At 44.0% G+C, this 461373-nt stretch carries 427 protein-coding genes, 8 tRNA genes, 1 other RNA gene and 1 pseudogene (1 of these 437 only partly in view); 213 read left to right on the top strand and 224 right to left on the bottom strand.

Annotation, left to right across the window (positions count from 1 at the left end; translation table 11 throughout):
- Together ABFW99_RS08540 and ABFW99_RS08535 are read right to left on the bottom strand one after the other, a co-directional pair.
- A protein-coding gene (locus ABFW99_RS08540; protein ID WP_349353604.1) for a YihY/virulence factor BrkB family protein crosses the window boundary here: on the bottom strand, window positions 1-377 show its beginning. The gene continues 547 nt to the left of window position 1, outside the view; the window shows 377 of its 924 coding nt (coding positions 1-377); its start codon is at window positions 375-377; its stop codon lies beyond the left edge, outside the window.
- 7 nt (window positions 378-384) lie between these two features.
- Window positions 385-1683, bottom strand: coding sequence for an MATE family efflux transporter (locus tag ABFW99_RS08535; RefSeq protein ID WP_349353603.1), 1299 nt, complete (start codon window positions 1681-1683; stop codon window positions 385-387).
- A 175-nt stretch (window positions 1684-1858) separates the two neighbouring features.
- Here ABFW99_RS08535 and ABFW99_RS08530 point away from each other — a divergent pair, with 175 nt between their 5' ends.
- From ABFW99_RS08530 to ABFW99_RS08510, 5 genes are all read left to right on the top strand, one after another.
- Window positions 1859-2332, top strand: coding sequence for a hypothetical protein (locus ABFW99_RS08530; RefSeq protein WP_349353602.1), 474 nt, complete (start codon window positions 1859-1861; stop codon window positions 2330-2332).
- Entirely contained in the window at window positions 2332-3192 is an 861-nt protein-coding gene (locus ABFW99_RS08525) for a hypothetical protein (RefSeq protein ID WP_349353601.1), read from the top strand. The genes ABFW99_RS08530 and ABFW99_RS08525 overlap by 1 nt, the downstream gene beginning before the upstream one ends.
- An 87-nt stretch (window positions 3193-3279) precedes the next feature.
- The gene (rsmD, locus tag ABFW99_RS08520) at window positions 3280-3834 is read left to right on the top strand and encodes a 16S rRNA (guanine(966)-N(2))-methyltransferase RsmD (protein WP_349353600.1); all 555 of its coding nucleotides are present in this window, start codon (window positions 3280-3282) and stop codon (window positions 3832-3834) included.
- A 9-nt stretch (window positions 3835-3843) separates the two neighbouring features.
- Complete coding sequence (gene coaD / locus ABFW99_RS08515) at window positions 3844-4341, top strand: pantetheine-phosphate adenylyltransferase (protein WP_349353599.1); 498 nt, start codon at window positions 3844-3846, stop codon at window positions 4339-4341.
- A gap of 279 nt (window positions 4342-4620) precedes the next feature.
- Complete coding sequence (locus tag ABFW99_RS08510) at window positions 4621-5814, top strand: pyridoxal phosphate-dependent aminotransferase (RefSeq protein WP_349353598.1); 1194 nt, start codon at window positions 4621-4623, stop codon at window positions 5812-5814.
- A gap of 125 nt (window positions 5815-5939) precedes the next feature.
- Here the strand turns inward: ABFW99_RS08510 and ABFW99_RS08505 are convergent.
- Window positions 5940-7467: pseudogene (locus ABFW99_RS08505) on the bottom strand (SulP family inorganic anion transporter).
- A gap of 451 nt (window positions 7468-7918) precedes the next feature.
- On the opposite strand from ABFW99_RS08505, the gene ABFW99_RS08500 reads away from it, so the two are divergent.
- The 4 genes from ABFW99_RS08500 (at window position 7919) to polX (ending at window position 11180) form a co-directional block, all read left to right on the top strand.
- Window positions 7919-8206: an FmdB family zinc ribbon protein gene (locus tag ABFW99_RS08500; RefSeq protein ID WP_349353597.1), complete on the top strand. Its 288-nt coding sequence runs from the start codon at window positions 7919-7921 to the stop codon at window positions 8204-8206.
- Window positions 8207-8288: 82 nt separating this feature from the next.
- Window positions 8289-8861, top strand: a complete 573-nt coding sequence (locus ABFW99_RS08495; RefSeq protein WP_349353596.1) for a GbsR/MarR family transcriptional regulator — start codon at window positions 8289-8291, stop codon at window positions 8859-8861.
- Entirely contained in the window at window positions 8854-9219 is a 366-nt protein-coding gene (locus ABFW99_RS08490; RefSeq protein ID WP_349353595.1) for a YraN family protein, read from the top strand. The genes ABFW99_RS08495 and ABFW99_RS08490 overlap by 8 nt, the downstream gene beginning before the upstream one ends.
- A 200-nt stretch (window positions 9220-9419) precedes the next feature.
- A complete protein-coding gene (gene polX / locus ABFW99_RS08485) occupies window positions 9420-11180 on the top strand; it encodes a DNA polymerase/3'-5' exonuclease PolX (RefSeq protein ID WP_349353594.1) in 1761 nt (586 codons plus the stop codon).
- Between the two features lie 7 nt (window positions 11181-11187).
- Here the strand turns inward: polX and ABFW99_RS08480 are convergent, their stop codons facing one another.
- Window positions 11188-11571, bottom strand: coding sequence for a PIN domain-containing protein (locus ABFW99_RS08480; protein ID WP_349353593.1), 384 nt, complete (start codon window positions 11569-11571; stop codon window positions 11188-11190).
- A complete protein-coding gene (locus ABFW99_RS08475; protein WP_349353592.1) occupies window positions 11571-11822 on the bottom strand; it encodes an AbrB/MazE/SpoVT family DNA-binding domain-containing protein in 252 nt (83 codons plus the stop codon). The genes ABFW99_RS08480 and ABFW99_RS08475 overlap by 1 nt, the downstream gene beginning before the upstream one ends.
- A 131-nt stretch (window positions 11823-11953) precedes the next feature.
- Between ABFW99_RS08475 and ABFW99_RS08470 the strand changes: the two genes are divergently transcribed.
- A complete protein-coding gene (locus ABFW99_RS08470; protein WP_349353591.1) occupies window positions 11954-12553 on the top strand; it encodes a flavin reductase family protein in 600 nt (199 codons plus the stop codon).
- On the opposite strand, the gene ABFW99_RS08465 is transcribed toward ABFW99_RS08470, so the two are convergent.
- Both ABFW99_RS08465 and ABFW99_RS08460 read right to left on the bottom strand, forming a co-directional pair.
- The gene (locus ABFW99_RS08465) at window positions 12550-13314 is read right to left on the bottom strand and encodes a toxin-antitoxin system YwqK family antitoxin (RefSeq protein WP_349353590.1); all 765 of its coding nucleotides are present in this window, start codon (window positions 13312-13314) and stop codon (window positions 12550-12552) included. The genes ABFW99_RS08470 and ABFW99_RS08465 overlap by 4 nt on opposite strands.
- Before the next feature lie 2 nt (window positions 13315-13316).
- Window positions 13317-14402 carry an AI-2E family transporter gene (locus ABFW99_RS08460; RefSeq protein WP_349353589.1) on the bottom strand — a complete coding sequence of 362 codons (1086 nt, stop codon included), beginning with the start codon at window positions 14400-14402 and terminating at the stop codon, window positions 13317-13319.
- 190 nt (window positions 14403-14592) lie between these two features.
- On the opposite strand from ABFW99_RS08460, the gene ABFW99_RS08455 reads away from it, so the two are divergent.
- The 8 genes from ABFW99_RS08455 (at window position 14593) to ABFW99_RS08420 (ending at window position 20745) form a co-directional block, all read left to right on the top strand.
- Complete coding sequence (locus tag ABFW99_RS08455; RefSeq protein WP_440707474.1) at window positions 14593-16764, top strand: CHASE2 domain-containing protein; 2172 nt, start codon at window positions 14593-14595, stop codon at window positions 16762-16764.
- Window positions 16761-18065, top strand: a complete 1305-nt coding sequence (locus ABFW99_RS08450) for a M48 family metallopeptidase (RefSeq protein ID WP_349353929.1) — start codon at window positions 16761-16763, stop codon at window positions 18063-18065. Before ABFW99_RS08455 ends, ABFW99_RS08450 begins: the two co-directional genes overlap by 4 nt.
- A 125-nt stretch (window positions 18066-18190) precedes the next feature.
- Entirely contained in the window at window positions 18191-19705 is a 1515-nt protein-coding gene (locus ABFW99_RS08445; protein WP_349353928.1) for a Xaa-Pro peptidase family protein, read from the top strand.
- A 23-nt stretch (window positions 19706-19728) separates the two neighbouring features.
- A complete protein-coding gene (mce, locus tag ABFW99_RS08440) occupies window positions 19729-20127 on the top strand; it encodes a methylmalonyl-CoA epimerase (protein WP_349353927.1) in 399 nt (132 codons plus the stop codon).
- A gap of 44 nt (window positions 20128-20171) precedes the next feature.
- Window positions 20172-20248, top strand: a tRNA-OTHER gene (locus ABFW99_RS08435).
- Between the two features lie 38 nt (window positions 20249-20286).
- Window positions 20287-20360: transfer RNA gene (locus ABFW99_RS08430), tRNA-Pro, on the top strand.
- Between the two features lie 66 nt (window positions 20361-20426).
- The gene (locus tag ABFW99_RS08425; RefSeq protein WP_440707473.1) at window positions 20427-20687 is read left to right on the top strand and encodes a GIY-YIG nuclease family protein; all 261 of its coding nucleotides are present in this window, start codon (window positions 20427-20429) and stop codon (window positions 20685-20687) included.
- A tRNA-OTHER gene (locus tag ABFW99_RS08420) sits at window positions 20665-20745 on the top strand. The genes ABFW99_RS08425 and ABFW99_RS08420 overlap by 23 nt, the downstream gene beginning before the upstream one ends.
- A gap of 69 nt (window positions 20746-20814) precedes the next feature.
- Here the strand turns inward: ABFW99_RS08420 and ABFW99_RS08415 are convergent.
- A complete protein-coding gene (locus ABFW99_RS08415; protein ID WP_440707472.1) occupies window positions 20815-21525 on the bottom strand; it encodes a hypothetical protein in 711 nt (236 codons plus the stop codon).
- A 287-nt stretch (window positions 21526-21812) separates the two neighbouring features.
- Here ABFW99_RS08415 and ABFW99_RS08410 point away from each other — a divergent pair, with 287 nt between their 5' ends.
- The 3 genes from ABFW99_RS08410 (at window position 21813) to ABFW99_RS08400 (ending at window position 24368) form a co-directional block, all read left to right on the top strand.
- Window positions 21813-23090 (top strand): GAF domain-containing SpoIIE family protein phosphatase, encoded by a 1278-nt coding sequence (locus tag ABFW99_RS08410; protein ID WP_349353925.1) that lies wholly within the window; start codon window positions 21813-21815, stop codon window positions 23088-23090.
- Window positions 23091-23219: 129 nt separating this feature from the next.
- Entirely contained in the window at window positions 23220-23717 is a 498-nt protein-coding gene (locus ABFW99_RS08405; protein ID WP_349353924.1) for a hypothetical protein, read from the top strand.
- Window positions 23718-23948: 231 nt separating this feature from the next.
- Entirely contained in the window at window positions 23949-24368 is a 420-nt protein-coding gene (locus ABFW99_RS08400) for a hypothetical protein (protein WP_349353923.1), read from the top strand.
- A gap of 221 nt (window positions 24369-24589) precedes the next feature.
- On the opposite strand, the gene ABFW99_RS08395 is transcribed toward ABFW99_RS08400, so the two are convergent.
- Window positions 24590-25213: a class I SAM-dependent methyltransferase gene (locus tag ABFW99_RS08395; RefSeq protein ID WP_349353922.1), complete on the bottom strand. Its 624-nt coding sequence runs from the start codon at window positions 25211-25213 to the stop codon at window positions 24590-24592.
- A gap of 124 nt (window positions 25214-25337) precedes the next feature.
- On the opposite strand from ABFW99_RS08395, the gene ABFW99_RS08390 reads away from it, so the two are divergent.
- Window positions 25338-26852, top strand: coding sequence for a DUF7282 domain-containing protein (locus ABFW99_RS08390; RefSeq protein WP_349353921.1), 1515 nt, complete (start codon window positions 25338-25340; stop codon window positions 26850-26852).
- 63 nt (window positions 26853-26915) lie between these two features.
- On the opposite strand, the gene ABFW99_RS08385 is transcribed toward ABFW99_RS08390, so the two are convergent.
- The gene (locus ABFW99_RS08385; RefSeq protein WP_349353920.1) at window positions 26916-27365 is read right to left on the bottom strand and encodes a copper chaperone PCu(A)C; all 450 of its coding nucleotides are present in this window, start codon (window positions 27363-27365) and stop codon (window positions 26916-26918) included.
- Complete coding sequence (locus ABFW99_RS08380) at window positions 27362-27934, bottom strand: SCO family protein (RefSeq protein WP_349353919.1); 573 nt, start codon at window positions 27932-27934, stop codon at window positions 27362-27364. Before ABFW99_RS08380 ends, ABFW99_RS08385 begins: the two co-directional genes overlap by 4 nt.
- 72 nt (window positions 27935-28006) lie before the next feature.
- Between ABFW99_RS08380 and ABFW99_RS08375 the strand changes: the two genes are divergently transcribed.
- A complete protein-coding gene (locus ABFW99_RS08375) occupies window positions 28007-28513 on the top strand; it encodes a hypothetical protein (RefSeq protein ID WP_349353918.1) in 507 nt (168 codons plus the stop codon).
- Between the two features lie 39 nt (window positions 28514-28552).
- On the opposite strand, the gene ABFW99_RS08370 is transcribed toward ABFW99_RS08375, so the two are convergent.
- Both ABFW99_RS08370 and ABFW99_RS08365 read right to left on the bottom strand, forming a co-directional pair.
- Window positions 28553-29014, bottom strand: coding sequence for a hypothetical protein (locus ABFW99_RS08370; RefSeq protein WP_349353917.1), 462 nt, complete (start codon window positions 29012-29014; stop codon window positions 28553-28555).
- Window positions 29015-29056: 42 nt separating this feature from the next.
- Window positions 29057-30334 (bottom strand): M14 family metallopeptidase, encoded by a 1278-nt coding sequence (locus ABFW99_RS08365; protein WP_349353916.1) that lies wholly within the window; start codon window positions 30332-30334, stop codon window positions 29057-29059.
- 180 nt (window positions 30335-30514) lie between these two features.
- Between ABFW99_RS08365 and ABFW99_RS08360 the strand changes: the two genes are divergently transcribed.
- Window positions 30515-32401 carry a BamA/TamA family outer membrane protein gene (locus tag ABFW99_RS08360; RefSeq protein ID WP_440707471.1) on the top strand — a complete coding sequence of 629 codons (1887 nt, stop codon included), beginning with the start codon at window positions 30515-30517 and terminating at the stop codon, window positions 32399-32401.
- Window positions 32402-32404: 3 nt separating this feature from the next.
- A complete protein-coding gene (locus ABFW99_RS08355; RefSeq protein WP_349353914.1) occupies window positions 32405-36928 on the top strand; it encodes a translocation/assembly module TamB domain-containing protein in 4524 nt (1507 codons plus the stop codon).
- A gap of 35 nt (window positions 36929-36963) precedes the next feature.
- Here the strand turns inward: ABFW99_RS08355 and ABFW99_RS08350 are convergent, their stop codons facing one another.
- The 4 genes from ABFW99_RS08350 to ABFW99_RS08335 form a co-directional block, all read right to left on the bottom strand.
- Entirely contained in the window at window positions 36964-37131 is a 168-nt protein-coding gene (locus ABFW99_RS08350; RefSeq protein WP_349353913.1) for a hypothetical protein, read from the bottom strand.
- A complete protein-coding gene (locus ABFW99_RS08345; RefSeq protein ID WP_349353912.1) occupies window positions 37124-38038 on the bottom strand; it encodes an MBL fold metallo-hydrolase in 915 nt (304 codons plus the stop codon). Before ABFW99_RS08345 ends, ABFW99_RS08350 begins: the two co-directional genes overlap by 8 nt.
- A gap of 656 nt (window positions 38039-38694) precedes the next feature.
- The gene (locus tag ABFW99_RS08340) at window positions 38695-39366 is read right to left on the bottom strand and encodes a YitT family protein (RefSeq protein WP_349353911.1); all 672 of its coding nucleotides are present in this window, start codon (window positions 39364-39366) and stop codon (window positions 38695-38697) included.
- Window positions 39367-39738, bottom strand: a complete 372-nt coding sequence (locus ABFW99_RS08335; protein WP_255133714.1) for a co-chaperone GroES — start codon at window positions 39736-39738, stop codon at window positions 39367-39369.
- A gap of 147 nt (window positions 39739-39885) precedes the next feature.
- Between ABFW99_RS08335 and ABFW99_RS08330 the strand changes: the two genes are divergently transcribed.
- On the top strand, window positions 39886-40722 hold the full coding sequence (locus tag ABFW99_RS08330; RefSeq protein ID WP_349353910.1) for an SDR family oxidoreductase: 837 nt from the start codon (window positions 39886-39888) through the stop codon (window positions 40720-40722).
- A 130-nt stretch (window positions 40723-40852) separates the two neighbouring features.
- Here ABFW99_RS08330 and ABFW99_RS08325 read toward each other — a convergent pair whose 3' ends face one another.
- The 4 genes from ABFW99_RS08325 to ABFW99_RS08310 form a co-directional block, all read right to left on the bottom strand.
- The gene (locus ABFW99_RS08325; protein ID WP_349353909.1) at window positions 40853-41056 is read right to left on the bottom strand and encodes a hypothetical protein; all 204 of its coding nucleotides are present in this window, start codon (window positions 41054-41056) and stop codon (window positions 40853-40855) included.
- 164 nt (window positions 41057-41220) lie between these two features.
- Entirely contained in the window at window positions 41221-41700 is a 480-nt protein-coding gene (locus tag ABFW99_RS08320; protein WP_349353908.1) for a DUF411 domain-containing protein, read from the bottom strand.
- Between the two features lie 67 nt (window positions 41701-41767).
- A complete protein-coding gene (locus ABFW99_RS08315; protein ID WP_349353907.1) occupies window positions 41768-44029 on the bottom strand; it encodes a heavy metal translocating P-type ATPase in 2262 nt (753 codons plus the stop codon).
- A gap of 2 nt (window positions 44030-44031) precedes the next feature.
- Entirely contained in the window at window positions 44032-44250 is a 219-nt protein-coding gene (locus ABFW99_RS08310; RefSeq protein WP_349353906.1) for a heavy-metal-associated domain-containing protein, read from the bottom strand.
- Between the two features lie 552 nt (window positions 44251-44802).
- Here ABFW99_RS08310 and ABFW99_RS08305 point away from each other — a divergent pair.
- A complete protein-coding gene (locus ABFW99_RS08305; RefSeq protein ID WP_349353905.1) occupies window positions 44803-46875 on the top strand; it encodes a S9 family peptidase in 2073 nt (690 codons plus the stop codon).
- Between the two features lie 88 nt (window positions 46876-46963).
- On the top strand, window positions 46964-48004 hold the full coding sequence (locus ABFW99_RS08300; protein ID WP_349353904.1) for an MBL fold metallo-hydrolase: 1041 nt from the start codon (window positions 46964-46966) through the stop codon (window positions 48002-48004).
- A 145-nt stretch (window positions 48005-48149) separates the two neighbouring features.
- On the opposite strand, the gene ABFW99_RS08295 is transcribed toward ABFW99_RS08300, so the two are convergent.
- The 5 genes from ABFW99_RS08295 to ABFW99_RS08275 all read right to left on the bottom strand — a co-directional run bounded on the left by ABFW99_RS08295 (window position 48150) and on the right by ABFW99_RS08275 (window position 67919).
- Window positions 48150-56288 (bottom strand): BspA family leucine-rich repeat surface protein, encoded by an 8139-nt coding sequence (locus tag ABFW99_RS08295; RefSeq protein WP_349353903.1) that lies wholly within the window; start codon window positions 56286-56288, stop codon window positions 48150-48152.
- A 329-nt stretch (window positions 56289-56617) separates the two neighbouring features.
- Window positions 56618-63778, bottom strand: coding sequence for a BspA family leucine-rich repeat surface protein (locus ABFW99_RS08290; RefSeq protein WP_440707470.1), 7161 nt, complete (start codon window positions 63776-63778; stop codon window positions 56618-56620).
- Complete coding sequence (locus ABFW99_RS08285) at window positions 63775-64149, bottom strand: response regulator transcription factor (RefSeq protein ID WP_349353901.1); 375 nt, start codon at window positions 64147-64149, stop codon at window positions 63775-63777. The genes ABFW99_RS08290 and ABFW99_RS08285 overlap by 4 nt, the downstream gene beginning before the upstream one ends.
- Before the next feature lie 147 nt (window positions 64150-64296).
- Window positions 64297-64938, bottom strand: a complete 642-nt coding sequence (locus ABFW99_RS08280; protein ID WP_349353900.1) for a response regulator transcription factor — start codon at window positions 64936-64938, stop codon at window positions 64297-64299.
- Window positions 64935-67919 carry a two-component regulator propeller domain-containing protein gene (locus tag ABFW99_RS08275; protein ID WP_440707469.1) on the bottom strand — a complete coding sequence of 995 codons (2985 nt, stop codon included), beginning with the start codon at window positions 67917-67919 and terminating at the stop codon, window positions 64935-64937. Before ABFW99_RS08275 ends, ABFW99_RS08280 begins: the two co-directional genes overlap by 4 nt.
- A 306-nt stretch (window positions 67920-68225) precedes the next feature.
- Between ABFW99_RS08275 and dnaX the strand changes: the two genes are divergently transcribed.
- The 6 genes from dnaX (at window position 68226) to ABFW99_RS08245 (ending at window position 76867) form a co-directional block, all read left to right on the top strand.
- Window positions 68226-70088: a DNA polymerase III subunit gamma/tau gene (gene dnaX, locus ABFW99_RS08270; protein WP_349353897.1), complete on the top strand. Its 1863-nt coding sequence runs from the start codon at window positions 68226-68228 to the stop codon at window positions 70086-70088.
- Window positions 70089-70128: 40 nt separating this feature from the next.
- On the top strand, window positions 70129-70476 hold the full coding sequence (locus tag ABFW99_RS08265) for a YbaB/EbfC family nucleoid-associated protein (RefSeq protein WP_349353896.1): 348 nt from the start codon (window positions 70129-70131) through the stop codon (window positions 70474-70476).
- A gap of 73 nt (window positions 70477-70549) precedes the next feature.
- Window positions 70550-71152, top strand: coding sequence for a recombination mediator RecR (gene recR, locus ABFW99_RS08260; RefSeq protein WP_349353895.1), 603 nt, complete (start codon window positions 70550-70552; stop codon window positions 71150-71152).
- Between the two features lie 235 nt (window positions 71153-71387).
- Complete coding sequence (locus tag ABFW99_RS08255; RefSeq protein WP_349353894.1) at window positions 71388-73268, top strand: M1 family metallopeptidase; 1881 nt, start codon at window positions 71388-71390, stop codon at window positions 73266-73268.
- Between the two features lie 81 nt (window positions 73269-73349).
- Window positions 73350-74504: an NAD(P)-dependent malic enzyme gene (locus ABFW99_RS08250; RefSeq protein ID WP_349353893.1), complete on the top strand. Its 1155-nt coding sequence runs from the start codon at window positions 73350-73352 to the stop codon at window positions 74502-74504.
- A 125-nt stretch (window positions 74505-74629) separates the two neighbouring features.
- Window positions 74630-76867, top strand: coding sequence for a DUF5916 domain-containing protein (locus ABFW99_RS08245; protein ID WP_349353892.1), 2238 nt, complete (start codon window positions 74630-74632; stop codon window positions 76865-76867).
- A gap of 239 nt (window positions 76868-77106) precedes the next feature.
- Here the strand turns inward: ABFW99_RS08245 and ABFW99_RS08240 are convergent, their stop codons facing one another.
- The 3 genes from ABFW99_RS08240 to ABFW99_RS08230 all read right to left on the bottom strand — a co-directional run bounded on the left by ABFW99_RS08240 (window position 77107) and on the right by ABFW99_RS08230 (window position 80881).
- Window positions 77107-77673 (bottom strand): hypothetical protein, encoded by a 567-nt coding sequence (locus ABFW99_RS08240; protein ID WP_255133738.1) that lies wholly within the window; start codon window positions 77671-77673, stop codon window positions 77107-77109.
- 174 nt (window positions 77674-77847) lie between these two features.
- Entirely contained in the window at window positions 77848-80391 is a 2544-nt protein-coding gene (topA, locus tag ABFW99_RS08235) for a type I DNA topoisomerase (protein WP_440707468.1), read from the bottom strand.
- Between the two features lie 13 nt (window positions 80392-80404).
- On the bottom strand, window positions 80405-80881 hold the full coding sequence (locus tag ABFW99_RS08230; RefSeq protein ID WP_349355037.1) for a peroxiredoxin: 477 nt from the start codon (window positions 80879-80881) through the stop codon (window positions 80405-80407).
- 170 nt (window positions 80882-81051) lie between these two features.
- Here ABFW99_RS08230 and ABFW99_RS08225 point away from each other — a divergent pair, with 170 nt between their 5' ends.
- A complete protein-coding gene (locus ABFW99_RS08225) occupies window positions 81052-81333 on the top strand; it encodes a type II toxin-antitoxin system RelE/ParE family toxin (RefSeq protein ID WP_349355036.1) in 282 nt (93 codons plus the stop codon).
- A 10-nt stretch (window positions 81334-81343) separates the two neighbouring features.
- Window positions 81344-81637 carry a HigA family addiction module antitoxin gene (locus ABFW99_RS08220; RefSeq protein ID WP_349355035.1) on the top strand — a complete coding sequence of 98 codons (294 nt, stop codon included), beginning with the start codon at window positions 81344-81346 and terminating at the stop codon, window positions 81635-81637.
- 154 nt (window positions 81638-81791) lie between these two features.
- On the opposite strand, the gene ABFW99_RS08215 is transcribed toward ABFW99_RS08220, so the two are convergent.
- Entirely contained in the window at window positions 81792-82355 is a 564-nt protein-coding gene (locus ABFW99_RS08215; RefSeq protein WP_349355034.1) for an NUDIX hydrolase, read from the bottom strand.
- Here ABFW99_RS08215 and ABFW99_RS08210 point away from each other — a divergent pair, their 5' ends adjacent.
- From ABFW99_RS08210 to hemW, 7 genes are all read left to right on the top strand, one after another.
- Window positions 82356-83537, top strand: coding sequence for a phosphorylase family protein (locus ABFW99_RS08210; protein ID WP_349355033.1), 1182 nt, complete (start codon window positions 82356-82358; stop codon window positions 83535-83537).
- 327 nt (window positions 83538-83864) lie between these two features.
- Window positions 83865-84497 carry a DUF2975 domain-containing protein gene (locus ABFW99_RS08205; RefSeq protein ID WP_349355032.1) on the top strand — a complete coding sequence of 211 codons (633 nt, stop codon included), beginning with the start codon at window positions 83865-83867 and terminating at the stop codon, window positions 84495-84497.
- The gene (locus tag ABFW99_RS08200) at window positions 84497-85117 is read left to right on the top strand and encodes a DUF2975 domain-containing protein (protein ID WP_349355031.1); all 621 of its coding nucleotides are present in this window, start codon (window positions 84497-84499) and stop codon (window positions 85115-85117) included. The genes ABFW99_RS08205 and ABFW99_RS08200 overlap by 1 nt, the downstream gene beginning before the upstream one ends.
- A 2-nt stretch (window positions 85118-85119) precedes the next feature.
- Complete coding sequence (locus ABFW99_RS08195) at window positions 85120-85326, top strand: helix-turn-helix domain-containing protein (protein WP_020403887.1); 207 nt, start codon at window positions 85120-85122, stop codon at window positions 85324-85326.
- A 129-nt stretch (window positions 85327-85455) separates the two neighbouring features.
- A complete protein-coding gene (gene radC / locus ABFW99_RS08190; protein ID WP_349355030.1) occupies window positions 85456-86172 on the top strand; it encodes a RadC family protein in 717 nt (238 codons plus the stop codon).
- 108 nt (window positions 86173-86280) lie between these two features.
- Window positions 86281-86823, top strand: a complete 543-nt coding sequence (locus ABFW99_RS08185) for a gamma carbonic anhydrase family protein (RefSeq protein ID WP_349355029.1) — start codon at window positions 86281-86283, stop codon at window positions 86821-86823.
- A gap of 73 nt (window positions 86824-86896) precedes the next feature.
- Window positions 86897-88036, top strand: coding sequence for a radical SAM family heme chaperone HemW (gene hemW / locus ABFW99_RS08180; protein ID WP_349355028.1), 1140 nt, complete (start codon window positions 86897-86899; stop codon window positions 88034-88036).
- 21 nt (window positions 88037-88057) lie between these two features.
- On the opposite strand, the gene ABFW99_RS08175 is transcribed toward hemW, so the two are convergent.
- Both ABFW99_RS08175 and ABFW99_RS08170 read right to left on the bottom strand, forming a co-directional pair.
- Window positions 88058-89353 (bottom strand): HU family DNA-binding protein, encoded by a 1296-nt coding sequence (locus ABFW99_RS08175; RefSeq protein ID WP_349355027.1) that lies wholly within the window; start codon window positions 89351-89353, stop codon window positions 88058-88060.
- Window positions 89346-89633, bottom strand: a complete 288-nt coding sequence (locus tag ABFW99_RS08170; protein WP_349355026.1) for an HU family DNA-binding protein — start codon at window positions 89631-89633, stop codon at window positions 89346-89348. The genes ABFW99_RS08175 and ABFW99_RS08170 overlap by 8 nt, the downstream gene beginning before the upstream one ends.
- A gap of 172 nt (window positions 89634-89805) precedes the next feature.
- Between ABFW99_RS08170 and fahA the strand changes: the two genes are divergently transcribed.
- A complete protein-coding gene (gene fahA / locus ABFW99_RS08165) occupies window positions 89806-91065 on the top strand; it encodes a fumarylacetoacetase (RefSeq protein ID WP_349355025.1) in 1260 nt (419 codons plus the stop codon).
- Window positions 91066-91067: 2 nt separating this feature from the next.
- Here the strand turns inward: fahA and ABFW99_RS08160 are convergent, their stop codons facing one another.
- Window positions 91068-92873, bottom strand: a complete 1806-nt coding sequence (locus ABFW99_RS08160; RefSeq protein ID WP_349355024.1) for a T9SS type A sorting domain-containing protein — start codon at window positions 92871-92873, stop codon at window positions 91068-91070.
- A 79-nt stretch (window positions 92874-92952) separates the two neighbouring features.
- On the opposite strand from ABFW99_RS08160, the gene trhO reads away from it, so the two are divergent.
- Together trhO and ABFW99_RS08150 are read left to right on the top strand one after the other, a co-directional pair.
- Window positions 92953-93912: an oxygen-dependent tRNA uridine(34) hydroxylase TrhO gene (gene trhO / locus ABFW99_RS08155; RefSeq protein ID WP_349355023.1), complete on the top strand. Its 960-nt coding sequence runs from the start codon at window positions 92953-92955 to the stop codon at window positions 93910-93912.
- A gap of 2 nt (window positions 93913-93914) precedes the next feature.
- Window positions 93915-94841: a pseudouridine synthase family protein gene (locus tag ABFW99_RS08150; protein ID WP_349355022.1), complete on the top strand. Its 927-nt coding sequence runs from the start codon at window positions 93915-93917 to the stop codon at window positions 94839-94841.
- A gap of 37 nt (window positions 94842-94878) precedes the next feature.
- Here ABFW99_RS08150 and ABFW99_RS08145 read toward each other — a convergent pair whose 3' ends face one another.
- Window positions 94879-95667 (bottom strand): alpha/beta fold hydrolase, encoded by a 789-nt coding sequence (locus ABFW99_RS08145; RefSeq protein WP_349355021.1) that lies wholly within the window; start codon window positions 95665-95667, stop codon window positions 94879-94881.
- 285 nt (window positions 95668-95952) lie between these two features.
- Here ABFW99_RS08145 and ABFW99_RS08140 point away from each other — a divergent pair, with 285 nt between their 5' ends.
- From ABFW99_RS08140 to ABFW99_RS08125, 4 genes are all read left to right on the top strand, one after another.
- The gene (locus ABFW99_RS08140; protein WP_349355020.1) at window positions 95953-96492 is read left to right on the top strand and encodes a ComEA family DNA-binding protein; all 540 of its coding nucleotides are present in this window, start codon (window positions 95953-95955) and stop codon (window positions 96490-96492) included.
- A 101-nt stretch (window positions 96493-96593) separates the two neighbouring features.
- Window positions 96594-98135, top strand: a complete 1542-nt coding sequence (locus ABFW99_RS08135; protein ID WP_349355019.1) for a response regulator — start codon at window positions 96594-96596, stop codon at window positions 98133-98135.
- A 211-nt stretch (window positions 98136-98346) separates the two neighbouring features.
- On the top strand, window positions 98347-98775 hold the full coding sequence (tsaE, locus tag ABFW99_RS08130) for a tRNA (adenosine(37)-N6)-threonylcarbamoyltransferase complex ATPase subunit type 1 TsaE (RefSeq protein WP_349355018.1): 429 nt from the start codon (window positions 98347-98349) through the stop codon (window positions 98773-98775).
- Between the two features lie 4 nt (window positions 98776-98779).
- Window positions 98780-99067 (top strand): hypothetical protein, encoded by a 288-nt coding sequence (locus ABFW99_RS08125; protein WP_349355017.1) that lies wholly within the window; start codon window positions 98780-98782, stop codon window positions 99065-99067.
- A 155-nt stretch (window positions 99068-99222) separates the two neighbouring features.
- On the opposite strand, the gene ABFW99_RS08120 is transcribed toward ABFW99_RS08125, so the two are convergent.
- A complete protein-coding gene (locus tag ABFW99_RS08120; RefSeq protein ID WP_349355016.1) occupies window positions 99223-99546 on the bottom strand; it encodes a GIY-YIG nuclease family protein in 324 nt (107 codons plus the stop codon).
- Window positions 99547-99751: 205 nt separating this feature from the next.
- Between ABFW99_RS08120 and pnuC the strand changes: the two genes are divergently transcribed.
- Window positions 99752-100381 (top strand): nicotinamide riboside transporter PnuC, encoded by a 630-nt coding sequence (gene pnuC, locus ABFW99_RS08115; RefSeq protein WP_349355015.1) that lies wholly within the window; start codon window positions 99752-99754, stop codon window positions 100379-100381.
- Window positions 100382-100458: 77 nt separating this feature from the next.
- On the opposite strand, the gene ABFW99_RS08110 is transcribed toward pnuC, so the two are convergent.
- Window positions 100459-101073 (bottom strand): thiamine diphosphokinase, encoded by a 615-nt coding sequence (locus ABFW99_RS08110; protein WP_349355014.1) that lies wholly within the window; start codon window positions 101071-101073, stop codon window positions 100459-100461.
- 86 nt (window positions 101074-101159) lie between these two features.
- Between ABFW99_RS08110 and ABFW99_RS08105 the strand changes: the two genes are divergently transcribed.
- The 4 genes from ABFW99_RS08105 to serA all read left to right on the top strand — a co-directional run bounded on the left by ABFW99_RS08105 (window position 101160) and on the right by serA (window position 105773).
- Entirely contained in the window at window positions 101160-102122 is a 963-nt protein-coding gene (locus tag ABFW99_RS08105) for a DHH family phosphoesterase (protein WP_349355013.1), read from the top strand.
- A 48-nt stretch (window positions 102123-102170) separates the two neighbouring features.
- Window positions 102171-103106: a response regulator gene (locus ABFW99_RS08100; RefSeq protein ID WP_349355012.1), complete on the top strand. Its 936-nt coding sequence runs from the start codon at window positions 102171-102173 to the stop codon at window positions 103104-103106.
- Between the two features lie 104 nt (window positions 103107-103210).
- Window positions 103211-104410 carry a S1C family serine protease gene (locus ABFW99_RS08095; protein WP_349355011.1) on the top strand — a complete coding sequence of 400 codons (1200 nt, stop codon included), beginning with the start codon at window positions 103211-103213 and terminating at the stop codon, window positions 104408-104410.
- A 121-nt stretch (window positions 104411-104531) separates the two neighbouring features.
- Window positions 104532-105773 carry a phosphoglycerate dehydrogenase gene (gene serA / locus ABFW99_RS08090; RefSeq protein ID WP_349355010.1) on the top strand — a complete coding sequence of 414 codons (1242 nt, stop codon included), beginning with the start codon at window positions 104532-104534 and terminating at the stop codon, window positions 105771-105773.
- A 32-nt stretch (window positions 105774-105805) separates the two neighbouring features.
- On the opposite strand, the gene ABFW99_RS08085 is transcribed toward serA, so the two are convergent.
- Both ABFW99_RS08085 and ABFW99_RS08080 read right to left on the bottom strand, forming a co-directional pair.
- Entirely contained in the window at window positions 105806-106579 is a 774-nt protein-coding gene (locus ABFW99_RS08085; protein ID WP_440707467.1) for a gamma-glutamyl-gamma-aminobutyrate hydrolase family protein, read from the bottom strand.
- Entirely contained in the window at window positions 106569-107567 is a 999-nt protein-coding gene (locus ABFW99_RS08080) for an amidoligase family protein (RefSeq protein WP_349355007.1), read from the bottom strand. Before ABFW99_RS08080 ends, ABFW99_RS08085 begins: the two co-directional genes overlap by 11 nt.
- A 154-nt stretch (window positions 107568-107721) precedes the next feature.
- On the opposite strand from ABFW99_RS08080, the gene ABFW99_RS08075 reads away from it, so the two are divergent.
- The 3 genes from ABFW99_RS08075 to ABFW99_RS08065 all read left to right on the top strand — a co-directional run bounded on the left by ABFW99_RS08075 (window position 107722) and on the right by ABFW99_RS08065 (window position 110912).
- Window positions 107722-109620 (top strand): ABC-F family ATP-binding cassette domain-containing protein, encoded by a 1899-nt coding sequence (locus tag ABFW99_RS08075; RefSeq protein ID WP_349355006.1) that lies wholly within the window; start codon window positions 107722-107724, stop codon window positions 109618-109620.
- A gap of 118 nt (window positions 109621-109738) precedes the next feature.
- Entirely contained in the window at window positions 109739-110458 is a 720-nt protein-coding gene (locus tag ABFW99_RS08070; protein WP_349355005.1) for an SIMPL domain-containing protein, read from the top strand.
- Between the two features lie 109 nt (window positions 110459-110567).
- The gene (locus ABFW99_RS08065; protein WP_349355004.1) at window positions 110568-110912 is read left to right on the top strand and encodes an AtuA-related protein; all 345 of its coding nucleotides are present in this window, start codon (window positions 110568-110570) and stop codon (window positions 110910-110912) included.
- A 50-nt stretch (window positions 110913-110962) separates the two neighbouring features.
- On the opposite strand, the gene ABFW99_RS08060 is transcribed toward ABFW99_RS08065, so the two are convergent.
- The 4 genes from ABFW99_RS08060 to ABFW99_RS08045 all read right to left on the bottom strand — a co-directional run bounded on the left by ABFW99_RS08060 (window position 110963) and on the right by ABFW99_RS08045 (window position 116500).
- Window positions 110963-111541 carry a DUF2911 domain-containing protein gene (locus tag ABFW99_RS08060; RefSeq protein ID WP_349355003.1) on the bottom strand — a complete coding sequence of 193 codons (579 nt, stop codon included), beginning with the start codon at window positions 111539-111541 and terminating at the stop codon, window positions 110963-110965.
- A complete protein-coding gene (locus tag ABFW99_RS08055; RefSeq protein ID WP_349355002.1) occupies window positions 111538-114372 on the bottom strand; it encodes a hypothetical protein in 2835 nt (944 codons plus the stop codon). The genes ABFW99_RS08060 and ABFW99_RS08055 overlap by 4 nt, the downstream gene beginning before the upstream one ends.
- 101 nt (window positions 114373-114473) lie before the next feature.
- A complete protein-coding gene (gene trhA / locus ABFW99_RS08050) occupies window positions 114474-115139 on the bottom strand; it encodes a PAQR family membrane homeostasis protein TrhA (protein ID WP_349355001.1) in 666 nt (221 codons plus the stop codon).
- Window positions 115140-115225: 86 nt separating this feature from the next.
- Window positions 115226-116500: an Nramp family divalent metal transporter gene (locus tag ABFW99_RS08045; RefSeq protein WP_349355000.1), complete on the bottom strand. Its 1275-nt coding sequence runs from the start codon at window positions 116498-116500 to the stop codon at window positions 115226-115228.
- 473 nt (window positions 116501-116973) lie between these two features.
- Between ABFW99_RS08045 and ABFW99_RS08040 the strand changes: the two genes are divergently transcribed.
- Window positions 116974-119571 (top strand): M14 family metallopeptidase, encoded by a 2598-nt coding sequence (locus ABFW99_RS08040; protein WP_349354999.1) that lies wholly within the window; start codon window positions 116974-116976, stop codon window positions 119569-119571.
- An 80-nt stretch (window positions 119572-119651) separates the two neighbouring features.
- Here ABFW99_RS08040 and ABFW99_RS08035 read toward each other — a convergent pair whose 3' ends face one another.
- The 5 genes from ABFW99_RS08035 to ABFW99_RS08015 form a co-directional block, all read right to left on the bottom strand.
- On the bottom strand, window positions 119652-120158 hold the full coding sequence (locus ABFW99_RS08035) for a YdeI/OmpD-associated family protein (protein ID WP_349354998.1): 507 nt from the start codon (window positions 120156-120158) through the stop codon (window positions 119652-119654).
- A gap of 125 nt (window positions 120159-120283) precedes the next feature.
- A complete protein-coding gene (locus ABFW99_RS08030) occupies window positions 120284-120847 on the bottom strand; it encodes a transposase (RefSeq protein WP_349354997.1) in 564 nt (187 codons plus the stop codon).
- An 81-nt stretch (window positions 120848-120928) separates the two neighbouring features.
- Window positions 120929-121399, bottom strand: a complete 471-nt coding sequence (locus ABFW99_RS08025) for a YybH family protein (RefSeq protein ID WP_349354996.1) — start codon at window positions 121397-121399, stop codon at window positions 120929-120931.
- Window positions 121400-121612: 213 nt separating this feature from the next.
- Window positions 121613-122812, bottom strand: a complete 1200-nt coding sequence (locus ABFW99_RS08020) for an amidohydrolase family protein (protein WP_349354995.1) — start codon at window positions 122810-122812, stop codon at window positions 121613-121615.
- A complete protein-coding gene (locus ABFW99_RS08015) occupies window positions 122809-124119 on the bottom strand; it encodes an amidohydrolase family protein (protein WP_349354994.1) in 1311 nt (436 codons plus the stop codon). Before ABFW99_RS08015 ends, ABFW99_RS08020 begins: the two co-directional genes overlap by 4 nt.
- A 143-nt stretch (window positions 124120-124262) precedes the next feature.
- Between ABFW99_RS08015 and ABFW99_RS08010 the strand changes: the two genes are divergently transcribed.
- Window positions 124263-124934, top strand: coding sequence for a DUF748 domain-containing protein (locus ABFW99_RS08010; protein WP_440707466.1), 672 nt, complete (start codon window positions 124263-124265; stop codon window positions 124932-124934).
- Between the two features lies 1 nt (window position 124935).
- Here ABFW99_RS08010 and ABFW99_RS08005 read toward each other — a convergent pair whose 3' ends face one another.
- Both ABFW99_RS08005 and ABFW99_RS08000 read right to left on the bottom strand, forming a co-directional pair.
- Window positions 124936-126297: an amidohydrolase family protein gene (locus tag ABFW99_RS08005; RefSeq protein WP_349354992.1), complete on the bottom strand. Its 1362-nt coding sequence runs from the start codon at window positions 126295-126297 to the stop codon at window positions 124936-124938.
- Between the two features lie 88 nt (window positions 126298-126385).
- Window positions 126386-127132: a DUF6962 family protein gene (locus ABFW99_RS08000; RefSeq protein WP_349354991.1), complete on the bottom strand. Its 747-nt coding sequence runs from the start codon at window positions 127130-127132 to the stop codon at window positions 126386-126388.
- A 190-nt stretch (window positions 127133-127322) separates the two neighbouring features.
- Between ABFW99_RS08000 and aepX the strand changes: the two genes are divergently transcribed.
- The 4 genes from aepX to ABFW99_RS07980 are packed head-to-tail and all read left to right on the top strand — an operon-like array spanning window position 127323 to window position 133248.
- Window positions 127323-128615, top strand: coding sequence for a phosphoenolpyruvate mutase (gene aepX, locus ABFW99_RS07995; protein ID WP_349354990.1), 1293 nt, complete (start codon window positions 127323-127325; stop codon window positions 128613-128615).
- A gap of 8 nt (window positions 128616-128623) precedes the next feature.
- Window positions 128624-129748 carry a phosphonopyruvate decarboxylase gene (gene aepY / locus ABFW99_RS07990; RefSeq protein ID WP_349354989.1) on the top strand — a complete coding sequence of 375 codons (1125 nt, stop codon included), beginning with the start codon at window positions 128624-128626 and terminating at the stop codon, window positions 129746-129748.
- 3 nt (window positions 129749-129751) lie between these two features.
- Window positions 129752-130840 carry a 2-aminoethylphosphonate--pyruvate transaminase gene (locus ABFW99_RS07985; protein ID WP_349354988.1) on the top strand — a complete coding sequence of 363 codons (1089 nt, stop codon included), beginning with the start codon at window positions 129752-129754 and terminating at the stop codon, window positions 130838-130840.
- Window positions 130837-133248, top strand: coding sequence for a hypothetical protein (locus tag ABFW99_RS07980; RefSeq protein WP_349354987.1), 2412 nt, complete (start codon window positions 130837-130839; stop codon window positions 133246-133248). The genes ABFW99_RS07985 and ABFW99_RS07980 overlap by 4 nt, the downstream gene beginning before the upstream one ends.
- On the opposite strand, the gene ABFW99_RS07975 is transcribed toward ABFW99_RS07980, so the two are convergent.
- Entirely contained in the window at window positions 133208-134158 is a 951-nt protein-coding gene (locus tag ABFW99_RS07975) for a CDP-alcohol phosphatidyltransferase family protein (RefSeq protein ID WP_349354986.1), read from the bottom strand. The genes ABFW99_RS07980 and ABFW99_RS07975 overlap by 41 nt on opposite strands.
- Before the next feature lie 6 nt (window positions 134159-134164).
- Complete coding sequence (locus tag ABFW99_RS07970) at window positions 134165-135157, bottom strand: phospholipase D-like domain-containing protein (RefSeq protein WP_349354985.1); 993 nt, start codon at window positions 135155-135157, stop codon at window positions 134165-134167.
- Between the two features lie 22 nt (window positions 135158-135179).
- On the opposite strand from ABFW99_RS07970, the gene ABFW99_RS07965 reads away from it, so the two are divergent.
- The gene (locus ABFW99_RS07965) at window positions 135180-136322 is read left to right on the top strand and encodes a glycosyltransferase family 4 protein (RefSeq protein ID WP_349354984.1); all 1143 of its coding nucleotides are present in this window, start codon (window positions 135180-135182) and stop codon (window positions 136320-136322) included.
- Between the two features lies 1 nt (window position 136323).
- Window positions 136324-137049, top strand: a complete 726-nt coding sequence (locus ABFW99_RS07960) for an NTP transferase domain-containing protein (RefSeq protein WP_440707465.1) — start codon at window positions 136324-136326, stop codon at window positions 137047-137049.
- 1 nt (window position 137050) lies between these two features.
- Here ABFW99_RS07960 and ABFW99_RS07955 read toward each other — a convergent pair whose 3' ends face one another.
- Complete coding sequence (locus tag ABFW99_RS07955; RefSeq protein WP_349354982.1) at window positions 137051-137581, bottom strand: hypothetical protein; 531 nt, start codon at window positions 137579-137581, stop codon at window positions 137051-137053.
- A gap of 92 nt (window positions 137582-137673) precedes the next feature.
- Here ABFW99_RS07955 and ABFW99_RS07950 point away from each other — a divergent pair, with 92 nt between their 5' ends.
- From ABFW99_RS07950 to ABFW99_RS07940, 3 genes are read left to right on the top strand one after another with little or no spacing between them, the layout of a single operon-like run.
- On the top strand, window positions 137674-138570 hold the full coding sequence (locus ABFW99_RS07950; RefSeq protein WP_349354981.1) for a stealth family protein: 897 nt from the start codon (window positions 137674-137676) through the stop codon (window positions 138568-138570).
- Between the two features lie 3 nt (window positions 138571-138573).
- Entirely contained in the window at window positions 138574-140193 is a 1620-nt protein-coding gene (locus tag ABFW99_RS07945; protein WP_349354980.1) for a cyclic peptide export ABC transporter, read from the top strand.
- Between the two features lies 1 nt (window position 140194).
- Window positions 140195-140923, top strand: a complete 729-nt coding sequence (locus tag ABFW99_RS07940) for a hypothetical protein (protein ID WP_349354979.1) — start codon at window positions 140195-140197, stop codon at window positions 140921-140923.
- Here the strand turns inward: ABFW99_RS07940 and ABFW99_RS07935 are convergent.
- Complete coding sequence (locus ABFW99_RS07935) at window positions 140906-141694, bottom strand: glycosyltransferase family 92 protein (RefSeq protein ID WP_349354978.1); 789 nt, start codon at window positions 141692-141694, stop codon at window positions 140906-140908. The two genes, ABFW99_RS07940 and ABFW99_RS07935, sit on opposite strands and share 18 nt — an antisense overlap.
- Window positions 141695-141698: 4 nt before the next feature.
- Between ABFW99_RS07935 and ABFW99_RS07930 the strand changes: the two genes are divergently transcribed.
- Together ABFW99_RS07930 and ABFW99_RS07925 are read left to right on the top strand one after the other, a co-directional pair.
- On the top strand, window positions 141699-142565 hold the full coding sequence (locus tag ABFW99_RS07930; protein WP_349354977.1) for a glycosyltransferase domain-containing protein: 867 nt from the start codon (window positions 141699-141701) through the stop codon (window positions 142563-142565).
- Window positions 142466-144052, top strand: coding sequence for a capsule assembly Wzi family protein (locus ABFW99_RS07925; protein ID WP_349354976.1), 1587 nt, complete (start codon window positions 142466-142468; stop codon window positions 144050-144052). The genes ABFW99_RS07930 and ABFW99_RS07925 overlap by 100 nt, the downstream gene beginning before the upstream one ends.
- A gap of 12 nt (window positions 144053-144064) precedes the next feature.
- Here the strand turns inward: ABFW99_RS07925 and metK are convergent, their stop codons facing one another.
- Window positions 144065-145189: a methionine adenosyltransferase gene (gene metK, locus ABFW99_RS07920; RefSeq protein WP_349354975.1), complete on the bottom strand. Its 1125-nt coding sequence runs from the start codon at window positions 145187-145189 to the stop codon at window positions 144065-144067.
- A gap of 114 nt (window positions 145190-145303) precedes the next feature.
- Window positions 145304-146320, bottom strand: a complete 1017-nt coding sequence (ruvB, locus tag ABFW99_RS07915; protein WP_349354974.1) for a Holliday junction branch migration DNA helicase RuvB — start codon at window positions 146318-146320, stop codon at window positions 145304-145306.
- 92 nt (window positions 146321-146412) lie between these two features.
- On the opposite strand from ruvB, the gene ppk1 reads away from it, so the two are divergent.
- Window positions 146413-148659, top strand: coding sequence for a polyphosphate kinase 1 (gene ppk1 / locus ABFW99_RS07910; RefSeq protein ID WP_349354973.1), 2247 nt, complete (start codon window positions 146413-146415; stop codon window positions 148657-148659).
- 12 nt (window positions 148660-148671) lie between these two features.
- Here ppk1 and ABFW99_RS07905 read toward each other — a convergent pair whose 3' ends face one another.
- Complete coding sequence (locus ABFW99_RS07905) at window positions 148672-149481, bottom strand: tetratricopeptide repeat protein (RefSeq protein WP_349354972.1); 810 nt, start codon at window positions 149479-149481, stop codon at window positions 148672-148674.
- A gap of 89 nt (window positions 149482-149570) precedes the next feature.
- Window positions 149571-150116 carry an RNA polymerase sigma factor gene (locus ABFW99_RS07900; RefSeq protein ID WP_349354971.1) on the bottom strand — a complete coding sequence of 182 codons (546 nt, stop codon included), beginning with the start codon at window positions 150114-150116 and terminating at the stop codon, window positions 149571-149573.
- Between the two features lie 97 nt (window positions 150117-150213).
- On the opposite strand from ABFW99_RS07900, the gene ABFW99_RS07895 reads away from it, so the two are divergent.
- Window positions 150214-150957 (top strand): segregation and condensation protein A, encoded by a 744-nt coding sequence (locus ABFW99_RS07895; protein ID WP_349354970.1) that lies wholly within the window; start codon window positions 150214-150216, stop codon window positions 150955-150957.
- A 14-nt stretch (window positions 150958-150971) separates the two neighbouring features.
- Window positions 150972-152603: a M28 family peptidase gene (locus ABFW99_RS07890; protein WP_349354969.1), complete on the top strand. Its 1632-nt coding sequence runs from the start codon at window positions 150972-150974 to the stop codon at window positions 152601-152603.
- Between the two features lie 153 nt (window positions 152604-152756).
- Here ABFW99_RS07890 and ABFW99_RS07885 read toward each other — a convergent pair whose 3' ends face one another.
- The 3 genes from ABFW99_RS07885 to ABFW99_RS07875 form a co-directional block, all read right to left on the bottom strand.
- A complete protein-coding gene (locus ABFW99_RS07885; RefSeq protein WP_349354968.1) occupies window positions 152757-155681 on the bottom strand; it encodes a CHAT domain-containing protein in 2925 nt (974 codons plus the stop codon).
- Window positions 155682-155931: 250 nt separating this feature from the next.
- Window positions 155932-156885, bottom strand: coding sequence for a signal recognition particle-docking protein FtsY (gene ftsY / locus ABFW99_RS07880; RefSeq protein WP_349354967.1), 954 nt, complete (start codon window positions 156883-156885; stop codon window positions 155932-155934).
- A gap of 11 nt (window positions 156886-156896) precedes the next feature.
- Window positions 156897-157490: a CDP-alcohol phosphatidyltransferase family protein gene (locus ABFW99_RS07875; RefSeq protein ID WP_349354966.1), complete on the bottom strand. Its 594-nt coding sequence runs from the start codon at window positions 157488-157490 to the stop codon at window positions 156897-156899.
- 63 nt (window positions 157491-157553) lie between these two features.
- Here ABFW99_RS07875 and ABFW99_RS07870 point away from each other — a divergent pair, with 63 nt between their 5' ends.
- The gene (locus tag ABFW99_RS07870; RefSeq protein ID WP_349354965.1) at window positions 157554-158120 is read left to right on the top strand and encodes an NUDIX hydrolase; all 567 of its coding nucleotides are present in this window, start codon (window positions 157554-157556) and stop codon (window positions 158118-158120) included.
- Between the two features lie 19 nt (window positions 158121-158139).
- Here ABFW99_RS07870 and ABFW99_RS07865 read toward each other — a convergent pair whose 3' ends face one another.
- Together ABFW99_RS07865 and ABFW99_RS07860 are read right to left on the bottom strand one after the other, a co-directional pair.
- On the bottom strand, window positions 158140-158427 hold the full coding sequence (locus tag ABFW99_RS07865) for a hypothetical protein (protein ID WP_349354964.1): 288 nt from the start codon (window positions 158425-158427) through the stop codon (window positions 158140-158142).
- Window positions 158420-158833, bottom strand: coding sequence for a helix-turn-helix domain-containing protein (locus ABFW99_RS07860; protein WP_349354963.1), 414 nt, complete (start codon window positions 158831-158833; stop codon window positions 158420-158422). The genes ABFW99_RS07865 and ABFW99_RS07860 overlap by 8 nt, the downstream gene beginning before the upstream one ends.
- A gap of 277 nt (window positions 158834-159110) precedes the next feature.
- On the opposite strand from ABFW99_RS07860, the gene ABFW99_RS07855 reads away from it, so the two are divergent.
- From ABFW99_RS07855 to ABFW99_RS07845, 3 genes are all read left to right on the top strand, one after another.
- The gene (locus ABFW99_RS07855; RefSeq protein WP_349354962.1) at window positions 159111-162848 is read left to right on the top strand and encodes a BamA/TamA family outer membrane protein; all 3738 of its coding nucleotides are present in this window, start codon (window positions 159111-159113) and stop codon (window positions 162846-162848) included.
- Window positions 162849-162933: 85 nt separating this feature from the next.
- The gene (locus tag ABFW99_RS07850; protein WP_349354961.1) at window positions 162934-164901 is read left to right on the top strand and encodes a tetratricopeptide repeat protein; all 1968 of its coding nucleotides are present in this window, start codon (window positions 162934-162936) and stop codon (window positions 164899-164901) included.
- A gap of 45 nt (window positions 164902-164946) precedes the next feature.
- The gene (locus tag ABFW99_RS07845) at window positions 164947-165546 is read left to right on the top strand and encodes a Pycsar system effector family protein (RefSeq protein ID WP_349354960.1); all 600 of its coding nucleotides are present in this window, start codon (window positions 164947-164949) and stop codon (window positions 165544-165546) included.
- On the opposite strand, the gene ABFW99_RS07840 is transcribed toward ABFW99_RS07845, so the two are convergent.
- Window positions 165543-165749: a hypothetical protein gene (locus ABFW99_RS07840; RefSeq protein WP_349354959.1), complete on the bottom strand. Its 207-nt coding sequence runs from the start codon at window positions 165747-165749 to the stop codon at window positions 165543-165545. The genes ABFW99_RS07845 and ABFW99_RS07840 overlap by 4 nt on opposite strands.
- A gap of 130 nt (window positions 165750-165879) precedes the next feature.
- Here ABFW99_RS07840 and ABFW99_RS07835 point away from each other — a divergent pair, with 130 nt between their 5' ends.
- From ABFW99_RS07835 to ABFW99_RS07795, 9 genes are all read left to right on the top strand, one after another.
- The gene (locus ABFW99_RS07835; RefSeq protein ID WP_349354958.1) at window positions 165880-166338 is read left to right on the top strand and encodes a thioredoxin family protein; all 459 of its coding nucleotides are present in this window, start codon (window positions 165880-165882) and stop codon (window positions 166336-166338) included.
- A 23-nt stretch (window positions 166339-166361) separates the two neighbouring features.
- Window positions 166362-167507, top strand: a complete 1146-nt coding sequence (locus ABFW99_RS07830; RefSeq protein WP_349354957.1) for a PQQ-dependent sugar dehydrogenase — start codon at window positions 166362-166364, stop codon at window positions 167505-167507.
- Between the two features lie 174 nt (window positions 167508-167681).
- Entirely contained in the window at window positions 167682-170018 is a 2337-nt protein-coding gene (locus ABFW99_RS07825; protein ID WP_440707464.1) for a DNA internalization-related competence protein ComEC/Rec2, read from the top strand.
- 43 nt (window positions 170019-170061) lie between these two features.
- The gene (locus ABFW99_RS07820) at window positions 170062-170445 is read left to right on the top strand and encodes a GxxExxY protein (protein ID WP_349354955.1); all 384 of its coding nucleotides are present in this window, start codon (window positions 170062-170064) and stop codon (window positions 170443-170445) included.
- Between the two features lie 113 nt (window positions 170446-170558).
- The gene (gene xseB / locus ABFW99_RS07815; protein WP_349354954.1) at window positions 170559-170762 is read left to right on the top strand and encodes an exodeoxyribonuclease VII small subunit; all 204 of its coding nucleotides are present in this window, start codon (window positions 170559-170561) and stop codon (window positions 170760-170762) included.
- A gap of 13 nt (window positions 170763-170775) precedes the next feature.
- Window positions 170776-172692, top strand: coding sequence for a 1-deoxy-D-xylulose-5-phosphate synthase (gene dxs, locus ABFW99_RS07810; RefSeq protein ID WP_349354953.1), 1917 nt, complete (start codon window positions 170776-170778; stop codon window positions 172690-172692).
- Between the two features lie 2 nt (window positions 172693-172694).
- Window positions 172695-173348 (top strand): hypothetical protein, encoded by a 654-nt coding sequence (locus tag ABFW99_RS07805; protein WP_349354952.1) that lies wholly within the window; start codon window positions 172695-172697, stop codon window positions 173346-173348.
- Between the two features lie 15 nt (window positions 173349-173363).
- Window positions 173364-174365, top strand: coding sequence for a tRNA preQ1(34) S-adenosylmethionine ribosyltransferase-isomerase QueA (queA, locus tag ABFW99_RS07800; protein WP_349354951.1), 1002 nt, complete (start codon window positions 173364-173366; stop codon window positions 174363-174365).
- Window positions 174366-174480: 115 nt separating this feature from the next.
- Window positions 174481-174554 (top strand) — tRNA-Arg (locus ABFW99_RS07795).
- A gap of 209 nt (window positions 174555-174763) precedes the next feature.
- On the opposite strand, the gene ABFW99_RS07790 is transcribed toward ABFW99_RS07795, so the two are convergent.
- On the bottom strand, window positions 174764-175087 hold the full coding sequence (locus ABFW99_RS07790; protein WP_349354950.1) for a hypothetical protein: 324 nt from the start codon (window positions 175085-175087) through the stop codon (window positions 174764-174766).
- 149 nt (window positions 175088-175236) lie between these two features.
- Here ABFW99_RS07790 and ABFW99_RS07785 point away from each other — a divergent pair, with 149 nt between their 5' ends.
- The 10 genes from ABFW99_RS07785 to ABFW99_RS07740 all read left to right on the top strand — a co-directional run bounded on the left by ABFW99_RS07785 (window position 175237) and on the right by ABFW99_RS07740 (window position 185538).
- The gene (locus ABFW99_RS07785) at window positions 175237-175818 is read left to right on the top strand and encodes a restriction endonuclease subunit S (RefSeq protein ID WP_349354949.1); all 582 of its coding nucleotides are present in this window, start codon (window positions 175237-175239) and stop codon (window positions 175816-175818) included.
- 71 nt (window positions 175819-175889) lie between these two features.
- The gene (locus ABFW99_RS07780; RefSeq protein ID WP_349354948.1) at window positions 175890-177392 is read left to right on the top strand and encodes a type I restriction-modification system subunit M; all 1503 of its coding nucleotides are present in this window, start codon (window positions 175890-175892) and stop codon (window positions 177390-177392) included.
- A gap of 3 nt (window positions 177393-177395) precedes the next feature.
- On the top strand, window positions 177396-178658 hold the full coding sequence (locus tag ABFW99_RS07775) for a restriction endonuclease subunit S (RefSeq protein ID WP_349354947.1): 1263 nt from the start codon (window positions 177396-177398) through the stop codon (window positions 178656-178658).
- The gene (locus tag ABFW99_RS07770) at window positions 178655-179560 is read left to right on the top strand and encodes a DUF4917 family protein (protein ID WP_349354946.1); all 906 of its coding nucleotides are present in this window, start codon (window positions 178655-178657) and stop codon (window positions 179558-179560) included. Before ABFW99_RS07775 ends, ABFW99_RS07770 begins: the two co-directional genes overlap by 4 nt.
- Window positions 179517-179750, top strand: coding sequence for a DUF4917 family protein (locus ABFW99_RS07765; RefSeq protein WP_440707463.1), 234 nt, complete (start codon window positions 179517-179519; stop codon window positions 179748-179750). The genes ABFW99_RS07770 and ABFW99_RS07765 overlap by 44 nt, the downstream gene beginning before the upstream one ends.
- A 2-nt stretch (window positions 179751-179752) precedes the next feature.
- Complete coding sequence (locus ABFW99_RS07760) at window positions 179753-180253, top strand: SLATT domain-containing protein (protein WP_349354945.1); 501 nt, start codon at window positions 179753-179755, stop codon at window positions 180251-180253.
- The gene (locus ABFW99_RS07755; protein WP_349354944.1) at window positions 180253-181071 is read left to right on the top strand and encodes an SMODS domain-containing nucleotidyltransferase; all 819 of its coding nucleotides are present in this window, start codon (window positions 180253-180255) and stop codon (window positions 181069-181071) included. The genes ABFW99_RS07760 and ABFW99_RS07755 overlap by 1 nt, the downstream gene beginning before the upstream one ends.
- Window positions 181072-181150: 79 nt before the next feature.
- Complete coding sequence (locus tag ABFW99_RS07750; RefSeq protein ID WP_349354943.1) at window positions 181151-181633, top strand: hypothetical protein; 483 nt, start codon at window positions 181151-181153, stop codon at window positions 181631-181633.
- Between the two features lie 4 nt (window positions 181634-181637).
- Window positions 181638-184826 (top strand): type I restriction endonuclease subunit R, encoded by a 3189-nt coding sequence (locus tag ABFW99_RS07745; RefSeq protein ID WP_349354942.1) that lies wholly within the window; start codon window positions 181638-181640, stop codon window positions 184824-184826.
- Window positions 184816-185538 (top strand): M48 family metallopeptidase, encoded by a 723-nt coding sequence (locus ABFW99_RS07740; RefSeq protein ID WP_349354941.1) that lies wholly within the window; start codon window positions 184816-184818, stop codon window positions 185536-185538. The genes ABFW99_RS07745 and ABFW99_RS07740 overlap by 11 nt, the downstream gene beginning before the upstream one ends.
- Window positions 185539-186254: 716 nt before the next feature.
- Here ABFW99_RS07740 and ABFW99_RS07735 read toward each other — a convergent pair.
- From ABFW99_RS07735 to ABFW99_RS07695, 9 genes are all read right to left on the bottom strand, one after another.
- Entirely contained in the window at window positions 186255-188483 is a 2229-nt protein-coding gene (locus tag ABFW99_RS07735) for a phage/plasmid primase, P4 family (protein ID WP_349354940.1), read from the bottom strand.
- Window positions 188484-188489: 6 nt separating this feature from the next.
- Window positions 188490-188774, bottom strand: coding sequence for a helix-turn-helix domain-containing protein (locus ABFW99_RS07730; RefSeq protein ID WP_349354939.1), 285 nt, complete (start codon window positions 188772-188774; stop codon window positions 188490-188492).
- Between the two features lie 75 nt (window positions 188775-188849).
- Window positions 188850-189788, bottom strand: coding sequence for a hypothetical protein (locus tag ABFW99_RS07725; protein WP_349354938.1), 939 nt, complete (start codon window positions 189786-189788; stop codon window positions 188850-188852).
- A gap of 20 nt (window positions 189789-189808) precedes the next feature.
- Complete coding sequence (locus ABFW99_RS07720; RefSeq protein ID WP_349354937.1) at window positions 189809-191041, bottom strand: site-specific integrase; 1233 nt, start codon at window positions 191039-191041, stop codon at window positions 189809-189811.
- Window positions 191042-191172: 131 nt separating this feature from the next.
- Entirely contained in the window at window positions 191173-191589 is a 417-nt protein-coding gene (locus ABFW99_RS07715; protein WP_349354936.1) for a hypothetical protein, read from the bottom strand.
- Window positions 191590-191599: 10 nt separating this feature from the next.
- Window positions 191600-192007, bottom strand: coding sequence for a hypothetical protein (locus tag ABFW99_RS07710; protein WP_349354935.1), 408 nt, complete (start codon window positions 192005-192007; stop codon window positions 191600-191602).
- Complete coding sequence (locus ABFW99_RS07705) at window positions 192004-192681, bottom strand: DUF433 domain-containing protein (RefSeq protein WP_349354934.1); 678 nt, start codon at window positions 192679-192681, stop codon at window positions 192004-192006. Before ABFW99_RS07705 ends, ABFW99_RS07710 begins: the two co-directional genes overlap by 4 nt.
- A gap of 116 nt (window positions 192682-192797) precedes the next feature.
- Complete coding sequence (locus ABFW99_RS07700; protein ID WP_349354933.1) at window positions 192798-193595, bottom strand: nucleotidyl transferase AbiEii/AbiGii toxin family protein; 798 nt, start codon at window positions 193593-193595, stop codon at window positions 192798-192800.
- Complete coding sequence (locus ABFW99_RS07695; protein WP_349354932.1) at window positions 193592-194404, bottom strand: type IV toxin-antitoxin system AbiEi family antitoxin domain-containing protein; 813 nt, start codon at window positions 194402-194404, stop codon at window positions 193592-193594. The genes ABFW99_RS07700 and ABFW99_RS07695 overlap by 4 nt, the downstream gene beginning before the upstream one ends.
- 188 nt (window positions 194405-194592) lie before the next feature.
- On the opposite strand from ABFW99_RS07695, the gene ABFW99_RS07690 reads away from it, so the two are divergent.
- The 3 genes from ABFW99_RS07690 (at window position 194593) to ABFW99_RS07680 (ending at window position 198420) form a co-directional block, all read left to right on the top strand.
- Window positions 194593-195702, top strand: coding sequence for a hypothetical protein (locus ABFW99_RS07690; RefSeq protein ID WP_349354931.1), 1110 nt, complete (start codon window positions 194593-194595; stop codon window positions 195700-195702).
- A gap of 88 nt (window positions 195703-195790) precedes the next feature.
- Window positions 195791-196213, top strand: a complete 423-nt coding sequence (locus tag ABFW99_RS07685) for a hypothetical protein (protein ID WP_349354930.1) — start codon at window positions 195791-195793, stop codon at window positions 196211-196213.
- A 422-nt stretch (window positions 196214-196635) separates the two neighbouring features.
- On the top strand, window positions 196636-198420 hold the full coding sequence (locus ABFW99_RS07680) for a sensor histidine kinase (protein WP_349354929.1): 1785 nt from the start codon (window positions 196636-196638) through the stop codon (window positions 198418-198420).
- Window positions 198421-198447: 27 nt separating this feature from the next.
- On the opposite strand, the gene ABFW99_RS07675 is transcribed toward ABFW99_RS07680, so the two are convergent.
- A complete protein-coding gene (locus tag ABFW99_RS07675) occupies window positions 198448-199683 on the bottom strand; it encodes a hypothetical protein (protein ID WP_349354928.1) in 1236 nt (411 codons plus the stop codon).
- A 268-nt stretch (window positions 199684-199951) separates the two neighbouring features.
- Here ABFW99_RS07675 and ABFW99_RS07670 point away from each other — a divergent pair, with 268 nt between their 5' ends.
- Window positions 199952-200491, top strand: a complete 540-nt coding sequence (locus tag ABFW99_RS07670) for a YceI family protein (protein ID WP_349354927.1) — start codon at window positions 199952-199954, stop codon at window positions 200489-200491.
- A gap of 66 nt (window positions 200492-200557) precedes the next feature.
- On the opposite strand, the gene ABFW99_RS07665 is transcribed toward ABFW99_RS07670, so the two are convergent.
- Genes ABFW99_RS07665 through ABFW99_RS07655 form a run of 3 tightly spaced genes read right to left on the bottom strand, consistent with a single transcriptional unit; the run spans window position 200558 to window position 202939 of the window.
- Window positions 200558-201235 carry a LytR/AlgR family response regulator transcription factor gene (locus tag ABFW99_RS07665; protein ID WP_349354926.1) on the bottom strand — a complete coding sequence of 226 codons (678 nt, stop codon included), beginning with the start codon at window positions 201233-201235 and terminating at the stop codon, window positions 200558-200560.
- On the bottom strand, window positions 201232-202263 hold the full coding sequence (locus tag ABFW99_RS07660; RefSeq protein WP_349354925.1) for a sensor histidine kinase: 1032 nt from the start codon (window positions 202261-202263) through the stop codon (window positions 201232-201234). Before ABFW99_RS07660 ends, ABFW99_RS07665 begins: the two co-directional genes overlap by 4 nt.
- Window positions 202250-202939: a hypothetical protein gene (locus ABFW99_RS07655; RefSeq protein ID WP_349354924.1), complete on the bottom strand. Its 690-nt coding sequence runs from the start codon at window positions 202937-202939 to the stop codon at window positions 202250-202252. Before ABFW99_RS07655 ends, ABFW99_RS07660 begins: the two co-directional genes overlap by 14 nt.
- A 207-nt stretch (window positions 202940-203146) precedes the next feature.
- On the opposite strand from ABFW99_RS07655, the gene ABFW99_RS07650 reads away from it, so the two are divergent.
- On the top strand, window positions 203147-204157 hold the full coding sequence (locus ABFW99_RS07650; protein WP_349354923.1) for an isoaspartyl peptidase/L-asparaginase family protein: 1011 nt from the start codon (window positions 203147-203149) through the stop codon (window positions 204155-204157).
- Window positions 204158-204230: 73 nt separating this feature from the next.
- Here ABFW99_RS07650 and ABFW99_RS07645 read toward each other — a convergent pair whose 3' ends face one another.
- The 6 genes from ABFW99_RS07645 to ABFW99_RS07620 all read right to left on the bottom strand — a co-directional run bounded on the left by ABFW99_RS07645 (window position 204231) and on the right by ABFW99_RS07620 (window position 208161).
- The gene (locus ABFW99_RS07645) at window positions 204231-205013 is read right to left on the bottom strand and encodes a hypothetical protein (RefSeq protein WP_349354922.1); all 783 of its coding nucleotides are present in this window, start codon (window positions 205011-205013) and stop codon (window positions 204231-204233) included.
- 99 nt (window positions 205014-205112) lie between these two features.
- On the bottom strand, window positions 205113-205949 hold the full coding sequence (locus ABFW99_RS07640; RefSeq protein ID WP_349354921.1) for a purine-nucleoside phosphorylase: 837 nt from the start codon (window positions 205947-205949) through the stop codon (window positions 205113-205115).
- Between the two features lie 58 nt (window positions 205950-206007).
- Complete coding sequence (locus tag ABFW99_RS07635; RefSeq protein ID WP_349354920.1) at window positions 206008-206664, bottom strand: DivIVA domain-containing protein; 657 nt, start codon at window positions 206662-206664, stop codon at window positions 206008-206010.
- A 45-nt stretch (window positions 206665-206709) separates the two neighbouring features.
- Complete coding sequence (locus ABFW99_RS07630; RefSeq protein WP_349354919.1) at window positions 206710-207069, bottom strand: hypothetical protein; 360 nt, start codon at window positions 207067-207069, stop codon at window positions 206710-206712.
- 14 nt (window positions 207070-207083) lie between these two features.
- On the bottom strand, window positions 207084-207359 hold the full coding sequence (locus ABFW99_RS07625; protein WP_349354918.1) for a hypothetical protein: 276 nt from the start codon (window positions 207357-207359) through the stop codon (window positions 207084-207086).
- Between the two features lie 97 nt (window positions 207360-207456).
- On the bottom strand, window positions 207457-208161 hold the full coding sequence (locus ABFW99_RS07620; RefSeq protein WP_349354917.1) for a YggS family pyridoxal phosphate-dependent enzyme: 705 nt from the start codon (window positions 208159-208161) through the stop codon (window positions 207457-207459).
- A 205-nt stretch (window positions 208162-208366) separates the two neighbouring features.
- Here ABFW99_RS07620 and ABFW99_RS07615 point away from each other — a divergent pair, with 205 nt between their 5' ends.
- The 4 genes from ABFW99_RS07615 to ABFW99_RS07600 all read left to right on the top strand — a co-directional run bounded on the left by ABFW99_RS07615 (window position 208367) and on the right by ABFW99_RS07600 (window position 211184).
- On the top strand, window positions 208367-209428 hold the full coding sequence (locus ABFW99_RS07615) for a Nif3-like dinuclear metal center hexameric protein (RefSeq protein WP_349354916.1): 1062 nt from the start codon (window positions 208367-208369) through the stop codon (window positions 209426-209428).
- Between the two features lie 10 nt (window positions 209429-209438).
- Window positions 209439-210173, top strand: coding sequence for a zinc ribbon domain-containing protein (locus ABFW99_RS07610; RefSeq protein ID WP_349354915.1), 735 nt, complete (start codon window positions 209439-209441; stop codon window positions 210171-210173).
- A gap of 169 nt (window positions 210174-210342) precedes the next feature.
- An RNA gene (gene rnpB / locus ABFW99_RS07605) (RNase P RNA component class A) lies at window positions 210343-210793 on the top strand.
- 73 nt (window positions 210794-210866) lie between these two features.
- Window positions 210867-211184 carry a DUF3784 domain-containing protein gene (locus ABFW99_RS07600; protein WP_440707462.1) on the top strand — a complete coding sequence of 106 codons (318 nt, stop codon included), beginning with the start codon at window positions 210867-210869 and terminating at the stop codon, window positions 211182-211184.
- Here the strand turns inward: ABFW99_RS07600 and smpB are convergent, their stop codons facing one another.
- The 4 genes from smpB to ABFW99_RS07580 all read right to left on the bottom strand — a co-directional run bounded on the left by smpB (window position 211185) and on the right by ABFW99_RS07580 (window position 214627).
- A complete protein-coding gene (smpB, locus tag ABFW99_RS07595; protein WP_349354914.1) occupies window positions 211185-211658 on the bottom strand; it encodes an SsrA-binding protein SmpB in 474 nt (157 codons plus the stop codon).
- Window positions 211659-211726: 68 nt separating this feature from the next.
- Window positions 211727-212152 carry a hypothetical protein gene (locus ABFW99_RS07590; protein WP_440707461.1) on the bottom strand — a complete coding sequence of 142 codons (426 nt, stop codon included), beginning with the start codon at window positions 212150-212152 and terminating at the stop codon, window positions 211727-211729.
- A gap of 8 nt (window positions 212153-212160) precedes the next feature.
- Window positions 212161-213381: a site-2 protease family protein gene (locus ABFW99_RS07585; protein WP_349354912.1), complete on the bottom strand. Its 1221-nt coding sequence runs from the start codon at window positions 213379-213381 to the stop codon at window positions 212161-212163.
- A gap of 13 nt (window positions 213382-213394) precedes the next feature.
- Window positions 213395-214627, bottom strand: coding sequence for an arginine deiminase (locus tag ABFW99_RS07580; protein ID WP_349354911.1), 1233 nt, complete (start codon window positions 214625-214627; stop codon window positions 213395-213397).
- 119 nt (window positions 214628-214746) lie between these two features.
- Between ABFW99_RS07580 and ABFW99_RS07575 the strand changes: the two genes are divergently transcribed.
- The gene (locus ABFW99_RS07575; RefSeq protein WP_349354910.1) at window positions 214747-215601 is read left to right on the top strand and encodes a transglutaminase-like domain-containing protein; all 855 of its coding nucleotides are present in this window, start codon (window positions 214747-214749) and stop codon (window positions 215599-215601) included.
- Between the two features lie 3 nt (window positions 215602-215604).
- Complete coding sequence (locus ABFW99_RS07570; protein ID WP_349354909.1) at window positions 215605-216012, top strand: DUF3052 domain-containing protein; 408 nt, start codon at window positions 215605-215607, stop codon at window positions 216010-216012.
- Here the strand turns inward: ABFW99_RS07570 and ABFW99_RS07565 are convergent.
- Window positions 216009-217442, bottom strand: coding sequence for a sensor histidine kinase (locus ABFW99_RS07565; RefSeq protein WP_349354908.1), 1434 nt, complete (start codon window positions 217440-217442; stop codon window positions 216009-216011). The genes ABFW99_RS07570 and ABFW99_RS07565 overlap by 4 nt on opposite strands.
- 160 nt (window positions 217443-217602) lie before the next feature.
- On the bottom strand, window positions 217603-219303 hold the full coding sequence (locus ABFW99_RS07560; RefSeq protein ID WP_349354907.1) for a sodium:solute symporter family protein: 1701 nt from the start codon (window positions 219301-219303) through the stop codon (window positions 217603-217605).
- Between the two features lie 204 nt (window positions 219304-219507).
- Between ABFW99_RS07560 and ABFW99_RS07555 the strand changes: the two genes are divergently transcribed.
- Window positions 219508-221262, top strand: coding sequence for a sensor histidine kinase (locus tag ABFW99_RS07555; RefSeq protein ID WP_349354906.1), 1755 nt, complete (start codon window positions 219508-219510; stop codon window positions 221260-221262).
- A gap of 74 nt (window positions 221263-221336) precedes the next feature.
- The gene (locus ABFW99_RS07550; RefSeq protein ID WP_349354905.1) at window positions 221337-222206 is read left to right on the top strand and encodes a DUF72 domain-containing protein; all 870 of its coding nucleotides are present in this window, start codon (window positions 221337-221339) and stop codon (window positions 222204-222206) included.
- Between the two features lie 29 nt (window positions 222207-222235).
- Here ABFW99_RS07550 and ABFW99_RS07545 read toward each other — a convergent pair whose 3' ends face one another.
- Both ABFW99_RS07545 and ABFW99_RS07540 read right to left on the bottom strand, forming a co-directional pair.
- A complete protein-coding gene (locus ABFW99_RS07545; protein WP_349354904.1) occupies window positions 222236-222868 on the bottom strand; it encodes a hypothetical protein in 633 nt (210 codons plus the stop codon).
- Between the two features lie 95 nt (window positions 222869-222963).
- Window positions 222964-224127, bottom strand: a complete 1164-nt coding sequence (locus ABFW99_RS07540) for an MFS transporter (protein ID WP_349354903.1) — start codon at window positions 224125-224127, stop codon at window positions 222964-222966.
- Between the two features lie 135 nt (window positions 224128-224262).
- Here ABFW99_RS07540 and ABFW99_RS07535 point away from each other — a divergent pair, with 135 nt between their 5' ends.
- Window positions 224263-225168, top strand: a complete 906-nt coding sequence (locus ABFW99_RS07535) for an ATP-grasp domain-containing protein (RefSeq protein ID WP_349354902.1) — start codon at window positions 224263-224265, stop codon at window positions 225166-225168.
- A 21-nt stretch (window positions 225169-225189) separates the two neighbouring features.
- Here the strand turns inward: ABFW99_RS07535 and ABFW99_RS07530 are convergent, their stop codons facing one another.
- From ABFW99_RS07530 to ffh, 7 genes are all read right to left on the bottom strand, one after another.
- Window positions 225190-225933: a DUF1499 domain-containing protein gene (locus tag ABFW99_RS07530; RefSeq protein WP_349354901.1), complete on the bottom strand. Its 744-nt coding sequence runs from the start codon at window positions 225931-225933 to the stop codon at window positions 225190-225192.
- A gap of 152 nt (window positions 225934-226085) precedes the next feature.
- Complete coding sequence (locus ABFW99_RS07525; RefSeq protein WP_349354900.1) at window positions 226086-226640, bottom strand: adenylate kinase; 555 nt, start codon at window positions 226638-226640, stop codon at window positions 226086-226088.
- A 106-nt stretch (window positions 226641-226746) separates the two neighbouring features.
- Window positions 226747-227100 carry a 50S ribosomal protein L19 gene (gene rplS, locus ABFW99_RS07520; protein ID WP_349354899.1) on the bottom strand — a complete coding sequence of 118 codons (354 nt, stop codon included), beginning with the start codon at window positions 227098-227100 and terminating at the stop codon, window positions 226747-226749.
- A 39-nt stretch (window positions 227101-227139) separates the two neighbouring features.
- Window positions 227140-227832 carry a tRNA (guanosine(37)-N1)-methyltransferase TrmD gene (trmD, locus tag ABFW99_RS07515; protein ID WP_349355039.1) on the bottom strand — a complete coding sequence of 231 codons (693 nt, stop codon included), beginning with the start codon at window positions 227830-227832 and terminating at the stop codon, window positions 227140-227142.
- A complete protein-coding gene (gene rimM / locus ABFW99_RS07510) occupies window positions 227832-228371 on the bottom strand; it encodes a ribosome maturation factor RimM (RefSeq protein ID WP_349354898.1) in 540 nt (179 codons plus the stop codon). The genes trmD and rimM overlap by 1 nt, the downstream gene beginning before the upstream one ends.
- Window positions 228372-228389: 18 nt before the next feature.
- A complete protein-coding gene (gene rpsP / locus ABFW99_RS07505) occupies window positions 228390-229304 on the bottom strand; it encodes a 30S ribosomal protein S16 (RefSeq protein WP_349354897.1) in 915 nt (304 codons plus the stop codon).
- A gap of 35 nt (window positions 229305-229339) precedes the next feature.
- Window positions 229340-230680, bottom strand: a complete 1341-nt coding sequence (ffh, locus tag ABFW99_RS07500; protein ID WP_349354896.1) for a signal recognition particle protein — start codon at window positions 230678-230680, stop codon at window positions 229340-229342.
- 430 nt (window positions 230681-231110) lie between these two features.
- On the opposite strand from ffh, the gene ABFW99_RS07495 reads away from it, so the two are divergent.
- From ABFW99_RS07495 to ABFW99_RS07475, 5 genes are all read left to right on the top strand, one after another.
- Window positions 231111-231485 carry a DUF4398 domain-containing protein gene (locus tag ABFW99_RS07495; RefSeq protein WP_349354895.1) on the top strand — a complete coding sequence of 125 codons (375 nt, stop codon included), beginning with the start codon at window positions 231111-231113 and terminating at the stop codon, window positions 231483-231485.
- Complete coding sequence (locus tag ABFW99_RS07490; protein ID WP_349354894.1) at window positions 231482-232366, top strand: OmpA family protein; 885 nt, start codon at window positions 231482-231484, stop codon at window positions 232364-232366. Before ABFW99_RS07495 ends, ABFW99_RS07490 begins: the two co-directional genes overlap by 4 nt.
- A 493-nt stretch (window positions 232367-232859) precedes the next feature.
- Window positions 232860-233429 carry an RNA polymerase sigma factor gene (locus ABFW99_RS07485; RefSeq protein ID WP_349354893.1) on the top strand — a complete coding sequence of 190 codons (570 nt, stop codon included), beginning with the start codon at window positions 232860-232862 and terminating at the stop codon, window positions 233427-233429.
- The gene (locus ABFW99_RS07480; protein WP_349354892.1) at window positions 233422-234102 is read left to right on the top strand and encodes an anti-sigma factor family protein; all 681 of its coding nucleotides are present in this window, start codon (window positions 233422-233424) and stop codon (window positions 234100-234102) included. Before ABFW99_RS07485 ends, ABFW99_RS07480 begins: the two co-directional genes overlap by 8 nt.
- A 55-nt stretch (window positions 234103-234157) precedes the next feature.
- Entirely contained in the window at window positions 234158-235309 is a 1152-nt protein-coding gene (locus ABFW99_RS07475) for a hypothetical protein (protein WP_349354891.1), read from the top strand.
- Window positions 235310-235600: 291 nt separating this feature from the next.
- Here ABFW99_RS07475 and aat read toward each other — a convergent pair whose 3' ends face one another.
- The 4 genes from aat to ABFW99_RS07455 form a co-directional block, all read right to left on the bottom strand.
- The gene (gene aat, locus ABFW99_RS07470; RefSeq protein ID WP_349354890.1) at window positions 235601-236185 is read right to left on the bottom strand and encodes a leucyl/phenylalanyl-tRNA--protein transferase; all 585 of its coding nucleotides are present in this window, start codon (window positions 236183-236185) and stop codon (window positions 235601-235603) included.
- Between the two features lie 30 nt (window positions 236186-236215).
- Window positions 236216-237082, bottom strand: coding sequence for a hypothetical protein (locus tag ABFW99_RS07465; protein ID WP_349354889.1), 867 nt, complete (start codon window positions 237080-237082; stop codon window positions 236216-236218).
- 6 nt (window positions 237083-237088) lie between these two features.
- Window positions 237089-239497, bottom strand: a complete 2409-nt coding sequence (locus ABFW99_RS07460; RefSeq protein WP_349354888.1) for a zinc-dependent metalloprotease — start codon at window positions 239495-239497, stop codon at window positions 237089-237091.
- 173 nt (window positions 239498-239670) lie between these two features.
- A complete protein-coding gene (locus ABFW99_RS07455; protein ID WP_349354887.1) occupies window positions 239671-241020 on the bottom strand; it encodes an alanine/glycine:cation symporter family protein in 1350 nt (449 codons plus the stop codon).
- A 177-nt stretch (window positions 241021-241197) separates the two neighbouring features.
- Between ABFW99_RS07455 and ABFW99_RS07450 the strand changes: the two genes are divergently transcribed.
- Window positions 241198-243078, top strand: coding sequence for an aryl-sulfate sulfotransferase (locus tag ABFW99_RS07450; protein ID WP_349354886.1), 1881 nt, complete (start codon window positions 241198-241200; stop codon window positions 243076-243078).
- Window positions 243079-243081: 3 nt separating this feature from the next.
- Here ABFW99_RS07450 and ABFW99_RS07445 read toward each other — a convergent pair whose 3' ends face one another.
- On the bottom strand, window positions 243082-243519 hold the full coding sequence (locus ABFW99_RS07445) for a DinB family protein (protein WP_349354885.1): 438 nt from the start codon (window positions 243517-243519) through the stop codon (window positions 243082-243084).
- Window positions 243520-243523: 4 nt separating this feature from the next.
- Window positions 243524-244153, bottom strand: a complete 630-nt coding sequence (locus ABFW99_RS07440) for a MarC family NAAT transporter (RefSeq protein WP_349354884.1) — start codon at window positions 244151-244153, stop codon at window positions 243524-243526.
- Window positions 244154-244321: 168 nt separating this feature from the next.
- Between ABFW99_RS07440 and ABFW99_RS07435 the strand changes: the two genes are divergently transcribed.
- Complete coding sequence (locus tag ABFW99_RS07435) at window positions 244322-244795, top strand: GAF domain-containing protein (protein ID WP_349354883.1); 474 nt, start codon at window positions 244322-244324, stop codon at window positions 244793-244795.
- A 43-nt stretch (window positions 244796-244838) separates the two neighbouring features.
- Here the strand turns inward: ABFW99_RS07435 and ABFW99_RS07430 are convergent, their stop codons facing one another.
- The 9 genes from ABFW99_RS07430 to ABFW99_RS07390 all read right to left on the bottom strand — a co-directional run bounded on the left by ABFW99_RS07430 (window position 244839) and on the right by ABFW99_RS07390 (window position 256664).
- Window positions 244839-245696, bottom strand: a complete 858-nt coding sequence (locus ABFW99_RS07430) for a mechanosensitive ion channel family protein (RefSeq protein ID WP_349354882.1) — start codon at window positions 245694-245696, stop codon at window positions 244839-244841.
- 78 nt (window positions 245697-245774) lie between these two features.
- Window positions 245775-246194 (bottom strand): hypothetical protein, encoded by a 420-nt coding sequence (locus tag ABFW99_RS07425; RefSeq protein ID WP_349354881.1) that lies wholly within the window; start codon window positions 246192-246194, stop codon window positions 245775-245777.
- A gap of 108 nt (window positions 246195-246302) precedes the next feature.
- Complete coding sequence (locus tag ABFW99_RS07420) at window positions 246303-246986, bottom strand: hypothetical protein (RefSeq protein ID WP_349354880.1); 684 nt, start codon at window positions 246984-246986, stop codon at window positions 246303-246305.
- 111 nt (window positions 246987-247097) lie between these two features.
- Entirely contained in the window at window positions 247098-249620 is a 2523-nt protein-coding gene (locus ABFW99_RS07415; RefSeq protein WP_349354879.1) for a serine/threonine-protein kinase, read from the bottom strand.
- Between the two features lie 72 nt (window positions 249621-249692).
- A complete protein-coding gene (locus ABFW99_RS07410; protein WP_349354878.1) occupies window positions 249693-250451 on the bottom strand; it encodes an ABC transporter ATP-binding protein in 759 nt (252 codons plus the stop codon).
- Window positions 250436-251986: a hypothetical protein gene (locus tag ABFW99_RS07405; RefSeq protein WP_349354877.1), complete on the bottom strand. Its 1551-nt coding sequence runs from the start codon at window positions 251984-251986 to the stop codon at window positions 250436-250438. Before ABFW99_RS07405 ends, ABFW99_RS07410 begins: the two co-directional genes overlap by 16 nt.
- Before the next feature lie 136 nt (window positions 251987-252122).
- Entirely contained in the window at window positions 252123-252707 is a 585-nt protein-coding gene (locus tag ABFW99_RS07400; protein ID WP_349354876.1) for a porin family protein, read from the bottom strand.
- Window positions 252708-252760: 53 nt separating this feature from the next.
- The gene (gene uvrA / locus ABFW99_RS07395; RefSeq protein WP_349354875.1) at window positions 252761-255577 is read right to left on the bottom strand and encodes an excinuclease ABC subunit UvrA; all 2817 of its coding nucleotides are present in this window, start codon (window positions 255575-255577) and stop codon (window positions 252761-252763) included.
- A 139-nt stretch (window positions 255578-255716) separates the two neighbouring features.
- On the bottom strand, window positions 255717-256664 hold the full coding sequence (locus tag ABFW99_RS07390) for a DUF4097 family beta strand repeat-containing protein (RefSeq protein ID WP_349354874.1): 948 nt from the start codon (window positions 256662-256664) through the stop codon (window positions 255717-255719).
- A gap of 123 nt (window positions 256665-256787) precedes the next feature.
- Here ABFW99_RS07390 and ABFW99_RS07385 point away from each other — a divergent pair, with 123 nt between their 5' ends.
- The 8 genes from ABFW99_RS07385 to ABFW99_RS07350 all read left to right on the top strand — a co-directional run bounded on the left by ABFW99_RS07385 (window position 256788) and on the right by ABFW99_RS07350 (window position 264400).
- Entirely contained in the window at window positions 256788-257639 is an 852-nt protein-coding gene (locus tag ABFW99_RS07385; protein ID WP_349354873.1) for a proline dehydrogenase family protein, read from the top strand.
- A 74-nt stretch (window positions 257640-257713) separates the two neighbouring features.
- Window positions 257714-258091 carry a DoxX family protein gene (locus tag ABFW99_RS07380; protein ID WP_349354872.1) on the top strand — a complete coding sequence of 126 codons (378 nt, stop codon included), beginning with the start codon at window positions 257714-257716 and terminating at the stop codon, window positions 258089-258091.
- A gap of 60 nt (window positions 258092-258151) precedes the next feature.
- Window positions 258152-260287: a hypothetical protein gene (locus ABFW99_RS07375; protein ID WP_349354871.1), complete on the top strand. Its 2136-nt coding sequence runs from the start codon at window positions 258152-258154 to the stop codon at window positions 260285-260287.
- Window positions 260288-260335: 48 nt separating this feature from the next.
- Complete coding sequence (locus tag ABFW99_RS07370) at window positions 260336-261424, top strand: M23 family metallopeptidase (protein ID WP_440707460.1); 1089 nt, start codon at window positions 260336-260338, stop codon at window positions 261422-261424.
- 47 nt (window positions 261425-261471) lie between these two features.
- On the top strand, window positions 261472-261894 hold the full coding sequence (locus tag ABFW99_RS07365; RefSeq protein ID WP_349354869.1) for a YciI family protein: 423 nt from the start codon (window positions 261472-261474) through the stop codon (window positions 261892-261894).
- Window positions 261895-261927: 33 nt separating this feature from the next.
- Window positions 261928-262596 carry a nitroreductase family protein gene (locus tag ABFW99_RS07360; RefSeq protein WP_349354868.1) on the top strand — a complete coding sequence of 223 codons (669 nt, stop codon included), beginning with the start codon at window positions 261928-261930 and terminating at the stop codon, window positions 262594-262596.
- A 56-nt stretch (window positions 262597-262652) separates the two neighbouring features.
- A complete protein-coding gene (locus ABFW99_RS07355; RefSeq protein WP_349354867.1) occupies window positions 262653-263261 on the top strand; it encodes a TlpA family protein disulfide reductase in 609 nt (202 codons plus the stop codon).
- A gap of 77 nt (window positions 263262-263338) precedes the next feature.
- Window positions 263339-264400, top strand: coding sequence for a VOC family protein (locus ABFW99_RS07350; RefSeq protein WP_349354866.1), 1062 nt, complete (start codon window positions 263339-263341; stop codon window positions 264398-264400).
- Window positions 264401-264412: 12 nt separating this feature from the next.
- Here the strand turns inward: ABFW99_RS07350 and ABFW99_RS07345 are convergent, their stop codons facing one another.
- The 3 genes from ABFW99_RS07345 to tyrA form a co-directional block, all read right to left on the bottom strand.
- A complete protein-coding gene (locus ABFW99_RS07345) occupies window positions 264413-264919 on the bottom strand; it encodes a hypothetical protein (RefSeq protein ID WP_349354865.1) in 507 nt (168 codons plus the stop codon).
- A gap of 1 nt (window position 264920) precedes the next feature.
- Entirely contained in the window at window positions 264921-267626 is a 2706-nt protein-coding gene (locus tag ABFW99_RS07340; protein WP_349354864.1) for a zinc-dependent metalloprotease, read from the bottom strand.
- Window positions 267627-267693: 67 nt separating this feature from the next.
- Window positions 267694-268827, bottom strand: coding sequence for a bifunctional chorismate mutase/prephenate dehydrogenase (gene tyrA / locus ABFW99_RS07335; RefSeq protein WP_349354863.1), 1134 nt, complete (start codon window positions 268825-268827; stop codon window positions 267694-267696).
- A gap of 211 nt (window positions 268828-269038) precedes the next feature.
- Between tyrA and uvrB the strand changes: the two genes are divergently transcribed.
- Window positions 269039-271090, top strand: a complete 2052-nt coding sequence (gene uvrB, locus ABFW99_RS07330; protein WP_349354862.1) for an excinuclease ABC subunit UvrB — start codon at window positions 269039-269041, stop codon at window positions 271088-271090.
- Window positions 271091-271096: 6 nt separating this feature from the next.
- The gene (locus ABFW99_RS07325; protein ID WP_349354861.1) at window positions 271097-271651 is read left to right on the top strand and encodes a class I SAM-dependent methyltransferase; all 555 of its coding nucleotides are present in this window, start codon (window positions 271097-271099) and stop codon (window positions 271649-271651) included.
- A gap of 45 nt (window positions 271652-271696) precedes the next feature.
- Here ABFW99_RS07325 and ABFW99_RS07320 read toward each other — a convergent pair whose 3' ends face one another.
- The 8 genes from ABFW99_RS07320 to rpmB all read right to left on the bottom strand — a co-directional run bounded on the left by ABFW99_RS07320 (window position 271697) and on the right by rpmB (window position 275908).
- Window positions 271697-272146: a MarR family winged helix-turn-helix transcriptional regulator gene (locus ABFW99_RS07320; RefSeq protein WP_349354860.1), complete on the bottom strand. Its 450-nt coding sequence runs from the start codon at window positions 272144-272146 to the stop codon at window positions 271697-271699.
- A gap of 54 nt (window positions 272147-272200) precedes the next feature.
- Complete coding sequence (locus tag ABFW99_RS07315; RefSeq protein WP_349354859.1) at window positions 272201-272968, bottom strand: exodeoxyribonuclease III; 768 nt, start codon at window positions 272966-272968, stop codon at window positions 272201-272203.
- A 6-nt stretch (window positions 272969-272974) separates the two neighbouring features.
- On the bottom strand, window positions 272975-274189 hold the full coding sequence (gene tyrS, locus ABFW99_RS07310; protein ID WP_349354858.1) for a tyrosine--tRNA ligase: 1215 nt from the start codon (window positions 274187-274189) through the stop codon (window positions 272975-272977).
- A complete protein-coding gene (locus ABFW99_RS07305; protein WP_349354857.1) occupies window positions 274190-274759 on the bottom strand; it encodes a CvpA family protein in 570 nt (189 codons plus the stop codon).
- A 3-nt stretch (window positions 274760-274762) separates the two neighbouring features.
- Window positions 274763-275221, bottom strand: a complete 459-nt coding sequence (locus tag ABFW99_RS07300) for a GatB/YqeY domain-containing protein (RefSeq protein ID WP_349354856.1) — start codon at window positions 275219-275221, stop codon at window positions 274763-274765.
- Between the two features lie 93 nt (window positions 275222-275314).
- Entirely contained in the window at window positions 275315-275485 is a 171-nt protein-coding gene (locus ABFW99_RS07295) for a DUF4295 family protein (RefSeq protein ID WP_349354855.1), read from the bottom strand.
- Window positions 275486-275493: 8 nt separating this feature from the next.
- On the bottom strand, window positions 275494-275658 hold the full coding sequence (rpmG, locus tag ABFW99_RS07290) for a 50S ribosomal protein L33 (protein ID WP_103664281.1): 165 nt from the start codon (window positions 275656-275658) through the stop codon (window positions 275494-275496).
- 4 nt (window positions 275659-275662) lie between these two features.
- A complete protein-coding gene (rpmB, locus tag ABFW99_RS07285) occupies window positions 275663-275908 on the bottom strand; it encodes a 50S ribosomal protein L28 (protein ID WP_255134081.1) in 246 nt (81 codons plus the stop codon).
- A 270-nt stretch (window positions 275909-276178) separates the two neighbouring features.
- On the opposite strand from rpmB, the gene gyrB reads away from it, so the two are divergent.
- On the top strand, window positions 276179-278116 hold the full coding sequence (gene gyrB, locus ABFW99_RS07280) for a DNA topoisomerase (ATP-hydrolyzing) subunit B (RefSeq protein ID WP_349354854.1): 1938 nt from the start codon (window positions 276179-276181) through the stop codon (window positions 278114-278116).
- A 45-nt stretch (window positions 278117-278161) separates the two neighbouring features.
- Window positions 278162-280627 (top strand): DNA gyrase subunit A, encoded by a 2466-nt coding sequence (gene gyrA, locus ABFW99_RS07275; RefSeq protein WP_349354853.1) that lies wholly within the window; start codon window positions 278162-278164, stop codon window positions 280625-280627.
- An 80-nt stretch (window positions 280628-280707) separates the two neighbouring features.
- Here gyrA and ABFW99_RS07270 read toward each other — a convergent pair whose 3' ends face one another.
- The 5 genes from ABFW99_RS07270 to ABFW99_RS07250 all read right to left on the bottom strand — a co-directional run bounded on the left by ABFW99_RS07270 (window position 280708) and on the right by ABFW99_RS07250 (window position 285134).
- The gene (locus tag ABFW99_RS07270; RefSeq protein ID WP_349354852.1) at window positions 280708-281646 is read right to left on the bottom strand and encodes a helix-turn-helix transcriptional regulator; all 939 of its coding nucleotides are present in this window, start codon (window positions 281644-281646) and stop codon (window positions 280708-280710) included.
- Between the two features lie 2 nt (window positions 281647-281648).
- The gene (locus ABFW99_RS07265) at window positions 281649-282293 is read right to left on the bottom strand and encodes an RsmG family class I SAM-dependent methyltransferase (RefSeq protein WP_349354851.1); all 645 of its coding nucleotides are present in this window, start codon (window positions 282291-282293) and stop codon (window positions 281649-281651) included.
- A 10-nt stretch (window positions 282294-282303) separates the two neighbouring features.
- Window positions 282304-284190: a tRNA uridine-5-carboxymethylaminomethyl(34) synthesis enzyme MnmG gene (mnmG, locus tag ABFW99_RS07260; protein ID WP_349354850.1), complete on the bottom strand. Its 1887-nt coding sequence runs from the start codon at window positions 284188-284190 to the stop codon at window positions 282304-282306.
- 187 nt (window positions 284191-284377) lie between these two features.
- Window positions 284378-284451: transfer RNA gene (locus ABFW99_RS07255), tRNA-Asp, on the bottom strand.
- A gap of 134 nt (window positions 284452-284585) precedes the next feature.
- The gene (locus ABFW99_RS07250) at window positions 284586-285134 is read right to left on the bottom strand and encodes a glutathione peroxidase (protein ID WP_349354849.1); all 549 of its coding nucleotides are present in this window, start codon (window positions 285132-285134) and stop codon (window positions 284586-284588) included.
- A 62-nt stretch (window positions 285135-285196) separates the two neighbouring features.
- On the opposite strand from ABFW99_RS07250, the gene ABFW99_RS07245 reads away from it, so the two are divergent.
- The 3 genes from ABFW99_RS07245 to ABFW99_RS07235 are packed head-to-tail and all read left to right on the top strand — an operon-like array spanning window position 285197 to window position 286979.
- Window positions 285197-285925 carry a hypothetical protein gene (locus ABFW99_RS07245; protein ID WP_349354848.1) on the top strand — a complete coding sequence of 243 codons (729 nt, stop codon included), beginning with the start codon at window positions 285197-285199 and terminating at the stop codon, window positions 285923-285925.
- Entirely contained in the window at window positions 285922-286221 is a 300-nt protein-coding gene (locus tag ABFW99_RS07240) for a hypothetical protein (protein ID WP_290964056.1), read from the top strand. Before ABFW99_RS07245 ends, ABFW99_RS07240 begins: the two co-directional genes overlap by 4 nt.
- Window positions 286218-286979 (top strand): MBL fold metallo-hydrolase, encoded by a 762-nt coding sequence (locus ABFW99_RS07235; RefSeq protein ID WP_349354847.1) that lies wholly within the window; start codon window positions 286218-286220, stop codon window positions 286977-286979. The genes ABFW99_RS07240 and ABFW99_RS07235 overlap by 4 nt, the downstream gene beginning before the upstream one ends.
- Here the strand turns inward: ABFW99_RS07235 and ABFW99_RS07230 are convergent, their stop codons facing one another.
- The 4 genes from ABFW99_RS07230 to ABFW99_RS07215 form a co-directional block, all read right to left on the bottom strand.
- Complete coding sequence (locus tag ABFW99_RS07230) at window positions 286980-288065, bottom strand: mannose-1-phosphate guanylyltransferase (RefSeq protein WP_349354846.1); 1086 nt, start codon at window positions 288063-288065, stop codon at window positions 286980-286982.
- A gap of 54 nt (window positions 288066-288119) precedes the next feature.
- Window positions 288120-289202, bottom strand: a complete 1083-nt coding sequence (locus tag ABFW99_RS07225; protein ID WP_349354845.1) for a sensor histidine kinase — start codon at window positions 289200-289202, stop codon at window positions 288120-288122.
- Entirely contained in the window at window positions 289199-289876 is a 678-nt protein-coding gene (locus ABFW99_RS07220; protein WP_349354844.1) for a response regulator transcription factor, read from the bottom strand. The genes ABFW99_RS07225 and ABFW99_RS07220 overlap by 4 nt, the downstream gene beginning before the upstream one ends.
- A 139-nt stretch (window positions 289877-290015) precedes the next feature.
- Window positions 290016-290642, bottom strand: a complete 627-nt coding sequence (locus tag ABFW99_RS07215; RefSeq protein WP_349354843.1) for a 2OG-Fe(II) oxygenase — start codon at window positions 290640-290642, stop codon at window positions 290016-290018.
- 171 nt (window positions 290643-290813) lie between these two features.
- Here ABFW99_RS07215 and ABFW99_RS07210 point away from each other — a divergent pair, with 171 nt between their 5' ends.
- Window positions 290814-292511, top strand: a complete 1698-nt coding sequence (locus tag ABFW99_RS07210) for a potassium channel family protein (RefSeq protein WP_349354842.1) — start codon at window positions 290814-290816, stop codon at window positions 292509-292511.
- On the opposite strand, the gene ABFW99_RS07205 is transcribed toward ABFW99_RS07210, so the two are convergent.
- On the bottom strand, window positions 292508-294244 hold the full coding sequence (locus ABFW99_RS07205; RefSeq protein WP_349354841.1) for a carbon starvation CstA family protein: 1737 nt from the start codon (window positions 294242-294244) through the stop codon (window positions 292508-292510). The two genes, ABFW99_RS07210 and ABFW99_RS07205, sit on opposite strands and share 4 nt — an antisense overlap.
- Window positions 294245-294330: 86 nt before the next feature.
- Here ABFW99_RS07205 and ABFW99_RS07200 point away from each other — a divergent pair, with 86 nt between their 5' ends.
- The 3 genes from ABFW99_RS07200 (at window position 294331) to ABFW99_RS07190 (ending at window position 295288) form a co-directional block, all read left to right on the top strand.
- On the top strand, window positions 294331-294552 hold the full coding sequence (locus tag ABFW99_RS07200) for a DUF3820 family protein (RefSeq protein ID WP_349354840.1): 222 nt from the start codon (window positions 294331-294333) through the stop codon (window positions 294550-294552).
- A gap of 75 nt (window positions 294553-294627) precedes the next feature.
- The gene (locus tag ABFW99_RS07195; protein ID WP_349354839.1) at window positions 294628-295074 is read left to right on the top strand and encodes a hypothetical protein; all 447 of its coding nucleotides are present in this window, start codon (window positions 294628-294630) and stop codon (window positions 295072-295074) included.
- Window position 295075: 1 nt separating this feature from the next.
- Entirely contained in the window at window positions 295076-295288 is a 213-nt protein-coding gene (locus ABFW99_RS07190) for a helix-turn-helix transcriptional regulator (RefSeq protein ID WP_349354838.1), read from the top strand.
- Window positions 295289-295322: 34 nt separating this feature from the next.
- Here ABFW99_RS07190 and ABFW99_RS07185 read toward each other — a convergent pair whose 3' ends face one another.
- From ABFW99_RS07185 to ABFW99_RS07175, 3 genes are all read right to left on the bottom strand, one after another.
- Entirely contained in the window at window positions 295323-296414 is a 1092-nt protein-coding gene (locus ABFW99_RS07185) for a DUF2914 domain-containing protein (RefSeq protein WP_349354837.1), read from the bottom strand.
- 215 nt (window positions 296415-296629) lie between these two features.
- Window positions 296630-297898: a YCF48-related protein gene (locus tag ABFW99_RS07180; protein WP_349354836.1), complete on the bottom strand. Its 1269-nt coding sequence runs from the start codon at window positions 297896-297898 to the stop codon at window positions 296630-296632.
- 89 nt (window positions 297899-297987) lie between these two features.
- On the bottom strand, window positions 297988-298473 hold the full coding sequence (locus ABFW99_RS07175) for a hypothetical protein (RefSeq protein ID WP_349354835.1): 486 nt from the start codon (window positions 298471-298473) through the stop codon (window positions 297988-297990).
- 188 nt (window positions 298474-298661) lie between these two features.
- Between ABFW99_RS07175 and ABFW99_RS07170 the strand changes: the two genes are divergently transcribed.
- On the top strand, window positions 298662-299585 hold the full coding sequence (locus ABFW99_RS07170) for an SRPBCC family protein (RefSeq protein ID WP_349354834.1): 924 nt from the start codon (window positions 298662-298664) through the stop codon (window positions 299583-299585).
- Between the two features lie 23 nt (window positions 299586-299608).
- Here ABFW99_RS07170 and purM read toward each other — a convergent pair whose 3' ends face one another.
- Both purM and ABFW99_RS07160 read right to left on the bottom strand, forming a co-directional pair.
- Window positions 299609-300619 (bottom strand): phosphoribosylformylglycinamidine cyclo-ligase, encoded by a 1011-nt coding sequence (purM, locus tag ABFW99_RS07165; RefSeq protein ID WP_349354833.1) that lies wholly within the window; start codon window positions 300617-300619, stop codon window positions 299609-299611.
- A 6-nt stretch (window positions 300620-300625) separates the two neighbouring features.
- A complete protein-coding gene (locus ABFW99_RS07160) occupies window positions 300626-301150 on the bottom strand; it encodes a YfiT family bacillithiol transferase (protein ID WP_349354832.1) in 525 nt (174 codons plus the stop codon).
- A 455-nt stretch (window positions 301151-301605) separates the two neighbouring features.
- Here ABFW99_RS07160 and dtd point away from each other — a divergent pair, with 455 nt between their 5' ends.
- From dtd to ABFW99_RS07125, 7 genes are read left to right on the top strand one after another with little or no spacing between them, the layout of a single operon-like run.
- Entirely contained in the window at window positions 301606-302046 is a 441-nt protein-coding gene (gene dtd, locus ABFW99_RS07155; RefSeq protein WP_349354831.1) for a D-aminoacyl-tRNA deacylase, read from the top strand.
- Window positions 302047-302937, top strand: a complete 891-nt coding sequence (locus ABFW99_RS07150) for a hypothetical protein (RefSeq protein ID WP_349354830.1) — start codon at window positions 302047-302049, stop codon at window positions 302935-302937. It begins immediately after the preceding gene.
- Between the two features lie 15 nt (window positions 302938-302952).
- A complete protein-coding gene (locus tag ABFW99_RS07145; protein ID WP_349354829.1) occupies window positions 302953-303240 on the top strand; it encodes a nucleotidyltransferase family protein in 288 nt (95 codons plus the stop codon).
- Entirely contained in the window at window positions 303233-303574 is a 342-nt protein-coding gene (locus ABFW99_RS07140; RefSeq protein WP_349354828.1) for a HepT-like ribonuclease domain-containing protein, read from the top strand. The genes ABFW99_RS07145 and ABFW99_RS07140 overlap by 8 nt, the downstream gene beginning before the upstream one ends.
- Window positions 303564-304442 carry a patatin-like phospholipase family protein gene (locus ABFW99_RS07135; RefSeq protein ID WP_349354827.1) on the top strand — a complete coding sequence of 293 codons (879 nt, stop codon included), beginning with the start codon at window positions 303564-303566 and terminating at the stop codon, window positions 304440-304442. The genes ABFW99_RS07140 and ABFW99_RS07135 overlap by 11 nt, the downstream gene beginning before the upstream one ends.
- A 13-nt stretch (window positions 304443-304455) precedes the next feature.
- The gene (locus ABFW99_RS07130; RefSeq protein ID WP_349354826.1) at window positions 304456-306018 is read left to right on the top strand and encodes a glycerol-3-phosphate dehydrogenase/oxidase; all 1563 of its coding nucleotides are present in this window, start codon (window positions 304456-304458) and stop codon (window positions 306016-306018) included.
- Between the two features lie 21 nt (window positions 306019-306039).
- Entirely contained in the window at window positions 306040-306690 is a 651-nt protein-coding gene (locus ABFW99_RS07125; RefSeq protein WP_349354825.1) for a nitroreductase family protein, read from the top strand.
- Window positions 306691-306808: 118 nt separating this feature from the next.
- Here ABFW99_RS07125 and ABFW99_RS07120 read toward each other — a convergent pair whose 3' ends face one another.
- The gene (locus tag ABFW99_RS07120; protein WP_349354824.1) at window positions 306809-307642 is read right to left on the bottom strand and encodes a nucleotide excision repair endonuclease; all 834 of its coding nucleotides are present in this window, start codon (window positions 307640-307642) and stop codon (window positions 306809-306811) included.
- 281 nt (window positions 307643-307923) lie between these two features.
- Here ABFW99_RS07120 and ABFW99_RS07115 point away from each other — a divergent pair, with 281 nt between their 5' ends.
- Together ABFW99_RS07115 and ABFW99_RS07110 are read left to right on the top strand one after the other, a co-directional pair.
- Entirely contained in the window at window positions 307924-308181 is a 258-nt protein-coding gene (locus ABFW99_RS07115) for a type II toxin-antitoxin system Phd/YefM family antitoxin (RefSeq protein WP_349354823.1), read from the top strand.
- Window positions 308169-308471 (top strand): type II toxin-antitoxin system RelE/ParE family toxin, encoded by a 303-nt coding sequence (locus tag ABFW99_RS07110; protein WP_349354822.1) that lies wholly within the window; start codon window positions 308169-308171, stop codon window positions 308469-308471. The genes ABFW99_RS07115 and ABFW99_RS07110 overlap by 13 nt, the downstream gene beginning before the upstream one ends.
- A gap of 127 nt (window positions 308472-308598) precedes the next feature.
- On the opposite strand, the gene ABFW99_RS07105 is transcribed toward ABFW99_RS07110, so the two are convergent.
- Window positions 308599-309000, bottom strand: a complete 402-nt coding sequence (locus ABFW99_RS07105) for a universal stress protein (RefSeq protein WP_349354821.1) — start codon at window positions 308998-309000, stop codon at window positions 308599-308601.
- A gap of 116 nt (window positions 309001-309116) precedes the next feature.
- Here ABFW99_RS07105 and ABFW99_RS07100 point away from each other — a divergent pair, with 116 nt between their 5' ends.
- The 4 genes from ABFW99_RS07100 to ABFW99_RS07085 all read left to right on the top strand — a co-directional run bounded on the left by ABFW99_RS07100 (window position 309117) and on the right by ABFW99_RS07085 (window position 315118).
- Complete coding sequence (locus ABFW99_RS07100) at window positions 309117-310526, top strand: CCA tRNA nucleotidyltransferase (RefSeq protein ID WP_349354820.1); 1410 nt, start codon at window positions 309117-309119, stop codon at window positions 310524-310526.
- Window positions 310526-311401, top strand: coding sequence for a 4-(cytidine 5'-diphospho)-2-C-methyl-D-erythritol kinase (gene ispE / locus ABFW99_RS07095; RefSeq protein WP_349354819.1), 876 nt, complete (start codon window positions 310526-310528; stop codon window positions 311399-311401). The genes ABFW99_RS07100 and ispE overlap by 1 nt, the downstream gene beginning before the upstream one ends.
- A 121-nt stretch (window positions 311402-311522) precedes the next feature.
- Entirely contained in the window at window positions 311523-314000 is a 2478-nt protein-coding gene (locus ABFW99_RS07090; protein ID WP_349354818.1) for a glycogen/starch/alpha-glucan phosphorylase, read from the top strand.
- Window positions 314001-314101: 101 nt separating this feature from the next.
- Window positions 314102-315118, top strand: coding sequence for a mechanosensitive ion channel family protein (locus tag ABFW99_RS07085; protein WP_349354817.1), 1017 nt, complete (start codon window positions 314102-314104; stop codon window positions 315116-315118).
- A gap of 107 nt (window positions 315119-315225) precedes the next feature.
- Here ABFW99_RS07085 and ABFW99_RS07080 read toward each other — a convergent pair whose 3' ends face one another.
- The 8 genes from ABFW99_RS07080 to nadC form a co-directional block, all read right to left on the bottom strand.
- Complete coding sequence (locus ABFW99_RS07080; protein WP_349354816.1) at window positions 315226-316038, bottom strand: TonB family protein; 813 nt, start codon at window positions 316036-316038, stop codon at window positions 315226-315228.
- Between the two features lie 7 nt (window positions 316039-316045).
- Window positions 316046-316459 carry an ExbD/TolR family protein gene (locus ABFW99_RS07075; RefSeq protein ID WP_349354815.1) on the bottom strand — a complete coding sequence of 138 codons (414 nt, stop codon included), beginning with the start codon at window positions 316457-316459 and terminating at the stop codon, window positions 316046-316048.
- 2 nt (window positions 316460-316461) lie between these two features.
- The gene (locus tag ABFW99_RS07070; RefSeq protein WP_349354814.1) at window positions 316462-317169 is read right to left on the bottom strand and encodes a MotA/TolQ/ExbB proton channel family protein; all 708 of its coding nucleotides are present in this window, start codon (window positions 317167-317169) and stop codon (window positions 316462-316464) included.
- Between the two features lie 15 nt (window positions 317170-317184).
- The gene (locus ABFW99_RS07065) at window positions 317185-318852 is read right to left on the bottom strand and encodes an SPOR domain-containing protein (protein ID WP_349354813.1); all 1668 of its coding nucleotides are present in this window, start codon (window positions 318850-318852) and stop codon (window positions 317185-317187) included.
- Between the two features lie 3 nt (window positions 318853-318855).
- The gene (locus tag ABFW99_RS07060; protein ID WP_349354812.1) at window positions 318856-319053 is read right to left on the bottom strand and encodes an HU family DNA-binding protein; all 198 of its coding nucleotides are present in this window, start codon (window positions 319051-319053) and stop codon (window positions 318856-318858) included.
- A gap of 4 nt (window positions 319054-319057) precedes the next feature.
- On the bottom strand, window positions 319058-320776 hold the full coding sequence (locus ABFW99_RS07055) for a hypothetical protein (RefSeq protein WP_349354811.1): 1719 nt from the start codon (window positions 320774-320776) through the stop codon (window positions 319058-319060).
- Between the two features lie 188 nt (window positions 320777-320964).
- On the bottom strand, window positions 320965-322074 hold the full coding sequence (gene nadA / locus ABFW99_RS07050; protein ID WP_349354810.1) for a quinolinate synthase NadA: 1110 nt from the start codon (window positions 322072-322074) through the stop codon (window positions 320965-320967).
- A gap of 128 nt (window positions 322075-322202) precedes the next feature.
- Window positions 322203-323033, bottom strand: coding sequence for a carboxylating nicotinate-nucleotide diphosphorylase (nadC, locus tag ABFW99_RS07045; protein WP_349354809.1), 831 nt, complete (start codon window positions 323031-323033; stop codon window positions 322203-322205).
- An 80-nt stretch (window positions 323034-323113) separates the two neighbouring features.
- Between nadC and ABFW99_RS07040 the strand changes: the two genes are divergently transcribed.
- The 4 genes from ABFW99_RS07040 to argS all read left to right on the top strand — a co-directional run bounded on the left by ABFW99_RS07040 (window position 323114) and on the right by argS (window position 327396).
- On the top strand, window positions 323114-324286 hold the full coding sequence (locus tag ABFW99_RS07040) for an IscS subfamily cysteine desulfurase (RefSeq protein ID WP_349354808.1): 1173 nt from the start codon (window positions 323114-323116) through the stop codon (window positions 324284-324286).
- On the top strand, window positions 324283-324846 hold the full coding sequence (locus tag ABFW99_RS07035; protein ID WP_349354807.1) for a DsbA family protein: 564 nt from the start codon (window positions 324283-324285) through the stop codon (window positions 324844-324846). The genes ABFW99_RS07040 and ABFW99_RS07035 overlap by 4 nt, the downstream gene beginning before the upstream one ends.
- Before the next feature lie 66 nt (window positions 324847-324912).
- Window positions 324913-325704: a DUF3667 domain-containing protein gene (locus ABFW99_RS07030; RefSeq protein WP_349354806.1), complete on the top strand. Its 792-nt coding sequence runs from the start codon at window positions 324913-324915 to the stop codon at window positions 325702-325704.
- Between the two features lie 63 nt (window positions 325705-325767).
- A complete protein-coding gene (gene argS / locus ABFW99_RS07025) occupies window positions 325768-327396 on the top strand; it encodes an arginine--tRNA ligase (protein WP_349354805.1) in 1629 nt (542 codons plus the stop codon).
- A gap of 81 nt (window positions 327397-327477) precedes the next feature.
- Here the strand turns inward: argS and ABFW99_RS07020 are convergent, their stop codons facing one another.
- From ABFW99_RS07020 to dnaN, 3 genes are all read right to left on the bottom strand, one after another.
- Window positions 327478-328284, bottom strand: a complete 807-nt coding sequence (locus tag ABFW99_RS07020; RefSeq protein WP_349354804.1) for a class I SAM-dependent methyltransferase — start codon at window positions 328282-328284, stop codon at window positions 327478-327480.
- Between the two features lie 161 nt (window positions 328285-328445).
- A complete protein-coding gene (locus ABFW99_RS07015) occupies window positions 328446-329237 on the bottom strand; it encodes an SAM hydrolase/SAM-dependent halogenase family protein (protein WP_349354803.1) in 792 nt (263 codons plus the stop codon).
- The gene (gene dnaN / locus ABFW99_RS07010; protein WP_349354802.1) at window positions 329237-330352 is read right to left on the bottom strand and encodes a DNA polymerase III subunit beta; all 1116 of its coding nucleotides are present in this window, start codon (window positions 330350-330352) and stop codon (window positions 329237-329239) included. The genes ABFW99_RS07015 and dnaN overlap by 1 nt, the downstream gene beginning before the upstream one ends.
- A gap of 188 nt (window positions 330353-330540) precedes the next feature.
- Between dnaN and ABFW99_RS07005 the strand changes: the two genes are divergently transcribed.
- From ABFW99_RS07005 to ABFW99_RS06975, 7 genes are all read left to right on the top strand, one after another.
- Complete coding sequence (locus tag ABFW99_RS07005; protein WP_349354801.1) at window positions 330541-331614, top strand: PorV/PorQ family protein; 1074 nt, start codon at window positions 330541-330543, stop codon at window positions 331612-331614.
- Window positions 331615-331710: 96 nt separating this feature from the next.
- On the top strand, window positions 331711-332619 hold the full coding sequence (miaA, locus tag ABFW99_RS07000) for a tRNA (adenosine(37)-N6)-dimethylallyltransferase MiaA (RefSeq protein WP_349354800.1): 909 nt from the start codon (window positions 331711-331713) through the stop codon (window positions 332617-332619).
- A gap of 100 nt (window positions 332620-332719) precedes the next feature.
- Window positions 332720-332965 carry a phosphoribosylformylglycinamidine synthase subunit PurS gene (gene purS / locus ABFW99_RS06995; RefSeq protein ID WP_255134217.1) on the top strand — a complete coding sequence of 82 codons (246 nt, stop codon included), beginning with the start codon at window positions 332720-332722 and terminating at the stop codon, window positions 332963-332965.
- Between the two features lie 3 nt (window positions 332966-332968).
- Window positions 332969-333298: an ATP-dependent Clp protease adaptor ClpS gene (locus ABFW99_RS06990; protein WP_349354799.1), complete on the top strand. Its 330-nt coding sequence runs from the start codon at window positions 332969-332971 to the stop codon at window positions 333296-333298.
- Window positions 333299-333302: 4 nt separating this feature from the next.
- Window positions 333303-334001 carry a phosphoribosylformylglycinamidine synthase subunit PurQ gene (gene purQ, locus ABFW99_RS06985; RefSeq protein WP_349354798.1) on the top strand — a complete coding sequence of 233 codons (699 nt, stop codon included), beginning with the start codon at window positions 333303-333305 and terminating at the stop codon, window positions 333999-334001.
- A 9-nt stretch (window positions 334002-334010) separates the two neighbouring features.
- The gene (lptB, locus tag ABFW99_RS06980) at window positions 334011-334772 is read left to right on the top strand and encodes an LPS export ABC transporter ATP-binding protein (RefSeq protein WP_349354797.1); all 762 of its coding nucleotides are present in this window, start codon (window positions 334011-334013) and stop codon (window positions 334770-334772) included.
- A 6-nt stretch (window positions 334773-334778) separates the two neighbouring features.
- The gene (locus ABFW99_RS06975) at window positions 334779-335099 is read left to right on the top strand and encodes a rhodanese-like domain-containing protein (protein WP_349354796.1); all 321 of its coding nucleotides are present in this window, start codon (window positions 334779-334781) and stop codon (window positions 335097-335099) included.
- A 155-nt stretch (window positions 335100-335254) separates the two neighbouring features.
- Here ABFW99_RS06975 and rho read toward each other — a convergent pair whose 3' ends face one another.
- From rho to glgB, 8 genes are all read right to left on the bottom strand, one after another.
- The gene (rho, locus tag ABFW99_RS06970; RefSeq protein WP_349354795.1) at window positions 335255-336466 is read right to left on the bottom strand and encodes a transcription termination factor Rho; all 1212 of its coding nucleotides are present in this window, start codon (window positions 336464-336466) and stop codon (window positions 335255-335257) included.
- Between the two features lie 170 nt (window positions 336467-336636).
- Window positions 336637-337968, bottom strand: a complete 1332-nt coding sequence (locus tag ABFW99_RS06965) for a tetratricopeptide repeat protein (RefSeq protein WP_349354794.1) — start codon at window positions 337966-337968, stop codon at window positions 336637-336639.
- Between the two features lie 76 nt (window positions 337969-338044).
- Complete coding sequence (locus ABFW99_RS06960; RefSeq protein ID WP_349354793.1) at window positions 338045-339352, bottom strand: hypothetical protein; 1308 nt, start codon at window positions 339350-339352, stop codon at window positions 338045-338047.
- Between the two features lie 2 nt (window positions 339353-339354).
- On the bottom strand, window positions 339355-340569 hold the full coding sequence (locus tag ABFW99_RS06955; RefSeq protein ID WP_349354792.1) for a DUF4270 family protein: 1215 nt from the start codon (window positions 340567-340569) through the stop codon (window positions 339355-339357).
- A gap of 30 nt (window positions 340570-340599) precedes the next feature.
- Window positions 340600-341403 carry a glycogen/starch synthase gene (locus tag ABFW99_RS06950; protein WP_349354791.1) on the bottom strand — a complete coding sequence of 268 codons (804 nt, stop codon included), beginning with the start codon at window positions 341401-341403 and terminating at the stop codon, window positions 340600-340602.
- 19 nt (window positions 341404-341422) lie between these two features.
- The gene (locus ABFW99_RS06945; protein WP_349354790.1) at window positions 341423-342244 is read right to left on the bottom strand and encodes a phosphosulfolactate synthase; all 822 of its coding nucleotides are present in this window, start codon (window positions 342242-342244) and stop codon (window positions 341423-341425) included.
- A gap of 72 nt (window positions 342245-342316) precedes the next feature.
- Window positions 342317-343822 carry a 4-alpha-glucanotransferase gene (gene malQ / locus ABFW99_RS06940; RefSeq protein ID WP_349354789.1) on the bottom strand — a complete coding sequence of 502 codons (1506 nt, stop codon included), beginning with the start codon at window positions 343820-343822 and terminating at the stop codon, window positions 342317-342319.
- Window positions 343823-343829: 7 nt separating this feature from the next.
- Window positions 343830-346031: a 1,4-alpha-glucan branching protein GlgB gene (gene glgB, locus ABFW99_RS06935; RefSeq protein WP_349354788.1), complete on the bottom strand. Its 2202-nt coding sequence runs from the start codon at window positions 346029-346031 to the stop codon at window positions 343830-343832.
- Between the two features lie 104 nt (window positions 346032-346135).
- Here glgB and ABFW99_RS06930 point away from each other — a divergent pair, with 104 nt between their 5' ends.
- Window positions 346136-347362: an FtsX-like permease family protein gene (locus ABFW99_RS06930; protein ID WP_349354787.1), complete on the top strand. Its 1227-nt coding sequence runs from the start codon at window positions 346136-346138 to the stop codon at window positions 347360-347362.
- 156 nt (window positions 347363-347518) lie between these two features.
- On the opposite strand, the gene ABFW99_RS06925 is transcribed toward ABFW99_RS06930, so the two are convergent.
- Window positions 347519-349210, bottom strand: coding sequence for a UDP-N-acetylmuramoyl-tripeptide--D-alanyl-D-alanine ligase (locus ABFW99_RS06925; protein ID WP_349354786.1), 1692 nt, complete (start codon window positions 349208-349210; stop codon window positions 347519-347521).
- 151 nt (window positions 349211-349361) lie between these two features.
- On the opposite strand from ABFW99_RS06925, the gene ABFW99_RS06920 reads away from it, so the two are divergent.
- The 3 genes from ABFW99_RS06920 (at window position 349362) to ABFW99_RS06910 (ending at window position 354867) form a co-directional block, all read left to right on the top strand.
- Complete coding sequence (locus tag ABFW99_RS06920) at window positions 349362-350366, top strand: sugar phosphate nucleotidyltransferase (RefSeq protein ID WP_349354785.1); 1005 nt, start codon at window positions 349362-349364, stop codon at window positions 350364-350366.
- Between the two features lie 181 nt (window positions 350367-350547).
- Window positions 350548-351729 carry an efflux RND transporter periplasmic adaptor subunit gene (locus ABFW99_RS06915; RefSeq protein ID WP_349354784.1) on the top strand — a complete coding sequence of 394 codons (1182 nt, stop codon included), beginning with the start codon at window positions 350548-350550 and terminating at the stop codon, window positions 351727-351729.
- Window positions 351730-354867 (top strand): efflux RND transporter permease subunit, encoded by a 3138-nt coding sequence (locus ABFW99_RS06910; RefSeq protein ID WP_349354783.1) that lies wholly within the window; start codon window positions 351730-351732, stop codon window positions 354865-354867.
- A gap of 59 nt (window positions 354868-354926) precedes the next feature.
- Here ABFW99_RS06910 and ruvA read toward each other — a convergent pair whose 3' ends face one another.
- The 4 genes from ruvA to dinB all read right to left on the bottom strand — a co-directional run bounded on the left by ruvA (window position 354927) and on the right by dinB (window position 358308).
- Window positions 354927-355523 carry a Holliday junction branch migration protein RuvA gene (gene ruvA / locus ABFW99_RS06905; RefSeq protein WP_349354782.1) on the bottom strand — a complete coding sequence of 199 codons (597 nt, stop codon included), beginning with the start codon at window positions 355521-355523 and terminating at the stop codon, window positions 354927-354929.
- Complete coding sequence (gene ruvC / locus ABFW99_RS06900) at window positions 355520-356095, bottom strand: crossover junction endodeoxyribonuclease RuvC (RefSeq protein WP_349354781.1); 576 nt, start codon at window positions 356093-356095, stop codon at window positions 355520-355522. Before ruvC ends, ruvA begins: the two co-directional genes overlap by 4 nt.
- Before the next feature lie 3 nt (window positions 356096-356098).
- A complete protein-coding gene (locus ABFW99_RS06895; protein WP_349354780.1) occupies window positions 356099-356932 on the bottom strand; it encodes an enoyl-ACP reductase FabI in 834 nt (277 codons plus the stop codon).
- Window positions 356933-357222: 290 nt separating this feature from the next.
- A complete protein-coding gene (dinB, locus tag ABFW99_RS06890; protein WP_349354779.1) occupies window positions 357223-358308 on the bottom strand; it encodes a DNA polymerase IV in 1086 nt (361 codons plus the stop codon).
- A 137-nt stretch (window positions 358309-358445) separates the two neighbouring features.
- Between dinB and ABFW99_RS06885 the strand changes: the two genes are divergently transcribed.
- On the top strand, window positions 358446-359234 hold the full coding sequence (locus ABFW99_RS06885; protein WP_349354778.1) for a peptidase: 789 nt from the start codon (window positions 358446-358448) through the stop codon (window positions 359232-359234).
- A gap of 71 nt (window positions 359235-359305) precedes the next feature.
- On the opposite strand, the gene ABFW99_RS06880 is transcribed toward ABFW99_RS06885, so the two are convergent.
- The gene (locus tag ABFW99_RS06880) at window positions 359306-360913 is read right to left on the bottom strand and encodes a peptide chain release factor 3 (protein WP_349354777.1); all 1608 of its coding nucleotides are present in this window, start codon (window positions 360911-360913) and stop codon (window positions 359306-359308) included.
- Window positions 360914-361149: 236 nt separating this feature from the next.
- Here ABFW99_RS06880 and ABFW99_RS06875 point away from each other — a divergent pair, with 236 nt between their 5' ends.
- The gene (locus ABFW99_RS06875; RefSeq protein WP_440707459.1) at window positions 361150-361686 is read left to right on the top strand and encodes an REP-associated tyrosine transposase; all 537 of its coding nucleotides are present in this window, start codon (window positions 361150-361152) and stop codon (window positions 361684-361686) included.
- 137 nt (window positions 361687-361823) lie between these two features.
- Here the strand turns inward: ABFW99_RS06875 and ABFW99_RS06870 are convergent, their stop codons facing one another.
- The 13 genes from ABFW99_RS06870 to ABFW99_RS06810 form a co-directional block, all read right to left on the bottom strand.
- On the bottom strand, window positions 361824-363686 hold the full coding sequence (locus ABFW99_RS06870) for a glycoside hydrolase family 13 protein (RefSeq protein WP_349354775.1): 1863 nt from the start codon (window positions 363684-363686) through the stop codon (window positions 361824-361826).
- Between the two features lie 95 nt (window positions 363687-363781).
- Window positions 363782-364855, bottom strand: coding sequence for a serine hydrolase domain-containing protein (locus ABFW99_RS06865; protein ID WP_349354774.1), 1074 nt, complete (start codon window positions 364853-364855; stop codon window positions 363782-363784).
- A 47-nt stretch (window positions 364856-364902) separates the two neighbouring features.
- A complete protein-coding gene (locus ABFW99_RS06860; protein ID WP_349354773.1) occupies window positions 364903-366201 on the bottom strand; it encodes an amidohydrolase in 1299 nt (432 codons plus the stop codon).
- Between the two features lie 109 nt (window positions 366202-366310).
- Window positions 366311-366709: a hypothetical protein gene (locus tag ABFW99_RS06855; RefSeq protein WP_349354772.1), complete on the bottom strand. Its 399-nt coding sequence runs from the start codon at window positions 366707-366709 to the stop codon at window positions 366311-366313.
- A gap of 28 nt (window positions 366710-366737) precedes the next feature.
- On the bottom strand, window positions 366738-368033 hold the full coding sequence (locus ABFW99_RS06850; protein WP_349354771.1) for a DUF4900 domain-containing protein: 1296 nt from the start codon (window positions 368031-368033) through the stop codon (window positions 366738-366740).
- Window positions 368034-368045: 12 nt separating this feature from the next.
- The gene (locus ABFW99_RS06845; RefSeq protein WP_349354770.1) at window positions 368046-368645 is read right to left on the bottom strand and encodes a hypothetical protein; all 600 of its coding nucleotides are present in this window, start codon (window positions 368643-368645) and stop codon (window positions 368046-368048) included.
- Window positions 368642-369070: a hypothetical protein gene (locus tag ABFW99_RS06840; RefSeq protein WP_349354769.1), complete on the bottom strand. Its 429-nt coding sequence runs from the start codon at window positions 369068-369070 to the stop codon at window positions 368642-368644. The genes ABFW99_RS06845 and ABFW99_RS06840 overlap by 4 nt, the downstream gene beginning before the upstream one ends.
- 87 nt (window positions 369071-369157) lie before the next feature.
- Window positions 369158-369847: an NAD(P)H-binding protein gene (locus tag ABFW99_RS06835; RefSeq protein ID WP_349354768.1), complete on the bottom strand. Its 690-nt coding sequence runs from the start codon at window positions 369845-369847 to the stop codon at window positions 369158-369160.
- Window positions 369813-370748, bottom strand: a complete 936-nt coding sequence (locus ABFW99_RS06830) for a M23 family metallopeptidase (RefSeq protein ID WP_349354767.1) — start codon at window positions 370746-370748, stop codon at window positions 369813-369815. The genes ABFW99_RS06835 and ABFW99_RS06830 overlap by 35 nt, the downstream gene beginning before the upstream one ends.
- A 79-nt stretch (window positions 370749-370827) precedes the next feature.
- Window positions 370828-372036 carry a serine hydrolase domain-containing protein gene (locus ABFW99_RS06825; RefSeq protein WP_349354766.1) on the bottom strand — a complete coding sequence of 403 codons (1209 nt, stop codon included), beginning with the start codon at window positions 372034-372036 and terminating at the stop codon, window positions 370828-370830.
- A gap of 94 nt (window positions 372037-372130) precedes the next feature.
- Entirely contained in the window at window positions 372131-372424 is a 294-nt protein-coding gene (locus ABFW99_RS06820; RefSeq protein WP_349354765.1) for an ArsR/SmtB family transcription factor, read from the bottom strand.
- 143 nt (window positions 372425-372567) lie between these two features.
- Entirely contained in the window at window positions 372568-372939 is a 372-nt protein-coding gene (locus tag ABFW99_RS06815; protein WP_349354764.1) for a glyoxalase/bleomycin resistance/extradiol dioxygenase family protein, read from the bottom strand.
- Window positions 372936-373844 (bottom strand): MBL fold metallo-hydrolase, encoded by a 909-nt coding sequence (locus ABFW99_RS06810; RefSeq protein WP_349354763.1) that lies wholly within the window; start codon window positions 373842-373844, stop codon window positions 372936-372938. Before ABFW99_RS06810 ends, ABFW99_RS06815 begins: the two co-directional genes overlap by 4 nt.
- 245 nt (window positions 373845-374089) lie before the next feature.
- Between ABFW99_RS06810 and ABFW99_RS06805 the strand changes: the two genes are divergently transcribed.
- Window positions 374090-374437 carry a hypothetical protein gene (locus ABFW99_RS06805; protein WP_349354762.1) on the top strand — a complete coding sequence of 116 codons (348 nt, stop codon included), beginning with the start codon at window positions 374090-374092 and terminating at the stop codon, window positions 374435-374437.
- Between the two features lie 66 nt (window positions 374438-374503).
- Entirely contained in the window at window positions 374504-374920 is a 417-nt protein-coding gene (locus tag ABFW99_RS06800) for a CC0125/CC1285 family lipoprotein (protein ID WP_349354761.1), read from the top strand.
- An 11-nt stretch (window positions 374921-374931) separates the two neighbouring features.
- On the opposite strand, the gene ABFW99_RS06795 is transcribed toward ABFW99_RS06800, so the two are convergent.
- On the bottom strand, window positions 374932-375360 hold the full coding sequence (locus ABFW99_RS06795) for a nuclear transport factor 2 family protein (protein WP_349354760.1): 429 nt from the start codon (window positions 375358-375360) through the stop codon (window positions 374932-374934).
- A 154-nt stretch (window positions 375361-375514) separates the two neighbouring features.
- On the opposite strand from ABFW99_RS06795, the gene ABFW99_RS06790 reads away from it, so the two are divergent.
- The 6 genes from ABFW99_RS06790 (at window position 375515) to ABFW99_RS06765 (ending at window position 384953) form a co-directional block, all read left to right on the top strand.
- Complete coding sequence (locus ABFW99_RS06790) at window positions 375515-376702, top strand: MFS transporter (protein WP_440707458.1); 1188 nt, start codon at window positions 375515-375517, stop codon at window positions 376700-376702.
- Between the two features lie 379 nt (window positions 376703-377081).
- Entirely contained in the window at window positions 377082-378185 is a 1104-nt protein-coding gene (carA, locus tag ABFW99_RS06785; RefSeq protein ID WP_349354758.1) for a glutamine-hydrolyzing carbamoyl-phosphate synthase small subunit, read from the top strand.
- 93 nt (window positions 378186-378278) lie between these two features.
- Entirely contained in the window at window positions 378279-381107 is a 2829-nt protein-coding gene (gene carB, locus ABFW99_RS06780) for a carbamoyl-phosphate synthase large subunit (RefSeq protein WP_349354757.1), read from the top strand.
- Window positions 381108-381295: 188 nt separating this feature from the next.
- A complete protein-coding gene (locus ABFW99_RS06775) occupies window positions 381296-381694 on the top strand; it encodes a GxxExxY protein (protein WP_349354756.1) in 399 nt (132 codons plus the stop codon).
- A 59-nt stretch (window positions 381695-381753) separates the two neighbouring features.
- Complete coding sequence (gene recQ / locus ABFW99_RS06770) at window positions 381754-383934, top strand: DNA helicase RecQ (RefSeq protein WP_349354755.1); 2181 nt, start codon at window positions 381754-381756, stop codon at window positions 383932-383934.
- 98 nt (window positions 383935-384032) lie between these two features.
- Entirely contained in the window at window positions 384033-384953 is a 921-nt protein-coding gene (locus ABFW99_RS06765) for a DUF58 domain-containing protein (RefSeq protein WP_349354754.1), read from the top strand.
- A gap of 42 nt (window positions 384954-384995) precedes the next feature.
- Here ABFW99_RS06765 and ABFW99_RS06760 read toward each other — a convergent pair whose 3' ends face one another.
- Entirely contained in the window at window positions 384996-385793 is a 798-nt protein-coding gene (locus ABFW99_RS06760; protein ID WP_349354753.1) for an SDR family oxidoreductase, read from the bottom strand.
- Window positions 385794-385900: 107 nt separating this feature from the next.
- Between ABFW99_RS06760 and ABFW99_RS06755 the strand changes: the two genes are divergently transcribed.
- Together ABFW99_RS06755 and ABFW99_RS06750 are read left to right on the top strand one after the other, a co-directional pair.
- On the top strand, window positions 385901-386602 hold the full coding sequence (locus ABFW99_RS06755) for a response regulator transcription factor (RefSeq protein WP_349354752.1): 702 nt from the start codon (window positions 385901-385903) through the stop codon (window positions 386600-386602).
- A complete protein-coding gene (locus ABFW99_RS06750; RefSeq protein WP_349354751.1) occupies window positions 386599-388005 on the top strand; it encodes a sensor histidine kinase in 1407 nt (468 codons plus the stop codon). The genes ABFW99_RS06755 and ABFW99_RS06750 overlap by 4 nt, the downstream gene beginning before the upstream one ends.
- On the opposite strand, the gene ABFW99_RS06745 is transcribed toward ABFW99_RS06750, so the two are convergent.
- On the bottom strand, window positions 387977-388597 hold the full coding sequence (locus ABFW99_RS06745; RefSeq protein ID WP_349354750.1) for an MIP/aquaporin family protein: 621 nt from the start codon (window positions 388595-388597) through the stop codon (window positions 387977-387979). The genes ABFW99_RS06750 and ABFW99_RS06745 overlap by 29 nt on opposite strands.
- A gap of 186 nt (window positions 388598-388783) precedes the next feature.
- Between ABFW99_RS06745 and ABFW99_RS06740 the strand changes: the two genes are divergently transcribed.
- Complete coding sequence (locus tag ABFW99_RS06740; RefSeq protein ID WP_349354749.1) at window positions 388784-389098, top strand: DUF6787 family protein; 315 nt, start codon at window positions 388784-388786, stop codon at window positions 389096-389098.
- On the opposite strand, the gene ABFW99_RS06735 is transcribed toward ABFW99_RS06740, so the two are convergent.
- The 3 genes from ABFW99_RS06735 to ABFW99_RS06725 all read right to left on the bottom strand — a co-directional run bounded on the left by ABFW99_RS06735 (window position 389087) and on the right by ABFW99_RS06725 (window position 390614).
- Window positions 389087-389437: an MmcQ/YjbR family DNA-binding protein gene (locus tag ABFW99_RS06735; RefSeq protein WP_349354748.1), complete on the bottom strand. Its 351-nt coding sequence runs from the start codon at window positions 389435-389437 to the stop codon at window positions 389087-389089. The two genes, ABFW99_RS06740 and ABFW99_RS06735, sit on opposite strands and share 12 nt — an antisense overlap.
- A 37-nt stretch (window positions 389438-389474) precedes the next feature.
- Window positions 389475-389855 (bottom strand): DUF423 domain-containing protein, encoded by a 381-nt coding sequence (locus ABFW99_RS06730; protein ID WP_349354747.1) that lies wholly within the window; start codon window positions 389853-389855, stop codon window positions 389475-389477.
- Between the two features lie 99 nt (window positions 389856-389954).
- Window positions 389955-390614, bottom strand: coding sequence for a CDGSH iron-sulfur domain-containing protein (locus ABFW99_RS06725; RefSeq protein ID WP_349354746.1), 660 nt, complete (start codon window positions 390612-390614; stop codon window positions 389955-389957).
- A 131-nt stretch (window positions 390615-390745) separates the two neighbouring features.
- Here ABFW99_RS06725 and ABFW99_RS06720 point away from each other — a divergent pair, with 131 nt between their 5' ends.
- The 3 genes from ABFW99_RS06720 to ABFW99_RS06710 are packed head-to-tail and all read left to right on the top strand — an operon-like array spanning window position 390746 to window position 392228.
- Window positions 390746-391099, top strand: coding sequence for a VOC family protein (locus tag ABFW99_RS06720; RefSeq protein ID WP_349354745.1), 354 nt, complete (start codon window positions 390746-390748; stop codon window positions 391097-391099).
- Window positions 391100-391132: 33 nt separating this feature from the next.
- Window positions 391133-391759: an AraC family transcriptional regulator gene (locus ABFW99_RS06715; RefSeq protein WP_349354744.1), complete on the top strand. Its 627-nt coding sequence runs from the start codon at window positions 391133-391135 to the stop codon at window positions 391757-391759.
- A complete protein-coding gene (locus ABFW99_RS06710) occupies window positions 391746-392228 on the top strand; it encodes a methyltransferase family protein (RefSeq protein WP_349354743.1) in 483 nt (160 codons plus the stop codon). Before ABFW99_RS06715 ends, ABFW99_RS06710 begins: the two co-directional genes overlap by 14 nt.
- Before the next feature lie 140 nt (window positions 392229-392368).
- Here ABFW99_RS06710 and ABFW99_RS06705 read toward each other — a convergent pair whose 3' ends face one another.
- Both ABFW99_RS06705 and ABFW99_RS06700 read right to left on the bottom strand, forming a co-directional pair.
- Window positions 392369-394318 (bottom strand): heavy metal translocating P-type ATPase, encoded by a 1950-nt coding sequence (locus ABFW99_RS06705; RefSeq protein ID WP_349354742.1) that lies wholly within the window; start codon window positions 394316-394318, stop codon window positions 392369-392371.
- Between the two features lie 84 nt (window positions 394319-394402).
- Window positions 394403-395005 carry an AraC family transcriptional regulator gene (locus ABFW99_RS06700; protein ID WP_349354741.1) on the bottom strand — a complete coding sequence of 201 codons (603 nt, stop codon included), beginning with the start codon at window positions 395003-395005 and terminating at the stop codon, window positions 394403-394405.
- A gap of 139 nt (window positions 395006-395144) precedes the next feature.
- Here ABFW99_RS06700 and ABFW99_RS06695 point away from each other — a divergent pair, with 139 nt between their 5' ends.
- Together ABFW99_RS06695 and ABFW99_RS06690 are read left to right on the top strand one after the other, a co-directional pair.
- Window positions 395145-395633, top strand: a complete 489-nt coding sequence (locus ABFW99_RS06695; RefSeq protein ID WP_349354740.1) for a metallophosphoesterase — start codon at window positions 395145-395147, stop codon at window positions 395631-395633.
- A gap of 81 nt (window positions 395634-395714) precedes the next feature.
- The gene (locus ABFW99_RS06690; protein ID WP_349354739.1) at window positions 395715-396200 is read left to right on the top strand and encodes a hypothetical protein; all 486 of its coding nucleotides are present in this window, start codon (window positions 395715-395717) and stop codon (window positions 396198-396200) included.
- A gap of 77 nt (window positions 396201-396277) precedes the next feature.
- Here the strand turns inward: ABFW99_RS06690 and ABFW99_RS06685 are convergent, their stop codons facing one another.
- The 4 genes from ABFW99_RS06685 to ABFW99_RS06670 form a co-directional block, all read right to left on the bottom strand.
- Complete coding sequence (locus ABFW99_RS06685; protein ID WP_349354738.1) at window positions 396278-397093, bottom strand: NYN domain-containing protein; 816 nt, start codon at window positions 397091-397093, stop codon at window positions 396278-396280.
- A 134-nt stretch (window positions 397094-397227) separates the two neighbouring features.
- A complete protein-coding gene (locus ABFW99_RS06680) occupies window positions 397228-398691 on the bottom strand; it encodes a lipopolysaccharide biosynthesis protein (RefSeq protein WP_349354737.1) in 1464 nt (487 codons plus the stop codon).
- A 36-nt stretch (window positions 398692-398727) separates the two neighbouring features.
- The gene (gene aroQ, locus ABFW99_RS06675; protein WP_349354736.1) at window positions 398728-399156 is read right to left on the bottom strand and encodes a type II 3-dehydroquinate dehydratase; all 429 of its coding nucleotides are present in this window, start codon (window positions 399154-399156) and stop codon (window positions 398728-398730) included.
- On the bottom strand, window positions 399153-399551 hold the full coding sequence (locus ABFW99_RS06670) for an HIT family protein (protein WP_349354735.1): 399 nt from the start codon (window positions 399549-399551) through the stop codon (window positions 399153-399155). Before ABFW99_RS06670 ends, aroQ begins: the two co-directional genes overlap by 4 nt.
- A 59-nt stretch (window positions 399552-399610) precedes the next feature.
- Between ABFW99_RS06670 and ABFW99_RS06665 the strand changes: the two genes are divergently transcribed.
- Together ABFW99_RS06665 and ABFW99_RS06660 are read left to right on the top strand one after the other, a co-directional pair.
- Window positions 399611-400108, top strand: coding sequence for a thioredoxin family protein (locus ABFW99_RS06665; RefSeq protein ID WP_349354734.1), 498 nt, complete (start codon window positions 399611-399613; stop codon window positions 400106-400108).
- Between the two features lie 60 nt (window positions 400109-400168).
- Window positions 400169-400241: transfer RNA gene (locus ABFW99_RS06660), tRNA-Lys, on the top strand.
- 82 nt (window positions 400242-400323) lie between these two features.
- Here ABFW99_RS06660 and ABFW99_RS06655 read toward each other — a convergent pair.
- Entirely contained in the window at window positions 400324-402249 is a 1926-nt protein-coding gene (locus ABFW99_RS06655) for a phospholipase D-like domain-containing protein (protein ID WP_349354733.1), read from the bottom strand.
- Window positions 402250-402328: 79 nt separating this feature from the next.
- Between ABFW99_RS06655 and ABFW99_RS06650 the strand changes: the two genes are divergently transcribed.
- From ABFW99_RS06650 to ABFW99_RS06640, 3 genes are all read left to right on the top strand, one after another.
- Window positions 402329-402634 (top strand): FtsB family cell division protein, encoded by a 306-nt coding sequence (locus tag ABFW99_RS06650; protein ID WP_349354732.1) that lies wholly within the window; start codon window positions 402329-402331, stop codon window positions 402632-402634.
- 75 nt (window positions 402635-402709) lie between these two features.
- Window positions 402710-403654: an ROK family protein gene (locus tag ABFW99_RS06645; protein ID WP_349354731.1), complete on the top strand. Its 945-nt coding sequence runs from the start codon at window positions 402710-402712 to the stop codon at window positions 403652-403654.
- Window positions 403655-403665: 11 nt separating this feature from the next.
- Window positions 403666-406338, top strand: a complete 2673-nt coding sequence (locus tag ABFW99_RS06640; RefSeq protein WP_349354730.1) for a putative LPS assembly protein LptD — start codon at window positions 403666-403668, stop codon at window positions 406336-406338.
- Here the strand turns inward: ABFW99_RS06640 and ABFW99_RS06635 are convergent.
- The 6 genes from ABFW99_RS06635 to ABFW99_RS06610 all read right to left on the bottom strand — a co-directional run bounded on the left by ABFW99_RS06635 (window position 406335) and on the right by ABFW99_RS06610 (window position 412538).
- The gene (locus tag ABFW99_RS06635; RefSeq protein ID WP_349354729.1) at window positions 406335-406940 is read right to left on the bottom strand and encodes a riboflavin synthase; all 606 of its coding nucleotides are present in this window, start codon (window positions 406938-406940) and stop codon (window positions 406335-406337) included. The genes ABFW99_RS06640 and ABFW99_RS06635 overlap by 4 nt on opposite strands.
- A gap of 4 nt (window positions 406941-406944) precedes the next feature.
- Entirely contained in the window at window positions 406945-408072 is a 1128-nt protein-coding gene (gene ribD, locus ABFW99_RS06630) for a bifunctional diaminohydroxyphosphoribosylaminopyrimidine deaminase/5-amino-6-(5-phosphoribosylamino)uracil reductase RibD (protein ID WP_349354728.1), read from the bottom strand.
- 97 nt (window positions 408073-408169) lie between these two features.
- A complete protein-coding gene (locus ABFW99_RS06625; RefSeq protein ID WP_349354727.1) occupies window positions 408170-409927 on the bottom strand; it encodes a SurA N-terminal domain-containing protein in 1758 nt (585 codons plus the stop codon).
- Window positions 409928-410081: 154 nt separating this feature from the next.
- On the bottom strand, window positions 410082-411005 hold the full coding sequence (locus ABFW99_RS06620; RefSeq protein ID WP_349354726.1) for an MlaD family protein: 924 nt from the start codon (window positions 411003-411005) through the stop codon (window positions 410082-410084).
- A gap of 20 nt (window positions 411006-411025) precedes the next feature.
- On the bottom strand, window positions 411026-411775 hold the full coding sequence (locus ABFW99_RS06615) for an ABC transporter ATP-binding protein (RefSeq protein ID WP_349354725.1): 750 nt from the start codon (window positions 411773-411775) through the stop codon (window positions 411026-411028).
- A 4-nt stretch (window positions 411776-411779) separates the two neighbouring features.
- Entirely contained in the window at window positions 411780-412538 is a 759-nt protein-coding gene (locus ABFW99_RS06610) for an MlaE family ABC transporter permease (protein ID WP_349354724.1), read from the bottom strand.
- 91 nt (window positions 412539-412629) lie between these two features.
- On the opposite strand from ABFW99_RS06610, the gene porQ reads away from it, so the two are divergent.
- From porQ to ABFW99_RS06575, 7 genes are all read left to right on the top strand, one after another.
- Entirely contained in the window at window positions 412630-413607 is a 978-nt protein-coding gene (porQ, locus tag ABFW99_RS06605) for a type IX secretion system protein PorQ (RefSeq protein ID WP_349354723.1), read from the top strand.
- Window positions 413608-413784: 177 nt separating this feature from the next.
- Window positions 413785-414966, top strand: coding sequence for a chorismate synthase (gene aroC, locus ABFW99_RS06600; RefSeq protein ID WP_349355038.1), 1182 nt, complete (start codon window positions 413785-413787; stop codon window positions 414964-414966).
- Complete coding sequence (locus ABFW99_RS06595; RefSeq protein WP_349354722.1) at window positions 414963-415295, top strand: tetratricopeptide repeat protein; 333 nt, start codon at window positions 414963-414965, stop codon at window positions 415293-415295. Before aroC ends, ABFW99_RS06595 begins: the two co-directional genes overlap by 4 nt.
- Entirely contained in the window at window positions 415292-415621 is a 330-nt protein-coding gene (locus tag ABFW99_RS06590) for a LysM peptidoglycan-binding domain-containing protein (protein ID WP_349354721.1), read from the top strand. Before ABFW99_RS06595 ends, ABFW99_RS06590 begins: the two co-directional genes overlap by 4 nt.
- 14 nt (window positions 415622-415635) lie before the next feature.
- Window positions 415636-416286 carry a LysM peptidoglycan-binding domain-containing protein gene (locus ABFW99_RS06585; RefSeq protein ID WP_440707457.1) on the top strand — a complete coding sequence of 217 codons (651 nt, stop codon included), beginning with the start codon at window positions 415636-415638 and terminating at the stop codon, window positions 416284-416286.
- Window positions 416279-417004, top strand: coding sequence for a CPBP family intramembrane glutamic endopeptidase (locus ABFW99_RS06580; RefSeq protein WP_349354719.1), 726 nt, complete (start codon window positions 416279-416281; stop codon window positions 417002-417004). Before ABFW99_RS06585 ends, ABFW99_RS06580 begins: the two co-directional genes overlap by 8 nt.
- A gap of 149 nt (window positions 417005-417153) precedes the next feature.
- Complete coding sequence (locus ABFW99_RS06575; protein WP_440707456.1) at window positions 417154-417729, top strand: sigma-70 family RNA polymerase sigma factor; 576 nt, start codon at window positions 417154-417156, stop codon at window positions 417727-417729.
- Here the strand turns inward: ABFW99_RS06575 and ABFW99_RS06570 are convergent.
- The 5 genes from ABFW99_RS06570 to ABFW99_RS06550 all read right to left on the bottom strand — a co-directional run bounded on the left by ABFW99_RS06570 (window position 417714) and on the right by ABFW99_RS06550 (window position 422518).
- On the bottom strand, window positions 417714-419051 hold the full coding sequence (locus ABFW99_RS06570) for a HAMP domain-containing sensor histidine kinase (protein ID WP_349354718.1): 1338 nt from the start codon (window positions 419049-419051) through the stop codon (window positions 417714-417716). The two genes, ABFW99_RS06575 and ABFW99_RS06570, sit on opposite strands and share 16 nt — an antisense overlap.
- Before the next feature lie 78 nt (window positions 419052-419129).
- On the bottom strand, window positions 419130-420383 hold the full coding sequence (clpX, locus tag ABFW99_RS06565; protein ID WP_349354717.1) for an ATP-dependent Clp protease ATP-binding subunit ClpX: 1254 nt from the start codon (window positions 420381-420383) through the stop codon (window positions 419130-419132).
- A gap of 28 nt (window positions 420384-420411) precedes the next feature.
- Window positions 420412-421065, bottom strand: a complete 654-nt coding sequence (gene clpP, locus ABFW99_RS06560; RefSeq protein ID WP_349354716.1) for an ATP-dependent Clp endopeptidase proteolytic subunit ClpP — start codon at window positions 421063-421065, stop codon at window positions 420412-420414.
- An 18-nt stretch (window positions 421066-421083) separates the two neighbouring features.
- The gene (tig, locus tag ABFW99_RS06555; protein ID WP_349354715.1) at window positions 421084-422367 is read right to left on the bottom strand and encodes a trigger factor; all 1284 of its coding nucleotides are present in this window, start codon (window positions 422365-422367) and stop codon (window positions 421084-421086) included.
- 67 nt (window positions 422368-422434) lie between these two features.
- A tRNA-Leu gene (locus ABFW99_RS06550) sits at window positions 422435-422518 on the bottom strand.
- Between the two features lie 154 nt (window positions 422519-422672).
- On the opposite strand from ABFW99_RS06550, the gene cutA reads away from it, so the two are divergent.
- Entirely contained in the window at window positions 422673-423014 is a 342-nt protein-coding gene (cutA, locus tag ABFW99_RS06545) for a divalent-cation tolerance protein CutA (RefSeq protein WP_349354714.1), read from the top strand.
- Window positions 423015-423030: 16 nt separating this feature from the next.
- Here cutA and ABFW99_RS06540 read toward each other — a convergent pair whose 3' ends face one another.
- The gene (locus tag ABFW99_RS06540; protein WP_349354713.1) at window positions 423031-425214 is read right to left on the bottom strand and encodes a T9SS type A sorting domain-containing protein; all 2184 of its coding nucleotides are present in this window, start codon (window positions 425212-425214) and stop codon (window positions 423031-423033) included.
- Between the two features lie 81 nt (window positions 425215-425295).
- On the bottom strand, window positions 425296-425955 hold the full coding sequence (locus ABFW99_RS06535; RefSeq protein WP_349354712.1) for a phosphoadenylyl-sulfate reductase: 660 nt from the start codon (window positions 425953-425955) through the stop codon (window positions 425296-425298).
- A 172-nt stretch (window positions 425956-426127) separates the two neighbouring features.
- Here ABFW99_RS06535 and ABFW99_RS06530 point away from each other — a divergent pair, with 172 nt between their 5' ends.
- The 3 genes from ABFW99_RS06530 (at window position 426128) to ABFW99_RS06520 (ending at window position 428666) form a co-directional block, all read left to right on the top strand.
- On the top strand, window positions 426128-426889 hold the full coding sequence (locus ABFW99_RS06530) for an enoyl-CoA hydratase/isomerase family protein (protein WP_349354711.1): 762 nt from the start codon (window positions 426128-426130) through the stop codon (window positions 426887-426889).
- Window positions 426890-426902: 13 nt separating this feature from the next.
- Window positions 426903-427274 carry a DUF2784 domain-containing protein gene (locus ABFW99_RS06525; RefSeq protein ID WP_349354710.1) on the top strand — a complete coding sequence of 124 codons (372 nt, stop codon included), beginning with the start codon at window positions 426903-426905 and terminating at the stop codon, window positions 427272-427274.
- Window positions 427275-427430: 156 nt separating this feature from the next.
- Window positions 427431-428666 carry a sensor histidine kinase gene (locus ABFW99_RS06520; RefSeq protein ID WP_349354709.1) on the top strand — a complete coding sequence of 412 codons (1236 nt, stop codon included), beginning with the start codon at window positions 427431-427433 and terminating at the stop codon, window positions 428664-428666.
- 118 nt (window positions 428667-428784) lie between these two features.
- Here ABFW99_RS06520 and ABFW99_RS06515 read toward each other — a convergent pair whose 3' ends face one another.
- From ABFW99_RS06515 to ABFW99_RS06490, 6 genes are all read right to left on the bottom strand, one after another.
- Window positions 428785-429924, bottom strand: a complete 1140-nt coding sequence (locus ABFW99_RS06515) for a DUF2911 domain-containing protein (RefSeq protein WP_349354708.1) — start codon at window positions 429922-429924, stop codon at window positions 428785-428787.
- Window positions 429925-430103: 179 nt separating this feature from the next.
- Window positions 430104-430742, bottom strand: coding sequence for a DsbA family oxidoreductase (locus ABFW99_RS06510; protein ID WP_349354707.1), 639 nt, complete (start codon window positions 430740-430742; stop codon window positions 430104-430106).
- Between the two features lie 95 nt (window positions 430743-430837).
- On the bottom strand, window positions 430838-431236 hold the full coding sequence (locus tag ABFW99_RS06505; protein WP_349354706.1) for a response regulator: 399 nt from the start codon (window positions 431234-431236) through the stop codon (window positions 430838-430840).
- Window positions 431233-433473 carry a PAS domain-containing protein gene (locus ABFW99_RS06500; protein WP_349354705.1) on the bottom strand — a complete coding sequence of 747 codons (2241 nt, stop codon included), beginning with the start codon at window positions 433471-433473 and terminating at the stop codon, window positions 431233-431235. Before ABFW99_RS06500 ends, ABFW99_RS06505 begins: the two co-directional genes overlap by 4 nt.
- A 119-nt stretch (window positions 433474-433592) precedes the next feature.
- Window positions 433593-435248, bottom strand: a complete 1656-nt coding sequence (locus ABFW99_RS06495; protein ID WP_349354704.1) for a M28 family peptidase — start codon at window positions 435246-435248, stop codon at window positions 433593-433595.
- A 131-nt stretch (window positions 435249-435379) separates the two neighbouring features.
- On the bottom strand, window positions 435380-436462 hold the full coding sequence (locus ABFW99_RS06490) for a Kelch repeat-containing protein (protein WP_349354703.1): 1083 nt from the start codon (window positions 436460-436462) through the stop codon (window positions 435380-435382).
- Between the two features lie 117 nt (window positions 436463-436579).
- Here ABFW99_RS06490 and ABFW99_RS06485 point away from each other — a divergent pair, with 117 nt between their 5' ends.
- From ABFW99_RS06485 to ABFW99_RS06475, 3 genes are read left to right on the top strand one after another with little or no spacing between them, the layout of a single operon-like run.
- Window positions 436580-437401, top strand: a complete 822-nt coding sequence (locus tag ABFW99_RS06485; RefSeq protein ID WP_349354702.1) for an SDR family oxidoreductase — start codon at window positions 436580-436582, stop codon at window positions 437399-437401.
- Window positions 437401-438768: an aldehyde dehydrogenase gene (locus ABFW99_RS06480; RefSeq protein ID WP_440707455.1), complete on the top strand. Its 1368-nt coding sequence runs from the start codon at window positions 437401-437403 to the stop codon at window positions 438766-438768. Before ABFW99_RS06485 ends, ABFW99_RS06480 begins: the two co-directional genes overlap by 1 nt.
- The gene (locus ABFW99_RS06475) at window positions 438765-439772 is read left to right on the top strand and encodes a YhdH/YhfP family quinone oxidoreductase (protein WP_349354701.1); all 1008 of its coding nucleotides are present in this window, start codon (window positions 438765-438767) and stop codon (window positions 439770-439772) included. The genes ABFW99_RS06480 and ABFW99_RS06475 overlap by 4 nt, the downstream gene beginning before the upstream one ends.
- A gap of 95 nt (window positions 439773-439867) precedes the next feature.
- Here the strand turns inward: ABFW99_RS06475 and ABFW99_RS06470 are convergent, their stop codons facing one another.
- Entirely contained in the window at window positions 439868-440269 is a 402-nt protein-coding gene (locus tag ABFW99_RS06470) for a response regulator (RefSeq protein ID WP_349354700.1), read from the bottom strand.
- 149 nt (window positions 440270-440418) lie between these two features.
- Between ABFW99_RS06470 and ABFW99_RS06465 the strand changes: the two genes are divergently transcribed.
- A complete protein-coding gene (locus tag ABFW99_RS06465) occupies window positions 440419-440688 on the top strand; it encodes a hypothetical protein (RefSeq protein WP_349354699.1) in 270 nt (89 codons plus the stop codon).
- A 13-nt stretch (window positions 440689-440701) separates the two neighbouring features.
- Here the strand turns inward: ABFW99_RS06465 and ABFW99_RS06460 are convergent, their stop codons facing one another.
- The 5 genes from ABFW99_RS06460 to ABFW99_RS06440 are packed head-to-tail and all read right to left on the bottom strand — an operon-like array spanning window position 440702 to window position 444141.
- On the bottom strand, window positions 440702-441082 hold the full coding sequence (locus ABFW99_RS06460; RefSeq protein WP_349354698.1) for a DUF1801 domain-containing protein: 381 nt from the start codon (window positions 441080-441082) through the stop codon (window positions 440702-440704).
- On the bottom strand, window positions 441079-441993 hold the full coding sequence (locus ABFW99_RS06455; protein ID WP_349354697.1) for a prolyl oligopeptidase family serine peptidase: 915 nt from the start codon (window positions 441991-441993) through the stop codon (window positions 441079-441081). Before ABFW99_RS06455 ends, ABFW99_RS06460 begins: the two co-directional genes overlap by 4 nt.
- A 41-nt stretch (window positions 441994-442034) precedes the next feature.
- Window positions 442035-442775: a helical backbone metal receptor gene (locus ABFW99_RS06450; RefSeq protein ID WP_349354696.1), complete on the bottom strand. Its 741-nt coding sequence runs from the start codon at window positions 442773-442775 to the stop codon at window positions 442035-442037.
- Window positions 442768-443622, bottom strand: a complete 855-nt coding sequence (locus ABFW99_RS06445) for a fructosamine kinase family protein (RefSeq protein ID WP_349354695.1) — start codon at window positions 443620-443622, stop codon at window positions 442768-442770. Before ABFW99_RS06445 ends, ABFW99_RS06450 begins: the two co-directional genes overlap by 8 nt.
- Window positions 443623-443625: 3 nt before the next feature.
- Window positions 443626-444141: a low molecular weight protein-tyrosine-phosphatase gene (locus ABFW99_RS06440; protein ID WP_349354694.1), complete on the bottom strand. Its 516-nt coding sequence runs from the start codon at window positions 444139-444141 to the stop codon at window positions 443626-443628.
- Between the two features lie 193 nt (window positions 444142-444334).
- Between ABFW99_RS06440 and ileS the strand changes: the two genes are divergently transcribed.
- The 3 genes from ileS to ABFW99_RS06425 are packed head-to-tail and all read left to right on the top strand — an operon-like array spanning window position 444335 to window position 448506.
- Window positions 444335-447493: an isoleucine--tRNA ligase gene (gene ileS / locus ABFW99_RS06435; RefSeq protein ID WP_349354693.1), complete on the top strand. Its 3159-nt coding sequence runs from the start codon at window positions 444335-444337 to the stop codon at window positions 447491-447493.
- A gap of 10 nt (window positions 447494-447503) precedes the next feature.
- Window positions 447504-447905: a TraR/DksA family transcriptional regulator gene (locus ABFW99_RS06430; RefSeq protein ID WP_349354692.1), complete on the top strand. Its 402-nt coding sequence runs from the start codon at window positions 447504-447506 to the stop codon at window positions 447903-447905.
- A 10-nt stretch (window positions 447906-447915) separates the two neighbouring features.
- Entirely contained in the window at window positions 447916-448506 is a 591-nt protein-coding gene (locus tag ABFW99_RS06425; protein WP_349354691.1) for a signal peptidase II, read from the top strand.
- Here the strand turns inward: ABFW99_RS06425 and ribB are convergent.
- The 7 genes from ribB to ABFW99_RS06390 form a co-directional block, all read right to left on the bottom strand.
- Window positions 448503-449702, bottom strand: a complete 1200-nt coding sequence (ribB, locus tag ABFW99_RS06420; RefSeq protein WP_349354690.1) for a 3,4-dihydroxy-2-butanone-4-phosphate synthase — start codon at window positions 449700-449702, stop codon at window positions 448503-448505. The genes ABFW99_RS06425 and ribB overlap by 4 nt on opposite strands.
- A 202-nt stretch (window positions 449703-449904) precedes the next feature.
- Window positions 449905-450225, bottom strand: a complete 321-nt coding sequence (gene yajC, locus ABFW99_RS06415; protein ID WP_255134341.1) for a preprotein translocase subunit YajC — start codon at window positions 450223-450225, stop codon at window positions 449905-449907.
- Window positions 450226-450499: 274 nt separating this feature from the next.
- The gene (locus ABFW99_RS06410; protein ID WP_349354689.1) at window positions 450500-451411 is read right to left on the bottom strand and encodes a universal stress protein; all 912 of its coding nucleotides are present in this window, start codon (window positions 451409-451411) and stop codon (window positions 450500-450502) included.
- Window positions 451412-451422: 11 nt separating this feature from the next.
- A complete protein-coding gene (locus tag ABFW99_RS06405; RefSeq protein ID WP_349354688.1) occupies window positions 451423-453042 on the bottom strand; it encodes a BCCT family transporter in 1620 nt (539 codons plus the stop codon).
- 309 nt (window positions 453043-453351) lie between these two features.
- Window positions 453352-455469 carry a fatty acid oxidation complex subunit alpha FadJ gene (gene fadJ / locus ABFW99_RS06400; RefSeq protein ID WP_349354687.1) on the bottom strand — a complete coding sequence of 706 codons (2118 nt, stop codon included), beginning with the start codon at window positions 455467-455469 and terminating at the stop codon, window positions 453352-453354.
- Between the two features lie 55 nt (window positions 455470-455524).
- Window positions 455525-455704 carry a hypothetical protein gene (locus ABFW99_RS06395; protein WP_349354686.1) on the bottom strand — a complete coding sequence of 60 codons (180 nt, stop codon included), beginning with the start codon at window positions 455702-455704 and terminating at the stop codon, window positions 455525-455527.
- An 83-nt stretch (window positions 455705-455787) separates the two neighbouring features.
- Window positions 455788-457092: an acetyl-CoA C-acyltransferase gene (locus ABFW99_RS06390; protein WP_440707454.1), complete on the bottom strand. Its 1305-nt coding sequence runs from the start codon at window positions 457090-457092 to the stop codon at window positions 455788-455790.
- Window positions 457093-457212: 120 nt separating this feature from the next.
- Between ABFW99_RS06390 and ABFW99_RS06385 the strand changes: the two genes are divergently transcribed.
- From ABFW99_RS06385 to ABFW99_RS06360, 6 genes are all read left to right on the top strand, one after another.
- A tRNA-Val gene (locus ABFW99_RS06385) sits at window positions 457213-457287 on the top strand.
- 185 nt (window positions 457288-457472) lie between these two features.
- Window positions 457473-458351: a DUF4357 domain-containing protein gene (locus ABFW99_RS06380; RefSeq protein WP_349354683.1), complete on the top strand. Its 879-nt coding sequence runs from the start codon at window positions 457473-457475 to the stop codon at window positions 458349-458351.
- Window positions 458348-459100, top strand: coding sequence for an endonuclease/exonuclease/phosphatase family protein (locus ABFW99_RS06375; protein ID WP_349354682.1), 753 nt, complete (start codon window positions 458348-458350; stop codon window positions 459098-459100). Before ABFW99_RS06380 ends, ABFW99_RS06375 begins: the two co-directional genes overlap by 4 nt.
- Before the next feature lie 176 nt (window positions 459101-459276).
- Window positions 459277-459528, top strand: a complete 252-nt coding sequence (locus tag ABFW99_RS06370) for a hypothetical protein (protein WP_255134354.1) — start codon at window positions 459277-459279, stop codon at window positions 459526-459528.
- A gap of 70 nt (window positions 459529-459598) precedes the next feature.
- Window positions 459599-460891 (top strand): ergothioneine biosynthesis protein EgtB, encoded by a 1293-nt coding sequence (egtB, locus tag ABFW99_RS06365; protein WP_349354681.1) that lies wholly within the window; start codon window positions 459599-459601, stop codon window positions 460889-460891.
- 73 nt (window positions 460892-460964) lie between these two features.
- On the top strand, window positions 460965-461261 hold the full coding sequence (locus ABFW99_RS06360; protein WP_440707453.1) for an L-histidine N(alpha)-methyltransferase: 297 nt from the start codon (window positions 460965-460967) through the stop codon (window positions 461259-461261).
- Window positions 461262-461373: the final 112 nt, after the last annotated feature.

The following is a 461373-nucleotide window of genomic DNA, read 5'->3' as shown; positions in this document are numbered from 1 at the left end:
TTGGCTACCACATTTAAAATCCGGTTAAAAGAATCTTTGAATTGAATGAATACCGTTGTGGCAGATATAATCAGGAAAGCGATGCTGAGGAATAAGTACAGAATATTCCGGGAATCTGTTTGTATGGTTTCAACCAAAAGCATAACGGCCTCTGAGCTTGACTGACCAATGTTTTTCTCCAGAAAGTTTGTCAGCTCTCGCATTACGCTGACATCACCAATAAAAAAACCTGCAACAAAAACGGCAATCATTACAATGGGTGCCAGCGAGAAAAGGGTATAAAAGGAAACCGCTGCACTGTATTGAAAACAGTTATCCTCAATAAATGAATTGATTGCATTAAGTGCGATTTCCGCTGTTCTCTTAAGTAGGGTCATTACTGGATTACGTTTTTCCAAATATTCGGGACGGTGCATATATGGACAACACCACGCCGCGTGCTACCATAAATGCCGTCATCGCCATCCATAACGCATGAATGCCCGCAAACGGTTCACTTATAAAATATACCGGGATAAAAACCAGAACCGTGGCAACAAGCATGGAATTTCGCATGGCACCGGTTGCAGTAGCTCCTATGTAAACCCCGTCCCAAATAAAACATACGCTGTTTACGACCGGGGCAACAATCAGCCATATGACAACCCCCATGGCCACCTTAATTACATTTTCCTTATCTGTAAAAAGAGATATGATTTCAGCATCAAAGAACGCATAAGTGATGGTACCAAGCAGGCCCAGCCCCAACCCCCAAAGCATGTTGGCCGTGACCGCTTTCTTTAACTTGTCGTCATCTTTTGCTCCTTTAAACCGCCCTACCAAACTCTCGGCTGCGTAAGCAAACCCATCGGTTCCGTATGAACTGATGTACCACATTTGCAGCAAAATGGTGTTTGCGGCTAGTACCACATCTCCCATCGCTGCCGACTTTGCCGTAAAAAAAGCGTAGGAAAAAATGAGACATAAGGTCCGGATTACAATATCCCGGTTCACCGAAAAGAATTTCTTCAGTTCTTCGGCTTCAATAAGCTCATCCCATTTAATGTTGAGCTTAACGCCTCCATATTTCTTTTTATATAGTATTCCGGCCAGCCCTAATGCAAGAAAACTCGCCACCAAACTCCCTGTTGCCACTCCATCTACCGTCATATTGAACCGGAACACAAAAATCAGGTTCAGCACAATATTTACAAGGTTTAAGAAAATAGTTACGATCATGGGGTAGGTTGAGTTCTGCATTCCCAGGAACCAGCCATTCAATCCAAATAAAGCCAAGGTAGCCGGTGCGGCAAAAATGCGAATGTGATAGTACAGACGGGTATATTCTTCCACCTCAGGTGAGGCATTCACCAGGTAAAGGGAAGCTTCAATCAGCGGGTATTGAATGAGCAGGATTAATAAACTACTAGCCGCAGCTACCAGTAATACCCGAAATAAAATGATGCGGGTTTTTCGCTCTTCCTGTGCACCATAAGCCTGAGCAACCATGCCGGTTGTTCCCATCCGCAGAAAACCGAATCCCCAAAAAATGAAGTCAAATATGATACTCCCTACCGCAATGGCCCCCAGATAATAAACGTGTTCCAGGCGCCCTACAACCGCCGTATCAATGGCTCCAAGCAAAGGCACCGACAGATTACTTATGATGTTTGGTATGGCAAGACGGAGTATTTTCCGGTTCAAATAAACGGTGCTTTAGAGATTAATAATGACAGCCTGAAAATAAGAGCTGTAAAAGAATTATGAATTCATATTTTTCAATCGGCTATAAAGTTGCATATCTATGGGTGTGCGTGTATTTTCTTTTTCCGAAATTTCTTGGGATAAAACTTAATTAATTAACTCATTTGCTTTTCACATGGACATTGAATCGCGTAATAAAATTTTGACAATTGTATTCGGAGTAATCATCCTTGGTCTTACGTACTATCTTTATGATTCTCTGGTAACCCCTTATCAAGAGGTTAAAGAGCGAGAGGCTTTGGAAGAGAAAGTCCGGCAACGACTTATTGACACCAAAGATGCTCTCATCCAGTACCAAACCCGAAACGAGACTTTCCCCCCAACCGAAGGCGGACTTGATAGTCTGGTGAATTTTCTTAAAACCGATTCACTGATGATTGCAATGGGTGACTCCCTGTTTGGAACTACATTTGACGTTTACAACCCTGATTCACTGGTGTATTCACCACGTTCTCCGTTCCCAAAATGGGAATACACGCTGAACGATACGCTCAGACCGCAGATTTATTTGCTTGAAGATCCGGGATCTGATGATGCAGTGGGTAGCCTCGAACGTACTACGATGCGCAATGCTCCAAACTGGAATTAATGGATGACGCTTCTGCAAATTTAGGTGTTTGTTTTTTTTCGGATCGCCTGTTCTACTCGATCAATGATCCGGAAAACGACAAACACCTTTTTCGTATAGGCTCCTTTGATTTTAATTTCAACGTGATTGACGCCATCACGCGTCAGCACGAAGATCATTTCCCCCACGTCCTTTCCACCTTCGAGCGGTTTCGTACCAACCACAATATAAAATCGGTACGCGCACTCACACATCCCGCTCACGAATGCTGGACGGTATTCCCCAAAGTTGTGTATGACAATGCCGATGAGCGCGAAGACCACCTCGCAATACTAATGAAAGGGGTGGAACGCGAACACATTGAACCTACCTGGCATACCGTTCATAACAACGAATACAAGTTTTTGTCGATACGGCGCCGGAACCTGATGGCCGGCTTTGATGAACTGACCACTCAGGTTGCCACAACCGACTTCAGCAGTGATTTTGAAATGGCTCAGAAATGGTCTGCCTTTGCTAAACCTGGTGGTTCTTTCTTGATGATCGGGTGTCATGAGAACATCATTTCCATCACCTCTTTTTTACTGGGTAAATTCAGGGCCGCTACTTACATCTCTTTCGATCAACCCGAAGACCTGCCTTATCACTGGCTTCAACACGCCAAGAACTCCAGCTGGATGCGTGGTATCCATGAAACAATTTATCTGTTCGGGCACAACAGCCATGAAATTGAACAGGCCTTGCAAGGATTTTGGGATGACTCCGCTGAAATCACCAAACTCAACTCCCTGAAAACTATGGGGGTGAAAGCCGAAGAAAAAACATATGGCTTTGACCTTGCCGCTGCTTTCCCTGCTATTCTATTGAGCCTCGATTTTTAACCCTTCGGGAATTCTAAATGCTCAGTTTTAAATGTTAAATTACAGAGTACCTCATTTATCATTTAAAACTTAAAATTATACTCCGCCATGCGGATAATAACCGGAAAACTGAAAGGCAGACACTTCAACATTCCCAAAGGACTGGATGTACGCCCTACCACCGATCGCACCAAAGAAAGTATCTTCAACCTGATTGAAGCTCGTGTTTTTATGGAAGGCACCCAGATTCTGGATCTCTTTGCCGGCTCAGGAAATCTTGGGTTCGAAGCTATTTCCCGCGGAGCACGTCATGTAACTTCTGTTGAGCTGGATGCCCAGAACGTAAAACAAATTGAGAAAACAGCTGCCGACTTTGGCATTGACGATCAAATGCGGGTTGTATGCTCCGATGCTCAGCGCTTTCTGAATGGAATGGCTATTCCCTATCACTTTATTTTTTGTGACCCTCCTTATGATTACCCCTTTATGGATGAACTCATCGATCAGGTTTTTGAGGATAATTGGCTGACCGATGAGGGCTGGTTTATCCTGGAGCATGATAAGTACAAGGATTTTACTGACCACCCCAAATGTACTTTTTCAAAAGCATATGGCCGAACCATCGTTAGCATCTTTCAAAAGCATCCGGTAGATTCGGAATAAATTCACCCTATGAAAACAATCGCCTTATACCCCGGGTCTTTTGACCCTATTACCAACGGCCACCTCGACATCCTTGAGCGGGCAACCAATCTCTTCGACCATGTGATTGTAACCGTTGCCGTTAATAAAGAAAAGAATGCTGTTTTTTCAGGGGATGAGCGGGTCAACCTCATTAAAGCCTGCATAGCCAATAAAGCGTGGTCAAAAAATGTAGAGGTAAAACAGTTTACGGGATTATTGGTTGATCATGCACAAAAAATGAATGCCGATACACTGGTTCGTGGGGTTCGTCAAATTTCTGATTTTGAATACGAATTCCGCATGGCTCTTACCAATAAGCGTCTCGCACCCAATGTGGATACCGTTTTCCTTATGCCGGATGAAGAATTCACTTTTATCTCTGCATCTATTGTGAAAGAAGTGGCATATTGGGGCGGCGACCTTAGTTCTTTTGTCCCCGAAAATGTGGCTATAGCGCTGAAGGAAAAGTTTAAGGATAAGGGGTAGTAGCCTGTCTTAACTTTTCCAAAGTTATACCGGTGATGCTTAAAACATCTACCTTCTCATAACTTTGGAAAAGTTATTTAACAAAGTTACCCAGGCCCCGTTTTATTGCAGGCGCACCACCTGAACTAACTTGTCCAAAGTTATTTAGACACCGTTCTATGGCAGGCACTCAATTTTAACTTTGGACAAGTTAATTGAGGAAAAAATAATCTACTTTTCTTTCTTTCAGCCTTTATATTTTTATCGTTCTGAACACCACTCTCACACTCATTTATAATTATGATTTCAAATCGCGCACAAAACTTACAGCCATCTGCAACGCTTAAAGTAACCGGCCGGGCCAAAGAACTGAAGCGACAGGGAAAATCCATTGTATCCCTTAGTGCCGGTGAGCCTGACTTCAAAACGCCGAAGCATATTTGTGATGCGGCCATCAAAGCAATAGAAGATGGATTCCATGGCTATACCATGAACCCCGGAACACCGGAATTGCGCGAGGCAATATGTGCAAAGCTGAAACGAGACAACAACCTGGACTATGATCCATCACAAATAATCTGCTCGAACGGAGCCAAACAGTCTGTTGGTTTCAGTCTGCTTGCGCTGGTTAACCCCGGTGATGAAGTGATCATCCCGGCACCATATTGGGTTTCATATCCAGAGATGACGCGCCTGGCAGAGGGTGAATCGGTGACGGTACGCACATCCTTCGAAAATGACTTCAAGCTTACTCCGGAACAGCTGGAAAATGCCATCACCGAAAAGACCAAAGCTTTGATTTTATGCTCCCCTTCTAACCCAACCGGAGCCCAGTATTCAGCTGATGAACTTGAAAGACTTGCCGAAGTGCTTCGAAAATATCCACAGGTTTATGTGATTTCGGATGAAATTTATGAGTACATCGTTTTTGAAGGGGAACATGTTAGCATCCTGAATGTAGCTCCTGACCTCAAAGACCGCGTGTTGCTGATCAACGGTTTTTCTAAAGGATTTGCAATGACCGGCTGGAGATTGGGCTACCTTGCTGCATCCAATGAAATTGTGAGCGCCGTTTCAAAAATTCAAAGTCAGGAAACGTCTGCTCCTTCTTCGATTTCTCAGAAAGCAGGTGAAGCAGCCTACAAAGGCAGTCTCGATGAAGTTGAAAAGATGCGGGAGCAATTCAAAAAACGTCGTGACTATCTCGTAGATACACTGAATTCTTTTGAAGGTGTTAGCTGCTTTACTCCCGGGGGTGCATTTTACGTATTCCCGGATATCTCCCATTACATCGGCACCACAAAACCAGATGGTTCAGCTATAGAATCTTCCACCGACCTGTGCCTTTACCTTCTGGATGAATTCGGCCTTGCTCTCGTTCCCGGTGATGCTTTCGGTGAACCAAACGGAGTTCGACTCAGCTATGCTGCCTCTATGGATGACCTGAAAGAAGCCATGAAGCGATTTGAGGAAGGATTAAGCAGCTTGAAATAGGTTTTTCCAATGGAGTAACCTTTCAGCGTCCGTAGGTCCTGAAAGCGTTGCACTGAAGTGGCGGGTGCCAAAAGACCGCCGAACGCTCCAAGATCCGTTCGACGCTTGGAGGTTCTTTCAAGTCCTTAAATCTTATCAATCGCCAGCTTGTAGGTTGGATCTTCCATCACATTCACATCGATGATGGCATCCGCATCCTGAAGGAGTTTTCGGCAGTCTTTGCTCAGGTGCTTGAGATGTACAGTCTTTCCTACTTTATTATATCGCCCGGTGATTTTGTTCAGTGCTTCAATAGCCGACATATCCACTACCCGACTTTCCTCAAAATCGATGATTACTTCGTCCGGGTCGTTCAGCACGTCAAATTTGGAATTGAATACCGTTACCGATCCAAAGAATAGCGGGCCGTAGATTTCATAGTGCTTCACTCCGTCTTCATCGATTTTCTTACGGGCACGAATGCGCTTGGCGTTATCCCATGCAAATACCAGAGCAGCTATAATTACCCCGACAATAACGGCCAGCGCCAGGTTATGCAGAACTGCTGTTACTAACGTCACCGTTACCATCACAAAAATATCGGAAGCCGGCATTCGGTTAAAGGTGCGGAAACTTGCCCACTCAAAAGTACCGATAGCAACCATAATCATGAGTCCGGTTAATGCAGCCATAGGCATTAGCTCAATAATCGGTGCCCCAAACATGATGAAAACAAGCAGCATCAGCGAGGCCACAATCCCTGAAATACGGGTTCGGGCACCTGAAGAAACGTTAATCAAACTCTGGCCGATCATGGCACAACCACCCATCCCGGAAAACAATCCCGACAGAATATTTGCGGATCCCTGAGCGATGGCTTCCTGGTTTCCACTTCCGCGGGTTTCAGTAATTTCATCAATAATGTTCAGCGTAAGCAAACTTTCAATCAGCCCAACCCCTGCTATGATGGCAGAGTAAGGAAGAATCACCATAAAAGCTTCCCATGTAACAGGAATTTCGGGTATATGGAAAGGAGGGAATCCACCTGAAATGGAAGCAATATCTCCCACTGTTCGGGTTTCGATTCCAAGTGCTACCACTACTCCGAAAACCGTTAAAATGGCAACGAGTGATGCAGGCACGGCCTTGGTTAATTTCGGTAACCCCCAGATAATGAGCATCGTTAAAGCCACAAGAGCTAACAGAACGTACATCGATTGCCCGGTCATCCACTCCCCGGATGGGGTTTTAAACTGCGCCAGTTGCGACATAAAAATGATGACCGCCAGTCCGTTTACAAAACCGAAGATAACGGGGTGTGGAACAAGCCTCATCAGTTTACCAAGCTTTAGCGCACCGGCTGCTACCTGAATAATACCGGCCAGAATCACGGCTCCGAATATATATTCCACTCCGTGAGATTGAGCCAGCGCAACCAACACCACAGCGATGGCTCCGGTTGCCCCTGATCATTCCCGGCCGGCCACCAATGATGGAGGTTACAAGCCCCATCATAAAGGCGGCATACAAACCTGTTAATGGAGAAAGCCCGGCAATCATCGCAAAGGCTACCGCTTCGGGAATCAGGGCCATTGACACGGTAAGGCCCGCTAAAATTTCTGTCTTATAATCTATCTTATCGTTGAGACCAAACAGGTCTAAATACTTCTTCATCTATTTTTTAAAATACTAAATGGGTTAACTAAATCGATCTTTATTGTAGAAGCTCTGTTAATAGAAGGGCTTTATAGGAAGTGCAAAAGCAGAGCTGATTCTCTATTTGAAGCAAGTAAAATTACGGACTTTCACGCTCAGAGAGTACCGGCTTCCAAACTTTTCGTGTTATGAAATCTTAAACCTGTTTGCATTTAGGCAATTCAACTTTGGAAGCGGTTTTTTGAAGAAATAGCCACGATTTCAAATACCAGAAGTCTGATTTCCTCCCCAATTCACTTAATGAATTGAGTTTCAGCCAACGATTTGCCAATTAAATTCTGTCTTTTTTTCTGACTTTTGTGCGAGCCGTTTTGTACGTCTCTATCAAAATAACCGACCGAATTTTATTGGCACAGATTTTGATAGCATTTGGTTCGTATATTCGACCTGAATTTAAACCAACAGAACAATGCCTACATACGAGTACAAAAGAGAAGACGGAACTACTTTTGAAATCACCCAAAAAATGAGTGAATCCGCTCTGGAAACCTGCCCTACCACCGGACAAAAAGTAAAACGCATCATTTCCGGTGGCGGAGGCGTGGTTTACAAAGGCGACGGTTGGTATGTAACCGATTACAAGAACGGAGGCAAGAAATCAGCCTCTACTCCTCCGCCCGAAAGTTCAAGTAACAACACTCCGGAAACCAAAGCTGACGCTCCGAAGGCTAAAGCCGACAAAGAAACCAAATCGTAAGTCGTTAATGGTTCATCGTTATTTGTATATTCTTTTTTAGACAAATAACGATGAACCCATAACCATTGGATAACATAATCCCATGGAGCACAGCAAAGCATATCAGGAAGCATTAGACCAATTTGTCCTTCTTTGGGGTGAAATGGCATCGGCATGGGGCATCAACAAAACCATGTCCCAGATTCATGCCTTGTTGTATGCGGAATCTCATCCGCTGGATACCGACACCATCATGGATACGCTCGACATCAGCCGCGGCAATGCCAACATGAACCTCCGCCGGCTGTTGGATTGGGAACTCATTCACAAGAAGAGCTTTCCCGGTGACCGTAAAGATTATTACTCAGCCGAAACTGATGTCTGGAAAATCGTTTCTACCATTATCCGCGAGCGGCAGCAGCGCGAAATTGCCCCTATCCGTAAGAATCTCGAAAAATGTATACAAACGCTGGAATCAGGCGGGCTTAACGATGAGGAAAGCAAAGAGTTCAAAGTCCGCATTGAGAACTACATGGAGTTCCTTGAGATGTTTGAACGTTTTACCGGGGCCCTTCTTCCCTACATCAACAAAAAGAATTTAAAATTCCTGAAGCAGCTCGTTAAGCTGGTAGAAGTAAAAGAATCGCTGACCGGAAAAAAGGATACTGATGACTAAGAAGTCACACCGTGAAATTGGAAACGATGGGGAAGATCTCGCCTGTGCCTATCTGGAATCCAAAGGCTGGAGAGTTTTAGAGCGAAATTATTTCTTTGAACATTCTGAGGTAGATATCGTGGCGTACGACGATACCGCAATTGTATTTATTGAAGTGAAGTATCGGACAAATACCAAATTCGGACAGCCTTTCGAGCACGTAACCGAAGAAAAAGTTCAGCATATCTTCAAAGCTGCCGAAGCCTGGATGTACGAGCGCAAAATGGAGGGCTCTCCCATGCGGTTTGATATTGTGGGGATTGTGCAAGAGAGGAATGAGGCTCCGGAATTCAATCATATTGAGGATGCCTTTAGATAGAAAGGTGTTAGGTTTTAGTGGGGAGGCTAATGCCAAAACAATCATAGCCTTTAAGGCTTGGTAAGAAATTCAGGTTTAGGCTTTTTGCTTCCACTCAGAATACCACTAAAACCTAAAACCTTCCTCCTAACACCTAATCTTTGAATGCAAATCCATTAGTTACTATCATCCGATAAATCAAATTTTAGCCCATACTTTTTATGCCCTACACCAATCAGGATATCGCCGCCAAACTTCGTGAAGTATCTCAGCTTATGCAGCTCGCCGGAGAGAACCGATTTAAAGTCATTGCCTTTGATAAAGCCGCCCAGACGATTGAGGGGCTTGGAGATGACATCAACGAGTACATCAAAGAGAAAAACCTGACAGATATAAAGGGGATTGGGAAGTCGATTGCGGAGGATATCTATGCGCTGGAAGAAACCGGAGAAATGCCCGTGCTGGAAGCCTTTAAAGAGAAAGTACCGGAGGGTTTGATTGATTGGCTGGGTATTTCCGGACTCGGCCCCAAGAATGCTTATAAAATTCATAAAGAACTGGGCATTAGTACTATTGATGAGCTGAAGGAAAAAATTGAAGACGGATCGGTGGCATCACTTTCAGGATTGGGACAGAAATCGGCGGAAAAAATCATGAAATCCATTGAGTGGATGGAGAAGTTTGATGAACGTTGCCGGCTGGACCAGGCCCAAGAAATCGCCAGCACCATTTTTGAAAGCCTGAAAGGTCAGGAGGGCGTTCAGCAAATTGAAGTGGCCGGATCGTACCGGCGAGGACTGGAAACCATCGGCGATATTGATATTCTGATTGCTGCTGATGAAGAACATATCAACTCATTATTTGACGTTTTCACCAATCATGACCGGGTGACGGAAGTGTTGGGCAAAGGAGACACCAAAAGTTCGGTGAGAACCAAAGAAGGCCGGCAGGTAGATTTACGTATTGTTAAGCCTGAGGAATTTCCGGCCGCGCTGATGTACTTTACCGGAAGTAAAGAACATAATGTGGTGTTAAGGCAGCGTGCCCGCGATCGTGGCATGAGTCTGAATGAATATGGATTGTTCAAGCTGAATGATAACGGCGATACCAACTTTGATGCTCCAGTTAAGTTTTCAAGTGAGTCAGATATTTACGAGAAGCTGGATATGCACTTTGTGCCACCCGAGCTACGCGAAGACCGAGGTGAATTCGATATCTACGAAGAACAGGAAGACTTTGATCTCGTTTCTGATGACGATATCCGGGGCGTTATTCATGCTCACAGCACCTGGAGTGATGGAAAGTACTCCATTAAAGAAATGGCCGAAGCCTGCATGGAACGTGGTTATGAATATCTTGGGCTGACCGATCACTCCAAAACGGCAGCTTATGCCGGCGGACTTTCGGTGGATGAGATTAAACAACAGTGGGAAGAAATTGAGCGGCTTAATGAGGAATTCAAAGAAGCGGGTAAAGACTTTGTAATCTTTAAAGGTATCGAATCGGATATTCTCGCTGACGGTTCTTTGGATTATGAAGATGACATCCTGGAAGGCTTTGATTTTGTGATTGCAAGCGTGCACCAATCTTTGGAAATGCCCCGGGATAAAATGATGGAACGGATGCGAAATGCTATCAAAAATCCATATACCAGAATTCTTGGTCACCCTACCGGAAGATTGCTTCTGAAAAGAAATGGCAGCGATTTAGACCTGAACGAACTTGTTGCTTTAGCTGCCGAACATAACACGGCCATCGAAATAAATGCCAATCCACGCCGGCTTGACCTGGACTGGAGATTTGGCAACAAAGCCATGGAAGTAGGGCTCATGACATCCATCAACCCTGATGCCCACTCCACCGATGGCATTGATGATATTCCTTACGGTGTACGCATTGCCCGAAAAGGAAAGTATGGTAAAGACCGTGTACTGAATGCCAAGAGTGCCGAAGAGGTGAAGGCTTTTTTCGAAGCGAGATAGTCGGGGATTAATCCAACAGTTTCATCTGTTTCAGATTAGAAGCTTTTTTATCGAAAGTGTATGTTATTAGCCGTTCTTTTCTATTTATTTGATGAATGAGACAATCGTTAAAATCTGCCGAGCTGTTAATGTAATCTTCGATTGTAAGCTTTACTACCTCCTGATCAAAAAAGTAAAAACCTTTTGTTTCAAATAGAGTGTCTAAAACGCTTATGAATTCTATTTTAGGATAGTTATAGATTTTAAGAAGTACCCACGAAAGCTCCGAGAGCACTACCTGATTAATGTAAAGCTCCTTCCCATCTTCAATTAATTTTGCCACTAATTCTGCCTGCTCTTCAATGTCCTTAATAAGGAATCTAGCCAGTAAATTCGTGTCTATACCTACCATTACCTTTTATACTTTTCCTTTAAGTATTCAACGATTCCTTCATTTATTTCTTCGTCTGACTTTGGTTTCTGATTCTCCCGATACAACATTCCGTAGGCTTCTTTATAATCTTTTTTTTTGGCTGTAACTACTAAGGTATTTACTGCCTCCATTTCGAAATTGAGAATATCGCCGGGCTTTAATCCTAATTCATCCCGGATTTTTTTGGGGATGGTTACCTGACCTTTGGATGTGATGGTTGCTGTAGGCATAATTCTTACTTTTTGTCTGATATGTAAGGAATTTGTTTATTTCAAGAACCAACTGCAACTACCTTTATTATGCAAGCTTTCCAAAAATAGCTACCTTCGAACACCGATTTTTAAACTCAACATTTACTTCCGTGATTATAGAAAAGCCTCAGTTTTCTGAACATCAGATTGCCAAACTTGTAAAGGCATCGGTGGTTCCGCGCCCAATTGCCTGGATTTCTTCAGTTGGGGAAAGCGGGATTCCAAACCTGGCACCCTATAGTTACTTCAACGTGATTTCCCATAACCCCATCATGTTTATTACCTCCATAGGCCGGGGAGCAAATGTGGGGAAAGACGGGGACAAGGATACGCTGGCAAATATTAAAGACAGCGGAGATTATGTCATCAATTTGGTTTCTGCCAAGCTTGCCAATCACATGCACAAGAGCAGTACCATTTATCCAAAAGAAATTAGTGAGTTTGAAAAGACAGGCCTCACCCCTGTAAAAAGCAATCTGGTTACAGCTCCCAGAGTTGAAGAAGCCGTCATCAGTATGGAATGCCGGTTAGATAGGGTGATGGAACTGGGAGATTTCAACCAAGTGATCGGGGAGCTGGTTTGCTACCACATCAAAGACGATGTGTACATGGAAAATGACAAAGTGGATTACGCCAAGTACGACCCGATTGGAAGAATGGCAGCTAATTATACCTATGTAAGGGATTTGTTCTTTCCGGAAGATATTTAGTTGTAGCTCTCCCTTTTAATCTCATTCCCTAAGCTGTCGTATTCAATCCACACTCCGGATTGCTCCCCATCCTTATATTGTCCGGTTACCTGGATTTGACCATTAGGGTGCCACCGCATCACCTTTCCACTGCGAGGACCTACTTCAGAATATGGAAATTTAAAGCGTGGCTGGCCATCTGCATAGTATTGAACAAATGACGTATCGGTGCGAACGGTATAACTCGTGAGATTCCCTGATTTGTCATAATAACTGGTCATGGTATCGGTTCTGATTTGCGTGATTTTCTGGGAAGCCGGGTCTATGAAATATAACTCATCGGGATTCCAGCTTATGGCCAGCCGGCCCAGTTTATCCCAAATGCTCCCCGTTTGCTTCCGGTAATCAGCATCCATTCCCAGCCTTCGACTTGCGTACCAATACCGCAGCCGAAACATTTCCCCGTTTTCAAATTCACCCTGCAGGTTATAGTCTCTGCTGTCAAAGGTTCTTATAAATCCTCTGTACGGCTCACCCGACCGGGTATTATGTAGTACCAGCGTGGTATCAATGACATCGTACATTCGTACCCCGTTTAGCTGATAGGATCCTATATACTGGTTAGGAGGAACCACAACACCTGTAGAATCCCGAAACTCCAGGTGATCATATCCATCCAAAAAGTAGTGCTCCTCCTTTTGCTTCTCTGCCGAGCAAGCTCCGAGAGCAATCACGCAGAAAATCGTGAAGATAGATAGTGTTGATGTAGTCCGGGCTTTCACTTTCAGTCCTGGTAGTTGACGGAATTTCCTAACAAATAACCGTAGGGCTTCATCTCCGGAATTTGATCAAAAATGACTTTCAAAATACCGATTAACGGTACAAACAAAATCATCCCGGAGATTCCCCATAGTTCACCGCCAATGATCAGCGCAATCATAGCTACAAAAGGATTGATAGATACCTTTGAACCGACAATTCGGGGCGTAATAAAATTGCCTTCCAGGAATTGCACCGTTCCAAAAACGGCCACCACCAACACCGGGGTGATTAGCGAGTCGGTAAGCAGGAGAGCAAATAACAACGGCGGTAATGCTCCTATGATAATCCCGATGTAAGGAATAATGGCTAACAATGAGGCAAAAACCCCAAAGAACAGCGCATGCTCCAGACCAATAATAAAAAGTCCGGTTGTATTTAAAACGGCTAAAATACCAATCACCGAAAGCATACCAACCAGGTAGTTTTGAGTTACATCCTGCACCCGGCTTAAAAGATTGTCCACATTAGAATAGTCTCCTTTCCTGGATGCGAACAGCTTTTGAAAGAAGGTTTGATACATTTCCTGATAGTAGAGCATAAAGAAAATAAAGATGGGCATGAGCGTCATCACCGTAAATATATTGGTGGTGGCGCTCACGATGGAACTCACATAATTTCCACTCTGATCGATCAGGTTGTTGATGCCCTGTTGCAGGTATTCGCTTTGTTCTTCCTGGGAAATCCCGGCTGTTTCTTCCAGGTATTGAATGGCATTAGTGGAAACGGTCTTCAGCTTTTCGGTCACCTCCGGAATGCGTTCTGCGAATTGCACAAACTGAGCTGATATCAGCGATAAAATACCTCCAAGAACAACTAATACCACTAACAACGTAAGAATGATGCTAAAAGCCCTGCCCAGTTTCCAGCGTTCAAAAAGTTTAACTATAGGACTCAAAAGCATTGCAAAGAATGCCGAAAAAGCCAGCGGCATCAGGATAAACTTTCCATAGCTCATTACCAGGAACAGCAGATACAGGCCAATTAATATAACGGTAGTCTTAAACCAGAATGGATATTTTTCTGTAGATTTTATTCGATGATGTGACATAAAAAACTATATTGTTCAGGATTCACCGGTGCTGCAAAGGCAATGATAATTAAAGCATTTCTAAGATGTCGTATAAATAGTGTCAGCATCAGCTGTAGCCAATGATATTAAACGATAAGCTATAAAGTGCACAACATCACTGAAATTCTTATTATAGAATTTGTTGTTTGACTTCTAATTCGGGTACAAAATGAAAAAAGGAAGAAAACTTAATAAGGCAGTCTTACTCGGGTTGGTGTATACTGCCGTAATCTCCTCACTTTTTGCACTGCAATATGCAGGCTTTTTTAACCCCATCGAAGACTCTCTGCTTGACCAAAAATTCAGGTCTTTTGAGCGGGAAGTCCCAAAAGACCGGGTGTCACTGGCTATGATTGATCAAAAAAGCCTGGATACTTTTGCGAAGGAACATGGTATTTATTGGCCCTGGCCACGGGAGGTATATGGCACCGTTCACAACTATCTGATGGCCAAGCAGGCGCGACTGGTCGTATATGATGTGCTTTTTGATCAACCCGACTTTGATCGAAATGGCCTTGCCGGATCACGAAGCGACCTATACCTGGAACAGATGTTTGGCACCTACCAAAACTCCGTGCTGTCTGCTCAAACAGTTGAGAGTAATGATGGATATAACCGGTCAAACCTGTCCCGCTTTACCTATCCGCTTGCATTGGAAGACAGTTCGGGGTTGTACTCTGTACATAATGTCCCCATTCCACGATTCTTGAATACTGCTCATAAAATTGGGTCGGTAGCCATCCCTACCGAGAATGAATCCATCATTCGAAGAGTACCCATGTTTTTTAATATTTCTGAAGACCGGGCATTGCCCTCTTTGGGAGTTGCCGCTTATCTCGGCTATCAACGAGGACAGGTTTCAATTGAAAAAACCGATCGTTCTCTTTTGTTGGATTCACTGGAAGTGCCGCTTCAGCCCGATGGAAAGTATCTGATTAACTGGTATAAAAAAGGAGGCGGGGAAGACGGCTCTTTCAGGTACTATTCTTTTTATGGACTATTTAAAGCCGGACTTGAATTTCGGCAAACCGGCGACCCCAAAGCCGATTCTTTGATAGAGCTGAAAGACAAAATTGTCTTTGTCGGGGCCAATGCTGCCGGATTGTCTGACATCAAGTCTACCCCCATGAGTCCTATTGAACCTTTTCCGGGAGTAGAAATTCATGCCGCTGTTACCAACAACCTCCTGGAAAGTGATTTCATAACTACTGTATCCCCCTTCACCAAAAACATTCTTATCCTCATTTTTACGGCGGCTCTTTTGATTGTGATTTTCCGGGCTCCTTCAAAAGTGAATATTTCTTTTTCAGCAATATTAATGGGGGCAATCATTATTGCCGGGTTAGTCCTCTTCAGTGTGTACCGCATATGGTTCCCAACCGCCGAGATTTTCCTTTCCTCTTTGTTGATGATTATTGTTGGATACACTACCAAATATGTAAGTGAGGATGCACAGAAACGAGCCATTCGCAGTGCCTTCGATTTATACCTTCAAAAAGAACTGGTCGAACAAATTATTGAGCAGCCGGAACTGCTTAAATTAGGCGGTGAGAAAAAAGAACTTACCGTTTTATTCAGTGATTTAGCCGGATTCACTTCCATATCCGAAGATACTCCTCCCGAAGAGTTGGTTACCTTCCTGAATGAGTATTTAAGTGAAATGACGGACATCGTTTTCAAAAACAAAGGCACGCTGGATAAATATATCGGTGACGCCATCATGGCTTTTTGGGGAGCACCGGTGCCTGAAGAAGATCATGCTTATTACGCCTGTAAGTGTGCCCTGGAGATGGAAGAAAAACTAGCCGAATTACAGGCAAAGTGGACGGGTGAAGGTTTACCTGCTCCCCATGTGCGCTATGGGTTGAATTCCGGTCCTATGGTTGTGGGTAACATGGGCTCCAAAGACCGGTTCAGCTATACGGTTTTAGGGGACAATGTGAACCTGGGAGCCCGCCTCGAACCTGCCAATAAGGACTTTGGCACCCGAATTTTAATTTCACAGCCAACCAGAGAACAGGTAAAAGACCGCCTCTTGACGCGGGAAGTCGCCCTGATGAAAGCGAAAGGCAAAACGAAACCCATCCGCATTTTTGAACTTATTTGTGAAAAAGGCACGGAAGAGTCTTCGAAATGGGAATCGTTTGTAGAGCTTTTCCATGGTGCGTTAAATCATTATTATAACCGTGAATGGGAAGCGGCAGAAGTTAAGTTCGAAAAAGCACTGGAGCTTAAAGACGGGGACATGCTCTGCCGGATTTATTTAAAGAATATCGAGGTATTTAAAAAGAATCCGCCCGGCGACAACTGGGAGGGCAGCTATCAACAAACAAATAAATGATGAAAAAACTACTTTCTTCTTTTGGGGTGCTATTGTTTTGCACAGCGATGTTAAGCCAGTCTGCTTTGGCCCAGGTAAAATACACCAATCAAACGGCAGACATGCGCAAAGGCCCTGCGGCCTATCATGAGTTTTTACTACGCCTGTACATCAACAATAAAGTTGAGCTGGATTCCACACAGGGATACTGGGATCGTATCTGGTTCAAAGAAACGTTGGGGTGGGTCCCAAGCTATACGCTTTCTGACACTAAGATAAGTGAGGACAAACTTCAGTCCGACTCACTTCAAAGCCGGATGAACCTGATGTTCTCTCAAATTGACGGCGAGGAAACAGATATTGAGGAAGAGCTGGTGGCTTCACCAACACAGGTATCGGCGGCCGTTAAAGGCTTTGCCGAAAAATGGCGCCGTGCGCGGGACATCGAATACACTGTTGATTTCGAGAAATTTCAGATCGACCCCGCTTCTCCTACTGAGTTCCAGAACTTTATCGGTGTAAGAGAACGAAAAATGAACCCCCTTCAGGAACGAAGACTCTTGTATCCGGATGCTATTTTTGTCCCCTATACCGACCCGGCCATCGACCAGGTGGGCTATGCGGTTGCCAGTGCGGTTGCTCAACGAGGGCTGGTAAGCAATTACCAGTTGCAACGATATCTGGATCTTCTATCCGGACTGATTGTAGAAAACAGTCATAAGCCGGAACTCGACTTCAAAGTTTTTATTCTAGATTCTGAAGCTATTCAGGGATACTCGCTGCCGGGCAACTATATATTTATTTCTAAAGGCGCCCTCAAACAGATGCGTTCTGAAGCTGAACTGGTTCACTTTTTAGCTCATGAAATCGCTCACCTTGTTTTCAGTCATGGTATGGTTGAGTATAAAGAGCAGGAGCCGAGGGTAAAACGAGAAAGCCTGCTGGACGAAATGCGCCGGAAGCTGGCGGAAGAAGGGGCCGAAGATCAGGCCACGGAAGAAGAGCGGGAAAATGAACAGCGCATCACCGACTGGACGGATGGTTTTTATGATGCAGCCAATAGCGAACGGCTGGAATCCTATGAATTTGAAGCCGATTACTGGGGAGTCATTTACACCTACCTCTCCGGTTACAATCCAAATGAAGCCATCAAGTATCTGAATCGAATTCAGAATTACGAAACCGAAGCCATTACAGCCTGGACCGGCCTTTCTCCTGAAAGTAGAATTGAAGCCATCAACGAGCAAATTGATAATCTCAACCTCGGAAATGGTAACACCAGCAGTGACCTATTCCAGCGACTGATCAACTCACTGGAGTAATGATCTGTACTTAACACACGCAATTTACTTGCAAGGGTAAATAAGAAGTTTAAGACCACGTTGTTTCTTACTTTTTATTTACCCTTTTTAATTTGAGTGAAATTTTAATCTCAGCCCTCGGAATCATGTCTCACTTTTTTCGATTAACTCTCAGCATACAAAGTATTTTCCTGTTATTACTTCTCTTTGTTTTTCCTTCTTCGGTATATGCTCAACATTCAAGCTGGAATGAATCTACCCTGAAAGAAGACCGGCCCTTGTTTTCGGAGCATTTCCCCCCTGCCGAGTTTGCAGAACGCCGAAACAAGGTTTACGAAGCTATTGGAGAAGATGGCATCGCTATTTTACAGAGTGCTCCAAGCCCGGTTGGATATTTGGACTTCAGGCAAAATAACGAGTTCTACTATTTATCCGGCATAGAATCGCCCGATGCCTACCTGATCCTGAATGGGCAAACCCGTGAGGCCACCGTTTATTTGTATAATCGTAAAGAGCGCAGGGAATATGGGGAGGGCAAAATACTTTCTTTCGAAGATGCCGATTTAGTACAAAAGCTAACCGGAATTGAGAATGTTGGCTCCTATTCCGACTTAAAAGTGGCTTTACAATCACTGAACGAGTCTGAGGAAACCAGCACAGCCTTTACTCCTCAAAGTCCTTATGAGGAAGTTGCTATGACACGCAGCATGGCCAACCGCCACATTGAGGACATGAAAGCTAATCCATTGGACACCCGCCTTCCCCGTCACCACAACTTCATCAGGGAAGTTCGTGCATTGGCTCCTGATTTAGAAGTTAAAGATTTAGACCCCATTATTGATGAGCTTCGCAAAATCAAAAGTGAAAAAGAGCTGGAGCTGATACGCCGTTCCACCCAACTTCAGGCAGAAGTTATTATAGAGTCGATGAAATCAACCAAACCGGGTGTTAAGCCCTATGAGCTGGAGGCCGTTTCCAAATACATTTACTGGAAGCATAATATTCAGGACGATGCCTATTATCCTCTTATACATGTAGGTCCCGATGCCTATATGAACCATTATCATAACAGCGAGCGTACAGCAAAAGCCGGTGACATGATGTTGATGGATTACGGTGCTTATGACCAATATTACTCCAGTGATCTTGGCCGGATGTGGCCGGCAAACGGAACATTCAATCCTGTTCAAAGAGAATTGTATTCATTCTATCTGAAGTTTTACGAGGCTATTCTCTACAATATTAAACTCGGGCTTACCCCACAGCAAATAATGCAAAATGCCCTGAAAGAAATAGATGTCATCCTGGAAGAACATAAGTTCTCTAAACCTCTCTATCGCAATGCTGCCGAGCAGTTTGTAGCCGGTTATCATGAAAGAGCTGAAGACCCGGACATGCGATTGGGACATGGAGTGGGGATGTCGGTACACGATGTGGGTGACTATGCCGTGCCCGTAGAACCGGGTATGGTTTTTGTGATAGAACCACAGTTTCGGGTTCCTGAAGAACGCATTTACATCCGTCTGGAAGACATGATTATAGCCACCGAAGACGGAGTTGAAATCTACAGCGATTTCCTTCCCCGCGATATTGAAAGTATTGAGAAACTTGTGCAAAAGGAGGGCCTTCTTCAGAAAAATCCTATTTCAATCGATAATTAATAAAACGTTAAATTTTTTAAGTCATGCATATTGACCATATCGGCATCGCCGTGAAAGACATAAGAAAAGCCACAGAGACCTACTCTAAAATTTTAAACGCCTCACCCACCAAATCCGAAACCGTAGAAAGTGAAAAGGTGGAAACGGTTTTCTTTCAAACGGGAGAATCCAAAGTGGAACTTCTGGGCCCAACTGCAGATGATTCGGTAATTGCCAAGTATGTGGAAAAGAAAGGAGAAGGTATACATCACGTGGCCTTTGAGGTTGATGATATCCACGCCGAACTGGACAGACTACGCAATGAAGGGTTTACCGTATTAAATGAAAAGCCCAAAGATGGCGCCGATAACAAGCTGGTTGCCTTCGTTCATCCAAAAGATAATCACGGGGTTTTGGTTGAATTGTGTCAGACCAAGAAATGATTGAGTTTTGCCTGATTTGATGCGTATCTTTAGCGCTCATTGATCGGGGCGTGGCTCAGCCAGGTAGAGCGTCCCGACAGGCGTGTCGGGAAGGTCGCTGGTTCAAATCCAGTCACCCGGCTTGTTTAATAAATGATTATTTAACTTAGTGTTTTAAATCGGGGCGTGGCTCAGCTAGGTAGAGCGCTCGGCTGGGGGTCGAGAGGTCGCTGGTTCAAATCCAGTCGCCCCGACATAAAAAGGACGTTAGCAATTCGCTGGCGTCCTTTTTTAGTTTATAACAATAAAGGGGGAATTTTATGTCATTCTACGCATACATGATTAAATCTGAATCTAATGGAAAGCATTACTATGGGCATACTTCGGATATCAATGAACGCCTCAAGAGTCACAATTCAACCCAGAACAAATATACACGAGGAAAAGGACCCTGGGTCTTAATTGGGTATGTGCAAACCGAATCTAAAGCCTCTGCTATGAAATTGGAAAATAAACTCAAAAAAATGAAAAGCCCTAAAAGGGCCTTGGCCTGGATTGAAAGACATGGCTCAGCCAGGTAGAGCGTCCCGACTTCAGCTTGTTGATGTCGGGAAGGTCGCTGGTTCAAATCCAGTCGCCCCGACACAAAAAGGACGTTAGCAATTCGCTGGCGTCCTTTTTTATTTGCTATATCTCTGATATACCAGCTTACTCGACCCTCAGGCTATATACCCGACCGCTTTCAAGTGTAGTTTGAGCGAGGTTGATGGTTAGTGGCTTCTTCCCCGGCATTGAAATTCTTACTTCCTGAACACCCGGTAATATATAGATCAGGTAATAGTTTTCGGCTTTCTGAATCTTTAACAATTTGTCAGAATCCGGTACTGCAACTTCCAGGTTTTCCCGGTCTGAATAGATCTTTAAACCGGCAGCTAAAATTCCCTCCGCATTTTTATTGTCTCTCCGATTGGCAACCAGCTCATTTTTAAGAAATTCCAGATCCTTCACAACCGTCAATTCATCAGAGGTATTCTTCTTCAGTTGTTCCGTCACCTCGATTTCCCACACTTTTCCACTCTCTAAGTCTATTCCCGCCTCGCTCAGTAAAATATTCAGCGGCTCAATGCCTTCTTTATAGATATTCACCTTACTTTCTTCCGGAGAAAGAAGAATCAAAACTGAATTCTCGTATCCCATTATACTGAGCACTCCCAGAGTCGACTCAATATTCAAATCCTTCAAAGAGGTTTTAATTAATACCCCTGCTGCAAGCTGTCCGTTTACATCGTAATTCACTTCTCGGTCAGCAATAATCTGGTCGGAAGAAAGCATTGGCTCACCCCGGATTACCAGCTCTTTTTCATGTGTATTCTGGGCTAATAATGTATGACTTATACAGAACAGAACCCCGGTTATCATAATTTTTCTCAGTAAATACATGTACCCTTCCCAAAAATTATTCAGATGTTATGACCACAATCACGAGAAATTAATTTCTAAAATCAATACGTGTTTTCACGCATCTCAAAGGTTATTGTATTCCTAAGAATCGTTATAGTATTTTGACTCTTCTTATTTATATTGGAGTGCTTCTTTTTTTGGGGTTAATGCAATTTGATCAAGGTGAGAAATGCTTTGGAGAACATTCCAAAAGTGGTGAAACTCAAGGAGCTTAACACTATAATCAGTTAGTACGGGTATCGGGTATGAAAACAACATCGCAATCTATCAATATTGATCAGCTTAACCTGCTCATGGAACTGGTTGGGAAAATAAATTCCAACCTTGAGTTAGATAAATTGCTCCGTGAGATTATGGATTCCGCCAAAATCATTATGGATACCGAGGCAAGCTCCCTTTTTCTGCTTTCGGAGGATAAATCAAAACTTACTTTAACCATACCTACCGGACCGGCTACTGCAGAACTTTCCGGTAAAAGCATGCCTGCACACCAAGGCTTAAGTGGCTGGGTAGTGCAAAATGTGGAACCAGTGGTTGTACGTGATGTGCAGAAGGACCCCCGATTTGCGGGAGAACTCAGCGTTAGTTCCTCATTTACAACCAAAGACCTGATTTGCGTCCCTCTTGTCAATCATAATGGCAAAGTTATAGGTGCCCTTCAGGCTATTAACAGAAAGAATCCGGAAGAGCTCACCGATGATTTGGTCCCTGTTTTTCAAACGATGGCCAATCAGGCCGCTATTGCTATAGAGAATGCCAAACTGCAGCAACAGCGCATTGAGAAAGAAATTATGGATAAAGAGCTCGAGGTTGCACGAACCATTCAGTCCGGGTTCTGGCCTAAAGAAGTGCCAAACATTCCACACTATCGTATTGCAGGATGCAGTAAGCCCGCAAAAAGCGTTGGGGGAGATTATTACGATTACATCCCCATTCCTGGAACAAATCGATGGGGATTTACCGTGGCCGATGTAACCGGCAAAGGTGTTCCGGCTTCCCTGCTAATGGCGACCATGCGTGCTTCCCTTCGCTCTCACGTGGAAAACAACAAGAATGTTGGAGATTCTATTAATAGTGTAAATAAACTCATCTACGAAGATTCCCCTATCGACAAATTCATCACCGCTGTTTATGGTGAACTTGATACTGATACTCACACCTTTAATTACGTAAATGCCGGGCATAATAATCCATATTTGCTGGATGTACACAATCATAAACTCAGTCAGCTCGAAGTTGGCGGGGTGATGCTGGGAATTATGGATCCCGTAGATTTTAAAGGTGATTCGATAAAGCTCTATTCAGGCAATAAGTTAATTCTCTTTTCGGATGGCATCCCTGAAGCAAGGAATACAGAGGGAGAGTTTTTTACAGATGAAGGTTTTGAGCAATGGCTTTTGGAGCATAAATCGCTTACCCCTTCCCAAATGATGATGAACCTGCTAAAAACAATCGATAATTTTAGTAAAGGTCAGCCCCAAAGTGACGATATAACACTCATCATTATAGAACGCGTGAAATAGGTTTCGCGCATTTCACAGCACTTAAAAGTTTAGCCGGCTATGTTCATTAAGGAAAATAGTTTGTAACAAAACGGCACTCAGGAACTTTTATAATAGGTAAAAGTATACATCTACGAGGCAGGCAATATTATGTATATCATTAATAATAAGAGACAAATAGAGCGCATAAAAGACATGGTAACCGTGCGAAAAAACATGGATACCTATGAAGTTTTTTATCACGACCCCTCTACCGGAGAGCTTTGGAAAAGTTTTTTCCCTCGTGGATACAAACAGCATCAAGGACCAAAACTGCTCCGTCCGGAGCCGCTGCCAGAAAACCTGGAACTACAACTGGAGATTTGCCTCAATAGTCCTGACGACTCAGATGCCATTGGTCTGGGAATTGAGTGTTCGGTAAAGCCCGAGAAATGGGAAGAGATTATCGAGATACTGGATAAGAACCGGAAGAAGTATCTGCGAAGTCACCTAAATACTTTTATTAAACACCTTGGAATCCTTAACCCAATGGACTCCCTTCAAGAGATAGAACTTCATCCCGACGACCTTGAACTGGATGAGGAAAAACTTACCGCGCTCAAAAAGAGAGCAAAACGGATAAAACTGAAGAGACTCTTCAGAATTTAGCCTCCCATTCCTTTTATAAAAAACCTTTGATACTGTCAGGAATCATCGATTTTTGACAGACTCCTTTTCTAATATTAGAGAGTTATAATTTCTAACATTTGTAAAATACACTTCCTAAGGCTGCCCTAACATCGATTTTGTTTTTGGATGAGGAAATTATTTCCGCTTTATTAAAATTAAGATTTTTTAATGTTAGAGGATATTAATATTATTTGGGTGAGATAGATAAAAATGAGAGTAGCAATCACCCACATATTAATTCTTTTGGCCTCTGGCTTTTGGGCTTCCCTTCAGGCACAAACAACCGCTGTGATGCAGGTTCGGGTAGAGATCGTAAGCGGAGCCGGTTTGTCTTCCATTGAAGAAGGACTCATCGACTTAAGCTCTGTGGATGCTGTTAACAATAATGTCAAAGCCGGAGGGTTTTCACTTCAAACTTCTCCGGGCACCGATGTAAGTGTTTCAATTTTTGAGAACGCCGGAATAGTGAATTTTGACGGAGACGCCATGGAATTTGAATCACTTCAGGTTGATAAAAGAACTACCGAAACCGGCGAACATCACATCTCCCTGAATGGTAAAATCAAAGACCTTAGCTCACTTAGAGGTCATTACCAGGGTGATGTTACCGCAGTTATAGAATACCTGTAATGACTTCCTAATCCCACTCCAGCCTTCTTTTTCCTACTCAGAGGGTTCTGTACCCGCTTATCGTCCTTTCTCCCCAGATTCTTAAATAGATATTCTTCCAATCCGGTTGCTCCTGACCCTCGTACTATTACAATGCTGATTTAAGTGATTAGCAAAGATATACTCCGAATAACTCAAGCAAAGCCCCGATTTTGATCGGTCGGGGCTTTTTCTTTTTCCCTCTAAGCAGGCTTGGTTGCACAGATAAAAAACAGATTCCAGTACCTGTAATGCCAGGTTTCTTTGTGTTTAATATTGAAATGGTATGAACGGAGTAATTCTTCAACTTCATCCACAGATATAGTTTGGATGGTTTCACTTGTCAGCTTATCAATCCAGTAATTGACCACCCTGAACAATCCGGTTTTGTTCCAATCCAACAAATAGAACATCCCGCCGGGCTTTAGCACCCGATAAACCTCCCGGATTACCGCTCCCTGATCCAAGTAATTGTGAAAAGCATTCATTGAAATCACCTGATCAAAGGAATTGGACTCAAAACCCATCTGCTCTGCGCGGTATTCGGTATAACCATAACGGCCATCAGGCCCTACCTTTTCTTGGGCCTTGTCCAGCATTTCAGAGGATATATCATTTAGTACAAATTCATCGAACTCCCACTCGTGCTGCTGAAGATACTTTGCCAGGTAACCGGTGCCCGCGCTTATGTCCAAAAGCCGGTCGGAGGGACGAGTTTCAAGACGGCCCAACAATTTTTGATGTGTATTTTCTATGTACCCCTTCCATCGCATATCATATTCAGATGCGAGGGCATCATAGCTCTCGGCAGTATAATCTCTATTCATTTCAATTATTAATACCTCCGTTTCCTCTTCCGGCAAATCATTTTAAGAGTTTTGCAATCTGTTTGAAAGATCCGCTCGTATTCTCAAGCGAATAAGAAATAAAATTCATCAAGTAAAAACTATTATGAAATCACTAAACAAACTATTTATCATTCTGGCTGCTGTGGGGCTATCCTTTACAGCCTGCGATAATAATAATTCTTCAGGAGAAGACGATACGGATATCCCGACCGTAGAAGCTAACACACAGGGCACCAGTAACGGAAACCAGGTTACGATATCAAATGTGGTATCTCCCGAAAGCGGGTGGATTGTCATTCACCGATCCAACGCTGAAGGTAACGGACCACAAGTTCCTGAAATAATCGGGAAGTCTATGGTTGAGGCCGGTGTAAATTCAAATGTCACCATTCAGCTGGAAGAAGGCGTTTCTAATGAAGAAACCCTTTGGGCTATGCTGCATGAAGATACCGGAACCATGGGTGAGTACGAATTTGACGGGGAAAACGGGCTGGACCTGCCGGTTACACTCAATGACGAAATTGTGATGACCTCATTCATGATTTCTCAAACCGACCCCGCCATTTCGGTTAGTGATCAGGTAGATCGCGGAAATATTTTTGTCATCGGATCTGTATCTGCAGCTGAAGACGGCTGGATTGTAATTCACGGACCTAATGCCAACAATGACGGACCTCAAATTCCTGAAATTATTGGTAAAGCACCGGTTTCTGCTGGGGTGAATGAGAATGTGGAGATCGTGTTGAACGATGGCGAAGAAGTTTCTACCGGAGATAACCTCTTCCCAATGCTCCACTATGACACCGGTACAGACGGTGAGTATGAATTTGACGGGCAAAGCGGATTAGATCAACCCGTAATTACAGCAGAAGGTGACATCGTACTTTCATCTTTTGAAGTAATCGAAAACATGTCGACCCTGATGGCGGAAGATCAAACCGTTATGAACAACTCCATTATGGTTGACGTGGAATCGGACACCGACGGATGGGTAGTTGTGCATGCTTCAAACGAAGCAAACGATGGCCCGCAGATTCCGGAAATTATTGGTAAAGCACCTATCCAGGCTGGAATGAATACCGACGTTCAAATCACCTTTGACGACGGCGTTGTGGTTGAAGACGGTGACGCACTATATCCAATGGTACATTATGATACCGGAACAATCGGTGAGTACGAGTTTGACGGACAAGGGCCACATGACCAACCGGTTATTACCGCTAATGGAATTCTGTTAACAAGCATTACCGTAAGCGGATCCGCCGCTCCGGCTGTAGTTGCTGAAGACCAGGTTGTGGAAGACGGAACTCTTACCATCTCTGAAACCATGACCAGCCAAATAGGATTTGTTGTGCTTCACAGAGACACCGGTAATGATTCTCCAGTAGTACCGGCGAGTATCGGTCACGGGCAAGTTTACACCGGGCAAAATACCGACCTGGTAATTGAGCTTAACGAAGGCGAAACCCTTGAGTCAGGAGAGAAAGTATGGGCGATGTTGCACATCGATAACGGAACCATCGGATCTTATGATTTCGACGGCTCTGAAGGAAGTGACGACCCACCCGTATTTGACGACATGGATAACATTGTGATGGTTCAGTTTACTATCCAGTAAGTTGAGACGTTAAGTGGTTGAGGCTGTCGGAGACCCCGGCAGCCTTTTTTATTTGAAAGAATTTCAGGGCTGAACCGGAAGTTTCTTCACTACTTCACCGGCTGCTGCAAATTCCAACCGAACAGCAACAGAATCACCATCTTTCAGTTCCTGATTTAAGCCCATCAACATAATATGCAAGCCACCTTGTTTAAACCTTATCTCTCCGGCAGGCTGCACTATAACTTCTTTTTGTTCACGCATCCCCATCATTCCGCCTTCTGTTTCGTACGATTCATGCACCTGAACCATTTCTGCAAAATCAGCTTCTACAGATAGCAAAGTATCCGCTTTGGTCAGGAGATTGGTATAAACAAAATAGGCTGCGCTTGTCCCGCCAGAAGCGGCCGGACGTACCCGCTCCCGAACCTCCTCCGGTTGCTCATTCATCATCTCCTTTTCCGCTTTATTGCCAGTACAAGCCACTGAAAGTATCATTCCGCCAATAAATAACAGGTAAGTTATTTTCTTCATCGTACTTTATTTAAATCTTCGATTACAAGAGAAGGAATCATGGGCTGACTGCCTCCATATTCAAAAATAACCTGAGCCTGCTTATTGAGCACCATAATTTTGTCTGAGTGATTAATAAAGTATAGCTCTTTACCGCTGTCCGTTTGTTGCGTGAAAGAGACCTGACTTCGCACCCGGGCACTGTCCATCAAAGCAAAAACTTCAGTAGAGTCTCCGGTTAGAAAGGTAAAATTCTTGTCTACCCCAAAGGCTTTACCATACTGCTTTAGTTTGGCGGGTGTATCCCGGACCGGATCAAAAGTGGCCGCCACAAACTGCACATCGTTGGGGTAATTCATCTCTTTCTGGATCTTGACGAGGTTTTGTGTGATCAGCGAGCAGATATCCGGACAGTTGGTATAGATAAACCCCATTACCACATAATCTCCCTCAAAATCATCCGGAAATACAACCTCAGAGCTGTCGCTGTCAACAAGTTGAAAAGAGGCGTCGCCCATATCTTCAATAACCTCCGGGCTATTACAAGCAATAATCAAAAAGGGAATAAAAAACAGTATGATATTTTTCATGGTTTGGATGTGATAATATTCACAAATAACTTAGGCATTGTTAAATCAATTAATCAATATTCATCGTTCACCATGCTAAATTACATTAAGTCAGGTGGTTTTTTACTTTTAATTTCCACTGTTTTCATCGGGCTTTCCTGTCAACCAAAACAGCAGAACTCGCAAGACCATCCTGATACAGATGAGCAATATGAGGATGCCATTCCTTTGATTTACCACATGTCGTTTATGCAACGATACAGCCACAAATTATATCTTTCGGGTACAGCAGAGAACTGGGAACTGGCTGATATTTATTCACATGAAATCGAAGAGTTATCGGAAACTATCATTGAAGAAAATCACGTAGATGATGGAGTAAATGTGAGTAAGCTTCTAAATTCGATGCTGCTTCCTCAAATTGAAAACATCGAAGCTGCGATCGACTCCAAAGATAAAGAACGGTTTGAAAGCAATTTCCAAACCATGATTCAAACCTGTAACCAATGTCATATGGCAGCGAATTATGGAGCGGTGAAGGTAACGGTACCGGAAGGAAACCCATTCAATCAGGATTTTTCTCTGCCGGCAGGTGAATGAGCTTAGGTAAATTAACTTAGCCTGCACTGTTTTAGCTGATCACATACCGAAGTACCATATGGCAAAGCTTGCCAGAAGTGACACTAAAAACAGGAAATAGGCTTGTTTCACAGGCCGGTCGGGTAAGAAGTTATATAGGGGATTTTCACGAAAAAATTCTTCCAGCTGCTCGCGGCGTGTTTTCTCTTCCGGAGCCAGCTCATCTTCTTTTTTAACCAGCACCTCGGCATCTCCGTCAACCTCTTGAAGACTTTCATTCAGGAAACCGGCGATGGTATATTGGTCCACTTTCCCCAATTTGCTGACGATCAGATAAGCCGGTGTTCCCACCATAAATATGGCAATGCCTACAATGGACTTATCCAGAACGGTGAGCTCCAGAAATATCCCCAAAGCCATACTGATGAGTATTCCTAGCCCAATTATACATAACAGTGCGCTTAACACCAGCCGCAACTTCCAGTTGTAAATCCCTTCCAATAATACTTGTGAACCCTTCATGCTTTTCTATTTAGCTTTTATTTGAATATGTGTATCCCTGAATTAGTTTTCAACACTTGTTTTATCCCAGTTTTCGAGCAAAACCTTCATCAGTGATTTTGCCGCCGATCGCGAAACCTGTTCCAGCTCTTTCTCACTGATGCGGTCATCTACCTCATAGGTCAAAGCATCAATCCCAAAGGTATGATAGAACCAGTTTTTGGCTATGGGCGATGAAGTATCGAACGGCTCAATACTAAATTCAACCTCCTCATTTTCAGCCAAAACATGCTCTACCCATTGCTGGGTGATGTTATCAGGATTGGTTTTTACTTCCTCATTTATAGGATAAAATATATTCTCGTTGGTGGAGTGGAAGTCGATGGCATAAAACATCTGCCTTAGCTCAGAATCTTTAAGCGGCTCCAGGGCTTCCTTCACAACTCTTGTTTCGGGCTGGTTGAAGTTTTCCCAGTCCCGGTTTAAATCAACACCTCCGGCATTATGGCGCCAGTGTCCCATATCAACTCCATCGGGATTCAGCATCGGGAATACTTTTACCACAAATGTTTCTCTGAACTTCCTCGCCAAATCATTTTCCGCCGTTAATTCTTCCAGGAAAATCAGGGAAGCAAGGTATCCTGTTACCTCCGGAGGGTGCTGACGACTCACAATGGCTAAAACCGGAGCTTTCTGATCGGGCTTAACTTCCGTGATTTCCATCTCCCAAACCGGCCTCCCTAACTTCGATTCTCCGGCCTTCTTTATCTCTGCAAAAGAATTACCCAAAACCCCACGATGGGTTAACCTGGATATCAAATCGGATGAAGTATGAAGGGGCTGCCCGCTGATAATGATGGGATCGGGAGCTAACAGTATATCAAATGTAGCTGCGCCTGTAGCGGTATCGTACCTGACAGGCAGTTCCATCTGCTCTTTCCATGTGCTGTCGGTTTGTACCCAGCTTTGTAATTTAGGTACATATCTATGCGTTGCATCCGGGTAATTAAGCCTTATCTTTGCCATCCGGACGGTGTCACTCCAAATTTTAAAAGCATACCAGGGGCTGTTGTTAATCGGACTATTTTCAGGAGCAATAAAAACCTCATAGGTTGAGTCATCGTAAGCATACACATCATTCACTCGCGCGCCCTCAAATTCATTGCTGATCCAAACCTTGGGAGAATCTACCCCAATTGTTCGGCGGGCTTGCTTTTGAATAATTTTGTCGGTGGTGTTGGTTACATCAGGCGGATCGTAAGAGAAGCCGGTAAACTCTTCCGTACTTTTGCATGAAAACAGTATCAAAGAAACAATAATGACCTGAAAATACTTATACATATATAAGAGCAATTAACGTTATGACTCATTTAAAAACTGCACTGTACAACTAAGATTTCAAAGATAGCAAACATTCAGTTATACTTATCTTTATTAATATAAATCACTCGCTTGGTTACTACTAATTTAAAACTTCTAATCCATCTGTTCACGCTGCTGTGTGTCTTCCTTCTTGCCACCGTGCAAGTTGCAGCCCAGGAAGAACCTGACCCTGCCCGGGTTTGGAGTGTTAAAATTGAGGGCAACCGAACCTTTGAAGCATTAGTAATTAAAGATGTGATTTATAATGAACCGCCGTCACCATTTAAAAAATTATTGTTTTGGCGACAACCGGGTATGCTTCTCAACGAAAATGACGTAAAACGGGACGTAATCCGGATTGAACGCTTTTACCAGCGCCGGGGCTTTGATGATGTAATCGTAAATTACCGGATCGAAACCCTGAGTAAAGAATGGCGAAAAGCGATTATTTTTGAAATCACTGAAAACTCACCTATCAGAATTAAGAATGTGGATTTTCAGATTTCTACAAGTAGCGAAGACCGGGCGTTAATTACTGACGATGAAGACTTCAAAGATATCAGAAGTAACCTGCCTTATAAGGTTGGGCAGCGTTATGAAACCATCAACAAGTCGGAAGTGGAAGGAAAGCTGACCGGTCGCCTTCGTAATCTCGGCTATCCATATGCTGCAAGCGAAGTAAATGCCCTAATAGACAGCGTTTCCAAAACAGCGAATGTAACCCTTGTTACAAATCCGGGACCCCGGGCCCGTTTCGACTCTGTAATTGTTGAAGGGGAAGAGAACCTTGCAAAAAAGTATATAATCAGAGAAACCGGAATTGAGACCGGCGAATTATTCAGTGAAAACAAGCTTCGGGAAGCCCAGCGGGAAGTGTTCAGCCATCATATGCTTCGCTTTGCACTCATAAACATACCGGAACAACCTGAAGACTCTTCCATAAGTGTGAAAGTGCGTGTGAAAGAAACTCCACTGCGCACGGTTCAGCTGCAGTTTGGGATTGGAAACCTAACCCGTATCGATGAGGGATGGGCTGATTTCTACAAGTTATTTCGGGGACAAGCTTCGTGGACTCACCGCAATGTTCGTGGCAGAGGAGAACGGTTCAGCATAACCGGAAATGCCTCGGCCATTGAGCAACGCCTGGGTGCCAACTATCTTTTCCCTTACGTGTACAATACCAAAACATCGGTCATTCTATCTCCCTTTTTTGAGCACAAGCTGGAACCTTCTTACGAGATTGTTCGCGGAGGAATAACCAACAGTTTTATATATCAGTACAGCTCTAACTTAACCGGTACCATATCTCACGAATTTACACTGAACAACGAAATTAACCGGAATTCCCAGGAAAGCCTGCCCGACAGTATTGAGACCTATAATGTCTCCTCTTTTAACCTGAATGCCTTTTATGCCCGCAGCTTACAACGGGGCAAGAAAGGATGGTCGTTTCAGCCTTTTTGGGAACTGTCAGGATTATTTGGTGAGGCTACCTACAGTTTCCAGGAAGTGGGGATGGATACACGCAAGTTCACTTCCCTCACTGACAATATCGTGTTCGCAAAACGCCTGAATTTTGCCGGAATTTATTATGCAAAACAAGACTCCCTGCCATCCGACATCCGGCTTTACAGCGGCGGAACCAACTCGGTTCGCGGATGGAACCGACAGGAGTTGGGGCCGAAACGGGCAATCATCAACCAGCAGGGGGAGTTTGAGCAATTTGTACCTGTTGGTGGCCGGGGAATGGTTAGTTTTAACACCGAGCTCAGGTTTCAGCTCAACCAGCTCATTAAAGGCTTTGGGGTTGCCACTTTTTTAGATGGCGGACAAGTTTGGAGAAATTTTAGTGACATTGGCACCACACCTATTCAGTTTGGAGTCGGAGGCGGGCTCAGGTATCAATCACCCATTGGACCTATACGAATTGATCTTGCATATAAACTCAATCCAACCGATGAAGACCTGCAAATATACCAGGGGCAGGATTTTGGCAGTGCCTGGGATCGGTGGGGACTTCATTTTAGCATCGGGCAGGCATTTTAGCACATGAGTGAAAAGAACACACATATCACGGTTCGCATTTTGAAAGTCGTTGGATGGACTTTGCTTTCGCTTTTAATTCTGGCCTCATTTCTGCGGCTTTCACTGAAAACCTCGCCGGTTCATAATTTTGCGAAAAATAAAATCACCACGCTGGCAAACGAGCAATTGAATGGCACCTTTTCCATAGGGGGTATAGACGGGGATTTATGGAATGACTTTGTTGTCACCTCCATCGCTTTACAGCAAACCGATACCCTTGCCAGCATCGACACACTGGGGGTTCAATATAATATTTGGTCGCTTTTAAAGGGCTCATTTCAATCCAACCAAATCAAAGTAAGCGGACTGAATGCATCGATCATTGAAGAAGCCGATACCACTTTTAATGTCCAGAACCTGGTCAGGGAGGGTGAGCCAACTCAGCCATCTACAGGCTCCTCATTTGGTATTTACCTGGATAATATCCTGATTGAGAACAGCTCGGTATTAGTGCGCTCCGCTTCCTATTTGCCGGACACCTCTCTTAGTATAGAGAACCTGAATGCATCAGCCGGGCTTTCTTTAGGCAGTGACATTTCCGGCTCCCTCTCGTCCCTTAGTTTTAAGGTAAAGGAAGGCCGGCTTCCCTCCGCCATTTCTGTTGAAACATCCGGTTCTTATCAGGATCAGGAAATTACCTTAAACCGTTTACTGATTGAAACCGGTCGCTCGATGTTGAAAGCCGATGCCTTTGCAAACCTCCAGGATTCTACCTTTACTACCGACGCCGAAGCCAACCCTTTGTCGCTGAAAGACCTTCAAGCTTACATTCAGAATGACATCCCAACTCAGGAACTTCAATTGGGATTAAAAGCCGGCGGCAGTATGGATTCACTGCATATTGAAGTAACTGCCGAAGGAGAAGGTTTCGATGAATTTTTGGCCATTTCTGATCTCTCGCTTTCGGGGACACCCACACTTAAAAAGCTTGGCATCAGTGCTCAGAATATTGATGTCGGCTATTTTACCAACGATTCTGTAAAAGCTTATATCGAAGGATTTCAGGCTACCGTAGAAGGGCAAATCACTCAGGATTACCGGAATATAAATGCAACCTGGGGATATACCTTCAGTGGGATTCATTATCAGGACTATGTATTTAAACAATTTTATGGAAGCGGAACTCTTCAAGACGAAGAATTTCGGGGGCATCTCCAGCTCAAAGACGGACAGGATGAAATTATTGCTTACCCCAGAATTTATCAGTTATTCGATGAGACACCGGAATGGTATCTTCCCGTTTATCTTAACGACATTGACTTAAGTTGGTGGCTTCAAAACCCTGACCTGGAGGGGAAAGTTAGCTTGTCCGCTATATTTGAAGGTTATGGCTTTGGATTAACTGAAGAGCCCTGGAGCTTTTCTATCTTATTGCCCAAAAAACCTGAATTCAGAGCTCAGCCCATTACCGAACGATTTAAAAGAAATATACTCGCGGTAGATACTGTCACTATAGCCGGTCAAAGAATGTCAGACTTAGTCATTAAGGGCACTATAACCAAAGACTCCTTAAAAGCCGATGGTTTTATTCAGCTTATTGACAGTAAGGTTTCCTTTAAAAGCGCTGTTGCGGATTATCTCGGCGAATCGCCTTCTTACACCTATAATATCAACACCTCCGCATTCAACGCTTCCGAGATTTCAGGAGTGGAGAATTTTCCAACCAGCATTAACCTGAAAGCCTCAGGCTCTGGACGATATTTTGATCCTGAGAAGCTGGAGCTTCAATCAAGTTTACTCATTGATTCAAGCTATGTGAACGGTGCTTCTTTCGACCGCCTCAATATCATTGCTGATCTCAACAGGAATATTCTCACCATAACGGAAGGCGATCTTAAAAGTGAGGTTATAGAGGGAACATTTTCCGGACGGCGCAACCTCAGGGACCAATCAGATCCTTTGAACAAGCTGGCGGTGGATATGAACATTAAAAACCTGCAGCCTTTAGCCTCTGCTTTGGGGGTTCAACTGCTGAGTGCTGAAGGAACCGTAACCGGGAATATCACCGAAAAAGAGACCCGGCTTCAGTTTGACGGCAATGTAGATTTGCAAGATTTCAAATACGATACCCTCCTTTCAGCACAGTCTATTGAAGGGAATACTATGATTGGCATTGGTGATACTTACAACTACGAACTTTCTCTGGATGTTGGTCAGCCGGCATACACCGACTTCACCCTGCAGGACATCCACTTCGAAACCATTGGGATTGCTTCTGCTGACTCCATGAACGGCAGTTTTATGCTGGATATTGAAAGTGACGACGCCGGGGAAATCACCCAGTCGGGAAATTATAAAATCAACCTTGAGACCTTAAACACCCGCCTGCTATGGCAGCAGTTTGATTTTAGAACACCTGCCAGAGTTCTTTCCCTGCAATCCCCTTTCCGGCTCGCCTATCAGGATGCAAGTATTCGAACCGACACTCTTCACCTGCAGTCGGATGGCGGAACGTACTTAACTATGGCTATACCTTTTGCCGATTCACTGAAACAGGAAGGCTGGATTCGAGGACAAGATTTCGATTTTGGAGTGATTCAGGAGATCATATTTGATGAGCGGTTTGTGGATGGTGTTCTCTCCGGAAATATGCGCTTTTCGAACAGCCCTCAGGATCTTTCCGGAGACGGACTGCTGACATTTTCCAACCTTGCCTATCAGGGTACAGAAGTGGACACCATGAACCTGAACTTCAGCCTGATGACCAGGCGATTAAAAGCTGAGCTTGGGCTCAAAATGAACGGGGAAGAAAAAATATCCGGCCAACTGGATGTTCCTTTTGTAGCTGCCGACCCTGCCACGCTTGATGATTCCTTTTTCGAAGAACCTGTGAGAGGACAGTTGATGATTAATCCTGTTCAGCTTAGTGAATTTCAGAACTTGCTGAATGCCTTCGGAATAACCGGAACTCGTGGCATTCTCTCATTTAACGGGCAGCTTTCAGGCACTGCGGGCGAACCCGATATGGAAGGAGTATTTCAACTTGGTGACCCTACACTTTCCGGTATAAAGATTGACTCTGCCTTTGCAGAATTCCGATATCATCACCAACAAAAAAATGTAACGACAAATGCTGAGATCAGAGCCCGGGGTCAGCAAGCAGCTTCTATCCGATCTGAACTTCCTGTATCAATGGACTTCCGGACTTTAACAATGAATATGCCGGGTGAAGATGACTCGCTGTACATTAGTGTGGTTACCGATGACTTTAACTTGTCGGTGTTTAATGATTTTCTGGACAAACAGTATATGAACAAGCTTCGGGGTATGTTGAATGCGGACATCGAAATAGCCGGCACCAAGAGCACTCTTACCCCGGAAGGATATCTGCGGCTCGACAGAGGAGAGCTTTCCGTGCCCATAGCCGGCATTCAGCTTACAGGCATCAAATCTGAGCTGGATTTTAATGAATCCGGTTTGCGACTGAATCAACTCACGGCCAGAAGTGGAAGTGGTAGTTTTAATGCCAATGGCTCTATCGATATGGAGGGCATCACCCCAACCAATCTTAATATTGATGCAAGAGCAACTCGTTTTCGACTGGCTAACACATCCGATTACAACCTGACCATTGATTTAAACAGCAAGCTCTCTGGTAAGCCAACCCGCCCTACGGCTTCGGGTGAGCTGCGCGTAAAAAATGGGTTTGTATACCTGCAGGATTTTGGAGAAAGATCGGTAGAAACCGTAGAGCTTGAAGGGGAAGAAACCTCGTCATTCAGTGCATACGATTCACTGACCATCGACATGCAGTTTGTGATTGAACGAAACTTCCTGATCCGAAACCGCCGATACCTGGATTTGGAAATTGCCATGACCGGAGAACTGGATGCGCAAAAGCAGGTTGAGCAAGACCTGGAGCTTTTCGGTACTCTTAATGCTGAGCGCGGTTACGTGCGACCTTTAGGGAAACAGTTTACCCTTGATGAAGGTACCTTTACCTTCAGCGGGCCGGCTACAAATCCCGACCTGTTCATCAAAACCAGTTATGTTCCGCAGACCTCCCAAAAGCAGGGTGACCCAATAATCTTGTATTACATCATTGAAGGTGAGGCAGAAGATCCCGATTTCAGGTTCGAAAGTACTCCACAAATGGAGCAGCAGGATATTGTTTGCTACACCCTCTTTAACAAACCCTGCTATGCGCTGGAATCGTGGCAGCAGGTGGTGAGTGGAAGCAGTGGATCATCCCCAACCGATTTACTGGTAGATGTTCTCTTAGATGAATTTGAGACACTGGCCACGCAACAGCTTGGAATTGATGTGGTTCAGATTGATAATTCCGGGGCCAATGGAAATCCGTCCATCAAAACCGGCTGGTACCTGAACCGCCGTACATTCTTCGCAATCGTCAATGAGATAAGCGGAGCTACGCCGGAGACCCTGTTTATTCTGGAATACCTGCTTACCAAGAACCTTGATTTAATTCTTACTCAGGGTGATGACAACCGGCAGGGTATCGACATCCGGTGGCAGTATGATTATTGAGAATGTGTTGACGTGTTAACGACGTTTTAAGCACGTTAACACTTTACCTCTCCCCGGCAGCATTCTTCGGCATTGGTTCCACAAGCAGCACATTGTCCGTGTCCATGAACCCAGATCAATTCCGCTTCCTGTCCACAGAACAAACAACGGCGTTTTGTTTCTTTCTTAGCAGGATTTTGAGTTGACGTTTTTTGTTTATCCATTGCCTTCCGTTAATTCAGCATAGGCCACTTCAATATTAGCACTAAGAGGTAGTCTCCAACCCGGAGCTTTGAATTCCTCAAAACCGTCCAGCGTTTCCTTGTTCATCAGTTCCTCCTTAGACATCCCGGCATCCATCCCCTTTTGTGTATAATCTAAAAGAGCAGCAAGGAATTCACTCATCACTTCCAGATCTTCTGCACTTCCCGTAATTCCGTAATTCGAATTGCCATGCCCGAAAATGTACATCGTATCTGATGGAAGGTCATCCGCTGTTCGGTTTAACGTGGTAATCCAGTTTGAAATGGAAGCTCCGGCTCCACGGTCTATGAACGGATGAGCCCGGTTAAACATCAAATCGCCCATATGAGCTACATTGGCTTTTTCAAAGTATATAACGGAATCTCCGGAGGTATGCGCCCTGCCGTAGTGAGTTAGGTGAACGGTTTCATCACCCACATCTTCCGACCATTTCTCTTCATAGGTCGTGTCGGGATACACCTGCGCATCCAGTGCTTCCTGTCCGCGTGATTCGGCTGAAGCCTTCTGCAAATCCGGTACGTTTTTATGAGCCACAATCCGCTTCACCTTCCCTTTGAAAGCCGGGTTTCCGGCGGTATGATCGCCGTGGTGATGGGTGTTGATCAGCATATCAAAAGCAATGTCCGTCATATCCTCCAGTCCTGAAATACAGGTTTGAGCCGACTCCGGGAACTGGGAATCCACAATAACCACCGCATCATCGTTTACCAGCCAGCCTATGGTTCCTCCCCGGCCAACAAATGTCCCCACATTTCTTCGAAGGGTGGTAAACGGACTTTCCTGCTCGGCCGCAAATAGTTTATGGATTGGGAAAGTAGCGGCCGCTCCCATTAAGGCTGATTTCAGTAAAAATTCCCGGCGTTTCATAGGCTTTAATTTGATTGATTGTGGATTGATCAGACAACCTAATATATAAGACAAAACATTCCGTGCAAGTTTGGTGTCTTTGGCTCTCCACTTATCACCCCTATTCGTGCCGACGCAGAGCGTCAGCACGAGGGGGAGTTTTTATCTACACTGAAGATGGAAGATTTATCTTGCCCATCTCCTGAATCCATATCTCGCTCTGACGCTCTGCGTCGGAGCGTAGCCACCAGTTAAAGAGTGATCTACTTTTACAAAGCACCGAAAAGGAATTAATCATCAAGATCCCGGGCATTCGCCGCGAGATGACCCGGCTTATTTTTAGGCTTGAACCATATTGAATGACGATGGACCGTGTGATCGATTTACGATGGACCATTAATTACTTGAATCTGCAAAAATCAACTCCATCCGTCTCATCCGTGTTCAATCATTTTGTTGAGAGAGTAAATTAATAGTACTCTAAGTTCCCTTGGATAATTTCCGACCTCTTTTGTTTTCTCCTTCGCAAGGAGAAATACTTCTTAAAATAATGGGTTGCTTGAATCCAACTTCCTGAAGTTGTGAGTAGCACGAATAAGTCTCCTCCTTGATAAGGAGGAGATTTAGAGGAGATCGCAGTATAAGTTTAGGATTTACTTAGTGATACCCAACCTATTTTAACTCATTCCGCGATAGCGGCCGGGCTTATGATTAATGGCCAGGATGATGTTAAGGGCAACAGAGGCCAGCACCGAAAATGCGAGTGCTTTCCAGTCAACCACAAAAAAGGCCGCCAGTATAATGAGGGTATCGGCCACCATCTGAAACTTACCGGCACTGATTTGAAAGTATTCCTGTACGTAAATAGACAGGATGTTCAACCCTCCCAAACTGGCTTTGTGCCTGAAGAGCATCAGCAAGCCACTCCCAATCAGGAAGCCTCCGAAAATAGCCGCAAACCAGGGATTAATTTCCCCGAACTCAAAAATCATCGGAATGAACTCGGTAAGGAATGAAACACCGAAAACAGCCAGGAAGGTTTTGATGGTGAATTCCCATCCCAGCTTTTTCACCGCCAACACATAGAAGGGCAAGTTAATTACGAAGAAAACGACCCCAAAGCTGAAGTCGGTGGTATACTGCACAAGAAACGACACCCCTGCCGTACCGCCAATCAGGAAGTTCATGTGCGAAAAGATGGCGATACCGAAAGCAGCCAACAGCGAGCCAATGACAATGCCCTGGATGTCATCAAAAACAGAATGCTTGGGTGGTTCCGGCTGGTTGGTCTCGTTTAGTTCTTGTTGTCCTTCTCTCTTCTCGTCAGTCAGTGTTTTCTCTTGGGTCATTTAAGTTATTTGTTCATCCCGGATAAGCAACAGGATAGCTGCATGGGGGACGATTAGGTATTTTTCGTTTTCAAATTCAATTTCATAAGCCTGCTTTTTCAGGAAAATGGCCAGGTCTCCTTCTATAGCCTGCATACCGATGTACTTGGTATCGGTGCTTCCTTTCCAGGTCTCTTCGATATCGGTGTTCGGGATGGGATAACCCGGGCCGGTTTTGACAATATAGCCACTTTGGATTTCCTCCTTCTCCTTTACAGAAGCCGGGAGCACCAGTCCGCTGCGGGTGTGGGTTTCCATATCGCGGGGCTTAATGAGCACCCGGTCACCTACTACAACAAATTTCTCAATGGAGTTCAGATATTCTTGTATCATGGCTTGCTTAGAAATTTTCTGTAAAGATACGGAATTTGATGCTTTGGTAAACCGTTTGCGTACATCAATTATCCCTCTGATTTATTCTTTTGAAACTTTCAAAGCTATTAACCCGATAAAGTCAGGTATCAACGAAGGACATTCTCTATGAACAACAAACTATGCGTAATAACCGGAGCCAATTCCGGTATTGGATTTGAAACCACGAAAGCGCTGGCAAAGAAAGGCGCATACATTGTGATGGTGTGCAGGAATGAGGACAAAGCGAATGAAGCCCGTCAGCAAATCGTCGATGAAACTTCAAACCCCGGGATCGATATTGTACTCTGCGATTTTGCTATCCAGTCTGAAATTCGACAGGCTGCAGAGAAGATTACATCAGATTATGACAAGGTTGATGTGCTGATCAATAATCACGGCTTTATCGCTTCAGAGAGAGAGGAAACGGTGGATGGATTGGAAAAGACTTTTGCTGTAAATCACATCGGTTATTTTCTGTTCACAAATCTGTTACTTGATCATATAAAAGCTTCAGATTATGCACGGGTTATCAACGTATCTTCCCAGGCTCACAAAGCCGGAGAGTTTGACCCTGAAAACCTTCAGCTTTCTGAAAATTTCAACCCAACAAAAGCATACGGCAATTCTAAATTGTTCAATATTCTTTTCACCAAGGAACTGGCTCACCGATTATTAGACACATCGGTTACGGTAAACTGCCTGCATCCGGGAACCATTGCCTCAAACTTTGCCAGCGACGCCAGCTGGATTATGAAAACCCTGTTCACTATTGGTAAACCGTTTATGGCTTCACCCCGAAAAGGAGCTGAGACCTCCATTTATCTTGCCACCTCACCGGATTTAGAAAACGTAAATGGTGCCTACTTCAAAAACAAAAAAGCAGCCACACCCAGCAAAACCGCCCGCGATGCCGATGCAGCCCGGGAGCTGTGGAAAATGAGTGAAAAGCTGTGTGGTTTATAGATCTTTGCTATTGATTAAGCACTCACTGCAGAAATATTAACCCTATTCCCGGAGATCGCTTCGTCGACGAAAATTTTAAACCAATTCAAGCATTGGTGCTCCTCGAGATGACTGATCTTTTATTCTTGATTTATTTCAGGTTTAGCTTTGAAACTACAATTCCGGCAACCATTACAACTGCAGAGATAATGATGGGGGTGTAGTCTCCTGTACTGATCGCTACATCTGTACCAAATGCCTCAAAGGATTCGGAATCCTGCAGGTATTGGTATCCAAAATAGATAATCCCTATTAATCCGCCTGCGGTTAACATTCCGCCAATTGTCTTTTTCATGTGTCTTAGTTTTGTTTGTATTCACCCTATTAAAGACTCTTAGCGGCATTTTGTTTCATTTATTCGGTAAAATCATTGTTAAATAATTTATTTCGGATATAACGCACATAAAAAAAGGCTTACCGGTTAACGGTAAGCCTTTCTCAATTACTAAGGTACTTCTTTTAGTGTGATGCGTACACGCTGGTGGTGCCGTCCTTTTTCAGAAGTATTACATCATAATTGTCAGCGGGACGCCCCGGCATTTCCATTCCCGGTGATCCGGTTGGCATTCCCGGAACGGCTAAACCAATCACATCTTCCGGTTTTTCCTGAAGCAGGCGCTCCACATCGGCCCGGGGCACGTGTCCTTCCACAACATAATCGCCGATCATCGCGGTGTGGCAGGATGCCAATTCACGGGTAATTCCGTTTTGCTGTTTCACCTGCATGAGAACCGGAGTTGGAACTTCTTCCACAGTAAACTCTCCTTCTTCCATATGGTCGCCCCACTTGGTGCAGCACTGGCAGCCTTCATTTTTGTACATTACTATTTCGGTTTTATCGGACAGGATGTTTTGCGGGGAATTGCCCGGCCAGAATAAAAAAGCAGCAACACCTACCGTTACTAATAATCCAACAATTAAAATCTTTGCGTTATTCATATTCTTTGATTGTTTAAAATGATTTGCCACAAGATAACTGTCCTGAAGCAATTTTGTTTTAACAGATTTAGTTCAATTTTGCCTTACCAAGTCGCCGTGAATTAAACACCACGTTAATGGAACTAAAAGCCATGGCGGCTTCGGCCAGCAATGGATGCAGCCACCCCACAAATGCCAGCGGAATCATAATCAGGTTGTAGAAAAAAGCCCAGAAAAGGTTCTGTTTTATTTTGGTAAAGGTTTTATTGCTGAGGTTAATGGCCCGAATTACAGCTGATAAATCTCCCTTCACAAGAACAATATCACCGGACTCAATCGCAACATCCGTTCCGGTGCCGATGGCAATGCCCACATCAGCAAGAGTAAGCGCCGGGGCATCGTTGATGCCATCACCGACCATTGCCACTACATCACCGGCTTCCTGAAGGCGTTTTACTTCATTAGATTTTTGGTCGGGAAGTACTTCAGCGATTACTTCATCAATTCCAACTTGGTCTGCAATAGCCCGGGCAGTCTTTTGATTGTCTCCGGTAAGCATGATGGTTTTGAGTCCCATTTTCTTCAGCTCTTTAATGGCCTGTTGGCTATCCTCTTTGACTTCATCGGCTATGCCAAGCAGCCCGACAATTTCTCCGTCAAAACTGACCAAAACACCTGTTTTCGCATTTTCCTCCAGCTGCTGTTTTTGAGACGAGACTTCCGAAGATAGTTCAACTCCAAGCTTCTCCATCAGCGATGGAGTACCTACTCCTACCTTCTTACCTTCCAGTATCGCATACACACCCTTGCCCGTTACCGATTCAAAACCGGAGACTTCTTGCGGGTTAATCTCCTGATCAGATGCATGGTTTACCACTGCCCGGGCCAGCGGGTGTTCAGAATTATTTTCTATCGATGCCGCCCACTTTAACAAATCCGCTTTTTCGGTTCCACCAAATGGGATCACATCCGTTACTGTTGGCTTTCCTTTGGTGATGGTGCCCGTCTTATCAAGTACAATGGCATTCACATCTTTCATGCGCTGAATGGCTTCTCCCTTCCGGATAAGGATTCCATTTTCAGCCCCAAGTCCTGATCCCACCATCAAAGCCGTTGGAGTAGCCAGCCCGAGTGCACACGGACAAGCAATCACGAGCACGGCTATCATCGCATAAAAAGCCAGCGGGGTGGATCCTAAATCCGGGTTAACCCAGGGAATAAACGATGAAGCCCATTCCACAATCCCACCAAAAAACTCCGGGAATATCAGCCATGCAGCAAGGGTCATTATCGCTAATAACAGTACAAAAGGAACAAATACTTTCGTCACCCGATCGGCAAAATCCTGAATAGGAATTTTACTACCCTGAGCTTCTTCCACCAGCTTGATTACCTGGTTCAGGAAGGTCTCATTTCCCACTTTCGTTGCCTTTACCTTTAATACACTGTTGGTATTCAGCGTGGCGCCTATTACTTCATCACCTTCCGATTTTTCCACCGGCATCGACTCCCCGGTGGCTATGGATTCATCCACGCTGCTGTTTCCTTCAATAACTTCTCCGTCAGTTGGAATTTTTTCTCCCGGCCGCACCAGCATGACGTCCCCGACTTGTAATTCTTTAATCGGGATCTTTACTTCTTCCCCATCTCTGATCACTGAAGCTTCTTTAGCCCCCAGCGTCAACAATTTACGAATGGCCTGTGAAGCGCTCCCCTTCGCCTTCGTTTCAATGAACCGGCCGGTTAGGTGAAAGGCCATAATCATACCTCCGATCATGGCAAAACTGTGGAAATCAGGGCCAACGCCCAGCTCATGAGCCAGCTTTACAAAACCGGTTGAAAGCGAAGCTAAAGCCCCCATTGCAATCAGTACATCCATATTTGGACTCAGGTTTACCGATGACTTCCAGGCGCTTTTGATGGTTTCCCATCCGGGAATGAAAATGGCAAAACCGGAGAGCAGAATCATTCCCAGCTCCATACCTACCGGACCTAAAAACATAGTATCGGCAATCCACATGGGGAGCATCCACAGCAGCATCAAAGCCGTTGGAACCCACGACCAGATCATATTTCGTTTAGCGGTTTCGTACTTCTTTTGCTCCCGCTGTTCTACCTGATCTGCTTTTGTTTCTTCATCGGAATCGTCCCGCACCAGCGTATACCCGGCTTTGGAGACAGCTTCCTCAAAATCGTCCATGGAAAGCCCGCCTTCGTATTCCACGATAGCTGATTCTGTTGCCAGATTTACCGTGGCCGACTTAACCCCTTCCAGGTTTTCGAGCTGTTTGTCTACCGTATTGGCACAACCGGCGCAATGCATTCCATCAATTTGAAGGGTAGCTTTCATGGTTATGCTTTCACTCCTTTCATTGTATAGCCAGAGTCATCAATCGCTTTTTCAAAATCTGACAATTGAACCCGTGAATCATCAAATGATACCCTAGCCGTTTCCTTATCGAGTTCTACCTTTGCAGTATCGACTCCGTCTAACGATTGCAAAGCAGATTCAACGGTATTGGCACAACCGCTACAACCCATTCCTGAAATGTTTAATGTGATCGTCTTCATAGCATTGGTTTTTGATTTTTATTTAAGATAAGTCTCTCATCGCTTTCTCGAATGCTGAATATTGACTGATGTTTACACTATTCTGTCATTCCAACATATTTAGTTACGGCAGGGTTTGGGAGTTTATATACAACATCCATTTGTCAGCAAGCAGTTAAGGATGGGTTAGAGCGGAAAGGTTGAAACCCATCGCTTGTGTAAAGGATAACTTTCCGTTCTAAAAATAAAGCCTGAATAGAGTCAAACTTTTTCCGGTACACAAGCAAGCCGTTTACGGCTGGGTTTTAGCCTGCGGAAGAACACAAACATCATGGCCCTCCTTCAATCCTGCAAATCATGGTTCAACACCAGCTACCAAAAATGTGCCCTTCGCTAACTAACCCATCCTTGTTCCTTCCCTTTTTGAAGGGAAGGAGACGCCTTTAGTACAATAGAATTGTTTTTACACTAATTCATTGATAGCTGGTGGCAGGGTTTTTGTAAACCAATTTTTGCAATTTTTCTCCCTCAAAGTTTTTATTCTCATGCTTCATTCTTAACACCGATTTATCCATGAAAAAACTGATATCACTTTCTCTCGTTCTGTTACTTTTTGGTGCTGACCTTAAAGCCCAACAATTCCCGGAACAGCTGGAGTTTAAAGACATCTTTCACGAGCCGTTTATTCCCGGTGCCCGTCCTTCTTTTTCTAACTTCTCGCCGGATGGCAAAACCATTTATTTCAGCTGGAGCGACTCTGCCACTTCCGACACCGATCTTTTCCGGGTTGGCTTAAGCGGCAAAAACCAGCAGAAAGCGGAAGATGATGTTGTTCGGAACTATGAACTTTCCCCTGACGGAAATCACGTCCTTTACACAAAAAACGGAGACCTGGTACTTGCAGACAAAGACTTTGGAAATGAACGTGTTGTCGTAGCATCCAAAAATTATGATTATGATCCGGTTTGGAGCGCTGACGGCTCCCGTTTTGCCTTCGTTCAGAACGGAGATGTGTGGGTTTCGGGTATTGAGCAGGCTTTTATGAAGCAAATCACCAATCGTAAAGAAGGACGCCCTTCTTATAATGTGGAACACTGGGCCGGAGACAAATTGGTGCTCACTCAAACCGACCGATCAGAATATCGCGAGGTCTTTTTCCCTGAATACGCAGACACCTTCGTGGAACCGGGGGGCAGTAACCGTGGCATCCCAACACGTACGGTATCTATCGCCGGTGTTGATTCCGGAGATGTTGAAATCATTTTTACACACAAAGGATACCTCGATACCGATGTAAGTTCTTCAGGGAACCACCTCGCCATCGACTACATTGATCCGCCTATGAAAAACCGGACGATCACCGTGTATAATGTGAACACACTGGAGGCCAAGAAGCTTTTTGAGGATGAAACTAATGGCTGGATGTACAACACCAACATGGAGTTTGCGCCTGCTACTGATAAGCTGATGTTCCAAAGCGAGCAGGACGGCTGGAATCACATTTATACCATCAACCCGGATGGCACAGGATTTGAGCAGCATACCTTTGGTGAGTACGACATTCCCTGGGCTACCTGGATTGATGAGCGCACCATTGTAATGGCTTCTTCCGAAATGGATCCCGGTGAACGACAGCTATACAAACTGGACATTATCACCAACCTGCCCACCAAGCTTACTTCAGAAGAAGGGTATCGAAGAGATTTTGAACTGAGTCCCGACCGGCGGTATGTAGTTTATGAAAAAACCTACTTCAACGAGCCGTTTGATTTGTATGCGGTAGATACCATGATCCCCAAAAGAGAAACACAGCTTACCAACTCAGTGCCTGATTCTTTTTACGAATACAGCTGGCAGGAAGAAGACTATGTACGCTTTACCGGTCGCGATGGAGAAACACGACTTTCTATGTCGGTATTGAAACCGGCTAAAAGAAATCCTGATGGCAACCCGGTGGTTGTTTTTGTACATGGCGCCGGCTCCCTTCAAAACGTGTATAAAGGCTGGTCGAACAACTACTGGCGCGAATATATGTTTCACCAGTATTTAACCCTGCAGGGATATTATGTCATTGAAGTGGATTACCGCCACAGCACCGGCTATGGTCGAAAATTTCGCGAAGACGTCACCAACTGGATGGGTAAGTATGAAACCGAAGACATCGAAGACGGGCTGGCCTTCCTCGCCGATAATTACGACAAAGCCGACACTTCCCGCGTAGGAATTTATGGCGGAAGTTATGGCGGCTTTATGGCTCTGTATGCCGTTGGTGTTTCCCCGGAACATTTTGATGCCGCCGCCGGATTACGGTCGGTTACCAACTGGGAAAACTATTATTATGCCAATCCCTGGTACACGCTGCCAAGGTTGGGAACACCGGAAGACAATCCGGGAAATTACGCCCGCAGTTCACCGATCACTTATGCCGATTCGCTGGAACAGCCGGTTATTCTGCTTCACGGGCTGATTGATGACAATGTCGGTTTTCAGGATGTTGTGCATTACATAGAGATTCTCATTCAAAACGGAAATGAAGAATTCGAGATGATGATGTACCCAACCGAACGACACAGCTTCCGGGATGAAGATGCCTGGTATGATGAATACCGGCGCATCTACGAATTCTTCGAGAAGCAATTGAAGTAACCAAGGCAGAGCTGAAATTTATTTCAGTGAATAACAGTTATCATCCGGAGAATAATTTATTTCTGATATGAACCTATTTAAGAAAATAATGCTCTGGATTACCGGCCTGCTCATCGTTTTTGCACTGATTATTACTATCGTTGGCTGGGCGGTTTCTAAACCCGGTTATGAAGGACCGAAGTCTGATCATTTTAATGGAACTACTTTTGAGAATCCCGGTGAGGTTCCTTCCAAGGATTTCTTTGACGTTATGAAGTGGTACTTCCAGCGTGATCAGGGAGAATGGTCGGTAGTTCCTGAAGAGGAAATAACCTTTGCTGAACGTCCCGATGACAATGTTACCACAGGAATGAAAATCACCTATGTGAATCACTCCACCTTCCTCATTCAAACGGCCGGCGTGAATATACTTACGGACCCCGTATGGAGTGAACGGGTAAGTCCGATGTCCTTTGCCGGGCCCAAACGATTCCGCCCACCTGGAGTTCGCTTTGAGGATTTGCCACCCATCGACCTGATCATCATCAGCCACAACCACTATGATCATCTTGACATCAACACCCTGAAGAAGCTCAATGAGCAATTTGAGCCACGTGTGATTGTCCCGCTTGGTGTGGATCTGTACCTGAATCAGGAAGGCATTGAAAACACCCTTGCTTTAGACTGGAAAGAGAAGCAGCCTATTGACAGCGACATCACCATTCATTCGGTTCAGGCCCAGCATTTTTCTGCACGCGGACTGTTTGACAGGGATAAAACATTCTGGTCAGGTTACGTGATTGACACCCCCGTAGGCAGCGTATACTTTGCCGGCGACACGGGCTACGGCGATTTCTTTAAACAAATTGGTGAGCAACATCCCAATATCAAAGTGGGACTTATTCCCATTGGAGCTTATAAACCCCGCTGGTTTATGAAGCCCATGCATGTGAATCCGGAGGAAGCCATTCAAATCCACAAAGACGTGGGAGCTGAAATCTCCTTTGGCATGCACTTCGGTACTTTCCCCCTCGCCGACGACGGCATGAAAGACCCAGAGAATGATTTTACCCAAGCCATGCAGCAGCCCGAAAATACCGGTGTCAATTTCAAGCTGCTGACGGAAGGGGATACGTTTGAGGTTCAGTAAGTTTGTTTTAATTCCTGTTGGAAGTTGAGGCAGCCTCTCTGCTATTGACTTCCACTAATTACTATCCTTCAATAAAACAGGAAAACAAAAAGCCCCGCCCAAATAAATGAGCGAGGCTTAAAAAGATCTGTGATCAGAATTCGGCTTATTTGATGAGCATCATCTTCTTTGTCTGTACATATTTACCGGCTACGATGCGGTAGAGATACATACCCGAAGCCAGGCGGGAGGCGTCGAAGTTCACCTGATGCCAGCCGGCCCGCTGCCGTTCCCCATTCACCAGAGTGGCTACTTTTCGGCCCAGCATATCAAATACTTCAAGGCGGACCTCACTGCTTTGCGGCACGCCATATCGTATGACGGTGGTCGGGTTGAATGGATTCGGGTAGTTTTGATTTAACTCGAACTCATCCGGTAGTTGCGCCATAAGTTCTGCGGATGTAATGAAATTGGGATCCGTACGAACTTCCATAGTATCCAGAGAAGTGATCCCATCGGTGTTTGAAACTTGAATGGCCACAAAGAAAGTGTCGGCATCTGCCCGGGCGGTGATCGCCAGTTCTCCGTTTATGTTATCGTAACTTACCGTTTCTGCAGAGTCTGATATGATATCAAACTTGAACTTCAGCTGGTTATCAGGTGTAGAAACATCACTTACATAATTCCAGAGCCTTATTATTCGGGTATCTTCTGTTCTGATTTCGTAGGGACTTGGTAAGCCTTCAAACTGAGGTTCATCATCTACACCCTGCTGTCCACCCCAGGCAACGGTCATATTGTTTGCCTCACGTAGGGTTTTCATGGCATTGGCACCGGCTTCGTCCAGCTCAATGGCTCCGATGTTGATGCTCACTCCATCCTGCAGGTCTCGTTTCGACCATTCCACAAACATCTTGCTGGCGTTTTCTGAGCTTAAACCCGAGCCCACCAGGAAGCCGGCGATGGAATCCGGTTCGGTAGTACTCGTATTGCTTTGATTTAGCTTAGGCCGTTTCTCATTTTCAGGAGCGTTAATTGCCGGTTTACCATTTAAAGCATTGCCATTGGCAAATTCCACAGAACCACGCTCCGTTTCAGTAGGTGCGAAATCTTTTGTTTTCACGGAGCCCGTTTCTTTAGCTAAAGACTCCTGATTGCTTCCTTCCGGTTTGGCACTGGAGCTAGGCCCCTCATCAAAATACTGCACGTTGGAAATATCCCAGCTGCTGATATCCTGATTGAAGGATTTTGCACCCTGAAACATACTTGCCATGTTGGTTACGTTGGAGACATCCCAGTCTAAAGAAGTAAATACTTCAACTCCACCAAAGGTTTTTGCTTGTTGAAATGGACTATTCCCATTATTGAAAGCAGTGGCGCCAGAGAACATCTCTTGAGTAGCCATAACATTGCTTAGATCCCAGTTACTAAGGTTCTGATTAAAAGACCGAGCATTCCTGAACATCCAACTCATCTCATTCACTGAAGATACATCCCAACCTCCTATATCCTGATTGAAGGAATGAGCATTTTCGAACATAAAATACATGCTGGTTACTGAAGAAACATTCCAATCTCCAATATCTTGATTAAATGATCGAGCTCCATGAAACATCATATGCATGCTAGTTACAGAGCCCACATTCCAGCTGCCGATATCTTGATTAAAAGATTCAGCATCGTTAAATACCCACGACATATTAGTTACTGATGAGACGTCCCAATTACCTATATCTTGATTGAATGAATGAGCATCGCTAAACATAAAATTCATCTTGGTAACTGAAGATACATCCCAACCCCCAATATCCTGATTGAAGGAAAGGCTATGCCAAAACATTCTTCTCATGTCCTTTACCGAGGAAACATCCCAATTACCTATATCTTGATTAAAAGAATCGGTAACCGCAAACATCTGATTCATGTCGGTCACGGAGGAGACATCCCAACTGCTAACATCCTCATTGAATGACCGTTTAAAATGAAACATAGATGACATATCAGTGATCCCACTGGTACAAGTGTAAGCAGCATTTTTAATGGTTATTTGGTCTTTTTTGCGCTTTGTGTAATTTATCCCATTAACCTCACCAGTTTCGCCCACTTTCGCATTTGTGCAAATAATGGTTACTCCATTTTCAGCTAAGAAAAAGGTTTTTGTCGCAGTAAAAGTGTAGGGGTCACTCCAATTACTTTTTAATTTTTTACCTACCCCGCGTACCTGCCAAAAGTACTTAACTCCTTCATTAAGGTCAGTTACAACGGTAAAAGTAGTATCTTTGAGCCCTTCAATAATTGTAGAATCGGTAAATTCTGAGTTAGCAGCCCAACGCAGGTCGTACGTTATAGCACTGTCCGAATCTTCCCATATAAATGTAGGATTTAGCGATACATCAGCACCATTATAGGGTGCAAGTAGAGCAGTGATACTTAATCCGGTACAAGTACCCCATTTGGGGATTTGAGTCGTTATAAGTTTACTGTTAGTATCAAAACCTGCTGGCTTTTCTCGAATCGATAGGACACACCATTTACTTATATCCTGATTAAAATTAACCGCATCAGAAAAAATAAACCTCATATCAGTTACACTACTAACATCCCATCTCGAAATATCCTGATTAAAGGAAGTAGCAAACTGGAACATATCTCGCATAGTGGTCACATTGGCTGTATTCCAACTCGTGATGTCTCCATTAAATGCAAATGCGCCATCAAACATGTAGCTCATATCGGTTACATTGGAAACATCCCATTCGTTCAGATCGGCGTTCACTTTCTCTGCCGCAAAGAACATAGCTGCAGTGGAAGTCACATTACTCAGATCCGGTGCATCCGTAGCGTTGTATTCCATGTTTCGGGCCCAGGCAAACATGCGCTCCATGCTTTCCCATTTCAGGGAACCCCAGCTTTCCAAAGATACGAGCTGATCTAGTTCCCCTTCATTAGTTACATACATATGTGGGAATACTCCTCCGATCATTACGGTGTAGGTACCCGCATCAGCATAAGTGTGTGAGGGGTCCGGGTCATCGCCGGTGTACGTTTCCAGGGTTCCGTCGCCCCAGTCGATGGTAAAATCGAAATCGGTAATTTCTGTTCCTCCACGGGTTGGAATGGTTACGGTCTCATTGGCAGAAGTTGTTTGCCAGCGGGTGGTAAATTCAGTCGCTGTCCCACCATCATTGATCGTCCAGCCAAGTTCTGTAAGATCATTATAGCTCGATGTAGAAATAATGGAACGGGTGGCGTTTCCAAATGAGACGGTACGTTCAGCGTTAGAATTCACTTTCTCTGCCCAGCCAACCAGTGTAGAATCGTAATTTTCTGTAGACAAATTAGTTTCTGACATAAAACCAAAAATGTTTGATACATCAAAGGTTTCTACGTTTCTGATATCCCAATCACCCAGGCTTTGGTCAAAAGCGTGAGCTAATGCAAACATTCCTTCCATGTTGGTCACTGAGCTAACATCCCACCCAGAAATATCTTGATTAAAGGTTTTAGCCCCAAGAAACATCCCGTGCATATTAGTCACAGCGGAAACATTCCAACCGGAAATATCGGAATTAAAGGATGACTCACTGTTATTACTGGCAAACATCCTCTGCATACTATTAACTGATGAAAGATCAGGAGTGTCTAAGTTTCTGAGTTCAAGAGTTTCAGCTCCATCAAACATAGAGGCCATGCTTTCCCACTGAATATCTCCCCACAAGACCACGCTTCTGATATTTGCTATGGTAGCTCCTTCTGCGCTGGCATTCATTTCCGGGAATACACCGGCAATTCTGATGGTCTCCGTACCGAATTCTGTATAGGTATGAGAAATCAAAGGTGCATCTCCGGTATATCTTTCCACGGTTCCATCTCCCCAATCAACAACCACATCGAAATCGGAGAGATCTTCACCGCCTTTTGTCCCAAGCTGGATGGTTGGTTCTTCGGATGTTACTTCCCAGGTGGTAATGAACATATTGTAACGACCGCCATCAGTCAATGTCCAGCCTTTGAATCCTGTTAGATTATCACGTGCAGCTGAAGCAGGTCCATATTTTGCATCACCTACGTTCAGCGAAAGGTTTTCCGGTAGGCCCTCTAACTGATTCCATTTATACAACAGCATATCATAATTCTGTTGAGAAAAACTGGTTCCTTGCAGAAAGCCAAACTGCCCGTTATCCAAACGAGTAGCGCTGGTAATATCCCAATTGCTGATATCCTGGTCGAAGTTAGCAGCATTTAGGAACATAGCTCCAAAATCAGTCACCTTCGAAACGTCCCAGCCAGTCACATCCTGATTGAAGGAAGATGCATTTGCAAACATCCCAAACATCGTGGTTGCAGATCCGGTATTCCAGGTAGATACATCCCCGTTAAAGGAATCGGTATCCTGAAACATGCCTTGCATATTGGTTACAGCAGAGACATTCCATTTGCTCAGGTCCTGATTCAAAGAGTCTGCATTCTGGAACATCTCCCGCATGTAGGTCACTTTAGAAACATCCCAGGTTGAAATATCTCCATTGAACTGCTTTGCTCCATCAAACATAAAACCGGTGTAGGTGATGCTCGAGGTGTTCCAGTTGCTCAGATCACCATTGAATTTTTCAGCGGCAAAGAACATGGCTCCTAAGTCCGTAACATTCGACAGATCCGGAGCATCTTCAGCGTTGTAGGTCATATTCCGCGCCCAGGCAAAGCTCTGATTCATATTCTCCCAAGGAGTACTTCCCCATCCATCGATCGATATCAATTGATCGAGATCACCGTCGGCATCGGGACGCAGGTATGGGAATACCCCAGATATATTCACGGTGTAGTCTCCAGCTGTCGCATAGGTGTGGGTTGGATCAGGATCGTCTCCGGTGATCGTTTCCACGGTTCCATCGCCCCAAGAGATCTGGAAATTAAAGTCGGTGATCTCTGCTCCACCGCCCGTAGGAATCGTAATGGTTTCGTTATCAGATGATGTGCGCCATGTTGTGATAAACGGGTTGCTTGAAAGTCCGCCATCATTGATGGTCCAACCGGCATTTTCTAATTGTGTACGACCGGCAATTCCTCCAAGTGAGTACTGAGTTTCTCCAAAGCTAATGTTGAGATCCGGTTGAGCCGATTGGGCACCCCATCCGGCTAAGAGAGAATCGTAATTTTCTGTTGTAAGAGCCGTACCATCCATAAACCCAGGATTTGCTCCCTCTGCTTGAAAGCCCTTAACATTTGAGATATCCCATTCCGCCAAATTTTGATTAAATGCCTGTGCCCCGCCAAACATACTCTGCATGCTGTCTACAGCAGCTATATTCCACACTCCAATATCCTGATTAAAGGATTGGGCATAGAAAAACATCTTATTCATTTTTTGTACACTTCCCACATTCCAGGCGGAAATATCGCTATTAAAATTGGCAGCAAAACTAAATATGCCGTTCATATTCGTAACTCCTGAGACGTCCCAATTCGATAAATCCGGAGTGGTAATGCCCGAAAAGGCAAACATGTCTTCCATCGAAGTGACAGCAGAAAGATCAGGAACATCGCCTGCTGATAGGCCGAGATTGGGAATAGAAGCAAAGCTGTTTTTCATACTTTCCCATTCGATATCGCCCCATTGTGCAACAGACAGCATATTCCCTGTCGACTCACTGGAACCAAAAACTACTGTTCCCGCCAGATAAGGGAAATCACCGGAAATCTTAACCGTATGAGTTCCTTCTGAAGCATAGGTTTTGGCTACAGTAGGTGCCGCTCCATTAATCCATTCCGACTCCCCGTTCCCCCATTCGATGCGAAAATCATAGTTGGAAAGATCTTTACCATCAACCTGGTCGGCGGTTGGGAAGGTGACCGACATGTTATCACCACTGACATCCCAGGTAGTTATAAACGGCCGATTGCCACGGGGGTCGAGAATTACCGTTTGCTCATCCCCAAGATCAGCATGGTTTGTATACTCAACATTTAGTGATATAGAACCCAACGTGCTATAATTGTCTTCAGAAACAAAGTCGATAAACCAATGCTCTTTTTCTGTATCGTAAACGGGGTCATTACTGCTAACTAAATCTACGGTATTGCTCACAGAACCTGCCAAGTTTAGGTCTGTATCTGTTGTTACCGCATTTCCGTTTGCATCATGAATATTAAATCGAAGGGTATCGGAAAAACCAGAATACACCGTAAGTGTGTCGGCCCGATCAGATAATAATGTAATCTGAAGTGCCACAGGGTTCACTGTTATGTTCAACGTATCACTCACACTGGAAAATTCTTCATCGACAGCTCCAACAACTACCTCCGCTTCTCCATAGGTGTCGGGGGAAAGGGTAAAGGACAGAAGATTGGTATTTTGATCAATAGCCAGGTTCACCAGTTCAGAATTGGTGTTACTGACAACGAAATAACTGAGATCTGCAGCCGGCTGCTCAACATCACTGAATATGGCAGTCAGATCTATATCACTTATGGCACCTTCTTCATTAACAGTTATATCCGCAATAGCACTAACTACAACGGGTGCATCATTCACGGCATTTATTGTAATGGTGAAACTATCCTGCACGGTCAATCCGCCATTGTCTTCAGCCTGTATGATAATATCCGCAGTTCCTGAAGAATCGGGCTGATAAGACAAAGTCAACAGATCGGTTGTATTGTCTACCGTAGCCGTAACTAAAGCTGCATTACTGTTAGAAACCACAGAGAAGGTCAGCTCACCGGAAGTCTGTTCTGCATCAGAGAATACGGAGGTCAAATCAAGAGTACTGTCTGCAGCATCTTCGTTTACGGAAAAATCGGCTATAGCACTACTTACACCCGGTGCAGTATTCCCCACTTCTACTTCCACATAACTGCTGGATACTGTAATACCGGCATCAGCCCCATCATTCGGGGTAATATCAATCCGCAGGAATTTTCCAGCATCGGTGGACGTCACCGAATAACTATCACTAAAGGCCCCGGAAATAGCCGCCGCGTTGGTTCCGGCCCCGTCATCGGCCCGGTACCACTGGAAGGTAGTTCCCGATTCAAGGTCACCTTCCACATCGTTATAGTCATAACTTACTGACAGTACATCCCCCTCTTCGGGAGCCTGCCCCGGGTCGGTATCGTTGCTTACTACTATATTAGAAGCGGTAGGAGCAAAATTGGTTGGGCCAAAGCTCAGGTTCCGCAATGCGGGGTAACCATCCATCTGCCAGGTGCCACTAAAGTCCCACCCGCTGAAGGTGGACTGCGTCTGCATTTCGGCTGTGGTTTTAGCCGTACCACCTGTACTGCTTCCCTGTCCGGTTGTGGTGGAATCCCAGTAACTGTTGGTGTAGGTATTACCCAAGCTTCCCAACGTATAATCATCTTCAAAACCTACCAGACCACCCAGGTTTACGGCAGATACGTCTCCGCTCACCGCACCGGTGGCATAAGTATTGGTAATGGTTACGCCTCCGAATACTGCACCTACCAAGCTCGCTACGTCATCGTAGCCTGTTACTGCCCCGGTAGCATAGCTGTTATTGATGGTTACGGCAATTCCGCCCCCTGCACCTCCAACTAATCCACCGACCTGATTGCCAAAACCTGATGTCTCAGTAACTGTTCCTGTGGCATAACTCTCCGAAATACTTCCCCCGTCTATATATCCAACCAGTCCACCGTAATACGCAAACCCTCCATTACCCACTACCGTTGCTGTAGACCAGGCGTGGCTCAGGTTTGTGGCAAACTGATTGCCGATCACACCTCCTATATTATCACCACCAGTCACCGAACCGGTCACAAAAACAGAATCCACGGTTGGCAGCGGGTCTGTTTCCGGGTTATCCACTACCGTTGACCCAATCAATCCGCCTACGTTGGTAAACCCGGTAATATCTACTTCTGCCAGACCTACTTTGGTAATGGATCCCGGACTTCCCAGGTATTTGAACAACCCAACACCTGCGCTATCGGCCTGATCCATATGTAACCCAAGGATGGTATGGCCGTTCCCATCAAAGCTTCCGGTAAACGGAATGGGTAAAAATAAATCGGTATCATCTGCCCCGATGGCTCGCCAGCCGGCCCCGCCGTTCCAGTAGGCTCCGGAAGGATCACCGGTAGCCGAGGTCAGGTCAATGTTAGCCGTCATAATAAAGTGGCTGCCCAGGTAATTCCGGACGTTGTCCAGGTCGGCAGCGGTAGCTACCTGATAGGGATCTCCTTCGGTTCCGGACCCGCCCGAGAACTGGGCAAAAGCCGGGTTCACCCCGATGATTAACAGAAAAAAGATAGATTTAAGTGCCAGCGTGATAACGGTTTTCATAATCTTTGATATGTATTTATTCGAGAAAAACTGAGTAAAGTCCCGACATATTAGTGACTACTTTATTGCGGGAGGAATGCTTGATCTTTAAGGGAGAGTTACATCACACGTAATGCGCTCAGGAAGCATTTATTTAATGAAGGGCTGACCCTATATGCCAACAAACCGGTTTATACCCAATGCAATGATCTCTGTAATCCGCTTTATAATCTATAGGAAGAGCTACTCATTCGTATAGGTACAAGTACCTATATTTTGGCAACTGATTTAAAAAAGCCCCGCCCAAATAAATGAGCGAGGCTTGAAAAGATCTGTAATCAGAATTCGACTTACTTAATCAGCATCATCTTTCTGGTCTGTACATATTTACCGGCTACAATACGGTAGAGATACATTCCCGAAGCCAGGCGGGAGGCATCGAAGTTGACCTGATGCCAGCCGGCCCGCTGCCGTTCTCCATTCACCAGGGTGGCCACTTTCCGTCCCAGCATATCGAATACTTCCAGGCGGACCTCACTGCTTTGCGGCACGCCATATCGTATGGCGGTGGTCGGGTTGAATGGATTCGGGTAGTTTTGGTTTAACTCGAACTCATCCGGAAGAGCCGCCATCATTTCATCTGAAGTGATGAAGCTTGGATCGACTCGAACTTCCAGGGTATCGAGCGACACAATGTTTTGATTGTTGGCCACTTGTATGGCTACAAAGAAAGTGTCGGCATCGGCACGGGCAGTGATGGCCAGTTCTCCATTCGTGTTATCAAACCCAATCGTTTCCACCGTGTCAGAAATGATATCGAAGCTGAACTGCAGCTCGTTATCCGGCGTGGCCACATCACTTACATACTCCCAGAGATTCAGAATACGGGTATCTTCGGTGGCAATTTCAAACGGGTTAGGCAAGTCGGCAAATTCCGGCTCATCATCTACCCCTTCTTGTCCACCCCATGAAATCTGAATTCCTGTAGCCTGCTGCACTTCGTTTAATGCGGCTGCACCCAACGCATCCAGCTCAATCTTACCGATATTAATACTTTGAACGGCCGTATTAATTTTGTCTTTCCAGCCAACGAACATCTTGCTGGCATTTTCAGAGCTTAAGCCTGAACCCACCAGGAATCCGGAAATTGCCCCCGGAGTTGTAGTATTTACTTTTGCCTGCTTATTTGTGGTATCCGGTGCTGTATCAAAATACTTCACATTGGATATATCCCAGGAACTGATGTCCTGATTGAATGCTTTGGCTCCCTGAAACATGCTGGCCATGTTGGTTACCTGAGAGACATTCCAGTTCAAGCTGCTAACAACTTCTTTGCCATTCTCTATTTTTGTTTTCTGGCGAGGTGCATTTCCGTTATTGAAAGACCATGCCGCTTCAAACATATAATTAGTATTTTCAACACCAGATATGTCCCAAGAATTTAGATCTTGATTAAAATAATAATTGGTTGCAAACATACTACTCATGTCTTTAACTAATGATACATTCCACTTTCCTATTGGCTGATCAAAAAGTGACCCACTAAACATTAGTTTCATATGTTTTACAGAAGACACATCCCATTCACCAATTGGTTGATTAAAATATGATCCAGCAAACATGGAACTCATATCAGTTACCAATGAAACATCCCAATCGCCTATATCCTGATTGAAAATGGATGCTCTATCAAACATGTTTTTCATATTAGTTACTGAAGACACATCCCAGTGACCAATAGGTTGATTAAAACTTGACAAAGAAAATAGATTACTCATATCTGTTATTCCGGTCGTAACTGTTTTTGCCAATTCGGGATTATTGTTGTCATCCTTCAACAATTTTTTTATTCCATCTCGGTCTCTAAGTGTAAAAGTCACTTCCTCGGCTACTCCATCTTTATCCAAATCATAGTTTAGCACATCACTTTCACCAACCTGCACTGTTGAATAGGCTTTAATGGTTACCCCATTCTCCGCAATAAAGAATTTATTCTCAAGTACTCCGGTAACGGTAACATTAATTGTAATATTTGCCTTGTTATTAGAAGGTAATCCATCGTCAGCTTGCACTACAACTTCATACACATTGTCAGCATCCATATCAGCTGGGTTTCCAAATTCAGGAGCATTTTTAAAGGTGAGTTCACCCGTTGCACCATCAATGGCAAAGAAGTCAGCATCAGCTCCACCTATAATGGAATAAGTTATACCGGCATCCGTAGCCCCGCCATCACCATCGGTGGCTTGCACGTCAATCACCGTGCCCGTGGTATTTTCAGCAAAGTTAACGTGTGTTGGAGTGCCTGATGCTAAATTATATTCATACACTGAGTCACTAAAACCAATAATAAACATTTTTGACCCATCTGCATTAAATTCTATACCATATGGAGCCGACGCTTGGTTCCTTACATTAATTGCTTGATCATCTCCTGCATAAACCGCTGTCGATAAATCGTAAGCTGTACCAAGAGAATATTCTACCACAGATCTATCAAGCCTGTAATCATCTGTAGAAAAACCTGAATATTCTATAACAAATAGCTTTGTACCATCTCCGTTGAAAATTAAATCTGTTGGAGATATCAATTCAGACAATAAAGAAAATTTATTCTTTGCCCCACTTTGTGTAACAGTCGACACGTCAAAAGCCACTCCTAAGACATACTCAACAATCAAAACCTCTCCCGTAGTTTCATTAGATCCGACTACATACATCTTCGTCCCTTGACTGTTAAAAGTTAAACCATACGGCCTCGTAAACTCTACACCTACAGAATACCCTTCTCCAGCTGCATGTACAGCCGTAGACACATCAAAAGCAGAACTAAGGTTATATTCTACCACCTTATCATTCGCCACTCCTATCACATACATTTTTGTTCCATCAGCATTAAAGGTAAAAGCATGTGTAGTTTCCTCTTCAGCATCAAGATTAAACTCTTCCTCGATTCCAGAATAAACTGCTGTAGATACATCATAGGCTACCCCTAACTCATACTCGATAACAGCATTATCATATCCAAGTACAAACATTTTCATTCCGTCATTACTGAATTCTAATGACAGTGGGTTTTCATCTTGGGCACTTACATCAAACTTTTCTTCATCACCTGCATATACCGCTGTCGATACATCATAATTTGATGTGAAAATTGGGGCAATATTTACTTCATTTACAGTAACCACAAAACTATCTTCAACACTTAACTCTCCATCACTAGCACGTACAGTTATTTTTGCCGTTCCGAATTGATTGGTTTGATAATCCAGAGTTAGTGCAGAATTACTAATCATAGCAGTGAGTAGCTCAGGATTATCATTTGCTTCCACACTGTAGATTAATGAACCGGAAGCCGTTTCCAAATCACTGAAATTAGTGCTTACATCAATGACCGTATTTGGCGCATTTCCATCTACCGTAACATCCGATATAGGTGTACTTACAATTGGTGCAGAATTAGTTTTCACCTTACCCGGCACCGGTGTTTGCGGATTATTATTTAGATAAGGATAACTTACAGTATCTCCCGTCATAATTGCCCAGGTATTTGTGAAGTCGAAACCAGCATTGGCAAAGGTGAGGGAGTCTTTCATGGCCGCGGTTGTAAGGCCCGTTGCCCCCTCTATATTATAACCGTTATATGCACTATCCTGTGTGGTAGTCTCAATATCCCAGAATACATTGGTTGCCTGTACATTTCCGAATTCACCGCCACTTATTCCACCAGCATTACCTGAAACCAATCCAATTGCATAACTATTGGTGATGGTTATGGTTTGGCTAGTATTTCCAATAACTCCTCCAGCCTTACTGCTGCCAGTTACTTCAGCTGCAGAATAACTATCGGTTATAGTACCACCATAACTGAAGCCTGCAATACCACCTGCATCTGCTCCACTAACCGACCCGGTTGAGTAGCTTTTGCTGATTGTGGTATTTTCACTGAATTCTTCAGATTCTATTTGCCCCGCAATTCCACCTACGGTAGCTCCGGTAACCGTACCTGTAAATGAACTTTCTGTAATGATACCATCGTTCCACAAAGCCCCTGCAATACCGCCTGCCGTTGGCCCAGAAACATTACCTGTAACGTGTACATTTGAAACCATTCCACCAGACACATAACCTATAGGGCCTACATAGTCATAATTTGTGGTAGCTTGTAAATTGACTTCCTCAAGTTTGAGATTACGAACTGTACCCGAATGCGCACCGATCAAACCTACATATTCGTCTTGAGCCGTGCTGTTAATATACAATCCGGTAATGGAGTAATTGTCTCCATCCAGACTTCCAACAAACCAAATGGACTCTCCCCTTGTGATTGGCACCCAACCCTCTCCTTCATTGTATGGAGCTATATCAAGGTTGATATCATTAACTAATTTAAAATGCCCATCTAAACTATAAGCCTGATCAGAATATACGTCCCTCATGGCATTCAACTGGTCGGCCGTAGAGATCAAATAAGGATCAGCCTCTGTGCCGGAACCTCCTTCAAAGGGACTTGCTTTAACATATCCACTGGTAACGGTATCGCCATACGCTGTACCGTCAAATGGGATAACCTCTACGCGTAACTCGCTAAAAGCATCCCCCGTTGTGATGGTATATATAGAGTCTGTAGCTCCAACAATCTTCGTTTCAGATATTACCACACTGTAATCAACCCATTCTGAAGTTTGGCGGTACCACTGGAAAGCAGCACCTGCATTGGCATCGCCATCTGCATCTTCAAAATCATAGGTAGCGGCAATGGTTTCTCCTGTTTTAGGATACCCTGAGATAGATGCACTACTGGCAACCGGAGCTCTGTTTCCCTGATTTATCGTAATGGTAAATCCTATTTCATATGTATTTACCCCACCATTTTCTGTACCCCCGTCATCAATGACCTGAACAGTTACAGCCGTAACTCCTGCCGTATCTGAAGAAGGTGTAAATGTTAATGTCCCCGCATATTGGTAACCACCTGAAGGTGCCGTACCTGTAATTTCGATTTTAGGCTGGACTTCGAACAAACTCGAATCTCCTGTACTAACCGCATATTCCAACGGTTTCTGACCGGATTCATTAGAAGGGCCCGGGTTAAAATATCCAATAAAAAGTGACTGAGAGAATGGCCCTGAGTTATTTTCAACTTCCGGGTTGGGATACAGAATTCTCGCATAGGGCGCATCATTCACCGGATTTACTGTGATATCAAATGTTTTTACCGTTTGATCTGTACCCCCATTTGCTGTACCGCCGTCGTCACTCACAGTAACAGTCACTGTTGCTGTACCATTACTATCGGGTGAGGCCGTATAACTAAGAGTACCTGTTGTAAGATCAATGGATGGTTGTACGGAGAATAAAGCTTCATTATCCGACTCTACAGTTATACTTAAAGCCTGTGCAGACTCGTCATCTGCCCCATTGGAACTGATTCTGAGAAAACTTTCTACTGTTTGCTCTCCCCCGTCCTCATTTGAGTTTTGGTCACCCACCAGTGTAAATACTGGTCCATCATTCACCGGATCCACGGTAATGGTAAAACTTTCCTGCACCGTTAATCCTTCACTGTCTTCAGCCTGAATAGTGATATTTGTCGACCCATTTGCATTGGATTGCAAAAGAATGCCCAAAATATCTTGCGTATTGTCAACCGAAGTGAACACTAACGAAGTATTTGAATTTGATACCAATGAGTAAGTCAAATCTGCATCATTATCTTCGCTGTCACTGAATACATCGGTAAAGCTTATGGGATCTACAGAGCTATCTTCGTTTACTGAAAAGTCAGCAACGGCATTAGTTACAACCGGAGCTGTATTCCCCACTAGTGCTTTAAGAGTAGGATATCCACTCATTACCCAGATACCGGTAAAATCCCAGCCAGCATCGGTAAAGGTGCTTTGTGTTTGCATTTCGGTGGTTGTTTGACCGGTAATCCCGGTGGTGCTGCCAATACCGGTTGCAGCCGCCTGACTACTAGTCTGGGTATCCCAAAAAGAATTCGAAGCTGCGGCAAAGCTGTTTTTTTGACCTATAAAACCACCAACATTTGAACTACCGGTTACCGAACCTGTAGAATAACTGTTGCTTACCGTTCCACTGTTATAGTTTCCGACAAGACCACCTATATTGGTATCACCATTTGCCGAACCGGTGGCATAACTGTTTTCTACATTATCATAGCTAAAGCCAATTAACCCACCTACGTTATTTGCGGTCCCGGTGGCATCACTGGTTGAGTAACTTTTTGAGATGGTGCCTAAACTATGTAGTCCGACCAAACCTCCAATGTCTTGCGTACCATCTACCGTACCTGCTGAATAGCTTTCACTGATGGTAGCATTGTTTAACCCTACAAGTCCACCAACAATGGCTGATCCATCCACATCTCCGTCAGCATAGCTGCCTGAAATGCTTCCATTATTTTCGCCGGCCAGCCCCCCTGTATTACCTCCGCCGGTTATCGAGAGTTGCTCTAAGCCAATGTCTTTAACTGATCCGCTGTCACCTATAACCGCAAATAAACCTACGTAATCTTCCGTAGAACGAGAAATGGTCAGTCCGGTAATCACAAATCCTTGTCCGTCAAAGCTTCCGGTAAAAGGGGAATCTCCTCCAATGGGTACAAAGCCTTCTCCTGAATTCCAGGTAGAGGTCGCGGAGGCATCCAAATCATTGTTCAACACAAAATGTAAAGAAGGTCCGTCTTTAAGCGCTTGCAGCTGCTCAAGCGTCGCTACCTGATATGGGTTGGCTTCACTTCCGGTACCTCCGGCAAAGCTAACCGCAGGTGTTGTTGGCTCAGCTGCAACAGGACCCTGACTTGAACTTTCCTCTTCGGCACCTGCGTCAATGCCATCGCTGGGAATCACGGCAAAACTAATGTCATTTCCTTCATCATCAGCTACTAAGGTGTAGGTCTCAGATTCTGCTCCTGCAATAGGAGTTTTATTCAATTCATCGATCCGGTACCAGATATATAGTGAACCGCTTTCGGGATCGCTGTCTGCATCGCTATAATCGTAGGAACCTGTCAGAGTCTCCCCAACTTCCAGCGTCCCTGAAAAAGATACGTTGCTGGCCTCAGGTGGTGTGTTTCCCCCACCTCCAGAACCTGATCCTACCGGACCTTCCAGCATGCTTTCTGCAGGCATACCGGTTTCAGTGCCATTAGAAGGAATAACTACAAAGCTGATATATTTCCCGTCGTCGGCAGCCACCAAGGTATAGGTAGTATCGGTTGCCCCGCTTATAGCCGTATACCCGCTAGCGAATTCATCATCGGCCCGAAACCACTGATAGGTTGAGCCATCTTCCGGAAAACCGTCAGGATCGTTGTATTCATAGCTGCCGGTGAGCGTTTCACCTACTTCCAGCGTTCCGGAAATTTCCACGAAGTCTGCAATTGGACCAGATGGAGGTGGCCCAAACTGTGCCATGGCCGGATTCACCCCGATGATTAACAGAAAAAAGAGAGACTTAAGTGCCAACGTAATAACGGTTTTCATAATGCTCTGTATTGTTTTGATAAGGTGTTTAAAATGGGTACAAGCTCGATCAGTTTGTCTTTGCTTACAAACCCTTGAACTTTTAACTCTTCGGCTTTGGTCTTGAACAGGGGATTATTATGGCTGGTAACTATCACTACTTTTGCCCCTGAATCAGTCTGCATGATTTTCTCTACAGCTTCAAATCCTGACATGGTATCCAGCTCAATGTCCATAAGTACGCAATCGGGTTTCAGGCTGTGATAAAGTGAAATTGCTTGTTCACCGTTTTCACACTCTGTGACCCCTGATATATTCCCGATGCCTACTGCGATAACATGCTTCAGCATGCGCCTCATATCGGCATGGTCATCCACAATCAGTATGTTCATGTATTAAGGTTTATTTTTTTTTGAAGGGCCTGATTACCCGAAAAGCCAACAATCCGGTTATACCCAGACCTAATCTCACCTTAATCCTCTCTTTATTCTATAGGAAGAGCTACTCATTCGCATAGGTACAAGTACCTATAAATAACCTTATTTTATCTTTGAAGCGTGTTCTACAGCGTATTTTAGAAGAGCATGGGTTCCGCTAAGCCCCAGTTTATTACAAATATTGTTGCGATGATTCTGAATAGTTTTGATGCTCACATTATGCTCATCAGCTATCTCCTGACTGGTTTTCAGGTCGGCCAATTCTTTGATAATTCTCTTTTCTGTCCTGGTAAGTGCATTCAGCCCATCTTTATCGCTTGCCGGTGACACCAGCTTCGAATTTCTTCGGATCAGGAAGTTAGATATGGCCGGACTCAGATAGTGTTCTCCCTTCAACACGTTCTGCAGGCACTGCGTGATTTCGGAAACGGTATTCTCTTTCAGCACATAGCCTTTCACCCCAATATCCATGGCTTTATTAAACATGGATTCATCTTTGTACATCGTCAAAAAAATGATATCAACAGGCAGGCTCTCATAGTGCACCTGCCGGGCTACTTCAAAACCGGTTTTTTGGGGCATTTCAATATCCAGTACGGCTATCCGTGGCTTTTCTTCACGGATATATCCCAGTGCCTCTTCCCCATTCTGAGCCGTAATAATCTCATATTTTTTTTGACTTTCCAGCACCTGCTGAAGCCCTTTCAACATCAGAGGGTGATCGTCAGCGATTAGTATTTTCATGACATTGCCCATTCGTTGATCGGTATTACAATTTTTATGGTTGTTCCTTCCTCTTTGGCTGATTGAATGTCAACCGTACCACCCAGCGTCTCAATTCGTTCACCCATGCCCGATAGCCCAAGACCTGCCGTATTCTTCTTTTCACCCACCTTAAAACCTATTCCGTTATCCCAAAGGACTGATGTTATCCCTGATGGCCTCTTTTTAATAATTACTGATGCCTGAGTTGCTCCGGAGTGTTTCAGAATATTGTTAACCCCTTCCTGTACCACCCTGTAAAAGTGAATTTCTTTTTTCCCGGGGATAATCCCGTCTATATCATCCACATGATAAGCCCACTCCAATGCAGATGTTTCCTGAATTTGCTCACATAAGTTTTTCACGGCATCCGTGAGCCCAAACCTTTCGAGATGAACAGGGCGAAGGTCGTGGGAGATAGACCTAACCTCTTCGATTGATGTGGTAGCACTTTGCATAATTTCATCCAGCTGCTCACCAAGTTCATCAGGATTTTCAACTAATTTACGAGCCAATTCCGCGCGATTTTTTATAACCAGTATTTGCTGACCAAGACTATCATGCAATTCAGAGGCTATTCGCTTTCTTTCATGTTCTTCTGACTCAATCAATTGTTCTGTGAAGCGCTTCTGTCGTTCGTTTTGTCGTTTCAGCTGCTCAATTCTTACATAATAGATAAAACCCGCTACTCCTGTTATCATCAAAACCACCAACGAATAGAACCAGGAAGTTTGCCAGAACGGGGGAATTACCGTGATGTTCAACGATGCTCCCTCTGTATTCCATATCCCGTCTTCATTACCGGCTATAACCTGAAAGGTGTATTCCCCCGGCGGTAATTTTGAGTAAAGCGCGCTTCTTCGCCCCCCCACTTCAATCCACGTGTCATCATAGCCTCTCATAATGTACCTGAATTGAACTTTCTTCGGATCTGTGAAGCTAATCGCAGTGTAATTGATTTCAAGAAAGGGCGTACTGTGAGATAACTCTATAGATGAATCGAATGGCACTTCCCCTTCATTTGTACGTAAATTTTCAATGTATACAGGTGGCTGAACTTCATTGAATTCTACGTGAGCCGGATTTACTACAGCAACACCAGCAACCGTTGGAAAATATATTTGCCCCAAGGAATCGGTAAAAGTACTTGGATGAAAGCCTCCGTTTGTCTCGGCTGAATTCATCCCTTCAGCGGTTCCAAAAGAATAGGCTTGTACACCATTCTTTTCGCCTTCAATGAACCGGTTGAGACTGTCCCTGTTAACCATAGAAATACCCCGGTTGCTCCCCATCCAAAAATTTCCTCTTTCATCTTCTACAATATGGGAGATAATGTCATCATAGAGGCCGTCTTTTCTTGTGACATTGACTATTTGGTTATCATCAATTCTGAAAAGACCATTTCCATAGGTTCCTATCCAATAATATCCCTCTTCATCCTCATAAATTGCACGAACCGGAGGCTGATTATTTTGAACAGATCCCGGTTCATTGCTCATCAATTCGATTTTTTTGATTTCTCCGTCATCAATTCTGTTTAAACCGGCTCTTGTACCAATCCACATTCTGCCGTGGCTATCTTCAAATGCGGTTCGGATACTATTAAAGTAAAGACCGTCTTCTATCGTCAGGTGCTTGAAGTAATCCCCGTTGTAAATAAAAACACCATCCTCTGTTAGCACCCAGATATGCCCCTTTTTATCCTCAGAAATTCCAAAAATTCTTTCTGAAGTAAATCCATCATCTAAACCAAAAGTTTTACTTGGACCTTCAAAAGTCGGAACATAACGTATTCTATCTGAACCAACCCAGATCCTCTTCTTTGAATCCTGATATACAGCCCAATTACACTTTCCAGGTATTAATTGGTTTAAATTTGAATGGCTGACTTTAACCCCATCCCAGTAGTAAATACCACCGCAATTAGTCGCAAAAAGAGCCTTTCCATCATTTAGTTTAGTCAGGGCAAGCATTTTTTCATTTTTCAATCCCTGATCTACATCTATCATATGGATGGGGGTAGCCCGGAGCTTAAATAATCCATCTCCATCTGTTCCGAACCAATAGTTGCCTTCATTATCCTTTAATATACTCCGGTAAATTACATTCAACTGTTCGGGTATCGGGGTCACCTGCCTGAACTCATCTCCTTCCCAAATACGGATATCCCCGGGGAAATTAACTATGAGTTTGTCCTCATCAAATTTCTCAAAGCGAACGAAATTATTGTTACTGGCTCCGTTTTCTTTATCAAAAACCTGACGGGAGTTTTCAGTTTGAATGATGATCCCTTTGTCAACCGTTCCGATAAAAAGCTGACCGGAATGCTTAGGGTACTCGATCACTTCTATATACCCAAGATGAGTGTTCTTTTCCTCCGGCTCATTATTCTCGATTTGCACGACCCTTTCGCCCAGGGTTTTAACTATTTTATAATCGTAAGCCAGCCAGACACCTGTGGTATCGTTTTTGGCTTCTTCTGCTAAAGATGAATCAATTATTACTTCTTTTCTTACAAACCCGGTTTCAGTAAATCGATAAGCGTTTCCATAGGCAGTTGCCCACAGCACTTCATTTGCATCTTCGTTTAACTCTATGCGACTGCCTCCTTCTTGTCCAAAACCAAAGGTTTCTATCTTTCCATCTTCGAACCGCTGCACATACCCTAAATCCCCTTCCAGGAACAACCAGATTCCGCCCCGACGGTCTTCATACAATTCAAGAATTCGCTCCGTCGCCAATCCGCTTACATTAGACTTATTGAATACCGTAAATGCGTTTCCATCAAAACGCACCAGCCCTCCATAGGTCACCATCCATATATACCCGTCCTGTGTCTGAATAATATGGTTTATAGAATTCTGGGGAAGGCCTTCTTCTAAACCGTACTGGGTTGCAACGTAGTTATCAAAGTTTTCAGTTTGTGCTTGTGAAAACAGTGGAATAGCCAATAAAATACACATACAGAGCAAGCCTGATAAGACTGTCCTTTTCTTTGCTCGTTTGATACTTCCTCCCAGGTTATAGGTCGATACTACGGCCCAAGGGCCAACGCAGAGCAAATGTAGTTTTCCAATCTGAGAAATAAAACTGAAAACCTTATGGTAACGTTATATTTTTTTAAAAATTGAAGCCGATTTGTAGCGCCGTTCAGCATATTACAACCCAATTACTCGAAGCTCATAACATACCTTTTTTCTCTAATTCCGCTCTCCAATTCTTCCAGTCTTTTTGTACATTCCAACCGTTAGTTAAAGCGACCTTTGAGAATGTCAGAAACGTACCGCGCACTTACCCGAAAATATCGACCCCATACCTTTGATGATATTGTCTCGCAAGAACATGTGAGTAACACCATCAAAAATGCCATTAAGCAAAACAGGCTGTCTCATGCCTATATGTTTTGTGGTCCGCGCGGTGTTGGAAAAACCACCATGGCCCGGGTGCTGGCCCGAACCATCAACGAAATTGATACCAGCATTGATGGCGAGTCACTGAACCAGACACTCAACATTGTGGAAATGGATGCGGCTTCCAACAACAAGGTGGATGATGTGCATCACCTGCGGGAAAGCGTTCGGATTCCTCCTCAAAACGGTCGCTACAAAGTATTTATCGTGGATGAGGTTCATATGCTCAGTAAAGCAGCTTTTAATGCGCTGCTGAAAACGCTGGAAGAACCTCCCGAGCACGCCATCTTTATTTTTGCGACTACAGAACCACACAAGGTTCTGCCTACCATCCTGTCCCGCGTGCAACGCTTTGATTTCAAGCGGATTTCCGTGGATGAAATCGTACAGCGCCTGCGCAAAATTTCACTGGACGAAGATATTTCCATTGATGAAGAATCTCTGCACGTAATTGCCAAAAAGGCTGATGGTGCCCTTCGTGATGCCCTTGGACTGATGGATCAGGCCATCGCATTCTGTGGTGATACTATCACTTATGATGAATTACTGCAGGCATTGAACGTTGTTGGAACCGACCGCTTGTTTCAGTTTATGAATTGTGTGAAACAGCATGATGCCGACAAAGGACTGGAACTTATTAACACGCTGCTGCAGGAAGGGTATGACATTCAGGAGTACCTGATTGGGCTCACCGAACACCTACGGAATTTGTACATCGCTCATCACAGCGAACAGCTTTATCTGGTTGAAGCTTCCGAGGAAACCAAGAAGCGATACCAGCAGACGGCCAAAGATTTTTCCCGCGATGATTTAATGCGCATGCTGCACATCATCAGTGAAGCTCAAATCAAGTTAAAGGATGCGAGTCAGCCACGTATTCAGTTTGAAATTACCTTATTGAAGCTGATTCATATGGAGCGATCGGTGCAGCTGTCTGAGTTGCTGGCCGGCTTGGAGGAATTAAAAAAAAACTCCGGTAACTTCGTAAGCACATCACAAAACGGCTCAACCCAAAAAGAAACCGATTCTGAGGCTGAAACAACTTCGGAACCTTCTTCTAACGGGCATCAGGTTAAACAAAGTGAATCTCAGAATCAGGAAACGGAAGAACCCGATAATGAGGCTGTTAAGAAAACAGAAATCGGGCAGGAGCCGGAAGAAGAATCTGAGGCTGAAGAAGCCGATCATGAAGAACCGGAGGCTATCGAAGAAGACGATGATTTTGATATCGGCACTCCGGCGCTAATGACCAGCCTTTCCAGGAAAACGGCTGCCGCTTCCCGAAAAACATCGAACCCAAGTGAGGCGGCCACTTCACCCGCACCCTCTTCCCCAAAAAAGACTAAAAAAGCTCCTGAAAAGCTCACCCTTGAATACGTTCAAAATTCCTGGACGGAATACCTTGATTCACTGAAAGGAGATTTTCCAATGTTGCTTCACCTGCAAATGGAACGGGTAAAGGTGGTGAAATTAAAAGGATCCGAACTGTTCCTGGAGTGTGACAACCAATTTGCCCACAAGATGCTGGATGAACAGAAGTCTGAACTACAAAAGAAACTAAAGGAATGTGTGGGTGCTTTACTGCGTTTTAATGTGACAGTAGGCGAACAACAGGAGCGCGAAAAAACCATGAGCGTTTACGAGCGCTTCAAACAGATACAACAAAAAGACCCCATTATCCGTGATATTGTGGAGATTTTCGGGGCCGAACTTGAGTATTAGACAGCTTTTTTTAAAAGAACATTAAACCCAACTTAGAATTATGAGCAACTTTAATATGGCCGATATGTTTGGCAAGATTCAGGAAATGCAATCCAAAATGCAGGAAGCCCAGGAAGGCTTAAAGGATGTTATTGTTGAAGCCGAAGCCGGCGGCGGAATGGTTAAGGTGAAAGCCAATGGCAACAAACAAATCGTATCTATCGAAATGGATAACGATGTGGTTGATCCTCAGGATAAAGAAATGCTGGAAGACCTGATTGTGGCAGGTGTAAATAAAGCCCTCGAAAAAGCCGAGGAGGCCTCCAAAGAAAAAATGCAGGAAATGTACAAAGGAATGATTCCCGGCGGCGGAATTCCCGGAATGGATATGTCAAAATTCGGACTTTAATCAGGTTTTAGTTACAAGGTGTTAGGTTTTAGATTCACTAAAACCTAACACCTAACACCTTGCCACTTAATACATGCAGATAACCTCAGAATATTTGGAGCGGGCCATTGAGCAGCTCGCCAAACTCCCGGGAACGGGACGTAAATCAGCCCAGCGTATTGCCATTCATTTACTGAAACAAAATGATGAGTATGCTCAAAAATTAGCTCAGGCCATTGTAGATCTGAAGGAAAAAGTTACCCGTTGCTCCGTTTGCGGAAATGTGAGTGACTCCGATCCCTGCAAAATCTGTGACAACCCGAAACGGGATCCATCCGCTATTTGTGTGGTCGAGGAATTCAACGACGTCTATATCATTGAGAAATCAAATGAATTCCGAGGGCGGTATCACGTATTAGGCGGGGTTATTTCTCCCATGGATAACATAGGTCCGGACAAACTTCGGATACAGGAACTCCTGAAGCGGGTGGGCGAAGATGACCATATCAATGAAGTAATCCTGGCCCTGAACCCCGACGCTGAAGGTGAAGCAACTTCTTATTACATTAACAAACTCCTGAAGAACTACGAAGTTGATGTAACCCGAATCGCCTATGGTATCCCGATGGGAACTGAACTCGAGTTTATTGATGAGGCGACCCTGAGCCGTGCCTTCGCCAGCCGAAACAGTTTTTGACATTATTTAAACCGCAGAGAACGCAAATTTTTCGCAGAGTTCGCTATGTTATAATGGGAACTTAAGCGGTAAAAGAGTTTTTGATATTCAGAAATTACTGACACTAAATTAGACCTCTTAATTGATTTCAAAACCAAACTACTTTAAGACTGATTTCATCGAGTTGTAAACAACCTTTAACCTCCGCGAGCATAGCGCATACTTTGCGTTCTCTGCGATTAACCTTCTTATAAGCATGAAGAAACTGATACTTTTTATTTTTCTCGGGCTATTTTGCCTTTCAACAAATGCACAAAACCGGACTTACTGGCAGCAGCATGTTGATTACACTATGGAAATTGATGTGGATGCAGAGAATCATCAATATTCCGGAAAGCAAACATTGGTTTACACCAACAACTCTCCTGATGTTTTAGACCGTGTGTATTATCACCTGTATTTCAATGCATTTCAGCCGAGCAGCATGATGGACGTTCGCTCCCGCACAATTGCTGACCCCGACCGAAGAGTAGACGACCGAATAGCCGGCCTGTCCGAAGATGAAATAGGTTATCAGCGGGTTAATTCTCTCACCCAGGATGGCAAAGCGGTTGAGTATGAAACAGACGGTACTATCCTGGTTGTAGAACTAAATGAACCGATTCAACCCGGAGCTTCCACCACATTCAAAATGGAATGGGATGCCCAGGTGCCTCTTCAAATTCGCCGTTCAGGCTGGAATAATGCAGAAGGCGTTGAATTCTCCATGAGCCAATGGTACCCAAAACTTTCAGAATATGATTTTCAGGGATGGCATCCTAATCCCTATATCGGGCGTGAGTTCCACGGTGTTTTTGGTGATTTTGATGTTAAAATTTCCATTGACAAAGACTATGTTTTGGGTGGAACCGGTGTTCTTCAAAACCCCAATGAAATTGGATATGGATACGAAGATGAAGGTGCTGAAGTAAACCGCCCCCGTGGTGATAAAATGACCTGGCACTTTAAAGCGGAAAACGTCATCGACTTTTTCTGGGGTGCCGATCCTGATTTTAAACACGTTACAGCCCAGGTTCCAAACGGACCTAAACTTCACTTTCTCTATCAGCAGCCGGCTGTAGTTGAAGGAGCTTCCGATGAGCAAAACGCACAATACACCCGAAACTGGGAGCAGCTGGTTGACTATACCATTGGTGCTTTTGAATATGCTAACGAGCATTTCGGCGAGTATCCCTATCCGCAATACACCAACTTACAAGGTGGTGACGGCGGCATGGAATACCCGATGGGAACCCTGATTACCGGCGGGCGAAGCCTCGGCAGCCTGGTGGGCGTAATGGTGCACGAAATGTATCACAGCTGGTTCCAAAATGTACTGGCTACTAATGAAAGTCTGCTCGAATGGATGGATGAAGGCTTTACCAGTTACGCCTCCGCTGAAACCATGAACCACCTATTCAACCAAAATTCTGACTTCCCTTATGCAGGATCTTACAGCGGTTATTATTCACTGGTAGAATCCGGACGGGAAGAACCCATGACTACTCATGCCGATCATTATGAAACCAACTTTGCCTATGGTCGCGCTGCTTATTCTAAAGGAGCCGTATTCCTGGGGCAGATGGAGTACATCATCGGTGAAGAAGATTTCCGAAACGGAATGCTGAATTATCATAAAGAATGGAAGATGAAGCACCCAACCGCACTCGACTTCCTCAGCATCATGGAGAAAGAATCAGGGATGATCCTTGACTGGTATTATGAATATTTTGTTCAAACCACCAAAACCATCGATTATGGCATTACTTCTGTAATTGGAAATGATAACAGAACCTCTGTTAAAATTGAACGCATTGATTTGATGCCTATGCCGCTGGACGTTGTGGTTGAGTATGAGGATGGAAGCAGTGAATTATTCTACATTCCATTGCGTGTAATGCGTGGAGAAAAACCCAACGAGACGGATATGAAGCGAACGGTATTGGCAGACTGGCCGTGGGTTGAACCAAGCTATACCATGACCATCAACAAAGCTGCTTCATCCATTAAAACCATCACCATAGATCCTTCTCAGCGACTCGCTGACATCAACCGCGAAAATAACTCTTTTGATGTATCAGCGATGCTGAACGATTAATTCTGACTTTAACTTTAAGGTGTCGTACTCATGTGCGACACCTTTTTTATTTGATAAAATTTTTACCCGAAATAAAACCACATGTCTAAAAAAGACTACGCGAAGTTAGCCATCGAAGCCCACGAAAAGCATAAAGGAAAAATTTCTGTTGAGCCTAAAATGCCGTTGGAGACCAAGGATGATCTCAGCATTGCCTATACCCCGGGCGTGGCAAGGCCCTGCGAGGAAATTGCAGATGACAAAGAGAAAGCGTACAACTACACCGCTAAAGGAAATATGGTAGCCGTGGTCAGCGATGGTTCCGCCGTTCTCGGATTGGGTAATATCGGACCGGAAGCCTCTCTTCCTGTAATGGAAGGAAAGTCGGTGCTGTTTAAAAAGTTCGCCAATGTAGATGCTTTCCCCATCGTACTTGACACACAGGATACCGACCAAATTGTACAAACAGTGAAAATGATCGCTCCCGGCTTTGGAGGTATTAACCTGGAAGACATCTCTGCTCCCCGCTGTTTCGAAATTGAACGTCGTCTGAAAGAAGAATTGAATATACCCGTTTTTCATGATGATCAGCACGGAACGGCCATCGTTACGCTGGCCGGTATGTATAACGCCATGCGACTGACCGGCAAGAAGCTGGAAGATCTTTACGTAGTGGTGAACGGCTCCGGTGCAGCTGGTGTCGCTATCGTAAACCTGCTATTTGAAGCCGGTGTAAAAGACGTAGTGATGTGCGACAGCCGCGGCATTATCCATAAAGAGCGCACCGACTTAAACGACACCAAAAAGAAAATGGCTGAAATAACCAATAAAGGTCATCGTACAGGTCAGCTGAAAGATGCCATTTCCGGAAGTGATGTATTTATCGGCGTTTCCGTACCGGGTGTGCTAACGCAGGATATGGTGAAAACCATGAATAAGGACCCCATGATCTTTGCGATGTCAAACCCTATTCCTGAGATTATGCCCGAAGATGCTAAAGCGGCAGGAGCAGCCATTATCGCCACCGGACGCTCTGATTTCCCCAACCAGATCAACAACGTGCTGGCCTTCCCAGGAATTTTCCGTGGAGCGCTTGATGCACGGGTCACCAACCTCACTACGAAGATGTTCATCACCGCAGCCAAAGCCATTGCTGATTGTGTGGATGACCTCTCAGCAGATAAAATCATTCCAAGTCCGTTTGATGAGCGGGTGCCGGAGCAAGTGGCCAAGGCTATTCGGGAAAACAGAACATAAAAGCCGTTTCATCCTGTTTCTGTCAGTCCGTTTCTTATTTTAACATTTTCACAGTCCGGCTGTAAAGATTAATTATTAAGTTCCGGCTCTCGCTCAAGGAGTTACAAATAAATAACCGGGTCGGAATGAGATCGATATTATCAGCACTTACAGTATCTGTACTATGTGGAATTGGAAACGGACATGTTCTGGGGCAAACCCCGGATGAGCTCGTCCCACCTCCTACCAACAACAAGGTAACCGCTGTTTTCGCTGAGGAAGCTCCCTACATCGATGGTAACCTGGATGATAAAGTATGGGAAGATATTCCTCCCATTACCTCCTTTACCCAAGCCTGGCCGAATGACGGCGCCCCGGCTACCGAAGATTCAGAAGTTAAAATTGCCTACGACCGCGACAACCTGTATTTCGCTTTCCGGTTTTATGATGATAATCCGGAGCTGATTCGCGCTAAAAATTTGGAACGTGGAGGGCGAAATAATCGCGATGACCACGCCTATATCGGCATTGACACCTACCGTGATGGCCGGAATGCATACCTTTTTGAGATGAATGCGCTGGGCACTCAGGATGATGCCCTGATTACTGATGAAAGCATCAGCTACGACAGCTTTTCCTGGAATGCCGTATTCATAAGCGAAACAAAAATTGATGATGAAGGCTGGACTATGGAGGTTTCCATACCGTTCCGACAGCTCCGCTTTCCGGATGGTGAAGAACTGGAATTCGGGTTGATGATTTCCCGCATGATTAACCGTAAAAACGAGCGTGTGCTTTGGCCGGCTATTGGAATGGAATATGGCGGTAATTTTGGCGCCTTTGGTACGCTGGCAGCTGTTTCTCAGTACGGTACCCTGAGGGGAATTAAGAATATTCGTCGTGGCAATAACATCGAGATTAAGCCTTATGTAATATCAGGAGCTCAGGAAGTGCGACCCGATCTTCAGAATGAACAAACCGACGTTGAGTACACCTATGATATCGGTGGGGATATGAAATGGGGAATCACCTCCAACCTGACTTTGGATCTTACCGTAAATACTGATTTTGCCCAAGTTGAAGCAGATAACGTACAACTCAATCTCTCCCGATTTAATCTGTTCTTTCCGGAGAAACGAGAGTTCTTCCTGGAACGCGCCGGTCTTTTTGAACACGGGAATACCCGTTCCACCCAAACCTTTTTCTCCCGACGAATTGGGCTTACCAACGATATCCTGACCGGTGCCCGCATGACCGGGCAGCTGGGGCGTTTTTCTGTCGGGGCCATGAATATCGAAACCGGGAATGAGATGGGAGATGTTTTTGGAAGCCAATCTACCAATAACACGGTTGCGCGAATCAGGACCAATATATTTCCACGAGCTACCGTAGGTACCATTGTCACTAATGTGGAATCACCGAATGGCTATAACCGCGCCCTCGGTTTTGATACCAAATACCGGTTTTGGAGCACCAGTGAGTTCAATGCCTGGTACACTAAAGTTTGGGATGATACCGATGCCTTTAATGATGCGGCCGGCCACGGAAGCCTTCAGCTTCAAAATGAAACCTACTCCGGTGGAATGTCCTACACCAATGTTGGTGAAAACTACAACCCGGCTCTTGGTTTTGTGCGACGCCGGAATATGAGGCAGTATTCAGGAAATCTTGGATATAAACCGACCGTTGAGTTTAATAGCCTTCCATCTCTTCGAAGATTTAATTTCGGAGCGTCCTATAATTATATTGAAGGACAGGATGGTGTAAAACAAACCACCCAGCTGAGTGGATCGGCAACGGCAGAGTTTGCCAGCCGGCAAAGTATCCGTATTAGCGGAAACCAGCAATTTGAACGGCTTTTCGTGGACTTTCCGATCCGTCAGAACGCCACTATTCCTGCCGGAGATTACACCTTTAATTCCATAGGTATACGCGGGCAATCTGATGAGAGTAAGCGACTTTTCGGTACTGTGGAGGCCAGTACGGGGCAGTTCTATCATGGCAATCGTACCGATTTAGAAGGCAGCATCGGTTTCCGCCAGTCCAAGCATCTTCACATCGAAGGAAGGCTTAGCCATTCCATCATCGACCTGCCTGTTTCTAATGGTGAATTTGATGCCACCACGGTTTCCACTTCCATTCTCGGGGCGGTAAGCCGAAAGCTATTTGCCAAAGCCCTCATTCAGTACGACAACTTCTCCCGCGATCTTCAAGCCAACATTCGCATCGACTGGATTCATACTCCCGGAAGTGACCTGTTTCTTGTATTCAACACCTCGTACCATCTTACCGGAGATAACGAAACGCTTTTTGATCCCCGGAAGGATGTGGTCATGAATAGTCAGGCCGCCGTGGTGAAGCTGACGTATTTGATTATGCTGTAGAATTTCGCACCGACTCAGAGCGTCAGAGCGGGTTGAGGCATGGCATTGTATCGGTCGTACACCTTAGACCTTTTCTGTCTCCTATACTAAACATCAAGTTCATCCTTTAATCCCGATAATCATGATTCAAAAACCAACTTGTGAACCCTGATTTATAGGATTATCGGATTCCCGGGATTTTTTTCTTTGGTCGGTTACAGGCTTTTAAAGTATAAAACGCGGGAAAATTTTCAGAAGGCTTAAAACAAACTCGTTTGCTCGCGGTCTTCTTTTTGGGCTTGCTCTATTTGGGGCTCTTCTGTTGGGGTGAAGGTTTTGAGCATTTCCGGCATGAACCGTTTTTCATAAATACGACGGGCTATTCCATGTAAGGCTTTTTCGCCACGGGGAGGGATTCGGAGAAAGCCGCTGTCATCTTCATCAAGAAAGCCAAATTGACGCAAGTCATTGACAATCAGGTAAGCCAGCTTCTCGGTTACACCCGAGTTTTTCTCTACATATTCACGATGGGGAGGCTCGTCTTCACTCACATACACCAGTCCGAGTACATTGAGCTCAACATCAGTGAGAGGGAAACCTTCGCTGCCTTTGGTAAGCAGATTGTCCCAGGTTTTTTGAGAGTAATACAGCCCGAACCAGGACTTAGCTTCCCGGAGTAAATGACCACTCATTGCACAGGCAAAATGCTGACCCGGTCCGGCTTTGCGCGGCTCACCCCGGGTACGAAACATATTCACCATGGTGGCGAGATCTAATTCTCCAATGTTAGGCGGATACCTGAAGTAAAAATCGCTTCGTTTTTGCATGTACCTGCTTCCTGTCTGTTTGTTTTGACAGCATCAGTAAGAAATCTACAAAAAAAAATTCAAAGCCACTGTCATTCTGAGGATACCTCCGAAGAATCTTCAATTGTTTACTACATTTAGTTGTTGCAACGGCTTTTGAAGATCTTTCGGGAGTACCCTCAAGATGACCTTTTACTATCCTTTTTCCTTGATCAATTCCACGGCTTTATCCATGGTGAAGTCTTCAGGGGTTTCCCCTTTGGGAAGGCTGATATTCTTCTTTCCATGCTTGATATATGGGCCGTATCGGCCGGTCATCACCCGAACTTGTTTATCCGTTTCCGGATGTTTCCCAAGGTCTTTAATCTCGTTACTTCCCCGGCGGGATTTGGATTTTTGGTTCAGCAGTTCAACGGCCCGATCCAGCTCAATATCCAGTACGCTGTCTGATTTCGGGATCGACTTGAATTTACCGTCGTGCACCACAAATGGTCCGTAACGGCCTACACCGGCTTTTACCACTTTATCGTCTTCCGGGTGCTTGCCGAGTGGCCGTGGTAGTTCCAGCAGCTGCAATGCCAGGTCAAGATCCACATCTTTGGGCTCCATTCCTTTCAGTAGAGAAACACGCTTCGGCTTTTTATTTTCTTCGGTTACTTCCCCTCGCTGAACGTAAGGACCGTATCGGCCGGAAAGCAGAAATACAGGCTCACCGGATTCAGGATCTTCGCCAATGGGTTTATCCTGTTCCTCAGAAATCTTAATCAACTCTTCCAGCTTGTCTGAAGAGATGTCGCTTGGATCCATATCGTTGGGCAGCGAAGTAGTTACTTCTTCTCCGTTTTTCTCCATGCGTGCGTAAGGCCCAAATCGGCCCACCGCCACTTTGATTCCTTCTAAACCTTCCAATGGCAAATCAAGCAGCTTTGCCTCTTGTGGGTCAATCTTATCTTCCTGAGTGTCAACCTTTGCTTTCAGACCGTTGTCACCTTTGTAGTAATCTTCAAGGTATTTAACCGGGTCCTGATTGCCTTCTGCCACAGCATCTAATTTATCCTCCAGCTCTGAGGTAAAATCGCTGTCCACCAAATCGGGGAAATGTTTTTCCAACAGGGTTGATACAGCAAATGCAGTGAACGTTGGAATTAGTGTTTTTCCTTCACTTTTAGCATACCCGCGATTTTGAATGGTTGAGATAATAGACGCATAGGTACTCGGGCGACCAACTCCTCTTTTCTCCAATTCTTTAACCAGCGTTGCTTCGGTAAAGCGTGCCGGAGGTTTGGTTTCGTGGCTTACAAAGTTCAGGTCATCCAGAGCAGTAGCATCACCTTCGGTCATCGCCGGAAGGAATTTCTCCTGATTTTCAAGTGCTGCTTCCGGGTCATCGCTTCCTTCTACATAGGCACGGAAATAACCGGGAAACAGAATTTTCTTACCGCCTGCGCGGAAGTCCGCATCGGTACCGTTATTGGTTGCCCGGATGGTGACGTTTGTGAATTCAAGTTCAGCTTCAGCCATTTGGGTAGCTATGGTTCGCTTCCAGATCAGGTCATAAAGCTTAAACTCTCGATCCCGAAGCCCGGCCTTATCCGGCTTCACAAAACGGGAGCCTGACGGACGGATAGCTTCGTGAGCTTCCTGTGCCGACTTCCCTTTCTTGTTGTAATTCCGTACGCGCTCAAACAGGTAATCTTCACCGTATTCTTCAGTTACCGCATCCCGGGCTGCACCAATAGCCTGGCCGGATAAACGGGTAGAATCGGTACGCATATAGGTTATAAATCCTTTTTCGTATAGCTTCTGGGCTACGCTCATGGTGTCGCGGGCAGAGAACCCGAACTTACGGTTGGCTTCCTGCTGCAGGGTGGAAGTAATAAACGGAGGCGCCGGATTTCGCTTCTGTGTTTTCACATCCACATTAATCACCGACCAGCTCGCCGACTTCAGGTCATCAACCAAAGCCGATGCCTTATCTTCGTCCAGCAGAACTACGGAATCCGGCTTTTTCAGCTTGCCGGTATTCTCGTCAAAGTCTTTACCACTGGCGAGGCGTTTCTCATTAAGGTGAGTCAGGTCGGCTTCAAACTGATCGGTCTCCGCTTCTTTATGAAGCTGTGCTTTCAGGTCATAATAGGTAGCGCTTTTAAACTTCATGCGTTCCCGTTCGCGCTCCACCAAAAATTCTACAGCTACCGATTGTACACGTCCGGCTGAAAGACCCGGAGAAATCTTTTTCCACAGCAAAGGGGAAACGGTATAACCTGCCAGGCGGTCCAGAATTCTTCGTGTCTCCTGGGCATGTACCAGATTCATATCAATGTCGCGGGTATTTTCCAATGCGTTCAGCACGGCTTCTTTGGTAATCTCGCGAAATGCCATTCGTTTAACCGGAATCTTGGGCTTCAGCACTTCCATCAGGTGCCAAGAAATAGCCTCTCCTTCCCGGTCCTCATCCGTTGCGAGAATGAGTTCGTCCGCATCTTTCAATAACTTTTTGAGCTTGGTAACCACTTTCTTTTTGGAAGAAGGAACCACGTATAAAGGATCGAAGCGATCATCTACATTTATTCCCAAATTCGACCAGCTCTCTTTTTTATACTTGGCGGGAATTTCTTTCGCTGAGGAAGGAAGGTCACGAATGTGACCCATAGAGGAGTCCACTACATACCCATCGGGCAGGTATTTTTTAATCGTTTTCGTTTTTGTAGGGGACTCTACAATGACAAGGCTTTTCATGCAATAAGGATAATTATTTCAAACTTTCGACCAGCTCTTTTAGCTCTCCGGCGTGGTCTTTGGTATTCACTTTTTCGACAGTGCCCAAAATAGTACCATCTGTATCAATAACAAAGGCCGAACGTGAAGGGGCCTCATACTCATTGCCAAACATCTTTTTCTCAACAATGGAATCGGTGGCTTCAGCAAATTTATAATCCGGATCAGAAACCAGGGTAAAATCGATTCCCTGCTTTTTGGCGTATCGTTTGTGCGAACCACAAGTGTCTTTACTGATGGCCACCAGGTTATACCCATGATCTTTAAACCATGATGTTTCGTCTCCAAGATCTTTAGTTTGGCGGTCGCAGCTGCTGGTATTGTTCTTCATATATACAGAAACGATGGTTGGTTTATCCAGCAAATCCTTGAAGTTAACCTCTTTTTCTTCGCCGCTTTGCACGGCTTTTACTTTAAAATTGAAATCTGCTTTTGCTCCTGTGTCAATCATGAATCTGAAAACTTGGTTTACTTAATAGTTGGGATGGGATAACTGGATTTCGGTAAAGAATCGTTCAGAACCTACTCTTAGATTTTGATGATATGTAATCAACTACAAACTTTTTGACTATAGAAACGAAATAACCTATTTTGTTACGCGTTACGTAACACAATGATTCTATGATAAAATCATTTGCTGATAAAGAAACAGAAAAGATCTTTCAAAGGAATTACTCAAAGAAAATTCCTGAAGAAATTCAGCGAAGAGCATATAGAAAGCTTCTTCAAATTGATCTTATGACGGATTTAGAGGAATTAAGATCACCCCCCGGAAACAGATTGGAAAAACTAAAAGGTGATAGAGAAGGACAACATAGTATTCGCATAAACCAGCAATGGCGTATTTGTTTTGAGTGGAAAGAAGGTGACGCCTTTCATGTTGAAATTACCGATTATCATTAACCAAACGATTATGAAAAAAATAGCCCCAGTCCATCCCGGAGAAATGCTAAAAGAAGAGTTTTTAGACCCGCTGAACATTTCCCAACGAGAATTTTCGAGGATTATCAAAGTGCCGGCTAACCGGGTTAATCAAATAGTAAATGGCAAACGCTCCATTACTGGAGATACCGCTATCCGGTTTTCGATTGCCCTTAATACCTCTGCTGAGTTTTGGCTTAGATTGCAGGAGCGGTACGAACTCGAAAAAACATACGATGAAGTTGGAGATTCTTTGAAAAAAGAGATTCAGCCTATTGTTCAATAGTTTGACAAGTTTTGCGGATTCATTTCCGAGCTCATATGTTTCTCCTTCAAAATGAGAAAAACTCGTTGATCTATAACTGTTGTTAAAGAAGATATCAAAGCTATTAAATGTCACGAAAAATCTGTGAAGATCCCCCCATCTGTGTAATCTGTGATCACCGACGCCACAACAAGAACTTAGCTACGGCCGCCACCACCAGCGAATGATGCACTTCTCCCCGGTTTACCAGTTCTAAAAAATCTTCCAGCGGCATTACATGAACATTAATGCGCTCGTTGCCATCCAGCTGCTGCTCCTGAACTTTCTTACAGTTTTTGATCAGATAGGTATAAGTGTAATTGTTAAAAATGGCCGGGTTCGAACTCACCCTTCCTAAGTCAACGCACTCATCACCAGCATAGCCGGTTTCTTCCAGCAGCTCCCTTTTTGAGGTCTCCAGTGGCGACTCCCCGGGATCGACCATGCCACCAGGTAGCTCCAATGTGGGCTGCTCGATTCCATATCGGTACTGCTCCACCAACACGATTTCATTATCAGGGGTGAGAGGAATTACATTGATCCAATCGGGAGCTTTAAGAATGGAAAAATCCGCCGAATGATCTTCCGACTCAATTTTCATCCTGCGGTTCAAAAGTTTGAAAATATTCGTCGTATATTTGACCTCTTCATCTGTGGTAACCCACGGTTCAATTGTAAAAGAAAATTCACCACTACTCATATGTCAGATACGCTCAAATTAGTTAAAGATCAGTTTTCTTCGGAGGCAGAACTTAAAAAAGCTATTGATAAAGCGTGCGACCTGATGGAAGAAATTTACGACTCCGGGAAATATCCTCAGATGATTGTAGAGCGAACCTGGAGTAAACACAATCCGGTGATTGATGGCGAATTGGCTCAACCCAAAGCCTATCGATGGTACCTCAAACGTGAAATAGAACGACTGGTGAGCAACGGGGCTACCGTTTTTATAAAACCATCCAGAGAAGCACTGCCCATGAACAACCCCGACCTCTTTGATAATCTGGACGAAAGTGACTGGGACATCACCCAAAAGAAATTATTTTTATTTCGGGCTGAACGCATTGATATTTCCCTCGACCGGCTTCGTCATTATACCGGAACCGATCCGGCCGATTTCCAGCGGTACATCCTGTTTACCAACTATGATATGCACGTGGAAGTATTTCTGGAGAAGTTCCCCGATTGTGTGAAACCGGAACGGGAAGGTGTACAAATGCCGGCCTACCATCACAAGATGGACAACAACTCCGGGCTTACGCTTATTAACATTGGTGTGGGGCCTTCCAACGCTAAAACCATTACCGATCATGTGGGTGTGCTTCGACCTGATGCGATGGTTATGGTGGGTCACTGTGGCGGACTTCGGAACCACCAGGACATCGGCGACTTTGTACTCGCCAACGGCTACTACCGCGCCGACCGTGTGCTGGATGACCTCTTCCCCATCGGAATTCCCATCTCTCCGAACTACATCCTGAACCGATATTTGAAAGAAGTGTTGGATCAGCATGAGATGGAGCATCGTATAGGAACCGTCTACACCACGGCCAACCGAAACTGGGAGTTCTCTAAAGCCAAAACGGTCGAAGAAATTCACATGAGTCGCAGCGTAGCCATTGATATGGAGTCTTCTACCGTAGCTACAAATGGGTTCAGGTATCGTATTCCCCACGCTACCCTTCTTTGTGTGAGTGATAAACCCTTGCACGGCAAGCCCAAGCTTACGGACGCCGCTCAATCATTCTACCAAAACTCCAAAGAAATGCACCTGGAAATGGTGATTGACGCCCTTCAAATGGTGAAAGATTCCTATCCGGAGGGATTACCTAATTCCAGCATCCGCGCCTTCAACGAACCCCTGATGGGCGGGAGTGGGTAGAACACCGAACAAGGAACATTCAAAACTGAACGTTAAACGGTTCTATAAGTCATTCCCGCGAAGGCGGGAATCTGATTGTCAGCTTAACATCAGCCGCTGATTCCTAAACAATTGACCAGATCCCGGGCATTCGCCGCGGGATGACTTTTCTCTTGTCTATTTTTAAAAAATCCCGCCCACACTCTACACTGGAACGCAATACAATAGCTCTACTAAATTTAGGGATTTCTTTATTCGGCAATAATTTATTGTTTATCAATAAATAGTTGTTGCTTTTCAAAAATAATTTATTTTAGTTAAAGGCAGATTAGAATTAAAGGATCTGTTATGAAACTCAGAAAAGACTGGTCGCTCGCACACTTCCTATATTACACCTGCTGGATTGGGTATTGGAGTATTGGGCTTTACTTAGTTATATCGATTGCCTCAACTATTATGGTCAGTTCAGATGGCTACACCCGACTTTTTAATTTACCTGTACTTATGGAAGTAGAACAGTTTTCAGGTTACGAAGAGCTCGAAATGCCAACGGCTTCAATAAATATTCCTGAACAGTTTCCTGTCGAGATAGATATTAAGTCACAAACCGATATACATGGTTTTGAGATTATGCTTCTCTTTTTGATTCAATCACTCAGTAGCTTTGCACTCATAGCCGTACTATTTTTATTAAGCAGTATTTTCAAAAATGTAGCTGAAGAAGATCCTTTCAATCAAGCTAATCCCAAGAACCTATTCTATTGTGGAGTAATTACTTTTATAACCGGCTGCATTAACATCGTTCTTTTTTTCACTCCTATCCCTCTTCTACAAGGGCTCAATTTGCCTGTCGGATATCAAATTCAGCACCTCAGTTCACCAACCGATATTCTTTTGCTAATAGGTATCACTTTTATTGTTTTAGCTTATGTATTTAAAGAAGGTGCCCGAATGTATGAAGAACAAAAACTGACGGTGTGATGGAATCTTTGAAAAACAGAAACTCAGTTTATTACTCGTACATCATCATCAATTTTTTATGGTATGCACTCTGTGGTACAGCCATACTTATCATAGGGACTATTCTCACCAAGCATACTTTTGGGTTAATGCTGGAGACGATAAATATCCGAATCCCCATTGAGACGAATCAACTTACGCTACAAACAGCGATCGACGCTTCGATGATATCGATTGAATCTGCCACTGCTTCACTGAATGCCGATTACATCATGAATAATCACTTTGGCCTTTATATCGGGATAATGACCTCTCTTGTTATAGGTCTTGGGTTGTTCCTGTTTGGTTTTTTTCAGCTTCGAATGATCCTGAAGTCCGCCTGGAGTAATAAAGTTTTCACCAAAAACAATATCAAACGACTCAAGATCATAGCAGGATTGATCATCGCTTTCAAACCCTTTGAGTGGCTGATGTATCAGCTTTTTGTTGTGCCCGTTGATAAAATGTTGATCGCCAATGAGATCTCGGTAAGCTTGGATTTTGAACCCGGAAGTTTCGTATATGGACTTTTGCTTTTTGCCCTGGCTGCCGTATTTGAAAAAGGCCACGACATGTACCAGGAATTAAAACTGACGGTGTAATCATGGCCATAATCGTAAACCTGGATGTGATGCTGGCCAAGCGAAAGATGAGTCTTACCGAGCTTTCAGAGGAAGTTGGTATTACCATGTCGAACCTCTCTATCCTTAAAACAGGAAAAGCCAAAGCCATTCGCTTTTCCACTCTCGAAGCTATCTGCGAAGCGCTGGATTGTCAGCCGGGAGATATTTTGGAGTATTCTGAAGAATAGTTCGTTAATCGTTATTCGTTATTGAAACCTCGACTATTAACGAATAACGAATACACGAACTTAAGTTTTTTTGTAAGGAATCGTCTTCAAATCGCTCTCACTGTAAAATGAATAAACCAACAGAGCGATATGATACATGAAGAATCCTTTTCGATTGAACACTTCCACCGGCGAACGGTTAAAGATATGCAGCCGGATGAACAACCCCGGGAAAAGCTCATGCGCTACGGGGCCGACTCCCTTTCCGACTCCGAATTATTAGCCATTCTCCTCCGCACCGGAACCCGCAAGCTAAATGTGATAGAGACTTCCAAAGCACTGCTTACCACCTTCGATGGACTTCATAACCTTGCTTCCAAAAACTGGCAGGCACTAAAGGTGATTCCGGGAATAGCCAAAGTAAAAGCCATCACTCTGGAAGCCGCTTTTGAACTGGCAAGAAGAATTGAAGTGGCCGGACTTGGGGAAGAAATTCAAATCACCTCCCCAGAAGATGCTAATGCGTATTTCGCACCCAAACTGCGTCATCTTTCTAAAGAAACATTTGTCGTAGGATTTTTGAATAATGCAAAAATCCTGACCGGTTATCAGAAAATAAGCACCGGTGGAAAAACGGCAACCATCGTAGAACCGGCCGAAGTGATGCGACAAGCCGTGCTCAACGAGGCAAACTCCATCATCCTGGTCCACAACCATCCATCTGGTCAGAACAAAGCCTCTAGTGCAGATGTACAGCTCACCAAGCGATTAGCCGAATGCGGGAAGCTGCTTTCCATCCCGGTCGAAGACCACCTGATTATTGCCGGATATAACTACACCAGTCTTAGAGGCGAACGGTTGTTTTAAGGTTATAAGCTTACAGGCGTCAGCTGATGGCTAATCACTATCCTGGTGGATATTGGCTGTTGGATATTCATACCTTCTGTAAATTAAGAACACCAACATTATCCTCCCATGATTTACGAATTCCTTAAACGTTCTCCGCAATTTGATGATACCGTTTTTGTGGCTCCCAGTGCCGACATCATTGGCGACGTAACCCTTGGTAAAGAAAGCAGCGTTTGGTTTAATGTGACGATCCGCGGGGACGTAAATTTCATTCAGATTGGTGATCAAAGCAATGTGCAGGACAATGTTTGTATCCATGTGATGAATCAAACCGGGCCGACGATTATTGGCAATAAAGTGACGATTGGTCATGGAGCGGTTGTTCATGGGTGCACGATAAAAGACCGCGTTCTGATCGGCATCAATGCTACCATCCTGGACGAAGTGACTATCGAGCCTGACGTGATTGTGGCAGCCGGAACGCTGGTGCCTCCGGGCAAAACGCTGGAAAGCGGCTACATGTATATGGGATCTCCCGCCAAAGCTGCACGCAAGCTCACGGATGAGGAAATCGCATCTATACCTAAATATGCCGACAACTACGTCAAATACTCACGAGCCTATCAGCAGAAAGATCAGTACGACGAAAACCCTTTTTATACAAAGTAATTTTAAATGTTGAGTGCTAAATGTTAAATGGGTCGCCAATTTAACATTCAGCACTTAGAATTAAGCCTTCATTATGAGCGGCCTTTATATCCACATCCCCTTTTGCAAACAGGCTTGCTCGTACTGCGATTTTTACTTCGTTACCCGACAGCAACATAAGCAGGATTTTGTGGATGAGCTTATCCGCGAAATTTATTCCAAGAAAGAGACAGAGTTTACGGAAGAAGCAGTACAGTCTATTTACTTTGGGGGCGGAACTCCATCTCTTTTAACAGCTGAACAGGTGAATGCTATTCTCGATGCCATCCGGGATGTTTTTGACACCGACCTTAAAGAAATCACCCTGGAAATGAATCCTGATGATGTGAGCCGGGAGTATTTGGCGGGATTGAAATCTGCCGGTATTAACCGCGCAAGCATGGGTGTTCAGTCATTCAACCCGGAGCTTTTGAAGTTTATGAACCGAGCGCACACTTCCCAGGAAGCACTTAAATGTCTGGAGATACTGGAAGCTTCAGCGTTCAGGGTTTTTACGGTTGATGTGATTTATGGAAACCCCGGTCAGTCTTTGGATGTGCTGGAACAGGACCTTGATACCATCCTTCAATTTAATCCTCCCCATATTTCCGCCTATTCACTCACTATAGAGCCCCAAACACGATTAGGCAAACAGGTTGAACTTGGGCGACTCACCCCTCCGAAAGACGATACCGTTTCCGACCATTTTGATCTGGTTGTTGATAAACTTGCAGCAGCCGGTATTCAACAATATGAAGTCAGCAATTATGCGAAACCGGGCAGCGAAGCCGTTCACAATTCCAACTACTGGAGTCACGAAAATTACCTGGGGCTAGGCCCGGGAGCACATTCGTTTTGGTGGAATGATGATCGCAAATCGGCCACCCGCTGGACAAACCGCAGCAACCTGAACGCATACCTAAATGGAGATTGGAAAGAAAAGTCGGATCCGGAGCAACTGAACCTTCCCGATCTTGCAGAGGAACGACTTATGCTTGGATTGAGAACAAAAAAAGGGTTAAGCAAGGAAGAGCTGAAAAAGAACTACTGGTTTGAGTTCAACGAACGGCAGTTGAATTATCTGCAAAAGCTGGAAGAAAACGGTAAAGCGAAAACTGGTGCCCGAATTCACTTGACTCGGGAGGGGCTCAAAATCACGGACTCCATTTTGCTGGACCTTGTAACCATGACCTGAGCCGTCTACTTCACCTGAGAATCAGCTTCCCAGGCGCTGCCACTTTTTTGCGAAACGGGCATACTCCCCGGCCTTCTCATTTAAGCCGAATTTTTTATAGGCGTCAGATACCATTTGTGAAGCTTCTGCCAATCTGAGGTAGTCAGCTTTGGTTGGGTTAGCAGCCGTTCCTTCCAGAGCAGGAACCTGTAGTGATGTGTTATCCGCTAAAGAGTCGGGATGCGTATCCATGGTAAAATTCGCCTGATATATAAGCGGCCAGAACTGCGACTTCCCATACACTTTCTTTCCAATCACCCAGTACCATTCATTTTTCTTTACCGTGTAATCAGTGATATTCGATTCATCGGCTTGAGCGGGTTTTTCTTTCTCAACTGCCGCTGTTGCAGCCGATGCTGTGGATGCTTCATTTTGTTCAGGAACTTGATCCACTGCGCCTCCGTAATTGGTTTCCTGCACCGCCTCACTGTTTTCAACACTTGCCGAAGTCTGGTTATTTGCCGGCTGAGTTGTAGTTGGTTGTTCTACCACAGCTTGTTGAGCGGGCATGGTTGTTGGTTCCGTTCGCAAAAAGAACCACCATACCGATACCAAAGCAACAGCCAGCAAAGCTGCCACAATCAGGATTAACCCAAAACGGCTGCTTTCTTTTTTCCCTTCTCTAACAAACGGTTCATCTGAAATAGATTCTGATTCCTTTTCCATTTCCTGTTCCAATTCAGGCTCAGGTTCCGGCCCTTTTTCTTCCTCTTCATGCTCGTCAGGCATATCAAAGACAAAAGGATCCTCGTCCCGTGTATCATCCAGTTCAGGCTCATCTTCCGGAGCGTCTTCTGTTTTCTCTTCTTTCACCTCATCCTCTTCGGGGCCGTCATCAAACTGAAAGATCGTATCCTTTACCTTTTCTTCCGGCTCTTCCTGCTTTTCTTCTGAGGATATTGGTAGTACAGGCTCAACCTTCTCTTCCTCTTTATCCTTTCCCCCATCCTTTTCTTTCTCTCCAAGCAACTCGGTTTCCAAATGGGCAAATTTGGCATTTACTTCTTCCCGAAGGGCTTTGTATGGGGTGAATGAAACCCGCTTATGCGCCGGGATGGTAATCGGCTCACCGGTTTGGGGATTTTGCCCCTGTCTTTCAGCCACTTCCTTTACTTTAAAGCTTCCAAAATTCGTGATGGATGCCTTGCCTGTATCCTCCAGCTCCTGTTTCACCTTACGAATCAGAGCTTTTGCAAAGGCCTCACTTTTCTGCTTGCTGAAACCCGTTTTCCGTGATAAGGCTTCAATAATCTCACTATATGTGACTTTATTACTCATCTTCGCCCTCATTTATTTGATCACGCAACGTACTGCTTTGGCTGTAGTGCACTACTCTTTTTTTTGGGATCAGCATCATTTGCTCATAATGAGGATTGTACGACTTATGCTCTTCCCTTACTTCCGATTTGAAACTGCCTAAACCGGGTAAAGTAAAACCTTTACCATTGGAAAGAAGCACCGTCAGACCATCCACAAAAGAATCATAAAGATCTTCGGTTTCTGTCTGTGTGAGCTCGAGCTCTTCCGCTAATTGTTTAAGTACCTCCGACTTTGTCATGATAGATCTGTACTATAAATGAAAACCAAGTATCCATGAATAAATGCTAAAACAATGAAATAAGCAATTTTCAGCAGATTTTAGTAAATCAATGCGGGTTAACGATTTCACTGTTAACCGAGGATGCTTATCATCCATCAACATCAAAAATGCCTGAAATTTGACCAACGTCATGCTGAAATCCTTCATCGAAGTTGATACTGACTCCCATTTCCCGATACAAAACCTTCCGTTTGGAGCTTTTGAAACCGACCAGGGCGAAGTTCACCTCTGTTCAGCCATCGGTGAATATATCATTGATTTGTTTGTTTTGGATGAAGAAGGCCTGTTTAATGGTCCCGAACTGAATAACCAGTTTGCCTTTCAGGATTCCTCACTCAATTACTTTATGAGCCTGGGGAAATCAGCCTGGACAGAAGCCCGGGAAACGCTCCAATCTCTGTTATCTGCAAACAACGAAACCCTCAGGGATGATCCGCTTCTGCGTGAACACATATTCAAAAAAAGAGCTGATGTTCAGTTGGTGATGCCTGTGCAGATTGGAGATTACACCGATTTTTACTCTTCCGAACAACACGCCCGCAACGTTGGCTCCATGTTTAGAGACCCTGATAACGCATTATTATCAAACTGGAAGCACCTCCCGGTTGGCTACCACGGGCGGGCAAGCTCTATTGTTCTTAGCGGAACCGATGTCTACCGCCCCAAAGGACAAACGATCCCCAAAGATAGTGAACAGCCGGTATTTGGCCCTTCCCTGAAGCTGGACTTTGAGCTTGAAATGGGATTCTTAACCGGGCCGGGAAATAAGCTTGGGCAAAGCATCTCTGTTCATGAAGCGGAGGAACATATATTCGGGTTGGTTTTGGTGAACGACTGGAGCGCCCGGGATATTCAGAAATGGGAATATCAGCCACTGGGGCCTTTTCTTGCTAAAAGCTGGGCTACATCTATATCACCGTGGATTGTAACGATGGAAGCCCTGGAACCCTTCCGGACGGCATGCCCGGAGCAAAACCCTAAACCTCTTGATTACCTGAATCAACCCGACCGCACCACTTTCAACATTCAACTGGATGTGCTTCTGAAAACTGAACAGCAAAATGAACCTCACCAAATCTGCTCCACCAACTTTAGGCATTTATACTGGACTATGGCTCAGCAACTGGCCCACCAAACGGTTGCAGGGTGCAATGTTCAGCCCGGAGATTTATACGCCTCCGGTACCATAAGCGGAGATAAAGGCGATTCATACGGAAGCATGCTTGAAATTACCTGGAATGGCAATAACCCTTTAAGTTTGCCATCCGGAGAAAAGCGTTCTTTTCTGGAAGATGGGGACGAAGTTATCATGACCGGGTTTGCTGAAGGAGATGGTTTCAAGGTTGGCTTTGGAGAAGTAACCGGCAAGATTTTACCTGCTATTGAATAACCCTATTTCAGCAGGGTCATCTTTTTTGTGAATACTTCATCATTGATTTTCAGTCTGTAAAAATACACTCCCGAACTTAATCCTTGTGCATTAAAGGGGATGGAGTAAGAACCAAGCCGGAAATCCTGAGCAGTAAGCGTTTGCACCTTTCTTCCCGTGATGTCATATACCGTCAGCTCTACAAAGGCCGATCGGGGAAGCTCAAAACTGATAGTTGTTTCCGGATTGAAGGGGTTCGGATAGTTTTGGTAAACCTTGACTGAATTAGGCAAATCTGTGTATTCCGGATCGCGAATGGTAATGGTGTTTCCTTCTTTACCAACCAACAGCTGAATCTCCCGTGTGGAGCCGGAATTACTGTAGTTCGCAATTACCACCCCTACTTTCTCCACTTCCTGCCAGGCCACTTCAGTAGGTACATATACCTGAGATTTGTTTTCTCCGGTTGCAATGATCTCATTCATCTCGCCATTATTCATATACAACAAAACTCCGATACCAATTTGAGTGCTGTCAAAATCAGCGGCCACTTCAATAAAACCATCATCGCTGGCTGAGGGCTCAATTTCAAAATACCGGGCAGCAAGCGGTCTTATAAAACTAACTTCTACCGCTTCCTCAGGAACAGCAGTAAAACCAGCCTCGAGATTTGCGTTTGGGAACTCAAGCTTCTCCCCGAATCCATAATCATCCTGACCTGAACGAGACCCGGATGCAAAATGCCAGAGGTGATTTCTCACAAAAGAGGTTGCAAATTCCTCCCCCCGGTCCGGCAAAACATCAACCAACGCTTCATCAATGCTCAGGTTATTCTGCCCTTCTATCATTTGCCAGACATCACTCCACAATTCGTCTCCGAAATATTCACTGTAAAAAATCATCCAGCTTACATGCCAATATGCGCCGGGTGTGCCGTCTTCAGGAGCAAAAAAGATTGAGGCTGAATAAGGATCCGAAGAATTCAGTCCATTTTTGATGTAATTGTAATAGTCGTTCACATCGTCGTATACCACTTCTTCAAAAAGGGTGGCGTCCATTTCAGCCCAGTCAAACGCCCCGGACGGAGAAGCCCATTCATTTTGAGCGTACTGAATGGCGTGCTTCAGCTCATGGGCTACGGTAGCATACACGGCGCCAACCTGATTACCCTGTGGGTGAGTATTAGCCGGGAAATTCACAAAATCATTTTCCATTACGATGTAGGTTTCCGGACCTGAACCTCCCTGAAAAATCGTTTCCCCATAATAGGACAGGTCTTCCAGTTCAATGGTGTAGGTGGTACCGGGCGGGATCGGATCTGTAAACCCAAGATTGACAACTTCGTGGCGATAGGACGAGTCGGCTGATTCTGCCACCAGCTCCACATAATCGGGCACTCCGTTTGCGTCATTATCCTCCACTGAAACCGAGTCGTCGCCGGTGGTTACATACACAATCTCAAATTTCCCGGACGGCGATATATATGTTTGAAGAACTCGTTTCTCTTTGGAGGATGAATGACCTGACCGCATGGATTCGATCTTTGCCCATGCATCGAAAGAAATTCGATCCCGGTGGGCATGAAGAAACATCCCGGCCGGGGTGGCACATTTGTGGAGTAAGTTTCCCGGTACTTCATGTAGCAGCCTGAACTGTTCCAAAGCAGCCGTTTCAACATTTATATCCCCTTCAGCAAATGACCGCTGGATTTCCAGAAGGTGACGGGGTGAGTCAGTCCTCGCTTGCCCTATCAATGCAGAAGACATACTCAACAAGGCCAGAATAGTAACAACTACTGCCTTTTTAATTTGATCCCGATACTTATGCATTGTTTGGATTTTGCTTAACTTTAGGGTTCGCAAATGTTGAACGCTGTAAATCTACAGTTCTTACAATTTAAGAGAAAAAATGTACCAAGTAATACTTTATTATAATTTCGAACCGGTTGAAGATCCCGATCGCTTTTGCAAAGCCCACAAAAAGTTTTGCAAGGAAATTGAATTAAAAGGGCGGATTTATATTTCGGAAGAGGGAATAAACGGAACCGCTGCCGGTACCAAGCAACAAATTGAAGAATACAAGAATTACCTGTGGTCGCTCCCCGGCTTCGAAGACACTGAGTTTAAGCAGGAAGAAAGTGACTACATTCCATTTGCTAAGCTTATCTGCAAAACGCGGGATGAAATTGTAGCTCTCCATGTAGATGATGTAAACCCTGAGAACGGAGGAAACTATCTGGACCCGTCCGAATGGCGCAAGGTGATGGAGTCGCAGGAGGATTACGTAATGATTGATGTTCGTAATAATTACGAATCCAAAATCGGGCACTTTAAAGGAGCTCTGACTCCTGATGTTGACAACTTCTATGATTTCCCGAAATGGCTGGAAGAAGCTGATATCCCCAAAGACAAAAAAGTTTTAATGTATTGCACCGGAGGCATCCGTTGTGAGAAATTTTCGGTGCTCATGAAAGAAGGTGGCTGGGATGATGTAAACCAGCTTCACGGCGGAATCCTCAAATATGCGCAGGAAGAAGAGGGAAAACACTTTGAAGGAAAGTGCTTTGTTTTTGATGACCGTCTGGTGGTTCCCGTAAACCCCAATGATCTGCAGCCCATAGCCCGGTGTGAAATTACCGGCAAGCCTGCCGATACTTACATCAACTGTGCAAACATGGAATGCAATAAGCTGTTCGTTTGCTCGGAAGAAGGTGCCAAAAGAATGGATGGATGCTGCAGCGAAGAATGTAAAGAAAGTGAGTTCAAGCGCCCTTTCGACCCTGAAAATGCCTTCCGTCCATTCCGAAAGTGGTACAACTACTTTGATGAGGATTTTAAAGAAAGAGAACTGAGCTCGGCCAACAAGTAAACATGGCTGATTCTTCCCGCCCGATCCGAATTGTTTCCCCTTATCCCATCACCTACCGCTTTAAGGTGAAGTCTGAGTTTGAGGGAAAGTCATTGCTGAATTTAATGACTACCCGCTTCCCGTTTCATGGGGCTAATGTCTGGAAAGTGAAAATCAAAAACGGGCATGTGGGAGTGAACGGAGAAAAGGCAGATGCATGCCATATTCTCTCCCGGCAAGATGAGGTATATCATCACAATCCCAGGGTAATTGAGCCTTCCGTTCCGGATGAAGTTGAAGTCCTTGAGAAGAATACTGACTACCTTATTGTCTATAAACCCGCTCCGTTACCCATGCACCCCGGCGGGCGATATAACAAGAACTCGCTGACCACCATCCTGGAAGAAAAGGGGTTCAATAACCTCCGTATTGTCCACCGGCTGGATGCTGTAACTTCCGGGCTCGTACTCTTTGCCCGCAACAAGGAATTTGCCCAAAAGGCGATGGTTTGTTTCAGCGAGTCCAAAGTCCGTAAAACGTATTTTGCATGGGTTTCCGGTAATCCTGCTGAAAAATCCATAACCATCGACACTCCTATTCGCCGCAAAACAGGCTTCGTGTTTGAAAGTGAATTGGGACTGAAACATGCCAAAGAGGCTATCACGCATTTCGAAGTTATTACCCAAAATCAGGAATCGGCTATCGTAAAATGCACCCCAAAAACAGGCCGAACCCACCAGATCCGATTGCACCTGGAACAGTGGGGTCATCCCATTATCGACGATCCCATCTACGGAATTGGTGGAGACAAAAGCAGCAAGCGTGCTCAGAAGGCAGGGATTAGTTTGCTCAATGCCGGGTTAGAAATTGAAGAGCTAGGAGTGAAGTATATCTTAGAAAACTCAGAGTCTTGGTTTAAAAAGGTGTTAGATGAAAGACTTGAGATGTAAGATTTCATGAGATCTCATGTCTTTCATCTCACATCTATTATCTAAAAAACGCCTCCGCAATCCGGGCAAACTGTTTCGGCTTATCCAGAAAGGCATAATGACCGGCATCTTCAATAATCACCAGGGCTGCATTCTTAATCCCTTTTTCTATTCGCTCTCCCTGGTAAACCGGAGTAGCATCATCATTTCTGCCCCATAGTAATAACACTTCATGAGGAATATGAGGCAATGTGCTTTCCAGATATTCCGAAACTGATTTCACAAATGTTTCTCGCATTACTCCAGAAATTTTGCTGTAATCGCTTGAGCCCAGGCTTTTCCACAGCGCCGTTGACCGCAGCCAACCCAAAGCCTTTTCACGAGGGGAGCCGGGTAAAATCATAAAGGGAGCTTTCAGCACTTTAGCGGTGTACTTCCGAATGTAGAATTTCATTGAGCGCTTAGGCTTCATACCGGCCCCGCCCGTAATCAGCACTTTGTTGATATGAGCTTTACCAAAGTCGCGGGCGCAGAGCTTTAGCATAATTCGACCGCCAAAAGAATGCACCAGTACATCTGCTTTTTCTTCCTCAAGAGAGCTTATAAAAGCCTGAACAGCATCGGCATAGTCATCGATATTCCAGGCGCGGGATGGGTCGGGGGAATCTCCAAAGCCGGGAAGGTCCAGTACATAACTTGTTCGAAGGTGAGCCAGGTTTCGGGCAACCGGCATCATTACCCGCTTGCTGCTTCCCCACCCGTGCAGTATCACCAGCGGCTTTCCTTCACCCGCCTTTTCATAGGCAATGCTTTGGTCTTGATATGTAAATACGTTTTGTTCGCTCATGAAATAAATTTTGCCAAACTTCTTACTTCTTGTCTTCGGAAACAAGGAAAGAATTAGATGTGCTGAACTTGTTCAGAATGAATTCCTGAATTACGAATAGTTCAAGCGTCCGCTTGAACTATTATATACAAGTTTGAATTACCAACCGCACAAGCGGACGCTTGTGCTATTTTGTGAATTAGCCCAATTTTGTTTTTAAGTCCGCAGAACGGACAGCCTGTCTGTGCTACGGGTTTAGCCTTAATTACCTATTGAGTTTTTGGGTTGCCTCAGCCATATTAGTACATGAAATTCAACGACCTAAAACGTAAAGCTTTTTTCTGGATCGACCGACTCCAGATATCAAGGAGTGAGCGCATCTCCATCTCTATTTTGCTCGGGATTTTGGTCGTGCTTTTTATGCTGAATTTCTTCCTTGGCAAAACATTCAATTACAGCCAGGAAAAATACGATGCCATCATGGCTGAATTTGACAAACGCAGTGCCCAGCTTCATCAGGAACAAAAAGAACTGGATCAAAAATATAATCCGGAGCTGGCAGTTAGTGAAACTCCAGCTTCGGAAGAGGTGGAGCAGACAGAAACAGAAAAGCACCCTGAACAGGATGAGACTGCTTCTATTGAAATCATTAACCTAAATACGGCAACAAGCGCTGAGCTTCAAACCCTGAATGGAATCGGTGAAGCATATGCGGGCCGAATCATTAAATATAGAGAAGCCAATGGCGGTTTTGATTCGATAGAGGAACTGCTTAATGTAAAAGGCATCGGTGAAAAACGGTTGGAAAACATCCGCCCCTTTATCACCCTTGATGGCAAAGAGTAACAGCCACCGGAACTCAACAACACAAACATTGTTGAAGAAGCCAAACGGACTTATCTTATTGGTGTTCGTTATAATTGGTGGCAATTAACCTACAGGACTTCATGCCAAAAATACTTTGGGCAGATGATGAAATCGATCAGCTGCAATCACATATTATATTTTTAGAGAAAAAGGGATTCGAAATCACTCCGGTTGCCAACGGGGATGATGCGGTGAGCATGATTTCCTCCGAACCTTTCGACATTGTTTACCTGGATGAGCAAATGCCGGGTATGGGTGGTATCGAAACACTGGAAAAGATCAAATCTATTCAACCTTCGCTTCCGGTAGTGATGATTACCAAGAGTGAAGAAGAATCCATTATGGAAGACGCCATTGGGGGTAAGATCTCCGATTATCTCATCAAGCCGGTAAATCCCAACCAGATACTACTGACCACCAAGCGGCTGCTCGAGCGAAGCCGGATACAGTCTGAAAAATCAGCCCAAACCTACCTTAAGCAATTCAATGAGCTTTCATCCCGCATTCACCCCGGTACCCACTGGAAAGAATGGATCGACATCTACAAAGAACTTACCAACTGGCAAATTGACTTAGGCTCAGGTGATGAGGGGCTCATTCAGGTTCTGGACGATCAGTTTCAGCAGGCCAACAAGGAGTTCGGGAAGTTTGTAAGTCAGGAATACAAAGACTGGGTGAAAAAAGATGAAGGCCGGCCGTTGCTTTCTCAGGAGATCTTCAGGAAGTATGTGAATCCCCATTTGGAGAAAGATGAGAAAGTGATGTTTTTCCTGATCGACTGTATGCGGTATGATCAGTGGCTGGTATTTGAGCCATTCCTCTCCAACTATTTCTCCATCGATACCGATTTCTACTACTCCATTTTACCTACCGCTACTCCGTATTCCCGGAATGCTATTTTCTCGGGATTATATCCATCTGATATAGAGCGCATGTACCCGGAATTGTGGCAGCAGGGTCAGGATGAATCATCCCTGAACCGCCACGAAGAAGAGCTGCTGCGCAAGCAACTGGAGCGTGATGGCATCGACATCAACTTCAAATATGAAAAAATCCTGAATGCGGAAGCCGGGCGGAAAGTAGCTGATAAAATTGGTAGTTATGCACAATCAAAACTTGCTGCTTTTGTATTTAACTTTGTGGATACGCTGGTTCACTCCCGATCCGATTCAGATGTGATTAAGGAATTAGCCCCCGATGTATCGGCTTTCCGCTCGGTCACGGAAGCATGGTTTCAGCATTCCTCCTTACTGCAGATGTTCAAGGGACTAGCCAAGGAGGATGTCACCCTGATTATTACCACCGACCATGGTTCGGTGCGTGCTCTTAGGGATACAAAAGTGTATGGCGATAAAGACACGGCAACCAATCTGCGATACAAATACGGCCGGAACCTGAAGGCGGATGAATCGGATGCTGTAGTATTTATGGATGATCCCGAGCAGTATCGCCTGCCTAAAGTGGGAGCTGTGAATAATTACATCATCGCCCGGGAAGATTATTACTTTGTGTATCCAACCAATTATCATAAATATCAGAATAGGTACAGAGACACCTTCCAGCATGGCGGGGCTTCAATGGAAGAGATGATATTACCCGTAGCCACATTAACTCCGAAGTAAACAATAGAATGTTAGCTTGTACTTCCAACCTCTTCTGTCTTCTCCTTCACAAGGAGAAGGACGCTTTAGAAAGTATTGATACAAGAAATACTAATCTAAATCAGGAAAACAGGTGCCAGCAAGTCTCACTTTCTGGTGAGAATCTGAGGTGCATAAGAAATTGCATTAACTCACACCCACTTCCAAACTCTGAAACTTCATAAATAAACCTGTGCCAAAAGCAGAATACATATCTTCTTCGGTAGATGAAACCATTCGTATCGGTTTCGAGTTGGGTAAGCAATTGGAATCAGGAGATGTGGTTTGCCTTGAGGGCGACCTCGGCGCCGGAAAAACTCATTTTGTGAAAGGAGTAGCTTCTTTTTTTGGGATTGAGCCTGAAAAAGTCAGTTCTCCTACCTATACTTTAATTCACGAATATTCCGGTGATTTACCTGTTTACCATTTCGACTGTTACCGGTTGAAGCATGAACAGGAAGCCCTGGAAATAGGAGCCGAAGAATACTTTTATGGCGATGGCGTTTGCCTGGTTGAATGGCCTGAAAAAATTGGCGGGTTGATTCCTGAAGATGCCATCCGGGTTGAAATTTCACATATTCCCGGCAATAAACGTAAAATCATTATTCATCAGAAGCAGTAAACTGATGGGAAGTTCAAAAAAACGAAGACTTTCTTACCGATTGGATCTCTTACCGGTGATCCTTCCCTATCACCGCCGTGCAAAAAATACGCTCCGCACCGGAGATTTGGTTTATTATGGCCCCAGTCCGGAATATTACGGCATCGGTGAGGTTGTGCAAACGGCTGAGAAGGTATGTATGGTTGACTTTCGCGGAACCGGCGAGCTGGGCATCCATAAGGATGAAATGCTTTCCACTTACCTCATCCCCATCCACAAGCTGAACCTATCCGGAGTTTTGAAAAGCCGGTGAGTTGAACATCCAACAAGGAACACATAATTGTTAACCCGTCATTCTGAGTGCTAACGAAGAATCTTCATAGGCTTAATTAAAGCAAACTGCCTGTTCAGGCATGTGAAGATCTTTCGGGAGTACCCTCAAGATGACTCTGTTCTCTTTTTTTCCATTTAAAAAGGCAATGTTTTTCTTGGAGGCCATTCCCCCAGTATTTCTTCATTTAAAAACTTCCACCTTGGGTTTGATCGCGTAATTAATTCATCTTTCCATGCCCTCGATTTCCCCTTGATTCTTTTCTCAGCTTCTATAGCTTCGTACATCGTTGGAAAAACATCATACCAAATGAGACAATAACAAAAGTATCTGCCTGCATATGATTTATTATTTCCACGATTCAAGTAATGCTCAACTATTCTTCTTGGAAGGCTACTCGTCACGCCTGTGTAAAGCACCTTTCTTTCCGGGTTAGTTACAATATATGTTGCATTATCCATATCAAAATCTTTTAAAAAGTCATTCTGAGTGATAGCGAAGAATCTTCACAAGTTTAATTAAGACAAACTGCTTGTTCAGGTTTAGGGAGTACCCCTGCCTAACGACAGGCAGGCTCAAAATGTCGAGTTTGATTAAGTAAGAGCTTTGAAACCCATATTCCTTACAGAATTTTTCTATTTTTGCCGCTCATCAGAAAAGCACCCTATGGAATACATCATCGACGGCATTATAAACGGGATCATTCAAACCACAGCGCTTGAGTGGATCGCCGTAACAACCGGGCTCATGAGCGTCTGGTTTTCAATGAAGGAAAACATTTGGGTGTACCCCACCGGAATCGTCAGCGTGTTGATTTATGTATACCTCGCTTTTCAATATAAGCTGTATGCCGACATGGGCGTGAATTTCTATTATTTTGTGATGAGTGTGTACGGCTGGTATTATTGGATTCACCCCAAAGACGAAAGCCGGGACCAGGTTCGGGTTACCATAAACAGCGCTAAAGAAAATCTGATCACCGTCGGGATTTTGCTGACCTCCTTTGCGATTCTGTATTTCGTACTCTCCAATTTTACCGATAGTGATGTATCCTTCTGGGATTCAACCACCACTTGTTTTGCCATTGCCGGCATGTGGCTGATGGCCCGCAAAAAGCTGGAAAGCTGGATTGCCTGGATCATCACCGACCTGATTTCCATCCCACTCTACTTCTACAAAGGATTGGTGTTAACCAGTTTTCAGTTTCTCTTTTTTACCGCAATTGCCTTCGCCGGATACCTGGCCTGGAAGAAATCTATGGAAGAGCCGGAAAAGAAGGTACTAACTCATGCTTAGATACTTACAGAATTAAAATTCAAAAATTTAAAATTAGACGAGGTCTCATCTTATTTTAAATTTCGAATTCTGCATTTTTAATTCTCCAAAAAAACCACCAGGTCTCCGCTGTCAATTTCGATGGAGAATTCTTCTTCCACATTTTCATTCGAGGTTCCGTCCCGCTCTCCATTTTCCAGGATTTCATTATTTAAGGGATACTTTAATCCTTTTGTGGTAATGCCTGTTACTTTTCCTGAAAGTGGAAACAAAGATATGATGCTTCCAATGGGTAGATTTCCCGAATAGGCTGAGCTGATGAGCCGTGCCGACAGTCGTTCATCTTTGAACAAGAGATGATTAAATGCGGAATCAAAGCGCTTCAAGACCGACAGATTCTTTAGTGAATGATCCATCCTTCGCCCAAAAGCTCCCAGAACAGTACATGTTTCTGCATCTCTGTAAACAGCCAGTGATAAAGCCTTTTCCAGGTCGTTGGTTTCCTGGTCAGTATCTTTAATAATCTCAAAATCAGGATCTTTCGGTTTTTTAAAACTGTCCATATCACCGATAACCACATGCAGATCGTGCCCGTGACTAAGCAGTGTATTTCCGCCTCCGTCGGCACCAATGATCAAATCTGCGGACTTCAATTCTTCCTCGAGCAATTCCTTTGAAGGAGGAAATCCATTACTGACTATAACTGCATGCATGCCTGTTTTCTTTAATGATAGATTTTCCACTTAAAATAAATGGATTTGTGGCAATGTTCGCCTATTTTTGACGCCAAGGAGATTTTATGTTCAAAAACTTTATTTCAAAAATACTACAACATCAAAAAGTAGCTGTTTTTTCTCATGTCCGCCCCGATGGAGACTGCCTCGGATCGCAGGTCGCCCTATGTCTTTGGCTTCAGAAAAACGGAATCGAGACATCGGCTTTCAACGAAGATAGCGTTCCGGAGAACATGGGATGGCTGCACGACTTTTTCCCTATTTCCAAACCATCGGCTTCCGACCTTTCAGGTTTTGATGCCTTTGTGGTTGTGGACGGAAATGCCCTCCACCGTTTTGGCGATACTGCTGAAAAGATAACGGAATTGGACAAACCCGTTTACATGATTGACCATCATCCCGAGCCGGATGATGTTTTTGAGGAGTTTGTTTCTGAAGTGGAAGCGTCTTCAACTTGTGAGCTGGTGTACAGACTATATGCCGAACACAACCCTGATCAAATTGACAAGCTCGCCGCTAAAGCTATGTATCTCGGGCTTGTTACCGATACCGGCTCCTTCCAGTTCGATAGTGTAAAACCCGGAACTCTTCACGCGGCGGCAGATCTGCTGGATCGTGGCGGGTTCACTCCAAATCAAATCACTGAGAAGATATATAGTTCTCGTCCGCTGAGGCAACTAAAGCTGTTAAGTATGGCGTTGGAAACCATTGAACTTCATGCCGGAGGCGATATTTCAACGATAACCATTACCCGGGAAATGTTTGATAAAACCGGCACAACAAATGAAGATACCGAGGGATTTGTACAATACCCCCTTAGTGTGGAAGGAGTTAAAGCCTGCGTGTTGTTCCGTGAAGATGGTGACCGGGTAAAGCTGAGCCTTCGCTCACAAAGTGAAATTGACGTTAACAAATGGGCGCGAAAATTTAACGGGGGCGGACATAAAAAAGCTGCCGGAGCCTGGCATTCGGGGCCGCTGCAAACGGCTATAGAAGAAGTTATAAACGCGGGTAATGAACAATTGTAGTTTTTTACTATTATACACCCGGTAAAACGGTTAGTAACAGAGAGTAATATGGATAAAGAGTACAACCTGTTGATCATTGATGACGACACTCCCATTCATCTTATGCTTAATAAGATGCTGGGTGATGAGTATAACATCCTGATGGCAGGTACTGCGCAGGAAGGCATTGATATGCTGGCCGAAAAGAAAGTGCACTTCATACTAACCGACATCCACATGCCGGGAATGTCGGGCCTTGACTTTTTACAGGCATTGATGGAAGATGCCGACCGACAAAACATCCCTGTTCTCATTATGACCAGCCTGCCAACAGTAGAAAAAGAGCAGATGGCACTGGGACTTGGAGCTGCTGACTTCATTGACAAAGCCCTGTTTAATGAAAAGCCCGATGAGCTAAAAAATCGTATTCGGGGTAAAATGGTATCCAATGTTGATATTCCTGATTTGCCTCCCAACTTAGAGCTTGACCGGAAAGCCATCACCAAAAGCCTTTTATTCGAAGTATCTTCCGGAGATTTCGTTCACACCACGCAAAAGCTGTGTAAAACCCTGGAGCAGAAACTTCAAACCGATCACCTTTCCTTTTGGGTGATAAAGGGTGATAAAGTTCAGATGTTGCTTGCAAACGGCGTTCAACCCCCGCCCTCCTACGGCCCTCGGGAAATTAAAAGGGAAGAGACATTTCAACGATTGCAGAAGAAGAAAAGGCCCTATATGGTCAACAACGTGTACACTACGGGACGAGGCATTTTAATTGAAACTTCTCAGGATGAAGGGCTTCCGGCTGAAATTGGGATTCCATTATTTGCGATTACTGAAAAGCAGCTTATAAAGAATAAAATGAAGATCCCGCCCAGTGTGCCCCTGTTCGGTTATGTAGTACTGAAACGAAAGCGGGTGTTTACGTCCAAAGAGTATAAAATGACTTCGGTTCTTATGATGCATCTCGGCACTATTTTATGGCGCATGTTCAGTAAACTGTGACCGATTATAAAACCGTACATTCGGGCAATGGAAGCGATGTTTGCTCCGTTAGCTTATTCCATTTGTATCTACCTACTTACTTATTCTAATCGAAAATTCAGTCTATGATTAGACACGTTACCATCTTCACACTGCTGACCTTAGTATTCACAGGGTGTTTTCCTGAACAGAAAGAAAACAATTCGGGCAAAACACCATTGGCTGTAATAAGCGCCATCAGCCCGGGCAAAGCCCAGGACCAATCCGAAACGGTTGAAGACCAAAACCAGCCTTCTGTTGATGATTCCCGCAAAAACGCCATCACCAATGCCGTAGACAAAGCCGGCCCGGCTGTTGTAAGCATTACCGTTACCGAATTGCAGCGAGGGTACACCCGTGAGTTTGACTCTTTCTTCTTCCGGTATTTTGATGTGCCCGTTCAGCGTGAAGTTAAAAGTTCCGGTTCCGGATTTATTATCAGTGAAGATGGGCTGGTGGTTACCAACGAGCATGTAGCCAGTAAAAACTCCAAAACCATTATGGTGGCTTTATCGGATGGGAGCAAACACGAAGCCGAGCTGCTGGGATCTGATGAACTTGCTGACTTATCGCTGCTTCAAATTAAGAGCGAACGAACTTCTTTTCCCTATGTTGAATTTGCTGATTCTGATGACATAATGGTTGGGGAATGGTCCATTGCCATGGGGAATCCTTTCGGGCTTTTTGCCGATGGCCAGCCTTCCGTAACCGTTGGTGTGGTAAGTGCCAAAGAACGTGACTTCCGGCCCGACCCCCAGGACCCTCGCGTATATGTCGAAATGATTCAAACCGATGCCGCCATTAACAGGGGGAATTCCGGCGGACCTTTAGTGAACAGCAATGGCGAAGTGATGGGTGTAAACACCTTCATTTTTACGGGCGGTACCAGTTCCGGTTTTGTGGGATTAGGCTTTGCCATTCCCAGCAACCGGGTTCAAAAAATCATTTCTCAGCTCAAGGAATCCGGTTCCGTTTCCCTGGAATATGACCCCGGAATGAAATTCGTGCCCGTTACCCGTCAGCTGATCATGCAGTACCCAAGCATCCCCCGGGTTCTTGGTTTATTTGTGACCGAAGTAAACAAAAGCGGGCCTGCTTATGAGTGCGGCATTATGCCCGGTGATGTGATTGTCCAAATCGGGGAAGAGCGCGTAACCAGCGACATGCACGCATGGGCCCTGATGCGGGAATACGATGAAGGTGAAGAAATGACCCTGCACCTGATCCGGGATAACAAACAATACAAAACCAGCATGAAGCTGAGAAAGCGCGTTCAGGGGCGATAGGAGAACCTATAACTTCCACGACCCTGCGGACACTGAAAGGTTGCTCGATTTGAATAGTATTCCTTAAAAAAGTGAAAATCTTTTTTACCTTCCCTCACTCACTTACACTCAAAAACAATTTATGTCTGCCGAAACCGACGACCTTTCTTATCCCAAAGAGAATATTAAAGTCCTGTTACTGGAAGGAATTCACCCCACAGCTGAAGAGAACTTCAGGAAGCATCATTTTCTGAATGTAGAAACCCAGGATGAAGCTCTTAGTGAAGAAGAACTTCTGGATAAAATTGAGGATGTCCACCTGATTGGCATTCGATCGAAAACCCAGATTACAGAGAAAGTCATCCAAAAAGCGAATAAGCTCAAAGGCATTGGCTGCTTTTGTATCGGCACCAATCAGGTAGACTTGCAGGCTGCTATGATGGCCGGCATCACCGTTTTCAACTCCCCTTATTCCAATACCCGTTCGGTCGCAGAGTTGGTGATAGCCGAATCCATTATGCTGAAGCGCCGCATTCCCCTTCGTGATAAAAAAGCTCATGAGGGCACCTGGCTGAAGGACGCCAAAGACAGCTATGAAGTCAGAGGGAAGAATATCGGTATTATCGGATATGGACATATTGGGTCCCAGGTTTCCGTACTGGCGGAGAATATGGGCTTCAATGTGCTCTTTTATGATGTTGAGCCCAAGCTCCCTATGGGTAACGCCACGCGGGTGGAATCGCTGGAAGCACTACTCAACAAATCGGATATCGTGACGCTGCATGTACCGGCCACTCCGGGCACCAACAAGATGATGGACGCCGAGCGATTTGCTCAAATGAAGAAAGGCAGCGTTCTGCTTAACCTGTCACGGGGTTCGGTTGTGGATATACAGGCCTTGAAAGAGGCTATAGAATCCGGGCATATTTCCGGAGCGGGAATTGATGTATATCCTGAAGAGCCGGAATCATCGGGCGAGAACTTTTCCACGGCATTGCAGAACTTGCCCAATGTGATTTTAACTCCGCATATTGGCGGCTCCACTATTGAGGCACAGTATAACATCGGAGTTGACGTTTCCACCAAGCTCATCAACCTGATTGATAATGGAACAACGGTTGGTTCCCACTCCGTACCACCGCTGAACCTGCCCGTTCAGAAAAACGCCCACCGTATTCTGCATATTCACGAAAACAAGCCGGGCGTTCTTTCCGAAATCAACAGGTGCCTGTCTGATTCGGACATTAACATTCTGGGGCAGTACCTGAAAACCAACGAGCACATTGGTTACGTGGTACTGGATGTGGATAAGGAGTACGACGAGCAGGTAATTCAGGAAATCCGAAATGTGAAGCACACCATTAAAACACGGATTTTGTACTAACAGTTAGAACAGGATGCATTCAAAAAATCAACTCACCTTGCCGCTTGCACCAGTTGTTTGAAGATATTGCGCTGGCGGGCAATTTGAATAAGGTACTCGGGGTGCCACTGAACGCCTATCATAAACGGATATTCCGTATGCTCGATGGCCTGAGTAATTCCGGTATTCAGTTCCTGACAGGCCACTTCTATTCCCTTTCCCGGCTTATCAATGGCCTGATTATGCAGGGCGTTTACATTGCAGATGTCGGTCTGCAGCAGTTCGCACAACTTGGTATGATCTTTAATGGTGATCCTTTTTTTGGGAAAAATAGACGACACCTGCGCTTTTTCCGCATAAAAACCCCGGATATCTTGGTGTAGCGTTCCTTTGAAATGCACATTCATAAGCTGCATGCCCCGGCAGATGCCCAGCACGGGAAGCCCCCGTTCAATGGCCTGCTCCAAAAGTTTCAATTCAAGGGAATCCCTCTTCAAGTCGATAGGTGATCGCTTGGTATGCTGAAAATATCTTGCCAGCCAATATACCGGGAAGAAGAGAATGGAGAGAATCCATTCAAATACCGTGCGTTTGTCGCGGGCCAGCTTTGCTTTCACGATTCGCTGTTGGCCATACTTCATGGGTTCCACGTCAGCTCCTCCGCCTAAAATCAGCCCGTCTACCTGGTCAATGCTTCGTGGTGTATCCGGATTAATGCGAAGAGGCTTGCCACCCTGAAGAATGACGGAAAGTGCTGTAAAAATCCAGGCGCCTGTACCACCTTCAGTCGGACCTGTAATACCAATAACCGGTTCTCTATCGTACATTTTGAACCCACCGATCCATCAGCTTTATCCATTTCCGTTTTACGCTAAATAACGTCTTGTCATCCATCTGTAAAAACCTTCGTGCGTATTGATTTAATGCCTGTTCATCATTCGCTAAACGCTCAACGAGCCACCAACGGTTCCATTCCTCCCCCAACGACCAGTTTTCATCCTGAATGGAGCAGTTCGGAAGCCGGTAATGAAAAGTGGGGCGGGCGGAAGTCAGTTTTTCCTCCAGCAATTCTTCGGTTAGTTCCTCCTCCAGAAACCGGAATACCGGAAGCATATCCAGCGGGCGGTTTCGGGAGTTCTCAAATTCAAAATAGTCGTGGATCAACGATTCCAAATCCGGCTGGTAGTCCTCCTGTAAGATGTGGCGGATGTATTTAACTTCATATTCGTTGATATAGGGCGTCAGCTTTCGACTGATATCAATATCCGCATCCTGCCGAATCCAGGCATCCAGCATCACATAAGCTTTTAGATGGCGAAGCAGGCTGTCCGCTGTCAACTCCGGTACTTCCGGGTTCAGGTGAAGACCAAAGGCATAGAAAAACGAGCTTCCCGTTCCCTTCGCTTTCCACTCCCGAAGCTTATCCACCAGTTTGTTCAGTGCATCCAGTTTGGAAAAAGGGATTGGCGGAGTGATAATCTCAAAGGGCACAATGGTGGATGCCATATCCCGGAGGGTGTCTTCCAACTTATCTTTATTTTGAAGCTTCTCCACATCCAGCCCTACCGACTTCAACACCCCTTCATATTTTTTGTTGAGAAACAGGCTCGCATCAAGTTCCAGAGAAAAAGTACCGAAATCGGTATCATTCACCTTAAACTCATACCCGCTTATCTGCTCTGTTTCCCCGCCATACAGATTCACAATCATCTCGGCAGCATCGGCCATTTCCACGCCGGTGAATTCGAACTCAAATCCAATCGAGCGCTCTCTGCCCTCCTGGTTTTTTGGTACTGGTGGTGTTTTAAATTTCAACTATATCCTCGTTTGGTTGTGAGTTAGCTTAAACAGATGTCACTTCAGTTTCAATCCTATTTTTTGGATGGCCACTAAAACTCATAAATGGGTTCCCGCGATAAAATCCTTATTTTAGTTACTCATCAATTGAGCTCTAACTGTTATTCCATTCATGACCTATCTTTCCACCGAAAACCTTTCCAAAAACTTTGGGATAAAACCCCTTTTTGAGGATTTAACCTTTGGCATTTCCAAAGGGGATAAGACAGCCCTGATTGCCCCCAATGGCACGGGCAAGTCTACTTTACTGAAAATACTGGCCGGAGAAATGGAGCCGGATTCCGGAAAAGTGATGACCCAGAAAGGCATTCAGGTTGGGTTTCTTGCGCAGGAGCCGGACATGGATGACAGTATGACCATCAGCGAGTTTATCGCCCATGGAAATTCGGAGAAGATCCGTGTGGTACAGCGATATGAGAAGGCCGTTCGGGAGCAGGCTGAGGATTTCAATCCGCAAACCCAGCAGGCTTTCGAGAAAGCCACCGCTGCCATGGACGCTGCCGAAGCCTGGGATGTAGAGCAGCAGATGGAACAGATCCTCGGCGTGCTGAATATCTACGACCTGGATCAGTCCATCGCCTCGCTTTCCGGTGGTGAGCGAAAGCGGGTAGCACTGGCTTTTGTATTGCTTGATGAACCCGACCTGCTGATTCTGGATGAACCGACTAACCACCTGGATGTGGAGATGATTGAGTGGCTGGAATCGTATCTCGCCAAAAGTACCATGACCTTGCTTATGGTTACGCACGACCGGTATTTCCTTGATCGGGTGTGTAACCATATCCTGGAGTTGGATTATGGGAAGCTCTATCACCATAAAGGGAATTACGAATATTATCTGGAAAAGAAAGCCGAGCGGGAAGAGGTTGAGGCCACCGAAATAGCCAAGGCCGGCAAGCTGATGAAGAAGGAGCTGGAATGGATGCGTCGCGGCCCCAAAGCCCGGACCACGAAATCAAAGTCCCGCATCAAGGATTTTTACAAGACCAAAGAAAAGGCGCAATCAGCCCGTGAAGAAACCGAACTGCAGCTGGATGTAAACATGAGTCGGATGGGCGGGAAAGTGCTCGAAGTCGAGAACCTGTCTAAATCATTTGGCGATACGGTGATCCTCGATGATTTCAGCTACCAGTTTTTACAAGGCGAACGGATTGGAATTCTAGGTAAGAACGGAGTGGGAAAAAGCACCTTTTTGAAAATCCTGCTGGGGGAAGAACCCGCTGATTCCGGTGAAATTGAAACCGGTGAGACTATTGTATTTGGTCACTATCAGCAGAAGGGAATTAAGATCGATGAATCGAAGCGGGTGATTGAAGTCATCAAGGAAGTGGCAGAAGTAATCGAACTTTCCAATGGGGACAGGATAACGGCATCGCAGTTCCTGGAACACTTTATGTTTCATTCCAAAATGCAGTACACACCGGTTGAAAAACTGAGCGGCGGGGAAAAGCGCCGGCTGGGGTTAATGATGGTGCTCATCAAAAATCCCAACTTCCTGATCCTTGATGAGCCTACCAACGACCTGGATCTACTCACCCTGAATAAGCTGGAAGATTTCCTTCAAAATTTCGGGGGCTGCCTGATCATCGTATCTCACGACCGCTTCTTTATGGATAAACTGGTGGATCACTATTTTGTGTTTGAGGGACAGGGTGTGATTGATGACTTCCACGGAACCTATGAAGAATATCGCGAAGAGATGCTGAAACGCATGGCTGCGGCTTCATCCCTCAAAAAAGCAAAGCCTAAGGCTGATGACAAAACCGTAGCCGATCAAAAAGAATCATCGGATCAACCCAAAAAACTAAGCTATAACGAGCGCAGGGAGTTCAATAAGCTGGAGAAGGAAATTGCCAAAATGGAAGAAGAAAAGTCCAGGCTTGAAGAGAAAATGAGTGGTGGTGATTTAGGATATGAGGAGCTGAATGAGCTTTCGAAGGAGTTTGAAGAACTGAAAGAGTCATTGGAAGAAAAAGAACTGAACTGGCTGGAGCTGGCAGAGAGGGCGTAGTTCAGGGCTGTCAGCTTTCAGACTACAGCTGACAGCGGATTGATGAAACATTTGTTTTTGAATGGACTAAATCTGTTAACAACATCGTTTGTTTTCTACACTTTAAAATTGACCCATTATGAACGAACAAAATAATCGCAACTTTGTAATTCTTGGCATTGGAATCGTAATAGGATTGGCTTCGCTGGGTTTTTTGCTCCGCAATGCGGCCATTACTTATAAAGAATATGAGCGAACGGTTACTGTAAAAGGGCTGGCTGAGCAGGAGCACCTGGCCGATGTTGTAATCTGGCCAATACAATTCACCGAAGCCAACAATCAGCTTGCAGATATTTATCTGGACCTGGAACAAAGTGAGCAAAAAATAAAAAGCTTCCTTATTGAAAACGGTGTGAATGAAGAAGAGATTTCAGTCTCCACCCCTTTTGTGACAGATAAATCAGCCCAGCAATACGGCGGTGCGGACAACCCGGAGTATAGATATGTAGCCAATCAAACAGTGACTGTGTATTCTGAAAATGTGCTTCAGGTTCGGGAGATCATGAATAAACTGGCGGAGCTTGGAAAGCAGGGAGTAGCCCTTACCGGGAATGAATATCAGGTGCGAACGGAGTATTTGTTCAATAGCCTGAATGACATCAAACCTCAAATGATTGAGGAATCAACCAAAGAAGCCCGGAAAGTGGCTCAGAAATTTGCTGAGGATTCAAACAGTGAGCTCGGTAAAATAAAGACGGCTTATCAGGGGCAGTTTAGCATTTCACCCCGCGACAACAACAATCCACACATCAAGAATGTACGTGTGGTTTCTACCGTGGTTTATTACCTCTCTGATTAATTCAAAGGCAAAGATTTTCTCTCTGCTTATTGGCAAGCCACATCGATTGTGATGTAAGAATAAATCCGTTTATCTTTGTCAAAAATTCAGCCTATAAACTTAATTCATCATGCCTACCGTAAAATTATTGAAAATTGCCCATGGTCGCAGCGGCGATAAAGGAAATGGAAGTAACGTGGGAATCATTGCCCGCCACCCGGATATTTACCCTTTTCTGAAAGAAACACTAACGGCTGACCGTGTAAAAAATCACATGAAAAATGTGTGTAAGGGTGAGGTTGAGCGGTATGAATTGCCTAACATCGGGGCACTTAATTTTATATTGAATCAAAGCCTTGGTGGTGGAGGAACTGTTTCCCTGAAGCTGGATGCGCAGGGAAAAACTCATGCCTCTCAGGTATTACGAATGGATGTTGACGTACCTGCAGAGCTGTTGAAGCTGGTAGAGAATTAGAGTTTAATCCTCCTCTTCACAAACGAAGGAATTCAGCCCTTCACTTCGACCTACTCTCCGTAGAATCGAATGGGAATATCAATTTGTACCACGTCCCATTTCAGCGTCATGGAAGTCATGCTGTATTCAGGTTCCGAGAATTGTATAGTAAAAGCCTCAACCGGTGTCTCTAAATTCTGAACGGGAAATTTCATCCGTTTGTAGTCCCGCTCCGGCTTGTATTCAAAGGCTCCCCACTGCCCTAATTCATGGTTGAGAATAACCGTAAAAGAATCCGGCTCCGGGATGGTAAATAAAGCGTAGGTTCCGGGAGTTATGGCCTGGTCACCCATTAATACCGGTTCCGTTATGGTTATTTCAGTGGCTTCGTTTGCACCGGTTCTCCACACTTTTCCCCAGGGCTCCCATTCTCCGAAAATTGTACGTCCGCGCCGGTAAGGTTGTCCGTAAACAACTTTAATATATGTTCCGTTATGCTTTATGGAAGCGATGGCGATCGGGCTTTTTCGGTTGCCGTTTTGCGCAGGCTGTGGGTCTGCCGGCTTTTTAGTCTCACAACCGATAGTTGTTAATAGAAAGGCTCCACAAAAAACCAGAATAGTACCTCGAAGAACAATTGATTTAATCAAAATTGGCCGAATATAAATTGAGTGTTATTTCGGGTGGGCTCGTATGCAAGGCCTACCCCTATGTCAAACAACAAGTTAGATACTTTGAACTGAACATGGAAACCGGCCCCGAAAATACTTCGGCTTGAAGCCACTAAGTCGTTGGCGTCCATATCGGTTAGGGTATGTGTAAAAGTTGTTAAATAGATGCTGCTCAGATACAACGGCAGAGTTAAGCCTCCGGTATCGGGGTACCAAAGCGGGATGGTATATCGGGTACTAAAACGACTCAGGTTTTGAAATCCTCCATTCTGACCGGTTCTGAAATTTGGGAATGCACCTGACTTATAACCCATTGGGATGATGGTGTCGTTGGAGTAAATGGGAGATGTACTTTGCTGAAGAAACTGAAGATCGAGACGCAGCGACTGATTCCATCTTCTCAAAGGAGAAACAAACCCAAACACCCCATAATAAGCTGCCCATTGGTTGGCAAAGGTTGAATTGAACGTGCCAATCGGGGTTGGAATGGATATCTCCGGCTCGTTCAGGGTCTGCTCATAGAGCCCGAAAAAGGATATACCCGAAGAAGGCTGAATATCCCTCTTAAAATTCAACACACCGATATTCAGCTGAGAAAAGAATCCGGCTTTGTATCGCGTTGCAAAATCAGTCAGGCTCGAAGGCTCCAGATCATAATACCTGAACTGCTCGGCTGAAATTTCCGGTGAAAATGAAACAGAACTAAGCCTGGTGTCACCCCGAAATGTATAATCAAAGGGCATCGATAAGCTGACTCCCCGATCCTGACGCATCAATGAAAATCGCTCCCCCGTATCGCTGTTCTGTATGGAAAAAAACTGGGGATCACTGTACCCGTTCAGTTCAAACCCGGGATAGAACATCTTATTGGTGTAGGTAATATCGTACCAAAGCCTGTTTTGTATCCCGGTAATTTCGGCCGAGTAAGCCTGACTTGAGAGCACATCAATACTTGAAAACCCGGCTCCATACTGATAAGTCCCTGCCTTTTCTTCCAAAACCGGGTATACCGCGCGGGGCTTCAGCCAGGAAACGTCAGCTCTATAAGGTGTTGGCTCTATTGTGGAAATGGAATCCATTGCAGAACCTCCCAACAATGGCCTTGTTAATTCCTTATCAAGTGAACTGCCTGTCAGCCTCAATGAAACCGGAACAGGTGCATTCAGAAAGTCACTCCGATTTAGTACGGCCAACTTCCTCTCATTAACCTTCTGCACTATATATGCAATTTGGTTTCCATCCGGTGAATAGGAGGCTTCAAATGCATTATACAATGAGCTGGTAAGCTGCGTAACTTCGTCGGACTGCAAATTATATTCATAGATGTTCATCGCCGATCCAGCATCCAGGCTAAATAAAATTCGATCACCCTCCGGATGCCATTGAGGATCAAATACGGAAGCATTCTCAAAAGCCAAATCCGGTGCTCCATTCAGATCTTCAGAAAGGTTCTCCAAAGATGTTACCCAAAGTGCCTGCACTCCCCTGCGCTTCAAAATTACCGCCATTTGTTCGGGATTCTGTGGGTTGAACCGAAGGGCATCCGGGATAGCGCCGTCAAAAGTTTTATGTGTTTTCACCTTCCCGCCTTCAAGTATCTCTACAATATTCCCGCCTGATCCGGCTGTTTGTATTCCCAGAATACGCTCTCCATTGGAGGTGGGAGCATAAACCCGAGCGTTCTTTGTAAGCTTTTCCGATTTGCCGATATCAAGGTTCAGTTTTTGGACATCAGCAATGTATTGGGTGGGAATGAGCGGATCTCTGGAGTAATTACTGAAATAAAAATCTGTACCTGCTTCAATTTCAAAATTGTAATCTTCCACGCTGAATACCTCTTTCACCAGATCCATAGCACCCGTTTCCAGGTCATACTCATAGAAGCCAATTCGTCCGTTATAAAAAGAGCCATAAAAAAGCAGCTTGCTATCCGAGATCCATTTGGGGGCGTGAATTTCTTCCCCTTTAAACGGAGTGTCGATGATGCGGGACTTTTCCGTAGTGTTCACGTCAATTTCAGCCAATCGCTGTTCTTCTTTCTCTTTGAGGTCTTCTTCATACAGGGCGTATAACTGACCCGGCCACTTTCCTGTTTTAGCGCGTAGCGCTACACCGTATCCCAAAAAGAAATTATGGTAGTGATAGCGAATGGCATTTCTTGAAATTTCATCGCCATAATTGTCATGCAACCAATCAATAAACGTATATCCCGATATATAGTGGCGATTGTAAGGCTGGGTGTAATCTGAAGGAATGAGTGTTTGCCCCATATTCCATCGGCCGGGACTGGCAAAATTTGCATTAAATCGATTATTGAAGAAGCTGTAATTTCCCCGCCCGCCATTTGGTGCCACTGATTCCGTTTCATAATACACCGCCAGTCCTTCATGCAATCCCACAGGGGCAAATCCATGAAAAGTTCGGGCCATATCCGGAGATAATAAACTTATGACATTGGGAATGCTCACTTTTTTATCTTCTAAAGGCTGCTGAACATTAAAATGCGTGGCATGGATGAGTTCGTGAGGAAGCACCGTCTCCAGCCAGTCGCCGGATTGCGGGTTCATCCCTTTGCCTTTTATGGCCGCTAATTCTATTTCGGACCGAAAGTTGAAAGAGGTCACAAATCCGTTTGAGAGATCATTGTAGTTATTCAAAATCACCGGGAAGTTGGAGAGCTTTCCTCCGGTTAGTTTCGAGGTTTTGGCGTATTCACTTTCAAGAATAGCCGCCGACCGATAAGCCAGAGAGTCTTCTCCTACAGGGAAAATAATGCGGAAATGCTCCGTCTTAATTTGCTGCCAATTCAAGCCCCCGGGTCGATTTATTACCGAGGCATTATACAGCTGTGCAAATGTTGAGACAGGTGCAATCGTCAAACTAAATAGAACAGCAAATAAAATCCTTTTCATCATCCTGAAATACTAAACGGGGGTAAATAGTTATAGATCGCCCAATAATGGGAAAAAGCACCGCCCATTACAAACAGGTGCCAAATTTCGTGAAAGCCAAATGCGTTTGGAATCGGGTTCGGTTTCTTAATACCATAAATAACCGCCCCGACAGTGTAAAACAATCCGCCAATGGCAATCCAGTATACAAAGGCGTGGGGAAGCAACTTCCAAACCATGGGGAGAATTATGACCGAAGCCCAACCCATAAACAGGTAAATAACCGTCGAAAACCAGCGTGGCGCATTCATCCAGAATGTCTTTTTTAAAATACCGGCCAGGGCAAACAGCCATATACCCAGCAACATCCCCCATTGCCAGGCTCCTTCCAGTGCAATAGCACAGAGAGGTGTGTAGGTTCCGGCAATCACTATGTAAATGAGATAATGATCCACCATCCTGAAAAACTCTTCTATGTTATTTTGCACATTTAAGGTGTGATAGATAGCACTTGAGAGAAACATCAGGATCACCGATATGCCATATACCAGGTACGCGACTATGTGTCCGGTCGGACTTTCAGCCGCAGTTGACATCAAAAAGAAAAGCCAAACGGTGGCTATAAAAGCACCGAGGTAATGAGAATAAGCATTAAATGGCTCTCTTGGAGGAAATATTGTTTTCAAAGGAAATACTGTCGTTTTGTTACTTGGGATACAATCATTAATAATTTACCAAATCCGAATGAGCAATTAATACATTATTTCTCTCCCTACCCTACAAACCTCCAGTAGAAAAAGAGCAGCGCAAAGGCTGTGAGGAAAATCATACCCAGCCAGCTCAAAACCTTTAGCCACGTTTTAGGTTGATGGTCTTCGGGGGTGAACCGCGACCTAATCAACCTGTAATTTATGTAAGCCAGCGCAGGGGCCGTAAGAAAGGATAGCGAGGTGGCCAGGTCAATCATAAAGGTAAACTGACTTCCCGTAAGCCAAAGCACCAGCATCGACAAGGTTGATATGATAAACAGCAGACCTCTGTAGGAAAAGAAAGCCGTTTCATTGGCTTCACTTTTCATCACCCGAATAATTTCACGTGTCACCCTGGGGTAAGAATCGGTTACTGTAAGCGTGGTGCTAAACATCGTGGTAAATGCACAGATGATAATAATCCAGTGAGCCCAGCCGCCTAACGTTTGGGTATAGAGGTCGATGAGCTGCTGGGCAAATCCGGCACCCGACGCAGAGAAGCTAACTCCCGACCCGAACATAACCAAGGCACCCAGCGACAAAAATATCAGCGCCAGGATGGAAGCGCCTACATATCCAATATTAAAATCCAGCAGACTTTCTTTGAGGCTCGATTTATGTTTGGTCTGCTTTTGACGTTCCAGGCTCCATAATGAATGCCAGGCCGCGGCATCAATGGGAATGGGCATCCACCCCATTAAAGCAATCAGGAAGGTGACCCCGGCTACATCCCAAACAGACGGAGCTGGCGGTAAATCGGCCGGAGAGGGATCAAACCATGCTACCAAAAAAGCGGCAATGGTTGAAAGTGACAGAACTACCATCACTACTTTAATGAGAGAATCGAGGGCGGAATACTGACCCCGAAAAAGCACGCCAATGCAAATCACTAAAATGATGATGCTCCACACCAAAAGCGGCAGCTCGATTCCGGTTAATTCTACAGCCAGGCTTGCCGTAACGATGGTGACAGCCGCCTGAATAGCGAACATGGTCCCAATGGTGAAAATGATGTAGATCCAAAGTGCCCAGCTGCCCAGTTTTTTGTAGCCGGCAATCAGGCTTTCTCCGGTGGCGGTTGCATAGCGCGGGCCGTATTCCAGAAAAGGGTATTTCATCAGGCTGGCAATGATTACAGCCCAGACGAGGGTGAACCCATAATCAGCACCAGCCCGGGTAGATTGCACCAAGTGCGAAACCCCGATGGCTGCCGCAGCCAAAATCAGTCCCGGCCCAAATGCGTACTTAAAGGTAGATGTAACTTTATCCGACTTCATTTCCCGATTCCTGTTTTCCATTCGGGCTGATTATAATGAAAATAATTGTTTTTGCGAGAACTGAGAAAGCCAACAATCACAAATCGGTCATTCGGCTCTGCCTAATTAAGAAAGACTTGCTAAATAAAGCGAGAGCCGGGTGATGAAATAGATACGGGGCAGGCACCTTTAGTCAACCCTATCCATCACCCCGTTTCTCTTCTCTCTGGCGGTAAAGTTTTTCCCCACTAAACGGAATGATGGATTACACTCTTTTTCTAATTACAACCTTGTGCTTTGGCGCTTTGACCTCGTTCCGCTGCTCCGCTGCGTAACGACCTATTGATGCTCCGCCTCATACCTACAAATTACTTTCCTTCACCTTTTTGTGCTTTAGAGCTTTCGCGGTAATACTTACCTATCCATAAACAGGAACTTTTAAAAACTTTTTTCATTTTGAACTGGTACCATTCAACGCGTTATTGAAGTATCAACCAGCATAAACCAAACTAACCATGAAAGTTCTTTTTACTGCTCTTTTCACTTTGCTATTCGGGATGATGACTCACGCCCAGGTGCTAAACCCTGAGCCCGTTACCCTTGATTATTATCTCCCCGATGGCGTTAGCTATAATTCTGAAATTCCCACGCCCAAAGAAATCCTGGGAGCTGAACTGGGCGAGTGGCATGTGCGCCACGATCAGCTGGTTGAGTATATGTATGCCGTTGCGGAAGCTTCCAACCGGGTGACGATTACTGAATATGCCCGCACCTACGGCAACCGTCCGCTGCTGATGCTTACCATCACATCACCTCAGAACCAGCGCAATATCAACCGGATCAAACAAGAGCACCTTAAGCTTACCGATGCTTCTGTTTCCGAGGACTTAAATCTTTCTGAAATGCCGGTTGTGGTAACTATGAGTTACAGTGTGCACGGAAACGAGCCAAGCGGATCCAATGCTTCTCTGGCTGTTGTATATCACCTGGCAGCTGCACAAGGTTCTGAAATTAATGAGATGCTTAACAACACCGTGGTTTTGATTGACCCGAGCATTAACCCGGATGGGTTAAGCCGGTTTGCTCACTGGGCAAATATCCACAAAAGTAAAAATGTACTGGTGAGTGATCCGCAAAGCCGTGAGTTTGATGAAAACTGGCCGGGCGGACGAACCAATCACTACTGGTTTGACCTGAACCGCGACTGGCTGTTGATGCAGCATCCGGAAAGCAAAGGTCGTGTAGCCAAGTTCCACGAATGGGTTCCTCAGATTTTAACCGATCATCACGAAATGGGAACCAACGCCACGTTCTTTTTTCAGCCGGGTATTCCTTCGCGAACACACCCCATCACCCCGCAGCGAAACCAGGACCTGACCGGAGCCATTGCTGAATATCACGCCGACGCACTCGATGAAATTCAGTCCCTCTATTATTCTAAAGAAAGCTTCGATGACTTTTATTATGGAAAAGGCTCAACTTACCCGGATGTAAATGGTTCCATTGGAATCCTGTTTGAGCAAGCCAGTTCACGCGGACATGCACAGGAAAGCATTCACGGCATCCTTGAGTTCCCTTTCACCATCCGCAACCAGTTTACGACGTCTCTTTCTACACTGGAAGCAGCCCAAAGCCTTAGAGAAGAACTACTGGCCAACACCCGTGAGTTTTACCAGGAAGCTGCTGAAGAAGCAGGTGATGCATCCATAAAGGCGTACGTGTTTGGGGAAGAAGCTGACCAGGGCCGAACCAAACACCTGGCTGAAATGCTGAACAGAAATCAGGTTGAGGTGTATGAACTGGCAAGAGACTATAATGAATTCAAAGCCGGAAAAGCCTACATCGTCCCTACCAACCAAAAGCAGTTCAAGCTGATTACCGCACTGTTTGAGCGAAGAACAGAGTTTACCGACAGCCTTTTTTATGATGTATCGGCCTGGACCATGCCCTATGCGTTCAACCTGCCATTTGCGGAGCTGAACCGGGGCTTCAACAAGAATATGCTGGGAGATGCTTTTTCTCTGGACGATTTAAACCTGACCGGCGAACTAAACGGTGGCAAAGCCAATTATGCCTATGCTTTTGAGTGGGATGAATATTATTCCCCGCGGGCACTGCACCGGCTGCTGGCTAATGGCGTGAGAGCTAAAGTGGCCTCCCGAACCTTTAAATCCATAACCGAAAACGGAGCTAAAGACTTTGACTACGGTACCATTTTAGTTCCTATGGGAGTTCAGGATGAACCCGAAGAAGTTCATGAACTTATTCAGACCATTACTGAAGAAGACGGAATCACCGTGTACAATCTAACCACGGGATTAACACCGGCCGGGATGGATCTTGGAAGTAATAACTTTGAAAACCTTGAGGCTCCTAAAGTCGCTATTATTGGAGGTTCTGGAACCAGCTCGTATGAGGTTGGTGAAGTATGGCATCTGTTCGATCAGCGGTACCACATGCCGGTTACCATTCTTGAATATGACGAACTGGGCGGAACCGACCTTGATCGGTATAATGTAATTATTTCCAGCGGCTACGGCATGAACGACCGTGCTGCGGAAAATCTGAAAAACTGGATTCGTGAAGGAGGTACCTTAATCGCCTACAGAAATGCTCTTCGCTGGGCCGAATCTCAGGGCTTCGCCAACATCGAATTTATTGATGATGAGGACGAAGAAGAGGAGAATGGAGACGAGGAAGAGGAGGTTGAAGTACGACCGTATGTAAAACAAGGCCCGGACTCCGGAGCTGAGTATATCGGTGGTTCTATCTTCAACGCCAAACTTGACCTGACTCACCCCCTCGGTTACGGATATAATGATGACGACATCACCGTGTTCCGAAGCACTACCACCTTCATGAAGAAAGGAGAAAACCCATACTCCACTCCGCTTTACTACACGGATAACCCGTTAGCGAGCGGTTACAGTAACGATGAGAATCTTGAAAATGCTAAAGGCTCAGCGGCAATCGTAGTGAGCCGATTAGGAGGCGGGCGTGTAATAGCGATGGCCGACAATCCTAACTTCCGCGCCTTCTGGTATGGTACCAATAAGCTGTTTGCAAACGCTGTTTTCTTTGGTCATACCATCAGCGGAAGCACAGCTAATTAATTACAAATACTGAACAAGCAACATCCAACGCCGAACTTTGAAGTCAATCCTTCAAAGTTCGGTGTTCCTTGTTCGATGTTCTATTCCCTGGGCGGAAGACCTAATAGTTTTCGCATATCAAATTCATCTTCGGGTAGATCTTTCAGGTTGTTGATCAGCATTATGGCGCGATCAATTTTCTTTTGGCTGCTTTTAACCTGAGATACATAGTGAATGATATAGCGCTGTTTACTGGGGGCCAGCATTTCAAACCTTCGCTCTCCTTCTCTGTCCTGTTCCAAAAGAGCCTCTAACTCTTCCGGCATTTCCATCCCGTATTTACTTTGATCAAGTTCTATAGTTACTTCAACTTCATCTCCCTTATTCACCCCGAGCTTTTTCATACGCTTTTTATTAACGGTGATGTAAGCATCTCCACCACCCAAAGCCACCATTCCACCATGAAAGGCTTTTTCTGAGTTAATGGAAACCATCAGCCGCGTTCCAATACCACCCGTTTTATCAACAATATGTGAAGGCACTGTGATATGCGTAAGCTTCAGCTTGGGCAGGTAATTGATGTGTGACTTGAAGGTGATGGGTTTCATTGAGTCGCTCTGTTTATAACATCTGGTCTTCAGAACAGTTCTCTGAATTCCTTTTTGCAATATGAATGATGCCAGCTTTTCCAATTATCAACCAGCCCTGCATTTACTGGATTCTGTAGAGTGTATTAAATTATCCGCTGTAACTCATCTGAATCCCTGATTACATGGTCATAACTCTCTGCTTGCCAAAAAGCAGACCCGGTTCTTTTTAGCACCTTATTTGCCTCTAAAGCAGTAAACCATTTCAGTGATTTCAAGATATTTGTTAATGGATAATCTTTCTTCCCGGAGGGTTTTAAGTGATTTGCGTCAGGTAACTTACAAATCAAATGCACATGATTTGGCATAATACAGTAAGCATATAAGTCATATTTCTCCTGATCTCTGTGGTGAATTGCTTCTTTCACAATTTCTGTCACCTCATCATTTAAAAGCCAAGTTGGGCCTATCTCATTGCTGTCCAGTAGTTGGTCGTATTTTTTAAAGATTTTTTTGTGAACTCTTTCCCGTAGCGCGGACAGCCTGTCCGCACTACGGGAACTATCTTCCACCTTATTTAATAACAATCTCTGCTCTTGCTTGAGCCTTGAAACGGCTTGCTTTGGTAAAGAACCCGCTAAACGAAATGTGATAAAATATTCCGCACCCTCTGGCTGCCAGTGTGGAAGGTTTCTTCGATAAAATGCCATTTGCACCCTCATTGTTTACTGACAATATCCCAAATATTTCAGGGAGATTCCGTCTCACGTGCGGAATGACTTCTCTTTTTCTTAATCGCGGTAATTCACCGATTTAAACTCCCCCTCTTCGTCAATAATATTCGTTTCAGCGCCGGGGATAATATCGGTGTTATGTGCCGATACACATATCCAGCTACTCTCCAGTTTCTGAACTACAAAGGTGAAAATGTTTTGTCGGAGTGAAGGTGTGTTGACTTCCCCTTTCGGTGTCTGGTTTTTAAGTCGCATCCGGGCATGCACCACGGCAATCTCATCTGACAGGTATTTTACCCTGCTTTCTCTGAGCACCAAATCCGAGTCCCCAAATATTTTATCAAATCCATAAGCATGTGCTTCTTTGATGTCCTCCCGATTGTGCCACCAGAGTCCGACAACATTCACAAATTCGGCATCTTCTGTAAATAACGAAGCGAGCATATCGGCATCACGCTTCATCCATGCGTCTGTAAAAAGAGCCGGAATTTGCTCCGGGTTTGAGGCTTTTTTATAATTCTTTGACATGTGATTAAGCTGAGGTTCTTATCTATTCTCAAACCAAAAATCTTTTTCAGATTCTGAATCAGTCCAGCCTAAGCCATCAGGCTCAGCATGACGACTATATAAACGCTGAGCCATTCGCTACGACGCAGAGCGACCGTAGCGAGGCCGTTTTATTATCCACCAACCTTTGGTAACGACGCTCTGTGACGTTACCAATTTTCGATTTCAGCAGTTTTACTTCACTTTAGCGCCATCAATAATCACACCGGTTACGTTAGTGATGTACTCAAGTGGATCACCATCAAACATGGCAATATCGGCATCTTTACCGGCTTCGAGTGAGCCTACCCTGTCAGCTATACCCAGCAATTCAGCCGCATCTATAGTCAGTACTTTCAGGGCGTTTTCCATGCCTAAGCCATTTGCTGCTGCTACTCCGGCCTCAAACAATACAACCCGGGTTTTGGGCACATAGCCTTCGTATCCGCTTTGAAAAGCAATAGGGATACCGGCTTCATACAACTTAGCCGCTGTTTCAAAAGTAGCGTTTTTGCTATCGCCGTAAGTGCGGATCATTGTTGGGTGAACGATTACGGGATGACCGGCTTCCTTTAATTCGTCGATGATCAGATAAGCTTCAGCTGCGCCATCCAGCACCATAGGGAATCCGAATTCTTCCTGAAGCCGAACCGCCGTCATGATGTCGTTGGCCTTGTGAACCGTAACCAATGCGGTGAGTTTACCTTCCAGCAAATCAGCCAGCGCATCCATACCTAAATCCATGGAATAGTCCTCATCGCCATTTCTCTTTTCCAGGTAATCCTGTGCTTTGATGAATTCCTGCCGAAGCATGGCAATTCCCTTAGATCGGGTTCCGGGCTTGCTTATCTGACCGCTCAAGTTATTCCCAAGCGTAAATGCCAGCATCTTAGCCGGAACAATCGTCGATTCTTCCACCGTCTCACCGGCAGTTTTCACGATCATCGTCTGGCCACTAATTAATGCACCGGGGCCATGACCGGTATGAACCGTCGTAATTCCAAGATCGCGCAAATGCCCTACTAAAGCTTCCCGTGCATTATATGCATCAATAGCTCTAAGCTCAGGTTGAATAGCGCTGGAAGTTTCCAGCTGGTCCTGGTCGTGATCCTGATTTAAGTGTCCGGCCAAACCGACAACCGAATGTGCATCAATTAAGCCCGGTGTTACCACTTTAGCTTCGTGTACTTCATAGTTGGATGGAATAGTTACGCTGGATGCAGAACCCACACGCTCAATCTTCCCATCTTTGATGAGTACAACTCCGTTTGTGATTGGGTCACCGGCCATGGTATATACCGTTTCTCCTTTCACGGCAATTTGTGCTTCAGCTGTATTAAAACTAAATAGCAGTAGCAGCGCCGGTATCAGTAATATTTTTTCGAATACTCTCATTGTGAACCTCCCATTTCGTGGTGCGTGTGAACTTCGCCGCGGAAGATTTCATATCCCCCGGTCGCATATTTCCGGTCTTCCTCATTGGAGCGATCCCAGACCTTGGAACCCTCAATCCAGGTTTGTTCTACGTGCGTGTACACGCTGAACGGATCTCCGGAGAGAATGATGAAGTCCGCATCTTTGCCTTTTTCAAGCGTTCCGGTTCTATCGTCAATATCCATCATAATGGCGTTGGCAATCGTCACTGATTCCAATGCAGCTTCCCGGCTCATACCTTCGCGCACTGCCAGTGCAGCTGACCTCAGAAACAGGCGGGAGTCCGTAATCCCGTCATCGGTGTGAAGCCCAACTAAAACCCCGGCATCTTCCAGATATTTTCCGTTGGCATTTTTGATTTCGGATGCCTCCAGCTTTCCACCAAAAGAATCCAGCGTGATGATGGAAGCAGGAACTCCGGCTTCAGCAATTTCATCGGCTACTTTCCAGGCCTCACTCACGTGCTGAAGTACCAGGTCATACCCAAACTCTTCGGATAACCGAATAGCTGTTAGAATATCATCATGGCGATGGGTATGATTATGAACCGTTCTTTTTCCTTCCAGCACCTGCACCAGGGTTTCCATCCCGATATCGCGCGGAGGCATCTTGCTTTCATCCCCATCGGCAGCCTCTATTTTGGCCTGATATTCCTGCGCTTTCACAAATAAAGCTCTTACCATGGCTGCAGACTTGGCCCGTGTTCCCGGAAATCCGCTTCCACCTAAAGGATTGGTTCCGTTTGCCATTTTTAATCCGCCATAAATGGTTTTGTCCTTATCCAGGTAAATCAGCATATCCTCGATGGTGTTGGCTTCGCGGAGTTTCAGATACACCGTTTGACCGCTCATCAGGTGACCGGAGCCCGGCATGATATTTACCGAAGTGATTCCTCCGGCTCGTGCTTTGCGGAATGTGTCGCTGCGGGGATCAATAGCATCCATTATTCGTACATCTGGATGTAAAGCTGACGATCGGTCGCCCCCATCTCCTTCACCGATATGAGAGTGGGTGTCAACAAGTCCGGGCATAATTACCTTACCCGACATATCATGGACATCTGCTCCGCGGGGGATGCGGGTATTAGGTCCGCCCACAGCTGTTATTCTTCCATCTTCTACAACAAGAACTCCGTTATTTATAGGCTCGCCGGAGATGGGTATGATTTGAGCTCCCTTGAATGCCTGCGGCGTGGATTGAGAAAATCCATTCACCCCAAACAAAAGAACACAAACCAAAGCGAGCAAAAGGCTTTGGATAGGCTTCATAGTAATTGTTTCATAGTTAGTGTTAGGTCTGCCAATTTATAAAAAAAGCCGGGAGAGAAAAGCGCACCATCGTAAAAAGTAGAAAACGGAACATGTAAGCATTTAACCCCTTTAATTAATTGAATATGAATAAAAGAAAAAGCATGAAGGATAAAAGATTCAAAGTCTTTGGTGGATTTCTCGCAGTTTTAATAGCCGGAGTTCTGGTTCTAACCCTCTCATTGGACGGAATCATGAAATCAGAAATTGAAGAGAACGGATCCAGACTATTGCAAACACAGGTGACCGTGGAAAATGTCAACATTTCCCCTTTTACCGGTTCCGGAAGCATTGAGGGCTTTACTGTAGAAAATCCTGATAAATTTAGTGATCAACCTGCCATCAGCATTCAGGAAGCATCTATTAAGGTTGACCTTGGAACACTCCTTTCAGATGAAATTGTTGTGAAGAACATTACTGTAAAGTCTCCTCAGCTATATTTTGAGCAGCAGGGCTTTGGTGCAAACCTGAAAACCCTCAATGACAATATGAATCTTTCGTCCAGAAGCTCCTCAGAAACGGCGCTGATTATTGAACACTTACTCGTAGAGAGTGGGGAAGTTACTGTAAGTACCGATATTGATCGTAAGCGAACTGCATCTGCAACTATTGAATCATTTGAACTGAATGGAATAGGTAAAGACGGAAGCAATACCATTCAGCAAAGTGTTCAAGAGGTAATTAAACCTCTTCTTGAACATGCTATTGCAGAAGCCATCAAAGGCGGCGTAGTTGATCAGCTCGAAAATAAAGTCAGGAATTTGCTACAGAACTAACCTATTGTGCATAGTACTCCTCTATCTCTGCCAGTTTATTATCGATCATTTCACGTGAATACCATTTACCTAGTACCATGACTCCGGAGTGATCCTGAATAGCTGATAAGTCATCCAGCGGATTATTATTAAGCAAAATCAAATCGGCTCGCTGACCTTCGGCCACCACTCCAAAATCATCCCAATCGGCAAAGTACTCTCCCACATTTTTGGTTCCGGTTTCTATGATCTCAAAATTAGTCATATTGGCTTCCTGCATTAACGGGAGCTCGCGATGGATGGAAAAACCCGGCACGCTGAATAGTTGAGGCGCGTCGGTGCCCATCAGGATTTTAACTCCTGCATTACTCAATTCTTCCAGCAGTTTTCTGCGTAATTCAGCCTGTGCCTCCGGGTTTCCGGTTGAATAGCTGCTTCCCGGATTTTCTGCAAAATTAAAATAGTTTTGTCGTACTGCTTTAGGAATGTATTTCAGCTCATCGTACTTCTTCATGGCTTCATAGTCAGCCGCCCCGATGATAGTTTCCCACAGCGCTTGTGTCGGAACAATCCATACTCCGGCATCTTTTGTTTTCTGGATGATCTCCGCCATTTTCTGATTCCTTTCCTGTTCTTCAAAAGCATTCAGGTAGGCTACATATCCATCGATATGATCCATCGTAAGCTGCCCCATTTCGATGGCATGAACAATGCCTACATCCTGAGGTACATGTCCGCCAAAATGAATTCCGATTTCATTCGCTGTTTCCGCCATGGCATTATATTCGGCTCGGGTCAATCCCGGATGCACCTTCAACAAATCCCATCCTTCTTCTTTTTGCTGCTTTACTCTTTCTTTGGCCTGAGCCGGGGATGAAACCGTATTGCCGTTAAAACTAGGTCCGGCCAGATACAGGTTCGGGCCTATCAACTCACCATTATTTACTTTGTCTTTTAGCTTAAGCTGATTGGGATAGCCCAGCATCCCCCGAACGGTTGTTATCCCTGCAGACACATACAGGAAAAGCGTGTGTTCCACATATTCATCATTGAAATAAGACGGAGCCGTTGGTCCGGGATCGGTTGGAGGTACATGTCCGTGCATTTCAGCGAGGCCCGGCATCAGGTACTTTCCTTCAGATTCAATAACATGGGCATCACTAGGGACTTTTATTTCATCGGCTGGTCCAACTTTCACAATCCGGTCTTCTTCGGTAATAACGGTATAGTTTTCCCACACTCCTTGCGATTCCATGGAAATCACATGCACATTGGTAAAAGCATACGGAGCGTGATGGACCTCCGGATTAACCGCAGGATCGGAATCAAAATAAACAGCAAATACAAAGAATGGCAGGCAGAGAATAGACAGTAATTTTTTCATAATCTGAACAATAGGTTGAAGGATATCCCAATTAAACAGAATAACCGGAGATAAGCCAGAGCACAGGAAGCCTGTTATAAATTTTTACTCAGGCTTCAACACCCCGAAAGCCATCCTTGACCGTTTGCCAGAATGTGCCCTTCTCTTCCTTTATATCCTCCGGTTTCAGAATCTCCAGTTTCAATGCCCCGCGGTAGAAACAGTACATACTGATCGCCATTATGGTGTGCGCTACATCCAAATGATTGAACCATTTGTGAATACCTATTTCACTGGTATAAAAGAATGCCGCCAGCGTCGCAAAAATAACGGTGAGAAAGAAGATTCGGCTGCCTGCATTACGGGTTCTCCAATACACCAAAAAGTGAAGCGGTAGCACCACCAGCCCTAACCCATAAGCCGAATGCACCTGGATAAAAAAGAAGTTTAAGGTGGTAAACGTAATGACCGCGAAGGTAAGCAACTCCACTATGTTTGCAACCTCAAGAAACTTGCCGAATTTATCGTTAATCACAGGATGAGCGTGCATAATAGACGCCCGCTCTATAGCCATCACTGCCAGCATGCTAATCAGCCAGCCCGGTAGCTTCCATGATAGCCCCACTGCATATTGAAAAGCATGCCCTAAAATTCCCCCTAAAAAAGTAGCAACCGCCATAATGAGGAAGTACCAGCGAATGTATTGGTGAACCTTTCCTTTTTTATTCAGTTTCATCAATTTGATAAAAGCATACACACAAACTGAAGTAATCCAAAGATCGGTGAAGGTAACCATCGGCTCCATAATGGTGATATCAAATACTTCAATCGATGGCTGTCCTGAGTCTGACTGCATGTCTCCCTGTTTTGAATTCGGTTAATTAATCCATTAAAAATAAAAGAAATGGGGTAATTCCCGAATCAATAAAAATCCGTAGTTATTTCAGCTCTTAAATTATCCGATATTATTCGAATTGAGACTGCGATTTGACTCTTTCTTGCCTTATTTTGGCTTCATCGAATTTTAAATACCAAAACAGCTGTACATGAAGCAAGTATATGTAGGGATGGGTACCGATATTATCCATCATGGCCACATAAATATTATTGAGAAAGCAAGGGAGTTGGGGGAAGTAACCGTTGGCTTACTGTCGGATGAAGCGGTAACAAAATTCAGCCGAATACCTTTTCTGGAATATGAAGAACGCAAGCGTATCCTGGAGAACATAAAGGGAGTAAATAAAGTGATCCTCCAGAAAACACTGGATTATGAAGAAAACCTGCGGAAGCTTAAACCCGACTACGTTGTTCATGGCACAGATTGGAAAGTAGGCCCTCAAAAACACGTCCGCCAAAAGGTGATAAAGATATTGGACGAATGGGGAGGTAAGCTGATAGAACCCGATTATACCGATGGAATTTCCTCTTCAGGGTTGAGGGAAGCATTGCGTGAAATTGGCACTACGCCTGATATCCGGCGAAAGATGCTGCGCCGTCTTCTCTCAGCAAAACCTATTGTACGGGTGATGGAAGCGCATAATGGCATTTCCAGCCTGATTGTTGAAGAAACCAACGTTGAAGCAGAAGGAGAACTCAGGGAGTTTGATGCCATCTGGGTAAGCAGCCTCACCGACTCTACCGCCAAAGGGAAACCCGACACCGAATACGTTGACCGTACCTCACGGATTCAAACCATAAACGATATTCTTGATGTAACCACCAAGCCCATTATTCTGGACGGGGACACCGGCGGACCCATTGAGCATTTCGAGCTGATGGTAAAGAATATGGAACGGTTGGGTGTTTCTGCTGTGATTATTGAGGATAAATCCGGCCTGAAAAGAAACTCCCTTTTCGGAACAGAAGTTAAGCAGGAACTGGAAGATATTGATGTGTTCTGCGAAAAGATTTCAAACGCCAAAAAAGCCCAGGTTACTTCTGACTTCATGATCATTTCACGCATAGAGAGCCTGATAGCCAATGCAGGTATGGATGAAGCCCTGAAACGCGCCAAAGCCTATATTGAAGCCGGCACGGATGGAATCATGATTCACAGCCGGAAGAAAGACGGAAAAGAGATCTTCGAGTTCATGAAAGAGTATCAGAAATTTGACTATAAGGTTCCGGCCATCTCGGTTCCCTCTTCATACAACCAGTTTACCGAGCAGGAGCTGATTGATGCAGGTTTTAACGTTGTGATTTACGCCAATCATCTTTTACGCAGCGCCTTTCCGGCGATGAAAAGAACGGCCGAATCTATTCTAACTCATAAACGCTCGCTGGAAGCCGATGAATACTGTATGTCTATTAAAGACATCCTGGACATCCTTCCAAACTGACCCAACTTATGCTAAAACCTGCTTTTTTATATGATCAGCTGGAAAAACAAGGCATCGAGTTTATGCTCGGGGTTCCTGATTCTCTGTTAAAGCATTTTGGGTCCTATGCCTTTGATAAGGGAAACACCCTGATTGCGGCCAACGAAGGCGGAGCATTGGCCATTGCCTCCGGCTATCATCTTGCAACGGGAAACGTACCGTTGATTTACCTCCAGAATTCAGGCTTTGGAAATATCGTTAACCCACTTACCTCCTTAACCGATGAGGAGGTTTATTCCATTCCTGTTTTGATTATGGTGGGCTGGAGAGGTCAGCCGGGAACCGATGACGAACCCCAACACATCAAGCCCGGAAAAACGCAGGAAGAACAGTTAAAAGCTCTGGACATACCCTACACTATTTTAAGCAGCGATGAACAACAGGTAAAGAGTCAGCTGGGTGTAGCCTTTGATACCATAAAGAAAAACTCTTCTCCCTATGTGCTTTTGGTTCCTCCCAATACTTTTGAGGAACATCCATTTCAGGGGGATTCAGAAAACAACTCTTACTCTTTAAAACGTGAGGAAGTTCTTGATCAACTTGTTAAGAAGTTTGGAGAAAAGGATATCGTGGTATCCACAACCGGAAAAACGTCGCGGGAGCTTTTTGAGCTGAGGGAGAAACACGGCCTTGGTCACCATCGCGACTTCCTGACGGTAGGCAGTATGGGACATACATCGCAGATAGCATTAGGGATTGCTTTGCAGAAGAAGAAGCGGAGGGTATTTTGTATTGATGGTGACGGAGCTATGATTATGCATATGGGAGCGCTGGCTATTATCGGAGAGCAACAACCTTCGAACTTTTATCATATTCTGATTAATAATGGTGCCCATGAGTCTGTCGGAGGGCAGCCCACAGCCGGCTTCCATATCGATTTCGGGAAGATCGCTGAAGGATGCCGATACAAAAAAACGTTTCGGGTACGTGACCTATCGTCGTTAGATAGCACATTCGATAAATTTCTGAATGCCGAAGGGCCGGTTTTGTTAGAGATAATGACTAAGACCGGAGCCCGGGCTGACTTAGGCCGCCCCACCCTTTCCCCTACAGAGAACAAGAAAAATTTCATGCAATTTCTTACCGAGGATTGACCCATGCAGGAACTTGAACGCAAAATCTTATTGAATCCCGGCCCCGGAACCACCTCCCAAAGCACGAAGGAAGCCCTGGTAGTGAATGATATTTGTCCACGTGAAGGAGAATTCGGGCAGGTCATGAATGAGATTGTGGATGGCCTTTTAGAAATCGGAAAAGGACAGGATGATTACGAAGCCTGTCTTTTTGCTTCAAGTGGAACAGGGGCTGTCGAATCCATTCTGACTTCCGCTCTTAATGCCTCAACAAAAGCACTCATTGTGACTAATGGGGCCTACGGCATCCGGATGAAGCAAATTTGTGAGTCTTATCAATTACCTCATGAAACCATTCATGAGTTTGGCGATTACCCCGATGTGAACGCCCTCAGAGAGCGATTAATGGAAGGCGGCTTTACCCACCTGGCTGTCATCCACCACGAAACTTCTACCGGTATGATGAATCCGCTGGAAGAAATTTGTGAGCTTTGTGATGAACTGGATATCACCCTGATCGTAGATGCCATGAGTTCATATGGGGCTTACCCGATTGACCTGAAGAAACTAAACATTGATTACCTCGCGGCTTCCTCCAATAAATGTATTCATGGAATTGCCGGGCTATCGTTTGTGATATTCAATAATGAGCAGATAGACGTTCTCGGGAAAAGCTCCGGCAACTTCTATTTTGATTTGTACAAACAATGGAAGTATCTGAAGGAAAAAAATCAGTTACGTTTCACCCCTCCGGTACAGGTTTGTTATGCTTTCAAACAAGCCATTAAAGAAACGCTAAAAGAAACCCCGGAAAAAAGATATCAGCGTTATCAACAAAACTGGCACATTCTATACGATGGGTTAAAAGAGCTTGGGTTTGAATTTTACCTTCCCGACGAACAGCAATCCAAAATCCTGGTTGCCATAAAGCGCACCGGAATTTTAACAAAGGGCTTTGATCATTTTCATGATGCTTTGTATGAAAAAAACATCACCGTTTACCCGGGGGTAATTCCGGAAACAGATACTTTTCGAATGGCGGTTATCGGCGATTTATACGAAAAAGACCTTCAGTATGTAATTGCCGAGATTCGATCATACCTGAATAGATGATGAGTTCTGGAAATACACGAAACATACTGCTTGCCCTTGTAATCGGTTACCTCATATCCTTTGGCTTTCTGTCCTATAGAGCTTTAAACCTTCAGTTTAACGGTGAACTGATTGCCTTGCTTCCCGATAACAACAATCACCTTTCCACATATGAAAAGCTTGAACAGCTCAATTCAACGGAAGGAGGATTTTCGCTCATGATTCGTTCTACGGACGACGAACCGGTTATTGAACCAGCGCACGCTATTCGGGATGCACTTCTGAAGCTTGAAGCAAATGACAAACCTATTTTCCGGGGAGCTGAGTTAGAGAATGATTTGTATGATATCCGCGAATCTGCGTTGTTCCTGATGACGGAAGATGAGCTTGACCAGCTTTATGAAGAAGTAGATGAATACATTACCCAGAAGAAACTGGAAGCCAACCCTCTGTACGTAAACTTTGATGAAAGTGCAGAAGATTCGGAACCTGAATTAGGATTAGGGGTCCTGTCTTCTGTGCTGCTCGAAGAAATAGCAAATACCCGTCGCTATAAAATCAATGCAGACAGTTCGGTAATCAGCATGTTATTTTTGCCGGACTTTCCGAAAAGTGATTATACCAATGTAGAGCAAACATACCAGCTGTTGCTACAAAAAAAGGCTGAAATTGAGCAAAATTATTCGGGTCTGGAATTATTTTGGGGCGGCTCTTACGTCGACCACTATCACAAAATTAATGACGTTCAGGCCTCTATTACCAAAGCACTGGTAATCGGAATACTCAGCCTTGTCGGCTTTCTTGTGGCTTATATGATCCTCATCAACCGGAGATCAGGATATAAGGCCCGATACATCCTTGCCGATTTAGGGTTAATGTTCTTCGTGTTATTTTCAGGGTTTATCATTTCCATTGGGCTGTCTTCACTTTTGTTTAATGAAATCAATGTATTTACCGGAATTATCTTCAGCATTTTGTTCGGCATTAACCTGGACTATATTCTGCACCTGTACTCAGCAAATAAGCAGCATCCACCAAGCCTTACCTCCATTCGCCGGTTAGTATCGTCCTACTTCTTTTCTACCCGCCCCATTCTTTTAAGCTGCCTGACAACCGGACTCGCGATTATGAGCCTGATTTTTGCAGAGTTCAATGGATTCATCCAATTCGGCATCATTTTCTTTATCAATATTTTGGTAAACCTCTTTTCCACCTATCTGTTTTTACTGTTTTCTCCTTCAGTTTCTAAAAAAACTTCCGAAGAACCAGACTCGGTCAGCTTATTGGACAGGTCGTTACCCCAATTCAGCCGGCGCACACGATCTTTTGTGCTTCCTTTAGTCTTCACTGTGATTGCTATTGGAGCCTTTTTCGGAGCTCAATCCCTAAGCTTCAACTTTAATTTTTCTGACCTTGAACCCGATTCCGGCCCTTCTGCTTTCGATGCGTTTAATTCAGAAACTGAAGAAAGTGGTAGTTACCACGACCCGTCTTACTTCATCACCGATAACATTCAGCAATCCAAAGCTTTATTCCATGAAATTAAGGATGGCATTGGAACCGAGTATAAAGACATTGAGCGCGTTGAATCTTTCTCTACCCGCTATCCCACGAATAAGACAGAACTGGATTTTAAATCCGGCAAGGTTGAGGCTATTCGGGAACTGATAAATAAAAATGAGGAGTTTCTGGTAAACCTGGATTCGGAAGAACAGGAAGTCATCAATATTGTTGAAAATACGGTTCCGCCCACCGTTGAAACCCTTCCCAATTATATTAAAAATCGGTTCTTCTTTAAAGATGGAAGCATGGCACCCCTTGTAATCATCTACCCTGCCATGAGTTTATCAAACGGGCAAACATCCATACAGTTTAGAAAAAGCTCCGGTTCCATAAGCATCGATTCCGGAGAAACATTTTATGCGGCAAGTACTTATATCATTGCATCCAGTATTTTAGAACTGTTGATTCGGGAATCTGCTTTTCTCTTTGTTGCACCTCTTCTTACCATTTTTGGCATTCTCCTGATCTATTACCGATCGGTTTTACCCACCCTGATGGCTGCAGCACCATTGCTGATGACCATTGGGATGCTGCTGACCATGCGCTCAATATTCCCTTTCGACATCAACCTGTATAATGTCATTGTATTTCCCATTATTATCGGGGTTGGGGCCGACAATGGAATTCACATGGTCGACTCGTGGATCAGAAATAACTCAGGGTTCTTGCCCTATTTTCTATCGGAGCGGTTTCCTGTATTAGCAGCCTGCTCAGTGACGACCATCTTAGGTTTTATAGGGCTCATGTTTATAGATCATCCCGGAATGGAATCAGTAGGCATACTTGCCATAGCGGGGATTACCACAACGTTACTGGCCACCTATTTTACTGCACTACTTCTGCAGACGTATGTTCTAAAGAAGTAAGTTCCCAATCTTCAATCTCTTTTAAGATGCGCTGATCTACCTGGTTTTGCTTCTTACCAACTAAAAGATAAAGCCCGTAAGAGGCGATATTCGCAATTAGGTAGATGTCGATACGCCCAAACAAACTGGAAACCAAAATTCCATTTCGCATTACATTAGAACCACACACCCAGGCCCAGCATGCCAGCATTTTGCGACAGTTTTTCTCATAAATTTCTTTAAACTCCTGAGGATATTTAGATCTTGCCTCATCAAAGATCTCATCGACTTTGTCGCTTCGAAATTTGAGCTTTTTCTGCCTTTTTACATAATCGATAAGAACAGGGTAGGTGAGGCGGCGGGACAAAGTTGAGGTTCTGTCAAAATTCTCCTGATAATATTTAACTGATTTATTCCTTTGCTTGGAATCAGAAAGAGAAAAGTAAAGAAACTCGCCTTTATAGTATTCATATATGTTGGATTTAATACTGTGCACTAACCCTGAGGTTAACCCTATTATCCAGACACCCGCCCAGGTATATTGATCCATAAAAAAATGCATCCCGGCAACATAGCAACTTATGAAAACAAGCATATCATTGAAAAAATCAAAATACCTCCCCATTTCTGAATGCTGGTTATACAACCGTGCAGCTTGTCCGTCAGCACTATCCATCAATCCGGCAAAAGTCACCAAAACAAACGCAATGGAGGTGTACCACAAAACATCCTGCCAATACAGTAATACCCCGCCGGTTACTCCAATCAGCATCCCCAAAACAGAAATATTGGTAGGCGTAAATCTTAGCTTATGAAAAAATTTGGCAAGCACGTACCCGCAGGGGCGACTGAAATAAAGATCATAACCTTCCTCAACAATTCTATTCTTAATCGATTTATCGTACTCGCTGAAAAAACCCTTCGAAGACATCTATGGTTATTTATTTATTAACTGTGTGGTAAATGAAGTTAGTTGTTTTATCAGTTCAGGATTTTTATTCACCATTACCACTTCTTTTTCAAAAAAGTAACTGATTACATCAAAATTTGAAGACCCGTACACAGCTACTTTGTCATCTAAAATAAGCATTTTTGCGTGAATCATTTTCCCTGATACGTATTTAAAATTTACTTGCGAGTACCGGCTTAATCCATGTATTAAGTGCATCAGGGGTTTATTATTGCTTTTGGGAAGAATCACCTGGTTGTCTGGCACTGCAGCTATGGCATCCAGCAAAGGGTAAGAGATATAGGGTGAGAGGGCCAATACTTTTTTGCTTGATTCCACACGATCCAATAATTCTGTGTAAGCCGACCTTGTCTTCCATCCATTGAATAAATAGAGAGTGGTACCCGAATCAATTTCTTTGACCGCCGGTGGTTTTGTCTCATTCAGGTCTGCCTGGAACGAGACCAAAAGCGCTTCAGCGATATCAGGATTTGTATGGCGCACCATCGTATCGCTCCATTCAAAATTATGCTCGGTAAAATTCATCCCTCCCAAATAAGATATTTCCTTATCGATAATCACCATTTTTTTATGATTCCGGGCCGGATACCGATGCATCAGAAAGCCCATGGGGCTGGTAAATTTTATTTTGATTCCAGAACCCTTCGCCTGATCAAGCAGTCCTTCTAATGCGTTTCTCTCGATACGTGCATTATTTTTATTCATCCAACCCTGGGGTGCATTCAGGAAGGTATCATTCACTACATGACGTGAGTAATCGTCAATCAACAAAGTACGTTCTAAGGTTGGCTTGCTGCCAAGCAATTCAATAAGTTTGGTGCCAACCCGATCGGCCTCAAAACTCATGCACTGGATACGAACCGAATGCCTGGCATTTTGAACATCGGCGGTAAGCTGCTCAAAAAAATGGTCGCTATCCATAAATACGTGGATATCATTGGCAGCGTAATTTGTACACATATATTATCGACGCGTTTTAAGTATGAATATCATTCAGGTGTGCCCTTACGATTTATCAATTCCCGGAGGGGTACAGACCCATGTTACGCAATTAAGTAACGAATTGGTGAGGAAAAATAACAAGGTGGTCGTTTTTGCGCCATCGCCATCCAATCCTGGTTCGGAAAGTGAGGTTAATTGTGAAATAAAGCATCTAACAAGCAGTACACGCATACCATGGTGGGGAACTTCCATCGATGTATCGGTGCTAAAGCCGAATGAAAAAAGTCAGATTCTCCAATTCTTTGATGAATTCAAGCCGGATATCATACACTTTCATACCATCTGGAACCCGGTAATGCAAACCCAACTACTGTGGATGCTACCCAGTTCTGTAAAAAAAGTCGGCACCTTTCACGATACCCCGCCAGACCGTGGCCTTGGAAAATACATTGGTGCCAACCTGATGAAAGCGGGCGCTAAATACTACCTCCCCAAAATGGATGAGATTATTTCCGTATCCGAAACGCAGACAAAAGCAATGGGCGCTGACCCGAATAGCCTGCCTGACAATTTCAGAATTTTGCCAAACGGAATTGATGCCGAATCAGCCAAAACCATAGAAAAGGAGTCAAACCCTGATGACGAATTTCGGATGATATTTATCGGCCGATTTGAAAACAGAAAAGGTGTTTTTGAATTGCTTGAAATCTACCGAAGATTGCAATCTGAAATGCTAACTAAGAAAATTTCGCTGAAATTAATTGGGAATGGACCTCAATATTCCGAAATGAACGGCTTTATTAATGAACACAGTTTGGATGGAGTAACTATTCATAAGGATGTAAATGATCAGGAAAAGAACCGGTTGCTGCTGAATTCGGACCTTATGATTGCCCCTGCACTGTATGGGGAAAGTTTTGGGATTGTGCTACTGGAGGCCATGGCGCTCGGTGTCAGGGTTATTGGTTATGGGAATGAGGGATACCTGACCATTGGCGAGAAATATGGCATTGAGAACTTCCCTTCTCCGGGAAACAGGGATGCTCTTTTCGCGTTGGTAAAACAGCATATAAAGATGTCCGCTGAAGCAGTCAAAAAACTAACCAGTAAAGGACTCGACATTGCCGCTGAACACGACTGGAAATTGATTGCCCAAAAAATTGAATACATCTATTCACGGTAAAATGGAAATTAAAACAGCGATCATATTAGCAGCCGGTAAAGGAACGCGACTCAGAAGTGTGACCGGAAACGAAATCCCGAAGCCATTAACTCCGTTAAAGGGACAGCCCATCATTGAATACTCGATAGAAGCTTTAAAAAAGGCGGGAGTTCAAAAGATTCTAATCGGTTGCGGACACTTGCTAGAGAGCTTTCACTATCTTGAGAAAAAGTATGATGAAGTAAAGATCGTTGAGAACCCATTTTATGACGAACGCGCCAGCATTTACACCTTGCTGATGTTTGACTCTCTGGTAGACGAACCCTTCTATGTATTGGAAGCCGATATTTTGTACGACCCCGCCATTTTTAAACGGTTCACCCCGACAGATAACAATCAGAATCTAATTCTCACCTCTGCGCCTCTGAATCTGGACGACAATGTGTATTTCAGTTCTGAGGCGGGCCGGCTGACCAAGCTCACAAAAAATGCCAGGAAAATAGTTGATCCTGAAGGAGTAATGACAGGAATATGGGCTTTTTCCGCAGGGTTTATGAATCGATTTACCAGATTCTGTGAACAGATTGAAATCGATTACAGCGAGGATTACGAAGTGTTGTTGGCAAACTACTCATCGGAACAAGAGCCGATTAATATTGCTCATTTCCCCGAGCTGAACTGGTGTGAAATTGACAATGAAGAACACCTTGAATACGCACTGAATGAGGTATTACCTCTCATTATCTAATCTAAGCTTCTTCCCAATAACCTGTAACCGGATTTCGAATAGCATCTTTATCCAAACAGCTGTAAATGGTTTTTAGATATGCTTCCGGGTTGTTGGGCATACGGGTTTGTACCCCCTTAACTTCGAAATCACTAACCGGAAAAACCTGATCTTTATGATGGGGCGCATTATAGTTTTCCCACTCCGTTTTTTCCGTACTGAATAATTGGTCTCCTTCCTCTTTATAAAAATAGATGTCAGCATCAAAGCCCTTATAACTCATATACAGTTTGGGACCATTATGCCGGTTAGAGGTATCATGCATAGTAAGCTCCACAGGCAGCTTATCCAGATTATCCAAAATATAGGGATAGTGTTTTTCATGGCAACCATAATCGATATCAATATCGTGTGCAATGATATCATTGTCCCTGTAAAAGCCCAGCAAAGTGCCGAAATCAACCCAATAATCTACTTTTATATCCTGCAAAAACCGGTTGGAAGACTCGAACAGCTCCCAAAGTATTTGTTGCCTTAAGTCTCCGTTATTCATTCTCGTATGAACTAATCTTTGAGTATATTCCCACAGTCGTCTGAAATGGTAATTTATGGGGTTTAGCAAAAAGTCCTCCTTAAAATCACTGAATGAATTTTGATGTAGTATATACGTGGGTGAACGGGGCAGATCAAGAGTATACAAAGACCCGGAATGCCTATGCGTCCAAAAAAAAAGATACCAATCCCGAGCGATATCGAGACACTTTTCAAATGATAAAGTACAGCTTACGTTCGCTTGAAAAGTACTTTAACACCTTTAACAAGATATACATTTTAACGGCAAGACCACAGGTTCCCGATTGGCTTGATTTAGATAATGATCGGGTTGAGTTAGTGCACCACGACCAGGTAATTCCTGAACAATACCTCCCTACTTTCAACTCGAATGTTATTGAGAGTTTTCTTCACAATATTCCGGGTTTAAGTCAGGATTTTCTATATATGAACGATGATTTCCTATTTGGTGCTCCTGTTACCCTTAGTTCGTTCTATAAAGATAATCACTATCGCATCTTCAATACTTTTTTTGGAGAGAACCTGAAATGGAGGATTCATGACGGATATAAAGACATTATCGGATTGGGTATCATTGAGCACCAACCTATTATGATTAATAAGGACTACTGGGAAGAAGCCTTCTCCTTATTTCCCCAACAAACCGAGAACACCCGTCATCATAAATTTCGGAATGACCGTGATTTATTTCCTATGAAGCTATATCGGTATCATATGCTGAAACATCACCGTGACGAATCGGACCCTGTATGGATCACCGAACTAATTAAAATCTTCAGATTTCATAAATTGACCAACAACTTCCAAAAACAACAATCCTTTTTTAAAAAAATGAAAAGAAAAAGCCCGGATTTTTATTGTCTTAATGACGACCTCCGCGGCAACCCAAACCCAAAAGTTGTAGAATTGGTAAAGGGATTTCTGGACCAGAAATATCCGGCGCCTTCTTCGTTTGAAAAACAGGGATAAATCATGAAGCTAATAGGTCTCTTGATAAAGGCTTCTACTCCGCTCTTTTTGGTGGCGGCCGTTTCAAGTTTATTATCCGGTTTATTTTCAACACTGGTTATAAAAGAGATTCATTCAGTAATAAATGGCGAAAACTTATCACTTGAGTCTTTTGTATGGGTGTTTAGTAGTTACATTTTGGCTTTTTTAATTTTTTCGGTGATTGCCTCAATTAGTATTTCCCATTTGACCAAAAAAATTGTCCACAACCTTAGGGTTGACCTCACCAATAGCATTATAAAAGCCAACTACAGTCACCTGGAAAACTTAAAAGCCAAGTTGTTACCTGTACTTACTGAAGATATTTCTACAATTGGAGTTGTCATAGAAAGGCTTCCCAGTGTTGCTAATGGAATAGCAATGGTTTTTGGGCTTTTAATTTACATGGTTTGGTTATCCCCGCCGCTTTCTGGGCTGACATTGTTGGCATTTGTTCTGATTATAGTAATTAACAAAGTAACATTGAGTTTTATAGCAAAGTATTCAAAGCTTTCAAGGGAATATACTAACCGGATATATGAAGCATTTGAAGGGCTGGTTTATGGATTGAAGTCTCTAAAAGTAAATTCAAAGTTCAGAAATTCTTATATCACCAAAAAGATTATTCCGGGTAGTATTAAGCAGATGAAATACTACTTCTACCATAATGTACTTAATGCTTTCACAAACAGAATGAATGATATTGTTCTGTTTATCTTCTTGGGCGCAGTTATCGTACTTATTCTGCTTTTCGATTTTGTAACAATGGATTTCTTCAATAAATACCTGACGTTAATCTTATTCATGTTGGCCCCACTTTCTACTATCAGTGGCTTTTTTAGCACTATGAAAAAAATAGAGGCTGCTGTGCTTCAGATTGATCAGCTTGGTATTGATGTAAACAAAGAAGTGGAGTTAAAAGACATTAACTCGGTTGAACCGCTAAATTTCGAAATAACCAATGAGCACAGCATTAGGCTTGAAAACCTTGTTTATCTACATCAAGATGAGGATAATCCATTTCAGTTAGGACCTTTGAATGTTAGTATCGAAAGAGAGAAAATCACGTTCATTACAGGAGGGAATGGCTCAGGAAAAACAACTTTGATAAAAGTAATCTGCGGACTCTATCAACTTGATGAAGGGAAAATTTTCTATCGCGGCCTCCCAGTAAATAAACAGAATTTGTCCGCATATCGGGATTTATTTGGTGTTGTATTTACAGACAGTTTTGTGTTTGATCACTTTGAACATATTCCCAAGAAGACAATCAACTCAAAAGCCTCTGAATATTTAAATCTGCTGGGCTTGAGTAATAAAGTATATATCCGAGAAGGGAAGCTGTCCTCTGTTAACCTTTCTGAAGGACAGAAGAAGCGAGTCGTCTTATTGAAGTCTTTACTTGAGGACAAAGAGATATACGTATTTGATGAATGGGCTGCTTATCAGGATCAAAAATCTAAAGAATTATTTTTCTATACAATTCTTCCTTATTTAAAAGATCAAGGTAAAACCGTTATTAACATTTCGCACGACTCTGGCTTTGAGAATGTGGCCGATCAGACGATACATATGAGATATGGAAAGATCGATTACACTTCTTGAAATGATCTCTAAAGAAAATATCGCGATCATCATATTTAATCACGAATTGAATGAAAAGGCAATTCAGCTCAAACAAAGATTTATTGGCAACGTAGATGTTTTCTTATTCGACAGCGGTTCCCAGATAAGTAATCTTGAACGACAGTACTTTGATAAAGCATTTGAAAACATTTACTACAATGGCCTTCTTAATGCCACTAATGAATTTCTAAAAAAACAAGGGTATGAAATAGGTGTGATCATCACCTCTGATGTGGAAATTTCGAACATAGGAATTTTCCTGGATAAAATTCGTAGAGCATTTGAGAAAGAAGAAATCGGTGTTTATGCCCCTTCTGCTGAATATTCCTTCCACCACCATATGATTTACAATAAATCAAATAGTGTACAGCAGGTATCTTTTACCGAAGGATTTTGTTTCGCCTTCCGATCTAATATTCTCAACGAAATGTGTCCCGTTGATATTAAATTGAATAAATTTGGATACGGAACAGACGTAATATTAGGATATCACGCTCTAGATCAGGGCTTTATTAGCGCTGTAGATCACTCGTATTACGTTAACCATCCCTACGGTAGTGGATACGATAAACAAGCAGCGATTAAAGCTAAACATAATTGGTTGGCCTCACTCCCAAAACCACAGCAGTGGTTCTATAAGATTGCTACAAAATCAATCTTCAAGAATACTTTTGGAGTGTTTGTTCTAAACCTAATTTTCCGAAAGTAGTGGTAAGTGCCGAAGTATCGAACGATCTCGAACTTTATTAGTTCGGTCTGAAATTGCTTTGAAATCATCTTCACTCACATTACGTCCCCGGCTTATGTTTTGTCGGTTAAAATATTCCTCTTTAGATTTGGTATAATAGTGATTGATACGGAGTTCGTTAATAGAATTTGGGGTAATGGTTTTCCCTCCTGAGAACCACTTAAAAGACCATCTATGTGAAGAAGTATTAAATTTATTATCACTTAGAAAATCAGTATTAGCCATATCTTTATAATTTGATGGGGTTTCCTCTCGTCGTGTGTAATTCTTAAGTACCCCCCCATGAGGTGTCTCAGCATGGCCATTATCTCCAAAATCCATTCGGGGTACTCTCACCTTTCGAATGGCATCTTTACGTAGCCGATATAACCAAGACTTTATAGTGTATTCTTCATTAGCCATGAACAAAAACTCATCAAGATCAATCTTTAACAACCATTCTGTATCTTTCCGATAGTTCTTAGCAGCGTGATTGTAAGCCATATGATTTTTATTTTTCTGCAAAAAATTAGTGGGCCCCTCATATTTTGAGCTTATATTAGTCCAGTCGTGAACTGTAACAATCCCACTTTTTTTGTAAGGTTCGATTATACGCCACGACTCATCAGAGCCACATTGATTGAATAGATAGAAATGATCTACACCCACTTTGATATGGTAGTCCAACCATTCTTTTAAGTAAGGATTTTCATTTTTAAAATTCGAAACAAACGACAGGAAATACTTCTTCAATTATATGAAATTTGTTACCGTTGCGACTCATTCCACACCTGACTTTGAGATATTCAGAAAGTCAGCTGAACACCATAAGGTATCATTTGATATCCTTGGTTGGGGGAAAGAATATACCAGTCATAAGTGTAAGTCGATATGGTTAATTGAGTACTTAATCAATTTACCAAATGATGAGATCGTATTTTACACTGATGGATATGATGCATTAATACTTACTTCAGAAGAAGAAATTCTAAGAAACTTCAATCGTCTTAACCATTCCGTTATCTATTCAGCCGAACAAAACATTAATTTTGACGGCCCATTCATAAAGAAAGTGGCGACATACCTTAGAGTAAAAAAAGGAAAAAAACCTTATCAATTTTTAAATGCGGGACAATGGATTGGAAGAGCTGGAGCAGTTCTAAATATTATCAAAGAAACGCTTAGCTCTGATGAGTTTGATAGTGATAATAATAACGACCAAAGTTTATTGATTGAGTACATGAGCCATTATCCGGATGCTATCAAGCTTGATTATGATAACTTAATTTTCTCTTGCACTGCAGGAAGAACTGGACTTGAGAAACTCGACTATTCTATTAAAAATGATCGTATCTTCAACAATATTACTGAAACAACTCCTTGCTCTATTCACTTTGCAGCGAAAAATTTTGAGGGTGCAAACTGGGTAGTTTCACAGGTATCGTTCCTGCATGATGTTGTTTTTACTTCACAAACGCCTCAATATTCTTGGTATAAATTTAAGAACCGACTCATAGACCTCACATGTCAAGACAATTTCCTGTTTCATTTAGTAGTTCACTTTTTACTTGTTATCGTAATACTCCTGTTAGCTGGTTATTTATTTCTATTTTTATTGTATTAACTCTCGGTGGGCATGTAAAAGGCCAATTCATTGTTTACGATCAGCAAGATATCATCTCCGGCCGTTCATTAGATTGTATGGAGGATTACCTGAATGTATTTCCTTCTATTCGTTGCAAAGGTGAAGTTAAGGGTGGCTTCAATCCACTTCCCGTTTACATTAATTCAGTATATAACTCACGTTATGCAAAGTCTATCAATGATGGACCTGCTTGGCAAGGTCGGGGACTAAATTCAACCATTGGGTTTGGATTTTCTGGAAAACTGGGGCAATTAACTTATGTAATCAACCCTATGGTTCAATATGCCCAAAACAAAGACTTTTACATTGGTAAAGACCTTACAAACAGCCCTGACTATCAATATCCGTTTTTTGGTAATCATATTGACTATGTAATACGATATGGTAATGAGCCGTATTTAAAATTTTTTCCGGGACAAAGTGAAATCAGTTTGGATCTAAACCTGGTAGAAGTTGCCATATCAACACAGAATATGATTTGGGGACCAGGTATATATAACCCGCTTATTTTGAGCATGAATGCCCCTGGCATACCGCACTTAAAAGTGGGTACTTCAAAACCAATAGAAACAACATTAGGTGAATTAACTGCAAATATTTACTGGGGATTACTGGAAGAGTCAGGCTACTTCAATAATGACCCAGCAGATGATAGAAGATACTTCTCTGCAATAAACATAGGGTATCGACCAAGTTTTTGGAAAGAAATAACAATTGGTATACACCGAACTTTCTATACGCAAACCCAGTATGCTCAAGACTTCTTTTATGACGGATTTATTACTTTTTCACAATTCTTTAGTGAGAGTAACGACAGACTGGTCAATGGTAAATTGACCAATGACTATTATGATCAAAATATTTCCGTGACTTTCGATTGGAAAGATGATAATTCCGATTTTAATGTTTATGCGGAATGGTTAAGAGGAGATTTTGCAGGTGGTTTTGTCGCTTTACTTGAACAATATGAGAGGTATACAAACTACATGTATGGTTTTTCAAATAATTTTCCACTTAGAAACGACAGATATATCAGGTTAATATTTGAACACGTATCTCTGGCTGTATGGAAAGGAGATAGTTTTGGCAGTCCTTCTAAATTATATGCACATACACTTAACCGACAGGGTTATACAAACAAAGGTCAAATAATTGGAGCTTTTGTCGGCCCTGGTGCTCAGGCAGACATGCTTAATATAGCTTATGTTTGGGGTGATCATGTACTAACTTTTGAATACCAGCGAGCCCGATATAATGATGACTACTTCTACACAACATTCAAGAATATTAACGGACCTACCCCTCAGGATATAGAGCACCAACTAGGATTACGTTACCAAAGTGAGTTCAAAAAGTTGGACTTCAATTTAGGGGCATTCATAGCAGTTCGTGACAATTACCTGTTTCAGGATGAGACAGTGTGGATTAATTATCACACGAATATAACATTGCGATACAACTTATAAATTAGCCGCCAATCACCCCAACTCATCCACAAAATCCAGCTTTTCCCACGGAAACTCTTCTCTTCCGAAGTGTCCGTAAGCGGCCGTTTTTCTGTAGATAGGTGATTTTAAGTTGAACCGCTTGATGATGCCTTGTGGGGTGCAGTCAAAGGTTTTGGCTACTTTGTCGGCCAGTTCCACATCGCTCATTTTTCCCGTGCCGTAGGTGTGCACGTTTATAGATACCGGCTCGACTACTCCAATGGCATAGGCCAGCTGAACCAGGCATTCATCGGCCAGACCAGCTGCAACAATATTCTTGGCAATGTGTCGGGAAGCATAAGCCGCACTTCGATCTACTTTGGATGGATCTTTCCCAGAGAATGCACCACCGCCGTGAGCTCCTCGTCCGCCGTAAGTGTCTACTATAATTTTGCGCCCGGTGAGTCCGGTGTCTCCATGGGGGCCGCCAATCACAAATTTGCCGGTTGGGTTTACATGATAAATCGTATTCTCATCTACTAATTCACCCGGAATTACATTTCCAATCAGGTGTTTTTTTATATCGGCCTGAATCTGAGCCTGCTCTACCCCGGCATCATGCTGGGTTGAAAGTACAATCGTATGAATGCGGGAAGGCTTTCCATCGTTACCATACTCGATGGTAACCTGGCTTTTACTGTCCGGACCCAAATAATTCATCTTATCCGTTTGTTTGCGGATTTTGGCCAGCTCTTTCAGTAAGCTGTGCGAATACTGAAGTGGCATAGGCATAAACTCAGGGGTTTCCTTGGTCGCATACCCAAACATCATGCCCTGATCACCGGCTCCATCCCGATCTACCCCCTGGGCGATATCTTCACTCTGATTATGAATGGTTGACAGCACGCCACAGCTTTCAGAATCAAACCTATAGGAAGCTTTGGTATACCCAATTTCACGGATTACATCCCGAACTATTTCCTGTACATCAATATACGAATCGGTTGTAACTTCACCGGAAACCACCGCTAAACCGGTGGTAACAAGGGTTTCAACGGCAACACGGGATTCGGGGTCATCAGCGAGGAGGGCGTCTAATATAGCGTCTGAAATTTGATCGGCTACTTTATCCGGATGTCCTTCGGATACCGACTCAGAGGTAAAAAGGTTTTTCATGCGTAAACTAAATTCTTTGAAATAATAAGGTGCTTTCGGTTAGGAAATTGTGATTTGGTGATAATCTCCGCTTCACAAAGGCTGCAAAGTTAATAAGATTTGATGATAAAAAAGCTATGAATTAAACAAATCACGATCGGTCTTAGAAGGATCAATATCCAAATACTGATACGCTTTCTTCGTGCCAATCCGGCCCTTGGGGGTTCGCTGCAAGAAACCTTCTTTAATCAGAAAAGGTTCGTACACCTCTTCAATAGTTCCTTTGTCTTCTCCAACGGCTACACCTAAGGTACTTAACCCAACAGGGCCTCCGTCGTAATTTTCGATGATGGCTTTTAGTATTCGGATATCCATTTCATCAAGCCCGTTGTTATCTACATCCAGGGCGTTTAGGGCTTTGTCAGCAATCTTATCGTCGATGGTATCCAGATTTTCTACCTGGGCGAAGTCACGGGTTCGTCGAAGTAATTTATTCACGATTCGAGGGGTGCCGCGGCTTCTTCGTGCAATTTCATGAGCGCCGGCTTCGGTTATTCCCATCCCCATGATATCTGATGTACGGAGTGCAATTCGCTGCAGTAGCTCAACATCATAATAATCCAGTCGCATATCGATGCCGAAACGGGCGCGGAGTGGCGCCGTCAGCAGTCCTTTACGGGTTGTTGCCCCAACCAGCGTAAAGTGGTTCAACTCAATCTGAATACTGCGTGCGTTAGGCCCGGAATCAATCACAATATCCAGCTTGTAATCTTCCATAGCTGAATACAAATATTCTTCGATCACCGGATTCAGCCGGTGGATTTCATCAATAAAAAGTACATCTCCTTCATCCAGGTTCGTGAGCATACCTGCCAGATCTCCCGGCTTTTCCAGTACTGGTCCTGTGGTTGGGCGAATTTTGACGCCCATCTCATTCGCGATAATATAGGAAAGTGTGGTTTTACCCAGTCCCGGTGGACCGGATAGAATAACGTGATCCAGCGCATCACCCCGCTGCTTGGCGGCCTTTATAAATACGGACAAGTTAGAAATGGCCTTTTGCTGGCCTATAAATTCCTGAAGCGAACCCGGACGTACCGTCTGTTCAAAAGCTTCTTCTTTTTCTTCAGGATTTAATAGTGGATTATTCACGTTATAGAGGTAGTCTAATTGTTAACGCTAAGTTTACAGAATTATACTTAGTTTTATAGCGAATTGCGCATGCTAATTAATGAATGCCCTTTATGAAAAAGATGTCCTTATCACCTGATGAAGTTAATTTTGACCCATCAGTTACAGAAAAATCGAAGATTGCCAAGAAAAGAGCCAATCCCAAAAAGAATGAAATCCTTAAGCAAAAGGGCATGCATAAGGATTTGCGCTCCAGTAATCTGAAGATTTTTGGAAGCGAGTACTTTTTCAATTACGAATTGAGCTGGCTTAAATTTAATGAGCGCGTACTTGCAGAAGCCCGGAATGAGAAGAATAAAATTCTGGAGCGGGTGAAATTTCTATCCATCGTTTGCTCCAACCTGGATGAGTTTTTCCAGAAAAGGGTAGGTGGACTCAAACGTCAGCTGCTGGCAGGCGTGAAAGAATTAACTGTGGATGGAATGACTCCATCCGATCAGCTCAAATCAGTACGGAATGAGGTTCAGAGTATGATTGAAGCTTACCGGAGTTGTTTTTTTGAAGACCTTATTCCAAAACTTTCTAAAAAAGGCATTCAAATAAAATCCTATTCCGAGCTTACCGATTACCAAAAAAGCGTCAGCGACCGATATTTCCAGAAGCAGGTATATCCTATTATCACCCCGCTTGCGGTTGACGAATCTCACCCTTTCCCTTTTATCTCAAACAAAAGCCTTTCCTTTGCCATCGAGCTGGTCAACCCCAGAACTAAAGAAAAGTCTTTTGCCCGACTTAAGATTCCTGCCAACCGAAACCGCTACGTGCAGGTCCACAGAAAAGGAAACAAAGTAATTCTTGTTCCTATCGAGGATATTATCCGCGAGAAAATGGATCATTTTTTTCCGGGAATGAAGGTCCTTTCTGCTCATATGTTTCGGGTAACCCGGAATGCCTCAGTCGATCGTAATGAGGAAGAAGCCGAAGATCTGCTTGAAACCATTGAAGGTGAACTGAGAGAACGAAAATTCGCCGAAATTGTGCGGCTAGAAATTGACGCCGAGATGCCCAAGCATCTTAAGAAATACCTTATCAAAAACCTGAATATCAACTGGCAGGATGTGTATGAAATGAAGGGGACAATCGGGCTGGCTGATTCGATGGAAATAGCTAAGCTAAGCGGTTTTAACCGGCTCAAAGAGCGGGTGTGGACTCCGGTTTTACATCCTTCCCTTAAGCATAATCCGGAAGAAGAGATTCCCAGTATTTTTGAGGTCATCAAGAAAGGGGACTTTATGGTACATCATCCCTACCACAGTTTTGAACTTTCAACGCAACGGTTTGTTGAAGAAGCAGCGCGGGATCCCAAAGTACTTGCCATAAAGCAGACTTTGTACCGCACATCAAAAGACTCTCCATTGATGCACTCTCTGATGAATGCAGCCGAGGACGGGAAACAGGTGGCTGTGTTGGTCGAAATTAAAGCCCGCTTTGATGAAGAACGAAACATCAACTGGGCTCAAAAGCTGGAGAATTTTGGTGTGCATGTAGGTTACGGCATTCCCGGGTTAAAAATTCATACCAAACTCACCATGGTGGTTCGTGAAGAAAGTGACGGCCTCAAAACCTATTGCCACATTGGCACCGGAAACTACCACCCCGACACCGCTCAACTCTATGAAGATCTGGCTCTGTTTACATGTAATGAAGAGCTCTGCTCAGACGTAACCGATATTTTCAATCTGCTTACAGGTTATGCACCCGAACAAACTTTTGAGAAGTTACTGGTTGCACCAAACCATATGCGCAAGCAGATGAATGAGCTGATCGAGAAAGAGGTTCAGGAAGCCACGAAAGGAAATCCAGCCCGTATTATTGCTAAAATGAACAGCCTGGAAGACCCGCTCATTATTCAAAAATTATACGATGCTTCTGCTGCCGGCGTAAAGATTGATTTAATTGTGAGAGGGGTGTGTCGGCTTATTCCCGGTAAGAAGGGAATGAGTGAGAACATAACTGTTCACTCCATTATAGGGCGCTACCTGGAACATTCCCGCATCTATTATTTCCATCACGCAGGAGAACATAAATACTTTATCGGATCAGCCGACTGGATGCACCGCAACCTGGATGCCCGTGTTGAAGCCATCACTCCCATTGAGAAAGTTGAGCTTAAGAAATACCTGCAGTTTGTCATCAATATTTATTTTAATGACAACAAGCAGCGCTGGCTATTAATGGAAGACGGATCCTACCAACGTGCTAAAAAAGAGAAAGGCAACTCAAAGCTGAGTGCCCATGACTTCCTGATGAACCACATGAAAGAAGGAGCAGAACCTATACCTCAGGTGCACAGTGAGTAATTGCAGAAGCTTTTACTCGAGCTGCTGTGCATCAAAACCTTCATAATCCGTACTTCCAAGATCATCATTAAGCTTTTTCAGTAACCGGAAAGCCGGCTGACGAAATATGCCATCCAGTTGATAGGCTTCAAATACCGCTTTTTGAGCTTCTTCAAGCTCTCCCACATTAACAAGGGCATTCCCTAAATACCAATATGCTTTTTCCGAAATCATGCGGCTGTCTTCAACTCGTTCGGCGGCTTCACGAAATGCTGATATGGCCTCTTCATAATTGGATTCGTTATAAAGAATGATCCCCTTATTGAGAAATGCTTTTGAACCATAGGGCTCTTCATCGAATCGGTTTATGACTTCATCAAACAGCTCAAGAGCACGATCTTTATTTCCGGAGACGATGGCCTCAAACCCGAGATTCAGTAGTGAATCTGCGGTCGTAATTCTCATATCCTTTGCTGCCCGAACGCCATCTGAGGTTTCCACCTGATCTGGGCCTATCCGGTTAACAACAAACTGATCAATTTCAGTAGGGGTTTCTATTCTAAATATTTGCACCAAAGCAATAATCACAAATACGGCTGCGGCCGCTACATGCCAGGTATAAGAAGGTAGTTTCCTGATGGTTGCCGAACCTGTTTCCGGTTTTGAGGTCAATGCTTCACGCTCAATCAGTTCTTTTACGTTTACTTCAACTTCAAGAACATCCAGCAGTTCCGGGTTTTTCGCGAACTCATTCCACAGAGCCTGAATCTCTTCCTCCGAAAGTTGCCCTTTTATGTAGGCATCTATCTGCTGTCTAATTTCTGTTTCTCTCGAATTTTCCATACTAAAGCTTTTCTATTACTTCAGAATGTATTCTATAAATACATTCTGATCTCACATAGTTAGAGCGATGAAAAAGCAATTCCTTACAGTTAAAGTTTAATTTTTTTTTCGAAGCATTCTTTGAGCACATTTATAACCCGGTGTTTCTTGGTCCAGGCATTACTTACAGAGATATTAAAATGATCAGCAACCACCGAAGTTTCGTAGTCGGGATTCTGAAACCAATATTCAATGTATTTTTTGTAATCAACCTTTAACGCCTCCATACAGCGACTCAGAATGTTCATTTTCTCATTATCAAGCAATCGGTTAAGCTGATCGGCCTTGTCTGAATGGTGCTCGGGAAGGTCCTCATAATTAACCTCACGGTCTTTGGAAAGCTGCTTAAAATACTCGTGTTTGGCCGTGGTAAACAGGTAGTTTATTACCGCATCCGGGTTCGAAATCTTGTCTTCCCTGATTTTTTCTATAGCTATCAGGAGCGTATTTTGTGCGCAGTCCTGGGCATCGTGAACTGAAGCATCCAAACGTACCATTAAAAATTTGATCAGCACGGGAGTGATTACATTCACCTGCCCGGTGACTTCAGCCTCATCATTCTCCAGTACGGCATCCACAAATTTCGAGTAATCCATACCCCTATTTTTGCCTAAATTAAGTGTATGCTAAAATAACATTCACCAACCAAAAGAAAATAAAGAAATTTAGTTTCTAACAGTGTAGTTTTAAGATATGTATCGCGTACAGCTAAACAACTTTGAAGGCCCGCTCGACCTGCTCCTTTTCTTTATCAAAAAGGACGAGCTCGATATCTACAATATCCCTATCTCCTACATCACCAAGCAATTTCTGGATTATATACATATGCTGGAAGAACTGGACCTGGATGTTGCCAGCGAGTTTATTTTGATGGCCAGCATGCTGATGTCGATAAAGGCCAAAATGATGCTCCCGCGGGAAGACTCTGATGATGAAGAGCTGGATGAATCTGACCCACGGTATGAATTGGTGCAACGACTGTTGGAATACAAACGATACAAGGAAATGTCAGAGAAAATGGCTGATATGGACGAGGAAGTTCGTAAACAATTTATGCGCGGTTACCCTGAAGCCGACGATGTAGAGCAACAAGCCACAGGAGAAGCCCTGCAGGACGTAACCATGTTTGACCTGATCGCCGCCTTCAAAAAGGTGCTGCAGGATATTGAACGCAAAAACATTGTTCACCATGTAGAGAAAGTAAGCACCACCGTTGAAGAACAGGCCGAATTTGTGCTGAACCGCTTACAAGATCACGGCCGCCAAACATTCATGGAAGTCTGTTCAACACTGAAGAACAAGATTTATGTGGTTGTAACTTTCCTGGCTGTCCTGGAGATGATTAAGGAGCAACAAATCAATTTGTTTCTCGAAGAAGACCCTACAAAATTTTATATCGACCTAAAGCCGGTAGATGAAATCATCGGCGCTAACTAAACCTGACTATCTTAATGACTAATAAAGCACTACTCGTTTTACTCGCCCTTTCCCTTTCTGCATGCAGTATTTTCAAGAAAGGCCCAGACACCCCTCCACCAACTATCTATTCTTTCTCTGAAGAAATCACTAAAGACCGCCTGTACAGCGACCTTGCTGTTTTGGCTCACGATTCACTTCAGGGAAGAGAAACCGGTACAATAAGTGAAGAAAAAGCCGCACGATACCTCGCCAAACGATATGCGGAAATTGGGCTGAAAGCTGTCGGTGATGATAACTCATACTTCCAGCATTACGAACTTATTCAGCCTGCAGCAGAGCAAGTTACCTACCTTCTTGCCAATGGTGATAAAGTGGTTGATAACTCCACACACAGTTCCGAAAAAATCGGCAACTTTGTAACCCTTTTTGGCGGAAGTGATTCCGTTAGTGGCCCTGTCGTTTTTGCCGGCGCCGGTATGTATAATGAAGCTGAGGGTATCAATCACTTTCCCGAAGATGTATCCGGGAAATGGCTGTTTATTATGTACGACCGCTCCAGCACTAACATGCCTTATCTGCAACAAGCGCTAACCTCGGGTGGTGCTGTTGGTACCATCCTGATTGTTGGAACAGATACTACTGATTTCATTCAGGAGGCAGAAACCCGACAGAATTATTTTGGTCGCGGACAAGGAATGAGCCTCAAGTATTTACAGGAAGATGATGGCAGCACTGCACCGGCATTCAACCGTGTTCACCCTCAACTGGGAGCTCAAATGCTGGGACTTGAAAACCTCGAAGCCTTAGCCGAAACACAAAGTAAAATCCTCGAAGATCCTGCTTCCTTCCAAGCCAGAGCACTGGAAGGTCAAACCCTGCATCACAATCCCGTTGTGGATGAGAATACGGTTCATACCAAAAACGTGGTTGCTCTACTGGAAGGCAGCGACCCGGAACTGAAGGATGAAGTTGTTGTATTAAGTGCTCACTATGATCACGTTGGTGTTGGCCAGCCCGACTCAACCGGCGATAACATTTACAATGGTGCCGATGATGATGGAAGCGGAACCGTAGCTACCCTGCATACCGCACAAGCTATGGCTGAAGCTAAAGCCGCCGGTGTTGGCCCAAAAAGAAGTGTTTTATTCCTGAGCGTATCCGGTGAGGAAAAAGGACTGCTAGGTTCCCGGTATTATTCTGACCACCCCATTTACTCCATCGATAACACTGTGGCAAACATCAATATTGATATGATTGGGCGGGTAGATCCCGAACACCAAAATGGCGACAGTAGCTATGTGTATATCATTGGCGGAAAAATTATTTCCTCACAGATGGACAGTCTGACTCAAATGGCGAATGTAATGGGACCAAACCTTACGCTGAGTGATCGATACAACGACCTGGAAGATCCTAACCAGTTTTACCGAAGAAGTGACCACTGGAACTTCGGGCGACTCGGAGTGCCTTTTGTGTTCTTTTTTAACGGAACACACGAAGATTACCACCGCCCTCAGGATCACATAGAAAAAATAACCTTTGAGCCTTACCTGAAGAGAACACACTTGGTGTATAACCTTACAGCGCTTTTAGCAAATTCCCCTGAACGTCCTCAAGTTGACAATCAAGAGTTTGTTGAGAAAACACAGGTTGACCCCAGGTAGAACAAAGAACATCCAAGGCTAAGCTTCGATCTCTTCTGCTCCGAGGCAGAGCGATCGGAGCAAGGCAAGAGAACTTCTAACCTGAGCCCTAATTGTTCAGAGTTAGATACCGGGTTTTAAAAAACGCTCCGCACACTCTGTGTTGGAGCGTTTTTATTTTCCAATCAGAATAAATGGAGCCCAGTACACCGGGTGATTATAATAGGGGTGATCGATCATGGCCAGCTTAGCATCACGGATGGCTTTGGTTTTATAGTCAACCATTGGGTGCTCATACATCCCAAACCAATCCAGTGTTCGGCTCCACGTTCCGTAATCCTCTTTCTGATGTGCCAACATGCTGCGGTAAAAGTCTGACATAAAAACGGAGGTGCTTCGATCAAATACTGACCATAAGCTTACCATGACAGATGAGGCGCCTGCAGAAAGAAAAGAACGCTGTAAGCCCAAAAGCCCTTCACCTGTAACCAGCTTCCCCATTCCGGTATTGCAGGCACTTAAAGTTACCAGGTCGGCATTCAGTTTCAGGCTGGAAATTTCACGGCTGTTCAGATGGCCGTCTTCCCCAAATAAAGACTCCACTTCCGTTTTTTTGGAAAGTATGAGTCCGCTTCGAAAAGGATTCGCCTCATCCACATTGGCATGAGTGGCAAAATGAAGAAAGCGATAACTTCCCAGGTTATGGGATTTCAGCGTAGCTTCGGTGACATCATCGTTCTTTAGAATTTTGACCTTGCTGAAATTCACTGAAATTGAATCAACTTCGAGCAAAGTAGAAGGCAGTGAGGCAAAAGAAGCCTGCGAACGGGCTGGGTAAGCAGCGCTTTCTTCACTTTCAAAACCGGAGCCGGCCAAAGCCAATAAGTCATATTCCGTATCCCGGTGAGGTGACTGTATAAAAGAATAAATAGATGCTGAAGGCAAATATTTCACATAAAAATCCTCAACCAAAAAGCGGGAATTCCTGTTTAGAGCTTCAAAAGGCAAGAAGCTCAAAGGTCCATCCGGAATAACCACCAGATTAGAAATCATGGTGCCCCCCTTTTCTTCAAATGAAGGGATCAAAAAATCATACAGGTTAGATCCTTGTTCAAAAATAACCGCCTTTTCCTTTTCACCCGTTATGGATTCGCGGAACTCCCTGACCGCCTCGGTGAAAAATGTTCTGGCACCCACCGAATGCACCGAGTCTGTATAAGTGGCTGAAATATTATCATGCGTGGTCACAATTCTGATCATCCCTGAACTTGTAAAGGCATATTCTATAACGGCTGTTTCCTCATTCAACCACTCTTGTAGCTGGTTTAGAGTAACCGGCTCGGGATAATCAAAATTCTTTAACTCGCTGCTGTTTGTGTGAAGTTCATTGAGGAACGACTGGTATTCAAATTCAAGATCCTTGAGCTCTCTCCTGATGGATGCTGCTTCCTGTTTAGTATCAGCCTGTTCAAGTTGGGTATACAGCCGATCAATTTGCTTTGCTTTCTGTTGTTTTTTGATCAGTGTAGCTTCGTCTAACGATTCATACACTTTCTCGCGGGCTTCCGCTAACTCATCCATCAATACCCGTGCCTTGGCAGCCTCAACCAGCTCAAAGGCTTTCACCGGGTTATTTTTTTGAATGATATACCAGGATGCCACCTCATTATAAAATCCTGCATAATCCCTGAAAAAACCTGACTTGAAAGTAAGCCCGGCTACATTGGTGCGAATGGAATCAATAAGAGTGAATGATTCATTTGCTAAAACAAAGGCACTGTCTGACCCGACCCTACTGTAGGCTCTTGCAAGGTTCATAGCCGGCTTTATTTTTGAAACGATTCCCTCATCAGAATAAAAGTTATAAACCCAGCGGTATTCTTTCAGGCTCTCGTCGAGCTTGCCCTCTGCACGATAGATTTCGCCAAGTACATTATGTACCTGATATGCCAAAGGCATGTGACTTTCGTTAAAGGTGTTTTTTGCCTCTGCTATATATTTTTTAGCACTTTCGAACTCCTTCTGCTCTAATTTAAGCTCAGCAATATCAAGGTACAGGCCTGCCAGTTCTTGAGGAGCATCGGCTTTTTTCACCCATGTTAATGCTTCATTGTAAAAATTTTCGGCGTTGACAAAATCATCGTTTTGAACAGCTACTTCAGCAAGCCGCTTCAGGGTATTGGCGATAGAAACCGGGCGCTCAGTTTGATAGTTGGTCTCAAGTGCTTCATTGTAATAAGACAAGGCATTGTCGTAATCACCTGAATGCTCATACAACCTCCCGATATTAATAAGTGTCTGTGTAATATCGTATGGGTTTTCCAGCATACGGGATAGCTCAAGAGATTTGCCATAATAAATAATAGCACTATCCCGCTGACCCATGTCGTTAAAACTGACAGCCATATTGTGGTAAGCAATATCCATCAGGTTTGGATCCCCGTACTCCTCCCTTAAAGCCATGCTTTGTCTTATATATGGATTCGCTTGTTTATACAATCCTAAATTTCTGAGTGTTAGAAACATGCCATTGAGCACAAAAGACAGGCGGTAATCTTCTCCTATAGATTCGTAAATCTCCTTGGCTTTTTTCTGATATGAAAAAGCTCGCTCATAATCTCCGGAATACAAGTAGGGGTATGAAATATTATTATTTAGCGTAGCGATTAAAACGGAGTCTCCGGTAGCTCCTGCAAATTGTATACTTTGTTGATAATGCCTGGTTGACTTTTCGTATTGCTCTAACTCCCGGTACACCCTACCCAGATTTTTATGTATATCCGCTTTTAATGGGGCATCAGCATTCCGGGGCTGATTTTCACTTATAAAAAGAAATAATTCTTCTCCTTCCCTTACCTCTCCCTGATTCAATAAAGCATCTCCCTGTCGCAGAATCGCGCCAGCCCATTCCACTGAATCTCCCGCTGCACGGTAAATCTCTGCTGCTGCTTTAAACGCTTCAGCCGACTGCGCGTATTCAGCCTGCCTGTATAAATCATGAGCCACACTATACAGTGAATCAGCACTCGCACTTTGTGCCTGCAAACCCGGAATAAAGCCTGCTACAGTGAGTAAAACAGTCAAAGATAATCTCTTCATGTAACCTCTGTCATTGCAATTAATGGCAATATATTGTTTTTTTTCGATGAACAAGAACCAACCAAAGAGAATGAAAGATACGTTGAGCAAAAATAGTTTGTACAAAGCCCTGGATGATGATAAACCTGGCGAAAGCAACGACGGTAACCCCGACGACGGGGGCAAGTCTGGAGGCGGTTAGAAAAACCAAACCAATCGCTGTTATATTATTAAATATAAATTTACCCAGTACACTTTCGTGCTGGGTTTTTTATTCCCCAAAAAGAGCATTTACAAAGTCAGCCCGGTCAAATACCTGAAGATCCTCAATTTTCTCACCCAGCCCGATATATTTTACAGGAACGCTCAGCTCATGCGACACACCAATTACAATGCCTCCTTTAGCCGTTCCATCTAATTTAGTGAGAGCCAGCCCTGTGATATCTACCGTTTCGGTGAACGCTTTTGCCTGCTGCATGGCATTCTGTCCGGTGGAAGCATCCAGAACTAAAATCACTTCATGAGGAGCTCCTTCCACCACCTTACCCATTACCCGCTTAATTTTGGCGAGCTCTTCCATCAGTGCTTTTTTGTTATGAAGCCGGCCGGCAGTGTCGATCAAAGCCACATCACTACCGCGAGCTTTAGCAGCTGCAACCGTGTCGTAAGCAACGGAAGCCGGGTCTGCATTTTGGCCCTGTTGGATGATGGGAACATCCGCTCGTTCACTCCATATTTTTAGCTGATTAACCGCCGCCGCACGGAAGGTATCTGCAGCTCCTAAAATCACTTTCTTTCCTGCTTTTTTGTATAGATGAGCCAGCTTTCCGATGGTGGTCGTTTTCCCGACTCCATTCACCCCAACCACTAAAATAACGTGCGGGTTGATCGGGAAGTCAGCTTCAAACTCTGCGGGTTTATCAGGGGCATTGTCTTCCAGTAGGTTTACAATCTCTTCCCGTAGCATAACCTGCAGCTCATCCTGTGTTACGTACTTATCTTTGGCAACCCGGGCTTCAATCTTCTTAATAATCTCGATGGTAGTATTGACCCCTACGTCTGAAGTAATCAGAATTTCTTCCAGGTCATCCAGAATGGCATCGTCAACTTTATCCTTCCCTACAAAAGCCTTCCCAATTTTATTGAGCAGGCCATCGCGGCTTTTTTCAACACCTTCGTCAAGCTTTTCTTTTTTCTTAAGTCCTAATTTTTCAAGAAATCCCATATAAATATTAGCTAATTAAATTCTGCTCCGCTCATTATCAGGCGGTAGCGATTAAAATAATCGATCCAGGAAATAGTCATTATTGTAAGGGAACACGCCATCAAGAACATATGAACACCTCCGGCATCCGGAAAGAAAAACACAGCGATCCAGTATAAAGCCAATACATTCACTGAAATTTTTCCGGACATGATGGCCATAGCCACCTTATCGTATTTCTTTTTGATATAGTACGAACCCAGCATGATCATACTGTCCCGGATAACGGCAAATACCAAAAACCAAAGAGGTATCCATCCTATCCATACGGTGTACACGAAAAGAACGAGAGCACACAGCTTGTCGGCAACAGGATCGATCATCTTGCCAAGCTCTGAGATAGTGTTGGTTTTTCGGGCAATAAAACCATCCAGGTAATCGGAAATCACTCCATATACAATTAATACCATAATAGCGGCATTCACCTGAAAATCATTCAGGTAATGCAAATAAACCACCGGAAAGGCCATCAAAATACGGCTGAATGAAATGGTATTAGACCAGGTAAATACCCGCCCTGTAACTTCCACTTTCTTTCCGTCTATATTTTTGGTTGTATTAGCCAAACCTTGATTTTAATTGCGATATTGCCTCTCCAAATTTACAGTCCTTAAGTCTCTAAAACCACCATGAACGAGCACAAATTACTGGTAGAGAAAACCCTGACATCGAAAGAAGTTTTTAACGGAAAGTTGCTGCACGTTTTCTATGATGAAGTCCGGCTGCCTGATGGCTCAACTTCTACCCGGGAATGGATAAAACATCCCGGAGCCTGTGCCGTGGTTCCTGTTTTTGAAAACGGAGACCTGATGATGATCCGGCAGTTTCGATATCCCATGAGGCAAATTTTCTGGGAAGTGCCCGCCGGTAAAATTGATGCCGGAGAGCAGCAAGACGCTACCGCTATGCGGGAACTTGAGGAAGAGGCCGGAGTCTCAACAGCCGATTTTGCCTATGTTGGGCATTTTTATCCGGGTATCGGTTACTCGGATGAAGTGATTCATATATATCTGGCCTGGAACTTAGAGTCCGTTCCCCAAAAAGTGGATGACGACGAGTTTGTTACCCGGGAACGTATTCCCTTCAAAAAAGCGGTAGACATGGTTCACTCCGGGGAAATCAACGATGGCAAATCAGTGATCTGCTTGTTGCGGGCCTGGGAGTGGTGGCAGAAGAATGGTGTTTATAGCCTATAATCTACCCCTTACTCAAGGCCTAATTAATGATACCTTCCTCTTTAGCGAGTTCGTACATGCTTTCGTGCAGGTTTTCATTATCCAGCTCTCCCCGCATGCATAACTCGGTAACTTCCACTCCATTAAGCATCAGCACACATCCCATATCGGATAGTACCTGATCAAATTTCCGGGGGTCGGTCTTGCTTAGTTTGTCCACATCTATTCCATCGGGACTGATGTTCTTGTTCACTAAAATATAGAATTGATCATCGGGTCCTTCTCCAAATGAAAATTCTTCTAATCCGGTGTCTTTCAGTTTAAGCATGTCGTTCTAAAAAATCTCTGGCTTTAATAATTTCGGTTATTTCGTCTGACTCTTTATCCACCACCCGAACCTGGAATAAGCTGATAATAGCCTGTTCCTTCAGTGTGGATATTACATCATCAATAGTTTCGCATTCTTCGGTCTCACTTACAAGATCGTTAATACCTTGTACAATGTACCGGTACTGCTTGTCACTTTTCTTTTTTGAATTTTGTGGTGAGGGCTCCTGAGGTTCATTAAAATACTCGCGGATGGCTTCTTCCGTAACATACCAACTTACCCCGAGCTTTCGCCCGCGAATCCTTCCTTCCCGAAGGTAGGTACGTAAAGTCATTTTCGAAATTCCGAGCTGTTCATGCAGGTCATCGACCGAATACAGCGTTAAATCTCCTACTGTTTTGGGCATTACGCTAAATAATTATCAAATTTTGATTACTCTTTATCACTCTTAAACTACAAATAATTTATTATTAGTTGCTATTAGTTATATAAAAGAAATTAGATTTGGTCGAGGCACCGATTCCGCCGTATATTGGGAGCAGTTATTCAAAAAACAAGCCCGACAGCATAAAATCTGTACGGGATTTTTTATGCCTTTCTGTTACTAACCTTTCTCTTCAATCCGGCATTAACCCTTTTCATTCCCTGTTTTTTGTTATCAGGCGGTTCCCTACTTTATTCTGATGATCAATAAATATTATGCCCTCTTATTTCTTTTTATACTCTCCTCCTGCTCTGCCAGCCAAACATATATAAATACAGAAGACGGCGACCCTTTTTCTATTTCTCCTCCCAACAAAGAAGGCTTAGTCTATCGGATATTCCTGGTCGGTGATGCCGGATCTCCCTCTTTAGATGTTCAGGAGCCAACCCTGAAGCTCCTTCAGCAACAACTGGAGCTAGCCGGCGAAAGAAGTGCCGCTGTTTTTTTAGGTGATAACATCTATTTGAACGGGCTACCTGATTCCACTCACCCCCGAAGAGCTTTTTATGAGCAGCGGTTACTGGAGCAGCTCAAAACAGTTAAAAACTTTGAAGGACGTATTGTCTTTGTGCCAGGCAATCATGACTGGGATGATGGAGGCCCGGATGGACTTGAGGCCGTAAAAAGGCAAGAGCGTTTTGTGGAATCGTACCTGAACCGTGGTAATACTTTCCTGCCCGACAATGGTTTTCCCGGGCCGGTGTCTGTGAAACTTCTGGACGACAATGATGATCCAAGATTGCGTGAAGACATTCGCCTTATCGTTTTAGATACACAGTGGTGGCTTCACAAACACGACAAACCGTATGGCGACACCGGAGAGTATGAGCTTTTTGATGCCGGAGATATTCTCATTGAATTGGATGACATCCTTAAAAAGCAACGAAATGATTATTTGCTGATCGCAGCCCACCACCCGTTAAAAACGAACGGGAATCATGGCGGGTACCTGCCCCCGTCAACCCACCTAAAACCCCCGGTATTTGGGAGCGTGTATGCGCTGTACCGCAGAGTTTTTGGTAAACCACAGGATGTTCATCATCACCAATATGCGAAAATGGTGGATGCATTGGAGAACTTATTTCATACCTATGAACTGGAAGATTTGATCTATGCTTCCGGTCATGCCCACAGTCTTCAATATCACAGGCAGGAAGGTACCCGCATTAACCATCATTACCTTATAAGTGGCTCCGGAACTAAAGAAAATTACGTAGCATCGGGACGAGGTGCTGAATTTATCCACTCCGGCAACGGGTTTATGAGTGTTCAGTATTTTGGGGATGGCTCAGTCTGGCTGGAAGCCTGGACACCGGAAGGAGACGGATCGACCGGAAAAATACGGTATCGCAATCAGCTTAAGCCTCCTTTTGAGGAGGCCTTCCCGGATCAGGCTTTAGCTGAGGATGCCCCGGATATTGATTTCACTGACAGCACAAAAGTAGTTGCTGCGAACCCTGATTATGACGGAAAGAACGGCCTGTTCGAGTTTTTTATTGGAGCACATAACCGAAAATACTGGTCGATTGAACATGAATTCCCGGTGTTTGATATCACCGAAGTGGAAGGCGGTTTAACGCCTGTACGAACCGGAGGAAAAGGGCAATCAACCACCATTCACCTGGAACGCGAAGACGGCCGGGATTTTGTGCTTCGGTCGGTAGACAAGGAAGCCGGGCGAATCTGGGATGAGGAGCTCAAGAAAACCATTGCCCGTGATTTAGCCCAGGATCAGTTCTCCATCATCAATCCCTATGCCGCTCTCATAATACCAACTCTGGCAGATGCTATCGGTACTTTTCATACTAATCCACAAATCTATTACGTGCCGGATGATCCCAAATTGGGAGTTTATGCCGATGAAATTAGCGGGCAGCTTGCTCTGTTCGAAGAACGCCCAAATGGCGACATGAGTGATGTTGCCAGCGTTGGATTTACTGAAGAAGTGCTCAGCAGCACAGAACTGCTTCGCGAACTGGATAATGACATCGACCATCGGGTTGACCAGCATACTTTTGCCAAAAACCGACTCTTCGATATGCTGCTGGCCGACTGGGACCGGCATGAAGACCAATGGCGATGGGCGTCTTTTGAACCGGAAGACAAAAAGGGCAAAATCTACAAACCCATTCCCCGCGACCGGGATATTGCACTCATGAATATGACCGGCGTTATCCCTTCATTAGCAAAAGTCCTGGGACCTTTTTCGCAGTACCAAAACTTTTCTGAAGACTATGGATATCTCAAAGGGTTAAATAACAACTCGCTGGCTATGACGCGCCGGTTCACAAACCAACTAACCAAACAGGAATGGCTGGACATTGCGGAAGAGATCAAAAACTTGCTTACAGATGAAGTAATTGAGGAAGCTGTCCGAAATTATCCGGCACCGGTTTTTGAAAAGTTTGGAAATGAAACCATTCGGACGTTTAAAATCCGCAGAGACAAAATTGTTGATGTTGCGAACGACTACTATCAATTAATCTCCGGTGTGGTTTCGATACAAGGAAGTAACAAAAGGGAGTTATTTGAGGTGCAGGTACTAAGCGCCAACGAAATATTGGTTAAAGTGTATAAGCTATCGGGCAAAGGTGAGGTTCGGGAGCAATATTATGAGCGGGTTTTTTCCCGAAATGAAACTCATGAACTCCGCCTGTATGGAATGGGCGATGACGATATTTTTCGGTTGAGCGGAGAGGCCAAAAATAGCACAAAAATAAGAGTGGTTGGCGGTTCAGGTGACGATATGTACACAGACTCAACAGTAAGGAAAGGCTTAACCCGGAACGTTGAAATTTACGATACTAAAAGAGGCAACCCGGTAACAGAAGGACCTAATACCGATGTAAATTTCTACGACAAAGCCGAAAACATTCATTACAATTACAGCAAAGATTTCCGCTGGAACACCGTCCGCGCCAGGCTTTTCTTTGAATACAATGATGATGACGGTTTATTTTTTGGCGGCGGGCCCAACATAATTCAGAATGGCTTCAGGAAACATCCGGCATCTGTCCACTTTCCACGGGCTAATTACGCTCCACTTACAGGGGCCGCGAACTTTCGCTATAACGGAGCCTGGTATGACGTTGCCCAAAAATGGGATGTGAAACTGGTAAGCGAGTTTTTGTTTCCCAAGAGTTATAAAAACTTCTTTGGTTTCGGAAATGAAACCACCCTCCAAGACCGCTCTTTAAATTATTACAGGGCCCGCTTGTATCAGTATACCATCGAGCCGGGTATCAGTCTCCAAAAAAACATCCTTGAATTCTATGCAGGATTTAATCTTCGCGGTACCAATGTGGAGAGAGACCCAAACAATATAGTCACCGATCCGGCATTGGGTATTCCGCGTGGTGATTTTGATGAGCAATGGTTTACCGGATTAGTCACATCCCTTCGGTTTATGGATGTAGACAACGGACTGAACCCAAAACAGGGATATCGCTTAATTCTGGATGGAGAAATGAATGTGGGGGTATTAAACACTAATGATACGTTCAGCCGCCTTCAATCTGAACTGGAACTATACTTCTCACCACAGCTCAACCCGCAAATTACCCTGGCCAACAGGACAGGAACTGCTCATAATTTCGGCAACTTTCCCTTTTACGAAGCCAATACCCTGGGAGGCACCACTAACCTGAGAGGATATAACGGACGTCGTTTTTCGGGCCGGACAAGCTTTTTTAATAATACCGAACTTCGCCTGGAACTCTTTGATTTCTATAATTACCTCCTGGGCGGAAAGGTTGGCCTCAGTAGTTTTTTTGATGTTGGGCGTGTTTGGTATGAGGGAGAAAGTTCCGACCTGTGGCATACCGGGTATGGGGGAGGCATTTGGTTTAACGTATTTGAATCTTTTTTAATCAATACGAGTATTGGTGTCTCGGAAGAAGGGACCTTGTTTTCGGTAAAAGCCGGATTTTTATTCTGATGCTTATATACTTTCAGGCTTTATTATTGGTTATATTTGTTACGGTCAAGTCTTTCTAAATCACTAAGCCCCATTGCCATAAAAAATGGCCCAAACTAACAACATACGACTGCTAGCCGCCATCATGTTTGCCGATATTGTCGGTTATTCAAAAATGATGCAGGATAATGAGGAGAAGGCAAAAGCACTGAGAGATCGGCAGCGTTTCGTTATAGAGAAATATTTACTTAAATATCACGGGCAGGTAATGCAGTATTATGGGGATGGCACGCTCATCATGTTTGGCAGTGCACTGGATGCAGTTACCTGCGCCAAGGAAATACAGGCCGAGCTCAGAAATGAGCCGGTGGTTCCCCTACGCATAGGTATTCACATCGGGGATGTTGTTTATGACGATGAAGGCATTTATGGAGATGCCGTTAATGTAGCCGCACGTGTTCAGGCACTGGGCATTACCGGGTCTGTTATGATATCGGGCAAGGTATTTGATGAAATTAAAAATCATCCCGGCATTCGTGTTGAGGCTTTCGGGGAACATGAACTCAAGAATATTTACATCCCGATGAGCATCTACGCCCTGGCCGATCGCGGGCTCGAAGTTCCCAAACAAAGCTATATCGAAGAACTTACGGGAAGCTCACAGAAAAGCATCGCCGTTTTACCCTTTTCTAACTTCAGTCCTGATGCCGATAACGACTATTTCAGTGATGGCATTACCGAGGAAATTATCAACACACTCACAAAAGTAAAAGACCTCCGTGTTGCCTCACGCACCTCCGTTTTTGCTTATAAAAGCCTGACAAAGGATATCCGCGACATTGGTAAGGAATTGAACGTAACCACTATACTGGAAGGCAGTGTTCGCAAGGCCGGTGATCGTATCCGGGTTACCGCTCAGCTTATTAATGCGGATGACGGGTTCCATATCTGGTCGGAAAACTTTGACGGCGAAATGAAGGATATTTTTTCGGTGCAGGACGAAATTGCCCTTAAGATCGTGGCCCGGCTGGAAGATAGCTTTACCGAGCTGGAAAGAGGGCGCCTTTATGAATCTTCCACTCAAAATATTGATGCCTATAACTATTATTTACAAGGCCTTTTTTATTGGAACAAACGATCCCCTGAGGCAGTCAAAAAAGCCATTACCTTTTTCGAAAAGGCCATTAATGAATGCAACACATATACTAACGCCTACTCCTATCTTGCAAATTGTTATACCTACCTCGGCACAATAGGCCATATGCCGGGAGAAAAAGCTTTTACCAAAGCTGAGAAGAATGCCATTAAGGCTATTGAAATAAATAATTCCCGTGCCGACTCTTACATTGCACTCGGCTTTGTGAACCTGTTTTTCAAGTGGGATTTTTATATGGCCGAGTCTAATTTCCGAAAAGCTATTACTATGGAGCCGGACAGCAGTGAAGCCCGGCAAGCCCTTTCTTTTTTTAATCGTATCATTGGCCGGTTTGATAGAATGCTTCGACAGGCTGAAGCTGCTGCTAAAATCGATCCACTTTCACTACCGGCTCTACTCGAACTCGGTCGCTCTCACTGGGTAGTTGGAAATTATGAAAAAGCTCTGAATCACTTTAATGAAGCCCTCGATTTAGACCCGCTCTTCCGTGCCGCCCTGGAAGGAAAGGCGTTGGTTTATATGAGTCAAAAAAAATATGACAAAGCCTTACGGGCCGCCAAAAAATATATCGACCTGATCGACTCTAAGTATAAAGGAGGGTCTCAGCTCGCGTGTATATATGCACTGATGGGCGACAAAAAAAGGACGGAAGAAAGTATCGAATTGATCAAGAAACGGGAAAAAGCTCAACCCCACCAAAACCTCACGCTTGATTATGCCATGGTGTATGCAGCTCTTGGGGATAAAGACCGGGCATTCAAATACCTGAATAAGGGTTACAAACAAAGGCTGGGCTCTCTTCTGCTTTTACAAACACTGCCAATTATCCGGGATCTTAAAGGAGATTCACGCTTTGAAGAGCTGGTAAATAAAATCGGGCTGCCTAAAGAATCAAAAGTAAGCCTCAACACTCATTAATTCATTGCCTTTTCGTATCTTATCGATTCACAATTCGGGAAAACTATGTCAGACACGCAACCGGAAAACCCTCAACAAGAAGCAGAAAAGAAAGATCTCGGCTCACGTAAACGAGGTGTTTCGGATATGTTTCGGACTTCATACCGCACGCACATTGAGCTAAGTGCCATTGCTGATAACAAGTCAAATATCATGATCAGCATCAACGGTATTATTATTTCCATCATCATTGCCTCCATTTCCCCGAAAATTGACTCGAATCCCTGGCTGCTTATACCTACTTCTATTTTATTGGTAACCTGCATGATTGCCCTGGTTTATTCCGTTTTGGCAGCCCGCCCCAGGGTGAGTAAGGAAGATGTGTCGCTGGAAGATGTACGTTCTAACCGCTCCAACATCCTCTTCTTCGGAAACTTCAATAAGCTGAACCGTGAAGATTATGTAACCGGAATGGAGGAGCTGATGACCGACAGTGAACGCCTTTACGATACTATGGCGCGTGATTTATACGGGTTGGGCTCTGTGCTTTCTGAGAAATACCGGCTAATCAGAATTGCCTACAATGTTTTTATGGTGGGACTGGTACTATCGGTAAGCAGTTTTATTTTGGTATATCTGCTTATTTCAGGTGGGGCAGGCTTTTAATCTTCTTCGCCGTCAATGTTTTTATAAGCCTGGGTAATTCGCTGGTTCATCAGGCGACGATAGTTTTTAAACTCATATTCACTAACGGTAAATTCCGAGCGGTATTCCCCGTCAAAACACTCAACTTTTAATTTATTGGGTTTGTCCGTTTCTGTGATGGAAACCTGTACGTTGCCCAGCCTGTATGAATCTCTTTCTTTCATAGATCAGTTTTTTCAGAAAGGTAAAAAAATCTGCTTTCAGCTGTTGAACTTTAACCGTTTTTAAATTCGTTTCATGCTTAACAAATGCCTCAGATTTACTATTTTTCATTTTAACCAATTATTTTCTTGAATGAATAAGAAAGTTGTTATCACCGTCGTAGCTTGTGCATTTCTTGGATTTTTTATGTACAACTCGCTCACCAAGGTTCAGCCTAATGTGATTGAGAATTCACCGGAATGGATTCCCATCAATAAAGCCCAGGAAGTAGCTGCCTCCACAGATAAACTCATTTTTGTGGATGTATATGAAATCGGGTGCAAGTATTGCCGGGCCATGGATCGGGAAGTGTTTCCCGACTCTACAGTGCGCCAGGTTTTGGATGCCAACTATATTCCCGTCCGCATCGATGGGAACTCCGCAGAACCCATTCAGTTTAACGGACAGGAAGTCCCCTCTAAAGAATTCGCCCAAAGCAAAGGGGCTTATGTTTTTCCGACCTCCCTGATCCTTGATTCACAAGGAAACGTTATCAAGAAAAAAACAGGTTATATGGGCGTAGATGAATTCCGACAGTTTTTATACCAATAACCAGGATTAACCAAAGGCTTATTATGATTTTCAAAAAATGCATCCAAAAATTACTGCCCGTTGTTGCACTGCTTGTTTTTTCTACCGGGTGTAACAGCCAAACCAGCGATACTAAAACCCCGCCCGCCTCAGACCTCAGCGTTGAAGCTGAATTAGTTGCAGAAGGTATTCGCATTGGCTGGGGAATCGGCTTTCTCCCAAACGGCGATATGCTGGTAACTGAGAAAGGTGGTACCTTATTCCACATTAGCAATGGGGAGATTGCAGCTGAAATTACCGAAGGCATCCCCTCTGACCTTGACGTAAACGGGCAGGGTGGATTTCTGGATGTGGAAACTCACCCAAACTACGAAGAAAACGGTTGGATTTACTTTTCCTATGCATCCAGCGATGGTGAAGGTTCCGGAAGTAATACAAAAATCATCCGTGCAAAATTGGATGGAAACAGCCTTACTTCCATTGAAGAGATTTATAAAGGGACACCAAACTCCCGACGCGGCCAACATTATGGAAGCCGCATAGTTTTTGATGATAACGGCTACCTGTTTTTCTCCATCGGAGATCGCGGAAATCGTAGCGAGTTACCACAAGATATTAATCGTGACGGTGGTAAAATTTACCGTCTGAATGCAGATGGCTCTGTTCCTTCCGACAATCCTTTTGTAGGCAAAGACGGCCTTGATGCTATGTACACATACGGGCACAGGAACCCTCAGGGCATGGCCGTTCACCCAGAAACCGGATTAGTTTGGGCACATGAGCATGGCCCCCGTGGCGGAGATGAAGTTAATATAATTGAGCCGGGCAATAACTATGGATGGCCTGTAATCAGCTATGGTATTAATTATGACGGAACCGAGTTTGCCGAAGATACTGCTCGCGAAGGCATGGAACAGCCCATCACCTATTGGGATCCATCAATTGCTCCATCGGGAATGGCTTTTATTACCAGTGATAAGTATCCCGGCTGGGAGGGAGATCTTCTCATCGGTTCTTTGAAGTTTGCCTATATCGCCCACCTGGATTTGGATGGGAGCGAAGTTGTTAGTGAACAAAAACTGGTTGAAGGAACCGGGAGAATCCGCGCCGTTGAACAGGGACCGGATGGATACATTTATTTCTCCGCGGAAGGAGATGGCATTTACAGGCTGGTTCCTACAGAGAACTAATTACGTTACCTGATATTTTTTACCTAAAGCCTGACCAATTGGTCAGGCTTTTTTATTTCAGCCACTAAATTTTTTGTAAGGAATGGGTGATTTATCGCTCTTACTTACATGGGAGCCCGAACAACATACCAATTTCCCTTTAGCCGATACCCATCTGTAAGAATTGTTTTACTGATGATGGCCGGGATCCTTATCCATGAATACCATCACCCTGCCCTGCCCCTCTCAATCATTCTTTTTGCTCTGATTTGCCTTATGTTTTGCTTGGTTGAGTGGAAGGTTCACCTGTCATCATCTGTTGTTTTTTCCAAATTGGGAATCTCTCTGTTTCTCATGCTAATCATCTCTTTTGGAATATTGAGGAGTGCCCTTCATTCCGCCCAGGGGTCTCCTCTGATTATAAAATTGATACAGATCTCCGACTGGGAACCCATCAGTATAACCGGGTCTGTAATTTCTATTTCCACCACTTCATCCGGTAAAGAGCGTTGGGATTTATCTGTATCAGAAACTGAAATCCATCAGTTGAATTCTGACTATCCATACACAACAAGAGTTCTGGCCGATGAGGCAGCTGGAAATGTTACCCTTGGAGATCAGGTACGCTTTTCAGGAACCATCGTCCCTATTTCCGAGAAGCGAAATCCGCTGGATTTTGATTACAAAGCCTACCTTCAATCCCGTGGAATATCTGTTCAAATCAAGCTCGACAGCCTTCACCACCTACAACCAAACACTAAGCGCGCTGAGTGGGTTTGGTGGAGAGAAAGAGCCTTAAAGCTTGTTGATAAAAATTTTGACACCCAAACTTCCCATATAGCTAAAGCCTTACTGATTGGGTACAAACAAGAATTAGACAGTGAGTCAAAAATGGCTTTTGCCCGGGCCGGCCTTTCTCATATCATGGCGGTTTCGGGCTTACATGTTGGGTTCATCATTGCCCCCTTCTGGATTATCATTCCTTATTTCTGGACCAAAAAACATGGAAGAAAAGTCGGGCTGCTTTTGCTGATTCTCATTCTATTCAGCTATGCCGGCATCACCGGGTTTTCCCCATCTGTGATGAGAGCATCTGTAATGGCCGGCTTTCTGACCTACGGCAAGCTCTTTCATAAAATTAATGACTCCATCAACCTTACCGCTGCAGCGGCTCTGGTTCTTTTGATCATCAATCCTTCGCAACTTTTTGATATCGGTTTTCAGCTTTCGTTTTCAGCCGTGCTGATTATATTGCTCATCCTTCCGGTCATTCAAAACCTGCTGCCTTATTGGGTTCGGGTTCGATGGTATAGCAAACCTCTGATGGTCGTCATCGTTTCCCTTGTCGTACAGTTCGGGTTGTATCCTCTGCAGGTCTATTACTTTGGGGAAATTTCTTTGGTAAGCCCGATAGCTAATGCACTTTTTGTACCATTTCTTGGGGTCGTAGTTCCGCTATCGTTGGTAGCACTTTTTGTCACCGCTGTAATTCCTTCAGCAGGATTTGTCTTGAATTACCCTTCTTACATCTTTCTTGGCTGGATGAGTGACTTTGTGAACATGGTCGCGGAATGGGATTGGGCATGGACCACAGCTTCCCTGAGCAGCAACCTGATCTTTTTCCTCTGGCTATTTCTGATTTTGAGCATAGCTGCCTGGTATACTTCTGCCTTACGTTGGAAACTGGCGGCTGTCTTTCTTGCAACGGCTTGCCTGATTTTATCTCTGAACACAATTGAAAAGCTACAATCTGCTCCATTGCGGGTCACGTTTTTTGACGTGGGTCAGGGTGATGCCGCCCTTCTTCACACCCCAAACGGCAAACACATCCTGATTGATGCCGGCGTCTGGTCGCCCGGATATAACAGTGGCAAGTCCGTCATTATCCCTCACCTTAAATCAGCAGGTATTCGAAAGCTGGATGCTATCATTCTGAGCCATCCCCACGCTGATCATATTGGGGGTATTATCGATTTAATGGAATCCATCCCGGTCGATGTTATTTACAATTCCGGCTATCGCTACGAATCCAACTTGTACCAATCATACCTGAAGTTAGCTCAAGAAAAGTCGATTCCTGTTAAATCTTTGGTATCCGGAGATACCCTTGCTCCCGACCCTTCCATGCTGTTTCTCGTACTTGGCCCCAATGGCCACATTTATAACGCCGACCCAAATGAACATTCCCTGGTGTTGAATGTCATTTACGGCGAGTCCGAATTTCTATTTACCGGAGATGCCGGCGAAGAACAGGAAGAACGACTGGTTCATGCTTATGAACATTTGCTGGACACTGATCTTCTTAAGGTTGGTCATCATGGAAGTCGTACAAGCTCGGGCACAACATTTCTTGAACAAGTCACGCCCGAAATAGCTGTTGTTTCTCTGGCCGAACGAAACCGGTTCCGGCATCCTCACAGGGAGGCATTAAATCGTCTTTACCAAACAGACGCCCACCTATTATTCACCAGCCGTGAACGAGCCATCATTTTTGAATCGGATGGAAAGTCCATAGAGCGCATCCACTGGTGACTATGATTGCTGTGATGATTTAGATTAACAGGATAATTTTTTTATGACTAACAAAATTTACAAGTATACCGAACTGACAAGAACTATTATTGGATGTGCTATGGAAGTGCATAATACACTTGGTAATGGGTTTCAGGAGAAAATTTACCAGCGGGCCTTAGCTATTGAATTAGGTAAGTGTGGCCTTGAGTATGAATCTGAGTTTTCGATGCCGATTATGTATAAGGGAGTTCAATTAGGGATGAGACGAGTTGATTTACTGGTAGAACAAAAGATATCGGTAGAGCTTAAAGCCGTTCTTCAACTTGAAAAAGCTCATATTGCACAAGCCTTGAACTACCTTGAAGCTTACCAATTGGAAGTAGGGCTACTAATTAACTTTGGAAATAACAGGCTAAAGTTTCATCGCCTTGAACACTATCTCTGAACATCCTTTTCATCTAAAACATCATTTACATCACAGTAAACTGTGCCTTTTTCCTAAAAAACCGGTATCCTTGAGGGCTGAACTGCATTCAAATCACTGTAGAAAAAATCTTAATGGCAGAAAAGGAACGACTTAGCTTCGAAGAGGCTTTAAAGAAATTGGAATCGATAGTGGAACAACTTGAAGATGAAGAGATTACACTTGAAGATTCTGTAAAGCTATACGAGGAAGGCGTGAAGATGTCTCAGTTTTGCACCGAAATTTTAGAACAAGCTGAACTTCGTATAGAACAAGTAAACGAAGCGAATTCGCAGTAAATTTTTAAAACCTATGGAACAGAAACAGCCAACACCGGGAAAGTTACTCGCCCAGATTAATTCTCCTTCCGATTTAAAAAAGCTTGGGGCCGATCAGCTTCAGGATGTTTGCGATGAGCTTCGCCAGTATATCATTGACATCGTTTCTGTTCATGGCGGGCATTTTGGGGCCAGTCTTGGTGTAGTTGAGCTGACTACCGCACTCCATTTTGTATATGATACACCCAAAGACCTCTTGGTGTGGGATGTTGGACACCAGGCCTACGGACATAAAATTTTAACCGGCCGCAGAGAACAGTTTCATACCAATCGGGTATATGGCGGACTTTCAGGGTTTCCAAAACGATCGGAAAGTGAATATGACACCTTTGGAGTAGGTCATTCCAGCACTTCAATTTCTGCTGCTTTAGGCATGGCTGTGGCCCGCGATTTGGATCAATCCGACAAAAAAGTGGTGGCTGTTATAGGTGACGGAGCCATGACGGCCGGTCTCGCTTTTGAAGCGATGAATAATGCCGGGGCCATGAATAGTGATATCCTGGTGATCCTCAACGACAACAATATGTCGATTGACCCGAATGTGGGAGCCCTTAAAGAGTATTTAGCAGATATCACCACCAGCAAAACCTACAATAAAATGCGGGATGAAGTGTACGACATGCTCGGGCACTTTAAATCTGCCGGCGAGAAGATGCGCAAGATTGCTTCTCGTCTTGAAAAAGCCATGACCGCAGCACTAACCCCCGGTTCTCTTTTTCGCTCCTTAGGATTTAAATACTACGGTCCGGTGGATGGACACGATGTGGATGGACTCCGCAAAACGCTGGAAGACCTTAAAGATGTTAAGGGACCTAAATTACTCCACACCGTTACGGTTAAAGGGAAAGGATTTGCCCCGGCAGAGCGGGAACAAACAAAATGGCATGCCTCCAGCAGCCCTTTTGACAAGATCACCGGAAAATCTCTTTCTGCACCATCGAAACCAAACCCCATACCAAAGTATCAGGATGTATTTGGAGAAGCTTTGGTTGAACTGGCTGAAAAAGATGAACGAATTGTAAGTATGACGCCGGCTATGCCCAGCGGGTCAAGCTTATGGCCGATGATGAATACATTTCCCGATCGTGCGTTCGATGTTGGCATTGCTGAACAACATGCTGTTACTTTTGCCGCCGGATTAGCTGCCGAAGGAAAGAAAGCTTTTTGTGCTATTTATTCTTCCTTCTTACAGAGGGGTTATGATCAGCTGGTTCATGATGTAGCCATCCAAAACTTACCGGTTGTATTTTGTATTGACCGTGCCGGGCTTGTAGGAGCTGACGGCCCCACTCACCATGGGGCCTACGACACCGCTTATATGCGGGCTATCCCCAATATGATTATTTCTTCCCCACTGAACGAGCAGGATCTGCGGGATATGATGTATACTGCTTCAAAATATGATGATGCCGCCTGGGCCATTCGTTACCCGCGAGGAAGGGCTACCGGCATGAATGTTCGTGAAAGCTTTGAACTGATGGAAATCGGCAAAGGTACAGAGCTCAGGAAAGGTGACGATATTGCCATACTCAGCTTTGGTCCGATTGGGAAATATGTATTTGAAGCCGCTGATCAGCTTTCTAAAGAGGGAATTGAGATCGGGCATTATGACATGCGTTACGCCAAACCACTTGATACAGAATTAATTGATCAGGTTTGTGACAAATACAGTCATATTATCACACTTGAAGACGGTTCAAGGATGGGTGGATTCGGAAGTGCTGTTGCTGAGTACATCGCTGAGAAAGATGAAAAACCCTCTCTTAAAATAATGGGTATTCCCGATCGTATAGTAGAGCACGGTACCCAGGAAGAACTTCATGATGAAATCGGAATCGGTGTTGCCGGCATTATTGATAATGTTAAGCTAAAGGCAAAGGTAAAGGTTTAGTTTTGAGATATACATCCACGCTACTTTTAATTATTATATCATTAACATTTACAGGCTGTTTTTTTAATAATGACAGCACGCCGGTTTACCGGGAAGCAGAAGGTGTGGTATTGGAAAATGGTGAGGCAGTTGCTAATGCTGACATACATATCCGGAACAAATTTGATCCGGGCGGCTTTTCACAACAACCTGCAGCTCCCAATTACATGGTTAATTTCAGTGTACAGGTTGAAGCCCTGTACTCATTGTCACTATTCCGGCATGGCTCTGACAGTGTGTACAATACGTTTTTTGAAGATACACTGGCTGCCGGAGAACACGCGATTCAGGTTCCCGATTCTCTACTCACCAATGGGATTCTCGGCTATGAAGTCCGGTCTAATCAGGATCTGCTGACAACAAGCCTTTTTCTGGTGAACAAGCCCGATAGTGCTCTTCCGGGTTCTTTTCCTTTTACACGTACCAATGCCAACGGCAAGTTTGCTCTAAATCCCGATTACCTTGCTTTGGGAAAGTCGTTCACCTCACAGACAGGGAGCTTCGAAATCACCGATAGTCTGAAAATTTATGTTGTGAAAGACAGCACTATACAGGTTATAAGCGGGGTGAAGTACAAGCCCAACCAGGATAATTTCTTTGAGATTATCGTTGATTAACCTGATTTTTTGGGCATGAAGTTTACCCTTTCTGATTTCGACTACCATCTTCCTGAAAAACTCATCGCCCAGTCCCCGGCTCAACCCAGAGACCATGCCCGCTTACTGGTTTATAACCGGGAAGACAAAACCATCACCGATGATTATTTCTACAATATCGGCGATTACCTGCCGGACGATACTACCATGGTGGTCAACAATAGCAAAGTTGAAAAATGCCGACTGCTTTTTGACAACGGAAAAAAAGAATTGTTTGTAACCTCCGTCAACAATAACAACACGATTGAGGCGATGGTAAGGCCCGGCAAAAAGTTTAAAGCCGGAAAAGAGCTTCAGTTGGCCCCGGGCATTAAAGCGAAAGTGGTCAATATTGCAGAAGACGGGCTTCGCACCCTGGTATTGTCTTGTGATATGGACGACCCAAAGCTGGAACCCTACAAACACACCCCCTTCCCTCCTTACATCGAGCAGGACGAGTCTTTATCAGACGAGTATCAAACCGTGTATGCTAAAGATTTGGGAAGTAAAGCCGCCCCAACGGCCGGACTCCATTTTACGGATGAGCTGCTGGATAAACTGAAAGATAGAGGGATAAAGAGAACGGAAGTCACTTTGCATGTGGGGCTGGGTACATTTGCCCCGGTAAAAACAGAAGATCTGGACGAACATAATATGCACAGCGAGTGGTTTCAGCTTCCCGAATCCACATGCAAAGAGTTGAATTCGGCAACACATATTACGGCCGTGGGCACCACCAGTATACGAGTGCTGGAAACAGCTTCCACAATAGACCGAACCTTCACACCCGGGAGCAGAGAAACCGATATCTTTATTACTCCTGGCTACTCCTTTAAAGCCGTAGACGCTCTCATTACAAATTTCCACCTTCCCAAAAGCACCTTACTTATGCTGGTAGCTGCATTCATGGGATATGGTGAAATGAAGCGGGTATATGACCATGCTATTGAAGAGAATTACCGCTTTTATTCCTTCGGCGATGCCATGCTGATTCTTTAATAAATTCAGACCTGATTTTTGCTGTTTCTGAGCCCTACTCTTCTTATATTTGTTGCCCTTTTAAAAACAATCGTTCAATGTTCACCCTCCAGTGTTCTTTGTTCGGTGTTCAAATGCGCCCGTAGCTCAACCGGATAGAGCGTCTGACTTCGGATCAGAAGGCTGAGGGTTCGAATCCTTCCGGGCGTACTTATTAAGGACCGTTAAGTTATATATTTTCAATACTTAACGGTCTCTTTTGTTTTTACCTTGACCAACATATGGCAAACATTTTCTTTTTCCTGCCCTATTTTGCTTATTTCGAGCTTTTCTTCCACAGTCCAATTTTTGTAACCAGATCTCCATCCAATCCGCACTCTATTTTGAGGGTACAAATTAGGGTACAATTTATTGGCCTATTAAAGCTCGATCTGCTTAGTTTCGGGTTTATGAAAATAAAAGGTCTTACCATCTGATGTTTTAAAATGACTTTCCGGTTCCACTTCAAATAGTTCTGTTATTACATTGACCATCTCTTCCATCAATTCTCTTCTAACCTCTATCCTAAGCTTTTTTCCTTCATCTTTTTGATTCTCTAAGTCATCTACTTCTAAGAGATATAATTCATTTCCCTTTTCCTCATGGGAAGAAACCCTGGTTATGCTTAACTGGCCACTTAGTGCATGTATTCTATAAGTATTGAAGTTTTTAGGATATTGAATTTCAGCCTTGATAGAACTCATGGGTTATTTTATATAGTTTAATTATTGATTTTATGTAGTTTATAGCCAATCAAATATAAGCGCAGTAAATGTTTACCGCAAATAAACTTGCGTAAATTTAATTTCTCAACTATATTAAGTGCAGAAACTCTTTACTGCATAAAATCTACATGAAACTTAGAGAAATAGCTGAAATATCGACTGGGTATTCGTTTCGAACTAAGATCAAACACGACCCTTCTGGAGATACTAAAGTCATACAGATGAGCGACGTGGATAAATACGAGGGGATATTAGTAAACAAACTTCAAACCCTCAGTGATTTTGACCCAAGAAACGACCGGTATTTTCTAAAAGCTGGTGACGTAATTATGATCAGCAAGGGATATAACATAGATGCCTTTGTGATACCTGACAACCTTGGGAAAGTAGTAACAATCAATAGCTTTTTAGTGATGAAGCCTGACTTGAAAAGTATTCTTCCGGAATACTTAGCCTGGTTTCTGAATTCAAAGCGAGCACAATACTTCTTCAAAGAAATGGCCGCAGGAACCAATGTTCCCAACCTTTCCATTAAAGCCCTGGAAGCGTTGGAAGTTGTGTTACCCACCCTGGATGAACAACAAAGGATTGCTAATATTGATGCCCTAAAAAGAAGAGAAATTTATCTCCACAAAGAGATTGCAGCAAAAAAGGAGCAACTCGTAGACGAGATCCTTCAGCAACAAATTGACAAACTGGAAAAGAATTAAACAGATGGGTGCGAAAGCAGACATCCACTCTGCAGTTGAAATTATAAACCAAGACAATAGACCGCAATTACATGTCAAACTACAAACCATCTCAACAAGAAATTAACAACGCCCTTTGGTCGGCCTGCGACACCTTTCGAGGTGTAGTAGATCCATCAGAGTATAAAAACTACATCTTGGTATTTCTGTTCCTGAAATACCTGAGTGATGTATGGAAAGATCATTACGAGCAATACAAGGAAGAGTACGGTGATGACGAAGAGCTGATCCGTCGCCGTATGAAGCGAGAACGTTTTGTATTGCCTGATAAATGTTCATTTGATTATCTGGTAGCCAATCAGAATGATGAGCAGCTTGGGGACAAGATCAACAAAGCATTGGAAAAAATTGAAGAGGCGAATTACGAGAAATTGGAAGGGGTATTCCGAAATGTCGATTTTAATTCGGAGAGCAATCTTGGCAAAACTAAAGACCGTAACCGGCGACTCAAAAACCTGATCAATGACTTCGATAAAAAGGAGTTAAACTTCCGTCCTTCTGTGATTGGAACGGAAGATATTATTGGGAATGGCTATATGTATCTGATTGAGCGTTTTGCTTCGGATGCCGGTAAAAAAGGAGGAGAATTTTATACCCCAAATGAAGTCTCTACTCTTTTGGCCAAATTACTTAAACCAAAAGCTGGGGATCGTATTTGTGACCCGGCCATTGGTTCAGGATCACTAGCTATCACCGTTGCCGAAGAGGTGGAAGGGAAAAACTTTCGAATTTATGGACAGGAAAGTAACGGGAGCACTTGGGCACTGGCAAAAATGAATATGTTTCTGCATGGCATGGATGCAGCTGACATTCGTTGGTGTGACACGCTGAATAGTCCCGATCTGGTCGAAGATGACCAACTCATGAAGTTTGATATTGTCGTGGCCAACCCTCCCTTCAGCCTGGATAAGTGGGGCAAAGAAGATGCTAAGGATGATCCTTATAATCGCTATCATCGTGGTATTCCCCCAAAGAGTCGTGCTGACTATGCATTTATTCAGCACATGATTGAAACGGCAAAAGACAAGAAAGGGAAGGTCGGGGTGATTGTACCTCATGGCGTGTTGTTTCGAAGCGGAGCGGAAGGCCGGATTCGGGAAGCGCTGATTAAAGAGAATTTGCTGGAAGCAGTGATTGGTTTGCCAGAGAACCTGTTCTTTGGAACGGGCATCCCCGCAGCCATCCTGATCTTTAACAAAGCCAAGGAAAAGGAAAATGTGCTTTTTATTGATGCCAGCGGAGAGGATCACTTTGAGAAAGGAACCCGGCAGAATAAACTCAGAAAAGAGGATATTGAAAAGATTGTTTCTGCTTATGAAGCCTGGGAGGAAAAAGATAAGTTTTCCTATGTCGCTTTACCCGCTGAAATCAAAGAGAATGATTACAATCTGAACATTCCAAGGTATGTTGATACTTTTGAGCCGGAAGCTGAAGTTGATATTAATAAAACCCAAAAGGAGATCAGGGAACTTGAAGCTGAGCTGGATGACGTAAAATCTGAAATGACCGAACTTTTAAAAGAACTCAATATTTAGTCTATGAAAGATTTAAGGTTTAGTGCTCCAGAAAAGTGGTCAGAAGAAAAATTGAACTCTGTGATTGATAATCTATCCGCAGGAATTAGCGTGAATTCAGGGGATCGACCAGCCAATAAAGACGAAATTGCTGTCTTGAAAACAAGCTCACTAAACAAAGGAAGATTTATCTCAAAAGAGAACAAGGTCATTATAGATGACGAAGAGAGAGAAAGAGCAAAAAAGAACCCTATTGCCGGCTCAATATTAATAAGTAGAATGAATACTCCAGATCTAGTCGGAGAAATTGCCTACGTAGAGAAAGATTACCCCAACTTATTTTTGCCAGATAGGATTTGGATTACTGAAGGAATTAATCATGATAAAGTTAACATGAAGTGGCTTAGTTATAAGCTTACATCTCCGGAGGTGCGTCATAATTTAAAAAGTATTGCTACGGGCACTAGTGGATCGATGAAAAATATTACACAAAAGGATTTTTTGAAGCTCCCTATTACATTTCCTCCAAAAGTAATACAGAATAAGATCGTCGATATAGTTGAGAACTGGGATGAAGCCATCACCAAAACTGAAAAGCTCATCCAAGCCAAGAAGCGGCATAAGAAAGGCCTTATGCAGCGGCTGCTTTCCGGCAAGGTTCGCTTTCCAGAGTTTGAAGGCGAAGATTGGGTTGAGGTGAAGTTGGGATCCTTGTTTAAAGAAGTCAAAAGAATGGATGAGTGGGATGATGACAAATTATATGAGCTAATAAGTGTAAGGAGGCGGTCTGGTGGAATATTTCACCGAGAGAATCTTTACGGTCGTGAGATAAAAACGAAGAAGCTAAAGAAAGTAAAAACTGGTGATTTTCTTATTTCGCGCATGCAGATAGTTCATGGGGCATCAGCGGTAGTAACCCCTGAATTTGAAGACCTTTATGTATCGAACTCCTATCACACATTAGTAAAGAAGAAAGATGTGGAATTAGATATGACTTTCTTTGACTACATTTCACAGCTACCCTACTTTTATCATCTAAGCTACATTTCAAGTTATGGAGTTCATATAGAGAAAATGACTTTCAACTTGAAAGATTTTCTTAAAAAAGAAATTCGAATACCAAGGTCTCAGGAAGAGCAATCCAACATAGCTGAATTACTTAGCAAGGTGGATAAAGAAATAAGTCTGCTTTCTAAGAAGAAAAAAAAGTATCAAAAGCAGAAGCAAGGCTTGATGCAGAAACTACTTACTGGAAAAGTGAGGGTTAACAATCTGGAGGTAGCATGAGTAAGCTCATATCATTCGATCAGGCCATTGAAGAAACAAATGGCGAGAAGCGACACCTTATTCTAGGGAATGGCTTTAGTATTGCCTGTCGCCCGGATATATTCAATTACAATACCCTTTATAATCAGGCCGATTTTTCAACCTGCAGTCATGTAGAAGAAGTGTTTAAAGAACTTAATACGCATGACTTTGAGGTCGTGATCAATGCATTGGAAAGAGCTGCACAAATTTCGCCTATTTATGGGGGATCTCAGAATGTAGTAGATCAGCTAAATGAAGACGTATTAGCCCTTAAGCATCTTTTAGTAGATACTGTAGCAAATAATCACCCCTCCAGACCCAATGATATCACAGATGAAGAATTCAGCCACTGCCGGAGGTTTCTTTCTCATTTTTTAAACAATGACCTCTGCAATCGTTGCAGTGTGTATACTTTAAATTATGATCTACTTCTTTATTGGGCGTTTATGCATGAAGAGGAAGAAGATGATCCAAGAAAAATTGAATTGAAATTTAATGATGGATTTAATCACGATTTTCTGGGATTCGAAGAAGATTATTCAGAGGCAATTTTTGCACCAGACGTGACCTGGCAAGGTGAGACTCAATCGCATCAACAGAACATACATTACTTACACGGAGCTTTGCATTTGTACGACGAGGGAAGTGATTTAAGAAAATATACATGGAAAGAGTCAGGGGTTGCTCTTACTGAACAGGCCCGATTCTCTATTGAAAACGGATATTTTCCATTATTTGTCTCAGAAGGAACAACCGATAAAAAGTTAGACAAGATTGTTCACTCGGCCTATTTGCATAAAGCCTACCGCTCTTTTGTATCTAATACTATGGTCAAAAATGCTAATTTTTTTTACGTATGGATATTCTTTCTCAGAAAATGATGAGCATATCTCAAGGCGGATTGGTGAAGGAAAGTGTCCTGCCCTTTATGTAGGTATTTACGGTGACATTAATTCCCCGGCTAATAAGCGAGTGGTAGAAAAAGTAGAAGCAATAAAGAGTATGAGATCTAAACGATACAAATTAGAAGTAAAATATTTCGATGCAGAAACTGCAAAGGTGTGGGGGTAAATATGAGTACAGAAAAAAATAGGATAATTGATGAAGCTCACCGTATAGAAGAAGATGTTGACCATTCAGCACGTAGTCACTTCAATGCTGGAAACCGTTGGAAAAGATATCATTATACAATCGGGCTTCCTTCAGCCTTAGCTGTTGCACTTTCAGGAGGAGCCTACATTGGAGAAGAAACAGTGCTTGCAATTATTCTTGCGGCTGTTTCTACGGCACTGACTACAACATTGACCTTTCTTAAACCATCTGAAAAATCCGAACTTCACAAAAGTGCGGGCAATCAATATCTGAAGCTCAGAAATCAAACCAGAATATTCCGTGAGATTGACCTAGGAAAAAGTTTTGATGAAGGTTTTGCCAAAGATAGGATTAAAGAGCTGGCCGAAATAAGAGACGATTTAAATCAAAACTCTCCTTCAATAAGTAGAAAAGATTACGAACTAGCTAAGAAAGATATAGATGAAGGACGTAGTACGCACCGAATAGACACTAAAGAATAATGAGCATCAATAGTTACTTGACACATATTGCCCAAAAAGCAATCGTCAGAGATGAAGAGAAGCAAAATATAAAGAGGTCTATTTCGACACTTTCTGATAGATTGAATCAATATTTTGGATCCGAGATAACTGATCATTTTCAATTTGGCTCTTCTAAGAGAGATACCATGATGCCAAGAAAAATGGATAGTAACTCTGATGTCGATTACATGATAGTTTTCAAGGATGACAGTTACCGTCCTCAAACTTACCTGGATAAGCTAAGAAGGTTTGCGGATATGAAATATTCCAGATCAGAGATCAAGCAATCACATCCTACTATCATTTTATCATTAAGTCATATACACTTTGAGCTGGTTCCAGCCTTAACCAGTTTTTGGAGAGCAGTAGAATATAAAATACCAGATAAGGCATCATCCTATAATGATTGGGTTAGAACAAGCCCATTAGTACTTGAAACAAACCTTGTAACTTCAAACAAAGAAAATAACTATCTGATCAAACCTTTGATTAGGCTTATGAAATACTGGAATGCAGTCAATAACTATCCATTAAGATCCTTTGAGTTAGAAGAAAAAATTCTTGATACCTTTTATGTGAACCCTTTCATGTTTCAATACTCTTCAAAAGAAAATTTAGAGGATTATTTCTATGAATTTACATCTAGTCTTACAAATTCATGGATAGATCCAGATTGGAAAAAGGATAAAATTAGGCGCCTTAAAGATCGTAAGGATGTGATTAAGAGACTTAAAAAGAAGGGGCACGAAAACGATGCTGTTGATATACTAAAAAAAATATTTCCACCACTAAACTGATATCATATGGATTGGTATAAATCAATCGAATTAGGAGTACAATTTTAAATAAATAGTTTTGTAGTAATAGGAGCAACTTATGAGTGAATTTTGGTTGGAGATAATAAAGTTTGGAATTCAGGGTATAATACTTGGTGGGGCTGGACTGTGGGTCACATATAAGTATTCAAAAAGCCAACATAAATTGGCTGAAGATGAATTTAATCATACCCTTTTAATACGGTTTAATGATTGGTATGATGAATTAAATGATAAGTTACACGATATCAAGGCCCTTGAAAGCAATAATCAGAATGTTGACCTAGGCTTTCTTAGAGAGAATAAGCCAAAGCTTTATAGCAAGCTCAATGATTACCTAAACCTATGCGCTGAGGAAAGACTTTGGTATTCAAAAGGTAGGATTGATCCAAGAATATGGACCTCTTGGCAAGCGGGAATGAAATACTGGTATGAGGAACTAGATACTTTACAACAATTGTGGAAGATTGAAAACACTTCCGCTAATAAAGATTCTTATTACCTGAGTAAAGGTGAACAACTGTTTATAAAACCAAAAGAATAACAGTATGAGTGAATCATCATACCTTGAAGACAAAGATTCCCAGCTTCCGGCAATTCGATTGCTCCAGAAGATGGGATATACCTACATCTCACCGGAGAAAGCACTTCAAATGCGGGATGGATTATTTACCCGGTTTGTGCTCACAGATATTTTGGAAGAACAGCTTTCTAACATCAACCAAATCGAATATAAAGGAGAAACCCTTCCCTTTCCTGAGTCAGCTGTTAGCCGGGCAGCATATGATTTGCAACAGCAACTCGACGAGGGATTGGTCAAGACGAATGAAAAGGTATATGACCTGCTTACGTTGGGAAAAAGCTATGAACAGGTCGTAAAAGGAGATAAAAAGAGCTTCCCTTTCAATTATATAGACTGGGAACACCCCGGTAACAATGTATATCACGTTACCGATGAGTTTGAGATCAAGGGCAAAACGCAGGTCCGCAGAGTGGACATTGTGTTGTTTGTGAATGGAATTCCCTTCGTTGCTATTGAAAATAAACGCCGGGACAAGAAACATGCTTTGGACGAGGCAGTCTCTCAACATTTGCGCAATCAGGGAAAAGAAGAGGTTCCCAGTTTTTTTCATTTTACACAGATGCTCGTTGCCTCCAGCGTGAATGAACTATCATATGCCGCTACCGGAACCAGTAAGAAGTTCTGGTCGATTTGGCGAGAAGAGGAAGATATTAAAGAAACCGTAAGGGAGTTGATAGCTCAGCCAGATATTAATGATGACTGGAAGGCAAGGTTACGAAGTCATTATTATGAAAAACCGATAACCAATGCTAAAGAGCGGCAGCCCACTACCCAGGACTTAAACTTATATAGTTTGTGCAGGCCTGACCGCCTACTTGAACTGACGCGCAACTTCACCGTTTTTGATAACAACACCCGGAAGGTTGCCCGGTATCAGCAATACTTTGGGGTAAAACGTATGATGAATCGGGTACGCCAAACAGAATCGGATGGCAGCAGAAAAGGTGGCGTAATTTGGCATACACAAGGTAGTGGGAAGTCTATTACCATGGTGTTTATGTCAAAGAATTTGGCCGTGGCTGATGACATTACCTCCCAGCGCGTGCTTCTGGTGACGGATCGTACGGATCTGGACGATCAGCTTTATAAAACCTTTAAAAGCTGTGGTAAGAGTATCACAAAAGCTAAAAGTGGTAAACACTTAGCTAAACTCATTAAAGATCCGGGTGCTGAAAATGTATCCACTATTATTAACAAGTTTAAGGCGACGCTGAACCAAAAGAACCTAATTAATGAGTCCCGCAACATCTTTGTACTTATTGATGAGTCGCACCGAACACAGTATGGGTTATTGCATGCGCAAATGAAGAAAATTCTTCCTAATGCCTGTTACCTCGGTTTTACCGGAACTCCGCTCATGAAAGATGAGAAGAATACGGCCAATAAATTTGGTGGTATTATTGATTCGTATTCCATGGATCAGGCCGTTGAGGATGGAGCTGTAGTACCAATCATTTATGAAGGTCGTGCAGCGAAGCTGGATACCTGGAAGGAAAAGCTAGACCGCGAGTTTGAACGGGATATGGAAGATATGTCGGAGGATCAGGTTGCAGACTATAAACGAAGGTTTTCTACGCTAAACAAAATACTTACGGCACAACTGGTCATTGAAGAAATTGCTCGTGATGTGACTGATCATTTTCTGAAAAATTTAAAGGGTACTAAGTATAAGGCGCAACTGGCTGTTCCGGATCGCAAAACCGCCGTTCGATATTACCGCTATTTTAAGGAACGGGGACAAATTAATGCGGAATTGGTCATCTCTCCACCCGATACCAGGGAAGGACACGATGATACCTACGATGATCCAAACGATGAAGTACAGATATTCTGGCAACAGATGATGGACCGGTTTAATAACAAAGAAGAATATGAAAAAAGCCTGGTTAATCTCTTTAAGTCAGACAGCCGGGAAGTAGAGTTAGTAATTGTGGTCTACAAACTTCTTACTGGTTTTGACGCCCCTAATAATACGGTCTTATATATGGCCCGTTACCTGGAAGAACACAACCTACTTCAGGCTATTGCACGGGTTAACCGCCTTTTTGAAGGAAAAGATTATGGGTTCATTATTGACTATGTAGGTATTCTGGGAACCCTCACGGATGCAATCAATACCTATTCAGCTCTTAGTGGTTTTGAACAGGAAGACCTAAAAGGCATGGTTACCCCTATACAGGAAGTAGCTGAAGAGCTGCCGAAACTCCACCAGGATCTTTGGAAGTTGTTTGAAGACTGTGAAGACACCTCTGATAACGAAGAAATGGAGCAATATCTGCGGCATGATGACTTAAGAGATGAGTTTTATGAGAAACTCTCCAATTTTGCCCGAACCTTGCAGGCCGCTTTTTCTGCGGACAAGTTATTTGATTACATCGATGAGTCCGACATCCTAACTTTTAAAAAAGACCTCAAATTCTTCGAAAACCTTCGCAGGTCGGTACGCATTCGTTACGGAGAAGCTATCGACCACCGGGAATATGAAGATCGGGTCCAAAAACTGATTGACTCTTATGTCGGCACGGAGGGGATTGACCAGATTGTTGATCCAGTAGATATATTCAGTGATAACTTCTTTGAGATGCAGAACAAGCAAAAAGAACGCTCTGATGCCTCCAAAGCGGATGAAATAGCCAGTAAAACCAAGAAGGTGATACAAGAGCGCATGGATGAAGATCCTGCATTATACCGCAAGTTCTCTGATTTGATTGAGGAGACTATCGAAAAGTTCTTACATGATCGAATTTCAGAGAAAGAATACCTGGATAAAGTAAAGGAGATCAATCAGGGAGTAAAACAAGGGATCTGGGATGGCACTCCGAATAAGCTTAAAGAACATCCGACAGCACGGTCCTTTTACAATAGTGTGAAAGAAGAGTTGGAAGACAAGTTTGACGGAGCTTACCTACCTGTAGATGAAGAAGAACGAGAAGAATTATACACAAAAGCAGGGCTTGAATTGGATGAGATAATGGATAACCTGACGATTGTGGATTGGGAAACCAATCCGGATATCAAAAACCAGATGTTCATCGCCATTGAAGACTATATGATTGAATTATTCAGAAAATTAGACCTTAAACGAGATTTCGATGCCATCGAACGCATTGCAGAAACCATCATCAAATCAAAGCAATCCTTTAGTGCACGATAATATTCAGACTATTGAATATGGAACCAAGACTATTCAATTCAATCTGAGCTACTCGAATCGTGAAACCTTGGAAATTGCTGTATATCCAGACCAGACGGTATGGGTTACAGCTCCGGAAGACAGCTCCCTGGATAAAATTTATGATAAAGTGAGACACCGGAGACGATGGATCACAAAACAGATCAAACATTTTGACCGCTTTGAGAATGAGGAACAGGAATTTGAATATATAAGTGGGGAAACCCACTGGTATTTAGGCAAGCAGTACCGGCTGAAGATATTACAAGTTGGGAATGAGGTGCAGGAATCAGTCAAATTAAAGAGAGGCTACTTTGTTATTCATTCCAGGAAGAAAGAGAACGCCGACTATGTTAAAACGCAATTAGATGCCTGGTACCGGGAAAAAGCAGAAAAAAAATTCCAGGACCGGCTTATGGTTTGCCTGGGTATAGTCCAGAAATACGGAATCGGAAAGCCCAAAAAGCTGAAAGTATATCAAATGGATAAGCGCTGGGGTAGCTACACTACCTCTGGTAACATTCTACTTAACCCAGATTTAATTAAACATCCGGTTTACTGTATCGATTATGTAATAATTCATGAACTTTGTCACATCAAGCACCCTCAGCATGACAGCAAGTTTTATGATTTTCTGAAAAAAGTGCTCCCGGACTGGCAGAAGCGAAAGCATAAGCTGGAGGGGTATAAGTAAACTTACGATTTTCTGTTTTTTAAAAGACTAAACCAGTAATCACCTGGTCTTACTAATTTTCTGAAATTTAAAATGATGTTTGACTGTATAACTGATTATTTGATAATGTTAAAGAACTGCTCATTGACGTCAAGGCAATTTTCATGTTTTTAATTTCTGATTGATGCGATGCCCATTCAAAAATCTGTTTTTTCAATACCTCAACTCCCAAGCCTGGTTTAAAAAACAGAAAATCGGCCTTTTCTTTCCGTATATAGCCTCATATAAGGCCAATTTTCTGTAAATCGCTTGTTTTCTACCTGGATATAAGATCCCCTATTCCTTTCACCAGGCCTCCTATGTTTAAAATTTTCTGTTTTTCTTTGATACACTGATCAATTTTATGAAAACTGTAATTCTGTATATCTGAAATACTGACAAATTTCTGATTCTCTTTAAAGCACTTACATGATTTTATGAAAATTTCACTCTTTGGTCCCTTAACGGTATGATTGGGCAGCAAGGAGCAAATATTTTTCAGTTTTTCAACCAACTCAATTTTCTGTTTTTCTCTCTTTTTTTGCATGCGACACCGCAAACTACAGTATTTTGCATCACATCTCTTAAATGATATGTCTTTACCACATGTGACACATACCTTGGGTGCATTGTTCATACTTGTTCGGAATAGAAGTGAAAATTATGATTTGTAGACCAAGTAGAGCATGTAGACTTCTTCATGCATTAATTTTTAGCTGATAATCTGATTTTTCCTCTACACCCTCTACTTCCTCTACTTCGTTTCCTAAGACTGGGGTTATGCCTTTCCAATGTACTCGGCCATTGGAGTAATACTTTTTGAACCCTTTCTGCTCTAGTTTCGGGTTGATGGTTTTGTTACTCATTACTTGTAATCCATTCTCCGAGCACCACAGCTCATAAGCAGATCGCAGGTCCTTGTTGCTACACGAATAAGTCACCCCCTGTTTACAGGTTTCATGAATAAACGAAGTGAGCACATCCATTTCTCCTCGATAATTCAGCGTTTCTCTTTTTACCTGTTCCGGAATTGCTAACCGTCTATCATTATCCTTCCATATTTCAAATCCCTCCAGGGCCCAATTAAATATACCTGGCAATTCCTTATATAGCTTCTCACGCAGATGCCGATCCCTTTCTTTTTCTGAAAATTGCCTGGCAAACTTGATCAGCCGGAGCCTTCTCCATATTCCATCATCCGTTCCTGAAATTAAGGGCTTGTGATTTCCGAATAACCAGATAGTGTGAGAGGGTTCAAAATCAAAAAATTCTTGACGTAGAAAACGAGCCGTAATGGTGTCTCCCCCAGTTAAGTTCTTCACTTTTGCCTCATCAAGCCTTCGACCCTCCTGAATTTCAGAAAAAAGCACAAATCTGTGCCCATTTAGCCTGGCAACATCGTTAGGGATAGCTGATGAATTACCAACATCCATGATCATTCGATTTTCAGCTTTACAAGAATATTCATCAAACATTTTCATTAAAACCTCCACAAATGTGGTTTTCCCGTTTTTCCCCTGACCATATAGAAAAAAGAGGCATTGCTCTGATGTAAGCCCGGTTAATGAATAACCAACAGCCTGTTTTAGAAAAGAAGCCATTTCCTCATCCCCATTCATAATCTGTAAAACAAACTCTCTCCATCTTTGGGCCCTAGCATTTGAATCAAAAGAAAACGGAAGTTTTTTTGTGATAAAATGATTGGGATTATGCTTTAATTTTTCCCCAGAGTTCAGATCATACGTAAGGTTGTCCAGGGTAATCATTAGAGGGCGTTGGTCTAGCTGATTTTCTGTAATTCTAATCCGTAAGTCCGTTCTTGCGATCGTAAGAATGGCATTTATTGCTGTTCCTTTTGCTGATTTTTTTATGTGTTGAATTTTTTTGTCTCTTAGTTTTTCATCCTTGATTTCGTAGGCCTCCTCATACATTAGTTCTATCAGTTTTTTAGCATATGCTGAGACTATGAGTTCATTTGGATCTTTTTTCCATCTTGATCCATCCCAAACCAGCCAATGCTTTCCGTCTATGTTATATCTAACCTCCTCAGCATATCTTTCTACAAACTCGTTAGCATTACCGAATTCGGTATCCCACAGCCCATATTCTTCGTTTTCGTCTCTTTTCTGAAAATTACCACTAACTGAACTAGGGCCCTTACTTGCGCTGCTTGCAATGGACTTAATTTCTGAAATATTTAACGGGGGATTACAGCGTAGTCTATTTATATCTATGAGTTCTGACTCAATTTGTATTCGGTTTGCTCCCTTCTTTCGCAGTATTACACCAATGCTAAATAATGTATCATTTCGCTCTCCTTCGTAGATTGGGTCTGATGAACTCAGCTCAGTTTTATTATTCGTTTTTCGATGATTCTTTAATTTCTCTATCAGCTTGTCTGGAAAGGGCTTGATTTCTTCCAGTCCAAATAACCAGTCATAAGCCCTGCCAGATTTATGTAAACTACCAGGGGCAACTACATATCCACCATCAGTTTTAATATCTAAACCCTCTCCTAGCTTTCCGCTGCTGTTCTTTATTCTATGTTTTCCAGGATATAAATAATAAAAATGTTTACCTCCTCCACCAGTCATTATCGTTGTTGTTTGTGTGAAGACTCCTAATTTTTCTTCCAGTGCTTCTAATGACTCTTCACCATTATGCCTTGGGTCCATATCTAGAACAATTATGTTGGATAACAAACCACAAACAATTCCAATATTTGCTTCCGGCCATTTCTGCCACCATTCTCTTATTTGGCTGGGATCATTACTTGCCTTTTCGGTCCAATTGCGTATACGGGGATGTTTTCCCTGGCTTTCACACTGGTTCCCACATGAGCATTGGCCCTTTTGAGTAGGCGTATGCAAAGGAATAAGCTTGAAGTTTTTTTCAATCAGATCTAATGCTTTCGAAAGATTACCCATACGATTTTACCGGTAGGCTTTTATCATATTGTCTTTCAGGAATTCCTCGATTCCTTTTCTGGGGTATAAGATTTTTCGGCCCTCTTTTGTATACGGTATTTTACCTTCGTCTCTATAGTTCTGAACGGTTCTTCTGGAAACATTCATCATTTCCATAACCTCATCTGTAGTAAGCCAATCTTTTTTAAAGTCTGCGAGGATGGGGAGTTGCTCTTTAACGGCCTCTTTTACAGCTGAAGTAATCTCTCTGAGGGTGTCTTCATCCAATTGGATAGTTATAGAATTCTTCATAACGAACGTGTTTTATATAATGTGATTTAATGTTCATTACGAAGTTATAAAATGAAGCAAAGAACATTCTCTTGGTTATCGAGATGAGATTCTTGTTATTTGCTTCAGTTCTTCCATTCGATTTTTTTGGTACCGATTACACCGGTCAAGCATGTTTTTGGGAGTATCAGGCAAGTATCCGCTTTCGTCAGGATCAATTCCCAGTTCTTTTAGTTCGTCATAGATGAGATAGTAAGCCTCTTTGCTACCTTTACCCTTCTCCCCAGTTAAATTGATGAATTTAATCTTACACGCTGTTTTAAATGAATGTCCGTAATTAATTAAACCTCTTATAGATTCGTTATTAGGGCCACACCATCTCAATTCCTTACTGAAATTACTTGCTGTAGTTCTAAATTCTTCAAATGGGATAAGATGCCCTTTAGTGAGAGCATAGCTATGAGCATTATTTAGACCTTCATAGACTTTATGCTTTTCAGCGGCTTCGACAATTTTATTCTCAATTATATTTAAACCATCGAGTACAACTGATTTAATGTCACCAAATATTTCTATCTCTAAGTCTTTTGGCAGAAGGCACTGCATGAAATAATATTGTGATCTGATCAGCTCAATTCCTTCACGAAGTCGGTAATTCTCCAGGGCACTTTTCCATTCATCGTAAGCAAAGGTTAGAAAATCTCTCGCAGCGGAATCAGCTTTATGAGCCTCTTCGTATATCATTTCTAGAAAGTTTTTGGAAAATATTTCTATCTGCATGCACTTGGCTGCCGACCTTTGCCTCAAGTTATAAATGTTAGTTGCCGCCTTTTCAAGAATAACATGAAAACTCGATGGACTTTCTTCTGCCTTAGTTCTTTGTAAATCGTTATAGAGCATCTGATACCCCCTTTTGTAGGCTTCATACATTGTATCTCCATCTTCACCTTTAATGTCCCCATATCCATAAATTATATCTCTGATCAAGTACGGGTTGAATCTATCTGTTTGGCTTTTATTTGGGGTCTCTTTCATATTAATTATTTTGAAATGTGTTAGTTAAAAAGGTTCTCTACCGTTTTATCTAAATGGTCATTACCAAGAGACTTCAGGTATTTCGTGGTTGTTTCTACGCTGGAGTGTCCAAGCATTTCTTTAATCTCCAATAACCTTACATTTTTCTTATTTGCTAGCTGGGCAAAGGAGTGCCGGGCAATATGAGTTGTGATATTCTCATTTATATTAGCCTGACTTTTAATTTCTTTGAGGTATTTATTTACTATTGTAGTCTTAGATGATATCTGTGCCGAAAGGAAGTTTTCATCGGTGTACTCTTTACGATTATCTAATAAAGGGAATACAAAGTGCTTTGCGTCTGGGGTCTTTGAGCCTTTGTAATGGCTCAGTATCCGTAGCGCCTGGTCGGTAAGTTTTAAATACATGCGCTTACCTGTTTTCCTCATTTCATAGTCCAGATAACCATCTTTTATTGAACTCCACTTTAGTGTTACCGCATCTCCAAAGCGCATACCCCGGCAGTAATAGGCAAATAGAAATATATTTTGGGAATCGAATATTCGAGTACCTGGTTTAAGATCCAGACCTTCAATGGCACTTATTTCTTTTTGAGAAAGCTTTGATTTTGTCACTGGCTCACTTGGGATTTTATATATCCGAAATGGATATATATCAGCCAGAATCTTGCCTTCATTAATGGCAACATTAAACACCCGTTTAATTTTCTTCATGTTGTTTCCGACTGTATTTACTGCATTCCCATACTTTGAGATAAGATGAGTCTCAAACCGTCGCAGGAACTGCACATCTATATCAGTGAAATAGAGCTTCTTCTTTGGCCAATAATCCTTGAGTTTATTAAGTACGGTTCCGTAGTTCTTATATCTCTGCAAAGAACCTTGATCCTTAAAGCCGGTTCTTAGTTCTTCAGCAAAGCTTAGAAAATCAACTCTACCCGTTTTTTTAACCCCATCCAATGACCCCGTTTCAACGACCTTTTGCATCACTTCAATGGTTGCCTCTGGCTTAAATTGCTTTAGCTCCAGAATCAGAGTATCTGAATCCAGCTTCTTGACCCTCAGGTATCTATTAATCTTTTCGTAGCGCGGGTGAGACTTACGTACTACCTGTTTCTCTGCATTCCAATGCCCCTCCTCCAGGTCTATATCCAGACGAATATATCTGGATTCCCGGTCATAGGTAACTCTGAGATATAAAGGGTGTTCAGTCTTGTTCTTCCGCTTTTTTAAGTAGTATGATAATGTGGTCATAACAGTAAGCTTATATCAACTATCGATATTATGCAGTAAAGCTTACTGTATTTAATAAGAAAAGCAAGGTTATTTCTGAAAAAGTATGGGTAGTTATTACAGTCTATTTAGAAAGGCCTGGAGACTTTAATCTAATAGCTTAAAGAGTTTCGGTAGGTTTTGCCGGTTGAGTCATCATCATCCCAATTTATTTCAATGAATTGCGGAACTGGTATTTGGAAGTTTAAACTCACTCTAAATGATATATGGCTATGTGGTCCTATTAAATAATCTCTTCCATCGGGAACTTGAATGCCAGGTGCATCCACTAAAGGATTATTATCAACTCGAATAGAGATATTGCGTGCTTCTGAATTCCCAATATTTTCTACCACTAATTTACCGGGATCTCGTTCAAGATGCGCCCTTATATCCGCACTATTTTGATCTCTTTCCTCATCATTTCTACGGGCGCGATCAATTTTATGAGATCTAAACCATGTAAAAATGGATATACCTATCGCAAGGATGGATATGACTATTGCCCAGAATTCGAGTGATTTTGGCATGGTTGATTAATTAGCGCTTTTCAAGTTTATAACTCTTTGAAGATGTGTATCGAAGAGCAAAACGGGTTCCTTTTGGGGTTTTTGAAGCTTGAACAATATCATCCCAGCAATTAATAATTGCTTTTATCTTCTCGAATTGTGGACTATTGTGGAGCTTACCACTTATTAAAATATGTGTCACCCTGTGTTGCTTGCAAAGTATAGGTAATTTATTTCCACCTGATTTTCGTCCCCTATCAGCAGTTATTACTATCCATCCATCTGAAGAAATTTCTTTAATCCAATGCGGGTCAAGTGTTCCCTCCTCAAAATACTTTAACAAACTCTTAAAGAATGGTTTGGATGAATGAAATTGGAGTATATCGGAAAGAGCTTTTATTAGTGGTTTACCGATATTTTCATCCACCAGGACTTTCATGCAGCTGGTGTTAACGAATCACAATATGAAAAAGCGGTTTTAACATCTTCAAGATCTATTCCATATAGCTCAGCCACCTTTTCAAAACTCCCTTCATTTCTAACTGATTCCCATAATACAACTGCTGGCACATTACAGGTTTCAACGATAGGTTGTCCAAACCCAATTGATGGGTTCATTTTTATGTTTTCGTATGGTTTATATAGTTTTGCCAAGCCTGTTTCTGGATCAAAAGAAACTTCTTCAAGATAGAATTCAATAATTTTTTTTGAAGTTACTTGATCTGGATTTTTACCAGAGACTTGAATCAAGTCATCCATACTTTCGAGTTGAATAAAAAGATCTTTTCCAGATAAATAGGTAGTATGCTTTCGAGCAAATGGATAAGCTAAGCCATAAGTATCCTCTGCTTTTTTAACTGCATCACGGATTCTCTGTAAAGGTATTTTCTTTTCTACACGAATAGCTCGAATAGCAAGTGTCTGTATGAAATCTATAAAAGAGATAAATGATCCATCTTCAATAAATTCTCCCTCTGCTAAAACTCCCTTTTTTCCATTATTAGCAGAAAACCATGCCCTCAAAGTAGCTTGTGGTAAACGGGCATACCAAGCCGCTTCCTGTAGTGTATACAGGCCAGTTTCCTTTTCTATGGCGGTTGAAATTTTTGTCACTTTGCTATAAAAATTTGGATGTTGTTTGTAATATATAAAAACGAATTATAATGAAATAATTGTACATGAGTTTAACCTGACGCATAAAAGAAATATGGTTAAATTTCTTAGCTGTATTATAGTTTCTGGATCAATTTAGAACTAATGTTTTCATATGCTTCTTCTTGATCATACTCAATTCCAGGTCTTAGTAAAGCCATAATATCTCCGACAAACTCATTATCCTTCATCTTCTCTTCAAGATTGAGCTCGAATTCACGGGCTGTAGGGGCTTTGTTCTCTTCCTGATCCATGTAGGCATGAAAGCACTCAATGATTTTACCGATGTCCAGATCAAGGTTCTCAAAGGCATAATATAGATCAAATAAATCTCGCCCCTTCTTTCGCTGGTATAATGCTCTGAGCTTAGTACCTAAAAGCTCTTCCGCTTGGTACGTCGTTACTTCTGCATTTCCCTGATACCAAGGATTATCCACTGAAAACGTTTCTTTCTGTAATCCCAACACATTAAAGTGCTCTCGCGTATTGATTTCAATTTTGACCCTCATAATTAGCGGAGGACTTACTTCCGTGTCAAATTGATAATACACTGTGCAATTATGTTCATTCAGTTTTACTTGCCGGTCATCTTTCCCGCCCAGGAATATTAACTGATCCCGAATAGCTTCAAGCATGGGTTTGGCTGGACCAGAATGTAGTTGTACCAAATCAATATCTTCAGAATACCTTGCCTGTGGACTCAAAAATAATTTATGGAGAGCTGTTCCTCCTCGGAAAGCGAGGTTTTCCTTCAAAAAATCATTGGAAAATATCTCTACAACGGCTCTGGAAATAACCAAATCCTGTTCAACCTGTGAAGATTCAGTCCAGGGAGCTATGGACCGCCATGCATCTATATACGCTTTAGGGATCATAGTTCGTCAACCTCTACAGTCATATTTGGTATTATTTTCCAACGGTTTGGTGCTTTTTGGTTTTCGCTGTCTGTTTTGGGATTCAGCAGAGCTGGGTAGTAATTCCGGTTGTCTAATACACTATATATGTCATCAGCCAGTGTGGTTTCCTGAAGAACCTCATCGAATAAATAACCTAAGCGTTGAAGGGTTGTGGTTTGAGGGAAATCCTCTGCGGTTTTTGCCAGTGTGTCTGATTCCAGCTCAATGACTAATTCGGCCAAAACCGTGGTAGCCCGGGTTATGCCCCCTATACGGTCTGAGTAAGAGACTAAATCAAGAGCCGTTAATGCCGGACTTGAAAAGTTGATGTACCCGGCATCCGTTTTTTGCTGAGTTACAAAATCAGCATTCCAACCTTTTTTCAAGCAAAAGACAATAGATTGCTGCCTGTTTTTGATCGGTCTTAAATAAGGAGGCTCAGAGATCACGAATTGTGTTTGTGGCTGCTGATGAGCAGCTCCGTGATACATTGCTGCGGTTAGGAGGCCCACATAATAATCGCGTTCCAGGAATTTCATCAGGTCATCGATGAAATAGCCTAATGGAAGAGTTTGGCGGGATGCGTATTCCGGAGGGATGATTAGGTAGAATTCATTTCGCAGTCTGGCCACTCGGTTTTTTTGTAGTAACCGCTGTATTGTTTTTTTAAACGCATTTTCAGTGAGATGAAATTTTTCAATTACTTCATTAGAAGTAAAGGTAAACCGCCCCCGGCTTCTCATTTCATCCAGATAAGCGTCTAAATATTCGTAGTGAGTATCACTCATATATTTTAGTTTCTAACTGCAAAAGGGGTCGAAGTTCCACCCGTTTTGCAGTTAAGAACTAAAAAAGGCGGGTTAAATACAACTATAAAGTGAAGAGGTTAGTACTTTTTTTACTAACTATAATCCTGCTACATTTAGAACATGAATTTATAAATTATATGTAGCATACAAACCATAATAGTTAGTTCATGCCAAATCAAATATTACTAGACAACTGGACTTTACAAGAAATCTCCCTATTAGGGCAATCAGGCCTTTCAAGTGATAAGACAGGTAAGTTAGTAATAGATCAAAAAAATGATACCCATACTTTTGAAGAGATCTCTTTAGGCCTTATACAGCTTCAGGCACTTTTTAGCTTTCTACAAAATTTAGTGCTGCGCGAAATCATTATCACAGATAGCAAATTTATTAATGTTTGGGATGAAAGTAGCTCATTAAAAAGAATCCAATCGGATGGGTTAATTAAGGTTCACGACTTTCAAGAAGAAAAGCTTAAAGAGGTAAGAAAAGCGATTGTTGATCAACTCTGTATCACTTCAAGTATTCGAAAGATACAGCAACAAAATGAACAGGAATGGGTAAAGAACAACAAAAATGTTGATCAGTTCATGTCACAACTTATTTGGGGAGGTGCCGGTATGCTGGCCAGAGGCCATGTATATGAAACATTCTATTTACCCCATCCGCTTCGTGGTTATGCTTTTAAACAATCTCCGATAGCTAAAAGAGACGCCTATACTGAAACACTAAGTTTCATATCAACAAATCAAACCAAGTTACTATACTTCGATAATGAGAATTCAGAGGCGATTCAAGCTAAGTTCTCACTCCCTCCACTTATCTCAGTAATCATTGAGGAATCAAATAGCTTTGAAGATTTATTTATTGTTGCCTTACAACTAAGAAAGGAATATGAAGACCTGAGGTATTGGCTAAAAAAGTTTCAGGAAGCTATAGATCATGAGGACACAAAAGAAATATCAAAACACACAAAAACTTTGAAGTCAATTCAAAAACATATTGAAGCCAAGTATAGCCCAGATAAATTTGGTACTCTTGATTTAAGTTTTGATGTACTAAATTTTAGTCCAGGTATATCAGTTCCTTTGCCTATAAATAAAATTAGGAATAAAATTGGCGTTCGCTCTACTATCAATGATCTTATTCTAACTAAAGCAGGATATTCATCTATAAAAAAACTTTTAAAGCTTCTGGGAGAAGAAAATTCAAAGCTTGGGAAGATGGTTTACGATGAATTAGTTCGGAATTATAGTTCTGAGGGCGAGAAGCATTGAGGTATATTTTCTGAAATAAGTTTTCGGACAAGATATCGGAAAGTAACGGGCGTTAATAGCAATTTATAAGCAAAATAATTAAACATTTATGGAAAATTTAGAGCAATTAAAAGAAAGGATTTTAGCACATTCAACAGCTGAACCAATGGCGAAACTCCTATTTGCAGTAGCGCCTGCAGTAGAATTAGGTATTAGGAATATTATAGCAGAAGTTGAAGACCGTGAAGAACCTCCTCAATTTGATAGAGTTACTTTTTTATTGATGCTTGATAGATTGGAATCAATACTACTTGAATCAAATGAATTGATGCCTGAAGCAGAGTTTCTATTGAATGGTGTAGGACATGCAAGGAGCTTATCTGTCGCCAAGCACATACATGAAAGGTGGGGTGTAATGGAAGAGGAAGTTCAAATCAGAGAAGAAACAATTCAGAATGCTAATGAATATCTTGATAGAGCAAGCTTATTTATTGATAATCTTATTAAACTCCGTAATGAATTGAAATCTTAACCCTAAATACTCTTCTCGCTTAACCTCGTTCCCAGCCACGCGGTTGCGAATTCCTGACAGGACCTCCGGTTCTGATTATACCTTAGAACAACTTGATTTCTGAAGCAAAAAAACGGCAAACAAAACTTTCATTTGCCTTCTCTTAGCCCACTCAAACAAAATTCAGAAACTGTCTTTAGTGCTCAATAAAGTGCATTTAAAGGCAAAAGAGTGAACAATTGTGCTTTCTTCCGGGCGTACTTTTAAGCCGATAGCGTCATAGCTTTCGGCTTTTTTATTCTACCCTTGAAACGCCTTACTATAAATATTCCCTCGAAATATGTACCTTATGCATGCTTGTTTACAGATTTAGGTTCACATAGTAGCTTCTAACCGCCCGGTTTTTACGGACATGTGAGGCTATAGAACTGACTTACAAGAAAATGGCAAACCTCAATTTGGAATCACCAAGCTCTGAAAATACCATAGTTTCTCTTTATTTAGACTTGATTCATCAAATCAGTAAACTTGATGAACACCACCTTTCCATCCCCGACCTGCTTCATAAGGCTACAAACCTGATACCCGATACCTGGGATGAAACCGACCAGGTTGCTGTACAACTTTCCTTTAACAATGCTTCTTATCAGTCGGGGGATGACCCCAAATCAGGGCTCAGTCATACATTCAGTTCCGACATTAATCTTTCTGAATTTCGATTGTCTGTGAAAAAGAACAATGTCGATTTCAACAAACAGGAATCGTCATTGATAGACACCATTGGAACGCTTATTACATCAAAAATAGAACGAATGCTTTCTGCCAAAAGCATAGAAGAAAATGAAAGATTACTCGATAAGGCTTATCAACTGGCACATATTGGCACCTGGGAATATGACATGATTAACCATGAGCTGCACTGGTCCGACATAACCAAACAGGTTCATGGGTTTGAATCAGATTACAAACCCGATGTGGAAAGTACGATCCAGTTGTTTAAAGAGGGCTTTCACAGGGACAACTTCGCAAAAGCTGCATATGATGCTATTGAACACCAGGTCCCATTCGACCTTGAACTAAAAATTATAAGCGGTAAGGGCGATGAACGATGGATCAGAGCTACCGGAGAACCCGAATACGTTAACGGACAATGCATTCGCTTTTACGGTATCAGCCAGAATGTAACGGATCGCAGAAAAGCTGAAGAAGACCTTGAATTGAACGAGAGAAGGTTTAAAGCGCTGGTGCAACACGGGATGGATATGATTGCCATCTTTGATGAAGATGCGAATTACAAATATGTGAGCCCGGCCTCCAACAATGTCCTGAATCTACCACCCGCCTTTTTTATAGGTAAGAACGCGTTTGACCTGATTCACGAAGATGACAAAGACCGAATTTATAGCCTGTATAATTCTTTGGGGGTCAATGAAAGCATCCGGATTGAACCTTTTCGGTTTCTTAACGCCAATGAGGAATGGCGTTGGCTGGAGGCAACGGCTACCAACTTATGCGACGACCCTGCAGTGCAGGGCTATGTTGTAAACTCCCGTGATGTTACAGAACGGCATGTTAAGCATGAACAGATTGTAGAATCCCTTAAAAAGAAAGAAACACTGCTGGCTGAGATACATCACCGCATTAAGAATAACTTGTCTGTACTTACAACCATGCTTGAGCTTCAGGCTTCGGATGAACAAAATGAAGCCGTATTAAACCGGTTGATTGACAGCATTGCTCGTATTCACACTATGGCCAGTATTCATGAACAGCTATATCAATCTGAAAATTATGCTGAACTGGATTTTAGTGACCGAATTAAGCTATTGGCCACCAACATCAAAAAAACTCTTCAAACCCAAGCAAAGGTTGATTTAATTTTCCGGTGCGAGCCTCTCCATATTTCCGTAGATCATGCGCTAGCTTGTTCGTTGGTTGTTAACGAAGTACTTACAAATATTTTCAAGCATGCATTTAAAGACAGAGAAGAAGGACGCATTGTGCTTGAGCTGAATCCCAGTCCCGGGGAATCGAACCCACACCTAAAAATTTCAGATGACGGCGTGGGTTTACCTAAAGGTTTTCAGGCCTCTGGCAGCGAATCGCTTGGTTTATCTCTGATTGATATGTTGTCCGATCAAATTGCGGAAACCTATTCTTTCTCATCCAAAAATAAAGGCACTGTTTTTGAACTTACCTTTAACCAAGGCATTCTAAATCAAAGTTAGTCCGCACTTTCCTTGTTCAAACAGCTTTTATAACCTCGGATTCACTACGTTGTTGTAGATTGAACCAAAGCTGAGTTCCAGACCAAAGCTCAGTTCATAGGAGTAAGATGTAGCCCGTTCTCTCAGGTTTAGTAACTGCTCTTGCTCGGTAATGCCTCCGGCCGGGATGGATAACTGGTTGTTAATCCAGTCATACTCCCCTCTGAAATAAACCGACAAGCCCCGAAAAATCCGGAAGTCAAGCTGTAAATCAGTTCCGATTCTGTTTTTTGTGAAATCATGAAGAAAAGCGGAACCAACCACTTGAGCTTCAAATTCTCCCCATGGCTGTGTAAACCTGATTTGGGTGCTTAGCTGCTGTTGCAATAATTTCTCAGAGTTTTTTCCATACACGGTCACTTCATTATAATCATAATAGCCACCGGTAAAACGATATAAAAAGGTGATTTCCCTTTTTGTGAATTCGCTGTAGGGGAACACACTGTACTCTACAGCCGGACTTGCTTCCAGCAATAAATCATAATTACTTCTTGTTGAATGGCGTGCCTCTGAAGAAATGCCGGCCGACCAATGATCGCCAAGGCTCTTAACCAAAAGAGCTTCAGCATCTCTGCTTTCTGTGGTAAAAGTATCCGTTTCTCCGTCATCTTCAAAGGTCTGCTTTTCGTAGTACTGCTGTACCTCAATCTCAAACTTCCACTCGGGGGTAATGCGCTCTGCGCTAAGTCGCCCATTCAGAGAGAACTCACTTTCGGATTTCTCCCCTTCCAGGTCCGTATCGGCATTTATATCAAATACCCAATAATCCCAATTATCTTTTCGCTCTTGTTGACTGCTTTGGTTTGCGCCGTCAAAATCGATGATCAATCGTTGTGCTACCGGCCTCTCTTTTAAGTAGGAAAACAGCCCCAGTTTTATATACTGATTTAACCCATTCCTTCTTTCATCTTCGGTATCAGATTCCGGTGAGTAAAAGATCATCACGTCGTTAATTCCCGAGAAGTCATTTTCACCGATAAACTCCAGCGTGTATTCCTGTCCCTCACTTCCGGTTTCCTGGCGGGTGATTAGCACATGTACATCCGCATCTTCGTTGGTACGTACATAATTCACGAACTGAATTTCATCCCGAACAAAACTCTCATCACACGTTCTTCGGCAATCCAGGAATACATTAATAGTAGAAGTTGAATCCTGTGCCGTTGCAGGTCCGGGATATATAAAACCTGCCAATAGTAACAGACACGTAAGTTTCTTTTTCATTTGTTTGATGTAGTAAATTATTGCTGAGTTCAGTTTTGAAAGCATGTTTAAGGTAAACAGAGGCACTTGTTTATTCTGTAATTCTATATTAAAAAAAAGGGTTCTTCACCGCTTCAGGGGCAATGAATTAACCCGACCTCGATACTTTTCATTCAGCTCCCCGGAATAAAATCAGGGCGATAGGAACTTTCTATTGTTGGGTTGAGTTATCTGTGCATACATTTAGTTCAACATTAAACTATTTAATACTAATCTAAATTATACTATTATGGCAACCTGGAATATTGACCCTACTCATTCAGAGATACAGTTTAAAGTGAAGCACCTGGTTATTTCGACCGTTACCGGAAACTTCAAGAGTTTCAATGGCTCCTTAGAGACAGAAGATGATTCATTTGAAAATGCTTCTGTTACCTTTGAAGCAGACACCGACAGTATTACAACCAATAACGCAGACAGAGATAACCACCTGAAGTCTGATGACTTTTTTAATGCTGAAGAATTCCCAAAGATGACTTTTGAATCAACATCATTCACAAACACTGGTAATAACACTTATGAGCTTACCGGAAATTTGACGATCCGTGACATTACCAAAGAAGTTTCTCTGAATGTGGAACATGGAGGAACTGTGGACGATCCATATGGACAAACCAAAGCCGGGTTTGAAATTAATGGCTCTATCAACCGGAAGGAATTCGGATTGAAATGGAATGCCGTTACAGAAGCCGGAAGTGTTGTTGTAGCAGATGAAGTAAAGCTACAGCTAAACGTACAGGTTGTAGAATCTGAACCTGTGGAAGCTTAAACACGACAACTTTTTAGTTACGTATAGAGGGGCGGTCTTTGCTGAGGCCGCCTTTCCTTTTATTAATCAGGAGGTGTACTTTCCCATAAACGCCTCTTTGTACGCCTTCCCCACCGGTATAGAATGCTCTCCAAGTTTGATAAGATTTCCTTCGAGATACTCAATGCTGGAAAGTGAAACGATATAGGATTTATGAACCCGGCTAAACATGGGCTCCGGAAGCTGGTTACAAAAATCCTTTAAGGTCTGATTAAAGGTGAGTCTTCTCTCTTTGGTATAAACCGTGATGTAGTCGCCCTTGCTTTCAGCGAACATTATTTCGCTTACTCCAATTCTGTATAGCTTTCCGTCTGCTTTGATTGTTACCACCTGTTCTGTTGGTTCACCTGCCTCTTGTTTACCCCACGCTTTATCTATCGCTTTCAAAAACCGCTCAAATGAAAACGGTTTTAGCAGATAATCCACCACATCCAATTCATACCCTTCCAGAGCATATTCTGAGTAAGCAGTGGTGAGAATAACCTGTGGTGCGTTATTCAGCGTTTTAAGAAATTCGATGCCGGACAATCGCGGCATATTGACGTCCAAAAACAACAAGTCAACTTCCTTTTCTTTTACCACTATTCTGGCCTCTAAAGCATTTTTAAACGACGCTGTCAGTTCCAGTTCAGGTGTGTCGGCAATGTATTGTTCCAAAACGGATCGAGCCGCCGGTTCATCATCAATTATCACACAACGCATCATGCTGTCCCCAGTTTAAGTGTAAGTTCATACAGGTTTTCCTGTTGGTTGATGTCCAGGCTGTAACTTCCATTGTACGCCAGGTCTAATCTTTTTTTGGCATTTTGAAGGCCGGTTCCCGTGGTCTTTTTCTCCTTATTTCCCTCTTCATATACGGTGTTTTTACAGTGCAGAACTAATTCCTCTGCTTCCTGTTTTATCTGTATGGATATCAGAGCTTTCTCCTCGGTCAGGTCTGCATGCTTGAAACAGTTTTCAATGAAGATAATTAACAATAGCGGGGCAATTAGCTTCCCTGAAAAATCCCCCTCTGTGCTAAAATGAACTTTTTCGGGCTCATTCAACCGCTCTTTATGTAACCCTACAAAGTGAGTGAGGTATTCTATCTCTTCTTCCAGTAAAACCTGTTCCTGATCCATCTTATCAACCACATAGCGTAGCATATCCGATAATTTCAGAATCAGTGCTGGTGCTTTATCACTTTTTTTGAGGGCTTCGCTGTAAATCGTATTCAGCGAGTTAAATAAAAAGTGCGGATTTACCTGGGCCCTCAGGGCTTTCAATTCTGATACCCGTTTCTCGGATTCCAGTTCGGTAATCTTACCCCTGGCTCTTAATGACTCAAACCAACTGCGCCCGAATTCCAGCGAAGAGCTCAAAACCAGGTAAAGGATCCCAAAACCTATTACCTCAAGAGGTTCGTAAATACCAACCAGATAGTAGCCCGGAAATAACCAGTCAGCCAGAATCAAGAACGAAAAGTTATATATCGGAAAAGCGGCCCCCAACAAGCAAAACAGAGTTATTCCGTAAGCCCAAAAGTTTGATTTGGCCAGGTAATTAGGAAGCAGATGAAAGGAGTGAACAGATACTATAAAAATCAGAGGTAAATGAAACAGAAAAGTATAAATAACATCGATAGTTCGGATGTCGCCAGTTCGGCTGAATACTTCCAACCCGCCATAAAAAGAAACTGCCCAGAACACCAGGTACATGAGCAGTTTTATATTTAAAAATTTACTGAACCGCATACGGCACTCTTTTCAGGGTTAAAGCCTCCTGATAAGCCTCTTCTTCTTCGCCATATTTCTCTACAAACTGTTGCAGTTCGGGGGTGGAAGCTGTGATTAATATCTCCGTAGAATCATCATAATCAGATTTTACCACCTCGTGCTTAATCCGAACACGATTGTTCAGTATTTGATCTTTGATCCAGCTGCTTTCAAGATGCTCCAGCACCAGTTTGTCGCCCTGCACATCAATCCTCGAAAAAGTATTAATGTTAAACCTGTGAGTAATAACGGGTGAAGCGGACATTCCTAAATCAATATCAAGAAGCTTCAGATTAAGATAATGTTGACCATTCAACTTGCCCACCTTTCCTAAAAATAGTACCGGTGCAGTATTGGGTTCATCAGTCTCCTCAAATAAAATCAGGTATGCGTTCATTTTTAGTGAGTCTTCTTCCCCGGGATCAAAACTTATGTCTTCATCGGGATATTTCCGAATCAACTCCGCAAGCATTTTCGGGTTATTGTCAGACGCGAATGTCCACCGCTGATCTCCATTTTCAAAGGTTCCGTCCAGTCCTTCAAGCAGTATTGCTTCTTCAGCTGTAAATAAGGGGTGAACCGATTTCAGAAAACAACCTGAAAGACTCACCACCAATAATGAAAGCAATAAAGCTTTAGTTATCGTCTTTTTCATAATTCAGTGATTAATTAATATTGCACACCAAAGAAATGCAGGTTTGTGACCGCATTTAAATTTTTTCGATGAACACCCCGTTTTTCTCGGCCAACGTCCGTCATCTGCCTTTCGGGAACTGCTAAAATAGGTAAATGAAATAATCGGCACTTTAAAATGGAGGATTTGTGAGTTATAATCCCTCCTAAATCTAACTAACTACCCGTTATGAAAAACATTTTCTTTGCTCTTCTTTCAATACTTGTGTTTGCAAGCTGCACACAACCTCAGAATTCCGATGCCCCCCAACCTGATCAAAAAGAATGGTCCATTGCCCTGCATGGTGGTGCGGGATATGTTTCCAAAGACATGCCTGAAGATCGTAAACAGGCTTATATGGAATCTTTGGAGGAAGCCCTGAACATCGGTGCCGAAATTTTAGAAAACGGCGGCTCGGCCCTCGATGCCATTGAAAAAACCGTTAATTATCTGGAAGACAACGAGCTGTATAACGCCGGAAAAGGGGCCGTTTTCACCTCGGAAGGAAAAAATGAGTTAGATGCCGCCATCATGGACGGTACAACGCTGAATGCCGGAGCTATAACGGGAGTAACCACCGTCAAGAATCCGGTTTCATTAGCGCGTAAAGTAATGACCGAATCCAAACACGTGTTCTTTTCTGCTGATGGGGCAGAGACCTTTGCCGACCAAACTGATGTGGAACGTGTAGACCCCGAGTATTTCTACACCGAGCGCCGTCTCCAGTCTCTGAAAAGAGCCCAAGCCGCCGAGCAAGAATCCAACCTGATTGAAACCAACCAACAAAAAGCCTGGAAATACGGAACCGTCGGTGCTGTTGCCCTTGACAAAAACGGCAAACTTGCCGCAGCAACTTCTACCGGTGGAATGACCAATAAAAAGTACGGGCGCGTAGGTGATGTTCCTATCATCGGGTCCGGAACCTATGCAAATGACCTTGTTGCCGTTTCTGCTACCGGTTGGGGAGAGAAAATTATGCTGAACGTTTCAGCACATACATTGGCGGCATATATGGAATTTAAAAATGCCACATTACAACAATCTATGGATTACCTGGTAGATGATGTGCTTGAACCCGGTGATGCCGGCTTCATTGCCGTTGACAAATATGGGAATTTCTCCATGAAAACGAATACAGGGTCTATGTTCCGCGCGGCAACCGATTCAGACGGAAATAAAGAGGTGGGAATTTGGGAGTAAAGTGTTTACGTGATTAGGTGTTAACGTGCTAACATTTTCTCCAACATTCGCACGTTAAAACCTAAACACTTTCCTACTCTAACCCGAGGCGAAATTGGTCGCGCAGCTCCTGAATATAGATTCCGATGTCATTTCTCAGTTCAAACAATACGGAATGAAATTCCAGGTACTCTTTTTTCAAGAAGAGTGATTTCTTTTTAAGAGACTGTAATAATTCAAGGGCATGATTCGCACTGGCCAGCGCCTTCTTGGAGTATGCGATATTGGCCCCAATGTATTCCGGTTCAAACCCAAAAGAATGTCCGCCGGCAAGCTTGGCGCCGATCTTCAGGCTTTCATCTACAAATTCCTGAAAATCTTCAGACTGTTGTTTTACCGGTACTGTTTCTGCCCACTTCAGGATATCAACGGCAAACTCTTTGGCCTCATAAAAAGCATCCAGGTCTTCGAGTGAGCCGTAATCGGTATGCGCGTATTGGTCGCTCAGACTTTTCCATTCTTCACCTTCATCAAAGTCGTCAAAGTCTTCGTCTGTCTGATCCATGAAGCCATCTTCATTCAGCCCAAACAGGAAATCTTCATCATCCCAATCGTCATCTTCGTCGTCCCAGTCGTCTTCATCCTCCGGGAAGTATGCTTCGTCCATGAGCAGCTCTTCTTCTACATAAGCTTCGAAGGCATCGTCTTCATTCTGGCTTTCTTTAAGCAGGGTCAGCCATCTTGGTATATTTCCTTTGGGGTCAGAAGCGATAAACTTGCGCAGCTGTTCGCTCTTTTTCTCTACTTCGTTTAAGTGAGCTTCCCACTTGAATTCGTCCCACTGTTCGTCATCGAATCCATCAAAATGCTGGTGCATATAGGCAGGCTGTTGGTTGCTGTTTATTATAAAAAAGGAATTGTAGGTAGTAATGCAATACTTTGTGGAAAAGTAACGCTTTTTGTGGATAAAAAGTTGTTATAACCGCTCCAAAACATTAATAATTACCTGGGTCATTTTAGGCTCAGCCATGGCTGCTGCAGCAAGCACATCTTCAATATCCACAGGCTCTAAGGCATCAGGAAAACACTCATCAGTAATTACTGAAATACCAAGCACATCCATTCCCATATGAATAGCTGAGATTACTTCGGGCACTGTACTCATCCCTACCACATCAGCACCAAGCTGACGCATATACCGGTATTCGGCTTTCGTCTCCAGCATAGGCCCGGTTACCGCAAGGTACACTCCCTGGTGCATCTTTATAGAGTTTTCAAGAGCCACATTTTCTGCCAGTTCAAGTAGGCGTTCGGTGTAAGGCTCGCTCATATCCGGGAATCGCGGACCAAGTTCGTCATCATTAGGCCCAATCAATGGGTTGTCACCCAAAAAGTTGATATGGTCATTTATCAGCATGATATCTCCGCGGCTGAAATTAGGATTCAGTCCGCCGCAGGCATTGCTAACAAATAGTGATTGTGCGCCGAGAGCTTTAGCTACCCGTACAGGAAAAGCGATCTGCTGCATGGTATATCCCTCGTAGTAGTGAAAACGCCCCTGCATAGCTACCACATCTTTTCCACCCAGGCGTCCAAAGATCAGCTTACCGGCATGGCTTTCTACAGTAGAAACGGGATAGTGGGGGATATCTGCATAACTGATTACATGCTCGGCATCTATTTCATCGGCAAGTTGGCCCAAGCCGGTTCCCAAAATGAGTAAATACTCCGGCTGGAATTCTGTTTCTCCCTTGATAAACTGTACTGCTTCGTCTCTTTTCTTGCGAAATTCCTCAACCGTATCGTATTTCATAAAGTGTAATTAGAAGGTGCTGTTGATTAAATACAGAAGTGCAAAAATACGACAACCACTAATCTATTTCATCAAGAATATCGTCCAGCCGGTCGCTGCCGGGAGGGAATGCGTGATCTTCTTCGTCCTCATCTTCGCCCCCGTTTTGGGCAGCATCCAAGCTGTTTGATTCATTTTCTTCATCAAGCATAAACTTGGTGGGCCGGGTTGGGTTTTCCAGTGATTCTTCTAACCGCTCTTCTTTGGGCAGCTGAAACACTTCCATTTCATCTTTACTGAACTGTTCCACCGACTTCTTAGCGTTTTCGAGATAAGAGGTTATACCATTGATAATTTCTTCGCGACGATCCAGCAGCCTTAATATACTTTGGCGAATTTGCTGGCGGTTGTGGTTGGCCTCTTTGATGATGGCATCAGCTTCCATCTCGGCTTTTTCCAGGGTGTTCTTCGCTTCCTGCTTGGCACCTGACACCTTTTGCTCCATCGACTCTTTGGCGGTTTGCAAGGTTTCGTGAAGAGCATCTTCCACACGCTCGTAATGCTTCACCCTTTCCGTAAGCTTGTCGATTTGTTGTTCAAGCTCTTTGTTTTTGTTAATCAGGTGTTCAAATTCATTCGATACCAGTGTAAGAAAAGCCTGTACATCAGCTGTATCGTACCCGCGAAGCCCTTTTTCAAAAGTTTGTTGTTTTATTTCAAGAGGAGTGAGTTTCATAACCAAATGTTTTTCGTGGACCTTAAAGCTTAATAAAAATACTATTTATTCATTTAACATGTTCCGCAGATTTCCGTCATCGTCTTTTTCTTTTTTTGATGATGAACGCACTTCCTCTTCCTCTATTTCAATTTCCGGCATCGACTTTTCATTGTCATCCACCAGGTATCGTTCCTCTTCAATATCCGAAACCACTTCTTCAAGGTTGGCTATTCGGCGTTCCGTGTTTTTTTTAAACTCTCCCAATGCCTTAAAAAACTGAGGATTTATATCTCCTGAACCATCCTTATTTCCCTGGTTAATTTTAGCCATTATCAGCTTGTAGATTCCCGTCAAAATCAAGGCGGTCAGGCTTGTGCCAAAAACAATAGCCACCAATGATAAAATCATAATTTCTTCAGGCATAATCACTCCATTTATTAAGCTCTTGTTTTCCGTTTTGAACCGGTATTATCGGAATTTTGACCTTCAACTTCATCATCAATCTCAATGTCGCTTAACGAGTTTACCGGCTCTCCAGACGACTTTCTTTCTTCCTCAGTCACAATGGCTTCCAGGTTTTCAACTCTGGATTTCAGGTTATGAATGATTTTTCTCATTTCATTCAGCTCGCGTGAACTGCCCATCCGCTTTTCTTCCATTTCCAGTTCTTTCTCTTTGTATGCATAAACCAGCCCGCCAATTATTGCGATCATAGGAATTAATGCGTACCACGGTAGTCCAAATAACATAATGCCCTCAAAGTTTAGTTAGTAATAGTTCAAATATAGGTGAAAATCACTACGCATCAAGCTAATTATAGTTACGTTCTCCAAAGATCGCGCTGCCTATCCTAACCATGGTTGCCCCTTCCTGAATGGCCACCTCCATATCGTTTGTCATCCCCATGGATAGATGCTTCAGATTCACGCTTCCCTTGTTGTACTTCTGGTGAGAATCGAACAATTCTTTTAACAGCTTAAACTCAGAACGAACATCTTCAGGATCGTCAACAAAAGTTGCCATCCCCATCAGACCCTGTATTTTTACATGATCATAATCCTGAGCCGATTCTAGTATTTTTGCTAAGTCCCCGGGTTCGCATCCACCTTTTTGATTCTCCCCGCTGATGTTTACCTGAATTAGGGCGTTGACCACCCTGTTGGCTTTTCCGGCTCTTTTCTCAATTTCTTTCAAATACTTTGCCTTCTCAACAGAATGAATCCAGTTTACCCGGTCTGCAATATATTTGATTTTATTGGTCTGAATGTTTCCGATGAAATGCCAAACTACATCCGGAAGCTCGATTTCAGCCATCTTATCCTCCAGCTCTTTCATTCGGTTTTCCCCGAACTGCAAATGGCCGGCGGTAATGGCTTCTAAAATGTCTTCTGAAGGCTTGGTTTTACTGACGGCAACAAGGGTGATTTCTTTGGGATCCCTTCCGGAATCCTTCGCAGCCTTTTCAATTTTTTGTTGAATTGATTTAAGGTTTTGGGCGATATCCTGTTCACTCATTACAAAAAATGGTCTTTTTTTAGCTCTTCAGTGTAATTAACCATAAGATAAGCTTTTATCATTCATCAATAAGCCTTATTTTTGGAAGCTCTAAGGTTATCGTAATTAATGGTTACTGATTTATTGAACGTATTCAAATTCATACTTTTCATACATCATCCGTCCAGAAGGTCGTCGGGTTTCAAAGTGCAAGGAGATAGATAGCATGTCAACCCGAATCCGGCAAATATCTACTTTCCTCAATCAGTGGGCTCCTCCCAAAGTAAAAATGGATTATGATAACGTCGGATTACTCGTAGGAGATCCAAATGCGCAGGTAACTTCCATTCTAACCTGCCTTGATGTAACCGACAGTGTTGTTGCAGAAGCCATCGAAACCGGATGTGAACTTATTGTAGCTCATCACCCGCTTATTTTTAGCAAGATTGGAAGCATTAACCCTACCAATGAGCAAGGGCGCATTATCTACAAGCTCATCAAAAACGATATTGGATTACTTGTAGCCCATACTAATTTAGACGCAGCCCTTGATGGCGTATCTTTTGTACTGGCCAATATGCTGGGGCTCGACAACCTCAAGTTTCTTGATAAGAATTATTCCATAAGCCGAAAAATCCGCCTTATCACGTCTCACAAAGACAGTGATGCCGTACTTAAGTTATTGAATTATCACTCGGCAGAGGAAGCCCACCATTTTGACGTGAACAGCCGCGAAGACGGACTGAAATGTTTTGAAGCCATCATTGACCAGCACAACGTATCTGTTCTGAAAAAAGCCCTGAACAAAGAAGGTATGCTGAAAGAGGGAAGTTTCCAGGTTGTTGATCTTGCATCAACCTCTCAGAATTTTGGAATGGGTGTTTTAGGGGAATATCCCGAAGAGGGAATCGGCAAAAACGAATTTTTGCACCTGGTATCGAAAGCCTTGAATGTAAAGGCTATACGATATTCCGGTGATGTTGACCGAATTAAAAGCGTAGCCGTTTGTGGCGGCGCCGGCGTATTTTTGAAAAACAAAGCCCTTGCAGCCGGTGCCCAGGCTCTTGTAACCGCCGATATCAAATATCACGATTATTTCACTGAAGCCGATAATTTCCTGTTGCTGGATGTCGGCCATTATGAAAGTGAATTCCCTGTTGCCGAAGCCCTGAAAAACGAGCTAGCCGAAGCCTTTGAAGAACTTACTGTTTCTGTAACCCGAACCGTAACGAACCCGATGCAGGTATATGTATCGGAACCTGAACCGAAAACTATTCAACCAAGCTGAAACTCACTCCATGAACGAAGTATTACAAAAATTAGCCAACCTCCAATACATTGACAGTCGCATAGACGAGCTGAAACAGCTTCGGGGCGACCTTCCGGAAGAAGTGCTGGATCTGGAGACGGACATTGCGCGAAAGGAAGCAAAGCTCAATAACCTCGAAGAGGAAGACCAGAACCTCACGGTCGAGTTCGATAATCTTAAGCTTGACCTGCAAAGCTCTGAAGAAAAGATTCAAAAGTACGAAGATCAGCAGATGAGCGTGCGCAATAACCGCGAATACGATGCTCTGACCAAGGAGATCGAAGCTCAGAAGCAGGTGATCGAAAATGCGGAATCCCGACTTAAAGAAATCGAGAAGCGCAAGGAAGAAATTGGCCCGGAAATTGAAACCGCCAAAGAAGAACTTGAGGCCGCTCAAAAGCTGTACGACGAAAAAAGCGAAAGCCTTGATGATGTAGTCAAGTCTACAGAAGAGGAAGAGAAACAACTTCTCAAAAAACGTGAAGAAGTTGAAAAAGAAATTGACGATCGATACATGCGCAGCTACAATCGCTTACGCGACGGGCTGAACAACGGCATGGCTGTTGTTGCCATGGATCGCGGGGCCGCCCTTGGAATGGCGCTCCCGCCGCAAACGCAGGTCGAAGTTCGCAGAAAGAATAAAATCATCATTGATGAGAACAGCGGGCGTATTGTAGTAGATCAGTCTTTCTTTGACAACGCTAAGGAAGAATTATCTATCTGATAAGAACCATTTTCGGATCAGCACATTGTTTATGAAAAAAGGGAAGTCGAGCACTTCCCTTTTTTATTTGCCAAATCCCTGAGTCATTCCTGCGAAGGCATGATTCTGATTTCGCCGCGAGATAACAAATACCCTATTTCATACAAACAAAACTCTTATCTTTTTACGACAGGAAAGCCGGGTAATCGCTTGGCACAATTATGTGCCGGGAGGAAAGTCCGGACACCAACAAGTACCGCGCTCCCCGATTCGGTTCAGCCGGCGAAGGGGAGGCTTCTCGTCAGGAATGGCGGGATGACAGACAGTGCAACAGAAAACAAACCGCTTCAGCGCGGAACGCTGAGAAATTCCAAGCCACAAATTCCAATAACCAAATAGTAAATTAAACATTGGAATTTGATTTTTGGTGCTTGGAGTTTTCAACGCTCCGCGTTGGAGTAAGGGTGAAAAGGTGAGGTAAGAGCTCACCGTCCCGTACCGCAAGGTCGGGAGCAGTGTAAACCTCGCGGGGTGCAAGTTCATGTAGATGGTATATGCCGCTTGTCGTGACGCCATCGGGTGGAATGCGCCAGATAAATGATTACCCCCGACAGAATCCGGCTTACAGGCTTTCCTGTTGACTTTACATGAAAACCCCGCTCTTATCCGAGAGTGGGGTTTTGTTTTATATAATCACATACGTTAGCTTAAGTTATGAATCACCTAAACCTAATAGCTGGTATATTTTTTATCCTAATTGGTGTATTGGTAAAGGTTTTTCCGAGCTTGATTGCGGGATATAATAATCTTTCTAATTCCGAAAAAAAGAGTATTAATGAAAAAGTTTTAGTCTCTTTTGTTCAGGCTATTCTATTCGGCTTAGGTATTGGAAATATGTTGTTCTTTCTGATTATCAGAATACTGGATTGGCCAGATTCATACGGGGGAACTTTCTTTAAATACACCTCGATTGGCATTATACTTCTCTCTGTTCTTTACCTGAACATCAAAAAACCTCATCACAAGAAATAACTACATATTAATCTTGTAGTTTCCCTTCACATTGCGCTCAATCTGGCGCTTCACATCCTTTTCTTTGATGGAATCTCTCTTGTCGTACTGCTTTTTACCTCTGGCTATTCCGATCAACACCTTGGCATTTCCTTTTTTGAAGTAGAGCTTTAGCGGAACAATGGTGTAGCCTTTCTGTTCGGTTGCTTTTTCAAGCTCTCGTATTTCCCGCTTGTTGAGCAATAATTTTCTCGGACGGGTTTCATTGTGATTGTAGTAGGAGCCGTGCTCGTAAGGCTTAATGTACATGTCCCGCAGGAACACCTCTCCGCTTTGTATGTACGCAAAAGTATCGGCAAAACTGGCTTTTCCCGCACGCAGCGACTTTACCTCGGTTCCTTTCAAAACCAAACCGGCTTCGTAGGTCTCCTCGATATGATAATCGTGGCTGGCCTTTCGGTTTTTTATGGTCGGTGTTGTTTTCTTATCGCTCATTTGATCACAGATTATTGTGATTGAGTTTATTTACTGATTATTCGCTGGTTTGGAGGGCACAGCTTCCTTTAAATTTCGAAGCCTAATTCTTTAAGCTTTTCCATGATTTCCGGCTCCGGGCTGCGGTCTGGAAATGTCCGGTAGATGCCTAAAATCTGGTCGGTTTCGGCAATGGCCTTCTCATTCTCCGGATTGATCTCCAACACCGCAATAAATTCACGCAGTGCATTATTCGCATTTTCACGCATCTGAGACGGATCTGAATTATAGATCAGGTAAATACCGTGTTGCAGATGCACCTCTTCTTTAAGGGCTACCACTTCCGGGGAAGTTGGCCGGCCATCCAGAATGGTCATGGCATCTTCAAATTTAGCCTCTTCCACCAGGCTGTTAACCTGCTGCTCAAGTGTTTGTTCTTGTTCAGCCTTTTGTTCGGATTGATTGCAGGCCGTAAATAATCCTGCTGTTAGGATTGCAAAAAGTAAAATTCTCATTGATTTCATCAGTTCATGTAAATTGGATTCGGACTAATACAGAGCAGAAAGATAAGCATACTCAGCCAGCCTATCACGCGCCGGCCCGGGGATAATTTTTCTTCAATATCTACGGGCGGATGCTCAACCCCAACCACAAATGCCATGAAAAAGCTCCATACAACCCATATATAAGACGCCTGACCAGCTTCCACCCCGCCAACGGTGTAGTCATAAACAACCGACCCTATAATTGAGGCGGCCATCATCGCATATATCCAATAACGATCTGAGCGGAAGGCGCGATTCATGAGCACAAAAAGGATAAAGCCCCATACCACATATTCTGCTAAGGGCATGGTTGTATAACCGGCAATAAACTCCCGGAGCAACGGAATAGCTTCCGCTCCGCCAATGGCAGTAATCAGGGTAAAAAACAGTCGGGCCACCACCCTGTGCTTTTTATATCCAATCAGTGAATACAGAATATGTCCGCCATCCAGCTGGCCTACCGGCATCAGGTTCAGCGCTGTAAAAAACAGCCCCAACCAGCCTGCAAAAAGAAAAGGAAAGTGATACATCTCCCACATGGGCGGAACATTATCAAAAATGGATGCCAATGCGGAGTACAACAGCGTATTTCCAACGGTAAGCACACCCTGCCCCTCCACTTCATCCGTTATAAATTCCGGATAGGTCCCGTTCTGGGTTACATACTCTTTTAGTTCTTCGTGACCTGAAAAATTTTGAACATACTCAGTCGGTTCAGGCAGGGTAGCAAAACCAATCATCAGTACAACCAGCGCCACGATGAAACCCGCTACAGGACCTGAAGCCCCGATATCAAACAGCTTGTGCATTTTTCGGATTCGCTCCTTAATCCGAATTACTGCTCCAAGTGTTCCTATTCCGATTGGAAGAGGAATGTAGTAAGGAAGTGTGACTTTAATCTTGTGGTGTACCGCTGCAAAATAGTGCCCGAACTCATGAACGGTAAGAAAAGACAAAAGCAAACCGGCAAAAAGCAAGCCCCTAAGCATGTCGGTGGTGTTGGGGATGGCAAACGGAAACAGAACCGGTTCAAACCCTACAAAATTGGCGCCGGTCATAGTCACAAAGAAAAAAGTGAGCAGGAACAGCCCAAGATGCTTTAAAATGGTCTTGGTGTCAGGCTTATTCTTGGGCTCCTCTTTTCTGGATAGCACTTCAAAGTCGCTCGTAACTTCCTCTTGATATGGGTTAGAACTCAATCGTCTCTTGTTATTAGGTTAATGGCTTTCTCGAAATCGGAAGGGTCATACATCGCGCTCCGCCTCGCCCGCGACACAGCTCATGCCCCTGAAAACTGATGGCAATCTTTTGTCCGTCTTTTGGGGTGAAACCTTCCTTACCGTATTCCTCAACAAACTCATACTGATTCATCAGGTCGTAACCGTGGTCAACCAGGGTGTTGAAGGTGTTGGTATTGCGCTCATATCCTACAATTACACCGGGGGCCAGGGCAAAAACGTTGGCGCCGTCGGTCCATTGTTCGCGAAATTGATTGGTTCGGTCTTCGCCACCACACTTGATGAAATTAAAGTCTCTTCCGGTTTCCTCTTCCAGCGCAGATTGTAATGAGCTTTTCATTTCTGTTTTGATAGAATCCCCATCCTTAAACAGGGCAACTACATTGTTCTTCTGCTCTAAAATAGCCGGGGGAAATACGATGCACTCGCTTTCATCCGCAAACGTAAAAATAGTATCCAGATGCATGGATGAACGCTGTTTTGGGATGTCCACCGCCAGCACGGTTTCCACTCCACTGTTCAGAAGTCCCTCGGTACCTTTCATCAGTCCGCTGAAGGATGTTCGTTCACTCATTCCGATGAGCACAAGCTTGTCAGAAACGACCAATACATCCCCGCCTTCTATCGACTGATGTCCGGATATTTTTATGGCCTGTTCCCTCACATTTTCAAACAAAGGGTGGAACTCAACCAACGTTTCCATAAGCAACGACTCACGTAAACGAGCTTTTTTTGCCGCTCGTGAAATAAGGATATTATCTCCTACAACGGCAGCCAGGTCCCTCGTAAAAAGCAGGTTTGGAGAAGGGTTCAAAGAAAACCCTTGTGAGCGCTCCAAATATCCCTGAGTTACAAAAACTAAAAGTTCTTTAGGGTCCAGCTTACGAAGCTTCTTTTCTACCACATGCAGGTTCTCTTCCGGAAACTCCCTGATCAGCTGCTCAATAAAAAATAGCCGGGCGTCTTCATTCTTAAATACCTCTGTCAAAAGGTCCAGAATCTCGATCACATTGCCGTTGGAGGGCATTGCTGTTTTAAAAACCTCCAGCATATCCAGGTGCTCAATTCTGGCATCTTCCTCAAAGATGATGTCGTCGAACAGGAGTTCATCTTTTAGTTCGGGATTTACCAGAGATACTTCATGTCCCGGTGTGTGGACGATTACTCCCTGAAGGTGACCTATTTCTGAAGAAACATTTATATCCATAAAATGGTTGAATGATTGATTGTCAGAGCCGTGAAATATAACGGTTACAAATGGCATTTATAAGAAGTAATTGGCTGTGTGAATCAATATCTTGACGGCCAAGCAAATGAATTGAGAGTATGACTTCAAAGACAGAAATAGAATCGTTGCTTTTTTTAATGGATGACCCTGATCCGTTTGTGCAGCAAAGTGTAGAGAGCCGTCTTCAGGAACTGGGAGAAAAAGCCGTGCCATTACTGGACGAATATCGGTCTGAAGTCAGCGGTGAAGATGCAAAAAGCCGGGTGAATGATGTTATTCACAAGCTTACTTTTGACACACTCGAGTCTGATTTTATAGAGATTCTCGAAAATGGCATTAAAACCCGAAAATCCCTCGAGATTGCCATTTTTACCCTCGCTCGTTTTGGCAATCCAACGCTTCGTATTTCGGAGTACCAAAAGAAGCTTGACCATTTTGCACAGATGATTGAACCGCAGATCAAGTACAAGCTTGATGAAAAACGCAAGATGAAGCGCATGCTTAAATTCATCTTTGAAGACCTGAACTTTCGGGGAGACACGGAGTCCTATCATGCACCCCGAAATTGCTTTTTAAACCAGGTAATTGATCGCAGAAAAGGCCTTCCCATTTCATTAAGCCTCATCGTTATGTTTATAGCCCGCCGGCTGGAAATGCCGTTTTTCGGAATCAACATGCCCATTCATTTCATGCTGAATTATGTCGGAGATAAAGAGGAGCTTTTGATTGATCCTTATGATGATGGTGCCATTGTCACCTATGATCAGTGCTATTTCTTTCTGAAGAAAAACAACATCGACCCGCGCCCCGAACATTTTCAGATAGCCACGAATCTGGATATTGTGTTGCGTTGCATTCGGAATCTCATCCACAGTTATGAACGGCAAGAAGAGCCCGAAAGAGTTGAAGGGCTTCGCAAGCTGTTGAACGTAACAGAAATGTATCAGGATTGACCCATGGCCGGCTATTCAGGAACCCCACTCCTGAAGAAACTGGGCATCAAATCTGGTTTTGCAGTTCTGCTTGTCAACCCTCCGGGCTATTTTCAGAAATTATTAGGCCCTCTTCCTGAGGGGGCTCGGTTTATTGAAATTAACCATACAGCCCCAATTCCTTTCATTCATGTATTTTGCCGAAATGAAAGAGAGCTTCACAATTTGGTTCTTCCATTAAAAGAAAAGCTGGCTAAAGACGGAACCCTCTGGGTTTCCTGGATAAAAAAATCATCCACGCTTGAGACAGATATCACCGGAAATGAAGTGCGCGCTCTGGGCCTTCAAATCGGCCTGGTTGATGTAAAGGTGTGTGCAGTTGATGAAGACTGGTCGGCTCTCAAGTTTATGTATCGCAAAGAAGATCGCTAATCTGTAGTTTTCTCTGATGGAAATCTAAACATGTACTCAGTTCCGCCTATCTCTCTGTTTATTACCTCCATCTTGGCCTTTAAGCGAGAGGCAAAAGAGTTGATAAGCATTGCGCCAAGACTTTCGTCTTTTTGTTGCTCAGATCCGGACGGCAACCCGGGGCCATTATCTGAAACGATCAGCACAATGTCATCTCCAATTTCCTTCAATCTGATGTGAAGTTCTCCACGCTTGTTTTTACTGAACGCATGCTTATACGCGTTAACCACCAATTCATTCATCAGAAGACCACACGGAATTACCCTTTCCGTTTCCAGTAGCACTTCCTCCATATCAAATTTGAGTTCAACACCTTCTTTATAATCCGTAAAGGTTCGGTGGATAGCCTCTACTAAATCCCGGATGTACGTATTAAGCCTTATCTTTGAAAGAGACTCTGTCTTATACAATTTCTCGTGCACCAATGCCACCGATTGAATACGAGCCTGAGTGTCCTGTAATACTCTTTTTGCTTCCCGGCTTTCCGTATTTCCTTCCTGAAGGTGAATAAGCCCCGAAACAATAGCCAAACTGTTTTTTACCCGGTGGTGAATTTCCCTTAGCAAAACTTCTTTTTGCTCCAGGTTAGCTTGAATCGTCTTCGTCTTGGTATTCACACTTCGTTTAAGGCTAACAACCCAACCCAAGATCACTAATATTAAAAGCGTGCAGGCGCCTGCGATCAGATACAGGTAAAACTGGGGAATACCCTGAAAGACCAGGTCTTCCGGTGTTCGTAGAAATAACTTAAAGGTTCGCACCTCTGGAAATTCCGGGTTGTACTCTGTTATAACCCCTTTTACAGAAATTCTATCACCAATGCCCAAAACATCGAAGTCGAATTGATCGAACATGCTGTGGAAATTTGATACGTACACCATCATGCTTTTGGATGACCCTTCCGTAGAAATGCGCACATACTTTCCATTGAAGGTGCTGCCTTTTTCAATAACCTTTCCTTCTCCCTCTGCCAGCATCCCGAGATATCTTTCCGGCGATTCAATGACCTCTGATAGTGGACGCACTTTTATTGAAGACGCCGTTTTAAAAACTTGATACGACTCAATGTGTACTTCCGCGAGCCCATTATACCGTTCTATTTTACCGGTGGCTACAACGCTGTCTCCCTCCTCGAACGGGGTTTCTATCTCCATTGCAAAAACCGACATGCCCGCAGAATCATTTTGAATGAACGCCTGCAGATAGTGCTCATGAAGCAATCCGGTTTCAATATTTGCGATGCCGGTTATGCTTACTTCTTCCCCAAAATAATCCAGAGTATTATCGCTGTTGGTATCAGAGCGGATTTCGGAAAAAGTCCAAAAAGATTGCGGGCTGGACTGTGCAACTATCTCAGCACTGAAAAAAACCACAGATACTACAGAAGCCAAAAAAACATACCTAAGGCAAGTACCAATATTTTCAATCATTATCTACACAAAAAAAGTTGACCTAAAGCTAAAGGACTCTTCTGCCCTTCCTATTTACCTATCAAAATAAAACTTTCGAACTTATATCAATAATATATATTTATGACTTTATTAGCTGAACTCAAATCTTCCTCACAACCGCCCACACAAAGATACATCCACCAAGTAAAAACCCGATTCCCGTTCCTAAATTGAAAAAGAAGATTTGCCCCAGCCCATACAGGAAGAAGAAAATTGCCCCCAGCGACATTACGATATTTACGAGCTGAGGAAGCAACCGGTCGGTTGTGTAGTTGCCATCCCGATATCCTGACCAGATTCCCATTGGGGTTACTTTGGCATAGAACTTTTTGAGTGTCTCTTCAGATTCCGGCTTAGTTACAAAGGTTGCAATCAACCATATCACTGTTGAGAAGGTGGTTGTAAATATCATGCTTCCCGAAAAATCATACCCCATTTGATTCGAAAATACAGCCCCGACGAAGGCTGCTATCATCGCTGAAATTTCACTCCAGGCATTAATTCGCCACCAGAACCATCTCAGTAAAAGCACCCCTCCTATTCCGGCACTTAGAGAAAGAATAAACTCCCATCCTCCCGAAACGGAGTCAAAGTAATAGGAAACTCCAACGCCAAGAGCAGCCATTAGTAAAGTAGCAACCCTTGAAATAAACACATAGTGCTTCTGGGCTTTCTCCTTGTTTTCAAACTCTTGTTCCGTTTTTATGAACCGCTTGTAGAAATCATTCACTACATATGATGTTCCCCAGTTTAACTGTGTAGAAATAGTTGATACAAATGCCGACAGAAAAGCGACCATGAGTAAACCCATCCAGCCAACAGGAAGAACCTCAAGCATCATCAGCGGGTAGCCGGTTTCGGGATCTTCGAGCCCCGGGAATACCACCAAAGCAACCAGCCCGACTAAAATCCACGGCCAGGGTCGAACGGCATACATCAGAATATTAAACAATAAGGTTCCACCCACGGCATTTTTTTCGTCTTTAGCGGAAAACATTCGCTGGGCGATATATCCACCGCCACCCGGCTCAGCCCCTGGATACCATGCCGCCCACCAGTTCATCCCCAGCCAAATGAACGCTGTAGTAAGAGCTATTTCGGGATTACTGAACGGATTGAAACTCAACACATCATAGTTGGCAACACTGCCAAGTTGTGATTTCAGTTCTGACAAACCGCCCACATGATCTACAGAAAAATAAGCCAGCGCTATTGTCCCGGCCATTGCCAGTATAAACTGTACAAAATCTGTTACCATAACTCCCCACAAACCGGATATCGCTATATAAATGCCTATCAGCCCATACAGCACCAATATGGCAATCCATTGATCGGCACCTGTAACAACCGTCAGAATTTTTGCCATCCCCACTGTCACCCAGCCCATTATTATACAGTTGAATGGAAAAGCAAAGTAAAGAGCCCTGAATCCCCGAAGAAAACTCGCTGGTTTGCCCCCATACCGGAGCTCGATAAACTCAACGTCTGTTATTACATCCGCCCTTTTCCATAGTTTGGCGTAGATAAAAACGGTCACTATACCTGAAATCATCCAGTTCCACCAAAACCAGTTTCCGGCTATCCCCTGTTTGGCCACAATGCCGGTTATTGCCAGAGGCGTGTCTGCGGCAAAAGTAGTAGCCACCATCGAAACCCCAACCAACCACCAGGGAAGGTTCTTTCCGCCAGCAAAAAAATCATCCAGAGATTCCTGCCCTCTTACCTTAGCTGCCCACGCAACAGCTATCATTAAAAGAATATACCCGGCAACAACGACATAGTCTGCGGTCTCAAAAGGCATATAATAGGTTTCGTTTAAGTTTATGTGAATTGAATTTAGGGAGTATAATCAAAAAAAATTGGTGTTTATTGTCTCTTATAAAAAGTAGACTAAGCTTTTTATTAAATATTGTTTATATGTTGGACTTATTCACCATCTTCTGTTATTGTAAAAATTAAGGCAATGACTAGTGTACGGATTTTAGGGATACAGCTTAGCATATAAATGGATACTAACGGCAGTTTTGCAAAAAGCTCTTTCAGGCGGCTCCACATAGACAGAAAGATGATCGGGATTCTCGTCATTTTTGCTGTCCTGGGGATTTTTCTGACGATCTCGGTTATCGTAGCCACTAATACGCTTTCGGGACTCCGGGGATACTCAACCTTTCAGGTAAACTGGACGGAGGCACGTAAAGATGCTTCATTTCAACTTCTCAATTATATCAGTACGGGAACGGATACATATCTGACCGGATTTGAAAACGCATTTCAGTTAATTGATAATGCTTCAAATATCCGCCATGAGTTAAAAGCCGAGGATACTGATTATGCCTATCTGCGAGAATTGTTTATTCAAAGCCATACCGTGCCTGATGACATTGATATTATGGTCAGCACTTATGAGTGGTTTCACTCTTTTGGGGACTTTCAAATTGCTATTCAAGAATGGGTGGATTCAGACGAGACTATGGCAGAGATGCAGGAGTTAGCCAATGAAGCTCATGCACTTATTAGTACAAATTCCCTGACAGCCGAACGTCAACAAGCACTTACGAACGAAGTTTTAGCTTTGGACGAGAAGCTGAGAGAATCAAAATTCAGGCTGTCCGCAGCTCTATCTTCTGGGACACAACTTTTAAATTTCATTTTACTGTGGATTGCTGTTTCTCTTGGTCTGATTTTATTAACAACCGGCGGTATGCTCTCTTTTCGGTTTCTGAAGAGCATTAAAAACTGGGAGCGAGAGATCGAAATAAATGAACAGAAGTACCGGTCTCTTTATGAGCAAAACCCTAATGCCGTTTTCTCATTATCCAGAGAAGGGCACCTGATCTCCGCCAATCAGGTATTCGAAAAAGCTGTAGGCATGCAGGCAAAAGCTTTAAAAGGTACTACCATAGACCGTTTTGTGGAAAAATCAGATATCAAAAAACTGCAGTTTCATTTTTACCGCACGCTGGAGGGCAAATCTCAGCATTATGAGACCACAGTAGTTCTTAAAAACTCGGACCCCATGTATGTTGAGGTTACAAATCTACCTATGGTGGTGGATGGAGAAATTATCGGTGTATATGGCATTGCCCGTGATATTACCTACAGAAAGGAAGCCGAGCTAAAAATAAAAGAGCAATTGAAAGAAAAAACCCACCTGATCGCAGAAGTGCATGACAGGGTGAAAAATAACCTCGCTTTAGTATCTAGCCTGATACAGCTTCAACAGAATATTTCAAAAAAGCCAAGTACGGGGAGTTTCTTCGAGAATACGATTTCCCGAATCCATTCAATGGCAATGGTTCATGAAAGGCTGTACCAAAATGAAACTTTTTCGTCCATCAGAATGGATGAATACGCAAACGAGCTTTTGGATGCTGTTCAACGCAAATACGCATCGTCCTCATCCCACGTTCAGCTAATAACAAAAACCGAACCGGTAGCATTAAGTATCAAACAGTCTATTCCTGTCGGGCTACTGCTTAATGAGCTTTTGGTTAATGCTTTTAAGCATGGCGTAACGGAAGGCAATGGCAGAATTGAAGTGGCTCTTTTTCAGAAAGATGATGAAGTCGTTATCAGGGTTTCTGATGAAGGTCCCGGCCTGAGCAAAGATTTTGATCTTAATCAGTCCAAAACTTTAGGCATGACGTTGGTTTCGGTATTAATCAGGCAACTGAATGCCGATTATCAACTGGTTCAGAAGCAAGGCACATCATTTACAATTCGCTTCAAGAGTAACGAGTTGTTTTCTAAAACAGGCTGAGCCTTCTCACAAATTCTTTTTCTAAATTCGGTGTTCAGGAAGAGTATCACAGAAAAATTTAGTTACTTCTGTCTATGCAAAAGAATCTGCCATATCATCTGGGTTGTACCGTCTGGAGTTTACCAGAGTGGAAAGGCAATTTCTTTACTGATGACGCCAGGCCTGACCGGTTTCTCTCTCAGTACTCTTCTGTATTCAATTCTGTAGAAGGAAATACGACATTCTATAACACTCCCGATTCTGAAACCATACTGAAATGGGGACAGCAAACCCCAAAAGGATTTAAGCTCTGCTTCAAGTTTCCCAAAAGCCTTACCCATGACCGACAGTTATTGAATGTAGAAGAGGATGCGCTGCATTTTGTAAAGCTATTTGAGCCGATACGAGATAAAACCGGGCCGTTTATGATTCAGTTTCCTGACAGTTTTGGCCCTCAGGATTTATATAAACTGGATAAGGTGCTCTCCAGCATCCCTAAGTCCTTCAGCTATGCCGTTGAAGTCCGTCATCGTGATTTCTTTGATCACGGTAAACATGAACGAAACCTTACTTCTCTGCTGAAAAGCTATGATGTGGACCGGGTTATATTTGATACCCGGAAGCTTCATTCGGTCAAAGCAACCGAATCTTCCATCGCAGAGGCCCAAAAGAAAAAGCCCAAAGTACCTGTTCGGTTCGACACCACCGGAGCACGGCCCGTATTAAGATATGTGGGCACTAATGATGTGTTAAATAACGAGCCCTACCTAAAAGAATGGGCCATAATAGTGGCCGAATGGATTGATGAAGGCCTCCATCCTTACGTTTTTATCCACGCTCCAAATAAAGTTGATCAGCCTAAACTATGCCAGCATTTTCACCAGCTGTTGTCTCGGTTGATTGAGGTTCCCCCCTTGCCCGATTGGCCTGTAAATAAGCAAGACAAACAGCTTGGCCTGTTTTGAATAAACCGGCTCATTTAAGGGCAGACTTGCTACTCCTGTTCCAGGTTTCCGACCATTGCCGTATTCTTTACGAAGCTGAGTTTTTTTAATTCATCCATAGCTTCCAGTTCTTTTTCCTCTTCTGTTTTGAGGATTGCTGAACGCTGACTCTTCTGTACCACCTCAAATGTTAGATCCGGATATGCGGCTTTAATATCCTCAACCGTTTTATACGTAGCATTATAAGTTAATGCCACCACTACATATTCATACTCCTTGCTATAAGTAAGCTTTGCCAGTAGCTGATTTACCTTGTCGCTCTCAAGTGTATCGCTATTATTAATCTCCTCCATCTCTTTGTCAGAACTCCCCGCCGCTTCACTCATCACAAACTCTACCCATTCATTTTCTTCCAGCTCTTTAAGCTGCTGGGGACTTGGGTTGCTTTCTATGGAAAGGACAATGTTTTTGATCTCACTGCTTAGAATTTCATACCCCAGCTCATCCAGTTTCTGTTCAACAAAGGTTGGTGATACCGTATCAGAAAAAGTTACCTGAATCTTACCGGCTTCAATGTTGTATTCTCCCTTTTCCAGTTTTTTGATGTCGGTGTCGTCCATCACTTGTGCAAAACTAATCAATGGAACCAACGCACTAATTAATATAATTACTATCTGTTTCATGAAAACCCGTATTATTAATTATTACCTGTAGCTATAACGAGAATTTTTAGTATTTGTTCCCCGGTGAACTTTCTTTGGGTGTCATTTATTACTGGTTACTTTTTTAAAAGTCTGGCTTTTTGACTTCCGCCACCCACTGCCAACATACAAATACAAATGAATATAAACCCTCCGGTAAGCGTAAAATTATCCACCAGGTAACCCATGACAGGCTGTGAAACCATTCCACCTAACGCGCCCATCGTTGCTACTGTTGCGAGGGCCACAGCCCCTTCTTTACCTGCTGCACTGAATATCATTGGGAATGTGAGCGCAACACCTGCACCCGCCATAACAAAACCAACTGAAGCAACAATCAGGTTGGGAGATAAGATGGAAATTAATACACCCGACGCAGCTATTACTGAACCGCTTGTGATCAGCGCTTTTGCTCCAAAACGCGGCTTCAGACGATCGCCTGCCAAGCGCATTATTAGCATGGAAACGGCATAAGCGGAATAACCAATGGGAGCCAGCCCCTCCGTTGTTCCGACATAATCGGTAAAAAATAAGGTAACCCAATTCATAATCGAATCTTCGATGGAAGCGGCAACAAAGCAAATAACCCCCAACCAAAGCAAGCCACCATGCGGGAGCTTAAACCCTGCTTTCAGAGCTTTTGGGTCCTTTCCCCCTTCCGGCAGATATCTATAGAGCCCCATCAGAATCACCAACAGTAAAGTCGCTGTTCCCCAGAAATGAAGGCTTACTGAAAACTCTTGGGATGCCATAGCTGTTCCGGCCAATGCCCCGGCAACATTTCCTACGCCAAACCAGGAATGAATCTTCGACATATGAGAGCGCCCGGTACTGGCCTCAATTTTTGAACCCAGAGCATTTATTGAAATGTTGTATCCACTTGCTCCCGCCCCTGTAACAAATAATACGACCGTTAAAATAGTCCAGTCTGGTGCAACCGCCATGGGGATCAGAGACAGGATCAGCAAAACACCAAAGAACATGGACGCCTTTTTGGGCCCAACACGATGTATCAGGCCAGTCACAGCTGGCATAATCAATATGGTGCCCATTCCCCGGCCAAGCAGCGCATATCCCAGCGTTACAGGGGTAAGCATGGAAGCATCGCGTATAGCAGGAATCCTTGACGCCCAGGTTGCAAATACTACTCCCAGAATAAAGAATGCAGCACAAGTTGCAATTAGCTGTTGCTTTGGAGTAACACCGGGTTTGTCTGAGCCTGCCGAAGAGATAAATTTCATCTTGAATTTAGTAGCAGAATGAAAATAAAAGTAATCCCAAAGACTTCATAAACCGAACTTAATGGTTTTGGGTATTGGTTTTTACTGATTATTTGTATTCATTAGCATTTACTCTTCAAAAAAGACGCACTGCCGATGCCCCAACATGATTTTGATGTCATTATACTTACTGACTCGCGCTACATAAACCCTTCTGCTCCAGGTGCGTATGTCCAGAACGTACTTACTGAGGATCGCATAGTAAAAGAAGCATTACAAGGCTACGGTTTAAAAGTGGAAAGAAAAGACTGGGCTGATCCTGACTTTAATTGGTCCACTACAAAAGCTGTTCTTTTCAGAACAACCTGGGATTATTTTAACCGTTTTGATGAGTTCAAAAGCTGGATGGAAAACACCTCCCCAAAAACTCATTTTATCAATAGTGAAGAGCTGATACGCTGGAATATGGATAAGCGTTATCTGGATGACCTGAGCCGGGAAGGTATCTCTGTCATTCCAACACGATACCTCAACAGAGGGAATGGCATGTCGGTACATGAAATTCATAAAATTACAGGGTGGAAGGATACCGTTATAAAGCCTACCGTTGGTGGTGCCGGGCGCCATACTTATCGTATTGGTCAACAGAACATCGATACAGTTGCTCAAAAGCTTGAAAGTGTAATGCTGGAAGAAGATTTCATGTTACAGCCTTTTCAGGAATCCGTCATTACCAGTGGCGAATGGTCGTTTGTCTTTTTTGGTGAAACTTTTAGTCACGCTGTTTTAAAACGAGCCAAACCAGGCGACTTCCGGGTTCAGGATGACTTTGGCGGAACCGTTCATGAATACACTCCACGGCAAAATGAAATTCAATTTGCGCACCGGGCATTACAGGCTTGTCCCAATCTCCCGGCTTATGCCCGGGTTGACATGGTGCTCAATAACTCAGGAGAACTGGCGGTTTCGGAGTTGGAGCTCATTGAACCGGAACTTTGGTTCCGCTTGAAGCCTGATGCCGCTCAGTTATTAGCTGAAGAAGTTGTTAAACACATTTCATGATATCGATATCACTTAGCAAACCTATTTTTGATAAGCTTCTAAGTACGCTTTAATTCGTTTAGCATTCACTCCTAAGTCACCCCTTCCAATTCTTGACTTCGAACGGACATCTATTTTGCTTCCTGTTTGGATGGTATCAACCCTGATCACCACATCATCAATGAACCCAAACCAGGGTAGTTTATGAAAAGCCTCGATCCTTCCTTCCTCTTTGTTTTCCCCTACAACCTGCCAGGGCATTTCCCGCGCAGTTGCCAGGGCCCGGTCATAAGCCTCATCATATTCCAATGAAACATTCAGGGTCTCCAGTTCTTCATAAAATTCTTTTTGAGCTTTGGCCGGGCCACCCTCATGAATGTACTCCGCGGGATTGGGAGCATCTTGCCGGAGAGGAACAATGGCATCAAACTCTGGGGGATTTACCGTATCCGTTGTGATATCGTGGATAGGTGGATATCCTTTCTGAACTTCCAAATACCAGTATCCAAAATTTGATAAGGCAGCCAACCCGAAAATCATTGCAGTGAAGCCGGCTATAGTGTAATTCTTATCTCGTTCTTTCATTCTGAAAAACCCGGCCGTTCCTACAATTCCACCTAAAATAGCTGCTCCCGTCCCCCAGGGAATGATTGAAAAGCCTGTACTAAAATGCCACCACCCCCACTGGTAACCATAGCCTGAAAGTATAACTGCAAGCCCGCCTATAACAGCTAATGCAGTACCCCATGTTAGTAAACCGGTTCCCTTCTTGTTTGATGCCGCCATTCACTTACTCCTAATTTTATTTCGCTTTTGTTATTATACACAATAAAACCAGATAATCGTTCCGAATAGAGATACCGATAAGCTGTTGTGGGCCATCGTTTACAGAATAGCAAAAACAAAAAATCCCGCTCTGTGGCGGGATTCAAATTGGATCAGTTAAGAGCGTCTTTTATTCGCCCGAAGATTTCATCGATGGTTCCGATTCCATCTATCTCCTGCACTTTGTCCTGTTTTGCGTAGTGCTTCATAACAGGCTGGGTTTCTTCCCGATATACCTGAAGGCGGGTTTTTACTTTTTCCTCAGTGTCATCCGAGCGCCCTTCACCTCGTGAAAGAATTCGTTTAATCAACTCTTCTTCGGGAACCGATAGCAGGATGAAAGCATCCAGCTTGTCGTTGTTTTTTTCCAGGAAAGAGTCAAAAGCTTCTGCTTGAACTACAGTTCTTGGAAAGCCGTCTAAAATATACCCATCCTGATACTTGTCTTTACCCAGCTCATCTGCAACAAGGTCAACAACGGTTTGGTCAGGTACCAATTCACCGGAATCCAAAATAGATTTTACTTTTACCCCAAGTGGCGTTTTATTTTTAATCGCTGCCCGAAAAATATCTCCGGTTGAAAGATGTGGAATACTAAACTCGTCTTGCAATAGCTTAGCCTGAGTCCCTTTTCCCGCCCCGGGAGGGCCAAACAGAATAATGTTCATCCTTAGTTAGTTTGATTAAACTGATAAATAGCGATAACAAGCTGAACTGAAATCTTAGAACGTTAACTAAAAAGTCTAAGATTACAGTAAAATTCAGCCGGCAAATTTATTGCTTCTTCGCGCCTTTTTCTTGAATACGCGCCGCTTTTCCTCGAAGTTCTCGCAGGTAGAAAAGTTTTGATCGTCTTACTTTTCCTTTTTTCTTCACTTCAATTTTAGCAATGAAAGGAGAGTTCAGCGGAAATACACGCTCAACACCAACGTTGCTGCTAATTTTGCGTACAGTAAACGTCTTGTTCGGGCCACTTCCTCTTTCAGAAAGCACAACACCTTCATACTGCTGAATACGTTCTTTTTCACCCTCGCGCACGCGGTAGTGAACATTTACAGTATCTCCAGCTGTAAAGTGAGGAACATCCTCATTTATCAGGCTTTGCTCTACAAGTTTTAACTTATCCATGATTTCTAAATTTAATCCTGGTAGCTACCAGGATTGTTATTAATGTTCTTTCTTAAATTTTTCGTACAAATCTTTTCTTCGTTCTTTGGTCCGCTTTTCGGATTGCTCTTGCTTCCATTCAGCCACCTTTTTGTGATCACCTGAAAGGAGAACATCCGGGACTTTCATCCCTTTAAACTCTGCAGGACGTGTATAAACCGGACCTTCCAGCAGTCCATCCTGAAATGAATCATTCAGCGCGCTTCCTGCGTCTCCCAACACACCGGGGAGCAGGCGAACAACAGCATCGGTTATAACCATAGCCGGTAGTTCGCCTCCTGAAAGCACAAAATCACCAATGGAAAACTCTTTGGTGATGAGTTCATCTCTTACCCGCTGATCAACGCCTTTGTAGTGGCCACACAAAATGATGATGTTTTGTTTGAGCGACAATGCGTTCGCATCGGTTTGTTCAAAAACATCGCCATCCGGAGCTGTGAAAATGAGTTCATCATAATCACGTTCGGATTGAAGCTTCTCGATACAGCTGAATATTGGCTGAGGAGTGAGCACCATTCCAGGTTCGCCACCATAAGGGTAATCATCTATTTTCTTGTGTTTGTCTTCGGTGTAATCCCGAAGGTCGTGCACATGAATTTCAACCAGGTTTTTGTCAATGGCCCGTTTCACAATACTGTGATTCAGGGGACCATCCAACAAAGCGGGAACAGCAGAAATAATATCAATTCTCATCATATTCCTTCCAGTTCATCCAGATTCTGGCAATAGATGTTACCGTCGCGCCGGTCTTTTACAAAGTGTTCGATGTATGGAATCAGACGGCTTCCCGAAGTAGTTGCAACCACTAAAATGGGGTGAGCCGGATTATTCATCACATCAACCACCAAGCCAATGGCTTCATGATCATCATTATAAACTTCATGATCAATCAATGAATCATCGGTTTCTTCGTCGGCCTCTATAAAAGGTTCGGCTTCTTCTGCTTCCAGAAAAAGGCCTTTGCTTTTTAAAGCCTCAGCGCCGGTGCGATCAGCGACATGGTCAAATTGTACAAAGAACGAAACTTTATTTCTTTTGCCCTCAACCCGAAAATCCATAATTCGGGCAGGGTAAAAGTCGCCCCGATCATTTCGCAAATACACCAGCTTAAGTTCTTCAACCTTTTGGGGGTCATCGACATCAAAGAAAACTTTGACCTCGCCCTCAAGTCCATGGGAGCGTTCTACATGCCCCACCTGAACAAAGCCCGGTGTATTGGCGTCCTTATTCATAGGCGCCGGATATCTTTTTTATCCTTCTTGTTTGCTTTCCCAGGCACGCTGAACCGTTACACGGTCTTCGTCTTCCGGGACAAATCCTTTAAGGTCGTCCAGATCAGTATTGTTGATGTGATCTATCGCCTCTTTTGCGTTCATATCGGTAGAAACCTTGTCAGAAGATGATTCTTCAGCTTCTTCTTTCTTCTCTTCTTCAGCAGGAGCTTCGTCTTTGGTTTCTTCCTCAGCCTCTTCAGTTTCTTCTTCAGCAGAATTGTCTTCTGTTTCTGCTTCGTCTTCAGCAGGAGCTTCTTCTTTAGCTTCGGTTTCTTCTTCAGCTTCATCAGCTGTTTCTTCCTCGGCTTCGGCTTCTGTAGTTTCTTCTTTGGCAGCTTCTGCTGTTTCTTCTGCAGAATCATCAGATTCAGCTTCTTCTAATGCCGCTTCAATTTCTTCGGCTTCATTTTTAGGAGCCTCGTCTTCTTCCGCTTCAGCAGCTGCTTTTTCAGCTTCTACTTCAGCAGCAGCCTGCTTGGCTTTTTTCTGAAGCTGCTCTTTGTATTCCCTTTCCTCGGCAGCAAGCACTTCTTTGTAGTCCGCTTTGCGGCTGGTGGCATCATCTTTCTTAGAGTCTCTGTACTCTTTCCATTCTGCCAGTGCTTTTTCGATTTCTTCTTCGCTCTTGCCCCAGTTCATGAGGTGGCGCTTGTACAGGATTCCTTCGCGGCGAAGGATTTTACGTACGGTATCGGTAGGCTGGGCGCCGGTGTCTAACCAATAAAGAATGCGGTCTTCGTTGAGTACCACTTCTTTTTTCTCGGTTACGTTGTCGTAACGACCCACACGCTCTACGATACGTCCATCACGAGCTTCGTGTCTTTCGGCTACTACGATATGCCAAATCGGGCGTTTCTTACGTCCTTTTCGTTGTAATCTGATTCTTAACAATGCTGTTCTCCAATGTGTGTTTAAATTATAAGTTCTTATCGGCCGATAGGCAGATTCTTCAATCCTTGAAGAGCACGTCCGGCTTTACCCATTTTCGACATGGTCTTCATCATTTTTTTCATTTGATCGAACTGCTTCATGAGTTGATTGATCTCACGAACAGTGGTGCCAGATCCTTTGGCTATGCGGCGTCTTCGACTTCCGTTTAGCAACTCGGGCTCCTGGCGTTCCTCCGGCGTCATTGATAAGATTATAGCTTCAATTGGTTTGAAGGCATCATCGTCGATTTCAGTATCGTTCAATGCTTTGCTGGCGCCGGGTATCATAGAAACAAGATCACCGAAGTCTCCCATCTTCTTGATCTTCTGAATTTGCTCGAGAAAGTCATTCAGGTCGAATTTATCCGACCGGATTTTCTGCTGAAGTTTTTCGGCTTCCTTCTCGTCAAATTCTTTTTGAGCTTTTTCAACAAACGAAACCACATCTCCCATGCCCAGAATACGCTGAGCCATACGGTCGGGATAAAAAGGAGAAAGAGCATCCAGCTTTTCGCCGGTACTCACAAATTTGATGGGCTTGTTTACAACGGTTTTAATGGAAAGGGCAGCACCACCGCGGGTGTCACCATCCAGCTTGGTTAAAACCACACCGTTGTAATCAATACGTTCGTTAAATTCTTTGGCTGTATTTACAGCATCCTGTCCGGTCATGGAATCGACCACAAACAGGATCTCATGAGGATTTACGGCCTTCTTGATTTCCGCAACCTCATTCATCATTTCCTCATCTACGTGTAAACGACCCGCGGTATCAATGATAACCGTATCGAGTGCCAAGCTTTTAGCCATCGAAACGGCTTCTTTGGCAACACGAACCGCATCTTTCTGCTCGATGGAATACACCGGAACATCAATTTGCGAAGCGAGTGTCTTAAGCTGGTCAACAGCGGCAGGGCGATAAACATCGGCGGCAGCAAGAAGAGGATTCCTTTTATGCTCCTGTTTTAAGTGTCGGGCTAACTTTCCGGTAAAGGTAGTTTTACCCGAACCCTGAAGTCCGGCTATAAGAATTACTGTAGGAGGGGTGTCAGCTTTAGCGATGTCGGCTTTTTCGCCACCAAAAGTCTCAACCAGCTTGTCGTGCACAATTTTTGTGAACTGCTGGCCGGGATTAACACTGGTGAGTACATCAGAACCGAGCACCTGCTCTTTGACATCTTCCGTAAACTGGCGGGCAACCTCATAATTAACGTCAGCATCCAGCAATGCACGTCGAATTTCGCGGACAGTCTCCGCTACATTCACATCCGTGATGCGAGCTTCTCCCTTCAGGGATTGAAAGGCTTTATCTAATTTTGAGGATAAATCTTCAAACATAAGTTAACAGGATTTTTCTCCGCCAATTACAGAGCCTGTAAAAATACGGGTTCTTTTCCGTGTTATCAACAACAATGTGGATAAATGTTTTTGAGTGATAAATCGTAGCCGGAAGTAACAGCTCGAACTTACCGGTTTTTGAACCGGAGGTTGAGGCAGGTATTACAAACGAGACGTTCGTAATGAGAAAAAGCCGTTAATATAACTTCGTTCCTCGTTCACGTTTCCGCTTTATTTAAATCCCCAATCGTTCAAGCGTCCGCTTGGACGAACTTATTGGTCAATCACATTAACTCTCCTTTGTTCAACACCGCACAAGCGGAAGCTTGCGCTATTGCCAGGCTCAAATGCTACCTATACATCTTCCCCGGGAACAAACTCCAAAATCATTGATTAAAGGTGATAAACATGTAATAAAATTCTGTGCATAATGAGGCAACTGTTACTACTTACTTTTCTCATATTTACTGTAGGAGCTTGTGCAAGCACTAAACCCCCAAGCGATAAATTGACTCAGGTTGAAGCCTCGATTCAACAAGCCGAACAAGTGGGAGCTGAAAACTATGCTCCGCTTGAGATTCGCGAGGCCCGCAAAAAACTGGTCAAAGCCCGGGAACTTGTAACGAAAGAAAAATACGGAAAAGCCAAGCGAACAGCTGACCGCGCTATGGTTGATGCTGAGTTGGCCCAGATGAAATCATTGTCTGAGAAAGCCCAGAAGGCCGTGCGTGAACTGCGGGAAAGTATCCGCGTGCTACAGGAAGAAATTCAGAATAATTTAGATAAACCGGAGAGTCAGTCATGAGAGAACTTGCGAGAAATAGTTTAATTATTCTTGGCCTGATTATTCCCTTGCTTTTAGCTGGTTGTGGCGGGCCACCACAAAACAACCCGCTGCTTATGGAAGCCAGACAGTCTTATGATAAGGCTGAGCAGGATTCCATGATTGTGATGAAAGCCCCCGTTGCGTTAAAAGAAGCCGAAGAAGCCCTGGAACAAAGCCAACAACTCTGGGAAGAGGGTGCTGACAGAAACCTGATTGAACACTATGCTTATATCGCCAATCAGAAAACAAGAATTGCCCGTGAAACAGCTGAATTAAATGCAGCTCAGGATGAAGTTGAACAGGCGGAGTCTGAGCGGAAGCAAGTGCTGATAGAAGCACGAAGGGCCGAAGCCATTGCAGCTGAGAGGCGGGCTGAAGACGCCCTTCAACTGGTTAAAGAAGAAAGAGCCGAGGCCGAAAGAGCTCGTAAAGAAGCCTCGGAATTAGCTGAACGCCTGTCAGAAATGGAAGCCCGGCAAAGTGAGCGAGGCATGGTGCTGACACTCAGCGATGTGCTTTTTGACTTCGACAGCTCTACCCTGAATGCAGGGGCTAACAAAGTGGTAAACGAACTGGCCGGTTTTTTGAAGAACTATCCTGAAAGAACGGTTCATATTGAAGGTTTTACCGACAGCATCGGTTCAGCTGAATACAATAAAAATCTGTCGCAGCGAAGAGCCGATGCCCTGAAACAAGCGTTAATACAAGCAGGGATATCTTCGCAGCGAATTGAAACGGTGGGATATGGAGAAGAATATCCTGTTGCCACCAATATGAATGAGGCCGGAAGGCAACAAAACCGGCGGGTGGAGGTTATAATATCTAACGAGAATGGAGTTGTTTCGCAACGTACGGAATAGCTTCATACGCGAAGAGAGACAAGGGGGAAGGTTGATCACTTCCCCCTTTTTTATTGTTGAGATTTATTAGGATGACATGACCCTCCCAATGCTGAGTAACCGAGAATACAATCCATCATTCCGCTTCCGTTTAGCAGAGCTATGTGCATTAATCGGCAGAAGCGGGGTGATGGGTTTGACTGTATTCGGCTGGCATAGCTCCATCACCCGGCTCTTGTCAAATTCAGCAACATTTTCTGTGCGTGCTGAGCCGAATGATGGGGTTTTATGATCCTGAATTCTGATTTCTCCCCATCCGGTTCAAGCGTCAGCTTGGACGAACTTATTGGTCAATCACATGAGCCTTTCTTAGGTCAACACCGCACAAGCGGACGCTTGCGCTGGTTGCGCTGATCCTGCTAAAGTGAATCGCTACTCCCTTCTAAATTTTTTAAAACTATATTCCCCTTTCCCTCGTCTTACTTTCAGAATGAACTCGGGACAACACGAACACATGAAAGACGCACAACTGGTACAGGATTTTCGAGGTGGAAATCACCAGGCTTTTAACAAGCTGGTAACGCGATGGCAGGATCGCATCCACCACTTTGCGTACCGGTTTTTTGCGAGTTCCGATGATGCTGCTGAGATCACTCAAAAAACCTTCATCAAAGCATACCACAAGCTGGATACACTGGATGATGTAAACAAATTTGGGGCGTGGTTGTACACTATTGCTAACAACCTGTGCCTTGATGAATTGAAGCGGGTTGGGCGTAAACGAGCTACTTCGTATGAAGCACTCAAAATTGCCCCCCAAACAGAAACGGCCACGCCTGCCGATGGCAACGTTCTCCGAAATGAAGGATTAGTTTTGCTTCACAAAGCACTCCTTCAACTGCCGGTTGAGCAGCGGGTGGTGGTGATTATGAAAGAGTACGAAGGATTAACCTTCAGAGAAATAGCAGAAATTTTGGATGAACCTGAAAACACAGTAAAGTCAAGATTGTATTACGGGTTGAGCGCCCTCAAGAAGACGTTCGACTCCTGGAACATCAACAAAGAGGTGTTTGATTATGAATAAAGAAACCGCACGATCGCTCTTCATGGATTATCTGTATGATGAACTGGAGCAGGATCAACGAAAAGAATTAGAACAGTTTTTATCCCAACATCCGGACCTTAAGAAAGAATTGGATGAGCTCTCAAGTGTGCGCTCTATGCTTTCTCACCTTCCGGTTCAGAACCCGGCCGAGCAGCTGGTGATGGTTGAACCCCACAAATCCGGATTACAGGAATGGTGGAATGAGCTAATCGGAGGGTTGCTACCCCAAAACGGATTTGCCCGCGCCGGTTTTGCGATGGCGTCACTACTGGTGGTATTTGTTGTTTTGGGAGCCTTCACCAAATTAAACGTAACCGTTAATGATGGGAGTTTTAATCTGGCCTTTGGGGAGAAGCAGGAAATCATCCAGCAAGGATTTACCCCTCAGCAAGTAGAAATGCTGCTGCAACAAGTGCGGGAAGATAACGCCATCATGATTTCAGATGCCATCCAGCAGGCACAACAGCAACAGGAAAACCGGATTGAAAAAACACTGGTCAATTTTGCGGATTACATCGAGCAGCAGCGACAGTCGGATTTGCAGATGATCAGTTCGGGGCTCTATAACATGGAAGAAACGTATTACGACCGATTCAGACAAACCGATCAGGTATTAGGCGAACTCATACAAACGGTAAGTACCGGAAATTAAATTTATACAGGACAGTATTATGAAAACAATGAAACGAATACTTATAACATGCTTGATGGCGGTTTTTATCTCATCTCTAACATTTGCTCAGAATTTTGATGCCAACCGGATGAACCGTGACATCAAGATTATGGAGAATATTTTAGGAGAGCTTTTTAAAACACAGGTTGTTTCTGAAGCGGGAAGCGTTAATATTCGATCCAACAATTATGTGTTTTTTGGCGGAACCTCTGGTAACATAAAGGGCACTTATATCCCCGATTTCGGAGTGATATTTATGATTCCTTCTTCCTCCAGCCGATCCATTGTGGTTTCCCGCGAACGATCATCGGGTTCTGCAAATGTCGTATTCCAGTATAGCTCGGATAATGATAAAGCCGATAAAACAGTTGATGAAGAATCTGTGGTTAAGCGTATTACAGAATTCATGCAGGACTATGCCTCCACCATGGGGCAGCTTTCCCCTAATGAAAATGTGTTGGTGATTTACGGCTCAACAAATTCCAGCAACACCCGATATGCTGCCTATACGCTCCGGGCTATCGATGATAATGATGAGGATATAGAAAAAAAGACACTACCGGTCATTTCAGTTTCTGCAAAAAAGTCTGACCTTGATGCCTACCGCAGTGGCCGACTGAATGCAGATGCTTTTCAGAACCAGCTGTCCGTTTCAAAATCAGAGGAATCAGAAAAGCTGGACATGAAAGTGCTTGGCAACATTTTCAGAACCGCCCTTGAAGATGGAGATGGAGAACAATTTCACCTGATTAACAGCAACTCACTTTCTTATTTGTACCTGGATAATTTCGGAGCTTTGTATTCCATGGATATTCACCGCGGACATAACCTCGGCTCTTTTCGGTTTGGCACCGTTACCGGAAGCCTGTCAGCAGAAAGAGAAAAGGAACTCCAAGAGCTGAAAGAAGACATGCGTGCCAGAGAGCAAAAGCTCAATGAAACTCTCGAAAAAGAGTATGAAAACCTGATCTCCAAAACCAAAGAGTTCATTATTGACTATGGAAGAACATTAAGCTCGCTAAAGAATAACCAACACCTCCTGGTTTCGCTCAATATCTCTGATGCAAGCGATGAGATCCCTGAAAGAGTCACTCTTCAGGTACAGAAATCTGTATTTGACCGGCTTGACCGCGGACAAATTTCCAGAGAAGCGGCATTAAATGCTGTAACCCTCACCGAATATTAAAGTGTAACTTACATCCTATCCAGAAAGCTGCCTTGGATACCGGTCATGATTTTCATCGATCCGTATTCGGGGTGGCTTTTTTTTGAAAGTGTTATTGTGGCAGCAAAAGTGTTCTTGTGTTAACGTACTAAAGTACTAAAGTACTTTTATAGATACTCCCCTCTCGTTCAAGCGTCCGCCTGGACTTTTCTATCATAAACCCCAACGTAAGTAGACAACGCACAAGCGGACGCTTTCGCTATTGCCCAATCAACTGATTTTCTAAATCGTTAACACCGTGACACTTTCGCACTATAATTCGAACTCACACTCTTTCTTTAGCGCTTTATCCAGTATCTGCTCGTATTCTTCTGCTTCAATTTCTATGCAGCCAAACTGGGACAGGTGATCGGTGTAGAACTGAGTATCCCAAAGCAGAAAGCCGTTCTTTTTTAATATCCTGTGGCAATAATGCAAGGCTACTTTATCAGCCCACCTTTCCTTCTTGAACATGCTTTCTCCAAAGAATGCCGCTTTCAGCTTCACTCCGTATAATCCCCCAATCAGCTCGCCATCCCTATAGGTCTCTACACTGCAGGCATTACCATATTGATTCAGTACGTCATAGGAATTAATAATCAAATCGTTGATCCAGGATGTTTCCCGGTTGGCACATTGCTTTACCACTTCCCGGAAATTTTGATTTACGCGAACCTCAAACCTCTCCTGCCGGTTAATGCGGGCGAGGTTATCTGATGTATGGAACTTGCCAATTGGAATAACTCCTCGCTTCCGGGCCGTGTACCAGTTCACATCTTCGGCCTTTTTGTGCTCAGCCATAGGGAATATTCCCTGACTGTAGGCTTCCAGTAAACTTTCCGGCGGGATGATTTTCATAAATGGGACTGGGATAAAATCTATTGTTCTTTAAGAGAGTATTGTGCTTGTGCCATCTTCAGCGATTTTGCGGAGGCGCACGCTATTTGAATTTGAGAATTCAAGTAAAACAACGGATCCATCTTTCGCAAACGCCCCTCCCGTTACCGACCATTCTTCATCCGAATGGTAAACTTCTTCGGCGCTTCCGTCTTTCTTTACCTTGATAACCCGCTGCCCGGAAAATAACGCTACATTCAGCTCTTCTTCACCATCAAACCACATTCCCATCAGTGCGTGATGATCCCCAACCCAATCGAATTCAGAAGTTCGTTCAATAAGTGATTCAGCAAACTTTTCGGTACTCTTCTCTGAAATCCTGACGATGAATCCTTCAAAAGAAACAAATATATCTCCGCCCGGACTGAGGGCGTGCCATCGCGGACTGCCCTCAAATTTTGAAATAGCATATGAGTGAACCTCTTCTTGATCCCTGTAAACTTTTATTCGTTTATTAGGGCGATCAAGTACATAAGAACGACCTTCATCATCCCGAACAAACGAGTAATCGCTATACTCATCTGGATACCCGTCGCGCCAGCTTATTTCATCTTCGATTGTTCCATCAGGAAGTCGCACCCATACTTTGTGTCGATAATTATTTCCTTGATTCCTCACGTCTTCACCGTAGAGTTTATCATCTTCGGACAGCCACAATTCATGCGTATGGACATCATCCACAACCACCTTTTTATCTCCATTTGGGGAAATCATCCAAACCCGGGAAAGATCGCTGTAGAAAATGTTACCCTTCGAGTCTATCACTACTGATACCGAAGGGTGTGCCACTATAGATCCCAAAATCCCCAAAAGGAAGAAGAAAAATATAGTCGCTGATATTCTCTTATTAGTATTCATTCCTCTTTAGAAATCACAATAGATCATACTTCCAGAACCGATCGGTGATCCGGGAGGCGGAGCCGGGGCATTCTCAACCTCGAATTCTTCGGGATTGGTTAAAAACCGGCCGATAGTATAAACAGCGTAACGGCTGTCCGCATCCTTTTTGCCGGATAATTTAGACTGAAGGTCGGTTAGCTTTTTGTGGGTGATGGCTTTAGTAACCGGATTGGCATCATTATCTGCTGCCAGCTCAATCATGTTTTTGAGCACTACGTGATTCACCACCCGCTGAATGGATCCAAGATATCCGCTTTGAGCTTTTTGGTTCCAGCTGGCATCAATGAGTTCGTCCAGAACCGTTTCCAGGCTTAGGTTGTTATCACGAGCTCCGTATTCAACTAACCGATTGGCTCGTTCTGCATTCAGCATCAGGTTTACCGGCAATTCGGCAGCTGTTTCAGCAATGCCTAACGCATCCAGCGCCGGCCCTGCATTGCCATTGAAAAGCTCGCGGGAATATCCCAGCGAGGAAGGCCGCGGAGGAATAAGCTCCAGCAGATTCTCAGGAAGAGCCAGTGTGGCCGGCTCTATGGCTTTAAGCATTTCAGTCAGCGCTTTTTGCTGCGTGGATTTTGGTACCATCTCAGGGGCGGGTAAGTTATCGCCCTTCGTGTTGTAACTGTAATCGAGCCCGGCAATCAGTTTTACGGTTCCTTCGAGTTGGTAGCGGTGGAAAAAGTAAATGGGCACCAACGCGGCCTCCAGCTCAGCCATGGGTTTACCGGTTTTGAGGTTCGCTTCCCCGAAATTCTCCAGGGCTTTTTTTCTGATTTCAAGAATATTTGATAACTGTGAGGCCGGTTCCGAACCAAAATCCCACAGATGCGCATCCGGATGGGCTCCACTCTGCGGGCGGGCATCAGCATCTGAAATGTACTTCAGGCCGGTGCTATAAGCTTCTTCCAGAATTTCATCGAGCGCATCTTTTTCATTGGTTCCTTCCTGAAAATCCTGATAACCGTAAGCCACTGCTACTTTATCCCACTCGCCCATTCCCACATCATATGGATCTGAAAGATCAATTTCACCGTTCACCAACTTAGGTTGCGGGTGTGGATAGTCCATCACGGAAGCATCGCCGGTAACACTGGCAGCAAAGTTATGAGCTATGCCAAGAGTATGGCCTACTTCGTGAGCGGAAAGCTGACGGATTCTGGCAAGAGCCATTTCCTGCATGTCATTTTTGGTTTCATCATCTCCGTATGGAGCGAGCAAACCAACCGCGATCAGAAAATCCTGGCGCACACGGAGAGAGCCGAGTGATACATGTCCTTTTATAATTTCACCGGTGCGCGGGTCCGTTACCGAAGATCCATATGACCACCCTCTGGTTGAGCGGTGAATCCACTGAATCACATTATAACGAACATCTAAAGGATGGGCGTCTTCCGGCAGAATTTTAACGATAAATGCGTCTTTATATCCGGCTGCTTCAAATGCCTCATTCCACCAACGGGCTCCGTCAAGCAGCGCACTTCTGACCGGCTCGGGGGTTCCGTTGTCCAGATAGTACACAATCGGTTCTACCGGTTCGCTCATTTCTGCTTCCGGGTTTTTCTTTTCAAGTCGATGGCGAGCTATAAATCGTTTGGTCAAATCCTGATCAATGGGCGTTCCATAATCCTGGTACGAAATGCCGAAATATCCTGCACGAGGATCCATCGCTCTTTTTTCATATCCGTCATCCGGAAGCTCAACAAATGAGTGGTGTTGCCGAACAGTAATGGCTTCCGGTGAGGGCACAACGGAACGAACGTATCCGCCCGGATTGCTTCCGGCAAAAGTGAGTGTGGCTTCAAATTCTGTGTTTTTGGGGAAGTTCATCGTGCCTTCTTTGTACAAGGCCGACCGGTTTTCATCCAGGCTATAAGACCCCTGCCCCATTCCTCTCAACCGACCAGAGACCCCATGCGCATCTCTGAGCAGAAAGTCAGTCATGTCTATTAAAACCTTGCCGTCTTCTTCGGCAGCCACTTCAAATCCAGCCAAAATTGAAGAAGCAAAAGCTTCGCGAACTGATTTCTTTTCCAGCTCATTGTCTGTTTCTGCACGATATTCGTAGTTGGGTTGAACCATCAACACCTTAGGGCCACGGCGTTCAAAATAAACCACGCGGGTGTCTCCCAGTTGACCACGGTCAAGGCCTATATCGTTCGAGCCAATCCCGGCTGTCAATGAATTCACGTAAATGAATTCGGTATCAAGTTTATCAATCTCTAACCAAATCTGGTCTTTCGACTCATCAAAGTAGTAATCGAAATATCCCTCGGTTTTAGTAAGGCCTTCTGTTTTCTCGGATATAGACGGGTTTTGTGCTGATACCTGGCCGGCCACAAGCATCATTACAATAAACGTGAGCGCTCTTTTCATCAATGCAGAATTTTATTTGGGTTGAAGGTTCGTTAAATAACGGTTTCAGCCAATATCTGAAAGAAGAGCGGATAAGAAAAATGTTAAAGTTTTGGAGGTCCCTGAACCCGAAGGGCTAAAGCCCTACTGTAGGGGCAGGCTTTACACCACCGCCCTGAAGGGCGGAGTAATTATTATTTATCCAGATACTCTTTAAACTCGCCGTTTCTAAGACGGGTGAAGTAATCCTTCGAGGCCAGCCTTACTTTTTTGGATAACAATAAGGCGGATATCATAGTTGGAACAGCCATCAAGGCAAACATACCGTCTATAAGGTTGATAACGGCATCCAGTGAGGCTACGGCACCGAAAACGATAGAGAACACATAGAAATAATTATAGAGATGCTGACGCTCGGCACCAATCAAGAACCCAAGACATTTTGAACCATAGTAGGAATAGGAGAGCATAGAGCTTACACTGAATGTGAGAACGGAAATAAGCAGTAAGTACGTCCCAAAAGCAGGAAGCGCTTCGTTAAACGCATTGAGGGTCAGGGTCACGCCATTAGCTTCGGTGGACTGCCAAACTCCGGTTACTAAAATTGCGAGGGCAGTCATAGTACAGACAATCAGTGTATCGATGGCCGGCTCCATCATGGCTACAAGTCCTTCCCGAACCGGCTCTTTGGTTTTGGAGGCTCCGTGAGCCAGCGACTCGGTACCAATGCCTGCCTCGTTTGAAAAGGCCGCGCGCTGAACACCAATAATAATAAGCTGACCAACAGCACCGCCCATCACCGCTTTACCCGTAAAAGCATCCGTAACGATAAGACCTAAGTAATAAGGAATATCGCCAATATGAACGGCCAGAATAAACAATACCGAAACAAAATAAATAACCACCATAGACGGAACCAGGCGGGATGCTACTTTACCTATCTTTGTAATCCCCCCGAAAATTACCAGCGAAACCAACCCAACCAACACAATTCCGGTTATCAGGTTTCCTGTGAAAGCGGCATCAGCTTCAACCCACCCATTAGGGATGTAAATAAAATCTCTTAAAATCTGTACCAGCTGATTGGTCTGAAATATAGGCAGCGGCCCAAACAACCCGGCCATCGCAAAAAGGTAGGCCAGAGGCATCCATTTACTGCCGAGTCCTTCCCGAATCACATACATCGGTCCACCCTGAATCTTTCCTTCTGTATCCTCACCCCGGTACATGATGGAAAGCGTACAGGTAAAAAACTTGGTGGCCATCCCAACAATAGCGCTCATCCACATCCAGAATAATGCGCCGGGCCCGCCCATAAAAATCGCAACAGCTACACCGCTTATGTTCCCCATTCCCACGGTGGAGGCCAACGCCGTTGACAGGGCTTCAAAGTGATTAATATCACCGGGATCATCCGGGTTGTCATATTTACCGCGAACCAGGTCTATGGCATGAAAGAAAAAACGAAATGGGGTGAATCCCGATGAGATCAGGAAAAAGAGTCCGCCCCCCACTAATAAAATGACAAGGGGGTATCCCCACATGAAAGAGGAAAACGCAGCGAGAAATTCTTCGATGAGTGCCAGGGTATTGTCCGTTTAATTGATGTTAAGCGCAGAAACTAATGAATAAAGTCATTAATTGTGGGGCAACCGATTATTTTTTACCATTTTAAATTTTCAAAACTTAGTTTAGAAGTTAATCTACAGATAATTAATTACATGCCTCTGAAAGAGATGACCATTTTTACCAAGCGTCTGCTTCCCACTTTGTTGCTAGCTACATTATTCATCTCAGGTTGCCAAAATAGTACCGAACAGAAGCCAAACCAGAATGCTCGGTTTCTGGAGTTCAGTATTTCTGAACTTCCAAATGAAACCTTTGCTATTAATCAAAATGATGGGTTTATAGAAATCTTGAATGCCCAATCCATTGCCTCCGGTACAGACCTTTCTTCTCTTACTCCACGTTTTACTACATCAGAGGGTGCTACCGTATTTGTAGATACGGTACAGCAGGTTGCCGGAGAAACCACAAACGATTTTTCTGAAGGTGTTTTTTACACCGTGGTGTCTGAGGATGGTACAACTCAGAAAATGTATTTTGTTTACCTCAGCGAAGAACTCCCTTTAAACTACCTGTTAGTAGAAAAACCTTCCATTCAGCTCAACCCAGGCGGAAGAAGCCCCTTATCTGCAGAAATCCGCTTCGAAACCCGACAACCTACTTCAGCAAGTATTGAAATACTGGGAGATATCCCCATCGAAGAAAGTGTTTCTAACCGTTTTTCTGATTACAAAATCCCTATTTTAGGGCTTTACCCCGATACAGAAAACCGAATTGTACTTACCGTTGAAAATTCAAACCAACATGTCGTAAAAGACACCCTCACTATTTGCACGGAGGCTCTGCCTGACTTTCTGCCTACTCCCGAAATTAATGTACTTAAGGAATCTAAGATGGAGCCCGGAATGCATTTTAACGAGGTCCACATTGGTAATGCCGGCACATTCAACAGCTATCCATTGATTTTTGACAACAATGGAGATATCCGGTGGTACATGGATTTCAGTGAACATGATAGAATTACCTGGCCTATTCAGTTCAATGGTGATGGTACTTTTTTTGCGGTTTTTGGGGTGACGATCATAGAATTTGATATGCTAGGAAATGAGCAAAACCGTCTCGTACTTGAAGGCAACAACATGCATCATGAAATCATCAAATTACCCAATGATAATTATGTGATCGCCGTTAGCAGGGTAGGCACAACCATGATTAAGAATGAAGAAGAGATAACCAGTGTAGAAGACTACATTATTGAAGTTGATGAAAGTGGCCAGATTGTAAACGAATGGGATATGGCAGAAATCCTTGACGTGAACAGAACAACACTTACCGACGGAGGCGAGGATTGGTTTCACATGAATTCCATTTGGTACAGTGAAGATGACAATACCCTGATTATCTCCGGCAGAAATCAGGGCGTGGTTAAAGTAGATTGGGACAATAACCTGAAGTGGATTCTTGCCCCACACAAAGGATGGGGCAAAGCCGGCCGTTATGAAAAGACAACAGAAACAACTCCTTTTCTATTAACGGCGGTTGATGATACTGGAACTCCGTATAGCGACGCCATTCAGCAGGGAACAGAAGAAAGCGTTGCTTTTTCCTGGGCCTGGGGGCAACATGCTCCCCTTGTTCTCCCAAATGGAAACCTTTTTATTTTTGATAATGGCTTTAATAGAAATTTCGGCAATGCCCCCAATTATTCTCTGGGGACGGAGTATGAAATTGACGAAGAGCATATGACTGTTAAACAAGTGTGGAGTTATGGCAGTTCTCGTGGAGAAGAGCTTTACTCTTCAATTATCAGTGATGTCGATTATCTGCCAAATACTCAGAACAGGCTTTTTATGCCGGGCGTAGTTCGCACTGGCGACCCAAACTCTTATTCTAAGATAGTAGAGGTTACATATCCAAATAAAGAAGTAGTCTTTGAGTCAACACTTCACTTTAAGAACCAGCTTGTTAATGGTCAGGGATGGGGAAATCTCGATATTACTTACCGTGCTGAACGCATTCCCTTATATCAAAACTAATTATCAGCCCCTCAGAAAAAAGATGTAATCGGTGCCGGGCGGGGTTTGCCCGGCTTCTCGTATGAGTTTGGCTATTTGTGCCCGGTGATGTTGACCATGAATAACAAGGTGAGTCAGGATATCACCGACAGCATTATTAAACTCCTTGCCTTTAGAGTTTTGGTAGGTGATGGTTTTATCACTCTGTGCACCTATCCCTTTTAGCTTTTCGGTGTTCTCCTGCATGATTTGGGTGATTTCAGTCTCAGAAAATTCAGGCCATATGTCCACCGCTGTATTCTCGCCCGTTATTCTATTCATCCAAACCTTTTGAGCTGCCAAAATATGGGAAAGCAAACCAATGGCTTCTTCTCTTCTTTCACCTTCATCGAGTTCCTGAATAGCCAGCAGTATCTTTTTATTAGCCCATCGGTCGTATTCGAAAAGTTTTTCAAATTCCATGAGACTATCCGATTCCAAAGAATTTGGAGATTCCGTTGATAACAAACTGTACACCGATTGCCAGCGCAATGAAACCCATCATGCGGGTAATGACCGTCATGCCGGTTTTGCCAATATACTTCACAATGGCAGGAGCTACTCTTAATATTCCGTAAGCAACCAGGGCGGTCATAAATACTGCTACTCCGTTAACCAGGTAATCGGTTATTCCCTGTGCATCCGATCCAAAGCCAATCACAACCGCTATACTCCCGGGGCCCGAAAGCAGTGGCAGTGCAAGCGGGCTGAATGACACATCTTCTTTTTCTTTGGCCGCCTCCTGATCTTTCTTAGTCAGCTTTCTGCCTCCGTTATCAGGACTTAGCATCGAAAAGCCGGCTCTAACAATTACCAACCCTCCGGCTATTTGAATTCCGGGTAAGCTGATTCCAAAGAAGCTGAGAATGTAGGTTCCAACCAATAAAAAAGTGATCAGCACAAAAAACATGTAAGTGGTAGCTTTGCGCGCCGTCCTGATTTTTTCTTCATCACTTTGACCCTCCGTCAACGAAATGTAGATAGGCATTGCTGCAAAGGGGTTAACGACCGAAAATAAGGATGAAAAGCTCGCAAAAAACAATGCTGCTATGCTCATAAATACTGTCGAAAAGGGGATTATATCTTTAAAAAATTCTTCCATAGTAGCCCCAAAGATACAGACCTTTTTATCAATTTTTAACCCGTGTTTTTACTTAAAACAAAGCTTAACTTTTATGTCGGATATATTATTTTATTTTCTGTTCCAACAAATTTTATTATTGCTATGAGCGCTGTACAACTTATTTCTTATGACCAGATAATTTCGGATACGGAAGGTATTTTAAAGCGGGATGTTACCCGCGATGAAAAGCTTTTTGCGATTTGTGAATTATTAGCTGATGAAATCCCTTCTTTCAGCTGGGTGGGTTTTTACCTGCCCGATTCGGAGGGGAAGCAGGAACTTGTTCTCGGTCCGTTTGTAGGTCCTTCTACCAACCACACCCGCATTCCATATGGAAGAGGCATATGCGGACAGGTTGCCCTGAGCCATGAAACCTTTGTTGCACAGGATGTGCACAGCGAAGAAAATTATCTGGCATGCAGCACCGATGTACAATCCGAAATCGTTGTCCCTATCATGAAAGAGGGTGAATTTGCCGGCCAACTCGATATCGATTCAAACACAAAAAACTCCATCTCCAAAGAACAACGAGAACTTTTGGAAGAAATTTGTGACCTTCTTTCTGAGGAGTTTTAGTCTTTTTAGGATAAGCCGTAAGGCCACCTTGGGTTCTGTATTATCATTTCTTTTCACTATCAATGTTCACGCTTACCGGCAACATATCAACCGCTGTGGTTACATTCGAACTGTAGGTAAAACCTTTTTCGGCTAGTACTTTGTGGCAGTCGTCCATCACCTGCGACCGTATTTCACCCAACCCGTGTTCATTGCTGAACGTATCTATCCAGAATAAAACTTCCAGCTCAACAAAAGCTGCGTTAAAGGCGGCTATCTGAATATTCGCCTTCGGATTTGCAAGCGTAAGCTTATGTTCCTGAACGGCTTTAAGAAGGGTTTCTCTTGCTTTCTGAAGGTCGTCTCCGTAGTCGATTCCAATAGTGAAACTGCCCCGCCGTAATCCATCTCTGGTAAAATTGTGAAGCGGATTTTTGTAGATAGTGGCACTAGGAATGAAAATATCACACCCGTCTGCAGTGCGTATGTGAACGTCCCGTATCTCTATTCTCTGCACAACTCCCCTTATTCCATTGCTTTCAATCAGGTCACCAACATCAAAGGAGCGACTGAAGGAAAGGAATAATCCTGCAAGTAAGTTTTCTCCAATTTCCCGAAAAGCAAATCCGAGAACAACGGCAACAACACCCCCTGCAGCTAAAAAACTGGTGGCAACTTGCGTTAAGCCCACCAAGTGTAAGGCAATTACCAACCCCAGTACATTAAACGCCCAGCGCACCAATCGCTTAATTAGTCGTACTTGTTTAACGCCCTTGGCTCTTTCACCTCCAAGCAAGCGGCCAACCCCGTTGCTGGCTAATCGGCCAATAAAAATCAGCACTACCAGAGACGTAATGGCAGCTAAAATTTGTGGTGTTGTTTGAATTATTCTGTCGGCCAGAAGCTCGAAACTTTCTTGCATGCTTTGTGTCTTAGTTCATGTTTTGAGTATACAGTACATGAATAAAACGATTTTTACGAAGCTTAATTCCGAACCTTTTTAAAGCAACACCAACGGATTGATTTCCGATGGAATGATATCAAGGGCATATACCGCAATTGCTTTTACCTTTTTGGTTACCGAACCGGAGGTTTCATCCGCTTTATTATCAATTAGAATAACTCCATTGCCACCTAATTCTTTTGCTTCCATTTTCAGCATCTCAATCATGTTTTCTGTAGAACTTTCACCGGCCGTCTCCTGAATTTGTACAGTGGCAAGCTCAATGTATTCTCCCTCAACTTCATCGGCACTGTAATAAACGATGATTTCCTTATCATATGCCGGTAGTACACCAAATACATCCGATTGAACAAGATCCTTAACGTGTGTGGTTGTGGATCTGGTTACTGACGTGGTGCATGCAGCCGTCATCATTCCCATTATAACTAAGATCAATACCGTATTTACTTTTCTCATCTCTCTTCTCCTTTTATTTATGATTGAGACAAGAGCTATTACGCTGAGTTTAAATGGGTGTTACGCCTTTCAGAAGGTATTTTCTTTGTGATGAGTAAAAATTTGTTACTACAATTTCGATAAGCTCAAATCCGAAACGTGAAGATTCACACTATGATTAACTCGGAGTCCGTAAATGCCGTCATTGTTCATGCCTGATGCATCAACATCTGCAACCTCTTCATCATTAATAAAAAACCGGACACTTTCACCCTCAACCCTAACTTTGAGTACATTTAACACAGAAGATACATCCGGATCGTCGTATATGTTGATAGCATCACTGGCCGTCCAGCCTTGTATAACCTCTGTCTCTTCCCCTGTTCGTTTCTTGATGAGAAATTCTCCGGTATTCCTCAGTAAAAAATACATATATGCCTGGGTGTCTCCATCAAGGTTCGAACCTCCCCAGAACAAGCCATACCCTTCACGATTTCTGTCGCCGGGATTAAAAAAATGCAGCTCCGTTTTTACGTCAAATGAACCAGAAGCTGTATTGGCCGGGTGATAAAAGATGCCGGCCGGCCCGGTGGTTACATGCCAGCCAGGAGTCATGTTCACAAAATAAATGTCTGAGGAATCCGGCTTTGAACCGATAACCACATCTTCCATGCCATGGTCGAGGCGAATTTCCCATCCTTCAGGAACTTCAAAATTAGTGCCCTGTGGAATATTTGGATCGGGACGATCCTGAGCCTGTGAAAAATTGAAGAGAAAAGATACCGCGATAACCGACGTTAAAATCACTTTCATAGAAGCCCCACTTTTATTCAATTACTAACCTGCCTGATTATACGATAAATGATTGAATAGGGGAAATCCCTATTTTCCGGTATGGTAACAGCCTGCTTTTTTAACAGTAAGCTACTTGATTGAGTTGTAAGCAGACAATGTTCTGTTGTATAAAACATTTGTAGTATCGAAAAACTGCCCGCCTATATCTAGGGCCCTTTTAAAATATTTCCTGGCCCTGTCATTATCTCCTATTTGCATGTACACGGCCCCTATATTACTTAACTCCCTCATGTGATCGGGATGTACCTCCCCTTTTACCTTAATATTGCTTTTATGGGCTTTTATAAACCACTCCAGAGCCTTGTCTTTTTGGTCATCATAATAATATACAAGTCCCATATTCCCTTCACTGGTTAAGGTCAGGGGGTGTGTATCGCCCAGCAAATCTTTTCGCATGTAGTAAGCTTTTTCGATCAGCTCTCTGGCCTCCTCGTATTCTCCCTGTCGCTGAATGATAATACCTAAATCGTTCATCGCCTTTGCCTTTTTGATGCTTGGCTTGTCTCCAAAAATATCGTTGTACAATGCAAGCGATTGCCGGGCATGTTTTTCGGCCCTGTCACTTACTCCTTGTATATGCAAAGCCCAAGCAATACTTGAATGTGCCCCGGCTATTTTGGTGGGAGTGTAATATATCCTTCCCTCTTCATAACCTTCCGTTCGTGCCTTAATTACATCCTCGAATGTTGAAACAGCCTTTTCGTATTCTCCATTGTCGAACAGCAGCCAACCGTGGTCGTGCCGACTCACCCAGTATGCGTCCGACATGGTATCCTTCCGGGCAGCATACCCCTTAAAAATTTCGGAATACAGGCTATCCGCTTTCTCATATTCTCCGAGATAAGTAAACACTTCGGCCTTGTATGACTTGGACGACAGCATATAGGCCTGCCAATCCAGCGGGACTATTTGTAAGTTTCTGATTTCCTGTTCATTTCTTTCCAGAAACAACTGCAGGGAGTCTGCATATTGCAGGGCTTTTCTGTCCTGACCCTTTGCCCGCAACAGGTCCGTTTTTTTGTTATACACGTCAGCCAGCCAATATCTGTACTCATTATCTTTTTCTAAAGACCGAAGTATGGAAGACGATTCGTTAAGCAACGAATCCGCCATTTGCAGCTCTCCAAGATTAAACTTTATGGACCCAAAATTTAACAGCAAACGGGCTTTTTCTCCGGGAACATTCTTGAATTTATATTCTACCATAGCCAGCGACTCATCAAGAAAACGGCTTGTAGCAAGCCGGGGGTCTTCGGTCGTAGTGTAATCTACCTCCTCAAAAACACTTACCATTACATCGCTTACCATCTTAGCTCTGCTTAAGGCTTCCAGCGCCCGGTTTTTCTCTTTTGTGATATTGACACTATAAAATATCCCAAATGTTATGATTGCTGCTAAAAATGTAGCTGCAACCGAAAGCTGATACTTGTTCCTTTTTATAAATTTTCCGGTCTTATATCTGCGGGTGTTCTGCCGGGCCGTAACCGGTTTTTTATTCTGAAGATTCTCAAGGTCGGTTATCAGTTCACGAACCGACGAGTACCTGTATTCGGACTCTTTTCGAAGACATTTGCTTACAATGGCATCCAGATCTTTGGGATCAATTTTTCGGAGATTAACCTTCGCCTTGCAGCTGATATTTTCGGTCTCTCTGTTAAGGATAATTTTCTCGGCTTGCTGCAGGGTCTTTCCCGAAAGATCGAATGGTTTCTCCCGGGCAAGCATTTCATACAGCACCAATCCCAGTGCATAAATATCCGTGGCTACGGTAATTTTTCCCATATTAACCTGTTCGGGGGCGGCATAACTTAAGCTCAGCAGCCTGCCCGATTCAATGGTCTGCACCACTTCTTCTTCCGTTAGCTCTTCAGAGATTATTTTGGCAATCCCGAAATCCAGCACCTTTACGCGGCCCTGCTCATTAATTAGCACGTTTTGTGGTTTAATATCCCGATGTACAATCAGGTTGCGATGGGCATAGTCAATGGCCTCACAGATCTCTTTAAACTTGGCAAGAGATTCTTTAAGCCCCGGCTCCTCTTTTTGGATGTATTCCTTTAGTGACATCCCCTCCACATATTCCATCACCAAATAGGGGCGATTTTTCTGAGATATTCCCGCATCATACAGCTTAGCGATATTGGGATGATCCAGGCTGGCCAGGATTGCTTTTTCCTGATTAAATCGTTTCTCCCAGCTCTCGCTCACCAACCGCCGATTCAGAACCTTGACAGCTACTTCTCTCTCAAACTCGCCATCCGAGCGCCGGGCTTTATAGACAACTCCCATTCCGCCCTGATCTATTTTACCGGTGGTGGTATAGAACCCAAAGTTTTCGCGGGTGAAGTCTTCCGCGGGAATTTCGGCTGAGATCTCTTCAGAAATATCGTCCATTAACGACTTCAGGTTTTTCTTTTGGTCATCCAGAAAGGTCTCACTGTCATGAATAGATTCCAGCAGTTCTTCTGCTTGCTCTTGAAGCTTTTCATCTCCCCCGCAAAGTTCTTTGATACGAGCTTTTTGCTCCTCTTTCGGAAGAAGCAGCACATCGTCTATAATCTTCTCCAGCTTCTCAAACTCCGACTTCTCCATAATATCCACCTATTTGATTCCCGAATATCTTTTAGTAAAGCTAACAAAAATAGTGGATTGAAAAAGGGAGTGCTACAGCCAGTCTACAATCTCTTCTTTACGCTCCACTTCCACATACTTTTCAAATATCTCGTGAAGGCTGGCATCTTTTTGAAGTTCTTTTCGACTCACGGAATCCAGGTAGGCTTTGATGTGGCCATGATGCAAAATGGCTATATCGTCACAGAGGTTTTCTACAACTTCCAGAATGTGACTGGTTACAATGATGGTTACCCCCTTTTGCTTCAGGCGCCGGATAATATTTTTCATCCGCTCGATTGAGATTACATCTACGGCCTCGAATGGCTCATCCAGCAGTAACAACTTCGGCTCAACCAAAACGGATGTAACAAAAGCCAGTTTTTTTCGGCTCCCCGATGAAAGTTTATTCACTTTAATCTTGGCAAAATCCTTGATGTCGAAATAATCCATCAGGGAATACGCCTTTTCTATCAATCCCTCTTTTTCCACTTCGTAGATTTCGCATACATACTCAATAAACTCCAGGCTGCTGAACTGCTCAAATAAGAGTGGAGGTTGCAGAACCGAGGCCGTCAGCTTTTTAATTTCGAGCTCATTTTTGGGGTTCAATTTCATACCGTGAATAATTACTTCTCCGCGCTCAAAACTCAACAAGCCTGTCAACACGCCAATCAATGTACTTTTCCCGGCCCCATTCGGACCAATCAGCCCAAACACCGTTCCTTTTGGAATGTCTAGGTTCAGCTTCTTAAGCACCGGAGTTTCCTCGTAGCTCTTATCCAGATTTTTTAACTCTACAGCTCGCTCCATAATCTCATCAATACTCGGTTTTTAAACAGGTTAACCAAAACATCCATATGCCGCCACAGGTAAATAACCATAATTACAATTACCGTTCCCATAATCGTCAGGCGATACCACTCCAATCCGTTTAGTGGAACAAAAACCATATATCCCATCGAAAAAATCAGGAATGAAATGGCGAAAGTTACTTTCTGCGGGATAATGGGATGCTTGTAACTAAAAGAAGAATAGGTGGCTTTCTGATATTGAAAATAGGAACTCCACACAAATAATAGCATGAACATGAGGAAGAAAAAGGTGTTGGCTACAAATATTTGCAGGGGTGAACCGATTTCAGGAATCACAAGCAGTTCAAAAGCCGTAATCAGGTAAAACACCAGCAAAGGAAGCAACACCACTCCCAGAAACCGCTCTTTCAGTTGCTTTTCCAAATTGATGGGAAACTGTAGGTGAAGCAAAAACTCCCGGTTTTCATAGCCATACATATTCGCCATTCCCATAGCCAGCAACGCCACCGGTATGCCGGCAAGGATGGTTGGGATTAAAATGGTTTGTGCTACTTCATAATCCACATTCATTAACAGCGGCACATATACAATCGGGATGATAGTCAGTGTTAGAACCTGCAGCCGGTTGTACGGATGCTTCATCACATAGAAATAGTATTTACCGGCATTACGACCCAACACTTTCCGAAGCACCTTCCAAAGCTTGCTGTTTTCCTCTTCGGCTTTCTTCAGGCCGGGGTTTAACAAGCCTTCTTTGGTTTTATTGAAGTGATCGATTACTGTAAGTCCGATTAACACTATGGAAAAGAAGAGTATAGTAAGCGCATTCATCCATCCGTAATCTTCCGTAACCGTCTGGATGAGCATCCCTCCCGGCATCCATGATAAAAATGCATTTACCGTTTCTACCTGGGGTATCAGCTCTGCAAAAATCCTCGTTGAATTTGAAGCAAAAAGCGACACCAGTTGAAACAGCCCAAAGACCAATACCAGAAAACCCACTACTACTGCAATAAACCGTTTTTCAACCACGCGGATAAACCGGTGTTTCACAGAATAAATGAGCACATAGTTCAACGCTACCGCAGCTATTGCTACCGGAACCTGATAGGCTGCATGCACCTGTATCAACAAAAATACCAGCCAGGTTAAATTATAAATGATATTAACCGGGTGACAAAACCCAATGATGGTGAGATACTTAGCCAGCCTTTTCAGCGGAAACCCAAAGCCCAGCAGCTTTCGGTTTTCCTCGATGTTCATCAGCCGCATGTTGGTGAAGGAAAAGTGCATCACCCAATAGGCGTTCGCAAACACCAGCAGGATAAATGAATAGATATCCGGTGTAAGCCATGGGAGCTGCATTTGCATCCAGGGATCGCTGTCCATCAGCACTACTACAATGGCCGTTCCGGCAAGATTCACCAACATAATCCCCAAAAACAGGATATACCCAATGGTCAGCAGCAGCTGAAACCGATTCAGGTTGGAGATGAAAATCCTCCAGTTTAATGTGAGCAGCCTGTAAAACAAGGGTAGAGCATTTGTTGATGAATAACAGGTGCTATTATAACAGTATCATCGTGATTTTACTATTTGAAAGTTTAAATATTCAATCACGCTTTATACTGAAGGATTTCTCCAACAAATATTCCTATAAATGGTTTTCCTAAAACTCCACGCCTACTGTAAGTGCAAAGGCTCCATTTTTAGCTTCATCGTTGAAGTTATCGTTGGCCACATCTTTCAGTCCAGCCGTGTAGCGCAACCCGATGTTGAATTTACGTACGTCTAATCCGGCTCCAACGGCTATCCCAAAATCAGTCCCTTCAGCCTGGTCGTCAAGATTAATTGAGCCACTTTCATTTTTTATTTCTGAGTTAAGATTGATCCCCATATACGGGCCAAAATATACGTTGGGCTTAATTCCGGGAGTGTTAAACCCAAACTTAAGCAGGACCGGTATTTGCAGGTAGTTTACCCGAAACCAGGCGTCACTGTTTTCGATTCCTGCACCATATTGGGCATATAAAACCTCCGGCTGAATGGTAAGGGGCGAGGCCGGGACTTTAATGCTTGAATAGATTCCACCAATAAACCCTGTTTTATATTCCACATCGTCGGTATTGTTAAACGTTGAATAGTTTGCACCGGCTTTAATACCAATTTTTGGGAGTACCTGAGCCTGTGCTACGCTCGCCAGCGTAAAGAAAACTCCGGTTACCATTCCGATTATCGCACTTCTTAGTTTCATTGTATCGTTAGGTTTGTTTTGATTGGTATTCTAACTAAACCTGCAATGCCACTTCACTTCTGTTGCAGGTAATCCTTTAGAAATGTACCCGTATAACTTTCATTATGTTCCATAATGTCTTCCGGAGTGCCTTCAGCGACAATCTGTCCGCCTCCAAAACCGCCTTCCGGTCCGATATCAATAATCCAGTCGGCGCATTTGATGATGTCAAGATTGTGCTCGATAATAATGACCGAATGCCCCTGCTCAACCAGCTCATTAAAGGAGTCCAGCAGCTTGGCTACATCTTCAAAGTGAAGACCGGTGGTGGGCTCATCGAAGAAATACAGGGTGTGGTCGGTGGATGTCTTAGCCAGAAATTTAGCCAGCTTCACCCGCTGGGCTTCCCCTCCTGACAGAGTGGTCGCACTTTGGCCTAATTTCAAATATCCAAGCCCAACATCTTCCAGGGGCTGCAATTTATTGATGATGGTCGTTTCGTCCACAAAAAACTCGATGGCTTCCGAAACCGGCATTTCCAGCACATCATGAATATTCTTCCCGCGATACTTTACGCTTAGCACATCTTTCCGGAAGCGGGTTCCGTTACACACTTCACAGGTCAGCTCAATATCGGCCATAAACTGCATTTCAATCCGCTGAACACCTTCTCCCTGGCAATTTTCGCAGCGACCTCCGGGCACGTTAAAAGAAAAGTGCCCCGGTTCATACCCCATTATTTTGGACTGCTTGGTATTGGCAAACAGATCACGAATTCCATCAAAAGCCTTGGTATAGGTGGCCGGGTTGGACCGGGAAGACCGGCCAATCGGGCTTTGGTCTACCATCTCTACCCCGTGAACCGCCGCCATTCCTGATAAATCCGAAAAGCGCCCCACTTTGTCATTGTACGAACCAATGTGTTTCTGAATACCGCCATACAGCGTATCATGGACTAATGTGGACTTTCCCGAACCGGAAACACCAGTCACTACTGTCATCATACCCAGCGGAAAGTCTACATCCACATTTTTAAGATTATGCTCTGAAGCACCCCGTAGTTCTATTGTTTTACCGTTTCCTTTTCTCCGCTTTTGGGGAACGGGGATTTCCTTCCGGCCACTTAAAAACTTTCCGGTCAGGGTATCTGCTTTAACGAGTTTGTCCACTGCGCCCTGAAAAACCACTTCTCCACCATGAGTTCCGGCAAAGGGCCCGATGTCAATCACGTTATCAGCCGCCTTAATCATTTCCGGATCGTGCTCTACTACCAGCACGGTATTTCCGATATCTCTGAGTGATTCCAGAATTTTGATCAATCGGTCGTTATCTCTGGGATGAAGTCCGATGGTCGGCTCATCCAATACATACAGACTCCCGATCAAAGAACTCCCTAATGCATTAGCCAGACTGATTCGCTGAGACTCACCGCCACTCAGGGTGTTTGCCAATCGGTCCAGGGTCAAATAATCCAGCCCTACTTCATCGAGGTATTTGAGTCGTTTTCGGATTTCATATAGAATTTGTCCCGCTACGCCTTCCTCAAACTCAGTAAGCTCAAGATCTTCAAAATATTCGCGGGCGTGACCTATGGTAAGCTCTGATACTTCCCCCACATGTAAATCACCAACTTTTACGTACAAGGCATCTTTGCGAACCCGGTAACCTTCACATTCCTGGCAGCGACTGTATCCGCGGTAACGGGAGTACAGCACCCGCATATGCACTTTATAAGATTGGTTTTTGATCTCATCAAAAAACTTCCAGATGCCAATGTATTCATCCTTTCCTTTCCAGATTACGTCTTTGAACTCTTTGGAAAGCTCGGCATAGGGAGTGTCGATAGGATATTTTTCACGAGCGGCCACCTTTATTAAATCCCGAAGATGCATACTGAATTTTTGTGAATCAAAAGGAGCGATGGCTCCGTTTCTGATCGTTTTTTGATGATCGGGAATAACCAGGTCTTCGTCGATACCGGATACTTTCCCAAAGCCCTCGCAGTTGTCACAAGCCCCAAAAGGGTTATTGAATGAAAACATTTGAGGAGTCGGCTCAGTAAATTCAATACCATCCTTTTCAAAGCGTTCACTGAACCGGAGTTCTTCTCCTCCTCGCATCTTGATCGAGCATCTTCCGCTGCCTTCCTGAAAAGCGGTTTCCAGTGAATCTGCAATTCGGGTACGGGTATCTTTATCATCTTTCAAAACCAGACGATCAATCAACACACGGTGCTTATCAGCTTTAAATTTCTTCAGGTTGATTTCATCCGTGGTCAAATCAACCATGCTTTCGTCATCGATATTCAAAAGACGAGTTAGTCCTTTTTCTTTGAGAACCTTAAGCTCCTCATCGAGTTTCTTTTTTTCGTGTTGCGGAATGGGATGAAGCACATAAAACCGCTCACCCTCTTCCTGGCTTTCAAACAGTTTTTCAATGGCGGTTCGGGGGGTATCCTTTTTTACCACTTCTCCTGAAACCGGAGATATCGTTTTCCCTATCCGGGCAAACAACAGCCGAACATAATCATAGATCTCGGTAGTTGTACCAACGGTTGAACGAGGATTGGATGTAGTCGTTTTTTGTTGAATGGCCATGGCAGGCGAAATTCCCTGCATAAAATCCACATCCGGCTTGTCCATGCGCTCCAAAAACTGGCGGGCGTAACTGGAAAGGCTCTCCACATAACGGCGCTGACCTTCTGCATAAATAGTGTCAAAAGCGAGGCTGGATTTTCCTGAACCCGAAACTCCGGTAACCACAGTAAGCTTGTTGCGGGGTATTTCTACATCAATGTCTTTGAGGTTGTGTGTCCTCGCCCCCTTAATAATTATCGGACGCTCTTCTTCTTTCTCTTTTGCTTCTTTACTTGCCGTTTGAATTGTGGACATAGATTTGTTGAATCCTGATTTAGTCGAACCCTGAATATAAACATTTGTTGGGAGTGAACCGACACCATCAGCCAACAAAAAAAGCGAGAGATTCTATCCCTCGCTTTCTGATTTATTAGTGTATATCGTAATCGCCCTCTTATAAATATTCTAAACGAACCGAGCCTCCGCTGGTCTTGGCCTCAATAAGGGTTCCGCCTCCGTTCATGGTGCCGCTAATTTCATCCTTTTCAGCTTGTCCGCTGAAATTGTTCAGGTCAACGTAAACGCGATTTCCGTCCAGGTCTAAGTTATATCCATTTTCCTGGGGCACTCTAATGGTGATGCTTCCACCGGAGGTCTTCAATTCTATATAATCAGAAGGGGCCAGAATCTCGGCGTTGATCGAACCACCACTTGTTTTGGCCTCCACATTTCCTTCAATGCCGGCAAGGCGAATGCTTCCACCACTTGTTTTAGCATCCAGATTACCGACCAGGGTTTCGGCACGAATGGTTCCCCCGCTGGTGTTAGCTTCTACATCTCCCTGAACTTCTCTCATATTAATACTGCCTCCGGAGGTTTTGAGAACCATCGTACCTCGAATGCCCTCGGTTGTAATGCTTCCGCCGGAGGTCTTCAATTCCTGGGAACCACTCAGGTTTCGAACCGTCAGGCTGCCACCGGAGGTCTTGAGGCGGGTACGGGTTTCTTCCGGAGCATATACTACAAATGAAATGGAGTATCCGTTGTTATTCCAGTTCCAGCCACCCGATCTTCTTTCCACAATCGCCCGAACTTTATTTCCATCCTGAGCTATTTCTATTTCATAATCATCGAGGTCAGCTTCACCGGGTTCTACATAATCACCTCTTTTTCGGACATACATTTCCACAACTACTTCATCCTCGTTTGACCCAAGTACCGAAATGCTTCCTCCTGAGGTTCTCACCTCCAGGCTTACTTGTCCTGATACATCGAACTCTTCAACGCGATAGGCTTCGTCACTTGACTGGGCAAACACAGACTGTGCAGTAGCCAAAAAAAGTCCGGCCACTAACGCGCCGGATAGCATCAATTTGTTTAAATATTTTCCTGTTGAACTCATATTTTCTCCATTGGTTTTCACTCACTCTCTTTACACGAATGATTTTTGCAGTAGTTACATTTTTATGTGGGCACTGATGTGAACTATTGATTAAATTTGCCCGCCATCAAAAATTGGAGTTTCATGAAGTTACCTTTCATTTTAGCAAAACGCTTTGTAGCCGGTGAGTCTTTCACAGAATCCATCTCCGAAGCAAAAAAATTAAACAACAAAGATCTTAAGCTTACCTTAGATCTTTTAGGAGAAAATGTTGAGAGTCGCCAAACAGCAACGGATACCGTTGACGCATACATCCGGCTACTTGAAGGCATTAAAGAGCAGGGTTTAATCAGCAGTATCTCCATAAAGCTGACCATGATGGGGCTTGATATCGACCATGACTTCACGCGGGAAAACCTATTTCGATTGCTGGATGTAGCTAAAGAACAAGATCAGTTTGTGCGTATTGACATGGAAGGGTCTGATCACACCCAAATTACGCTGGATATTTTCAAAGAAGCCTTTGAGAAATATGGCAAGCATGTGGGCACGGTAATTCAAGCTATGCTGCACCGAAGTCACAACGATATACATGAGCTGGCCGAAATGGGAGCTGATATCCGACTCGTAAAAGGAGCCTACAGCGAACCATCAAAAATTGCCCTTCAAAATATGCCGGCCATTCGGGAGGCCTTCAAAGAGCAGGCAAAAGTATTGTTAGAAAAAACTCCTTTCCCCCGTTTTGGAACTCATGATGATGAGCTCATCGACTGGATTAAAGCCTACGCTGCAGAGAATGACATCCCTAAAGATCGCTTTGAGTTTCAGATGTTGTATGGACTCCGGGAAGAAACCATGGTTCAGCTTAGTGATGAAGGCTATTCGGCCCGGGTTTATGTTCCGTTTGGCACCGACTGGTTTCCCTACTTCAAGCGCCGGCTAATGGAACGAAAAGAAAATGTGTGGTTTGTGCTCAGCACCATGTTTAAGAAGTAACTTGATATGGTGATAAAGTGATGAGTGATAAGTATTTTCTTAATCACTTTATCACCATTTCACCCTATCACTGAATGTCTTTTCTTTTCGAGCCTTCTTTTCATCGGTACCTGATTGGCGTGCTCTTTATGCTGGCGGGCTTGTTGCATTTCCTTAAGCCCGGGATGTATATAAGCATCATGCCGGACTACATTCCCTATCACAAAGCGATGGTTTTTATAAGCGGGGTTGCCGAGATATTGGGAGGGGCAGGAATTATGATTCCCGAATTTCGCACTTATGCCACCTGGGGACTAATTGTATTACTGATCGTTGTTTTTCCAGCAAACATTGATATGGCATGGGGCGGATACAAAAATCATGGCCTCACCTTATATACCTGGGCTCTTGTGGCCCGCTTACCTTTACAGTTTGTACTTATCTGGTGGGTATATTGGGCAGGAGTTAATTGAGGGTGATTAAGTGATGTAGTTTTTGATACCTTACTTCATCATCACATCACCGAACCGATCTTGCTGAAAAAAGCCCTGCCATATCTGACTCCTGTTTTACTTGGGATCGCATTACTGCCCATACCCTTGCTCCGTGATTTTCATTTTGAATCAGCAGCCCTGGTTGCCATTATTGGTTGTTTTTGGGCGGCCATCAAAGCGGTAAAGCCGACCGCCACTCAGGATTTCAGGCATTCATTAACCATACTGGGATATATCTTCCTTGGCGGGCTTCCGCTATTTATCACCGCACTATTCACCAGCTGCCTTACCTTTGATGGGTTTGGTTTTTGGATCTTCATTCCACTTCCCTCCGTTTTTCTGGGAACGGCTATCGGCCGATTGATCCGTTCTTTCTACCTTCCTTTTGCAAAGACACTGACCCTTGGTGTTCTTCTTTTTATCAGCTTGGGCGTTTGGGTGATTGAGTTTTTAAGCTTTCCGCAGGTTTATTTTTATAATCATGTTTGGGGAGTTTGGCCGGGGCCTATTTATGATGAGGCCGTGCAGCTTACCGGTGCTTTTCTCTATTTTCGATGGATTACCTTTCTGTGGATCATTCTTCTTTGGGTGCTGCCAAACTGGAGCCGGAATCTGCAAACCAAGCTTGTCACCGGTTTTACCCTCATCAGCTTACTATTCAGCTATCTGAACCTTGACGAAGCCGGGATCATCAGTCCGCAAGAATCTATACAGGCTCAGCTTGGTGGAGAGCATCAAACCACACACTTTACTATCCACTTTGAGCAAGGCTTCTATTCGCCAGAGGAAATTGAGTATTGGGCTGCAAAGCATGAGTTTTACTTTCAGCAGATTAATGACCGGCTGAATATCGAGTGGCCGGAAGACCGAAGGGTTGAAAGTTATTTTTATGCACACGCCTGGCAGAAGAAAAAAATAACCGGTGCCAAGTTTACCAGCTATGTTCCTATTTGGCTGGCACAGGATCAGCTGCATATCGCAAAACAGCAATTGGAAGATGTGCTTAAGCACGAGCTGGTTCACGTACTTTCCAAGCAGTTTGGTAATGCCCTTTTTAACGGAAGCAGAAGCATCGGGCTGATTGAGGGGCTCGCTGAAGGCATTGCCAAAGGCGCTTCTCCCCGGTCAACACTTCATCAAATTGTAGCGGGGGAGCAACCCTACCCTTCTACAGAAGACATGCAATCGGCTTTATCCTTTTCCGGCTTTTATAGCAGCTCCGGAGCTGTCAGCTACACAACGGCCGGTTCTTTTGTGGAATACCTTTTATCGAATTATAGCGTGGATTCCTTCAAAGACGCTTATGCCACAGCCGATATAGAGTCAGCTTATGACACTTCTTTCTCTGCCTTAGTTGATGGGTGGCACCAAGCCTTAGCTGCCACTCCACTCGACTCTATAGATCGGCAAGTATCGGAGTTTATTTTTGCACAGCGATCTTTATTTGAAAAGGACTGCCCTCATTCCATTTCTACAGAAATGAGGCTTTGGGATGAATACCGGTTTTTATTAGCCGACCGGGATACATTGGCTGCTTACCAATCACTGGATGAGTTGTACAAACTCTTTCCCAAGAATGATTTGGTGAAAGATGCCCGGGTTCGTTCAGAACTGATGCAGGGTAATTATGAAGACGCTTCGGTAATCATCACCCCAAACGATTCGCTGCTTGCTTTGCAGGTACTCAAAGCCGATGCGCTGTTTCTGGCCGGGCAAATCCAAAAAGCGGACTCTGTTTTGGAATATATCAGCCCAAAAATTAAACAGTCTGAAGCACGTAACTTCCGTTATACCCTTACGCTTCGGATAGATTCTGTGCAGTGGAAAAATCATGTACAACGACGGTATCAAAACGTTTTCCCGGACGGCGCCACTTTTGCCAGCCTGAACCTCCCCAACAAGATGCTGAGCTTGAATAAGGCCCTGACGGAAAACAGGGACTCTCTTGCCATTCTCTATGCCCATCAACTTCTAGAGCATAATCCAAATCCGCATTGGTTTGATATATATGATACTGCAATTGACCGGCTTTCTTTTATGGGTGAATTTGATTTAGCAGATCGCTGGATCGCACTGATTGATAAAGAAAGCTTTCGTTTGCGATACCGGGAAAGGCTTGAAGAACAAAAGGAATGGCAGCTGTTTTTAAGAACTGAATCAGCAGTTGCGGATTAACGGTTTTATAATCATGTTTGATCATATTCACAGAAATACTTTGGGTTGATGGGTTACAATAAATCGAAAACTACTGCGGCTTTCTTTCTTACATGCATCACACTGCTGAGCACTTTTCCGCAAATAGCATCCTCTCAGGACTGGCGCCTATCCGCAACCTATAACGTACAGAGTGTGGGCTTCAACTACGTGCCCAACCGAACCTATTCGGGAGAAATCAATAAAGCGGTAAAGGGTATGCTGGAGGTGGAGCTTGAACGATATTTGCTGTATCGGTTGTATGTGGCGGGAAAGGGCGAGCTGTTGGTGCAGAACCAGGAAGACTTCCTGATTGGCGGGCCGGTTAACTTTAATCAGATCAATTTTGGTGCAACGGCCGGTTTGCAATGGCCCAAACTGGGCGTGCATGGCGGAGTGAAAGCCGGAGGAGTTTGGAATTTTAATATTAAGGCAACCGATCCCAATGGAAACCCGTCCTGGGTGAAGCCCACCGAAAATGCCGACCGTTTCACAACCTCTTTTACCGGAGGAGTAAAATATTACCTGCTGAATTTTGTGCGCCTTCAGGCTGAAATCACCAAAACCAATAACCTTCCACAGAACATCATTCCTGAAAGCAGCTTCACCGAAAGTCCGGCTTTTCGCTCTTTTGATTTTAGTCCGGTGACATTTTCTGTTGGGATTTCCATCAGTATTCCATGGAATGAGAGAGTGCGTCCCGAGGAAGATAAAACCAAGCTCCCGCCACTCATGAGGGTCACAGCCGTCAATTTTGACAAGCCCATGGATAATACATTCGTCACTTCTAAATTCGGTCCCCGGTGGCGTAGCACCCACGAAGGCGTGGACCTGGATGCTAACCTGAGAGATAATATCTATGCGGCCGAACAGGGCGTGGTTGTAAAAGCAGGAAATGGCCGGGGCTACGGAAAAATGGTGCGCATCAAGCATTCGGGTGGATTAGAAACCGTGTATGCTCACATGAGCAAAATTAAAGTAAAAGAAGGCGATCGCGTTAAAAAAGGTCAGGTTGTTGGGAAAGCCGGGAATACGGGAACCTCCAGCGGAGTACACCTTCATTTTGAAATCCTAAAAGACGGGGAGCCGGTTAATCCCGAATCTTATATTCGTTTTTGATTTCAGAGTTCTTACTATTCAATAATCCACAATAATTGACCATTACTATGAAGCATTCAGCTCTTTTCATCCTTTTTGCGCTTTTATCTCTACCTGTTTTTGCCCAGGAGGCCGATTCCACGGCTCAACCCGAAACTTTTGAATATGAGTGGGCCGGGGAAAAATTCACCATGCAAAAGTATTTTATCGTTTTCCTGAAATCGGGCCCGGAGCGCAGTCGAACTGAAGAAGAAGCCATGAAGCTTCAGCAGGAACACCTCGCTTATTTGGGCGGGTTGTATGAAGAAGGAATTATTAACCTCAACGGGCCCTCCGGCGGAGAAAGTGACATCCGGGGATTTTCTGTTTACAACGTAGCCACCATTGAACAGGCTCGTGAATATGCCGAAAACGACCCGATGGTAAAAGCCGGCCGGCTGGCTGTGGAAGTTCACCCCTGGTGGTTGGCAAAAGGCTCAGGAGTAAAGTAACTTATAGCTGAATAACAAGCACACCAGACAATAATGCGAGAAGCTATATTTGTACCCCTCGAATCTTATAATGAAATCCCACAGGATGAAATGAAGCGGAAAGCTTCGGAGTTCTACGAACTGGTAAAGCGCAGACGCACGGTAAGAGAATTTAGTTCTCGCCCGGTCCCCAAAGAAGTTATCGAGAAATGCTTGCTTGCAGCCGGCACCGCTCCTAATGGGGCCAACAAGCAACCCTGGCATTTTGTGGCCGTCAGCGATCCGGAGGTGAAAAAAACAATTCGGGTTGAGGCGGAAAAAGAAGAGCACGAATTTTATAACCGCCGCGCCCCCGAAGACTGGCTTGAAGACCTTCGTCCCCTCGGCACCGATGAAAACAAACCCTTCCTGGAAGAGGCTCCTTACCTGATCGGTATCTTTGCCCAAAGCTATAATCTGGATAAGGATGGTGAAAAAGAAAAGCATTATTACGTAAAGGAATCGGTAGGTATAGCCACCGGAATTTTGATCACCGCTTTACACAATGCGGGTTTAGCCACATTAACACACACCCCAAGTCCCATGGGTTTTTTGAATGAGATTATGGGTCGGCCTTCCCATGAAAAGCCTTTCTTACTCCTGGTTGTTGGATATCCTGCGGACGGAGTGAAAGTGCCCGACATCACCAAAAAGTCGCTGGATGAGATTTCTACTTTTATATAACAGCTTTGTTGTTACTACAAGCTCTTTTTATTCTTAAATCCTTCTGATCTTGTGACATGAATGAAAAAGAGCAAAAACATAAAAAGACATCCTCCTTTAAAAAAGAACTCCTGCAATGGGGTGTGATCTTTCTGGTCGCGGCTGTTTTATATGGAACCGGGTATCACACCGAAGTAATCGGAAAGCTTCAAAGCGTCATTTTATATACCGGCCTCTTTCAGCCCGATGTTGAAGAATCAATACAGCATGGAAACCAGGCTGATTACAACATGCCTTTGCTTACTATAAACGGAAACCGCACTTCCCTTTCTGAGTTTGAGGGCAAAACGATCTTCCTGAATTTTTGGGCGACCTGGTGCCCGCCTTGCATTGCCGAAATGCCGAACATACAGTCCCTTTATAATGAGCTTGATGATGAAAACGTTGTATTTGTTATGGCTTCTTTAGATCAAGACCCGCAAAAAGCATGGGATTTTATTGGCCGAAAAGAATTTACGTTTCCCGTTTATTCGGTTATTTCTAAACCCCGTGTATTTGACACATCGATGGTTCCAACTACCTACGTTATTTCCCCTGACGGTATCATCGCAATGAAACATGCAGGAATGGCTAAATACAACACCGATGATTTCAAAGCATTTCTTGTCGGTTTATCTGGTCAGTAGCTGGCTCTCATTTGTTCTGAACGACTAAAAACACGTACCTTTGCTGCGACTTTTAACCCTCTATTAATTTCACTTTCATGGAAAAAGTAATCTCCGGCATTCAGCAAATTGGAATCGGCATTCCGGATGTCCAAAAAGCAACGGACTGGTATCGTCGGCATTTTGGGATGGATATCAAAGTATTTGAAGACTCTGCCACAGCCGAACTGATGACTCCATACACCGGCGGCGAAGCGCACGACCGAACCGCCGTGCTGGCCCTGAATATGAAAGGTGGCGGAGGCTTCGAAATCTGGCAATATACCAGCCGGGAGCCTCAGCCCGCTGACTTTGACTTAATGATGGGAGACCTTGGAATTAATGTGGGCAAAATTAAATCCATTAATGTTCCCGGCACTTTTGACGAAATGGAAGCTGCGGGATTGGACATACTTACTCCTCTTGAGAAAAACCCTGCGGGAGACTATAACTTTTTTGTTAAGGATTTGTACGGCAACATCTGGCAGGTTGTAAAAGGCCTCGACTTCTTCAAAACTAAAACACCCGCTTCTACCGGGGGTGTGGTAGGTGCCATTATCGGTTCCACAGATATTGAACAAGCCCGAAAGCTTTACTCCGATGTGCTGGGTTATGATGAAGTTGTATACGACAAAACCGCTGCTTTTGATGACTTTAAAGGGTTGCCCGGTGGGGACGACAAATACCGGCGCGTTTTACTGCGACACTCTCAATCCCGTCAGGGTGGCTTCAGCCAAATGTTTGGCCCTACGGAAATAGAGCTCATCGAAGTTGAGGGGCGTGAACCACGCAAATTATTCAAAGATCGATATTGGGGAGACCTGGGTTTTATCCATCTCTGTTTTGATGTGCAGGGAATGGATGCCCTGAAAGAAGAGCTTGAATCGAATGGGTTTCCGTTCACCGTAGATTCTGCTGACAGCTTTGATATGGGCGAAGCCGCCGGGCGGTTCACCTATGTAGAAGACCCCGATGGCACGCTGATCGAGTTTGTGGAAACACATAAAGTACCTATCATCAAAAAGATTGGCTGGTACATTGACATGACCAAGCGGGATCCAAAAAAGAATCTTCCCAACTGGATGATATCAGCCCTTCGGTTTAGCCGGATGAAGGGGTGATTAAATCATTATCTATTCATTTGGAGATAGAGGCTTACTTCCCGGTAACACATCCATGTCTTCGGGATTGATGGGTTGCAGATAATAGGAACTGGCGGCACTATCATAAGCAAAAGTGTATTTCTTCTTTTGATCGAAAAGATCAATAATGCCGGTAACTTTTTGCCCCTTTACCGTTAGCGTAGCCTGACCGGTTTCACTGCTTCCTACAAAAGCAGAGACCGATGTAATTCCGGGCATCATTTCCTGAACCCGCCGAATTTGAAGGTTCATATTTTCCCCTTCATTTCCGGTCACGCTGATTTCTAAAGAATCCCCTCGTTTCAATGAGGGAATTCCTTCGATATCCATTTCTATGTACATTTTTTCCGTAGCGGAAGAGTCCTCGTTGATGGCCTGAACCTGGTTAGATTCAACTTCCGAGCCCTTATTTTGCTCTGCTTTCCCGCAGGAAATAGCCATTACCAAAGAGAGGCCCAGGACTAAGAAATTAAATGCACTCTTTTTTGAAATAATCATACTACTTAATCAGAACCATTTTTCGGGTTAGGGTTTGGGCGCCGGTTTGTAACCTGTAAATGTAAATTCCACTGGACAGGTTCTGAGCGTTAAAAGTAATTTGATGCTCTCCCGATCTTCTGTTCTCGTTAAGAAGAGACGCCACCTTCTGCCCTTGAATATTAAACACATCCAGCTTCACTTTACTTGCCTGATTCAGGTTAAATCGAATACTTGTAGTAGGATTAAATGGGTTAGGATAGTTTTGCTGCAATGTAACCTGCTCAGGAACCTCTTCTGTTTCATTAGAAACCTCCTGATTCACATTCAGCGTGACAGGAACTTCAATCAGCCTGTTTTCCGGGTCGTTGGTGCTTACCTGAAGAACCGTTTCATACGTTCCAGCCGAAATGCCCCGGGTGTTAAAGACCAATTCCGCATCACTGCTGCTGTCCTCAAAAGCTACCCCGCTCATGTTATTTACCGACAGCCAGTTGTATGGATTACTCAGCTGCTTCAGTTCAATATTATCAACATCGAAATGTGTGTCGGACACTTCATTCCTGTGTACCACCTGTAGCTCGCTTGGTGTTTTTCCACTGAGGAACCCGGTTTCTAAAATCATATTTCCCTTGTAGTAATACTGAATTACTTCCTCATCTGTATTGTACACAATTCTGAGGTTTCCGTACGAATTAGCTGTCATAACCACATTTGTACCAAAAAATACCAGTTGGTCATTCTCATTTAACCCGGCGGCATAAAGCGTACTATCTGATATAATAATACCGCTCGAAAACTGCCCATTCTTACCATCAAAAATGTAAAAGTCGAAGGTTTCCGATCGCGCAGCGGCACCTGAAATCTTAAAGTCGAGGCTAAGCTCATAGTTGCCGAGTGGCAGGTAACCGAAAAACGGAGCTGCAACAAATTGTGTGTTTTCTGAAGTTGGATCATAACTTAACCGGAGGTTTCTACTTCCATTGCTGGCATTACCGGTCTCAATGATAAAGTCCGTATTTGTGAGCGACCTCCACTCTCTGTAACCTCCAAATTCTCCGGAAGGGAAGTTTTCAAAAGACGTACTGTAAAGCACCTCTTCATTCAGGTTTTTTTTCCGAACCTCATTGTTATATACCGAATAATTAGCCGGAGCTCTAACCGGATCTTTTATCAATACCGGCTTAAGATCGCTTTCAGGGTTTGAAGCCGAGTTCACTTTGCCAACGGTTTGGCCCGGGAAGTCAAAATCTATGTCCCAAACCAACCCGCTGTTGCCGGCATTTGAAATACTGAATGGTACCGCAATCTCGTCTTCACGGTTCAGGGTTACTTCAATCTGATCGGTAGAGACGGAAACTACCGGAGAATCAACGAATGTTGCCCGATATCCGGCGATAGCTCTTTTTATTTGCTTCAGCGTTAGTGCACTGTTTGCCGGAGTATTTCTGTCGTCAGATCCCGTTCTGGAACCGTTATAGGTTAAATTCGGGCTGGCAAATATCGGAGCTTCCTGCAACTGCTGACCCGGCTCATTATATGCCATAACCGTTACGTAGCTCGCTTGAATGTTTTGGAACCCTACGGAGTAATGAAACAGAGCACCACTTTCCCGTGCAGCAGCCGATGACTGTGTCCGGGAGTGGGAGTTCCCCATATTATGGCCAATCTCATGAATCAGGGTATAATTGGATGCAACTTGCTGAACCCTGTTTACCGAAAAGCCTCTGACCGGAGATCCAGCTACATTATTTAATACCCAGGCTATTCCTCCGGTATTAGGCTCGCTCATAATAAGTGCAACAAGATCTGCTCCGTACTCATCTCTCAGATCGTGCACTTCTTCCATGTACCCATCATATTCGTCATTCTGTCCGAAAGAAGGATTGTCTTCATCTTGTGTGAACCTTCGTAAATGTGTTCCGGCATCTATATCTTCGTTGTTATCTCCCCGGTAAATAGTTTTATGCACATGGGCCAACCGTAACTCAATGCGCGTTTCACTGTTATCCAGGGCTGTCTGCGATAAATTCATGGACTGAGCCAATACAAAGTCGATACTTCCAAAACCGGAGTTGTTAGCCCAAGACTCCGCGCTATCGGTATAAACAAGCATCAGGTCGATGGTAATGCTATCCTCAACTGAGGCGTAAGCCGGCGCTCCAAAACTAACCGCATTCTTTTGTTTGGCGCGGCTCATTTTATCCTGATTAAGGCGGGTTTTATAGTACGGGATATCATCTAAGCTCTCGCTTTCATGAACAGCACAAGCTTCTGCATGTCCCAACACTGACTTATTCCGGGTTAAAAAAGGCTCCCCAATTTCCTGGTCTACCGCAAACATGACAGTGCTGGTATGATTCTCGTGATATATACCCACAAGACGACCATTTCCATATGAAAAGGAAAACTTGTTCTCCGGGTTATCGACATCAGCTGCCATGTATGAAGTAATGCCGGGTCTATAAGATCTTTTTTTAACAAGCCTCAATACATCAATCTGATTTCTGGCTGTCTCCAACTCAAAAATAACCCCTTCTGCAAATTGATCGCTCTCCAGAACGTCTTCACTTAAACTGAAATAGGTTTTATCTGCAACATCATCTGATGCTTTTTGAACAGATGTACTTTCAATGCTATTAATTTTCAGCGCAGGCTGATCCTGAGCTGTTGCAATCCCGGAAAATAGTAAAAGGCTTAATACGGTAAGCGGTAATAAATTTTTCATCTCTACTTTACTGATAGTTTTCTGTTTCTTCTGTAAATATCACAAATCTATGTGAATAAAACCGATTTTAAGCAAAACGGTCTGCCAGGCGGTTTATTAAATATCCACTCTCGTTAAGTGCTTGGGTCGCAAACTTTCCAAAGAAGTCAGTCACCCCTTCAAACTCTTTAATGAATCCTTGCCGGTCATTTTTTTCTACCATTTGCACCAGTTTCTTGTGATGATCAAAGAACTTTAGCAGTAAGTCACGGCGCTCTTTATTGGCAAATACAATGTCTGCATACAGCTCGGCATCCTGAGCAAAAATCCGCCCCGTCATCATTAATTCTGCCCGGTAAATTGGCGATGAGTAGTCGAGCATATCGGCCGGTTTCAGATCATACTCTTCCATGAACGAACCGTGCAGCAGAGCCACAAAGTGTCTTAATCCCTGAACCAGGTGCATCACATGATCGTGCTTTTCCGGGTCGGCATGTATTACCCGCATTCCCCAAAGCTCGCATTGGTCCTGAAACCATTTAGCCTGCTCACCATCCCGTGCATCACAAAATACCATCAGCTGCTTGGACAAATTCTGAACATCCGGGCCGTGCATGGGGTGTAATCCAACAACCGGACCTTCATGTGCTTCCAGCATCGCCTGGATAGGGTTTGATTTGTTACTGGTGAAGTCGGCCAGAATGGTTTCTTTTTTCAGCCGCCCACCCAGCCTTTCAATCACACTTTCCGTTACGTTGATTGGAACGGTAACAATAACCATGTCCAGCTTTGGCGACATTTCTTCCAACTCATGCCAGTTCTTTTTGTCTATGGAATAGGTTGTATGCCCGGTTTGATCGGCCATTCGCTTATACAGATTTCCCATTCCGCCTTCACCACCTATAAACAGAATATGCTTGGGTTCTTCAGTAGCAATGGGAAAGGTTTCCTGCGATTGCGTAGCCCGCGAGGCCGTCATGATCATGCGCAGAAAGTCTTCAGCCCATTCCGGGTCAATACCTTTATTTTTGGCAAGCTCTTTGAATGCTTTCGACTTCTCCTCTTCCCTGGCCGGCACAAAAACGGGCAGCTGATTTTCAACTTTTCGTTTGATGACATCCCGAACTATTTCACCCCGCTCGGAGAGTAAGTCCAGGATTTGCTCGTCAATTTCATCTATTCGTTTTCGGGGCGATTCTAAATCTTTATGTCGGTGGGACATACTTCTTTTCGTTTTTTAGTTATTCGTGTAATCGTTTTGGTTAACCCCGGTTACTTCTGTTGTAGAGAACACGATTAACAATAAACGAATTACTATTAACGCACAATTGGAATGCTTAAAGCCTGTTCGTGCTTTAGTGATTGATGGCATTAATTTTTCACGGTTCTTGTTTCCTAAGTTACGTTACAGTTTGTACCTTTAAAAGCTAATTATGGCTCAATTTAAACTTCACTCACCTTACGAACCCGCGGGCGACCAGCCCACTGCCATTGCCGAACTTACGGAGGGCATCAATGCGGGCGACAAATTCCAGACCCTGCTTGGGATTACCGGCTCCGGAAAAACGAGAACCGTTGCCAATGTGATTGAAAATGTGGAGAAACCAACCCTGGTGATGAGCCACAACAAAACACTGGCCGCTCAGCTTTACCGGGAGCTCAGCGACTTCTTTCCGGAGAACCGTGTTGAGTTTTTTATCTCCTATTATGATTACTATCAGCCGGAAGCCTATATCTCTACGCAGGATAAATACATCGAAAAAGATTTGTCCATTAATGAGGAGATTCAACGACTGAGGCTGCGGGCAACCAGTTCCTTACTTTCCGGGCGCCGGGATGTGATCATTGTTTCCTCTGTAAGTTGTATTTTTGGTATCGGCTCTCCTTCAGAATATGAAAAGCTGATTCTTACCCTTAAAAAAGGACAGGAAATTCCCCGGAATACTATCCTGTATGATTTAGTGGATCTCCATTACAATCGAAACGACCTGGATTTTAAACGCGGTACTTTTCGGGTGCGGGGTGATGTGATTGACGTGTATCCGGCTTATTCGGATGAGGGTCTACGAATTACTCAATGGGGTGATGAAATTGAGTCCCTACATCTTTTTGACGTCAATGATGGCACCGTTCATGATTCTGTTGATGAGTTTCGGGTCTATCCAGCCTCACACTATGTAACGTCTAAATCACGCCTTGAGCAGTCTATTGAACAAATCAGGGAAGAGCTTGAATGGCGACGACAAGTTTTAATTGATGAAGAAAAATTTCTGGAAGCTAAACGTATCGAGCAGCGCACCCTCTTTGATATTGAGATGATTCAGGAGATTGGCTATTGCTCAGGTATCGAGAATTATTCCCGCTATTTAAGTGCCCGCAAACCCGGCGAACGCCCCTATTGCCTGCTCGATTATTTCCCCGATGACTTTCTTTTGGTGGTTGATGAAAGCCATCAGACTGTCCCGCAGATTTCAGCTATGTATGGGGGTGACCGATCCCGTAAAGTGGAATTGGTTGAGCATGGGTTTCGCCTTCCTTCTGCTCTTGATAACCGGCCTCTTACTTTTGATGAGTGGGAAGGGTTAATCAATCAGGCTATATTTGTAAGTGCTACACCCAGCGATTATGAGCTGGAGAAATCAGGTGGCGTTTACACCGAACAAATCATTCGTCCAACCGGACTTATGGAACCTGAAATCGAAATCCGGCCATTAGGCAATCAGGTGGATGATCTGCTGGCAGAAATTCAGGAGAAGGTAGAGAAGAAAGAGCGTGTGCTTGTAATTACGCTGACTAAACGATTAAGTGAAGAGCTCAGTGAGTACCTGAAAAACCTGGGCATCAGTGCCGCTTATATGCACAGCGAGTTAAATGCTCTTGAAAGAATCGAAGTTTTATATAAATTCCGCCGCGGAGATTTTGATGTACTTGTAGGCATTAACTTGTTGCGTGAGGGAATTGATATTCCTGAACTCAGCCTGGTGGCCATCATGGATGCGGATAAGGAAGGATTCCTGAGATCGGAAACTTCGTTATTCCAGATCGTTGGACGTGCAGCACGTAATGTCGGCGGAAAGGCTATTTTGTATGCCGATAAAATTACAAATAGCATACAGAAAGTGGTGGATGAAACCAGACGGCGACGGAAGCTACAGGAAGAATACAATGAGAAGCATGGAATTACGCCCGAGACCATTAAAAAAGAATTGAAACCTTTGGTTGATCCGGCACTAATTTCAAATCAAAGTTTTGACTTTGCAAGCAAAGACGAGGAGGCCGATGAAGAAGCCCTCGAGGTGGTGAAAGTTGCTGAGGATGGCATTCAGTATAAAGCCAGCCCGGCGATGAAGGAGGTTACCTTCGAAAGCAAAGACAAGCTTATTGAGCACCTTCGCGAAACCATGGTTCACGCAGCCAAGAACATGGAGTTCGAGGAAGCGGCTCGTATTCGGGATCAAATAGCACAATTAGAACAAGAATTATAGCAACCAATGAAAAACACACTAACGTTTTTAAAATCATTTGCAACCGATAAAGACGTTGCTTCTATAACTCCTTCTTCCAAATACTGTGTGCGTAAACTATGCGAGCATATCGACTTCACCACCACAAAAACCATTGTGGAATATGGAGGCGGAACCGGTGTTTTCACCAAGCATTTCCTGAAGAAAATGAGCCCTGATGCCCGGCTTTTTGTATTCGAAACCAACGATAATTTTTACAGAGAACTGAGCGAAATTCAGGATGAACGAATTACCGTTTTCCATGAAAGCGTGGAAGAGATAATGAACCTCCTTCCCGAAGAAGTTATCGGGGCTGTTGATCACGTGGTCTCCGGTATCCCCTTTTCCTTTTTTGACTGGGATATGAAAATCGATATTCTCGGAAAAACCCAACAGGTGTTAAGGGAAGACGGCTCCTTCCTTGCTTATCAAACATCGGGGCACCTTAAAAAACCATTGACTGAGGTCTTCAACAATTATACCACCGACTTTTGCTGGAAGAACATCCCGCCCTATTATATTTATGAGTCAGTGAAAGGATAGTCTGCTGAGTTGCAGATCGCCGTTTTATACTTTTCTTAAGAACCCTTATTCCGGTTTTTGGCCCAGCTTCTTACAAATGCCGGCCAGTTGTTCTCTTTCTTTCATGCTGAGGCATCTGAACTCTTCTTTGATTTTGTCCAGGTGTTGAGGAAAGAGTTCTTCTATAAAAGATCTCCCTTTTTGAGTTAAGCTGATGATAACAGCCCGGCGATCATTCGGGTCCGTTTTCTTTTCAACCAGGCCGTTTTTTTGAAGATTGTCGATCACCAGGGTTATGTTACCTCCGCTTTTTAATAGCTTTTGGCCAAGTTCTCTCTGATTTAGTGGACCGAGATGCAGTAGTGCTTCAAGGGTTCCGAACTGACTAACGGTAAGATTGGCATCTGATAAGTGGCGGGAAAGACGGCCGTTCAAGCTTTCTGAGGCTCGCATTAATTTGATAAACGCGTTAAGTGTCGACTTTTCTTCGTCCGTACCGTCGTAATGTGTTCCCATTGTGTCTCACCTATTTCGTGAAGTCAAAACTTTATGCAGGGTGGCATTGTTCGCTCATACATCATATACAACACTGACGGGAGCATGATCCGAAATATCCCATTTTTTTTCTATTTCAGCCACCTTTGCTTTTTCAGCTAATGCATTGGTCGCCAAATGATAATCAATTCTCCAGCCTTTATTCCTTTCTTTGGAAGCAGCGCGATAACTCCACCAGCTATACAGGTCTGTTTTTCCGGGGTGAATCCTTCTGAATACATCATTATATCCAACCTCAAGGAAATCCGTTACCCAGGCCCGTTCTTCAGGCAGAAAACCGGACGTCTTATGTTGCTTATCCGGATTATGAATGTCTATTTCGGTGTGACAAATATTAAAGTCCCCACAAAAAACCGAGGGCTTGTCATCTTCAGCAAACTTTTTTCCAAAACGGATGAAGTTATCCAGGAAGTCCATTTTCATATCCTGCCGAATGTCTCCGGTGGTTCCGCTGGGAGCATAAATGCTGAATACTCTGAAGCTGTCATACTCGGCCATGATCACCCGGCCTTCACTGTCAATCCAGTCAACACCGATTCCCTCTTCAATTTTCTTCGGCTTCTCTTTTGAGTAAATAGCCACCCCGGAATATCCTTTCTTTTCGGCTACATGATAGTATTCATGATACCCCAGCTCTTTTACTTCTTCAGGAACCTGATTCTCGAGTGCCCGAAGTTCCTGTATGCAAATAATATCCGGATCGCTTTCTCCCACCCAATCCACAAACCCTTTGCGGTGAGCGGCTCTGATACCGTTTACATTGTATGAACTGATTTTTGTCAAGCCGGCTTATTTTGCTTTTAAAATTCCGAAATTTCTTTTTCCTACTTTCAGGGCAAATTCATCTCCTTCTGAAAAGGTGATGGAGTGATTTTTATCTGTCACTTTTTCATCATCAATACTGATGCCACCCTGCTTAATCATACGCTTGGTTTCCCCATTACTTGGGGAGAACCCCGTCTCAGCCACAATATCCAGTAGGCGAATTTCCTCACCGGTTTCGAAGAAAAATTCAGGGGCATCATCCGGAACTTCCTTGTTAATTACTGTTTGCTCAAAGTGTGTTTTTGCCCCCTTGGCAGCTTCCTCCCCGTGGTACATACGCACAATAGTGAAAGCCAGGTCGTGCTTAGCATTTCGCGGGTCCTTCTCAATCTTCTCTTTGATCGCCGGAAGCTGCGCTGTTTCCACATCGGTAACCAACTCGTAGTAGGTGTAAATCAGATCGTCCGGAATGGACAGGGCTTTACCGTACATATCATTCGGCTCTTCATTAATCCCAATGTAGTTATCGTAGGATTTAGACATTTTTGCCGAACCATCGGTACCTACAAGCAAAGGCATCATCAGGCAAACCTGCGGGTCCTGGCCATCTTCTTTCTGAAGTTGTCTGCCTACAAGCAGGTTAAATTTCTGATCCGTTCCTCCCAACTCAACATCTGACTTCAGGTGAACAGAATCCTGACCTTGTGCCAGCGGATACAGAAACTCATGCAAAGAAATCGGCTCATTATTCTCAAACCGCTTGGAGAAATCATCACGCTCAATCATTCGGGCAACCGTCAGTTTTGACGATAGCTTGATGACATCCATAAAATCCATCTCACCCAGCCAGTCGTAATTGTTGGTAAGGGTGAGTTTGCTTTCATCTAAAATGCTGTTGGCCTGCTCAATATAGGTTTGGGCATTTTCCTTAACCTCTTCCATTGTGAGTGGCGGGCGGGTTTTGTTCTGACCGGTTGGATCCCCGATCATGGCGGTAAATCCTCCGATAATGAGAATAACTTCATGCCCCAAATCCTGGAACTGCCTCATTTTCCGAAGAATAACAGAATGACCTAAATGTAAGTCGGGCCGGGTTGGATCTACCCCCAGCTTAATTTTCAGGGGCTTGTTTTCCTTTTTTGATTTCTTGAGCTTTTTAATGAGTTCTTCTTCAGGAACAATTTCTATCGTACCACGACGGATGATTTCAAGTTGTTCCTCAACAGGTAAAAATGACATTTAGTTATCTGTATTATCGTTTAAAAATGGAATGTTTTCTAAGGGATTGTGATCACTGATGTTTGCCTTCAGCGTTTCGGTGTAATTTTCGGCGCCCGGATACACCAGGGCCACACCATTGTAGGTTAAGGGAGCCAGGTAAATCACATAGGGGTATAAATAGGATTCATTTCTGGCTTGTTCACCCGGTACATTAAAACCCGCTAAAAGCAGCAGTACGGCACTTACTACCAGTCCGCTTTTCAGGGCGCCAAAGGTAGCACCCAAAATTCGATTTACCATGCTTAGTTTAACTGCTTTCAAAAGCTCTTTGGTGCCATACGCTATCAAAGCAACAATACCGATGGTGCCTATAAACAGGATAGCACCTGATACAAACGGCACGTATGAAGTCCCCTCTTCAAAAAGCGGTGCTATGATGCCGGTAAAGGCATCCAGGTAATTAAAGGTCAGGAAAACCGCTAGTATAATTGCTACAATATTGAGCACTTCTTTTACCAATCCATTTACAGCCCCTTTGTAGCCAAAGTAAAGTATGGGTGTGGCAATAATCAGGTCAAGGATCAGCATTCACTATCCCCCGAGTTCTTCTTTTACGATTCGGCTTACGATTGATCCATCTGCTTTGCCTTTCAACTGCCCCATAAGAGGGCCCATCACTTTGCCCATGTCCTGCATGCCCGAGGCTCCAAGGGCTTCTATTTTCTCTTTGACTATACTGCGGACTTCATCTTCGCCCATCATTTCCGGGAGGTAAGCTTCTATAATTTTCAGCTCCTTTTTTTCATTCTCGGCCAGATCTTCTCTGCCTCCTTCTTCAAACTGCTCAATGGATTCTTTACGCTGCTTGGCAGCTTTCATCAGCACTTCAACGGCCTGCTCATCGGTGAGTTTTGCTTCACCGCCTTGCCGTTCGCTTATTTCTTTTTCCATCAGCTTTGCCTTCAAAGAGCGTAAAACCCGCAGCTTATCCTGCTGTTTGGCTTTCATCGCATCCTTGATGTCTGAAATAATCTGTTCTTTAATCGTCATAGTAACTTCCTCCGTCGCTGAAAATAACCAAAAAAAAAGGTTACACAATCATAATTGCGTAACCTTAACTATTCATTATGAATGTAGTATCTATCAGGCTTTATTTTGCTGAATAAATTCTTTCACATTTTCCTGATCAATCATCACTTCTTTGTAGGCGTATTTGCCTTTATCGTTCTTGGTAGAAATGATAACCTTTGCCATTTTGCGGTGAGCCGCTTTCGCTTGTAATGCTTCTTGTCCAAATGATTGCTTCTTAGCCATAACTCTGGTTATTTAATTTCTTTGTGAACGGTGTGTTTACGAAGAACCGGGTTGTATTTTTTTAGTTCAAGTCGATCCGTAGTTGTTCTTCGGTTTTTAGTCGTAACATAACGAGATGAACCGGGTTTTTCGGTACACTCTAAAATCACCTGAACTCTGTTTCCTTTTGCCATTTTTCTACACTTCTTTTATAAGAGTTCCTTTTTTCCGCGCCTCTTTCAATACCGCAGAAATTCCTTTCTTGTTAATTGTTCTGACAGTTTTCGCAGAAACTTTGAGGGTTACCCATTTATCTTCTTCCGGAACGTAAAAACGTCGCTTTTGCAAGTTCAATTGAAAGCGATGTTTTGTCTTATTATTTGACTTGGAAGAACGGTACCCGTTCAAAGCTCCTTTACCTGTAATATCGTCTTTTCGCGACATCGTTGTAATCCGTTAATTCGTAATGAAAATAGACACCAAAGATAGAAGTATAATCATCAAAGTTCAACGGGTTTAGCGATGAAAATTCTAATTATTAACATTTTCCCAAATTATCCACATTCACAACCGCTTTTCTTAATGGGGATTTAACCCCAGAAACGACAGCTCTAATATTTTCAGCAAAAACCCTTCCTTTTTTTGATTTTGCTTGTGTAAGCTCTATTTTCAGGCGTCAATAAACTCATCTTACAAAGCTATCACTCCATAATTATGGCAAAAAAACAAGGTTCCGACTACAAGGCGTCAAACATACAGGTTTTGGAGGGTCTTGAAGCGGTACGAAAACGCCCTGCAATGTATATTGGGGATACAGGTCAGCGCGGCCTTCACCACTTAATTAATGAGGTGGTTGATAACTCCATTGATGAAGCGCTTGCAGGCTATTGTGATCATATCATTGTAACTATAAATGAAGACGGTTCCATGACCATTCAGGATAATGGTCGTGGTATTCCGGTAGACACTCACGAGAAGCTAGGTATTCCGGCCGTGGAAGTTGTACTTACCAAACTGCATGCCGGCGGTAAGTTTGATAAGGATACTTATAAGGTATCTGGTGGGCTCCACGGTGTTGGTGTTAGTTGTGTGAATGCACTGGCCACGAACTTCCGTGCTGAAATTCACCGGGATGGCGAAATTCATGTAATGGAATTTGAACAGGGAAAAACCACCATTCCTCTTTCTGTTAAAGGAAAAACGAAAGAAACCGGGACCAAGATTTCATTCACTCCCGATCCTACCATTTTCACTCAAACCGTTGAGTTCAAGTTCGACATTATTGCAGAGCGAATGAGAGAACTTGCGTTTCTGAATCCCGAAGTAACGATCGAACTGGTTGACGAACGCGAAGAGGATGAAGATCTTAAAAAAGAAGTTTATCACTATGAAGGCGGGGTGAAGGATTTTGTTGATTTCCTTGACGAGCACCGCGAATCGATGCTTACCACACCTATTTATATAACCGGTGAAATCGACAATGTACCTGTTGAAATAGCTATTCAGTACAATAGCTCTTTCAGTGAAAACGTGCATTCTTATGTAAACAACATTAATACCCGTGAAGGCGGGTCTCATGTTTCCGGATTCCGAAGAGCTTTAACCCGTTCTTTAAAATCATATGCTGAAAAGAACAACCTCATCAAATCCAAGAGTAAAATTTCTATTTCCGGGGAAGATTTCCGGGAAGGAATGACGGCCGTACTAAGTGTTAAAGTTGCCGAACCTCAGTTTGAGGGACAGACGAAAACCAAGCTTGGTAATTCTGAAGTCCAAAGTGCTGTTGAAGTTGTGGTGTATGATCAGCTGAATGAGTACCTGGAACAGAACCCAAAAGCAGCTAAGAAAGTAATTGAAAAGGTTGTTCTTGCTGCTGAGGCTCGTGAAGCTGCCAGAAAAGCACGCCAACTCGTTCAGCGAAAGAGCGTTATGAGTGGTGGCGGCCTCCCGGGTAAATTAGCCGATTGCTCTATTAAAGATCCCGAACACAGTGAAGTGTATCTTGTTGAGGGTGACTCTGCGGGTGGTTCTGCAAAAATGGGGCGGAACCGTAGTTTTCAGGCTATTCTTCCTTTAAGAGGTAAAATCCTGAATGTTGAAAAAGCCAAGATTAACCGAATCTTGGAGAACAAAGAAATTCAGGCCATGATTACGGCACTGGGTACCGGTGTTGGTCACGGAGATGAGGACTTTGAGCTGGATAAGCTCCGATATCACAAAATCATCATTATGACGGATGCCGATGTGGACGGTTCTCATATTCGAACACTGCTGTTAACTTTTTTCTATCGTTACATGCGCCCGCTCATCGAAAATGGCTTTGTATATATAGCCACTCCTCCATTATATAGAATCACGACCAGTAAAGATCTGGAATATGCGTGGGATGACGAAACCCGTGATAAGATGGTGAAAGAGCTCAAAAAGACCCGAAAGAAGTTTGACGTTTCTCGCTATAAGGGTCTTGGTGAGATGAACCCCGAACAGCTTTGGGAAACCACGATGGATCCGGAAACACGGACACTTCAGCAGGTAAATGTTGAAAGTGCTGCAGGAGCCGACAAGCTCTTCTCAACCCTGATGGGAGGAGATGTGGAACCTCGCCGTGAGTTCATCGAGCGGAACGCCAAGTACGCCAACATCGATATTTGATCTAATTAATCTGAATACAGACTAACCTTTTTTACTACCTGATTTATGGCCAGAGAAAAAATTATACCTATTACTATAGAAGACGAAATGCAATCGTCCTACATCGATTATTCGATGTCGGTTATTGTATCAAGGGCTCTTCCTGATGTTCGGGATGGATTGAAGCCCGTTCACCGAAGAGTACTTTACGGGATGAACGATCTCGGAATGCTTCATAACCGTAACTATAAGAAAAGTGCTCGTATTGTTGGTGAGGTTCTTGGTAAGTATCACCCTCACGGTGACACCGCCGTTTATGATTCCATTGTTCGAATGGTTCAGGACTTTTCCCTCAGATATCCGCTTGTAGACGGCCAGGGTAACTTCGGCTCCATTGATGGTGACAGCGCGGCGGCTATGCGTTATACAGAAGTTCGTATGGATCGGCTCTCCGAAGAATTGCTTTCTGATATCAATAAGGAAACTGTTGATTATTCCTCCAACTTTGATGATACACTTGAGGAGCCTACGGTTCTTCCAAGTATGCTTCCGAACTTGCTGCTGAATGGTGCCTCAGGTATTGCCGTAGGTATGGCAACCAACATGGCGCCACATAATATGACGGAAGTTATTGATGGGGTTACTGAATATATCAACAATCCTGATATTGAGATTAAGGAGTTGATGCAACACATAAAAGCTCCTGACTTCCCAACCGCAGGCATTATCTATGGTTATGAAGGAGTAAAAGAAGCGTATGAAACCGGCCGTGGTAAAATTACTCTTCGTGCCCGTGCCAATACAGAAGAATTGCGCGGAAACCGTGAACAAATTGTAATTACAGAAATTCCATACCAGGTTAACAAGAGTACCCTGATTCAAAAGATTGCTTCTCTTGTTAACGACGAGAAAATCACTGAGATATCTGAGGTCAGAGACGAATCTGACCGCGAGGGTATTCGAATTGTCATCATCCTCAAACGATCTGCAAACGCCGGAGTTGTACTCAATCAATTGTACAAGTACACTCAGATGCAGACTACTTTTGGAGTGATTAACCTGGCGCTTGTTAAGGGACGTCCTAAAGTGATGGATCTTAAAGAGCTTATTTATCACTTTGTAGAACATCGAGTGGATATTATTATTCGCCGCACGATGTACGATCTCGACCAGGCGGAAGCCCGGGCTCATATTCTTGAAGGACTTAAGATTGCGCTGGATAATCTTGACGAGGTCATCAAAACCATTCGTGCGTCAAACAGTCCACAAGAGGCAAATGTAGAGTTGCGCAAGAAGTTTGCCCTCACCGATATTCAGGCCAAAGCTATTCTGGACATGCGTCTTCAAAAGCTTACCGGACTGGAGCGTGAGAAAATCGATGGTGAGTACAGAGAGATTATCGACAAAATTTCAGACTACCGGGAAATTCTCACAAACCGCGACAAGCAAACAGCCATTATCAAAGAAGAGCTTGCCGACCTGAAGAAGCGTTATGGTGATGAACGAAGAACACAAGTTGTTCACTCCGCCGACGACTTCAGCATTGAAGACATGATTGCTGACGAAGATGTAGTCGTAACCATTTCAAACAAAGGCTTTATCAAGCGAATGCCCGTCAGCGGTTATCGCCGACAGCGGCGTGGTGGTAAAGGAATGAAGGGAACAACCACCCGGGATGAGGAATATGTAGAACATTTATTTGTAGCTACCACCCATAACTATATTCTGTTCTTCACTGAAAAGGGAATGTGTTACTGGTTGAAGGTTTATGAAATTCCGGAAGGTGGCCGACTCGCAAGGGGCCGCGCTATTGTGAATCTCATTGAGCTTGACAAAGATGACTCTATCAAAGCCTTTGTTCCGGTTAAGACACTTGATGAGGAAGAGTACATTAATAATCACTCCATCATCATGGCTACTAAAGACGGACTTGTTAAGAAAACAACTCTTGAAGCTTACAGTCGACCTCGTCGTGATGGAATTATTGCCATCAATATTAAGGAGGGCGACAGCTTACTTGCAGCCGAGCTAACCGATGGCGACAGCCAGATTATTCTTGCCAATAAAAACGGCCGTGCCATCCGGTTCCACGAAGAGGACGTCCGCGAAATGGGGCGAAACACTTCCGGAGTGAAGGGCATGAGCTTAGGCAAGAACGGTGAAATCGTTGATATGGTCGTGATCCGAAATGCACACGAAGCCACTGTACTTGCTATGTCTGAAAATGGATATGGTAAACGTTCTCTTGTAGATGATTACAGAGAACAATCCAGAGGTGGTAAGGGTGTGATTACACTTAAGATAACTCCGAAAACAGGTGACTTGATTGCGCTTAAAGAAGTAACCGATCAGGATGATCTTATGATTATCACGGAGCGCGGTAAAGTTATCCGAATGAATTGCGGAGGCATCCGAACTATGGGCAGAAACACTCAGGGTGTTCGTATCATGCGCCTTGATTCTGATGGCGCTATTGCAGCCGTAACCCGTGTAGTGAACGAAGAGGAAGGAGATGAGGACGACGAAGATTAACCCTCAACTTCTTTACTAAATTAAAATAAAAAGGGCTTCAATACTGAAGCCCTTTTTTAGTATCTGATATTTTGGGATACTTAGTTACCCAGCATTTCGCGGAGCAGCTTCTCTCTTTTCTCAACCAACTCTTCAGGTTCTTCAATTTTCACTTTTTTCCCAAACTGAAGAAGCCACTCGTTTATAAAGTCCAAATTATCGAAATCAAAGCACACCTTAAAAAATTCAGAATTTACATGGTTTTTCTTAATTATTTTAGCCGGTAAATTCGCCTCCAGACGCGCTATATCTTCTTTTTTGACCTGTAGTATTATTGATTGAGAACTCGCCTCAGACCGGAAAATAAGGGCCTCTACGTCCAAGTCGTTGTTAAGGTGGTATTTTTCATCTAAGATTTTTACCTCTTCCACCTTTTCCAGTATAAAATTTCTGATTTCACCACGAAGGTGAGATTTTCCAATCACATTCCAGTGATCCTGGTAAAAAACTAAAATATACGGGTCAATTTTTCGAACCCCCGCCTCTCCGGATTTTGTCGTGTACTCAAATTGCAGTCTTTTTTGTTGAGCAATGGCGCTGCTTATGAGATACCAACTCCCTCCTTTTTTCTTCTCGCCGCCAAACCTTAGGTAGGGATCAACTATCGTTCTTCCCTCCAGCGAAGTCATGAACTCTTTCAATTCATTTGGGAGTACATTCTTAATTTTTACCTCTACTCCTTTGGCATCTTCCACCAGGCCCTGATCCACCTGAGATTTAACAAAATTCAGCCCAACCATGATGGTTGCAAGCTCTTTCGAAGTAAACATCAGAGGAGGAACCTTATATCCTTCAATCAAACCATAACCGGAATAACGGTCCCAGGTAACCGGCACGTTAATTTCTTGTAGTGCATTAAAGTCTCTGAATATAGTCCTTCTGCTTACATCAAACCGCTCAGCCAGTTCATCTACTGTTAATCGTTTACCCGGCTGTTGAAGCAAAAGCATCAATTTCAGTCTTCTTTCTGAGCTATTCATTACTACTGTCTTCTTGAAATTTCTACCATTGCTTTTCCTTTATAAAACTCGTCTCCAAATCCTGGCATCAAATCGATAACATTTATGCTTAGGGGTTCTGCAACATCCACCACCTCATTCCCCACCTCTTCCCCACCCTTAAGAAGAATTATTCTTTTCCACTTCTTTGGCTCGAGCATTTTACACAAATCGCCAATCTTAAAGGCATGTTTAGAGACCAATAACTCATCCCCGGCAAAGCCTGCCTTTTCAATGGAGTGAGAGCTTGATGATACATTGTTCAGGCTTAATCCGGAGGCCATGTTTTTACAGGCCATTATTTTCTTTGTCACTATATCATTCAGGTGCACATGCTTTTCATTGCCGCAAATAGCCAAAGGAATACCCGGCAACCCCCCGCCTGTACCCGAATCTATGACCTTATTTGCCTGCAAAAACCAATCAGATTGCGTTAATACCAACGAATGCTCAATGTGCTTCTTTATAGTTTCACGTGAAACGCCCCGGCTCACCAGGTTGATTTTATTATTCCACCACAGCAGGCGATCCACATAGTCTTCAAGCTTTTCTTTGTGTGTATCGAATAAAAGCCGAGCCCCTTGCGCCTTCTTTTTGGATAGTGGGGTTCTTAAAATTTGATGTTCCACGTGAAACAAATTAGTTCTTAAGATAGATCATAAGCACGGAGAGGTCGCTGGCAGACACTCCGCTTATTCTGCTTGCCTGACCTATCGTCTCGGGGCGTATCTTGGAAAGTTTTTGTGCCCCCTCAGTAGAAAGACTTTTGATGCTTGTATATTCAACCTGTTCCGGTATAGGCATGTTTTCCTGTTTCTCCATCTCTTTTACCATTTCAAACTCTTTCTCTATATACCCGGCATACTTAATTTGAATCTCTATCTGATCCAGCACTTCTTTGTTGTCGCTTACCCCTCTTATCTCTCGGGCAAGCTCTTCATCATAATCCATCATGTCCAGCAGAGAAACCTCAGGCCTGAGCAATATTCTCTCTGCCTTCATGGGTTGGTTCATCGTCGAGCTGTTCTTACTTTCTAGCATTGGGTCCATTTTATCCGGATAGACGGTATAATCCTTAATTATGTCATCGAGCTTATTAATCGCTTCTTTCTTCTTCTCTACTCGCTGCATTCTTTTATCGGAAGCCAGCCCTATTCGATGGCCAATCTCTGTTAAGCGGAGGTCGGCATTGTCCTGGCGGAGCAAAATTCTGTGCTCAGCTCGTGATGTAAACATCCGGTACGGTTCTTCAGTACCCTTGTTTATTAGGTCATCAATCAAAACCCCGATGTATGCCTCAGACCTTTGCAGAACTAACGGCTCCTTCTCTTGTACATTAAGAGCTGCATTGATTCCGGCCATCAATCCCTGGCAAGCAGCTTCTTCGTAGCCGGTGGTTCCGTTAATCTGACCGGCAAAGAAAAGACCTTTGACTGATTTAGTCTCTAATGAGCGCCGGATTTGATGGGGTGGGAAATAATCATACTCTATGGCATATCCGGGCCGAATCATAATCACCTCTTCAAAACCGGGAATTGTTCTCAACGCCTTGTACTGAACATCTTCAGGGAGGGAAGTCGAAAACCCATTTAAGTACATCTCATACGTATTCCACCCTTCAGGCTCCAGAAACAACTGGTGACGGTCTTTATCTGCGAAGCGATTAATCTTATCTTCTATACTTGGGCAGTAACGAGGACCAATGGATTTAATCCGACCATTAAACATCGGGCTCCGATCGAACCCTTCTTTCAAAACCTCATGCACCTCTTCATTGGTATATCCAATCCAGCAAGACATTTGCTCTTCTAAGGAAGGCAATGATTCTGTCAGAAAAGAAAAAGCCGTAGGGTGTTCATCCCCAAACTGTTCTTCCAGTTGAGAGTAATCTACGGTTCTGCCATCCACTCGAGGAGGTGTTCCGGTCTTTAATCTGCCTACTTCAAAGCCAAGCTTCTCAAGAGCAGCAGAGATTCCAATGGAGGCTCTTTCCCCGGACCTGCCCCCACCATAATTACTTTCGCCGATATGAATTAGTCCGTTTCCAAAAGTACCGGTTGTTAAAATGACTGACTTAGCATAAAACTTTTGTCCGGTTTGGGTAACGACGCCCTTAATCTCATTATCATTTTCTGAGATTAAATCGACCACATTATCCTGGCGGAAAAATAAGTGTTCTTTATCCTCGAGCTTCTCCCTCATTTTCTGCGCATATAACATACGATCACTTTGGCATCGGGGACTCCACATTGCAGGTCCTTTACTCATATTGAGCATCCTGAATTGTACACCGGATTCATCACTTACTATTCCGGACAAACCGCCCAGGGCATCAATCTCTCTTACCAGCTGGCCTTTTGCTACACCACCCATAGCCGGGTTACAAGACATCTTAGCGATTGCTTCCAGGTTCATGGTAATCAGCAGGGTTTTTGCTCCCATTTGTGCCGCAGCTCCTGCTGCTTCACTGCCGGCATGGCCTCCACCAACTACGATTACATCATATGTAGGATCTAAAACGGACATTACTCTCTGTTTTTTATGTATTTATAAAAACCAATTAACACTTAGCTATAATAAAGATAAGAAATTGCAGCTCGCTGAACTATAACCTACACTTAGTAGATTTGCCGAAGACTCACTGATACGGGGAATCGTATTTATAAAGTAGCTACAAACAAAAAAAGCTTCCAACTATGTGGAAGCTTTATTGCGATCCGGAAGGGACTCGAACCCTCGACCTCCTGCGTGACAGGCAGGCGTTCTAACCAACTGAACTACCGGACCTTTTTGAGAGCATCAAATATACAGACCATATCGATTGGAAGTCAAGCCTTTTTCCGAAAAAGATTAATTAAAAAAATGAGGATCACGAACTCAATCGTGACCCTCTTATCGGGATGGTGATGGGATAAAAATTCTTAACCGTTTAATTCTTTTTCGATAGCGTTAACAAGAGGCTTACTTTGAGGTTCTACGCTGCTCCTGAATCTTCTTTTTAGTAAACCATTTTTATCAATCAAGAATTTCTCGAAGTTCCATTTAATCTCTCCGTCAAAATCATCGTTTGGTAAGGAGGTTAAGTATGAGAACAAAGCCGCCTGGTCTTCACCTTTAACCGATACCTTAGAAAACATTGGGAACTCCACACCATATTCAAGCGTGCAAAATTGCTTTATTTCCTGATCTGTTCCCGGCTCCTGGCCATTAAAGTTATTGGCCGGAAACCCCAATATCACAAACCCTTCATCTTTATAGGCTTCATAAATTTTCTGAAGTCCTTCATATTGAGGCGTATATCCGCATTTGGAGGCAACGTTGACCACCAAGATAACCTGTCCTTTATACTGTTCCAGAGAAACCTCCTCTCCATCTATATCCTGAACGGTAAAATCGTATAATGATGTTTGTTCTGTTGCTCCCATTGAGGCTGAAACTGCCAAAACCAGTGCTGTAAATAAAATTTTCATTGAAATATTTTTTTCTTCGGTCGTTAGTCTTTAAACTGATTCACTTAATAAAATCATTCCCCATGATACAATCTCTTTTTAAGCGGTTTCTGTTGTTGGCTCTTTTTGCATCCCCCGCCATCGGTTATGCACAAATGTTTTCGGTTGGTGACGAAGCTGAACAAGGATCCAATCCTTTTGCCCCATACCTCCGGGTCGGGATACAACCTATCGACTTCAGTTATACCGGAGACCCGGCGGCCCTTAACTCACATCAGTCTTTGGCATTTACCGGGACCGCTGCTCACATTTCATTTGAATCGGGCGGCTTTACCATTGGTGCAAGTCTTGGTAACGACATGACCGGTTTGGATAATAGAAATTACTTTGACCTGAAAATCAATTTTACTAATCCTTTCTATTTTGTGAGAACGCCAAATTTTGGGCTGGGAGTACCCATTCAACTGGGTTCAAAAATAACCAGCGTGCGGAGTGATGATATAAGTGAAGAGTTTTCTCAAACAAACCTGCATGCAGGTGCAGGAGGCATAGCCCAACTATATTTTCCAGACAAACTTGGTGTCACAGCGCAATTTATACCGGCCTTTGGCTTCAGTACAGCAAGCGGGGGTTTAATTGGAGGCAACGTCTTTTCAATGAGGGGAAAAGCAAGGGTTAATTTCTACAACCTTGTTTTTGGAAGAAACATAAGTTTGGGGTATGATTACATATTCGATTCGTATGATATTGACGGTGACGAATTTGATTACGACTTTTCAGGACATATACTAACACTCGGAATTTCCCTTTGAAACCAGAAAAATTTCTTCTTGAACTCGAACAAATCCTTGAACAGGCGGGCTATACCCTCCGTAAGGAGCGGGGCTCGTTTCGCGGGGACGAGTGTATAATTGAAGGGCAGAAGCTGGTGATGGTAAACAAGAACAAGCCGGTTGCTTCTCAACTGGGAACCATGGGACGGGTGCTTGGCCAAATTGATTTAACGGGAGTATATATTAAACCAGCCGTTCGAAAAAAGCTGGAAGAACTTTGGGACCAACTAGCTGTAACTCCCGAAGAAACTTCTGAGGACTTTGAGTTAGAATGAAAATAACGTTTCTGGGTACCGGCACGTCTATGGGAGTTCCTGTTGCGGGAGGCTTTAGGCGTGAAAAACTTTCACATGATCCAAGAAATGAACGTACCCGCTGTTCCGTATGGATTCAGGTTCACGGTAAATCGATCCTGATCGATGCCGGACCCGAGTTCAGAATACAAAGCATTCGCTCGCGCATCAAAAAAATTGATCATTTTCTCATTACCCACGAACATATGGATCATGTTTCCGGGATCGATGACCTTAGAGTTTACTCCTACATTAATAAAGCTCCCATTCCCGCTTACACTTCCGGACAATGCATCGAGTCTATCCACAAGCGTTTTGATTATATGTTTGGGGAAAACAAATATCCCGGCTCTACATCCCTTGACCTGACCGAAGTAACCACTTCTTTTAAATTAGATGAAAAAATCGAGGTAACACCCTTGCCGGTAAAACATGGTGATTTAGACATACTCGGATTCCGGGTAAACGACTTCTCTTACCTGACGGATGTAAAACACATCCCTGATGAGACTCTTGAGCTTATAAAAGGCTCCAAGGTGATTGCACTGAGTGCGCTGCGCTGGGAACCCGAACACCCTACTCACTTGAGCATTCCAGAGGCTGTTGAGTTGTTGGAGAGTCTGAATGTCCCCGAAGCCTACCTCATTCATATGAACAGCTACGTAGATCACGAGTCTACTAATAAAAGATTACCTGATCATATCCGTCTTGCCTATGACATGCTGAGCATTGAGATCTAATCACAGGAACTTTTGCAGGTCTTCAGCCGCCTTGAGTTGATCTACAATTTGCTTAACACCCTGTGCCGAATTCAGGTCACATACCAAAATAGCATCATCCGTTTCAACCACGGCAACGTTTTCGACACCGACAAGCGAAATCATTTTTTCTGAATTAGAAAAGACCAGATTATTTTTAGAACCAGCAAAGGTTGTAAACATGGTCTGAACAGCATTTCCATGCTTGTCCTTATCTGCCAGACCATAAACAGCCGACCAGCTTCCTACATCATTCCAGCCAAATTCGCCCGGCACCACAAATACAGAATCAGAATTTTCCATAATACCGTAATCTATGGAGATTGATTCGCAGGCATGATAGAAATCATTGACCGCGGCTTCGTGCATATCCGTATAAAATTCAGGCGAAGCTGCTTTTACTTCTTCGTACATGGATGGCAGGTGACATTTAATTTCTTTCAATACTGCCTCTGCCTTCCATACAAACATACCGCTGTTCCAAAAATAATCACCTGAATCCAGAAATTTTTCGGCCGTGGGCAGGTCCGGTTTTTCCGTAAATGCTTTAACAGGATGAACTTTATTCTCTTTCACTTCTTCTATAGACGCGTTATCTGAATGAATATACCCGAAGCCTGTCTCCGGACGGTTAGGCCTTATACCAATGGTAACCAAATGTTCTCCAGATTCTGCTTTTGCAATCGCGCTTTCTAAATATTGGTTGAAAGCATCCGGGTCGGTGATATGATGATCAGCCGGAAGCACCACCATAACCGCTTCGGGATCCTTTTTATATAACATTTCTGCAGCTATAGCTACACACGGAGCTGTATTCTTGGCAACCGGCTCTCCTACAATATTTTCTTCAGGTACTTTGGGTAGCTGTTCTTTTACGATGTTCACATAACTATCGTTTGTAACCACCATTACCCGCTCCTGGGGAATAAGGCCTTCAATACGTTTGGCTGTATTTTGAATCATGGTTCCTTCTCCGAAAAGGGAAAGAAACTGTTTGGGAAGCTTTTTTGTGCTTTTTGGCCAGAACCGTGTACCCGAACCACCAGCCATAATTACTGCATATACCATAAGTATGTTTTTTGGATCTAACTTCGTTTAGATTGAAAAGTACGATTTATATAATCAAACCTGAACCGGATCTGAGCGGCGAAGGCTAATGGTAAAGGTCGAGCCTTTGTTAGGTTCGCTTTCAATGCTAAACTTTTCTCCGTGAGCTTCCATGATGTGCTTAACTATCGCCAAGCCAAGCCCTGTTCCACCCCGCTCTCTGGATCGGGATTTATCAACGCGGAAAAACCTTTCTGTTACCCTCGGGATATCTTTTTCATCAATTCCGATGCCGGTATCTTTAACTGACACAAAAACTCGCTCCGACTGCCTGGGTTTCGTGAATACATTCACTTCTACCTTCCCGTTCGGCACATTGTATTTAATGCCGTTCTCAACCAGGTTAATCAATACCTGTTTCACCTGATTCTTATCTACCTTCACCATAATATTCTTGTCAAAGTCGTGGACGATCAGCTCAATATTCTCCTTTTCGGCTTTATAATTAAGGCTTTCGATAATGTCATGCAGTACCTCATAGAGGTAAATCTCCTCTATCTCCGATTTAAGCTCCCCGGTTTCCAGCTTGGATATTTCCATCAGATCTTTGGTGAGGTAGATAAGCCGGTTTACATTACGCATCGCTTTCTTCAGAAAATCCCGGTTCACTTCCTCATCTTCCAGCGCACCATTTAATAAAGTTTCTATAAAACCCTGAATGGCAAAAATAGGCGTTTTCAACTCGTGGGAAATGTCACCAATAAATTCTTTGCGGTAGTTCTCTATTCTGTTCAGTCGTTGAATTTCCCGCTCAATGGTCCGGCTGGACTTAATTCCCTGTTTCACCAGGTAGTCTACTTCGTCATTATGGGTTGAAGTTACGTTTTCATATTCCATGAACCGCTTGCGCGCCATGTTTTTAAACAATCGCTCTATAGTATTCATTCTCTTATGTGAAACAAAATAAATGACTGCATACGATGTCAGGAATATCATACCGCCCATAAGAGCAGAAACTGAGCCGGCGTCTTTTATGGTGAAACTATACCCCAGCCACATCAGCAGAAAGATAAATGCTGCCGAAATCAGTGAAATGTAGAAAGCTGCCCGAAGACCAAAGCGAAAAACGCCCCGTTTCTTCTTTTTAGATTTACTCATTCTTTAAATCTGTAGCCCACTCCTTTTACTGTTTCGATGTAGTGATCTCCCAGTTTCTCCCTGATTTTTCTCACGTGTACATCAACGGTACGATCTACCACATAAATATTATCTCCCCAGACTTTGTTAAGCAGGGTTTGGCGATCTCTTACTTTTCCCTTGCGGCTGGCCAGGTAGTATAAAAGCTCAAACTCTTTACGGGGAAGGTGAAATTCTTCGTCGCCTCGTGTAACAATGTATCGATCTTTGTCAATGGAAAGATCATGAACATCGAGCCGGTCAATATCTTCCGTAGTTTCATCAAACCTGCGCATCACGGCTTTAATCCTGGAAATCAATTTTGTGGTGCTAATGGGCTTGGTTATATAATCGTCGCCCCCTTTATCGAGACCTTCCACCTCTGTTTTTTCATCACTCCGAGCAGTCAGAAAAATAATGGGGATTGATTTCAGGTCATCATCGGCGCGCATGGTTTCCACAGCTTCCATTCCGTCCATTTTCGGCATCATGATATCCATCAGGACCAAATCCGGTTTATGCTCTTTGGCTATTTTGATCCCCTCCTCTCCGTTTTCAGCCTTCAAAACGGCGAAGCCTTCTTTTTTAAGATTATATTCAATCAGATCGAGCAGATCTTTTTCATCATCTACTACAAGTATGGTTTGTTTAGCCACGGCATCAGGATTTTGTGAGGATTTTCAGATAAACAATGGTACTAATGTACCATGTTAATAGAAAATGAATGGGGATTAAGAAATTGTTACCCGATTCTCTTTAAAATAAGCAGTTTTTGGCTTTTTTCTCTTTATTTGCTCATCGCAGCAAATAACCAACATTAGCTGGCTGATGTAACAACCACCCCGTTAAACTGTAGCGGGGCACATTGGTGGTTAAAACCTCGTGCTCCACCGTATCGCTTTTAAAGAGAAGCACCCTTTTGGAAATGGGCTCTACCATAATTTCCTCTCCGTCTTTATATATGACAAGCTCTCCGCCATCTCCCTTTTTCCATTCTTTATTCAGGTATAAAAGCACGGTTATCTGCCGATTGGAACTTTCATTAAACTGATCCAGATGCCGGTGATAATGAGTACCGGCAGGATATTTGGCAATATGAAATTCAGAGCCCGATAAACTGAGGTAGCAATATCTCCTCAAGCTTTGAATCAACTCCTCTTTTATGTCAAAGAAAAAAGATAGCTTCTGATCTCGGTCTTCATCGAGCCAGTAAATAAAGTCGCCCCGGACTTCGGCCTTTAGTTTAAAATCCTGCTGAGCTCCTATTCCGGCTTTCTTGAGCTCGTCATTTTCCTCTGCATCATTGAAAAAGCCCATAATCTTCGCGTATTCTTCATCAGAGATGAAATCATCTATAACTACATAGTCCTGCTCGGCCAGCTGATCCATCCAGCCGATCCATGTTTCTTCACTATAGTTCATAGTTTTTTATTAACTCCTGGTAGGCTCCTTCTCTCTCAAAAAAACAAATTTACGTGGATTTTCAGAATAAAGGAATAACATGGAATCACTTTCAAAAAAATTATGCTATTTCTGTAACTGTTAGTTTTATAACCTTCTTTCTTTTAATTGTACTATCTGTAATATTGCCGTATGAAATTTTTCACCTCCCAGATCAGCTACTTCGTATCTAACCGAAATACCCGAACCAACATCCGGCGTCTTATCCGCTTTATGCTCATTTTGTTGGGAATGATCGTTGTGTACGGTGTTCTTTTTCATGAAATAATGGAAATGGAGGGACAAAAACATTCCTGGATGACGGGATTCTACTGGACCCTTACCACTATGACCACCCTCGGTTTTGGAGACATCACCTTTACGTCTGATTTAGGACGCGCCTTCTCCATCCTAGTATTGATTTCCGGGGTAATTTCCTTGCTCATCATGCTTCCCTTTACCTTTATTGAATTTTTCTATGCCCCCTGGATGGAAGCTCAACACCGGGCCAGAGCCCCCAGGGAACTTCCAAAAGGAACCAAAGATCATGTTATTATCACCAGTTTTGATGCGGTAACCAAAGCCCTGATCGAAAAGCTGGATCAGTACGGGCATGAGTATGTGCTGCTTGTGGATGAACTGCAGCAAGCCCTCGACCTGTACGATCAGGGATATAGGGTGATGCTTGGCGATGCTGATGACCCGGAAACCTATCGGAAAATGAATGTACAGGATGCGGCCCTGGTAGTAAGTGGGGGCACCGATATGTTTAATACCAATGTGGCCCATACCATTCGTGAGTTCAGCGATGATGTTAAAATTATATCTACTGCCAACTCATACGACTCCATTGATATTCTGAAATTAGCCGGGAGTAATCATGTACTTCACATGGGGAACATTCTGGGAAGAGCTCTTTCACGCCGAACATTGGGCCAGGATGCCCGTGTACATCCGGTGGGTAGGTTTGGGCGGCTAGTTATTGCTGAAGCTACAACCTATAACACACCTTTGGTTGGTAAAACATTACGGGAAAGCCGGTTACGTGAAGACATCGGAATTAACGTGGTGGGAATCTGGGAGCGTGGTAATTTTGTGGGTTCCCATCCTGATGTAGAAATAAAAAGCCATAGTGTGTTAGTACTGGCCGGCTCTGTTCAGCAGTTACGCAAATACGATGAGCTATTCGGAATTTACAGCATCAGTGATGAGCCGGTTCTAATTATCGGAGCAGGACGAGTGGGCAGGGCGGCCGCTTATCACCTGAAAAGAAGAGACATCAAGTTTAAAATTGTTGATAAGAACCCGGAACGCATTCGTAATTCTAAAAACTTTATACTCGGTGATGCTGCAGACCTGGAAACCCTGAAAAAAGCCGGGATTGATTCGGCACCAAGCGTTATCATAACCTCTCATCTGGATGACGTAAACATTTACCTCACCATTTATTGCCGCAGCCTCCGACCCAACATTCATATCATTTCCCGCTCAACCCTTGAAAGGAATGTGCATACCCTTCACCGTGCCGGTGCCGATTTTGTGATGAGCTATGCCTCGATGGGAGCCAATGCCATTTTTAATATTTTTGAAGAGAATGATATTGTTATGATCGCGGAAGGGCTCAATGTATTCAGCCTTAAAACTCCATCTAAAATTCAGGGAAAATCGCTCATAGAATGCGACATTCGAAATACAACCGGCTGTAACGTGATTGCCTATCAAAAAGACGGAAAGCAGGTTATTAATCCGGATCCTAAGAAACCGATTCCATTTGGGAGCGAAATTATACTCATCGGGCAGGCGGATGATGAACAACGATTCATCAGTCACTACAAAAATCAGAACGATTAATTATCAGGTTCTTCTTTGCTCATTTTTTGTACCAGGGCGATGGCTTCGAGGATAATCCAGATGGTGAAACCAAGGATCACGGCTCCAAAAATAAAGAGCAGCATATTTCCATCGGTTTCTCCATAACCCGACCAATCGAAAATCACTTGTTTACTCATAGCCCAAAGCGTCATGATTAATAAGAAAATCATAGGTATCAGGGTATATACAATGCTTCGCCCATTTCTTTTCAACCAGATGCTCACCAGCAGCAAACTAATTCCCGCTAACAACTGGTTGGAGGTTCCAAACAAAGGCCACAGTAAATATCCGCCAGAGCCTAAACCTCTCGGTCCTTCAGGAAGCAGGACCAATGCCGCACTTGCCCCAACGGCAATCAGCGTGGAAGTGTGTAGTTTGGTTAGCGGTATAATCTGATATTCATCTCCCAATTCATTAATGATATAGCGCATCAACCGAACGGAAGTGTCCAGTGTGGTAGCTGCAAAACTGATCACAATAACGGCAATGATCGTCTTTGCTGCTTCAAGGGGAATGAGCAGCGCCGTTGCAAGCTGGGCGGCTCCCTCCACAAAAATGGTTAATCCCACAGCCCCGGCCTCTGAAAAGGAATGATATACATCGGTGAATTCACCGGTGGTATTGAAATAAGTAACAATGGCCACAATAGTAATAAGAGCCAGCGAACCTTCACCAATGGCCCCAATATATCCTACAAATCGAGCATCGGTTTCATTATCGAGCTGCTTGGCGGTCGTTCCTGAAGAAACCAATCCATGAAAACCGGAAATAGCCCCACAGGCAATGGTTATAAATAGAAGCGGAAACCAACTTACATCCGAAGTATCCGGGTTGGTTGCCGGTGCGGTGATTTCGGGGCTGCTCACAAATAAGCCTATATATAAAATTGCTAATCCCAGAACCAGCTGATATGCATTGATCAGATCCCGAGGTTGCAACAATAACCATACAGGTAAGGTTGAAGCGAAGTACACGTATATCATTAAAATGGCAATCCAAACAAAAAAGGCCATTTCGATACCGCTCAATCCGAATAAAACCACACTCTCAGCTCCTCCAAAATATTGAATCAAATCAATTTGAAGCACCGGCACGTAACTGGCAATAATAGCTGTGAAATACATCACAAAAAGCACCAGGATGGTAGGAATAATCATACCCCCAGTTTTTTTGAACGACCGGTACCCGATCCAGATGGCTAAAGGAATTTGAATGAAAATCGAAAGCACCGTAGCCGGGAAACTGATGAAGAGATTGGAAATGACCCATGCAAAAACGGCATTTACCATCAGCACCAGAATCAGGATAATAAAGAGAAACAGCAGCTTTGCCCGAGAACCAATTAACTTATCTGCCAGCGTACCAACCGATTGCCCTTTGTGCCGAACCGATAGAACCATGGTACCAAAATCATGAACTCCGGCCGCAAAGATGGTTCCTAAGACTACCCAAAGCATAGCCGGAAGCCAACCCCAGTATACTGCAATAGCAGGCCCCACGATGGGTGCTGCCCCTGCTATAGATGTAAAGTGATGACCGAGCAACACCCATTTATTAGTGGGCACAAAATCAACTTCATCGCTGAACTCATGAGCAGGCGTCATGAAATCGGGGTTAAGGCGATATATTTTCTCCGCAAGAAATTTGGAGTAATACCGATAGCCTATAAAAAACAACACCAAGGATGCCGCTGCGACCCAACTTGCCTGCATAATTGATTCCGATTAAATATTAAGTACCAACAATCTGCGCCTTAATTACTATTTTTCATTTTGTGATGCAAGCCACCTGAACCCTGATGTACCAGCGAGACTTTCTTATTAAACTTGTACAAGCCCGGATGCCTTTCGGGCAATACAAGGATCGGTATATCACACAGCTTCCGGTTCACTACCTGGAGTGGTTTTCCCGTCAGGGATGGCCGAGTGGTCAGCTTGGGCAGTATCTCGCCACTATGTTTGAGATTAAAACAAACGGACTCGATGATGTACTAAAGCCCATCATCCGCCAACACCGATAAAAAAATTTACTTTGAGTGTAACATATTTTTTACACTACGTAAAGAACTTTTGACATCTAACTAATTCAATTCATTATGTCAAAACAAGAAATTTTATCGTGGACCTCTATAGGATTCTCTCTTTCCGTTGTTTTCTTTTATGTGTTATTCGTTTTTGGCTGGCCTGATGCTATCCCTGACTATTCCGATCGGTTTGTAAAAATCTTTTTTAATGTTTTCTGGATAGCGATAATTGTGGAGTTCATAATTGAGCTGACCGAAAGCAAGAATCAAATTAACAAAGACGAACGGGATGAAAAGATCGAAGCCATTGGACATAAGAGGGCTTATTCATTCCTGATTTTTGCGATTGTCGTTATTCTGTTCCAGGTGCTGCTTTCCAATTTCATTGGCGTTGGGGATAATCGTTACCTGTTACTTGGACAGCCGAACATGATCTTCCACGCCTTATTCCTGGTATTATTCTCGGCAAGTATTGTGAAAAGAGCATCCATGCTTTATTACTACCGAAAGAGCTATTGATATGGAAGACGCTCAGGTTGTAAATCAGATTCGAAAGCTTCGGTTTATGCATGGCGAAATGACCCAGGCAGAGCTGGCCGATAAAGTGGGAGTAACACGGCAGACCATCAGCGCGATTGAAGCTGCAAAATACTCCCCTTCCTTAGAGCTGGCTTTTAAAATTGCTACTGTATTCGACAGGCCTTTGGAAGAGGTTTTTACATATAAGGGATAACGTATCACCCCAGACTAAATCACGGTTCTACAGATCAATACGTGCTACTTGATAATCTGTAAGGATGAGCCGTTGAGTCTATGTTTATCTCGAAACTTACGATTCCGAGTACCAGTCCTTCTTTGGTGATTACATCCACCTCCCACTCACCTTCCATCATTTTATTTTTGTAGGTGTATCCCCGAAAACCCTCATCCCTGCCACCGGTTATTTCAAAACCTATTTCATCAATCACTTCCCAGTCGTTCGTATGCGGACTATACCATTTCCAGCGGTGTAATACATCTTTCCTGAAATCGGATGGTGCAAAAATAGATGTAAACACATACACATTAGACCCGGGTTCATATACATATTGATGTCGGTTATCCTTCCAAATTTTGTACCAGGGCTCCCGTTCATAAGTCACAATGTACTTGTCATCGATGCGCTCAACATGATGGGCAACTAACCCCTCGTCCAGTGCAAGTGGAACCGGAGGAATCAAGTTGAAGAAGTAAAACGTATGAATAAGCATGTATATCCCAAAAACAAACCCCAGCATCTTCCCAAAGCTTATTTCATTCCGGGTTGAAGGACTGGCGTTGTAAATATAAATAATCAACCCAAGTGTTATCCCTAAACTGATGGCACCCGATAGCATGAAAATGAACTGGTTCATGGTTCCAACCACCATGGGTACAAAGAAGGTGAAGAAAGTAAAGTTCACAAAAAAGTACGCACTGAACTGAAGGTACTTGTTTGAGATACGTTTCTTAAGTAGTTCATTAGCAAATAACAGAACAACAAGTATAATGAAGAAGATAACGGTTTTGGAAAAAGATACACTTCGGGAAAAATAAATTACATAGGCACTGCATAACCCCCCAAGGAAAAACTGTATAGCCAACGGCAGATAATCCTGATACTTTTCAAAAAAAGTGCCTTCCCATTTTCCATCATCAGAAAGGTTAAAAAGATACAGACAGACCGTTAGGGAACTAAGGTAGGTACATAAAATAATACGGTCGTATAAGCGGTCTATTCGCCCAAGAGTCAGCGAATCCCATACAAAACCGGCCATAAAAAAGACCACCGGTAAATACCGCTGGTTAGCCCGAACGAAAGCCCGAAATCTGTTGATCATGAATAATACATTGAGACCTTAGTTAAATTGGATCCCCAAGATAGGGCGGAAGGATGTTTTTATCAGAAAATATGTAAGGCAATGTATAACCATTCCTATGTATGCTGAACCCAGATTAAAAGGATTTTATGATTACTATGATTAAACACTAACTCAATCAAGAATATCCTTTCATCCTATAAATCAAGGTTCAAAAGAAGTCTGGTTTCACCCGTTCATTTAACCAGGGTCATCTTTCTTCTCTCAATAAATGAGGGTGTTTTCAGCTCATAAAAATAGATACCGCCGGAGAGCCGTGAGGCATCGAAAGTAAGGGTGTGACTTCCCTTAGACTTCACCCCATTGTATAATTCATCTACTTTTCGTCCCATAATATTATAAACGGAAAGCACCACACTGGAAGGCTGTTGTAAGGTAAATTCAATGTTTGTGGCAGGATTAAAGGGATTGGGGTAATTTTGCTTTAATCTGAATCCACGGGCTTGATCTGGTTCTTCTGTGTTTGTTGAAGTAATAACTCTGAATTGGTTATTCCGATAAATTCGTTTATCCGTTACCAGGTATCCGGTTTTATTTTCTGTGAAAAGCACATCATTTATTCGGGTGTCGGGGTCGATTACGTTTTCGGTCCAGCTGTTAAACCCATCACTTGATTCTAATAAAATTCCGTCGTTCCCCGTAATAAATACTGTATCCTCATTTATCCCATTTACGGATATGTAATCGTAATTTGGGAGTATAACTTCCTGCCAATTATTTCCGGAATCATGAGATTTAAATAATTGCTTTGGAACCCCTCTGGAGTTTGAAATTATATATATGGAATTATCTACCACATACGAATCAACAAAATGATGGGACAATACATTTTTAACACTTAATGGCAGAGATACCGGGTTTAAATTTTGACCACCATCAGAAGTCTTGTAAACAAAGTAATTGGTTATAAATAAATTCTTCCCTTTAGCCCCAATGTTAATTACCGTTTCTCTCTCATACATAGTCTCACTGTGGTCAGCAAAATAGTTGTCATAATCAGCTATTACCTCCCATGAATCACCTTTATTAATAGAACGGAGCAGTTTCCTTCCTGCAACATAAATGGTATCCCGACCTTCTGTAAACAGAGATTTTAAATATAAGGGCTCATCCGTTTTCAGCAGATTGTTTGACCAGGTTTTACCTCCGTCTGTAGTTCTGTGAATATTATCATTGTCTCCGAGAACTATTCCATATTCAGAATCATAAAAAGACAAGCCTTCGATACTATACACATTTGGTATTTGAACTAATTCACTCGTCTCAAAACCATCATTTGTTCTGTATAAATAATCAAAGCCATTATATAGGGCAAAACCGAGATCATCATCCAGAAAATATAGCCCGTCAAAAACATAAGCATCGCTTCTGTACACTTCTTCCCATTGAGCAAAAGCCGTACACGTTGTGAAAACACATATAAAGAAAAGCAGGTATTTTTTCATAGGGACTGAGTTTATTTAACGGCTTCTTACCTTAACAGTACATTAAGCCAAATAGTTTATCAGTCAAAGGGTGGTAGGTTACAGATGATCTATGGCTGGGCTACCACTGCTTCAAAATTTCCTTTCACGGAAATCTCATCCCCCGGCTCGTAATCATTGAACGGACGCCTTACAACAACATCAAATTCAAAACTACCTTTTATTTTGTAGGTCTCTGTATCGTATTTGGTAATGGTTACCGAGGGGACTCCATTATCATGATCAATGTCAGCATAAGTAAGAATAGCATCTCCCCCCACTATTTCATAATAAGAGGGATTTCTAACTTTATAACTACCGGTACTGTAATCAAAATCAGTAATGGAAAACGTGAGGTTTTGAGAATTCTCCCACTCGCCCTTTCTCCCAATGATAACTATATCTGCATTCCCAACGTCATTTTGATAAACGTGGGCGTCAGCCGAGTATGTTTTTGAACCAATATTGGCTTCAAAGCTATTACTACCTGTGTCATCATTTAAAATTGAACACCCGTTAAGGAGAACAATCGCGACGAGTAAAAGAAAATTTTTCATAGATTTATATAAAATAGAACAACCTGTAATCATCTTAACCAAAATTTATTTAAGCCTCAAATATCTACTAAGGTATTCATCATTAGCACTTTACGGTTGTTTTATAGGCACTTTTATTTTTAATTATCGTTAGTCTCAGCAATTCAGGTTTTCTATGATGCATTCCTTATCACCATAATCCCATCACCATGCCTAAACTCAATATTGTTAGAAGCACTTTGATAGATTCTTCACCTGATAAAGTTTTTTCTGCCTTAAATGACCTGAACAGTTGGAGAAACTGGTCGCCATGGCTGGTTATGGAACCGGAAGCCAATGTGGATGTGTCAAATGATGGAAAATATTACGAGTGGAAGGGGAAACGAGTAGGCTCCGGGCAGATGAGAATTACCGGGGAAAAAGAAAATGAGTCGGTTAATTATGATCTCACCTTTCTGGAACCTTGGAAATCAGAAGCTAAAGTGAAATTCGATGTTATTCCAAAAGGAGAAAGTTGTGAAGTTCAATGGACGATGGATAGTTCTCTGCCGTGGTTTATGTTCTGGATAAAAAGTATAACGGAGGGATTTATAGGAATGGATTTTGACCGGGGGCTTAACATGTTGAAAGATTATATCGAGAAAGGTCATATAGATTCGAAAATGGAGTTTAAAGGAGAATCTGAATTTCCCGGAGCAACCTATGTAGGAATCAAAACTACCTGCAGCATGGAAGATATCGGTGAAACCATGAAATCTGATTTTGAAAAACTGGAAGCGTTTATCCAATCACATCCTGAGCTGAAAGGTGAAGCCGCTTATTCCATCTATCACGACTGGAACATCCGCAAAAAACAAACAACCTATACGGCCTGTATTGCAATGAATGAGATTCCTGAAGATTTACCGGATGGACTGATTACCGGAAAAATTCCTTCTTCCAAAGTATATACCCTTCGCCATGTGGGATCCTATAAACATCTCGGAAATGCCTGGAGCACTTTAATGAGCATGGAAAGAAACAAAGAGTTCAAAAAGAACAAGAAAATGGATCCTTTTGAAGAGTATATCAGTGATCCTCAAAAAACGGAGGAAAAGGATTTAATTACGGATATACATTTTGGAACGAAGTAAGGAAGTCATGTAAACTGATCTAATCAGATAATACGTCCAAGTTCAATTACTTCTTCTTCACCTGATTCTTTGGCCTTTGCTTTAACGGCATCGGCCTGATCTTCAGAAACCACAGCAATCAACCCAATACCCAGGTTGAACGTTGCTTGCATGTCGTCTTCGGGTACATTACCGATTTCTTGTATTAGCTTATATACGGGTGGACGTTCCCAGCTATCCCAATTGATATCCAGCTTGAGTCCATCCGGTAGAATGCGCTTGGTGTTACCCACAATTCCCCCGCCGGTAATGTGGGAAAAACCGTTTACCCCGTTCATTTCTTTCAGCTCAGTAATCAATGGCAGATAGGACTTGTGAACTTTTAGCAGTTCATCTCCTACAGTGCTTCCCAACTCTTCCACATAGTTCTCTACTTTATACTTACTGAACAGAACTTTTCGGGCCAGAGAATATCCATTGGTGTGCAATCCGGTACTTTTAAAACCAAGGAGAACATCCCCTTTTTGAATGCTATCTCCGTTAATCACTTTGTCTTCATCCACAATACCGACAATGGTTCCGGCCAGATCAAATTCCCCGGCATCATAAATATCGGGCATTTCGGCTGTTTCACCTCCAATCAGGGCAACTCCGTTCTCTTTACAGGCTTTGGCAAATCCTTTAACCACATCCACACCTACGTGCTGCTCCAGCTTTCCGGTGGAAAAATAATCCAGAAAGAATAACGGCTTGGCTCCGCACACAGCAATGTCATTTACGCAGTGGTTAACCAAGTCCTGACCAACGGTATCATATTTTCCAGCTTTAAAAGCCACAATTAGTTTGGTTCCTACGCCATCAACCGAACTCACAAAAACCGGTTTTTTATAGGAGCCCAAATCCGGTCTGAAAAATCCTCCAAAACCACCAATGTTAGAAAGCACCTCCGGTCCGTGCGTATCCTTAACCACGCCTTTAATGGATTCCACCATTTCTTCCCCGGCTTTGATATCTACTCCGGAATCTTTGTAGGTAATTTGTTTCTTATCAGACATTAATTGCTACGATTTTTCTTCTTGGGTTACGAGTCGAATGTGTGCTAAATGATGATTGGAATGCCATGCGTACAAAGCGGCTGACTGAGCCAGCGTAAAGGTGGTTCCGGATTCAGGATTAATATAGGTTCGTTCCCACTGGTTTTCATTCAGGCTCTCATAAATTCGAACCATCATCTCATGGGTGTTCTCAAGCATATCGAGGGTGAGTTCCAGTGGGATATCAAACTGAAAATCTACCTGTATCCAGCCATCCTGATTATAGGGACGGATAGTGGGATTATCTTCGGTTAAAGCCGTTTTAATTCTTACAAGAGAGTTTATATGACTATCCAGTAAATGTGTGATTACCTGTCTCACTGTCCAGCCATCTTCCCTGTATGGAGTAAGTAATATATCATCTGAACATCCCTGAATTTCTTTTCGGATACGTTCCGGTAATAAAGCAATATCATCGAGCCATTGATCCAGTTCTTTCTGAGTATAACTTTCAGGAAGACTTAGCTTACCGATGGGAAATTTTCTGTCCATGTTCAGTCCTTGAAAAAAGAGTTAATGCTTTGCTTAAGAACAATCTAAATATAGAATCTTTGAGAGAGTGTTTTAAGAACTTTTTGGCTTTCTTTTCCACAGCATAATACAATAAGAATGAGATTTATTAATTTTGTAGTAGTAGTAGAGACTGTGGATAAGTGGATAACTTTTTTATCCTGAATTTTCCTGCTCACCTTAAAAACATGTGGATAGTTTTGTGGGAAACCTGCTGATAAAAATCAATACGTTAGAAGGGTTAAGAATTTGTTGTTCACATTCACATATGTTTTTTACATAAAATGGACTTCAAATCCTTCAACAGTAAAAGTTATTCTTTTTGGTTGTTGATTATCCGGTTTGATTGTGGAAACTTGTTCACAACTTTGGGGCATTTTAGTTATCCAACTTTTGTTAATGAGTAATCCACATAGTAATCCACATATCCACAGTTTATGAAAGCAGTTATTCAGCGCGTGAAATCTTCATCCGTAATGGTCGATAATGAAATAACCGGGGCCATCGATCAGGGACTATTGGTATTAATCGGAATCCACGAAGACGACACCCCTGAACAACTGGAGTGGATATGCAATAAGATCGCCAAGCTACGAATTTTTGAGGATGAAGAAGGTAAAATGAATCTTTCCGTTCAGGATGTGGGCGGAGGAATATTGTTGGTTTCTCAATTCACTTTATATGCCAATTCTGATAAAGGCACCCGCCCTAGTTTTATTGAAGCTGCACGTCCCGAAATAGCTGAGCCTATATATGAAGACATGATTGAATGGTTTAACACTCACACTGATTTAGATGTACAAACCGGAGAATTCGGAGCCATGATGAATGTAAAACTGGAAAACGACGGACCGGTAACCATCATTCTGGAGAAATAAATGGCGGTTATTTTCATATTTATAGATGGGGTTGGGCTTGGTGAGAAAGACCCCTCAAATCCTTTTTTTGAAGAAAGGTATAAATCTTTTGAAATTCTGATCGGCGGTTTTTTTAATAAGGGCGCCAAACCCTTTACTCAAAATGACCATCTTTTTAAACCCATAGATGCCAATTTAGGTGTTGAGGGACTTCCCCAAAGCGGAACCGGGCAAACGGCTCTTTTTACCGGGCGAAATGCGGCAAAAGAAATAGGAAAACATTTTGGTCCTTTCCCTCACTCGGGCATCAAGCCTTTCTTGAAGAAAGAGAGTGTTTTTCATGGAGTGAAGGAGTTGGGTAAGAAACCGTATTTTATGAATGCGTATCCCCCCATCTTTTTTGAGCACGCCCAAAAGAGAAACCGTTGGAGCTGTACCACGCTTATGACCAAAAGTGCAGACTTGAAACTGAACTCCACCGAAGATGTTCTTAATGAAAGAGCCCTTACAGCCGAAATTGTACAAAATGCCTGGCGGGAAAAATTAGGCATTGATATCCCGAAAATCACTCCAACCGAGGCTGCAAATCGCATGTTGAACGTAGTGCCTGATTACGATTTGGTACTTTATGAATACTACCTGACCGATAAAGCTGGACACAATCAAAGCCGGGAAGATGCCGAACGGGTATTGAAACCACTGGACGAGTTCCTCCTGCACATCATAAAAGAAAAGCGCAGTTCAGATACTCTGGTCATTACCAGCGATCATGGAAACCTGGAAGACCTCTCCACAAAAACACATACCCGAAATAAGGTGCCCCTTTTTATATTGGGGGAAAATGGATCTGTATTAAATGATGTGAATAGCCTGACTGATGTAAAAGAGGCAATAATTTCGTTAATTGAGTAGCAAACTAATCGAATAATGATTACGAAAGAACAAGAAAATATCATCATAGAAAAAACAAGGCCGTTTAAACCGGAAAGAATCGGAATATTTGGATCCTATGCCCGAAATGAACAAACCAAAGAAAGTGATTTAGACATTCTGGTGAATTTTAGAGACAGGGTTAACTTACTTGACATTATTGGGCTTGAGCAGGAGTTAAGTGATTTGCTCGGAATGAAGGTTGATTTGATAACAGAGAAGTCAGTAGACGGGAAGCTGAGAAATTACATTCGGAAAGATTTAAAACTGATACTGGATGACTAAAGACCCCATTGTTTATATAAAACATATGCTTGAGTGTATTGAGAAAGTTGAAAATTACACGAAGGACGTTAGCGAAGAAGAGTTTTTAGAAAATAATTTGGTCCAGGATGCTGTAATCAGAAATTTTGAGATTATAGGAGAGGCCACAAAACAACTACCAATAAATTTCAGAGAAAAGTATTCGTCTATTGAGTGGAGAAAAATTGCAGGGATGAGAGATAAACTCATCCACGACTATATAGGAGTAGATATAGAATCGGTTTGGGGTGTTGTAGAAGAAATTCTTCCGAGTTTTAAAAAAGAATTGAACTCCATATTAGAGGATGTCGATTAAGAAAATCCATTTAGTATTAGGTAGTGGCGGTGCGCGAGGAATTGCCCACATTGCTGTTATCGAGGAACTGGAAAAACAAGGATATGAAATCATCGAAGTAATTGGCTGTTCGATGGGCGCTGTTGTAGGAGGAATTTACGCTGCCGGCCAACTTCCCGAATACAAAAAATGGCTCACCAGTCTTTCCCGCAGGGATGTGTTTGAACTGCTGGACTTTACCTTCACCAAGCAAGGATTTATAAAAGGAGAAAAGCTTTTTGCCAAGCACCTGGAGGTGACCGGTAAATTTAATATTGAAGAGTTTGATATACCCTTTACAGCTGTTGCCACTGATATGAAGAGTAACGAGGAGGTGCATTTTAAGTCTGGAGATTTATATAAGGCACTGAGAGCCTCCGTTTCCATTCCGGGATTTTTTGTTCCTGTGGTGGATAATGGAAGGGTATTAGTGGATGGTGGTGTGCTGAACCCTCTTCCTATTAATTTGGTGAACAAAAAGGACGATGCTATTATTATAGCTGTGAATCTGAACGGAAGATACAATCCGGCTTATGACAAGAAGCCCGGGCCGGATCGGATTCAGGAAGTGCAAAAGTGGTTTGAGAATCTGCTGCCTGATTCAGTGATAGAAAAACGGAAAAAGAAAGAAAAAATGGATCCCGAAGAAGGGTCTTTTTCGCTGATTGAGCTTATGGATAGCACCTTTAGTTTTACGCAAGACAGGCTTACCGAACTGATGATTGATATTCACAAACCGGACAAGCTCATTGAAATACCCCGAAATGCCAGCGGTATGTTCGATTTTGATCATGCAAAGCAAATATTGGAAGTCGGCAGAGAAGCGTATAATAAAGTTATGAACGATTAGAGGAGTAGTAATAATGAATAGAGCAGCTTTTCTTGAAGAGATAAAGAATTACAATGACTTCTGGGATATTGTTGTTATTGGGGGGGGAGCAACCGGACTGGGTTGTGCTGTTGATGCTGCTTCCCGCGGCTATAAAACGCTGCTTCTTGAAATGCATGATTTTGCCAAGGGAACATCCAGCCGAAGTACCAAGCTTGTCCATGGCGGGGTGCGCTATTTGCAACAGGGTGATGTTTCGCTGGTGATTGAAGCCCTCCATGAACGCGGACTGCTCATCCAGAATGCCCCTCACCTGGTTAGTCATCAATCATTTATAGTACCCAGTTACGAATGGTGGAATGGTCCGTTTTACGGGGTTGGCTTGAAAGTATATGATGCACTGGCCGGAAAGCTGGGGATCAAGAAATCTGAAAACCTGTCGAAAGAGAAAACATTAGAAAAAATTCCCACGCTTGAGCCTAAGGACCTGCGTGGCGGGGTGATGTATTATGACGGCCAGTTTGATGACTCCCGCCTGTCCATTAATCTCGCCCAAACCATTGCTGATGAAGGAGGTTATCCGCTGAATTACATGAAGGTGACCGGCCTGAAGAAAAATGGTAAAGGATTTATAGAAGGCCTGCAAGCACGGGACATGCTGAACGGGGAAGATCATGAAATCAATGCCCGGGTGGTGATTAATGCCACGGGCATTTTCACCGACCACATCATGAAAATGGATGAGGAGAATCATGAAAACATCATTCTGTGTGCACAGGGAATACACCTGGTTTTGGATAAAGATTTTTTACCGGGCGAGTCGGCCATTATGGTACCTCACACCGATGACGGGCGAGTGCTGTTCGCTGTTCCTTGGCATAATAAAGTGATTGTAGGAACTACCGACACTCCAATAGAAAAACCGGCGCTGGAACCAGTGGCTCTGGAAGAAGAGATTGAATTCATATTGCGTCATGCGGCTCAATATCTCACCAAAAACCCCTCCCGAAAAGATGTGAAAAGTGTGTTTGCCGGATTACGTCCGCTGGTAAAACCGCCGGATGTAAAAAAGACTTCTGATATATCAAGAAGTCATCACCTGCAGGTATCAGAATCGGGCTTGGTAACCATTGCCGGTGGAAAGTGGACAACCTACCGTAAAATGGCCGAAGACACTATCGACCGGGCAGCGTTGGTGGCAGGATTGGAGGTGAAAGAATGCCCGACCAAAGACCTTCGTATTCACGGCTGGCTTAAAAATGTGGATCGGAACGACCACCTGTTTGTGTATGGATCAGACAAGGTAGCCCTGCAAAAGCTGATTGATGAAAACGAGGAGTTGGCAGAACAGCTACACCCCGATCTTCCCTACATTAAAGCAGAAGTGATTTGGGCCGTGCGAAATGAGTTGGCCCAGACCATCGAAGATGTGCTATCGCGGCGTACAAGAGCACTACTGCTGGATGCCAAAGCCAGCGTGGAAATGGCCCCCGAAGTTGGGCGATTACTGGCGCAGGAATTCGGGAAAGACGAAAGCTGGGTGGAACAGGAAGTGAAGGAATACAAACAGGTTGCCAAAAATTACATCCTGGAATAATTGAAAAATGAACAAGCAGTAATGAATACGGAAGAAGCCATACAACAACGCCGGACCCTGAAATTGAGGGTAAATCCGGATGACCCTTTGCCGGTGACTAAAGGAGCAGAATTTAACAAAACCATCGAGTGGTTGATAGAGCTGGCCGGACAGGCGCCCTTTCATTATCAAAGTGCGGAGAACCATCAAAAGAAGAAGCTGACCGGCGCTGAGCCCTGGAGGTTTCACGTGCTGGATGGAAAAAGCTGCCGGAAATTACTACAAAGCTTGAATAAAGAAGAACCCATGAAAGCCAGCGAGGGCATCAGGCAAATGCTGGCCGCGGCTGATGCTTTAATCCTGGCTACCTGGCTACCGGAAAAATCAAGATCCCTGAGTCGCAGGTTTCACCCTAATGTAAAAAACATGGAGCATATTGCTGCTACCGGGGCCGCCATCCAAAACTTGCTGCTTGCTGCAACGGATAAGGGGATTACCAACTATTGGTCTTCGGGTGGGTGCCTGAGAAAGCCAAAAGTGCTGGAGTTTCTAGGGATCCCAAAGAATGAAATTCTGCTGGGTGCTGTCTTTCTCTTCCCGGATGAATATCCCGAAACAGTCCAAACCAAAACAGGTAAAAACCGTGATGCCAAAGGAGAGCTGAAAGACTATATGGAGTGGGTTGAGCTTTAGGCTGGCCCGTTTCGCTCCGACGCAGAGCGTCAGAGCGAGGTGTTATTAAACTGAACATTCAATGTTGCCCATCCCGCCTGGTTCCGGTCGCTCCGCGCCGGAACATATATTGTACACTCTACTCGTTCATAAGTGCTAATAAATCATCAATATCATCCTGGTTGATGAGTTCTGACCGCAACCCAAGCTCATTCTTCATTCGGTAGTTTCGTTGCGGACCGAGGGTGAAAAACATCCGGAGCTGTTCCAGTTCGTTGTCAAAGTAGTTCTCGGTGAACCGGTCTTTAAAAGTCAGGGCCATAATGTGTTCCTCAAACTGATCGGCCAGCAGGCTGGAAGACCCTTTCAGAAACTGATCCACTAAACCCCCCGACTTTTCATCCAGCCGAAGCTGAAATTTTTGAGGGGTAATCCGGTTTAGTAGCTGGCTGGGCAGATAATGCGCACTGGTGATGCTTGTTTCTTGCACAAAAAGCAGTTTCAGCAAAGCACCGAGTCCCTTTCGGGTTTTAAGGTGACCTTTAAAGCACCCGTACACCTCCGGGTAGTCATCCAGCACCCGCATCGACAAGCGGAACTCTTTTTTATTACCCCGGCGCGCGGTGGAAATGTAGTAGTAAGTCTCCGGTTTTTTGTTGGCGTGATTGAAAGGTGGCCTCAATGATCGGATGAGCAGGTTTTCGAGCAGAATCGCATCCGTTTCGGTATTGCATACCTCGTAACTGATGCGCTCCAGGTGGGCGATCATCCGTTGTACTTTTTTGGACTTTGAGTACCGGTACGAAGTAATACGCTGCTGCAGGTCTTTTCCCTTTCCCACATACAAAACCTGATCGTGCTTGTCGTACATGGTATATACGCCCGGCTCATGCGGAGGAAGCTCCTCTCCCATGGCATTATTCACCCGTTCTTTCTGGGTGATGGCGGTGGGTTCAAACAAGTCTAAAGTCACGAAAGGAATATTTTTTGATAGCTAACAACAAAGGCTAAAATAGAAGAATAGCGACTAAAAGTGGAATGATATATTTTGAGGATCTGAAATTAGCTTTATCCTCATTTCGGTGCTCTGCTCTGGAATGCTTAATGAGTCTCTGATTCAAACAATGCTACCCCTCTACTTACTCAGCACCGCACCCACTTTTTCGCTCTGTACCTAATAGTGTAAAGTGCTTTGTTTTTTAATTTCAAAGCAATATTGCCCATTTTTCTTGAAAGTGATACTTTAGTATTACTATGAAAACCGAATTAGTCACAACACTTAAACGTCAAGCAACCAAACTTCTCAAAGAGTTACGAGAGGAAAAAGAACCGGTGCTTATTACTGAGCATGGAAAACCTTCAGCATATCTTGTGGATGTGGAGCATTTTGAACACATTCAAAAAAAATTATCTCTCCTTGAAGGATTGGCTCGTGGTGAAAAAGCAATTCTTGAGGGTCGTATTGTTCCCCATGCGGAGGCGAAAAAGCGCATGGCAAGATGGCTCGAATAATTTGGACTGAATCGGCTCTCAATGAGCTAGACGAAATAGCTGACTACATTTCTTTAGATAATCCAGCAGCTGCAAAGAAGTTAGTTCGATCTGCTTTCGAAAAAATAGAGTGCCTGGCTTCGCATCCTAAAAGTGGTAAGCTTGTTGAAGAGATTGATAACTCTATATATAGGGAAGTAGTGTTTTCTCCATGCCGGATATTCTATCGGGAGGAAAATGAGATTGTATATATAATTCATGTAATCCGTGAAGAACAATTTCTGCACATTGATCTACTTAAATCGCGGTAGAGAAATTGCTGTAACAATACATTTAACCCTTTTCTGGCGCTAACCTCGTTCCGGCTCCCTGCTCCGGAATGCTTACACGAGGCTCTGCCTCAAACTAAGAACGGGCCACTACTCATCAGCCCAACCTTTATTTAATCAGCGTAACCCCGCCGGAGATATGCTCAATAATATAATTACTGATTCCACCCGGGCCTTCGTCATTGATATCCCACTTAAAATCAGCTCCCCCAATAAACAGGTGATCGGCTTTCAGCTTTTTCATTTGCTCCACAATCACCTTGCCCGGCTCGCCGGTTTCCACGTAAGGTGTAAGCGGGCCTTCTTTGCCGGCGATGTCTTCGAAGGTGTATTTGGCCATTTCAACAATAGCTTTGGCTTCAGTAAGGGCATCATCATCGATGGCAACCACCAGAATATAGACTTCCGGCTCGGTGCGTAAATCCCGAAAAAGCTCTGCCGCATATTTTACCGCCGCACTGGCATATTTTGTACCGTTGGTAGCTATTACCCACTTTTTTGCATTTCCCATAGACTATTTATTTGTTAAACGGTCTTTAAATGTATGAATTAATATCCTTGAAAATATCTTAGTTCTCCTCTGAAAGCAATCGCTAACATTCCTATCTTTGGCATGCTTTGAAACACATGGAAAACATACCGGCCGAACATCAAAACGTATTTACCATCATCAGCGACGCTGCACAGGAATTGGACTGTCCTGTTTATGTTGTTGGCGGCTACGTCCGGGATTACTATCTCAACCGCTCTAAACAAGGAGAGATAGATATCGACTTTGTTACAGTCGGCTCCGGAATTAAGCTGGCGCGCAAAGTTTCGGAAAAAATTGAAGGCTCTTCGCTGGCTGTGTACAAGCAGTTCGGAACCGCACAGGTTAAAGCCGGAGAGCTGGAACTGGAATTTGTGGGCGCCCGAAAAGAAAGCTATCGAAAGAATTCCCGCAAGCCCATTGTTGAAGACGGCACCCTGGAAGACGATCAACTACGGCGCGATTTAACCATTAACGCCTTATCATGGTCGCTGAATAAAGGGAACTTTGGGGATTTGAATGACCCCTTCGGCGGGATGGACGACCTGGAACGGGCACTCATCCGCACCCCCATCGACCCGGAAAAAACCTTTGATGACGATCCCCTGCGGATGATGCGGGCCATTCGTTTTGCTTCTCAGCTGAATTTCCGTATCGAAGAAAACACCTTTGATGCCATTACCGAAATGTCGGAGCGCATTAACATTATTTCTAAAGAGCGGATTATTGAAGAGCTGAATAAAATTATTATGAGTGATAATCCGTCACTTGGTTTCACAATGCTTTTTAAGACGGGACTGCTGAAAGAGTTCTTTCCAGAAATGCACAACCTGCACGGCGTTAAGGAAGTGAAAGGTGTTCGTCATAAAGATAATTTCTGGCATACGCTTAAGGTGCTGGATAATGTGATTGAGATGGACGCGGACCTTTGGCTGCGATGGTCGGCCATCATGCACGATATCGCCAAGCCTCCTACTCAGCGTTTTCAGGAGGGTGCCGGCTGGACGTTCCACGGTCATGATGCCCTGGGGGCCAAGTGGACCAAAAGAATATTTCGCCGGTTGGGGCTTCCGTTGGATGAACGCATGCGTTATGTAAGGAAGTTGGTTCGGCTACACCTGCGCCCCATTGCCCTGGTTTCAGATGAGGTTTCGGATAGTGCGATTCGACGGTTAATTTATGAGGCTGGCGACGATATCGACGACCTGATGAAACTGTGCCGGGCTGATGTGACCACAAAGAACGACTACAAGCAGGAGCGTTACCAAAAAAACTTTGATTATGTGGAGCGGCGCATTAAAGAAGTGGAAGAAAAAGACCGCATCCGCAACTGGAAGAACCCGCTTTCCGGAGAGGAGATTATGAAGGCGCTCAACATCAAACCCAGTCGCACGGTGGGTGATATAAAAGATGCAGTGAAGGAAGCAATCTTAAATGGGGATATCCCAAACGAACACGATGCCGCATTTGAGTTTATGATGAAACACAAAGAAGATTTTTTAAACTGATGGCTGAACTCTGGATTTCAAATTCATATGCAAAAATAAACCTTGGGCTGAACGTGCTCGAGCGACAGGAGAACGGTTATCACACCATTGAAACCGGCTTCTGCTTTATAGAATGGAACGACCGGTTTGAGGTAAAACATGCTCCTCGAATGGAATTGGTAATGAGCGATGAAAAAATTCCGGTCGATGATACCAACCTCATTGTAAAAGCCATTAAGCTTTTGCAAAAGGAAGCCGGGTTGAAAGACGAATTTTATATAGAAGTAGAAAAAAACATTCCAGCCGGTGCGGGCCTTGGCGGAGGAAGCAGCAACGCAGCTACCACCCTTCGCATGATGAACAAGATTGCGAACCTTGGATTAAATCAGGATGACCTCATGCAATTGGGGAAAAAGATCGGTGCCGATGTCCCTTTTTTCATCAAGGGAAAACCGGGTTTTGCTACGGGCATTGGAGAAGAAATTGAGGAACTGGATATTCAGCCCGACGCATGGATAGTAACAGCCTTCCCGGAAATAGAAAGCAGTACGGCCGAAGCCTACCAGTTTTGTGAGCCCAACCCCGAACCAGAGTTTTCACTAAAAAATGTATTACTGGAAGAAGAACCTAAAGAGTGGAGATATCTTCTGATGAACCAGTTGGAGCCAGCCGTTTTTCCCCGACACCATTTGGTTGGCAACATTAAGGATCAGCTTTATGAGTTCGGAGCTGATTATGCCAGTATGAGCGGAAGCGGTTCCAGTGTTTTTGGCGTTTTTCAGCAGGATTTTGTTGCAATTAACGCCTATGAGTCGTTTCATAAGCTCGGTTTCCCTGCCAACCTCACCCGGCCGAAATTTGAGCCTGATTCAGGTATTTATGTAAAGGAAGAGTGAGGGTGATTAGTGAAAAGCGATAAAGTACTTCACACTTTGATGGAGGTGCCTGTCAGCTAATAATCACTTGTCACTAATCACGTGAAAAGATTTAAAGATTATTTATTAAGAACCAGATTTTATGAGTACCAAAAAGATGAACGGAGTGAATATCAGGTCAGGAATGGATAAGGACTCGCTTCGGGAAGACATTAAACTGCATCTTCGTCATACCCTGGCCAAGGATGAATTTTCAACCACAAGCTGGGATAAATACCGAAGTGTGGCGCTTACCATTATGGATCGTCTTAATGACCGAATGCTGAAAACACAGCAGCATTTTTATAAGACGAACGCCAAGCGGGTGTACTACCTGTCTATGGAGTACCTGATTGGCCGGCTTCTGGACAATATGCTGGTGAATCTGGATGTGCGAGACCTGGTTGCTGAAGCTCTGGACGATCTGGACCTTTCTTATAAAGAAATACGTGATCAGGAATGGGATGCCGGGCTTGGAAACGGTGGTCTTGGCCGGCTAGCAGCATGCTTCCTTGATTCTATGGCCACGCTGGGAATTCCGGCTATCGGTCACGGCATTCGTTATGATTATGGAATTTTCTACCAAAAAATAAAAGACGGTTACCAGATCGAGCGGCCGGATTTATGGCTGAAATATGGAAACCCATGGGATACGGTGCGCCCTAAAGTGCAGTACCCGGTAGAGTTCTATGGGAACCAAGCTACGCTTCAATCCAGCAATGGAAACACCCATTATGGCTGGGAAAATACACATCGCGTAAAAGCAGTGGCTTACGACACCCCCATACCGGGTTATGACAATGGCATTGTGAATTACCTGCGATTATGGAAGGCAGAATCATCGGCCGGAATTGACCTGAAAAGTTTTAACCAGGGACAGTACATCGATGCGGTTCGGGATAATCAGTTAGAGCAGAATATTTCCCGTGTACTCTATCCAAACGATAAGGTATTTGTGGGACAGGAGCTGCGCCTGAAACAGGAGTACTTCCTTGTTTCGGCTTCGATGCAGGATATCATCCGGCGCTTCAAAAAACAGTCGTCTGATTTCACCAAGTTTCCTGAAAAAGTATCCATTCAGTGTAACGATACGCACCCTAACCTGGCTATACCCGAATTGATGCGCTACCTGCTCGATGAAGAACATATGGAGTGGGAAAAAGCCTGGGACATCACGGTAGATACCATGGCTTATACCAACCACACCTTGTTACCGGAGGCTTTGGAAAAATGGCCGGTTTCCCTTGTTCGAAATCTGCTGCCCCGCCACCTGAATATCATTTATGAAATTAACCGTCGTTTTCTGGACGATGTAAAAATTAAACTTGGCGATGATAAAAACCGCCAGAGCCGAATGAGCATTGTGGGCGAAGGTGAGCATCCGGTAGTTCATATGGCACATCTGGGTATTGTAGGTTCTCATAAAGTGAATGGCGTGGCTGCCATGCACTCACGTTTGCTGAAAGAATCTATGTTCCGCGATTTTGATGAGATGTATCCGGATAAATTCACCAATAAAACCAACGGGATTACACCCCGCCGATGGCTGAAACAATGCAACCCGGCCCTTTCTGATTTGATCTCAGACAAAATTGGAGACGACTGGATTACCGAACTCGAAGAACTGAAGAAGATCAACAAGTTCGCTGACGATAAGAAGTTCAGGAAGAAGTTTGCCGAGATTAAGCTGGAGAACAAGAAGCATCTCGCGGAATACATTAAAGAGCATAACGACCTGGATGTAGATCCGGAGTCTATGTTTGATATTCAGATTAAGCGAATACACGAGTATAAACGTCAGCTGATGGCAGCATTGCATGTGATTACGCTGTACAACCGCCTGAAAGAAAATCCGGAAATGGATATGACCCCAAGAACGGTGATTTTTGCCGGAAAAGCAGCTCCGGGTTATACCATGGCCAAGCTCCACATTAAGCTGATTAACAGCATTGCCGAAGTGGTGAATAACGATCCGGAAGTAAACCAAAAACTGAAGTGTGTATTCCTGCAGAACTACAGCGTAACGCTGGCCGAAAAACTGATCCCGGCCGCCAACCTTTCTGAGCAAATTTCTACAGCGGGAATGGAAGCATCCGGAACCGGTAACATGAAGTTTGCCCTGAATGGAGCTCTGACTATCGGTACGCTGGACGGTGCTAATGTGGAAATAAAAGAAGAAGTAGGCGACGAAAATATCTTCATCTTTGGATTGGAAGAAGAAGAAATCGATCAGCTTCGACGGGAGGGATACAACCCATGGGATTACTACAACGCCAATGAAGAATTGAAGCAGGCGCTGGACCAAATCCGGGGCGGGTTCTTCAGTAATGGAGATAAAGAGTTATTCCAGCCGATTATTAATGCGCTGCTGCATGAAGGTGATTACTTCATGGTGCTGGCCGATTACGAAGCCTATGTGAACAAGCAGAAAGAAGTTTCGGCTCTGTTCAAAGATCAGGACGAATGGAATCGCAAAGCCATACTGAACACAGCAAATATCGGGAAGTTCTCGAGCGACCGAACCATCAATGATTACAACGATGAGATTTGGAACGCGCCGAAAGTAAGTCTCGATAAATAAGTGGGAGTTAAAGTGGAGGGTCGTTCTGGTTACGAGCCTGCTTTCAGTTAGTATCGGAAAAACGTGTGGGTTTTTTGTTTCAATCCATTACATTTGGCTCTATGAATCAATTACCAACAACAGCACCATCACAAATAGATTCCCTCGCACCTGATAGCGGGCTTATCCGGGCAGACTCGGTAAACATTCCCAACCCAACGGATTATTCTCTGTCTGAATTTTTTATCTATATCTGGGACTTACTACAGGTTCAGCTTTTCTCCATTCAGAATACGCCGGTTACCTTTCTTAAGCTGATTGTTTTCATTCTGCTGCTGATAGGCTTTTCCTTCCTGGCTTCTTTTACAAAGAGAATGTTGAACCGCAAAATTCTACCCCGGTTCGTTAAGGATGGCGGACTTCGCTATACCCTTTCGAGGATGTCTCAATATGTGGTGGTGGTTATCGGTGTGTTTATCTCCTTCCAGTTCCTGGGAATAAATATGACTGGGCTTGCGGTTATTTTTGGTTTTCTGTCGGTTGGTATTGGTTTTGGCCTGCAGAACATCACCTCGAATTTTATCTCAGGTTTGATTGTACTTTTCGAACGCCCCATTTCTGTTGGCGACCGCGTGATGGTTAATAACATTGAAGGAGATATACAGGAAATAAACATCCGTTCAACAAAAGTAAAAACGCTGGACAACATCTCTATCATTGTGCCAAACTCAGAGTTTGTGTCAAAGGATGTGATCAACTTTTCACATGGGGATCCTACGTATCGGTTAGGCATAGATGTAGGGGTATCTTATTCTTCTGATCTTGACAACGTGCTGAAGGCTCTCAATGAAGTAGCTGAGGAAAGCGAGGATGTGCTTAAAACACCTAATCACGAAGTGCAGCTACGAAGCTTTGGAGATTCCTCCTGGGATATGAAGCTGCTGGCCTGGATTCCGGATGTGAAGAAAAGATATCAGGTACAAAACGCATTGAACCAGGCAATTGTACGGAAGTTTGCCGAATACGATATCGAGATTCCATTCCCGCAAAGAGACTTACATGTACGCTCGGGTTTGAACTTTGATAAGGATGATGTTAAGCACGGCTCTGAGGACTCTGATACATCTGCCGAGAAATAAGCCGATGTTCAATAATGGATGTTAGTTCAAACAATTATTTTACGCAGTAGTGGCATCAAAAAAAGGATGCTAAACTTGGGAAAGATGATATTCCGGACTTGCAGATCTTAGTCAAACACAAATCGGAAAGTGATGGTACCCCACTGAGTTTGCTGAGGAACGCCACCCGGTAATCGTGAAAAGCGCCAGGTACGGAGCGTGCTCATCACTTCTCTCTCCAGTTCCGGGTTCATTTTTTTTAAGGGGATGATTCTTCCAACGGTTCCATCCGGCCTTACTTCAAAACGAACCGTAATAACAGCCTCTTCATTGGCAGAGTTTTCGGGAAGGGGTTGAACCATGGGGGAGCGGTCAATTTCTCCCTCCCATTTAAGTTCATAGGGGGATGTTTTCTCTTCATCATTTCCAATACCCTGGTCAGAGTTCATATCGCCGCGGGCTCCGTCCACATCGCCGCTTTCTTTAGCCCCATCGGTAGAGGTCTCATTTTCTTTGGCAACCGGCGGTACTTCCACTTCTTCCTCTTCCGGCTTGGTTTCTTCCTGATTCGGATCAATTTTCTCCGTTTCAGGAGTTGAAACCGGGTCTTCCTGAACGTCTTCCGTCTGATCAGACAGATCCACAGCCTTGGTTTGTTCTTCGGTAGTCTCCTGTGGAGTTACTTCCGGTTCGGGCGCTTCTTCAACGGGTTGTTCGGGCTCTGTTTCAGAAGGATTGGGGCGCTGGGCAACTTCCTCGTTTTTAACTTCAGAATACTCGGCAAGCTGGCCGGTTTTAAATTCACCAAACTCCACTTCAATGTAAGACGGACGTGCATTCCGGTTCATATCTAAGGTAAACCATAGAGAGAACAGCAATAAAGCCGCATTTAACCCGAAGGTTACATACAGTGCTAAGCGATCGTCTTCCGTGAATTTCATGAGATGATTATGAGCCTTGTTCGGTGGCCATTACAATTTTTAGATTTAAAGCCTTGCTTACATTCATTACGCGAACGGCGTCATCAACTTTGGCATCTTTGTCGGCTCTCAGTACAACGGTTCCCTGAGGCTTATTATTTCGGGCATTTCGAATGGCCGTTGCCAGCGATCCGCGGGCTGTTAAATCGCCGTCCACATAAAACTCACCGTCTTTGGTAACGGCAACTGAAATAAATTGCGGCTCGGTTGCGGCACTGCTTTCCGCTTTGGGGACTTCAACACGAATACCAAAATTGGTCACGAAAGAAGAAGTCAACAAGAAGAAAATAAGCAGCAACAGTACAATATCCGTCAGCGACGACTGTGAGAACAGCGACAGCGGCGGAAGCTTTTTATCTCCACGTCTGAAATCGCGCGACATAATTAGTTATTCTCTTTTTTTGCAGGTGATTGAAGAAGGTCGAGGAAATCAGCTGAGGCGTTTTCCAGCTCAAAAATAGAGCGGTTGATTTTACCCAGCAGAAAGTTGTAGAAGCCGTAGGCAATAAGGCCGACAATCAGGCCGGCTGCCGTTGTAATCAGGGCCTCCCAAATACCACCGGCCAACACGCTCGGGTTCACGTTTCCCTGAAGAGATTGAATATCCATAAAGGCCTCAATCATACCGGTTACGGTTCCGGTGAAACCCAGTAATGGCGCTACGCCGGCAACGGTTGCCAGCCAGTTCATGCGTTTTTCGAGGAAGAAAATCTCTTTCTTTCCGGCATTGTCGATGGCATCCTCGATATCACGAATGGGCCTTCCCAGCCGCTTAATACCTGCCTTAATAATTCGGGCAATGGGCTTGTCAAACTCGTCGCAATAATCCATAGCGTTGGAAGCTCCCCCTTTTCCGGACTTGAGCATGCTCTCAATAGTGGAAAGAAACTTTTCCGGTGCTACATGAGAGCGGTTAACCGCGCTCCAGCGCTCAGCGATTACGTAAATCGAGATAGCGAAAAGAATAAAGATGGGGATCATTAAGACGCCGCCTTCGATCAAAAGGTCAAAAAAGGTGACGGTCTCTTCCTGCATGGCCATCAGTGAGTCAACCGAGGCCGTGTCTTGCAAAAAAATCAGCAATAAGTGCATGTAGATGATATTCGTTTAGTTAATTTTGGTTATGAAATAATTGTCTGAAAGTGGTGAGCTAAGGGTTTCTGCGGCGATGGCAGCATCACGCATCGATTCGAACTGCCCTAAACTTACGCGCCAAAGCTGCCCATATTGTTGTGAAGGTATGGTAGCCAAAAGCACACGATAACCAGCGTTGCTCAGCTCTCGCTCTGTTGATTTTGCATTCCCTTCATTACTCAGCGAGTAAACCACGATGGTATAACCGTCGTTGGCACTCGGGTTTGTGACGCCCTCAAGCCCATACACAGGCTGCCCTGCAGGGATGGCTTCACTTTGTGATACCGGATTATCAGTTGCTTGTTCCTGAGGAGGGATATTTTGGGTTTGCTCCTGTTCAGCAGGTTCTTCATCAGGGGTTGTTTCTGAACTACTCTGCGGCTGGTTGGCCTGGTTGTTTTGTTCAGCCGTTTGTGATGGAGTTTCTTCATCAACCGGAGGCATTGGAACCGGGTCGGGCTGAGTGGTAGAAGCCTGCTGAGGGGTTTGTGGGGTTATTCCGGGAATATTGACTACACCAAAATAACCAAGCCCGTACGTTCCGCCAGCCAGCACCACGATGATCAATAATACCCAAAGCAGAACAGGCGCTCCCTGCGAATCTCTGGAGGTGGAGGGCCGCTTGGGTCGATTCGATGATTTGTCTTCTTTTTCCGCCGTTTCCCCGTCTTCTTGATCAGACTGTTCTTTTTCCTGTTCAGCTCGCTTCTTTTTGGTTTCTTCAGAGGCGAGATTGGTAATAACCGGTATAATTTCATCCTGATCTTCATCAATAACATCCGAGTCGATAAGATCTTCCGCTTCTTCCTCATCTCCGGCCAGGTCAGCAAAAGGATCATCGTCATCATCACCGGAACTATCCGTGCTTCCTTCCAGCTCTTCATCAACATCAGCATCGCCGAAAAGAGCATCCAGAGAATCATCGTCTTCCTCTCCTTCTGATAATTGCTTATTCAATTCAGCAGCAAGGTCAGAGTCATCCGTTTTAGCATCATCATCCTTATCCCCTAATAATCCGGAAAAGGTGCGTTCGGCTGAATCATCTTTATAGGTGTCAATTCCCCATTTGTCAGGACCGGGTTTGGGTTCTTCCGAATCTGAGATTTCTTCTTCGGTGTTGTCCTCGAGGTCTTCTTCGGCAAAATCAAAGGGAGCCTCTTCTTCCTCATCGGCAAACTCTTCTGCGTCTTCGGAGGTATCTTCATCAATGGGTTCATCATCGCTGTCATCAAGCTCAAAAGAAGGGGTTTCTTCTGCCTCTTTGTTTTCATCTTCAAGGAGTCCGCCAAAAGGATCGTCGTCCTCACCGGCATCAGCTACAACATCGTCCGATTTATCTTCCTCTTCTTCTGATTGAGGGGCTTCCTCGGTGGTTTCCGAAGCAGCATCATCCATCTCTATCGGCTCCATGCCCACGTACTTGTAATTTATTTCGGTGGCAAAATCATCCGATGGGATAAAGAGAATGTTATTTCCAATTCCACTAAACACTCCCAGCCCTGATACTTCGTAAGCATCACCTTCGGCAATGGCTTCTTTAATTTCTTCAACAAGTTCTTCGAGCTGACTTTCAACCTTCTCTTTTTCAATTCCCGAAGTTTCGGTGAGCAGCTCTACCAGTTTTTGATGATCTATATGCATGACTTACCCCTTATTTTCGGCTGTGAATTCTACAGTATCTTTTGGGGGAACCATCACATTGGTGCCATCGGCCTGCTTTTCTTGTTTCTGATTGTGATGAACGGCTTTAAATGTACCCAAGCCTTTTATTTCTACGGAATTCTTCATGATGATTTGATCACGAATCACAATTCCCAACGCTTCTAAAAACTCGTTTGTCATGTTATTAGAATTTTATGGTTAAACCTCCGAAAACCTGAAATGGTCGTTCCTGATAACCATTCCAAATTTCATATTCCTGTCCCAAAAGATTTAATAGTTTGGCATAAACGCCAAAGGTATCATTAATTTGATATTCAACTCCGGCATTAAGCAGTACGTAAGCATTTAAGTCTGAGTTTGCTGCCGGCGCTTCCCGAGAGCCAATATATTCTGCCCATCCGTTAATTGTAAGTTCTTTTATCACTTTATATGAAACAGCACCTTCCACCCCCAGTTTTTCTTCATAAGGGATGAAACCACCTCCGCTTAGTTTTGGGCTGCGTACATACACTTTTCCATCAAACCAGAATTTTTCGGGGACTAATTGCTGGCTTGCTCCTGCGTAGAGTTCAAAAATGTTGGCATCGCCGTAGTTTATTGAATAGAAACCGGGGTTGTTGGATGGTGGTATTAATTGACGCTGGTAGTAAGCATAATCTTTAACATGACGATAATTCACGCCACCAAAAATGCGATTACCATCAAACAGCTGGAAATTAACTTCCCCGGTGGCCCCAAGATGATAAGCATGACGAAGTTGATTCTGCACATTAAGGAAGCGATTGTATTGGTGGTGTGATTGCTGAGACTGCATTTCAGGTTTTGCGAAGGCCGTCCCTGAGATAGAAAGTGCATTACTTAAATTATATTTCACCCGGATTTCAGGAACAAAATAGACCTTGCTTCCGGCAGGGTCAGATATATATTCAACTCCTCCCTTTCCACTGATTCTTGTGTTGAAGTTCAGCAAGCGCTCATATTCAAAAGAGGCTTTAGCATCAACCCAGCTCTGATCTGCTGCCGTGGGAGTAGAATAATTTCCGGCCTCTAGTGAAGCGGTAATATCAAAGGTTTCGTAAAGGCGGTTTCCAGGCCAGTAATAAGAAAATGTAGCATGACCGACCCGCTCATCCAAATCTCCGGAAAGCCCGGAGTTACCTGCATCTAAAGAGGAGTTGAAGACATTCCCGCCTAAACTTGCCTTCCAGCCGTGTAACGTATTCATCGTTTTGTGTAGAGAAATCTGAGCAGAGCCGCCGTTATATGTTTTGTCGGAAGTTTTACCGATAAAATTCTGCTGTAAATTATCAGAGAGGTTGAACAAGTCATTGTAATCGCTCAACCCACCTACATCAACGGTAAGCCTGAGGTCATCCTGAACGCTGGTTATGTAACTTACATTAGCATCTATATATCGGAATGAGCTTTCCTGATTATCTAAATGTCCGTCAGAAGCCCTCACATTTAGATCAGCAGTAACCAGGCTTTTCTTATTGAGCCTATAAAACCCATATCCATTCAATTCGGGAGTGACATAACTCCCTAAACCACCCCTTATATATGCATTGATGCGGTCAGGGTTGGTGAGGACAGATCGTTGGGGAGGTTCAGGACGGCCGAGTTGAGTTACAGAAATATCGGCAACAGCTTCTTCCCTCGTCTCCATAAACGGCATGCGGTTGGGGTCGATCTGGAAAACCCGCGGCTTGGGATTGAAGCCCAAAATGGGCTGTCGCCGGAGGCCCGGGAAGCGAGCCTGGAATTCACTTCGAATCTCAATATCCTGAGGATTGATTTCCGGCAAAAGGGAATTATCGGCCCCTTGTTGTCCGCCCTGTGCAAAGGCGAAAATCGGGCAAAACAGAATAAATAGGGTAAATAATAGCGGTCTTGATCTCATCATGGAACTGCGTTTCCTGAATGTACTAATTTTTATAGGAAGGATTAAGCGTTTACTAACGAAAAGATGTACCGTGAAGTGTTGGTTTGTGTTCCGGGCTGACTTAATATCAGTACCTAGTTCCGGCACGTGGTCGGCAAGTCCATCCGGATTCCTGCCTGCGCAGGAATGACTTTAAATGAAACGATTAACTAAGACCGCTCCAGCATCCGATTTAAGGCAAGTACAGCGTTTTTCGCCACTTCTTCAGGTACTGTGATCTGATTAACCACTTCGCCTTGCTCCAGCTTCTCCATCGCCCACAGTAAGTGAGGAAGATCAATGCGATTCATCGTCAGGCAAGGACACATAAACGGGTTCAGGGATACAATCTCTTTATCCGGGTTTTCCTGTGCAAGGCGGTTTACCAGGTTCATTTCGGTGCCAATGGCCCACTTGGAGCCGGGCTCGGCGTTCTCAATGGTATCAATGATAAAGCTGGTGGAGCCGTTGTAATCGGAAGCCTGAACTACATCATAAGTACATTCGGGGTGAACCAGAATTTTGGTATCGGGTTCCTGCTTGCGAAGGTTTTCGATGTGCTTGATGTTGAACTTCTCGTGAACCGAGCAGTGCCCTTTCCAGAGAATAACTTTCACATCTTCAAAATCACCATCATAGATAAACTCACCTTCAATGGGAGCCCAAATGGCCATTTCGTCCAAAGACACACCCAGATCAAAAGCCGTATTTCGGCCCAAATGTTGATCCGGTAAAAACAGAATGCGTTCTTTTTGAGTGAAAGCCCATTCCAGCATTTTTTTGGCGTTCGAGGAAGTTACCGTAGCACCCCCATGTTTGCCCACAAAGCCCTTGATGGCTGCGGTAGAGTTTACGTAGGTAAGGGGCAAAATGGTATCACCCCAAATTTCCTGCATTTTCACCCAGCCCAACTCGGTTTGATCGATATCGGCCATGTCGGCCATAGAACAACCGGCGCGCATATCGGGAAGAATTACTTTTTGATCAGGCCCGGTGAGCATATCAGCCGTTTCGGCCATAAAGTGAACGCCACAGAATGCGATAAACTCAGCATTGGGCATTTCGGCACAAATTTGAGCGAGTTTCAGGGAATCGCCCCGGGCATCAGCAAACTGTATTACTTCATCCTTTTGGTAATGGTGGCCGGGTATAAAAAGACGATCGCCAAAGGCAGCTTTGATTTCCCGAATACGGGCTTCCATTTCTTCCCGGGAAAGCTCACTGTATCGCTTGGGAAGGGATACTTCGGATTCAATCTCTAAAACATCTAAAACTTCCATAAAACTCACATGTGCTGCGATGTCACAAAACCCGAAGGCCTGTTAAAGTCGAGCTGATTTAATTCAAGTTATTGAACAACAACAAAGTTAAGAAAAAATTCAATGAATTCGCTTTTTCAGAAACGTCCTCATTCAAGGTTAAAACTAATATCCAGGGCTTTAACCGAATGGGTCAGCCAGCCCAGGGAAATTACATCTGCTCCACATTCTTTATAACCGGCAATATTCTCCGGGGTGATGCCGCCGGAGACTTCAACAACAACATGGTCCGGTATTAATTGTATGAGTTCCTTTACTTCTTCCGGGGAACGATTGTCGAGCATAATCACATCCGCATTAGCTTTTACCGCCTCCAGCACCTGCTTTTTATTTTCCGTTTCTACCTCAATTTTCACCATATGCCCAACCCGCGCGCGAACGAGCTCCACCGCACTTTTTATGTTACCGGCCGCTTTAATGTGATTGTCTTTGATCATGACCCCGTCATCCAGCCTGAGGCGGTGGTTTCGACCTCCACCACAGCGAACGGCATATTTCTGAAGTGAGCGTAATCCGGGTAAGGTTTTTCGGGTATCGGTTATGGTGATGCTTGGGTCGCCGAGTTGTTCAATAGCATGTCGGGTGGAAGAGGCAATACCACTAAGGTGCTGAATTAAATTAAGGATTACCCGTTCTCCGCTAAGCAAAACCTGTACCGGTGCTTCTACTTCAGCGATCACTTCTCCTTTTTTAACCGGCATGCCGTCGTTTTTATGAAGAGAAACCTTGACCGAGTCATTCAATAGTTTATATCCTGTCTCGATAATTTCCAGTCCGGCTAAAACGCCACCGGCCTTAGCGGTATAAGTGCCTTTCCCAAACTGATTATGTGGAAAAATGGAATTGGATGTCAGGTCGCCCATTCCAATATCTTCACGAAAAGCATTGGTCAGAATTTCTTTTAGCTCAAGATGGTTCATAAAAGTGAATCGGCCGATTTATTTGTCTATTTTCAAAGGGCAACAAAGATACCTTTTTTTAAACATAAGAGCGATCATCGATGATATACCTGGACCATGCTGCTACAACGCCCGTCAGTGACAAAGCGCTGGAGGTGTATGTGAATGTCTCGAAGCATTATTTCGGGAATGCCAGCAGTATGCATGATGAAGGCTCTTCGGCTAAACAAATTCTGGAAGCCTCTTCAAAGACATTAGCCTCAACTATTAATGCCCGGCCCAAAGATGTGTTTTTTACCTCCGGAGCTTCGGAGTCGAGTTTTCTGGCCATCTATTCATTGTTGAATTCGCTGGGTGAAAAAACCGGACACCTGATTACCACGCCCATCGAGCATTCTTCGGTGAGAAACCTGTTTTTAAAACTAAAGCAGGAAGGGTATGAAGTATCGGTAGTTTCTGTGAATAAATTTGGCGAGGTGGATTTTGAGAAACTGCAAACATTGGTCAGAGAAGACACCGTTTTGGCTTCTATTCAGCATGTGAATTCAGAAATAGGGACTATTCAGGATCTGAAAAAAATAGGCGCTTTTCTACGTAAAAAAGGAATCATGCTTCACAGTGATTGTGTACAAAGTTTTGGCCGTTTACCCGTTGATGTACAAAAACTGAATGTGGACGCTATTTCCATTTCAAGCCATAAAATATATGGACCCAAAGGGTGCGGGGCCGTTTGGATGAACCCCAAAGTGGACTGGAAGCCAGTCTTTCCCGATTCCGATAACCAAAAGAAATTTAAACCCGGAACCAGTGATGTGCCATCTGTTGCGGCCTTTGCCACAGCAGCAAAACTGATTACTCAGCAGATGAATGAAGAGCAGCATCGCATTCAGAAGTTTAGGGAAGAAATGCTTTCAGAATTGATGAAACTAGAGTTTGAGGTTGTGGCTGAAGGACACCCATCGCAAAGAGTGCCGAATATTTTAGGGTTGAGATTTCCCGGAATGGAAGGACAGTTTTTTATGCTGGAATGCAGTCAGGCTGGTTTAGCTATCTCTACAGGCAGTGCCTGTCAGGTTGGTTCAGAGAAACCGAACAAAACGATGACAGCCATTGGAAAAGAAGAACAAGAAGCGAGGGAGTTTGTGCGTTTATCATTCGGAAAAGAGAATCAAATCGGACAGATTCCACAGATAATTGAAAAAATGAGTGGTATCTTAAAACGACATTTTGATAAAGTAAATCATCATAAGAAGAAAGAAGGGATGACGACATGAAACGAGGACTATTTTTACTCACTCTGTTTGCAATTTTATTCAGTGGCACGGCGCTTGCACAAGATTCAGGAGAATCAGATGCACAAATTAACATAGTAAAGTTCAGCGATTACCAATGCCCGGCCTGTAAATATTTTGTATCTATCGAAGAACAGTTGAAGCAGGAATATGGAGATGCCATTTCCATTACCACCAAGCACTTTCCGCTTAATATGCACGAGTATGCTCAATTGGCATCAAGAGTTGCTGAGGCAGCCAGGGAGCAGGGCAAATATCAGGAAATGCACGACATGATTTTTACCGGGCAGGAGCAGTGGGCGCGCGGTAATGCAGAAGCCATTTTTATAGGATATGCCAAAAGCCTGAGCCTGGATATGGAGCAGTTCAGAAACGACATGAACTCGGCTGATATGCAACGGAAGGTTATGGCCGATAAACGGGAAGGTTTAAACCTGAATGTAAATTCAACTCCTACCTTTTTCATTAATGGAACTAAAGTGGAGAATAATCCCCGCACTTTTGAGCAGTTTAAACAGCTTATTGAGGCGATGACTAAATAGAACATCACACGGTATCAGTTTTATTTCATTAAAGGAGCCTTGTAGGGGCTCCTTTTTTATTTGTGGATGAAAAAGATCAAATCTTTGCTATTTTCGGAAATGGAAGCCCGGAAAGAACCAACAGTAACATCCTGCCTGAATTGCGGTACCAAAAGGACCGGAAATTTTTGTGCAAACTGCGGACAAAAGTTTTATGAAGGAAACCTTTCGCTTTCGGTTGTTACCCAGGATTCCATTGATACAATGTTCAATATTGATAACCGGGTGTTGAAAACGCTTAAAGAGCTTTTTCTAAAACCAGGCCATATCACTAAAGAATACTTATCCGGAATAAGGCAGCGCTATATCTCCCCTTTCAGGATCTACTTCACGTTTAGTGCGCTCTACTTTTTTGTGCTTTCCATCACGGATGTAAATAGTATTCTTTTCATGAACTCCTTTGACCTGAATGGCAATGAAGATCAGTTCACCAACTTCATGAAGTCATTTATAATCCTGTTTGCCCCGGCTTTTGCGGGTGTTATTCATCTTATTCATCGAAAACAAGCCAAATATTATCTCGAGTCATTAGTACTTGCATTACATCTTCATTCCGTACTGTTCTTTCTGTTTATCGTTCGGGCTATCACGGATCATTATTTGAAAATATACACCGAGATGGGGCTGGCAAGAATACTGAACATTGGCATAGGTGGTCTGGCATCCATCCTTTTATTCTATTACATGTACAGTTACCTGAAGGAGTTTTTTGGCCAAAGCACCATTAAGGTAATAGCAAAAGTGATACTAATGTTGTTCGGTTATGTTCTTATTCTGGTAATTGCATTGCTCATATTTGCCCTTACAATTGCAGACTAAAAGAGATGTATCCTAAGGCGCAATTCCCTTATCTTTGGGGTGAATTTTGAAACCCATTTTTTCATGAAAGAATATTTAGTTGAGGTCATCAGCAAATCGCTGGATCAGTTTGAGCTGGAAAAAAAACCAGAAATACGTATCGAGGAACCGAATCAGCCCGAACACGGCGATGCATCTACCAATGTGGCTATGATGCTGGCAAAACCCCTGAAGAATAACCCCCGGGCTATTGCTCAGCAGATTGTGGACGGATTGGAATATAACGAGAAGAAAATTTCTGCCGTAGAAATAGCCGGACCCGGATTTATAAATTTTCGGTTCGCCGAAGACTATCTTTTTGATGAGCTGGCCGAAATCCTGACTGTAGGCTCGGAATACGGAAAAACGGATACCAATAATGGAAGTAAGATATTGGTTGAGTTTGTGAGTGCTAATCCTACAGGTCCGCTTACCGTGGGTCATGGCCGCAATGCAGTATTAGGTGATACGGTTTCCCGTCTTCTGGAATGGACCGGTGCCAAGGTAGAGCGCGAATATTATTTCAATGATGCGGGCCGGCAAATGCGTGTGTTGGGGAAAAGCGTACAAGCCCGATATCTGGAGCTATTGGGACAGAGCGATGAATTCCCTGAGGGTGGTTATGAAGGTGAATACATTCGTGACATCGCTCAGGCTTTGGTTGATGAGCTTGGAGAGGACTTGATCGATGCTGAAGATGAGAAGCCATTCAAAGAAAAGGCTGAAGAAGAGATATTTGCTGACATCAGCCGCACACTGGACCGGATGGGCATAAAAATGGATTCCTATTTCAATGAGCATAGTCTGTATGAAGACGGAAAGATTGAGGAAACCATTGAAAAGCTGAGAGAGCTGGATCTTGCTTATAATAAAGACGGAGCCGTTTGGTTTAAAACTACCGAATTCGGAAAAGACAAGGATACCGTTCTGGTAAAAAGCACCGGAGAACCCACGTATCGCCTTCCGGATATTGCCTACCATGCCAACAAGCTGGATCGTGGCTTTGATTTGTGTGTGGATGTGTTCGGAGCCGATCATATCGCTACCTATCCGGATGTGCTTTCGGGAATCAAGTCTTTAGGATATGACCCAGACAAAGTAGATGTGGTTGTATATCAATTCGTGACGATCGTAAAAGACGGAAAGCCTTTTAAGATGAGCACAAGAAAGGCAAACTTTGTAACGCTGGACGAGCTCATGGATGAAGTAGGGGCCGATGTAACCCGCTTTTTCTTCCTGATGCGTTCTCCCAATACCCATCTTGAATTTGATATCGCCCAGGCCAAAGAAGCCGGAGAGAAGAACCCGGTATTCTACCTCCAATATGCACATGCCCGAATTTCAAGTATACTCCGAAAGGTAGAAGAGGAATATGATTTTTCCGGGGAAGTTGATTTGAGTAAGTTAGATCACCCGGCTGAAATAACGCTCATCAAAACTTTGCTGAAGTTTCCAAATACGGTGGCCAATGCTGCACGACTTAGAGAGCCCCATCATGTAATCACCTTCTTAAATCAACTGGCCTCAGATTTCACGAGCTTCTATCATGATTGCAGAATTCTAGGAGAAGATGAGAAATTGGCTCAGGCCCGAATGGAATTAGCTAAAGCCGTTGCACAGGTTCTGAGAAACGGACTGAGTATTTTAGGAATAACCGCCCCCGAACAAATGTGATGAAATTTTTAATGCTGAATTATGAATGTTAAATGAGACTGCATCCATTTAACATTCAACATTTAAATTTCATCATTTCGCTTAAGCAGGCGTAAGTTTACTAAAGCAGACAATGCCCTTAACCAATTGCTCTTCCACATTGAAGCCGGCTTGGTTAAACAGCTTGTTGCTTTCCTCAACGGTCCAGAAGTTAATCCCGCCAATAGCCGCAGACTCCTGAAGTAAACGACCATACCAGGCATCCGATTTAATCAGGTGCATCATAAAGAAAACACCATCATCTTTGATCACACGCTTGGCTTCATACAGCACTTTCAATTCCTCTGTGAGCTCATTAAGTGTACCCCCCATAACGATGCCGTCAAAGGTTTTAGAAAAGAACGGAAGCTCCCGGCCATCCGCTCTTAGAAAATACATATCTGTTTCGTCAGCCTCGGCTTTAAGACGGGCTTCCTCCAGCATCTGATAGGAAAAATCCAGAGCTACAATGTGGGCTTTCTTCTGAGCGGCTTTTAGTGCGCGTCCATAAAGAGCCGTAGAACAACCAAGATCTAAATAAAGTCCATTTTCTTTAGGGGCTGACCAGTCAATCAGCAGCTCATGTTCTTTCTCTATCGGGAATTCTTCACCAGATAAAAGAGAAAGAGACCGTTTACGCCAGATGTCTTCATAAATAGCCGCTGTCAGCTTCCAGTGATTGGTGCTTTGAGCAATAGAGGTGAATTCGGGTTCTTTCCCAAGCAGATCTATAATGTTGTTCTTAACCTGATACTCATCCCCTTCTTTGGAGCCAACGGTACCGTTGAAAGGTGTGGAGAGGGTGGAAACTTCGTCAGGGATGGAAATCCCGGCTCTTTCGTCAATGGGGGAGCGTAATTCAAGTGTCATATAAACCAATCATTTTTTTGTGGTGAATACGCTTAATCGCCGCTCGTGTTACAGGTGGTTTCCCGCCCATGCTAACTTTTCCAAAGTTAGCATGCGATAGGTAACTGATTTAAAATCCCTGTTAACTTTGGAAAAGTTAATAGAGGCTATAACTCAAAAAATCACTTCTGTAGCACGATGGAGATCTGTGCGCCTTTGTCAACACTTAACATCCGTCCGGCATTTCCTTTATTGATGCCAATTTCGAGCATCCCGGAACTTCCTATAAATGCAGCGGGCTCGCCTTCTTCCACATCCCCAAAAGTAGTTACAATCTTTTTGAGCATGGTGTTACCCACGTAAATCTTTACATCCTTCTTTTTGATGTGTTCCTCGAAAAGCTGCTCAGAAATATTGGTAATAAGGTTGCCAAAGCGGTCTATGTGAACAACCCAGCCCTGAAGTCCGTCTTTATCTGCAATGGGGACAGCCCAGTGATAGGTAACCAGCTCCTCTATCGGCTCACCGATTTCGTCAAAGGAAACACCGTTACTGAGATGGGCGGTAACCGGGGCAAAAACATCCCGACCGTGAAAGGTTTTGGATAAGCCTTCCTGCCGCCAATACTTTTTGTTGTTAATCTTCACCGCCTCATAATCAAATTCATCAAAAAAAAGAGAGAAGATTCCATTGTCGGGCCCAACAAAATATTGATCCCCTACTTTCAGGGCAATCGGGTGACGCGGAGTACCCACGCCGGGATCCACAACCACGAGATGGACGGTACCGGGCGGAAAAAGAAAGGCTGCATTGCGAACCACCCATGCCCCGGCCATAATATCCTGTGGAGGAATGTCATGAGAGATGTCGATGAGGCGGGCGTCGGGAGCAATCCCAAGGATGACCGCCTTCATAGCGCTCACATAATGGTCTTGCAGACCAAAATCAGATGTGAGAGTAATTATTTGACTCATCAGGCATAGCTGTTGAGCATCACCGGCATCACCAGCATTAGAATATCTTCGTTTTCATTCTCTTCCGAAGGCTTTACGATACCGGCGCGATTTGGTGAAGAAAACTCAAAAGTCACTTCTTCATCATCGATATTGCTGAGCACATCACCCAGGTACTTGGCATTAAAACCGATTTCCATTTCTTCATTTGAATACTCGCACTCGATCGTCTCTTTGGCTTCACTGCTCATGTCCAGATCTTCGGCGCGAATGGTAAGTTTGTCGGAACCGAGTTGTAACCGGATCTGACGGGTTGTAGTGCTTGAGAAGATAGCGACCCGTTTTACGGTAGAAAGCATCTGCTCTTTACTGATGGTCAGGAATTTGTCGTTATCGCGCGGAATAACAGAATCATAATTCGGGTACTGCTCATTGATGAGCCGTGTGATTACGATGGTGCCCCCGCTCTTAAAACGAGCATGATCTTCGGTAACCGTCAGATCGCACTCATCACCATCAATGGTTTTCTGTATGAGGCTCAATGCTTTATCCGGAACAATGAAGTTCACGTCATTATCGGCAGTAATTTCTTTGTTGGTGTACTTAACAAGACGGTGGCCATCGGTTGCCACAAATTTACTTTCTTCCGTTCCGATCTGGAAATATACACCCATCATAGCCGGACGGAGGTCGTCGCTGGAAACGGCGAACAAGGTTTTATGAATAGCATTGTTCATCAATTCCGTAGTGGTATTGATGTTGGTTCCTTCATCAAGGTTGGGCACTTCCGGAAACTCATCGGCATCATCTCCCACCAGCTTATAAGTACCTTTGTCGGTGCGGAAGTTGATATTCTTACGGTCGTCCACATCAAAGAAAACCGGGATGTTTGGAAGCTGACGCAGGGTCTCAAGCAACCTGCGGGCGGGAATGGCAACAGCACCATCTTCTTCTATATCTGCATCGATGTACTCGATAATGGAAATCTCCAGGTCGGTAGCTGTGAGTTTGAGTTTTCCATCTTCGCTTTCAAAAAGAATAGTTTCCAGAATAGGAAGCGTAGCTTTGGAAGGCACGGCTCCAATCACGGCCGAAAGCCCTTTATTGAGTTCGTTGCTCGATACAGAAAATTTCATAAATGCATTATTTAAATGGGTTAAAAGGCAATTTTCAACCAACAGTTGCCCTTTCAGTGGAGTGTGCTTATACTAAGAAATACTGGCTCTCTCTGCAACCGCAGAAAGCGCAATTTTCATCCCAAATAAGTCACAGAATATATCGTTTAAAGCGCTACAGTAACTATTAATTTATCGCTGTTTTTTTGATGAACCGATTCTTCCCCGCGCTTTTATTTACTGTGATGCTTCCTGTCTTTACATTCGCTCAGGCTACACAGGCGAAGTACGGAAACGACTTTCTAACTAGCGGAAGCGGTGCCCGGGCACTCGGAATGGGAGGTGCTCATGCAGCGCTAACCGGCGATGTAACTTCAGCTTACTGGAATGTGGCAGGACTGGCAGAGGTCGAAACACCGCAAATTATGTATATGCACTCCGAGCGGTTCAGCGGCATAGTGGGCTATGATTACGGGGCCGCTGCTCTTCCGCTGAAATCAAATAATGGGGTGGTTTCCATCAGTTTTTTCCGTCAGGGAGTGGATAACATTGCCAACACATTGAATGCCTGGGACCGGGAGCGCGATCAGCCCAGGCAGGATGTTGAATCCTATATCACCCGATTCAGCGCGGCCGATATGGCACTGCTCTTTTCATACGCAACTCAGAAAACCGAAAAGTTATCTTATGGAGCTTCAGCTAAAATCATCCGTCAGAAACTGGGCCCCTTTGCTGAAGCGTGGGGATACAGCCTGGACATTGGTGCAAAGTACCGGGCTGATTTTGCCAGTTTTGGTATAACTGTTCATGATATCACCACCATGCAAAAAATGTGGGATGTAAACGAGTCAGCATTCGGTGATTACGAAGCTCAATTTGACAGTCTAGGAGCTACCCTTCCGACCGGTCAAAACGAGTTTGTGCTTCCCGCTGTAAAATTAGGAGCTGCAAAGTTATTCCCAATCGGAGCGGACTTCATGTTTTCTGCAGCAGCAGATTTGGATTTGCTTTTTGAGAATCGACAAGCTTATTACATTAATCTGGGCAGAATGAGTATTGAACCACATGTTGGAAGTGAGATTTCCTATAAAGATGTGATCGCTTTTCGAGCCGGGGTAACAGATTTCATCACCGATCCGGTTTCAGGCTTTTCGATTTCTCCTACCCTTGGTCTTGGCCTCAAGCTTTCCTCTTTTGTGTTGGATTATGGATTCACAAGCTTTGCAGGAGCATCCAGCGATTTAGGGTTTACCCACCGGATTTCTCTCCGTTTTGATATGTAACGTGTTTAAGTATTTACGTGTTAATGTGTTCACGGGTAATAATTATATTCTGGGCATAGAAATACGTCCACATTAACACATAACATACTCCTCACTTTGCGAATTATACTTTTAGGTCCAACAGCAGCCGGTAAAACCCAGCTTTCTCTACAGCTTGCTGAGGAACTTGAAACATCTATTATCTCGGCAGATTCACGCCAATGCTATAAGCATATTAATATAGGAACAGCAAAGCCTTCAACAGAAGAATTAGAGCGGGTTCAGCATTACAACATTTCCCTGCTGGGCTTGGATGAAGAAGATTCTGCCATGGATTTTCAGAAAAGAGCGGAAATGTGGGAAAAAGAAATTCTAAAAGAGTCATCTCATGTTATTTATGCCGGGGGAAGCACACTTCATTTGCAGAGCTTGATTCAACCCTTCAACGAGATGCCGGAGTCGGATGAGGTTAATATTGCTAAGCTGGAAAACAGGATCGAGAACGAAGGGCTTGAGTCACTGTATGAAATGTTAACAGAGGTAGATGCCGAGTATGCAGAAAAAATGGATGGCATGAATCGGCAACGAATTATCCGGGCGCTGGATGTGTGGATGCAAACCGGGAAGCCCTTCAGCAGCTTTCACAGCAACGATGAAATTCACCCGGATAAAGATACGGTCGTATTTGGACTAAAATGGCCACGGCAAAAACTCTACGACCGCATCAATGAGCGAGTGGATAATATGATAGAGCAAGGTCTGGTGAACGAAGTGAAATCAATTTTAGGGTCGGGACATTCAAGGGAATTACAATCACTGAATACAGTGGGTTATAAAGAGATCATCAAGTATTTGGAGGGGGATTGGACACTGGAAAAAGCCGTGGAAAAAATCAAAACAAGTACCCGCCGATATGCCAAGCGACAGATTACCTGGTTCAGGAGATGGGAGTTTATTCATTGGCTGGAAGCGGACGAGTTAAATGTTGATGAAATGAGAAACAAAGTCAAAAGTAGGTTAGAATAAATGAAAGAACTCAGAATTCTGTATTCTGATCCTTTAAACAGAGTTAGCAGCTAAGTTGCAGAAAGGTTAACTTTGGCACTCACTTAAATGAAGCCCAACTATGTACAAAGCGAAAGTAAATGTAACGCTCCGTCCATCTATATTGGACCCTAAAGGTAAAGCCGCTCATCACGCCCTTCAGAACCTTGGTTTAAATGAAGTTCAGCAGGTTCGTATTGGAAAGTTTATTGAGCTTGATGTGGATGCAAAAGATGAATCTGCGGCTAAAGAAATTGTTGAGTCAGCTTGTGCACAGCTGCTGGCCAACGAAGTAATGGAAGATTTCGAAATTACCATCGAATCCTGATTCATGTTTCTGCACGCTCAACATATCGATGAACTCGTGTTGTCTGGGACCGAAGTAGAAAAAACCACGAAAACCAAAGAGAAAGAAGAAGTAGAAGAGGCGGTTGATACGCCCTGGCGACTGATTCTTTACGATGATGACATTCACACCTTTGATGAGGTTATTTCCCAGCTGATGAAGGCCACCGGATGCAGTTTGTCGGAAGCGGAAGATAAAACCTGGAAAGTTCACAACGAAGGGAAAGCGCTGGTGCACGAAGGCGAATTTGAAGAGTGCCTTCGTATTGATGGAGTGTTAAAAGAAATTCAACTTGTTACCGAAATAAAAGGATAGAACAATGGCCACATTTGGCGTAGTAGTATTCCCAGGCTCTAATTGCGATCATGATGCCTATCATGCCATGAAGCACGTGATGAATTGTGAGGTGAAATTCCTCTGGCACAAAGATACCGACCTGTCCGGTATCGATTTTTTAATTATCCCCGGCGGATTTTCTTATGGTGATTACCTCCGCTCCGGAGCAATTGCACGCTTCTCTCCCATCATGCAGGAAGTAGTAAAGTTTGCCGAGAAAGGCGGGCCGGTAATGGGAATCTGTAACGGATTCCAGATTTTGCTTGAAGCCGGCTTGATTCCGGGAGCCATGATGCACAATCACAAGCTGAAATTTGTGTGTAAAAATGTATTTATCCGGTGCGAAACCACAGATTCCCTATTTACGAGTTCTCTAAAAAATGGAGACGTTTTTGATATCCCGGTTTCTCATGGCGAAGGCAATTACTTTATTGATCAGACAGGGTTGAAGTCGCTGCAGGATAATGATCAGATTTTATTCAGGTATAGCGATGCGAACGGAGACCTTACCGAAGCGGCCAACTTCAATGGCTCTATCGATCATATTGCAGGAATTTGTAATCAAGGAAGAAATGTGCTGGGAATGATGCCCCATCCGGAACGAGCTATGGAGAAAATCCTGGGCTCTGAGGATGGAAAGCCTATTTTTGAGTCTATTCTTGATTCTCTTTCCGTAGCTTAATACCCTGATATGAGTACAGAAACCCAACCGGAATTAAAACTGCACAGCGAGGGCCTGGTAAAGCGCTATCGCAAGCGAACGGTTGTGGATGATGTATCGATTAATGTACGGCAGGGTGAAGTTGTAGGGCTGCTGGGCCCAAACGGGGCCGGAAAGACCACCACATTTTACATGATGGTTGGGCTGGTGCGCCCCAATGCCGGAAAGATATTTTTGAATGAAAAAGACCTGACGGGCGAACCCATGTATAAAAGGGCGCGCATGGGTATCGGTTATCTTGCTCAAGAGGCCAGCGTATTCCGTAACCTGACCGTTCGCGAAAACCTTGAGGCCGTACTTCAATTCCTTTCTATCCCCAAAAAAGAAATAGACCGTAAAGTTGATAAGCTTATTGAGGAGTTTGGGCTTCACAAAGTTGTGAACAGCAAAGGTTACAGCTTGTCGGGTGGAGAACGACGCCGCACGGAGATAGCTCGCGCGTTGGTTACAGATCCGAAATTTATTTTACTGGATGAACCATTTGCCGGAGTTGATCCCATTGCCGTGGAAGATATTCAGCAAATTGTATCGGGACTGCGGCACCAAAACATTGGAATTCTTATTACCGACCATAATGTACATGAGACACTCGCTATCACTGACCGGGCTTATCTTATGTTCGAAGGGAAGATATTGATGGAAGGCTCAGCTGATAAATTGGCCGAAGATGAAAAAGCCAAGCAGTTGTACCTTGGCAAACAATTTAAATTAGATCGTTACACCACAGAATAAAAAGACATGAAAGAAGTAACCGTACAAGAACTGAAAGAAAAAAGAGAATCCAGCGAAGACTTCTTCCTGCTCGACGTCCGAGAAGATGTGGAATACCTGGTTTCAAACCTGGATGGAGAACACATCCCCTTAGGTCAGCTCGAAAACCGGATGAAAGAGATTGAGGACAAAAAAAACGAGGAAGTGATCGTGATGTGCCGTAGCGGTGGCAGAAGTTCGAAGGCCGTTTCTTATCTTGAAAATAATGGCTTTGAGAATGTGGCGAATCTTAAAGGCGGAATGAAAGCCTGGGCTTCAGAGATTGATCCATCCGTTCCGGTAGCGTAACTGTTCGTTATGAAAAGGGTTTTTTAAGCGCGTTCTTCAACCCGTTAAACCGACATTCCTGCGAAATCAGGAATCTGGATGTTTGGCCAACCCAAGGATTCTTTTTCATGGATAATAACCTGGGGCAATTTGCCATGGGATATGAAGCACTGACTTTAAGCCAGGGCAGCAATCTGGTTCAGTAGCTCTTGGTTGCTGTCAGTATTCTTGAGCACCTTCAACAGGCCGAGCATAGACTCTTTAGGAGACTTCTTAAGCAAGTAACGGCGCACCATATTTCGCTCTTCAAGAGAATCGGTGATAAACTTGTGCTCGTTTCGGGTACCCGAAGCAGAAATATTGATAGCCGGGTAAATTCGGTCGTTAGCCAACTCGCGATCCAAAACCAGCTCCATATTACCGGTTCCCTTAAACTCCTCAAAAATCAAATCATCCATTCGGGAGTTTGTTTCAATCAGGCAGGTAGCAATGATGGTAAGTGAACCGCCCCCTTCAATTTTCCGGGCAGACCCAAAGATCTTTTTAGGTATTTCGAGTGCACGGATGTCCAGCCCCCCGGAAAGTGTTCTCCCGCTATTGGACTGAACAGCATTGTAAGCACGTCCAAGGCGAGTCAGTGAGTCAATCAGAAGCACAGAATCCTCTCCCATCTCAGCTTTACGCTTGGCATACCCAAGAGCCATTTCCGTAATTCTGATATGGCTTTGTGTGTCTTTGTCGTTAGAGGAAGCAAATACTTCAGCCTGTGTAGAACGAATAAAATCGGTCACCTCTTCCGGGCGTTCATCAACCAGAAGAACACTTACGTGAATATCATCAGAATAATTGTCATTGAGGGTTTTGGCGATTTTCTTCAATAAAACAGTTTTACCGGTTCGCGGAGGGGCTACAATAAGCGAGCGCTGACCTTTCCCGATGGGAGCAACCAAATCCAGAACTCTCATTTCTACGTCATCAGCATTGTACCCCATTTTAATCCAGTCAACAGGCATGATGGGGGTTTGCCGTTCAAAGCGACTGGATTTAGTCCAGGCTTCCACCGGCCGGCCATTTACCACATCTACCGAGGCAACATGCTTATGACCTTTGTTATCTTCCTCAAACTCTCCTTCTAACACCAGGCCGGGGCGTAGATCCAGCTCCTTCACTTCATCGGGTTTCAAAAAAGGATCTTTAGGCTGATAAGAAAACTCGTAATCCAGCTTACGGATAAAGCCCCATCCCTTAGAATTAATTTCTAAGACCCCGGCATACTGGCCGGCTATCCCCTGATTGTTTTTCCAATAAAACTTGGGGATAAATACGTTTCCGCCTTTATTATTATTACGGTTTCGTTTGTTCTTATTACGATTTTTTCTACGTGCCATTAGCTTATATGTGTTATTTATCCTTCTCCCGAAATCGAAAAGTGAGATTCAAATGTATATGTGACTTGAAAAGGAGGGAAGGGAAAAAGAGGTGCGGATTTAAAGATCCGCACCGTTGAATTTAGTAGATAAGAAAAAGATACAAATGTTTTTGTTGATACCCAATCCGATTACCGTACAGTCGTGGATTCGTTGATCCAGCTGTAGCAAGGCATCAGGGAACCGTCCACTTTGATTTCTTGTCCGTTCTCCAGATTCAGGGTAAAAAACTTGTCTTCTGTGGTAGGGGTTACTGCTTCATAGTTCGGAAGCTGTCGGTTTACCGTGGTCGTTACAGAAGGGTCTTCTTTCTTAGCTCTGTTCAGGTAATCTACCACTAACCAGTAAACCACACGATCCTGAGCTTCAAGCTTACGGTCGCTGGTACATTGTGTAATGGCTGCTCCATAAATGGTAGACATTTTGATGTATGCGTTACCGTTTTTAGGATCAATTTTCAATGCGTTTTGAACGTGACCTTTGGCAACACTTAGTTTCTCAAGGTTAATGTTTACATCAGCCAGGTTAAGGTACAGCTGAACTTTATCTTGATCTGAAGAAGTACGGTCTAAGGCCTCATTAAAATATTTAGCTGCTTCAGAATAGTTTGCATTACCTTTTGCTAGCTCAGCAAGCTGATGGGCTGAATCATAAGTCGGATCAAGCTCATTAATCTTGATAAGAGCTTCTTTTCGCTTCTGGCGGTTTTCAGTCTCTTCATAAGCGCCTTCAAGGGCTTTCCAGGCAGCAAGATCATTGGGATTTTCTTCCACAATAGGGGTGAAGTAAGCGATCTGCTCTTCCGGAGAACCAAGAAGTTCCTGCTGTTGCTCTTCTATGTATTCAAGCTTCTCGCCATCTACAAGAGGCTTCACGATATCAATTAAAGCCTGGGCCTTTTCTTTGTTTCCTTTGTCTACAAGGTTTCCGAGCGCTTGTCGGAGATAATAACCGTCTCCCATGTCAATGGCTCTTTCCGGGTTAATTTCAAAAAGTGTGGCATAGTCAGCATATGCTTTTTGAAGGCCATCTTCTATGTAATCGTAATTCTGCTGATAGAAGCGACCTCTGTCAAATATAATGTCAAACCTGCTTTCGGGAGAGTCTCCAAAAAGCTCGAGACTTTCATTTAAAAGTGTTTGTGCGGTATCGAGGTGAGCCGATCTTACGCCGGGGTCTTCCTTGGTTCGGGCAATTTCATCATAAATTGTAACTAAACGTTCGTATTGTTTTTCCAGCTTAAACTGAGGGTTGCCTTCTAGTTTTTCCGGTTTAGCGCAAGCCATCCACTTCCCGTATTTGAGTGCAAAGTCGTAGTCACCTTGCCGAAAGTTCTCATAGAATAAAGAATAGGCAGCAATTGGAGAAAGCCCCTCAGGAGGTGTTTCTTGACAGTTTGCTTGTGCTTGTGTAAGGGAAGAACTAACAAAAAGAATCCCTAATAGTGTAATCAGTTGCTTCATCGATCTTGTATTGTTTATACCATTTATCTATTAAACTAATGAGATAGTTTAATTATTATATCAGTGAGTTAGTAGCTTAATTTAATTTTTGCCGGAAAAACATAAGCTCCGACAGGTTTATGGACAAATTCAAAGCCCAAATATTTTCTCTTATTAAATCATTATTGGTTGTTCCTCTTAACCCATAGCGGATACTGATATCCACAGAAGAGCGTGTCCTTGGATTTGGAGAAATTATTCCTAAACCAGCAGAAAACCAAAGAGTGTTTATATCCTGTCCCTCAATATTCAGGTGTCCGGAATCGAAAGAAACCCCTCCGCTATACCTGAAATTTGACAAAAACTTCGTCGAGTTAGTCCTGTATGGGTGGTATTCCACCCCCAATCCGGCTTTAACACGATCTTTCATATAAGACAATTCACTGCTCTGGTCAAAAGCGGACTCGTAACTGCTCCATTGCTCAAACAACCCTTCAAGGGAGAAGTTCACCAAACTGGTTGGATAATAACTCAATCCGGCATTTAATTCTACCGGTAATGTAATTTCACCCCGCTTTGGGTCCCGCAAAAGCACTTCCTGCTCCCGCCCGTTCACAAACTTAGTCACGGTCGTTTTTTCTTTGGCATCGATGGTCACAGGCAATGTAGCTGAAGCACCAAAAGTAAGTCGGTCAGAGGAGTTAAATAGTTCACGGAGTGTTATCAATGTTCCAAACCGGTGGCCCATAGCGGTTCCGGTAATTTTAGCATCAGAATTACTGGTTCCATATCCGGATTGACTGAAGAAGACGTCCTCTGAGTTGTTTTGGGAAACAAACGTTAGAGAGGGAGCATAACCGATAGCAATGTTATTATTTATTTTCCAACCGAGGCCAAATTCAAGCTTATTAACGCCGCCCGAACCGCGAATGTCTGACGCATAACTAAGCATTTCAGAAGGGGAAGTAGCAGTAGAATCTAAAGTAACAAAACGGTAACTGGAGCGGGTTACAGAATATAAAGAAGCTGACATCCCAACTTTTTCCCTCATGATGGGAAAAGTAAACTGTAAGTACCCCGCTTCCAGAAGCTGGTTTACACTGTTAGTAGATTCGCTGGAAGCTCTGAACTGTGTAAGATTAAAACCGGATGACGCCGAAGTGAATACATTGGTACCCCATAACGCAGGGTTTTGAAGCGTATTGGAATCATCGCTGTGCAGGGAAACACCTAAAATTCCCATCCCCAATTCTCTGGGGTTGCTGTTATCAGTAGGAAAGCCAAGCCCGAAAAGCGAGTAAAATGACCCGCTTCTGCTTTGGCTGGCGCCCTCAACCTGTGCAAATAACTCTTTAGCAGGGAAAAGAAAAAGAGCTAATAATATAAGTCCGTTAATTGTCTTCATTATTATTGTTGATCAGCTAAGGAGGTGATAATTAACTTTGGCCGAAGGTTTTCTGGTGCGGTAAAGTCATAAATGAGTGTTGATCTCAGTTGTCCGGGAGTGCTGCGGGTACCAATTACTAACTCATCTTCGGATTGCTCACCAAAAAGTACGCTGTTAACGTAATTGGTAATGTTGATTTTAAATACACCATCATCGGTTTCAGCATCGGAGCTTCCTATGGTAGCGCCGAATTGATATTCATAAACCGGCTCAATATCAGGTTCCAAATACAGGTTTAAGAAGTTGACAGGTGGCCTGTTGTGATTTGCTGGAAGGCTTTGGTTCATTTCGTCTTCAGCCTCATAGAAAACAAGGTCGGCCCGGATTATATTTTCCGACTGACTTTCTTCTTTTAACACATCATTTGGCATAATGATTTTCATCATTCCTTCGAGGGTAGAATGGAGGGGAAATGTGTTAGGAGAGTTTACAGCTCCTGTGCGCTCTAATGTAAATCCCCAGTCCATGAGGGGGACACTAACAGTATCTGTGGTGTCTGATTCCACACCATTCACAATCATAAAATTAAAGTTGCTTGCCCGGGCAAAAGAAATTCTGGAGTTGTTTTGATCGGCAACTAAAGCCAGTCCCTTCATTTGATTCGCATAGAGTGAATCTGAGCTGGTGCTTTCATTGAAATAGAAATTCTTATAGCGATCTACCCAATCCTGACTTAAGTCTACGATGATGTCTTCTTCATCGCCAACGGTAAAAGAGCCCACCTGGTTGGAATACTGAACTTGGTCATCGATTTGAATGGAACGCCCCCTCCAATCCGAAGAAATTTCGTAAATGTTGAAACTCGACTGTGAAAGCGTATCACCGTAATGGGGCAGGCTGTCGAGCTGAATCCGCATTTTAAGCTGGAAGTTCTCATCGACATCGATCGAATCATCAACCGGCGGGTTTATCGAGGGTTGAACCAGGCTGAGAACGTCAACCTCTCCAAATAGTTGATCGGAGTACTTTCCAAAGGGAATAAAGCTAAGCCTTCCGGAATAAGCGTTGTAACTCAGGGCCTCAGTTTGTGATATAGATAAGGTGTCGAAGGTTAAACGGGGTCGCTCAACAAAATCGCTGCCAACGCTACCGGGATCCTCACATCCATTAAAAATTATAACTAAGGTTAACAGTGAAATACATAAGGAAAAAAAGCCCTTATTTGTTCTGCTCATTAAATAAGTATTTAAATTGTTCTCTATCTATTATTCGGCGTCAGAAATAGACCGATAGTACTCGGCAAACTTGTCAGATACGTCTTCGGGGGAACCCTGAATCTTTTTAGGGTTGATGCCCAAATCATTGAACATGTCATCAAATTCATCTTTCAGGTAATTACCTGTAACAACATGGTCACTGTATTTTAGTCCAAGTTTAAGAAGATCTACCCTGCCTTCTTCCGTCAGGTTGTCGATATCGGTATCGGCCGGTAGTCCGAGAAGTTCTAACACTCTTGCAGAATCTGAATCTCCCTCATTGATGGGGTGATGCAGATTATATACAATCTGAGTGTTTTTAAAGATGTTCTCGTCTTTGTATTTAGTTCGTACTAAAAGCGGAATCAAACCAGCAGGCCAGTCATGGCAGTGGATGATATCCGGTTCCCAGCCGAGCTTAATAACTGTTTCCAGCACGCCTTTATTGTAGAAAGCCAGGCGTTCATCGTTATCTTCATAAAACTCATCGGTATCAGGCTTTTTAAACAGCCCTTTTCTCTTGAAATAAGTGTCGTTATCTAAAAAATAAACCTGCAGCTTTGCATTAGGAATGCTGGCCACTTTTATTTTCATGCTCTCGGTGTTTTCTCCAACTTCTACCTCGATTCCCGAAAGGCGAATAACCTCATGGAGCCTGTTGCGGCGGTCGTTGATGGAACCGTATTTAGGTAGCAGAATCCGAATTTCGAATCCTTTGTCTTGAAGTGATGCAGGCAAGAACCGAAGTAAATCGGCGGTGTAGGTCATGCGTGCAAAGGGGGAAATTTCTGCTGCAACGTAAAGAATTTTCATAAATATATGCTCTCAGTGATTACTCTTCGTTAGAGATTGCGTTGTTGTCTTTCATGACTTTATTGAGATCCTCATCATCGTCTAATGAGTAAAAGTCTAATAGGGTATCGCCCCGAAGGCCAAGCCTGAGTGTTTCTACAGAAATGACATCAGAGGGCTGGATATTTCCTAAATTCACATTACTTCCAAACTTTCGAATAAACCAAACCTGTTGCTCTTTTTGAGGAGCCTCGAAAATCAATTTTTCTTGAGGTATCTGGTCGGTAATTTCCTCAATTAAACCCGAGCGTACTTCGCCATTGGGCCTGAAAACGCCAACAGTTCCGCTTTCCCGTGCTTCGCAAATAACTTTTTCGGCACCCGCAGTTAATTCCTTTTCAATGATACGCACCCACTTGTAGGGAGGGATAATATCGTTTGGGTTTTTACTGCCAACCTCGGAATAGACGGTAAAATCGGCACTCAATTCTTTGATAATAGCCTGCTTTCTTTCATCAGATAGCCAGATGGTGCCGTTCGAGACTTCTACATTTTTTATGCCGTACTTATTCATCAGCTCTACATATCCATCCAGCTGATCACGCAGTACATAAGCCTCAAACAGAGTGCCGCCAAAGTAAACAGGGATGCCGGCATCATGATAAACAGCAATCTTTTCTTCCAGGTTTTGGGTTACATAAGAAGTACCCCAACCGAGCTTCACAACATCAATATAGTTGGAGCAAGCTTCTACAAAGTCTTCGGCCTGGCGAACGCTGTACCCTTTATCCAGCCCCATAGTAAGGCCTTCATTTCTTGGTTTTTCAGTTCGCTTGGGTAAGTGATTTAGTGAAAACGCCATATGTGTTTTTTGAAATATCTAAGCCTGAAATATACAAAAACACCTTCTGTATATGAAATCAAGCATTTTAGATTACGAATTGGTTTTAATTTGTCTGTTACTGAGTTCTGCCAGATGTCGAATTTGCCCTTCGTCAACTTCATTTAACATATCCGGGGTGTACCTCCAAAGCCAATTGCCTGATGAGGTGCCCGGTATATTCATTCGGTGAGTACTGTCTAATCCCATATAATCTTGCAGCGGGAATATAGCCTGATCTGAAACCGAAAGCATTCCCAAACGGATAAATTCCCAATGGATGCTTTCGCCCGATGAACGGGTATAGGTCCGTGCACGGTGCTGTTCTTCAGCATTCGTGGTGTTATACCAACCAAGAGCAGTATCATTGTCGTGCGTTCCGGAATAAGCTACACTGTTCTGAGCATAATTGTGAGGAAGAAAGCTATTCGTGGAGTCTGAATCGAAGGCAAATTGTATAATTTTCATCCCTGGGAAGTTATACTTGTCCCGAAGCTTTTGTACACCTTCGGTCATGAAACCGAGGTCTTCAGCAATAATGGGCAACTCACCGCACTTTTCCAAAATGGTATCAAACAGTTTTTCTCGGGGACCGGGAACCCACCTTCCTTTTTCAGCAGTTTTTGCAGATGCCTTTACTTCCCAATAAGCATCAAAGCCGCGGAAGTGATCCACACGAATGGCATCACAAGCATTAAACATGTGCTTAAAGCGGTCAACCCACCACGAGAATCCATCTTTTTCGAGTTCATCCCATTTGTAAAGGGGGTTCCCCCAAAGCTGTCCTGTTTTACTGAAGTAATCCGGCGGAACACCCGCAACTAACTGTCGATTTCCCTGCTTGTCAACTTCAAAATATTTTGGGTTAGCCCATACGTCGGCACTGTTATGATCTACAAAAATGGGGATGTCGCCTACAATGCGAACCCCACGGTCGTTGGCGTATTTCTTAAGATCATTCCACTGGTTGTTAAACTCATATTGTAACCAGTACTGAAGCTTTATCTCCTCACTGAATTTCTCACGGTAAGCCTTCAATGCTTTTGGCTTCCGCTGAGCAATTTCTTTATCCCAGGTGTTCCAGGGCTGCTTGTCGTAATGAAGAGAGCACGCCATGAATAGTACATAGTCTTCAAGCCAGTGCTTGTTCTGCTTTTTAAATGCATTGAAAGCTTCTTCCTCTTCTTTCTTCAGGTTCTTGTAAAACCGGTCAGAGGCAAGTTTATAAACCGTGTCTTTGTTATTAAAAGAAGCCTCATAATCCGCACTAAGACCACAGGGCAATTGAATGTCATTGATTTCTTTCTCGGTAAGCAGTCCTTTTTTATGAAGCATATCGGGACTGATCAGGTACACATTCCCTGCAAAAGCAGAATAGCTGGCATAAGGGGAGTTCCCATATCCGGTTGGGGTAAGGGGAAGAACCTGCCAGATAGTTTGGTGCGTTCGTTCTAAAAAATCGATGAATGTGCGGGCTTCAAATCCAAAATCTCCCATCCCATATTTTCCGGGAAATGACGTTGGATGAACTAAACAACCGCAAGAGCGTGGAAACCTCATCTATGCGTTAACTCTTTGGTTTTAAAATTACACCAGCCAGGGGTGGTATTGTGATTGAAATGTTGGCTTTCTGGTTATGCCACTCTCCCCACTCTGCATGTATTTTAGTGTCTCCGGCATTACTGCCTCCATAAAACTCTGAGTCACTGTTAATTAACACTTCGTATTCTCCTGCGTGGGGCACCCCAACTTTGTAGCCATAATGAACGGTAGGTGTAAAGTTAAGAATCACAACAACAAAATCTTCAGGATCTTTTGCCCGGCGAATAAATGAAACGATGCTGTTATCGGCATCACTAATATCAACCCACTCGAATCCGCGCCAGTCAAAATCGACTTCATGAAGCGCCTTTTCCTCTTTGTTGATCCCATTTAAATCCTTAATTAAAAGCTGAACGCCCTGGTGTTTTTCCCATTCCAGCAGGTGCCAGTCGAGCGAGCGCGACTCACTCCATTCCGACCACTGAGCGAATTCACAGCCCATAAAAAGCAGATTCTTACCAGGGTGTGTGTACATATACAAATAAATGAGTCGGAGATTTGCAAACTTCTGCCAGTCATCGCCGGGCATTTTGGCGAGCATAGACTGTTTCATATGCACTACTTCATCGTGAGAAAACGGAAGGGTGAAGTGCTCAGAGAAAGCATAAATCAACGAAAAAGTAAGCTGGTCCTGGTGATACTTTCTGAAAATCGGATCTTTCTCGATGTATGAAAGAGTATCGTTCATCCACCCCATATTCCATTTAAAATCGAAGCCGAGCCCTCCCGTTTCTGTTGGGCGCGAAACTCCACCCCAGGAAGTGGATTCTTCCGCAAAAGTAATGACCCCGGGAAAGTGGTGGTGAACGGAGTCATTAAAATTTCTCAGAAAATCGATAGCCTCAATATTTTCCCGCCCACCGTATTGATTGGGAACCCATTCGCCTTCATCGCGGGAGTAATCCAGATATAACATAGAGGCAACGGCGTCAACCCGAAAGCCATCAACATGAAATTTTTCGCACCAGTAAATAGCGTTTGAAATCAGAAAGTTTTGAACCTCGGTGCGACCGTAATTGAAGATGCAGGTTCCCCAGTCTTTGTGTTCGCCCTTACGGGGATCATCGTGTTCAAAAAGCCCGGTCCCGTCAAATCGGCGAAGTCCGTGATCGTCTTTGGCAAAGTGAGCCGGAACCCAGTCTATGATCACGCCAATATCGTTCTGGTGGCATTGGTCCACGAAGTACATAAAATCCTCGGGTGTGCCAAAGCGGCTGGTGGGGGCATAATACCCGGTAATCTGATATCCCCAGGATGGATCGTAAGGATGTTCGGCCACCGGAAGCAGTTCAACATGGGTGTATCCCAATTTTTTGAGATATGGAACCAGCTGATCGGCAGTTTCCCGGTAGCTTAAAAAGCCGGGATCCTCGCCCACTTTACGCTTCCAGGAACCAATATGCATCTCATATATAGAGATGGGCTGATCCAGAGCCTGTTTTTGCTGCCGAGACTCGAGCCACTTATCGTCTCCCCAGCTGTAGTCGTCAATATCAGTTACAATAGATGCAGTTCCGGGACGAACTTCCGAGAAGAAAGCAAAGGGATCTGATTTCTTTAAAGGGGGATCCTGAACAGGAGATTTAATTTCATATTTGTAATAGTCCCCTTCCGTAACATGAGGAATGAAGAGTTCCCAGATTCCCTGGTCATGAAATTTTCGCATTCTGTGAACGCGGCCATCCCAACTATTAAATTCACCGATTACACTAACGCGATCAGCGCCGGGAGCAGTGACAACGAAGTGGGTTCCATCCACGCCTTCAATAGTTCGCTGGTGAGCGCCCATAAACTCATAGGCTTGATGGTGATTTCCTTCCCCCCAAAGCTGCAGGTCAAAATCGCTAATTAAAGAGTCGAACTGGTAGGCATCGGTTATGGTAAACTTTTTGCCTTGATGAGGAACAATCTCCAAATCATAGCTAAATGTATTCTTTCGCCGGGCGAAAACGCGCTCAAATAATCCTTCATCCGAAATACGATCCATTTCATACTTCTTCTTACCTATAACAATGGTTGAGGATTTTGCTTCGGGACGAAAGGCACGCAACACCAATTTGGTTTTACCATCAACTTCAGCCTCATGAAGCCCGAGTACGGAAAAAGGGTCGCCATGAGACCCGTCAGAGATTGAAGCAATAATTTCTTTTGTAAGCGATGAACCCATTGGTGTTTTTGAATTCGAAAAGGGCGCTAAAGATACTAAAACTTTAACAAATGTCTGTCTTCATTTAAAGTGCTTTCAATTGCTTGATTCTATATTTTGTGTGTATGAAAAACTCAGGATTTATTGCACGGCGATACCTTTTTTCCCGAAAACACATTTCGCTTATATCCACACTTACCTTTATCAGTATCACCGGCATCACCATCGGTACGGCCCTTTTGATTGTGGTTTTGTCGGTTTTTAATGGATTTTTTGATGTAATAAAAAACTTCCTGCTTTCTTACGATCCTGATGTTAGAATAGAAGCATCAGGGGCCGCAACCTTCGCACAAAATCAGGAAATGATGGAGCAAATAAAGGCTCTTCCTGAGGTGCGGGTTATTTCTCCCTATGTTGAAGGAAAGGCGCTTTTGGCTTTGGAGGGAGTTCAAAACGAAGTGGTGGATGTGAAGGGTGTGGAGCGTGACCTGTTCTTTCAGTTGGTGGATATAGAGGAAAGTATAACAACGGGCGTTTTTGATATTTCTGTTCGTGACAGAACTCCGGGAATTATTGTGCATGAGGAGCTTAAAAACAGGTTGCGGCTAAACGTTGGGGAAGACATTGCTTTATTGAGCGCTGCAGGCATGAAAAATGCCCTGACCCAAATCACGGTTCCTCAAACCTATCGCTTTGACCTTCGCGGAGCGTATTTTTTACAGCAGGTGGCCGGCGGACCCAAGGTATTTGTGGACATCGAAGCGGCCAAGCGATTATTCAGGGCCCGAAACCAAATTACCGGGATTGATATCAAACTCAACAGTAATGAGGATGCTGAAAAGGTTAAGAAAGAACTTCAGGCGATGCTGGGGGATGATTTTGAGATTTCAACATGGTATGATCTTCAAAAACCGCTTTATGATGTAATGTATATGGAGAAGTGGGGCTCTTTTGTGATCTTGATTCTTATAGTGATTGTAGCCGTGCTGAATATCATAGGTTCGCTCACGATGATCGTGATTCAAAAACAGAGGGATATTGGCATCCTTATGTCGATGGGGTACAGCAAGGCCGGTATTAAATCCATATTCAGAAAACAGGGGTTATATATTGGATTAATTGGATGCGGAATAGGAGGGGCGTTGGGTTTACTGCTGAGCTGGCTGCAAATGAAGTTCGGGCTGGTGAAGTTATCTTCGGCATTTATTATTGATGCGTACCCCGTTCAGGTCAGCCCTGTTGATGTGACTATTATCTTATTGGCCAGTTTACTGCTTTGCGTTTTGGCGAGCTGGTATCCGGCGCACCGGGCGTCTCAGGTTCAGCCTGCGGATGCTGTTAGGTATGAGTGAGGAGTGATAGGGTGAAAGGTGATGAGTGATTGGAGGCTTTGCCACTATTATTCCAAGAATTTGCCTTCAGTACTTTTTTGAAAACAACACTATTTCCTAACCAATCCGGACGGCTTTAATCTCGTCTCAATTTATCACCTTTCACCCTATCACTCCTCACCCCTCATTATACACATCGGGGAGGTCGTTTTCGTAGAGGATGATATCTCCGGACCGGGCATGTTTTTGGACAAGTTCATTCGCCTCAAACAAAGTATTTACTACACGGACATTCATGGCATTGCTGTCAAAGTTCTTGATGCCTTCGAGGATTGGTTTGGCCCTTTGTTCACCTACCAAAACAACCAGATCGAGATTCGCCTTGCCAATGGTTTCTCCGAATTTCCTGTTTTCCTCTTCTTCAATGTCACCCAGTTCTACCATACCGGGAGTGATAATTATACGCTGGCCGGAGTTAAATTGACTCAGGATTTCTACAGCATTTTTTGCGCCAACGGGATTAGAGTTAAAAGCATCATCAATGATAAACAGATCGCCCTGTCGTTTGAGCTCAAGGCGGTGTTCTACAGGTTCAATCTTAGCCGCTGCCAGCGCCATGGTTTTGAGCCGTAATCCGAAATGATGCCCCACACTAACTGCAAGTAACAAATTCTGCGCGTTATGAGCCCCAAGCAGCTGGGTTTGAAAGCGTTCGGTTTCCCCATCAATATCAACATCAAATTCCATTCCGGAAGTGTCGTAAGAAATATTGGATCCGCGTATTTCGCCGCTGTTCAATCCGGCTAAAATACGAGTAATTTCAGCGCGTCCGACTCCCATTTTTGAAACACGAGGGTCGTCTGCATTTAGAATAGCTGTATCTCCAGCCACCAGGTTATCGACCAGGGTGCCTTTTTCGCGGGCGATCACATCCTGCGAGCCAAAAGTCTCCAAATGAGCTACACCCACATTGGTAACCACAGAAATATCAGGCTTGGCAATATCACACAGCTCCTGAATATTCCCTTCGTAACGGGCACCCATTTCAAGAATGAGTATTTGGTGGTGTGATTGCAGGTCGTTATTAATGACTTTGCAAATACCCATCGGGGTGTTGTAGCTGCCGGGTGTTGAGCAAACGTTGAATCGCTCTTTCAGTAAATCCCGGATCATGAACTTAGTGCTGGTTTTGCCATAGCTACCTGTGATGGCAATCACTTTTAGGTCGGGCATGGAAGCCAGTTTTCGGCGGGCCTGTTTCTTAAATCCGTTTTGGATATAAAGCTCAACCGGCTTGGTGAGAAGGCCAGCTATGAAAACGAAAAAGGGAACAATCATAGCACCAAAAGCCCACCCGAATATGAGTATAGTGAGGTCAAATCGTTGCAGCCCTGAAAAATAGTTGGGAAGCTGAGCATCCAGAAAAGGCAGCATGCCCGTAAAGCCCAAATAGGTAAAAAGTACAGGAAAGAAACTACAGAAGAGTACGAAAGGAACCATCAGGCGAATAACCCTTGGGGTAAACACCAGCGGCTTCTTCACCTTTTCGGGCTTGTAGTTAGAAACCGGGCCAAACCAGAAGTAACTGATCACAAAAAAGAAAACGGCGAGCGAAGAATAGGTGAACGTGTCGTTAAACCAGCCATCAAACCAAATAAAAATAAAGATGAACACATTCAGGATGGCGATGTTAGCCGGGATCACTTTTTCGTCCCAATGGCTTTTCAACCATTGCCAATACTCGTTGTTCTTATATCCCACCTGTTGGTAGGTGTGCAGGAAAAAGCGCATCCGATACCAGGTATATCGTAAGAAAATGAGGCAGAACAGAACAGCGCCGGCATCAAGAAGTGTATAGTACCAGTTCAATATGTTTGGTTTTAGTTAATTATGCAGATGATATGATATTCAGGGGCATTAACAAGAGGTTATCATCAAAACAGAAAGTCGAAATTGGTTGATAACCCCCCTATATTCACCGCCACTAAATTAAATTGTTTCAAGTAACGCAGCCAAATATATGAAATTAATTATCCCAATGGCCGGACGTGGAACTCGTGTTCGTCCTCATTCTCATACCGTGCCCAAGCCCCTTTTGCCTGTCGCAGGAACCATGATTATTGAACGCATCATTGAGACCTTCAACCGCACACTGGATCGGGATATCACCGAAATTGTGTTCATCCTGGGGCCGGATTTTGGAGAAGATATCAAACAGCCGCTGCGCGAAATGAGTGCCCGCCATAAGGCGAAGCCCATTTTTGAAGTACAGGCTGAAGCTCTTGGAACAGCCCATGCCGTTGCCTGTGCAAGCGACCATCTGGACGGAGAGGTTATCATTGCTTTTGCTGATACCATTTTTGATAGCAAAGAATCCTTCGATTTGGGCGATGCGGACAGTGTGATCTGGCTCAAAAAAGTGGAAGATCCATCCCGCTTTGGCGTAGCTGTGTATGAGGGCGATACTATTACCGGGTTTGTGGAGAAGCCCAAAGAGTTTATCTCTGATCTTGCCATTATTGGAGTGTATTATTTTAAGAGCGGAAATGCCCTGAAAGAGAAAATCGATAAGGTAATCGGCGATGACATGCGCGGCCCGGGCGGTGAGTATTTTCTAACCGCAGCCCTTGATATGATGATTAAAGAAGGTAAAGTATTTAAAACAGCTACGGTTGATGAATGGCTGGATTGCGGAACGCTGCCCGCCTGGTTAGAAACCACCGGGATCATCACTGAAAAAGAATTTAATGGCGTTGATGAAAATAAATATCCCGGCTCTACCATTATTCCACCGGTATTTATCGGGGAAGGTGTAGAAATTGAAAACAGCACGGTGGGCCCAAAAGTGAGCATCGAAGCTAATACAGTGATCAAAAACTCGAAAGTAGAAAACACTATCATCCGGGATCATGCTACGCTGGATTCAGTTGAGACAAGCGGTTCAACTATTGGAGCTCATACCAATCTCAAAAATTTAAAAGGAAAGGTAGATATAGGGGATCATAGCGCCCTGGATATTGATTAAGATTAATTGATAAATATATAGAGTTAGGGTAAAAGCCCCGGGTTTCCGGGGCTTTTTTATTTACTAATAAAAAGAATCAGCAGAGCTTTTATAGCCACTTTTGAACGCTGTCCATTCCATACAAGTTGATGTTATCAGATAACTGAAAGTTCACTTTACAATTACAATAGCCTGTTTCTTTATGGGATGGAAAAAGACACTCATTATTTCACTATCAATTTTGGCTGGCGCTGCGGCTGTTATTGTGCTTATTTTTTCAACGGAACCTGAAGCATCCCGTTCCGGAGCAACAAAGGAAACGGCGATGCTGGTGGAGGTCAATAATGTTGAGCAAGGTGATTTCACCCCCATCATACAAGCAACTGGGACGGTTCAGCCCTCTCAGGATATAATTCTCAGTTCCAGGGTGAGTGGCGAAGTAATAAACCGGTCTGATAATTTCACCCCGGGAAGTTATGTGAAGAAAGGGGAAGTATTACTACAGATAGATCCCTCCGACTACAGAAATGCTGTCCGGCAAGCTGAAAGTGAATTGAGGCAGGCGAAGTCTGAACTTCAGCTGGAAATGGGGCTTCAGGAAGCAGCAAAAAAAGAATATGAATTACTTGAGGACTCTCTGGCTCCAACCAATAAGGCTTTGGTACTGAGAGAACCTCAACTCGAGTCAGCAAAATCTCAGGTGGCATCAGCCGAGGCTTCCGTAGAACAGGCAAAGCTGGATCTACAAAGAACCACAATCAAAGCACCATTTGATGCATATATCCTAAACAGGAATGCGAATCTTGGGTCACTGGTTGCTCCCGGCCAAAATTTGGGGCGGCTTGTTGGGGTTGATCATTATTGGGTAGAGACAACAGTTCCACTTTCAAAACTGAGATGGCTGAATTTTTCCGGGGAGGAGAATTCCCCTGCTTCAGAAGTGTTAATTAGAAACCGCACAGCGTGGAATAAAGAAGAATTCCGTACAGGCTATCTGCTTCGGAAGTTGGGTTCCCTGGAAAACCAAACACGCCTGGCCCGGGTGTTGGTTGAAGTTTCTGACCCGCTGGCTCTTGAGGCAGAAAATGAAGCAAAGCCCGGATTAATTATAGGCTCGTTTGTTGAAACGCGAATTAAAGCAAAGCCCCTTGAAAATATAGTTCGGTTAAATCGGGATTATTTGCGGGCAAATGAGACCGTGTGGGTAAAAGAAGGCGACTCACTAAGTATCAGAAATGTGAACATCCTCCTTCAGGATGCAAACTATGCATACATCACGGAAGGGTTAACGGGTGGTGAAGAAATTGTTACTACAAATCTGGCAAGCGTGACAGCCGGAGCTCCGTTGCGGCTTGAGGGCTCATCAACTCCTAATCCGGAATAAATGAGCAATTCAGAGTCAAATAATGAAGGTTTATTTTCAGGCATAATAGCCTACATGGCAAGGAAACCGATTGCAGCAAACCTATTGATGATTATTTTGCTGGGCGGTGGAATCTGGACCATGTTCAACATTCAGAAAGAGGTTTTTCCTCAATACGCGCTCGATTTTGTGGATGTAAGCGTGGTTTATCCGGGAGCAGCACCTGCTGAAGTTGAGCAGGGAATATTACGTCCGGTTGAAGAGGCGATTCGGGGAGTTCAGGGAATTAAAGAGATTACCTCAACAGCGGAAGAGGGCTCCGGAAGCGTATCGATTGAATTAGTAAGCGGAGCCGATCGCATGCAGGTATTTCAGGATATTGACCAGGCAGTGAACCGTATTAATACCTTTCCGGATGATATTGAGGAACCCGAAGTCAGGCTTCAGTCTAACCAAAGAGAGGTGATCGAAATAGGGTTATATGGGGAGCAAGATATTTGGGTGCTGAGAAAACTCGCAGAACAATTACGTGACCAGTTGTTAAGCACAGAAGGAATTACGCAAGTTGAAATTGGAGGAGTGCCTGATTATGTAACTCATATTGAAATCCCCCGGCAGAAACTGCTTGAGTATGATCTCACCCTGGGTCAGGTTGCGGATATTGTAGCCCAATCAAGCCGGGATGTACCAGCCGGGGCCGTTGAGACAACCGGAGGTGAAATACTGCTTCGCATGCAGGAGCGTAAGCAGTGGGCGGATGAGTTCAGCCAAATTGAAATAATTTCATCCCAAAACGGTGGAACAGTTCTTCTTGGAGATATTGCAGAAATAAGAGATGGGTTTGAGGAGGTTGGTCTGCCATCTCAGTTTAACAGACAGACATCGGTTGAAGTGCAGGTTTACCGAATCGGAGATCAATCACCTCTTGAAATTGAAGAAGCCGTCCTGAAGATTTTTGAAGAAGCCAAGGCTGGTTTTCCACCTGCAGTCCAATACCGGGTAGATGGCAATACGGCACAGGATTACAGGGAACGACTGGCGTTGCTTACAGAAAATGGCTTGCTCGCCATTATCATTGTACTGGTGATTTTGGCATTATTTCTGGAATACCGCCTTGCCTTTTGGGTGATGATGGGGATGACTATCTCATTTGTTGGTGCAATTCTCTTCCTTCCACTCATTGGTTTGAGCATCAACATGATTTCGATGTTTGGGTTTCTGGTGGTGTTGGGTATCGTTGTGGATGATGCCATTGTTGTAGGAGAGAATGTATATGAATATCGCCAACAGGGGATGAGTAATATTGAGGCGGCCATAGCCGGCGCTAAAGACATTAGTAAGCCCGTGACATTCTCTATACTGACCAACATCATCGCCTTTGTTCCGCTCCTGTTTATTCCCGGAGTGACTGGTAAATACTGGTGGCCGCTGCCGGCTGTTGTGATTGTAGTTCTGGCCGTTTCTTTGTTTGAAGCTTTGTTCATACTCCCTGCTCATCTTGGCCATAGTGCAAAGAAGAATCCTTTTCGAATTGGAGAGAAAATCGAAGGCTGGCAACAGGCTTTCGCTAATAAATTCAATCAGTTTGTAGACACGCATTATCGTCGTTTCCTGGAGCTGAGTCTCCGTAATCGATACGTAACCCTAAGTACTGCCATCGCTTTGTTGGTGATAGTTGGCGGATATGGATACAGCGATCATATGGGCATGGTACTTATGCCTGAGCAGCCTGCAGATGAAATCGAGGGAGGAATCAGCCTGCCGGTTGGAACCACAAACGCACAAGCAGCCCTGGTTGCTGAGGATGTTACCAATGCCACTTATGCCATGTTTCAGGAGTATAATTTATTTGAACAAGCAGAGGGCATCAAGACAAATGTACGTGGACAAAGTTTTATCGATGTAGAGATAGTGATGAAGCCTCCGGCTGAACGAACCATGAGTACACAGGAAGTGATTGAGCTTTGGCGTGATAATATTGGCGATATCCCGGGGGTAGACCAAATTACTTTTGAAGCTGAAGCTGGTCCGGGCGGGTATCAGCAGGATATAAGCGTAGATCTCAGCCATTCCGATATTGAAGTTTTGGAGGCTGCAAGTCAGGCTTTTCTGGAAAGAGTAGAGTCTTTTGATGCCACCAGAGATGTAAACGATAACTATAACCGGGGAAAAACCCAGTTTGATTTTAAACTGCTTCCGGAAGGCAGGAAACTTGGGTTAACTTCTTCGGAAGTGGGCGAACAGGTCCGGAATGCTTTTTACGGAGCCCTTGCCACTCGTCAGCTTAGAGGAACTAATGAAGTAGAAGTTCGGGTAAAGCTTCCACTGGAAGAACGAAGAGATATTTACAACCTGGAAGATTTTGTTATCCAAACCAATGATGGAACAGAAGTGCCGCTCCTTGATGTGGTGGAAATTGAACAGGGCGAGGCATTTACGAGCATCAACCGAAGAGATGGCCGCCGTGTGGTTACAGTTGGCATGGATGCTGTTCCTTCCAACGCAGTTGGCCGGGTACTGGAGTCCATTCAAACAGAAGTGCTGCCACAACTCAGGCAGGATTTTCCCGGTATTACATGGAGCTTTGAAGGGAGTCAGGCTGAGATGCGTGAATCCACAAAGGCACTTTGGGGTGGGTTTGCCCTGGCTTTAATGATTATTTATGCACTCCTGGCGGTCGCTTTCAATAGTTATGCTCAGCCACTTATTGTAATGGGAGCGATCCCTTTTGGTATTGTAGGAGCTGTTATCGGACACATTTTGCTGGGTTACGATTTATCATTGGTAAGCCTGATGGGTGTTATAGCATTGTCGGGAGTAGTGCTGAACGATTCTTTAATTATGATCGATTTTGCCAACAAGAAAAGGAAAGATCATTCTGCCTTTGATGCCATACATGAAGCCGGCTTGCGACGTTTCCGCCCCATTTTATTAACAACACTGACCACTTTTGGAGGATTAACGCCGATTATTCTGGAAACATCTATTCAAGCCACTCAGTTGATTCCCATGGCCATTTCACTTGGGTTCGGTATTGTGTTTGCGACCTCCATTATTCTGGTTCTGGTTCCCTGCTTGTATATGATTCTGGAAGATACAATTAACGTGTTTAAGGGAGATATATTCACAATAGGTGAGCCTCAGGTTGCGGGAGAGTAAACCGGATAAAGTAAGGTTGGTCTATTCAGATACTGAATCAATTTCAGCATAACAGCATTTTATTTATTAAGGCTGGCCAGAGCTTTCTTAATGATTACAGAAGGGTCGTCACTGCCGGTGTTTTTAATGGCTTTGAGAACGGCTTGTTCAGATTCTTTTTTCTTGAAGCCTAATGATTCCAGAGCCGAGATGGCTTCTCCGGTAACACCCGCTTCCTGAGAACCTGTTGGAGTAACCCCTGCAGACACAGCGTATTCTGCGAGCTTGTCTTTGAGTTCCACAATAATACGTTCGGCTGTTTTCTTTCCGATTCCCGGTACTTTGGATAGGGTGGCAGCATCCGATCCGGTGATCGCTCCGATAAGCTGATCGGCAGGCAGACCTGAAAGAATGGTAAGTCCGAGTTTTGGCCCCACCCCTTTCACGGTAATTAACTTTTCAAACAGGGCTTTTTCATCGGTTGAAAAGAAGCCAAACAGGCGTTCATCACTGTCAGTGATGTGGTGATAAGTCAGCAGTTTTACTTCTGAGCCGGCGCTTTCCAGCTGTTCCTGGGTAATGGATGATATTTCAACCCGATAGCCCACGCCCTGAACGTCGAGGATCACAACCCCTTCTTTCTTTTCCTCTATGTATCCTTTTAGAAATGCAATCATAAACCTTTCACTCTGTCTGGATTATCCTCTACAAAACTGGCCCAATCCCCTTTTTTGTTGTTTTGGTGTGTTTTCTTTTTGGCTGAGCCAGGGATGCCCTGCCCTTTCATCAGATGGCACCAGGCTACAGCTAAGGCATCCGTGGCGTCATTAGACAACTTTTCATCCGGCAGTTTCACCATTTTATTTAGCATAAAAGCTACCTGCTCTTTGCTGGCATTTCCGTTTCCGGTAATCGATTTCTTTACAACTTTAGGAAAATACTCGGTGACTTCCCGCCCGGAGTTTTTGATAGCCAGCATGGCAGCTGCCTGAGCCCGGCCCAGCTTTAGCATAGCCATAGGATCAACTCCATAAACCGGAGTTTCCACCGCACAGGATGTGGGCTGATTGGAACGGATAATCCCGGAAATCTGATCAAAAATAACCTGCAATCGCTCGGCATGATCGTCAATATCGGCCATTCGGATTACATCACACCGCAGGGCGATTAGCTTTCCGTTTTCTTCCGTCAACAAGGCATAGCCGGTGTTTCGGGAGCCGGGATCAATACCGAGGATTATGTCAGGCATAAATTATTCGTCGTCGTTTGAATACAGCTTGGCGAGGTCGTCAATCATATCCTCAGAAATGCCTGCCGTCACAAAACCACCGTCATGGTACAGATTCTGCATGGTTACTTTGCGGGTCAGGTCTGAGAATAGCGTTACGCAGTAATCGGCACATTCATCAGCAGAAGGATTCCCCATGGGGGCAATTTTCTCTGCAAAGGTGTACATGCCGTCAAAGCCTTTAATACCGGTTCCGGCAGATGTCTTGGTTGGAGCCTGAGAAACGGTGTTCACCCGGATACCGCGATCAGCCAGTCGGCTTCCATAATTTCGGGCGATGCTTTCCAGCAGAGCTTTAGCATCGTTCATATCCGAATACTTAGAGAAAATTCGCTGAGCCCCGATATAAGAAAGAGCCACAACACTTCCGCCATCATTCAATATATCGGCTTTCTCGGCATGGTGTAGCACCCGATGAAGTGAAATGGCAGAAACATCCAGCGTCTGCTGATACCAGTTATAATTCAGGTCGGTGTATTCTTTTTTCTTGCGAACATTGGGTGACATCCCGATGGCGTGCAAAATGAAATCGACACCCCCAAGGTGTTCTTTGGTTTTAGCCATCAACTCTTCGATCTCGTCGTCCTTAGTCACATCACAGGGAATGATGGGGGCGCCGGTTTCTTCGCCAAGTTCATCCAGAGCTCCAAGCCGTAATGCAATGGGGGCGTTTGAAAGTACGAAGTCGGCACCTTCACGTTTGCAAGCCAGGGCAATTCTCCAGGCGATGCTTCGGTCATCCAGCGCTCCGAAAATGATTCCTTTTTTTCCTTTTAGTAGTCCGTAACCGTCACTCATTTTATGTCAATTTCTTTAGGTTGATTGTATGGTGGGGAAATTCACGATTATCTCGGTAAAATGATAGTTGGCTGTTGATAAAGTGATGAAGTAAGGAGTGATAAGTTAATTATTTGAAGAATTTTTGTAAGGAATAGGCTTGCAGGTACTTAAACTAGTTCAAGCGTCCGCCAGGACGGCTCCTGTTTTGGATGACCGATTGTAATTACACCGCACAAGCGGACGCTTGCGCTATAAGGTGAAAAAGAGCTCATTTGAACTGAATCACTTTATCAATCCTCACTTCATCACTACAAACTAAGCTCCAGTTGCTCATACACGGTTTTCTCGTTCAGGTTTAAATTCGACAGGGTGATACCCAGCAAACGAACCGGCCGGGTTCCAACTTCAGTTTCTTCAAGCAACTTTCTCACTACTTCGGTGATGTCGGTATATCGATTAGTATAATGGGGAAGGGAGTAACTTCGCGTAATGGTATCAAAATTTTTATAGCGAACTTTAAGCGTGATGGTTTTTCCAGCTGCGTTAATCTTTTTCATTCCCTCTGAAATGGTTTGAGCCAGCTCGTCCAGAAAGTTATGAATCCATTCCAGGCTGTCGATGTCTTCAGAGAAAGTGCGCTCCTTACCATACGATTTTCGCACCCGGTGCGGCTTCACTTCCCGATGATCGATCCCCCGAACAATTTGATAATAGAACCGTCCTGATTTTCCAAAAGCCTTTACCAAATCAATTTCACACCAAGTTTTTAAGTCAGCCCCGGTTTTAATACCCACGGCATGCATCTTTTTCTGCGTAGCTTTTCCTACCCCAAAAAACTGCTTGATGTCCAGCTCTTCCAGAAAGGCCTCTGCTTTATCAGGGGTGATGAGGGTAAGCCCGTTGGGTTTGTTGATGTCGGAAGCGACTTTGGCCAGGAACTTATTATGTGCCACACCCGCTGAAGCTGTTAATTTGGTGACTTCAAAGATCTTTTCTTTAATTTCTTTGGCGATCAGAGTGGCCGATGGCATGCCTTTGTGGTTTTCTGTTACATCGAGAAAAGCTTCGTCCATGGAGAGTGGCTCCACTAAATCCGTGTATTCAAAGAAGATTTCGCGAATTTGCTGAGAGGCTTTTTTGTAGGCATCAAAATTAGCTTTTACAAAAATGCCATGGGGACAAAGACGAACTGCTTGTGAGGCCGGCATGGCAGAGTGGACCCCAAATTTCCGGGCTTCATAGCTGGCGGTTGCCACAACTCCACGTCCGCTGGGTGAACCTCCCACAATTACCGGCTTTCCCCGTAATTCGGGATTATCCCGCTGTTCAACAGCAGCATAAAAGGCATCCATATCAACATGGATAATCTTCCGGATGGGAGTTTCAGAGCTCATAACATAAATTACACATATGTCTTCATATTAAAAAGCGTTTAATTTCTTTAAACCGGAAGAACGGCATCGATTTGGAGGAACAATAACCCCCAACTATACATTTAAAAGAGTGAACTAAAAACAATGAAATATTAGAAATGAAATTTTTGACACCCAAGACCCTATTAAGCATACTAATTGTAGGATTAATCGCATTTAGTTCTGGTTGCCTTGATAATTCAACAGGCAATGATGACGACAGAGAAGTCGTATACTCTCACACAGAAAACCCAGGTCATTCTGCAAATGATTTTCTCTCAGGTGACACCTTTACTTCTCTGGAAGTAGAGGTCGATTACATGCAGGGTTATGCTCCGAATGCTGAGGCATTGGATAGTCTTGAAGCTTTTTTAGAGCAAAGACTGAATAAGCAATCAGTTATAATAAAAGAGCCGACAGAGATTCCTGCAGTCGGCCAATCTTCGTATACCGCAAGTGAAATCCGGGCCCTGGAAGAAGAACACCGGGATGAATTTACATCTGTTGAAGACGGTACACTCAGAGCCTACATGATTATTGTAGATGGAGAGTTTGAAAGCGGAAATGTATTGGCTATCGCATACTATAATACTTCAAATGCCTTTTTTGGTGCAACCTATGAAGAAGTGAGTGGGGGTTTTAATGAACCGTCCAGAAGATTAACGGAGTCTGTTTCTTTCCGGCACGAATTCGGTCACTTATTTGGTTTGGTTAATATTCCCGGATCCGGAACAGAGATGCAGACGAACCACCAGGATACTGAACATGGCCGGCACTGTGATAACGACAGCTGCCTGATGTATTACGCCATGGAAAATGCAGGTGTATTTGGTCAGTTTTTAGGAGAACAAATTCCGCCATTGGATGCCAACTGTATCGCCGACCTGCAAGCTAACGGTGGTAAGTAAGCTGAACAGAACATCGAACAAGGAACATCCAACTTCGAACATTTAAAGTTGGGTGTTCGGCGTTCGGGTTCTTAGCCTTGTTTGAACTTGAATAGATTCTCGGATCCTACCTTTTCCTCTCCTTGTGAAAGGGCATACTGAGAATCGAATAGTACAATTGGATTCTCTTCCATGTCTTTGGTGACGTGGGTGGAGTAACTGGCTTCCAGTTTTTCAATCACATCGTCTCTGTCATTTGGCAACCAGCGGGCACAGAAATAAGACACCGGAGTTTTGATAAGCTCCACTCCGTATTCAGTGAGCATACGGTGCTCCACAACTTCAAACTGAAGCACCCCGACCGTTCCAAGTAACAATTCATTTCCAACTCCGTTTGGCACCTCAAATACGTGAACTACTCCCTCTTCGGATAGTTGCTTTAATCCTTCCCGAAGCTGCTTTCGCTTGAAAGGATCTTTGGTGGCTACTTTCTGAAAGTGCTCGGGGGTGAAGAGCGGGATTACATCAAACTTAACTTCATTCTTTTCAAAAATGGTAGTACCAATACGGAATGAACCCGGATTGAAAATCGAAACAATATCTCCGGGGTAAGCATCTTCCAGCAGCTGCCGGTCGTCGCCCATCAGGGTGTGCGGGGTCGACATTTTAACTTTCTTCCCGTTACCGGCAATGGTTACCTGTTGTCCTCGTTCAAACCTTCCAGAGGCCACCCGGATAAAAGCCGCACAGTCACGATGATCAGGATTCATGTTGGCCTGCATCTTGAAGATAAACCCGGAGAAGCCGTCGTTAAGATCTCTGGCCAAACCTTCCGGAGTTTTGTACTGCTGAGGGTGAGGGGCAAGTTGGTGAAAGTAATTCAGGAATACATCCAGCCCGAAGTTGTGGAGGGCCGAGCCAAAAAATACCGGCGTTACCTTACCGGTCGCATATGCCTCACGATCCATGTTTTCGTACATGTCGTCAATCAGCATCACCTCTTCTTCAAAAGCTTCCTTTTCTACGCCCGACATTGACGAAGCTTCGATGGCCTCTTCAAGATCAAGCACTTCGGTAACGGCCTTTTTGGCTCCGTGCTCCGTTTTTTGGTACATGTGTACCTTCTTCTCAATTACATCATAGATGCCCTGGAATTTCTGACCATAACCCATGGGCCAGCTGGCAGGCACAGCTTCAATTCCCAGCTTATTCTCAATGTTACTAAGAATTTCCAGTGGTTCCATACCGGGGCGGTCACACTTGTTTACAAAGGTGATAACAGGAACTTCGCGCAGCTTACATACTTCAAATAATTTCTCGGTCTGCTCCTCTACGCCTTTGGCCACGTCAATTACCATAAGGCCGGAGTCGGCGGCTACCAACGTTCGGAGTGTATCTTCAGAAAAGTCTTTGTGACCCGGGGTATCCAGCAGGTTGTATTTGATGCCTTCTTTCTCAAACCGTAAAACAGAAGAGGTTACAGAGATCCCCCGCTCCTGCTCTATCGACATCCAGTCGGAAGCGGCATGACGGGTGGCTTTACGAGCACGGATAGAACCAGCCTCGTGCAGCGCCCCACCATACAGCAACAGCTTTTCCGTGAGGGTGGTCTTACCCGCATCGGGGTGGGATATAATGGCGAAGGTTCGTCGCTTTTTCGCCTCTTTGATGATATTTGATTCGGCTGTGGCCGTGCTCATAGTGGTTTTTGGACTGCTTGCTTGATTAAGCTTTAAAGATACGGCCTTTTAGGTGAAGTTTGTAGTGGCGAGTGTTAGTGGTTGGGGGATATAGTTAAAGATCTGCTACAGCAGGGGGGTAAATTTGTTAAAACTCGTTCCCAACCACCCGGTTGGGAACGGCACTGCGGACCACCGGGTCCGAATAAATTTTGTAAGGAATAAGCTTTTCACCACTCTTACTGAAATAAAAAACCATGGGAAGAAGTCGTTATAAATTTCAAGAAAGTCATTACCCTTACTTTATTACAAGCAGCATTCTCGAAGAGCTGCCTTTTTTTTGCAATCCTCAGATCGCAAAAATTCTTTTAGATCAATTCATCTTCATGCAGAAAAAGAAGGGTGTAACCCTCTACTCTTATGTAATAATGCCCAATCACTTCCATGCCATTGTGCAGGGTGTGGATTTAGCAAACAGCCTTCGGCTAACCAAATCGTTTGCTGCACGAAGAATGCTAAAACATTTGCAAGATAACGGGCACACCCGATGGCTGTATAAACTGAAACACAACAAACGGAATCACAAGGTGTGGAGAACGTATCAGGTTTGGGAAGAGGGTTTGCACCCTAAACAATTAAGTACTGTCAAAATGGTGAATCAGAAGATGCAGTATATTCATTTTAATCCGGTTAAGGGCGGGTTTGTAAATAAGCCTGAGGATTGGAGGTACTCATCTGCCCGGGATTACCTGGGAATGAAGGGGTTGATACCTTTAACCTTGTTTGGGGGGTGATTGGGAGTCCATTATTTACCTCCTGTATTGGGACCGGGTGGTCCCCAGCTTGCGTTCCCAACCGGGTGGTTGGGAACGAGGTTTGGTCTCGCTCGGATAGTTTAAGACTAATCGTATTAGGACTGCTTAAGCTGAAACTATCTCAGGTCCCAAACGTTGGTAGTTTTAGCAGGTACTTCGAAATCACCGGTAACCTCCAACTCTTCTCCTGAAACTACATTCACCCCAACTTCAAAATTATTTAAAATTTCAGCAAACCGATGCCGGCCAAGAGTAACAGGGGCTTCATTCGCATTCATCACCACCATCACGGTTTGCTCTTCATGAATCCGAAAATAGACATAGGTATTATTTTCAGGGACAAAATGGACCAGCTTTCCTTCGTGAATGGCCACCGCATCTTTGCGCCATTGGGTGAGCTTGGTGATGTAATCCAGGATTTCATTTTCCCTTTCGGTTCGGCCTTTTTCAGTAAAAACACTCCGCTCGTCATCAGGCCAGCCGCCGGGCATGGTTTGTCTCCAGGCTTCGTCATCCCCGCCTCGGTTCTCGTGGCCCATCATCAGCTCGGTTCCGTAATAGACCTGCGGGATTCCCCGCGTGGTCATCAAAAAAGCATAGGCCATTTTGAAGTAGTCTTCGTCTTTGCCCACGGTTTCGTAAATACGGCCCATGTCATGGTTATCCAGAAAATTTACGTTTAGCATAGGGTCGGCATATACAAAATCCTGAGACAGCACGTAATACAATTTACTGAGTCCGTTCAGCCAGCCGAAGTCTTCATTAAAAGCCTGACGGATCGCATTGGCAATTTGAAAATCGGTGACGCTGGGCAGGTTTGAATTATAGCCGTCATCCACACCGGGCTCATCGTATTGCCAGTAGGCCTCGGCAGGAACCGTGTTTACCCATGATTCTCCGACAATATTGAAATTCGGATAAGCTTCCAGCACTTCTCTTGCCCAGCGCGCCATGTACTGTTGGTCTGGGTACACGTAGGTATCCATGCGGATGCCGTCAATGCCGGAATACTCAATCCACCAGATCGTGTTTTGAATGAGGTAATCAGCCAGCAACTCATTCTTTTGATTCAGGTCGGGCATTTCAGGTACAAACCACCCATTCAATAATTTGTCAGAATCGTATTCTGAAGCATAGGGATCTGACGCCACTGCCCCGCGAAAATTGGTGGTTCCGTACTCATCGATATCATGCACCCAGTCGGAAGTAGGCAAATCGCCCATCCACCAATGACGGTCGCCAATGTGGTTGTGAATCATATCCATGATCACTTTCATGCCTTTTGAGTGAGCTTCCTCCACCAGCTGCTTGTATTCCACATTGCTTCCATAGCGGCGGTCAACGCGATACAGATCGGTGGCGGCATACCCATGATAGGCGCCATATTCGGCAGCCATATCATTCTCGATGATGGGGGTAAACCAAATGGCGGTCATCCCTAAATCTTTGATATAATCCAGGTGATCCATCACACCCTGAATATCTCCACCCTGTCGCCGTTCAGGATTAGACCGGTCAGCCGTTTCCAGCATCCCTTCAACGCTGTCGTTGGATGGATCTCCGTTGGCAAAACGGTCGGGCATCATGAGGTAAATGACATCAGAAGCATCAAATCCCTGGTGGCGGCCTTCCAGAGACTCCCGGGTTTTCAGTTCGTAATTCAAAGTGATGCTTTCTCCCTTCCGGGTTAAGGTGATGGGCAGGGTTCCGGCTTTTGCGTCTTCAGAAATCTCGAAGTAGAGAAATAAATAATTGGGGGAGTCAACGGCGTACTGAGCGGTAATTTCCACGCCCGGATAATCTACAGATGCCCGGTAGTGTCCTAATTCTTCTCCATATAGCTGGAGCTGGAGTTCATTAATCGGCATTTCTACCCACCAGAAGGGCGGGTCCACAATCTGAATTTCTTTTGGTAACTGAGCCTCTGCAACCGTGGTGAGAAACAGCAGGGAAAGTACAAGGGAATAAATTTTCTTCATGATGAACAGGATCTTTACTTATCGCCAACGCGAGATATAATAAAGATCAGTTCACACATTTTCTTATGTAAATGCTTACATCAGGAAATACAGCTCTATTCAATAAAAATTTTAGCCAGCTCATTTCGAAGTTCATTCATCGGGGCACTTGACCGGTTAATGGCAAAAGCGATGATCACCTCACTTTCCAAGTGCATCATAAACATGGTGCTTCCGCCTACGGAGCCTCCGCTGTGGCCTTTCCACTCGATACCATCAATTTCCATGGTTGACCACCCAATTCCATAGTTGGTAGTTTCTCCGTCATCAGTTTCAAGGGGTTGCATTAGTCGGTCTTGCGTTTCCTGGTTCAGGAAGTCGTTGGAGAGATGAGCTTCCCCGAATTTGATCATGTCTACGGTTGTAGATAGAAATCCGCCTCCGGCCCATTTGTAGCTGTTGTCCACATAAGGAGCTTCTTTATTTTCCCCGTCTTCCAGAATGTAGAACTTAGTTCGGGCAGGAATATCACGATAGGCATAATCGGGCATGGTGTTATTCATTCCCAGCGGCTGAAATACTTCGGTTTCCATATAGGAAATAAATTCTTCACCGGATGCCCCTTCAACAGCGGCACTTACCAGGTTCCATCCATAGCTGGAATAAGAATAAGATGAACCGGGTTCAAATAAGAGAGTGTCTTCCTTAAAAATCTCAAGTCCGGCCGACACGGTATTATATCGCACCGTACTCATAAACTCATTACCCCGATAATGCCTGATGCCTGCCAGGTGTCCGGCCACTTCTTCAACAGTGAAGTCGTACTTCTTTTCAGGAAACTCCGGCACATAGGTATGAATGGATTCATCCGGGTCCATCTTTCCCTGCTGGTACAGTAAACCGACTGCCGCAGCCGTATAAGTTTTAGATACGCTTCCCACCCGAAACAAGGTTTCGTCAGGGTCAACCGGTGTTTGAGTTGAGAGATCCGAATAGCCAAAGCCGCGCGACCAGATTATTTCACCTCCACGATATACGCTTACGCTCATTCCGGGGATGTTGTAGTGCCGATAGTAAGACTCTACGAGTTTTTCGGCTTCGGCAATGTCATCCTGAACGGCAACTTCCTGTCCAAATACAGTAAGAGTCAGGAATGAGAATAGAATCAGAAAACTAAGTCGCTTTTGCATAAGTATAATTGAGTTGGTTTTAGGATTTATTCCGATACATCAACAGTTCACATGCCGGCGGAATTCATATAATCAATCACCAGGTTGCTCATAGCCCGAACACCTAATTTCATTCCGCTTTCGTCAATGTAGAAATCCGGGGTGTGATGTCCTGCAGCCTCTCTGCCGGGGGCCTTCCCGCCAATGAAGAAATACAGTCCGGGCACTTCTTTCTGGAAAAACGAGAAATCCTCAGCCCCGGTGATGGCATCCATGATCACCGCATTTTCTTCTCCGGCTACTTCTTCCAAAGTAGGAGCCATCCTGGCCGTTAACTCTGGATCGTTATAAGTAATGGGATATCCTTTGTGGATGGTAAGGGTTGCTTCGGCCCCGTTGCTTTCCGCGGTATTCTGGACGATGGTTTCCAGCCGCTTAAAAATAAGCTGACGCATGTCTTCATCCAGCGCCCTAATGGTTCCTTCCAGGTGAATGCTTTCAGGAATGATGTTATGACGAACGCCGCCCTCAATAACACCAAAAGTGACTACAGCCGCCTGCTTGGTGAGCTCCATATTCCGGCTCACAATGGTTTGGGCGTTGTTGATGATTTGAGCGGCCGTCACAATGGGATCAACGCCATTCCAGGGAGCGGAGCCATGCGCCTGCTTTCCCTTAATATCGAGGCTGAAGCTGTTTACGCTGGCCATAATTCCTTCCGGCCGGTAGCGAATGGTGCCGACCGGAGTGGCATCGTTAATATGTAACCCGAAAATTACATCTACATCCGGGTTTCCTAAAACGCCCTCTTTTACCATCAGTTCACCTCCGCCTTCTTCGCCCTGTGGAGCTCCTTCTTCAGCGGGTTGAAATATAAACTTAATGGTGCCTTTCAGATCATCTTTCATCTCCGTCAGTATTTTTGCGACGCCCATCAGGATAGCCATGTGAGTATCATGTCCGCAAGCGTGCATCACGCCCACTTCCTTCCCCTGATACATTCCGGTTGCTGTGGATTTAAAAGGTACATCCGTTCGTTCGGTAACGGGGAGGGCGTCCATGTCGGCACGCAAAGCGATAACTGGGCCCGGTTTTCCGCCCTCTAAAAGAGCAACCACTCCCGTATGGGCCACTTCGGTTTCCACTTTTAAATCCAGTTCGTTCAGGTACTCAGCAATATAAGCGGCCGTTTCAAATTCACGGTTAGATAGTTCGGGATTTTCGTGAAAGTGCCGGCGCCAGTCTATAACTTGTTGCTCAATATCATCTGCCCGCTCATCGATTATTTTCTTGAGGTCGGCCGAAGTTTGAGCAAAGCAGGTTAGGGTAAAAAGGGAAAGGAAAATCAGGGAGCATAATTTTTTCATACGGATAACAGACTTGTTAAAAGTGTATCCGATTGTAATCAATACCCATCACTTTCAAAAATAAAAAACCCCCAGAAAGAGGGTTTTAAGGAATAAAGAGCAGGATTGGTTACCAGGCGGTTGCGCCAAACTGAATCGGAGGAAGAATCATCTCATTCCCTGAAAGCCGGAGCGAGCGCGGGCGGGGTTCTTCATACTTTTTTGATTGGGTGTCCAGCACAAAGTTGTATGAGACCTGATCTCCATCCAGAAAACGCTTGAATCTAACTTCTGCAGTAAAAATACTATCTATAGGCTCTTCATCTCTAAGATAAATATCATCGATTCCATTCAGGGGGCGAACATCCCCCACAAGAATTACTTTATCGGTAGAGGGAATAAAAAGGCTGTCTTGCAATGCTTTTTTCATATCAAGGTTGAAGGTAACGGTGGTTTGCGCCGAGGCCGAAGCAAAAGCTGAAATTGAAAGTACCAGTGCAAGGCTGATTTTGATTATGTTTTGATACATGAAATTAGAATTTATTTGATAAGAGAGATTAGTTTTTAACGATTACACGGTCTTTCCATGAAAGTATAGAGAACACACTTTCACGCGGAAAGTAGGGCGGAATTGAATATCGCAGCCGGGTGTCATATTCATAGTTTTTTGAAAACCCGGTATCTCCAAAAAAGCCTCCAAAGGTGCCAACCGGCCCCCTGTTTTTTTGAATGATGCCGCCCAGTAAATTTATTTTCCCCCTATAGCCGCCCGAGCTGTAGTTCTCAACACGAAAAGAGGTCCCCATGGCCATGATAGAGGCATGAAGGTTTACATCGGCAGAGCCTTTATAGGTGTGGGCATCTTTATCTAAAATCACATCCTTCTCACTCACCAGCCCAAGCAGGTCTGCAGAAACTTCATTATTACGGGGGTCGTCGTAGTATTCAAGGTCGCCCATAATCTCGATGTCATCTTCTGAGTGCAGAGTTAACGGACCAGCTACCGTTCCTTTAACCGAAGCCTTTTTGGTGGTGGATATGATTCCGTTATGCTCAGGGGCAGCATATTCCTGAGCAGGGAGCCAGACTTCTGCGGCCTCGTCATACTCTGAAATAGAAACAGAGCCGTCGTCCTGAAAGGTGACATCGATCTGGTTGGTGAAAGTAAGCCCGGTTGAGTTAGCGGCACTTTTCAGGTCATTAATCTGTGTTTGAGTTGGGAGCGGGCGTTCCGGAGAGTTGAAATCCGTAGTACTTCGAAAGTCAGGGTTGTCTCCAAATAAGTTCCGGCTTTGCCAGTTATTTGGGCTCGACACGTGTCCATAAAAAGTAGGTGTTCCCGACATTCGGAAGGTGCCGTTGGTGTGAATAGGGCCGGAAATGACATCCGAGGAGTAAAAATAAATTTCTGAGTTACCCAGCAGGCTGCTGCGCTCTTCATCCGAGAAATAGGAATATTTGGAATAGGAGTCCCGGCGCATCATCACTTCAACAACAGCGGTGTAATTTCCGTAGGTAGCCTCGCTGTACAGAAGTACTTTGTACTCGTCCCAGCCACCCTGACCAACCGATATTCCCTCCGGATAGGAAGAGCTCTGGGAGTCGTACAGTTCAAGGGAAGCCGAACCGGGCAGTGAGCTCACGTCCGATATTTCCCCATCCCATTCATTATCGATGGTGATTTTCTCAATCCCCATCTTAATCATGCTAACGGCGGAGTTTTTTGCCTGAGCTTCACTGATGTTTTGCGCAGACTTCTGTGGCAGCATCATAGCCCGGCGATTGTTTGAGTTCGTGATAACGCCGGCGATTATCATAAATCCGGCCACTAAAATTAACATGGATCGTCCCATAACAGTAGGTTCTTAAAAAGTTAGGTTGTTGGGTACAATGGTCCGGTTCCATACCGAACGGTAGTATTTTTCAGACCCTTTGGTGCTGACGTAATATGAGTTTTTTGACTCGTGGACCAGCTCAATGGAAACTTGTTTTACAAGTTCGGGGTCGTTGGTTTCGCTCCCATTGGCATCCAGATATTTAAATTCCAGGTGAGTGACATAGAAGGTCAGTTCTTCGCTGTCTCCGCTGAAAAAAGGATCAGGATCGAAGGTGCGGGTCAGGATATAGTCATCGGGATTGTCAGTGGAGGTCGCCTTATTGGCAGTCAGGTGCCATTCAACGGTGTTGTAATCGGCAACGGATCCGCTTCCGTCTTCATCGTATATATCGCCCTTAAATTCGAATTTCCCACCGGTCATTGTCAGGATATTGTCTGCCGTGCCGGTGTTGTATCCCAGTCTGTTAATATCATTCTGAAGGATTTCAACGATGGTATCGAAGGAATTTTCAGTAATAACCCCCGTAGTGGTTTCAACAGCTGAGTTGAAAACGAAATTATTGAAAGCCAGCAAAGTGAGCAGGAATAGCCCTCCAACCACGAAGCTTGTAAATATATTCAGATTCATTTTTCAAAGGATTTAATGAATACAAGAGTTGCTTCAGAATTATATTCCTTAACCGTATTAGACACGGTCACAGTAACCAGGTATCGGTTAAGCAGTGGGTCGGGCTCTTGAATGAGTTCGGAGGTTGCCTCTACCCGAAAGGTTTCATCGTACTGGTTCTCAGAACCATATACATTGGTTTTGTTCTTGGGGTAGTCAGCGAACATATAGCTGCTGTGCCCGTCTTTAAGTTGATTTTCTTTGTCCCGGCTCAGCAACTTAACCTGCTCAATTTCATCCTGGGCAAGCGCGATGGATCGGTTTTCAGTACCCGCGGTTACCATGCTTTCTGAAGCAGCCAGAAAACTTTTGGAGATGTTGGTGGACATCAGGGAAAAAAGCAGCATGGCTGCCATCAAATAAATTATATCGGAATAGTCTGTCATTGGTATAGCTCAAGTTTGTTTGGCTATACATACGATGATGATTTTTGGCAGGATTGCCGGGAAAGCGTTAGTTTTTCTTAATGTACGCTACAGGTAGAAGATTTCATCCAGCTCAAAGATGTGATATCCTTCAGGGCACTTGTGCAGAGAATTGATCATTCCTTCTGCAACCTTTCCTGCAAAGATAGGCTGGTATTTTTTAAGGCCCGGAATTTTGGTGAAAATTCTGGCCATAAAAATTCCGATGGTCTCGCCTAACCGACTATCACTTCGGTCACCATCCAGGAATGAGGGGCGGAGGATCGTGATAACTTTAAAGGGCAGCTCTTTAACGGCTTCGTCCAGCTCGCCTTTAAGCTTGGTATAAAAAGCCCGGGACTCCGCATTTGCACCGGCTGATGAAACCAGTGAAAACTTGGCAACGCCATTTTCAGCGGCCGCCTTTGCTGTTTCATATTGATAGGTGAAATCGATGGTGTATTGCTTTTCCTGGCTGCCGGCTTGTTTGATGGTGGTGCCCAATGCAGAGTACAGTTCATTTCCAGTGAGTAAGTGTTTCCATTCGTCCATGTTTTCGAAATCAACAATATGTTCTTCCAGTTTGGAATGTTTAACTCCTGTACTCCGCCGGTGAAAAACCCTCACGCTTACATAACGGTCGTCTTCCAAAAGCTGCTTCAACACATGAGAACCTACCAGCCCGGTAGCGCCAATAACAATCGCTGTTTTATTCATGAGGTGGTCATCGGTTTCTTTTTTTCCATCTTCTTCGTTCAAACCACCCCATTTCCTGAGTGATAATATCTACCGGATGTACGGCTCTGTACATATGATCGGGCTTAAGTTTGGCATTCTTTTCAACGGATGTACGGAACAGGGGAACAGCATAATTCCAGTACTTATCGTCAGACCCGCTTCTGTAGTCATCGTTTTTGTAGGCGAGGGTGAAACGAAAGCCGATTTCAGACTCATCTTCTTTCGAAGCTACAATACCGATAGGATCACCGGCCACAATATCATCACCGATTTCCACAAAGATGCCGTCTTTCTTCAGGTGAGAGTATGACCCAAAGGTGCAATCTTCGTGTACTACCTGAACATAGTTATAATTCGAAGTGAAATAATTTTCTGTCTCAGAATCATCGTGATCAACTTCAATATCTGTGATGGTTCCACCTCTGCTCGCGTAAACCGTATCTCCGGCCTCGGCCCTGAAGCCAAGTGCATAGAAATCATCAGGAGTTTCTTTATCAAACATTTCGCCAATATGTTTGAGCCCGAATATTTCAGTGGCTTTTCCTTTTGCAACCGGGAGTAAATACTCCAGCTCATCCGCCTCAGTGTCCATGCACCCGATATTATAAGAATAGGTGTATGAAAACCTCACGTAAGAATCAGCCATTCCTGATTTTTCAATCTCAAGAACCCGGGTCCTTCCAAACCGAACCGTCTTTTTATAAGGATTTGGGTTGGGAGGCATGGCATTACTTACTGACGAAAAATCCAGACTTACAGTATATGGTGTAAAAGACTCGTTCTTTGCATAAAAAGTAGGCTCACCTTCATCGTTATATTCTACTTCAATGGTAATAGGCAGATCTGCATATTGAGCGAAAGTATTGGAAAAACCGAGCGTAATAAAAAGGAGGATTAAACCGGATAGCTTGTGTAAAGGCATAACTACAATGATCTTATTTAGAAAATACCCTAATAGGTTAATTAATTTAAAAATAATAAGGTAGTGCTAATTAAGATGCCTATTCAATGGCCTCAAGTACATGCTTTACCACTCCATCCATAGCGCTTCCCTTAATCCAGCGGGCAACTATAACCAGGTCATTTTCCTGATCTACATATACCATATTTGTGCCTGCACCCAGATGAAAGAAAGAAGATTTTGGAGCGCTGGGAAGCCGGTCTTCATTTACATTCAGGAACCAGTTCATAAAGCCATAGTTTGAATTGGCTTCGGTAGGAGTCTGAGCCATTTTATTCCATTCTTCAGAAATGATCTGTTCATCTTTCCAACGGCCGTTTCTTAGCGTTAAAAGTCCAAACCGGGCCTGGTCCCGGGCACTGATGAACATGCCACCGCCCCAGTGTCCGCCACCACTTACGGCTTGCATCTGCTGTCCGTCAATAATAACCCAGGAATTTTCATATCCCATCCAGCGCCAGGTGGGGGATGCACCGATTTTATCCATCACCTCTTCACGAAGCACTTTAGGAAGCGGCTCTCTTAATACATTCATGGCAGCAAGGGCCAGCAGGTTCACGCGCACGTCGTTATATTCCCACACGGTTCCGGGTTCGAAGCGCTCGCGGGTCATCCACTCCGAACGATCTCCCGAAGGTCGGTCGGCCCAATCTGGTTTTCCCCACAGAGTTCCTTCCCAATCAGAAGTCTGCCGCAGAAGATGATTCCAGGTGATCCTGGAGTTGTGATCTCCTTTAAAGGGCTCAAAGACTTTAGGCTCTTTAAACCGGTCGGCTTTATTTTGATTGTCATCCCACTCCATAAAGTAAATAGGAGCCATATACGCATCCACTTTGTCATGAACATCCCTAATCAGACCACGGTCATAAGCAACTCCAACGGTTGTAGTGAGGAAGCTTTTGGTCACACTGTGAGTCATGTCTACCCGAAATGGTTCACCCCATTCAGCGATGATATACCCGTCTTTTACGATGATCCCGGTTTGTTCGCCCCGGTCTTTAAACGGCCCGATGCCATCTCCAAACGGTTCACGCCCAAAAGTGCCATAATGGTTTTCTTCCATACTGCGGGGATTGTCCGTTTCCTGATCTTGGGCAAATTCAATGGCCTCCTGAATTTTATCTGCATTCATGCCGACTTCTTCCGGCGATATCTTTTCCCAATCTCCCCAGCTTCCGGGATAATAGGTTTGGGCCTGCAGGGTAGAGCTGGTTACAAACAGCAGAAGAAGTATCGATAAACGGCGCATAGCTTTTTATTGAGTTAGATAATGATCGAATCTACAAAAATGATTTCTAATCCCAAGTTAAAGTCTGTTTGTCCTGCGTCGGCATAGATTTTAATCAAGAATCACTGATCTTCTTTCTCCAGAAGTCGGTAAAAAAGCTTAGCCAGCGCTGTACTTCCAGAAATCCGTCGGTGTGTAAAGAACAGTGACGCTCCCTTCCCTTATTTGTGATAGTGATAAAGCCTTTATCGTGAAGGATATTTACATGCTTTGAAATAGCGGGTCTGCTGATATCAAAATTTTCGGCTAAAGAATTTATTGTATGCGTTTCCCGGGTTAGCATTTCAAGGATTTTTCTGCGGGTTGGGTCGGCGATAACCTGGAACACATCTAAATCAGGAAGGTTCATAAATGGCTTCTAATGGGTTTGAGGGTGATTTTAAAAACGAAGAGTAACCTAAAAGTTACTTTAATATATGCGTAACTTTGGATTTACGCAAAATAGGCAGAAATATTATCCAGATAACCGTCTGATGCTAAACAGCGAATTAGTTAACCCAGGTCTTGGACAAAAATAATGGCATTGTGAGCCGGTGAGTAAAAGCCGAGTTCATTTGTTCCCCATGGAGTGTTATCCCTTCGATTGATATCAAAGCCTTTTGCTCTGAACTCCGATTCCAGTAGATCTAAGTTGGCTACCCAAATCTTGATTTGCTGGGCATTACTCTTAGACGGCATGTCTTTCTCAAATTGAAACTGAAGGTGAATGTACTGTCCCTCCCGGTGCAGAACGGCATAGTCTAAGTTGTCGGTATAATTCAGAGAATCGTAAACGTTTTTAAACCCCAGCTGCTCAAAAAATTCTATTTCTGCTTTCAGGTCATGGGCAGGCAGTACGGGAGATATATTCAGGAAGTTATTCATAGCCGGATGGTTAATCCTTCTGAAGCTACTTTAAATCCCAGCTTTTCAACTTTCCTGCGCTCGGGGCTATCCAGAATAAGCGGATTGGTATGGTTAAAATGAATAAACATGACTTTTGACTTTTCGGATGCGGGCAGGTTTTCGAAAAGCCTGATGCTTTCTTCCACGTAAGGGTGCGGGATTTCACTCATATCCCGGCCGGGTAGTTCTGCCGAATCATAGAAAGTGCCATCAAGAAGAGCCAGGTCAACCCGGTTAATCTCTTCTGTGATGTCCTTTTCCCAAATATGCCATTTATTAATATCGGGTATGAAAAGAACATCCTTATTTGGGGAACTGATTCTATAGCCAACCGTTTCCGAGTATTCATCCCGATGAGGAACTAAAAATGGAGTTACGGACAGGCTTGGTGTTAGTCGTATGGTTGAATCAGAACGGAGCTCTTGCAAGGAGATATTTTCCATGGCAACCATTTGGCTCCAGGGTCCGTTGGTTTGCAGGTAGGATTTCATACGTGACATAGCATAAACCGGTACTTCTGAAGCCCCCATCACCTCATGTCCGAGATACATCAAGCCTGTGTAGTGCCCAATGTGAGCATGAGTTAAGAACACACCGGAAAGATCATCATTGCCGGAAGTTTTTTTAAGCTGATGCAGTTGTGTGGTGAAATCGGGCGTGGCTTCAAACATCCAGTTTTGTCCGGTGGATTGATCGGTTAACCCGAGGCTGACAACATGCCGTTTCTTTGCTTTTCCCTCCCAGAATTGTTGGCAGTGTTCTTTCAGGCAATCAGCCTGCGGAAAGCCGGCATCTTGTGCAATCCCCAAAATGGTGATGAATTGTTCGGGCTGTTCTTCAGTGGGTGGATTGTCAGCACATCCATAAATTATAAGCAGTGACAAAATTAAAAATCTGATCATGAAGGAAAGAAGCAAAAAGAGGGCTGAATTCAAAGCAACCTTTCAGCGTCCGTTAGGTCCTGGAAGCGTTGCGGTGTTTGGGAAGGGAAAAGTAGCTTAAACAGCCATCGAACGCTCCACGGTACTTTGGACGCTTGGAGGTTCTTATGGGGCACCGAAAAAAGTGAAAGTTTTCGGAAATAATTGCTACACTCCCACAGTCATTTTTTTGATATATCCGGATCCTTATGCTGCTGACCATTCTTATTCTAATAACGGCTTTTTTATTAAACCTTTTTCTACCCTGGTGGAGTATCGCGATACCGGGGCTTGTGTTTGGCTGGTGGTTTAATGAGAAAGCGGGGCCGTCTTTTGTGTTTGGTTTCCTGGCCCTGTTCATTCTTTGGGGAGGGCAGGCTGTGTATATTCACTTCGGCAACGATGCCATTCTTTCAACCCGAATCGCCGAAATGCTTCAGGTAGGATCGCCGTTGGTTGTGGTTTTGATCACAGGGGTGCTGGGAGGATTGGTAAGTGGCTTGGCAACACTGACGGGGGCTTTACTTCAGGAAACCCCACGAGAATTCAAATCCTGATCGCATGCACATGCAATAACATGTGGGAGTTAAAGGCGGTATCTATTTGGAAAAAAGAGGTGCCACATGTCATACCGAAGTATTTCCTTTTCCTTTCTTTTTATTACTTTCTTTATTGCAGGATGTGCAACATCCTATCACCCTGAAAACAGCAGGGGCTATGGTTTTACTGAAAAGCAGCTTTCCGGGCAAAGCTATCTGGTTTCATTCAGTGGAAATTCCAGGACTTCACCAACCGATGTTCAACACATGCTCTTGCGACGATGTGCCGAGCTTACCATACAGAAAGGCTATAGCTATTTTCTAATTCTCGACAAAGATTCAGATACAATGAGGGATGTTACCTACAGCGAGATCTCGAAAGTCCACGATCATAGTGAATCCATTACGAAATTTGTTCAGATCTACCTGGCTCATGAAAATGATATCAGCCCGGAAGGTCGGAAAAAGGCAATTAATGCCGGGATTTATCTTCACAAATAATAGCCGAAAGATTACTCCTGTTCACCATAAAATGGCCGGTCGGTATATGTTTTATGGATGATTTTCCAACCCTCTTTCAGTTTTAAGAGCAGGAAGTAATCCGTGTACACTCCTCGTCCGGGCATAACAATTTCAACTTTGGCAGTAGCTGCATTATTTTCATGATCAATGGAAATAATCCGGCCAATTCGGTTGCTTTTTCGCCCTTCCTGAAATCGGGAAATATAATCCTGGCCATCCCAAACCCTGAGGCTGTCGTCACCAATCACAGTATATAGGTTGAAGTCGGGATGAAAAGCTTTATGCAAGCGGTCCGGTTCTCCGTTGGCAGTTCCCTCAATGTAGTCGGTAAGGGTATCCTGTATAAGTTCTAATTCTGTTTGAGCGAAAGCGGTAAAGCTGATAAATGAGCAGATTAATAACAGGCTAAGTTTTTTCATGGCCACGTTGAGTTAATTTGTGATTAGGTAATGCTTACATCAAGAACGCCCTACGGAACTCATTGTTAACGGTTTCGGCATGACTAGCTTAATACGTAAACGCTTTTAAAAATACCTTTTGTCAATGGCCGCCTCCTTTCGTTTCTTTGCAGCCATGAATAAAAAGATCCCGGCTCATATACTTCCTGTAATTGTAGTGGCACAGTTCGCTGGTACTTCTCTTTGGTTTGCTGGTAACGCCGTTGTTGATGAGCTGATCACCACGCTGGGTCTTGCCGAATTATTTGTCGGGTATATAACCATGGCGGTTCAGGCCGGCTTTATAGGGGGGACGTTGCTATTTGCTTTTCTGAATGTAGCCGACCGGTTTTCGCCGGTAAAAGTTTTTTTGTTTTGCGCTTTAGGCGGATCGGCTGCAAACCTGTTGGTGATGTGGTCGGCATCGGGGGTTGAAATTATATCGGCCCGGTTTGTAACCGGCTTCTTTTTAGCCGGCATCTATCCGGTGGGGATGAAAATAGCTTCTGACTGGCACAAGGAAGGATTGGGAAAAGCGCTGGGCTATCTTGTTGGAGCTTTGGTTGTGGGAACGGCCTTTCCCCATCTTCTGAAGTTTTTAGGAGGAGAACTGCCCTGGCGGTATGTAATAGCAGGGACTTCAGTAATTGCTACAGCCGGAGGATTGCTTCTATTCCTGACCGTCTCTGATGGCCCGAATCGAACTTCCTCAGCAGGCTTTAAATTTGATGCCGGTGCTATTCTGAAGCTCTTCAGAAATACCAATTTCAGATCAGCAGCCTTTGGGTATTTTGGCCACATGTGGGAGCTGTACACCTTCTGGGCTTTTGTACCGGTCATGTTAAGTTGGTATGCCCTCACAAATAATCAATCGGAAATCCCGGTATCTTTCTGGAGTTTTGTAATCATTGGGGTTGGTGGCATCAGCTGTGCCATAGGCGGATATTGGTCCCTGAAGAAAAGCAGTAAATGGGTATCAAAAATCTCGCTGGCGGCTTCAGGATTGTGTTGTCTGCTGGTTCCTTTTTCGTTTAGCTTTCCGGTAGTTCTATTCTTATGCTTGCTTATACTTTGGGGAGTATTTGTGATTCCCGACAGCCCTCAGTTTTCAACGATGGTGGCCCGGTCTTCTGAGTCCTCCTATGTAGCTACAGGACTGACAATTGTAAACAGTTTGGGCTTTGCCATTACCATTGTAAGCATACAGCTGGTAAACCTGAGCTGGTCGGCTACGGAAAGCACCTATGTATTTTGGTTGATGGCTTTTGGGCCCTTGATTGGATACTGGGCGGTTAGCAAATACAAGGGCGTCCGAAATAGGTAAGAAAAATCTGCCAGATTTGATTCGAACCCTCACAATGCCAAAGACATACAAATTTATATTAATTATTCAGTAAAACACAGAATCAAAATTGAATCCAATCTCCACGCTCCGTATCTTAGGAAAACTTCAAACAAGCATTTACTCAAATCAGCATTTTAGCAATCCATAGTTTTGAAGCCCTGCCACCGCGCACCCAAAAATGGAGGTCGCGCGATTGATGGCATTTCCATTTCCCTATATTATTTTCAAAATCCGGCGCGGTATTCGCAGTCGGATTTTTTTTGATCTGAAAATTTTATCAAACGCCTTTCCCGTTACAAACACCGTGTTTGTAACCTTTTCCCAACCAAACTCACTAAACCCGAAATACATCTAATCCATGTCACTACGCCCACAGAAAAAAGCCATACTCGCACTCAGTGATGGTACTGTAGTTCACGGCCAGGCCGTTGGACACGAAGGAATAACAGGTGGCGAGTTATGCTTTAACACCAGTATGACCGGCTACCAGGAAATTTTCACCGATCCAAGTTATTACGGTCAGCTTATGATGATGACCTATCCGCACATAGGAAATTACGGAACCATGCCACGGGACGATGAAGCCCGAAAGGTGATGGTGGCCGGAGTTATAACCCGTGCCTTTTCCTGGGAATACAGCAACCCGATGGCCGACCGAAGCCTTCAGGAATACCTCGCAGACAATGAAATTACCGGGATCTCCGGAGTGGATACCCGACAACTGGTTCGCCATATCCGCGAAAAAGGGGTGATGAATGCCGTCATATCCAGCACTGAACTTGATGAAGAGAAGCTGGTGCAGATGGCGAAAAACTGGGATGATATGGAAGGCCTGGAGCTGGCTTCAAAAGTAACCCGGTCGGAAGCCCAAACCGTAAACGGAGAAGATGAATACCGTGTAGCCGCCTTCGACTATGGTATCAAACAAAACATAATAAACAACCTGAATAAGCGGGGGTGCACGCTGCGCGTTTTCCCGGCAAAAACTCCGGTTGAGGAATTGAAAGCCTGGGAAGCAGACGGATACTTTTTCTCAAACGGCCCGGGAGATCCAACAGCAACTGCCGAGTATGCCCTTGAAGTGGTAGACTATGCGAAGAAAAGCGGAAAGCCGGTCTTTGGGATTTGTCTCGGCCACCAGCTGATGGCGCTGAATGAAGGCCTGAAGACGAAGAAGATGTTCGTAGGTCACCGTGGCGCCAATCAACCCGTAAAAAACCTGAGCACGGGACTGGTTGAAATATCAACTCAGAATCATGGCTTTGCTGTAGATGAAGATTCACTGGACGACAAGATCGCTGAGGTTACCCATATAAATCTGAATGACGGAACGATTGAAGGGCTGAAATTCAAAAACTTCCCGGGGTTTTCAGTTCAATATCACCCTGAAGCATCACCCGGCCCCCACGATTCAGCCTACCTGTTCGATCAGTTCATCGATATGATGAAAGAACAGAAGTGAACTAATGACAGTCGGCGGTCAATCGTCCTTCGTCAAAATCCATCTATCACCAACAATCTATTTACCACTAACAAATAATTACGAACGAAACTCATGCCAAGACGCGACGACATCAATAAAATTCTGATTATCGGCTCCGGACCAATTGTAATTGGTCAGGCCTGTGAATTTGACTATTCCGGATCTCAAGCTTGCCGTTCGCTGCAGGAAGAAGGCTACGAGATTGTACTCATAAACTCGAACCCGGCCACCATTATGACCGACCCGATTATGGCCGATGCAGTCTATATGCTGCCTATGACCACCGATTCCATCCGGGAAATTGTAGCCAAGGAAAAACCTGACGCTGTACTCCCTACAATGGGCGGACAAACCGGATTGAACCTGTGCCGTGACCTTGAGAAGGAGAACTTCTGGAAAGAAAACAACATCCACATTATCGGGGTGGATATTGATGCGGTTGAACTGACCGAAGACCGGCAGCTGTTCCGGGATAAAATGGAAGAGATCGGTATTGAGCAGTGTCGCAGTAGAACGGCAGAGTCGTTGCTTGATGCGAAAGAAATTGTTGAAGAGCTGGGCGGCTTGCCGATTGTGATTCGGCCTTCTTTCACCATGGGTGGGGCCGGAGGCGGTATCGTTTGGAATGAAGACGAGTTTGAGCGAAAAGTACTGCGTGGTTTGGAGCTTAGTCCGGTTCACCAGGTGCTGATTGAAGAATCCATTTTTGGATGGAAGGAATACGAACTGGAACTGCTGCGCGATGCCAATGATAATGTGATCATCATTTGTTCCATAGAGAATATGGATCCGATGGGGGTTCACACCGGAGACTCCGTAACGGTGGCTCCGACGCAAACACTGACCGACAAGCAACTACAGCATATGCGGGATTCGGCCATCAAGATGATGCGCTCCATCGGTACATTTGCCGGCGGGTGTAATGTGCAGTTTGCGATGGAGCCCGGGTCCGACCGGTTGGTTGCCATTGAGATTAACCCACGAGTGAGTCGTTCTTCTGCACTTGCCTCAAAAGCCACCGGCTACCCAATCGCGAAAGTGGCTACCAAACTGGCCGTGGGATACACATTGGATGAGTTGAAGAATCAGATTACCGGCACAACATCTGCCTGTTTTGAGCCGAGTATTGACTATGTAGTGTGTAAGATTCCGCGTTTTAACTTCGAAAAATTTCCGAATGTGGATGAGGAACTGACTACGCAAATGAAAGCAGTAGGTGAAGTGATGTCCATAGGGCGAAACTTCCCCGAGGCATTGAATAAAGCGTGGCAATCGCTGGAAGTTGGCCGGGATGGCTTAGGAGCCGACGGCTACGAAGAGTTCGACCGGAAAACGGTGCGCGAGCGATTACTTAAGCCCTACTGGGACCGCTCCATGCAAATTCGAAATGCCTTCAAGATGGGGGCATCCGTCGAAGAAATTGCAGATATTACAAAGGTTGATCCTTGGTTTCTGCAGCAAATCCGCTACATGGTTTCACTTGAAAACCGAACAGAAGGCCAAACGCTAAAAGAGATATCAAAAGACGATTTCTTTGAGCTGAAACAAGCCGGGTTTTCTGACTCTCAAATTGCTTTCCTGCTAAGTAAAAGCGGAGAGAAAGTGGACGACAAGAAAGTGCGGGACCGACGAAAAGAGCTCGGTATCACTCCATCATTCAAGATGGTAGACACCTGTGCGGCAGAGTTTCCGGCCCAAACTCCTTACTATTACTCTGCATATGAAGGTGAAAACGAAAGTGAAGTAACCGACAAGAAGAAAGTGCTGATCCTTGGCAGTGGGCCGAACAGAATCGGTCAGGGCATCGAGTTTGATTACTCCTGTACCCATGCTGTACTGGCGGCCAAAGAGATGGACTACGAAGCCATCATGGTAAATTGTAATCCCGAGACGGTTTCCACCGACTTCGACTTCGCCGACAAGCTGTACTTTGAGCCTGTTTATTGGGAACGGGTACTGGACATCATTGACCATGAAAAGCCCGAGGGTGTGATCCTGCAGGTAGGTGGACAGACGGCCCTGAAGCTTGGGAAACGATTTGTGGAAGAAGGCATTAAGATCTTCGGTACAGCTTTTGAGATGATCGACTTTGCCGAAGATCGCGGTGAGTTCTCCAAGTTCCTGAAAAAACTCGACATTCCGTTTCCCGAATATGGTACGGCGCGAGAGGTTGAGGAAGCGGTTAAGATCGCCGGAAGAATTGGCTACCCGGTTCTGATCCGTCCGAGTTATGTATTGGGCGGACAGGGAATGCGAATTGCGGTGAAGGAAGAGGAGCTGCGCAAGTATGTGGCCAATATTTTGAAGACCCATCCCGAAAACGCTTTCCTGATTGATAAGTATCTGGAACATGCTATTGAGGTAGATGTAGACTCGGTTTACGATGGAGACCAGCTTCATATAGCCGGAATTATGCAGCATATTGAACCGGCCGGTGTTCATTCCGGAGACTCAACCGCTGTGCTGCCTCCATATTCTTTAAGTGATGAGGCCATCAAAACCATAGAAGAGTATCAGGAGAAGATTGCTGAGAACATGGAGATTCTCGGATTCCTTAACGTGCAGTATGCCGTCAAAGATGACAAGGTGTATGTACTGGAGGCAAATCCAAGAACCACGCGAACTATCCCGTTCCTTGCAAAAGCAACGCAACGCCCGGAAGCTGCTATTGGTGTTAAAGTGATGCTGGGAGCCAAACTCAAAGACTTTGACCTGGAATCGAAACTGGAAAACTGGGCCATCAAAGAGCCGGTATTCCCGTTTGATAAGTTCCCGGAAGTGAAGAAAGAGCTGGGGCCGGAGATGAAGTCAACCGGTGAAAGCATCTACTTCGCTAAAGACTTCAACGATGATCACTTCAAGAAGCCGTACGAGTTTAAAAGCTTGTACCTCTCTAAATAAGGATCACAGATTTGCAGGATTCTGGGATTGCACAGATTCAGTCATGTACCACTAATGGATTACATTTTTATGGAAATAACATTTGGTTTATAATCCTGAAATCCATTCATCCAACAAATCTGTGATCAAGGTGTAAGGAATGTTGCTCAAGTTGCTCTAACTATTAAACAAGAATTAATAGGTAAAGCGTGAGCAATACTCCTGATTTTAAATACAAAAAGCTTACAGGCGCCATCATTGGCGCTGCTATGAATATCCATTCAGAATTAGGAAATGGATTTCGAGAAGTGGTATATCATCGGTGTATGAAGCATGAATTAGCAATTCAGAGCCTGAGTTTTGAGAGTGAAATAACGATGCCACTGTATTACAAAGATATTAAAGTAGGCTCCCGAAGAGTTGACCTTCTCGTTGAAAGAAAAGTTTTAGTTGAATTAAAAGCCGTTGGCGAGATTAATAATCAACATATCTCTCAGGTTTTAAACTATTTAAAGGCATATAAACTGGAAGTAGCATTACTTTTAAATTTTGGTGAAAACAGCCTTACCTTTAGACGTATAGCTCAACTAAAAAATTATAAGAATTAAAGATTCGCAGACTTGAATAGGCAATGTGTAATCTGCGATATCCCAAAATCCACGAATCTGTGATCAAAGAAGCAAAAGCTACCCTAAAAGAAACATTTGGCTACGACACCTTCCGCCCGCTGCAGGAAGACATTATAGACCAGGCCCTCAAGAGAAAAGACGCACTTGTAATTATGCCCACCGGAGGCGGGAAATCACTATGCTATCAAATTCCGGCGCTGTTATTTGATGGACTGACCGTGGTAGTGTCTCCGCTCATTTCGCTGATGAAAGATCAGGTAGAACAACTTCGTGAATATGACATCAATGCGGTGCACCTGAACAGCTCCCTCTCACCGGAAGCTTACGGATACAACCGGCGACAGGTGTTGCAGGGCAAGGCCAAACTGTTATACATAGCTCCGGAAACCCTGCTGATGGACAAAACCAAAGATCTGCTTAAAGACATTAAGGTAGATTTGTTTGCAGTAGATGAAGCTCATTGTATTTCTGAGTGGGGGCACGACTTCCGCCCGGATTACCGCCAGCTGGCAGAGGTTCGAAAAGAACTATTCCCTGACACTACCTGTATGGCGCTGACCGCTACGGCTACTCCGCGTGTACGAAAAGATATTATGCGAACGCTGGAGTTTGGGGAGTCAGAAGAATTTATAGCCAGCTTTGACCGTCCGAACCTGTTCCTGAAGATTGCCGATAAAGACGACCCAACCAACCAGGTTTTAGACTTCCTTTATACTCGGAAGAATCAGTCCGGTATTATTTACTGTACTTCCCGCCGGCAGGTAGATGAGCTCTACCAGGAGCTGGAGGATGAAGGCTATTCGGTAAAACCCTACCATGCGGGCTTATCTGACCGAGACCGGGCCATTAATCAGCGAAAGTTTATTCGGGATGATATCCAAATCATCGTGGCCACTATTGCATTCGGGATGGGAATCAACAAGCCGAATGTTCGATTTGTGATGCATTACGACATGCCGCAAAACATTGAGCAATACTATCAGCAGATTGGTCGTGCAGGACGTGATGGCCTTCGCTCCGATTGTGTGATGTTGTTCAGTTATGCAGACACTCAGAAGATCAAATACTTCATAAACAAGAAAGATGGGCAGGAAAAAGAGATTGCAGAGAAGCACCTGGATGATCTGCTCAAATTCATAGAGTCTAAAAAATGTCGCCGAGTACCGCTGATGAAATATTTCGGGGAAGAATACCCGAAGGATGAATGCGGGATGTGTGATAATTGCCTGTCTAAAGACGAAGACGTGGAAGACTTCACCCTTCAGGCTAAAAAATTACTTACCTGTGTGAAAGAATTGGAAGAAGGCTATGGAAAAACACAAGTGATTAATGTGTTGAGGGGTTCGAAAGCCAAAAAAGTATTGGAGCTCGAGCATGATAAGCTGAATTCATACGGCTCCGGAAAAGAATGGTCCAAAGACCAGTGGGAACAACTGTCACGCATGCTGGTTCGGCAGGATTATCTCTCAAAGGGAGAATACGCAGTACTCCAGCTGGAAGAAAAAGCCGATGCCGTTCTGAAAGGAGATGAAAATGTGTACGGAACGCTGGATAGAACCAGCACTATGCTCAGTGACGAGGAAGCCTCGCGGGTGGCAACGGAAGTGGAAGCATCCTACGATGAAAATCTGTTTGAGATTCTTCGTAAAGAGCGGAAGAAAATGGCAGATGAAAAAGGAATCCCTCCCTACACCATCTTCCCGGATACCACACTCATGGAAATGGCCTATTACTTCCCGAAAGATAAAGAGCATCTGCTGCCTCTCTACGGAGTGGGTGATGTAAAGCTCAAAAAATATGGTTCGGCTTTTATCGGGGTTATCAAGAAGTATACTTCGGAACATGGTATTGAAGCCAAAGAAGAAACCCTGCAAGAGAAAGCCGAAGAACTTGAAAATGTGGAATTACATCAAAAAATCGGAAAGGCTTTCAACAACGGGCAAAGAATTCAGCATCTGGCCGAAGAACATGGCGTGAAGGAAGTTACGATTCTCAACCACCTGAAAGATTACCTGAACGAAGGCAACGATCTTCGGTTGGATGGAATCACGGAAGCTACTTCACTTTCACTACGGCAGCAGGATGAAATCATTAAGATTTTTGACGAAAAAGGATCACATATGCTTAAGGTGGTTTACGACCGGATGAACAAAAAGATCGGCTACGATCAAATCCGAATCATGCAGTTGTATTACATGGCCAATGAAGAGAACGGTTAAATCTTAGCATCAGAAGCCCTGAAAACATTTAGATCACAAATGAAGCATTATGTGTGGAGCCGGCTTTCGAATTAGGATTATTAATAGTACCATGAATCATGATTTTAGAACCGGGCATACTGTCGAAATTATCCTCGCTTGAACTGCGTGCCAAGAAGATTGTAGAGGGGTTTATTTCCGGCCTTCACAAAAGTCCTTTTCATGGGTTCAGCGTAGAGTTTGCGGAACACCGTCCGTACAATCCCGGAGACGACTTCAAGCATATCGACTGGAAAGTATATGCCAAGAAAGAACGGTTTTATGTGAAGCAGTACGAGGAAGAGACAAACCTTCGTTCTTATGTGATGCTGGACACAAGCTCATCTATGCTGTTCAAGCATTTCGGGGAATGGACTAAGCTCAGGTATGGTATACATTACGCTGCTTCGCTTATGTATATGATGCACCGTCAGCGGGATGCCTGCGGTTTGATTCCTTTCAATTCCAAAATAGATGCGTTCATTCCTGCGAAATCGACCTATGCCCATCTTCGTCAAATTTATACCGAGCTGGAGCGGGAGCTGATTCGGGAGGAAGAGAATGATCCTGAAAAGCGTAAGACAGCATCAGCCCGGGCTATTCACGAAGTGGCCGAACGATTAAGTCACCGAAGCCTGGTGGTCATCATCACCGACCTGTTTGAGAATATAGATGAACATGAAGAAATCATATCCGCACTAAAACACCTCCGCCACCGAAAGCATGAAGTGTTGTTATTCAACGTTTTGGAAAAGAAAAGTGAGCGCGACCTGGATTTCCCGGACCGCAGGTTTGTATTTGAAGACATGGAACTAGACGAAGAAGTGGAAGTGTTGCCGGCTCAGGTTCGCGAAGACTACCAAAAGAAAGTGGAAGAATACACCAAACAATTTCGAATGGCCTGCAGTGAATTCGAAATCGACTTTGCTGAAATGGATACAATGGGACAGTTTGATCAAGCTTTGCTGGCTTACCTCATAAAACGAAAACGGTTAGGGTAATTTCGTTAATAGTTATTCGTGAAGTCGCTCACGATTAAAGAACTAAGTGACTTTCTGATTTTTTAAAATCTTGTTCAGCAGCGTTGGAGAAAACCGCTGCACCCAAAGGGCTAATTTTTCCTTGAGTCCTGTTACATAAATCTCTTCTTTCCGGGCCGTTATTTTCGGCATCACCTTGGCCACCATTTCATCAGCTGTCATAGCTTTAGAATGGGCATCCCCCATCTTATCGAATTTAGACCCGTCTCCGGTTAATGCATTTTTGGAGATATCGGTTTTAATGAAACCCGGGCATAGTAATGTTACAGCTACATTGTGTTCATACATCTCCTGCCTAAGAGAGTTGAAAAAGCCCTGAACGGCGTGCTTACTCCCCGCATAACCGGATCGAAACTTGGTGCCGATTTTGCCTGCTACACTACTGGTTACGATGATATGCCCCGACTTCCGATCCACCATGTGCGGCAGTACTTCTTTCGTTAACCCAACAGCACCGAAATAATTAATCTCCATCAGCCGGCGAAAGGTGCTCATTTCAGATTCCATCACGGTTGACCGCTGGCTAACACCTCCGTTATTAATCAGTACATCGATCTGGCCAAAAGCAGCCAGGGCTTCTTTGGTTTTTTCGGGGAAAGAGTCCGTATCCATAAGGTCGAGCGTGATGATTTTAACGTTAGAGGTGTCGTCCCCAAGGCTGTACCTAACCTCTTCAAGCACTTCTTGTCTGCGTGAAGATAAAATCAGGTTCGCCCCTTCTTTGTAGAATGCTCTGGTGAAGGCCTCTCCGATTCCTGATGACGCTCCTGTTATCCAGACGGTTTTTCCTTGGTAATTCATGCGTAAATTCTGATTTTTATTTGAGTACATACGTGTGAAAGTGTTAAAGTAATGCTAAAAAACTTACTTTAACACTTAAACACAGCAGCAAAAAAACGCAGCAATAAATGAGCAACAAACATACGATTCTGTTGGTGGAAGACGAGGAAGAATCCGGCGAGATGCTGGCTAATTTCCTGGAACTTAATGACTTTGATGTCTTGTGGGCAAAAGACGGCAAAAAAGCTATCGAGCTGATTGATGATAACGCCAATGATTTACACCTGGCTATTCTTGATATCATGGTTCCGCATCACGATGGAAAGGAGATTTGCCGGCACATTCGAAAACACCCGGTGGTTTACGAAATACCGGTTCTTTTTCTAACGGCACGTGATGAGGAGAAAGATGAAATAGAAGGACTTGAATTAGGAGCCGATGATTACATCAAAAAACCGGCAAGTCTTAATCTGGTTAAAGCCCATGTTGAGTCACAATTACGCCGTCGTTCTCCGGAGAAGAGTAACTGGGTTCAATATGGACGTGTTTATTTAGACCTCGATTCAAAGGAGCTTTATATCAACGAAGAGCTTATCGATCTGACACATACAGAATACACCATTGCAGAAATGATACTGCAAAACCCTAAACTGGTTTATAGCCGGCAACAGATTTTAGAAAAGATTTCTGATGAGGAAAAATATGTGTTTGACCGAACGGTAGATGTGCACGTTAAGAACCTCCGGTTAAAAATGGGTGATGAAGGCAAACTCATAAAAACATACCGTGGTTTAGGTTATGGTTTCAATAAAGAGTTTCTGCATACATGAAAATCAGATCTAAATTAGCGTGGACGTACATTATCCTGCTTATCATCGGGGTTATAACGATTAGTGCCTATTCTATTTTAACCATTCGCAGTTTTTTATTAGACGAAGGTGTCGAAAAGTTTGAGAGAGATGCCCTTTCATTAGCCCTTGCAGCCGGCAGTTTTAAAGACAATGCTCTGTTTGATGATAAAATTCAGCGACAGGCTCAGCTTTCGAACTATGAAATGGCTGTATATGACAGAAGTGGTGTGCGCTTTTTAACCTTCCCTGATTACGCTTTTAAAGATGTAGAACCATATTTAAGTGAAGTCCTGATTACTGAGCTGGAGAGCAAAGATGGCAATCCGATTGTGCGGACCAATGAAAACCCGGAGAAACTCATTGCTTATGTTGATCTTGGTCAATCTGATAATGCCGCCCAATACCTGAGAATAAGCCAGGATAAAAGCCAGTATTATGCAGCAGCGGCAAGCATACGCCATATTATCTATGCGGGCATGCTTTTCTCTATCGGGGCGGTAATTGTGGTTAGTATTCTATTTGCCCGTTACATGGCGGCTCCTATTCAGCAATTGAATGAGGCTGCTCTGGATATAGCAAAGGGAAATCTGGACCGTAAAATCGACCTGAACCGCAATGACGAATTCGGAACGCTGGCTGATTCACTGAATCATATGGCCGGTACCCTGCGTGCAGATAATGAGAAGCTGAAAATGCTCAATGAAAAGCAGAGCCAGTTTTTTGCGGATATAACCCATGAGGTCAGAAATCCCCTGCATACTATTTCGGGCGCTCTTGAAATGTTAGAGTTGAAGAACCTTCAGCCCGAAAAGAAAAAGCAGTATATGGTAACAGCTCAAAAACAGATCAAGAGAGTGGCGCGGCTATTTGAAGACATCAAAACTTTGCAGCGTTATGACTTTGATGAAAACTTTATCAGCCGTGAGGTTTTTGATTTAAAGAAAATCATAGATGAAGTGGTGACAGTATACCAACCCATTGCTCAGCAAAAAGGACTTCAGCTTAAGGCAACAAACCTGAAATCATTTAAAGTAAATGCCGATCCCGATAAAATGGAGCAAGTGGTGGATAACCTGATTTCGAATGCCATTAAATATACGCAACAAGGAGAAGTGGAAGTCGGTCTTCAGCAGGCAGATGAACGGGTTGAAGTTTATATTAAAGATACTGGCCCGGGGATTGGTAAAGAACACCTGGACCGATTATTCGATCGCTTTTATCGGACTGATAAAGCCCGGTCAAGGGATAAGGGAGGAACAGGGCTCGGTTTATCGGTTGTGAAGGGAATTCTTAATGCTCACCAAAGCGATATTAAGGTAGAGAGTGAGGAAGGGGTTGGAAGCCGGTTCTTTTTCAGAATTCCGATCTATGAAAATAGCTGAATGTAAAAGCAGCCAATGCACCACCCGTTAGTGGGGCCAGCGTGTAAAGCAGAGAGTGTATAATAGAGTTTCCGCCATTTATAAGATCGAAAGCAGCAGTACCAATGGAGGTTGCCGGGTTTAGAATACCTCCTGAAACGGGAGTCGCAACCATAAGCATTCCGCCAAAGGTGAGCCCTACGGCCAAGCCGGAAAGGGAATTTTTACGAAAGCCTGTTGTAAGTGCCAGGGTCAGCATTACCAACACAAAGATGAAGGTGAACACAACTTCAGCAAATACCTGTTGATATAAACTGGTGGTAGCCGGTGGTTCAATGTAAAAAACAGAAGTGGACAGAAAGAAAATAGCTGTTGCAGCCAGAAAAGCTCCCAAAAGCTGCGCAATCAGATAGCCGATAAAATCAGCACCGGAAAGCCTTTTCTTCAGAAAGAATGCGAGGGAAACGGCAGGGTTATAGTGAGCGCCCGAAACGCGGGAGCCAATATAAACCAAAGCCATTAGCGTTAAGCCGATGGCGAGCGGATCTCCTGTAAAGCCAAAAACCAATACAAGAAAAAAGGCGCCAATCGCCTCCATTACATATGAATGCATACCCTGATTGTTAGTCTTCAAATAAACTCCGAATGTCCTACCTTTCAGCTGAAACTACCTGCCGGAGGAAGGAATTGCAAGAAAGCACATCAGTATTTTTGTAAAAATTTCCTACAAATAAATCTAACTATTTAACTTCATATAGGTTTAGAAAAAGGATATTTTTTGACAAATAAAACTTTCGTGATGAAAATACTTCAAAAATTAAAATCCCGGTGGGGAATAACCAGCAACTGGCAGGTACTGGTGATACTCATCGTCTTCGCCTGCACCGGCTTTACGGCACTTTACGCCAGACGTTTCGTTTTCAATCTGATTGGGATTATCGACACGGATCCGTTCTGGCTTAAGGCAATTGTTTGGCTTGTAACTATCCTTCCACTCTACAATATTTTTTTGCTGATCTACGGGGCTATGTTTGGCCAGTTTGAGTTTTTCTGGGGCTTCTTTAAAAAGATGATGAGTCGAATGATGCCCGGAAAATCGGGTTCAGGAGGATAAGGTCTCGCGATCTTTTTTGGGAAGCTTTGCGACCACTAAGTCATAAGAGTGTTTTATTAGCTCAAAGAGTAACTCATCACCCAAAGCACCGGAAGTGTTTATCGTATTCCAGTGCTTTTTATTCATATGATAGCCGGGTTTAACCTCATCATAAGATGCACGAAGTTCAAGAGCTCTAACCGGATCACATTTGAGGTTGATGCTTTCAAAGCTCTCAATGTCGGTGAGAGCAAACATTTTTCCCATTACTTTAAAAACCAGAGTTTGCTCTCCAAAGGGAAAGTCCTCGGTAACTCCGGGCAATGACTGGCAGTAATTGTAAAAAGCCTCAATGTGCATTTCGGATTACCTGGGTTAAGGTTGGCCGGTGTTTATTTTATTGAAAACCTTTTCTCAGGATTTGTATCCCAAGCATTACCCACCCCACAATAAAGGCCACGCCACCCACAGGGGTTACAGCTCCAAGCCAGCTTGTTCCTGTTAAACAAAGCACATACAGGCTGCCGGAGAAAATCAGGATACCGGCCAGAATCAGAGAAGCCGGCCAGGTTACAACCATCTGAAACTGAGTTCCGATAAGGGCGATAAGCATGAGTCCCAAAGCATGCCATGCGTGATATTGAACGGCCGTTTGCCAGGTTTCGAGTCGCTCAGCACTCAGAGTATTCTTTAAAGCATGTGCGCCGAAAGCACCGGCTGCTACAGCAATGGCGAGCAGGAAAGCAGCAACAGCAAGAATGATTTTGGGATTGGACATTTCCTGATTCGTTTATAGTTATTCGTTATTCGGAAAGTGGAATTTAAGCTTAAAAGCTAATGATTATACGATTGACGATTATACAAATAACGACAGCCATTATTCAGAAATGAACCCGATTTTTTTGTGGGTGCCATCGCAAAAGGGTTTGGTATGAGATCCCCCACACCGACAAAAACTCATTTTCTTGCTGCAGGTTTCCCGCCCCGTTTCTTCGCCTACAAGGTCATAATTACCTTGTACCAGAAAGGGTGCATTATCAAACAGCTTAATGGAAAGCTCTCCGCCCTTGCCATTCACCGGTTCGGTGCGAAGACGCTCCGGATTGAAGGAGGTATCAGCTTTGAAACCAGCTTCAATATGGGAGTTATCACAAAGGGGTTTGTTCTTAGACTTGCCGCAGCGACACATAGCAACCCGTGTATCTTTCAGCACGATATTCTCGTCCATATCCCGAATCACCACTTCTCCGTGAATATAAATGGGTCCGTCTTTCTCTATAGTGATTACATTTTGCTCCGGTGCCTTCTCTTTCTCATCTGAGATCTTAAGTTCGTAATGCAACGCTCCGGTTGGGCAGCGCTCAATGACTTTCGTCAGCTCTCCCGCTTCAGCATGTTCAGGTTGAATCCAGGGTTTTTGGTTGGGGTCAAACACATCGGGCAGCCCATGGACGCATTTTTCTGCATGGATGCATCGCTTCAGATCCCAGGTTACCTTGATCTCTTCATTTTCATAACTGTAAACCTTTTTCTTCATAGATAATAACCTGCTACCGTTTTTCTAAAATAATAGCCAAGGTAATCCTCTAAACCAAACATAGCTGGCCGGGATTATAAACGGTTGGAGTACAGTGCGTTATTATTTACATTTTTGGGAAAAGAAAGGATATGAGCGAACACGAAAAAATAGATTATGTAGAGTTTCCGGCAACAGACCTGGAGGCTACAAAACAATTCTTTAACAAAGCTTTCGGGTGGAAGTTTACGGATTACGGGCCTGAGTACTGCGACTTTCCTGACGAAGGGCTCAAGGGTGGGTTCTATAAATCAGATAAGAAATCGACCACAAAAACTGGCGGAGCGTTGATTATTTTTTACAGCGAAGATTTGGAAGCCACAATGGAAAAAGTAAAAAATGCAGGGGCTGAAATTGTACAAGATATCTTTTCTTTTCCCGGTGGCCGGCGCTTTCATTTCATCGAACCCAGTGGGAACGAATTTGCAGTGTGGTCGGACAATTAAATTTGATGACCAAACTCCAAGCACCAAATACCAATGATCAATGTCCAGGAATTTGGTGCTTGGCACTTGGGATTTTACATTGATGCGATGGAAAAAATGACGCTGCATATTAAAAACATGGTTTGTGACCGCTGCGAGATGGTCATAGAAACCGCACTGTCAGCACTTGGTCTTGAAGTAAATTATGTTCAATTAGGAAAGGCTGAAGTTACGCGAATCGGAGATCATCCCACGCTCAAGGAAATTGAGAAAGAGCTGAATCGGTTTAACTTCGGCTTGTTGAAGGGTGAAGATTCTATACTGGTAGAAAAAGTAAAAACCACTCTGATAGAATGGGTAGGATCCGGAGACCTCGAAACCGATGAGACCTCATTATCGGATTACCTGGCTGACAGCCTTGCAAAGAGTTATGCGAGTATATCCAGGGTTTTTTCCCGAAAGGAAGAAATAACAATCGAAAAGTATTTTATTCGGCTGAAGATTGAGAAAGCCAAAGAATGGGTGGAGTATGAGAATCTTAGCTTCAGCGAAATTGCATATCAATTAGGATATAAGAACCTTCAACACTTATCGCGACAGTTTAAAGAAATAACCGGGATGAGCATGAGTGACTACCAAAAGCTGCAAAACCCGGAGCGGAAATCGCTTGACAAAATTTAGAAGCACCATGAATGGGTTAAAACTGAAAATTCCCCCGGCTCTGCTGTTCCTTCTTTGTGTGGTACTGATGTGGCTGACAGACCGTGGGCTTTCATTTGAACCTCTGGTATTAAAAACGCCGGATTGGTTATACAGCGTATTTCTTTCAATAGGCGGGTTAATAATTCTTCTTGGAATCATTGAGTTCAGGCGAAAATCAACCACTGTAAATCCTCATAAACCACAGGATACTACTGCGTTTGTGAAATCAGGAGTCTATCGAATTACCCGAAACCCTATGTATCTTGGTATGGCTCTCATTCTTTGCGCCGCTGTGGTAAGATTAGAGAATATGCTTACCATGCTATTCATCCCAATCTTTATTTGGTATATGAACGAGTTCCAGATAAAACCGGAAGAACAGGTAATGGAACAAAAGTTCGGTGAAGAGTTTCTGGGGTACAAGAAGAAAGTTCGGCGCTGGGTGTGATGAAATCTGAAATAGTGCAAGTGCCCGCTTGTACAATGGATGATTTTAAAAATGAAGGCTGGTTTCATTCTGGTCCAAGCGGACGCTTGAACCAGATATTAATTTAATGATGAATAAGGTTCGGTCGTTAGATCCTGATTTTAACAGGCATCACAGCAGGAAGCTGCAGCCATCTCAGGCTCTTTAACTTTATTTTGTTCCCTGAATAAATCAAAGATAGACCCACCGTCAGAAAATTTATTCTGAACCCGAATGGCGTTTGCAATCGCAATCAGCGCAACGCCCACATCGGCAAAAATAGCTTCCCACATGGAAGCAAGCCCAATAGCGGCAAGTCCCATTACCAACACCTTAATACCCAGGGCAAAGCCAATGTTCTGCCAAACCACCTTATGGGTGAATCGGGAGATATCGATGGCTTTGGCGACTTTAGATGGCTGGTCGGTTTGAATGACTACATCGGCGGTATCGATTGTGGCATCAGAGCCGATGCCCCCCATGGCAATGCCCACATCAGCCAGGGTAATTACCGGCGCATCATTCACCCCATCACCGATAAAGCCGACAGTATTTCCTTTACCCAGAGCTTGCTTTACAATGCCGTATTTTTCATCGGGAAGTAGGCCTCCATGAGCTTCGTCCAGCCCCAGTTCGTTGGCCACAAAAGAAACAACATCCGGGTTATCACCAGAAAGCATTACCAGGCGATTTATCCCTTTCTCCCTGAGCTGCTGAATGGCTTGTTTACTGTCTTCTTTTATTCTGTCCGAGATACGGATGGTACCCGCGTGCTCTCCACCAATTGCCACATGCACAAAAGTGTAAGGTTCAGAATAGGAAACCTCATCTAATTTCACTCCGCTCCCTTTCAACAGCTCTGCATTTCCAACCAAAACTTCCCGGCCATCTATGAAGCCCTTCAGCCCTTTCCCGGAAATTTCTTGTTGGTCCTCGACTTCAAATAGTTGCTGACCGTTTTTAAAGGCAAGAATAGCTTTGCCTATAGGATGTGTGGAGTGCTGTTCAAGCGAGGCAGCATAGCTAACGATCTCCGCTTCACTTAATCCATTATGGGTAATTACCGATTGAACTTCAAAAGTCCCTTCAGTAAGAGTGCCGGTTTTATCCATAAAGAGGATATTCATTTTTCGCAGTTGATCCAGGTAATCGGAGCCTTTCAGTAAGATTCCGTTTCTGGAGGCTGCTCCAATTCCCCCGAAATAACCAAGAGGAATAGAAATTACGAGTCCGCATGGACAGGAAACCACAAGGAAAACGAGGGCTTTATAAAACCAATCCTGAAATACATACTGCTCCAAAAATAAATAAGGGACAAAAGTCACAGCCACAGCCAGCCATACAACGATAGGCGTATATACTTTGGCGAACTTTGTCATAAAGCGCTGAGTAGGGGCTTTCCGCTGAGCTGCTTCCTGAACCATTTCAAGGATATGAGAAAGCTTGGTGTCCTCAAACTCACTGCTTACCCGAATTCGAACCAGCGTATCCTGATTGATGGACCCGGCCCATACTTCTTCCCCATTAGTCAGGCTCACAGGCTTTGATTCTCCGGTGAGAGCGGCTGTATTAAAGGATGCTTTTCCACTCAATAATTCACCATCCAAAGGCACCTTTTCGCCGGGGCGAACCAGAATGACATCCCCAACCTCAACCTGATTCGGGTGAATTTGTGCGGTTTCACCATTTCTTTCAACCGTTGCAATATCCGGTTGCTGTTCGATCAGTTTTTGTATGGAATGCCGTGCCTTGGTAACAGCTCCGTGCTGAGCATACTCTCCAATCATATAAAAGAGCATCACAGCTACTCCCTCAGCATATTCTCCCAAAGCAAAGGCTCCAACGGTGGCAATGCCCATCAGGAAAAACTCACTGAAAAGGGTTCCTTTCTTTACCGACCGATAAGCTTTCATCCATACGGGGCCCCCAACAAATAAATAGGAAATGACAAAGAGGGAGATATACACATATTCCTGGCCTGTAAAGGAAAAAGCATGCTGAGCAATCAGAGCAGCAATCAGGAAAACGGAGGCAATGGCGACTTCCCGGTATTTTTTGAGGAATGAGATCATAAAGGATTTGTTAATTTGATCCCAAGATAGCCCTATTGGCACAGACTGAATTGCAGTATTCTGTATTTCTTGTGCAGGATTTTGTCAGAGCTTATCGATAGAGATTCGCTTGTTCTCTTTCACTTCCTTAAAGTGAGAAGGCGATAGCCCGGTTTCTTTTTTGAACTGCCGTGAGAAATGCTGTTGACTGCTGTATCCCAGCTCATAAGCAATTTCGGTGAGGTTTTGTTCTCCGTAAACAATCAGTTCTTTGGCCCGTTCTATTTTTTGCAGGATGTAATACCGCTCAATTGATTTTCCTTCCACATTGGAAAACAACCGGCTGAGCTGCTGGTAGTCTTTACCGATTTTTTTTGAGAGGTAGTCAGAAAGATTTCCTTCTAACTCCTGATCGGTTCGAACCAATTGAATGATTAGCTGTTTGATTTGCTCTACAATCCGGCTGCCTTTGTCGTTGATCAGCTCAAAGCCGTTATTTCGAACTACCTGAATGAGGCGTTCGTATTCATCTGCCGTCACCGGGTTTGAAAGGGTAAGCTGACCGAGTTCGATTTTTTGAATATCAAAATCAGCGGCCAACAGCTTTTCTTCCAATACCTCTGCGCAGTGGCTGCACACCATATTTTTTATGTGAAAATGCTTTTCATCCATACGCCCTAAAATTAGTAAAGCCGAAAGATCGTTCAAAGAAACATGAAATATAAAGTGAGAACACTTCAAAAGATCTGCATAGCAAACCAATAGATTTCAGCTTTGAATAAATTTTAGTTATTTGTGAGTCAGGTGAGAGGCGAGCCCATTCAACGAATAACAAATAACGAAGACCATGCTGATTGGAATTATATCTGATACACACGACCACATTCCTAACCTGAAAAAAGCCATCGGAATCTTTAAGGAACGAAAGGCAGAGCTGATTTTACATGCCGGAGATTATTGCAGTCCGTTTATGATTCCGCATTTTGAAGGTTTGAATTTGAAAGGGATTTTTGGAAATAACGATGGTGATAAATACCTGCTGATGTCGAAATTCGGAGAAATGGGAGCCGAACTAGCGGGTGATTTTTTGAGAACTGAAGAGGGAGGATTATCCATTGCGGTATATCACGGTACATATGCTGAAATCACAGACTCTCTGATCGAATCAGGCAGATATGATGTTGTAATCACGGGACACACTCATGAAATGGTGTATAAAGAATCCGGAAGAACCATCGTTATAAATCCCGGCACGGCAAACGGCTTTGATGGAAAAGCATCCATCGCTTTTTTGGATACCGAGAGCAGAAATGTAGAATTCGTGGAGCTGGATTAATGGAAATTACCAAGGTTTCAATCTCATTGTGGAATGGTTTCACAATCCTGCGCGCAATAAAAGAAAATTAAATAGACTATTATGTTTGAAAACTATCAGGACCGCTTTCAACACAAATCCCGACAACGACAGGTATTTAATGCGGTGCTTACGCTGGCAACGGGCATTTTAACCCTTGTTTTTCCAAACCTCCTCTACCTCATTGCCGGCGCCTATCTGCTTTCTCTGGGGCTGATGTTCCTGGCGTTTCGGTTGCCTTCCCCAATGATTGCCCTTCCGATCGTTACCGGAGTCCTGATTTTCATCTTCCCCGAACTCATCCCTATTACCTTTGCATCCTTCCTGGGGCTTTTCGGCCTGCTGATGCTGTTTGCCATGCAACTCTCCATTCTTGGGGTGATTACTATTATCACTGCGGTCCTTATTATTATGAACCCGGATTCAGTAACTTACTTGATCGCATTTTTTATGCTGACCTACTCCGTTTCTAACCTGGTTAGCTTTTACAAAGATTGGAAAGGCAACAAAGACGATGGCTTCGACGATGACAGCGTAACCATAGAATAGACGTTTTTGGTGTTCGCCTAAGCGAGAGATCGATGTTCAAATGGTGATAAGCATTAACGAATCAACAAATAACGAACTTACGGAGCACTTACCAGTACGATATTTTCAGCTATCAACCCCTTATCATTTTCCGTTACATCAAACTCAAAAATGAGCTCCCGGCTGGGCAGGTAGTGAGCATCAAAATCCTCTTCAAACTGGGACACATGAGCGAACACGGTTTTATAGGGGGAATCTTCATCGCGGGAGTCCGTAATCCACAGGCAATCATTTTTTCGGGTCAGGAAACGCAGGAACCCATAGCCTTCATCCTGGGAGAAATCATAGCAAACCCCACGAACACGCGACCCGTTCTCACCCCAATCATATGGTGATTCGATAGGAAGCAGCCCGGGAATCAGGTAACCCGAAACGGAGGAGTCCACCGCTCGTTTCAGGGACGAGGAGACATTATCAAAGCCGACCATTTCAACCCGACAGCCTTTGTTTTGAATGGCATTCACCACACTTACATAACTCCCGCTGCTGCTTAGCAATACAATCTTGTCGAGATGGTCGGCCTGAACCAGCATATCTACTGCCATGTCCATATCAATGGTGGATTTTGAGATCTTCTCGCCTGTTTCATGATTAGTGTAGGTTTGAACCGGTTTCTCAGTCACCTTGTACTCAAAATCCCGTAAAACCTCACAGAAGCGCTGTGTTTTCTGTCGATATTCATGATCTTCTTTGAGGCGGTCGGAGTCGTAGCAGAGGTAAACATTGAGGCGGGCAGCAATTCCCCCTCCACGGCAGGCAAACATCCGGAGAATATCGTAGCGTAGTCCATACCCTCCATTCATCGTAACATTTACGGCATCTACATAAATCCCGACTCGTTCTTTCGTGTTCATAATAATATCCCGGAACTCAAAATTAATTATTCAATAATATCTGATGATGTGAGGAGGCAGTTGTTGGGTAACTTCATCTCCACCAGTGAATTAACTCACTTTTTGGGGATAGGTCAAATGGAAAATATATAGGGCTATTCTTTCGAAAAAACAGCCGTGTAGGTGATAAATCCGATGCTGAGCAACCCGGTGAGAAGCAGTAAAAAGGAAGCAATAAGTTCTGAAAGTCCTGCCGAAACAATGGTGGGTTTAAGGTAAAATAGACCGGCAGCAATGCCCATCACTGCAAATCCTCTTACCAGTTTGTAAGGTACATCGAAAGCATTGGTAGAATAATAATAGATCAGCAAGGCCATAACGGCGTAGCTGCTAAGAGTGGCCAGAGCAGAGCCCATCATACCGAAAAACGGAATCATAATCAGGTTGGCGATAATGGTTATGCCTGCTCCAATCAAGGTGATTTGAGGGAGGCGTTTGGTAGTTTCGCTGATAAAAATTCCGGCTGAAAAATTAATATACCACCCCTGAAACCAGTAGGCCATCAACAGAATCGGAACAATGGTGAGGCCCTCCCAAAACTTCTGGTCCACCAGGTAGAAATCCAGAACGGGCACTTTGATGGAAACAATTTGTTCGGCAAATAAAGCGACAGTCAGAAAAACGAAAGCGGCTGCCGCATTAAATAAAGAAAAGGTTTGGGAGAAGGTTTTTGGGGCAGATTCTTCTTCCGACTGACGCATAAAAAAAGGCTGCCAGGCCATCCTGAACATTTGTACAATTAAAAGCATGAAAACGGCCAGTTTATAACAGGCGCTGTAAATTCCGACGATATCGTCAGAGGTGTAGCCGGCACCATATAAAGCATCGATGGTAGATTGATCCATGGCTTTCAGGAAAAAACGGTCAACCAGTTCATTGATCGCGTGACCAAAACCGGCCGGGATAAAAGGGAGTCCGAACAGCAAGGCTTTTTTAAGTAAAGCGGTATTCCAGCTTCCCATAAACATGGGGATGGTAAATACCCAAATAGCTAAAGCCGTAAGAAGTGAGGCGACCAGGTTGCTGATGAACACAGCTTCAATGCCGTAATCAAGTCCCAGAATGAGATAAAAGTTCAGTCCAAGGTTTACAATTACATTTCCGGTTTTTAGAACGGCAAAGAGAACTGATCTCCGAACGAGTCGAAGTTCTGCAAAAGGCACAACAGCAAGGGTATCAAAAAAGAGAATCCCCAGCATAATCCAGAGAATAGGGTCGCCGGGCTCCAGGCCTATGATTGGGGCCACAACGGGTTCTGCACCCCAAATGATGAACGCCAAAATCCCGGAAGTAGCCAACAGGAAAAGCTGTACCGTTTTAAAAATATCCTTCGCTTTGTCGCGGTCTTTGCCGTACCGAATATAGGCCGATTCCATCCCCATGGTAAAAACCACATTGAACAAGGCGATGGCCGCAAAAATCAGGCTGATGATCCCGTACTGATCTTCGCTGAATACGCCGGTATGAAGCGGAACCAGCAGGTAACCTATGAACCGGGCTACAACACTGCTTATACCGTAAACAAGCGTATCGGAAAAGAGTTCTTTAAGTTTTGTCAATGCGAGCGTTTAAGTTGAAAGAAAGTATCCACGTGCTCATTCGGTTAGCTTTTCCAGAGCCTGAATACCAAGCACGTAACTGAACTTTCCAAATCCTGTGATGATGCCGTCCATGATGCCCCCGGTGACAGACTTCTCCCGAAATTCTTCGCGGGCATGAATATTGGATATATGAACTTCTACCTTGGGGATGTCCAGCGGTTCCAACGCATCACGTAAGGCAACAGAAGTGTGTGAGTAGCCCCCTGGATTAATTACTACTCCGTGCACCTCACTTTCCATGGCTTCCTGAATTTTATCAATCAGTTCTCCTTCAATGTTACTTTGGAAGAACTCCAGATGGTGTTTGGGAAACTCATCAATCAGATAGTATTCAAGGTCCTTCAGGCTTTTTGCCCCATATATGCCGGGATTTCGTTTGCCAAGCAGATTCAGGTTCGGTCCGTTTATAATCAGTATGTTCATATGCTTACTTTTTCACTAATGATTTTAGCCAATTCCATCATTCGTTCTTCACTTACTCCTACCTGCATGCCCAGGCTAAATCGTTGGGATTCTTTATAAATGGGAATCAGGTGAATATGAGCGTGGGGCACTTCCATTCCTTCAACGATAATCCCGGTTCGGATGGGCTGAAGAGCCTCGTCAATTCCTTTTGCTACTTTTTGGGCAAAGAGATTCAGTTCAGAGAGCTCCGAAGGTTCCAGGTCAAAAATATAGTCCACTTCTTTTTTGGGGATACAAAGAGTGTGGCCTTCTGCAGAAGGATTGATGTCCAAAAAAGCATAATGCTTATTATCCTCTGCTATTCTATAACTTGGAATATCCCCTTCAATAATTTTGGTGAAAATGCTTGGCATAATTGACAATGAAAGATGGTAATTTGACTGAAGATACTATCCAAAAAACAGAAATCCTTATGAACTCTGCAAGGTGGTTTGTATTTGTTGTTATGTTTTGCTTGATATGGCCTTCAGCTTTAAAGGCACAACAGCAAGATTTAACCGGCCCGGTGACAAAAGAAGAAATTCTTGCTAACGACCGTATCTACGACATTTATATAGATCGCTACAAACCGGATTCGGAGTCCACCGAGTATTTATCAGCCCATCAGGACTCTGTTCAGCTGATGGTATTTGTGGGTAGTTGGTGCCGGGAATCCAAGAAATATATTCCGGGCCTTATGAAAACTTTAGAACTTGCGAAGAATGCCAATATCGGTGTTCAATACATTGCTGTGGACCGGCAAAAAAAATTTCCCGAAGAATTTTTAAATAAGTTTGATATCAAATATATTCCCACCGTGTTGGTTTTAAAAGGCACTACGGAGGTAGGACGAATAGAAGAAAAACCACACCGACTGATCGAAACTGATTTGGTTCAGATTTTGGATACAGGCAATGAAAAAAAGGAGTAGAAAATTCATTTTTCCCTTGTACTCTAATTGATAAATGCCTTATCTTTGGAATCTACTTGAGAATCGGTAGCTCAGTTGGTAGAGCAACGGCCTTTTAAGCCGTGGGTCGAGGGTTCGAGCCCCTCCCGATTCACACAATCTTATGAGTTTTTTTAATGACTCTCTCTTGACCAGCCCCATACGATTGATCTCGGATGGGGTTTTTTTATGGGCAGCTATTCCAGCGTAATAACAGGGCGCAACTTCTGAAGCGTTTTCGGGCCGATACCCCGAATGTTTGTTATCTCATCTACGCTTTTAAAAATTCCATTCTCCAAGCGGTACTGAACAATACGTTTTGAATAAGCCGGACCAATGCCGGGCAACAGCTGCAAGGTTGCCTCATCGGCGGTGTTTATATTGATTGGATACATCACATTGGTGGGGCTTCCGGTATCTACTTCTTTAGCTCGCAGGGTTTTTGTACCTATTCTATCGGGATGTCTCCACAGGCCTTCTTCATTAACCTTTGCCATTTCCTGATATCTTCTAAATGATGCGATCGAGTCTTCATTTTGGCGGTAGTAGCTCGAGGTGGTTCCGAAGCCTTTTTCCAGAAGTATCTTGTTCAGGCTTACCGGGCCATTATCATATTGCAACTCCACATAGGCTTGAAAGGCGTTATATCTTGCTTCAGGTTCGTATCCATTATAGCCCTTAAGTCGCACCTTTCGCCCTTCCAGCAGATTTTGCAGGTAATCGGCTGCAGCACCGGAGTAATACTCAGCCGAATCCTGCCCGGCATAGATGGTTGGGATATCCACTCCAAGTAAACGAACACCATATCCAAAGCCGGGAGCTATCTCAATTTCGAAGCGGCTGCCATCAGTAACAGAAAAGACTTCATACCACTGGTCAGTATCCAAAGGTGGAGCAGGAGGAAAGGCTTCGTTCCTGGCTCGTTTCATAGCGCCCATAAAATCCTGGTAAAACTGATTGGTGATCTCATCAGAAAAAATGATAACGGTATTCTCGTCATTGTTCATTTCCGCATTCATGGAGAAATTATAAGAACCGGCAACGGTAACCCCAATGTCGGAAGAATCCGGATGTTCAGCATCAAGCAGTATTACTTTATGGTGAAGTTTGCGGAGTTCGTTGGCCGGTAAAATCATCCGGTTGCTCATTCGGGCGGAATCAATTCCCCATATCTCACCGGCACTTTGATACCGGCTGTAAAAGCTGCGGTCTATGGCCCCGCGAAGCAGAACATCTCCGGTGGATGATTGATCCCACATTTGGCGGCTGATGGGAATGTCCGGGGTGATGGCGAAAGCCAGAAAGTTGATGTCATGCTGGGCTTCTTCCCGAATCAGAGAAACCAATCGCTCGCTTACACTCGGTTTGGATCTATCCCGGTTCACCGGAGCAAAATACACTTCAACCCGCGTTCCGCCTACATCAAAAACATTCTGACCTACATTTTTTTTGTCTTTATGAAATACGGCCCGGTTAACTTCCGGGGTTTCATCGGAATCGCCCCACATATGTTCAAACTCTTCGGTATAGATTTTAGCTATGTCCGAGTCTTTTATGATGAGGGTATGATTGGTGTTATAAGCCCCGGTGAAAGTCATGTTGGTTGAGCCGGTCCATACGTAATCATCATCCGGAGATGGACTCAGGTAATCAATAACAGCAAATTTATTGTGCATATCAGAGCCGTTGTTCACCAGGTCATGATCAGTGATGGTTCCGTCAGGGTTATAGATATCGCCGTCATCATCCATAGAAAGGATGCCGCCGGTAGCAAGAATAGTCCATATTGCAAGGTCGTAATCACCGCCGTCGGTTCGGTTGTGATCGTCGGTAACCACGCGGATGCGAACTCCCCGGTTCTTGGCACGAACCAGGGCATGAGCTATGCGCGGGTGTTCAAAATCATAAATACAGAAGTCGATGCTGGTTGAGGCTGAATCGATAAGTTGCTCAAGGGTTCCGATCAGGTCTTGGTTACTGTTGCTGAGGTTATTACCTGCAGCAACGGAGTGGTCGGCGGGCATATTAAAGTACGCCTGAATCCATTCCTCACTTTGGGCATAGGTCGTGAGGGGTGAAAACATCAACGTAAAGGTTCCAATCAAAACGGTAAGCTTTTTCATAGAATACAAAACACTGGATTGTACTTAATAGCCAAATTAATGTATTTTGACATGCCAACGAAAATCTACAGGCATATTTATGAACCTACAATTTTTAAATCCATTACGCTGGAAAAAGTCCTTTCTCGCACTTTTGCTAACAGCGTTTGTAGTGGCTTGGTTTGCTTTTATTGATTCGTACAGCCTGAAGACAAGGTGGGATTTATACTCCGAAAAGCAAGAGCTCAAAGAACGAACAGCTGAGCTGAACGAGCGATCCGAAGAGCTTAAAATCAAAATTGAAAATTTGGATAAAGATCCTGCCCTCCTCGAAAAAATTGCCCGGGAAGAATATGGGATGAGAAAGCCCGGAGAAACGGTCTATAAAGTGAAACGTGAAAAATAGTACCGTTTGGCTTAGGATAGTCAGCCCATTATCTTCTCAAAAATACCGGAACCGTAAGATTCTAAATGTAATTGAATGAAAGCCATTGGTGTTGATCTTGGTGGTACCAACATTAAAGCCGCCGTTGTTGATGATGAAAAAGGAATTGTAGAACAGGTAACCACCCCAACTCAGGCAAAGCTCGGAAAAGATCACATCCTGAATCGCATTGCAGAAACTATTGGGGATCTGAACAGGAAGTATGAAATTATCGGGATTGGATTGGGTTTACCCGGAATGGTTTCAAAAGATCAGACAACGGTTAAACACCCGCCAAATTTACCCGGATGGACGGTCGTAAAAGCCGCTGAAGAAATCACTCAAAGAACCGGTATCCCCTGCAAAATTGAGAATGATGCCAACATAGCTGCAATTGGCTCTTTACACTTTGGTGTTGGCAGAAATTTTGACAGTTTCATCATGATCACTCTTGGAACAGGGGTGGGTGGTGGAATTATTATCGACCGGAATATTTATAAGGGCACGCAAGGAATGGCCGGTGAGCTTGGCCATGTGATCATCGATTATCATGGTCCGCTATCGAACAGTGTTACCCGTGGCACTGTTGAAGCCTACCTGGGTCAGCGCTTTCTTAGCCGGTTTGCCACCGATTTGATCACTCAAAACCCTTCTAATGAGCTCTATGAAAAATTCTCCAACGATTTCGAAAAACTGGAACCGATAGACCTGACCAATGCCGCAAAAGAAGGCAATGAATTGGCGATAGAGATATTAGCCAAAAGCGGTCAGCGGTTGGGTTATGCCGTCATCAACTACGTACATATGATGGATATTCGTAAAATCGTGGTGAGCGGCGGCGTATCCAAAGCGGGTGATTTTCTGTTTGAGCCTGCCAGAGATATTGTACGAAAACACATGATGGAGCCGTTCAAAGAAGGATTTGAGCTGGTTTATGAAGATCTTGGTAACGATAGTGCGTTATTAGGGGCTGCAGGACTGGCTTTCGACTCTTTTTCCTAATCAAAAAACTCATGTTTACCGTCAGAAAGACACATATAGGCAGATATACGGCGGGTATTTGCCTGGTTTTTTTAATGACGGCACCTCTCGTTGCCCAGCAGACAGATACAACATCAACGGCTACGGACACCTCGCAGGTACAGCCGCCTTCCACGTCTCCGGGGGGAAGTGATCCCGTCCCTGATGATGCTGTTAAGTTTCAATCGTCCGATTCGCTCATCATTGATTTTTCTAAAGGTAAGAAGGCTTTTCTGTTTGGTTCCGCTCAGGTAAAGCACCCATCCGGGGAGCTAAATGCAGGCGAGATTAATATGGATATTGAGAAATCAACAGTTGAAGCTACAACCACAACACCTGAAGATACACTCTCCCGGCCTGTACTTATTCGTGATTCAGATGAAATTAAAAGCACCCGAATTCTATTCAACTACAAAACCAAAAAAGGAAAGTTTGAAGCCGCTCAGGTGCAGGTCTCGGAAGGACATTTAATAGGTTCCAAGATCAAAAATGTAAGTGAAAGCGAGGTTTTTATAGAAGATGGGATTTATTCAACCTGTCCACCTGAGTACCTGTACTATTATATCAAAGCCAAGAAAATGAAAGTGGTTGACCAGGATGAGCTGTTTTTTAGTAATGCCCGCCTGTATATCCTCGATATTCCATACCCCTTAATTTTCCCATTTGGTTATGTGCCTACCGATATTGAGAAGAAGAGGTCAGGATTGTTAACACCTACTTATGCTTTTCAAAATCAAAACAACCGTGGGCTGGGACTTCAGAACGTAGGGTGGTTTCAGTATTTCAATGATTACCTGACCGGGCAGGTGGACGGGGATATTTACACCTCAGGCACTTTTTACCTGAATGGCCGGATGCAGTACCGGAAAACCAACTGGTACAACGGATCATTAGATATCGGATACTCCAAAGACCGGGGGTTGGAGCCCACAGATCCTGATTTCGAACAACGGGTGCAAAAATCGATTGGCATTCAGCATAACCAAACTATTTCTCCATATGCATCGGTGTCTGCTAATGTTAATCTTCGAACCGAAGATTACCTGAGAAGAAACTCCTACGATATTAACGACCGGGCTGAGACGAACTCAAGGTCCACAATGGCGTACAATTACAAGCACCCGGAGAACCTGTTTACCTTTAGTACCAACGCTCAGCTGAATCAGAACTTTAGCAACTACTCAACCCAGTTAAGCGGTCCAACTGCCAACTTCCGGCTGAAGACAATTTCTCCTTTTCAGAATGTATCCTCGGGGAGCGGACAGCAACGCTGGTATGAAACGATCAACATCAGTTATGATAACACACTCAGGTCCCGCTTCAACTATAATCCCATAGATGCGGATAGTGCGGATGTTACATTCTTCGAAGCCCTCACTGACAGGGAGCTGTATGAAGAGGCAACCGGCAATCAAAATTATATTCAGGCCGGATTTCAGCAGTCGGCAAGTATACAAATCGGGCAGCTTATTCCCAGCCAATTTTTAAATATTTCTGCCGGTATAAGCGGAAACGAGTACTGGTATACTTCCTCTATTCGAAAATCTTTTAATGCCGACTCCAACCAAGTGGAAACGGATAAAGTGTATGGATTCGAAGCAGCGCGCGATTTCAGCACAAATCTGAATTTTAGTACTACCGTCTATGGAATATCCAACATGCAGATTGGGAACCTGCAGGGATTCAGGCACACTGCTCGTCCAACTATAGGATTTAGCTATCGACCTGACTTCAGTGATGATAGATGGGGGTATTACCGAACGGTGCAAACTGACAGCCTGGGCAATACTCAGCAGTACTCGATCTTTGAGGACGAAATTTTTTCAGGTCCGGGGCGTGGCGAACAGCGCTCAATCAACTTTTCTCTGCGGAATGTATTTGAAACAAAAATAGTAAAGCGTGACAGCACCGGTGAAGTTTCCGAAAAAAACCTGCGCTTTATTGATAACCTCTCGTTGAGCACTTCCTACAATTTTGCGGCCGACAGTTTAAATCTAAGTCCGCTTAGCACATCCATCAGCTCCAATGCCATTTCTGGACTGAACTTAAGTGCCAATGCCAGTTTTTCATTTTATCAGACAGATTCATTGGGCCGAGAGATTGACCGGTACTATATTGAAGACGGTGATAAGCTGGCTCAGCTCCAATCATTTTCATTGAGTGCGAGTACCTCTTTCCGCGGAGGGAATGGAGTTGAGGTTTATACTCCGGAATATCGCCGCAGGTATGACCCCTATAACCAGTCTATCTTTCACCCCGTAGATTCCCGTTTCGGGCTGGAGCCTGTTCCGGATTTTCGTTCGCCCTGGAGTGTATCACTGAATTTCAGTTACAGCTGGAATTATCGTTTTAATCAAAGTCCGCGGAAAAGAGCAACTATACGTGCCAGCAGTATATCATTCAACTTAACGCCGAAATGGAAATTCAATACTAACGTAGGTTATGACTTTATTGCAAAGGAGTTTACGCCCTCCCAGTTTTCACTTACCCGAAACCTGGAGTGTTGGAACTTGTCCTTTCAAATCAATCCATTTGGAGAATTTCAGTACTACTTCTTCCGGTTGAGTGTAAACAGCTCGCAGATACAAAGCCTGTTTCAGAAGCTTCCGGTGCTTAAGAACCTGGAGAGAAGTTCGAGCCCTACCGGCGCAGGATATGGACGTTAAAGAGAATCACGGCCTATTTTTGCCAGATATTTAACCACGTATTTCCCGATCACATCAAATTCAAGGTTTACAGCATCACCAACGGTTTTATCTTTAAGATTGGTATGCTCCCAGGTATAAGGGATAATGGCGACAGTGAAGGTGTTGTCCGATTCACGGGCAACGGTGAGGCTGATGCCTTCCATGGTGATGCTGCCTCGTCCAACAATCATATCTGTGAACTCATCGGGGTATTCAACGGAGATTAACCAGCCGGTTTCTTCTTTTTCAATTTCAGTGATAGTGCCGGTGGTGTCTACATGGCCTTGTACCAAGTGACCTTCAATGCCTTTCTGAAGAGTAAGCGAACGCTCCAGGTTTACCGGGCTGCCAGTGACCAGTTCACCGGTTGAGGTTTTACGGAGTGTTTCTTCTACAGCCTGAACCGTGAAAGTTTCCTTATCAAAAGCCGTGACGGTGAGGCAGACTCCGTTCACAGCGATGCTTTCATCCTCATGGCAGGTGCCGGCAAAAGAGCAGGCAATTTTTAATTCTTTGCCACCGCCATTGAGAGATTTGACGTCAGCAACTTTTCCAACTTCTTGTACAATTCCGGTAAACATGATTTTAAAAATATCCGGTTAATAACATATCATCACCGACCTGTGTCCAGGTGACATCCTTAAGTTCGGCAATTTCTTTCATTTTGTTGATGCCGATGTTGATAAGCGATCGGGTTCCGGCACCTAACAACTTTGGAGCTATAAAAAGTTCGAGTTTATCTACTAACCCCTGCCGGATTAAGGCAGAAGATAGCTGCTGCCCGCCTTCCACTAAAACCGAAGTGATTCCATTTTCACCCAATAACTTAAACGATTGTCGTAAATCTACGTGTCCGTCAACCCTGGAAACCTGCAGCACTTCTCCCCGAAAGTAATTTTGCTGCATAACCTTCAACATAGGATCGGCATCGGTGGCGGAGGCTTCTTTATTCCAGGTGATGATGGTGGTTTTTTCTTCAAATTTATCCGAAAAAAGATTCAGTTCTTTGGGTAGCTCATAAGGTCCGTCAATCACAATGCGTTTGGGCTGTCGCCCGGAAACATGACGAACCGTTAAACTTGGGTTATCGACCATGGCGGTTGTTCTTCCTACCAAAACAGCATCATATTCAGAACGCCATTTATGAACCAGTTTCCGGGATTGGTCGCCGGTAATCCATTGCGATTCTCCGTCGGCAGCAGCAATATATCCATCGGCGGTCTGGGCTACTTTCAGCGTGATAAAAGGCCGCCCGAAAGTTTGATGGTGGATAAAAAACTCATTCAGTTTTTCTGCCTCCTTTTTAAGCACGCCTGTTTCAACTTCAATTCCATTATTTCGGAGATGCAGCATTCCTTTTCCGTCCACCTCAGGATTAGGATCCTTCATGGCAATCACTACTTTATTAATCGGTAGATTTGCCAGCATCGGGGCGCAGGGTGGAGTTTTTCCTTTATGAGAGCATGGTTCAAGGGTTACGTAAAACGTGGCGCCTTTAAGCTGTTTCTTATCCTTAACCGACTCCACCGCGTTTACTTCTGCATGAGCCTCGCCAAATTTTTTATGATAGCCCTGGCCGATAAGTTTCCCCTCCGATGATACAATCACGCATCCCACCAAGGGATTTGGAGCAACATGCCCTTTACCCTGCTTGGCTAAATCCAGGGCGTGCTGCATCCAGTATTCATTGCTATGTGGAGCTTGTTCGGGCATGTGGAAATGTAACGGATTTAAGGGAATCGAATGTGGGCTAAACAAAAAAGGGTGAGAAGAAACTTCTCACCCCAAAAAATTAAAATGTGATTAAGAACTATTGCTGAAGCAATCGGTCTCGGTTGTCCACGATGTTAGCGGCTTCGCGAAGTTGCTCTAACCAAATAGAGGTGAACTCTTGTGTTTTTTGCTGCTCCAGACGCTGGCGAATAGTTTGTCGCTGGTCGGGAGTTAAGTTGGCTAAATCAGCTTCCATTTTGCTGATCAACTCAACCACAAAAGCGGCACTATTTCCGGCAATAACTCCGGAAGTTTGGCCTTCATCGAGTGCAAAAATAGCACCTACCACACGGGGCTCTCTGCCGGCTCCGGGAAGCACAGTTGCACTCGCGCGGAGGTTGTCTTCGTTAAGAATCTCTTTTTCAGTGCTTTCCGCTAACGCAGAAAGTGTCTGGTTCTGAGCCAAAAGATCTTTCACCTTATCGACGGTGAGTTCTTTACGTCGTTCAACTTTAACCAGGGTTTCTACCTGTGACTTAACTTCATCAAAAGGACGATAGCCTTCGGGGGTGATCTCTTCAACCTGAATCACCACAAAGTCAGAACTCAGTTCAATAGTGTTGGAAATATCTCCTTCATCAGCAGATTCCAGGAAATTCATAATTTGTTTACTGCTTCCAAGTCCGGAAATGAAATCATTTCCTTTGGTAGCAAATGCTTCCTTCATTTCCAGTCCACGAGTTTCAGCTTCTTCATCAAAAGAGCTTTCTTCGGAAGCGAAGAACTCAAAATCGGCAGCTGCCTCGTTCGCTTCATCAATGGTGGATGGCAAGGCCTGAATGTTATAGCTCATGATTTGAAACTTAACTTCATTACCCTGTTCCGCTGTTTTCTTAAGAATGGCAGCCTGGTTAGAAGTCAGGATTACATCAGACACTTCTCCAACTTCAAGATCAAGAACAGGAGTATACTCTTCCCGTATGTCATCTTCAGACACAAAAGCATTTCTGTATTGAGTAGAAGAACCCTGGCGAGCTAAGAACAGAGAATCATTATCGGTATCCGCAAAAGGAGTTTTCAGCTCACGAATATCTTCCATAATCTGGGTTGTATCGCTTGCCGTTGGCAGCTTGCTGAAGGTAACGTACTGAATACGGTAGCTTTCGTCGCGGCTATAGCGTTCTCTGTTTTTGTTGTAATAATCGCGGAGCTCGGAATCAGAAATATCCAGTTGTTGTTCGGTTACTTCACTGTATGGAAAACGAATGTAGTTTACGTTAGCCGTACTGTTATTCTTAACAAACTCTCTTTCAACTTCTGCTTCGGTTACCTGAAGTCCGGCTGAGATATAATTGTTCAGCTTTTGCTGACGGCGCTGTTCCCGGAGTTGCATTTCCAAGGCAACGGCCTGCTGGGTGAATTCGCTGGAAGAAAGAACCTGTTGAACGGCTGCGCGGTCAATGGTGCCGTCCTCACGAGTAAAGTTTTGACGAATTACCGGGGCAGGATTCTCTCCATATACCATATCCAGCACTTCCTGGTCTGAAACGGTGATGCCCAGGTCGTCCATTTTTTGGCGTAGCAGGCGGGAGTTCACCAGCTCATTCCAGGCCTGAGTTTCGTAATAAGCACGCATTTCCGGAGTGAGCGAATTTCCGGTTTGCTGGCTGTAAGCATTAGAATAATATTGGATACGGCTTTGATATTCTTCATTGGAGATCTTATCACCATTCACACTACCTAATGAACTTGGTCCGGCCTGCATGGCTTCAAAAAAGTTTACGTCAGACAAAACCCACAGAAGGCCAAAAGATCCAATCAGCACCCACAAGATGACACCGGTGCTGTTTCTCATTTTTTCCATTACACCCATAAAAGGTTACCTCTAAAAAACATTAATTAAATTGCGATTTGATTACTGCAGGTGTCTTTTTAACCTCTGGCAGTAAGCTTGGAAATATAAGTGAATACCCAAGGAATTGAAAGCAAATTCAACAATAAGGTTGGGGTTAAAATACCTCAATAAGTCTCATATGCTTCAAATATTTTCCGGGTTCATCATTCATATTTTTGATCAGCCGGTTTAAATTAAAAGACAGGCTATCTACATTATTGTATAGAGAAGGATCATTGACCATTTTTCCGAGGGTTCCTTCTCCGTTATTAATCTTGGTCAGCACCTCATTCAGGGTAAGATTAGTCTCATTTAAACCGGAGCTCAGCGCTTCCAGTTCAGTACTGGTAGCTTCCAGGTTGGTGATGAGTGAGTTCAGCTTTTCTTTGTTTTCAGAGCTGAGGTCATCCATGTTTTGCATGGTTTGCTTAGCTGAAGTTATCATAGCATCCAGGTCCGATTGTTTTTTGCTGATCAGCTCGTTCAATGAGCCTGTGCTGGATTTCAGGTTTTGGATGATACCGGTAATATTCTCTTTATTTTCATCATCCAGTGTTTCGTTGAGGCTGGTTACCAGCTTCTCAACTCCACGGATAGAGCCGGAGATATCATTACTGAGTTTTTCCCCTTCTTCGGCAAAAGTATCCATCATGCCCTGCTCAAACACTCCTTTTATAGACCCCTGATGCGGAACCATTTCGGTGGAGTCGGCTTTTTGAATTTCAATGAATTTCCCCCCAAGCACCCCGCTGGATTTAAGTACGGCAATAGAACCTTTGGGTATTTGATACCCTTCTTCAATGTTCATGGTTACCAGGGTGGAGTCCGAAATCAGCAGCTCCATTTCTTTTACACTTCCGATTTTGAAGCCTTTCACGTTCACTACATTTCCGGGGATGAGTCCATAAACCTGATCAAATTTAGTGTATATGGTTGTTGAAGTGCGAAACAGGGGGATGTCTTTCATTACCCGGTATCCGATAAAGGCTACAATAATAGCCACCACTACCGTAATCCCTATTTTAAGTTCGTTGGACACTTTTGCCAAAACAAGTTCTCCTATGCAGTTTTTTTAGTTATTTGATATTCACTTGCCGATATGAAATCAATCAAATTTTTATTGTCGCTGTGTTTCATGTCTTCCGTTTTACCGAACCAACTTAGTTTTTGTTCGTCCAGGAAGGCCACTTTTTCTGCCACTTCCAGCACGCTGTGCATATCATGAGTGATGACAATGGAGGTGATGTCCAGGCTGTCGGCCATGGTATTAATCAGCTCGTTAATTTCTTCGGATGTGCGCGGGTCGAGCCCGGAAGTGGGCTCATCATACAGCAGATAATCCGGTTTCAGGATAATAGCACGGGCCAGGCCCACACGTTTTCTCATCCCCCCGGAAAGTTCTGAGGTCGATTTTTCCCCGGCATGTTCCAGGTTCACCATTCCGAGTGCTTCCATTACATTATGCTCAATCTCTTCATCGGTTTGTTCTGTAAAGTAGCGCAGGGGGAATGCCACGTTTTCATAGGTGCTTATCGAGTCGAATAAAGCACCTCCCTGAAACAGAATCCCAAAACGCTGACGGACTTTTCTGAGCTGAGAATAACTTAGTTCAAATACACATTTGCCATCAATCAGCACCTCACCTTGGTCGGGGTACAAAAGAGCATTCAGGTGCTTTAGTAATACCGATTTTCCACAACCGGACTTTCCGATCACAGCTGTGGTTTCTCCATCCTCGATTGTAAAGGAAACGTCACTCCACACGAGGTTATCACCAAAGCTTTTAGTAAGATTTTTAATCTCAATCATGATCTTAAAGTAATATTGCGGCTAAGGCAAAATCGGCCAGCAGAACAAAGATACAACTTAAAACCGTTGCTTGTGTAGTTGCGGTTCCCACGCCTTCGGCTCCGCCAAAAGCAAAATATCCTTTAAAGCAGGAAATGGATGTAATCACAAAGCCAAAAACAACCGACTTCAAAAGCCCGAAAATAATATCCGATTCAAAAAAGAAAGCGCGGGCACCTTCCATAAACTCTGCAGCGGGTAGAATGCCATCCAGTGCTCCGGCGGTAACACCCCCTATAATTCCAAAAACGGCGGCCGTAACATAAAGAACGGGAAACATCAGCAGCCCGGCTAAAATGCGTGGCACCACTAAAAAGGAGACGGAATTAAAGCCCATCGATTCCAGAGCATCTATCTGCTCACTTACCCGCATGGTTCCCAACTCTGTGGAAATTCGGGCACCTACCTTTCCGGCCAAAACAAGTGCACTGATTACGGCCGCCAGTTCAATAACGATAGACTGGGCTACAATAGAGCCAATGATAGAGCTTGGGTAAATATCTGTGTCCAGCTGGTAAGCAGTTTGAAGGGTAAGTACAGCCCCGGTAAAAATGCCCACCAAAAAGATGATAGGGATAGACTCATAGCCGACCTTCACAAATTCCTGGAACAGGTTGTTGCGATAAGTACTAAACTCGGTGGATGAACGTAATGCCTGATATAAAAGCTTTGCGTACTGGCCAAATTGTTTTAAACCGGCCGCGCCTGGAAAGTTGGTAATCATTTCTTAATCAATAATCTTGACGTATTGCCGAAGCATTTGATTATATTACAAAAGATTTTTGCCAATTGTGATTTATATATAGTTAAATACCTTGCGATTACTGTTAACCATATTGTTGTTTTTTGTTGGTGCCCAATGTACGGTGGCACAGTCAAATACATCAAGTGTATTTCGTTTTTTAGATGTTACTCCAACCGCCCGAACAGCGGCTCTTGGAGGAAATCACGTTGGATTATTTAATGCAGACTTCAGCCTTATACATGTAAATCCGGCATATCTGAATAGCGGAGCATCAGGTTCAGTATCAGTGTCTTATCTCAACTTTTTTGCCGATGCAAATATGGGGTTTACAAGTGGAGCTTATGAGTTTGAAAACATCGGGACGATAGCGGCAGGGATTAGATTTGTTGGCTACGGCGAATTTGACCGGCTTGATGAAGATGGGAATGATCTCGGTAATTTCAACGCCAATGATATATCCCTAACCGGAGCTTATAGTCTTCCCCTATCAAAAAAAATCACCGCCGGCGCGGGCATCGATTTTATTCACTCTTCTTACGCTTCCTATAAATCAAGTGCTTTGGCATTTTCAGGAGGGTTGTTCTATCAGGATACAGCCAGTCATTTTAGTGCAGGGGTTTCAATTCGGAATTTAGGAGGACAGATAACCACTTATGCTGATGATCGCGAGCCTTTACCACTTGATGTGTCGGTGGGTTTCACCAAAAAACCGGAAGCCTTTCCGTTTCAGCTTAGCCTCACCCTAAACAAACTGAATGATTGGGATTTACGTGTATTTGGAGAAACCGAGCAGCCTTCATTTGTCGATAATGTATTTCGTCACATAATTTTTGGCGGTGAAACCTACTTTGGGGAGAACGTAACCGTGCGGTTAGGCTACGATCATTATTTACACGAGCAAACACAAACCGGGCAAGATTTTGACCTGGCCGGGATCGCATTCGGAGTGGGAATTAATATCAAATCGGTTGTCGTTGACCTGAGCCGGAGTTCGTATTCCCGTCTGGGTGGTATCACTCGCCTTAGTTTGAAGACTGATTTAGATTAGGTGAATCATGAAAAAACCGTCGAAAAAACTTAATTAAGGGGCAGATTCTCTTATAAATTCGGTTGATTCTATGATTATCTTAAGTGCCCGGATAAAATTCAGGACGGAAGTTTGTAAGGATAATCGCACACTTTCGGAACGAGCAAAACAAATTCAATAGATTTAATAAAACGAATGATCAGATACATTACAGCCGGAGAATCACACGGCCCGTCTCTAACGGGAATTGTAGAAGGTGTTCCGGCAGGATTACCCCTTACCGAAGAAGAAATTGCCACCCACCTTGTACGCAGGCAACAGGGATATGGGCGCGGCGGACGAATGGCCTTTGAAAAAGACTTTGCTACCATCAGTTCCGGGCTGCGGTTTGGAAAAACCATGGGTGGCCCTATAGCCATGAGCATGCCAAACCGGGCTTTTGAAAAAGATGATGCCGGCTGGCCAACCGTAATGAACAAGAAGGAAGAGGCTGAAGGAATTGAGAAAATAACCCTTCCTCGCCCCGGACATGCCGATTTGGTAGGAGCGCAGAAATATAAATTTGACGACATCCGCCCGGTCATAGAGCGGTCGAGTGCTCGTGAAACAGCCATGCGTGTTGCTTGCTGTAGTATTGCCCGCAAGTTTTTAAAGCATTTCGGAATCGAGATTGGCGGCCATGTGTTAAGGATCGGTTCTGTGGGGTTTGAAAGTTGGAATGAAGTGAGAGCTATTGCTGACCCGCTGGCAGAAAAAGGAGCCGAAGCCATTTACAAAGCGGCCGATGAGTCGGATGTGCGCTGCCTGGATGAAGAGTTATCCGAACAAATGAGAGAAGAGATTAAAGTTCGCCGAAAACAAGGATCATCTCTCGGAGGCATCTATGAAATTGTGATCACAGGCCTGCCGGTTGGCTTAGGCAGCTATGTGCATTGGGACCGAAAGCTGGATGGGCAGCTCGCACAGGCAATTATGTCAACTCAGGCGATGAAGGGTGTGGAAATCGGGCTTGGGTTTGAAGCCGGCCATCGCCCCGGTCATGAAGTTCATGATGAAATTACGTATGAAAATAACAGCTTTGGTCGCCGCACCAATCGTATGGGCGGTATCGAGGGTGGCATGAGTACAGGAATGCCGATTATTCTTCGAGGAGTGATGAAGCCCATTCCCACCATGCTGAACCCGCTGAGTACAGTGGACATGAAAACCAAGGAAGAAACGGAGACCCGGTACGAGCGTTCGGATGTTTGTGCGCTGCCCAGAGCGGTAGTGGTTGCCGAGAGCGTACTTGCCCCGGTGCTGGCTAATGCTTTCCTGGAGAAGTTTGGCGGCGATTCCATAGAAGACATCGAAGCAAATATAAAGGCTGCTGCACAATGAGTTCACGAATTTCCACGTTGGCAAAAAAAGTAAAAGATCATCCTGATGACTCTTTCTACAAGTTTGCCCTGGCATTGGAAATGTTGAAGATTGATGAGACTTCAAAAGCCCGGGTCTTGTTTGAGGCCATTAGAAACAGCGACCCGAATTATGTAGGTGTGTATTATCATCTCGCAAAGTTATATGAAGCTCTGGGCGAGAACAAAAAAGCGTTCGACACCTATAAAGAGGGTATCAAAGTAGCCGAAGCTCAAAACGATAATCATACAAAATCTGAGCTGTCCGGGGCATTGTTGAATCTTGAAATCGAAATAGACGAACAGTCATGAAGAACACATCAGCTTTTCTGAAAAAATTATCTACACTATTTGTGGTGATGCTATTTGCCAGTACTTCCTTACTTGCGCAAGATCGTGCCACCTATCAGGTGAAGCAAGGCGATACCCTCTATGGTATTTCAAAAAAGCTGAACGTAACCATTGCCGAACTTAAGCAGTGGAATGAGCTTTCTGGAAATGAGATTGAGCTCGGACAAGAGTTGACTTATTTCATCCGGAATGGCGAGGAAGCTCAAGCCGAGCCCCCGCTGAAGAAGAAAACTCTGACCCGCTGGTTAATCAGACCTCTGAGTCACAGAACGTATTTTACATTGTGAAAAGCGGCGATACTTTGTATCAAATAGCCCGAGACCATAATATGACGGTAGGTCAGTTGAGGGAATTGAATAACATTTCAGGATCAAATCTGAGCATTGGGCAGCGTTTGGCGGTGAAAAAGAAGGTAAGCGCGGCTCCGTCTGTTTCTGAATTTTCCGAAGAGTCATCACCTCAGGGTGTGTTTTCGATTTATGAAGTGCAGCAGGGTGAAGGATTATCGGGTTTACTTTCAAAATTTAAGATGACAGAACAAGAATTTCAGTCTTTAAACCCGGAGCTTCAACCTAATCTACTGGCTGAGGGACAAGAAGTAACCGTGTTGCTTCCCCCATCCCGAAAATATGAGAATCCCTATTTACAGAAGGCAAACCTTCAGGATCTCGGTGAGGTGAATGTGATCAAGTATGAAGAATCTGAGGTTGGAGAAACAACTACAAACGGAGAGCTGTATGACCAGGAAGCATTAACGGCAGCACATTCTAATATTGCTTTGGGGAGCATTATTTTTGTTGAGAATATACAAACCGGAAATGGGCTGTATGTTCGGGTTAATGACCGCATAACAGGGGCGGGACTGAAACTTTCAGGGAAAGCATTTAGTACACTCAGGCTCGATGAATCCGACCGGCCAGCTGTAACTATTTACACGGAAATAAATGACTAACCCCGTTAAATCATATTTTGAGAACACCAATAACTTACTCTATAGCTTTCTTGTAAGTTTACCCCTGTTTTTGCTCTATGAGCTTTTGATTGTGATTTCTCAGCCCGTAGGAGAATCCATAGTTCGGATTAGCGTAGATGTGTGGATCAAAAGCTTGTTTACCTATCTGGGGGTAAATGCAGTCTCGTTCTCATTGCTGGTTGTGGTGCTTATCGGGCTTTTTATTGTATATAAAGAACGGGAGAGACTGAAAACCCTTCGCTTCTCATACTTTCCGGTTTTGATTCTTGAGTCTACCCTGTATGCTATAGTTGTGGCCTTTATCAGCCAGTCTCTGGTGTCGTTGGTCTTGAATATAGCTGCCAGCGACCCAATCAGCAGCTTATCTGTAACACAACAATTAGCTCTTTCTTTAGGTGCGGGTTTATATGAAGAACTTTTCTTTAGGGTGATTCTCGTTACCCTTTTTATACTCCTTTTTACAAAAGTTTTAGGAAAAAAATGGGCCGGCGTAACCGCTGCTGTAGTTCTTTCGGCACTGTTATTCTCTGCGGTACATTATGTTGGCTCAATGGGAGATGCTTTCACATTAGGATCCTTTTTATATCGGTTTTTATTTGGTTTAATACTGAATGGGATTTATGTTTGGAGAGGATTTGGTGTGGCGGCCTGGACTCACGCTATTTACGACATCATGGTAATTGCTTTATTGTCGTAAGTAAGATATTGGTTAATGGGTCCATCAATACAATCTATTTAATATTAAAGCATTGTTTAGGTAGTATTGGCAAACCGAAGAGGATAAAGAAGCGTAGCAATAAAATTAGATACGCTTATTAGTTATTGAAATAATTAAGGGATGGTTGAATGTCTCAGTTAACGAGAGATGAAAAGCAGAAGCAGAAGGATTTCGATGAAGAGATTATACCTCACATGGATGCGTTGTATAATTTTGCCCTTCGACTGACTACTGACCCCAACGATGCAGAAGATCTCGTTCAGGACACTATCGTTAAGGCCTATCGTTTTTTTAGTAGTTATGAAAAAGGGACCAACGCCAAGGCGTGGATGTTCCGGATCCTGAAAAACTCTTTCATTAACAATTACCGGAAGACCTCAAAAAAACCCTCACAGGTAGATTATGACGAGGTTTCCTCCTACTATGAATCCATCAGAGCTGAACGGACAGATACTTCTGATCTGGAGAATCTGATGTTCCGGGAAATGATGGATGATGACCTATCCAATGCATTAAAAAGGCTCCCCGAAGACTTCAGAACGGTTGTGTTGCTTTGTGATGTGGATGGGTTTACCTACGAAGAAATAGCCAACATGCTGGATGTGCCGATAGGAACCATTCGTTCAAGGTTACATCGTGGTCGAAACCTCCTGAAAACAGAGTTGCTGGAGTATGCCAAAAAGCGCGGCTACACCGGTGACTGATCTAACAACGGATACACTTCTTCTTCACTTTTCTCGATATTCAACGTTACCCGCATGGTGGTTCCCTCATTAAGCTCTGAGCGCAACACAAATACACTCCCGTTGTGGTAATCCTCAATAATGCGCTTAGTGAGACTTAAGCCAAGCCCCCAGCCCCTCTTTTTTGTACTGAACCCGGGCTTAAATATATTTTTCACGTTTTGAATTTCGATTCCGCCACCCGAGTCTTCAATATCGATGATGATTTCACCCTCCTGTACTTTGGATATAACCGAAATATACGCTTCCTTTTCAATGCCTTTTAGCGAATCCATTGCGTTTTTAACAAGATTCTCAATGGCCCACTGAAGAAGTTCGGGGTTAGTTTTTACCCTGGCAGTGGCATTTAGGTCTTTCCGTACCTCGATGGCTTTACCCAAACGTGGCAGTCGGCGCTCCATATATACCATCACCTGTTCAAGGATAGGCTGAATGTCCATGGTTTTCAGCTCGGGTTCGGAACCAATTTTCCCAAATCGCTCCGCCACCCCTCTTAATCGCTGAATGTCCTTCTCAATCTCGTTGGCAATATTAGTAGCTGTTTCTTCATAGCGATATTCGTCTTTCAGCAATTGCAGCCAGCCATACAAACTGGAAATAGGCGTTCCAAGCTGATGAGCAGCTTCTTTAGCCATTCCCACCCATAAATTTGATTGCTCCGAGCGAGTGATACTCCGATAGGTTGTATATCCGATTCCCAGTAATAGCCCAAGCAGCAAAATCTGGATGTAGGGGAAATACCGTAGCATCTGAACCGTCGGGCTTTCTCCGTAATACACGAACTGTGTCATTTGCCGGTTCTCATCTCCAATCACAAAATCGATGGGGTTATTCAGGCTCTTGAATTCGCGGACAAGCTCTCCTCTTTTTTGCTCAGAAGCCATAGTTAGAGAATCTATATTACGCTGGTGCAAAATCACATCCTGTGAATCGATAACAATGGTGGGAATTTTAAACCGGTCTTCAAGGATAATTTCCTCCGTAACAAAATCAGAAGAATTTCGGGTAGTTTCTGCATCTTCAATAAGGCTGATTACGCTGTCGGGAACTTCTTCAATGCCTTCAAGAATACCGATAGCCTTCAGCAGCATAGTACTTGCCTGCTCATCCACGGGCTGGCTGTTAAATTCTATAGCTCGTGTCCAAAGCTCCACACTGGCACGTTCCTGCTCCAGAATTTTGGTTACCAGATATTGATTATAAACCACTGACCCTACACCCAGAAATATGAGCAGCAGCACAAGTATAAGCTTAATCCTGTTGGATGGAACAAAGAGTTTCATAAATGAAGAATAATTCTTTGGCTGAATATAGGAAAGCAGCGTAAACAAAAAAGCCTCTCTGAAAAGAGAGGCTGATGTTTAAGCAGAAGCTTTTTGTTTCTCGTAAACCGGAGGAGCTTGTTTCTCAATGGTCTCCTCAGTGATTACACATCGCGCTATGTTCTTCATAGACGGAAGGGAGAACATAATATCCAGCATGGCTGCTTCCATGATAGAGCGCAATCCGCGGGCTCCTGTTTTCCGGGCCTTGGCTTTCTTGACGATAGCCTTGAGTGCTTCCTCTTCAATCTCCAGCTCAACGTCTTCCATGTTAAACAGTTTCTTATACTGCTTAACAAGCGCGTTTTTCGGCGTCTGGAGGATGTCGAGCATAGCATCATCAGAAAGCTCATGCAATCCGCAGATAACAGGTAACCGGCCGATCAGCTCGGGAATGAGCCCGAAATGCTGAAGGTCTTCCGGTTCAACATGCGTAAAGATCTCGGGATCTTCTTTGTTGAACTTAACCTGATCGGCAGCGTTGAAGCCCATCACAGTTGTTGACAGGCGGCGGGATATGATTTCTTCCAATCCTGAAAAAGCACCGCCACAAATAAATAGAATATTAGCTGTATCCAGTTGAATAAAGCTTTGCTCAGGATGCTTTCTCCCACCTTTAGGCGGAATATTGGCTACAGTTCCTTCTAAAATCTTTAATAAAGCCTGCTGAACGCCCTCTCCGCTCACATCGCGGGTAATAGAGGGGTTATCACTCTTGCGGGCTACTTTGTCCACCTCATCGATATATACGATTCCGCGCTTGGCGCGTTCCACATCGTAATCAGCGGCTTGCAGCAGGTTGCTTAGAATGCTTTCCACATCTTCACCCACATAGCCGGCTTCCGTTAATACAGTAGCGTCAGCAATGGTAAAAGGTACATCAATAATCTTGGCAAGCGTGCGGGCTAAAAGGGTTTTACCGCTTCCGGTAGGGCCCAGTAACATGATGTTAGACTTCTCAATCTGTGTGTCATCAATTTCAGCCGTTTCAGCAGAAATACGCTTGTAGTGATTGTAAACCGCTACTGAAAGGGTCTTTTTGGCGAGTTCCTGCCCAATTACGTAATCATCGAGTTTGTTTTTAATCTCGATCGGCTTGAGCATCGGTTTGTAGCTCTTTTCCCGTCGGCGGGCTAAGGAGGCCAAATCACTTTGGATGATGCTGGATGCATCTTCCACGCAACGGTCACAAATATAAACACCGGGACCGGCTACCATACTGTTCACTTCCAGGCTCGAACGGCTGCAAAATGAACAATGTACTATATCACTATTTTTCTCTTTATCGCTCATAACAAGCTCAATTTAATGAAAATGCCGCTTATTTGGAATCCGCAGACTTGTTCAGCACGTTATCAACCAATCCGTAGTCTTTTGCTTCCTGAGCTGTCATCCACTTGTTACGGTCAGAATCTTCCATAACCTGCTCTACAGATTTTCCGCTGTGGTCAGCAAGAATCTGGCTTAATTCCTTCTTAACCCGGATAATCTCTTTGGCTTCAATCTCGATGTCGCTTGCCTGACCGCGGGTTCCGCCTAAAGGCTGGTGAATCATCACGCGGGAGTGTGGCAGGCAGCTTCTTTTCCCGGCAGTTCCGGCTGTTAGTAATACCGCTCCCATACTTGCGGCCATACCCATACAGGTAGTGGCTACATCACATTTGATGTGCTGAATGGTGTCGTAGATTGCGAGGCCTGCAGAGACAACGCCACCGGGGCTGTTGATATAAAAATTAATGTCTTTCTCAGGGTCTTCAGACTCCAGGAACAACAACTGAGCCATGATTGAGCTCGCCACGGTGTCGTTAACGGGCGAACCCAGAATTACAATCCGGTCTTTAAGCAGCCGTGAATAAATATCGTAAGCGCGTTCGCCACGGCTGGTGGTTTCCACAACCATCGGTACAAGGTTGTTTTGTACCGGTTGAACGGAATCTAAATTCGGGTCTTCAAATAGCGGTTGATCAGATATCATAATGTCCTGGGTGATCGGTTATTTTTTCTTCTTCTTGTCGTCTTTCTTTTCTTGCTGTTCGCGGTACTTCTCTTTGCTGATTTCTTTGGTTTTCACTTTGTCTTGCAAAATGTCGAATACTTTCTCTTCGCGTATACTGCTGCGAAGTTGCTCAAGCATCTGTGGCTGTTGTGCATAATACTGCTTCAGCTGATCTACGGGCATTCCGTACTGTGCAGCCTGACCTGCAAGATGCTCGTCGATATCTTCGGGTTTTATTTCGATATCTTCAAATGTTTCTTGCAGTTTTTGGCTGATGAACGACCACTTGGCTTCACGCACGGCACGGTCTTTTATTCCGGCCTTATATTCTTCTGCGTCAAAGTGATCCGGAAGTTCTCCGCCTTGCTGTTGTTTCAGCTGATCCACATAGGATCCCTGAATTTGAGCAACAAAGGTTTCCGGAACTTCAAAATCATGTGCTTCAACAAGAGCATCGGCTACATCATTCTTGAATAAATCATCGGATGTTTGGTCATAATACTGCTGCATGCGGCTCTTGATGTAACTCTTGAACTCATCCAGGTTCTCTGCTTCGCCATTGCTTTGGTCTTTAATGATGTCGTCCGAGAGCTCAGCTTTGTGCATTTTCTGCACTTTCTTAAGGGTAATTTCGAGCTCATCTTCATGATCACCATGCGGGATCGTCATCTCAACAACATCACCGGCCTTTTTGCCTTTAAGGGCTTCCAAGAACTCAGAGGCATCATCTTTTCTCAGGTCGATGCGCTGATCTTTGTCCTCATCGCCGTGGGTTTTAGAGACAACATCCACCAATACCTGAGTTTCTTCAGAAGCAGCTTCATCCACTTCTTCCCAATTTCCTTCCCGCTCCAGGGTTCTCTCTACTTCTTCCTCAACCTCTTCATCGGTTACATCGTGAACCATTTTGTTCACTTCAATTTTAGAAAGATCAGCGACCTCAATTTCGGGCTTTGACCCGATTTTGAATTTCACTTCCAGCTCGTCATTCTCCCAGGTAAAATCAACCATTTCTGTTTCGCCAACCGGCTCATACTCAGGCACTACTTCTTTCTCAAATACCTTTTGGATGATGTTGCTGATTTCCTCTTGTTCAATCTCTTTGCCAAATCTCTTTTTAACCAGTCCCATGGGTACTTTGCCCGGACGGAATCCCGGAAGCTGAATTTGGTCTTTGTATTTTTTATATGCTTTGTCGAAATCTTCCTGAAGGTCTTCTCTTTTTGCTTTCAGGGTAACTTCTTTATCTACAGATGTGAGCTCTTCTACAGAAATATCCACGTGTTCTCCGCTTTAATTACTTTTATTCAATAAATGAACAGGATTACAATTATGATTAGGAAGGAAGTACGAGAGGGGGGACTCGAACCCCCACATCGGTTAAGATACTAGATCCTAAATCTAGCGCGTCTACCAATTCCGCCACTCTCGCAAAATTCAGAGCTTGCAAAGATAAGGTTTTCAATTTCTGAATTCAACTTTTTACCCATATAAAGTGGTCATCGAACAGACTTCGTAAGCTTTTACAAGTTCAATGCAAAAAAGCATTGGATATTGGAATTTGAAATACGGAATTTTGGCTCACTATGTATAAAAATCTACGCCTCCTCTACATCACCACCTCAGATAAAGAAGAAGCACGGAAAATAGGCCGTGCGCTGGTTGAAGAAAACCTGGCGGCCTGTGCCAATATTTTTGACGGCATGAATTCCATCTACAAATGGAAAGGTGAAATTCAGGAAGAAGACGAGTGTGTGCTTATCGTGAAAACGCACTATTCCCGGGTAAAAAAAGTAACACGCCGTATTAAGGAAATGCACAGTTATGAAGTGCCTGCCGTCGTTTCCTTTACCATTACCGAAGACGAAGGGAATCAGGAATACCTGGAATGGCTGGAAGAGTCATCCAAACAGCCTTTTGAGCTTTAAAATTTTCAGAGGCTTTCTATTTTAGGAGCGTCATTTTTTTAACGAGTACCTGCCCTCCTGCTTCAAGCCGGTAAAAATAAATTCCACTTGATAACTGACTGGCATCAAAATCAATTTGATGCGTTCCGGCAGATTGTTTCTCGTTAACCAGGGTTGAGATTTTTTGTCCCACCAGGTTATAGACTGTCAGACGAACATTTTCTGCATCAGGAATTGTGTAACCGATGGTTGTAGTGGGGTTAAAGGGATTAGGGTAGGCGTTTTTAAGTGCAAATGTATGTGGAAAACCTTCATCTTCAACCGAAACATTGGTATTCTGTTGGGGGCGTTCAACAATAGTGAAATCGCTGAAAGAGGTAATTCCTGAGGCACAAATCGATTCCTGATTTTCAGTCAAAGAAGAGGACAATACATGCCATCCGGATTGATCAGTTGCTCTTTTTGCAATGGCTAACAAGGTGGTATCGAAGTTTGATAAATCTATTTGCTGTAAAGAAAAGCAGACTTCAGCATGAAATAAGGGTTCTGTTTCGGTGTGGAAATTCCAAAGCTTATCAGATACCAGTGAAAGCGAATCGGGGAGGTTGATCTGTTCTGTCCCTGCATCGGGATTCAAGGTGGTATAGACTGTAAACGACTCTTCTATTTCGGTAAAATTAATAGTAGCCCCAAAATTTGGGAACTCAGCCAGTCTCAGAGAGTCTTTTATTTGGGCATATCGCTGAGGGAGGCCATTGGTCATCCATATTTCTCTTCCCAAAGAATCACCCTCGGCTGTAAAGTATAATTTCCCATTCAGTAGCCGAAGGTTCTCGGGGTCTGAACCATCAGGCTCGCCACGGTCAATGCCCGTACGCAGGTTCGCCACATACATGGTGCCCTCCGGTGTGCCATCGGTCATCCAGAGTTCACGCCCAGAAACATGAGCCTGACCATACCCATCATCAGATGCGGCAAAGTAGATGCGCCCGTTATATACCGTTGCAAAATCAGTGTGGTGGTAATTAAACAGGTTGAAGATAGATTCTACCAGCTTCTTAGTTCCTGCTTTAGTGCCATCGGTTTTCCAAAGAACATAGGTGCTGAAGAAATAAAGCTGATTGTTAAGCTTAAATATTTTCGGGCTCAGGTCAGAGCCGTCTTCAATTACATAATTATCTACAGCCATATCAATAACTACAGATGTACCCTCCGGGGTACCATCACTTTTCCACAGCTTGGTGCCGGAGATGAAATACCAGCTCCCGTTAAACTCAACGGGCTCTTCAATGATATAAACTTCCTCATCCAGAAACTTTTTGGTTCCTTCTTCTGTGCCATCGGTAGTGTATAAGTATCGTTTGTATGTAGTATCACTCTCGGCATTAAATAGAACCGTGCCATTTATAGAGGAAAAATTCATAGGCGAGCTATCATTTTCTATGTCATCTGAATCTTCATATTTCCCCGGAAAGATATCCTTGACCATATAAGTGCCATCGGCAGTTCCATCCGTAGCCCAAAGCTCTTCTCCGTATTCGTGATGCCGGGCAGAAAAGTACAGGGTTCCATTGTGAGCAAAAAAGTTATCGGGACGAGAGCTGTAGTTGGTCTCTTCATTACTCCAGGCATATTGTAAATATTGACCGGGATCTAAATCTTTAAGAAGATAAGTTCCGGACGAGGTTCCATCCGTAACCCAAAGTTCTTCACCGTTATCGGCATCCGGATAGCGGCCGTCTTCAGCGGGGAAATATGCTTTGCCATTCATAACTCCAAAATGCTCTGCATCCGAAGAGTAATCGCCCGGATAAATGTCTTTGAGCAGGTAGGTTCCTGCAGATGTTCCGTCCGACACATACACTTCATCCGAATGTTCTTCAGTTACAGCTGTAAAAATAACTTTATTCCCAAAAGGAGTTAGTTCTTCGATATCAGGATAATCATCATCGGGCGCAAGGTCTGTAATTTTCTTGGTTCCTTCCTTCGTGCCGTCTGTTATATACAGCTCGCCTTCATCTTCCTGGTTGTCAGCAACAAAGTACATGGTGTCCCCAACTACGGTCATGTATTCAATATATCCATCACTGCTGCCGGGATTTATATCTTTTAGTACAGTGGTTTGCGCTTGAAGGCTTGTAGCTATCAATAGCAGGGCTAAAGCAGAAAAAATCGAGGGAGTAAAAGTTAGACGAGAGCGTTTTTTGGTGTTAGAACTCATTTCTTAATGTGATTGGTACATCTTGGAATTATGTACCATTACATACGGCAGCTTAATGGAAATGAGCTCAAATACCTTTAACTACCAATGCAGTCCGCATTCCGTTTTACCGGATTCTCCCCATCTGCCATTGCGTCCCTCTCCCTTTTTTGTACAGTGGGTGCAACCAACAGAGTGGTAGCCAAAACGCTCCAGGGGATGGCGGGGAATACCGTAACTTTCGAAATAGTCGTCCACCATTTCAGGGCTCCAGTCGATAAGCGGGTAATAGCGATGGAGTTTTTCTCTCTTTTGAAATATTTCGAGTCCGCTGCGGTACCTGTTTTGATATCCAATCAAGCCTGAAATCCAAACTTTATGCCCTTCTTTAACCTCTTCTAAAGGCTCAACTTTATTGTAATGACAACATAAGTCCGGGTTTGACTCCCACATCCGTTTTTGTTGAGTAATGCGATGTTTTCGCTCGTTGGGAACATGATCGATCACGTTTATGCCGTATCGCTCAATCAGTGTGTTTTTATACTCAAGAGTTTCAGGAAATAAGTACCCGGTATCAATAAAGTGAATGGGATGATTGGGCCTGATACGGCTAATCATATGAATGAGAAGCGCTGAAGTGGTTCCAAAAGAAGTAGTGATAAGTACCTTCTCCCTGTACTTATTTAAAATATGGGCAATGCGCACGTCGTTGTGTGCCGAGGACAGAGTCTTGTTGATTTTTTTTGTTTGGATGGATTCCATAGGCCTAATTATGCCACATTTCACGGGTTTTATCAATTACTTAGAGGCAAAAAATAAGTTTGTTATATCTGTAAGCGCTTTTTTGATGTCGGGAGGCCGTTTATTGGATATATTATTTTTTCATTTCCTTTCTTAACCAAGATAATATCTATTTTGAAATAAAAATCAGGACATGAGTATTACCCGAAAACGCATTTCTCCACACATTCTATGGGCAACGATTAATCGCCCTGAAGCCAGAAATGCCATCGACTTTGATGTGATGGACGAGCTCGAGCAGCTGCTAAACACTTTGGAAAATGACGATGAAATCAGGGTTTTTATTTTAAGTGGGACCGGAGAGCAATCTTTTGTGGCCGGAGGCGATCTCAAAAAATTTCACACCATTCAATCCAAAGAAAAAGCGATGGAGATGTCGAGGCGAATGCATGATATCTTTAACCGGATTGAACGTTTGTCTTGCTGGACCATAGCCTGCATAAACGGTGCTGCATACGGAGGTGGAATTGAGCTGATGCTGGCCTTTGACTTTCGGCTGTCGGTGCCTGATGCAAAATTTGGCTTCACCCAGGGACGTTTTTACCTGGTTCCCGGTTGGGGAGGGTTGACAAGATTGGTGGAAAAAGTTGGACGAGCGAAAGCATTGGAGTGGTGCGGGAAGGCGGAGGTTCATTCCGCAAACAGTGTTCTTGCCCATGGGCTAATTGAAGATATAGTAATGGGAAAGGATTTGGAGAGTGAAGCATTGGAATGGGCAGAAAAGCTCACCAAGAATGACCGGAAGTTCATTCAGACTCTAAAGCAAGGAGCTTCAAGGCTTTCTTCTCACAGAAAAGAATCGCTGGAAGCAGAAATAGAGCCTTTTGCAGAGCTTTGGGAAGATGCTGAGCATATGCAGCGGGTTGAAACGTTTATGAGCAGGAAGAAGTCTTAAATGGGTGTTGGCTATGTATCAATTCCTGGATGTGTTCTTTTTGGTATTTCACTTTTCATTGATTGCCTTTAACCTGACGGGGTGGGTTTGGCTGAAAACAAGAAAGCTGCATTTCTATGTAATATCAGCAACTATTTTTTCTTGGGTAGGATTGGGGGCCATTTATGGCTGGGGTTACTGCCCATGCACCGATTGGCATTGGCAGGTGAAGAGGGCTCTTGGTGAAACGGACTTGCCTGCATCCTACATTAAATATTATCTGGATATAATCACGGGCTTTTACTGGAATGCTGCTCTTGTAGATTTTATTGTTGCTGCGTCAGGTGCTGGAGCCCTGTTGATATCGGCGTGGTTGAATTATCAGGATTGGAAAAAACAACCATAAAGAAACCTGCTTTATTTACATTGTATGGTAAAGAATGACGGGGACCGGTCGATAACTGTGGACATAATTCTGCAAGACAGGATCAGTAATTCATTATTTAATTTTTTGCTTAGGGAACAAGTTAGGGTATTGGTTTAAAATCACAGTTGGTAAAAAATGACAGTAACTAAGGAACAAAGGATTACCATAGAATCCGTTAAAACAAAGTTAATTGACAGCTTTGTGCTGTATGGGGCAATTATTGCCCTGATTGCTTTTCTGATACCGCAGATTCCGTTCCGTTTGGAAAACCTTGATCTATTCAATTACATAGACCTTACAGTCATACTTTCTGTTTTCACGCTCTACTATTTCAGAAAAAAGGTTTCTCTATTTTTTAAAGGAGGTTTCATTCTTTTGGCCGTGTATTTGTTCTTTGTAGCCGACCTGTATCAGCACGGGCTTAATTCTACGGTAAGAACGGTATTTGTACTTATACCTTTTCTTGGGATATTGGTATTTAATGTTCGCTGGGCTGTTCTGTTATTCTTTATATCTATTCTTACCTATATCATTATTGCATATGGGTATTTGGCCGGGTATTTATCCCCGGGTTTATTGGGGGCCGAGTTAAATACCCCGACAAAATGGATTACTCACGGGATTGTACTCTCGCTGGTAAGTATGATCATCGCCATGTTTGTGCACATCTTCAATAAGTCTTTAATACAGATTATTAAACAACAGGATGAAAGTTACAGGGTGCTTAAGCAGCAGGACCTTGAGCTGAAACAGAATATAGAGGAGAAAAATGTACTGCTTCAGGAAATACATCACCGGGTTAAAAACAACCTGGCTGTGGTTTCGGGTTTGCTTGATTTACAATCCGGGTTAGCTACGGATGAGTTTTCACGATCTGCACTTAAACTGAGTACTAACCGGATTCTCTCTATTTCCAAAGTGCATGAACTCATTTATCAATCCGAGGACGTTAGCCGAATTCATCTTAAAAAGTACATCCGGGAATTAGCCGATATTATTATTGAGAGCTTTAATAAAGCAAGACGAGATATAGATGTAAAATTGGATATCAACATTCATTATTTAAATGTAAACCACGGTGTGCCCATAGGTATTATTTTAAACGAACTGATTACCAATAGCTTAAAGCATGGTTTTAATGAAATACAAGACAGCTATCAAATTCAAATTTCGGCTTTTGAGGAAGAAGAGCATTACAAAATCGTTTATCAGGATAACGGAAGTGGAGTAACTGATCAAAAACCTGATAAGTTGACCGGGCTTGGCGCCACTTTGGTAGATTCGCTGCTAACTCAGATAGAAGCCGAATCCAAGCTAATTAACACAGGGATGTATCAGCTGTCGTTTCGGTTCCCAAAAGAAATATCCTGATCAAAGATAGGGCACTAATCTTATTTGATTGCTGCGGTAGCAGGTTTATAGAGCTTAGAAAAAGTAAAAAAAGGACACACCTGAACAGTGCGTCCCTTAAAATAGAAAGTGAGCGGCTTTATCTATTGATGGTAAAATCTGCTTTAAACACAGTGTTACCCCATGCAAGATTAAGCTCGCCGCCTTCTTCAGTTTCCTCTACAGAAATAGTGAACGCCTCAACGTTTTCCTCGATGGTGGAAATCTCCATCGGTACACGACCTAAATCACGGCCTTCATCATAAGAACGCCCGTTTTGGCCGGTTTGTTTATTTATGATAAGTGTACCGCCATCAGGCTGAGGAATTGTAAATAAGGTGTATTCACCGGCAGGAACTTCAAGATCACCAAACATTAAATCTTCTGAGGTATAAAAGTGAGTTGCCCTGTTGGCTCCGGTTCTCCAGCGTTCGCCCCATGGCACGATATTGCCAAATAAGTCGCGCCCTCGTTTTTTGGGTGAGCCGAAATCTACCCGGAAGTTGGTTCCTTTAAACGAATATTCTGCACTTACAGCTCCTGAAAGTTCTCCCACCGGCTCATTGCCAAACTGATTAGCTAATGCATTCATATCAAGATTACTGGTGCGAGATACTTTAAGCTTGCGTGTAGTCAGGCCTGCATCAAGGTGCTGAATGTCGCCATCACGATTTACTGTTACTCCCATTACTCCTCGGGAAGGGTGGCGAACCGTCATGGAATCACCTTCAATTTGAGCAATCGTGAAATCCATGATTCTATTACCAGACAACAGGGGCTGAATGATGGTATCCTGATTAGCTTCAGCAGCTTTGTTAAATGCTAACTCATACGGCCAGTGCACCATATCGATAAAAGGCAGGAGTCCTTCTTCAAATGGAGCCCGGTAAGAGATGTACTCTTCGTCTCTTAAAACTCTAATCGACAGGCTGTCTCCCACTTTTGTGATGTTACGAACGGTGGCACCGTCTTCCTGAAAACCATTAACCGGAGAATGGTCGGTCTGTACCATACTCTCAATTCCACCTAATTCATCAAAATGTAGAATATAGGTGGAAATTCGAACTTCAGGACTTCGTAAAATAACCTGAGCAGTGATACTTGAATCTGTTTTTGTAAACTGCTCGACTGCGAGGGTGTCATTTCCTAACAGAGTAACAAAAGCCCCTTCGTTGGGGGCGTCGGTGCTGCACGATACAAACAAGGCAGCAGTTATCAGTGTGATAAATAAGTTTCTCATAGGACTTTGAAATTTTTTAATTGGTGTAAAAATCTATTTCAAAAAAAGTGTTTTGACAACTGCGATAAATTAAACTTTGAAAAACCATGCCAGATTTATCGTCGTTGCAGGATATTAAACACATAATATGCCGTAATCATTTGCCGGAAAAGAGCTTATAAGAGCGAAGGGAGGAATTTCTAACTAACTTTTTCTTCAGAAATTTTTTGAAGGGCCTCCATGAAGACTTCTACTGGCTGGGCTCCTGAAAGTCCATACTTTTCATTTATGTAAAAGAAAGGCACGGCCTGAACTCCAAGCCGGTGAGCCTCCTCCACATCATTTACAACTTGGCCAGAGTAGCTGTTATTCTCTAATACCTTCTCTGCATCATTTTTATCAAGCCCAATGTCAGTAGCGATCTGAACCAATGTTTCAGTTTTGCCCACGTGTTTTCCTTCTGTGAAGTAAGCAGATAGCAAAGCCTCTTTCATTTCATCCTGTTTGCCACGTTCGCGGGCCAAGTGCAGAAGCTGGTGAGCATTAAAAGAGTTTGTGGGCTTAACCTCATCCATGTTAAAATCCAGTCCGGTATTGGCAGCCATTTGAACCATATTCGTATTCATTTGTTTAGCCCACTCTCTGTCTCGCCCATACTTTTTGGCGAGGGTGTCATAGATATCAAGATCGGATTCGGTAGGGGCGTTTGGGTCGAGCTCAAAACTTTTCCAGACGATATCTACATCCAGATCAGGCAGTTGCCGGAGTGCTTTTTCAAGGTGTCTTTTTCCGATGTAGCAAAACGGACAGGCTACGTCCGACCAAATTTGAATCTTCATTAGCAGATGTTAGTTGAGTGGTTTACTAATACTATCAACTTCTCCGGCGCCAAGAAGGTTCACGAATAATCGAAAAACAAAATGTGTTTGAATGTTTAAGCAAGCAGTTTCTTCAGTGCCTCAACCTGGACGGGTTTCTGGATAAAGTCATCCACTTTTTGATCCCACTCTACCCGGTATATTTCCTGATTTTTTTTATCGATGCGGGAACTGATTACAAAGATCTGAATCTCTTTATTCACTTTGTCTCGAATAGATTGGAACTCATTCAGGAAATCCCATCCATTCATTTCCGGCATGTCGATATCGAGCAGAATTAAGTCCGGAAGTTCGTCATCGTTTTGCTCCATTTCTTTAATGGCAGACAGGGCCTTTCTTCCATTCTCGAACGAAGTAACCGCATTTCCGGGGAGGTAGTTTTTTATAATTTTGGAAACCCCGTAGGTATAAATTTTGTCATCATCAATGATACAGATACTCTTCAGTGAACTCATTTTAATTGTATTTTAAAGGTTGTTCCCTCTCCGGGAATGCTGTCAACGTCTATGGATCCACCCATAGACTCTATTTGATTTTTAGTGATATAAAGGCCAATGCCTTTGGCGTTATCATTACCGTGGAAAGTATTGTACATGCCAAATAATCTATGTCCGAATTTTTCCATGTCGATGCCTAAGCCATTATCGGAAACCTCAAAAAATACCCCGCCTTCATCTTCCCATGCTTTAATCGTGATGTGAGGCTTTCTGTCGGGATGCCGGTATTTGATGGCATTGGAAAGCAGGTTTAGGATAATACTTTCGAGATAGGCAGGGTTATACTCTAAAGAAAGATCAGCGGGCACCTGCTCGTCAAACTGCACGTTATTTGCGAGAATATCGGTAGTGAGAATTTCTTTGATTCTTGAAATGGTATCCTGCAGGTTTAGCTCTTTGAGATTATCGGCAGTCTTATACTGCTGATCGATAATTTCATTCAGGTCGGCAATAGATTCATTGAGGCGATCGGATGCAGAACTTAAGTGACTCAGCAGTTCATCTTTTTCCTCCTGTGATTCTTCCATGTCATAAAGAGAAAGTAGCATGGAAATATTACCGGCATGATTACGCAGGTTGTGGGATACGATATGAGCAAAATTCTGCAATCGCTTATTTTGCTCCCCGATAATATCCAGACTGTTCCTCAGGTTCAGCTCATTTTCTTTTCTGCGGGTGATGTCAGTTACAATAGACAGCACGGCCGGTTTGCCTGAATCGGTATTGAGAAAGGGGACCTTAATGGTTTGATGCCATATTTCTTTTCCGTCAGGTAGAATAGTTTTATCCTCAGGAATGAACAAAGGTTCATTATTCTCGATAACCTCCTTTTCTACCGCGAGGTATCGTTTTGCCTTCTCTTCCGGAACTCCGACCTCAATATCACTTTTTCCTACCATTTCTTCGGCCGTTAGATTAAAGAACTCGGCGGCAGATTCGTTTGCCATAAGGAATTGTCCGTCAATATCCTTAACAAAAATCAGGTTTGGGGCAAAATCTATAATCTGCTGAAGCTGTTCCTGTAGTCGCGCTGTCTTTTTATACTGTTTTTTCTCTTCTGTTATGTCGGTAATATATCCGTACCCGATTACGCTCCCGTCTGGTTGTTTTACCGGGTTTGCGATACCCCGCACCCACCGAATACCTTTCTCAGGCAGAACGACGCGATAATCAATATCCCAGGTTTCCAGATTCAACGTGCTTTTTTGAATTGAACTCACTACACGGTCAATATCGTCTTCATGAATCCGGTTTATGATTGGGTCAATACTATCTTTGACATCATCAGGCTCTAATTCATAGATGTCGGAAATGCCCTCACTAGCATATGGGAAGCAGGCCTGGCCCTCAGTTTTATAATGGAAAAGATAGAAGAAGCCCGGGACCTGCTCCGAAAGTCGGGCAAGGGTATCTTCGGCTTGATGAAGCTCAAGCTTTGATTGTTGTTGCCTCGTAACATCTCGTGTAATGCCAAATGTACCGACTACAGTTCCGTTTTTCCCATATAAGGGTAATTTTGTGGTAGACGCCCAGGCAGTTTTCTTACCTTCTTTCGAGCTTTCCTTTTCAACCTTGCCGATGATAGGCTGTTCGGTTTCCATTATCTGAACTTCGTCCTGCCGGGCCTGGCGTGCATGATCATTGTCAAAGAAGTCAAAATCTGTTTTCCCTACTGCATCTTTTGGGTCATTCACCCCCAGCTTGGAGGCACAGGCATTGTTAATTGCTAAAAACCGGCTTTCCCGGTCTTTAAAGAAAATGCTGTCCGGAAGGTGGTTCATCAATTTCCTAAAGAGGCTGGCCTGTTGACGTATAGTTAGTTTGCTGCCAAACAAAGAAACTCTTTGTACCTGCCCAACTATTAAAACTGGACTTCCCTTTTCCCTTTCAATCGCTTCCCCCTCCCATATCAGGGTGAAAGAGTCTTCTTTATCAGCCGTGTTGTGATTGGTTTTAAAAGTAAAACGACGGGCTTCTTCGCGCTGTGATTGAGGCTCTATAATTTCGGTGAACTTACACCGGTCATTTTCTTCCAAAAAGCCTGAAAGTTCTTCAAAAGTAGATGGCACCTCATCCCCGGTAAATCCAAAGAAATCTGAAAAGGATATTCCAAAAGTCAGACGGTCATCTTTAACATGCCACGACCAGTAGGCCGGCTTCAGGTCTCTCCTAACAAGTGATTTCAGTGGTTCCATGTTAATGATTCTAACGAGGGTTGCTGCTCAACGCTGTTGAGTAGTTTTCGGTATAAAATCAGGAAACTTTAACCAGAAAAGTACAAAATAGTATTATGAATAAAAGAAGGGTGGATTTCTTATTGCCCTTCAACATGTTCAAGCATGCGAAGCCGGGTGGCTTCAAACTCGTCACCGGAATTCCAGCTTTGGAGAGATTCAGAATTAAGAGCCCGGAAACCGGTCATAAAAAACAAGCGGGTGTCAATTTCGGCGCCGCTTAAATCCCAGTACTCGTTGATCTCATCGCTCACTGTATGATAATTGGCGTCCGCAACACTATCCCGAACAGCAAGGAAATTATCTCCTTTATCGATGTATTCCGTTCCCGGATTCGGAAAGATTGCGGGGATACCCACTTTAGCCATATTAAAATGATCAGAACGATAAAAGTATCCCCGCTCCGGATATGGATCCGGCTTAACGGTTCGGCCTTGTTGGCGGGCTTCTTCTTCCAGTAAATCGCTAAGCGAAGTTCTCCCATAACCCACAACTACAACATCCCGGGTTTTGCCATACACGTTCATGCCGTCCAGGTTGATGTTTGCGGTAACTTTTCCAGGCTCTACGGTTGGGTTCTCCGCCCAGTATTGGGAACCCAACAGGCCAACTTCTTCAGCACTCACAACCAGGGCCAATACACTTCGCTTTAAAACAGGCTGTATAGATTTGTAGGCCTCCATCATTTCCAGCAGGGCACTTACTCCGGCAGCATTATCAGAGGCTCCGTTGTTAATAGAATCGCCTTCCACCGGAGTTGTTATTCCAAGGTGATCGAGGTGGGCGGTTAGGACCAGGTACTCATCTTTAAGCTCAGGGTCGCTTCCTTCCACTTTTGCGAGTACGTTTTGGGACTCTATTTGCCGGTAATCAGCATCCATGCTCACGTTCATACGAACGCCCGAAAGCCCGACCGGTTCAAAATCCCGGCTATCGGCAGCTTCCATCTGTTCGGCTAAGTTCAGTCCGGCTTCTTCAAACAACAGTCGGCTTGCTTCCTGGGTAAGCCAGCCATTGAATTGGGTTGGTGAAGCAGAAGCGTCTCCTTCACCCTTCAGGTAAAAACGTTCGCGACTCCATCCATTAGCAACAACATTCCAGCCATAGCCGGCTGTTTCGGTAGTGTGAATGATGATGGCACCAAGCGCTCCCATTTCTTTTGCTTTTTCATACTTGTAGGAGTAACGCCCATAGTACAAGCGGGTATTACCCGCAAAAACATTCGGAGAAAATTCCGGGTCATTGTTTTTGATGACCAAAATTTTGCCTTCTACATCAACGCCTTTGAAATCATCCCAGTCTTCTTCCGGAGCCTGGATTCCATAACCCACATACACTAACTCGGCGTTGCGCACATTTATTTCTTCCGCCTGGTTTGCCGGCCATGCCATAAACTCATCATAATACTGAAGGGCAAAGGGAGAGCGGCCATCTGTCTGAACAGACATTTCTGCATTTGAAGTTTTTTGGCCCAAAAGCGGAAACTCCTGTGTGTAACTGTTTTCTTCGGCTGCGGGCTGGGCTCCCATTTCCTCAAACTCTGAAATCAGGTAATCGACGGTCATTTGCTCACCCTTGGTTCCGGTTGCCCGTCCCATAAAGTCATCCGAAGACAGCGTTTCAATATGTCTGAGCAAGGAATCTTTGGTGATGGTTTGTGCGGCTTGGTCGGCCGGGGAAGAACTGCATGCGGCAAGCAGGATAAAGGAGGCGATGAACAGATATAATGATTTCATGGTCATGTAAGAAAATTTAAGTCTTTCTGTTTATGCTGATATCAGAGTGAAGATACTTCAGAAAATGATTCAATAAAAAAGCGAAAGGCAGTTACGCCTTTCGCTTTAGAAAAGTAAAAATAAGATTCGGATCAGTTAGCTGCTTCCAGCTCAACAGTAAATTTTTGAACCAGGTTAGTAACTCGTTGGTCGTTAACCATTCCGCCCACCAGGTAAAACTCATTGCCTGCTCTGGCAATACTGCGGTGATCCATAGTAGCTGTCGGCATTTCACCTAACTCAACCCACTCTTCGGTGTCCAGGCGATAGGCAAATGTTGTGCTTTCAGCAAAGGCCGGCTTGGCATTGTAGCCTATCCCATTGTAGTTATATGGATTAGTTGATCCGCCAACGAACACAACCATTTCTACGGGTTTGGAAATCCCCACAGCTGCCATGCGGTAGCGTGCTTGGCCCGGATGTTGCTTAATACGCGTCCAGTTAATTTCTTCCGGATGTTCAGCGTTGATTTCTCCTTTAATGCTTCCCGGAGACATCATGAAAATCTGCTCACCTTCATCAACAACAGTTTGCACACCGTCGGAAAGAACCATAGTGTTCCCTACAATGCCACCTGAGTGCCCGAATACCGGAGGGCCGGGATATGGCGTAGCGTGAGACCAGGAATTTGTCTGTGTGTCATATACCTGTACATTCGAAACATTGTTGGTGTTATTCCATCCGCTAACCAGATAGATGTAGCGGTCCTGATAAACAAGGGATACAGCGTCTTCAACGGGAAGAAGCATGTCGGCCACCTGCTCGTAAGTATTGGCGTCAGGATCGTATCGGAAAACTTCTTGTGTTGATACTTCAGAACCATCCTCAGCTACCGTGTAGCCCCCAAAGATGTAAATCTGTCCGTTTACGGTTTCAGTAGTGCTGGCCAAACGACCGGTTTCGTCAGGCACACCGGGGATTTGCTCCCAGATTCCTTTATTAACGTCGAAGCGAGCTGCGAAATCACTTACATCGGCATGGGTTTTTCCTTCTTCCAGTCCAAGAAAGGTGTACACAAACCACTCACCGTCAACCTGAGCTGCTGTTACAGCATTGTTGGAAATTCCCATCGGCAACGACTCGGCTTCCTCCCAATTGAGAGCAACCTTTTGAGGTGCTTGCTGGCAAGAGGCTACCAGTACGGTAAGGGTGAAGAGTAATAATAATCTTTTCATTGTATGAGTAATTGACTTATAGTCTGATTTTTAATTTTGCCTGAACACTTGCACATTGGCTACAACAAAAGCATTCAGTATTTGTTTAATTTCAAGCTTTAAAGATACGGTTTTTATATGTCTTCTTTTAAAAATAAAATTGTTTTAATAACCGGCGGAGCCAGCGGCATTGGCTATCTTATGGGCGAAAAAGCGCTGCAAAGAGAAGCCCGGAAATTGATCATCTGGGATATCAATGAAGACAAGTTGCTGGAAGCAGCTAAGCGGCTTTCCAAACAAGGTTATGCTATAAAAACAGGTGTTGTGGATGTGAGTGACCCTGAGCAGGTTCAGCAAGAAGCAAAAAAAGTATTAGATGAGCATGGATCAGTTGATATGTTGTTCAACAACGCAGGGATCGTAGTGGGTAAAAAGTTTGAGGAGCATTCCACCGAGCACATCAAAAAAACTATGAATATTAACAGCCTTGGTTTGATGTATGTAGCCCGGGCATTTTTACCGGCCATGATTGAGAATGGCTATGGTTATATCATCAACATAGCATCGGCAGCCGGACTTACTCCTAACCCCGGAATGACTGTATATGCAGCCAGTAAATGGGCGGCTGTAGGCTGGTCAGAGTCGTTAAATCTGGAGCTGAAGAAAAACGACGACCCGGTGAAGGTCCTCACCGTGATGCCCAGCTATATCAATACCGGAATGTTTGCCGGAGTAACGGCCCCTTTGCTGATGCCACTGCTCGACCCGGATGACATTTCAACCAAAATACTGGATGCAGTAGAGCGGGAAAAAGAGCGGCTGAGGGAACCATTTATGGTAAAGCTTACGCCTTTTATCCGTGGCATACTTCCGGCAAAGATTTATAATTTTGTAGCGGGAAAAATATTTGGTGTATATGACTCTATGAATACCTTTATTGGCAGAAAAACAGATCATTAATGGACGGGAAAGAATTTTTAGAGCGCCAGCGTACCTATTTTGAGTCCGGCGCTACAAAATCGGTAGATTTTAGAATTCATCAGCTTCAGACGCTGAAAAAGTTGCTTACCCAGCATGAAGAAGAGTTTATGCAGGCTGTGTATAAAGATTTTAAAAAGCCGGAGCTGGAAACCTATGCCACGGAGCTCGGCATTCTTCATAACGAAATCAGTTATGTGCTGAAAAACCTGAAAAAATGGTCGAAACCTCAGAAGATTTCAGGAGTTCTCGCAAATTTTCCCTCTAAAAATTATACGGTTGCAGAACCCTATGGATCTGTTCTTGTCATCGCACCCTGGAACTATCCGGTTCAGTTGGCGCTGCTACCTTTAGTGGGTGCCATCGCAGCCGGAAATACAGCCGTTATTAAACCCTCGGAGTTAACCCCCCACACATCATCTGCTATAAAAGAGATTCTCGGGAAATGGTTTAAGGAAGAGTTTATAGCGGTGGCAGAAGGCGGTGTTGAAACGAATCAGGATTTACTGGCTCAGGACTTTGATTACATCTTTTTTACAGGCAGCACCCGGGTGGGACAGATTGTGATGGAAGCTGCGGCAAAAAACCTTACGCCTGTTACACTGGAGCTGGGTGGCAAAAGTCCATGTATTGTAGATGAAACCGCTGACCTCAGGACGGCAGCCCGGCGCATTGCCTGGGGGAAATTTGTGAACGCCGGGCAAACCTGTGTTGCCCCGGATTATTTACTTATTCAGTCAAAGGTGAAGGATAAGTTTTTAGAGCACTTTAAAGAATCGATCCGGGATTTTTATGGGGTGAACCCGAAGCTGAGTCCGGATTATCCCCGTATTGTAAATGAGGCTCATTTCGACCGGCTGGAAGGTTATCTGGGAGATGGAAAGATTTTTTGTGGAGGCAAAATGGACAGAAGAGAACGGTATATAGAGCCCACGGTTTTAGTGGATGTGAAAGAAGGCAGCGGTGTTATGGAAGAAGAAATTTTCGGTCCCATTCTTCCGGTTTTGACCTTTGAAAAACTTCCTGATGCAATTGATATCATAAACTCAAAAAACAAGCCGCTGGCACTGTACCTGTTCTCAAAAGACAGTGATGCCGAGGCTAAGGTTATTGAAAAATGTTCCTTTGGTGGTGGTGCCATAAATGATGTGCTGGCTCATCTCGGGAACCATCACCTGCCGTTTGGAGGAGTTGGTAAAAGCGGAATGGGTGCATATCACGGAAAGTACAGTTTCGATACATTTTCACATACCAAAAGCATTATGAAGAAGCCATTCTGGCTGGATATTCCCTTTCGGTATGCACCATACAAAGGTAAACTAAAATGGGTTAAACGAGTTTTAAAATGAGTGCAGAAACATTCAGGGCATTTTTTGTAGAAGAAAACGAGAAAGGTGAATTTTCATCATCGGTTACAGACGTGCCTTTTTCGTTTTTACCGGACCATGAAGTCCTGATTCGCGTTCACTATTCATCACTCAATTATAAGGACGGCCTGTCGGCTTCGGGGAATAAAGGAGTGACTCGCAATTACCCGCATATACCCGGTATTGATGCTTCCGGGCTCGTTGAGGAGGATAAGTCAGGGAAATTTTCTAAAGAACAGAAAGTTGTGGTAACCGGTCGCGATTTGGGCTCCAACACCCCCGGCGGATATGGCGAGCTTATTCGGGTTCCAAAAGATTGGGTTGTAAAACTTCCGGAAGGGTTAGATGAAGCAACAGCTATGAAATACGGAACGGCCGGGTTCACCGCAATGTACGGGGTAAAGCGATTGCAGCGGGAGCGTATAAATCCTGAAGATGGCAAGGTGCTTGTAACTGGCGCTACCGGAGGTGTAGGCTCACTTGCCGTATTTTTCCTCTCAGAGCTGGGGTATGAAGTGGTGGCAGCCACGGGCAAAATGGATAAAGAAAATTTTCTGAAAGAGCTTGGAGCCGCTGAAGTAATCCACCGGGATGAAATATCAGGGGTGAGCGATAATTTTTTACTGAGCCGGGAATGGAATGGGGCTATCGAAACTGTAGGAGGGGCTATGCTGGATGCTGTAATCCGCCAAACCAACCATGATGGGGCTGTAGCCTGCTGTGGGAATATTCTGGGTCATGAGCTTAAAACAAACATATACCCATTTATACTGCGGGGAGTAAGCTTATTGGGGATTGATTCTGCGATATGTAAAATGCCAATGCGGTTAAAAATCTGGGATTCGATTTCGGCCATGAATCACGAAAAGCTACCGGATGGTTTTGCCCGAATAGTTGGACTGGAAAACCTCAAGCCCGAAATTGAAGCAATTCTGGATGGGAAGCAGGCCGGCCGGGTAGTAGTGCAGCATAGCAGGGCTAAATAAAAAAGCCGACACAAAGTGTGCCGGCTATGGAAAAACATTAAAGCAGCGATCAAACTGCTTTATGTGGGTTATGGGTATTTGTTTGATCTAAGTTCTTATGCCGCGTACTGAGATTCTGAGTTAATCTTATTCTCCGCTTTTGTAAGAGAGTTGGATAACTCAGATTTGGTAACGGGCTTCAATAAAAAGTCGATATACTCAATATCTTTGGCTTGGTTCAACACCATCGGGCTGTCGTCACCAGACAAGAAAATAACCGGAATATCAGCAGCATGGTCAGACCGTAGTCTTCTGACGGTTTCAATACCATCAAGGTCTCCGGAAAGTTGAATGTCCATCAACAGAATAGAAGGGTTAAAATCGGTAAATACACAAAGCGCTTCTTCACCGCTGCTGGCCGTACCAACTACTTCATAGCCAAGCTTCGTAACCAGCTTCTCCTCTACGATGGATAGTAGCGGATCATCCTCAACAATCATTACCTTCCGTGTAATCACGATACCCTACCTGTTAATATTAAAAACTTCTAATGTTAATATATTAGAAAAAATTAATAGGGTCAATAAGCTTCCGAAGTTTTTTTGGTGAGTTTGCTCTAAGGGATTAAGTACAGGTTTAAAACAGTTATTAATAATTCTTACAAACCATGATAATATTACACAGGAAACGAGAGGGAAAAGCATCTGACCAGTTGGAAGAACAGCTGAACAGCTTGGTTATATCCTATAAAAAAGTGAGTTACGAAAAGGAAGAGGAGCAGAAAAACCTGCCCTTCATTGAAGAAGATGGAAGAGAATTTCACACCGATGAGGAAATTTCCGGGTGGTTGAGAGAATTGGAGTCGGAGCTGAGCTGGCAGCGATCATTAAGCGGAGACGGCTGTTATGTTGATCCCGGAACAGGCAAAGTTTGCTGACCAGTACGCTCTGTTAGTCTTGAGTTCGCGTGCCTTTGGGGTTGTAGGGTACTGCTTCATCAAGAAAAAGAGCTTCATTAATGACTTCCCGAATGGTTTCTTTTGGAATTTCTTTCACACTGCCAAAATCAAAGCTCATCACTTGTTTCCTTCCTTTGCTCTCCAATAAACCTTGTTCATTTGAAAGTTCATAGCCGCGCAGGAAACACAGCGATACTTTATCGTTTTTCAATGGATTCAGATAGCAAACCCAGGTTTTTTGGTCGTAGAAAGGAATGCGGTACTTAATTGCTGAGGTAACAGTTGGAAAGGAAGTCAGCAGGTTGTGAAAGTACAACATAACCTCTTGTTGGTTCCCTTCATGTCGCATTATGAAATCTTCTACTGCATTCATGAATCCAAAGAATCTGCACTAAGTTGATGAGTTAAAAACCAATTGTACAAATCATCTCCCCGATAAACTCGTTTCCATGTATCATGACCAAGGTCTTGATGAGTGGTGAACCGAACATCATTGTGTCCAAGTTCTTCCAGTTTATTAAGGCCCGGATAAAAATGCTTTGCCCGAACTACCTGATCCCTTCCGCCGGCAAAAGTCCATACCGGTATTTCATATTCGGCTATTGGATCCATTAAATCAGGATGTCCCCAACCAACCACCGGAGCAATAGCAGCAAACCGGTCCGGGTAAGAGCTGGCCAATTGCCAGGTGCCAAATCCACCATAACTTAAACCTGTCAAATACACCCGGTTTGAATCTGCACGATAGTTTTCCTGTACATAATCAAGCATGCCGAGCAGGTCTTTTCCTACCCGTTCCCAGCCATTGGGCAAGGTAATGTATTCAGCAACCTCACCTTTTTCACCCTCCATAATGCCGGTAGTAGAAGAGTATGGAGTTCTTTCGGGAACTCCTTCTTCCAGTCTTTGGGGGATCATGGTCGTGTCGCGATTTTGCAGATATGAAGCGGTTTCATCCATACCAAACATATGCAGTTGAGGAGAAATAATGATAAACGGGAGGTCTCTTTTATAAACCCAAGCTTCTTTTAATGGTCCGTGCATCAGCACAAAACCTAGCTCATCTTTGCCGTTCCCACGTTCTCCGTTTCCATGAAGAAACATCAGGACCGGCCAGTTTTTATCAGACAGCTCATACCCGTTGGGCAGGTACAGGTAAAAGTCCCGTTTTTCTCCGGCAACCTGACTGTCGTAAGAAATGCGTTCCAGTTTATCGGTCTGGCAGCCTGTAAGCATGAGGATAATAAGTATGAATATGGTGTAGGAGGGATGAATGGTAGTCATGGTAAATACAGAGTTCTTTCCCGAATATAGCAGAATAAGAACTAAAGGGAAGCCCGCCATTCATTCAAAAAAGAAAAGGCTTTAATCATCCGCGATCCATACCAGCTGAACCATTCCCCATTGATAAGCACAACTCTGAAATCAGGGCAAACCTCTTTGATTTCATCGATGTGTTTTTCTTTGAATGGATAAGGCTCGCTGCTGAGCAAAATCAGTTCCGGAGAATGTGCTGAAAGCTCATCCAGGTAGGTTTTGGGATATCTTTTATGAAGTCCGTATACATTATCTAACCCATATTTGTGAAGCACATCGTGAATGTAGGTGTCGCTGCCAACAGTCATCCAGGGATCCTTCCAAATAAAATAGGCAACAGATAGCGGGGATTTAGCCGGGCGGTCGTTCAAAAGAGCTGTGATTTTGTTCACCATCGCCCCGGCTTGTTTATTTACGCCCAGGATATCACCCAAAGAACTTATTTCCAGGATGGCATCCTGAATGGAATCAATTTCTGTAACACGAACCTTTGCATATTTCTCAAGAAGCTCAATATCCTCTTTCCGGTTTTCTTCTTTGTTTGCAAGAATGAAATCCGGTTCCAGCTCAACGATCTTTTCAAGATTTGGATTCTTCGTTCCCCCTATGATTTCAACATCCTCAATACCTTCCGGATGAATGCAAAAACGGGTTCTGCCTATCAATTGATCTTTTAAACCCAGGTCAACCAAAAGCTCGGTAAGGCTGGGAACTAAGCAAACGATTCGTTTATAAGGTAAATCAGGCATAGCGGTTGATGATGTTCTCAGCCTGGCGACAGTAACTTCCGCCAAACAAATTGGCATGAACTAAAATAGGATACAGGTTACACATATTTACCCGGCTGTCAAATCCGCCATCCAAAGGATATACTTCATGATAACCGTCATAAAAGTTGGCGGAGAACCCCCCGAAAAGACGTGTCATGGCTATATCCATCTCTCTGTGTCCAAAATAAACGGCGGGATCATAAATGCCGGCATCACCGCTTTTGGTAAACATATAATTACCACTCCAAAGATCCCCATGAAGCAGCGAGGGTTTTTCGGAAGGAAAGATGGAGCCGAGTTTTTTATACATACCCTCCACACTCTTTAATATGGAGCTCGAAAGTTTTCCGGACTCAACTCCCATTTGAACCTGAGGCTCAATGCGCTCCAACGCAAAAAAATCGGGCCAGTTGGAGTGACTGGTATTTGACTGAGGGAGCTTTCCTATAAAATTATCATGATCCAGGCCAAACCGGTCAGCAGATTGCTTGTGAAGCTTTGCCAGTTCTTTGCCGAAGTCACGGGCAGAATGTTGCTTTCCTCCGCCTTCCTCAATCCAGTTAAGTACAAGAAAATCCTCTTTAACTAAAAGCGGCGAAGGAACCTGAAGATTGGTGCCTGCCGAATTCAGCAACTCCAGTCCCTTTGCCTCAACCTCAAACATATTTCCCGGAGCAGAGCTGTTGTGCTTTACAAAAAGCTGCTTCCCATCTTGCATAATGATTTTAGCAGCTTGATTGATATCACCGCCATGTACAGGCTGAACGGATTGAATCTCAATGTCCAGTTCTTGCTGGATTTGTACTTTAATAGCTTCGGGAAGCATAGGTTATTTTTCAATGATGGGTTCTAATTCTTCAAGCAGTGCTTGACAGCTTCGGTTTAACACCTGGAAAACATTTTCGAAGCCTTCAAGTCCGCCGTAATAAGGGTCGGGGACTTCTCCATCTCCGGGATTCGGATCATACTCGCGCATCATCTTAATTTTGTCCGAAAATCGATTTTTTCGGTCTAAGTTTTTGATATTCCTAAGATTTTCTGAGTCCATTGCAAGGATGAGGTCGAACTCTTCCAAATCAGCGTACTCAAACTTTCGGGCTTTGGAGGGAAGGTGAATTCCATGCTTATTTGCTGTAGCCTGACTTTTGCTGTTGGCAGGCTCCCCCACATGATAAGCGGCGGTTCCGGCCGAATCGATGTAGAAATAATTCTCTAAACCCGCCTCTCGGACTTTATGAATAAAGATGCCTTCGGCGGTGGGGCTTCGACATATGTTGCCAAGGCATACAAAAACGAGTTTATAAGGGTTTTCTTCCGAAATAGTTCGATGATAAGTTTCTGACACTGCGATAGATTTATTTTTTTCTCAAAGGTATGTGTTGATAAACAGCTTTTCATCTCTTTTCATTTAGGCTCAGGGAAATCAATTAAGTCTTAGCTACAAGTACCAGATTTTTTTGGGCGAACTGAATACATGGTTTTCTCTGATATTTTGTATATTTGAGGCTTATAAATGATTCGCCGGAACTAAGTTTTTTATGGCAAAAAAATTCGAAGAAATAAAGCAGTTAAGCTTTCCCAAATCAGAAGTTGAAACCCTGAATTGGTGGAAGGACCAAAAGATTTTTAAAAAGAGCCTTAAGACACGTGAGGATGGTATTCCCTATACCTTTTTTGAGGGGCCACCCACAGCCAATGGCAAGCCGGGCATTCACCATGTGATGGCCCGAACGGTAAAAGATATGTTTTGCCGTTACAAGACATTAAAGGGATTCAGAGTTGAGCGAAAAGCTGGCTGGGATACTCACGGTCTTCCTGTAGAAATTGAAGTTGAGAAAGAGTTGGGGCTCGAAGGGCGCGCACAAGTTGAGGAATATGGCATCGAAAAATACAATGCCAAGTGTCGGGAAAGTGTGCTCAAGTACAAGGATCTTTGGGACGAATTGACCTCCCGAATGGCTTATTGGGTTGATCAGGATAACCCATATGTCACTTTTGAAAATGACTATATCGAGTCGGTTTGGTGGGCGTTTAATAAGCTCTTCGAAAAGAATCTGGTGTATAAAGGATACAAAATTCAGTGGTACTCACCGGGTAGCGGAACCGTTCTTTCATCGCACGAGGTGAGCCTTGGGTATAAGGAAACACAGGACCCTTCTATCTACGTGAAGTTTCCGGTTGAAGGCGAAGAGAATACCTACTTCCTGGCCTGGACCACCACCCCCTGGACCATTGTTTCCAACATGGCACTGGCCGTGAACCCAAATCTGGATTATGTGAAGGTGGGGCATTTTGATGAGACTTTCATCATGGCCAAAGATTGTGTGGAAGACGTTCTGGGTGAAGATTATATCATCCAGGAAGAGATGAAAGGGTCTATGCTTCTTCACCGCACCTACGAACCGGTTTTTGAATTTGCTTACAATGAGTATGATAAGTCACAGGCCTGGAGAGTGATTCCGGCTGATTATGTGACCACTGAAGATGGTACCGGCGTGGTTCATACCGCCCCTGCTTTTGGAGCCGATGACTATGAATCGTGCCAAAAAGCTGATATCCCGATGTTCAATCCGATTGACCGGGACGGTAAATTCACGGAAAAAGCTCCGGATTTTCAGGGGCAGTGGTTCAAAGAAGCCGACAAAGATATTGCCCGGGCGATTAAGGAAAAGAATCTCATGTACAAACATGAGACCATGGTCCACAACTATCCATTTGACTGGAGAAAAGGGACACCGTTGATGTCGTACCCGGTGGAGTCCTGGTTTATCGAGACCACCAAAGTGAAAGACCGAATGGTGGAGCTAAACAAGCAAATCAACTGGAAGCCGGAAAGTACCGGAACCGGTCGTTTTGGAACCTGGCTGGAAAATAATGTGGACTGGGCAGTTTCCCGTCAGCGTTATTGGGGAACACCGATCCCAATTTGGGTGAGTGATAAAGATCCGGAGTATGTGGAATGCATTGGCAGTATGGCTGAGCTTCGTGAAAAAGCCGGCCTGGATGAAGAAGCAGAAATAGACCTGCACCGACCATATATTGATGAATTAACCTGGGAAGCTCCGGACGGCGGAACCATGCGCCGAATTCCTGACTTGCTGGATGTTTGGTTCGATTCCGGTGCCATGCCTTTTGCCCAGTGGCACTATCCTTTTGATAACGACCATGAATTCAGCTACAACTACCCGGCCGACTTTATTGCAGAAGGTGTGGATCAAACCCGTGGCTGGTTCTATACACTGCATGCCCTCGGAACGATGCTGTTCAATGAGCAGGCGTATAAGAATGTAGTATCCAACGGGCTTGTTCTCGACGAAAACGGCGAAAAAATGAGTAAGTCGAAAGGAAATACGGTAGATCCTTTTGAGGTTATTCAGGAATACGGAGCTGATACCGTTCGCTGGTATATGATGAGTAACTCATCCCCATGGGAGAATCTGAAGTTCAGTGATGACGGACTGAAAGAAGTTCAGCGAAAGTTTTTTAATACCATCGTAAATACCTATTCGTTCTTCGCGATGTATGCGAATATTGATGGGTTTACGTTCTCAGGAACGGCGATCCCCATTGCGGATCGCCCCGAAATTGACAAGTGGGTGATTTCGAAACTGAACTCAACCGTTAAGCTGGTTGAAGAATACTACGAAGATTACGAACCCACCAAAGCTGCCCGCGAACTTGAAAGTTTTGTGGAAGAATTGAGTAACTGGTATGTACGCCGGAACCGGCGCCGCTTTTGGAAAGAAGGAAATACGCTGGACAAAACGGCGGCTTATCAGACCTTATATGAATGCCTGAGTAATCTCAGTAAGCTAATCAGTCCGATTGCTCCGTTTATTGGAGAATGGCTGTACCAAAAGCTGAATAGCGTTACTCAACAGGATGAAGAGTCTGTGCATATTGCATTCTTCCCGACGGTGGAAGAGACAGCGATCAACAAAGCGCTGGAGCATAAGATGGAAATGGCCCGGTTGATTTCGTACATCGTGCTGCGGGTGCGAAACCAAATTGAGATGAATGTTCGACAACCCCTTTCACGAATTATCCTTCCTATCAAGGATGAAAGTGAGCGTCAGGCTATTGAATCGGTTCGCGACATAATATTAGAAGAGGTAAACGTTAAAGATATCCAGTTTGTGAATGATGATTCCGGAATAGTTCGGAAATCAGCGAAACCAAACTACCCGGTTCTGGGTAAGAGACTGGGCCCAAAAATGAAGCCCGTTGCCGCCCGAATCGGAGAACTGACGACGGAAGAAATCACCGAGTTCGAAAAAAATGGATGGATTGACCTGGACGTAGAAGGCGAAACTATTCGAATTGATTCTGAAGGGCTTGAGATTATCCGTACCGGACTTGAGGGCTGGACCGTTGAGACTGAAGATGGCTTAAGTGTGGCTGTAGATACCGATCTCAGTGAGGAGCTGGTTCAGGAAGGTATAGCCCGCGAGTTTGTAAATCGTGTGCAAAATATGCGAAAAGAAGCGAATTTTGACGTCACTGATCGTATTGCCATTGGTTTTACAGGAGCAGATAATATTAAGGAAGCCGTTGTTTCTATGAGTGATTATATTAAGAAGGAAACACTGGCGGAAGAAATTCAAATCTCAGAGCTGGAAGTATCAGACTTTACCAAGAACTGGGAAATTGGAGAGGAAGAGTGCACCATCTCCATCCGAAGAAATATTAATTCATAACCAAGCAGCTATGGCAGATAAAGAAACAAAAAACGAAGAAAGAGTATCTCCCTACAGTGATAAAGAACTGGGATACTTCCGTGAGATTATCGTCAAAAAAATGGAAGAAGCTGAAGAAGAGCTGAATGCTCTGCAGCGTACCCTCCGTGAAAGCATGGAAAATGCTTCGGATGAATCGGCCTACTCCTACCATATGGCTGATGCCGGCACGGATGCTCAGGAGCGGGAAAAAACCTACATGCTCTTTAACCGAACCCGCAAGTTTGTTAAGTATCTGGATGATGCCCTCAAGCGCATCGACAATAAAACCTATGGCGTGTGCAAGGTAACCGGCAAGAAGATATCCAAAGGCCGGCTGGAAGCTGTGCCTCATACTCAGTTGAGTATTGAAGCAAAACTGAAACGCAGATAATCGAACCGGTTTGACCCGAAAAAAACTGCTCGCTTTATTGGTTCCGGCCGTCATTGTGCTGGTTATTGACCAGATTACGAAATGGCTGATCCGGACTACCCCCGAATTGCAAAATAAAGTCCTGATAGAGGGATGGCTGCAATTTTATTTCACTAAGAATCCCGGGATGGCTCTGGGTATAGACGTACTCTCTACGCCTGCCATTAGTGCCATAGCTATTCTGGCCGTCAGCGGAATTCTGATTTACATCCTTCGTAACCTGGATCAGGCCGGCGTTGGCTACCTGGTTTGTATGGGGCTGATTGTAGGGGGAGCTTTCGGTAATATAGCCGACCGGCTATTCATGGGTATTATTATGGATTACGGCGGATTGCTGGAAGGGCATGTGGTCGATTTTATTTACTTCTCTCTTCAGATCGGGGACTGGACCGTTTTTCCATATATCTTTAACGTGGCCGATATTGCCATTTCCTGTTCCATCATACTGCTGCTGATATTCAACAAGCGATTCTTTATCACTCAAAATGCGGATGGAGATGCTTCTGAGGAACTGGAAGATGTGAACATGGATGAGCCTGCCAAACAGGAAGGAATTATTTAGTTATCTGATTTCCCTTCTTCTTTCTCGAAAGGATATTTCTGAGTCGAGAAATCAAAGTTGTGCTCAATGGGAACCTGATCTACAATCTCCAGTCCGAAACTTTTAATCCCAATCCTCTTCACGGGATTATTTGTCATCAGCTTCAGCTTTCGGATACCGAGGGAGCGAAGGATCTGTGCACCGACACCATAATCCCGGGTATCACTTCGTGGGGATATACCCTCTTCGTTATCTTCCATTTTACCCTGTTGTAATGCTTTCAGGGTTTTAAGCTGATTCACGAGTACCGATCCCCGTTGATTTCGGTTCATGTATAAAACCACACCTGTACCTTCACGCTCAACCTGTAGCATGGCCTGGTGAAGCTGCTCGCTGGTGTCTTTATTGCGGGCACCAAAAATGTCTCCGATCAAATCAGAAGAATGAACACGGGTAAGCACCGGTTCTTCTTTTGTCCAGCTACCCTTTGTAAGGGCCAGGTGAATGTCGCCGGTGAGCTTTTCTTTAAAAGCACGAAGGCTGAAATCACCATACATAGTTGGAAGATTCACATCCATGACTTCGTGAACCAGCGTCTCATTCTCGTTTCGGTAAGCAATAAGGTCTTTGATGGTGATGATCTTCATCTCAAACTCATCCGCCATCTTGATGAGGTCCGGAACACGGGCCATGTCGCCGTTTTCCTTCATAATTTCACAGATAATACCCACGGGCTTTAAGCCGGCAAGCCGGGCAAGGTCGATAGCGGCCTCAGTGTGGCCGGCTCTTCGGAGAACCCCGCCTTCGGCCGCAAGCAGGGGAAATACATGTCCGGGCCGGCGGAAGTCAACCGGTTTGGAATCGTCGCTGGCCAACTCCCGAATGGTATTGGCACGATCGGCAGCTGAGATACCGGTTGTGGTCAGCCTTTTATGGTCAATAGAAATGGTGAAATTCGCCTCATCGGGATCGGCTCCTTCCTGAACCATATGCCGCAGATTCAGTTTGTCGGCTTTTTCTTTGGTGATGGGGGCACAGACAAGACCCCGGCCATGGGTTACCATAAGGTTAATAGCCTCGGTGGATACCATTTCGGCCGCCATCAGGAAGTCGCCCTCGTTTTCCCGGTCTTCATCATCCACAACAATGACCATTTTGCCATTTTTAATGTCTTCAATGGCTTCGGGGATGGTATTAAAACGAAAATCCTGATTCATGGTTTATTGATTGAAAATTGGTAAGTGTTCAAATCACAATTTCGAGGCCTAAACTTCGACCTCACCTAAATCCTCTCCTTCGCAAGGAGAGGACTTTCTTGGACGTAAAAAAGCTTTATTATAGTATTTCAACTTTGATTCTTTAACATCGGGTCTTTCTCCTTGTTGAAGAAGAAAACAAAAAAGGTCGAAATTACCAGGTTTAGTCTTTGTCTTTTTTATGAGGATTCACATCGGTTACGGCCGACTTCAACATGCGAAGTTTGGTGCCGCTGTCGATATCGAGCAGAAACTCATTTTCTTCGATTTTATCCACGATACCGATGATGCCTGAAGACGTAACAACTTTGTCGCCCTTTTTCATGCCTTCAACTTGCTCTTTAATTTCTTTTTGGCGTTTACTTTGCGGGCGGATGATGAATAGGTAAAATACCAGGAAAATGGCGCCGAGAAACACCAGGTTGATGATGCCGGCATTTGGGTCGTCAGGATTACCCATCAAAAATAGTGGTAAAAATTGCATAGTCGTTTATTAATGTGCGATTAAATTATTGCGGGACGAAGATACGAATTCCTGTATTCAATGACGATTTTAAAACTCTTTCCGGATGTACTGCCATTCCCTTGAAAAGAAAATTCTTCTTGGTGTTAATTACTCAGCAGTAGTTAGTAACTGGATTCCTGCCTTCGGAGGAATGACATGTTTGTTTTTCTCAGAGAGATTGTTGCGGACAAACCTGATCCGTGATCTTTTGAACTACGCAACGGCGTCAGGATTTTCTTGCCAAGTTCGAGGCCTAACTAAACAACGTTTTCAGGAATTTCTGATGTTTCTCCTTGTTCTTTACGATCAGCAGGGGGATGCCAAATGAGTAGTAGGTCATTTTATCAGTAAAGTCGTCTCGGAGTATACTGGTGATTTTCTTATCCGATTTAGAACCTACGATAATCAGGTCGGCCTGATTTCGAACCGCTTCATCATACACCTCATCCCCGATACGTCCTTCTTTGTGTAAGGTAAGAGTGAATGTGACGTCAGCAGAGATATCATAATCATCAATGAACTCTTTTATTTGCTCTTTTATATGCCCCCTGATTTTGTCTTTATCATTCTCGGTTGGCATATATGGGAAAAAGTGAGAGGGATACTTAAAGATATGCTGGGCCTGAACAGAACCATTCTGTGGCTCTACCAGATTTCGGGCCAGTTTTACTGCATTGGCCGACTGTGCAGAAAAATCGACCGGGGCAAGAATGGTATTCATGGCATAACGGCTGGTTTCAGGCACAAATAAAATGGAAGCCGGAACATATTTTACGATACGGCGGGCAATCACCCCTTCTCCTACATATCCTGTTTTTTTACCCATCATAAGGAGGTCGGGGTCCATGGTATTCATTAGTTCAATAATCTGATCGGTAGGGCGGCCCTCTTTTATAATTAGCCGGATCTCAATATCTGTATCACCAAAGTGTTCCTCAATCTTTTTATTGAGTTCACCTCTGATTACATCTTCAAAGTCCTGATTGGTTTCAATATCCGGAAACAGTTCCGCTATTTCCCGGGCCACGGTGCCCGATTCAACTACATGCAGAAAGGAAATAGTCTTGGGTTTAATTACGGACGTCAGGAAATGAGTATATCCGGTAAGGATATCGTCCATCCTGGATAAGTCTAAGCATACAAACCAGTGCTCGAAGCTCTTCATAATCATACTCCTTAGTTCTCTTGTTTTTGATTCTTGATGGTATCTTTGACGAGGTCTTCGTACGAGTCGCGCTCTTTGTCTTTTATTTTTTGTTGATTCTCTTTGTACTCACGCTTCAACCCCCTGTGCAGGCTGTAGCACATAATCAGCAGTATGAGTGCAAACGGTAAACCGGTACTGATGGAAGCTGTTTGCAGGGCACTTAATCCTCCGCCAACTAATAAGATGGCAGCGACCAATCCCTCGGTTTGTGCCCAGAAAATACGCTGACCTACAGGAGCATCCAGTTTTCCTCCACTGGTAAGGCCATCTATAACTAAAGAACCGGAGTCGGATGAAGTAACAAAGAAGCTCAGGATCAAGACAATGGCAATAATGGAAGTCACCATCTCGAGGGGGAATTGTTCAAGAAATACAAACAAGGCGGTGGCTACATTTTCATTGACAGCGTCGCCGATATTTCCGGTTCCGGCCATTTCAAGATTGATAGCGGTACCGCCAAAGGCCGACATCCAAAGAAAAGTGATGATGCTGGGAACAATCAACACCCCCAATACAAATTCTTTTACGGACCGTCCTTTCGAAATACGGGCAATGAACATTCCTACATAAGGGGACCAGGAAATCCACCACGCCCAATAGAAGATGGTCCATGAACTCTGCCAGTTGGTTCCGGCATATGATTCCGTCCAGAAACTAAAAGTGGCAACAGAATTAAGATACCCGCCAAAGTTTTGGATGAAGGAATCAAAAATGAAAATCGTAGGGCCAACCAAAATCACAAACACCAGAAATAAGGCAGCGATTCGGACATTCATTTCACTGAGTACGCGAACGCCTTTGTCAATGCCCAGCACAACCGAAACGGTGGCAACTCCGGTAATGGCAACAATTATCCCGACCTGCAGGTAGATGTTATCCGGTAAGCCAAATACATGATCGAGCCCGGCACTTACCTGAAGCACGCCTAATCCCAGCGATGTAGCCAACCCAAATAAGGTGGCCAGAACAGCAAGAATGTCAATCACATCGCCCATCCAACCTTTAATGCGATCTCCAATTAACGGATAAAATACCGAGCGGAAAGAAAGGGGCAGCCCGCGGTTGAAAGCAAAAAAACCAAGCGATAATCCCACGACCGCATAAATTCCCCAGGCGTGAAAGCCCCAGTGCAGGTAAGTGAGGTTCATAGCCTGCTGTGCGGCTTCAACCGTTTCGCCGTCAGCCATTGGCGGGGATAGGTAATGAAAAATCGGTTCGGCCACACTCCAAAACATAATGCCGATTCCCATCCCGGCGCTGAATAACATGGCAAACCAGGCAAGGGTGCTGAAGTCGGGTTCGGCGTCCTCCCCACCCAGCCGAATATTCCCAAAACGACTGAAAGCTATGAATAAAGAAAAGATGATGAACACATTCACAGCGATCACAAAAAACCAACCGCCATTATCAGTGATTGCGGATTGGATGGTACTGAATAATGATTCTGCCTGATCTCCAAGTAAGAGGGTGGCGGCAATCATTGCGGTGATCAGTATTACAGACGGCCAGAAAACGGGTTTATGGATGTCAAAATATTTATTAATGCCCGTTTTTTTAGCAGGCTCTTTTTCTTCTCCTCGAATTCCCATGATGTAGTTATTACAAAGTTAAAATTGACTCGCTTTTTACATGAATAAGCGGTTGTCAGGGCGGCACACATTGAAAGGCAAAGCAGTAAGGATAATAAGATCTGCTTGAGTTGAAGTGCTCCCAAATTGCGAATTTCTATGACTTCATGTTCTCCGGATTCGGAGATTTATAACTTGCAGTTAACACCAGGCTACTGAAATAGCTGGCTCTACAAGAAAAAGCAATACGCTCAAAAGCTCACAAAAGGCTACCGAAAAAGCAGGGGATTATCAAGTTTGGGGGGTTGTGTGAATAATAACCTTGGATTATCACTCCCCATAAAACCTCTTCCCCTCTTTGGAATAATCTAGCAACAGCTGAGCGGGTTTGAATCGCGGGCCGAACGTATCAGTGAATTCATTGAGTTGGTCCACTACTTTTTGAACACCGGTTTGATCGATGTATCGGAAAGGGCCGCCAAGGAAGGGTGGGAAGCCAAGTCCTAGTATGGCGCCGAGATCTCCGTCCTGCGGAGATTTCAGGATACCTTCTTCCAGGCACCAGGCGGCTTCGTTGATCATGGTTAAGGCCATGCGCTGTTGGGCTGATTCTTTGTCAGGATTGGAGCGGTTTTGTCCGCCGAAATATTCATAAATCTCGGTATTCACTTCTTTCTTCTTACCGGAGGTGTATGTGTACATTCCCCGCTTGTTCTTACGTCCGCGGAAGCCGGCTTCCAGAAGTTCATCGGCTTTGTTAGACGATTCAACTCCACGTTCAGCAAACTTAGGCCCCATGGTTTCGGCCACATGTGCGCCTACGTCAAAGCCGACTTCATCCAGAAGAGCCATCGGTCCAACCGGAAAGCCAAAGTCTTTCATGATTTTATCAAGGAATTCGATGGAGGCTCCTTCTTCCAGCATGACCATCGCTTCATTCATATAAGGAGCCAGGATTCGCGTGGTGTAAAAACCGGGACCGTCGTTTACGACAATTACATTTTTACCCTGGTTCACCCCAACCTGATAGGCGGTCTGAGTTACCCAATCGGCTGTTTGATCGGTGGTGATGATTTCGAGCAAGGGCATTTTTTGGACCGGTGAGAAGTAATGCATCCCAATGATGTTCTCCGGTCTTTGGGCTCCTTCTGCAATTTTAGAAATGGGTAGCGAGGAGGTGTTGGATGCAAAAATGGTATGTTCCTGAGCACTCGATTCAATCTGCTGTACGATGTTTTGCTTAAGCTCCAGGTCTTCGAACACCGCTTCAATAACCAGGTCAACGGAGCCGAAACCGTCATAAGAATCTACCCCGGTTACTTTGCTTGCCATTTGATCCCGTTCGAATTCCGATATGATTTTCTTTTGGGCTTTTTCATTAAAGGATTTCCAAATACCCTTCTCCCCTTCGGCGGCATTTTCAATGGTTTGATCTTTGAGTAAAACCCGATAGTCGCCTTTGTCGATGCTAACTTCAGCAATCCCGGAACCCATAAGTCCGGCCCCGAGCACGCCGATCTTCTTCACATCCCGAACCAAATCAGGACTTGGGACTTTCCTGGAGGCGTTCATCCCAAAAAACAGGTTTACCAGGTTTCGGGATTCCTTTGTGGCTCCCAATTCACCAAATAACACGGTTTCGTTTTCCAGTCCTTTTTCGAGACCATGTTTGTATCCAAACTCAATAGCGTCTATGATTTTGGGTGGAGCCGGATAGTTTCCTTTGGTCTGACCTGCTGTTTTCTTTCGGGCCTGGGAAAAGATGATTTTTCGTCCCAGGGGATTCCCCTCCAGAATTTTGTGCAGGAAAGGGCGCTTATCTTTTCGGTCGAATTTACCGTCCGAGATTTTATGCACTCCTTTGATGGCCGCTTTCTCGATAGCATCTTTGTGAGTTACCTCATCCATCAATCCCATACGTTTAGCCTGACGGGTATACATATTTTTGCCAGTCAACATATACGGGAGGGCATTTTGAATGCCAATCAGCCTTGGCAGGCGTTGCGTACCTCCCGTTCCGGGCAAGATGCCGAGCTTAACTTCCGGAAGAGCAAAAACGGTTTTTGAGCTATCCGAACAAACGCGGTAGTGGCAAGCCAGAGAGAGCTCGAGTCCGCCTCCCATACAACTGCCATGAACAGCTACCGCAATGGGTTTGGAGAAACCGGCAATGCGGTTGAGGATTCTATGTCCGTCTTTACTGAGCCGCTCAATCTCTTCAGCGGTATCCCGGGCCTGAAACATATCAATATCAGCCCCGGCGATGAAATTATCCTTCTTCCCTGAAATCAGAACTGCTCCCTTAAGCTCATCATTATTCTCAAGCTCATCGAGGAAATCCGAAAACTCGTCCATCATCGATTCATTGAGCTTATTCACTTTCTCGCCGGGTAAATCCAGGGTGATGATGGCGACGGAATCTTTATGTGTGATATTGAGGTAGCTCATGGCGTTAGGTTTGGGATTAGTTTATTCGGTTTTAAAAAGTTAGGTGCTGGGTAGTTCAAGGCTTAAAGCCCCATACTCCGACCTCTCCAAACCTCTCCTTCGCAAGGAGAGGCTTAATTCCGAGTTGTATAAAGTATAGATGCTTTTTCATGGTTCTGATTGCTAACAACGAGTCCTCCTCCTTGCTAAGGAGGAGACAGAGGAGGTCGAGAGTTAAGGTTTTGATGTTTTTCATGATAATTTGTTTTATCAACGCGTCCTTCTCCTTGTTAAGGAGAAGACAGAAGAGGTCGAAAGCTATGGCTCCGAAACTCTTTATCAATTCCCATACCTCTCCAGCACCACCGCATGGCCTTGCCCGCCGGCGGCGCAAGCCGAGACCAGTGCAAAGGTTCCGTCTTCACGAATCAGGCGGTTGGCGGCGGTTGTGACAAGCCGCACACCGGTGGCTCCAAACGGATGCCCTAAAGAAAGGGAGCCACCCAGCGTGTTCAGCTTGTCCATGGGAATTTCCCCTACTTTTTGACCCTTGTTCAGAGAGTCTTTGGCAAATTTTTCGGAATTTAAAGCGGTGAGTACAGACAGAACCTGCCCTGCAAAAGCCTCGTGAAGTTCTATGACATCCATATCCCTGAGTTGTAGATTCATCGCATCCAGTACTTTAGGGATGGCATAGGCCGGGCCTAACAACAACTCTTCACCCGGATCCTGGGATACAAAGTTATACTCGCGAATATATGCTTTAGGTTTCAGTCCAAGCTCAAGCGCCGTTTGCTCTTCCATGATAAAGCTGGCGGAGGCTCCATCCGTTAGAAACGAAGAATTACCGGCCGTAACCGTTCCGTGCGGTTTGATGAATGCCGGCCGCAACTTGCCAAGCTTCTCCATGGAGGTGTCATCCCGGAAACCGTTGTCGTGTTTTACCACATCAAATTCGGGCGGGACTTTAGCGGGAATCAATTCCTCATCCAACAATCCCTCCTCGGTTGCTTTTGCCGCCAGTTGGTGGGAGCGTAACGCAAATTCATCCTGATCCTCACGGCTCACTCCAAAGCGGGCCGCCATACGATCGGCACTTTCGCCCATTACTTCGCCGGTTGAGAACTCCGCAATGGCGGGGAGTTCAGGTAGAAAGTCTTTGAAACCCAGTCCTTTGAAGAATTTCAGAAAATCTAAGGGCGACTTATACTTCCGGGCTTCCAGTACCTTTTGACGAAATTTCTTTTTGAACCGAACCGGAATATCGGACATGGTCTCGGTTCCGCCGGCTAAGATTATTTTGGCCTGACCCGATCGAATTAAATCTACTCCGCTGGTGATGGCCTGATTGGAGGAGATGCACGCCATAGTTGTGGTGAATGCCGGCACGGAATTCGGGATGCCGGCCCCGAGGGCACTTTCGCGGGCTACGTTGCTGGTCTTCACCTCCTGAATAACCGTTCCCATAATCACCCGGTCGATGGTGGCCGGGTCTACGGCGTTTCGTGCGAGCAACCCTTCGATGGCCATGCGGCCGAGGTCGTAAGCCATCAGGTCGTTATAGTTGGTTCCTGAGCGTTGAAAGGGGATCCGGCTGCCATCCACAAGAACGGCGACGGACGAATGTTCGGTGTTGTTTTCCATAAAATCGGTCTCTGATTGAGCCCTTAAGTTAACAGTGTTAACCAATAAATCAAGATAGGGTGTATTTTTTCTTTGTCAGAGATGGAAATGTTCTTATATTTGTCGCCCTTCGAACAAGTCGGGCGATTAGCTCAGTTGGTTCAGAGCACCTCGTTTACACCGAGGGGGTCGGGGGTTCGAGTCCCTCATCGCCCACACCACTAAAAGCTTCTCAATGTTGAGAGGCTTTTTTTGTTTCTGCTTATCTCGGTTGATTCAGTTCAGAAGACTCTACAGATCCTAAAATCCTACGTACTTGTCTGAGGCTATAAGTGGCAAAGCAAATCAAATTTAATTAAACTCTGCCTACATATAGAAAAAACAATTATTAGGGCTGAGTGATGGGTAAGAAGTTAACTGTTTACATGATTGATGGCACTGAATATGGCCCTCGATTAGCCGAAATCGGCAATTGGGTTGGCAAAGCTATTTATAGTCCACGTGCTACCGTTAATAAAATTATTAACCGGGAAGAATTTAATAACCCCGGGATTTATTGTCTCAAAGGAGATCCTTCAGATGATGCATATGAAGAAAGAATTTATATAGGTGAAGCTGAAAATGTTAAATCAAGACTTAAACAGCATCTAAGTGATCCTAAGAAAGATTTTAAAGAATTTATTTTTTTTATCAGTAAAGATGAGCTCCTGACTAAGACCCAGATCCGGTATATAGAATCTCGAATGATTCAAGAAGCGGTGGAAGCAAAGTCAGCTGAGATAGAAAATAATACCTCACCAAGCCTGCCAACACTTCATGAGGCAGATATCTCAGATATGGAATATTTTTTGGAGCAGATCAAATTGGTGCTACCTGTCATGGGCTTTAAGTTTCTGATCTCATCTACAGCTCGCACTTCAAAAGATAAAAAAGAGGCTGAATCAGAGTCGATTCATCAAAAATACTATATAAAAACTAGCACATATTCCGCGCAAATGGTTGAGACTGATCAAGGGTACATTGTACTTAAAGGGAGTCAAGCGAAAAAGGAATTATCAAATTCAACAACAGAGACATACAGAAAACTAAGAAGAAAGTTGCTAGAAACAGATATTCTGATAGACGATGGAGACATTCTTCGATTTGCTGAAGATGCTGTATTTAACAGTCCAAGTGCTGCTTCAAATATGGTTTTAGGAAGAAATTCGAATGGGTACACAGAATGGGTTGATGAGAAGGGTAGAGATTTTAAAAAAGTACAGGATTCTCTAAATCAATGAAAATAGTTTCATGGAATTGTAATGGAGCACTGAGAAAAAAGGTAAAGCAATTAGAGCAACTAGATGCGGACATTTATATAGTTCAGGAATGTGAAGACCCTAAAAGATCTACAATAAAATTTAGTGATTGGGCTGGTAACTACTTATGGAATGGTGATTCCAAGAATAAGGGTATAGGTGTTTTTGCAAAAAAGAATAACAAGATCAGAAAGTTAAACTGGGATGATTCGTTTAGTTTAAATGACTTAAATACGAAAAGCCCTGCCACAAAGTGGAAAACTGCTGATCTTAAACTTTTTCTACCATTTAATTTAAATGGAAAATATTCAGTCCTTGCAGCATGGACAAAAGGTTCTAGAGATCACACATTTGGTTATATCGGGCAACTGTGGAAGTATTTAAAAATTCACCGCAAAGATTTAGACAATAATCATTCTATGATTATAGGTGATTTAAATAGTAATTCTATATGGGATAGGAAAGATCGATGGTGGAATCATACTGATGTTGTACAAGAGTTGTCAGAACTTGGTTTGGTGAGTTTGTATCATAAGAAAAATGGTGAAATTCAAGGCTCTGAATCACAGCCAACATTTTATCTCCATAGAAAAAAAGAGAAAGCATATCATATTGATTATATATTCATGAATAATGAGAAAGTGAATAATGCTAAACTGAAAATAGGTAATCCTTCAAAATGGCTTGAGTTCAGTGACCATATGCCTTTGATAATAGAGTTAGATGAATAATTATATAGCTCAGATTCTATACAAACAACAATTATTGAAAGTAGAAAAAGAAATGAATTAATAATTCTTCCACTTCATTAGACAGCTTTTCATATCTAAATAAAAACTGAATTCTATCTATCAGAATTAATTACTATAATTATTTGTATAGATATTTTTAAAAAAGCGGATCACTCATGGATATTAAGTTTGTAAAACGATCGAATGTAAAGTCGTCTAAGAAAAGAACGTCGAAATTCAAACCCCTGCTCGATGCCATCGAAAAGCTAAAGCCCGGCGGACAGGCGGTGGAAGTAAGCTACACGAACGAGAAAAACATCAACTCCATGCGGACGGCCGTTTACCAGTTTGGCAAGAAAAACGATTTTAAGGTGAAAAGCCGAAGGGACGCAGACAATAAGAAGATTTATTTTTACCGGGATAAGTAATAAAACTAAAATTTTGGCTTTCGCTTTCATTCGCTACATTCTGTAAAGCCGAACAGAACACGTATTAGCGATGACCACAACTACCCAGGAATCTATATCAGAAAGCACAGATTCCCGCCTTTCCAAAAGCCACCTGCTACAGCATTTTAAGACCGTCCGGTCGTTTAGTCTGTATCTCTGCGAGCCACTGGAAACCGAAGACTTTGTGATCCAGGCTTCCGAGTTTGCCAGTCCCACCAAATGGCACTTGGCTCACACCAGCTGGTTTTTTGAGACTTTTGTGCTCGAAAAGTTTGATGATGATTTTGAAAGTTTGCATCCCCAATACGCCTATTTTTTCAACTCCTATTATCTGCAAACCGGAGTTCCGTTTACCCGGGCAAAACGGGGTGTACTTTCCCGCCCAACCGTCAAAGAAGTATTTGAATACCGGCGATATGTAAATGAACAGCTGGAAGCATTTATAGAGTCTGCTTCGGAAGAAACATGGCAAGAAGCCTCTAAGGTTGTTGAGATTGGTATTCATCATGAGCAGCAGCATCAGGAGCTGATACTCACCGACCTGAAATATATGCTTGGGCAAAATCCGCTGTTACCGAAGTATCGGGAAGGCGATCATAAGCTGTTGCCAGAAGCCAAGCCTATCAACTGGATTCCATTTGAGGAGAAGGTGACTGAAATTGGAAATGAAGGTGGTGAGTTTACCTACGATAATGAACACCCGCGGCACCGAACGCTGGTGCAGGATTTTGAACTGGCCGATCGTTTGATTACCAACGGCGAGTACCTTGAATTTATCAATGACGGCGGATATTCGCGGTCGGAGTTGTGGCTGGATGAGGGATGGTCGGCCGTTAAGAGTAATGAATGGAAAGCTCCTCTGTACTGGTTTCAGCGGGATGGAAAGTGGATGCAGTTTACGTTATTCGGAGCCCGTGAGGTGGACCCGAACGAGCCGGTAACGCACGTCAGCTATTACGAAGCGGATGCTTTTGCCCGCTGGAGGGGAGTCCGCCTACCCACTGAACAGGAATGGGAACATGCCTGTGGTGATTTGTCGGTTACCGGTAATTTTGTGGAAGACGGGAATTTCCATCCCACTGCACCTGAACCTTCATCCGAAAAACTAAAGCAGATGTATGGTGATGTTTGGGAGTGGACGATGAGCGCCTATGCTCCCTATCCCAACTACAAGCCACTGCCCGGTGCGCTTGGGGAATACAACGGAAAATTTATGGCTAATCAGTATGTACTGAGGGGTGGATCTTGTGCCACATCGCAAATGCACATCCGTAAAACCTACCGCAACTTTTTCCATGCGGATGCCCGCTGGCAGTTCAGCGGAATCAGGCTCGCCAAATAAAATGCCCCGTAATAAATGATTGGATTAAGACATCTGTTAGGAAAATGTATCAGAGAAACAGCTACAGAAATAAATGACCAAAGTTAAAGAGCGGACATCGATGCTGGATGAAGTACTGCATGGATTGACCGGGCCTCAGAAATCACTGCCCAGCAAATATTTTTATGATGAACGAGGTTCGAGGTTATTCGATGAGATTACGGAGCTCGAGGAATATTATCCGACCCGAACCGAGCGAAATATTCTCGAGCAGAATATAGAAGAAATTGAATGTCATCTGGGTGAGGAAGCCATTTTAATTGAGCCGGGTAGCGGTAGCAGTGATAAAACCCGGATTTTGCTAAAGGGCTTGAACAACATTGCCGGTTAAGCGGCGCACCAAAAACGCGAAAGCGTTTCACGATAAATGCGAAAACCTAGATGTTCAAAGTGCTCCAGCGGTTAATATCGGCTTCAACTGAACGAAGTAGGTTAACATAACA

Origin of the sequence: Gracilimonas sp. BCB1 (assembly GCF_040117685.2) — a bacterium.
In the GTDB taxonomy this organism is placed as follows: Bacteria; Bacteroidota; Rhodothermia; order Balneolales; family Balneolaceae; genus Gracilimonas.
This window is presented reverse-complemented; position numbering and strand designations above follow the sequence as displayed.

Bases quoted from the DNA above. Each gene is read 5' to 3' on its own strand.
- ABFW99_RS08530 (WP_349353602.1), top strand. From the start codon at position 1,859: ATGGACATTGAATCGCGTAATAAAATTTTGACAATTGTATTCGGAGTA.
- ABFW99_RS08525 (WP_349353601.1), top strand. From the start codon at position 2,332: ATGGATGACGCTTCTGCAAATTTAGGTGTTTGTTTTTTTTCGGATCGC.
- rsmD (WP_349353600.1), top strand. From the start codon at position 3,280: ATGCGGATAATAACCGGAAAACTGAAAGGCAGACACTTCAACATTCCC.
- coaD (WP_349353599.1), top strand. From the start codon at position 3,844: ATGAAAACAATCGCCTTATACCCCGGGTCTTTTGACCCTATTACCAAC.
- ABFW99_RS08510 (WP_349353598.1), top strand. From the start codon at position 4,621: ATGATTTCAAATCGCGCACAAAACTTACAGCCATCTGCAACGCTTAAA.
- ABFW99_RS08500 (WP_349353597.1), top strand. From the start codon at position 7,919: ATGCCTACATACGAGTACAAAAGAGAAGACGGAACTACTTTTGAAATC.
- ABFW99_RS08495 (WP_349353596.1), top strand. From the start codon at position 8,289: ATGGAGCACAGCAAAGCATATCAGGAAGCATTAGACCAATTTGTCCTT.
- ABFW99_RS08490 (WP_349353595.1), top strand. From the start codon at position 8,854: ATGACTAAGAAGTCACACCGTGAAATTGGAAACGATGGGGAAGATCTC.
- polX (WP_349353594.1), top strand. From the start codon at position 9,420: ATGCCCTACACCAATCAGGATATCGCCGCCAAACTTCGTGAAGTATCT.
- ABFW99_RS08480 (WP_349353593.1), bottom strand. From the start codon at position 11,571: ATGGTAGGTATAGACACGAATTTACTGGCTAGATTCCTTATTAAGGAC.
- ABFW99_RS08475 (WP_349353592.1), bottom strand. From the start codon at position 11,822: ATGCCTACAGCAACCATCACATCCAAAGGTCAGGTAACCATCCCCAAA.
- ABFW99_RS08460 (WP_349353589.1), bottom strand. From the start codon at position 14,402: ATGTCACATCATCGAATAAAATCTACAGAAAAATATCCATTCTGGTTT.
- ABFW99_RS08455 (WP_440707474.1), top strand. From the start codon at position 14,593: ATGAAAAAAGGAAGAAAACTTAATAAGGCAGTCTTACTCGGGTTGGTG.
- ABFW99_RS08450 (WP_349353929.1), top strand. From the start codon at position 16,761: ATGATGAAAAAACTACTTTCTTCTTTTGGGGTGCTATTGTTTTGCACA.
- ABFW99_RS08445 (WP_349353928.1), top strand. From the start codon at position 18,191: ATGTCTCACTTTTTTCGATTAACTCTCAGCATACAAAGTATTTTCCTG.
- mce (WP_349353927.1), top strand. From the start codon at position 19,729: ATGCATATTGACCATATCGGCATCGCCGTGAAAGACATAAGAAAAGCC.
- ABFW99_RS08425 (WP_440707473.1), top strand. From the start codon at position 20,427: ATGTCATTCTACGCATACATGATTAAATCTGAATCTAATGGAAAGCAT.
- ABFW99_RS08415 (WP_440707472.1), bottom strand. From the start codon at position 21,525: ATGATAACCGGGGTTCTGTTCTGTATAAGTCATACATTATTAGCCCAG.
- ABFW99_RS08410 (WP_349353925.1), top strand. From the start codon at position 21,813: ATGAAAACAACATCGCAATCTATCAATATTGATCAGCTTAACCTGCTC.
- ABFW99_RS08405 (WP_349353924.1), top strand. From the start codon at position 23,220: ATGTATATCATTAATAATAAGAGACAAATAGAGCGCATAAAAGACATG.
- ABFW99_RS08400 (WP_349353923.1), top strand. From the start codon at position 23,949: ATGAGAGTAGCAATCACCCACATATTAATTCTTTTGGCCTCTGGCTTT.
- ABFW99_RS08395 (WP_349353922.1), bottom strand. From the start codon at position 25,213: ATGAATAGAGATTATACTGCCGAGAGCTATGATGCCCTCGCATCTGAA.
- ABFW99_RS08390 (WP_349353921.1), top strand. From the start codon at position 25,338: ATGAAATCACTAAACAAACTATTTATCATTCTGGCTGCTGTGGGGCTA.
- ABFW99_RS08385 (WP_349353920.1), bottom strand. From the start codon at position 27,365: ATGAAGAAAATAACTTACCTGTTATTTATTGGCGGAATGATACTTTCA.
- ABFW99_RS08380 (WP_349353919.1), bottom strand. From the start codon at position 27,934: ATGAAAAATATCATACTGTTTTTTATTCCCTTTTTGATTATTGCTTGT.
- ABFW99_RS08375 (WP_349353918.1), top strand. From the start codon at position 28,007: ATGCTAAATTACATTAAGTCAGGTGGTTTTTTACTTTTAATTTCCACT.
- ABFW99_RS08370 (WP_349353917.1), bottom strand. From the start codon at position 29,014: ATGAAGGGTTCACAAGTATTATTGGAAGGGATTTACAACTGGAAGTTG.
- ABFW99_RS08365 (WP_349353916.1), bottom strand. From the start codon at position 30,334: ATGTATAAGTATTTTCAGGTCATTATTGTTTCTTTGATACTGTTTTCA.
- ABFW99_RS08355 (WP_349353914.1), top strand. From the start codon at position 32,405: ATGAGTGAAAAGAACACACATATCACGGTTCGCATTTTGAAAGTCGTT.
- ABFW99_RS08350 (WP_349353913.1), bottom strand. From the start codon at position 37,131: ATGGATAAACAAAAAACGTCAACTCAAAATCCTGCTAAGAAAGAAACA.
- ABFW99_RS08345 (WP_349353912.1), bottom strand. From the start codon at position 38,038: ATGAAACGCCGGGAATTTTTACTGAAATCAGCCTTAATGGGAGCGGCC.
- ABFW99_RS08340 (WP_349353911.1), bottom strand. From the start codon at position 39,366: ATGACCCAAGAGAAAACACTGACTGACGAGAAGAGAGAAGGACAACAA.
- ABFW99_RS08335 (WP_255133714.1), bottom strand. From the start codon at position 39,738: ATGATACAAGAATATCTGAACTCCATTGAGAAATTTGTTGTAGTAGGT.
- ABFW99_RS08330 (WP_349353910.1), top strand. From the start codon at position 39,886: ATGAACAACAAACTATGCGTAATAACCGGAGCCAATTCCGGTATTGGA.
- ABFW99_RS08325 (WP_349353909.1), bottom strand. From the start codon at position 41,056: ATGAAAAAGACAATTGGCGGAATGTTAACCGCAGGCGGATTAATAGGG.
- ABFW99_RS08320 (WP_349353908.1), bottom strand. From the start codon at position 41,700: ATGAATAACGCAAAGATTTTAATTGTTGGATTATTAGTAACGGTAGGT.
- ABFW99_RS08315 (WP_349353907.1), bottom strand. From the start codon at position 44,029: ATGAAAGCTACCCTTCAAATTGATGGAATGCATTGCGCCGGTTGTGCC.
- ABFW99_RS08310 (WP_349353906.1), bottom strand. From the start codon at position 44,250: ATGAAGACGATCACATTAAACATTTCAGGAATGGGTTGTAGCGGTTGT.
- ABFW99_RS08305 (WP_349353905.1), top strand. From the start codon at position 44,803: ATGAAAAAACTGATATCACTTTCTCTCGTTCTGTTACTTTTTGGTGCT.
- ABFW99_RS08300 (WP_349353904.1), top strand. From the start codon at position 46,964: ATGCTCTGGATTACCGGCCTGCTCATCGTTTTTGCACTGATTATTACT.
- ABFW99_RS08295 (WP_349353903.1), bottom strand. From the start codon at position 56,288: ATGAAAACCGTTATCACGCTGGCACTTAAATCTATCTTTTTTCTGTTA.
- ABFW99_RS08290 (WP_440707470.1), bottom strand. From the start codon at position 63,778: ATGAAAACCGTTATTACGTTGGCACTTAAGTCTCTCTTTTTTCTGTTA.
- ABFW99_RS08285 (WP_349353901.1), bottom strand. From the start codon at position 64,149: ATGAACATACTGATTGTGGATGACCATGCCGATATGAGGCGCATGCTG.
- ABFW99_RS08280 (WP_349353900.1), bottom strand. From the start codon at position 64,938: ATGAAAATACTAATCGCTGACGATCACCCTCTGATGTTGAAAGGGCTT.
- ABFW99_RS08275 (WP_440707469.1), bottom strand. From the start codon at position 67,919: ATGTGTATTTTATTGGCTATTCCACTGTTTTCACAAGCACAAACTGAA.
- dnaX (WP_349353897.1), top strand. From the start codon at position 68,226: ATGTCAGAAACGTACCGCGCACTTACCCGAAAATATCGACCCCATACC.
- ABFW99_RS08265 (WP_349353896.1), top strand. From the start codon at position 70,129: ATGAGCAACTTTAATATGGCCGATATGTTTGGCAAGATTCAGGAAATG.
- recR (WP_349353895.1), top strand. From the start codon at position 70,550: ATGCAGATAACCTCAGAATATTTGGAGCGGGCCATTGAGCAGCTCGCC.
- ABFW99_RS08255 (WP_349353894.1), top strand. From the start codon at position 71,388: ATGAAGAAACTGATACTTTTTATTTTTCTCGGGCTATTTTGCCTTTCA.
- ABFW99_RS08250 (WP_349353893.1), top strand. From the start codon at position 73,350: ATGTCTAAAAAAGACTACGCGAAGTTAGCCATCGAAGCCCACGAAAAG.
- ABFW99_RS08245 (WP_349353892.1), top strand. From the start codon at position 74,630: ATGAGATCGATATTATCAGCACTTACAGTATCTGTACTATGTGGAATT.
- ABFW99_RS08240 (WP_255133738.1), bottom strand. From the start codon at position 77,673: ATGCAAAAACGAAGCGATTTTTACTTCAGGTATCCGCCTAACATTGGA.
- topA (WP_440707468.1), bottom strand. From the start codon at position 80,391: ATGAAAAGCCTTGTCATTGTAGAGTCCCCTACAAAAACGAAAACGATT.
- ABFW99_RS08230 (WP_349355037.1), bottom strand. From the start codon at position 80,881: ATGATTGACACAGGAGCAAAAGCAGATTTCAATTTTAAAGTAAAAGCC.
- ABFW99_RS08225 (WP_349355036.1), top strand. From the start codon at position 81,052: ATGATAAAATCATTTGCTGATAAAGAAACAGAAAAGATCTTTCAAAGG.
- ABFW99_RS08220 (WP_349355035.1), top strand. From the start codon at position 81,344: ATGAAAAAAATAGCCCCAGTCCATCCCGGAGAAATGCTAAAAGAAGAG.
- ABFW99_RS08215 (WP_349355034.1), bottom strand. From the start codon at position 82,355: ATGAGTAGTGGTGAATTTTCTTTTACAATTGAACCGTGGGTTACCACA.
- ABFW99_RS08210 (WP_349355033.1), top strand. From the start codon at position 82,356: ATGTCAGATACGCTCAAATTAGTTAAAGATCAGTTTTCTTCGGAGGCA.
- ABFW99_RS08205 (WP_349355032.1), top strand. From the start codon at position 83,865: ATGAAACTCAGAAAAGACTGGTCGCTCGCACACTTCCTATATTACACC.
- ABFW99_RS08200 (WP_349355031.1), top strand. From the start codon at position 84,497: ATGGAATCTTTGAAAAACAGAAACTCAGTTTATTACTCGTACATCATC.
- ABFW99_RS08195 (WP_020403887.1), top strand. From the start codon at position 85,120: ATGGCCATAATCGTAAACCTGGATGTGATGCTGGCCAAGCGAAAGATG.
- radC (WP_349355030.1), top strand. From the start codon at position 85,456: ATGATACATGAAGAATCCTTTTCGATTGAACACTTCCACCGGCGAACG.
- ABFW99_RS08185 (WP_349355029.1), top strand. From the start codon at position 86,281: ATGATTTACGAATTCCTTAAACGTTCTCCGCAATTTGATGATACCGTT.
- hemW (WP_349355028.1), top strand. From the start codon at position 86,897: ATGAGCGGCCTTTATATCCACATCCCCTTTTGCAAACAGGCTTGCTCG.
- ABFW99_RS08175 (WP_349355027.1), bottom strand. From the start codon at position 89,353: ATGAGTAATAAAGTCACATATAGTGAGATTATTGAAGCCTTATCACGG.
- ABFW99_RS08170 (WP_349355026.1), bottom strand. From the start codon at position 89,633: ATGACAAAGTCGGAGGTACTTAAACAATTAGCGGAAGAGCTCGAGCTC.
- fahA (WP_349355025.1), top strand. From the start codon at position 89,806: ATGCTGAAATCCTTCATCGAAGTTGATACTGACTCCCATTTCCCGATA.
- ABFW99_RS08160 (WP_349355024.1), bottom strand. From the start codon at position 92,873: ATGCATAAGTATCGGGATCAAATTAAAAAGGCAGTAGTTGTTACTATT.
- trhO (WP_349355023.1), top strand. From the start codon at position 92,953: ATGTACCAAGTAATACTTTATTATAATTTCGAACCGGTTGAAGATCCC.
- ABFW99_RS08150 (WP_349355022.1), top strand. From the start codon at position 93,915: ATGGCTGATTCTTCCCGCCCGATCCGAATTGTTTCCCCTTATCCCATC.
- ABFW99_RS08145 (WP_349355021.1), bottom strand. From the start codon at position 95,667: ATGAGCGAACAAAACGTATTTACATATCAAGACCAAAGCATTGCCTAT.
- ABFW99_RS08140 (WP_349355020.1), top strand. From the start codon at position 95,953: ATGAAATTCAACGACCTAAAACGTAAAGCTTTTTTCTGGATCGACCGA.
- ABFW99_RS08135 (WP_349355019.1), top strand. From the start codon at position 96,594: ATGCCAAAAATACTTTGGGCAGATGATGAAATCGATCAGCTGCAATCA.
- ABFW99_RS08125 (WP_349355017.1), top strand. From the start codon at position 98,780: ATGGGAAGTTCAAAAAAACGAAGACTTTCTTACCGATTGGATCTCTTA.
- ABFW99_RS08120 (WP_349355016.1), bottom strand. From the start codon at position 99,546: ATGGATAATGCAACATATATTGTAACTAACCCGGAAAGAAAGGTGCTT.
- pnuC (WP_349355015.1), top strand. From the start codon at position 99,752: ATGGAATACATCATCGACGGCATTATAAACGGGATCATTCAAACCACA.
- ABFW99_RS08110 (WP_349355014.1), bottom strand. From the start codon at position 101,073: ATGCATGCAGTTATAGTCAGTAATGGATTTCCTCCTTCAAAGGAATTG.
- ABFW99_RS08105 (WP_349355013.1), top strand. From the start codon at position 101,160: ATGTTCAAAAACTTTATTTCAAAAATACTACAACATCAAAAAGTAGCT.
- ABFW99_RS08100 (WP_349355012.1), top strand. From the start codon at position 102,171: ATGGATAAAGAGTACAACCTGTTGATCATTGATGACGACACTCCCATT.
- ABFW99_RS08095 (WP_349355011.1), top strand. From the start codon at position 103,211: ATGATTAGACACGTTACCATCTTCACACTGCTGACCTTAGTATTCACA.
- serA (WP_349355010.1), top strand. From the start codon at position 104,532: ATGTCTGCCGAAACCGACGACCTTTCTTATCCCAAAGAGAATATTAAA.
- ABFW99_RS08085 (WP_440707467.1), bottom strand. From the start codon at position 106,579: ATGTACGATAGAGAACCGGTTATTGGTATTACAGGTCCGACTGAAGGT.
- ABFW99_RS08075 (WP_349355006.1), top strand. From the start codon at position 107,722: ATGACCTATCTTTCCACCGAAAACCTTTCCAAAAACTTTGGGATAAAA.
- ABFW99_RS08070 (WP_349355005.1), top strand. From the start codon at position 109,739: ATGAACGAACAAAATAATCGCAACTTTGTAATTCTTGGCATTGGAATC.
- ABFW99_RS08065 (WP_349355004.1), top strand. From the start codon at position 110,568: ATGCCTACCGTAAAATTATTGAAAATTGCCCATGGTCGCAGCGGCGAT.
- ABFW99_RS08045 (WP_349355000.1), bottom strand. From the start codon at position 116,500: ATGGAAAACAGGAATCGGGAAATGAAGTCGGATAAAGTTACATCTACC.
- ABFW99_RS08040 (WP_349354999.1), top strand. From the start codon at position 116,974: ATGAAAGTTCTTTTTACTGCTCTTTTCACTTTGCTATTCGGGATGATG.
- ABFW99_RS08035 (WP_349354998.1), bottom strand. From the start codon at position 120,158: ATGAAACCCATCACCTTCAAGTCACACATCAATTACCTGCCCAAGCTG.
- ABFW99_RS08030 (WP_349354997.1), bottom strand. From the start codon at position 120,847: ATGGCATTTTATCGAAGAAACCTTCCACACTGGCAGCCAGAGGGTGCG.
- ABFW99_RS08025 (WP_349354996.1), bottom strand. From the start codon at position 121,399: ATGTCAAAGAATTATAAAAAAGCCTCAAACCCGGAGCAAATTCCGGCT.
- ABFW99_RS08020 (WP_349354995.1), bottom strand. From the start codon at position 122,812: ATGAGAGTATTCGAAAAAATATTACTGATACCGGCGCTGCTACTGCTA.
- ABFW99_RS08015 (WP_349354994.1), bottom strand. From the start codon at position 124,119: ATGAAGCCTATCCAAAGCCTTTTGCTCGCTTTGGTTTGTGTTCTTTTG.
- ABFW99_RS08010 (WP_440707466.1), top strand. From the start codon at position 124,263: ATGAAGGATAAAAGATTCAAAGTCTTTGGTGGATTTCTCGCAGTTTTA.
- ABFW99_RS08005 (WP_349354992.1), bottom strand. From the start codon at position 126,297: ATGAAAAAATTACTGTCTATTCTCTGCCTGCCATTCTTTGTATTTGCT.
- ABFW99_RS08000 (WP_349354991.1), bottom strand. From the start codon at position 127,132: ATGCAGTCAGACTCAGGACAGCCATCGATTGAAGTATTTGATATCACC.
- aepX (WP_349354990.1), top strand. From the start codon at position 127,323: ATGAAGCAAGTATATGTAGGGATGGGTACCGATATTATCCATCATGGC.
- aepY (WP_349354989.1), top strand. From the start codon at position 128,624: ATGCTAAAACCTGCTTTTTTATATGATCAGCTGGAAAAACAAGGCATC.
- ABFW99_RS07985 (WP_349354988.1), top strand. From the start codon at position 129,752: ATGCAGGAACTTGAACGCAAAATCTTATTGAATCCCGGCCCCGGAACC.
- ABFW99_RS07980 (WP_349354987.1), top strand. From the start codon at position 130,837: ATGATGAGTTCTGGAAATACACGAAACATACTGCTTGCCCTTGTAATC.
- ABFW99_RS07975 (WP_349354986.1), bottom strand. From the start codon at position 134,158: ATGTCTTCGAAGGGTTTTTTCAGCGAGTACGATAAATCGATTAAGAAT.
- ABFW99_RS07970 (WP_349354985.1), bottom strand. From the start codon at position 135,157: ATGTGTACAAATTACGCTGCCAATGATATCCACGTATTTATGGATAGC.
- ABFW99_RS07965 (WP_349354984.1), top strand. From the start codon at position 135,180: ATGAATATCATTCAGGTGTGCCCTTACGATTTATCAATTCCCGGAGGG.
- ABFW99_RS07960 (WP_440707465.1), top strand. From the start codon at position 136,324: ATGGAAATTAAAACAGCGATCATATTAGCAGCCGGTAAAGGAACGCGA.
- ABFW99_RS07955 (WP_349354982.1), bottom strand. From the start codon at position 137,581: ATGAATAACGGAGACTTAAGGCAACAAATACTTTGGGAGCTGTTCGAG.
- ABFW99_RS07950 (WP_349354981.1), top strand. From the start codon at position 137,674: ATGAATTTTGATGTAGTATATACGTGGGTGAACGGGGCAGATCAAGAG.
- ABFW99_RS07945 (WP_349354980.1), top strand. From the start codon at position 138,574: ATGAAGCTAATAGGTCTCTTGATAAAGGCTTCTACTCCGCTCTTTTTG.
- ABFW99_RS07940 (WP_349354979.1), top strand. From the start codon at position 140,195: ATGATCTCTAAAGAAAATATCGCGATCATCATATTTAATCACGAATTG.
- ABFW99_RS07930 (WP_349354977.1), top strand. From the start codon at position 141,699: ATGAAATTTGTTACCGTTGCGACTCATTCCACACCTGACTTTGAGATA.
- ABFW99_RS07925 (WP_349354976.1), top strand. From the start codon at position 142,466: ATGTCAAGACAATTTCCTGTTTCATTTAGTAGTTCACTTTTTACTTGT.
- metK (WP_349354975.1), bottom strand. From the start codon at position 145,189: ATGAAAAACCTTTTTACCTCTGAGTCGGTATCCGAAGGACATCCGGAT.
- ppk1 (WP_349354973.1), top strand. From the start codon at position 146,413: ATGAAAAAGATGTCCTTATCACCTGATGAAGTTAATTTTGACCCATCA.
- ABFW99_RS07905 (WP_349354972.1), bottom strand. From the start codon at position 149,481: ATGGAAAATTCGAGAGAAACAGAAATTAGACAGCAGATAGATGCCTAC.
- ABFW99_RS07900 (WP_349354971.1), bottom strand. From the start codon at position 150,116: ATGGATTACTCGAAATTTGTGGATGCCGTACTGGAGAATGATGAGGCT.
- ABFW99_RS07895 (WP_349354970.1), top strand. From the start codon at position 150,214: ATGTATCGCGTACAGCTAAACAACTTTGAAGGCCCGCTCGACCTGCTC.
- ABFW99_RS07890 (WP_349354969.1), top strand. From the start codon at position 150,972: ATGACTAATAAAGCACTACTCGTTTTACTCGCCCTTTCCCTTTCTGCA.
- ABFW99_RS07885 (WP_349354968.1), bottom strand. From the start codon at position 155,681: ATGAAGAGATTATCTTTGACTGTTTTACTCACTGTAGCAGGCTTTATT.
- ftsY (WP_349354967.1), bottom strand. From the start codon at position 156,885: ATGGGATTTCTTGAAAAATTAGGACTTAAGAAAAAAGAAAAGCTTGAC.
- ABFW99_RS07870 (WP_349354965.1), top strand. From the start codon at position 157,554: ATGAACGAGCACAAATTACTGGTAGAGAAAACCCTGACATCGAAAGAA.
- ABFW99_RS07865 (WP_349354964.1), bottom strand. From the start codon at position 158,427: ATGCTTAAACTGAAAGACACCGGATTAGAAGAATTTTCATTTGGAGAA.
- ABFW99_RS07860 (WP_349354963.1), bottom strand. From the start codon at position 158,833: ATGCCCAAAACAGTAGGAGATTTAACGCTGTATTCGGTCGATGACCTG.
- ABFW99_RS07855 (WP_349354962.1), top strand. From the start codon at position 159,111: ATGATCAATAAATATTATGCCCTCTTATTTCTTTTTATACTCTCCTCC.
- ABFW99_RS07850 (WP_349354961.1), top strand. From the start codon at position 162,934: ATGGCCCAAACTAACAACATACGACTGCTAGCCGCCATCATGTTTGCC.
- ABFW99_RS07845 (WP_349354960.1), top strand. From the start codon at position 164,947: ATGTCAGACACGCAACCGGAAAACCCTCAACAAGAAGCAGAAAAGAAA.
- ABFW99_RS07840 (WP_349354959.1), bottom strand. From the start codon at position 165,749: ATGAAAGAAAGAGATTCATACAGGCTGGGCAACGTACAGGTTTCCATC.
- ABFW99_RS07835 (WP_349354958.1), top strand. From the start codon at position 165,880: ATGAATAAGAAAGTTGTTATCACCGTCGTAGCTTGTGCATTTCTTGGA.
- ABFW99_RS07830 (WP_349354957.1), top strand. From the start codon at position 166,362: ATGATTTTCAAAAAATGCATCCAAAAATTACTGCCCGTTGTTGCACTG.
- ABFW99_RS07825 (WP_440707464.1), top strand. From the start codon at position 167,682: ATGATGGCCGGGATCCTTATCCATGAATACCATCACCCTGCCCTGCCC.
- ABFW99_RS07820 (WP_349354955.1), top strand. From the start codon at position 170,062: ATGACTAACAAAATTTACAAGTATACCGAACTGACAAGAACTATTATT.
- xseB (WP_349354954.1), top strand. From the start codon at position 170,559: ATGGCAGAAAAGGAACGACTTAGCTTCGAAGAGGCTTTAAAGAAATTG.
- dxs (WP_349354953.1), top strand. From the start codon at position 170,776: ATGGAACAGAAACAGCCAACACCGGGAAAGTTACTCGCCCAGATTAAT.
- queA (WP_349354951.1), top strand. From the start codon at position 173,364: ATGAAGTTTACCCTTTCTGATTTCGACTACCATCTTCCTGAAAAACTC.
- ABFW99_RS07790 (WP_349354950.1), bottom strand. From the start codon at position 175,087: ATGAGTTCTATCAAGGCTGAAATTCAATATCCTAAAAACTTCAATACT.
- ABFW99_RS07785 (WP_349354949.1), top strand. From the start codon at position 175,237: ATGAAACTTAGAGAAATAGCTGAAATATCGACTGGGTATTCGTTTCGA.
- ABFW99_RS07780 (WP_349354948.1), top strand. From the start codon at position 175,890: ATGTCAAACTACAAACCATCTCAACAAGAAATTAACAACGCCCTTTGG.
- ABFW99_RS07775 (WP_349354947.1), top strand. From the start codon at position 177,396: ATGAAAGATTTAAGGTTTAGTGCTCCAGAAAAGTGGTCAGAAGAAAAA.
- ABFW99_RS07770 (WP_349354946.1), top strand. From the start codon at position 178,655: ATGAGTAAGCTCATATCATTCGATCAGGCCATTGAAGAAACAAATGGC.
- ABFW99_RS07765 (WP_440707463.1), top strand. From the start codon at position 179,517: ATGCTAATTTTTTTTACGTATGGATATTCTTTCTCAGAAAATGATGAG.
- ABFW99_RS07760 (WP_349354945.1), top strand. From the start codon at position 179,753: ATGAGTACAGAAAAAAATAGGATAATTGATGAAGCTCACCGTATAGAA.
- ABFW99_RS07755 (WP_349354944.1), top strand. From the start codon at position 180,253: ATGAGCATCAATAGTTACTTGACACATATTGCCCAAAAAGCAATCGTC.
- ABFW99_RS07750 (WP_349354943.1), top strand. From the start codon at position 181,151: ATGAGTGAATTTTGGTTGGAGATAATAAAGTTTGGAATTCAGGGTATA.
- ABFW99_RS07745 (WP_349354942.1), top strand. From the start codon at position 181,638: ATGAGTGAATCATCATACCTTGAAGACAAAGATTCCCAGCTTCCGGCA.
- ABFW99_RS07735 (WP_349354940.1), bottom strand. From the start codon at position 188,483: ATGGGTAATCTTTCGAAAGCATTAGATCTGATTGAAAAAAACTTCAAG.
- ABFW99_RS07730 (WP_349354939.1), bottom strand. From the start codon at position 188,774: ATGAAGAATTCTATAACTATCCAATTGGATGAAGACACCCTCAGAGAG.
- ABFW99_RS07725 (WP_349354938.1), bottom strand. From the start codon at position 189,788: ATGAAAGAGACCCCAAATAAAAGCCAAACAGATAGATTCAACCCGTAC.
- ABFW99_RS07720 (WP_349354937.1), bottom strand. From the start codon at position 191,041: ATGACCACATTATCATACTACTTAAAAAAGCGGAAGAACAAGACTGAA.
- ABFW99_RS07715 (WP_349354936.1), bottom strand. From the start codon at position 191,589: ATGCCAAAATCACTCGAATTCTGGGCAATAGTCATATCCATCCTTGCG.
- ABFW99_RS07710 (WP_349354935.1), bottom strand. From the start codon at position 192,007: ATGAAAGTCCTGGTGGATGAAAATATCGGTAAACCACTAATAAAAGCT.
- ABFW99_RS07700 (WP_349354933.1), bottom strand. From the start codon at position 193,595: ATGATCCCTAAAGCGTATATAGATGCATGGCGGTCCATAGCTCCCTGG.
- ABFW99_RS07695 (WP_349354932.1), bottom strand. From the start codon at position 194,404: ATGAGTGATACTCACTACGAATATTTAGACGCTTATCTGGATGAAATG.
- ABFW99_RS07690 (WP_349354931.1), top strand. From the start codon at position 194,593: ATGCCAAATCAAATATTACTAGACAACTGGACTTTACAAGAAATCTCC.
- ABFW99_RS07685 (WP_349354930.1), top strand. From the start codon at position 195,791: ATGGAAAATTTAGAGCAATTAAAAGAAAGGATTTTAGCACATTCAACA.
- ABFW99_RS07680 (WP_349354929.1), top strand. From the start codon at position 196,636: ATGGCAAACCTCAATTTGGAATCACCAAGCTCTGAAAATACCATAGTT.
- ABFW99_RS07675 (WP_349354928.1), bottom strand. From the start codon at position 199,683: ATGAAAAAGAAACTTACGTGTCTGTTACTATTGGCAGGTTTTATATAT.
- ABFW99_RS07670 (WP_349354927.1), top strand. From the start codon at position 199,952: ATGGCAACCTGGAATATTGACCCTACTCATTCAGAGATACAGTTTAAA.
- ABFW99_RS07665 (WP_349354926.1), bottom strand. From the start codon at position 201,235: ATGATGCGTTGTGTGATAATTGATGATGAACCGGCGGCTCGATCCGTT.
- ABFW99_RS07660 (WP_349354925.1), bottom strand. From the start codon at position 202,263: ATGCGGTTCAGTAAATTTTTAAATATAAAACTGCTCATGTACCTGGTG.
- ABFW99_RS07655 (WP_349354924.1), bottom strand. From the start codon at position 202,939: ATGAAAAAGACGATAACTAAAGCTTTATTGCTTTCATTATTGGTGGTG.
- ABFW99_RS07650 (WP_349354923.1), top strand. From the start codon at position 203,147: ATGAAAAACATTTTCTTTGCTCTTCTTTCAATACTTGTGTTTGCAAGC.
- ABFW99_RS07645 (WP_349354922.1), bottom strand. From the start codon at position 205,013: ATGCACCAGCATTTTGATGGATTCGATGACGAACAGTGGGACGAATTC.
- ABFW99_RS07640 (WP_349354921.1), bottom strand. From the start codon at position 205,949: ATGAAATACGATACGGTTGAGGAATTTCGCAAGAAAAGAGACGAAGCA.
- ABFW99_RS07635 (WP_349354920.1), bottom strand. From the start codon at position 206,664: ATGAAACTCACTCCTCTTGAAATAAAACAACAAACTTTTGAAAAAGGG.
- ABFW99_RS07630 (WP_349354919.1), bottom strand. From the start codon at position 207,069: ATGCCTGAAGAAATTATGATTTTATCATTGGTGGCTATTGTTTTTGGC.
- ABFW99_RS07625 (WP_349354918.1), bottom strand. From the start codon at position 207,359: ATGATCGCAATAATTGGCGGGCTGGTTTATGCATACAAAGAGAAAGAA.
- ABFW99_RS07620 (WP_349354917.1), bottom strand. From the start codon at position 208,161: ATGAGTGAACAGGATATCGCCCAAAACCTTAAATCAATTCAACAAAAA.
- ABFW99_RS07615 (WP_349354916.1), top strand. From the start codon at position 208,367: ATGTCAACCCGAATCCGGCAAATATCTACTTTCCTCAATCAGTGGGCT.
- ABFW99_RS07610 (WP_349354915.1), top strand. From the start codon at position 209,439: ATGAACGAAGTATTACAAAAATTAGCCAACCTCCAATACATTGACAGT.
- ABFW99_RS07600 (WP_440707462.1), top strand. From the start codon at position 210,867: ATGAATCACCTAAACCTAATAGCTGGTATATTTTTTATCCTAATTGGT.
- smpB (WP_349354914.1), bottom strand. From the start codon at position 211,658: ATGAGCGATAAGAAAACAACACCGACCATAAAAAACCGAAAGGCCAGC.
- ABFW99_RS07590 (WP_440707461.1), bottom strand. From the start codon at position 212,152: ATGAGAATTTTACTTTTTGCAATCCTAACAGCAGGATTATTTACGGCC.
- ABFW99_RS07580 (WP_349354911.1), bottom strand. From the start codon at position 214,627: ATGGATATAAATGTTTCTTCAGAAATAGGTCACCTTCAGGGAGTAATC.
- ABFW99_RS07575 (WP_349354910.1), top strand. From the start codon at position 214,747: ATGACTTCAAAGACAGAAATAGAATCGTTGCTTTTTTTAATGGATGAC.
- ABFW99_RS07570 (WP_349354909.1), top strand. From the start codon at position 215,605: ATGGCCGGCTATTCAGGAACCCCACTCCTGAAGAAACTGGGCATCAAA.
- ABFW99_RS07560 (WP_349354907.1), bottom strand. From the start codon at position 219,303: ATGCCTTTTGAGACCGCAGACTATGTCGTTGTTGCCGGGTATATTCTT.
- ABFW99_RS07555 (WP_349354906.1), top strand. From the start codon at position 219,508: ATGGATACTAACGGCAGTTTTGCAAAAAGCTCTTTCAGGCGGCTCCAC.
- ABFW99_RS07550 (WP_349354905.1), top strand. From the start codon at position 221,337: ATGCAAAAGAATCTGCCATATCATCTGGGTTGTACCGTCTGGAGTTTA.
- ABFW99_RS07545 (WP_349354904.1), bottom strand. From the start codon at position 222,868: ATGAAACAGATAGTAATTATATTAATTAGTGCGTTGGTTCCATTGATT.
- ABFW99_RS07540 (WP_349354903.1), bottom strand. From the start codon at position 224,127: ATGAAATTTATCTCTTCGGCAGGCTCAGACAAACCCGGTGTTACTCCA.
- ABFW99_RS07535 (WP_349354902.1), top strand. From the start codon at position 224,263: ATGCCCCAACATGATTTTGATGTCATTATACTTACTGACTCGCGCTAC.
- ABFW99_RS07530 (WP_349354901.1), bottom strand. From the start codon at position 225,933: ATGGCGGCATCAAACAAGAAGGGAACCGGTTTACTAACATGGGGTACT.
- ABFW99_RS07525 (WP_349354900.1), bottom strand. From the start codon at position 226,640: ATGAACATTATTCTGTTTGGCCCTCCCGGGGCGGGAAAAGGGACTCAG.
- rplS (WP_349354899.1), bottom strand. From the start codon at position 227,100: ATGGATAAGTTAAAACTTGTAGAGCAAAGCCTGATAAATGAGGATGTT.
- trmD (WP_349355039.1), bottom strand. From the start codon at position 227,832: ATGAGAATTGATATTATTTCTGCTGTTCCCGCTTTGTTGGATGGTCCC.
- rimM (WP_349354898.1), bottom strand. From the start codon at position 228,371: ATGAATAAGGACGCCAATACACCGGGCTTTGTTCAGGTGGGGCATGTA.
- ffh (WP_349354896.1), bottom strand. From the start codon at position 230,680: ATGTTTGAAGATTTATCCTCAAAATTAGATAAAGCCTTTCAATCCCTG.
- ABFW99_RS07495 (WP_349354895.1), top strand. From the start codon at position 231,111: ATGAGGCAACTGTTACTACTTACTTTTCTCATATTTACTGTAGGAGCT.
- ABFW99_RS07490 (WP_349354894.1), top strand. From the start codon at position 231,482: ATGAGAGAACTTGCGAGAAATAGTTTAATTATTCTTGGCCTGATTATT.
- ABFW99_RS07485 (WP_349354893.1), top strand. From the start codon at position 232,860: ATGAAAGACGCACAACTGGTACAGGATTTTCGAGGTGGAAATCACCAG.
- ABFW99_RS07480 (WP_349354892.1), top strand. From the start codon at position 233,422: ATGAATAAAGAAACCGCACGATCGCTCTTCATGGATTATCTGTATGAT.
- ABFW99_RS07475 (WP_349354891.1), top strand. From the start codon at position 234,158: ATGGCGGTTTTTATCTCATCTCTAACATTTGCTCAGAATTTTGATGCC.
- aat (WP_349354890.1), bottom strand. From the start codon at position 236,185: ATGAAAATCATCCCGCCGGAAAGTTTACTGGAAGCCTACAGTCAGGGA.
- ABFW99_RS07465 (WP_349354889.1), bottom strand. From the start codon at position 237,082: ATGAATACTAATAAGAGAATATCAGCGACTATATTTTTCTTCTTCCTT.
- ABFW99_RS07460 (WP_349354888.1), bottom strand. From the start codon at position 239,497: ATGAAAAGAGCGCTCACGTTTATTGTAATGATGCTTGTGGCCGGCCAG.
- ABFW99_RS07455 (WP_349354887.1), bottom strand. From the start codon at position 241,020: ATGTGGGGATACCCCCTTGTCATTTTATTAGTGGGGGGCGGACTCTTT.
- ABFW99_RS07450 (WP_349354886.1), top strand. From the start codon at position 241,198: ATGCCTCTGAAAGAGATGACCATTTTTACCAAGCGTCTGCTTCCCACT.
- ABFW99_RS07445 (WP_349354885.1), bottom strand. From the start codon at position 243,519: ATGGAATTTGAAAAACTTTTCGAATACGACCGATGGGCTAATAAAAAG.
- ABFW99_RS07440 (WP_349354884.1), bottom strand. From the start codon at position 244,153: ATGAGCATAGCAGCATTGTTTTTTGCGAGCTTTTCATCCTTATTTTCG.
- ABFW99_RS07435 (WP_349354883.1), top strand. From the start codon at position 244,322: ATGAGCGCTGTACAACTTATTTCTTATGACCAGATAATTTCGGATACG.
- ABFW99_RS07430 (WP_349354882.1), bottom strand. From the start codon at position 245,696: ATGCAAGAAAGTTTCGAGCTTCTGGCCGACAGAATAATTCAAACAACA.
- ABFW99_RS07425 (WP_349354881.1), bottom strand. From the start codon at position 246,194: ATGAGAAAAGTAAATACGGTATTGATCTTAGTTATAATGGGAATGATG.
- ABFW99_RS07420 (WP_349354880.1), bottom strand. From the start codon at position 246,986: ATGAAAGTGATTTTAACGTCGGTTATCGCGGTATCTTTTCTCTTCAAT.
- ABFW99_RS07415 (WP_349354879.1), bottom strand. From the start codon at position 249,620: ATGGAGAAGTCGGAGTTTGAGAAGCTGGAGAAGATTATAGACGATGTG.
- ABFW99_RS07410 (WP_349354878.1), bottom strand. From the start codon at position 250,451: ATGGAGCGAGCTGTAGAGTTAAAAAATCTGGATAAGAGCTACGAGGAA.
- ABFW99_RS07400 (WP_349354876.1), bottom strand. From the start codon at position 252,707: ATGAAACTAAGAAGTGCGATAATCGGAATGGTAACCGGAGTTTTCTTT.
- uvrA (WP_349354875.1), bottom strand. From the start codon at position 255,577: ATGTCCACAATTCAAACGGCAAGTAAAGAAGCAAAAGAGAAAGAAGAA.
- ABFW99_RS07390 (WP_349354874.1), bottom strand. From the start codon at position 256,664: ATGAGTTCAACAGGAAAATATTTAAACAAATTGATGCTATCCGGCGCG.
- ABFW99_RS07385 (WP_349354873.1), top strand. From the start codon at position 256,788: ATGAAGTTACCTTTCATTTTAGCAAAACGCTTTGTAGCCGGTGAGTCT.
- ABFW99_RS07380 (WP_349354872.1), top strand. From the start codon at position 257,714: ATGTCTTTTCTTTTCGAGCCTTCTTTTCATCGGTACCTGATTGGCGTG.
- ABFW99_RS07370 (WP_440707460.1), top strand. From the start codon at position 260,336: ATGGGTTACAATAAATCGAAAACTACTGCGGCTTTCTTTCTTACATGC.
- ABFW99_RS07365 (WP_349354869.1), top strand. From the start codon at position 261,472: ATGAAGCATTCAGCTCTTTTCATCCTTTTTGCGCTTTTATCTCTACCT.
- ABFW99_RS07360 (WP_349354868.1), top strand. From the start codon at position 261,928: ATGCGAGAAGCTATATTTGTACCCCTCGAATCTTATAATGAAATCCCA.
- ABFW99_RS07355 (WP_349354867.1), top strand. From the start codon at position 262,653: ATGAATGAAAAAGAGCAAAAACATAAAAAGACATCCTCCTTTAAAAAA.
- ABFW99_RS07350 (WP_349354866.1), top strand. From the start codon at position 263,339: ATGGAAAAAGTAATCTCCGGCATTCAGCAAATTGGAATCGGCATTCCG.
- ABFW99_RS07345 (WP_349354865.1), bottom strand. From the start codon at position 264,919: ATGATTATTTCAAAAAAGAGTGCATTTAATTTCTTAGTCCTGGGCCTC.
- ABFW99_RS07340 (WP_349354864.1), bottom strand. From the start codon at position 267,626: ATGAAAAATTTATTACCGCTTACCGTATTAAGCCTTTTACTATTTTCC.
- tyrA (WP_349354863.1), bottom strand. From the start codon at position 268,827: ATGTCCCACCGACATAAAGATTTAGAATCGCCCCGAAAACGAATAGAT.
- uvrB (WP_349354862.1), top strand. From the start codon at position 269,039: ATGGCTCAATTTAAACTTCACTCACCTTACGAACCCGCGGGCGACCAG.
- ABFW99_RS07325 (WP_349354861.1), top strand. From the start codon at position 271,097: ATGAAAAACACACTAACGTTTTTAAAATCATTTGCAACCGATAAAGAC.
- ABFW99_RS07320 (WP_349354860.1), bottom strand. From the start codon at position 272,146: ATGGGAACACATTACGACGGTACGGACGAAGAAAAGTCGACACTTAAC.
- tyrS (WP_349354858.1), bottom strand. From the start codon at position 274,189: ATGTCATTTTTACCTGTTGAGGAACAACTTGAAATCATCCGTCGTGGT.
- ABFW99_RS07305 (WP_349354857.1), bottom strand. From the start codon at position 274,759: ATGCTGATCCTTGACCTGATTATTGCCACACCCATACTTTACTTTGGC.
- ABFW99_RS07300 (WP_349354856.1), bottom strand. From the start codon at position 275,221: ATGACGATTAAAGAACAGATTATTTCAGACATCAAGGATGCGATGAAA.
- ABFW99_RS07295 (WP_349354855.1), bottom strand. From the start codon at position 275,485: ATGGCTAAGAAGCAATCATTTGGACAAGAAGCATTACAAGCGAAAGCG.
- rpmG (WP_103664281.1), bottom strand. From the start codon at position 275,658: ATGGCAAAAGGAAACAGAGTTCAGGTGATTTTAGAGTGTACCGAAAAA.
- rpmB (WP_255134081.1), bottom strand. From the start codon at position 275,908: ATGTCGCGAAAAGACGATATTACAGGTAAAGGAGCTTTGAACGGGTAC.
- gyrB (WP_349354854.1), top strand. From the start codon at position 276,179: ATGGCAAAAAAACAAGGTTCCGACTACAAGGCGTCAAACATACAGGTT.
- gyrA (WP_349354853.1), top strand. From the start codon at position 278,162: ATGGCCAGAGAAAAAATTATACCTATTACTATAGAAGACGAAATGCAA.
- ABFW99_RS07270 (WP_349354852.1), bottom strand. From the start codon at position 281,646: ATGAATAGCTCAGAAAGAAGACTGAAATTGATGCTTTTGCTTCAACAG.
- mnmG (WP_349354850.1), bottom strand. From the start codon at position 284,190: ATGTCCGTTTTAGATCCTACATATGATGTAATCGTAGTTGGTGGAGGC.
- ABFW99_RS07250 (WP_349354849.1), bottom strand. From the start codon at position 285,134: ATGAAAATTTTATTTACAGCACTGGTTTTGGCAGTTTCAGCCTCAATG.
- ABFW99_RS07245 (WP_349354848.1), top strand. From the start codon at position 285,197: ATGATACAATCTCTTTTTAAGCGGTTTCTGTTGTTGGCTCTTTTTGCA.
- ABFW99_RS07235 (WP_349354847.1), top strand. From the start codon at position 286,218: ATGAAAATAACGTTTCTGGGTACCGGCACGTCTATGGGAGTTCCTGTT.
- ABFW99_RS07230 (WP_349354846.1), bottom strand. From the start codon at position 288,065: ATGGTATATGCAGTAATTATGGCTGGTGGTTCGGGTACACGGTTCTGG.
- ABFW99_RS07225 (WP_349354845.1), bottom strand. From the start codon at position 289,202: ATGAGTAAATCTAAAAAGAAGAAACGGGGCGTTTTTCGCTTTGGTCTT.
- ABFW99_RS07215 (WP_349354843.1), bottom strand. From the start codon at position 290,642: ATGAACTATAGTGAAGAAACATGGATCGGCTGGATGGATCAGCTGGCC.
- ABFW99_RS07210 (WP_349354842.1), top strand. From the start codon at position 290,814: ATGAAATTTTTCACCTCCCAGATCAGCTACTTCGTATCTAACCGAAAT.
- ABFW99_RS07205 (WP_349354841.1), bottom strand. From the start codon at position 294,244: ATGCAGGCAAGTTGGGTCGCAGCGGCATCCTTGGTGTTGTTTTTTATA.
- ABFW99_RS07200 (WP_349354840.1), top strand. From the start codon at position 294,331: ATGTACCAGCGAGACTTTCTTATTAAACTTGTACAAGCCCGGATGCCT.
- ABFW99_RS07195 (WP_349354839.1), top strand. From the start codon at position 294,628: ATGTCAAAACAAGAAATTTTATCGTGGACCTCTATAGGATTCTCTCTT.
- ABFW99_RS07190 (WP_349354838.1), top strand. From the start codon at position 295,076: ATGGAAGACGCTCAGGTTGTAAATCAGATTCGAAAGCTTCGGTTTATG.
- ABFW99_RS07185 (WP_349354837.1), bottom strand. From the start codon at position 296,414: ATGATCAACAGATTTCGGGCTTTCGTTCGGGCTAACCAGCGGTATTTA.
- ABFW99_RS07180 (WP_349354836.1), bottom strand. From the start codon at position 297,898: ATGAAAAAATACCTGCTTTTCTTTATATGTGTTTTCACAACGTGTACG.
- ABFW99_RS07175 (WP_349354835.1), bottom strand. From the start codon at position 298,473: ATGAAAAATTTTCTTTTACTCGTCGCGATTGTTCTCCTTAACGGGTGT.
- ABFW99_RS07170 (WP_349354834.1), top strand. From the start codon at position 298,662: ATGCCTAAACTCAATATTGTTAGAAGCACTTTGATAGATTCTTCACCT.
- purM (WP_349354833.1), bottom strand. From the start codon at position 300,619: ATGTCTGATAAGAAACAAATTACCTACAAAGATTCCGGAGTAGATATC.
- ABFW99_RS07160 (WP_349354832.1), bottom strand. From the start codon at position 301,150: ATGGACAGAAAATTTCCCATCGGTAAGCTAAGTCTTCCTGAAAGTTAT.
- dtd (WP_349354831.1), top strand. From the start codon at position 301,606: ATGAAAGCAGTTATTCAGCGCGTGAAATCTTCATCCGTAATGGTCGAT.
- ABFW99_RS07150 (WP_349354830.1), top strand. From the start codon at position 302,047: ATGGCGGTTATTTTCATATTTATAGATGGGGTTGGGCTTGGTGAGAAA.
- ABFW99_RS07145 (WP_349354829.1), top strand. From the start codon at position 302,953: ATGATTACGAAAGAACAAGAAAATATCATCATAGAAAAAACAAGGCCG.
- ABFW99_RS07140 (WP_349354828.1), top strand. From the start codon at position 303,233: ATGACTAAAGACCCCATTGTTTATATAAAACATATGCTTGAGTGTATT.
- ABFW99_RS07135 (WP_349354827.1), top strand. From the start codon at position 303,564: ATGTCGATTAAGAAAATCCATTTAGTATTAGGTAGTGGCGGTGCGCGA.
- ABFW99_RS07130 (WP_349354826.1), top strand. From the start codon at position 304,456: ATGAATAGAGCAGCTTTTCTTGAAGAGATAAAGAATTACAATGACTTC.
- ABFW99_RS07125 (WP_349354825.1), top strand. From the start codon at position 306,040: ATGAATACGGAAGAAGCCATACAACAACGCCGGACCCTGAAATTGAGG.
- ABFW99_RS07115 (WP_349354823.1), top strand. From the start codon at position 307,924: ATGAAAACCGAATTAGTCACAACACTTAAACGTCAAGCAACCAAACTT.
- ABFW99_RS07110 (WP_349354822.1), top strand. From the start codon at position 308,169: ATGGCTCGAATAATTTGGACTGAATCGGCTCTCAATGAGCTAGACGAA.
- ABFW99_RS07105 (WP_349354821.1), bottom strand. From the start codon at position 309,000: ATGGGAAATGCAAAAAAGTGGGTAATAGCTACCAACGGTACAAAATAT.
- ABFW99_RS07100 (WP_349354820.1), top strand. From the start codon at position 309,117: ATGGAAAACATACCGGCCGAACATCAAAACGTATTTACCATCATCAGC.
- ispE (WP_349354819.1), top strand. From the start codon at position 310,526: ATGGCTGAACTCTGGATTTCAAATTCATATGCAAAAATAAACCTTGGG.
- ABFW99_RS07090 (WP_349354818.1), top strand. From the start codon at position 311,523: ATGAGTACCAAAAAGATGAACGGAGTGAATATCAGGTCAGGAATGGAT.
- ABFW99_RS07085 (WP_349354817.1), top strand. From the start codon at position 314,102: ATGAATCAATTACCAACAACAGCACCATCACAAATAGATTCCCTCGCA.
- ABFW99_RS07080 (WP_349354816.1), bottom strand. From the start codon at position 316,038: ATGAAATTCACGGAAGACGATCGCTTAGCACTGTATGTAACCTTCGGG.
- ABFW99_RS07075 (WP_349354815.1), bottom strand. From the start codon at position 316,459: ATGTCGCGCGATTTCAGACGTGGAGATAAAAAGCTTCCGCCGCTGTCG.
- ABFW99_RS07070 (WP_349354814.1), bottom strand. From the start codon at position 317,169: ATGCACTTATTGCTGATTTTTTTGCAAGACACGGCCTCGGTTGACTCA.
- ABFW99_RS07065 (WP_349354813.1), bottom strand. From the start codon at position 318,852: ATGCATATAGATCATCAAAAACTGGTAGAGCTGCTCACCGAAACTTCG.
- ABFW99_RS07060 (WP_349354812.1), bottom strand. From the start codon at position 319,053: ATGACAAACGAGTTTTTAGAAGCGTTGGGAATTGTGATTCGTGATCAA.
- ABFW99_RS07055 (WP_349354811.1), bottom strand. From the start codon at position 320,776: ATGATGAGATCAAGACCGCTATTATTTACCCTATTTATTCTGTTTTGC.
- nadA (WP_349354810.1), bottom strand. From the start codon at position 322,074: ATGGAAGTTTTAGATGTTTTAGAGATTGAATCCGAAGTATCCCTTCCC.
- nadC (WP_349354809.1), bottom strand. From the start codon at position 323,033: ATGAACCATCTTGAGCTAAAAGAAATTCTGACCAATGCTTTTCGTGAA.
- ABFW99_RS07040 (WP_349354808.1), top strand. From the start codon at position 323,114: ATGATATACCTGGACCATGCTGCTACAACGCCCGTCAGTGACAAAGCG.
- ABFW99_RS07035 (WP_349354807.1), top strand. From the start codon at position 324,283: ATGAAACGAGGACTATTTTTACTCACTCTGTTTGCAATTTTATTCAGT.
- ABFW99_RS07030 (WP_349354806.1), top strand. From the start codon at position 324,913: ATGAAAAAGATCAAATCTTTGCTATTTTCGGAAATGGAAGCCCGGAAA.
- argS (WP_349354805.1), top strand. From the start codon at position 325,768: ATGAAAGAATATTTAGTTGAGGTCATCAGCAAATCGCTGGATCAGTTT.
- ABFW99_RS07020 (WP_349354804.1), bottom strand. From the start codon at position 328,284: ATGACACTTGAATTACGCTCCCCCATTGACGAAAGAGCCGGGATTTCC.
- ABFW99_RS07015 (WP_349354803.1), bottom strand. From the start codon at position 329,237: ATGAGTCAAATAATTACTCTCACATCTGATTTTGGTCTGCAAGACCAT.
- dnaN (WP_349354802.1), bottom strand. From the start codon at position 330,352: ATGAAATTTTCTGTATCGAGCAACGAACTCAATAAAGGGCTTTCGGCC.
- ABFW99_RS07005 (WP_349354801.1), top strand. From the start codon at position 330,541: ATGAACCGATTCTTCCCCGCGCTTTTATTTACTGTGATGCTTCCTGTC.
- purS (WP_255134217.1), top strand. From the start codon at position 332,720: ATGTACAAAGCGAAAGTAAATGTAACGCTCCGTCCATCTATATTGGAC.
- ABFW99_RS06990 (WP_349354799.1), top strand. From the start codon at position 332,969: ATGTTTCTGCACGCTCAACATATCGATGAACTCGTGTTGTCTGGGACC.
- purQ (WP_349354798.1), top strand. From the start codon at position 333,303: ATGGCCACATTTGGCGTAGTAGTATTCCCAGGCTCTAATTGCGATCAT.
- lptB (WP_349354797.1), top strand. From the start codon at position 334,011: ATGAGTACAGAAACCCAACCGGAATTAAAACTGCACAGCGAGGGCCTG.
- ABFW99_RS06975 (WP_349354796.1), top strand. From the start codon at position 334,779: ATGAAAGAAGTAACCGTACAAGAACTGAAAGAAAAAAGAGAATCCAGC.
- rho (WP_349354795.1), bottom strand. From the start codon at position 336,466: ATGGCACGTAGAAAAAATCGTAATAAGAACAAACGAAACCGTAATAAT.
- ABFW99_RS06965 (WP_349354794.1), bottom strand. From the start codon at position 337,968: ATGAAGCAACTGATTACACTATTAGGGATTCTTTTTGTTAGTTCTTCC.
- ABFW99_RS06960 (WP_349354793.1), bottom strand. From the start codon at position 339,352: ATGAAGACAATTAACGGACTTATATTATTAGCTCTTTTTCTTTTCCCT.
- ABFW99_RS06955 (WP_349354792.1), bottom strand. From the start codon at position 340,569: ATGAGCAGAACAAATAAGGGCTTTTTTTCCTTATGTATTTCACTGTTA.
- ABFW99_RS06950 (WP_349354791.1), bottom strand. From the start codon at position 341,403: ATGAAAATTCTTTACGTTGCAGCAGAAATTTCCCCCTTTGCACGCATG.
- ABFW99_RS06945 (WP_349354790.1), bottom strand. From the start codon at position 342,244: ATGGCGTTTTCACTAAATCACTTACCCAAGCGAACTGAAAAACCAAGA.
- malQ (WP_349354789.1), bottom strand. From the start codon at position 343,822: ATGAGGTTTCCACGCTCTTGCGGTTGTTTAGTTCATCCAACGTCATTT.
- glgB (WP_349354788.1), bottom strand. From the start codon at position 346,031: ATGGGTTCATCGCTTACAAAAGAAATTATTGCTTCAATCTCTGACGGG.
- ABFW99_RS06930 (WP_349354787.1), top strand. From the start codon at position 346,136: ATGAAAAACTCAGGATTTATTGCACGGCGATACCTTTTTTCCCGAAAA.
- ABFW99_RS06920 (WP_349354785.1), top strand. From the start codon at position 349,362: ATGAAATTAATTATCCCAATGGCCGGACGTGGAACTCGTGTTCGTCCT.
- ABFW99_RS06915 (WP_349354784.1), top strand. From the start codon at position 350,548: ATGGGATGGAAAAAGACACTCATTATTTCACTATCAATTTTGGCTGGC.
- ABFW99_RS06910 (WP_349354783.1), top strand. From the start codon at position 351,730: ATGAGCAATTCAGAGTCAAATAATGAAGGTTTATTTTCAGGCATAATA.
- ruvA (WP_349354782.1), bottom strand. From the start codon at position 355,523: ATGATTGCATTTCTAAAAGGATACATAGAGGAAAAGAAAGAAGGGGTT.
- ruvC (WP_349354781.1), bottom strand. From the start codon at position 356,095: ATGCCTGACATAATCCTCGGTATTGATCCCGGCTCCCGAAACACCGGC.
- ABFW99_RS06895 (WP_349354780.1), bottom strand. From the start codon at position 356,932: ATGAGTGACGGTTACGGACTACTAAAAGGAAAAAAAGGAATCATTTTC.
- dinB (WP_349354779.1), bottom strand. From the start codon at position 358,308: ATGAGCTCTGAAACTCCCATCCGGAAGATTATCCATGTTGATATGGAT.
- ABFW99_RS06885 (WP_349354778.1), top strand. From the start codon at position 358,446: ATGAAATTTTTGACACCCAAGACCCTATTAAGCATACTAATTGTAGGA.
- ABFW99_RS06880 (WP_349354777.1), bottom strand. From the start codon at position 360,913: ATGAGCACGGCCACAGCCGAATCAAATATCATCAAAGAGGCGAAAAAG.
- ABFW99_RS06875 (WP_440707459.1), top strand. From the start codon at position 361,150: ATGGGAAGAAGTCGTTATAAATTTCAAGAAAGTCATTACCCTTACTTT.
- ABFW99_RS06870 (WP_349354775.1), bottom strand. From the start codon at position 363,686: ATGAAGAAAATTTATTCCCTTGTACTTTCCCTGCTGTTTCTCACCACG.
- ABFW99_RS06865 (WP_349354774.1), bottom strand. From the start codon at position 364,855: ATGCAAAAGCGACTTAGTTTTCTGATTCTATTCTCATTCCTGACTCTT.
- ABFW99_RS06860 (WP_349354773.1), bottom strand. From the start codon at position 366,201: ATGAAAAAATTATGCTCCCTGATTTTCCTTTCCCTTTTTACCCTAACC.
- ABFW99_RS06855 (WP_349354772.1), bottom strand. From the start codon at position 366,709: ATGTATCAAAACATAATCAAAATCAGCCTTGCACTGGTACTTTCAATT.
- ABFW99_RS06850 (WP_349354771.1), bottom strand. From the start codon at position 368,033: ATGGGACGATCCATGTTAATTTTAGTGGCCGGATTTATGATAATCGCC.
- ABFW99_RS06845 (WP_349354770.1), bottom strand. From the start codon at position 368,645: ATGAATCTGAATATATTTACAAGCTTCGTGGTTGGAGGGCTATTCCTG.
- ABFW99_RS06840 (WP_349354769.1), bottom strand. From the start codon at position 369,070: ATGACAGACTATTCCGATATAATTTATTTGATGGCAGCCATGCTGCTT.
- ABFW99_RS06830 (WP_349354767.1), bottom strand. From the start codon at position 370,748: ATGCCTTTACACAAGCTATCCGGTTTAATCCTCCTTTTTATTACGCTC.
- ABFW99_RS06825 (WP_349354766.1), bottom strand. From the start codon at position 372,036: ATGCGCCGTTTATCGATACTTCTTCTGCTGTTTGTAACCAGCTCTACC.
- ABFW99_RS06820 (WP_349354765.1), bottom strand. From the start codon at position 372,424: ATGAACCTTCCTGATTTAGATGTGTTCCAGGTTATCGCCGACCCAACC.
- ABFW99_RS06815 (WP_349354764.1), bottom strand. From the start codon at position 372,939: ATGAATAACTTCCTGAATATATCTCCCGTACTGCCTGCCCATGACCTG.
- ABFW99_RS06805 (WP_349354762.1), top strand. From the start codon at position 374,090: ATGCTGCTGACCATTCTTATTCTAATAACGGCTTTTTTATTAAACCTT.
- ABFW99_RS06800 (WP_349354761.1), top strand. From the start codon at position 374,504: ATGTCATACCGAAGTATTTCCTTTTCCTTTCTTTTTATTACTTTCTTT.
- ABFW99_RS06795 (WP_349354760.1), bottom strand. From the start codon at position 375,360: ATGAAAAAACTTAGCCTGTTATTAATCTGCTCATTTATCAGCTTTACC.
- ABFW99_RS06790 (WP_440707458.1), top strand. From the start codon at position 375,515: ATGAATAAAAAGATCCCGGCTCATATACTTCCTGTAATTGTAGTGGCA.
- carA (WP_349354758.1), top strand. From the start codon at position 377,082: ATGTCACTACGCCCACAGAAAAAAGCCATACTCGCACTCAGTGATGGT.
- carB (WP_349354757.1), top strand. From the start codon at position 378,279: ATGCCAAGACGCGACGACATCAATAAAATTCTGATTATCGGCTCCGGA.
- ABFW99_RS06765 (WP_349354754.1), top strand. From the start codon at position 384,033: ATGATTTTAGAACCGGGCATACTGTCGAAATTATCCTCGCTTGAACTG.
- ABFW99_RS06760 (WP_349354753.1), bottom strand. From the start codon at position 385,793: ATGAATTACCAAGGAAAAACCGTCTGGATAACAGGAGCGTCATCAGGA.
- ABFW99_RS06755 (WP_349354752.1), top strand. From the start codon at position 385,901: ATGAGCAACAAACATACGATTCTGTTGGTGGAAGACGAGGAAGAATCC.
- ABFW99_RS06750 (WP_349354751.1), top strand. From the start codon at position 386,599: ATGAAAATCAGATCTAAATTAGCGTGGACGTACATTATCCTGCTTATC.
- ABFW99_RS06745 (WP_349354750.1), bottom strand. From the start codon at position 388,597: ATGCATTCATATGTAATGGAGGCGATTGGCGCCTTTTTTCTTGTATTG.
- ABFW99_RS06740 (WP_349354749.1), top strand. From the start codon at position 388,784: ATGAAAATACTTCAAAAATTAAAATCCCGGTGGGGAATAACCAGCAAC.
- ABFW99_RS06735 (WP_349354748.1), bottom strand. From the start codon at position 389,437: ATGCACATTGAGGCTTTTTACAATTACTGCCAGTCATTGCCCGGAGTT.
- ABFW99_RS06730 (WP_349354747.1), bottom strand. From the start codon at position 389,855: ATGTCCAATCCCAAAATCATTCTTGCTGTTGCTGCTTTCCTGCTCGCC.
- ABFW99_RS06725 (WP_349354746.1), bottom strand. From the start codon at position 390,614: ATGAAGAAAAAGGTTTACAGTTATGAAAATGAAGAGATCAAGGTAACC.
- ABFW99_RS06720 (WP_349354745.1), top strand. From the start codon at position 390,746: ATGAGCGAACACGAAAAAATAGATTATGTAGAGTTTCCGGCAACAGAC.
- ABFW99_RS06715 (WP_349354744.1), top strand. From the start codon at position 391,133: ATGATCAATGTCCAGGAATTTGGTGCTTGGCACTTGGGATTTTACATT.
- ABFW99_RS06705 (WP_349354742.1), bottom strand. From the start codon at position 394,318: ATGATCTCATTCCTCAAAAAATACCGGGAAGTCGCCATTGCCTCCGTT.
- ABFW99_RS06695 (WP_349354740.1), top strand. From the start codon at position 395,145: ATGCTGATTGGAATTATATCTGATACACACGACCACATTCCTAACCTG.
- ABFW99_RS06690 (WP_349354739.1), top strand. From the start codon at position 395,715: ATGTTTGAAAACTATCAGGACCGCTTTCAACACAAATCCCGACAACGA.
- ABFW99_RS06685 (WP_349354738.1), bottom strand. From the start codon at position 397,093: ATGAACACGAAAGAACGAGTCGGGATTTATGTAGATGCCGTAAATGTT.
- aroQ (WP_349354736.1), bottom strand. From the start codon at position 399,156: ATGAACATACTGATTATAAACGGACCGAACCTGAATCTGCTTGGCAAA.
- ABFW99_RS06670 (WP_349354735.1), bottom strand. From the start codon at position 399,551: ATGCCAAGCATTTTCACCAAAATTATTGAAGGGGATATTCCAAGTTAT.
- ABFW99_RS06665 (WP_349354734.1), top strand. From the start codon at position 399,611: ATGAACTCTGCAAGGTGGTTTGTATTTGTTGTTATGTTTTGCTTGATA.
- ABFW99_RS06655 (WP_349354733.1), bottom strand. From the start codon at position 402,249: ATGAAAAAGCTTACCGTTTTGATTGGAACCTTTACGTTGATGTTTTCA.
- ABFW99_RS06650 (WP_349354732.1), top strand. From the start codon at position 402,329: ATGAACCTACAATTTTTAAATCCATTACGCTGGAAAAAGTCCTTTCTC.
- ABFW99_RS06645 (WP_349354731.1), top strand. From the start codon at position 402,710: ATGAAAGCCATTGGTGTTGATCTTGGTGGTACCAACATTAAAGCCGCC.
- ABFW99_RS06640 (WP_349354730.1), top strand. From the start codon at position 403,666: ATGTTTACCGTCAGAAAGACACATATAGGCAGATATACGGCGGGTATT.
- ABFW99_RS06635 (WP_349354729.1), bottom strand. From the start codon at position 406,940: ATGTTTACCGGAATTGTACAAGAAGTTGGAAAAGTTGCTGACGTCAAA.
- ribD (WP_349354728.1), bottom strand. From the start codon at position 408,072: ATGCCCGAACAAGCTCCACATAGCAATGAATACTGGATGCAGCACGCC.
- ABFW99_RS06625 (WP_349354727.1), bottom strand. From the start codon at position 409,927: ATGAGAAACAGCACCGGTGTCATCTTGTGGGTGCTGATTGGATCTTTT.
- ABFW99_RS06615 (WP_349354725.1), bottom strand. From the start codon at position 411,775: ATGATTGAGATTAAAAATCTTACTAAAAGCTTTGGTGATAACCTCGTG.
- ABFW99_RS06610 (WP_349354724.1), bottom strand. From the start codon at position 412,538: ATGATTACCAACTTTCCAGGCGCGGCCGGTTTAAAACAATTTGGCCAG.
- ABFW99_RS06595 (WP_349354722.1), top strand. From the start codon at position 414,963: ATGAGTTCACGAATTTCCACGTTGGCAAAAAAAGTAAAAGATCATCCT.
- ABFW99_RS06590 (WP_349354721.1), top strand. From the start codon at position 415,292: ATGAAGAACACATCAGCTTTTCTGAAAAAATTATCTACACTATTTGTG.
- ABFW99_RS06580 (WP_349354719.1), top strand. From the start codon at position 416,279: ATGACTAACCCCGTTAAATCATATTTTGAGAACACCAATAACTTACTC.
- ABFW99_RS06575 (WP_440707456.1), top strand. From the start codon at position 417,154: ATGTCTCAGTTAACGAGAGATGAAAAGCAGAAGCAGAAGGATTTCGAT.
- ABFW99_RS06570 (WP_349354718.1), bottom strand. From the start codon at position 419,051: ATGAAACTCTTTGTTCCATCCAACAGGATTAAGCTTATACTTGTGCTG.
- clpX (WP_349354717.1), bottom strand. From the start codon at position 420,383: ATGAGCGATAAAGAGAAAAATAGTGATATAGTACATTGTTCATTTTGC.
- clpP (WP_349354716.1), bottom strand. From the start codon at position 421,065: ATGATATCTGATCAACCGCTATTTGAAGACCCGAATTTAGATTCCGTT.
- cutA (WP_349354714.1), top strand. From the start codon at position 422,673: ATGTATAAAAATCTACGCCTCCTCTACATCACCACCTCAGATAAAGAA.
- ABFW99_RS06540 (WP_349354713.1), bottom strand. From the start codon at position 425,214: ATGAGTTCTAACACCAAAAAACGCTCTCGTCTAACTTTTACTCCCTCG.
- ABFW99_RS06535 (WP_349354712.1), bottom strand. From the start codon at position 425,955: ATGGAATCCATCCAAACAAAAAAAATCAACAAGACTCTGTCCTCGGCA.
- ABFW99_RS06530 (WP_349354711.1), top strand. From the start codon at position 426,128: ATGAGTATTACCCGAAAACGCATTTCTCCACACATTCTATGGGCAACG.
- ABFW99_RS06525 (WP_349354710.1), top strand. From the start codon at position 426,903: ATGTATCAATTCCTGGATGTGTTCTTTTTGGTATTTCACTTTTCATTG.
- ABFW99_RS06520 (WP_349354709.1), top strand. From the start codon at position 427,431: ATGACAGTAACTAAGGAACAAAGGATTACCATAGAATCCGTTAAAACA.
- ABFW99_RS06515 (WP_349354708.1), bottom strand. From the start codon at position 429,924: ATGAGAAACTTATTTATCACACTGATAACTGCTGCCTTGTTTGTATCG.
- ABFW99_RS06510 (WP_349354707.1), bottom strand. From the start codon at position 430,742: ATGAAGATTCAAATTTGGTCGGACGTAGCCTGTCCGTTTTGCTACATC.
- ABFW99_RS06505 (WP_349354706.1), bottom strand. From the start codon at position 431,236: ATGAGTTCACTGAAGAGTATCTGTATCATTGATGATGACAAAATTTAT.
- ABFW99_RS06500 (WP_349354705.1), bottom strand. From the start codon at position 433,473: ATGGAACCACTGAAATCACTTGTTAGGAGAGACCTGAAGCCGGCCTAC.
- ABFW99_RS06495 (WP_349354704.1), bottom strand. From the start codon at position 435,248: ATGAAATCATTATATCTGTTCATCGCCTCCTTTATCCTGCTTGCCGCA.
- ABFW99_RS06490 (WP_349354703.1), bottom strand. From the start codon at position 436,462: ATGAAAAGATTATTATTACTCTTCACCCTTACCGTACTGGTAGCCTCT.
- ABFW99_RS06485 (WP_349354702.1), top strand. From the start codon at position 436,580: ATGTCTTCTTTTAAAAATAAAATTGTTTTAATAACCGGCGGAGCCAGC.
- ABFW99_RS06480 (WP_440707455.1), top strand. From the start codon at position 437,401: ATGGACGGGAAAGAATTTTTAGAGCGCCAGCGTACCTATTTTGAGTCC.
- ABFW99_RS06475 (WP_349354701.1), top strand. From the start codon at position 438,765: ATGAGTGCAGAAACATTCAGGGCATTTTTTGTAGAAGAAAACGAGAAA.
- ABFW99_RS06465 (WP_349354699.1), top strand. From the start codon at position 440,419: ATGATAATATTACACAGGAAACGAGAGGGAAAAGCATCTGACCAGTTG.
- ABFW99_RS06460 (WP_349354698.1), bottom strand. From the start codon at position 441,082: ATGAATGCAGTAGAAGATTTCATAATGCGACATGAAGGGAACCAACAA.
- ABFW99_RS06455 (WP_349354697.1), bottom strand. From the start codon at position 441,993: ATGACTACCATTCATCCCTCCTACACCATATTCATACTTATTATCCTC.
- ABFW99_RS06450 (WP_349354696.1), bottom strand. From the start codon at position 442,775: ATGCCTGATTTACCTTATAAACGAATCGTTTGCTTAGTTCCCAGCCTT.
- ABFW99_RS06445 (WP_349354695.1), bottom strand. From the start codon at position 443,622: ATGCTTCCCGAAGCTATTAAAGTACAAATCCAGCAAGAACTGGACATT.
- ileS (WP_349354693.1), top strand. From the start codon at position 444,335: ATGGCAAAAAAATTCGAAGAAATAAAGCAGTTAAGCTTTCCCAAATCA.
- ABFW99_RS06430 (WP_349354692.1), top strand. From the start codon at position 447,504: ATGGCAGATAAAGAAACAAAAAACGAAGAAAGAGTATCTCCCTACAGT.
- ribB (WP_349354690.1), bottom strand. From the start codon at position 449,702: ATGAATCAGGATTTTCGTTTTAATACCATCCCCGAAGCCATTGAAGAC.
- yajC (WP_255134341.1), bottom strand. From the start codon at position 450,225: ATGCAATTTTTACCACTATTTTTGATGGGTAATCCTGACGACCCAAAT.
- ABFW99_RS06410 (WP_349354689.1), bottom strand. From the start codon at position 451,411: ATGAAGAGCTTCGAGCACTGGTTTGTATGCTTAGACTTATCCAGGATG.
- ABFW99_RS06405 (WP_349354688.1), bottom strand. From the start codon at position 453,042: ATGGGAATTCGAGGAGAAGAAAAAGAGCCTGCTAAAAAAACGGGCATT.
- fadJ (WP_349354687.1), bottom strand. From the start codon at position 455,469: ATGAGCTACCTCAATATCACACATAAAGATTCCGTCGCCATCATCACC.
- ABFW99_RS06395 (WP_349354686.1), bottom strand. From the start codon at position 455,704: ATGAAAAACATCAAAACCTTAACTCTCGACCTCCTCTGTCTCCTCCTT.
- ABFW99_RS06390 (WP_440707454.1), bottom strand. From the start codon at position 457,092: ATGGAAAACAACACCGAACATTCGTCCGTCGCCGTTCTTGTGGATGGC.
- ABFW99_RS06380 (WP_349354683.1), top strand. From the start codon at position 457,473: ATGGGTAAGAAGTTAACTGTTTACATGATTGATGGCACTGAATATGGC.
- ABFW99_RS06375 (WP_349354682.1), top strand. From the start codon at position 458,348: ATGAAAATAGTTTCATGGAATTGTAATGGAGCACTGAGAAAAAAGGTA.
- ABFW99_RS06370 (WP_255134354.1), top strand. From the start codon at position 459,277: ATGGATATTAAGTTTGTAAAACGATCGAATGTAAAGTCGTCTAAGAAA.
- egtB (WP_349354681.1), top strand. From the start codon at position 459,599: ATGACCACAACTACCCAGGAATCTATATCAGAAAGCACAGATTCCCGC.
- ABFW99_RS06360 (WP_440707453.1), top strand. From the start codon at position 460,965: ATGACCAAAGTTAAAGAGCGGACATCGATGCTGGATGAAGTACTGCAT.